This window comes from Bacillus kalamii (genome assembly GCF_047238185.1).
Lineage (GTDB): Bacteria > Bacillota > Bacilli > Bacillales > DSM-1321 > Bacillus_AD.
Map to the genome: position 1 here is coordinate 115,344 of NZ_JBDFMI010000006.1, position 332,157 is coordinate 447,500.

Here is a 332,157-nt window from a genome sequence, read left to right on the forward strand (position 1 = left end):
GGGCTTCGATGATTTTGAAGCCAAATTCCTGTCTGCGCTTGGCATCATGCAGAAGTTCCCCTACCTGCGCCAAATCGCTTGTCAGGAAATTCAATACGATTGAGATTTGCGAGACGAGGTGCTCCGCACGTTCAATCGTATTCTGCAATCCGATCAAACGGCGCTGCAAATCATCACGCTTATAGCGCAGCTGTTTTTCAAGCTGCCGGTTCATCTGCAAATCGACTTGCAGGGAATGGGCCACTTCATAAGCTTCCCTGACTTGCTCCTCTGAAAATGTATTGAAATGCCTGCTTACTTCCGATAAGCGCTTTCGGGCGAATCGAGCTTTTCTTTCCAATTGGTCCCCTTCTTCAATTACTTGAAGGACCATTTGCCGGATATTCTTCAATTCTTCAAAAAGCGTTTCGAAATCCAGCCGGCTTTGTTCACCGATATTAAAAATTTCGTTTTTGCTTGCCCCTACCATTTGAATCATTTTATCCAGGATATGATCCAGCTCCTGGATATTTAAATTCTTAATGGACATACAGATTCCTCCGTTTTCGTCCAACTAGCACCATGATACAATCCTTATGGCTTGTCCCTTGATGAGTAAAAAACACATAGTGCGCAGAACTACTTTAATACGAAATATAGTCTCAAGTACTATGTCTATCTTAGTATGGAATTCTCGAAAAATACATTCTTTTGCAATCAAATCGATTAAAAAAACATATTTTGTAAGTTTTTCCGCTTACAATTTGGTTCTATTACTGATAAGCTAGTAGGTTTATATTGGATTCTATTTATTTTAAACTATTTTGCACGCACTTTTACATATGTCTTTTATCCTGTTCATTCCCTGTTCGAACTAACAATGGAATAAATTTCCCTGAACAATCATTATTCTCATTATACAAGATTATTTATTATTTTTAAATAATTTAACACTATTGATGTATAACTTATTATACCAGCCTCACTTTACTGGGATATTAAAGTTTGATTACATATTTTTACCATACTTTTACTGTAATAAGAAGAAACTAACCCATTAATATAGCCAATAATAGTTGCTTTTCTTTTTTCTACTACTATAATGAACAATTGCCCTCTTATATTCTGAAGATTATAATGATAAAGTAAAGAAATGGCTTTTCATGAGACATTTTAAGTATGAAATATGGCTTATCCAAGGAGGAATAGAATGCTTCAAGAATACCGGACTGTGAAAGGATATGGAGAAAACGAGATCGTGATTCAAAAGTCTCGCTTCATTGCGTACGTCAATCGTGCGGAAACCGAAGAAGCTGCTCTATCCTTCATACAAGATATTAAGAAAAAACATTGGGATGCGACTCATAACTGTTCAGCCTATATGATTGGCGAGCATGATTCTATACAAAAGGCGAATGATGACGGCGAACCGAGCGGCACAGCCGGCGTACCTATGCTGGAGGTATTGAAGAAAAAGAAACTGAAGGATACAGTGGTTGTGGTCACACGCTATTTCGGCGGCATTAAGCTCGGAGGCGGAGGATTGATTCGCGCATACGGCAAGTCGGCTTCTGAAGGCATCAACGAGACTGGCGTAGTGAAACGGACACTTATGTGCGTCATGCATGCAACCGTCGACTATACTTGGCTCGGCAAGCTGGAAAATGAATTGCGCACCTCCCGATACGCCCTTAAGGAGATACACTATCTGGAACAAGTGGAAATCGAGACATTCGTTGCGGTGCCGGAAAAAGAGATGTTCCGGGAGTGGATGACTGAATTGACCAACGGACAAGCAGTTATCGAAGAAGGCGATCTTCTCTACCATGAGGAACTTGAAACCTAATGGGCTGCCCATACGTCTAAAAGAAAGAGATACAAACAAAAGGGAGAAAACAGAATGGAACAAAAAAGATATATCGTCAAGAAAAAGAGGAAGAGACGAATTTGGAGAAAGCTTCTTCTTTTAATTATATTACTTGTTTTAGTGGTGGGCGGATACGGAGCTTATGTTGTTTACCAGGCATTACAAGCAGCAAATACATCGTACACACAATTAGACAGGGGCAATAAATCCGCTTTACGGGAGAAAACCGTCCATTTCGGAAAAGAACCTGTTTCAATCCTTCTGCTCGGTATTGAAGACTATGCAACCGACGGGAAAGGTGGACGTGCAGATACTATAATGGTCGCCACTTTCAACCCTGACACTAAGAAAATGAAACTATTAAGCATCCCAAGGGATACGAAAGTATACATCCCTTCAAAACAACGTGAAGGAAAAATTAATGGTTCATTCAATAAAGGTAAAGATTCCGCTATTCAAACAATCGAAGAATTTCTAGATATACCAATTGATTACTATGCAACTATAAATTTTAAAGGGTTTAAGAGTGTTATCAATGAAATTGGGGGTGTTGATGTCGATGTCCCATTCGATTTCTGGGAATATAACGATACATTCCCACGTAAAACAATCAATTTCAAAAAGGGTCCAGCCCACTTGAATGGGGAAGAAGCACTAGCTTATGCACGAATGAGAAAACGCGATCCGAATGGTGATTTTGGCCGAAATGATCGCCAAAAAGAGATTGTGAAAGCCGCTTTCGATTCGATGTTCCAACCAAAAAATCTGCTGAAAGTCGATGAAATTTCTGAGCATGTAGGCAAAAACATGGAGACTAATCTCAAAGCAGGCGACGGCCTCTCATTTGTTACTAAATTTAAAAAACTATCTTCTAAAGATATTGAAACGTTAAAACTGGAAGGGTCCAATGATATGTCCACTGGCACCTATTATTTCCTTCCGGACCAAAGCAGTCTGGATAACATCAAAAAAACATTGCAGGAACAATTGGATTATAAAAGCAACTAATCATAATCATACCGCATAGCAGAAGGCACATTCTAGAAATGTTACCCTTCTGCTTATTTTTTATGCCGTTAGGAAATCTTATATCGTAGTATAGAAAGACAGCAAAGAAATGAAATCAGGAGGTTTACACCATGAATATACTGATTGCAGATGACGACGCATCCATGCGAAAAATCCTTAATGCTTATTTTTCAAAAGAAGGATTCACTACTTTTCTGGCGCCGGATGGACAGCAAGCCCTCAACCTTTTTTATGGCAATCATATCGATCTTGCCATTTTGGATTGGATGATGCCCGGTCTGGATGGGGTGGCAGCATGCAATGAAATGAAAAAAAGAAGGGCGATTAATGTTATTATGCTAACAGCAAAAAGTGAGAATGAAGATGAACTATTCGCCCTCCATTCAGGAGCGGATGATTATGTTCGCAAACCGTTTGATCCCCGAATATTATTACTGCGAGCAAAAAAAATATTGGGCATGGAAGGCGTCCTTCACCTAGATCCCTTCCGAATAGACTTGCAATGCTATAAAGCGTGGAAAAACAAATTAAATCTCAACTTGACCAAAAAGGAATTTGAACTCTTGAAAGTATTTATGCAAAATAACGGCCGCATTCTGTCCCGGCAATTGCTGCTCGACCAAGTTTGGGGCTATGATTATTTTGGCGATGACCGAACAGTCGATACACATATCAGGAGATTGCGTGAAAAAATTGGCGAAGAATACATTATCACACATAGAGGAATGGGCTACTGTTTTGAAACAAATAAATCGTAAACTTAGCCATAAACTCTTTTTACAGATTTCGCTAGTACTTGTCCTTGTCTATTTCATCTCTATTCTGGTTAATACGTATTTTTTGCCGAAGTATTTTCTTTATGAAAAGAAACAGGCACTATCAGTCATCGTTAACCATTTGCAGCATACACCTGCAAGTAAACTCAAAGATGAAATCAAATCGATCCAAGATACTCATCAGGTAACCATTGTATATGGAAAATCAACCAATAATGAAGAAGAATTGAACTGGCTTCTTAAAGAACAATTCTCCCAAAAAGGAGTGGCCCTCAGCACTTTTTGGATTACACAGGATAGTATCGACCGGCTGCACGAGGGGCAAATCGTCAATAAGCTTTATCACCAAAAAAAATTGAAATCAAGCGTACTCATTTCTTTCATTCAAAAAAACGAATTAATTTTGGCCGTAGCGGAGCCAATCTCCTACTCAACAGAAACCCTTGCTATCGTCAACCAATTTTTTACATATATTTCACTGGCTGCTTTTTTTGTTATGATTGTGCTCGCAATGCTTTTTACAAGGAAAATCGTCAAGCCCATTAAAAAAATTCAGAATCACGCAGAAAATATTTCCACTCTTACCTTTGGTCACGTAGACATACAAACCAATGATGAATTAGAGGAATTATCAGCTAGCATTAACAAGATGAGCGATAAATTGCAACAGGCCCATAATGAACTTGAAACCAAAAATGAAAACCTACGGCTTTTTATCGGGAACATTACCCATGAATTGAAGACACCGCTCGCATTGATTAAAGCATATAGCTCAGGCATTAGGGATGGTCTGGATGACGGTACATACCTTCAAGAAATCGACCAGCAAAGCGATTATATGTCTGAATTGATTTCACGCCTCTTATTGCTATCTAAAATTCAAATGGATAAGTCTCAGATAGAAGAGATTGACTTACTTAAACTTATCCGTGGGATAATTGCATTCTACGATATTAAACTGAAGCAGCACGGCCTTCATGTGAACATCCATACCAACGGCTTGCAGACTGCTCTTATACAAGCTGACAAAAAGAAGATGGAGATGGCCATCGCCAATTTGTTATCTAATAGCATTAAATACTCTAACACGGCAAACATTGAGATTTCAATTTCCCAATCCAATCACTCTCTTCAGTTCTCCATTTCAAATGGCTGGATCCCATTAAAAGGACAACGGATAGAACAATTATGGGAGCCCTTCTTCGTGGGGGAAGAATCAAGAAGCAAGGAATTGAGCGGCACGGGGCTTGGTTTATCTATTGTACGTGCGATTCTTGAACAGCATCACGCACACTATGCTATCAGAATGCCGGCAGAACAGAGGATAGAAATTTCCTTTATCCTTCCTTTAAAACAACCCGTCTAAACAAGCAATCTGAGATTGCTTGTTTTTCTTTTTGTACATTTCGTCACATTTATGTCACATAGATATTATACACTTTCGTAAGCGCCAACTTTTTAGCGTTCTCAACCGTTAATTATGTAAGCAGGAAAGGAATCCGATACGATTAAGATGATTGTGAAAAAATGTTTCAAAGGGATAGCCTATGGCGTTCTTTTTGTATTTTGCTTGTTTTTTTATGCCTATCAAATAGAGCCAAATCTATTTGAAGTCAAAACGGTTCCAATCAAGACCGAATATATCCCAAAAAGTTTTGAAAAACTGAGGATTGTCCATTTTTCCGATACCCATCTCGGAGATCATTTCACTACAAGAGACTTTAATAAGGCAGCTAAACAAATTAATGCGCTGAAGCCTGATCTAATCGCCTTTACAGGAGATTTCTTCAATCACTTCGCTTCCTATCATTCCTCTCAAAAAAAGGAGGCACAACGGATACTTGACTCTTTGAAAGCAAAGTACGGCAAGTTTGCGGTTTTCGGTAACCACGATCGGGGAGGCGGTGCCGGCACGCAGTACGAATCTTTTATGGAAGATGCAGGTTTCAATGTATTAGTGAATGAGACAATTACCCTTATATCTCGAGAAGGTGAACGGATTACAATAACCGGATTGGACGATTATCTTCTTGGAACGCCTCTTGCCGAGAAAACTTTGGCAAAGATTAAAGAGGAAGATTTCAACCTGTTGCTTGTCCATGAACCGGATACTGCCTTGGACTTTAAACTCTATCCACTTGATTTGCAGCTTTCAGGACACAGCCACGGAGGGCAAGTGCAAATCCCTTTCAAGGGAGCAATTATTTTACCGCCGCTCGCCGAACATTACAGGGAAGGCCTATATGAGCAAATGGGAGCAGCCAAAAAGATGCATGTATATGTAAACCGCGGAATGGGGACTAGTCGAATCCCTTTTCGTTTTTTAAGCAAACCCGAACTCACTCTTATTATATTGGAAAGCTATTGCAATTAGGCCTTTCTCTGTTTTCCAGAAGCCTTCATTCACGGACGATAGCCCCGCGCTATTATGGCTGTGCTCTCCAGTCGGCATTATTTAGGTTTTGTTTATGTAATTGCGGGAATAGACAATTAATATATTCCATTTTTTAGCTAATAATATGTCTATCTCATTACTTTTTGTTAAAATTTTCATTACGTGTATGAATGTTCACCCTATCGCTTCCTCAGTTGTGTTAAACTACCAAAAGCGAATAAGAATTTACGCAGACAGAAAAAAAATGTAAAATATAATTTAGTGCAGAATTGACCAGATAAAAGGAGAAGTATGGAATGTCGCCTAACAAGAAAGTATATGTTGTGACTAAACGCAAGAAAAGCCGCAAAAAGCTGGCTATTTTTATTTTAACGCCGGTTTTAGTATTGCTATTTGCTTTGACTGGCTATGTAGCCACCTTATACCATAAAGCAGAGCAGGTGGCAGACAAATCCTACGAACCATTAGACGGGACTGATAAATCCATTGCTGATATATCCAATAACGTCGATAACATGTCTATCCTTTTCATTGGAGTGGATGACAGCGATTCAAGGGATTACCAAGATGTAACCCGGTCTGACGCCTTGTTGCTGGCTACATTCAACAAGAAGCAAAAATCAGTCAAACTCCTGAGCATTCCACGAGATTCCTATGTGTATGTCCCAGACAAAGGAGACTATACAAAGATTAACCATGCCTATGCATTAGGTGGGGCACAAGGCTCCATTGAAACGGTTGAAAAACTGCTCGATATCCCTATTGACTATTATATCCGCATGAACTTTTACGGATTGATCGATATCGTCGATTCATTGGGTGGAATTGAAGTAAAAGTTCCATATGAAATGTTCGAAAAAGATTCGACCGATAAGAGCAGAGCCATCCACCTGAAAAAAGGGCTGCAGACTGTTAATGGCGAAGAAGCCCTAGCCTTTTCCCGTACTCGCAAACAGGATAATGATATGGAACGGGGCAAACGCCAACAGCAAGTAATTGAAGCAATCGTAAAAAAAGCAGCATCCGCCCAAGCATTGACCAAATATACGGATATCATGGAATCCGTCGGCAAAAATATGAAAACCAATTTGACGTTCTCACAAATGAAATCCTTAGTAGCATTCGCTGTAAAAAACCAGGGATTACAAATAGATAATCTTCAATTAAAAGGTACTGACTCTAAAATCAATGGACTATATTACTATCAGTTGGACCAAGAAAATGTCGAGGAAGTCTCACATGAGCTTAAAACACACTTAGACAGCTCCCCATCTTCGAATGTTGCCACAACATCCAACGAACAGCAAGATGGCACTTTATCGACCCAACCCTCTGTAAAAAGTAGTACGGACAAACAGGATACTGAATAAATTCAAAACACCCTCCCTGGATATTACCCAGGGAGGGTGTTTTTGAATTTATAATACAATCACGGCTAACATACCAAAAATAAAGAGTGGAATATTATAATGCAAAAAAGTAGGTACACAAGTATCCCAAATATGATGGTGCTGGCCGTCCGCATTCAAACCGGCTGTAGGGCCCAGTGTACTGTCAGAAGCAGGAGATCCAGCGTCGCCAAGAGCGCCGGCTGTTCCAATTAATGCTGCTGTCGCAAGCGGCGACATCCCTGCTGCTGCGCAAATAGGTACGTAAAGCGCCGCTAAAATCGGCACGGTTCCAAAAGAAGATCCGATCCCCATCGTGATGATCAATCCTACAAGCAACATGACAAAAGCAATCATTATTGGCGAAGTGCCGATAATATTTGTTGTTGCTTGCACAAGTTCCTGGACAGCCCCCGTCTCCTTCAAGACGGACGCATAACCCGAAGCGACAAGCATGACAAAGGCGATCATCCCCATCATGGCAATCCCCTTTTGAACGACTGCATCTCCATCATTAAACGAAACAACTCGAGTCGCAAAAAGCACAATGATGCCTGCAATTGCTCCAAGTACCAGGGATTCCGTCCAAATTTGGATAACAAGTGCCATTAAAATTGAAAATACCGTAAATGTATGCGATAAGGCCCAAGTAATATGTTCTCCCTTTTGTTTCACCTCAACCACTTTATATTCACGATTTTTACGATAGGAAAACAAAACCGCAGTCAGTAATCCAACCACCATGCCAGCTCCAGGTATCAACATGGATAGAGTAACATCATGAAGGGTTATAGCTAAACCGTTCGAATTCATTTCATCACGGACAATCCCTTGAAAAATGAGGCCGAATCCAGCTGGAATAACCATGTAAGGAGTCTGCAAACCAAATGTCAGAGCAGCAGCAACACTTCTTCGATCAAGCTTCAATCGATCGAACAAAACCAACAATGGAGGAATAAGAATAGGAATAAAGGCGATATGAACAGGTATAACATTTTGGGATAAACAAGCAAGAACCGCAAGGGAAAGAACAAGCAAAACTTTTTTTCCTCTGAACATTTTGAGCATCTTGTTAACCAATATTGTCGTTATGCCCGACATACCGATCATGACAGCAAAAATGCCCAATAGCACATAACTTAAAGCTGTATTAGATTGCCCGCCCATTCCGGCAATCATCACATTCACCGTATCAACCACACCCATTCCGGAAATCACACCAGCAACAAGAGAAGCAATGATTATTGAAAAAAGAACATTTACGCGAAACAAGCTTAATACAATCAATATAATGACAGATAGTAATACTGCATTGAACATATTTTAAACACCTCATTAAAGCTTTCTATCACTTTATTACTTTATCTAACTAACGAGATAAAGTAAAGTAATAAGATTATTCTACGATAATCACCACATCCTCTTTATTGGAAGTTTTAGCCTAAAAAAGAGGTGTACATATTGTACACCTCCCGTTTATTCAATATTTCTTCCCGCGAATAAACACATCTTTTGCATGATTGACACCAAAGTGATAAGGCAAATATTGATAGGTAGGGATATCCCATATCACTAGGTCTGCAGGCATACCTATTTCTAATCCCCCTGCCTTTCCCGCCAAACCTACTGCATAAGCAGCATTTACAGTAACCGCATTCCATATTTCTTCTGCTGTCATTTTTAAGCGAAGCGCAGCAAGTGACATAATCATCTGTAAATTCTCTGTTACACAGCTGCCTGGATTAAAGTCAGTCGCTAACGCGACGGCACCCCCTTGATCGATAATATCTCTTGCCCGCGCATATTCATTCTTGCCAAGATAAAAAGTAGTGCCCGGCAAGAGAACAGCTACCGTCTTACTTAATGACAACATCTTTATTGCCTTGTCGGAAGCGGCCACTACGTGATCTGCGCTGACTGCCCCAAGCTCGACTGCCAACTCTGTCCCCCCTAAAGATACGATTTCATCACAGTGGATTTTTACCCCAAGTCCAAGTTCCTTCGCTTTTTGTAAAAACCACCTAGAATCATCCAACGTGAATACGCCACGTTCACAAAAAATATCTGCGAAATCGATTAGCCCTTTCTCCACAGCTTCTTCCATGACAGAGATCATTAAGGAGATAAATTCTCTATTTTTTCCTTTATATTCTTCAGGAATAGCATGAGGGCCAAGAAATGTAGAGACAAATTTAACAGGAAACAACTTCTTCAATCGTTGCAGAGCCCGTAGTTGCTTCATTTCTGTTTCAGCATCCAATCCGTAGCCGCTTTTGCATTCTATCGCTGTAACCCCATACTGCACCATCCTTTTCACATGCTTTTGCGCTTTTTCGACAAGTTCTTCTTCTGTTGCCTCCCTGGTAGCTCTCACAGTCGATAGAATGCCCCCGCCACTTTCGAGTATTTTTAGATAATCGATCCCTTTTTGTTTTAAGTCCAATTCATTTTCCCGCGAACCTCCATGGACCAGATGGGTATGGCAATCAATCAATCCTGGCGAAACTACTTTTCCACCAGCATCAATAATTTCTTTTGCATCAGGCAATAGTAGGCCGTTTTCCTCCCCGATCCATGCTACTTTTCCATCCATGACCGCAAGTGCCGTATTTTTAATAATACGCAAGCTCTTCATCTTTTCCCCTTTTAACAGCGACTTGCTTGCGTCAGGTAATAACAATTCCCCTATACCGGTGAAAAGTGTATCATACATTTTATCCTTCCTCCCCAAGCATCGGAATATCAATTCCTTTTTCATGGGCTTCTTTTATTGCCTCCGGATAGCCCGCATCCACGTGGCGGACTATTCCCATCCCTGGATCTGTGGTTAATACCCTTCGCAATTTTTGTTCAGCTAATTCGGAACCATCAGCCACTACAACCATTCCGGCATGCAAGGAATAACCCATTCCAACTCCTCCACCATGATGGACGGAGACCCATGACCCTCCGGCAGCTGTATTCACCAAAGCATTCAATATTGCCCAATCCCCGACAGCATCACTCCCATCAAGCATGCTTTCCGTCTCTCTGTTCGGTGAAGCAACTGAACCGCAGTCCAAATGATCACGTCCGATTACAATGGGCGCCTTTAATTCTCCATTACGCACCAACTCATTGATAGCCAAGCCCATTTTCATCCTTTCACCATATCCAAGCCAGCAAATACGGGCAGGCAACCCTTGAAAATCCACCTTTTCTTGCGCCAACGTAATCCATCGAAGCAAATGTTCATTTTCGGGGAATAATTCTTTTATCAATGCGTCAGTTCTGTATATATCTTTTGGATCGCCAGACAATGCAGCCCAGCGGAATGGGCCTTTTCCTTCACAAAACAAAGGGCGTATATATGCTGGTACAAAACCTGGAAAAGAAAATGCTCCTTCTACGCCTTCATCTTTTGCCACCTGACGAATGTTATTGCCGTAGTCAAAAACGATAGCCCCGGCTTTTTTAAATAGAAGCATGGCTTCCACATGTTTAGCCATGGATTTTTTCGCCAACTTAATATATTCCTCCGGGTAGGATTCTCTTAGCGCCAAACTATCCGATAAGCTGTATCCACGTGGGATATAGCCGTTCAATGGATCATGAGCGGATGTCTGATCAGTTACGATATCGATTTCCACTTTCTTCTTCCATATTTCATGATGGATATCCGCCGCATTCCCGAGCAAGGCGATTGACCGTGCTCTTCCCGCTTTCTTTGCTTCCATTGCCCATAGAAGAGCTTCATCCACACTTGTTGTCATACAATCGCAATAATGTGTATCGAGCCGTTTTTGAATCCGCGCCTCATCTGCTTCGACGATAACGGCGACCCCGCCATTCATCGTCACAGCAAGAGGCTGGGCTCCTCCCATCCCTCCAAGCCCGGCCGTTAATGTAATGGTTCCGCGAAGTGTTCCGTTAAAATGCTGCTTCGCCAGCGCAGCGAACGTTTCATATGTCCCTTGTAATATCCCCTGTGTACCAATATAAATCCAGCTTCCGGCTGTCATTTGTCCATACATCATAAGACCTTGCCGATCAAGCTCATGAAAATGCTCCCACGTTGCCCATTTCGGGACAAGGACTGAATTAGAAATTAAAACTCTCGGAGCATGGAAATGAGTCTTAAATACAGCGACCGGCTTACCTGATTGAACAAGCATTGTTTCATCATTTTCTAACCTTTTCAATGTTTTTTCCAACGCTGCGAACGCTTCCCAATTTCTTGCCGCTTTCCCTATCCCACCGTATACAATCAATTCTTCCGGCTTTTCAGCGACTTCTGGGTCCAGATTATTCCGCATCATTCGTAAGGCAGCTTCCTGCTCCCATCCCTTGCATTCCAATACATTTCCTCTTTTCGCAGATATGGATTGATTCATCCTCTCTTCTCCTCCTTACATGCATTTGCCTGTAACTGCCCTACTCTCAATAATTCAGCCATTTTTTCAATGTCGTCAGCAAAAACACGGTCTTTTTTTATACTAGAGATATTCTTTCTTAATTCATTCCAAATTCTCTGTAGTTGAGGACTGCTCTTGTCTATACCGCGGTATTCTACTGCTTGCATGGCACATATACATTCTATTGCCAACACACGACGGGCATTATGAACGATAAGATTGGCATGCCGTGCCGCAATCGTCCCCATTGATACGTGATCCTCTTGGTTTCCTGAAGAAGGGATAGAATCCACACTAGCCGGATGGGCAAGCGTTTTGTTTTCGGAGACCAATGATGCCGCAACATACTGCATGATCATTACACCCGATTGCAATCCAGGCTGAGGACTAAGAAAAGCAGGAAGATTATTCAATTGCGGATTCACTAGCCGTTCTATCCTCCGTTCTGATATATTAGCCAGCTCCGCCATAGCCAACTTCAAAAAATCCATAGCAAATGCCATTGGCTGCCCATGGAAATTCCCTCCGGAAATGACCAATTCCCCGTCCTCTAAAATAAGAGGATTATCCGTTGCGCCATTCATTTCAATTTCGACTTTTTCTTTTACATAATCCAACACTTGCCAGGAAGCTCCATGGACTTGAGGGATACATCTAATCGAGTACGCGTCCTGTACCCTTATCTCCCCCTGCTTAGTGACAAGATTACTCCCTTCAAGCCACTTCAGAATCCTAGCTGCTACCGCTGATTGCTGATGATACCCCCTGGCTTCATGAAGTAACGGATGGAATGCATCAGTTATGCCTTGTAGACCTTCCATCGTCATGGAAGCAATCCATTCACTGTCATAAGCCAGTTTCTCTGCTTCAATGTAATTAATCACTCCCACGGCTGTCATCGCCTGTGTACCGTTGATTAAAGCCAATCCTTCTTTTGCCTGTAAAACAATTGGATGTATCCCTTTTTCCCTTAATATAACAGCAGTATCCTCTACACCTCCTTTTCCATCAAAAACTGTTCCTTCTCCAATTAAAGCAAGCGCCAAATGGGATAGGGGAGCCAAGTCACCTGATGCCCCCAATGAACCTTGCTGCGGAATTACAGGATGAATGCGTTCATTGATGAAAACCTTTAATAATTGCACCAACTCTTCACGGACACCTGAGTACCCTTTTAACAAGGCATTCAGCCTTAGCACCATCATCGTTCTTGCGATGGTTTCACTGAAAGGCTCCCCCACACCGCAGGCATGTGACCGAATCAAATTCAATTGAAGCGCTTCCACATCTTTTCCTGCAATCGGTACATCACTCAATTTACCGAAGCCCGTTGTAATACCATAAACTGTCCTTCCATCCACCACCATTTTTTCTACAGCTTCCCTGCTTTTCCTCACTCTCTCTATACTCTCTGGAGATAAGCAAACCCCATCACCTTCCAAGCTTATTCTTTTGATTGCCCTAATATCCAATGAACTACCAGTCAATTCAATCATTTCAATACAGCCCCTTTATTTTTCTGAAAAGCTTATAAAATGCAAAAAGAGGCAACAATGGCTACCACAAAGCCATTATTACCTCCTGATTACTACTATCTATAGGTTATAAAATCATATTTGCATTGTTTAAAATAAGGTCGATGTCACTGAGTGCCGACATCAGCTGCCTTATAAATAATTGGTTCAGTACCCCTCTAGATATGATTGATACCAAGCCCTATAGCCTCATGTTCCAGCCCTTTTACCGGAGCGCCAATTGTCCCGTAAAAACAAACAGCAATCCATTCCCCCTCCATCGGATCACGGAAAGCTTTTCCACGAACAACGGCAAACCGCAAACCGACAGTCCTCATCGTCTCGCCTATTGCCAGCTGGCCCCTGGTCACTCCCTCCAGAGCTTCAAGAATCGCGTGGTATAAAGCATGTGTTTCTCGATAAAGGTGGTCAGAAACTAACTCTGTTCGTTTTGCAGCAGTTTCAACAGCCGCTATTATCTTGGACATATTCATACTGCCTACTTTGCCGCTGCATAATCTGACCTGATTCAATTCGTCTGCAAATGAATTGCACTCCTCAGGTGACAGCATCGCAGCCAAAACACCCAATTTTCCAATCTTATGGTTATCTGCCATGTTTTTACCACCTTTAGCGGATTTCTCCACTAATTGTAAGACTTTTTTCAATTATTTGTCAATAATAAAAATAACCCAAAGCAGCCGGCAATAAAAAAACCTGGCTGTTGTGGCCAGGTTTTTTTATCAATTATTTATCCGAGTTACCGGCATTTTTTGTGGAAATGAATCGAAGCAAAGGTTTATAATCCGTTCCAACAAGACCTACTTTTTCCACAAATATTTCGATTGCAAGCAATAAAATAACGCCGATGATCATTGCTCCCCAAACTGTAGACATAGAGAAAATAATGGCAGCCAATCCAAAAGAAGCAGCCATTGCATAAATAATCAATACCGTTTGACGATGAGAATAGCCGAGTCTCAGCATACAATGATGCAAATGCGATTTATCGGGTGCTGACAATGGTTTTTTATGGACGATGCGCCGGATGATTGCAAAAAACGTATCCGAAATAGGAACTCCCAAAATAATAACCGGTACAATAAGAGAAACCATCGTTACATTTTTAAAACCAAGCAGCGACAGAACCGAAATCATAAAGCCAAGGAATAAGGCTCCAGTATCCCCCATGAATATTTTAGCGGGATGAAAGTTATACTTAAGGAATCCAAGTGTGCTTCCGATTAAGATTGCACCGATGCTCACAACGAAGATGTCGCCTTTCAGCATAGCCATGGCAGAAATCGTAATAAGGGCAATAGTCGAGACACCAGCTGCAAGCCCATCCAATCCATCAATCAGGTTAATGGCATTTGTGACTCCGACAATCCAGATAATAGTAAGCGGTACACTTAGCATCCCCAAGTGCAATTGCCCGTCAAACGGCAGGTTAATGTATTCAACTTGGACACCGCTAAGAACGACAATTAATGCAGCTGCTATTTGGCCGATGAATTTTACTTTTGCCGATAGCTCCATCATGTCGTCCAGAACGCCGATGATAATAATAATACAAGCTCCGATCAGAATGGCCATTGTATGTTCTTGTTGGGGCCTTAAGACAGCAAGACCGATCAGAAAAGATATAAATATGGCTAAACCGCCCAAGCGCGGCATAATTTTCGTGTGAACTTTACGTTGGTTAGGCTTGTCAGTCGCTCCAATAGCGAAGGCCAATTTCTTAACCAGGGGTGTAATAATCAGCGATGCAAAGAAACATATTAACAAGGTAAGGTAAACCATGAAGTACCTCCTCAATCAGTATCATAACCAAAATTTTAATAAATTAAATTGTCAATTGTACCTTCTCTTTGCAGAGAATGGGTTATGCCCATCTTTTTAATTCCCAATCAGAACAATATCAAACATCACTCTAGGATATTTTACTTAATCCTACATAAACTTTCAAACTATTTTTATCTCAACACTAGAAAAAGAATCTTTTTCACTATAAAAATTAGACATTATTTTTATAATCAAAAAGGTTCATTTTCCATTCCTATACTCTTATAAAACCATATACAGCAGGAAAATCTTTCAATTCCTTATTATCTCTACCATCCTTATAGTAATCTCATTTTTCTTTTGGTAAAATAAATAGTATTATTTCTATAAAAAGAAAATTCACTTAAGAAACAAGGGGCAAACAATACTTATGTTAACCTTTTTAAAAAATACACTTACCGATGCAAGTCAGAAAAAGTTAAAAAAATATAAAAAGACAGTTCAATTAATCAATTCTCTTGAAGAAAAGTATACACCTATGACTGATGAAGAGCTAAAAGATATGACCAATTCGTTTAAAGAATCTCTTGCTGACGGCAAAAAATTGGAGGATATCATACCTGATGCATTTGCCGTTGTCCGTGAAGCTTCTAAGCGGGTTTTAGGCATGCGGCATTTCGATGTCCAATTGATCGGAGGGCTTGTCCTTACAGATGGGAATATCGCCGAGATGGCCACTGGTGAAGGAAAGACGCTGGTCGCTTCTCTTCCAAGTTATGTACGGGCATTAGAAGGCAAGGGCGTTCATGTCATCACTGTCAATGATTACCTAGCCAAGCGTGATCGGGAAATCATCGGACAGATACATGAGTTCCTCGGCCTGACTGTCGGTTTGAATGTACCACAGATGATGCCTCACGAAAAACAGGAGGCATACGCATCTGACATCACCTACGGTGTCGGCACAGAATTCGGGTTTGATTACCTCCGTGATAATATGGTCATTGATAAAAGCGAAAAAGTACAGCGACCGTACCATTTTGCCATCATAGATGAAGTGGACAGCGTTTTAATCGATGAAGCAAAGACTCCGTTAATTATTGCAGGGAAGTCACAATCCAATTCAAACCTTCATTATATAGCTGCCAAGCTTGCAAAACGCTTCAAAAATGAAGAACATTATACATTTGATCCAGAAACAAAAGCTACAAGCTTAACCGATAAAGGAATTGAAATGGTTGAAAAAGCCTTCGGAGTCGATAACCTGTACGACCTCGAACATCAAACTCTTTATCATTATGTCATCCAAAGCGTCCGCGCACATGTTATGTTCCAGCGTGACGTCGATTATATTGTAAAGGAAGGCAAAATTGAATTGGTCGACGTATTCACAGGACGTATTATGGACGGCCGTTCATTGAGCGACGGCTTACACCAAGCCATCGAAGCGAAGGAAGGTCTGGTTGTAACGGACGAGAATAAAACGCAGGCATCCATTACAATCCAAAACTACTTTCGAATGTACCCTAACCTTTCAGGAATGACAGGCACCGCCAAAACAGAAGAAAAGGAATTCCTGCAAGTATATGGAATGGATGTCATTCCCATACCGACAAATCGGCCGAAGTTGCGTGTGGACCACGAAGATAAGCTTTTCAAAACAAAAAAAGATAAATATCGAGCCATGGTCCGCCAGGTGCAGGAGTGCCATGGTAAAGGACAACCTGTATTGATTGGAACAACCTCCATTCTCCAATCAGAAACAGTTGCCGAATATTTGAACGAAGCTGACATTCCATTCAACCTGTTGAATGCGAAAAGTGTTGAGCAAGAAGCTGCTCTAATATCCGTTGCCGGACAAAAAGGACATGTAACAATCGCAACAAACATGGCTGGAAGAGGTACCGATATCCTGCTGGGTGAAGGGGTAGCCGAGACCGGCGGTTTATTCGTCCTTGGTACGGAAAAACACGAAAGCCGCCGTGTTGATAACCAGCTTCGTGGACGGGCCGGCCGCCAAGGCGATCCAGGGGACAGCCGTTTCTTCCTATCTCTTGAAGATGATATGTTTAGCCGTTTCGCCTATGAAGAACTGGAGAAATTAAGTAAAAAAATCAAAACCGACCAAGAAGGCCTAGTTACGAATAAAAATATGTACGATTTTATCGACCGCACCCAAAAGATTGTGGAAGGCTCCCACTTCTCCATGCGGGAATATAATCTAAAGCTTGACGATGTCATCAATGAACAGCGCAATATCATCTATTCTTTGCGGAACAGAATTATAGAAGGCAATGATTTAATCGAATTGTCCAAACAGATGATCCCGCTGGCAGTTAAGAACCTGATCCACGATTTATGCCGTGAAGATGCTATACCAGAAGAATGGCCACTTCAAAAACTTCAAACTGAAATGAATGGTCTGCTTATCGGAAACGAGATTGCATTCCCTGAATCAATCGCCAATAGAGAAGACATTGAAGATATCGTACAGCCATACGCAGAAGATTATATGGAAAAACTGAACGAATATGCTGAAAACGAGAACTTCCTAACATCATTAAAATATGGAATGGTCTCAATTATCGACCAGGAATGGATTCACCATTTAGAACAAATGACCCGCTTGAAGGAAGGAATAGGATTGCGTTCATACCAACAGGAAGATCCAATGCGCATCTACCAGAACGAAGGCTTCGAACTGTTCCAAATGTCATATAATCAAATCAGCAAAAAAATGGCTCATGAAATCTCATTCCATGTCCAAACACAAGAATAAATCCGGTTACACCCTGCACTTATATTACTAAGGAGGAAAACAAATGCGTTCCTTTTTCCGAAAAAACAAGACACAAGTTCAAAAAGAAGGCAAAGAAAGTTCAGTTTCTGCAACTGATATGTTGAACGAGAGTGATGAAGTAATAAACGTAGCTGAAGACATCGATACTGATTTATCCATCCATCCCTCCTGGGACGTACCCGAAGAGCAAGGTTATGTTTACCGCTTTATGAACAATGAATTAGCACCTTTAAAACCAAACCAGATTTCTTTGGCTCCTATCGAATTGCATAAAGATGAAAACGGACAATTGATTGCTATCGCGTTTGTACGGAATAGCCTTGCTAAACCGATCACTTTTGAAGAAGTGACATTGCTGTTACTCGACAGTGAACAACAGCCGATCGCCCGCAATGAATTCAACATGGCAGAGCTTGGCGAACTGCCCGGCCGAAGCAGCCGTCCTTGGCAATTCATCTTCCCTGTTGGTACAATCATGCAGGATGAATACAATACAAATGATTGGACACTTGCCTTTGAAATAAAACCTAAGCACTCACTTGATTTGGAAGAATCATGGAATTCAAGCCTAAGTACGGAAGATAAAGAAAAGCTTCGGAACTTGGTTGACGACTTAACTCCTCCTAAAGAAGGAGAAGTGAATTTCATGGGAATGCAGGCATCTAAGCGCGAAAATGGAGATCTGCATGTTACTGTATTGATCCGAAACGGAAGTCCTAAAAATATCACCATTCAACAATTGCCGCTTCAAGTGACCGATGCCAAAAATGAAATAGTCGCAAAAGGCGGATTCCAACTGAATGACCTCGAAGTTAAAGCAAATACAACAAAACCTTGGACATTCATTTTCCCTGCCAATATCCTGATTAAGGATGACATGGATCTAAGCACTTGGAAAATAGCAACCGTACAAGAAGCATAGCTTTTTTCTGCCCACCTGGAATAACAGATGGGCTTTTCTTATCTGTAATTAGGACTTATATCTTCCCCGCTGTATGGAAAAGATATACACGAGAGGGTATGTGCCACAAAAATTGTCGCATTAGTCAGTCTGATTTCTAGTGATTTTTTTTACTGTGTTCTATAATGGCACTAAGGAGGAGAAAGAACCTTGTTACATGACATATTAGCTTCATATGCTTCTTTACTCGATCTGCATATGTGGATTGAAGAATTATCAAAACCGAGCAGTTGGGGGCTTGTTGCCTCATTAGCTGTCCTTGAAATTTTATTGTCGGCAGATAATGCACTTGTGCTATCCGCCTTTGTACAGCGATTACCTAAACATCAGCAGAAAAAGGCACTAGTCTATGGTTTGTGGGGGGCCTATATATTCCGTTTCATTCTTATTGGACTAGGAACCTATTTAATTCACTTATGGTTCATTAAGCTTTTAGGAGCCCTTTACCTATTATGGCTTTCCATCAATTTCTTCAGAGAAAAATTCTCTTCATCTTCTGAAAAAGAAGAAGATGGGGCACCTGAACAAAAGGAAATAAAAGGGGTTCTCGTTCGCACATTCGGCTTATTTTGGGCGACCATCATCTCCATCGAGTTAATGGATTTGAGCTTTTCTGTAGATAGCATCCTTGCTTCCCTAGCCGTCTCAGATGAAGTATGGCTTGTTTTACTCGGCGGTATGATCGGTATTTTGGTCATGCGGGGCATCGCCACTGTGTTCATCACATTGATGGAAAAAGTGCCGGAGCTTGAAACGACAGCGTATCTGTTAATCGCTTTTATAGCCGTCAAAATGGGAATTACTTTAATTGATATCGAAATCCCTAACAGCATTTTCTTTACTGTCATGATAGTGGCATTTGTAGCAACTTTCATTGTCCACTATGTAAAAGAAAACAGGAAAACCAAATCTGTTTAACCAATAGACATTGCCTGGCCTTTCTTAACACCAACAAAAAAGATATCTGCTTTAAAGCAGATATCTTTTTTGTCTTCGACCAACCTTTTGACCTTAATTTATGGTATTACAAAACGGAAATGGTGTTACATTATCATTTTAACACATAGCCTAACGATTACAAGACTAACATGAAAATATTTCTTTTATTGGTTAATTTATCTTAATCGTATTTCCCATTCAACCATCCAATCGTTCCTTTACACCAGCATCTATCCCCTTCAGCCGTTTAGTGAACGTTTCCCTCCAGCTGGAAGAAAGCTCTTCAATGGACAAAATCCGTTCCAAACCAGCTTGATTATCCTTATCGTGATGCATCAATCGGTTGGCAAATTCGACCGTCACCGCTTCAGGATGCTTTTTGGCGAGAATCAATTCATCCTTGCTGCTGGCGAATCCTTCCTTCAGGACACGCAAATAAAATCCTGTGTACCCTGTATTTTGGACGGACAATGCCAAATCCTTGCGATCATACCTTTTGGCGATTTTATGGCACGGCTGCCGTGGCTGTGTAATCTGGACAAGTGCTTCTCCAAGCTCAAAGATATCGCCGATATGGACGTCCTTTTCCTGAATCCCCTGTACAGTCAGATTTTCGCCAAACGCGCCCAATTCCAGCTTCTGCTGAAGTTCCTTTTCCCAGTATGGATAATGGTCATAACAATAAGCGCATACTGCTTTATCGGCACCACCATGATGCTTCAAATCCGCCTGCCCGTCCCCGTCGAATTTCAACGTCCCTAAAAACACAGGGCCTTCCGCCGGCTTCTTAAAAATTCCCGTTTCAATTGCCTTTCCATCATACTCGAATAAGAGCGGTTTACCTATATTGATCGATACCATTTTGCCTTCCATCCTGATTCCTCCTGTCACCTCTTTTTTTCATCATATATGCATCCTTCCCTCTCTTCAATAGAAAGAAAGCTGCATGTCTGCCTTCTTATCGACTACACTATGAAAAAGATCACACCAGCACCGGCCAAAAACCGGTACAATAGAGGAAGAAAGGAGCGTTCGTATATGCTGATTCCTAAACAACACGGGGCGTGGGCCATGCTATTCATCCCGTTTGCGCTTGAAATGCTTGCAGGGGGAAGTACGGTGTGGCATATCCCTTTATTTGCCGGCTGGCTGCTGCTCTATTTAGCCACTTACCCGCTGACTTTACTATGCAAAAAACAAAGAAAGAAAAAACAGCTCTATCAAAAATGGGCTTTGATTTATAGTCTGCTTGCCATTGTTTGTCTGCTGCCTATTCTATGGGTTCATTTCCGGATGGTCTATTTCGGCTTGGTCATGGCGCCGATGTTCCTGATCAATCTGTATTACGCCAAAAAGAACCGGGACCGCGCCTTTTTGAATGACTTGGCGGCCATTGCTGCCTTCTGTGTCGGGGGGCTTGCCAGCTACTATTTAGGGGCCGGAAAGCTTACCAAGGAAGCGTGGGTTCTTGCCCTTCATTCTTTCCTATTCTTTTTAGGGACTACCTTTTATGTAAAGACGATGATCAGGGAAAAGAAAAACAAGATGTTTAAATATTATTCATGGGGCTATTATATACTGCTGCCTTTCATCATATTGGCGATCGGCGGAGGATGGAAGACCATCGCCTATGTCCCAAGTATGCTGCGCGCTTGGTTCCTGTACGGACGGACATTGCCGATCATGACGATCGGCATCATCGAAATTGCTGTAGCCGTCCTCTATTTCCTTGGAATGGTGTTTCTTCCGTATTAAATGGAAGGTCAATGGATATTACATATGTGAGCCGGACAATTTTCACATTGGATCGATGATTTCAGGAAGTTGAAATCATCGATCACCACTCTTCCCCGGCTGTCGTAGTGAATTACTCCCAGCTGGATTAGCTGGCGCAATAAGCGGTTGACGCTTTCTCTTGTCAATTGGCAAAACCCGGCCAACTCGCGATGGGAGAAAGGCAACGAGATGATGATGCTTCCCCCCGAACGGATGCCGTATGAATTGGACAAGCGTATCAGCGTAGAATATAGGGCCCCCTTCTTGCCATACAGCAAGAAATCGCGAAGCTTCATTTGCTGTTTACGTGCCTGAAGGCTGCTCCACTGCAGCATTTCGATAGAAAGCTTCGGCCGCCGCCCAAGCTCGTCCAACAATGCGCCTTTTGGAATGGCATATGCCTCCCCATTCCTTATAATTTCTGCAGACAGGGCATACGTTGATTCGCCTGTGGACAAGATAGCCTCGCCCACCAATTCTCCGCTCCGGCAAATCCGCATGATAAGTTCTTTTCCATCACTGCTTCCTTTCACTAGGCGGACAAGTCCGGACTCTAAAAAGAATAAGGCTTCATTGTCCATTCCTTCCAGGAACAAATAATCATGCTGTATCATGTTTCTTTTCGTGCCGATCGCCATGAGCAACGCTTGCAATTCAGCTGTAAACGGCATGCTTCATCCACCCCTTTTTTAATCAGCCGCCGATATAAGACATGCCTATTTTTTTATTGCGGACATGCAACCGGCCGGTACGCAACTCAGAGTAACGGTCATTGCGCCCATTCCATACGGCAATAATCGCCTGTTCAAGTTCATGGTCAGTTGCGCCCCCGTGAAGAAGGGAACGCAAATCGAATCCCTCCGAAGCAAATAGGCAGGTATACAACCGGCCGTCCGAAGAGAGTCTAAGGCGTGTGCAGGACGAACAGAACGTGTCTGAGACGGAAGAAATAAACCCTATTTCACTTTTCCCATCGCTGTAGGCATACCGTTTGGCTACTTCCCCGAAATAATGCTCTTCCAGAGGCTGCAGTCCAAACTCTCTATTCAAAGATTCGTAGATTTCTTTTTTCGTAATGACTTCATCCAAAGTCCAGCCATTTTCATTTCCTACATCCATATATTCGATGAAGCGCAAAGGGATATTTCTTTCTTTAAAATAATGCGCCATCGGCAAAATTTCCTGGTCGTTCACGCCTCTTTGCACGACCATATTCACCTTGACGGCAAACCCCATGCCGGCTGCCATATCAATATGCTTCAAAATAATGGCCGGACTAATGCCTCTTCCATTCATCTTACCGAATACATCTGGATCAAGTGCATCCATGCTAATGTTCAGACGGCGCAATCCAGCGTTGTATAACCGGGCGGCATAACGGTCCAAAAGGAGGCCATTGGTTGTCAGCCCGATGTCCTTTATCAAATCCAACCCACTCAGCATAGAAATGAATTCTGTTATTTCTTTTCTCATCAATGGTTCGCCACCGGTCAAACGGATTTTGCGCACCCCCATTTTTGCAAAAATCGATGCAAGCCGGTACATTTCCTCTACAGAGAGCAGTTCTTCCCGCTTCAGGAAAGGATAATTGGCCCCGAATATTTCCTTTGGCATGCAGTAATGGCAACGGAACGGGCAACGGTCTGTGACCGATATGCGCAAATCCTTCATCGGGCGATTCAAAGCATCCATAATTGGCTGTTCCATAGAATTCCTTCCTTTCTCACATAGACAGAGAAACGGCTGACACAGTCACCCGTTTCTCCAGCTTCCTATATGATGCTTACATGTATTAACCGAACGTCACTTGCTTTTGTCTGTTCTGTTTGCGAAGGCTGTATACAAGCAGCAAGCTTACGAGCGCAAAGGCAGCCAACAGGACAAAGCCGAGTGAATAGCTTCCTGTCATGGAATGGATGCTTGAAAGGACCAATGGCGGGAAGAAACCGCCAAGCCCGCCCATCATCGATACGATTCCATTGACGGTACCGGCCTGCTTATGGAAGTATGTTGGCACTAGCTTGAAGACAACGCCATTCCCAATTCCGCATGCAAGCGCAATGACAAGAACGCCTACGGTATATAAGACAATATCTGGAGACATAGAGAGAACAAGCGCGCCTATAATGAAACCTATAAAAGCTCCCATCAACAACTTCAACGGCTGGAAACGGTCAGCCAGCCAGCCGCCGATTGGGCGGAATAAAGTGGCCAGTGCGATAAATCCTGCCGTTCTTACCCCTGCATCCACCTTGCTCAACTCAAAATTGGTCACCAGGAAGTTCGGCAAGAATACAGTCAGCGCAACAAAAGCGCCAAATGTAATGAAGTAAAACAACGAGAACGCCCACAATTTTTCATTCTTATAGACATCCTTCATTTGGTCCATGATCGGTTCTTTCACTTTTGTTTCTGTCCGATCGCCAAAGAAGAAGTTCAAGGCCGCGAACAGAAGCAACAGGATCAAATACAATTTGACCGTCAATGACCAGCCGTATTGAGTGGCGATGACAGGAGCGGCAAATGTCGTAATTGCCGTCCCGATGTTGCCGGCGCCGTAAATTCCATTGACAAAACCATGCTTCTCTTTCGGATAGTACTTGGGCAGAGATGTGACACCCACAGAGAAAATGGCTCCGCCGACCCCGATAAATAAACCGCCGATAATCAAATCGACATAAGAGGATGCTTCACTTATATAAAAAACCGGAAATAATAAAACAATAAAACTGATTAAAAAAACGATTCTAGCTCCGACTATATTGGCATAATATCCGAGTGGGATCCGCAGTACCGAGCCCAGTATAACCGGAATGGCCGTAATGATGGCCAGTTTGTCTGCCGGAATGGCAATGTCATCCTTAATAAACGGCAATAATGAAGAAATGATAACCCATACCATGAACCCCACAACAAGGTTCAATGTTTGCAATGGCAATTGCATTTTTTTGATCACGTAGATCACCTCATCCAAAGTAAATGTTTGAATGATACATAACTTGATTCCCTACCGCTATTTTAAAATAGGGCCCCGCCAATAAAAATAGGGAATCCCCCTCTTCCTGCATGCGGGACTCCCTATTCTTCTTTAAAAATCGAGAAGCTTCTTCTTAAGCGCATATTCGACCAGCTCCGGGCGGCTTTTCAAATGAAGCTTCTCCATGATTTTCGCCTTATACGATTCGACGGTTTTGACGGAAATGAATAACTTTTCCGCTATTTCTTTATTTCCGTATCCCTTTGCCACCAGTGGCAGAATCTCCAATTCGCGCTTGGACAGAATTTTGAAGGGATCATTCTCATCGGCGCTATGGTCCTTTTGCACATATTCCCTGACGAGCAGTGTCGCCATCTTCGGCTGGATGTATGTCCCGCCGTTATAGACTGTCCGGATGGCGGAAACCAATTCCTCATCAGGCGCGCTCTTGAGTATATAGCCTGATGCTCCGTTCCGCAGCACATAGTATAAATATTCTTCATCATCGTACATGGTCAGGATAAGAATCTTTGTTTCAGGGAAATCCTCGCTGATTTTGCCTGTGGCAATCAGCCCGCTTTCCCCCGGCGGCATGGAAATGTCCAAAAGCAGGACATCGGGATGGTGCTCGGCAACCATCGCATAAGCTTCCACTCCGTCCGCAGCGGTGGCGACCACTTCCATATCCTTCTGATAGTTGAGCAGCATGGTGAAGCCGCTCCTTACGACGGCATGATCGTCTGCGATGACTATTCTCAATTGGAATCCTCCTCTATCAACCGTTCTTTATCCATCGGAATCCTCAGCGTAATGGCCGTCCCTTTGCCGATTTGCGACTGAATGTCCAGTTCCCCGTCCACAAGCTGCGCCCGTTCCATCATGCCATATAGACCGAGGCCGGTTCCTTTTATTTCCCGGTATTGGACATTGAATCCAACGCCTTTGTCCTTCACATACAGCACAAGATTCCCTTTTTCTTCGTACAGGCGGACGAACAATTCATCGCTTTCTGCATATTTGATGGCGTTCAGTATGGCTTCCTGGCAGATCCGATAGACGACTGTCTCGATTTCCGTACTGTAGCGCGCCGATGATAATTCTGCCGTAAAATGGACGATAATGCCATAGTTCATTTCTACCCATTTGAAGTGGGAGCGGAATGCCGCCTCCAGGCCCAAATCATCCAACGAAGCCGGGCGGAGCTCAACTGATAGATTCCTGATTTCCTCAAGCAATCTAGTAATTGTCTCTTCTGTATGCTTCAGCTTTTGAAGCGCCTCTTCATTCAGATTCATATATTTCATGACGCGCATATCGACCAATGAACTTAACAGCTCCTGTGCCACACTATCATGCAGCTCACGGGAAATCCGCTTCCGCTCGTCTTCCTGCGCCTTGATGACATAACTCATCATTTTAGAGCGATAAAGGGATTCACGTGTTTTGTATTGCAGCGTCAAATCTTGCAGAGTTAATGCATAAATGCCCTTGTCGCCGTCGATTTTCTGGAAGCTCGCCGAATAAGGGACCAGCCGGTCATCTTCTTTTCCTTTCAGGTATAACTGGAACGAGGAAAAATCCTGCTCCGGCTGTTCGAGAAAACAACCTGCACAGGTAACCGTTTCCTTTTCGGATGTGAATCCACGGCAAAACAGGCATATCCCTGGAGCGTTATGATTTTTCACCAATGACAGCGTTTGGCCATCAAGTAACCGCTCAGCAGCCCTGTTCATACCAATGACATCGCCATCCCCCTTCAAGAAAATAAGGGCCTGGCGGCTATTCTCATAATAGAGCGACATATATTGATCTAGATCACTTTTCTGGTAACCCATAGCTTGCTACAACTCCTTTGTTTGAAAAGGGCCGAAACCGGAAGAAAGGTATGACTGTAACTCCTCGAATCCCTTTTCAGATACTCCGGAAGCATGGCGGGAACCGATCAACAGCACACCAGCCACCCTCTTATTCTTCCAGAGAGGAATGGCACCCACGCTTTTCAGCCGTTCGGCGTTAAGGATCGGATAGCTGATCCGATCGCCCGCTGGCACTTCTTTCTCCACATCCACAATCAGCATCGGCTTGCCTGTTTTATAGACAATCCCTGCTATCCCTTTTCCCGAATAGAGGACAATCCGTTTATAGCGGTCGTTGACATTGCCCGAAGCATACTGCCATCTGATTACCCGCAAATCCTCCCCTACATTCTCTACCGACAACGAAACGAAATCAAATGCAAAGCGTTTCCTAATTTCATCTATAGCTTGTTGGCAATCGAATATCCGCTTTTCATCCATAACCAAAACTCCTTGCAGCAATCATTTATCTGTTTGATAGATTCTTAGCCAGCACAGCGGCTGGTTCACTTTACCTCCATCATAAGGCCTTTAATGCCCGAAAACAACAAGAAGAAGGCAGGTTTGCCTTCTTCTTCACGTTTATGCCCGGCTATTTTTGCGATACAAAATGTAATTGCGGCTTGCATATGTGACCGGTACACTCCAGACGTGCACCAGACGCGTAAATGGCCACAAGGCAAAAATGAAGAACCCGGAAATGATATGGACTTTAAAGGATAACGGCACAGCAGCCATCAGAGCAGCCTGGGGATTGAATGTGAACAGCCCCCTGAACCAAATTGAAATCGTCTCGCGGTAATCAAAAGAAGGATCGACCGCGTTCGTTACGACTGTACTGTACATGCCCATAATGACGATGAACAGCAGCAGAACATTTACAATGATATCGGATAAAGAGCTCAGCTGGCGGACATTTTTCTTTGTGAAACGGCGCCATGTCAGAATGAACATCCCTCCAAGCGTCAGCAACCCGAAGACTCCGCCGATATAAACGGCTCCGATGTGGTAAAGATGATTATCGACACCAAGCGATTCCATCCATTCCTTCGGGACCACAAGCCCGGCAACATGGCCGAGAATGACCGGTATAATGCCTAGATGGAACATCATGCTTCCTATTTTCAACTGTTTCTTTTCAACGAACTCACTGGATTTGGCCGTCCAGCCCAGCTGGTCATTGCGATAGCGGAAAATATGCCCCACTACAAAAACAGCCAGACAGATGTACGGAAAGATGACCCATAGGAATTGATTCAGGACGTTCATGCCTTTTCGCTCCCTTCTATTATGCAGGACTTCACCGTATCGCGAAGACTCTTCACCAGATGATAATACGGGCTTTCATTTTCCTTAAGGGCGTTCAATAAATGAAAGGTCCCATCTTCCAGGACAGCAATGAACATCCGGAAGCTTTCCTCGGCGTGGCTGTCATCCTCCCATTCTGCTGCATAGATAAACTCGCACATAAGCGGCAAATAATCGGATAGTTCCTCTTCGGGCATCTGCAGCCCGAACATTTCATACATGACCTTCAAGCGGGCAAGCATTTGCCCCCGTTCCTTCGTATCGCCGAATTTAGGGAAGGTCATGTACAGCGTTGAATGCTTGTCGAAATCGAACGTCTCTACATATGCTTCTTCTATTTTCTCCATGCTGAAACCATGGATTTGTTCCCAATAGGCTTTTGCTGATTCATAGCCAGGACTACTAGGATCAAAAGCTCCATTGAATAGATCTGGCTGAAAATCCCTTTTTTCCGGATACGTTAATGTTTGGGCAAAAAAACCGAATGCAGGTTTACAGTGAGTTAATTTCTCCAGATTAATCACGCCATATTCCCCCATAAAAGTTTTCTTCATAAATCTCCTTGCCGGATTTGCCGGAAGCGGCTCCGCATCCTCCGCAATCCATGCTATAACCGGCTGATCCCTGTTCACGGTATGGATCCTGATAGGTTTCTTTATGGGAAGTAGGGATCACAAAACGGTCTTCATATTTGGCGATGGCGAGCAATCGGTACATAGCCTGCGCCTGGGCGGCTGTCAATCCGACCCTTTCCAATCTGCTTTCATCGAATTCCTTGCCTGATGACTTCGCTCTCATAAAGGAGCGCATCATCGCCATCCGCTGCAGCGATTGCTTGACAGACGTTGTATCTCCTGCTGTCAGCAAATTAGCGATATATTGGATCGGATTCCGCATCTCTTCGATAGCCGGGAAAATCAAATCCGGATTTTCAATAGAATCCTTGCCTTCAAAGTAATTCATGATCGGGCTAAGCGGCGGAACGTACCACACCATCGGCAATGTCCGGAATTCCGGATGGAGCGGAAAGGCCAGCTTATATTCAATCGCCAGCTTATAAACAGGCGATTGCTGTGCTGCTTCAATCCAGTCCTCCGCAATGCCGTCCCTGCGCGCCTGCTCAATGACAGCCGGATCATTCGGATCAAGGAACAGATCACATTGGGCTTCATACAGCTTCTGCTCATCCTCAATGGACGCTGCCTCAGAAACACGGTCAGCATCATAAAGCAGGACACCCAAATAGCGGATTCTACCGGTGCACGTTTCAGAGCAGACTGTCGGAAGCCCAGCTTCTACACGCGGGAAGCAGAATGTGCATTTCTCCGCTTTATTCGTCTTCCAGTTGAAATAAATCTTTTTATAAGGGCAGCCAGACATGCAATAGCGCCAGCCGCGGCAAGCCTCCTGGTCGACAAGGACGATGCCGTCCTCATCGCGCTTATACATGGCCCCGGATGGGCAGGATGCCACACAACCCGGATTCAGGCAGTGCTCGCACAAACGGGGCAAATACATCATGAAGGCCTGTTCGAAATTGAACTGGATATCCTCCTCGATTTTTTGTATATTCGGATCCTGCGGCCCTGTAACAGGGGCGCCTGCCAGGTCATCCTCCCAGTTAGGCCCCCATTTCAGATCCATCTTATCCCCTGTAATGACGGAATGCGGGCGGGCAACCGGCTGGTGCTTCTTCTCTCCTGCATTCGTCAGATGTTCATAGTTATACGTCCATGGCTCATAATATTGTTCCATCTCGGGCATATCCGGATTGTAGAAAATTTTTCCCAGAGCGATTTTGGACAGCTTGCTGCCTGATTTCAATTCAAGCTTTCCGTTCTTGAGTGTCCAGCCGCCCTTATATTGCTCCTGGTCTTCCCATCTCATCGGATAGCCGACACCCGGTTTCGTCTCGACATTATTGAACCACATATATTCAGCGCCTGGCCGGTTGGTCCATGTGCTTTTGCATGTCACACTGCATGTATGGCATCCGATACATTTATCAAGGTTCAACACCATTGCTACTTGCGCCTTAATCTTCAAGCCAGTCAACCTCCTTCATTTTGCGGACTGCCACATACAGGTCACGCTGGTTGCCGATCGGTCCGTAATAGTTGAATCCGTAGCTAAGCTGGGCATAGCCGCCGACCATCTGTGTCGGTTTCACGTGAATCTTTGTCGGGGCATTATGGCTGCCGCCGCGTTCCTTCGTAATCTCAGAGCCGGGAACGTTGATATGCTTATCCTGTGCATGGTACATGAACATCGTCCCTTTAGGCATACGGTGTGAAACGACGGCTCTGGCCGTCACAACGCCGTTGCGGTTATAGACCTCGAGCCAGTCATTATCCTGGATTTCATTGGAGGAAGCATCCTCATCATTGATCCAGACAACGGGGCCGCCGCGGAACAGCGTCAGCATATGGAGATTATCCTGGTACATGCTGTGGATATTCCATTTGCCATGCGGCGTCAAATATCTAAGAACAAGCGAATCCTGTCCGCCGATAATCTTTTTGTCCTTCGATCCGAAAACCATCGGCGGCAGCGTCGGTTTATAGACTGGCAATGCTTCCCCGAATTGCAGGAAAATTTCATGGTCGATATAGAAATGCTGTCTGCCCGTCAATGTCCGGAATGGGACAAGCCGTTCAATATTCGTCGTGAACGGTGAATAGCGCCGCCCCATTTTATTCGATCCAGGGAATACCGGTGTCGGAATGACCTCACGCGGCTGGATCGTAATATTTTGGAAGGTAATCCGCTCCGCTGCGCGGTCTGCGGAAATATCCTTCAGTTCAACCCCTGTATCCTGCTCGGATGCTTCCCAGGCGCGCTGCGACACTTTTCCGTTTGTCGCAGAGGATAGATGGAGAATGGCATTGGCTGCATCGCGGGCGGTATGGAGCTTCGGAAGCCCGGATTTAATGGAATCATCCTCATACATGCCATTGATCTGCTTCAATTCCTCATATTCCTCAGCCACAGGGAAGCTGACGCCGTGCGCTCCGACCTTGCCTTTTTCCAAAAGCGGCCCCAAAGTGACGAATTTATCGTAAATGGCACTATAATCACGTTCGACAATCGTGAATTTCGGCATCGTTTTTCCAGGGATGGCTTCTGTCTCGCCTTTTTTCCAATCCTTGATTTCACCGTAAGGCTGGGCGATCTCATTGATGGAGTCGTGTCCAAGCGGCGCCGTTACAACATCTTTATATACGCCAGGCAAATGCTCCTTGGCCATTTCCGAGAATGTTTTCGCGAGCGAACGGTAAATATCCCAATCTGAACGCGATTCCCAAAGCGGATTGACGGCCGGGTTGAACGGATGGATGAAGGGATGCATATCTGTAGATGAAATATCCGTCTTTTCATACCAAGTAGCTGCCGGCAAGACAACATCCGCATGCATGGGTGTCGATGTCATCCGGAAATCCAAGGCAACGAGCAAGTCGAGCTTCCCTTCGACATCCTCGCGCCAGACCATTTCCTCCGGTTTATCGTCTTCATTCGGCTGTGCAAGCAATCCATTCGATGTGCCAAGCAAATGCTTCATGAAATATTCCTGGCCTTTGGCCGAGCTGGAAATCAGATTCGAACGCCAGACAAATAACGTACGCGGGAAGTTTTCCGGCGCATCCGGATCCTCTACCGCAAATTGGGTTTCCCCTGCCTTCACTTGTTCGACAGCCAGCTTCACAATCTCTTCATTGCTGTTCTTGCCTTGCTTGTTCGCTTCTTCGGCGAAGGCAAGGCTGTTCTTGTTGAATTGAGGATAAGATGGAAGCCAGCCAAGACGGGCGGCCAACACATTGTAATCGGCCGGATGCTTATAGCGGACTTCTCCACCCGTCGGCGATTGCAGCGATTCAACGCTTGACTCCTCATACTTCCATTGGTCAGTGGCGAAATAATAGAAGGAAGTAGCATTTTGTTGGCGCGGCACGCCCTGCCAGTCTTTTGCGAAGGCAACTGTTGACCAGCCCTCGATTGGACGGCATTTTTCCTGGCCGACATAGTGCGCCCAGCCGCCGCCATTGACACCCTGTGAAGCAGTCAGGATCACCAGATTCAAGATGGAACGGTAGATGGTATCACTGTTGAACCAATGGTTGATGCCCGCTCCCATAATGATCATGCTGCGCCCTTCTGTATCAATTGAGTTTTGGGCGAATTCACGGGCAATCTGCGTCACGATGGACGGTTTGACGCCTGTGAAGGATTCCTGCCAAGCAGGTGTATAATGCGATTCAGCGTCATCATAGCCTTTTGCTTCATAAGCCTGCCCGCGCTTCACGCCATATTGGCTCAGCATCAAATCATAAACGGTTGCCACCAGACGTTCGCTTCCATCCGCCATGGCCACTTTTTTGGCTGGAATCATCCGTTTGAACGTACCGTTTCCGGCATTATCGAAATAAGGGAACACGATTTCCTTCCATTCCGCTCCGTGCTCTTCCATTGATAAAGCGGGATCGATCACAGATCCATCTTCACGCTCAAGGATCAGATTCCACTTCTTCCCTTCCTCCCAGCGTTGGCCCATTGTACCGTTCGGAACGAGAATTTCGTTAGCTGCCTGGTCAAAAATGACAGGCTTCCATTCCGCATGTTCCGTGCCCAGCCCTAAATCGCTTTCGCGCAGGAAACGGCCTGCCTTTAGGCTGCCTTCATGCTCATCGAGCGTAATCAGGAATGGCATATCGGTATATTGCTTCGCATAGTTCAGGAACATCGGCTCCTGCCGTTCCACATAGAACTCATTCAAAATAACATGTGTCATTGCCTGGGCGACTGCAGCATCCGAACCTGGGTTAGGAGCCAGCCAGTTATCGGCGAACTTTACATTCTCAGCAAAGTCAGGCGCCACGGACACTACTTTTGTCCCTTTGTAGCGCACCTCTGTCATGAAGTGGGCATCCGGTGTACGGGTCAATGGAACATTGGAGCCCCACATGATCAAATAGCCGGCATTATACCAGTCGCTTGATTCCGGTACATCCGTCTGTTCTCCCCAAATTTGCGGGGAGGATGGCGGAAGGTCGGCATACCAATCGTAGAAGCTGAGCATTTCGCCCCCGAGCAGCGATACAAATCGCGCGCCGGATGCATAGCTGATCATCGACATAGCCGGAATCGGCGTAAAGCCGGCGATGCGGTCCGGGCCATATTTACGGATTGTGTAGATCAATTGGGCTGAAATGAGCTGGTTTGCTTCCTCCCAGCTGGCACGTACATGCCCGCCTTTTCCGCGCGCCTGTTTATAGGCTTTCGATTTTTCCGGATCTTCCACGATGCTTGCCCACGCATCGACCGGGTTTTTATATTGTGATAAGGCCTGCTTCCACATGCGGAGCAGCTTGCCTCTTATATATGGATACTTCACTCGAAGCGGACTATACTCATACCATGAAAATGATGCGCCGCGCGGACAGCCCCGGGGTTCGAATTCAGGCATATCAGGCCCGCAAGAAGGATAATCGATTTGTTGATTCTCCCATGTAATGATTCCATTTTTGACAAACACTTTCCAGCTGCAGGAACCTGTACAATTGACACCATGCGTTGTTCTGACCACTTTATCGTGGGACCAGCGCTGGCGGTACATTTTTTCCCATTCACGGCTCTTTTCCTCCAAAGAAGACCAGTTGCCGGAATACCGTTCAGTGGGTTTGAAGAATCGCAGTCCAAATTTCTTTTTCATTGGTCCAGATCCACTCCTTCATATAGAATGATTGTTGTATTGAGGGAATCAATTATTGAATCATTCTTTATGTTCATTATTGAACAATCCTAATCAACCCGCTATCAGGGAAACTCCTATTTATGGGGGGGAATCCCCCTTTAAAAGAAGCAGCACATAAAAAAAAGCCATCATATCGCGTATATGATGGCCTTTCTATGCTATTTTTCAACGATTTCAGCTGTGAATGAAACATCTTTGACGGTTTCATGCTGTTCAGCAGGACTAGCACTTACGAGCCTTGCTTCGAGGACATACTCGTATCTTCCTGCGCCAGGTTCGTCGATTGCTGTAAAAAAGGTATTCATCGCATAAGAGTCCGACTGTTTGATGGTTTTAACCACGCCCCCAGGCACCCGCCTAACATGAAATTCGATTATATTGCCTTTAAGCTGCACTGGCGCCTCTTCCGATTCCTCAATGACCGAATAAACCGACGCAGTCAATCTTATAAGATTTGCCTTATCTGATAAATTGGCCTTAATCGCGGAAAGCGCAGAGAACGTGTCAGCAACAGCCAAGGACGGCAATGCCGGAACATTGCTTCCTACAATCAATTGGGTGATGGCTCCATTTTTGCCAGGAGGCCCTTGCGCTCCCGGCCAGCCCCTAGGACCGCGTTCACCCTGTTCGCCTTGAGGACCCTGAGGACCTGCCGTTCCTTTTGCCAGGCCGTTATTATTCAAGAAATCAAAATAAAACTGGCTTTTCCTCTTGTCATAACGCCCCATTTCATCGCCCATCAGCGGCTCTCCCTTTTACCGCCTTTTTCATCTTCACGATCACGGCGGGAACAGTCGCCAGAGAAATTAAAGAAAAACCGGCTTCTCTGTTTAGAGTATCTTTTTTTACTTTCATTCATAAACAAAACTCCTTTCTAGTAAATTAATCTACAATATACGTTATGCATACCTAAGGAAAAGGCTTGTATATTTGTCTTTACTAGAGAAAATTGAGGAATACACCCTTATCACCAATATATTTTAACGATTTTAAAAGTATGCGGACTTTCTTACTTCCCATATCCTTCTCTTTAAAGGAACTTAAAAAAGGCTGCCCCATATCAGGGCAGCCCTTCCGTCCTATTTCAAATCGACTTTCACCTTATATGGAGTGATGCTTGCAACACCAGCAGCATCGCTTACTTTTACTTGGTACTTACCTTTTTTCAGATTAACGGAAACAATCTCATCGTCGTTTTGCAGGTAAGAATCCGAGTGCTTGATTAATTTACCATTCTGATAAATATCTAGTACGCCGTCCCCTTCCTTACCAGTAGCCAATGTAATGGTCCCTTTGGCATTCTTCGCCAACTCAAATGTAAACCAATCATCATCTCCGCCTGTCACACCGGTATTCAAATATCCTGTCCCGTTAAAGGACATTCCATTGCCCTTGTTCATCTTGATTGGTTTGGATGATGTAGATTCATCTTTCCGGCCCATATCGGCAAACGTCATTGTATATGGGACCATTGAGAAACTGATGTCATCTACCATATAGCCGGAAGTTTGGAAAATATACGATTTTCCCTTCTTTACATTGAAGGAAGCAGATGTAAAGCCAAGAGGCCCTTTTTGGATTTCAGTAATGGCGACGTCCTTATCATAATCCACTTTATGATTTTTATTTGTATCTTCATAGACAATGCCTATCGGATGAACCTGGCTGAGCAATTCTTGAGGATATTTCCCTAGCAATTCCTTAGATGGTTTGCCAGCTTGAAGAGTAATAGCTTTAATGCCATCTTTCACAGCCGTGTAGTAGTAAGAGTCAACGTCATTAGGCATGGCAAAATTAGCTTTTACCACGTTGCCCGGAAGTTTTACTGCATTGGCTTCATCATTCGGCTCATATTTATCCTGTGGATTCATCACTACATTCTCAGCCGAAATTTCATAAGGTTCAACCGATACCGAGTTGCCTGTTTCCCAGTCATGCGAGACTTCAATCACATATTTTTTCCCTTTTTGCAGCCCAGTCAGCACATAATCCTTCGAGGCCGGTTCGCTTCCTGAGAAATCAAGATTTTGCCCAATTGAATTAATGGAAGCGTAGCGATCCCCGTTCTCATCTTTTTCATCGGTGATTTCACCGATGCTAACTGCAGGGATGACTCCATCTTTATTGGCTACCTTAAATTTTACGATGGCTGACTCTGTCGGCTCGATGACAAAATAATCTAGATCCTGCTGACTTTGCAGGTAACCCGTGGATGTGTCCCCTACTTTGAACGGCCGGCCATTCTGCAATAGCTTGTCCACCATATTCGTTTGCTGGTCCAAATAAGAATCGGCTTCCGCTGCTGAAAAAGCGGAGAAGGCAGATTTCATTTTATTGGAAATGCTAGAATCTAACTCTTCTTGTTCAGTTGTTTCCGATGCTTCCCCACTATAAAGCGATTCCTCATCCAATCCATCTTCATCTTCCTGCACTGCCTTCGTTTGGACATTTAACGTATACGGCAGCAACGAAGAAGGCTTTTCTTCATCTTGTGCCACATTTGACAGAGATATGCCTAAAATCGCGGCAAGCATTTCGAACAACCAATTATCGCTTGTCTTATCGCCTGATACTTTAATCACGTATTCCTGTTCCGGTTCAGCCACGAACGTCAGAGAAGCACCTTTTCCCTTACTCTTGGCACTGGCCGAGAAATCGCCGGAATAGCCTTCCTCACCTTCTAAAACCTCTTTAAGCTGTGCCGCCTTCTCTTCCTCGCTCAAGGATTGGCCGTCAAACAAGGATGTGATATTGTAAACATCGATTCCAGCATTCAAGCCAGGAATGCCTGACATGTCGATTTTCACCATCTGCTTTTCAGTCAATTTAAACGTAAAATAATCATAATCGCCTCCCTCACCGGCAATGGTGAACGGAGTTGGCGTTTTATAAGGCAAATCCTTCAGATTGATCATCTTTGATACAGAAGTTTCGTCTTCAGGAAGCTTGTCCGCTGTTTCAACCGTTAATGTATAGGCTGATGCTTTTTTGCTGCTGTCATCATAGCTTCCATTTACATCTTTCACACCGATTGCGACTGTACCATCGAACGGGGCTTTCAACAGTTTCGCTTCTACGCTGCCATCCTGGGTGTCATTCACTTCTTTTTCTTCTACTTTTCCATCTTTTCCATAGAAACGGACCATCAATTTATAGTCGTATTGCTTGCTTCCTTTCAGCAATGTTTGGATGTATTGATCTTTCTTCACGTCAAACTTTATCCATTTCTGTTCAAATGGTTTTGTCATTACTGCTTCTTTAACGATTTTTTTAGAGCCATCGACTGCTTCCGCCGACTTTAGCGCTTCCTCGCCGGAATAGGAATTCTTTACATAAGAAGGTATATTCTTCACATTATAGGACATGGCCTTCACGATATTGATCAGGCCGTTGGCATATTTCGTATCAAAGCCTTTTGCCCCTAGGTCTTCAGCGGTCTTTTCCAGCACGTATTCGACCTGGGCCGGCGTCAAATTAGGGTATTTAGTCTTCAGCAAGGCGACAGCCCCGGCCACAACAGGAGATGCCATCGACGTTCCGCTTCCGTACGTATAGGTCGATTTCTTTTCGTAATCATACAGTGAGCTGTAGACTTCTTCACCTGGGGCTACAACATCCACCGATGGCCCATAGTTGCTGTAGGAAGACAGCTTCTTATCGCTGTTTACGCTGCCTACGGATATAACTCCTTCATAACCTGCAGGTGTACTGACATCATCCGTATTTTCATTACCGGCAGCAGCAACAACCACAACGCCTTTTTTGATGGCCGTTTTAACGGCATCTTCAAGAATCGGTGTCGAACCATACCCGCCTAAGCTCATATTGATGACTTTGGCGCCGTGAGACACCGCATAAAGAATGGCGTCTGCTATGGCTGCATCCGATGCGCCATAACCGCCATCAAATACATCAATCGGAAGGATTTTCACATTAGGCGCCATTCCATAGCCGCCTATTCCGTTTCCTTTTTCTGCAGCAATGATGCCCGCTACATGTGTGCCATGATCACCAGCTACAGGCTGATTCGCAGGATTAGCTGCATTATAGCCCGGAAGCAGGTTCTTCTTTAGATCCGGATGGTTCTTATCGATGCCTGTATCAATAACGGCAACCGTTACTTTATTTTTCCCGGCCAGCTTCTGGGCTGCTTCACTATGTAGAAGGCCATGTTGATATTGCAGATTTGCCTTAGGGTCTGGCGCTACTTCCAGTTTTTTATAGATATAACTTGGTGTAATGGCCTTTATCTTGCCGAGTTTGCTGTATGTTTTCATAACCTTTGCCAGGTCTTTCTTATTCTTCACTGTAATTTCGGCATAATGCAAATCCGCAATCTGCCTCTTCACCGTACCTCCAGCAGCACGATGCTCTGCAGCGGATAACGGCGAGCTATATTTAATAATGAATGAATTGTCGCTGACTGAATACTTTTCTTTCTCTTTTTGGTCTTGCTTTTTCAACGACTGTACAATAGATGATGTACTCTTCACATTCGCATTGCTCTTTTCTTCTTTGGCAAGCGCTGCTGACGGCAATGCCATCGACGCTACCAGGACTGTACTGCAACCAGCTGCAGCCCATTGTTTCATCCCTTTCTTCATGACCTTCCCCCTTAATATCTCAATCATACTTTCTTAAACTATGAAACACTTAAGCGAATCATACTCTAAAAAAGAAAATTTTTCCATACACTTTATAAGACGGATTAAAGAGGGAATAGTTTCATAGAAATTAAAATTTTTTTAAACTATGAATACAAAAACTTATTTAAATGAGATTCCCATCATCCTATGGAAAATCTGCATAATAGAAGGTTATACATTTTCCACTTCTCGCAGACCAGATCAACCGCCTCCCAAAAACGAATCTAAAGAATCTTGTGTAAAATATATAAGTATGTCAAAGGAATTTTTTGAAAATAGTGTGGTAGGATTATGAGCGGTATTACATCATAGGAGGGAACAGATTGAAAAAGGGAGTAAAACTAACAGCATGTTTCTTGCTTGCTGCTACAACTGTATTTTCCGCTCATATCGGACAATCAAAAGCGGCAACAAAGACGTTTAAAGACATTGGCCCCAATAGTCAACATATGAAAGAAATCACTTATTTAGCTGAAGGCGGTATTGTTCAAGGGGATAAATACGGCAATTTCAATCCTAACAACAAAATCACCCGTGCCGAATTCACTATCATGCTCGGACGGGCTTTGGATTTGGAAGGGACGCCGCGCGATACAAAATTCAAGGATGTAACGAAACTGGGAACAACCGGATCCGGGTATATCCAAGCCGCTACGGATAAAGGTTTTATAGCAGGTTATAAAGGCGGCAACTTTAAACCAGGCAAAACAATCACACGCGGTGAAATGGCAACCATTATTTCACGTGCATTCAACTATAGCTTTGACAACACGACTTCCGGGGCAGCACGCGCCCTATTAGATCGCGGAATAGACCAAAGACAATCGGACAATAGCTTTGCAGCCGGCCGCCCGGGAACCCGTGACGAGATGGCCATTTTCCTAGCAAGAGCGATTGACTATACGTTGCGGACCCCGGCGGAAACAACATTCACAGGTACGAAATACGTGAATGTGGATGCAAACGACCCGCTGAACGTAAGAAAAGGGCCTTCCACAGAATATGCTCCGATCGCCTCGTTGAATAAAGGCGAAACAGTAAGCATCGCCTACACAGTCGGCAATTGGTCCATGATCAAATCTTCAAACAGTGTCATTGGTTTTGTCCTAAGCAAATACCTGGGCAGCTCGGCAAATGCCAATACGCCAAGCAATGGAAAATCCGTGAAGGACTTGCTGCTCATCATTGACGCAGGCCATGGCATGCAAGATTCCGGGACTATAGGGAACGGAGCGAAGGAAAAAGACATCGTCCTTAGCATTGTCTTGAAAATGAAGCAAATGCTCGATCAAACAGATTTTGGGACCAAATACGTAAGAACGACAGATAACGAGTTTATGAGCATTTATGAACGTGCAAGATGGGCTAACGCCCAGGGAGCAGATTTATACGTGAGCGTGCATGCCAACAGCGTAGACAATAATACTTCTGCAAATGGTACAGAAACGTATTACTATAAACCGAGCAACCCTGACCAAAGAATGTATGAAAGCCAGAAACTGGCCTCTTACATCCAAAAACGCGTTGTTAATGCTTTGGAAACACGCGATCGGCATGTGAAAGACAATAGTTACATCGTCATAAAAAATACTGACATGCCCGCTGCGCTTGTTGAAACAGGCTTCCTAAGCAATAAGGAAGACGCTGCTAAACTAAAATCTGAGGTTTACCAAAAAAAAGCGGCAGAAGCTATCTTTTATGGAATCATGGATTATTATAAGGCAAAAGGGTATGACGTGGATTCCTATTATGGCATCCATTAATTTTAAAGAGAGGCAGAAATCAGCTTATCTAAACGCCATATTCAACTTCTCAACATACGGAATGTAAGAAAGATCCGTCTCCAGCAACTCAGGAGACGTTGAAATAGAAACAAAAGCGGCAGGAACATACTATAATATTTTAGATTAAGAAAGATCCGGACTATGACATGAAATTCTTAGTAGAGATTCATGTCCGTTCGGATCTTTTAACATTATGTATTTCTTACTATGAAATGATTCATCTATAAAGTTGGGTATTTTAGCGGCTAGTGTGGTTTTGCTATTCCAACGAGCCAAATAAGGACTTCCCTACAGATACTAGGAACATATAAAAACACCCCAAAAGTTAATTTCAACTCTAACTTTCAGGGTGCACCTAACACAGCTTTTTTTTACTAATTAAAGAAACCATTAGTCGAAGCAATAATCATATAAACTTCTCACTGCTTTGGTAGTCTCGATCAATATTTTCCTTTGGCAGCTTCTGAACTTTATTTAGTGTGTCCAATCGTTATTGCATTTCCATTCCGTAGAAGCGGTTGTTCGACAGCATCAGCCACACGCCCAATAGGTAAATATAGTTTTCCTTCAAAAATGAAAGAATGTAGGGTAGTAAATTGACGGCCATTAATATATATTTTCTTTTTATGTGTATCGAAAAGTGTCGATCTATTCTTAGCTACAATTCTGAATTGACCTGATTTATAAGAGCTAGGTGTACCAAACCAATTGGGTAGAGTTCTCGCTGAAACATAAACTGCTCCATTTCTAATAAGCGGGACAACCTTCTCATTTCCCCCAATATATTTTACGTCATCAACATAATAAATGTGTGAGTTAACTGTAAGCTTTAGAACTCTTTCATTGGCCGGTTTTGCTTCTGCATGCAGAACAGAGAAAACAGACAGTGACAAAGTCAAAACAACTAAGATCGCTACAATTTTTTTCATTAGTTCCTCCTTAAAAACTTTCTATACTTTAGTTTAAAACCATCAATCCAACAATAAATAAATGGGAATTTATTACACAACACAATTGTACTAATAAGGAGGATGGTAAGTGAATGAGTAGAAAGTATGAGTTTTGACAACGTTAGGAAATGATTTAAATTTCTCCTTAATAAATACCTGTCACCTAGCTGCCTTCATTACCTTTCTGGGATGTACAACTGTAGCATTTAAAGAATCAATGTGACAAGCGTTGAATGCTGTTGATTTATTCTTTTTGATTAAGCAAAGGACAACAAAATGCTTACAATCTACTTCTTATTCCTCCGTACATAGAAGTTGCCCTAACTCCTTGTATAGAATTAGGGCTTTGTTGAAGCTTATCAAATCTAAAATATCTGCTTGCGTTCATCTTTGTTACGTTTTAATAAAAGAAAGGCTCTATTGAGATTTTTCTACATAAAGCCTTTCTTCTAGCCTACTAAACTTCGACATTTTTATGGTCGTAACAGTACCTGCCTTTATAATTCAAAAAGATCGTCAATTAAAGTAGTAGTAAAATCAAAAATATAAACTTTCCCTGCAGCAGTAACTTCCATTTTAATTGGATTGTTATTGTATTCAGTCTCACTTGGAAGTGTTTGGAACTCAGCGAAATCTAAATAAATTTGATAACTCATTTTATCTGGATTTGATGAATCTGTGTTTCCCTTTGTGACTGCAATATTATCAACAGACTCTCCTAAGTTCCACACTACATTGTATGGTTTACCATCAGACTGCGACAGTTCAGTATTTGTAGCAACTACTTTCGTAATTTCTTCAGTTAAAGTTACATATACACCTGTTACTTTACCTTCTTCTGTTGTAGCTGCTCCTGCTTGTTCAAAAATATCAATTAGTTTATTCTCGACTACGATACATTCATCATTTAGTGATGCTGGTTTTCCACCAAGGGTATATATACTCAGCAATACCTTCACCGTTAACTACTTTAACAGTTAAATCAGCTTTTACATCTAATAAATCAGCTTTTACATTCTTTACAGTAGCATTAGTAACTGCTTTAGTTGGTGTTGCTTTTTGTAATGTTAATGTTCCAAATTCACCGCCAGATACAATTGCATTAGTAGAAACCGCAATGTTTGTATCACCGGTAACTTTAACATCTCCAAAATTAATTGTTTGATCAGCCTTTATTTTTAAATCTAAATCACCATCTACACTATCTCCAACAATATCAGCTACATTAATAGGACCTTCTGCCTTATCAATTTCATTTTGAATTAAGTTGCTATCGCTATTCTCTACTTATACCTATTTAATTAGGCTTTCGTTTAGAGCCTACACCGCACGGGCACCTTTCAGCGCATACGGCGTGCCATCAGCAGTTGTTAAACCACTGACTAGGTCCCTTCGCTCACATCAGTTTTACCCTCTTTCTATGTTACCATAGAAATACAAATGGCTGATGGTCATCACTACTACGAACCTGCCGCCATCTTACTAGCCTCATTGGTGCTAACACACCTCTTCTAGCAAGACTTCAAACGTTCCATTGTTTCTGTTCCTTTTTTTGATAACCTTAGGCTTCCACTATTCAGGAATGAGAAAGACCAGTTTTATAGTCAATTATGCTGATCTCCATTACATCATTTCAAATGTAAGGATGAATGCTAAACTCCTAGCTATTCGTAACATTCACTACCTCACCCTGCTTAAACATGGATTCGTCTCCTAGCCATAGCTATCTTTTATGGAGCCCCGCCTCAACTTATTTAGTACGACTTCACCTGACTTCACCCCTTCTGTCTGTTAGAACATCTCTGGATGCAGGAGGATTAGGCTATTGTATTTTGACTATTTTACAATAATAGTAATTTAACCTATTTTCAGAAAACAATAGTTAGAAAAAACGCCTCTTTTAAAATCATGTATAAAAGCATGAAATTATCGGAGGCATATAATCCACTTATTTCACTAGTAAACTAGCTTATTAAGCATCGTTTCGTTTAGTTTTCTTGAGAAGTTGTATATTCTACTGTAAACTCTGATGTTTTTTCACCTTTAAAGTTTACAATGTATTTATTTTCTCCATTTGCTACTTTAGTAGAGTCTAATTCTACCCAAGTAATAAACTCATTATTCCAGTTAGGATCAACATTCAAAATATCATTCACTGCTTTTCCTTTAGAATCTATAATAGTTACAATGTTAGAAATCTTAGGAGTTTGCCCTGTAAATTCTACAGCTACTGGAACTTGTGTTCCACCATAGTTAGTAGTAACGAAAAGTTTCATCTCTTCTGTCACTTTCGCTGTATCTACTGTAATTTTGCCATTTTCACCGAAAGTAATAACACCTTCTTCTCCAAGCTGAGTTAAGAAAGCATTTAAATTATCTTTGTTAGGAAAATTAGATGTATTTTCAGCTTTTTGTGCAGTTGCTGCAATATCAGTAGAATTAACCACAGTGTACTTAACAGTTGTATTAGTATTTCCTACTGTATAAGTGATATTAAATGTATCATTCACTTCCGCACCTTGGATATCAATAGTAGACGTACCGTTATTTTCAACTTTTAATTGTTTATTCTTTGTATCTGCATCCACTAAATTAGTTGCAGAAATTTTTATTGCGTTAACTCCATCTTCTGTAGTTGTTAATTCTACACCATATTGATCTTTTATTTTTAGAACAGTATTTAATGCTGGTGCATCATTATTTGCATCTAAAATTCCTGCTGCAATATTTGCTGCACCCTCAGTAACCATTTCATCATTCACTTCAATTGTTGTTGCCACTGGTTTAACTTTAGAAATAGTTACTTCTTTAGTTACAGTTACAGGAGTCTCATATCCATCAACAATAACCTTCACAGTAGAAGTAATTTCATCTTTATCACCAAATAAGTCATTAGCACTTGCTGACACGTCTAATTTGTTATCAGTAGTATAATCAACTTTTGAATCAGTGATTACAGTATAATCTTTTGTTGGAATTAATACCTTGCTACCATTTTTAGTTACACCGTAAACTTTTAATGTTTTAGCATGAGTATGCTCTGCACCATCAGCATATAAAGTACCAACTTCACCTACTTCATATGATTCAAATGATGCTTTTTCAGCTACTGAGAATCCTACTGTTAAAGCACTTGTGTTTACATCTTCGAACGCATATTTACCTTCAGAGTTTTTAACTACTTTTTTAAGTGTAACTGTTACATCTTCAGAACCTTTTTTCTCACCTGTTACTTTTACTGAACCATCTTTAGCATTAATTACAGATTCTGATAATGAAACAACGCCATCTTTAGAAGTTTCAAATCCAACTGAGTACTTACCAACATTAGTCTCATTAGCTGTTTTAGCTAATTTATCATCAAGCTTCATTGTACGACCATATTGATCTTTTACTACGATGTTTCCTAATTTAATTTCTGATGTACCACCAATTGCCAAAGTTGTAGTAACATCTTTTAATGGTTCGATAGATGCAGCATATGCAGTTTCTTTTACATCTAATTGTAATGTAGAAACTTTACCAGTTGATTGTACAGATGCGATAATTACGTCAATGCCTTTATCACCAGCTGTGTATTTAACAACCGCATTACCCTTAGCATCTTTCTCAAGTTTTGTTTTATCGTTTGAGAACTTTACTTTACCATTAAGATCAGAGTACTTAGTTACCGCATTACCGAATTGGTCAACAGCTGTAAATGGAAGCGTTACAGTTTCATTAGCAGCTACAACTTCTTCAGGAGCTGAAAGAGAGAATGTATCAACTGTTGCTGCAGCTTTTACATCAAGCTCTACTTGAGCAATATGACCAGTACCTTTTGTAATAGCAGTGATGATAACTTTTCCACCTTTAGAGTAGTTTTCTCCTTCAGTGAATTTCAAGCCTAATTGATTTTTATCTTTACCTTGTTTGTCAACAACGTTTTTCACATCAATGATTGATGGGTTTGAAGAAGAAAGCATTAAATCATCTGCATTTTTCATTACATTACCATATTGGTCTGTAATGTTCATTAGTAATGCAAATTCCTCAATTGCTACTCCGCCACTAAGTTCTTTACCATCTGCATGGTATACACCTTGATACTCTACTTTATCCGCAGTTGCTTTATCAGAGATTGTTAATGTTTTTGTTACAACAGTACTTGTAGTTTGGTTAATACCAGTTAAAACAACTTTGTCTCCTACTTTGTAATCTACTGTGCTTGTTAAAGTAACAACACCTTTATTATCATCCTCAGCAATAACACCATTTGAAGCATTCCAGTTAATTGAAGATGCTAACCCTGCTTTCGTGATATCTTCACCATATTGGTTTAATACACGGTAAGCAACTGTAGCTTTCTTCTTATCATTTCCTACAATAACTAAAGGTGCGTTTTCAGAAAGGATTTCTACTTTATCTACTTTTTCATTTTCTACTTTAACTGAACCAGAAAGTTTCTCTTCAGATAAACCAGTTACATTAACTGTATATTCACCTTCAAATAATTTACTAGCTAGTTCTAATTGTACTGATTTTTTATCATCAGAAACTGTAGTTTTTGCTACGTTAACTGTTACTGAACCTTTTTTCACTTCGAATTTAGCTTTAGCTTCATCAATTGATCCATTGAAAGTTACTTTTAACGTTTTAGCGTTAATTGCACCAACTTCCTTAACTTCAGGAGTAGTTACCACAGGGTTCTTAGCTTGGTCAGCATGGAACAAGAATTTAGCATAGTCTCCACGCATAGCTTTGTCAGTAGTTCCGAATGTTGTTTCAGAAGTACCATTTGTTACACCGTTGTCAACTAGGGCTTTAACAGCTGCAGTGTAGTTTTTGTTAACGTCTTTGAAAGGAATTTCTTTGTCATCCTTCGCTTTAAGATCGAAACCTTTTTGGATCCAAATAGCTAGTTCGCCACGAGTGATTTCGTCATCGAATCCGAATGAAGTTTCTGTTTTACCAGAAGTGATGCCAGCTTCTTTAAGTGCGTTTACTTCTTTTACCGCACGTGCAGGTACATCTTTGAAACCTGATGCAGGAGCTTTTTCTACATCAAGGCCAAGTACGTTCACTAGAAGGACTGCAGCGTCACCACGTTTGATGTTTTTGTACACGCCGAATTCCTTTTCAGTTAAACCGTTTGCGCCTTTTGATACTACGAAATCTACTGCTTCTTTGTAGTTAGTGTTTACATCTGTGAAAGATGAAGCTGATGCTAATGGAGCAACAGCAGAAGCAACTAGAGTTGCTGTAGCAGCAGTTGCCACGAATTTACGATACGATTTTGCTTTGTAAGCCATTTGTGTGTAGCCTCCCAAGATGGATATTTATTTATCTATCAAATGATAGATAGTGCCAAATGAATAGTAGCCTCTCACGATATGCAAGAGACAAAAGAAATACACCTATCAGTCTCTAAATATAATATTCATATAATTTATAGTGAATATTTGAGCAAAAATGAATTCCTATAAAAATGTAAATGTCTGACTGATACGATGCACAAATTCATTATACATACTATACTGAAAAAATTAAATGTTAATTAGATAAATACATTTCTATATAAAACGACTATTATATGAACGCTAATTTTTACAAAAACTATCGCAATTGATAATTAAAAGATATATTTGTATAATTTTATCAATAATTTTCTAACAAATGACTGTATTCTCCATTAACTAACAAAAATGAGAAAAAAGATAATTCTGTATGTGTGTTAATTGTGAAGTTTATAAATAAAATGCATTAAATGTATTCTTCACATTTCCTCCAGTCCACTAATCATTCAACGATTGTTAACAATACATTCAAAAAAAAGCTGCCATAATCGGCAGCCTTTCCTCTACATCTATCATTTCACTTTATCATCCACTTTTTTCTTGCGCTTTTTCATGCTCTTAAGCATATAGCCGCCAATAAAACGCCGAGGTTCATATGAGATGATGAACGCATTAGGCTCATATTCCCTAATCAAGTCTATCAAGCTGTCTTCCATACTCCGTTTTGTCAATATTTCCAGTTTGTATCGCTTACTTTCGAATCCCTCAACTGAAACGATGGTCACACCATATCCATCAGCACGGAGATGGTCAATCAACTCCTGGTTTCTCGTCGGCAAATTAACATTGAACGTAGTGAATCCAATGGCCAGCTTTTGTTCAATAGCCGTCCCGATCAAGATACCGATCCCGAAGCCGACAGCATATACGATCATACCTAGAAATGTTTGGTTGCCATTGAATACGATGGATAAGCCGAATACATAAATAAGTGATTCAACAAAACCGAGCAGGGCCGCCTGTACCTTCAATTGCTTGACTAGGAAAATGGTCCTTAGTGTAAAACAAGGAACGTAAATCAACTGCAGAATCAAAATTAACACAATATCCTTCATCATTGGATCCCTCACTCATTCTTATATTCAATCAGTGGCTGGTTGTACAGGGCTCGTATGAGTACTCATTCTATTCCAAATACACTGATTATACAAGAATTAGTATCTAAGATAACAGATTACTTTATCTGGATGGATTAATAGGTCTTTATTTATGCAAAAGAATACATGATTCTGCGAAAAATCGTCCAATTTATGTAAGACAACTAGCTTTAAATACTCTATAATGAATCACATAAGCACCTTTTCCTTGTTGCCCGTCCAAGGGAATTATGTACAATAGATACTTAATAAAAATGCAAATTACTTCCAGGATGTGATTATCGTGAAAATTGGAGATCGTGTTAAAAAGATAAGAGAAGAAAAGAAAATGTCAATGTCTGAACTAGCAGAGAAAGCAGGGGTTGCCAAATCCTATTTAAGCTCTTTGGAACGAAATCTGCAAAACAATCCATCTGTCCAATTCCTGGAGAAAATAACCGGTGTGTTGGGTGTCCCGGTTGATTCTTTATTGCATGACAAACAAAGCGAGGAATCACTTGACTCTGAATGGCTGCAAATTGTGGAAGAAGCCATGAAATCCGGCGTTTCTAAAGAGGACTTCAAAGAATTCATCGAGTTCAACAAATGGAAAAACAAAAAAACAAAATAAAGCATTAAAATACCCTAAGCGATTAACGGACATCACTGAGGGTATTTTCACATCTGACTCTTTTCATAAATGCCTCCACTTTCGGTCATGCCTGTTCACTGATCAAATAAGACCAGCTTTGAATAAATGCCAGTGCTTCACTTTTACTGATGCCGCTCTGTTTAGCTTCTTTCATTAGATCCATCCACTCATGATCATAGTGTTCATTCTTTGCTTCATTTTCCATTCGATTTGAAACCTCCTAAAATACTCTGTACTTTAGGCAGCCCAGCCATCCTAGCAACTCCTGCGCCTTAGATCTGTAGCTTTGCGCCCTTACCTTTCGATAAGTTTGCCCTTTCAACTAGATATACAGAATGTTCTATATCGTTCATTGAAAAGTGTGTGAGATCATGGTGCGATGTTTCTTTTATTCATTATACTATGACCGGTATGAAAATAACGTATTTACAGTGTTAAAGTGCGTTTATATTTTCCTACAGTTTCTGACGGATTCCTACAAAACTCTTTGTTTCTTTGACAGCTGATAAACAGAGATCCATTTTTGCAGACTCTCCCGTCTTGATGAGCGGTCGAAAAGCTCCGCATCCACACTTGTAAGAGCAGTCAAATCTTCTCCACAGACCGGGCAAATCCATTCACCGGTCTGGCAGCTTCCAAAGGAAGGCCGATTGCATTTATGGCAGTTTTTTCGATACATTTCATTTTCCCCTATCGATTCTTAGTCATTTTTCGATGCTGGATAAACAATAAAGCCGCTCCGGCTCCTCCAACCAAAAATCCTAGAATTAAAATATTATAGAAGTCAGTGGCTGTATTAGGCAAAGTGCCTCCAGATTGGGTCGGTGTGGAAGGGCTTGGAGATGTCTGCGGATTGCCTGAATTGTTCCCATTCCCATTGTCTCCCGGGTTTGGATTTGTTCCGCCACCATTGTTGCCTCCCGGATTCGGATTAGTCCCTTCTCCGTTACCGCCTGGGTCTGGATTGTTGCCGCCTTCATTGTCGCCTGGATCTGGGTTAGTGCCTCCCCCGTTATCACCTGGATCTGGATTAGTGCCTCCTTCGTTGCCGCCTGGGTCTGGATTAGTGCCTCCGCCATTGTCTCCCGGGCCAGGGTTGTTGCCTCCGCCATTATCACCAGGATCGGTAGTTCCGCCCCCTCCCGTATCATCGGTGGCTTCTGCAGTGAATACTAAATCCACGCTGGCTTTCGATTGCTGATAGTCGTTTCCCAATTCTCCCGGAATATCTATTCTGAAAGACAGCACCTCTGAAGAGCCGCTTGCCAGGAAGCGCGGAGACAATTTTTCAAAATCCTGCAGCAACCCGCTATACAACCATGTATTTCCTTGCTTCACCTGCAATGTCATTTTTTTAAACAGTTTTTCCGATAATGACCGATTCTCTGCGCTCGTTGTATACTTGAAGTTTCTTTTCCCGTTGTTGTAAATGGTGATATTCCTTGGAATCCAATCGCCTGGCTTTAAATTCTTTACATTGATCAACACATGCCCTGGTGCATCCGTGTCTATGGCGATCTCCTCATTGGCCGCGAAGGTTCTTGCTTGCGGGAAAAGAAGGCTAATAACGGAGAAGGCCACTAGGAACATCCACACAAAATTGAAACTGCGCTTTTTAAAGCCCATTGTTCCACCTCTCATTTCACTCATGAGCCAGTGCCATCATGTGATGGCACTCTTTATTCTAAAGTGCTTGGGTAGAAACCGTTGACTATCCAAGCACTTCATTCCTTGCTTACTTACTGCTTTCCTCAGAAGTTGGCGGCGCAGCATCCTCTGACTGTTGTACGGATTGATCAGAAGGAGTAGATGCAGCCGGTTTTTGTTCTGATTGTTTAGGTGTTGTTTTAGCAGGCGCGGGCCCATTATCGACCACCGCATCCACATCCCATCCAATCGCATCTATATCGCCTTGTTTTAAATTATCCGAAATGCCTTGATCGGTCCGCCGCTTTTGTGTGTCGATTTCTTTTTGCAGATCAGCTGCATCTGCGTTCGCTTTGTTGACTTCACCGACCAATTTAGTATTCAGATCGGCCAAATCATCATTCTGTTTTTTCAAGTCGGCGTTGGCGGCTAAGGCTGCTTCCAGGTTCGCCTGTGTGCTCGCTAAAAGTGTTTTGGTTTCATCCAATTCCTTTATTTTGGCTGCAAGCTCATCTTTCGTGATTTTATGCTCTTTTTGCAGTTCATCATAGGCTTTCTTAATCGTAGCCAATTCGTCGTTCAATGATTTCACTTGAGCCTGAAGATCCTTTACTTGCCCCTGCAAGGAACCGATTGATACATTCTTATTGCTGATGATCGAGTTTGCGTTTGCAATGGATGCTTTCACTTTCTTTTTAAACTGATCGATATAATCAACCAATGTATCCTGGGTAAAAGACAAGCCGATTGCTGCGTTGGCATATTTGGAAATATCCTTTTTTGCTTCCATCATCGTATTATGTCCATTAAAAGCGACAAAACCGGCTGATGCCGCCCCCACCGTAACTACACTTGCAATGGCCATTCCTGCGATTTTTGCTGTGATTAGGCCCATGATTCCAGTACCTCCAAATCTTTATTTTCCGTTATTGGCTTTTTCATTTGATTTGATGTATCCATTGGCATCCTGGTCTGATGGCTGGACATCAAGACCTTGCCATTGGCGGGCCTCGAATTCAAACGTGACGCCGATGCTGTCGCCATTGTATTTATTTTGGACATACAGCTTGCCATCCGCTGTTTTCTCTTTATCATCCTTAAATGTAATTTTGATTTTTACATTATCTGGATCATATGGTTTAACCGGCAAACCAGTCCATTCATTCGGATTCAGCGTCGCTACATTCAGGCGATTTTGATCGGCTACCCAATAAGCGCTCGGATTTACGGCCGCAGCAATTTTAGATCTGGCTGCAGCTGCATCTCCTCCTGTATAGGAAAGATTAGTGGCTTTATAGACGTCAGCCAATGTAATATGGCTGCCTTCCTGGATAATGGCCTTAGGGAAGCCTCCGCTTCCGCCTTCAGCGCCTACGGTCACTACCGATAATTCCAATTGGTCAAGGAAATCCAGTGCAGTGTTCTCTCCATAAACATCCGTATCGCCGCTCGGCGATACATAATCTTTGAAATCCGAGAAATTGATAGACATCAACACATCTTTTATGGCCAATGTGCCGTTGTTTTTCAGTGTAAATGTCCGCTCCATATAATCGCCCGGCTTCATATTGGAGATTTCGAACAGCTTATCTAATTTCGTACCCTTATCATTTAGGAGAAGCAAATCCAACTTGCCTGCTTCCACCTTGGCAGCCACTTGTTCGGTATCATTAAAGGCAGCCCACGTCCCGCCTCCGACAAGAGCGATACCGACTACGGCACTCAATGCACCAGTCATCAGCTTTGCTTTTACATTCATAACTCTCATTCTCCTCTCTTATTTTTCAGCACCCTTATATTGGGTGGCTTCCAAATCGAATTTCAATTTCAGTGAATAGCCTTGGAACTTGTTTTGGACAAATTTGCGGCTATTATTTTCGCGTGTCACATTGTCTTTGAAAAATAGCTCCATTACGATTTTGTCTGTATCTCCAACAGGCAAATCATTATCTTTCGTAATGACTTTAATGAAGGTAGTGATGTCGATCGATTGATTTTTGTCCGTCTTCTCCTTTAATTCCGCTAACGTTTTATCCAATCCATCAGCAATTTTTGCTCCGTCGGTCGTAAAGAAGGTAACAAGGTATTGATCGGCAAACTCTCTTGCCAGCGCCTTGTCATTTACCTTTTTCCCTTGCTTATTGAACACGTCATAGGAGGTATGCATGAGTACTTTTTCAATATCGAGTGTACCGGCATTCGTAATTTCAAAGTTTCGTCTCATCTTATCCCCAGGTTTAAGATTGGGTACATCAAAAACGATTTTCGGATTAACGGCCAAGTCCAATGTTCCTGCTTGTACTTTTGCCGGTACCTGTTCCACATCATTGAAGGCTGCCCACGTTCCTCCTCCTACTAGAGAAATTCCCAAGACAGCACTCAATGCGCCAGTGATTATTTTCCTTTTAATGGTCATAAGGATTATCGTTGTTCTCCTTTATATTGAGTAGCTTCAAGATCGAATTTCACTTCCATTTTCAAGCCTTGGAATTTATTTTGCTTAAAGAGCCTGCTGTTTTTCTCACGCTCATCATCATTTTTAAAACGAAGCCCCATAATGATATGGTCTTTGTCTCCTACAGGCAGGTCTGGACGAAGCATCGGCAATAACCAGCTAGGCTTTAGGTATGATGTAATATCAACAGAATGATTGGCTGCCGTTAAATCCGTCAATCCTGAAACAGATTTGCCAAGGCCATCCAAAATAGGCTGCAACTCTGTTGTAAACCAATAGACATAGAATTGATCAGCGTATTCCTTAGCAAGAGCAGCATCTACTGGCTGATTGTTTTTGGTAACCGTATAGGACGTATGCATTAATACTTTTTCGATGTTCAGCGATCCTTTGTTCATAATCGTAAAATTGCGGTCCATCATATCGCCAGGCTTAAGGTTTGAAATATTAAATACCACTTTCGGGCTGACAGCCAAGTCCAGTGTTCCAGCTTCTACTTTCGCGTTCACTGCTTCCACATCATTAAATGCAGCGTAAGTTCCGCCACCTACCAGCGATAATCCCAATACAGCCGCTAAGGCTCCTTTAATTAATTGACCTTTCATCATATGTCCCCCTCAATAAAATAAATAATCTTTGTTTTTCTATAAAAGAGAGCGGTCTATTGCTAAACCGCTCTGCATATACTGAATAAATTATCTTTATTTTGATTCCCCAGGCATTTGAGTGGCTTCGAATACGAAGTCAATTTTAGCTCCTTCACCTTGGTATTTGTTTTGGGCATGTAGTCTAGTTCCAGAGATTAAAGCGTTGTCCTCTTTGAATTTCACTTCGAACTCCCAAGCAGTAGTTTTGTCTCCTGAAGCTAGACCAACTGTTTTATTATCAGTGCCGGTAATTTCTACGCCGCTTCCGTTATTTCCAGTGGCTTCTGCTTTCAAGTCAGCCAACGTTTTACTGCCATTTTCCCCATAAACAAATGTGCTGCCTTTTTTAATCGTTACCGTAAATTGACCTAAGAATTCATCAATCGAGTTATTTCCGGCCCCAGCAAGTTTTCCATTCAAGCCAAGAACATCCTTATCTTTCCAATCTTTAAAACTAGATGCATTCAAGAATATTTGGTTGATATCCAATGATCCCTCATTTTTAAGAGTAATAGATCTTTTGAATGAATCACCCGGCTTCAAATTACTAATATTGAATACTTCCGTAGCATCACCTTTCCCCAAATCCAACGTCCCTGCAGCAAATGTATTACTTACTGTTTCCACGTCGTTGAACGCAGCCCACGTTCCTCCGCCTACTAGTGATAATCCAAGTGCACCTGACATAATTCCTACTGCTAATTTCGTTTTTAAACCCATGATTCTTTTCCTCCCGTTTCCCTTTTAATTTTTTTACCCTTTTTCCGGGCGTATATTGGAACTCCCTGGTTGAGGGAGCAATTCCCTTAAGCAGATTTTGCCGGCGGTTCGCTCTGTCGCTTCGTCTTTCTATCAATCTCTCTGACTGCCTGAATGATCGTCATGACAGAGTAGCCTAGTAAAAGAACCCCTGGACCGATCAATAGAATGGCGGTTCCTTTTGGAGACTTGGCGAAATCGAGGAAATAGCCAAGGTAAGGAACGGTAAAGCCGCTGTACTCTGCAACCACATTGGATGATTGCACAAGCTCGGTATCGGCCACTTTGTTATTGTCGCCCTTTGTTTTATAGAGAACCTGCTCGCCGTTTTTCATGACTTCCACAATCCGGTGGGTTACCAGATTCTTTTCATCCTTCATAAAGGTAATGACGTCGCCTTTTTTCAAATTCTTCTTATCCTTTACATCCTGGACGGCAATGATGGAACCAGTCATGAATTCCGGCTCCATCGATCCGGATAGGACGGTCTTCAATTTATAGCCAAACGCCTGAGGCTCACCGCCAGAAGCCTTGGTTGATACGACAATAAAAATCATACAAAGCAATACAATGACTAAGAGTACGGAAATGATGTTGCTGATAATCTTCATCGTTTTCTTCATTACGTATTAGTACACTCCTTCCACTATTATGGTTTGGACTGGTCGGATTTTGTTTCAGCCGGTTGTGATTCCGCTCCTGTCGGCTGCGTTTCACTTGGCTTGGTTTCCGGTACAATAGAATCCGGCTTTGGATCAGGTTTTGTTTCAGGCTTTGATTCAACAGGCGGCTTCGTTTTCTCTGGCTGTTTTGGACGTTCATCGGTTGGCTCAGTCGTTTGATCCGGCTTTGGATCTGCTGGTTTCGTTTCTGCTGGCTTTTGCTCGGAAGGTTTAGGATTTGCCGGCTTTTGTTCTTCCTTAGGTGTTTCTTGTTTTTGGTCGGCAGGCGGCTTAGTTTGTTCTTCAGCAGGCTTTTTCGATTCTTCTTTCTTTTTCACAGCCTTATGGCAGCTGCCACTTTCATCAGTGTCATCAGCCGTAGATTCTTCTTGGTGATCTGGTGCTTTTTCCCCATCTTTCCCCTCAGATACAGCTTCCTTTTCTTTCACTCCATCTGATAGTTCTTTATCCTCAGCTACTGTGTCATCCGGACAATCTGATTCTCCTAGTAAATAAGGTGTAAGCGTAGGGATTTCATCACAGTCTCCATCAAGGAAATTGTTGCAGGCCTGGACAGTCAGCTCATCTTCCTCTTTATCGATTATTGTTGCATTAGTGTCATGGGTGATATACATGAAGAAACCGACAAGAGCACACCATAAAACGGTCAATTTTGTAACCACTTTGAGGCGTTTATACGTCTTTCGAAGCTTTTTCGAGCAAACATATCGAATTTGAATCACCCCTTTATAGTTCAAATTCCTTCCTTGCTTTTTCGTTCGTTTTAAAGAACTTATAAATGGAGTATAGTACAGCTATTGACACTTTGAAAAAGGGCAAATTCGTCCAAATACTGGCAAAATTCATATGTTTTTGTTCGTTTAAACGAATTATCTTCCTTTTCCTCAATATTTCGTATTTTTTAAAGAACGAATAGTTCTTTATAATGTACGATATAAGGAGAACATTCCTGAATGAAGGTTTCTCCATAAGAGACATGGGTTCATCCGGCCTAGTCCAATGAGATAAACATGTCCACAATGATGAACAAAAATAGGAATAGAGAAGAAGGAGCGGCCTATATGATAGGAGAACGTATTAAAAAATGTAGAAAAAAACGGCATTTGACACTAAACCAACTGGCTGATCAAACAGGGATTTCCAAATCATATCTGAGCAATATCGAACGGGGGCTTCAGCAGAATCCCTCATTGAATGTCCTTTCGAAAATAGCTGCCAGCCTGGATGTGAAAGTTGAAGATTTGCTGGGAACAAAACCGGCCAAAATCGATCTTGAACCAGGTTGGGTTGAATTACTGCAAGAGGTGCAGGAGCAAGGGATTACATTAGAGGAATTCTCTTTCATTCTCGGTTTTATCAAATACCGAAAAAGCATTGCTGATGAAAAAAAATAAAATATGGACGGTAATTGGCGCAGGCATGCTGTCAATCGGCATTGGAATGACGGGTTATACGCTATGGCAAATGAATATGAATAGCAGAAATCAACAGGAGGCACTTGAAAAAATCCAAACTATTATTGAAGAGAATAAGCACTCTACTGTCGATCCACCTGCCATAACCACCAGCCAGAAAAAATGGAAGACCGGTGATGTAATTGGCATTCTTGAGATTCCTGGCATACAGAAGGAGCTGCCGATTGTGGAGGGCACAGACGAGGACGACCTGGCAAAAGGAGTCGGACATTATGCGCAGTCTTCATTGCCTGGGGGACGTAATCAAATTCTATTGTCAGGGCACCGGGATACCGTATTCCGGCAGTTGGGGACGTTAAAAACCGGTGATGCTTTACTATATAAGGATACAAATTCAACCTATGAATATACCATCTATAAAACCTATATCGTCAAAAGCAGCAACAAAGAAGTCATCCGCAATACAGCACCCGAAGAAATACTGACATTATCCACCTGCTATCCCTTTTATTTTGTCGGCGACGCCCCCGATCGGTACATCATTGAAGCAAAGAGAAAAACAGAATGAGCAGCGGCGCAAGCCAGTGGATAACTTACAATAGCAGCAGGAAACATTTCTGTTCGCAACAAAAGAGATCGAGTGTTGACCACTCGATCTCTTTTCTGAGTTTCTCCATCTGTGAAGAGGTATTCCTTTATTTCCCGCTTAGTTCCGTCTGGATCAGCACAGGATCATGGTCGCTCGCACGGCCGTGCTGCTCCATGAATTGCGAGTTGATATGGACGATGTCCACTTTAGTGGATGAAGCCATATTTTTCGTCACAAGTATATGATCCAGCACTTGTGCATTTCCTTGGTAGGAATACGTATATCGTTTTTTCGCAGGTACTTCATTGATCATATCCGTCAATTCCTTGCCGGCAACTGCCTTCAATGGATTGGAGAATTCAAAATCGTTGAAGTCGCCGAGCAGCACGACATTTGCATGCTTGTCTTTTGCTTTTACGTCTTTAACGAAGCCGTTGACAATGTTGGCGATTTTCATGCGCTGTACTTCGCTTGACAGCAATGGAGGCTGGTTCTTGCCGAATAGCGGCTGATCCCCGCCCTTTGAATTGAAGTGGTTGGCCACAACGATGACACTTTTTCCGTTGAACAGGAATTGGGCCGCTAATGGCTTACGGCTTGAAGCGAAGGCTTCATTGGTCGGATCGATTCGTCCCGGGTTCAACGTTAGTTTGCCGTTTGCAAATCCGACGCTTTCTGTCGCACTTCCCTTTTTGCCTTCTGCAAGCGTGACACGTTCACTGTTGTAGAGGAAGCCTACACGGATGTTTCCGCCTGGCGCTCCTCCATCTTTGTTGTTCTCTGGAGCGATTTCAGTAAATGCATACGCTGGTCCGCCCAATGCTTTGATTTTAGCAGCAAGGACTTTATAATTTTCCGTCGCATCGGTTGTACCCGTATCGGCGGCTCCATCATTGTCCTGCACTTCTGTCAATCCGATGATATCCGGCTGATTCAAATTTTTCACGATCGCAGTCGCCAATTTCGTTACTTTTTCATCGCTGTCTTTTGCAGAGAAATTCTCTACATTGTAAGAAGCGATCGTCAATTTCTTCTCTTTTTTCTTAATGGAAGTTGTTTCTCTTGAGGTTTTGCCTTCTTTGAACTCCGGCAAATTGTCTTTCTTTGTTTTCACACGGAAATTGCTGTAGCCGTAGCTGACTACGCCCGTAATGCTTCCTTTAAAGGAATCTCCTGTTTTGGCTACAAAGGATTTATCGGCTATGTCGACGATGACACGCTCTGGATTGAAATCCTTTTCGGTGATGCGCAAGCCGCCGGCATCTGTCGTTGTTTTCACCTTGCCAGGCACGACATATAGTTCACCGTAGTTTTGAGGAGCGATGATTTTGGCATCCTTGATTTCAACAAGCATTCCTTCTAGGCTTTCGTAAAAATCGATTCCATCCTGGTTTGGATCGAATATGGCAAATGCATCATTGTCAATGATTTCCGTAGGCTGTTTACGGTCTTTTCCGATTTCGATTGCGTTCGGCAAAGCCTGTCCGCTCTTTTCAACAGTGATGGAAGATGCATTGATTTCAGTCACTGACAAATCTGTCAGAAGCTTCTCTGAATATCCAGACAATACTTGCTCCTTTACCTGTCCGTTTACTTTCACTACATCACCGACCTGCAGTCCGTGTTGCTTCTTATATATAAGAAGGCCTTCTGAGGTTCTATCATCCTTATCCGGTTTTTGATCCTGGATATAGGCATTATTGGCATCATCTACATACGTGACGATTCCTTCGACATCGGCCACATAAGCATGTTCATATGGAGATATGTGGGACGCTCCCTGAATATCATGGATCCGCAATCCTGTCTTGCCCACTTTATAAGCGAATGTTGACACATCGCTGTTCTTTAAACCAGATTGAACAACAATTGTTTTGATGGTCATATCTTGATTGACCACAATCGGTTCTTTATAAACAGGGCTGCTTTCAGTCGGTGCGCTTCCATCCACAGTATAATGGATCTGGGCGTCGGCATTTTTCGCGCTCAAGCTTACAGCCGCTCCTGCTTTCACTGCACCTGCAGCCGGTGATGCAACCGCTTCTTCCGCTTTTTGAGGAGCGCCTTCCTCTATGAATTCAATCTTGGTTGGCGACTTCAAGCCAGGCACAGTAAAATACGCTTCCAAGCTGCCATTCACTGAAATTTTCTTCCCGATATTGGCCGGATTGCTATTTAATCCGAAAGCCGCCCGGAAGCTTGATGTCAGCTGTACTGGCAAAATGTTAGCCGGATCCTTCTCATTCGGCGAATCAGCGATCGCTAGATTGTTATCATCCTTGAAAGGAGCGCTGAATACATACGATTTCGAGCTGGAGGTATATCCGACAATATAGCCTTCCACCGTTCCTGTACCACTGTTGTTCTTAATGGCATCAGCAACTGTCATAGCAGCATCGGCTTTTGATACTAATGTCTGCGATGTAATCCCGAAACTGAGCAGAAATACCAAAAACAGAATGAATGTCTTTTTCATGCCTTTCATGTCACACTCTCCTCTATATTTGTATTTGGTTTGGCCAGTAAAGAAACAGAAAATATGTATGCGATGTCTAGCTTTGGATTTTACTGGTCAAATTTCATTCTGCATGTCGAAACATGTACCAACAAGTGCTAGAAGGCGGAGAATGCAAACGGTTTCTTTAGGTCTTTATACCTATAACCATTTACCTTTCTGCCCTTGTTCTATGTAGCCAATTTATGCCTTTAACTCCTTTTAGCTTGGCAATCACTGACTGAATCATGTATGATAGCAAGAAACTTAATTTTCAGTGTTTTCCCCTCAACGTTCGTAAATGAACAAAAAAGGGTAAAGACTGGATAATTCCTTACCCCATAGAGGATGCTTAATAGATCGGAAGGAGAGTTTGCCATGGGAATACACGCCTATTTTAAAAGCTTGACCAAGTTGGAGCGGATTGAACGCTGTCCGGGAGAATTTATGTTTGAACGGCATACAGTTGCCAGCCATTCATTCAAGGTGGCACAGTATGCCCAGTTCCTCGGAACAGTCGAAGAGAAAAATGGAACAGTGATCGACTGGAAACTGCTCTACGAAAAAGCACTCAATCATGACTACCCTGAGATTTTCATCGGTGATATTAAAACACCGGTTAAATATTGGACACCTGAATTAAGGGCAATGCTCTCGACAGTCGAAGAAGGCATGACAGCCAAATTCATCGATACGGAATTTCCTGAAGAATATAAGGACATATATAGAGGGCGGCTGAAGGAAGGCAAGGATGACAGCATTGAAGGATTGATTCTGGCGGCTGCAGACAAAATCGATTTGATATACGAGGCTTTCACTGAAATACAGCGCGGCAATGCAGAGCCTGTTTTCGTCGATATGTACCATGATGCACTTATTGTCATCAAGCATATAGACCTTGCATCCGTCCGTTACTTCATTGATGAAGTTCTGTCCGAGCTCGTGAATGAGGATATCATCTCGACAGTGGACATACGAAAAATTACGGAAGCAGCCTTACATTAAAAGAACGCAAGGGCCATCCCCTTGCGTTTTCCTATGCCTGAAGCTATATATTCAATGGCGGTCTCCGAGTAAATGAAGGCAGAATACCATATCGGCCTGCAAATGTTCCTTCATCAATTGTTCTGCCCTTTTTCCATCCCGCTCCTTAATGGCATCCAATATTTGCTGATGCTCTTCAATGAGCTGCGGGCGATTATAAAAAACAACCGTTTTTCTGAACAGATAGATAATGGATTTCATCCGGTCAATAATATCGATCATGACTGGATTATTGCTGGAACGTACAATAATATCATGGAATTGCTCATTGGCGACCATAATGTCCTCTTTTGTCCCTGTATGTCCGATGCGGACGCATTCCTGCAGATCAGCCACCCCTTCTTCATCTAAATAAGAGGCTGCACACTCAGCTGAATAGCCCTCCAGCAGGATGCGTACCTGGAACATATTGCGCAAGTCCTTTTCGGTTGGCTGCACGACCTTTTTCTTAACGATTAAGCCTTCATTTTCAAGCATCCGTATGCTTTCGCGGATCGGTGTCCGGCTTACTCCCAAGTTCGCCGCTACCTTTTCTTCGACCATTTTGGCCCCTCCAGGCAGCTCTCCATTCAGGATTTGGTCCCTCAGTATTTCATAGCATTGTTGTGATGCAGACCGTGAATGTTCTTTTTCCAACAATGGTTTCACCCCATTCTAATCATTGCAATGATTTTATCATATCAAATATGAGTTCTATTACATACAAAAGGATATCGAATGGATCCTTTTTTGATTAAATTGTATACATTTAATTATTTTTTGTATACATTTTTAAAAATTTAGTATACAATCTACACTGTAAACAGAATTGTTACCGTTTTCAAAACGATAAGTCTATTTTTAAGCAAACAAACACAATATATGAACGAATGAAGGGTGGAGAAACATCATGACAACAAAGATTGGGTTTATTGGGTTAGGCATAATGGGGAAGCCGATGTCATTGAATCTTCTCAAAGCAGGCTATGAAATCACCGTCTTCGATTTAAATACGGATGCTGTGAATGACGTCGCTGACGCAGGAGCAATGAAAGCTGTTTCGCCAAAAGACGTAGCGGCAAACAGCGAGATCATTGTTACCATGCTTCCAGCTTCAAAGCATGTAAAAGAAGTGGTCGCTGGAGCAAACGGGATATTGGAAGGCATACAAAAAGGGGCCCTGATTATTGATATGAGCTCCATCACTCCTGCTGTAACAAAGGAGTTGGCGCTTGCCGCACAGCAATTAGAGGCAGATATGATGGACGCACCTGTAAGCGGTGGCGAACCGAAAGCCATCAATGGTACGCTGGCCATCATGGTTGGCGGCTCCAAGGAAAGCTTTGAACGTGCTCTTCCTGTCCTTCAGGCAATGGGAAGCGATGTAACATTGGTCGGCGAAAACGGCTGTGGCGTGACGGCCAAGTTGGCTAACCAAATCATGGTGAATTTAAATATCGCAGCGATGTCAGAGGCGCTTGTACTGGCGGCAAAAATGGGCATCGACATTGAACAAATGTATAAAGCAATCCGAGGCGGCCTTGCCGGAAGCTCCGTACTTGATGCAAAGGTACCATTGATTCTGGAACGGAATTTCAAACCGGGCGGACGCATCGATATTAATATGAAAGACATTACAAATGTGATGGACACTGCGCATGAGTTCGATGTGCCGCTTCCACTTTCCAGCCACCTGCTTGAAATTTTCCATGCCTTGAAAGCAGATGGAAAAGCAGGCGATGACCATGGCGGCATTGTCCAATATTACGAAAAATTAGCCAACATCACTGTTCAATAAGAAGAGCTTCTATGGGAGGGGACATAATGAACGCAGATATTTTAACCGCACAGAAGGAGATCGACCGTAAAGCCATTGATGGATTATTGCAGCAATCGCTTCAAGATCTCAATAAAAAAATCATTGTTCTGGATGATGATCCAACTGGAGTCCAAACGGTGCATGATATTTCTGTCTATACCGATTGGACAGAAGAAAGCCTGACAAAAGCTTTCCAGGAAGAGAATTCAATGTTCTTCATCCTCACAAATTCACGGGGATTTACAGCAGCTGAAACAGAGGCGGCCCATACGGATATCGCCAATATGGTTGTGAAGGTTGCAAACGCGCAAAAGAAGGATTTTCTCATTATCAGCCGGGGCGATTCCACCCTTCGCGGCCATTATCCGCTCGAAACAGAAACGCTGAGAAAAACAGTGGAAGCTGCGACAGAGAAAGTATTCGACGGTGAAATCCTTCTTCCTTTCTTTAAAGAAGGCGGCCGATATACAATGAATAATATCCACTATGTCCAAAATGGAGATGAGCTGATTCCGGCAGGCGAAACTGAATTTGCGAAGGACCGGACATTCGGCTATACAAAGTCGCATTTGGGCGAATGGATTGAAGAAAAAACAAACGGGGCATATAAGGCCGCAGACGCTGCCTATATTTCTTTGGACGATATACGCTCCATGAATATCGATAGCATTACCGGCCAATTGATGAACGTAAAAGATTTCGGAAAAGTCATCGTAAATGCGATTGATGAATATGACGTCAAGATTTTCACGATAGCTTTGGTCAACTGTTTGAAAAAAGGGAAAAATTTTCTATTCCGCTCTGCCGCGGCACTGCCGAAGGTCATTGGCGGCGTGGACAATCGCCCTCTTCTTACAAGAGAAGAGCTAATCAAAGAAGAAACAGGCAACGGCGGCCTCATCATCATCGGCTCCCATGTCAAAAAAACAACCGAGCAGCTGGACGAGCTGAAGAAGCTGGAAGACATTACATTCATTGAATTCAACAGCCACCTTGTCCTTCAGAAGGATAAGTTCAAAGAAGAATGCGACCGTGTCATAGAAAACTGCGAAACGCTCATTTCTTCAGGAAAAACAGTCGCAGTCTATACAAGCAGGGAGCGTCTGGATCTCGGGCCTGACCGGAAGGAAGAAGAATTGAAAATGTCCGTCGAAATTTCCGATGCAGTGACAAGCATCGTCACCCGCTTACAGGTGAAGCCGAATTTCTTAATCGCCAAAGGAGGCATAACCTCCTCCGATGTCGGCACGAAAGGCCTTCGCGTCAAACGCGCTACCGTCCTCGGTCAAGTGAAACCGGGCATCCCTGTTTGGCTTACCGGAAATGAAAGCAAATTCCCGGGCATGTCCTATGTGATATTCCCCGGAAACGTAGGAACAAAAACAGATTTAAAAGACGTTGTAGACATGCTTCAACACAACTAAGAGGATTAATAGGCCCGGGCGGTATTGGGGACTCTCCCCTTCCGCTGGCGGACCTATAATTCAAATCAGGATATTGGTTTGAATGGGATAGGGAGAAATAATCACGCAGGATCCTGGATGAGGATCTTTGCCAAATACATCAGAGAAGAGGGATGACATGCCAATAGTCTATATCTGTATTGGGGTAGCCATTTTGCTATTATTAATGGTGGTCTTTAAGTTAAACGCTTTCATTTCATTGATCGTAACCGCTTTGCTTGTCGGAATTATGGAAGGGATGTCTCCGATTGATGCGATGACTTCCATCAAGAACGGTCTTGGCGGGACGCTCGGAAGCCTCGCCTTGGTTATCGGCTTCGGGGGGATGCTCGGTAAACTGATGGCTGATTCCGGCGGCGCCCAACGAATTTCATCAACATTGATCAAAAGCTTCGGCGTCAAGCGCGTCCAGCTTGCCGCTGTGCTGACAGCCTTCGTTGTCGGCATCGCCTTATTCTATGAAACTGGTTTTGTTGTATTGATTCCATTGGTATTCACAATCGCTCTTGAAGCAGGAGTGCCTATTTTATATATCGGTATGCCGGTTGTGGCCGCACTCATTACCGTCCACGGCTTTGTTCCGCCGCACCCAGGGCCGACAGCAATCGCCAATATCTTTCAAGCGAATCTGGGCAAAACATTGCTTTATGGAATTATCATCGCTATTCCTGCCGTTATTATCGGCGGGCCCTTATATACAAAGTTATTCAAGAAGGAATACCTCGAAGCGGATATTCCGAAGGAGCTATTCAATCCAAAGCATTTCAAAGATGAAGAAATGCCTGGATTCGGCGTTTCTGTCTTTACTGCTTTAATTCCTGTCATCCTAATGGCCATCCAGGCCTTTGTTGAAATCTGCATGCCTGATTCATCCATCATGCCAATTGTCACTTTCTTGGGAGATCCCGGTGTCGCCCTTCTGATCGCCGTCATTATCGCTATCTTTACATTCGGCATCAACCGCGGCAGAAAGATGAACGATGTCATGAAAACCATTACGGAATCAGTTGCCTCCATCGCTATGATTCTATTGATCATCGCAGCGGGCGGCGCATTCAAGCAAGTATTGATCGACAGCCATGTAGACAAGTATATCGCTGATATCATGGCGGGCAGCTCACTGTCCCCATTATTACTGACTTGGTTGATTGCAGCAATATTGCGGGTATCGCTCGGTTCGGCCACTGTTGCTGGAATGACCGCAGCGGGCATTGCCGCGCCGCTCGTCGGTGCAACCCATATCAGCCCTGAATTAATGACGCTCGCTGCAGGTGCCGGAAGTATGACATTCTCACATGTGAATGATGCAGGCTTCTGGATCTACAAGGAATACTTCAATATTTCCATCGGAAAAACATTCAAGACCTGGTCCATCATGGTTACAATCATTTCCTTGGTCGGCCTTGCCGGAGTCTTATTAATTAATATGTTCATAAGCTGATAGGAACCCTCAGTATTGTCCATGTCAAAAAGCGTGGAGCGGAGTATGACATCACTCCCCTCCACGCTTTTTTTCTTCCCAGGCCGCTATAGGCTTCTCTAAAAAGGAAAGGCAGGAGTGAAAATCCATTCCCGCCTTTCCTATTCCATCACCAATTTGTTTTTTCACCCGAAATGCTTTGCCCGAGAATATTGAAGTCCAGCTCTTCTTTATCCATCGCCATATATTGCTTCCGTTTAACCATAAAGAAGATGATCCCCAAGACAATCCATATAACTAAAGCAATAAGCGATGGTATTCCCATGAATGACGGAGAACCAGGTATGAGCAATAACCCAAGAAATACGATACTGGACACGATTCCTATAAGACTGAGCGCCTTCTTAAAAGGAGCAACCGGTTTATCGGCACCCAAATCCTCCTGTCTCCACCGGAAAAGCTTATAGGCCGAGCTGCATGTATATAAATAAGCGATCGTCACTCCGACGGACGACATATCGACAATCCACATCAATACTTGGCGCCCGAACCACGGAGCAATCAAGCAAATGAGGCATGTTACGATGATGCCGGCATAAGGAGTCCCGTATTTAGGATGCAGTTTGGCGAAGACATCAGGCAAAATCTTCGCCCGTCCCATGGAGAACATCAAACGGCTTGCCGATACGTAAAATCCATTCGCTCCTGTCAGGATGCCCATCAACAGAGATATGACCAGACACACCGATCCAATGATGCCCAATGTCGATGAAACGACGTCTGCTGTTCCCCAGGCCGGCTTCCCTGCCACAAGCTGCTGCCACGGCATCGCAACAGAAGTCGCGATAATCATGAACGCATATAGCACCACTGCGAATGCCAAAGAAGAAATGATCAGACCAAACGCTTTCCTTGGTGGAAAATTAAATTCCTCAGCCGCCTGCGGGATATTATCGAAACCCACATAGGCCCAAGGCGCAATTGCCATCATGACAAGAACGCTGGAGAGGATGGATATATCCGGATTGAACAGAGGCTTTACGTTCGAAATGCTTGTATCAGGATGCAGCAGCATAGAAGCTGTCAGGAATAGAATTCCCAATACGAGGACTACACAGAAATAAAACTGCATTTTTCCGGAAAAAGAAGTCCCTTTTATATTGAATGCCGCAAATAGGATGAGGGCAAGACTGACGATGATTATTTCCCCTAAATACACATCCCAGTTGCCTACTTTATAGAGGAAAAAGGTATTGGTCACCTTTGGTATAATAAATTTCCCCAACAACGCGATGGCCGATGCATTCAGAGCGACAATGCACACATAGGCCAATGTCAAAAACCAGCCGCATATAAAGGCATGGATCCGTCCAAAACCTATATAGGCATATGTAAATCCCCCTCCGGAGACAGGATGTTTCTTAATTAATTCTCCGTAGCTGACAGCGATAACCATCATGAGCAGCCCACCGGCCGCCAGTCCGATAATCGCCCCCAACGGACCGGACTCGCCAATCCATTCGGCAGGCATTATGAAGCAGCCCCAACCGATAGCGGACCCTAATGCGATGGCCCAAACCCAATGCTGCTTAAACGTCTTCTGCAGTTCCACTCTTTCACTCATTAATGATCCCCCTGTTAATTCCGTAAGATTTATGAATAATTACTTCTATTGCACATATATCAAAAGTAAAAACCTATTCTGCTTGAAATAGGGATAAATACCTAAACATTTTAGGGAAGCAATTCTTCACGGCACATGCTCTATCACCATAGGCAAGCAAAATAAAAAGTGTTCCGGCAGTAGGCAATAGACTGTTCCCGGAACACTTCCTATCTATCTATTTATCTACCGTGATAAAAGCTGGATCGGCGGCAAGCCCTTCTTCAGCCGACTCCTCCTCGGCTCCTTTTTTACCGAGGATATAGAAATCCAACGTTTCCTTATCCAATTTCATATATGTTTTTTGCTTTACAATGAAGAAAATGATGCCTAGGCCTGTCCAAATGGCCAAAGCAATCATAGAAGGCACTCCCATGAAGGATGGCGATCCAGGGATTAACAGAAGGCACAGGAACGCAATGCTCGAGATAATGCCGACCAGGCTGATTGCTTTCTTAAAAGGCGCAACCGTTTTCTCTGAGCCTATATCCTCCTGCTTCCAACGAAATAGCTTGTATGCGGAACAGCAAGTATATAAATAAGCAATTGTCACACCGACAGATGACATATCGACAATCCACAATAATACTTGCCGCCCAAACCACGGAGCGATCAGGCAGATCAGGCACGTCGCGATAATGCCGATATGGGGCGTCCCATATTTAGGATGCAGCTTGGCGAAGGCGCTAGGCAAAATATTCGCCCTTCCCATGGCAAACATCAATCGGCTGGAAGAAACATAAAACCCATTCGCACCTGTGAGAATGCCCATCAATACCGATAAAACCAAAAAGATGGAGCCGATGATCCCGAGTGTCGATGAAACGACGTCCGCTGTACCCCACACCGGCTTGCCGGCGACCAACTGCTGCCAAGGTACCGATACGGCGCTGGCAATGATCATGAATGAGTAGAGGACAATGGCGAATGCCAATGAAGAAATAATCAATCCGAATGCCTTCTTAGGCGGAAAATTGAACTCCTCCGCTGCCTGCGGTATATTATCGAAGCCCACATAAGCCCAAGGCGCCATCGCCAATATGATTAGAATACTGGAGAATACAGAAATATTCGGGTTGAAAAGCGGTTTTGCATTGGAAAGGCTTGTATCAGGATGCAAAAGCATGGAGGCGGTCAGAAGAATGACACCCAATACGAGAATGACACAAAAGATAAATTGCATTTGCCCGGAAAAAGAAGTGCCTTTAATATTCAGAAAAGCAAAGATGATCAGCGAAACGCTGGCAATGATGACTTCACCCAAATAAACCTCCCAGCCGCTCACCTCATACATGAAAAACAGATTGGCCACAGACGGAATTACAAATTTGCCCAAAAGTGCCATTGCGGAAGCATTCAAAGCGACTATACATACGTAAGCCAGCGTCAAAAACCAGCCGCATATGAAGGCGTGCACCCTGCCGAATCCAAGGTACGCATATGTAAAGCCCCCTCCGGATACCGGATATTTCTTAATCAATTCCCCGTAGCTGACGGCAATGACCATCATGAGTAGACCGCCTATCGCCAAGCCTAATATGGCTCCTAATGGCCCTGATTTCCCCATCCATTCAGTTGGGAGGACAAAACAGCCCCAGCCGATTGCCGACCCTAAAGCGATTGCCCACACCCAATGTTGCTTAAATGTTTTTTTCAGCTCAACCCTTTCGTTCATTGCTTCTCCTCCTAAAAATGCTGTAATCATTTCAGGCACAGATTTTATTTTTCGTTTCCACCCTAAAACCCAGTAAATAAAGATACAAAAAGGGGCTTCGCAATCGAATAGCCCCTTTTTCATTTTTACCAGTTACGGTGATCCAAATGTGCATATTTAGGCAGGATTCTTGTTGGCAGATGCAGGGCGTCCTTACGGAATGGAGGCGCCAGCTGTGTGCCATCGACCTGGATATCAATGACAGTCGGTTTGTCTGCATGCAAAGCGGTTTGAAGCGCTTCGCGCAAATCTTCCGGTGTATCGACACGTACACCGTTTGCTCCCATGCTGATGGCGACATCTGCGAAGTTCGGCCCTTCAATATCTGCTCCCACAAAGCGGTTATTATAGAAGTCGACCTGGTTTTTCTTCTCGGCACACCATGCACCGTTATTGAATACACACGCAACGATCGGCAGCTTTTGCTCGACGGCAGTGCTTACCTCATGAAGGCTCATGCCCCATGCGCCGTCGCCGACGATTGCCACGACCGGTGAATCCGGCTCGGCCAATTTCGCTCCCATGGCAGCAGGATAGGCAAAACCGCAGTTGCCGAATGTCAATGCAGCCAAATGCTTGCGCGGCTTGCTGAATTTCAAATAAGCATTGGACGTGGAAGAAGTGTTGCCGATATCAGATGACACGATTGTATCCGCTGTAATCGTTCTGGAGATTTCCAAAAGCGCACGTCTAGGGTTCATCGGTTTGCCCGGCACCATAGCGAGGTCTACCAATTCTTTCTCCCATGCTTCTTTCTCCTTGGCCACATCTTGAAGCTTGCTCTCGTTTACTGCACGCTTGCCGCCGCTTTCCTTCATGCGCTTCAATATCTCATCCGTTGCATCTTTGGCATCGCCAAGAATTCCGACTTCCACAGGATGGGTACGGGCTATATTGGCATGGTTGATATCGATTTGAATGATCTTGGCATGAGTCGGGAAGTAGTCGATATCGTAGCAAGGCAGTGTTCCGAATACAGACAGGCGAGTTCCGATCGCCAGGACAACATCCGCTTCCTTCAGTGTATTCATCGCCGCCTTTGAGCCCATATACCCGATCGGCCCCACGGAAAGTTCATGGTCATAAGGGAAAGCGTCGTTATGCATATAAGAGACAGCAACAGGTGCAGTCAAATAGTCAGCGATTTCCTTCACATTATCCACTGCGTCTGCATCGACAGCGCCCCTGCCTGAAATAATGACGGGATTTTTGGCAGCCAATAGTTCTTGGACTGCTTGATCGATTGCATTGGAATCGCCGTATCCTTTTTTCTCTACACGATACTGATGCGGTTCAAGGATATAATCCTCCACCTCGCCATAGAAATAATCACGCGGAATATCATAAAGGACCGGCCCTCTTTCCGCGTAGGCAAGCCGGAAAGCCGTGCGAAGGCAGTCTGCTACCCGGCTTGGGTGTGTGACGCGCACTGTCGCCTTTGTGATTTTATCGAAGACCGATACCTGGTCGCATTCCTGGAAGCCGTCCCAGCCAATCGTCTTAGTTCCCGCGGAAGGGGAAATGATGACCATCGGAGTATGGGCCATGTTAGCTGCTGCAACCGAAGTGACCATATTTGTGATTCCCGGGCCATTCTGCCCCACAATGACACCGGCTTTTCCCGTCACACGAGTATAGGCATCCGCCATGTGGGCCGCACTCTGTTCATGGCGGACCGGAATGAATTCAATCTCAGCCGCCGGAAGCAGATCAAGCATATCCATGAACGCGGAACCGAGAATTCCATAAATCTGATCGATCTTCTCTGCCAATAAAGTCTCAACTATTGCTTCACTTGGCGTCATTTTCACCTTTTGCTTACTCATTACCTTTAATTCCGTTTCTGCTTTTGCCATTTGAACACTACCTTTCTCTATTTCGATTAGTTAATGGATGCGAATGCTTGATTGACCGTTTCAATAAGGAAATCCAGATCCTCTTCCGTCGATGATAGCGGCGGAGCGATGATCAGCACATTATTGAAGCCAGGGACGGTATCCCCATTCCGGCCGATAATCAGACCCTTTTGTTTGCAGAAGCCGATGATTTTCGTAATCAGCTCATCGGAAGCCGGCTTCTTCGATTCTTTATCCTCTACCATTTCGATTCCATACAAGAAACCGGCATGGCGGACTTCGCCGACATTCGGGTGCTTCGCCAATCCCTTTAAACGGCCGAGATGGCTTTCGCCCAATTGCGCAACTCTTGAAACGATTTGTTCCCTTTCGATAATCTCGATATTTTTCAAGGCAACCGCACAGCTTGCCGGGTGTCCGCCGTATGTGGAGACATGGCGGAGATGATTATCGCTGTCATTGCCTTTGAATTTTTCATAAATAGACGATTTCACAGCTGTCGCGCCTAATGGCAGATAACCGCTTGTGAGCCCTTTCGCCATCGTGACGATATCCGGCTGGACACCTTCCGAATGCATGAACCCGAACATCTTTCCGGTGCGGCCGAATCCTGACACAACCTCATCCATAATGAGCAGGACATCATGCTTGCGGCATATTTCGGCAACCCTCTGTAGATACGAAGGAGATGGAACAATGACTCCTCCCCCGGAGATAAACGGCTCCATGATGACACCGGCAACAGTTTCAGCACCTTCCCAGTTAATGACCTGGTCGATAAAATCGGCTGCCGCCTGGTCGCAATCCGCCACTCCCTCCCCAAAAGGATTACGGTAGCTATATGGCGGCGGCACATGCAGGAAGCCCGGAAGCGCAGGATCATATTTGACACGGCGGTTCGCCTGGGCCGTGGCACTAAGGGCGCCCAAGGTGGAGCCATGATAGGCGCGATACCGAGAAATGAATTTATATTTACCCGGATTGCCGTTTTGGGCGTGGTATTGCCGGGCGATTTTGAATGCTGTTTCATTGGCTTCGGATCCGCTGTTCGAGAAAAAGGTTTTGTATGAATCGCCTAGGAGTTCGCTGATTTTGGCTGAGAGTTCAATTGCTGGAAGATGGCTTAAGGTGAGTGGAAAATATGAGAGTTTTGACATTTGTTCTGCGGCTGCATCCACGATTTCTTTTCTGCCGTGACCGACGTTCAGGCACCACAATCCGGATACCCCATCCAAGTATGATTTGCCGTTGATATCGGTAAACCAGGAGCCTTTACCCGATTCCGCTATGAAAGGCGCTCCGCCTTCCACATGGCGGCTCATTGCGTGCCACAAATGGTTATTATCCTTTTGGGCAAGCTCCTCGGCATTTTTCAATTTTACAGTTTCCATCGTATTCCCCCTTCGTTATCGTTTTTCGATTATAATCCTGCCGGAACAGATTGAAGCAGCTTCTGGAATGGATAGCATACAGCTTTATAGGTTTGGGCTACCGCCTTATGCGTGATCCGCCCCTTGAATGTATTCAAGCCTTTTTCCATCGGTAGGCTGGACAGAAGCGCTTTTTCCAGCCCTTTGTCTGCCAGCTGGATTAAATATGGCGTCGTCACATTCGCCAGTGCGAAAGTGGACGTTTTGCTGACGGCGCCAGGAATATTCGGCACTGCATAATGGACCACTCCATGCTTCGTATAAGTCGGTTCTTCATGCGAGGTGATCCGGTCGATCGTTTCAATAGAGCCGCCCTGATCGATGGCAACATCAATAATGACCGAGCTCGGGTCCATTTTTTCAACCATCGACGATGTAACGAGCCGCGGGGCTTTCGCTCCCGGTATCAATACCGCGCCGATCAATAGATCCGCCGCAATCACTTCCTGCTCGATATTGAACGGGTTGGAAATGCACGTCTTGATCCGCCCGGCAAATTGATCATCCAACTGGCGCAGCCTTTCAGCGCTTATATCGAGGATGGTGACATCGGCTCCAAGCCCGGCTGCCATTTTGGCTGCGTTTGTCCCGACAACTCCTCCTCCGATAATGGTCACCTTAGCCGGCTTGACCCCCGGAACTCCCCCCAATAGAATCCCTTTGCCGCCATGCATCTTCTCCAGGAACTGGGCTCCCAATTGGACGGACATTCTTCCGGCAATTTCGCTCATCGGAGTCAATAGAGGAAGCGACCCGTTATCCAATTGGATCGTTTCATAGGCAATCGCTGTTACCTCCCGCTGCAGCAGTGCCTGAGTCAGTTCAGGCTCGGCGGATAAGTGCAAGTACGTGAATAATATCAGCTCTTTCCGGAAAAATCGGTACTCCTCTTTTTGCGGCTCTTTCACCTTCACAACCACGTCTGCCGCCCACACCTCATCAGCCGTATCTACAACATGTGCTCCTGCCTGTCTGTACAAGTCATCCGTTATGCCGCTTCCTGCACCCGCCCCCTTCTGTACAAGCACTTGATGGCCGTGTTGTTTGATAGCGCTTACACTAGCGGGTATAAGAGACACCCGGTTTTCATTATTTTTAATCTCTTTTGGAACTCCAATAATCATGTGCCCACTCCCCCATTCGTATCGTGATTTCGTTTGCATCATAAATAAATGAAATGTTATCAGGACGTCCGTACCAGTTCGGTTAAGGAACTATAAGGTGATTAAATCATACAGTTACATAATATTCAATATTTTCTGTTAATATTATCTATCGATATTTCCAACTCTATTTATCGGAAAATCGAATGAATCAAATTCCTCCTGATCTAGCATTTCAGCTGTTTTTCTTTGAAAGCTTCATCCGGAATGAGTACAAATCCGCCCGGAAGCTGCCGACATAATATTCAATGATCCGCCCTTGTTCATCGCTTAATATACGCTCTGTAATCAATGCAAAAGCCTCTGCATCAACCTCGAGCAAACATGCATCTTGCTTCGACAACGGTGCGCACGCAATGACCTGCTCTGCTTCCTCCAGCTGTATATGCAAATTATGTTCCAATATATCGTATAAAGTCCCTTTATCTATGTCATACCGGGCTAGCTTTTCCCCTATTTCCACCGGATAATACTGGACTTCAATAGCGAGCGGCAGATCATTGGCATACCGCAGACGTTTGATGAAGTACGCTTCTTCATCCTGAATCGCATTAGAGACGTCGGCAGGCGTTTTCACAATGCCGTGCTCCAATAGTCTGGCATCTGAAGCCATGCCCATCTTCTGTATCGTTTCAGTGGTGGAGCTGATGCTTCCAAGCCAATCCTGTATCGGCTTGCTGGATACAAATGTACCCTTCCCATGCACCTTTTCGAGTATCCCTTCATGGACCAAATGGGAAACCGCCTCACGGACAGTGCTTCTGCTCACCTGATATTCCTCCATTAATTCACGCTCGCTCGGAATCTTTTCACTGTATGATCCATCCTGGATGAGGGATTCAATTTTCAATTTCAGCTGAATATGCAATGGAAGCGGATTTTTTGGATCTAATTTTTCCATGTCTGACATCCTTTCTTAGTTGGGGCATTCAATAACAGTCCCTTTTTCTCAAAAAGCTCGAGCATTTTTCGGCTTGTCCGCTGCAGTCCTTCTTCTACATATACCATATAAAATAATCTCTTCAGTTCCAGGCCTTTTACGTTGATTTCCTTCAGGATACCTAGGCGCAGTTCCCTGGCTACCGCCGCTTCCGATAAAATACTGATACCCATATCCGCCTCAACTGCCGATTTAATCGATTCGATATGCTCGAGCTCCATCACAACCGATAATTGTTCAAAGTCAAAACCGTCCCTGCTTAAATATTCCTCCATGACCTGCCTGGTCCCGGAGCCTTTTTCCCGATTGATGAATGGAAGTGCGAACAATTCTTCTTTTGTGATGTCTGCCGCATTTAGCCACTTGGAATGAGGGGATGCGACCACAATCAGCCGGTCCTCCCGAAAAGGCTGCATCTTCACATGCCGATAGGGAACAGATGATTCAATGAAGCCAAGATTGAATTCATGGCGGCCCAATTGCTCGATAATATGCTCTGAATTGCTGATTTTCAGGCTGACATTCACAAATGGATAGTGGCTTTTGTAAGAAGCTATATGGAACGGGAGAATATATTCTCCGATGGTCAGGCTGGAACCTAATTTTAAATGGCCGGACAGCATATCCTTGCTGCTCTCCATCTCATTGTATATTTCGTTCATCAGCGAAAACAGCTTTTCTACCTTCGGATACAGCAATTGCCCCGAATGCGTTAAGTCTACTTTTTTGGTCGATCTGTCGAATAGCCTCGTATCAAGATATTCTTCCAAATGCTTAATATGGCTGCTCACTGTTGACTGCGACATATGGTTTTCCTTGGCTGCCTGTGAAAAATTCCTTGTGTTGGCGATCGAATAAAATAGTTTAAAGGATTCCAGATTCATAGATTTCCTCCCTCATCTGTTATTTTGCCGATACGTCCATAACCGTTCAAACCCTAAAAAGTCCCTTGACTCTATATCCTCCTCGCTCATCCGATGATAGAACGAAGACAGGACAGGAAAGCTTTGTGTTTTATGAGCCTTGATGGCGGCTATTTTCACAGGCAAATACGGCCTGACATCATAGCAAATATCTGGCTCTCCCAATTTTTCCACAGCATCATGTGAAAAAGCGATGCCATGGAATGGAGGACGGACGGCAATATCGATTTCTTTCCAAGCTGCCGCTACGGCTTCCGCCACCGCTTCATGATCGGGATGGACCGAATGCCCGGGATAGAAGGATAATAGGCGGGTCGGCTTTATTTCATGCAGCAGACGGGCCACCTCTTCTTTCAAGCGATCATCCAGTTCGAATTCCAATGTCTTATCGCGGTAGCCGAGCAATATCAATTGTTGGATGCCCAATAAAGAGGCAACAGCTTCCATTTCTTTTCTTCTGATACTCTTCAATGATTCTCTTGTTGCAAAAGGTGAAGCACCCATATTCCTGCCCATTTCCCCTAACGTAAAGAGGGCATATGTGACAGGAATCCCTCTCTCCCTGCACATGGCGATAGTTCCTCCCAGCCTGATGGCTTCATCGTCCGGATGGGCAAGAATAATGAGAACATGGTCTTTTTTTCCAATAGTCGTCATTGTTTTGGCCCTCACTTACAGTTTTCTGAAAATTACTTACGTTAATGATAGCAAAAAATGGGATTTATTTCAGTTTCATTTTTAGAAAAGCACGAGGAAAAAGGGTTTACCGAATCGGACGTATTGGCCGGCTTCTTCCCCTCTTAACAATCGGTTTTTATTAATCAAACGTTTGATTAATTCCCGGCGATCCCTTCCCATGGCAGTTTAATATGAAGCCTGGCGGGTATACTCTAAGTAAAATCATGTACGAAGGAGGATCTAGTATGGATAAGTTTGTATATGGTGTCTACAACGATAACTATGAAGTATTGCGTGCAATCGAAACGTTAAAATATCAGGGTTGTGATGGCAGCCAGATCACTGTGCTCGCGAGGGATGGAGAACTGGTCTCCTTGACGGAGGAAAAGGAACCGGATGTAAAGATGGTCACCACTACTACCGAAGAATCATTCCTGGACAAAATCATGAGCTTTTTCTCTTCAGACGGCATGGGGCAAATCGACAGACAGCTTTCCGCCTGCCATTTGACACAGGAAGAAACACATTCTTATAAGCGTGATTTGGAATTAGGCAAAATCCTGCTGCTCTTGAACCGAAAAACGCCTTTCCATAATAAATTGCAGCCAGATGGGGATGATTCTCCCACCCTCCAGACAATGGAGCGTTACAATGCCGGTCTCGGACTGCGCGACTATCCGGAACCCGAGCCATACGAAATCGGCCGCCACGCCACAACTGAAAGCACCTTCGAGCAGGAAGAAGAAGATGCCATAGATCCGCATATCCAGGCAACCGCACCCGAAGAAGAAAAACGGAAAAAGGATATGAATGATTCTGAATATGACCCCGACAATGATGAAACACCGGATCCGTACTTAAAGAACAACACAAATGTTACTAACTTATGATGTTCTAGAAAGAAAATAAGATGACAGCAAAAAAACCATTAACCCTTCGATGTTAATGGTTTTTTCGTGTTTTGCACGCGATTCACATTAGTTGACAATTCAGAAGAAGAGGAATAATCTAATTCAGTAATTACAGTTTACGTTAACGTTAGATTTTTTGAATACCTATTCTTTTTGAAGGAGTTGACAGCCATGTATGACAAAATTCTTGTTCCGTATGATGGATCGGAAAGTTCAACGCGTGCATTGGAAGCCGCCATCGAGTTGGCTAAAAGTGTAAAAAGCTATTCTGTTTTCACTGTTTTATACGTTGTCCAGGAGATTCCAGTGGTCGAGACGACCGGATTGGCCGGAGATGTAGAAGGCATTTTGGAGGAAGAAGGCGAAAAAGCTGTCCGCCCTGTCATGGAACTGTTGAAAAAAGAGGGCATAACAGCCCAACCAATCTATGTCCACGGCGAACCGGCAGAAGCAATCTGTGACCAAGCGAAGCAATATGACCTCGTTATTATGGGAAGACGCGGCCTTGGGCCATTCAAGGAAATTGTCCTCGGTTCAGTCAGCCATAAGGTCATCCAAAACAGCGAATGTCCTGTAATGGTCGTTAACTAACCAATAGATACAGCTTTGTGGCGGTAAAATACAAGACATTTTGTACCACCGGATTCTTAACAATACCCGGGATTCCATTTTTCGCTTAAACTCCTAGGTATTACAGGCATACTGTCATAAAGCAGCAAAAAGGAGAAAAAAATGGATTATTTAAAGATTGATGAAGTAGCAAAGCAAACAGGATTAACGAAAAGGGCCATCCGCTATTATGAAGAAATCGGATTATTGGAAACGCCCCAGCGCACGGATGGAGGCACCCGGCTCTATACGGAAGAGGATATCATTTTTTTGCAGCGATTGATTCTGGCGCGTGATGTACTTGGGTTTTCGCTGAATGAACTGCAGCATTATTTGAAGGAAAGCCAGGCATTGGAATTAGACCGGACCGATTACCCATCCATTACAGATCCGCTCCAGCAACGGGATAAACTGGCCAAAATGGTTAATAGCATCGATAAACAAGTGGAGATGCTGATCGAAAAAACGAATAAAATCGAAAAAGTACGGAAAGAACTTGAGCATTTGCGTGAACGCGCAACTACTAAAATTCAGCAAATTGACGGTGATCAATAAGAAAAATACGTACGAACAAAGAAAGTTGGGATTCATTATATGCAACCTGGTCAACAAGACTTAAACATTCAAACAAAAACGGCGAAGCAGCCGAAAGCCGTATGGGCTGTTGCCTTCGCCTGTGTTATATCATTCATGGGGCTCGGGCTGGTCGATCCGATCCTGCCTGCCATCGCCGACGGATTGAATGCCTCCCCCAGTCAAGTGACGCTATTATTCTCAAGCTATAATTTAGTGACAGGGCTCGCCATGATCATTACAGGCTATGTATCCAGCCGGATCGGAGCCAAAAAAACATTGCTTGCCGGTCTATCGCTCATTATTATCTTCTCGGCCCTTTGCGGCTTTTCCGGCAGCATCAATCAACTGATCGGATTCCGCGGCGGCTGGGGACTGGGCAATGCCTTGTTCATGGCTACAGCACTAGCCGTTATCGTGGGTGTTTCAACCGGCGGTACAGCTAAGGCAATCATTATGTATGAAGCAGCTCTTGGCCTAGGGATTGCTGTTGGCCCACTATTGGGCGGAGAATTAGGTTCCATCTCATGGAAGGGCCCTTTCTTCGGTGTAGCTGTCCTTATGGCATTGGCTCTATTGGCGCTTGTCTTTATGCTGCCGAACATTCCAAAGCCGGCAGTCAAAAGTTCCATGAAGGATCCGTTCAAGGCGCTTGCTCATCCGGGACTCGCCACTCTTGCTACGACTGCTTTTCTATATAACTTTGGATTCTTTACATTGATGGCTTATACGCCATTCGTCATGGATTTAAGTGAAAGAGGGCTCGGCTACGTGTTCTTTGGCTGGGGCATTTTGCTTGCCTTTACCTCTGTATTCGTTGCACCGAAGCTCGGAAAACGATTCGGAACATTGAAGTCAATGTCAGGCGCACTCACATTGTTCGCCATTTCATTGCTTGTAATGGGACTATTCAGCACATCATCCATTACAGTCATCATTTGCGTCATCATTGCCGGAGCCTTCCTAGGAACAAACAATACGCTCATTACGACAGCAGTTATGGAAGTAGCGCCGGTGGAACGCTCAGTCGCTTCGGCTGCCTACAGCTGCGTCCGCTTCATTGGCGGAGCGGTCGCTCCATGGCTTGCCGGCAAGCTGGCTGAATGGTTCAATCAGCAAATGCCTTTCTATGTAGGGGCAACAGCGGTCATCCTTGGTGTACTGGTCGCTCTAATGCGCCGCAAGCATCTGCAAGGAATCGAAAATGCTGGACATTAATAGCAAACGAGAAAAGGGACTCATCCGAGTCCCTTTTCAATTGCTTGCCATTATTGATTCTGGCAGGTACGCCTTCTATTCGCCGGCTTTTCAACCAACCTGATTGTTGATCCGCTTGAATCAAAAAGGATTGAAAAAATGAAAGCAAACAGATAAGCAAAGACAGTATTGATGCCCGCAACTATTTTTATGAACCGTCTCAAAAGTCCGCCTCCTTATGTAAAATATAGTATATTCTTCCATTATAAAGGAATCAGGAATCAATATGCATCATTTTTCATAAAAGAATCTTCTTTATTCCTTAGGTGTCTGGCATTCAATAAATAAAATGATCTATTACCCAAAAATGACCGAAAGAGGGACGATTGCTAAACGGAATCGCCCCTCTTTCTTTATGTATATAAAATAAAATTCCCCCAGCTAAAAGTTACCACTTTGTTACACACTTCCATCCACTTTTTTCATATATTGTTCCATTTTTCGTCATATCCCTTTCCTATACTTTACTTAACGAAAGAGTGACCCTGTCTTTTGAAGGCGATCTCTTCCATAAAAAAGAGCAGTCGATATGCTCACAGGAGGTTAATCGGAATGGAAAAATTCAAGAAGAACATGGTGGCCATTTTGTTATCCATCAATTTGGTCCTCGGTTTGCTGGCGACGGCAGGCGTCACGTACCTGATTGTCCAGCAGCAGAACGGCCCTGAACGCGGAGAGCAAATGGGCAACAGAGGCACACCGCCGCAAATGAACCAGAATCAAGATCAGAACCAAAATAATTCAACATCTGGCAGCTCATCAGATATGCAATGATCAGGAAGGATGAATGACGTTGAAAAAATGGATTTTTATTTCAGTAATTATCATACTTATCATCGGCGGGTCATCCTGGTTCCTGCTGCAAAAGAAACAGGAAAATGCCGAGGGTGACGAACGGAATACCCAAACAGCAACCGTCAAGAAAGGCAAGCTAGAGATAGCCGTCAGCGGTTCAGGGTCTATTGCGGCCGCCACGGACCAAGATGTCACGGCAGCCAATACAGTGCTTCCGATTAAAAGCATCGCGGTAACTTCAGGAGAATCCGTGTCTAAAGGAGATACACTCCTGACTTTCACGAATGGGGAAACAATCACTGCCCCCTATGATGCCGAGATTGCATCGATAGCCGTCAAAAGCGGAGGCTATGCCTCCCAGGGAACCATCCTTATGCGTCTGACGGACGATGATGACTTCACAATGCCGATCACACGCGGCACAAGCACAAACAGCTCTGCGGGTGAAGGCGGATCAGCAGGAGGTGGAAGCCTGACAGTGGATACAATAAAAGTCGCGTCAGGAGACAAAGTCACGAAAGGACAAGCCATAGCTTCCTTTACAGACGGCAGCCTGCTATTGGCTCCGGCAGCCGGCACACTTACATCCTTAAGCCTATCCACCGGGGGTACAATCAGCACCAGCGATGCGATCGCACATATTACCGATTACACTCATTTACTGACGACCATTTCAGTGGATGAATTAGACATTTCAAAAGTGAAGGTCAACCAGGAAGCTGAAATCACAGCCAGCGCCTTTGAAGATGAAACTTTCAAAGGAAAAGTCACATCGGTCGCTTCTTCCGGTTCATCAGAGAACGGCACTTCTTCGTTCGATGTGAAAATCACCATCACCGATCCTAAATCATTGAAGGTCGGCATGTCGACTGAAGCAAAAATCGTCATTGAAAGTAAAGATCAAGCCCTTTATGTCCCAGTGGAAGCAGTCTATACAAAGGGAGACCAAAAATATGTACTTGTCCCTTCCAATAATGGAGAAAGCACTAAACAGGTCACCGTTGAAACAGGCCTTACAAATGATACCTATACGGAAATTACGAAAGGCCTGTCGGAAGGTGATAATGTTCAAGTGCCGCAGGTTAAGTCAAGCAGCAATTCTTCCAAAGGCGGAATGATGATGGGAGGATTCGGTGGCGGACAAGGCGGCGACATGCCATCGGGAGGCCCTCCAAGCAGCGAAAACAGAGGATCCGGCGGCAATAACGGACCTTCCGGCAGCGGACAAAGGGGGAATTGATAGATGGCGGATCCTATCATTTCCATTAAACATATGAAAAAGGAGTATATTTTGGGCGGAGAAACAGTAACTGCCCTGGATGATATTTCACTCACCATCGAAAAAGGCGATTTCGTCAGTATTATCGGGCCTTCCGGTTCTGGGAAATCAACCTTCATGAATATGATCGGCTGCCTGGACAGGCCGGATAGCGGCAGCTATGAATTGGACGGCGAAGAAGTGGAAGGCCTTAAGAGCAACCAGCTGGCAACGATCCGCAACCAGAAAATCGGGTTCATTTTCCAAAGCTTCAATCTGTTGCCGAAGCTGAGTGCGCTTGAAAATGTAGAACTGCCGTTAATCTATCGGGGCGATTCAAGCAAGGATCGCCAGGATGCCGCATTGACAGCTTTGCGCACGGTCGGCCTCGGCGACCGCGCCCATCATCTGCCGAACCAGCTTTCCGGAGGGCAGCAGCAGCGGGTAGCGATTGCACGCGCACTGGCCGGAAAACCGCCCATCCTGCTGGCGGATGAACCTACAGGCGCCTTGGATAGCCATACAAGCCAGGATATTTTAGACATGATCAGCGCCTTGAATAAGCAGGGGCAAACCATCATTCTCATTACCCATGACTTGCATGTGGCTAAGAAAGCGACACGGATCGTCTCCATTCAGGATGGCCGGTTGAACGAAAATGGAGGTGATTGGCTTGCAAACCGTCCGCATGGCGTTAAAGAGTATCAGAAGCAATAAAATAAGAGCCTTCCTGACCATGCTTGGCATCATCATCGGCGTGGCATCCGTCATCAGTATCGTCGCCATCGGGCAAGGCTCCTCCCAAGAGGTGCAGAATCAGATCGGCAGCCTTGGGACGAATATGCTGACGGTCAACATCACCGGATCGGATGTCGATTTTAAAGAGAAGGATGCCGAATCGATTTCTACATTAAATGGCGTTAAAGAAGCAGCACCTACTGTTTCCGGCAGAGTGACTGTCAAGAATGGGCAGACAGCCGCTCAGGCTGCCATGGTCGGAACCACTTCCTCGTATATGGATGTCCGAAATCTGGAATTACAGCAAGGACGGTTTTTGGCAGCTCTTGATAATGAACACCATACAAAAGTGGTTGTATTAGGATCCGATACAGCGGAAACGCTGTTCGGTTTCGGCAATGCAGTCGGTCAATACGTCAAAATCAACGGCAATTCCTATAAAGTAGTGGGCGTCCTGCAATCGGTCGGCAGCTCTCTCGGCAGCAATGGCGATTCAACCATTTTTGTGCCACTGAGCACCGGTCAGAGATTGGCTTCCACTACGTCTGTCCAATCGGTTTATATACAAGTTGAGAATGAACAGATGATTCATTTCACGAAAAACAGAATCGAACAATCCATGTATGAAAAAGTCGGCGATGCGGATGATTACAGCGTATCGACCCAGGAGGATTTAATGGAAACCGCTTCTTCCGTCAGTGAGACAATGACACTGCTTCTCGCAGGAAGCGCGGCCATCTCATTGGTTGTCGGCGGAATCGGCATCATGAACATCATGCTCGTATCCGTTTCCGAACGCACAAGGGAAATCGGCATCAGGAAGGCCATCGGCGCCAAACGATCCAACATCCTGTTCCAATTCCTGATTGAAGCAGTGACATTAAGCTCCCTCGGCGGATTGATCGGAATCGGCGCAGGCATCCTGTGCGCCGAAATATACACCATTTTGATCGGAACTGCCATTGCCTTCTCCGTACCGGTCATCTTATTGGCATTCGGCTTTTCGCTTCTTGTCGGCATTCTCTTTGGAGTCTTCCCGGCAATCAAAGCTTCCAAGCTCGATCCGATTGAAGCATTGCGGTACGGGTAATCGGAAGCTCTTTCTTGCAGCAACTTCGTAGTATGGATATAGCTGTTGATTTCCGCTGCGAGTGGACGCTTTCCGCAGGAGTCGCCATTCTTCGCTCCAATCAATTGATATGTAAAATATAAGACAATCATTTCAAATATCGCATCCGATTTTTCCGAAACGGCAAAAAAGGTGAACCTGCAACGGTTCACCTTTTTGTTTTCATCTATTACACTGTTACAACCTCAACCGCTAATTTACCGGCTGCCTTCACACGCACTCTAGTCGCATTGCCCGGAAGGTATGCCAGCGGCACATCCTCGATATCGACAATGACTAACTCATCCGGATCGGCACCTGCCTTCACAGCCTCATTCTTCGCTTCATCCTTCGCCATCGCAAGCGCTGTTTCCCTTGTGATATCGGCCAACTTATAAATGCGCTCAACCTGTCCGCTCACCTGGGAAATCGCTGCTCCGATTGCATTCGCCACACCTGAATGCTCCGGCTGGATCACTTCGGATGCCCCTTTTAGCTGGGACGGGAATAAGACACTGCCACCGCCCACAAGAATGACCGGTACGTCATCTGCGCTCGTTTTCATTTTATCGATTGCTTCCTCGACCATTTCAACCATTTTGCCGTAAACTCGGTTCAACAATTCCCGGTCCAGATGAGCCACTTTTGAGGCATCGCCCAATTCCACTTTGCCAAGGGCTACTGCTACATCCGTTGCCGTTAATGTATCTCCTCCGAAGATCAAGCTCTTTTCAGGGAGCTGATAACCGACAGAATCAGGGCCGACAGTGAACTCGCCATCCTCTTGGATACGGACGATCGTCCCTCCTCCTAGCCCGATTGAAATCAAATCCGGCATCCGGAAGTTTGTACGTGCCCCGCCGATTTCCACTGCCATGGACGATTCACGCGGAAATGATTGGATGAGGACGCCGACATCGGATGTTGTGCCGCCGACATCGACGACAATCGCATCAGAGCTCTGTGTCAGATAAGACGCACCCCGCAATGAATTGGTAGGTCCGCAGGCAATCGTGAAAATCGGATATTTCATTGCATACTCCACAGACATTAACGTACCGTCATTTTGGCCGAAAAAGACGCTTGCGTTGATGCCTTCATTTTTCAACGCCTGCATAAATCCTTCTGCCGCCACCTTCGCCACGTTGATGACAGCCGCATTAATTATGGTTGCATTTTCCCTTTCAAGCAATCCGACAGAGCCGATTTCAGAGGAAAGGGAAATCGCTACTTCCTCGCCAAGCACTTCACGGATAATGACCGCAGCCCGATGCTCATGATCCTGTGAAACTGGCGAAAAAACAGATGTGATGGCAACAGAGTCCACATTTCCTTTAATTTCTTCAGCAATCCGGTACAAATGCTGTTCATCAAGCGACACTATTTCCCGGCCGTCAAATTCATGGCCTCCCCTGACGAGATAGACATATTTTCCGAGGACATCCCTTAAATCATCAGGCACTCCGACCAGCGGCTTCACGGCCAGTGTCGCCGGCGCCCCGATACGGATGGCGGCAATCTTATTCAAACGTTTCCTTTCAACGATGGCATTCGTGCAATGGGTTGTCCCAAGCATGGCATATTTAATGTCTTCCCTCGGCACCTGTGCCGCTTCGATGACCGTCTTCATGGCTGTGAAAATCCCGGTTGTGACATCCAATGTAGTCGGGGATTTGATTTCTGATACAACTTGGTTCTGTTCGTCCAATAGCACAGCATCTGTATGTGTGCCGCCGACATCTATTCCGATCCGGTATGTGCTCATTAGTTGGTCACTCCTTGCTTGTTTAGTTCTTCCACAGGGATATAATCTACGTCGTAGCCGAAATATTTCGGCCCCACTGTTTCAATTCCTTTTTCGCTTCTCCATTTCGGGTTGCACGGCATGCCGACCACCACGCATCTGGCTCCGTAGCGGATGCCTTCTGTTGTAATCGGAAGGCCGGTTTCCGCATCGATGACAGCGATCAAATCAGGCGTCACACATAGAAGGCGGGTTTCTGTCTGCGCCAGCAAATGCTCATTTTGGAAGCGTACCTTCAGCGTCTCGCCTTTATAGGAATGGATGCCTTCAAACGTCGCTACACCCCTTGCAAAGCCGCTTTCTGTTTTACGGTTGATATCCGCCACCTTTCCACGGAATAATTCAATAGCTCCCGCCGCTTTCATGATCGCTTTAATTGGATCCTCGTTGTTTTCCTTTGCCAGCCGGATGCTTCGGCCGATCTTTTCCTCCAACTTCAAGATGTGATGGACGCCGCTCTTTTTCACCTGTTCGCCTGACATCGGATAAATGGCATTCATGACCGATCCGCCCATCTCTATCGTTGCCGCACGGGCGATCCTTTCTGTCCAAACGTTATTGATGGTGTTCAGGATGTTTGTATTCCCTTTCTCATCTGCCAGCACCATCGGGGTCGCTGAGATACCATCCAAATAGAACGTCACCATTTGCAGCTCCGGGAAAGCCCGGCCCATTCCATCCACATCCACTACCGGAAGCCCCAGCTGTGCTGCAAGCGCAAGCGGCAGCATCGAATTCAAACCGCCGGCTTCAATCGGCATCGTCGCAAACACTTTTTGGCCGAGATAAGATTCCAGCTTCTCGAATGCGACAATCGCTTCTTCACCGCTTGGCGCTTTTTCAAGCATGACCGTCGGTGCTCCCATCATCGCGGAAGGGACGATCAAAGCGTCATCCGGCACTTCATCCACATCAAGCAATGTAATCTCACCGAATTCTTCCACTGCCTGCAAAGCCATCAATTTACCGATATATGGGTCGCCGCCGCCTCCTGTCCCGAGCAGGGCAGCTCCGACAGCGATGTCCTCTATTTCCTGTTTGCCTATTTTTCTCATAGTAAGAATACCTCCAATATTGAATTAATTTAAGATGCCACTTTTTCTTTCTCCACTGTATTCCCTCTTACCGCTTTCAATGCCAGCGATCCACCATAGTAGATAACAGCGCTGATTACTAGTGAATTAATGGACTGGATGCCGAGTGTAATAAAATAACCTCCGGCAAACCCGGCAATCCAGGCAATGATCGATACTGGATTGAACGACTCGACCGTGGCAGGCAATTCACCTTTTTCCCTGCTTTCATCAAGCTCCTTCCGGTGTGTTTTCAAAATGAAGTAATCAACGACGATAATACCGGCGATTGGCGGAATCATGACACCAAGCAGAACTAAGAAATCAACGAATTTATCCAGAATGCCTAGGATGGATAGCACCGTTCCAATCGCGCCGATGACCAAGGTGACAATGCCCCGGTTTGTTTTTACGCCGAAAAGGCTATCGATAAGATTGGTGAAGCCAAGTGATGAAGAATATAGATTCACGTTATTGATTTTAATAGTAGAAAAAACGACAGCTGCAAGTCCAAGCCATCCAGTTGCCTTTGTCATAATGGAAACCACGTCATTTGTTTGCGCTGCATGAGCCATCAGGACGGCAATCATACAAATGCCCAGCTCGCCGACAATTGTCCCGATAACCGTCATCCACATGACGTCTTTTCCGCTCTTCGCATAGCGGCTGAAGTCGGGCGTAATGACAGCGCCGATCATAAAGCCGCCAGCAACCATGGTCGCTCCGACTCCGAATGATAAGGTTTCCCCGGGAGGCTTGGCTGCCATCAGATCGAAAAGGGAATGGTCGCTCAGCACGTTGTAAATACCGAATGCCACAACAAGCAAGAAAGCTGGAACGGCGATTTCAGCCGTCAACGTCAAAATCTTAAAGCCGAAAATAACGAGCAACGTGACACCGAAGCCGGTAATGGCGGCAGATAAGCTCAGATTAAGCTTTCCTCCCGCCGCATCGACGAGCCCCTGTGCAAAAACAGAATTCTGGACGCCAAACCAGCCAATGGTACAAATAGCAATGACCAGCCCGATCAAGCTGGAGCCCAGCCGCCCGAAACCGGCCCAACGCGATAGCAGGCTAGTGGACATCCCTTCACGGGCTCCTGCGTAACCGACAAGGAATGAAATGACTTGAAGGATAACCGCCCCGAAAAAAACGGCCCAAAATGCTTCCCAGAAAGTCATGCCATATCCTAAAGACGCCCCGAGCATGAATTGGGATAGTGTCGCAATCGCCCCGAGCCGGACAAGCAGGATTTTCCACATTGGAAGCCTCGCGGATTGCGGAACCCTTTCTAATGAGTAATCATCGCTGACTTTTGCATGTTCCTTTTCCTTCATAATTGACCAGCTCCTTTATCATGTAATGTATTCCTTAGAGCAGCACCAGGGACATTCGCCGCCTGTTCAATCCCCATTATCCCAGGATGCCTGTAACCTTTGCTTTGACACGCAATATTTCTCCCTGCAAGTAATCGAATGGATATTCCTTTACATATTGGACCTTTACACTGTCCGGAAGAGCCCCCTTCGCCAACACTTCCTTCCGGCACATATCGATTGCTTCCTCCACCACCTCATTCTTGCTCCTGTCGTTCAGCCAATAGACCTTGTCGATAAAGTAGCTGAGCGGGGACCGGCAAGCACCGATTGCATTGCAAATCGTATAGGCCGGCGGATGAATGACTTTCTGGTATTTACCGAACAAACTGGCATGCAGCAAAGGGCTGCCTCCTCCCACCAACACAATAGGCAGTTCTTCTTCCTGATTCTGCAGCTGCTCGAGAACCCCCTTGATCTTGTTCATTACGTAACTTACGACTATACGGCAATCCTCAGTTGAGACAAAATCAAGGCGTTCATGCTTCAGCCGCGGATCGTATAAAGCATCCTTATACAGACGGAGGAAGCAGTCGCTCACTGTCCAAGAATGCCCTCCCCATGCAAGTCCGTCAGTAGCTATATCACTGGCGATCGTCTGGTGGATCACTGCGTTCCCATCCTTAACGGATACGACGTTGCCCCCTCCGAAAGGCAATGACCAAAATTCCGGAAGCTCCAGATTAATATCCATTCCGAGAAGCTCTGCCGAGGACGACACTTCATTCATTTGGCCTCCCTGCATCTTGCCGAATTCAATCGTGCTCCCGCCAACATCAACTGCTATGAAATCACTCAAGGATGTCAGCGAAGCCACCCCTTTTAGGCTATTGGAAATGCCTGACGCAAAAGATAAAATCGGGAACTCGATCGCTTCCTTCATCGTCAAGAGCGATCCATCGTTTTGTACGAGCCAATACGGACAATCAATAGCCAGGCCGCTAAGGGCATCAGCTAGATGATGAAGCACCCTGCCTGTCTCCTTGGACATGAAGGCATTCAGCAAGGCTGCATTTTCCCTTTCCATCAATCCGATGCTGCCGATCTGATGGGACATTGTAATCGGCGTTCCCGGGAACTGGGCGGAAATCTGATTCTTCACCCGCACCTCTTCTTGTTCGTATAAAGGGGAGAATGCACCGACAATACAGACAGCTTCGATCTCCTCTTTTTCCATGAATGAATATAAGTCCGATAAATCATACGTGAGATCGTTCAAGGAAGCTTGATTATACGAATTGCCGCTTTCAAGAAACAGAACGGTGCGGATATATTCCCTCAGTGCTTCCGGCCACCGCCATCTCGGATCGACATCCGAACCCGCAGTGCCGATGCGGATTAAAGCTGTTTTCGCGAGATTCCTCTGTTGGATCAGCGCATTCAACAAGTGGGTTGTTGAAATGAAGATGCCCTTCACCTGTTGCGGATCAATATGGGCCAGCAGTTCTTCCACCACAATCGATATGGACTCTACTGCATGTTCACCGGTCAAATGCTTGGCGGCCGCCAACAGCTTATCGTCTGTATCCAGCAGCACGCCATCTACTCTCGTGCTTCCGATATCAATCCCAATCCTCATCCGAATCCCCTCCTTCATGAAGCGGCAGACAGTCCAGCTTCTCTAAACCGAACTGCCCCGGGCTAATGGAACGCATCATTTCTTCGGTACGCAGTGCACTTGGCGCCGATATAACCAACGCTGCCACAATCATGCCTTCCCGTATTTCGCTGACCGATACAGGCTGCCCATTATCCTGGCGGAGAAGAATGATCAAATCAGGCACGCCGTAGCATTTCCCATCGGATAATGCCAGCTTCAGAAATTCATTCTGAAAATACAGATGCGCCTGCCTTCCGGCAAAATGAAAAAAACCGTTGATGTGGCATGTGCCGATTAGCCGTTTCTCCTCAAACCATTTCTTGACTGCTGTGACACGCCCGAAGCATACACAGGATATTTGCCCGTAGATACTATTGCCGATATCCTCCCGCACAGCATTCAGCTTTTCCCGGAAGGTCCCCGACGATAAAGAAAGCCCGAGTTGCCTGGACAGCTTAAGCGTTCCCGGAACCATGCAAGATACTAAGCGGCGGCCTCTGCCCCCATGGCAAGCGAGGAAAGCATAGCCTTTATTCTCTAAAACAAACGGCTGAAATTGCTCGTTGTATTCTTTTTTATTTCTGATGATCTTTTCCTCTTTGCCGGATACAAGCATTAACGGGAATAGCGTTTCCGTGTTGCGCGAGAACAAACTCATGAACAAATCCGGGAAAGCGCGCCCCATCGCATCTCCGTCCACTACAGGCATTCCTTGAAGATAAGCAATGACGATCGGAGTCAGTGCATTCATCCCGCCGATTTCGATCGGCATGACAGCCTCCCCTTTTTTATCCGTCAGCTGTTCATATAAAGCAAGCGTCCGGACCATATCGGAAAGAGAAGGAATATCCTCACTCAATAGAAGAGGCGAGCCGACAACCGCCATCGGTATGACTTGTTCATCTCCAAGTTCATCTGCCGTCTTGGCTTCAATTACATCTTTTTCGCTCATTAATGATTTCAACAGATATTCGAATGTTTTCGTATCGCCTCCCCCTCCGCTTGATAAAAACCTGGCTCCCAGACTGATATACGAAATATCCGCTTTTGTTATATGCCAGCTCATTTTTTCACCATCCTATCTGTATATAATGCAAGATGCGTGCCAACTTTAATTTTTCTTCAAAAAAGAAGTAAAAACGATGATTTTGCGCTATTTTCACATGCTGAATCAAAACAGTTTATTTTTATATTTTTCAGACATCATGATAAAAAATGATAACCATTTTTTGATTCACAATATAAAATCTTGTTTTTTCTCACTATTTCTCATTTTTTCTCACCTTTTATCATTTGATTTTCAGCTTTTTCATCCATCTGTATAAGGTAGGCAAGGATATGCCCAATTCTTCGGCTGCTTTCTTTTTCCCCTCGGTATGCCAGCCATTGTGATCCAGCACCTCAATCAACTCATTCTTTTCCATCCGTCCCGTATAGCGGGGTACTGCACGAATGGGCGATTTCATCTGCTTTTCGGGCATTGTTTCTTTTTTCAGGAAAGCAGCAGGAAGGCTTTTCAATGTCACTACATCGCCGATTTCCAATTCGACGAAATGGCGTATGACATTCTGCAGCTCTCGTATATTCCCTGGCCATCCATATGCGTAAAGAGTCTGGTAGACCTCATCAGACAACTGCTTCGGATAGCGGTTCATCTCCTTTGAATACAGCTTCATGAAATGGTCGATCAATATTGGCAAATCCTCTTTTCTTTCCCTTAAAGGAGGGATGGTGATCGGTATGACAGAAATCCGATAATAGAGATCCTGCCGGAATTTCCCTTCCTTCACGAGCTGTTCCAACGGCTGATGGGTAGCCGTTATGATGCGGACATCGATTTTTTTGCTTTTCTCAGCGCCTACACGCTCGATCGTTTGCTCCTGGATGACCCGAAGCAGCTTCGCCTGCAGGTATAGAGACATATCGCCGATTTCGTCCAGAAAAAGGGTTCCTTTATCAGCGAGCTCAAACCGTCCCGGCTTTTCCTTGGCAGCGCCTGTAAATGCCCCTTTTTCATGGCCGAACAGTTCGCTTTCCAGTAAATTTTCCGGAATGGCTGCACAGTTCAATGCGACGAAGCGCTGATGTTTCCGTTCACTTTCATTGTGGATCGACTGGGCAAACAGCTCTTTCCCCGTCCCGCTCTCCCCGCGCAGGATGATGGAAGCGTCACTTTTAGAGACGCGCTTCGCTGCCTGGACTGCCTGCTGCAATGCGTCGCTCACACCTTTGATTTCACGGAAATGATACAGCTTGCTTTTTCCTTGCTTTACCTTGCCTGCCTTAACCGTATCCTCATTCAATACAAGCAAATACCCTTTTTTCTTCTTATTCACTGTAACGGGTTGGACAGTGGCAGTCATTTTTTGGCCGGACTGAAGCTCCAGCTGGACCATCATCTGTTCCTTCTTATCCGCTTCCTGCATCCTTCTCCAGCTTTCCCCGCTCACAAGGGCATCAATCTGTTCGCCGATTAACAGCGCCCTCCGTTTATGCGCCAGCGATGCCAGATTATCATTCACCTCCTGAATGACGCCTTCTTCATTCACCAGGCAAAATGGCTGTGTGACGGTATCGAATAACACCTTCATTTCTCTATTCAACACATCATTCTCCCGCTCCAGAAAACGGTGCATCCGCTCAGAACCCACATAATCAGCTGCTATTTCGGCAAGCCCTTGAAGAACATCGCAGGCAATCATGTTCTTCTCTTCACAATCGACATCCTCAAAAACTAGCAATAGAGCGCGTACCTGATTATTTTCCTTAATAGGCTTATAGATAACCGGACCCTCCCCATTCAATGCATCCGCAGCGGAGAGCTGCCTGCCGATCTGGAATATCTCCATAACTGCCCTTTGATCTACATAGGGGCAGTCCCGCAACTCTTGGTCGCCCTTCAATTCAACCCTGTATGGAATGCCGGCGAACAAGCCATTATTTAAATATTCTTGATACTGTTGGTACACTTCCATATATTCACTTCCTTCGCACTCGCACTTTGTATACTATCATTATACTAAAGAAAGCAAACGGCGCTAAACAGGGTATTCCGCATAAAAAAGAGTTTAATCAAACGTTTGATTAAACTCTTTTAAGCCCGCTATTAAATCGATTTCACCATGCCGCCATCGACAAGCAGCGAAGTTCCTGTCACAAATGTATTGGCGCCTGACACGAGGAATGCAACAACCCTTGCAAATTCCTCAGGCTTGCCGTATCTGCCCAAAGGAATGCCACCCTTCATTTTTTCCTCTATCTCTTCGATGGAGATTCCGCTCTGCTCGCTCTTCACCTGATCGAGATGGCGGACGCGGTCTGTCGCAATCCGGCCAGGCGCAACTGTATTGACCAGTATTTGGTCAGGCCCGAATTCCTCTGCTAATGTCTTCGACAAACCGACGATACCTGTCCGGAACGTATTCGATAGAATCAATCCGGAAATAGGCTCTTTAATGGAAGAAGAAGCGATATTGACGATTCTTCCCTGCGATTTCTTCAAATAAGGAAGCGCTTCGCGGATAATCCGTATGTAGCTTAATAGATTCAATTCAAATGAGGCCTGCCAGTCTTCATCGCTCATGTCCTCGAATGATCCGGCAGGCGGCCCGCCCGCATTATTCACCAAGATGTCGATGCCGCCGAGTTCTTCGGCTGTTTCTTTCACAAGATTCTTGATTGCTTCAGCATCTGTAATATCGGCAGTCACATAGGATACTCTTCCCGCACCAAGTGTGTCCAGCTCAGCCGCTGCCTTTTCCAGTTTATCTTCTACGCGCCCGACTAGCATCACATTGGCATGCTCTTGGGCAAGCTCGGCAGCAATCGCTTTGCCCAGCCCTTGGCTGGATGCAATGATTAGTGCATTTTTTTCTTTTAATTGTAAATCCATTTAAATCCCTCCCCTTTGTTTCTACCCTCATTATATAGAGGGCACTCCATCCTATTCTATTGATTTTGCTGATTATCCTCCCCAACGAAAACTGAAAGCGGGAAAGAATCATGTATATAGTATTTTCATTGATGTTTTTTCACCCTATTACTGAGCGAGTGTTTGCCGCTTCAGGTTGCTCGCTTTCCGCGAGGCGCGCGTTGAGCCTCCTCGGCTTTGGCCTTGCGGGGTCTCATCTGACACGCTGATCCCGCAGGAGTCTCGCACCTTCCACTCTTTTTAGTTCAGTCAATGTTTCTTCCTAAAAGATAAATAATACATCAGGATTTTCGCTTTGGATAAACTTTCATTTTCTTTGCTTTTGTCAGGGTATTTCATTGATGTTTTCTAAACCCTAATATTGAAGCGAGCGCTTGCCGCTTCAGGTTGCTCGCTTTCCGCGGGCGTGCGTTGAGCCTCCTCGGCTTTGGCCTTGCGGGGTCTCATCTGACACGCTGATCCCGCAGGAGTCTCGCACCTTCCGCTCTTTTTAATTGAATCAATGATACTTCCTAAAAGATAAATAATACATCAGGATTTTCGCTTTGGATTAATATTTCTTTTTTTCTTAGCATTTGTCAGGGTATTTCATTGATGTTTTCTAAACCCTAATAATGAAGCGAGTGTTTGCCGCTTCAGGTTGCTCGCTTTCCGCGGGGCGCGCGATGAGCTTCCTCGGCTTTTGGCCTTGCGGGGTCTCATCTGACACGCTGATCCCGCAGAAGTCTCGCACCTTCCGCTCTTTTTAATTGAATCAATGATACTTCCTAAAAGATAAATAATACATCAGGATTTTCGCTCTGAATAAACTTTCATTTTTTTTGCATTCATCATGGGAGTATCAAAGTTGTTTTTTAATCCTAATAATGAAGCGAGCGCTTGCCGCTACAGCCTGCTCGCTTTCCGGGGCGCGCGCGATGAGCCTCCTCGGCTATGGCCTTGCGGGGTCTCATCTGACACGCTGATCCCGCAGGAGTCTCGCACCTTCCGCTCTTTTTAGTTCAGTGAATGTTTCTTCCTAAAAGATAAATAATACATCAGGATTTTCGCTTTGGATAAACTTTCATTTTCTTTGCATTCATCATGGGAGTATCAAAGTTGTTTTTTAAACCTAATATTGAAGCGAGCGCTTGTCGCTCAGGTTGCTCGCTTTCCGCGGGGCGCGCGATGAGCCTCCTCGGCTATGGCCTTGCGGGGTCTCATCTGACACGCTGATCCCGCAGGAGTCTCGCACCTTCCGCTCTTTTTAGTTGAGTCAATGTTCCTTCCTAAAAGATAAATAATACATCAGGATTTTCGCTTTGGATTAACATTTCCTTCTTAGCATTTGTCAGGGTATTTCGATGATGTTTTCTAAACCCTAATAATGAAGCGAGTGTTTGCCGCTACAGCCTGCTACCATTCCCATGCCTCAACCGTTTTTTTAGAGCACAGAAAAAGAGACCGAGTATGAACCAACTCGATCTCTTTTATAGAACCCTGGCTATATGTCTATTAAATAGCTAATCTAGGGCCTTTTTGCATTTTCCAATCGATAATTTGGAAATTTTCTCCACCATCTTCATCATCCTGTTGCTTGACTTGGAAGGTGACTGTCTTTTTCTCTCCGCCTTCAACATTGAATTCCAATGTATATTCGCCGTCAGGATCAGATGAACCTGGAACAAACGTTGCTTCATACGTTTTTCCTTCAGTGGAAGCAAGCGGGATTCTCTTGCCTTTCGGATCGTTTACAACTGCTTCCCACTTAGCGGATGCAGTCGCTTCAGCTGTCAGCACAGCCGGCTTGTCCTTGCTTACTTCGGCACCGGCGTCTAGGTTATAGGCAGAAATTTCTGCTTTTGTTTTTGGCTGCTCCCCTTTATACAGGACAACCGTCTGTTTCGTCACATGGCCCGCCAAATCGGTCACTTCAAATGTCACATCATTCTGGCCTTCGTCCAGGAATAACGGGATATCGAAGTCTTTTGAGAACGAGCGCATTTCGTACGGCTCATCGAAGGATTGCTTAAAGATTTCATCGCCTTGGACAACTAAGCGGATTTCATCAAAGTTATCGGTCACCTTCGCATGAAGTGTAATATCAGGCTGTTCTTCTGCCGCCTGTGCAGCTGTTGCTGCTGAAACTACATCGTTATCGCTTTTCCCTGGCTTCACCGGATTTGTCGGTACGGCCGGCTTGACTGGTTTTCCATTTTCAACAGGCGCTTCCGGCTTAGTTGTAACAGTACCTTTATCGGCATCCGCCTTATCAGAATCTGCTGCTCCTACAATACCGCCCTCAGGTACACCTGTAATTTGCAAGGCAGCAGGTGTTGTATCGATAATAACCTGTCTTCTGAATTCGATTTTATTGCCGACACTGTCCTCTCCGCCGATGTAGATATCATGGACTCCATCCTCTGTAAATGTCAGCTTCGTATTGAAGTCGAATGTTTTTGTTTGTTCGTTATACGTATACGGCACATCCATTTCGCCGCCAGACAATTTATTGCCTTTTACCTTCAAATACTCCAGTGATGAAGCATCCTTAACAGATCCGGCAAGCGTGATTTCCTTAGAATCGTATATGCCTAACGCTTCAGGGGAGGTTGTCACGATATAAGGAATTGTATCATCGGACACACTTTTTACCACTTGGCCAGCTAGATTATCGGCGTTATCCATTGCCAATATGACTATTTTGGACTTATTCGTTACTTTACCGATATCCACCTTAAAGGAGGTTTGGCCATAGGCATCAAGCGTTTTGACTGCCTTGCCGTCCACTTGCACCTGCACCAATTGCAGACCGCTGCCTGTACCATCATTTACTTCGAATGACAAAATGCCATTTTTGGCGCTGAAGGATGATTTACTGATGACTGGCGCCGCTGTATCCACAATAACCGGAATTTTCATCGTTTGCGGCTCTTTTCCAGGATAATCCACTTGTGTCTTCACTTGATAATAGTACTTGCCGTCTTTTGCCACTTTGGACTTGATAAAGCCGTCCCAAGTCGTCATTTTCGGATTATAGACGTATGGTGATTTCGCTTTGTAATTCTTTCTTTGTTCTTTGTCTTTGGTGATCGTACGCAATGTTTTGCCTGTTTCATCCACAATGCTGTATTCGGCGATTTTGCTGTTGCGCAGGAATGTCAGTACAGGTGCTGCCGTATCCTTTTGGTCATCGCCATTAGGGGAAATCGCAATTGTATTCTTATTTAAATTGCCGCTTATACCATTTTGGCCAAGTGCATTTCCTTCTTCATCCACCATAAAGGATGTTTCAAGGAAGCTTCCTTCATCATAAATCATCGGATCAAGAATTGGAGCCTTGTTCCAATCTCCTTTAAAGCCGACAAACGGAACGGACAAATTCGGGAATGCTTGGTCTGATTTATTGATTAGTTGGACAAATCCCTCCACGAAGTAGCCGTTAGCCATCGCATTTTCCAATTCGGAAGTGGCATTCGCCAAGTTCACACGGATAGTGATGTCCTTGGACTGGCCGGCGAATAGAGTGAACTCCGGCGTATCGACTGACACTCTCGCCTTGGAGATATTTTTCTCTTTCAAATCAAGTTGTCCATTGGTGACTGCATCCGTTAGGACGGATGTGTCCACTTCGTAAGTTGCATCTTCCTTGCTTATATTGGTTGCTGTTAACGTAAAGGAGAATGTGTTCCCCGTGATTTCCTTCAATTCCACCTTCGCTTCATTGGTTCCCTTCTTCACAACGTACACAGGAGTGGAAACAGCTGAATGAAGCTGCATGATGCCTGAACCCTGGCGGCGCGGTGAATAGAAGATGCCTCCAGCGGCAGGATCTTCAACCGGTTTTGCCGTGTTCATCATCAAGACTTTCGCGCGCTCTGCTTTTGCAGCGCCGGATAAGTCAGGGAACATCTCATGAACCTTTTGCAGCACAAGTGCCGATCCGCCTGATACATGCGGTGCAGCCATTGAAGTACCGCTCATCAAGCCATATTTATCATCATTCAATGTAGAATAAATCTGTCCGCCTGGAGCCGTAATTTCCGGTTTCATTTCCAGGGATGGAGTCACACCCCATGAAGTGAATGTGGACATCGTTCCCGCCGCCGAATTCGGCACCGTTACCTGTTTGCCCGTAAATGACACTTTAGCAACTCCGTTATTTTTGGCAAACTGCTCAAGAATAACATTGCCATCACTTTGGCCGATGGAAACCAACGGAATGGTTGGATTATTCAAAGCCATGCTCACGTAATCGCCGTGGGCAGGAAGGCCTTTTACAATGACACCAGCCGCTCCGGCCGCTTCTGCATTCGCTTGAATCTGTCCATAGTTAGGGGCTGTAGCCACACGTGCAGCGAAGACGATTTTTCCTTTTACATCTTTACCCTGGTACTGAGCCGGGCTGCCATCTCCCACATAGACGACATCCATTTGCTTATTGCCGAATACCGTTAGAGGAATTGGTGAGGATTGTGTTTTATAGCCAAATGAGAGCGAGCTATTTCCAAATGCCATTGTCATTTGGTCTAGAGCGATTTTATTGTTTTCGATGGAGGCTACAGATAAGGAGCTCTTAGTGACGGAAGGTGCACCCACCAAACCAGTGTCAGGGTTTGTTGCCAACGGTTGCATTCCGAAATCGTTCCCGAGATTTCCTTCATTCCCTGCCGAAATGCTCATAACCACTCCGTTTTGTACTGCATTATCGACCGCTTTCTGCTCAAGGGAAGAGTCATCCACAAAGCCGGCCGCTGAGCCGAGGCTCATATTCATGACATCGGCTCCAAGCTTAATGCCGTCGTCAATTGCCTTAATATATATATCGCCGAATGTTGATGGCATAGCAGGGTCGTTCCCGAATACCTTCAATGCGAGCAATTGTGATTCAGGCGCCACACCTTTGATTCCATTGCCGTTTTCATCGCCATTGGCGCCCACTGTACCTGCGACATGCATTCCGTGCATGGATGCATCAGGGCCTAAATCGCGGATTTCAGCATTTTTATCGGCATAGTTATATCCGTAAGGGACCTTGTCCGTATAAAACTTGCCAGGTAATTTACTTTCGGTAATTTTTCCATTGACAGAAGTTTCAGTTAATTTTTCACCTGATTTATCTGTCAATATCATATCCTTGTGGGACACATCAATACCGGTATCAATGATGCCGATTACTGTCCCTTTGCCATTGTAGCCCGTATGCCATGTTTGCTGGGCTTCAACCATATCCTTGCTGGAGAGCATATTCGGTTTTTCAACCGGGCGCTCATATTCAGTCGCGATTGCAACCTTCGTGACTCCGGGAATTTGTTCGATTTTTTCAATATCACCATACTGCACCTTACCGCTGACGCCGTTCAGAACAGTCGTGAAGGCATTCTCCTTTTTAAGGTTGATTTTTTTCTTCTTAACGTTATTCAAGAAGGCATCCTGTTCATCTTTGACCACTTTTTGGGCTTTATCCTGCTCTTTAATGGATAATTGCTTGTACATAACACCTTTATCATTCGCATAAGAAATAGCAGGATCTCCGTCCAATTCAACAATAACCCTTACTTGTTCTGTATCGCTGTATTCAGTTTGCTTCCCGATTGTTTTTTTGTGGTTTTTGACGATCGATTGATACGCTTTCTCCAAATCAATCTTTTGGTCTCCTTCAGCTGCGTGCACTGCTCCGCCGGCATAGAATAAGCTTGATGCCGTCATTAGAACAGCCAAACTTGCAGAAGCCGCCTTCATGGCTTTTTTCTTCTTTTTTTTCAAAACGTGCTCCCCCTTACTTAATTATATTAAAATATCAATTGAACCTCCTTCTATCTTTGTTCTCTATCAAAAAACAATTTCTATTAAATTGTTTTTCTTCGACATCTGAAATATAACACCTTGAATAATTGGAGTAAATAAGCAATTATGTCTTTTTTTGTCAGTATTTATGAATCGTTTTACAATATTCTACATAAAATTCTATGTATTCAGTTATCAAATTACACCAAAAGACCTAGTCCGCAACAAAGTCTATAATACAACTAAATAACTATACCAATATACACAAACAAGGACTAAAGAGTGATTTATACGATATATATAAATTAAAAATTGATTATAAAGGTCCTCATCCCCCTATAACCAACTTTTTTTAAAAAAAGACACTATAGTACAACTATGCCAATTGAAGTGGCGAACAGTCAGAATAGAAAACTTCCATTTTTTTAATCTTATGAAAGAGTGACAAACTGCAGTGGCGTAACGGAATAATCTTCACATCCTTCAGATGCATATATTGTTCTTCGCACTGCTCCCAGGAATTATAGCGCTTCCGGCTGATGCCATCCGCAAAACCGATTGCTACCAACTCGCTGCCGGGGCAATAAATAACCACCTGATCACCATCAGCCATGCCTTCCATTAAATCAATCCCCAAAGGAGTATTTGCACTCTTCCTTTCTGTCTCCCTAATCGTCTCTGTTTTATTCCCCAATTGTTCATTGCTGAAAATGATATATGTATTCATTCCAGCTCCCCCTATCGACAAAATAACATTCTGTTTACTCTCTTTAACCAGCTATAATTGAACAGCCTCATACATTGTCACTTACTCTATTTATTCGACCTGAAAACACTATAATCCTACAAAATAACCATTCTCTTTTTGGCAAGAGATAAAAAAAGAGTTCCCGCATACATATCAGGAACCCTTTCATCGTATCGATTAAAGTATAATATTGTCATATCCTGCAACCAAATCACCGAACCCTTGGGCCTTTAATAAATCAACCGCCAGCTTACGAATCGGCTTATGATTCTCCACAATATAATTTGTCTTGCTGCGGATCAGGCTGTCGAACACCTTGCTTCGCTCCATGCCCAATTGCTCGAGAGCATTCTGGTTACGCAGCAGGTCGACTAATGTCAGCCACGGATAATCATTGCCTGCAAATACATGCTCTCCATTTATTTGGTACCATAAATCCCCATCAGGCTTCACCCATTTCGGGTAAAGGAATTCTATCGCTTCCTGCATGCTTCTGGCTGTATCCAAATAAGATTCCTTCCTTGTCGATTGATAGGCTTCAAGCAGAAATCTCATTTCACCGAGCGCATGATTTAGGGAAACATGCGTCTTTTTACTTCCTGGCGCGTAATAATCGGCCACTAAAAAGCCATTATCGCCGAATTCGATAATATTTCCGATTTTCTTTTGTCCCACGAGGAAATCGGCATAGATTTCATTCGCATGCTTTAGAGCAGGGATATTCAAGTCATCTCCTGCATCCTTCAGGAAAAGAGCAATGTTTTCATTATGCCTTGTGTCGATGTAGGGAGCAGTTGTGCCATAAGCCTTCTTCAGCCACGTGCTTGTATATTCTGTTTTAAAGACAGGGACCTTCCCTTTCGTCAAATCGCCATCCGAAAAGACATCAAGATCAGCTATGGCGTTCACGACGAGATCGTAAAAGTAACGCTGCTTTGTTTCCTCGTATTCCTTAAGGTATACACCGCCATGCACCTTGCCTAAATTACGGCCATAGCCCAGCTTATAGCCAGGTTCGACCGACCAGGGAAGCTTTGTATAGGGGCCTTCTGCCGTATACCAACTGTTTAGGGAGCTATATTCGCGTATGGTTTTCTTGAACCAATTGTCCATTTGCTTCTTTTCAGCAAACAGGGAATCGGTCGAGATAAGGAACCAGTTTTCCGATAAGGATGACGGCTTCACCTTGAAGCCCAATTCCAACTCCAAATGATTCTTCTTTTTATCATGGCGCTGGCTGAGGTTCTCGTACTCCTCCTGGAATTCGCGCAGCACCGATTTTTGGCCATCTGCGTACTTCTTTACCTGCTCCTTCGACAAATAGTCCTTGCCAAGCATGACACTATTCTCCGATCCATCCCTCATGTCCAACTGAAGAACCCCGATCGGATGGGTAATGACATCCACTCCGAATGTACTGTTCGCCTCTTGCTTTACTTTGCCGTATGAATCGATGCGATGGAGCTTGCTTTGCTTTACATCGGCTAAAGGCATCCGAACGTTCGCCTTAAATGTCTCATCGCCTTTATTGTTCACCTTCGTAAAGACAAACATATCACCGTTATCCAGCTTTCGTACCGTTACCGCAAGCTTACCGACCAGCTTGAACCGCTTCTTCACATCATATGTATATCGAATATCCTCTGAGCGGATATGCTTGATTGTTTTTTTGCTCTCATCCTTCAAAGACAAGCCTTTATCTACAATCGATATCTCTACCTTTTTTCCCTTTTCCAATTTGATGCTGGCCGTTGAACGGCTATCCGATGAAAATGCCAGGTATCCTCCGCATCCGATGCATACTACCAATATAACAACAATTACACGTATTATTCCTTTTTTCATGTATGTCTCCTTCGCCCCTAGCTTCCTAACCATGATTCATTACCATTATACACAGATTTTCCCTCCAACTCTTCCACTTTCCACTAACTTTCTATATAGAATGGTAGACTGGAATCTTGATTGGCTATCCTTCCCTTCACATCCATTGCTTCATTGCTTTTGAATAAGATAAAGAACAAAAAGAAGCCCCGCCGAAGCAGGGCTGCATACTACTTATTTTCTCTTCGTCAATCTGCCAAGAAGGAAGGCGCCGGCGCCAATTCCGATCAAGGTATTTGTTTTCTTATTGAATACTTGCTTCCCGACAAGCGCCAAGTTTTGCGGACGCTCGGCCAATCGGCGCATAAAGTATCCATACCAGTCGATTCCGAACGGAACATATGTGCAGAAATGGTATCCTTCCTTCGCCAATTGCAGCTGCAAATCTTTCCGGAAGCCGTACAGCATCTGGAATTCGAACTTATCCTTCGATATATCATTCTTTTTGACGAATGTCTTCACATGATCAATAACACGGTGGTCATGCGTGGCAATGCTCGTGAATTTTCCGTTCAACAAATGGTATTCTATTAGTTTAATATAATTGCTGTCGATTTCCTGTTTATCTTGATAAGCCAGATTTTCAGGCTCCTTATAAGCTCCTTTTACGATACGGAGGCGATAATCCTTGTATTTCTCGATGTTTTCCTGTGATTCATAAAAATAAGCTTGGATAACGGTTCCCACATTATCATAATCCTTTGATAATTCATCGATTAAATCGAAGGAAGGCTGCAGATGTCCATAGTCTTCCATATCAAAGTTGACAAAGATCCCGTATTCATAGGCGGTTGCCACAATTTCCTTCAGATTTTCCAAGCAGAAATCATAGTCGATATCCAATCCAAGCTGCGTCGGCTTCAATGAAATATGGGCGTCGACATCATTTTTGTGGATTGCTTCAAGCACATCAACAATTTGCTCTTTCGCTTCAATCGCTTCCGATTTTTCAAATACGAATTCACCTAAATTATCGATTGTGGCAGAGATGCCATGGGCATTCAATTCCTTGACGCTCTCAATCATTTCTTCAATATTGGTTCCAGCCACAACAGATTGGGCACCAAGCTTCAAGCCCCATTTCTTTGCGCCTTTATTCAACAGTTTATTTTGTGAAAGCTGTATAAAAAAATCTCTTGTTAGCCCCATCGTTTCTTCCTCCAATGATTATGAATTAGTTCGTTACACGGCCTAAATGGTGATTCCCTTTGCCATAATCTTATGCTGCCCCCAAACGGATGGCCCATCTTCAGACGAAGAAAAATAGCATACCCCATATATAAAACGCTTACATTCTACCCCAAAAAATGCTAGTTTGATTGCTTGCCTAGGATTATGCAACTACCTACAGGCAAGCGGAGTTGCTCGTCATGTATCCGATTGACTGCCTTTCCCAAGCAGCTATCGCAAAAAACATGCCAATATATGCTATTTCCAAGATCGTACGCATACTATTATTTTAACTTAATTATTTGAGAATTGGTATTATTACGGCAATATTTTTTACTATAGAATATATGGTTTTATAACAGCTAGTTTCATAAACGTTGGTTCTTTTAGTGTTTTATTATTTCCTCTTTAAAATAGCTCCTTCTAGAAACTAGTAGACATTAGCCGTTGATTTCTGCTCCAAACTGATGAAGTGGATGAACCGCTCTACATGAAAAATGATGCTTCGATTTATCCTTTTTAAAATAGCATGGTTTCTTACCCTATTCATCTAACATAGCAAAAGAGATCAGCATGCCTGCGCCGATCTCTTTTGCCAATCCTTTTCTATTCTTATTAAATAGAGATGAGACAACTATTTCATGGATTAATTCGCTTTTATGGAGGTCAGAAGAAACCCTGAATCCGTTTTTTCTGCTCCATACATCCATGTGTATTCCTTGGTCTCAGATTTACCGTTGGAATAATCAATCTTCACTTTTTCATACGTGGTAATACTGGCTTTGTTTCCATCAATGGAATAGCCCTTAATATCACAGCTGATTTTTTCCTCGGTTGTACCATTCGCATTTAATGTATCGACTAATTTTTCCTGCATGCCATACAGTTCGCTGCCTTCTTTTAAGTAAGAGGAAACATAGCTGAAGTCATCATAATTAATCGCATCAATCAAGCTGCTTGTGTATCCGTCGATCAAGCTGGAAATCGCGTCGGGTACATTCTCGGCACCGCTCGAGCTGACTTGTACATTCTTATTCCATGATGTCGCATACTCTAGAGGGGCATCCTCCTTAATCAACTTCGTATTCTCACTTTCCATATAGGAAGAATCAAAGGAATCAACCAGCCATTTTTTTGCGTTTGCATCGTATACAAGCGTTACCTCATACGCATCATCATTTTCTTCCAGTTCAGGTGTTTCATCGGCATAATAGGAATCACTTTGCTTATTTTCAAGCATCTTTACATCACTGTAGTATTTCCCGTCATATGTATACAGCCTGAAGGAATCCAGATCAAAAGTCGTGCCTGTATACTTCGCCTTGTAGTATTCATTTGCGGATTTAGCCTGTTCAATATTATCCTTGATAGTTGAACGCAAATCTTCCGTTCCTGTGGTTACTTTGGAGGTGTCTCCTGTCGTGTAGGCAGTCAACCACTCTTTATTGTTGAGGACAACTGTGTCCATAACCGTTTTTTGAAAGGCTGCGTCGCTTCCAAGATTGATTTGAATGGAATCACTGTCGATTGCCGTTTCGGCTGACTTCATTTTACCCCATGGCATGTCCGCTTCGACCGCTGCTGTCATGGAACCATCCGTCAACACCGGACCGAAGGAAGCGTTTTGGAATGGATTAATTTGGACATCTTTTCCGTTAATATACAGTTTCCCAGCCGCTGGTACATCTTCATCTCCCATGTCCAGATCGACATAGACTTCCTCGCCATCCAGGTAAAGCTCTACCGCTTCTTTTTCTGCTCCACCCGAAACGACTTTTTCCTTTTTCACAAGGTCGACGAAGCTCGTTTTTAGCTTCGCTTCCACTATATGCGTTCCGGGTACGAATGGACCGACCGTATTTTCCGCATTCGGCTGTTTGGTTACAGTCATTTTCTTCCCATCCACGTATACGGATGTATCTTTATAATTCGTTGATATTGCCATATAGACGGGTTGAACCTTCAGTTTGTATTTATCATAAAACAAGAATTTCCCATCTTTCACCAAATGGACCATACCGGATGAATAGTCGCCATAAGCCGCTGATGAGGCATTCGATTGCTTATCCATTTCTTCTGCCTGCCGCTTTAGGGCCTGCACAGTTTCATTGACTTGTTCAGGATTTTCCTTATAATACGTGATGAATCCTTTTACTGATTTTTCGTTGATTGTCAGCTTCTTATCATCTGTCGACAACCACTTAGCCACCTTCTTGCCATCCTTGGCCACCAGCGCATCTTCAAAATGGTTGATTGCGTATTCCTCCGAGAAAAAATAATCTCCGACTTTATATAAGGCGAACAATACAACGACAGCAGCAATCCCGGCAATCCAAGCCGTTTTTTGCTTTTTCGTCATCGGTTTTTTAGTAGATACTATTTCCGCTTTCTCTGCTTGCCTGCCAGCAGAATCAACCGCGCTTTTTTCTGAGACAGGCGCTCCACATTCACCGCAAAATTGCGCCTCGGGCTTTAATGGATGGCCGCATTCCTTACAATATCGCATTTATAAATCCCCCATTCTTGTTGTCCTTGTTTGCTTAAAACATACCGAATAGATCTTGCATTGCCGATTTTAGAGCTTCCATAAGCATATCCGCCATGATGAATATCGAAATAATCGTCAACAGGTATGTAAGCAGTGAGCCGTAAATAACATCCATGCCGCTTTTACTGTTGCGCTTGTAGCTCGCAATGACTAAAGGAGGAATTATGAAAATAGCACCCATAAATCCAAGAGAAAGGAAGAATAAAAAGAATTTCACTTTTAAAATAGAAAAAATGAGTCCGATCGCCAATAGCAAAACAAATGGGATCAAGAATGAACCAAAACGTGCCACTACATCCGTATAGCCAACATTGACCCGTCCGAAGCGCACAGCGGCAAATGTAAACGTGATGACTAAAGCAATAAAAATCAAATAAGCGAAAAAGGGCTTAACCACCACCGCAGTGAACGGAGGTGCCATATCCATTCCGACGCCGAATAAATCCGACCCGAACTCGTTGAAATTAGACATCAGGCCCTTTAAGCCGAAATAGGTCATTAAAGGAATAAATAAACTGAATAAAATAATTGTAATAATACCGTTAACCATATATTCCTTGTTCACACTTTGAGAGTTGGCATAAGGATGCTTCAGCACATCAAGGAAATAACTGAAATACATTTTCGAGATTTTCTTCGTGCTTTCAATATATTGCGAAGGCTGATTCTTCACCGGTTCCTGCTGAGTTGCTGATGCCGCTGCCACTTCACTCCTTGCATCCTCCAGCTTCGTCCCACACTTTTCACAAAACTTACCTCCCTCGTTCTCATGACCGCAATTCCTGCATTTCACATTAACCACTCCTCTATTTCATATAATGGTACCGCTAATCTTCCAGGTGATATAAATGACCCATAACAAAATGACAGCATTTGAATAAAATGGGTATATATCCCCTGTATCATCTTATTATTTTTAATACTTTAATACAATAAAAAATATTTAAAAATATCATAATATTTAAATCGTTACTCTTTTTTACCCATAAAAATTAAAAAAATAGCAATAAAATTGCTTTTCAATCCAATTTCAACATTATTCGACAATAACCGACAAAATTATGCCGAAATAATGATCAGTAAGCAACACATATGGGCATCTATATATTTTGACCTATAACTTCTAAAACAGTTTCATATTGCGCCGGTCTTTTTACTATACAAAAGATTTCTTTTTGATATATAATTATTCCAATAAATTAACTATGAATTAAAGTGAGGGATTACAATGGCTAATGAAAAATGGGTGGAAATGAATACACACGGCAAGGTCGTATGCGGCTTAAAGAATGAGATTTTCGTACGTGATTTTGCTCCATTTGCGATTGACGAGCCCCCTTATCTCGGCGGCAACGATGAAGGCCCCAATCCGCTTGAATACCTATTGGGCGCACTATCAGCCTGCACTTCCATCACCGCCGCATTCGTGGCGAAGGAAAAAGGGTTCGAGTATAGCGGACTATCATTCAAGAACAGCGGGAAACTGGATACGCGCGGATTAAGCGGTGTCGAGGGTGTAACAACTTACTTCCAGACCGTTATATTTATTGCTGAATTCGATACGGTTGAAAGCGATGAAAAACTTCAGGCCTTCAAGCAGATTGTCGAAAAACGCTGTCCAATCTATAATTTAATGAGGGATGCAGGGGTTAAGTTAGAAACTGTGTGGAAAAAGAAATAAAAACGAAGAAGTAAAAGAAGATTACGCCATTCCACTAGAGTCATCTAGTATATAAGTAATAAATATATAAAAATCACTAACATTCATGACTGTAGTATACTTAAAAAGCCCCTTAACTAAAGGGGCTTTTTAAGTATACTTTTATAAACGATTTCGCATAACTTCTAATAAATTATCCTTCAACCATTGTTTAGTCAAATACTACAAGCAGACAAGTAAAGTTCAGCTACTGTAGAAATTTCGCATCATAACATGAAGTTCCTTTTCTCTATGAAATCAGTTCCACTTTTGACTAAAGTGATTATGACGGTTCAATTAATATGATACATCTTTTCAATTGTCTGTGTAATAGAAGCCGCTGTGGCTTTTCCATGAATATTCACTCGTTTGATTAAAAATGTAGGATTCTTTTTACTAATATCCAATAATCCCCGGTCTGTTGTGACAGTCATGTGGAACCCTGCTTTTCTTAGCATTTTTTCAGACACAGTGCTGTATTGGCCGAAAGGATAAGCGAATACAGTCACAGGCTTGCCGAGATGTTTTTCCAACAATCTTTTGGATCGGACCACATCGTCATAAATCCGCTGTTCATACTGAGACTGCGTCTCCCGCTTGCCTCCTTTGGAAATAGGCGAGGCAATCAATCCTTTGCCATTTATCTGCTGGTGCATATTGTCAGTGTGGCTTTGAATAGAAAATACCCCGCTATCACTCATGTCTTTCAATTGCGCCCATGTCAATTTCGGATATGGGCTTGGGTGACTCCGGGGATGTTCAATAAAATCCGTAACCATAAACAAAGTTGCCTTCATATTCAACTCTTTCAAAATCGGATAAGCATATGTATAGTTGCTTTCATACCCATCGTCCATTGTTATCATAATGGGCTTTTCCGGCATCGGAATGCGCTTTTGGGCAATTGCTATCGCTTCATCAGCCGTAATGGTTGTATAGCCCTGATTTTTCAAAATCATCATTTGCTGCTTGAAAACAGCCGGGTCCACAATTGTTCCGCTTTGTACTGCAGGATCAAAATGATGATACATAATTACCGGTATTTTTGTGCTTCTTTCTTTTATCTGCTTCTTCTCGTTGATAAAGGAGGCTGAACCTATATAAACTAGTTTGCCATCCTGATAGAATTGCTGATTCAATCCTTTAGCAAGCAAATCAACCGGAAGATACAATCTCCCTTGATTTGTGAAAGACTGAAAAGAAGAAACAATCGAGTGATTTATATACATTTTACGCTTCTTCGTATTAAAGGTAATTTGTACATTTCCCCTACTAAAAGAAAAAACGCCTTTATTCCAGACCGATTTATATCCCCACTCATCCACAAGTAAACGGGCAGGTGCATACATTTTCTTGTTTTTGGTCATAGTCTTCAATTTTCCGGTCGATTCCCATTGCCGCGGTTGACCATTAATGGTGACACTGTTACTGCCATCTTTCAACTCCATTGACGCCACTTTTTGTTTTTGGGCTTTCACTGGATGATGTGTAACTGTAAAGATGGATAATAGCACAAGAAGACTGACTAATACAGTTAGTGATTTTTTCAAGCTTTAAACCTCCGCAAATAGAAAAAATAAATAAAGAGTTCGATATAAAAATATCGAACTCTTCTAATATAACTATTTTATCATTATGATTATTTTGGTGCTACAACCAAATCATAGCTATCTTTAGCTAATACTTCACTACCTTTTAGAACTTCTGTTTTCACTGTGTAAGTACCAGATTCGATATCATTTTTTAATGCACCAGTTAAAGTTGTTATTTGAGGTACATCTTTTTCTAGAGTATATGCACTACCAAAGTTGATAACATTATTAGTAGTCAATCCTAGAACATTATAGCCTCTTACATCATTATCTACTTTAGCATTTAGTGTTGAAAATAAGTCATTAAAATTTACTGCAAAATTATTTTTAGTTAATGTAACTACTGTATGAAGGCCTGTCAGTGTGTAATCACTTGAAAGGGATGTTGTTGTTTCAAAATTTTCGTTATCCCAATTTACCTTTGATGATGTTAATTTTACGCTATTCTCGACTTATACCATAATTAGTGGTTTTCGTTTCGAGCCTACACCGTGCATGCGACTTTCATCGCACACGGCGTGCCATCAGCAAGAAAATGGAGATTTTCACTTAATACTATATACCCAGTGAAAATCTAAAATAATAACCAATTTACAAAGAAATTGGTTATTATTTTCTATACTGACTGGGTTCCTTCGCTCCAGCTAATTTTACCCTCTTCTAGTGTTTCCACAAGAATACAAATGGTTAGCTATCTACACTACTACGAACCCGCTGCCATCTTACATGCTTCATAGACACTAACATGTCTCTTCACATAAGACTTCAAACGTTCCATTGTCTCTGTCCCTCTTTTTAATTACCTTAGGTTTCCACTATTCAGGAATGGGAAAGACCAGTTTAATAGCCAATTATGCTGATCTCAGTTTATTATTTTATATAAACAGATAAATACTAAACCCCTAGCTATTCGTAATATTTACTACCCCATCCTGCCTAAACATGGATTCGTCACCTAACCATAGTAATTTTTTATGGAACCCCGCCTCAATTTGTAGAGTACGACTTCACCTGACTTCATCCCTTCAGTTTGTTAGAACACCATTGGATGCAGGAGGATTAGGCTCTTGTGTTCGGCTATTATACAAGAATAGGCATTTCACCTATTATTCAGAAACAATAGTTAAAATAAACACCTCAAACAAATAAATTGCGAGAGGTGCCTATCCCACTTATTTCACTAGTAAACTAGTTTATAAAGTAACGTTTCGTTTAGTTTTGTTCAGGAGTAACCACTTTAAATTTAACAGTTTCTGATTTACCATCTAGAAGATAAGTTACAGTAAATGTATCTTCTGCATTTGCATTTTTAATATCTACTGCTTTAGTCCCATTATTTGCAACATCCAAAGTTTTCGGCTCTGATCGATCAACCAAGTTAGTAACAGTAATAATTGGTTGTGGAGAAGCAATAGCTACACCATATTGATCTGTAACTTCTAGGATAGTTGATAATTTAGCAGCGTCATTAGTAGCTGTTAAATCAGTAGAAGAAATAGTTGCTAGTCCATTTTCAACTGCATCAGTGAATTCAATTTTATCCGCTTTAGGAGCTACTTTAGAAATGACTACATCTTGAGTCAGTGTTGTTGGTTTTTCAGCGCCATCAACAACTACGGTCAACTTAGTTGTTATTTCATCTTTAGTTCCAAATGCTGTATTATCATTTGCGTAAACTGCATTTAATTTACCACTATTATTCACAAGTACATCCGTGTTTGTAATAACCGTATAGTATGAACTTGGTAACAATACCTTTGAACCGTCTGCTTTGACACCATATACTTTTAAGTCACGTGTATGAGTAGTTGCAGTTCCATCAGCATATAGAGGATCTACTTTACCTACTTCATATGAATCAAATGCAGCTTTCTCTACAGTCGTGAAAGCGACTTTTAAAGGACTTGTTGCAACATCTTCGAATGTATAAGTGTTACCACTTTGTTTCTTAGATTGTTGTAAAGTAAATGTTACATCTTCAGAACCTTTTGCCAAACCTTTTAGAACAATTTTAGCATCTTCACTGTCAATTTTTTCATTAACAACTTGGATTGCACCATCTGTTGCTTGAGCATCAGATGCTACGATTCTGTATTTTCCATCTGCAGCAGTAGTTGCAAGTTTATCTTTTAAGCTTACTGTGCGTCCGTATTCATCTTTAACCACAATATTTTTCAAACCAATGCTTAAAGTGCCATCTTTAGCTACTGATGTTGTAACATCTTTCAATGGATCAATTGAAACTGGGTTCGCAGAATCAACAACATTTAAGTTCAATTGTGACACTTTACCGTTGAATGCAGCAATGATGATCTTAGTACCTTTTGAAGCAGGCTTATATTCAAGGTAAGCATTACCATTCACATCACCTTTAATTTGTAAGCTATTTTGTTCACCGTAAGTTCCAGAGAAAGCAACTTGGTCTTTAAGATCTTTAGCTTTTGTGATTGCTGTTCCAAATTGGTCAGCAGCAACAAATGGGATTTTTACAGTATCACCAGCAGCTATAACATCAGCAGGCGCTGTCATTGTGAAAGTATCTAATTTTGGAGCAGCTTTAACAGTCAACTCATATTGAGTAACTTTACCTGTTGATTTAGAAATAGCAGTGATAACTGCTTTTCCGCCATTCGCAGCATTATCACCAAATGCTAAATTCAAGCCAACTTGATTTTTATCTTTACCTTGGCCATCAGCAGCAGTAGTAACCTTAACCAAAGATTCATTTGATGAAGTAAATAAAATATCGCTATTTACTTTAGCAGCATTGATAGGATTGCCATATTGATCTTTTGCATCTATAAGTAGTTTAAAGTCTGATACAGTTGAATTTCCTGCTAATTCTTTTCCATCTGCATTGTAGACTTCTTTAAATGTAATCGTATCAGCTACTGCTGCATTCGTTACAGACAAAGTGCCACTTACCACTGAATTAGTAGAAGCGTTGATACCAGTAACAACAACTTTATCTCCTACTTTTAGGTCAGCACCATCAGCCTTAGTTACTGTTAAAACTCCAGCATTGTTATCATCAGCAGAGAAACCACTTGGTGTATTCCAAGCAATGCTAGCTGCTAGAGGAGATTTTGTAATATCTTCACCATATTGGTTCAATACACGATATCCAACTGTCGCTGTAGATGTGCCTGTTTTTGGTGCGTTTTCACTTAATAATTCAATTTTTGATACTTTTTCATTTTCAACTTTAACTGAACCGGAAAGTTTTTCTTCTGAAAGACCTGTCACATTTACAGTATACTCGCCTTCAAAGAATTTGCTTGCTAGTTCAAGTTGAACTGATTTATTGTCAGCTGCAGGTGTGATTTTAGCAACATTTACTGTAGCTGTACCTTTTTTCACTTCGAATTTCGCTTTTGAAGCATCGATTGCTTTGTTGAACTTTACTTCAACTGTTTTTGCATTAACAGCGGTAGCGCTAGCGATAGCAACTTTTTCTACAACTGGGTTAGCTGCTCTGTACAAGAATTGAGCATAGTCACCGCGAGTTGCGTTTGCATCCGTACCAAAAGTAGTTTCTGTTTTACCTTTTGTTACACCATTATCAACTAATGCTTTAACAGCTGTAGTGTAGTTTTTGTTTACATCTTTGAAAGGAATCTCTTTGTCGTCTTTCGCTTTCAAGCTGAAACCTTTTTGAATCCAGATTGCCAATTCGCCACGAGTGATGTTTTGGTCAAAAGCGAATTCAGTTTCTGTTTTACCAGAAGTGATTCCAGCAGCTTTAAGAGCATTTACTTCTTTCACTGCACGTGTAGGAACGTCTTTGAAGCCTGAAGCAGGTGCTTTTTCAGTATCAAGCCCTAAGACTTTAACTAACATTACAGCAGCGTCTCCACGTTTAATGTTTTTGTAAACTCCGAATTCTTTATCAGAGAATCCTTGAATTCCTTTAGAAGCTACGAAGTCAACAGCTTTTTGATAGTTTACGTTCACATCTTGGAAAGATGTAGCAGCAGATGCCAATGGAGCAACAGCTGAAGCAACTAGCGTTGCAGTTGCAGCAGTTGCAACGAACTTGCGGTATGATTTTGGTTGGTAAGCCATGTAATAAATCCTCCCCGTTTTGTAAAAAAAATTTAAAGTATTGCTGCCCTATCCGTTAGACGGCAGGCAGGTGGAACTGGATAATTCCCGCTATTCACACTATTTTTCTATCAAAATAGCAGGATAAGGAAAAACCTCACTAACCATTCTATCAAATTACCCATAATTTTCAATATATTTTTACAAAATACATCAAAAGTTACAGATTATACAAATTTAATAGAACATTTAGGGTGGTTATCCTAAATTTAGCACAAAGTATGCACTCCATAATTATACATGGAATATTTTAATTAGCAAACTTTTTCACAAAATTTATAAAAAGCGAAGTATTCCACCTATGGTGTTATATCATTTTCACTCTTTCCCATCAACAAATATGCTTTTCATAGTGGTACTTTCAAACCACAATATTCAGCATATGGCGTACCCTACAAAAAAAGAACACCTTATTCGGTGTTCTTTAGGACTATGCAGTATGTCGATTTTGATACAAATATGACAAAATCAATCCGCCTACAAGCCAAAACAAGACATTCAGCTGTGGGATAAAGATGATATTATTCGACAGGTTCTGAACCATATAGCAAACACTTCCTATAATCAGGCCGCCCCCAATCACTTTACCTATTGCCTGGCGTTGCTTCATATAAAGAGAGAGACAATAAACAAAGTATACGATATAGATCGTAAGAAACGAGAGGATACCGATTGTTCCTGTTTCTGCCGCTACCTTCAAGTAGGAATTATGCACAGAGTATGTTTCATGGCCTATATCAAGTTCCGGATAGGCTGTGACAAAATCTTTATAACGGATGTAGTAATTACCGATGCCGACACCGAGGAGCGGATTATCCCGATACATATACCACCCTGTCTTCCATAATGTCATTCTGGAAACGACTGCTTTGTTCGTCGTTTCATTATTCTCTTCATGAGCCATATCCTTTTTTTGATCAGTTTCTTCTGATTTATTATGAGCCCAGTTAGGGAAGGCAATTTTTTCAATGGCATAAATGGCTGACAGAGTACGTGCAGGCACATCAGGCAAAAAATAGACTCCTATACTAAGCGCAAAAAACAAGGACAACATAAAGGGTTTAAACACATTCACTAAAAAACGCTTGGGCATCATCACGGCCAGCAAAATAAAAGATGCCGCCATTGTCACCCATGCCGCCCGTGTATAAGTCAAAATCAAATTCACTAGATATAGCGAATAAAAAGCAAAGAAAAGGAATTGCCTCTTCTTATCCCGATAGTATGCAACAGAGAATAGAAGCAGGAAAGGGATGACGTAATTCAGGAAAGCAGAATAATAATTAGGATTCTGCATCGTTGAATCTACCCTTCCCTTCGCTTCTTGAAGAGCGTATAAACCTGCTTTATTCAAAGAAATTCCGAAAATATAAGAACTTACCCCAATAATTCCTACAAACAACGCAGAAATGCCAAATACAAAGGCAAAGCTACTATACTGAGAGGCAGTAAACCGGATTTTGCTGACGATTAAAAAGAGAAAAACATAGGAAAGATAGCGCGCCATTTCCAGCAGGCCAGGAGTGATGGATACCGCCTTACTTAAAGACAACAACGTGGAGACAAAATAAAGGGCAAAACTAACCACGAATGGGAGAATAGGAAAAACGTTGACATGCAGGCGCCCTTTTTTCCATTCTAAAAGAAATGAAATCACCAATAAAGGAATGAGAATAACCTCAATGGAAAGTATCCCTTGCTTAAATGGAAACAAAGGCACAAAAAATAAGAGGCACAAAATTAATAAATATGTAAACGTGGGTTTATTCATAAACAAAAGCCCCCTTCCTGCAGAGATACACATCAGTATCTCCTTACAGGATGGGGACTATTCAGATGCCACTATTAAAATATTTTAAAATATCTTCTATCTTTGATTTAAGATTTGATCATAATCATCTTTCACCTTATCAGCCAAATGCTTTAATGAAAAATGATCTCGGGCAAATTCATACAGTTTTTCCCCTTTTTCTTCTAAAGAATGGTTTTCAAAGGATTCATATGCCTGCTCGATTGCCTTTTGATAAGCTTGTGCATCATCTATCGGAACAATCCACCCGTATTCTTCAGAAGGAATTAATTGTTTGACGCCGCCGACATTAGTAGAAATTAAGGATCGTTTTTGATTGGCTCCCTCTAACAGAGCAAGCGGAAAACTTTCACTGTAGGAAGCTAATAATGCTATATTAGAATTACTGTAAATCTGGTCAATATCCTTCCTGAACCCAAGAAAATGCACCTGTTTTACCAATCCTAGTTTCTGTACTTCTTCTTTCAAATCAGCAGCGATTGGACCGTCGCCCACCAAAACTAGATGGATATGTTCATTATCCAATTCCTTCAGTGCTTTAAATACAATAGAATGCCCTTTGATTGGATGAAGCCTCGCTACCATGGTCATGATAAAATCGTCAGCGGATAACCCCAATTCCTTCTGCAATGCCCCGTCTCCAGCAATCGGTTCGATGAACTCAATTCCGTTATAGATTGTAAATATCTTTTTTTCCGGAATGCCCAAGTGTATTAAATTTCTCTTAAACAGATCCGTCACAGCAAAGTAGTAATCAATTTGCTTTAACGCCCATAAATTTAATGAAGTAAACAGCTTTCCCTTGATTCCGCCCTTCATGAAATCCAGCTTCGGATCACTGTGGACCGTTGTTACCCAAACCGCATCCATCTTTTTCTTAATAAAGGATATGAATAGGTTAGCCCGCGGACCGTGGGAATGGATAATATTGAACCCTTCCGAATCAATGAACATTCTTAGCCTTTTTAAGATACTGATATCATAACGGGAAGATTGTTTGATGATTTCCACACGCAGCCCCTTTTCAATGGCTTCCTGTGCGAACGGGCCATCCTGGAACAATACCAAACAGACTTCTTCCCTGGAATATTGCTGCAGCAAAGTGATGACATGCTTTCGGGAACCGCCTGTCTCACCACCGCTGATGACATGTAAAACCTTCATAAACTTGCCTCCTGCGTGAAATTTTCTAGCCTGTGTAAAAAAACAGCCCCTTGACTTGCATGGCTCAAGGGGCTGTTCACTGTCTTATGAGCATGAACATTCGTACTCATTCCTATATTAACTGCCTACTACTTGGAACGGATGACCTTCAGAAGGAATTTCGGCAAAGCCATCTGGCGCTTCAGGCGCTTCGGCTCCTTCATCAAGCGGTACATCCATTCAAGCCCAAACTTGCGGTAGAATGCCGGCGCGCGCTTTACATGCCCGGCGAATACGTCGAAGCTGCCGCCGACGCCCTGGTACACCCGTGCAGACAGAGAATCCATGTGCTCCCGGATCCAAAGCTCCTGCTTTGGGCTTCCCATTGCAACGAATAACAAATCCGCTTTTGCTTCATTGATCTTATTCACGACAAGGCCGGCATCCTGCACGTAGCCATTTTCATAGCCGGCAATGATGATGCTCGGATACTTCTCTTTGATTTTCTCGACCGCCTTGCTGACTACCTCTTCCTTGGCTCCGTACAGGAATACCCGGTAGCACTTTTCCGCGGAAAATTGCAGCAGACGGTCCATCATATCCACACCGGTTACACGCGATGTCACCTGGCCCTTTTTCAACTTCGAAGCCAGCAAAATGCCGATTCCGTCCGCAATGCCGTATGTGCTGTTGTTAATGAGCTCGCGCAGCTGTTCATTCTTTTCCGCTGTCATGACCTTTTCAGGATTGACGGCAATGATCGTCGACTTCTTGCCTTCTTCCATTCTCAATTCCAAATCGGCAAGGATCTCCTCATAGCTCAGCGGAGAAACGTCGACGCCAAAATATGTTTCCTTCTGCATGTTCATCTTCCTATCTTCGTATATCCTGCCTACTTATCCTTCTTGGATGGCAGTCAGTTTTTTCAAATCGCCGATACGGTACAAAGTGATGTTCCCGTTATCGATGTTTGTACAGTTTCTTGTGTCAAATACAACCGGAGTAGCCATTTGATCAATGATGACCTGAGTATCGAAATCCTTGAACTCGTCATGGTCCACTAGCACAACCAGTACGTGTGCACCCTTCAATGCATCTTCCAATGACTCAAGCTTGAAGTGCACTTGCTCTTCGGATACATGAGGGTCATGGATGCGTACATCATAGCGTTCGTTATCCAGCAGCATATGGGCAATTTCCATAGCAGGGCTTTCACGGATATCATCGATGTTTCCTTTGTATGTTAGGCCGGCAACCGCTACAACCGGATTATCCAATTCAGCAGTCAGACGTTTTACCTGTTCTACAACGAAATCAGGCATTGAATTGTTGATGCGGCGTGATTCAGCAATCAGCGGCGCTTCTTCTGGCGCTTTTTCCACGATGAAATACGGATCTACTGCCAGGCAGTGTCCGCCGACACCTGGTCCAGGCAAGTGGATGTTTACACGTGGATGCTTGTTGGCAAGCTGGATCACATCGTGTGCATTGACGCCAAGGCGAGCTGAAATTTTAGCCAATTCGTTCGCCAATGCAATATTGACGTCTCGGAATGTGTTTTCCATCAGCTTGGACATTTCGGCAGTTACCGCCTCTGTCTCCACTACATCGCCCGTAATGACCGCGCGGTATACATCGCCCGCTTTTTTCGCAGCTTCAGGAGTCAAGCCGCCGACAATACGAGTATTCTCGATCAACTCGATCAGGATGCGTCCCGGCAATACACGCTCCGGACAATGTGCTACATATATATCGTTATACGGATCGAATCCGCCTTTTTCCAAAATAGGAGCCACTACATCATCCATCGTTCTTGGAGGAATCGTTGATTCAACGATGACAATATTGCCTTTTTCCAGGAATGGAAGGATTGATTTCGTTGCTTCTTCTACATAATCTATATTTGCTCGGTGGTCTTCATGAATTGGAGTCGGTACAGCAATGATAAAAACATCCGCTTTCTCCGGTAATACAGACGCCTTCAGCTTTCCTTTGGCTACTACGTCCTTCACTAATTCAGGAAGATTCACTTCTTCAATTGTCACTTTTCCTTCATTCAATGAATCAACCACTTTTTGATTTACGTCAACGCCAAGAACGTCATACCCTGCTCGCGCAAAAACGGACGCTGTTGGTAAGCCGATGTACCCTAAACCAATAACACAAATCTTTTTCATAGCTTGGTGACCTCACTTATATAAAAATTTATCGTTTCATTTCCGCCCATGCCGGATCTGTCGTTTGATGACGATTGATTCGCTTGCGGCTGCCGGCATTCAACAATCGCCGGCAACGGCCCGTAGCCGTTGTTCACTGTTTCACTTTTGTCCAAGTAAATTCCTATCATAGTATACCAAATATAAAACGCCCTTGCATTAATAACCTTAGTATAGACAAAGCTAATTAGAAAAACGAGGGGGGCCGTTTAGCTCCGTATGGACTGGAGCCTTACTCTGTAAGATAAAGGAAACACGGAGAGCGCAGCGATTCGATGTTGACTTATCGTGAAGAATCAGGCGAAGTACACTAGGAGCTAGCCCCCGCAGCTGGACAGAGAAAAGCGAGGGCGCCTGATAAGCCCCGACAAGCTTAAGACGTGCATGGCTTCACCGTTCAATGAAAATTCCCATTCTACATAACTATATATTTAACGATAGTTGATATGTTTTTCGATTGCTTCAACACTAGAGCGGAAGGTGCGTGACTCCTGCGGGATCAGCGGGCCAGATGAGACCCCGAAGGACACAGGACGAGGAGGCTCATCTCACGCCCACGGAAAGCGAGCAACCTGAAGCGCCAAATACTCGCTATAACAATTGGGGTTAAACACAGCTTTGAAAAATCATCATGAATGGTGTTCCAGACGAAAAATAAAGATATGTTGTTTATCCTATATAAAGTTCGATTGAATCAACCACTAGAGCGGAAGGTGCGAGACTCCTGCGGGATCAGCGGGCCAGATGAGACCCCGAAGGACACAGGACAAGGAGGCTCAGCGCACGCCCCCCGGAAAGCGAGCAACCTGGAGCGCCAAATACTCGCTATAACAATTGGGGTTAAACACAGCTTTGAAAAATCATCATGAATGGTGTTCCAGACGAAAAATAAAGATATGTTGTTTATCCTATATAAAGTTCGATTGAATCAACCACTAGAGCGGAAGGTGCGAGACCCCTGCGGGATCAGCGGGCCAGATGAGACCCCGCAGGACACAGGACGAGGAGGCTCAGCGCTCGCCCCGCGGAAAGCGAGCAACCTGGAGCGCCAAATGCCCGCTATAGCATTAGGGTTAAAAACATCCTTGAAATACAACAATAAATCGCCAAATTTCTGGCTGGAAAGTGGACAACACTGGATATTCCTGTTCCCTCCTTCCCCATCTCCACATACTTTATGCCACTTATTTTGAATTACATTGATGAACAAAGGGTGTAATGGTAAAATATATGGAGGTTTTTGTAGAAAAAAGAAGAAAAGGCCATCCGCTCGTTTAACAGCAGCCGGATGGGTTGATGATATAACCGGTTTGTAAGCTGGCGGAAACAGCTTATGATGGGCAGGCAAAACAACCGCCTGCCTCAATGCGGCTTGTATATAGTAGAAGCCGCGCATGTAAAAGGAGGATACATTTGTTTTGAAAATAGTCATTTCTGGTTTTTATGGTTTAGGCAATACGGGAGACGAGGCAATCCTAGAGAGCATTGTAGATAACCTGAAGGATTCTCTCGAAAACCCCGAGATAACCGTTTTCTCATTATCACCGGAAGCAACGGCGAAGGAACGCGAAGTGAAAGCCGTCTACCGTGGATGGAGACATGATAATAAAGGAAAAATCAAGGCTCTGCGCGAAGCGGACCTTTTGGTCAGCGGCGGCGGCGGCCTCTTGCAGGATGCGTATCCGACGAAGTTCTTGTTCGGTCCGCTTCCTTATTATCTGTTGATTGTCCTTTTGGCAAAAATGTGCGGAACAAAGGTCATGTTTTTCTCGCAAGGAATTGGACCCGTCACATCCCGATGGGGTAAAATTCTTATGAAGATGGCCAATATGGCTGACTTCATTACAGTACGCGACCAATTTTCGAAGGAATACCTGGAAAATCTGGGCATTACGAAGCCAGAGACTGTCGTAACATCCGATATCGTATTCGCCTTCAAGAAAAAGCATGACCGTGCTTGCATGGACTCGTTGGATCTTGGTCCATACGAAAAATTGGTGGCCGTTTCCATGCGCCCGTGGTTCGAGCATACAAAGCAATTCGAGCAGACAGCGCAGATTTTGGACGAACTGATTGAAAAACGCAATATTACGCCTGTTTTTGTTCCAATGGAAGGGCACCATGATACAGCAGCAAGCGAAAACGTGATGAAGCATATGAAATACCGCGATAAATGTGTGATGCTAGGCGAAAACTTCACACCGAACCAATATTTGAACTTTATCGCTGACTGTGATTTAACAATCGGCATGAGATTGCATGCGCTTATTTTCTCTACGCTTTCAGGCGTTCCCCATATCGGGCTGAGCTACGATAAAAAAGTGGAAAGTCTGTTAAAACGGAGCGGCATGTGGGATTTCTCGGCCGATCTAATGGAAATCGACCCGGATACGCTGGTTGCCAATGCCATTACATTGCTGGATAACCATGATGAGTTCTCGACACTTGTCAACGCCAACGCTGACGTAATGCGCAAGGAAGCTGTCCGTAATGTCGATTTGTTGAAGGAACATTTCTTGAACCAATAATAGATAAAGATCGCTCAGGAGGAGACTTGATCATGAAAGTACTAATCGCAACAGCCTATGACTATCCGCATGCAGGCGGACTATCGGTACACGTGGATACGCTGAAGGCCGGACTGGAGTCGCTTGGACATGAAGTGGATGTATTATCGTTCTCGGACGTTTCTCCCCTTTCCCGTAAAATCCTGGCCCAGGGGCCAAGCTATATTCTGAATAAGCTCAGCAAAGGGAAAGGAATTGTCTGGAGCCATAAAATGCGCCAGCGCTTCCTTCACTCTCTGATGGAAAAAAATAAGAGCAAGCATTATGACATTATCCATGCACAGGATCCGTTCACTACTCTTGCGGCACTTGAGACAGGCATTCCTACTGTATCGACTGTCCATGGCTATATGGCATTCGAATCAATTTCTAAAGGTTCTATGGATGAAGGCAGCGAGCCGGCACGCATCATGCAGGAAATCGAGATCAAGGCCTATAAAGGGACTCGTGAAGTCATTACGGTCGATACACGCCTGAAGGAATACGTGAAGGATGTATCCGGTGTCGAAGGGACTGCAATCCGCAACTTCATCGATGTCGATAATTTCAAGCCGAATAAAGACAAAAAAGAAGAACTGCGCAAGCAATACAATATCCCGGTGGACAGTCCAGTGCTGTTCTGCCCACGCCGCCTGACAAAGAAAAACGGCGTTATTTATCCGGCGTTGGCTTTGCCTAAAGTATTGAAAGAGTTTCCGAATGTGAAATTGATCTACGCAGGCAGCGGTGAAGCCTTGAATGAAATCAAGGAAATCGTTGCCCGCGAAAAAATAGAGGACAGTGTCACTTTGCTTGGCGCTGTTGCCCACCATGTTGTCCGCGACTATTATGACCTGAGCGACGTGGCTCTTGTGCCAAGTGTCCACTCAGCAGGCGTTGAGGAAGCGACTTCTATTTCCGCCCTTGAAGCAATGGGCTCAGGCTCGCCTTTAGTTGCCTGCGCTGTCGGCGGATTGAAGGAAATCGTCAACAGCGGCGAAGACGGCCTACTGGTCGAGGAGAAGAACGTCGAGGAATTGTCCGATGCCATCCTTACTCTTCTGAGAGACCCGGAAGCCGGGGCTGGAATGGCTGCAAAAGCACGCGCTAAGATTGAAAAGGATTACTCCCATATCGCTGCGGCGAAGAAATACCTTGAAATCTACGAACGCGCCTTAAAGCAAAAATAAATTTCTTTTCCATGACACATTTGGGGTCTGACACACATGCTGTGTGAGGCCCCTTTTCAAGTGAACCTGACATTCCATACTAATGAAGAATAGAGGTGCAATCGCACTTGGCCAATTTAAAAAGAACTGCCATATGGATTACGTTGCTGGCTATCTTCCTGAAAGCGGCAGGCTTCATCAGGGAGAGTATTGTAGCCAAAGTCTTTGGCGTCAGCCATGAAACAGACGGATATGTATATGCCTTTTCGTTGATCACACTCGTTGTCGCCATGATTTCCGGCGGCTTCAACAATGTCTTTCTCCCACAATACATGAAGCGGAGAAAGGAAAAAGCCGAAGCGGCCGAAAAAGACGCCAACGGCATAATGAATGGAACAGTCATTATGTTCCTGCTTGTTTCAATTATCGGCTACTTTGCCAGCGGAAAGATCATTCCGTATATTACACCGGCCAGTATGAACCCGGCTGCACAGGACATAGCCATCAAAACGATGCAGATTTTCTTCATCGGGATGACATTCGTCGCCCTGAACGGCATACTTGATTCCTACCTTCAGGCGCGCAGAAGCTTTGTACCTTCCCAGATTGCTAAGATTCTAGCCACATTGACAGGCGCGGTATTCGCTATCTTTTTCCATGAGCAGATGGGCATCTATTCGCTTGCGATTGGTTTTGTCGTCGGAACAGTACTGGGCGTTATCGTCCAATTCATTTACTTACAGAAAAGCAACTTCCGCTGGGCTCCGACCATCAAGGTGGAAAAGGACTTCCGCAAGACCTTTCTTGTACTGATTGTTCCGTCGCTCTTGAACTCGGTCGTCGGCCAATTCAATATGTTCGTCAACAAGACATTCGCATCCGGTACAGGCGATGGAGGAACTACCTATTTGGATAAAGCATCCCTGCTTGTATCGATTCCGAATACAATCTATGCGACAACGATTGTTGTCATCATATTCACGCTTCTGTCAGAGCAGGTGAATGATAAGAAAAAATTCCAGGAAACCATGCATATGGGCATGATGATATCGCTTGTTACCCTGCTTCCGATGTCTGTCGGATTGCTTCTTCTCGGCAAGGAAGTGATCGGTTTTGTCTTGCAGCACGGCAAATTCACTGCGGCAGATACATACAATACGTATGTGGCCATGGTCCTTTACCTGCCGATGATTATCGCACAGGGTCTGCAATTCATTGTCAGCAAAAGCATGTACGCACGAGGAAAAACATCGACGGTATTTCGCATTTCCATTACAACTGTCGCGCTCAACTTCATCCTGAACTGGTTGATTGTCGATTCGCTTGGCTATAAGGGCCTTGCCGTCACGTCATCTGTCGTGGCCATCTACTTCTTGGTCGTTTCAACCATTGTCATGTACCGCGATTTCGATAAGAGCGAGAGCAAACGGTTGGTTAAGATGTTCCTGCTGGTCATCCCGCCTACTTTATTGATGGGACTGCCGGTATATGCCCTGAAGGCATATACACCGCTTGGACATCTGCCGAATATCATCCAGCTGGTTCTGTTCGGCGGAATCGGAGCTGTACTTTATGTCGTCGGATTGAAATACTTTTATAAAGAAGCGTATACAAAACTATTATCCCTTGTCAGACGGAAAAAAGCGGCTGCCTGACAGACTGAAAGCGAGTGAAATGACATTCACTCGCTTTTTCCTATGATTAGGCATTTTTATTTCACAAACATTTTTCATTTAGTTGCTATACTTTCAAGGTACTTTTGAAAAAGTGGGAACGCATAATGAAATATAAACTATTTATTTGTCTATCTTTATTGTCCATAAGTATTTTTACTGACTCCATACCCTCCATTAAATATGATCATCTAAACGCAAAGCAATTTATGGATGTTGGTGATTATACGATGCACAAAATTTTCAACACACATGTAAACAAAGTGGACTATTCATTTAATTGGGCTGATAAATCAATCGACATCCTCCTGTCATTGGCTCCTTCATACAATAAACTCCCTATAGGGGAAAAATTCCAGATAATCGAACAGGCTTACCAGCAGCTCCGGTATTATTTAAAGACCGACACTGTAGCCTATCATCTCTATCAAAGAAATATCCGTTTAATCGCTGACTGCGATAACCATACATATCTTTACTATAATGTTAATCCAAATAAAACGGTGAATATCCTTCGTCCAAAAGGGCGTCTGATCATCAACGACAGCATCACTGTCACAAAAGAAAAAGCTCAAAAAGATGCGGAATCAATGAAAGAATTCAAGGAAAGTATAACAGCCGAAGGACACTCAGAAAGAGAAATCCTTTTGTTTTCACAGCGCATTTTTAGAATCTTGACTAACTTTGGAATTGATTATGATCCTCGGCGGGACGATAAGGTGATCGTACAAGCCGTACTGGATGAATACAATATCAGCTATCAGGAGTATGACCGTATTTTCAGGAAGCACTATATGCTCATTGAATGAGGTACGCCTAGGAAAATAACGGCTTAAGAATGCTGGCTGCATATGGTTATCCAAAGCATTATTCATTAAGCAATCTAAAAAGCGATCGAGATTTTTTCCTCTCGATCGCTTTTTGAATGATATTCTTATTTGCCCAGAAACTCCTGTACCCATACATTCGGTGAAGATACATATCCTGCTCCCATATGGGTAAAGTTCGGATTCAGGATATTGGCCCGGTGGCCTGCCGAATTCATCCAGGCTGACACGACACTTTCAGGTGTAGGCTGGCCCTTAGCGATATTTTCACCGGCAGCATGCCAGTTTTTAATGCCGAATTTCTGCAATAATTCCTTTAATCCTCCGTAAGTAGGGCTCGTATGGCTAAAATAGTTGTTTACCTTCATATCTTCCGCTTTCGCATGGGCGACTCTGCTCGCTTCTGTATCTAAAATGAGTGGTTTGAGCCCTTGCTTTGCCCGCTCTGCATTGGTCAATTCCACAACCTTTTTTTCGAAGGCGCTCGGCTCATAGGCGGCCGGTGTTTCAGGTGTATTAGTATTTCCCGAAGTCTTGCCGATCACATTCAGCAAACGATAAATAAAAGCTGCCCCCTGTTGACGTGTCGCATGATCCTTTGGTTTGAACATCATCCCTCCAGAGACTGTATATCCTTTAATAATCCCTTGGCCAATCATATTTTTGATAGCCAATTTTGTTTCTTCAGCGCCAACTCGATTCATATCGGCCACTGTAACTGAAGTTGTCTTTGTTTTTATATTTTTATAGGTTAATGCATTATTGATCATAATGGCCATTTGCTCCCGTGTGATTAGCTGATTGGGCGCAAACGTTTCAGAGCTTATTCCCCTTACAATCTTTGCTTTTGCTGCTGCATTGATTCCTGCAGCCAAACTGCTCGTTTTACTTACGTCCTTAAAAACATGCGGACCATCAGGCAAATCCAGAGCCCGTTTCAAAAAAGTGGCAAATTCCCCTCTGGTTACAGTACCATTCGGCTTATATGTACCATCTCCATAGCCCGTAATAATTCCTTCTTTAATCATAGCTTGCATTTCATTCCCGATATTTTCTTTAGCGGACGCATAGGTTATCGGTAAAATCGAAGCAATCAGAACAATACTTGCTATGAAACTTATTATTTTTTTCATATTTAGACATCTCCTTTCTCTCTCACAATGATCAAGCTTAACATCAATGAAAATAATAGACAAAATGCAAGAGTACTAGAATCCTAAAAAAATAGGAAACAGTAAATAAGAAGGATGAAATGATAAATTGCCTATACAATGTCCTTTTTTAGTACTTTTGCAACCAACAAAAAGTCCGGATGGAATATCCACCCGGAGCTGCTTCATTACTTATTTAACAATAGGAAGAGGTTTGATATAATCGATGTCCCCTTTTCCCCCTGCCACGTAGCCGTATGGCGCTTTCAGTGAATCCGACAATATTTTATGCCATGTATAATCGGCACCCTTTTCGCTGCTGATCACCGTAACAGGAAATCCTGTCTGGCTGGCATCGAAACGGTATAATGCCAATGATGATACACTTGGCTCCGACCGTACATTCAGTCCTTCCGGAGAAGTCACCTGATAGAGAGAGTAGGTAGTCGGATTATTGATGAAATCCTTTCCGCCTCCATCCAAATCCAAATTATACATGACACCTGCAATCTTTTGTCCCCAGTATTGATCGGATGCATACTTCACATTGATACCTCTATATTTATTGCCAAGATTGCTTCCGTTTCCATAGCTATTTAATTCAGTTGTAATATAGGTTTTATTTAACACTTTATCTGCAAGATACACTACACAGTCTTCAGTAGTATCAAATTTTATTGCAGCACTTGTATTTCCATCATGTGCATGGATGCCGAATATATTATTCTTATTCTTGGCTATATCACTTAATCCATAATTGCTTTCAACGATTGCTTGAGAGAGCATCATGAATGCATTTATTTTATATTTATTTTCGGCCTCTTTTAATGTTTGCCCTATATTCAAAAGCTTGCTGTTTTTAGTTGCACCCTTAAACGCACTATTACCTGATGCTTCAAGGCTTTGCAGTTTCTTTAAAATGATTTGATTCAAATCATCAGCGGTGTAATTTGTATTTGTTCGATAAGGAAGCATATTGAAGTATTGATAGAAAGTACCGGCGTCATTCCCTTTACTGTCGGTAAAATGAACTCCATCCCAGCTGTAGTATGTTCCTTCAGCAAGGCCTGTTGGCGCTTTTCCATAAAAATAGGAATCTGAAGATTTAGTAAGATAGTTGTATACATTATGTGTTAGATTTCTTTTGCCATCCACTTTATAAAAAGATCGTTTGCCATTAAAGGTTTGCTCTGGAATCAATTTCACATCCGCCAAATTAACTGTATATGGATGACCGGCAACCTTTACAGACACATCCTGGTCATCAGATGATATATACTCCATTTCACTGCCTCGCTCTAAAGGCATCTTCAATTTTTTATTCTCATATACAACAGTTTCGCCATTGGCCGTTGCAACCGCGATTCCTTTATCCATTTTAATGACTTTATCATTCTTTACAATTACTTCTCCGGTGGACGCAGTCCATTTATCATTTGCTTCAGCAAAACTGCTGAACTTTTGCTGCGATGCACTAAAGCTGCCATCTGCTTTTACTTTGGTGACGATATAAAGATTATTGTTTTCAGACGCGCCATCATGACTTTTTTTTACTTCCAGCATTCTGTATACAAACTTGGCCGCATGATCCCTTGTTGCCGTATCCTTTGGAAGGTACTCATTTTTTGCATTTCCTAAAATAATTTTGTAACCGACCATACTGGCAACAACCGCTTTCCATTTCGGTGAAATTTGGTTGGTGTCCACAAATGAAAGTGGCGCTTCCTTCGGCGCAATCCCAAGATAATCAAGTGCATTTGAAATCATGGCTGCCATCTGTTCCCTTGTGATCGAGTCGTTCGGACCGAACAATATTTTTGAATAACCACTGGCAATTTTCGCTCTCACAACGGCGCTAATTCCCTTTGCAAGCGGTGAACTCTTAGCAACATCCTTAAATTGGCTGTCTCCCTCAGGAAGTTGCAATGCCCTTTGCATAATGGCAGCAAATTCTCCACGGGTCACTTTTTTCCCAGACATAGGATTGCCGTTACTGTCTCCCATTATGATTTTTTGATCCATCATAGCTGCTAATTCTTTGCTGGTTGAAGCACTGGCCTGGGTACTGAAAAATAAGCCTATGAGCAATAGTAGACTCGCGGCTGACAACATAAACTTTTTCATCATATCTCCCCTTATACTCTAGTATTCTTCTATTAGTAAATATACCATTTTTTAACAAAATAATCATCACAAAGAACATACACACCCTTCATTCCTATTATTTTTGATTCATATAATTGGAAATTTTTAAAATATCTTATACAAAAATACTATATTCTATGTTTTTTACAAGAATCAATATGTTACTATTGAAATGTTAAGACTAATTTAAAGAGGGGTGTAATTTTGAAAAAAAGCAAAATAATTATGGGCATGGTGCTCGCTATAGTCTGTTTTGCCGCTAGTGCCATTCCGGCAAGCGCTGCATTTCGTGATGTTCCCCGTGAATTCTGGGCATATAACGAAATTCAGTTCTTAACAGACAAAAATGTCATTCAGGGATTCTCTAATGGCACATTCAAACCGACGGGCCCTATTACACGAAAAGATGCCGCAATCATGCTAGTGCGTGCAATGAAAATGGACATTCCGACAGAACCTTCCATTATTCCATCGGATATGAAAGAAACCTCCACCGGGTATAACGAAGTAATAGCTGTGGTAAATGCAGGCATGTTCACTTTGGAAGATGGAAAATTTAATCCAACCAAACCCTTATTGCGAAAAGAAATGGCGAAAGCTCTAGCAACAGGCTACCAATATGAAGGACAAGGAAATTCAAGCTTTACCGATATTCATAAAGACGATCCATACTATACTTACATAGACGCTATTGCTGAAAACAAAGTGACTTCTGGATATATGGATGGAACCTTTAAACCTTCAATGATCGTCAATCGTGCTCAGTTCTCAACATTCATGGCGCGCATATACGGTAGACCGCTTGAATACTCTGTTAAATTAAATGGGGAAACGCTAGAAACATTCCGCAACTCTGAATCAGCCATCGCTTTTGCGGTAAAAAATCCTGGTGCAACCGTTCACCCTGTCAGCAACTCACTCATTACCTATAATGAGGAAACAGGAAAAATGGACAGTACAGGCATTAAAAACGGCGTCATCATTTACAATGGTTCCGAGAATGCGAAAGGATTTACACCTGATTTCTTCGATTCCTATCTAACAAGAAATGACGGTGTCCAACCGAATGATCTTTTCGATACATTTATCTTCCAAGCTAATCGGTACAAGATTGGCGAAGGAGACAATATGCAGTCCGGCGATTTTTCAGAAACAGCCAAAAATACAGCAAATTATGACGTGTGGCAATGGTATCTGGATCGAATCCTGGGCTCCGAAGGCAGTTTAGCTAATCTGGATAAAGCGGCTGCAAAAGCAGGAAAGCATCCAAATGTCTACATCGGCATACCATACCCTAAGAAAACGGGCGATATTATCGACTTGGATGGAAATTCTCTGACGAACACAACTGAAGCCCGCGAAGATTTAGTAAACTGGTTCATAAACCAAGTTGAAAATACGTTTTATGAAAGAAACTATTCGAATATTAATCTGAAAGGCTATTACTGGACCAATGAAACGGTCATTAGCCAACAGGATGAAATTATTGTAGCAAGTGCAGCAAAAGTACTGCATGCACAAAATCGAAAGTTCATCTATTCTCCACATGCCCTATCCACCAACTTCAACCGTTGGCAGTCATATGGATTTGATGGAGCGTTCCGCCAGCCGAATGCTTTCCGTTTTACAGGTGAAGATGCTGAAGCCAAATTACACAGAGCCTTCTTGGAAGCACAAATCTTTGGATGCGGCATTAACTTTGAAATTGAACCTAATTCCAGTGCACAGTTGGCTGAAAAAGGGCTCGACAGCATTAAGCGCTATGCAGAATTCTCTAAAAGATACGGACTTCCGGGCCGCAGCATGATTGTTTATCAGGATTTAGAAATGATCCATCGTATGGCTACAAATCCTGATCCAATGTACCAACAGGCCTACCAGGCATTCATGTCGATCATTCAATAATCAAACCAACAAAAAAGCCAAGAGCACACGCTCTCGGCTTTTTTGTTGGTTTATTTTGCTATTGGCAGTGCCTTTACAAATTGAGAAGACACATATCCGTACCGATCAGTCGTATTATCAGAAAGTATCTTTTTCCATTTTCCATCTGCAGTTGTTTCCATTACTATAACCGGAAAACCAGCTTTTTTATACGTATACAAAATATTGTTATATCCGGAGCCATCCGGTGTGGAACGGATATTCAAGCCATCACTTGTCGTTTCATAAATAGCATAAGGATTTGGATTGTTCAAAAAATCCTTTCCTCCCAATGCTTTATCGATTTGATACATATACCCAGCAATCTTTTGTCCCCAATAAGGGTCTGAAGCATAGCGGACATTAAATCCTCGGGCCTTAGTTCCTGGCATTCCTCCATTAGCATATGAACCGGATACCGGAATGTAATTTTTATTTAAATAGTTTTTAATCAAAGAATCCACACATGCTTGGATACTAGTATAGGAGTTTCCGTTTTGAGGCGAGCTATCATATACCGCGATTCCAAATATATTATTATTGTTCTGTGCATGTGCACTCATTCCAAAGTCACTCTCAAGGATCCCCATGCCGAGAACCATTAAGGCATCTATATTATTGGCTTTTTCAGCATCTTTCAAAATTTTCCCTAAACCTATCAATTTGCTTTTCTTTGTAGCATCTTTATATCTGGCATAAGAGGTTGGATTCTGCTTATATAACGCTTCTTTAGCAACTAAACTATCCGTAATATACTTTTCCAAGTCTTCAGCTGTGTAATTGGTAGTGGCGCGGGCAGGAAGCATATTAAAGTACTGATAGTAACTTCCTATTGTTGTGCCAGAGCTATCTCTAAACACTCCCCCATCCCAACTATAGTATTTTTGCCCCTGCTTAAATACTGATGGTGCTTTTCCTGCTGTATAAGATGTATATTTATTCGTGCTATGATTATATAAGCTGTGTATTAGATCCCCTGCTGCGTTGGCACTGTAATAGGACTGGCCTTTCAGCATCTGGGTAGGAAGCATATACATTTCAGATTGTTTTACATAACCAATATTTCCGCCTATATCTACTGTCACCCAGTCTTCATCGGAAGAGACATACTTAAGCTCATTCCCCGGTGAAATTGGGGCATACGGATTCTTCTTATCACTTAAATATACAACCGTGGTGGCATTGCCAGTACTCGGCTTGGCAATGACAAGGCCCTCATTCATTTTAACGATATTCCCTTTATAAAGGACTACCTGTGAAGCTGCATTCGTAATTTTTTGGCTGGCATCTTTAAACGTTTGATACGTTTGAGTGCTGCTTGTTATAGTCCCACCTGCTGTAATCGTACCCACTTGGTAATCATACTTCTCTGCCGGGGGAGTTGGTGCCGGTGGTTCTGGATTTGGCTTCTCTTCGGCTTTGGCATCGAGCATACGTGAGATGAACGCAGATGCTTCTGCTCTCGTAGCTGTTAAAGCCGGTTTAAATGCATATCCGCCTTTACCATCGGAAAATCCTGATATTATTTTCATACCTACCATATACTTTACAGCTGTTAATGCAGAGGCAGAGATATCTTTTCCATCTGAAAAAGCGAGCGTCCCTTCTTTTTTTGTTACCTTTAAATAGTCTAGAGAACGGTCAATCAAGACAGCCATCTGGGCTCTGGATATAAGCTCATCCGGTTTAAAAAGTGTTTTTGAGTAACCTTTAATAATGCCTGCACTAACAGCCGCATTTATACTTGGCGCCAAGGCTGAAGACGCCGGTACGTCCGTGAATTGGCCACTTCCTGCAGGAAGTTTAAGCGCGCGCGCTAGAAATGTCGCAAATTGGCCCCGGTTCACTTTTTCTCCAGGTTTATATACTCCTGTTCCATAACCGTTAATTACACCAATTTCCACCATGGCCCTCATTTCTTTTTCAAGGGCAATACCTGTAATGTCATCACTTGCAAATGCCTTTGAAACCGGCAAAATGGATAAAGCAAGCATTAAACTAAGAAGTACACTAATTATTTTTTTCATTGATAGCTCCTTTCTGATAATCCTTCTCACTATCTGTTACATTATGGCAGGGCTCCTTCAGGAAGAGCTGTGTTGTGATGCCATTAAAAACAAAGATTCTGGTAAACGAGAATACATATACTTTTATATATAATGCTAGTTTACTAGTAATATCGGAAAAAGTTTCTATATTTTTAGTTAATTAGGGATAGTATCCATGATGTTGGACGGTAAATCCTATCCAAGTATTCCTATTCGCCTAATTCAAAAGATATATAGCATTTTATTCTCCCCTACTATTCTATCAAAATATCTATTCGATTATAAATCCAAAAATACCCTCTTACTCCAGCGGTAAAAGGGTATTCAAGAAACATTAATTTGCATTCATCGCATTATAAATGGCTGCAGAGAAGTCTGCTCTGGAAGCCTTGCTTGATGTACGGTATGAAGCTGTTTTAAAACCGGTTGTCCGATCAATGACATTCATAGTGATGATTGCATCAAACGCCCAATAAGATGAATCTACATCATTATATATCTTATTGGATTCAGCACTTGACATTATCGGGCGAGGCAATGAGAAGGCATTTTTGACGATTGTGGCCATCTCAGCTCTTGTCATAGTGGCATACGGTCTGAATGTGCCATCAGAAAAGCCTTTGATAACACCCATTTCTTTAATAGCAGCAATATCTTTAGCAAATGGGTTGTTCGTCGGTACATCTTTATAGGAATAGATACTGGCTGGCGTATTCTTCAGTACCCGGTTAATGATGGCAGCTGCCTGTCCTCTTGTTACAGACTCAGCAGGTCTGAACGTACCATCATCATATCCTTTAATAATGCCTTTTTTACTGATATCCTTAACAGCAGCATATGCAAAGCTACTGCTCGCTAAATCAACAAACTCCCCTTCTTCCAGGTTGTTAAATACTCGCTTTGCGCCTGTATACTTAGGTCCCCAATATGTGTTGCTGAGACTTGCCACCGCAACTCCGCTGCTTGTCGTAGCAGAAATAAAATTGTTGCTGCCTACATAGATGCCTGCATGTGAAATGCCTTGCTTATAAGTATTTGAGAAAAAAACTAAATCTCCAGGTTGAAGATCTTTTTTTGCAACGCTTGTCCCTACTTTTTTATATTGTTCTTCAGAGGTACGAGGAAGTGTAACACCTACCTGTTTAAATACGTAACTCAGGTAGCCTGAACAGTCAAATCCGCTCGTTGTTGTGCCTCCAAACTTATATGGGACTCCTTTATACTTAACGGCGATCGATACTATACTATTCCCGTTGTAAGCTGCCGCCTGGCTAATCGATGGCATAACAGTGAATAGGATTGCTGAAACAAACAATAAGTATAAAAATTTCTTCATCTTTACCCCCAAAATAATTGTTAATGAATTTTTATATGTATATTTCTTATATTCTATTGAACGATTTTCTATCCATTTACTATTTTAACAAAGAGTTATAAGAATGGACTTTACGTTTATATTACAATTGCATTACTGGAAAACCCTATTAATCCACTGTTTATCTATAAAAAAACCCACCTAAAATTTTAAACTGTACCCTATAAGATAGACACTTTAAAAAAGTCTATCTTATAGGGTACTTTTGTTTATAATGAGAAAAAAGATATCGGAGCGGGATGAAATGGCAAAGAGATATTTTACTAAAAAAGAACAAGAACAATTAAAATGCAATCCGTATGTGCAAGCAGTTAGTGAGAAAGCAATTACGTATAGTGATGAATTTAAACGTCACTTTATTGCGGAAAATGAAAAAGGTAGATTACCAAGAGAAATTTTTGAAGAGGCCGGCTTAGATGTTGAATTAATCGGTATAAAACGAATCCAATCTTCAGGAAAACGTTGGCGAGCTGCTTATCGCCGAGCGGGGATAGAAGGTTTACAAGATACACGGAAAATGAATTCAGGCACACCATCTGAGCGTGAATTGACATTGGAAGAGAAAATTGCACGATTAGAGGCGAAAAATAAATTATTACAAGCAGAGAATGAACTCTTAAAAAAGCTCGATCTACTCGAAAGGCAGATGTTGAAGAAGAAATCATAATCCCAACAAAATTAAGGTTTGAACTGATTTACAAAACGATCCAAAAGTATAAATTAAAACGACTCGTTAATTATTTATGTGAACTAATGAGTGTATCACGTTCAGGCTACTACAATTATTTTAGTAATCATTCGGTTCAAAAAAGGATGGAACGTGAATTAGCAGATGAAGCAGTGAAAGAAATCATTTTAAAGGCGTATCAATTCAGAGGACGTAAAAAAGGAACACGCCAAATAAAAATGACATTACAAAATCAATATGGGATTACGTATAACTTAAAACGTATTCGCCGCATTATGAAGAAATTTGACATCATCTGTCCGATTCGAAAAGCAAATCCAGCGCGACGTATGGCAAAAGCGACAAAAGAGCATCGCACGTGTCCAAATGAACTACAACGCAACTTTAAACAAGGTGTGGCAGGAAAAGTATTATTGACGGATATTACGTATTTAACGTACGGAGGCGGTAAACGTGCTTATTTATCCACGATTAAGGACGCAGAAACGAATGAAATTTTGGCGTATGAAACGTCGTCTTCGTTAAGTTTGGACATTGCCCTCGATACGCTTCGTAAATTGAAGAAACACCGCCATTTAACAGAAGATGCCTTTATTCATTCAGATCAAGGGTTCCACTACACCAATCCACACTATCAAAAACTTGTGAAGAAAATGAAATTAGGACAATCTATGTCACGTCGCGGGAACTGTTGGGATAATGCCCCCCAAGAATCATTCTTTGGACATTTTAAAGATGAAACGAGTATAAAAGAATGTCAAACACTAGAAGAAGTAAAGCAAGAAATTAAGAGTTATATGATTTATTACAATCATTATCGGGGGCAATGGAACTTGAAAAAGCTGCCGCCTGCAAAATACAGACAGCAGCTTCTAGAAGTTGCCTAGCTTTTTTCAAAATGTCCTTTACAAAGGGTACAGTTTATTTATTTAGATGGTTTCTTTTTTAAAAAATGTTATATCGGTAGATTTCATTCTGCTACAATTGGTTTAAATTGGGGATTAATGGCACGCGATAAGAAAACCGCAAATGATGAACGATCCATTTTCATATATGGTTTAAACGTTCCATCTCCATATCCCTGTGCAATCAAATTGGATGAGACCTGATGAATTTGTTTATAACCAGACATAGATGGTGATAGGTCATTATATGCTACCGGTATCCCGGCATCCTTCAGATTGAACGCATTTGCGACCATTATACTCATTTCTGCTCTTGTAACCGATTGATTGCCTCTGAATGTTCCATCTTTAAAACCGGCCAAAATTCCTTTTTGATAAGCAGCCGCTACTTGTGGCGCACCAAAGCTCCCTGGTTTAACATCCTTAAAGACCTCTTTATTGGTGGTGGAAATATCCAATTGCAGTGCATTTGCCAATAAAACAACTGCTTCCATTCTAGTAATGGTTTTTTTCGGTTTCATTTCACCACTGCTGTAACCATTCATAATTTTACGCTGGTTTAAAAACATAATATTCCGATTGTACCAGTAACTGTTATTCATATCTTTATATGCTGGGGACTCAAGATTGATAAGAACATGTATAGCTTGATCCATTATTTCCTTGCCATCTTTTGTAGGTACAATGATGTATTCCACATCTCCCTTACTTGCATAATCTATTATTTCCTTATCTACAACATTAGCAAGTATTTTTTGCTTATACCGATAAACGTTCACGGCATTCGCCCCCTCAGGGAGCTTGTCCACTGTAAGTTTGATTGTACCATTCTCTGAAGCTGCGCCTGTTACTTCCGTATCGGCTTCTCCGCTTGTATCCGCTTGGACAAGCCCGTAGCCATATAGGGAATCTCTTCCAGCAACTCCAAGATCCTTAGCGTTTTTCTCGAGAAGTTCGCGGATTTCAACATTCGTCATAAGCGGAAACTTTTCTTTATACAAAGCTGCCATTGCAGTTACAAAAGGGGCAGCCATTGATGTCCCAGACATCATCCCATACCCGTCCTTAGCGTTATCATAGTCATCCTGTGCCAATGGCAATGTACTTAAGATATCGCCGCCAGGAGCCGTTAATTCTATATCTTTCCCTCTAGCGCTCGTGGCAATTAGATTACCATTCCTTCCAAGAGCGGAGACACTGATTACTTCAGGATATTTAGCAGGATATAGAACATTTAGCCCTGTCTCTGCCGAATAATTGCCTGCAGCGGCAACGATTAAAATCCCTTCCTTGTACGCTTTTTGAATCAGCGCCCTAAAAGCAGGGTCATCATCAGGAGTGGTTAAACTTAAATTGATGATATCCATCTTGTTTTTAATGGACCAATCCATCGCCGCCATAATGGAGGAAGTCACCCCAAAGCCATGTGAATCAAGCGCTTTAACCGCATACAAACTGGCTCCGGGTGCAACTCCCAGGACACCGACTTCATTATCTTGGGCAGCAATTATACCTGCCACGTGAGTTCCGTGTCCATTATTATCATTATAAGAATTGGCACAAGCGTTTGGTTCATACGCGGTATTCATGACACAGACTCCCCCTGCGACCTTTAAATCAGGGTGGGTCGTATCGATTCCTGAATCTATTACAGCAATCTTCACACCTTTTCCAGTCGAACTGATTGGAATGCGGTTCTCCATATTGAGCTTACTGTAGCCCCAGTTCGTTCGTTGCCCTACAACTTCTACCAATCGGTCTTCTTTTACATCCTTGACAGCCGGTTCTCGCTTCAATGATTCAATATCCTCAGGATCCATTTTTCCTGTCACCGCAGAAATCGAATCATACGTATGTATGGCAGACACATGATGCTTCTGCAGAATTGATTGATCCACAGTATCCTTAAATAGAATATTAACCCTGGTACCATCCTCCAAACTTTGCTTAACGATTGAAGGTTCTTCCGAGGAAGCAGCCTTTAGGCCATCTTTTGTTACAAATTCTCCAGCACTGTAGCTGTGAGGCAGCAGCAATAGCATCATTGCGACCACTAGTAGATTGAAAAGTTTTTTCATGTTCTCTCTCCCTGTACTCATTTCTAGTAGAATTGGATGAACAGAATATCAGCCCATATCCCTACTGCAGCAACTTTACTGATACCGGATAAATAACTGACTTTCTTTTTTAAAGAATGTTCGCTTTATTATAATTATATTATACTTTTTTTCCGCACAAAAAAGGAGCCTATATAGACTCCTTTTTGAAAAGCTTATATATTCAATTATTACTAGCTTATATAGCCGTAGATAAATAGATACTATTTAATAGACAGACTAGCCGCTTTATTGAATCTTACTGTATTGGTCAGCTACATCAAAACCTTTGGCATTATAATAATCTAGGATGCCCAATGAAATGGCTTTAGCGGCAGCTTGGCGATATGTGTTGGATTTCAGTTTATCATTGTCCGCCTTTGTATCAATAAAAGCAAGCTCTACCAAAACAGCCGGCATTGTATTTTCACGTAATACATGGAAGTTTCCATGCTTATCTCCACGGTCAGCTGTATTCATAGCTACAACTAAACGCGCTTGAATGTACTTCGCAAGCTTCTGGCTGTCAGTAACATACGGGTTCGTCGCTGCTCTGCCATAATAATACGTTTCGGATCCTGTTCCTCCACCTGCATTGGCATGGATGCTGACAAACGCATTCGCTTTCGCATTTTGAGCAAATGTTACACGCTCTGATAAAGTGGGATATGTATCTGTATCCCTTGTCATTTTAATATTGAATGGTGTTTTAACCAGATAGTCTCTTACCCGCTTACCGACATCTAGTACTACATCTTTTTCTTTCAGACCAAATCCGATAGCTCCAGAGTCAGTTCCCCCATGGCCTGGATCGATCACAATCGTTTGTGAAGCAAGCGGGTTCGTCGGTTGTTGCGTATTGTCATCCCCTGATGAAACAGTAGGGCTCAAATAAGCACTTGATACAAAACCGATTACATTTTTACTAGATTTAATAACTGTCCATGTCCCAACTTTATAACCAACTGCCACCTTTTCCTTTTTTTGAAGGACTTCGGTCACTCCATAATTAGTATTCGGGCCTTTTCGAATATTTAACGTATCCGAAGTAACATACATATCTCCGCTGAAAGTGATACTTTGGTTACCCAAACGAAGATTGTAATCAATAGCTCTTGCTAAAAATATGGCGTAATCTGCACGGACAATACTATTTGATGTACCGAAGGATCCGTCCGACATACCTTGAGCAATTCCTCTTGACATTAATGCTTTGGCAGCACCGGTTGTTGACCCGTCAAAACTGTATTCAAATGCACGGCTAATCATGATGGCCATTTCACCGCGAGTCATCTTATCATACGGCTTAAATAATCCATTGCTGAACCCGGATATTATTTTCTTATCCACCGCAGATTGAATGTAGCCGGAAGCAAAATTGTCTGAGCTGACATCCTTGAATGAAGTACCTCTTTGTGTGCCATTCAAGTTTAAAGCACGTCCGATCATTGCAGCAGCTTCTGCACGAGTAACAGATCGTGTCGGATTAAAATATCCCTTTGAATCTCCTCCGACAATGTTACCTTGCGCAAGATAACTTATTTCTTTAAAAGCCCTGTGTGAAGAACCAATATCCTTGAACGTTGTTGCCGCCTCTATCTGAGATTGCCCTAAACCAAAAAATACGGAAACAAGCAGCGTGAGACTCAGCAGTAGTTTTACAGCTTTCATTCTTTTTAAAATCCCTCCCTTAAAATACTCTACTATTCTATCATAACCTTGATTTTTCCAGTCAAAAAAATAAGCCAACATTCACACAATCACCAACCTATGAAATTTATAACATAGTTCAAATACAACTATAAAACTATTATTATATTTCATAAAAATGATTATTTTATTGAATTTATTGCACGGAAAAATCAAAATAATTATATCAAAATATATAAAAATAACTTTATTTTAAATTTTATATTATATAAATGTAATATAAATGTAATATTTTTCTAATTCGTTCCTAAGCAAAAAGCCGCCGATTTACATCAACGGCTCGAACGTTATTCATCTTTCCTGAAAAATCCTCTGATCCAATTGAACAGAAAGTAAATTCCGAGAATAGAAGAGATCGCAATTCCGGAAAGGGCGACAATTAGGTTGATCCACTCAAAGAAAGAGTAATCGAGCACCCTGTGCCATTTCACGGTTCCCTTCCAATCTTCTATGACAAGGTTCATTCCGTATATACCGGATATGACCGTATAGACAGTCAAGATCTGCAGCAAATAATTATGGCGTGTGGAAACCAGCTTTTCATGGTTCTGGTAGAGCGAATCCAATGTTTTGCTTAAATGCCGGTATAAATATTCAATCTTGAAAACATCCTTCACGATTTCGAAAATTTCTTTCCCGATTGTGGAACTGTTCACTTCAGGAAAATAGTATTTCGATGAAAACTCGGTGATCTTCATGATGAGTTTTTCAATCTTTACCCTATCTTTATTAATATCAATGGCTGATTGGTCGTAACTTAGCTTCATTAAGACAATCTTATAGAAGAAATAAAGAAGGATCGAATAGAAATGCTTGCCGTACATGGAATCCGCCAGTTCTATATTCACAGCTTCCTCATTCGTTTTTGTCACACAGCAAAATGTATAGTCACTGACGACAAAATACGTTTCATCCGCCCAGCGGTCATACACATTCTTATCGTAATAGCGGTCGATATATTTCGGATTGCTTGAGCCGACGAATGGTTCACCGCCCATTCCATATCCATATAGGTGGCCGACACGGAATAAATCCTTCTTCGTAATATCCGTCTTCCCATCCACATTCAGATAGCCCGCAACAAACATCCGTTCATCCATGAAGAAAGGCAGGCTGCCGAAATATGGCGCGCTCTCATCCGCTTGGTCCACGAAATCCTGTATTTGGCTGAATAAGCTGTGGAAGATAAAATCCTTCACCTTATGGAAGCTATTGGCTCCGCAGCTTACAAGCCGTGTTGCATCATTGTCGACGATTGGCTCCATTACCCGAAATTCGGAACTGAATTGCAGTGTGTCCGTCAGTGACAATCCCTCTTCCAGCTCAACCCTGATATTCATAATGCCAATCTGGAAAGGGCAAACGATAATATCGATCGAAGGAATCCAAAAAGGCGTATTCAGCATTTTCGATTCAAGACGGCATTCCATATCGATTTTTTTTGAAAAACGGCGCAATCCATCCGATTGTTCGTACCTTTTCGGGAACAGGATACGCTCGATATTCGGCAAAAAGAATTTCTCCAGGCTGCGATGGGAAACTCTATTGCCGTTATAGTATTCGGTTTCCTGCTCTTCGCTTTGCAGTTGAAAGAACTGAAAACCGTCCTTCAGTAATAGGTTAATTAAATCCTGCTGCACTCCCCGCTTCAGCATAAACGGGAACATGAATTGAAAATGGGATGATTGGGCGATTACCCCTTGATCCTCTTCCATTGGCTTTTTCCCCTTTGCATCGTTCCATCTATTCCACTAGTTTATCTATTAAAGGACACAAAAAAACTCTATAGATACATGTGCATACTCATAGAGTCCCTTCACTTTGTTTGCTTTTTAAGGTTCCGCAGAAATTCCTTGGTCACTCGCTTATCTGAAATCCTTTTATTCATCGGAAACAACTTATTGACTGTCATTTTTTCGTTGCTCTTCATTTCTGTTGGTGCGCTCCTTCTGTCGCCTTCCCGGCAACATTGATACTCTGCTTATACCCGCTTTTTTAGCCGGTAAACCTGCCCTTCTGATAAAAGCAGAACGGCGATTCTTTCACATGGCTGCTACATTGTTCTATAATAAGGAAGGTACGTAAAAAAAAATGATCTCTATGTTAACATTTTTTATATGATTGCCAATACTCTTAAGGGGTGGAGTTTCACCCTTCATTCATGCAACTGCCTCTCTGCAAGAAAGGCAGCACTACCGCATTCCCGGGCATAGCAGGGACATGCGCTGGAGGTTTCATTATGTCAAATGCGTTACTGTTTTTCAGCGGAGAGCTGCAAAAACAACTACAGCCGCAAAAGCCCGAGGACGTTGTCAATGTACAAAGGGGCTTATTACTATACAGACAGGATATGGTCTATCAATGCACAGAAAATGAATCCGTTATTACTGCCACCGTACAGGATGTTACTCCATGCAAAGTCACACTGGATTTAACCTTCCCTGATAACAGCCAATGCTCATGTAATCAACAGATCTTCTGCCGCCACCAAATGGCCGTATTCTTTACAGCCTATAGCAAAATCCGTTCAGTCAGCGAGTGGATTACTGTCTGGAAAAGCGGAACGAAGCAAGTATCCGTCCAAACCATGCAACTCCAAAAAGCCAAGGAACTCCTCCGCGATGAAAAGCCGCTCGAGCTTACATACGAGTCGTGGAAGGAATTCATGGGCGACATGTATAAAAAGCACATTGTCTACCATTTATCCCAATCCACTTATAATCTGACCACCAAATGGGACCAGTATATCCAGCGGGTAAAAGCCAAAATGCCTCTTGAAAGCGAGTGGAAGCTTCTTTTTACATTCATGCTGTATTTCCAAACATTCCTTCTTACTATGCAAACATTAAAGAAAGAGGAAAAGCTTGGCTATACGACTACCCAATTTTTGAAGCGGGAAGCGGCCGATTTAGAGGAACAGGTCCACTATACAGCGGAACAATTAACTAAAAGCTCACGCCCATTCGCTTTCGATGCTTTCTATAAAGGCATCCGAAACGATATGGCCGCCCTCCTTGAGCCCGAGCCCGAACTCGATGGAAGCAGCATTGATATATATCGAACAATCTGGACTCATATTTTAAAGGAAAAAACGTGGAGAAAAGCAGCGCTGGATGAGTTGAACGAAGCTTTGCAGCAGAAACAAACAAATGTGCAGGATAACAACTTTGATTGCAAGCCGATTGCCGCTATCCATCTCGCTTTGCTGCTTGATGAGGATAAGATGGTGACTTCCATGCTTGAAGAGCTGCAGCCCAAAAATTATCCGCTGCTCGCATACTGGGTCAGACAGTTTGACGAACAGAAAACAACGCCATTTATTCTGTTCATCATGGGGCATGTCCATGACTATTATGATGTCGCGCCAAATATATACAGAAGGAAAGAGTTCGTCCAATTCTTCATTCCGCATATCCGCCGTTATTGCCAGCGGGTAAAACGGATGGAGCTGTTCGAGAAATTTTGCGAACAGACATTGCCTTATTCATTCGTCCCATTCAGCCACTACCTGCTCGACCAAGAAAAATATAAGAAATGGGTTGAGTTATACTTATTCAGCAATGTTGAGCTGGAGTATATCTCCACCGAAGAACTCAACATTGTCACCAAGCACGAGCCGGCTTTGCTGCTGCCGATCTTCACAAGTGTCGTCCAGGAAAAAATCGAAAGCAAGAATCGGCAAAGCTATAAAGCAGCCGTCCGCTATCTGAAAAAAATCCGGAGCATCTATAAGAAAGAAAAGCAAATGGATGTATGGGACCGGTATATCGCCAAAATCCAGTCCTCCCATACGAGATTGCGCGCTTTTCAAGAAGAGCTGAAAAGAGGTAAGCTGATTCATGTTGACTAACATTACCGTTCATACGGAACTTCTGCAGTCCGGGGATTATTTCCTGACTGCCTACCAATATACAGGCGAATTGTTGCCTCCTGCCAAATACAGCAAACAGTTATTCGCTTGGGATGAAGCCAGTTTTTACGGCAGCTTCCTGACTGTCAAGGAAGTGGATGGCGTTGCAGGCATCGTGCTGAAGCCATGGGAATTAGTGTCCCTTTTCTCCCAGGACCGATTCCTTTCATTCATCGACTGGCATTGGGATGATTTTTCTTTCCTTTGCCTTTCCACTGCACCGGCCATCAAGGAAAGCATCGAAGAAGGCGTGCCTGTTCCCGATTTCGGCAAAATGGGCGAAGATGGCCTATCATGGCATTTATCTTCCACAGTCATGGAGGAATTCGACGAGGACTTCTGGGAGCAGAAACCTGCCTTCCTGAATGGCCAAACAACACTGCAATTCGTCGACCGACTGTACAATAGCGCCATCGCCGAAAGCCTGCATGAAAATCCGGCAACCAAGGAAAAATGGGACCATGCGATCCAATTGCTTAAAGCGTCTAATCTGACTGGCGAAGAACTGCGCCAATACTTCACGGAAGAACGCTGGAAGAAATGGATTGGCTATGAGGAGGATAGCTTGCCATTCACAACCGGCCTCCGTTTGGTGGAACCGATTGAAGGAGAAGGCGAATGGTCTCTGGAAATGATCGTCCGATCCAAAAAGAAGGAAGACCAAATCAAGCTGTATGGCCGCCACAAGCTTCCTAAGTCATGGGCAGAACATGAGAATGCCATACGCGCCGAAATGAAGAGCTGGTTTGATCTTGTACCGATGCTCGAGGAAAACGGACATGTGAAGCAAAAGCTAACGGAGGAGGAAGCTTGGCACTTCTTAACAGAAGCGAGCGAGAAACTTCTATTCATCGGGGCAACCATTTTGCTGCCATCATGGTGGACCGATTTGAAGAAATCTACGATGAAGCTGAAAGCCAAGGTAAAAAGTATTTCCTCCACTGGAACTTCATTCGTCGGCCTGCAATCCTTGATGGATTTCGACTGGCGCATCTCCATGAACGGAGCCGAGCTGAGCGAAGCGGAATTCAACCAAATGGTTGCTGAAAAGAAACGGTTGGTCTATATAAACGGACAATGGGTGAAGCTGGACCCGGAATTGGTCCGCCATATTCAAAAAGCGATGAAAACAGCCGCCAAAAAAGGAATATCCTTAAGCGATGTCTTTTACCAGGAGCTGGCGGATGAGGAAGCTCCGGAAGAAGAAGAGGATTTGCACGAATTAATGAAGATTCAATTTGAGCTGAATAAAGACCTTCGCCGCCTATTCACTGCCCTTCGAGATATGAAGGAAATTCCGATAGCCGCCCAGCCTCCTGCCCTCCAAGGAGAGCTCCGCCCTTATCAGCAGCAGGGCTTGAGCTGGCTGTTGTTCCTCCGGGACCATGGCTTTGGAGCTTGCCTTGCCGATGATATGGGACTTGGAAAGACTGTACAGATCATCTCTTATCTGCTGTCCATTCAAGAGCAGAAGGCCAAACAGCCATTGCCCGTCCTGGATGATCAGATGCCGGCGACAAGAGCGGCGCTGATTGTCTGCCCTACTTCCGTTCTCGGCAACTGGCAAAAGGAGATTGAACGTTTTGCCCCTTCTCTGAAAACAGCCTTGTACTACGGACCGCAGCGCCCTAAAGGGGATGAATTCGAGGCATTCGTCCACGACTATGACATCATACTGACTTCCTACGGAATGACTCATATCGATTTCGAGGATATGACATCCCTTTACTGGAATGCCGTCATTATTGATGAAGCGCAGAACATTAAAAATGCCGGAACGAAGCAGTCCCGTTCTGTACGCAAGTTGAAGGGCCGCCATCATATCGCACTGACAGGCACCCCGATGGAAAACCGCCTGACCGAGCTTTGGGCTATTTTCGATTTTATCAATAAAGGGTACCTAGGGTCCCTCGGCAAATTCCAGGACCGTTTTGTCGCAAGCATCGAACGCGAGGGAGACCGTTCCAAGGTTCAGGAACTGCAGCGGATCATCCAGCCTTTCCTTCTACGGAGAACGAAAAAGGATAAGGACGTAGCTTTGAACCTGCCTGACAAAATCGAACAAAAGGAATTTGTGCCGCTGACCTCCGAGCAGGCATCGCTGTATGAGCAATTGATCAAGGATACTTTCGCTCAGATGGATAAGCTGAATGCCATCGAACGGAAAGGCATGATCCTGCAGATGATCGGCCGCTTAAAGCAGCTATGCAACCATCCTTCCCTCTACCTGAAGGAAGAGGTGCCGCATAATATCCGTGTCCGTTCCGCCAAGCTTGATAAGCTGTACGAACTCGTTGATGCCGTGATGGAGCAGAACGAAAGCTGCCTGATTTTCACCCAATATATCGGTATGGGGAATATGATAAAGGCACTTCTGGAAAAAGCGTATGGCCACAGTGTGCCGTTCCTGAATGGATCACTCGGAAAGAAACAGCGCGACAGTATGATCGAAAGCTTCCAAAAGGGAGAATTCCCGATTTTCATCCTCTCACTGAAGGCAGGAGGAACAGGATTGAATCTGACGGCGGCCAACCACGTCATCCACTATGACCGTTGGTGGAACCCCGCTGTCGAAAACCAGGCGACCGACCGTGCCTACCGCATCGGCCAAGACCGCTTCGTCCATGTGCATAAGCTCATCTGCACAGGCACACTCGAAGAAAAAATCGACCAAATGATCGACCAAAAGCAAGCACTGAACGACGAAATCATCACCAGCGAAAACTGGATCACCGAACTAAGTACAGACCAACTAAAAGAACTCGTCTCATTGCAATAAGAAAAGCCGATACCGGTGATTCTTTTTCCATAGAAAAAGAATCAGCCATGCGGCAGAAATAAGACAATCCTTACAGGAAGCATGCCTTTTCGCTTCCGAAAAGGAGTGGCTTATTTCCGAGCATGGCAGGTACAAGGCTGGATCAGAAGAAAAGCGGAGAGCGCCTGTTTAGCCCCGACAAGCTTAAGGCGGGGCACTGACAAAGGCTGCTCTTCGCCTTTGACAGTGGCTTGACTTAAGACCTCGAGGGGCTGGCGCTCGCAGCTGGACAATAAGAAAAGCCGGTACCGGTGATTCTTTTTCCACAGAAAAAGAATCAGCCATGCGGCAGAAATAAGACAATCCTTACAGGAAGCATATAAACATAAATAGCAAACCCCTGACTTCAAGCGAAATCAGGGGTTTTAGTTATCCTATTCATTTCCGGTTTCATTGGCTGTATCCGTTAGCGTGACAATAATCGTTTTTGGTTCTCCATTCCGATACACTTTAAAAGTCGCCCGATCCCCGATTTTTAGATTCGTATATAGATATTTCCGGAAATCAGTTGTGTTTTCAATTTTTGTCCCGTTAACAGAAACAATGATATCCCGTACTTGCATGCCAGCTTGTGCAGCTGCGGAATTCGGGTCAATATTTGTAACAATTACCCCCGCATCCACATCCTTAGGGAGATTGCCAAGATAAAAAGCAGGAATATCGCTGATGGAGCCTAACCCTACCCCTAGATAAACACGCTTCACTTTTCCATGTTGAATGATTTCATTGACAATCGGCAGCAGTTCATTGCTAGGAATGGCAAACCCTAATCCCTCGACACCGTCCTTTGATATCTTTAGGCTGTTGATGCCGACAATTTGGCCGCTCGTATTCAACAAAGCTCCTCCACTGTTTCCAGGATTGATTGCTGCATCTGTCTGAATGACGTTCAGGTCCCACTCGCCTGCAGAGGTATTTACTGAAATGGTTCTGTTTACAGCGCTGACAATTCCTTGTGTAACTGTTCTGGATAGGTCCAATCCAAGCGGATTGCCAATGGCAATCACTCCATCTCCTGCACGGACAGAACTGGAGTCGGCAAATTCTAATACAGAATCTGCATACTTAGCTGGGATTTTTACGACGGCCAAATCGCTGAGGGCATCCGCCCCTATGAGCTCTCCGGCTACTTTCTTGCCGTTTTCCAACGATATTTCCAGTTTGCTGGCTCCTTCTATGACGTGGTTATTCGTCACAATATATGCATACTTGGCATCTTTCTTAAAAATGACTCCAGAGCCGGAGCCGCTTTGCACATGGCTATCCGATTGATTGGAAGGCTGCTGAGATCCCGGAAACAAGGAATTAAGGTCGTTTTGGCCCGTCTTCAGATTGACAATCCCTACAATAGCCGGTGAAGCTTTTTCGACCATATCAGCGATTGTCGGAATCGTTGCTGCCGGTTTTACTACCTTTACAGGGCTCGCCTTACCCGGATCACTGCTATGGGCTTCCTGATTTCCCTGCTGATTCTTCTCCAGCACATTCGCATAATCTGTGAAAGGGATGACCGTAAGCGTTATGGCTGAACCTATCACGCCTGCTGCAACTGCCCTGAAAAAGTGGCGGGCCTTCTGTTTTTTCTTCTTTTTTTGATTTTGCTGTTTTTCATAAAAATCATCTTCAAAAGAAAAAATCGGGTCCATTCTTCCTTCATCTTCTTCCCGTCCATTGACACGCTTGCAAGAAGGTTTTTCTCCTGCATAAAGATCCGAGCGGCTTTCCCCATGTATGTTTCTCTCTAGGAATGCTTCTTTGCTTTCAGATTTATCCTTATTTATACGCTCTGAACCCAGATTCGGGTCATTTGATTGATTCACCATACGTTACCTCCTGCCAGCCAATTTCTTCATAGTAGATTGTTTTATTTAAACCGAATAGTACCCGGACTATTTTCATATGTTAATAACTTCACAATTGTAAAGCTTTCTTTCGTTTTTCTTCGTCTCTCTTCTATCTGCCTTGTTTTTATTTTAAGTCTGCCGCATTCTTTCATATAGAAAGAATGCGGCAGGCCATAAACAGGCTTACTTCACAAATACTAAATTTCCTGCATTCAAGCCCCAAAGTTCATCAACGTAATTCGTTACTGATTTAGAATGGGTGACGACAATCACACATTTGTTTTTCTCATGTGCCAATGAAGCCAATATATTCATAATTGTATCTTCTGTCTCTTTGTCCAGATTCCCTGTAGGCTCATCTGCAATAATGACATCCGGATCATGCGATAAAGCTCTTGCAATCCCGACACGCTGCTGCTCTCCCCCGGATAACTTCAGTACCTTTCTGTTTGCTTTCTCACGATCTATTCCTACTTTTTCCAGCAACCCATAAGCATATTGTTCCTTATCCTTCACTTTACTACCGCTTATGTTCATGGAAAGGACAATGTTTTCCAAGGCTGTAGCATTCGTCAACAAATTGTATCCCTGGAATATTACGCCGATACTCTTTGCGCGATACGCATCCCGGTCCAGTTTCTCCATATTCATGCCTTTATAGGAAATGCTTCCGGATGTGCAAAGGTCCAGTCCCGAAATGAGCGAAAGCATCGTGCTTTTCCCCGCTCCGGACTTACCCATTATTCCGTACAGCGTTCCGGAATTAAAATCAATGCTGATGTTTTTCAGTGTATCTTTTGAAGCGCCCTCATATTTATAAACGACACGGTCCATTTTTAACAAACTCATATTATTCACCTCAATTCCTTTCTGAAAGTATTTTTCTTGGTTCAAATCGGGTTATATAAAAGATTCCCACTAAGCTGGAAACAGCTGCAAGCATTAGGGCAATCAAAGTAATCTGGCCGATAGCTTCCACACTTAAGCTAACCGTCAATTTAGACAGAGGCTCCAATTGCTCCGCTCCGACAACCATCAATCCCTCACCTAAATCAGAACTGTCCTCAGCGTTCTCGATTTGATTTTGCAGCAAGCTGTCGGCGATAGGTTGGGACGAAAGTGCTCCAGCTCCAAGTCCTAAAGCCAGGCAAACCATTGTAATGACAACCATTTCCGAGAGAATTCCTAAAGCAACCTTGCCTTTTTTCATCCCCATCGCCCGCAAAACGCCAATCTCATATTTCCGTTCACGGATGGCAAGAGTGGAAAGCAGTATTAAAATGGCTGAACCAAGCACCAGGACAACCTTCATGAAGAGGCTTGAGATCTTGGCAAGCCCTTCGATCGGCCCCACCACTTGCTTATATCCCGCTTCATCTGTTGTTACTTTATAGTAATCCGGCAACCCTTTTTGATGTAATTCCTTTGTAAATGCTGAAAGCATGGATGGATCCTTCAAATAGTATTTAGCATCCACAAAACTCATATCTTTTCCAAGTTCCATTTTCTCGGTTGTTTCCAAACTGGTCAGAATTTCGTTCCCTCTGTTTGCTGATGGCATTTTCATTTGGGCAAGTGCCGGATCAGGGATGGTATTATCCATATAAATCCCTGTAATTTTCAATTCTTCTGTATTCGGTTTATTTTTTAACAAACTGCTTACCTTGATCGAATCCCCGACAGATAGCTTATTCAGTTCTGCGAACTGCTCGCTGACAATCACTTCATTCTTTTTTTTGTAGATCTTCCCTTTGACGATTTTTCGTGAGCCATTTTTAAAGTCGTCCGATATATTGGATTGCGAACTTCCAATGATAAGCCCTTTTGCCGGGAGCATTGGCGATTGCTCCTGGCCGCCGGAACCTATCACCGTGTCGGAAGTCGCTCCTCCACCCATTCTTGGGGATTGATCTTCATCCAGCGCACGCAGCTTGGTGGTAAACATAATATTCATCTTAATGACTTTTTTTTGCAGCAGCTTGGATTCGCCAAACTCAATTTGCTGTCTTGTGGTAGGCTGTTTAAATTCCTCCATTGGTACACTCTGTAATTTTTCATTATCATATGTGAAAGTAACCTCTGAACCGAAGCGCTTTTTATATTCATCGATAATGGATGAAGTGGTTGTATTGATGGTGATCGATACAACCGTCGTAAAGATGATAGCAAAAATAATGATCGCCATTAAGCCATTTCTGCCCTTGTTTCTGCCGAGGTTCCTAACGGCGTTTGTAAATATATACACGGTATCTGCTCCCTTATTTGTTTATTGCCTTTTGACTGTCGCCAGTATATCAAATCGAATGTTTACTGAATGTTAACTTCCGATCCGTATTCACTCCGGCAACCCCGGAAACGATAAATAAAAGGTAGACCCTTGCCCTTCTTCACTATCGACCGTAACAAAGCCATTGCACAATTCACATACATGCGCAACCAGGCTGAGGCCGATTCCATAGCCGTCTTTATTCAGTTCGTTGACACGGTACTGATGGTTGAATATTTCTTCCTGCTTATTTTTTCCGATGCCGATCCCATGGTCAGTGACAGAAATGATAACACTTCCTTTCATTCGCTTCACCGCGACTTGTACAGGCCTTCCTTCCCCATATTTGATTGCATTATCCAATAGATTGCCGACTGCCCGTGTAATCCATCGTTCTTTTGCCAATATGACTGTATCGTCTTCTTCATTGAAAACAAATTCTATTGAATCAGACAGCTTGGAATACGTATCGCAGACGGAAGCGCAAACGAGGGCTGCATCCACTTCCCCCGTTGCAGAAATATCCTTGTTTTGGCTCATTATTAAAATATCGTCGATGCTGTCTGTAATGTAATCGAGGCTTTTTAAATATTCTTTGTTATCATTCAGTTCAAGGTTCGTCCTTAATATTGCAATCGCATTTTTTTGCTCATGGGATAGGTAGGAATTCAACCGTTTATAATCATTCAAGTGGGCATTGAATTTTTCTTTAATATTTTCATAGGCAGATACCAATGCAGGGTCGCCGGTTAAAAAGCTGCTGTCTTCCGTTATGGCGTTCAGTTTTTCTGACAGGATTATTGTTTGTTTTTCCTGAATGCTCTTTAGCACCCTCCAAAGCAACAAGGAGGATACAATCAGAAAGAGGCAAAATACAACCGTGATAGGCATTAATTTTCGAAGAAACTGATCACTGTAATACTGGTCGAATGCAGACATATCCGTGATCCTCTCTGTATCCAGCGAAAAGTCGCCCCTATAAGCCTCAGCCAATTCCTGGCCCTTTAAAATATACATGCTTGTATCCGGTAAAATTTGAGCATTATCTGTTGAAAAAGGAGCCGAATATTGAAAGTAAAGGACCCCTATTATAAAGGAGAGAGTGATCAATAATGAATAAAGGAGAATCACAGTGCCAATTTTGACATTCATTCTCCGCATAAGAAATAGCCTTTTCCACGAATCGTCTGCAATAATTCCCTCTCACTCGCCACTGACAGTTTTTTTCTCAGCCGAGCCAAATGTACGCGGAGGACAGAGGACATCGGATCAAAATTTTCATCGTAAATATGCTCTGCGATTTCCTCGGCCGAAACGACCGCTGGATGCTTTTCAGCCAAATACTCCAAAATATCGAATTCCTTAGCCGCCAGCGATACTAATTTCCCGTCAATCTTTACTGTCCGTGCAGCCGGATTGATGACCATATTTCCTACCGTAATGACAGGATTGGCCCGTCCATGGAACCGCCTAATTACAGCTTGAATACGGGCCCGCAATTCTACTAGCTGAAAGGGCTTCACGATATAATCGTCCGCTCCTAAATCCAAGCCGAGCGCCCTCTGGTCGATTTCATCCCGAGCTGAAATAATGATGACGGGTACGTCTGATTTCGAATTTCGCAGGAATGAGAGAATTTCCAATCCATCCAAGTCCGGCAGATTCAAGTCGAGTAAAATGACATCATAGCTGTTCACAAAAGCCTTCTCCTCGCCATCCATTCCTGAATAGGAAACATCAACATAAAATCCGGAGTTTTCAAGGCCCTTCTTTACCGACAAGGCCAGTTGTATATTATCTTCTATAATAAGCACTCGCATGATAACACCATCCTTATTGCTATTTAAAAATGTATCTAGTATACCAAATTAGATGTTAACTGAATGTTAACAAGTCCATACATATACATTAGTATCCATAGAAATAAAGCCGTTATTCCTGAAGAACCTTATTCCCCATGGCGTTCTGCAATAAAGGGCAGACTTCAAAATTTTTTCTCCCACCTGTATTCACTTAGCATCCCGTACACAAAAAACAGGATGTTGCCAGCCGTTCAGCTAATCAGCGCACGCCCCGCGGTAAGCAAGCATCCTGGAGCGGTGAGCACTCTCCCCACATCTTTCCGAATAAGCTAGTTTTGTTAAAAGTGAGTTCAGATCCTTTACCTTTATTCCATCATTACAATCTTTAACAGATAACCTTTTGGAATGGACATAGCGTCTTTATCCGTTCCTTAGTAGCGGAAGGTGCTTGACTCCTGCGGCATCAGCGGGACAGATGAGACCCCGCAGGCGGCACGCCGAGGAGGCTCAGCGCACGCCCCGCGGAAAGCAAGCATCCTGGAGCGGTTTAGGCACTCCCCCCATATCCTTCCGAATAGGCTTGTTTTCTTAATATGGAGTTCAGATCCTTTGGCTATATTTCATCATCACAATATTTAACAGATAGCCTTTTCGTAATGGACATAGCGGCTTTACCCGTTCCTTAGTAGCGGAAGGTGCTTGACTCCTGCGGCATCAGCGGGACAGATGAGACCCCGCAGGAGGCACGCCGAGGAGGCTCAGCGCACGCCCCGTGGAAAGCAAGCATCCTGGAGCCATGGGCACTCTCCTCACATCCTTCCGAATAGGCTTGTTTTCTTAATATGGAGTTCTTATCCTTTGCCTTTATTCCATCATTACAATCTTCAACAGATAACCTTTTCGGAACGGACATAGCGTCTTTATCCGTTCCTTAGTAGCGGAAGGTGCTTGATCCTGCGGCATCAGCGGGACAGATGAGCCCGCAGGCGGCACGCCGAGGAGGCTCAGCGCACGCCCCGCAGAAAGCAAGCATCCTGGAGCCGTGGGCACTCTCCTCACATCCTTCCGAATAGGCTTGTTTTCTTAATATGGAGTTCAGATACTTTGCCTTTATTCCATCATTACAATCTTCAACAGATAACCTTTTCGGAACGGACATAGTAACTTTACCTGTTCCTTAGCAGCGGAAGGTGCTTGACTCCTGCGGCATCAGCGGGACAGATGAGACCCCGCAGGAGGCACGCCGAGGAGGCTCAGCGCACGCCCCGCAGAAAGCAAGCATCCTGGAGCGGTGGGTACTCTCCCCATGCTAATATGAATGTCTTCTAACCAATAAAAAAAGACTGCAGGCGCAGTCCCATTAGAGGAATGAAGCTTGTCTATTTATATTGGAGAAAAAGAGAGGTTACATACGGGGATAAACGGAGCATATATTTTTAAAATAACTATAAATGAAGTGTAAGTTTGTGGGACTGATGAGGCATTGCAATTGAAGAAGTTTGAAGCAGCTCAAGCATACTCTGTTCGAGAAAACAGATATGCGCCTGTAAATGGTCGATTGTTTCTTTTTGAAGCTTGGTTTGTGCCTGGCACCGCGCCGTCAGGAGTATCAGATCACTGACAAGCCGCTCCAGTGTGTTTGAATGGTCAGTTGCCATAACGATCCCTGCTTTCTTTTATTCTCACCTCCGTAAATAGCTTGTCTGTTTTAGCGCAATATAGCTTCAGAATCCTGGCGCTCGCCGGATTGGCGTTTATTCCCGATGAACGTCACCTGGTCAGCCACTACTTCCGTGACAAATACCCTTTTATCTGCACTATCCTGATAATGCCTGGTCTGTATTCTGCCAGTCACTCCGATCAACCCGCCTTTCCGGCAATATTGCGCTGTATTTTCTGCACTCTTTTTCCAAATAGTACATTGGACAAAATCCGCATCGTAGCCTCCATGCTCATTCCGATAGTGGCGATTCACCGCAATTGTGATGTTTGAAACGGCATGGCCTTCCGCTGTATAGCGGAGATCCGGATCTTTTGTTAATCTTCCCACTAACGTCACCTGGTTGATCATGCTTATCCCCCTTCCTTTTATAATCTTCTTTCATCCTACAAGAAATACTATAGTGTGTAAAAATAAGGAAAAAGAAAAGCCGCAATTTTTTTGTTCCGATAAAGTTAGTTACAGCAGCAACTTGGGTATTTTAGTCTAAAATAGATGGCAAAACCAGAAACAAACTAGTTATTTCCATTTTTTAAAGCTATTTATGATATGGTATACATATATCAAAACACAAATAAAAATATGGTATACTATGTTACAGATTGAATAACGATTCATCTTCCATACGAAGCGGAGGGATTATGTGAAATCTTTTAGACTTGTTTCGCTGCAAATTGTAACCTCTGATGAAACGCTTGTCGATATTGAGATGGCGGAAGGTTTGATTATCAATAAAGAGGATGAAAACAATCATTGGCTGATTGAGGCCTTTATCCATAACAGCCAATACCAGACGTTGCTTAACGCTATTCAGGAGCAAAACCGCGTACGCGTTCAAGTGGTCATAACCAAAAAAGAAAACAGCCCTGCAAATTTCGATACAGAAGTATTAACCATCAAGCAAGTGGACGATTATTATAGCGTACTATTTGAAGGGTCCATTATGTATAGCCAAATTGAGTATGCCGAAGTCCTTTTGGAACACCTGTTGGAGGATGGCTTGAAAGGGAACTCCTTGCTGGAATCCTTCAAGGGCAAAATCCGCAATAAGCCGCGCTTGCCGGCAGTTAAACAAAAATAAATTATCCCCATTAAAAAAACCTTGCTACATAAGCAAGGTTTTTAACGCTCTTCCAATACCATAAGAATTTAGCATTGTCCAGCAAAAAAGAAGTTTGCTTGAACAAACCTCTTTTTCTTATTAATTAATGTACAAGATTTGTTTGTAAATTGTTTATTTCCGGATTAAGAATACTCTGTTTACATTGCTCAATTATATATAGAATATCTTCTTGGGAATAATCTTGGCAGGGAAGATCTGTCTCGTATGCAAGATAGAATAGAGTAGAAGCATTCATTAATTCTTCTTGCGATGCGCTTCTTCTTCCTTTTTTTTTATGTCTTTTTGAAGTTGCTCTATGACAAATTTTGCTTCTGTACGACACGAATAGATATACTCCTTACAGGAAACCTGTTTTTGAAGTTCCTCTATTTCTTTCATTTGCTCCTCGGTAGGCACTTCAGACAATATTTTATCAATCGTTTGATTAATTTTCCCAGCTAATTCTTTATGGAAAGCAGGATCATTTTTAATCTTATCATCCACTTTTTTGTACCAAGATGCGCTATGTAGAATATAGTCTCTCCATTCACTCACAAACTTTTCGATGTCTGCTTCATCTTCCTTCCATTCAATGGAATTCATATATTGCTCAAAAGCTGTGGTAATGGAACGACTAATACTTATTTTCACCCCAGGTGAAAGATTTTTTAACATTTTGCCTTCGTACCCCCTGTTTGATTAATTTAAATCCTATTTTTAGATAAAATTACCTTAATTAACTTATTTACTTACAAATATAAATGATATTGTCTATTGTATATTATATGTAGATAATATGCACAAGTACCTTTTCTTTTTTAAAAAACTACATCCATTGTATCATAAAATATCATAATCCTATATGCATTTACGAACAGGAACTTAATGGAGCATTTTTCTAAATTATAAATAACCCATTCATTTTTCTAATGAATGGGTTATTCTTTAATAGAAAACCTCTATCTTCCGTTATTTCTGTCTAAAGGAAGATTATCGTCATCCAAATATTTATTGTTTGGATTGTTAGGAACCATTCTATCCTCTACATCATTCTCAAGTCTATTAGTTCCTTCTTCAATATCGTATTTTACATTTTCAACGCCATCTTCAACATTGTTCTTTACATCTTCCATGTCATTTTTGGCATTATCCTTGGCATTTTCTACCTCATTAGTACCATTATTTGTGCTATCGTTTGTATCATCATTACCGCATCCTGATAAAACCATTGTAGAAAATGCACTTGCTGCAAGGAGCGCCAGTATTTTTTTATTCATGTTGTTTTCCTCCTTTCTTCTAAGCTTTTTGACCATTAATAAGCGTCAGTTCGTATTTTGCCCAGAGATGAAGAAAACTTACATGCTGAAAATATAAAAAAACTGGACCGCTATGAGTCCAGCTAACAGAAAGAACGTAACATGGCTTACCAACCGATAATTACATTCCATTTGATCTCATCTCCCCCAGCAACAGGTGAGATATTATTATAATATATCTTTTTTAGGTCGTTCTTCAATAAAAATTATTTTCAACTCCTCTAAACATAAAGTATCCCTTTTTAAAAAGGGATACTTTATGTTTTTTTGATATATTTATGCATCACCTAAAGCGAAAGAGATTTCTACTTCACAAGCGACTTCCCCGTCTACTGTCGCTACCGCTTTTCCTTTTCCGAACGAGCTTCTTAAGCGTGTCAATTCCACTTCCAGGCGCAACTGATCACCTGGCTTCACCTGTCTTTTGATCCGGCAGTTATCGATGCCGGCTAGGAAGCCGATTTTCCCTTTGTTTTCTTCCTTTTTCAACAAAGCAACAGCGCCCACCTGCGCTAATGCTTCAATGATCAATACACCAGGCATGACCGGATACTCAGGGAAATGCCCATTAAAGAATGGTTCATTCGCTGTTACATTCTTAATGCCGACTGCTCTCTTTCCTTCTTCAAGTTCAATAACCTTATCCACCAATAAAAATGGATAGCGGTGCGGAATAATTTTTTTGATTTCTGTAACATCCAACATACTTTATACCTCCATAAATATCCGATTGCAATCGGTTCTCATGTCCTAAGTATAGTTGAAAAAACACACAGATGATAGGGAGACATTATACTTACTTTCCCCTAAAACAAAAACCCCCTGCTTGAGAGGATTTTTCTGCTGGCTAATGGGTTGCTTAGTATAAACTGATTACGTTTACGATCCCTGCTTCACCAGATCTCGTATATGCGTCCAGGTATCCTTTTGAAATACCTCTCCGGGGCTTCCATCTCCGATGACACTGTAGCCCACAAGGCACCCTATTAGGACAGCCGCCAGGACTGCTGCCACGAAAAGGATGATCCGAAGCCAAATTGGAATCAGCCGGATACGCAGCTTAACAGAGGCTTTTTCCGGCTTGGTTTTCGCTTCTTGCACCTTATGGTGATCTTGTCTCGTCATTATTTCTTGTTCCATAAACGTTCTTAAAACTCCTTTTAACGAACACTATTTATCAGACCCTGCATCTCGTCAGCCATCGTAATGGATCGCGATTGCAGCTGATATTGCCTTTGGAGCATGAGCAGGTCTGTTATTTCCTTGGATAAATCAACATTTGAATTTTCAAGGGATCCTTGCTTCATAGAAATATCATTGCGCATATTTCCCGCAAGGTCGGTCATTATATCATTCCTGTCGATTCCCTGTGCAGCAAAGTTTGCATTCAGCCCAACTAAATTGCCGCTTTTATGCTCCAAGTATTGTGCATTCTTGACAGCAACAACACCTAAAGAGATAGTTTGGGCAGTTCCATCCAGATTCTCTACACGAAGCGTACCATTATCGGCCAGCTGGATATCTTTCATATTGGCAGACACCGTTATGGGTTTATTGTTTGCATCCAGCACAGCATTCCCTGAGGAAGTGACCAACTTTAATGAATTGCCTGCGGGAGACAGATAAAAAGCGCCATCCCGTGTATATTGTATGTCATTTTGGTTGTTTTCCACAACTTGAATCTTAAAGAATTGATTTTCATTCATCATAGCCAGGTCCAATGGGCGGCCTGTATTCTTTATCGTTCCCTGTGTAAGGGTCAATTTTTCCAAAGCCAATTTAGAGCCTGTCCCTTGGCGGATCCCAAGCGGCGTCATGCGGCCGACTTCTTTATCGCTCTTTTTCTGATTATCCACTTGCTGGACAAGCAAGTCATTAAACGTACCGTCTTTACGCTTGTACCCCACAGTATCCGAGTTCGATATGTTTGTTCCGATCAAATCCATTTTTTGCTGAAGCTGTGCCAATGTATTAGTGGCTGTTATCATCATTTGGTTCATGTTACAATCCTCCGCTTTTCGCTTTCATTAGACTCTGCCGACTTCATTCACCATTTTGTCCGTACTGCGGTCATATGCCTGCAATACCTTTTGATTGGCCTCAAATGCACGATATGCAGTCATCATGTCTGTCATGGAACGGCTCGAATCAACATTGGATCTTTCCACATACCCTTGATGAACAGAAAATTGGACGTTCGCATTGCCCAATGCACTTGGCAAAGCTTGGCCATTTCCGGCCTTAAACAACCCATTCCCTTCTTTCACTAAAGCATTCGGGTTATCAGCATAAGCAACGCCGATTTGCGATATCCGGCGGTCATTCTCAAATACTTCCCCGTTACTATTCACTGTGAATGCATCATTGTCCAGCTTTATGCGGCTGCCTTCTGTATTCAGCACATAATGGCCGCTCGGCGTAGTCAAATATCCTTGTTGGTCAATCGTAAAATTCCCGTTTCTTGTATATCTCCTATTTCCATCGTCATTGGAAACCGTAAAGAATACAGAGCCCGTCGTGCCTGTGCTCTGATTTACCGGCATCGCTCTATCCTCTAGCGCCAAATCGGTATTTTTCTCCGTCCCTTGTAAGTCCCCTTGGGTAAATAACGGTGTGGTTTCCTGAACATATACCCCCGTGTTCACTCCGCCCAAGTAACTTGATCCCGGCAAGTTCAAACCGGCTTTTCCAGCTGAACCGGAAGTATCCATACGCTGCATCAGCATCTCCGGGAATGCCCGCAAGCTGGATTGGTCCTGCTTATAACCAGGCGTATTCACATTGGCCATATTGTTCGTCAACATTTCAGTGCGCCGCTGTTGGGCAATCATCCCAGATGCAGCTGTATAAAAACCTCTTAGCAATCCATTCACCCCTCTAAATTGTGCACGTACATGGTCTATATTCCATTATATACAAATACTCTGAAACTTCCATCAGTAGTTTGATTTGCTCCATTTTCAACAGTCTTGCATCCATCGCAGATGCTTCTCTATTATCGTATCGGCCAGTATGCCTTTATTTCAATATAAGGGCATAAAAAAAGTGCTCTACAGGTTTAACCGAGGCACTTTTTGGTGTATATATAATTAGCTAAAACGACGCTTAGAGATTCTGTCAACATTATCGAGCATGATTCCAGTGCCGACTGCCACACAGTCCATTGGATTTTCTGCCACTAGGACCGGAACCTTCAATTCTTCTGCAAGAAGCATGTCAAATCCGTGCAACAATGCTCCGCCGCCAGTCAAAATGACACCACGGTCGATAATATCGGCAGACAATTCAGGAGGAGTGCGTTCAAGCACAGACTTAGCTGCTTGTACAATGACAGCGACTGATTCGCGCAAAGCTTCCTCGATTTCAACTGAGTTGACAGTGATTGTTCTCGGCAATCCGGACACCATATCACGGCCGCGGATTTCGATTGTTTCATTGCGGGAACCTTCAAATACTGTCGCCACTTGAATTTTGATATTTTCAGACGTACGTTCACCAATCAATAACTTATATTTACGCTTAATATAGTTAAGGATTTCGTTATCGAATTTGTCGCCAGCCATTTTTATGGAAGCAGAAGTAACGATATCACCCATTGATAAAACAGCAATATCCGTTGTTCCGCCGCCGATATCGACAACCATGTTGCCGCTTGGCTGGAAAATATCCATGCCTGCGCCGATCGCAGCAACTTTAGGCTCTTCTTCAAGGAACACTTTTTTGCCGCCGCTCTTTTCGGCCGCTTCCTTAATCGCCTTTTGTTCAACACTTGTAATATTCGTCGGACAACAAATAAGAATGCGTGGCTTAGACAAGAAACCTTTCACATTCAATTTCGTAATAAAATGTTTCAACATCGCTTCTGTGATGTCAAAATCAGCAATGACGCCATCCTTTAATGGTCTGATCGCTACAATGTTCCCAGGCGTACGGCCTACCATTTTACGGGCTTCTTCACCGACAGCCAACACACGGTTTGTATTTTTATCGATAGCCACAACCGACGGCTCATTCAGTACAATCCCTTTGCCCTTAACATGGATTAACACGTTAGCGGTTCCGAGGTCTATTCCAATATCCCTTGCAATCATGTCTTATATTTCCTCCTCAATACGTACATTCACAGCTATATCTGTCCTAATTTTTTATTTTATCACATAATACTCCACTGTACTAACCACATATACAGAAAAATACCACAAAAAAAAGACCCAATAGCCTTATTATAATCTGTTATGAAGGTCGGATACAATCATAACTTCTCATTCCTGCAAAAAGGACTATTTTCGTTACGTGACAGTCCCTTCCCCCTGCGAAACCACTACCTGTATGCATGGGCATGCAAAAGAACCCTGAAGCAGATGGAGCAAAACCTTTTTGCCTCAGAGCCCTTTTATTAAGATATTCCCCTTTATACATTGCCTTTCATTGAACCGTTTCTTCTTCCGGTTTACGATACTTCATTTTTGTCGCTTCCCCTCCGCGCAAGTGGCGGATGGACTTGTGGTAATCCAGTATTTCTTTCACTTCATTGGCAAGCTCCGCATTAATGACAGGCAGCCTTTCCGTCAAGTCTTTATGGACAGTACTTTTGGATACGCCGAATTCTTTCGCAATGACGCGAACCGTTTTCTTTGTCTCCACGATATACTTGCCTATCTTGATCGTTCTTTCTTTGATGTAATCGTGCACACCACTCGACCTCCCTAAGTTGGATGTGAGAAGTGTGAAATGAGATTCGCTTCTATGAGTTGATTAGCACCAGCTCTCCAAGTAAAAAAGAATATATAGTTCAAAATGACTTATGCGTTCAAACGATGACTCACCTCAATCACTCTCTTTATAAGGTTTGTAACAGTTTATTAGCTTGGGCGAGTGATTATGCACAAAACGCGGAAGAAGGACAAGTGTTCAGCTGTTTTTTTCTCGAACGGGCACTCATCGTCCCTTCGCAATGTCCAGTGGACAGCCGGCTGCCAACGCCTAATGCCCATCTTGTCGAAACCAGCCTTTTTCCAGCAAACCTCAACAATTCCCCGTCCAATAGTGTCCTATTTCCCAAGAAATTGACCAAAAAAAGAAAGAAACGTCGAAAAAACAAAAGCGGAAGGCGCCTGTTCAGCCCCGACCAGCTTAAGACGAGAATCTGACAAAGGCTGGGCTTTGCCTTTGAGGAGACTTGGTTTAAAGCAGTCATTCCAAACCAACAATATCCGGACAGCAAAAAAAGATTGCCCATGGGGGGACAATCTTTTTATCATTTGTTTGCGCAGTAGGAATGCATTAATGGTTTTTTAGTTTTGACTATCCATATTTTGATTGTCTGCATTATTGTCTTGTTCAGAAGATGAATCCTCTGTAGATTTTTCTGATTTCTGATCTTCCTTAGACTTGGAGTCATCCGTTGAAGTGCTGTCTTTTGCTTGGTCTGTATCTACACTTTTGCTTTCCATCAATGCTGATACCGGCTTTTGGAAGTAATCGTTAGGATTGACAGCCACTGCATCTTTGCGGATTTCAAAATGTACATGGACTCCCGCTTCTTCATTCAACAGGCTTTGTCCAGCTTTAGCGATGACTTGTCCTTTTGTGACAACATCGCCTTCTTCTACAGCGATATCAGTCACTGATTGATAAGAAGTAGTGATGCCTTTTCCGTGATCGATTTCAATGACATTTCCTAATAAAGAATCATCTTTCACACTGACTACTTTACCGCTGACGGCTGCCGTAACATCGAATGATTTGCCATTTTTCATGGCAATGTCGATTCCTTTGTTCATGATGTATTTGTTGTCATAATATAAAAGTGCGCTTTCTTGTTCTTCTTTGCTTGCCTTATTGTCGTAAAACTCTTTTTTCACTACAACGTTTTCCTGGTTGGAAACCGGCATTCCGAAGTTTTCAAGCTTACTGTTTACCTCGATCGCTTCTTGCTCTTTCCCTGGGGAAGTTTGCTCTATGCCATTTTTAGCGATATCGCCAGGAGTTGCTGAATCTTCCTTGTTATTTTGAAACCAAAGAACTGCTGTTAGTAGAATGGCTGCTGTTGCTAGATAAATGGCTGGTAATGCCCAACGCTTTGAAAGAAAACGTCTCATTCCTGATTTTTGAGAAGTTCGTTTCTTTTCTTCCTCTCTCATGTTTATCACCTCAGCAACCATTTTGAACAGATTTTTCTAAATATATACATTTCCTTTAAAAATTTTTATTTTCACCGTTCATGCTACAATATGAAGTGATCTCTTTTTCCACGGACATACAGCTTGTTTCATAGAAAGAGACTGTCATTATATCTGGAAGGCTGTGTTTGAAAAGCTATGAAAAAGACATTGCACTATCTTCTTTGGGCGCTTCCTATCATCTATATGATTGTCATATGGATACTCTCCAGCATCCCGAGCGATGCTTTAGTAGAGTTGCCCGATTCCAAGTGGGACCGCTTCTGGAAGGAAAGCATGCACCTGATTGAATTTGCTATACTCTACGGTTTGTTTGCGGTTGCTCTTGCTTCGAGCGGAAAGCTGACTAAGAAATCCAGCCTTATTGCGGCAGTTATCGCCATGGCTTACGGAGTGCTTGATGAATACCATCAGTCATTCTACCCATACCGGTCTGCGACCCTCATTGATGTGGTGAAAGATTGGATCGGCGTCATTGCCGTTTGGGCACACGTACACTATCATTATGTCAAAAGAGAAAAAAGTGTACTCAATAAACTGGAACGCTACATGCAGCGCCCATAAAAAAAGCACCGCTCTTCAAGAGCCGGTGCTTTTTCATTTTTCATTTTTGAGCGACATTCGGATTCATCAGGGAATCTGCAGAAGCAATTTGGATTCCTTTATAGTAATAATGGACGATATCCTTGTAGCTTTTCCCTTCTTTGGCCATGCCGTCTGCGCCATATTGGCTCATCCCTACACCGTGCCCGTATCCTTTTGTAGAAATGATGATATTACTTCCCTTCCGCTTCCATGTAAAATCAGTTGAACGGAGATCCAATCGCTCCCTGATTGTTTTGCCGCTTAGGACCTTTCCGCCGAAGTCAACAGATGCAACCCGCTTCCCTGGCGTCCTGCCGATAATATTTCCCATATCGGCCCCATTCTTCATTTTAATGCCCAGTTTCTTCTCAAATTCCGCTGCTGTCATTACTTTCGTACTGGCGAACTTGGGAGATTCTTTATCCCAAGGGCTTGCAACACTTTTTAAATAAGGGGTAGCATTTTTCCAATAGGCCTCGGCATTTTCCGTGTAACCGTTGCTTGTTGAAAAAAAGAATGCGGTGATTGGCTGTTGTTCATACGTTATGATTTCCCCTTTTGTCGCAAGGACTGCTTTAGCAACCTTCTTTATGTTCGCATCATATTTATCCATCCAGCTTTTTCTCAGCTCATCATTGCTTTTATATACCTGATCGCTGATCGTGTCCGTAACATCGGCACCTTTCAATGAAGCAGCTGCACCCTTTACTTTTTTATTCATAATATAGGTACGCGCTGTGAGAGCCTGTGCTTTGAGAGCCTCCAATTCAAACTTTGCAGGCATTTCAGCAGCTACAACTCCCGCTACATATTTTTCAAGCGGCAGCTCCACCACTTTATCCGTTGACTTCCGCCATACCTTCACCTTTATATTGGAATCATCCAGTTCGGAGATTTGTACCTCCCCCGTTTTCTTTTGGCTGGGCGATCTTTCTCCCAAAATGCCTTTTTCCTGATTGTCCTTGTAGAACGGAAGCACCATGACTGCAGGTATTAGTACAGTTATAAGCGCTACAATCATCGTTAGCACGGCAATTGGTTTAATAGATTTCAACTTATCGGCCTCCCTCTTAATCTGTCTCACTATACAATAGTATGGCAGCCGGGACTTTTTTATGTCCTTTTTCGGTAAGGGAAAAATAGCGCTATGGAACTCTGCTAGATTTGTAAGGCTGGGAACGCCACCTGTTCAGTGGCACAGCTTAAAAGCTTGAGGAGATGGATGGATGATGAAAAATATCGTCTTATCGCTACCGGAGCAGTCACAAAATAATCTTGAATCATACAAAAAAACCGGATGGATCACCCATCCGGTTTTTTCTATATTCAGTATTATGCCTTGATTTCAGCTACCATGCTTCCTGAATTCATATCTTCGTTGATACGCTCGATATCGGCGCCAAGAGCCGCTAATTTACCGTGGAAATTTACATATCCGCGATCCAAATGTTTAAGCTCAGTTACGCGCGTAACACCTTCTGCTACAAGTCCTGTCAGGATTAATGCCGCAGCTGCACGCAAATCTGTTGCAGCCACTTCAGCACCTTGAAGATCAGAAGGTCCATTGATAATTGTAGAGCGTCCTTCGATTTTAATCTCCGCATTCATGCGGCGGAATTCTTCCACATGCATAAAACGGTTTTCGAAAACTGTTTCAGTAATCATGCCTGTTCCTTCAGCTTTCAGCAGCAATGCCATCATTTGCGATTGCATATCTGTAGGAAAGCCAGGATGCGGCATAGTCTTAATATCGACAGCTTTTAAATGTTTTGGTCCTTTAACGCGTAAACCGTCTTCTTCTTCCGTAATATCAACGCCCATTTCCTGCATTTTGGCAATCAGGGAAGTTAAGTGCTCAGCTACTGCGCCTCTAACCAATACATCGCCTTCTGTAATGGCTGCAGCGACCATGAAGGTACCTGCTTCAATACGGTCAGGGATGATGGCATGAGTAGTTCCTGATAATGATTCAACGCCTTCAATGCGGATAGTTGCCGTTCCCGCACCTCTTACTTTAGCGCCCATCTTGTTCAAAAGGTTTGCCAAATCAACGATTTCCGGTTCTTTAGCAGCGTTTTCAAGCGTAGTTGTCCCTTCAGCAAGAGTTGCTGCCATCATAATGTTTTCAGTTGCGCCAACACTTGGGAAATCCAAGTAAATTTTAGCGCCATGTAATTTTCCGTCTGCTTCCGCTTCAATAAAGCCGTTCCCGACTTTCACTTTAGCGCCCATTGCTTCAAAGCCTTTCAAGTGCTGATCCAACGGACGGGAGCCAATTGCACAGCCGCCGGGCAATGCTACACGGGCTTTTCCGTTACGAGCCAAAAGTGAGCCCATAACCAAAACAGATGCGCGCATTTTTCGTACATATTCAAACGGTGCTTCTACAAATAGCTCTCTTGATGCATCTACAGTGATCATATTATTGTCAAATGCTACATCAGCATTCAAGTTGCGTAATACTTCATTAATCGTAAATACATCGGAGAGAGTAGGCACGTCTTTAATAACGCATTTACCATTGCTTGCTAATAATGTTGCAGCGATAACAGGCAGTACGGAGTTTTTAGCTCCTTCAATCTTGACAGCTCCAGTCAGTCTGTTTCCGCCGCGGACGATGATCTTTTCCAAAAGTATTCCCCTCCGCGTCCAATTTCTCTATATTAATATTCAAATGTTATGATGGGTGTGCCAATTACAAAAGAAGTACTTGCGCCCAATCCATCAGATCTCATGGCTAATTGTAAGTTGTATTGTTTACTGACATATGTTTGCTTGAATAGTGATGATTTCGCAGTGACGGAAATAAAATGATGCTCTTTCAAGCTTTCTATTTCGTTTGCCTTGAAATCTTTCATCCAGGCATTTATCCTAGAAGTTAAAACCTCATCAATAGTATCATTGATGCTACCCTTGATACAAGTGAAAATTGTGGTATTTCGCTTGAATAAAACTTTCTTCCTGCTTTGTACGCGCTCGTTGACATCTTTCTCCCAACCCGGCCATACAACTGTTCCTTGCATTTCATATGTAATATATGATTCCTCTGTGCGATTGTGCGCAGAAGCAACCGTTACAGTCTCCGTATAGCGACTGTCCGACTTCATTCCTACGGCAACCAGTTTAGTAGACTGTTTCATGATATTCCACTTGAAATCAGGAAATGTTCTTTTCATTTGGTTAATTTGCTCATTAAATTCATTTTCATCGGAGATAGAGACCAATAACTCTCTAGCTGTAAGCGACCATCCCTCTACTTTTGCGTCTTTTTTATCTTTCAATATGCTATAAATCTGATCTAGATCAGACTTACCGCCCATAGCTTCAGTCGTTATATTCCCAACGCTACCAATTATCAAACCCAATAAGGCTGCATACAAGAAAATTTTCTTCATCCTTTATCCTCCCCGCACAGAACTGTTAAACAGTTTTGCCGTAAAAGGGAGCAATTATACCTTATGATTCTACTAATCTGGGAGATTGATATGTTAAAAAAAGCACAATACCAAAGATACGTGGTTATACATCCGACCTTGCTGCTGATTATCGAAATAGAAAAGGCAATTGTCTGGACCATGATAAATAATCCAGGAAGAATGTACTTACCAAAGTTCCAATGGCAATCGTCAATAAGATAAACAGCACTCTTGCTTGAACGACTCTATTGCCACGAAGCAATTTTTCAAAATGTAACGCCTGGAGAGCCCACCAAGTGATCGCAATGAAAAAAAGATGCGAGATAATACCAAGCATCGCTTGTTGTCCTAAATTTGCAAACATGCCGGCTTCCTCCTTTTTCGAACTCCACCTTCCATTTTACCATATATGGCACTTAACAGAAGAAGAAATTCACTAAGGCGTTCAAACATTGCAATAATTTCCAAATACCAACCTATATATTATATAAAGAATTGGACCGCTAGTAAACAAAATACTTTTTGTTTTTTTAAAAAAGGGAGAAAAAACAAAAAGTAAGCGCATTCTCTGATTTTCATCCTATATGTCAATCAAAAAAAGAGTTCTGCCTATGAAGCAAAACTCTCTTTTTTTCATTTTGGATGAATCGTATAATCGGCAGCCGCTTGTATAAGATCGCTGATTTTTCCGTCTTCCCCTGCTTGCAAATAGCGGATCATTTGGCTTCCCACTATTACCCCATCGCATACTTCCCCCATCTCCCTTACTTGCTTCGGCCCAGAAATGCCAAATCCGGCCAACACAGGGATTTTGCTGATTGCCTTCAGTTTCCGGATATAGTCCGTCGAATGTTCTTCTAGCTGTGATCTCGCCCCTGTGACACCTCTAACGGTTACCGCATACAGAAATCCTTCTGCCCCTTCCGCCAATTGTTTCAAACGCTGCTCAGGGCTCATAATGGACGCCAGCCGGATTAAATCAATTTGGTACGGCTGCAAATACGGCTTGATTTCATGCTCTTCTTCCAATGGAAGGTCAGGAATGATGCAACCGTCTATTCCCAAAGAGGAGCATTCCTTCGCAAAAGCTTCCACGCCAAACGCTATAATCGGATTCAGGTATGTCATAAATAGCAATGGAATCGAAACCGTCTCCCTCACATTCTTCAACACGCCGAATATTCCCTTTAAGGACGTCCCTTCCCTCAGCGCTCTCATTCCTGCTTCCTGTATGACCGGACCATCCGCTGCAGGATCTGAAAAAGGAATGCCGATTTCAATCATAGTCGCCCCAGCCGCCTGCATTTTTTCTAATGTCGGAATGAGTTGATGCAAGCCTCCATCCCCAGCCATTATATAAGGAACAAAGCATTTCCCCCCGGAAGAAATAACTTGCCGGATTGCTTCCTTAATCATACTCATTCTTTCCCACCTCCAAGATACTGTTTTACCGCTTCCACGTCTTTGTCGCCCCTTCCGGACAAACAAACCACTACACTCTCTTCTGGTTTCATCATTCCGGCGAGCTTCAGTCCATGTGCGACGGCGTGGGCACTCTCGAGCGCCGGGATGATTCCCTCGGTGCGGCAAAGCAATTGCAATGATTCCAGCGCTTCATCGTCTGTAACAGATGTATATTGGACCCTGCCATCATCCTTCAAAAAACTATGCTCCGGACCTACTCCCGGGTAATCAAGACCGGCCGATACACTATGCGCTTCGATCACTTGCCCCTCCTCATCCTGGAGTAAATACATCTTAGCCCCATGAAGTACACCCGTCTTTCCTTTCGTTAAAGAAGCGGCATGGAAAGGTGTATCCAGTCCTTTTCCGGCTGCTTCCACCCCAATGAGCGCAACCTCTTCATCCTCCAGAAATGGATAAAACATCCCCATCGCATTCGAGCCGCCCCCGATACAAGCAACGATAGCGTCAGGAAGCCGGCCGGCCTTTTCTCTAAATTGCACCTTCGTTTCCTTTCCGATTACACTTTGAAAATCACGGACTATTTGCGGAAAAGGATGGGGCCCTAATACAGAACCAATCAAATAATGGGTATCATCCACATGTGCTGTCCAATAGCGAAGCGCTTCATTCGTTGCATCCTTCAAGGTAGAGCTGCCTTGCTCAACCGAGATGACAGTGGCGCCAAGCATCTCCATCCGAAAAACATTGAGCTTCTGCCGCTTGATATCCTCCGCTCCCATGAATACGATGCATTCCAGATCCAACAAAGCAGCAACCGTTGCTGTCGCTACTCCATGCTGGCCGGCTCCTGTTTCAGCAATCACCTTCGTCTTTCCCATTCGTTTCGTCAGCAGCGCTTGCCCAATTGTATTATTGATTTTATGGGCTCCTGTATGGTTCAAGTCTTCACGCTTCAAATAGATTCGGGCCCCTCCCCCATGGCGGGTTAACCGCTCCGCATAATATAAAGGCGTTTCCCTTCCTACATATTCCTTTAAATAGTAATCCAGCTCCTCCAAAAAGGAGGGATCCTCTAGAGCCTTCCTATATTCAGCCTCTAATTGAAAAACAGCTTCCATCAGGGTTTCCGGTATAAAGCGTCCTCCATAAATGCCGTAACGCCCTTCTTTGCTTGGTAAAGAATAAGTTCCCATTAACTGTTCGCTCCTTTTGCATAGTTGATGAATGCTTTTATTTTTTGAACATCCTTCCTTCCATCTGTCTCCACACCGCTTGATACATCGACCATATACGGCTTTACCGCTGAAATAGCCTCTCTTACGTTCACCGCTGTCAGCCCTCCAGCCAGAATGACCTTTTGCCCCGTTGCGCACAATCTGGAGGCCAATGTCCAATCGAATGTCCTTCCATTCCCTCCGTAATAAGTGCCTTTTGGGCTATCCGCCAATATAAAAGGGGAGCTGTATGTAAGCGCCGTTGTCACATCTTCCTCCCTATCCATTCCAATTGCTTTTATGACAGGCAATGAAAGGGACCGGCAAAGCCCATCGCTTTCATCCCCATGCAGCTGGAGCATGGTCAATCCGCAATAGTCAGCGGTTTTCTCCATCGCTTCCTTGCTTTCATTCACAAAAACGCCGACTTTCTCCACGTGTCCGGGAAGTACTGCTATCAGTTCTTTTGCTTTTTCCATACTGATCTGCCTCTTACTGGATGCGAATACAAAGCCTAGAGCATCCGCACCTGCCTGCACAGCTGCTTCCGCATGCATAAGATGCTGGATTCCGCAGATTTTCACCTTCATCGTACTGGCCTATTTTCGCCGTGAAGAGATAGATCAAACATCGTTGCAGGTATGTTGGCGGATTTCATTAATGTTTCACCGACAAGGATTCCGGCAGCACCTGCTAATTGCACTTTTTCCACATCTTCTCTTGTTCTCATGCCACTTTCCGAGATAAACAGGACATCGTCCGGATGTTCACTCGGAATACAGCGGACAGTGGTTTCCAATGTCACTTCAAAGGTTGCCAGATTGCGATTATTGATGCCGATCAAATCTGCCCCCACATCCAAGGCTGCTTTCATTTCCACTTCATCATGGACTTCCACAAGCACTTCAAGCCCGAGCAATCTGGCTTCTTCATAAAGGCTGCAGAGCTTTTCCGGCGGCAAAGCAGCCACGATTAAGAGAATGGCATCGGCTCCTGCAGACCTAGCTTTGTGGATCTGTACGGGATCTATGATGAAATCCTTGCAGAGGATTGGCAGCTCTACAGCTTTTCTGACTTCTTCCAAATCTGTAAAACTCCCCTTGAAGAACGGTTCATCCGTCAGCACCGATATGGCTGCAGCCCCTGATTGCTCATATACTTTTGCCTGGGCAGCCGGATTTACCTGATCATTCAAATGGCCTTTAGAAGGAGAATGGCGCTTCAATTCCGCAATAATCCCGATTGGGCTTTTAGCCTTCAAGGATTGCCTTAAGGAAACCGGCTTTCTTGTAGAAGGGCTTATTTCTTCAGCCTTCAGCAATTGGATGAAACTTTCTTTCTCTTTTAAAATATCTTTCAGTATGCTCATTACAGAACGACCTTCCTTTCCCTGCTCTTTTCTATCAAACTCTGAAGGATAGAATAGGCTTTGCCGCTATCTATACTTTCTTTGGCCAAACGGATGCCTTCTGCAATTGTCGAAGCCCGGCCTCCGGCATAAATGCCCAAACCAGCATTCAACAGCACTGTATCACGATAAGCACCCTTCTTGCCCCGCAATACGTCTATCAGAATGGTGGCATTTTCTTGGGCATCTCCTCCTTTAATCATGTCGTTTCCGAATGTCCCCAATCCGGCCTCTTCAGGTGTGAATGTAAAATGGTGAATGCTGCCGTTCTCCAAAACCGCAAGGACATTTTCGCCTGCCAGTGATGCTTCATCCATAAAACCTGCTCCATTCACAACAACCGCACGCTTTCTTCCCAATTGCTGGAGCACTTCGGCAAATAAACCGACATACTTCCGTTCATAGAGGCCAAGAAGTTGAAAATCCAGCGAGACCGGATTAGTCAAAGGCCCGATTAAATTAAAGATGGTCGGAATCTTTAAATCCTGCCGAACTTTCATAATCCGTTTCAGATTAGGATGGACATATGGTGCAAATAAAAAGGCGATGCCCACTTCATGCAACAGATCAATGACGGCCTCGGGAGGCTGTGATATATTCACACCCAATTTCTCCAGCACATCCGCACTCCCCGTCTTGCTGCTCACGCTCCTGTTTCCATGTTTCGCTACCTTGATGCCTGCTCCGGCAATGACAAAGGATGACGTTGTACTGATATTGAAGCTATGCGAGCCGTCCCCTCCGGTTCCACAATTATCCATCACCCCAGCAATCACTGTGTGGAAGGGAAGGGCCTTTTCCCGCAAGGCTTCCACCAGCCCGGTTATTTCCTCCACATTTTCCCCTTTGGATTTCAAAGCGATTAAAAGGCCGGCGATTTCACTGTCCGAAATCTCTTTCTTAAACAAATTTGAAGCGACTTGCTTCATTTCTTCATGGGTCAGCGATTGTTTATTGGTCAACATATGCAAAAATTGTTTCACTCTGTTCCCCTCCTGTTTTATGAATAGCACCAGACGGTATGAAGCACTTTATACCACCCATGCTAAAAACAACCATTCATTACACTATGAAGGAATGGACCGGCCGATTTTGGCAGCCTCCAGGAAATTCCTGATGCAGGCATCTCCCTCACTTGTTCCGATTGATTCCGGATGAAATTGCAGGCCGTATGTGGCATGATTCCTATGGCTCAGCGCCATCAGCTCGCCATCGCCAGCAATGGCATCCACCTGCAGGCATTCAGGCAAATGTTCGGATGAAACAGCCAGTGAATGGTATCTCATCACCTCTAATGCTTCAGGCAGGCCGGAAAAAATCCCTCTCTCCGTATGGCTGATGATCGATCGCTTTCCATGCATGATTCTTTTGGCCGCAATAACACTCCCTCCAAAAGCGGATGCTATCACTTGATGCCCTAAACAAATGCCCAACATCGGTATGGTTCCGCTGAATTGCTGTACTGCCTCCATACAAACGCCGGCCTCCTCCGGCCTCCCTGGTCCCGGAGACAGAACGAGTGCCTCCGGTTGCATGAGGCTGATTTCATCCAAATTAATGCGGTCATTTCTCCTTACTTCAATAGAGGGAATATATCCGCCCAGTTGCTGGTAGAGGTTATACGTAAAGGAATCATAGTTATCGATCAACAGAATCATAGCTCCACCTCCATGAGCGCTTTAGCCTTATTCAGCACTTCTTCATACTCGGCCTGCGGATCTGAGTCATGGACGATTCCGGCTCCTGCCTGGATATAAGCCTTTCCTTCCTTGACGACCATCGTCCGGATGGCCAGCGCAAAATCGAAATCGCCATTATGTGAAAAATAGCCGACCGCACCGGCGTATACGTTCCTTTTCTCCGTTTCTAATTGGTTAATCAGATTCATAGCCCGGATTTTCGGGGCGCCCGATACAGTTCCTGCCGGCAAACAGGATGCCAGTACATCCTCATTGAATATAGAGGGCCGCTTTTTCCCCTTCACTTCCGACACGATATGCATGACATGCGCATACTTTTCAACGAGCATATATTTTACAAGTTCAACGGAACCAATTTCACACACTCTTCCCAGATCATTTCTTCCCAGATCGACCAGCATCATATGCTCTGCCAGTTCTTTCTCATCCTTCAGCAATTCTTCTTCCAATACGGTATCCTCCGCTTCCGTCAATCCTCTTTTCCTTGTGCCGGCAATCGGATTGGTTAAGACTGTATCGGCTGATCCCTTAATAAGGCTTTCCGGAGAAGCCCCGACTATCTGGTATTCTTCAAAATCGATATAAAACATATACGGAGATGGATTATGCCTTCGCAAACGGCGATAGAAAGAAAATGAATCTCCTCCAAACTCTGTGGAGAAACGGAGCGATAAGACGATTTGGAAGATATCTCCCCGGAAAATCGCTTCTTTCGCCTTCTCTACAATTGCTGTGAATTCCGCTTGAGTGCGATGGCTCTGAAAACTAATTTTCCTACCATGGCCAGCTGTTTCCTCCGCCTGCAGCATCCCCGCTGATAGCTCTTTCATTATTGCTGCCGCCCGTTCCTTAAATTCGGCTTCTTCCTGAGCATCACCGGACGAAACGATGTAGACCTGTTGGCGGATATGGTCATAAACGATGATGTCCTGGTAAAAAAGCATATGGGCATCCGGCATATTCACATCATCCGCCAAGCATCCGCCAATGTCTTCGTATTGCCGGATCACATCATAGCCGATGTATCCGACACCACCGCCAATGAAAGGGAAGCGGTTCCCTTCCTGTATATCCTCCCTCTCTATATATTCCTTCAGCACATCCAGAAAGAGGCCTTCCTTACATGACTCTCCAGCTGGCTGCCTGATTGTGTTGTTTCCTCTATCCGACAACAGTTCTATATGTGGATTACAGCCGATAAAGGAAAACCGCCCATGCTGCTCATGCTTCAATGAACTTTCCAGCAAGCATTTTTTCCTTCCTTTCAAACTTTGAAAGATGCCGATCGGCGTCAACATATCTCCCTCTATTTGCTTCACAAACAACTTTTTCATCTTCCTCACCCCAACTTTTGAATAGGTCGTTTTCCCCATAAAAAAATCCTCCACAAGCACAATTGCTTGCAGAGGACGATGTTGACCGCGTTGCCACCTCTGTTAAAGAAACACTCCGTTTCTTTCACCTCATTCAGGTACGGAAAATAGCCATTTTCGTATACCCTATCCCTCTAACGGAGGAAACCGTGCCCGCATACTGTAATTCAACAGGCCTCTCTTGAGTCCATTCACCCAGTAATGACTGTCGGCTCGCAGCTTCCGCCGACTCTCTGAAAGGCATTATCCCAGGCTACTTCTCTCAATCAACGATTTAAATGATCCACTATTTTTCTTCATACATACAAAAAGGCCCCTCATCCAAAAAGGACGAGAGACCCGTGGTGCCACCTTTATTGGCTGTAAACAGCCACTCAACCGGTATCTTATGCGTAAAACATCCGCATGCCAATACCTGCCCCTTATAACGATGGGGAGTCCGCCAAAGCCTATTCTGCCCTCATGGCATTTCAACTCGGATGCTCTGAAGCCCATTCACTATGAACCCTCCGCTGATTCGCACCAACCACCAGCTCTCTTAAGGATTCGCCAAAGCTACTATTCTTCGTCACCGCACTAAAATATTCTTAATTTTCAATTATATTAACATACTTACCTGATTCTGTAAAGCCTATTTCAGGAAATTTTCAAAATCACCGAAATGGGAAAACAGAAAATCCATGGCTGCCCCCGGGAATATACCGAGTAATAGAGTGCCCGCTGCGCTTATACCAAGTACAATGGCAACTGGCACAGATACCTTAGCCATCCGAACTCCGTCTGCCGCCGGCCTGAAAAATAAATGCTTCAAAATACCAAAATAGTACACGTAGGATATGACCGTCCCCAGTAAAAGCAAGACAGCAAGGACATAATGGCCGGGCTCGACAGCAAATGCGCCGAGCAAAATCGACAGCTTCGCAATAAAGCCTGCTGTACCGGGAATGCCAGCCATCGAAAAAACGAATAGCGCGAACAGGACAGCAAGGATCGGCACCTTTTTGAACAAGCCCGAAAAGGAGGATAATTCTTCACTGCCGGTTTGGTCGCCCACATATTGAATAACCGCAAAAGCCCCGAGGCTCATGAATAAATAAGCCACTAAGTAAAACCAAATCGTGCTCGTCGTAAAATAGCCCAAGGATGCAATGGCAATCAGCACATAGCCGGCATGGGCGATGCTGGAATAAGCCATGAGCCTTTTAAGGTTATGCTGCTTCAGCGCTATCAGGTTGCCAACCAGTATGGTCAGTCCTGCAAGAAAACCGATATACACTTTATAGTGGTCCATGAATCCAATTAGCCCTTCCATGTCGCCCGGTGCGTTTAGGAACAAAGTAATGATTACCCTCACAAGAAGGATAAAGCCTGCACATTTACTGATAATGCCCAAAAACGCAGTGACCGGGGTGGGTGCCCCTTGGTATACATCAGGCGCCCACATGTGAAAAGGAGCTGCCGCAATCTTGAAGCTTAAACCGACAAACATCATGAAAAAAGCAATGCCATATATATATTGCAGCTGCCCATCGGCTACCTGGGATAATATACTCCCCATCGCCTTCAGATTGGTCGTGCCAGTCAGCCCATACAAATAACTCATTCCGAATAGTGTTATCGCAGTCGAAATTCCGCCCGTGATGACATACTTAATGGCTGCCTCGCTCCCTAAACTATTCTGCCTGCGGATGCCGACCAGTATATAGGAGGAGATCGCCAATGTTTCCAGCCCGATGAATAAGGTGACCAAATCGCCGCTCGAAGCCATCATCATACTTCCAAGCAGCGCAATCAAGAACAAATAATAGAACTCACCGCGCGCGCCCTTCAATCCCTCTTTCGGCGTATAGCCTACAGCCAGAAGAAGAACCATAGTCGAACCGGCTAGCAAAATAAGCTTAAAGGCTACAGAAAAAGAATCCAACCTGAAGGTATCGTCCAAAATAGATATGACATCAGCGGACATATAAGGCAACAACGCCAAGAGAGAAATAACTGTTCCTGCTATCGCTATATACCCTAGGCTGCGGCGGCTATAATGGGAGGGCATGCATAAATCGATTAAGCAAATAAGAGTGGCTACGCCCAGGATGATGAATTCAGGCAGCATCGCGCTCCATTGATAAGAAAGTATATGTTCAAGTTCCATCACTCATCATCCTCCTAATCCTGTCATGATCATCGTAATGGCCGGCTGTGCATAATGCAGGAGAAGCGATGGGAACACGCCGATTCCAACAATAGCCGCCATGAGAATAGCGGATGGAATCCATTCGGAAACGCCCAAGTCCTTCATCAAGCCCTCATGCCGGAATTTTTCACGGCCGAATGTAATGCCCATAACAGCCCTTAATACATAGACAGCCGCCAAGATCAATGCCAATGTCCCGATAGCCCCCCATATTGGATTGGCATGAAAGAAACCGAGAAAGGAAAGAAATTCACCGATAAAGCCAGATGTGCCTGGCAACCCAAGCGAAGCCATCCCAGCAGCGAGCAAAAACCCAGAAAAACGGGGCATTCGCTTTGCCAAACCGCCCAGCTCTGTGAATTGCAGGGTGGATGTGCGCTCATACAGGCAACCTGCAAGAAAGAAGAATAAAGCGGATATCAAACCGTGAGACACCACTTGTATCACTGCGCCCTGCATCCCTGCTTCTTGCAGTGCGCCCAAGCCGATCAAGACGATTCCCATATGGGATACGGATGAATAAGCGAGGACACTCCTAACATCCTTTTGTATAAGAGCCAGAAAAGCTCCGTACAAAAGATTCACAAGGCCTATAGCCAACACGGCATTGGCCATTTGGGAAAATTGCTCCGGAAACAAGCCCAAGCCAAACCGGATCAACCCGTATGCCCCAATTTTCAACAGAATTCCCGAATGGATCATCACAACAGGGATAGGTGCTTCCCTATGAACTGAAATCATCCAGGAATGAAGCGGCACAATCGGCAGCTTCACACCAAAAGCCAGCAGAAGAGCGAGCAGCAAGCTGTACTTCAACGGGTTGCTCATATAGGCAATAGTGGATGAATTACCATGCGGAAGTATTTGCTGCAAAGCGGCTAAATTGTCTGTCCCTGTTTTAGCGAAGATGACCATCATAACAATCAACAGTACAGCCGAGCCGAGGCCATTGTAGATTAAGAATCGGAATGCTGCTTGTTCTTTCATCCTTCCTCCCCATTTTCCGACCAAAAAGAACAGCGAAACGAGCGTCATTTCGAAAAAAACGAAGAAAAGCAGCATGTTCTCTGCGGCAAAGACGCCTAGCATCCCCAATTCAAGCAGCAGGAAAAGGATAAAATAGCTTTTTCCCGCCTGACTGATCCATTTGAAGGAGGCAATGGCCGCCAATACCGTAACAAGCGATGTCAACAGAAGCAAGACGAATGACAATCCATCCACTCCCAATTCAAATTGCACAGTGAACAGCGTTGAATCGACGGTTGCAAAATTTCCAAACTGGAACCATTTCCACGATAAGCCAAATGACTGGAAAGAGGTTCCCACATAATATTGCCAAGCCATATAAAGCAACAACAGTAAAGGCAAAAAAGCTGAGGCGAAAGAAACGCCTTTTATGCCGCTCTTAGCTCCCACAGGAAGAACGAGCAGGATGAAAATACCAATCAACGGGCATACCAGAAGCAGAAGCAATGCGATTTCATTCATCCGATATACCCCCCGGTTGCAGCATATATGACTAAAAGAACTGCAAGGCCGACCACAACAACAGCACCGTACATCTGCACCTGTCCATTCTGCAATGCAGACCCTCCTCTGGATACAGAGCGGATGACGCCAACAATCCCTTTCATCACCCCTTCAACAATGAACCATTCGATGGCCTGCAGGAAAATGCTGATGCCCTTTACAGCCGGAATGACCGAAGCAGCATATAATTCATCCACAAAATATTTATTTGTCAAAATCGTATATACGGTTGTTCCTGTCCCCGATGATGGATAGCGGACCCTTTTTCCTTTTCCGTACAAGGCATAGGCAACTGCTATTCCAGCCAATGAAACAATAACACTAGCAAACATGATCCAGACCGGTTCACTTCCGTGGCTTCCTGCCAGTGCCGGATTATCCTCTGTAAGCCAATCCCCCAGGAATGTCCCAAACCAAGGAGTATTTACATAGCCGCTTCCAATCGCCAATAGTCCAAGTACCACAATAGGGACCAGCATATTGGCAGGCGATTCATGAACAGGCATTTCTCGCTGTTTGTCTGTACCCCCAAAAACGATAAAGAAGAGACGGAACATATATAAAGCCGTTAAAAATACCGTCAGTAAAGCAAGTGTGAATAAAAAATAATGGCCCTCTATCCAAACAGACGCCAGTATTTCATCCTTGCTGAAAAAACCGGATAGGAGAGGAAAGCCTGATAGTGCCAAAGTACCTATCAGGAAAAATAGGCCGGTTACCTTCAATTTCTTCCACAATCCGCCCATGCCGAAAATGTTTTGTGTAGCCACAGCATGGATGACGCTTCCTGCTGCCAAAAACAGCAACGCCTTAAAAAAAGCATGCGTCATCAGGTGGAAAACAGCGGCGACATATCCAGCCGAACCGAGAGCAAGCATCATATAGCCAAGCTGGCTGATGGTCGAATAAGCCAATATCCGTTTGATATCCTTCTGTACCAAACCGATGGAAGCGGCAAATATCGCTGTAAAACCTCCGATGATTCCCACGGTCAGAAGTGCTGCCTCGCTGGCTGCAAATAAAGGATACATAGCGGCTACCAAATAGACGCCGGCAGCCACCATTGTAGCTGCATGGATCAAAGCCGATACTGGCGTAGGCCCTTCCATTGCATCAGGGAGCCATGTGTGGAGCGGGAACTGACCCGATTTCCCCATTGCTCCGGCAAAAATAAGCAGGGCTATCAGTGTAATCATCCCCGTTGAGACAACTCCGGCATCAATCGCAGAAAAAATGTCAGAGAACTCGAAGCTGCCAGTTTGCCAGAACAAAAGAATCATCCCGATCAATAGCCCGACATCGCCAATCCGGGTCATAATGAATGCCTTCTTGGCGGCTGCCCTTGCCTCCTCCTTTTCAAAATAATACCCAATCAAAAGGAATGAGCCGAGGCCGACTAACTCCCAAAAAATATACAGCTGAAGCAGATTAGGGCTAATCACCAGGCCCAGCATAGAGCTTGTAAACAAGCCTAGATAGGCATAAAATACAGCAATCCGGCTGTCCCCTTCCATATATCCTTTAGAATATGTATGGACCAATAAACTGACTAAAGACACGATGACCAGCATTAACGCATTCAACTGATTAATTTCGAACCCTGCCGTTATGCGTGTATCCCCGAATGACAGCCATGTCCCTTCAAATTTGAAGGAAGGGCCTGTCAGCCGCCCATAAAGAACAACTAGTGAATAAATAAAGGAAACAAGGGTACACATAATACCGATATAGGCACTCCATTCTTTCATCCGCTTCCCGAAGAGAAGCAGCAGAACGAATGAAATGAACGGGAGCAGAGGGATCATCCAAGCATTCTCCATCATATCCATTCCCCTTCTTAGTCACTGCGGGAACTTCCCTGCATACAGTGACATTTTCTTGTTTACCATTTTTAATGTTTCATAGAGCCGGCATCTGAAGCCTTCACTGTGTTGCGGATCCGGTAAAAGGCAATCAGAATAGCAAGTCCGACAGCTGCTTCCGCTGCGGCAACGGCAATGCTGAACAATGAAAAAACCTGGCCTGTGATAGAAGGCGCCAATCCGTACTTGCTGAAGGCTACCAAATTAATATTGACTGCATTCAGCATAAATTCGACACACAGAAGAATGATGACCAAATTGCGTTTCGTCAACGCTCCGTATAAACCGATGCAGAATAGGACCAGCGCCAATACAAGGTATGCCGATAAGGGTACTGACGTCATTCTGAATCATCTCCTTCCTCTCTTCTTGCCAAGATAACCGCCCCCACTAAAGCCGCAAGCAATAAAACAGATAGAAGTTCGAACGGGATTGGAAACTTGCTGAACAGCTCCATCCCTATTTGTTTTGTATTCTCGTCATGCAGTGCCAGAGGGCTATTTCCAAAGTCCAAATCATAGATTCCCAGATACACTACACCAGCAAAAAGAAACAAGCCGCCGAGTACGAACCATTTACGCCATTTATGCGGCTCTTTCTGTTCTTCATCGTTATGCCTTGTCAGCATGATGCCGAAAAGCATCATAATGGTAATGGCCCCTGAGTAAATCAAAATTTGGACTGCTGCCAAAAACTCAGCCGACAGCAGGATATATAAACCGGCAATGCTGATAAAAGTAAAAACGGCCGCCAGTACCATGTGGACCACTTTTCTTAGTATGAGCATCATCAACCCGCCGCCCACAGCCACCGCTGCCAGGCAAATAAAAGCAACATACTCCCCTGAAAGGTTCATGCCTTATTCTCCTTCCTGAGGTGGACATCGTTTTCGTCAAGCCATTCCAAGTTCTTGAACAACTGGTCTCTGCTGAATTCAGCCAGCTCAAATTTGTGGCTCATAATAATGGCTTCCGTCGGGCACACCTCTGTACACAAATCGCATAAGATGCAAATTTCGAAGTTGATATCGAATGTTTCTATGATTTTCCCTTTCTTTTCTGGATCGGGATGCTTGCTTCCCTTTAAATTGATGCAATCTGTCGGGCAGATATTGGCGCATTGATTGCAGACAGTGCATTTCTCCGGATAGAATTTTTGTATGCCTCGAAAACGGTCCGGAACCGGCAGTGGATCATTGGGATAATCGTATGTTACTTTCGAACGGGACAAATTTTTCAATGTATACGTGAGGCCTTTCATCAGTCCCCGCATCTTTCCACCCCTTTTCGATAGAATGATTATTTTATAGAAGCTTCCACAGCTCCCTGACAAGCGCTGTGATGAATATATTGGCCAAAGCAAGCGGCAGAAGGACTTTCCAGCCGAACTCCATCAATTGGTCAGCACGTATCCTCGGGAATGAAGCACGCAGCCAAATCAAACAAAACACGACCAGACTGAATTTAAGCGCGAACCAAATAGCTCCTGGAATGAAATCTAGGAATGGAAGCGGAAGCCAGCCCCCGAGAAACAAAATGGTCGTCAACGCGCTCATCGCGAACAGGTAGACATACTCTGCCAACATAAAGAAAGCCCAGCGAAAACCTGAATACTCTGTATGGAATCCAGCAACTAATTCCGATTCCGCCTCCGGCAAATCGAAAGGCGTCCGGTTTAATTCCGCTACGGAAGCAATGATAAATATAATAAATGCAAGCGGCTGCATGACGATAAACCAAACATTCCCCTGTGCCTCGATAATATCGTTTAAATTCAGGCTGCCGGAAATCATGATCACTCCCACTACGGACATGACAAGTGGAATCTCATACGAAATCATTTGTGCTGCTGCACGCATGCCTCCAAGCAGGGCATATTTATTATTCGATGCCCAACTCCCCGCTACAATACCGACAGTCGTTATGCCTGAAACCGCAATATAATAGAGCAGGCCGATTCCGAGGTCTGCAAATTGGAAATGCTCCGTAAACGGCATGGTCGCCAATACCATGAACGCCGGGGCAAATGCAATAATCGGTGCCAGCATGAATAAAGGACGGTCTGCCAATTTCGGGATAATGTCTTCTTTGATCAACAGCTTCAGGACATCGGCAACCGTCTGGAGCAATCCCCATTTTCCGCCGACCGTATTAGGGCCGTAACGCAGCTGCATAAAGCCCATTACTTTCCTCTCCGCTAAGATGGCATACGTAACGAAGCCTAGCAGTATAAACAGAAACACAATGCTGCAAACAGCAAAGACCATAAAGCCGTACCAGCCCGGTGCAGCATTCAATAGGTGTTCAATCATCAGCCGTCAACCTCCCCGAGGACTATATCAATGGCTCCTAAAATAGCGATCAGGTTTGCGATATTCTCCCCTTTCAGCAATTTAGGGAGAATCTGCAGATTATAAAAAGAAGGCCTGCGGAATTTCAAACGGTACGGCTCCCTTTTTCCTTCACTGGCAATATAGCACCCCAGCTCTCCCCTTGGAGATTCGATACGCACAAACCCCTCGCCTGCAGGCGGTTTGATCATCCGCGGTACCTTACCGATTATGGGCCCCTCCTTCGGAAACTGTTCCACAGCCTGTTCAACGATTCGCAGTGATTGCTCGATTTCCTCCATGCGGCAATGGTAGCGCGCCCAAGCATCTCCGGTATCATAAACGGGAATATTAAAATCAAACCGATCATAAATGCTGTATGGTTCGTCCTTCCGCAGGTCCCATTTGACACCTGTACAACGCAGATTGGCACCGCTCAACGAGTAGTTCAGCGCTTCTTCCTTTGAATAGCTTCCGATTCCTTTAATCCGGTTAATAAAAATTTCATTGCCTGTCACTAAATCATGGTATCCCGCCAATTGCTCCCTCATATAAGGGACGAACTCGCCTACCTTTTCAATCCAACCGTCCGGTGCGTCCCATTTGACGCCCCCGACGCGCATATAATTGAAGGTTAGCCGGGCACCTGATAGTTCATTTAATAAATTTAGAATCATTTCCCTTTCCCTGAATGCATATAGGAAAGGGCTGATGGCGCCAATATCAAGCAAATAGGTACCCCACCAGACGAGATGGCTTGAAATCCGGCCAAGTTCCATCGCTAGCACACGTAAATATTCAGCCCGGTCAGGTATTTCGAGCCCCATCATCGTCTCCACCGCATGGCAAAGGACGTAGTTATTGGTCATGCCGGCCAAATAATCCAGCCGGTCCGTATAGGGAATGATCTGCGTATATTGAAGGTTTTCTGCTATTTTTTCAGTGCCTCGATGAAGGTAGCCGATGACCGGAGTTGCTTCAACGATCATTTCACCGTCTATTTTAAGGACCAGCCGGAAAACGCCATGGGTGCTTGGATGCTGCGGCCCGACATTCAAGAGCATTTCTTCCGTACGGATCATTGTTCACACCTCCTCATCATATGGTTCATAATCCTTCCTTAAAGGATGGCCGACCCAATCTTCCCCAAGCATAATCCTCTTAAGATCCGGATGGCCGGTAAAATGGATGCCAAGTAAGTCAAACGCCTCGCATTCCGGCCAATTCACTCCTTCCCATAATGAAGATACAGAAGGAATGGAAGGTTGCTGGCGGTCAAGCTTAACTTTCAACACAAGAGAATGGTTGTGCACAGAGGAGCACAAATAGACATATAGCTCGAAATGCGTGCCAAAATCGGTCGCGTGCAGTTCTGCCGCATAATCAAAAGCCGTTTCCGCATGATTTTTCAGAAATGAGGCAACCTGCAAATAATAGTCAGGATGGACTTCTATAGTCGGCACGTGCTTGGATAGTCGGTTAATCGATGATTGGATAATGGATTCTTTCCCTATATGGGTATGGATTGCGCGGATGTAAGTGTCCAATACTGGCTGATTGGGCGATGGTTCCAATTCCTCCGGCGGCTCTTCCTTTTTCTTTTTGGCAGCCCGTTCTTTTGCCAGCATTGCTGCTTTTGCCTTTGCTTCAGCTATTTTTTTGGCTTTCTCTTGCACTTCTTCGCTGTCGGATTGGATTGAATTTTGAGTAGGTATTGATTCGTTTGATGGGGTATCGTTTATGTTGGTTTCCCGGACAGTCCCTTTTTTTTCAGTGACCGTTCCATGAGGCGAGGTTGCATTTGGTTCTTCTATATTTTCTGGAGGCAGAGAAGTTGAAGTTTGTTTGTATGATGGATGTTTTTCTGTTTCTTTCAAGCTACATCACCCGCTTTCCATGCTTGGCTTCATAGCGGATTTTTTCACGCAGCCTGTTGATTCCATACATGAGCGCGGCTGGATTGGGAGGGCATCCCGGTATATACACATCCACAGGAACGATTTGGTCTACACCTTTTACAACACTGTAGGAATAGATATACGGACCGCCTGCAGTGGCGCAGGATCCCATGGCAATGACCCATTTTGGTTCCGGCATCTGATCGTATAAGCGCCGAATGATCGGGGCCATTTTTTTAGTAACCGTTCCAGAAACGATCATAACGTCCGACTGCCGGGGAGATGTCCTGAAAAAGGAACCGAACCGGTCAAGGTCATAATGTGATGAGCCTACACCCATCATTTCTATGGCACAGCAGGCAAGTCCAAATGTCATTGGCCATAAAGAGTTGCTCCGTGCCCATGATTTAAGCTGTTCCAATGTCGATAAGAATACATTTTGCTGCAATTCCTTCATTTCCTGCTGAGTGATTCCGTCTAATTTTAAGTCCATTTAAGCACCTTCTTTTTCCATGCATAAAGTAAACCAATGAACAGCACAAGTACGAACAACAGCATTTCGATCAATGCAAACAGCCCTAATTTATCAAATGCGACTGCCCACGGATAAAGGAATACCGTTTCTACATCAAAGATGACAAACAATAAGGCGAACATGTAGTAGCGTACATTAAATTGGACCCTAGAATCATGGAAAGGCTCCATTCCACTCTCATAGGTAGTGTATTTCGCCGAAGATGGCTTATACGGCCTTAGGATTTTTCCAATAAAAAGGGCTACAAGCGGCAATAGGATACCGAGGCTCAAAAAGATAAGAACAATCAAATAGTTATTCTGATACACATGCAGTGAATCCACGAGACTCCCCCTTTATGTCCGGTTTGCCGGCAAACAAACCAAATATTTACAAATTATGTAACCGTATACATTATAACATCGTTATACAAGAGTGTCGATGACTACCCGGATAGATTTGCCCCGCCTCCCCACTCTCTGTCCCCTTCTTTATATGCTTATTACTTAAGGTTGGATTTTATTATCGTAAATCTTTCGGTTCTCTCATTCCTCTTTTAATGGCACTCCAACATTCAAAAAATATAAGATGTTGCCAAACATGACTATTGTCATCTATATGGAGTGGAAATGATCAAAAGGCTTGGCTAAGTAAAGAGTGTTTTCGTAAACCTTGTAGCTTTTGCATGCGTTAATCGCTCCAGGATGCCCGCTTTCTGCGGGGTGGGCGATGAGCCTCCTCGGCCTCTGGCCTTGCGGGGTCTCATCTGTCCCACTGATCCCGCAGGAGTCTCGCACCTTCCGCTATTTAAAATAAGCAAAAGTCTACCATTCCTTTTATAAAGGAGGTGTAGTTAAAAGCAGCACCAACATTAACCTATGTTTTAGAAACTTTCCCTATAATCATATTCCCTATTTTATTCCACTTACATTTTAGATCAAGATCAACTTAATAAAGCAAAAGCGAAAGAAAAGAAAAGTTACAATACAGGAATTACATATGACCAACTAGCAAGAACACCTGATAAATATACGGGTGAAAAAGTAAAAATCCTTGGCAAAGTGGTTCAAGCCATTGAGGGAGACGGCGAGACTCAAATTCGATTAGCTGTTAAAAATGATTATGATACAATTCTATTTGGCTCATTTGAATCTTCTTCTATTCAATCTCGTGTATTGGAAGACGACCAAATTACGATTTATGGATTATCTACAGGCTTATTTTCTTATGATTCTACAATGGGTGGAACAATATCTATTTCAGGTGTATCTATCGATAAAATTGAATAAGTACGTAACAAAGGCACCCATCATTTAGAAGGTTGCCTTTATTCATATTAAAAGACCAAAATGAAAAAAGCCTGTTCCCCGCTTTCGCAAGGAACAGGCTTTTCTACTTATTTTAGGCTTTCATATATGTTTATACGATTGATGGCACGTTTTAAAGCCAACTCAGCTCGCTTAGAATCCACATTACGCTGCTGATCATGCAGAAGATGCTCTGCACGAGTCTTTGCAGACATAGCTCGGGCAATGTCGATATTCTCTGCTAGTTCAGCTGTTTGCGCTAAAATAGTAACCTTATCGGGGCGAACTTCCAAAAAACCGCCGCTGACTGCGACAAATTCTGTTTTTCCACCTTTTTTAAGGCGCACAGCACCGATTTCAAGCGGTGCAACCGTAGCGATATGGCCTGGCAATATACCAAGTTCACCGCTTTTGGCTTTTGTGCTTACCATTTCCACTTCGCCGTTATATACTGGGCCATCGGGAGTAACAACACTGACTTCTACCGTCTTCATTTCATACCCTCCTAGGTCCCTGGATTAAGCCATTGATTTTGCTTTTTCAACAACGTCTTCGATACGTCCCACTAGGCGGAATGCATCTTCCGGAAGATCATCATACTTACCGTCCAAAATCTCTTTGAAGCCTTTTACAGTTTCTTTTACAGGAACATATGAACCTGGTTGGCCAGTAAACTGTTCAGCTACGTGGAAGTTTTGTGATAAGAAGTTTTGGACACGGCGTGCGCGGCCAACGATCAGCTTATCATCTTCTGATAATTCATCCATACCAAGGATTGCGATGATATCTTGCAATTCTTTATAACGTTGAAGCATTTGCTGCACGTCACGCGCAACTTTGTAATGCTCTTCGCCAACAACTTCCGGTGACAATGCACGTGAAGTGGAAGCTAGAGGATCCACCGCTGGGTAGATACCCATTTCAGAAAGTTTACGCTCAAGGTTTGTTGTTGCATCCAAGTGGGCGAAAGTTGTAGCCGGAGCCGGGTCAGTATAGTCATCGGCTGGTACATAAATCGCTTGGATAGATGTTACAGAACCTTTATTAGTAGATGTGATACGCTCTTGCAATTGGCCCATCTCTGTAGCCAATGTAGGTTGGTAACCAACGGCAGAAGGCATACGGCCAAGCAACGCTGATACCTCGGAACCAGCTTGAGTGAACCGGAAAATGTTATCGATGAAGAACAATACGTCCTGTCCTTCTTCATCACGGAAGAATTCAGCCATTGTCAAACCTGTCAAGGCAACACGCATACGCGCACCAGGAGGCTCATTCATTTGTCCGAATACCATCGCTGTTTTCTTGATAACGCCTGAATCGCTCATTTCATAGTACAAGTCATTTCCTTCACGAGTACGTTCACCAACGCCCGCAAATACGGAAATACCGCCATGCTCTTGCGCGATATTATTGATCAATTCTTGGATAAGTACGGTTTTACCAACACCGGCACCACCGAATAGACCGATTTTACCCCCTTTGATATATGGAGCAAGCAAGTCTACTACTTTAATCCCTGTTTCAAGGATTTCCACTTGAGTTGATAATTGCTCAAATGTTGGTGCAGATCTATGGATCGGATCTTTACGCACACCTGCTGGAAGTGGTTGATCCAAATCAATATTTTCACCTAATACGTTAAATACACGGCCTAATGTGATATCTCCTACAGGAACTGAAATAGGAGCGCCAGTATCCTCAACATCCGCTCCGCGAGTTAGTCCATCAGTAGAAGACATGGCAACTGTACGAACTGTATCATCACCTAAATGAAGGGCTACTTCAAGTGTAATTGTGTTTCCAGTTGATGCATTGACTACTTTCAACGCATTGTAGATTTCAGGAAGCTGATCGTTGGCAAACTTCACGTCTACAACCGGACCCATAACTTGGGTAATGTGTCCTTTATTCATCGTTTTCCCTCCTATCATTACTTAACAACGTTCGATGACAGGCGTAAAGGAAGGAGAACTAATCTCCTCCACACCCTGTACATCTCTATTCTAATGCAGCTGCTCCACCGACAATTTCGGTGATTTCTTGAGTGATTGCTGCTTGACGTGCTCGGTTATAAACCAACGATAATCCGCTGATTAATTCACTTGCGTTATCTGTCGCACTTCTCATAGCTGTCATACGGGCTGCGTGCTCACTGGCTTTACCATCAAGCAAAGCGCCGTAGATCAAGCTTTCAGCATATTGAGGAAGCAATACTTCCAGAATTTCTTCAGATGAAGGCTCGAATTCATATGAAGTCATCTTTGTATTCGCTGCTAAATCAGCCAAAGGCAGAAGTTTTTTAGTAGTGACTTCCTGCTGAATTGCACTGACAAAGTGATTGTAATACAGGTAGAGTTCATCCAATGTCCCATCAGCGAACATTCCTACCGCTTGTTTCGTAATAGAGCTTATATCATCAAAGTTTGGATGATCGGAAACACCCAGGATTTCAAGCACAATATTCATATTGCGGGCCTTGAAGAAATCTCTGCCAACTCGTCCGATGACAATGATCGCATATTCATCCTGTGATTTATGGCGCTCCTTAATCGTTTGAAAGACTTTGCGCAGCACACTGCTGTTATAAGCGCCAGCAAGTCCGCGGTCAGAAGTGATCACGACATAACCTGTTTTCTTAACAGGACGGCTAGTGAGCATAGGATGCGATCCTTCATTGCTTCCCAAAGCGATATTGGCTACCACTTCCTGAATTTTTTCCATGTATGGAACAAATGATTTCGCATTTGATTCCGCACGGCTCAATTTAGAAGCAGATACCATTTCCATTGCTTTAGTGATTTGGCTCGTTTTCTTTGTTGAAGTAATACGAGACTGAATATCGCGTAAAGATGCCATTCTTTCTCACCACCCTTTTTCCATTTAGTTAGAAATCTTATGCAGAGACTGCGAATGTCTTCTTGAATGCAGTAATGGCTTCGACCATATCCTTGTCTTCAGGAAGGTTTCCAGTCGTACGAATTGTTTCCAACAATGGCTGGTGGTTTTGTTCTACGAAGCTTAAGAATTCAGCTTCAAAACGGCGAATGTCTTCAACCGGAATATCATCTAAGTGTCCGCGAGTCAATGCATACAGGATCATGACTTGCTTTTCCACTTTTAATGGTTTGTTCAAATCTTGTTTCAGTACTTCTACTGTACGTGCACCACGGGATAATTTATCTTGTGTTGCTTTATCCAGGTCAGATCCGAATTGGGAGAACGCTTCAAGTTCACGGAATGAAGCAAGGTCAAGACGCAGTGTACCTGCTACCTTCTTCATCGCTTTGATTTGAGCTGAACCACCTACACGGGATACGGATAGACCAGCGTTGATCGCCGGACGGACACCTGAGAAGAATAGATCTGATTGCAAGAAAATTTGTCCATCTGTGATGGAGATAACGTTTGTTGGGATATAAGCAGAGATATCGCCTGCTTGAGTCTCAACGAACGGCAATGCTGTAATTGAACCTGCACCGTGTGCATCGCTCAATTTAGCGGCACGTTCCAATAGGCGTGAATGCAGGTAGAATACATCCCCTGGGAATGCTTCACGGCCTGGAGGACGGCGAAGCAATAATGACAGCTCACGATATGCTGCAGCTTGTTTTGAAAGATCATCATACACGATCAATACATGCTTGCCATTGAACATAAATTCTTCCGCCATTGATACACCTGAGTATGGAGCAAGGTATAGTAATGGAGATGGTTGTGATGCAGAAGCCGTTACTACGATTGAGTACTCCAATGCACCGTTTTTACGAAGTGTTTCAACTGTAGAACGGACAGTAGATTCTTTTTGCCCGATTGCTACGTAGATACAAATCATATTTTGGTCTTTTTGGTTCAAAATCGTATCGATCGCAACACTTGTTTTACCAGTTTGGCGGTCACCGATGATTAACTCACGTTGTCCGCGGCCGATAGGCACAAGTGCATCGATTGCTTTAATACCAGTTTGAAGTGGTTCATGAACAGATTTACGGTCCATAACACCTGTTGCTGGACTTTCAATTGGACGTGTTTTTGTTGCATTGATTGGTCCCAATCCATCCACTGGCTGACCCAATGGGTTTACTACACGGCCAATCAATTCTTCTCCAACAGGGACTTCCATGATCCGCCCTGTACGGCGAACTTCACTGCCTTCACGAATTCCTTTTGTCGGACCTAAGATTACAAGACCTACGTTGTTCTCATCCAGGTTTTGGGCCAGACCCATTACACCATTAGAAAATTCAACGAGCTCTCCTGCCATTACATTATCAAGACCATGAACACGTGCGATCCCGTCACCCACTTGGATAACAGTTCCTACATCGCTTACTTCAATCTCTGACTGATAGTTCTCAATTTGCTTTTTTATCAGCGCACTGATTTCTTCAGCTTTAATGCCCATGAAATTCACCCCTATCTACGATTGTTAATTTAATAGTTGTTTTTCTAAACGTTCAAGCTTGCCGCTGATACTTCCGTCAAAAATGCGGTTTCCGATACGAAGCTTGATGCCGCCAAGTAACTCCGAATTAACGATGTTATCTATTTTCAATGATTTTTTTCCTACTTTAGCTGCAAATACAGTTGAAATGGATTCTCTTTCTGCATCTGTAAGCGGGCGGGTCGTATAAACCTCAGCCTCAGCCACTGATTTCTCTTCATTCACCAGCTCAACTACATGCTCTGCCATCAATGCGATTTCAGCAGTGCGGTGTGTGTCGAGCATCAAGGAAAGTGTATTGCGCATTTCCTGTGAAGTTGTGGAAAATGCTTCATTCAGAAGCTGTTTCTTTTGTTCCATTGTAATTTTAGGATTACTTAGGAAGCTCAGGAATTCCTGATTCGAAGAGAACACTTCTTTCACTATACGCGCTTCTTCAATAATTGAATCGAGTGCGCCTTTCTCTTTGGCAAGTTCAAACAGAGCCGCTCCATAGCGATTCGCTACTATTGTATTGCTCATTGTTTATCTCCTGCCTCTTGAAGATACTCGTTGATCAATTTTTCTTGATCTGCTTCATTCAACTCTTTCTCGATTACTTTAGAAGCTATAAGCACAGATAAAGAAGCCACTTGCTCGCGAAGAGCTGTGACAGCCTTTTCCTTCTCGGCAACGATTTCGAGTTTTGCACTCTCTTTAATGCGTTCTGCCTCCGTACGAGCAGCTGTAACAATCTCATCACGTTGAATATCGCCCTGTTTTTTGGCGTTTTCAATCAATGTTTGCGCTTCTGAGCGTGATTGCTTCAACAGTTCGCGTTGCTCTTCTACATAGCGACTCGCTTCTGCACGTGTTTTTTCAGCCTCATCAATTTGAGATGCGACATGTTTTTCACGTTCTTTCATCATGTTGACAAGCGGTCCCCATGCGAACTTTTTAAGTAATGCTAACAAGACAAGGAAACAAAGCAATTGGAAAATGATATCGCCGGCATTGAAATTCAGGCCTGCTGCCCCAAGAACTAAATCATTTGTTAACACGTTTGGTTCACTCCTTTCAAAGAGTTGTTCGAGTATGATATCGTCACATCCGTTGGCCGGATGCTAATTTTCTGTTTCAGAGCCCTTTCAGGCTGATTTTGCGAAAACAATAAAAGGAAGGCGAAGTCTATGGTAATGAGCTTCGCCGATAACCTTTCCAAACAATTATCTACCGATAACCATGAACGCAATAACTGTAGCGATGATTGGAAGTACCTCAACAAGACCAACACCGATGAACATTGTAGTTTGAAGTGTACCGCGTAGTTCTGGCTGGCGAGCAATCCCTTCGATTGTACGAGAGATAAGCAAACCGTTACCAATACCTGCACCTACTGCCCCTAAACCGATTGCGATTGCAGCTGCTATAAGACCCATGATAAAAATCCTCCTAGAATTTAATTTAATGTTTAAATTTTTACATTATTGTATATAATTAATGGTCATCGCTCACTTTGTGGGCCATGTAAACCATTGTTAACTGAACAAAAATAAATGCTTGTACCCCACCTACGAAAATGGAGAATCCTTGCCAAGCAACCATTGGAATGATTGCAGCGACTGTGCCGAAACCTACAGGTATGGCCAATCCTGCCAATAAGCCTAACAGAATTTCACCAGCATAGATGTTTCCGTAAAGCCGCAGACCTAATGTCAATGTATTAGCGAATTCTTCAATAATTTTGATCGGAAGCAAGAACGATACAGGCTGTATAAAGCCTTTTGCGTAGTTTCCGAACCCTCTCATACGGATACCGTAATAATGTGTTAACGCCAAGATCATTAGCGATAATGATAATGTGACTGCCGGATCCGCTGTAGGCGATTTCCACCATAGCTCATGTCCAACAGCAACGCTGAATGGCAGACCAAGCATATTTGAAATAAATATGTACATGATTAACGTCATGCCAAGCATCAAGAAGCGGGCGCCAGACTTCCAGTCCATAGAACTGTTGATTATATTCTTAACAAAATCCACAACCCATTCTATGAGATTCTGCTTGCCGGTCGGCTTAAGCTTCAGGTTCCGCGTAGCAATAAAGGCAATCAAAAACGTAATTGCACTTGCTACTAATATCATCATGCAATTTGCCAGGTTAAAATGCAGACCCAGAAATTCCACAATAGGAGCAGTATGATTCACGAGTATTCACCTCTCTTCCCCGTAATTGACTTTAGATTCGTGGATAATAAAAATTATAATCATGACAACTGTCGCTGTCACTAATCCCAAAACTGTACTAATAATGCTGAAATGTTCCGGATAGCGCATTGCTATAATAGTAGCCAATATGGCCGATGCGTACCTGGAAGCACTGCCTACTGAGCGCGCCTTCTTCCCTGCTACAGCCACCTCGCCGATCTTGATCGATCTCCGCGCAAGCAGCCACAGGTTAAACAGGCCGACGCTTGTACCTAGAATGAGCCCGGCAAAAACAGCTTGATACTTTGTAAAACCCCACCCCAATACATAAAGGGCTAATAAATAGAGTATGTATTTCAGCTGTCTTTTAAACATATATTGTATATCTGGCATATTCTTCAATCTTCTCCCCGGATATCTTTTTAATTTAGGTTTCCCTATTATGTACCCAAAAGTCTCACGTGCTACTTTCGAAAGGATGCACATAATAAAAATAGCATCTCGGCTGCAACATCAATTGACTACTTACACCGAAAACGCCTACCTATCAACACATATTCCATATCGTACCGAGACATTGAGAAACGCAAAAAAATAAAGAAACAATACAATTATCCCATAAATTCCTGCGGTATGAAAAGGCATTCAAATCCCAAGATTGACAACGTGGGTAAGTTAGAAAAAAGATTGTAGAAATTTTTAGAATACCCTATCAATTTATACCCTAAGTAATAATACAATAGCAAATATAGGTTGTCAATGAGAGTCTGTTGAATTTTGCCAAGTCCCAAAGGCTTTTGTGAAGAAGTTCATAAAACGTTAAAAAACCATTGTTTTCAGCCATTTCAAGCAATTAAGACGGATTGGTAAAACTCTTGGGTCCGCCCCTCCTTCTCAAGTATGATGACAGCTCGGTACAGCCCTCTGCCCGGAAGCTGTTTTCTAGCCACCTCTTTTTCCAGCAAGCCTGTAGGCGCCGGTGTAACTTGATCCAAGATTCCTGCGAAACGGAAGGTATCGAAGTCATATAAAGCGATGGTCAGCTTATCTGCCCCTCCCAGCACATACATGCCGTATCGGTATGACTGTCCGCCAGGGACTCTGTCAAAATGGAAGCCCATCACCTTCGGATAATCCACCTCTGCCTTCAAATAGATAAAGGGAATATGAAGAGGCTTGGTTCCTTCTGCCAAAGTTATGAACCCATCGTAGATTCCTTTTTCCAGTTCATTGGGATGCACTGTCAATCCTAGCATAAATTCCTTCTTCTCTTTTGGCTTCAATGTGAACTTTCTAGGAAAATGCCATGATAATCCAGATTGGTATGGAGGAATCCAAAAAGCATAATGCTTCGTTTGATCTGACGTATTTTCAATGATTATCTTTTCTTCATGCTCTTCTATACTTTGTTTACGATTGAACAATCCAAAAGTTACAGAACTGGGATACAAAAATGTATCTGCTTTTACAGCCTGATCGATTTGAATTCTGCCTGCACCTTGCTCATACGTTTTATACACCTCTCCATCCTCATTTGTCAAAACTTTTGCTGTAGTCATTAAAGCGGATTTAATTTGCTCCGGTTTCCAGTGTGGATGAGCCTGTTTCAGTAATATTACTGCACCTGTTACATGTGGAGCTGCCATGCTTGTGCCTTGCAAGTACATATATCCATCAGGAACTGTACTATTGATTTTCACCCCTGGTGCAACAACGTCCGGCTTGATCGACCAATTGACTGTAACCGGTCCCCTTGAACTAAAATCCGCTAATAAATCCTCCTGTTTTCTATAAACCGTCTTAACCATCGAGGACTGCCCCAGCAATTCCTTTAATCGGAGACCGTCCTTCCTAGATATTGTAACAGCAGGGATAGGCAGGGATTTAACAGTGCTTCCGATAAATGAACCTTCTTCGCTATTATAGATAATTACCCCTGCAGCCTTGTGTTTTAATGCATTATCCACTTTCGTATAAAGGGTGTCCCCTCCACGTTCAATAAGAACTATTTTTCCTTTCGCCCGATGGTATTCTTCCAATTTTCCGCTTCCGGCATCTGATAAGCAGATGGAAGGATGGGCCTTCCAAGTTAACGCTCCCAATATCTGTTGTACTGGAATATAGGTTGTTGTATTACCTAATCCCGCCTGTAAAAAAGGGGAATTTATAGGAGGGGACGATGCACCTACTGAAATCGCTTTCTCAGCAGTGCCGGGGGAACCTACAGTCCACACGCCCGGACCTGAATTTCCAGAAGATACCACAGCAGTAATCCCAAAAGACACTGCTCTATTCAACGCTTCAGTGACCGGCATATCCGGTGCATTCACAGAACTTCCCAACGAAAGATTAATCACATCCATTTTGTCTTCAATGGCCGCTTCTATTGCTGCAATAACACTTTCACTGTTGCCAGAACCTCCAGGCCCTAGCGCGCGATATGCATATAACTCCGCTTCCGGTGCAATTCCAACCCCTTTGCCGTTTGCTGCAATAATGCCGGCAACATGGGTGCCATGAAATGTAGCTTCCCTTGCAGGCTTCTTCGTTTCCATTGGATCATTATCCAGGTCGACTAAATCTCTTCCTCCCCGATACGCTTTTCTCAAATCAGGATGCAAATAATCTACTCCTGTATCTATGACCCCAACCTTTATGCCCTTCCCTGTCAGCCTATTCTTTTTTTGGTCATAAAGTCCCCTCATTGAATTGCCTCCAATGAATGGAATGCTGTCAGAAATAGCCGACTTATATGATGCCGAATCGTATAATCCGTCATCTCCGTATTCTCTCTTGAGTGCAAGCAAGGCCTTCTTTTTGCCCGTTATAGATAGACCATTGATGGCATAATGGAATTCCCGTTTCACCCGGATATCCGCCATAGTCGCTAGCTTTTTTTTGACTGCCTTTTTTTCTTCATCATTCCTGAACAACATAATCATACTATTTTGGCCACCGTTCTCGGATAAAGTTTGAGCTATACCCTTTTTTTCCGACACGATTGTCATAATGAACATGCAACATATTAATAGAAGAAACTTTTTTGTTTTCATTCAAATCCTCCCATTTTTAGGATTTCTATTCCTTTAAGGAATTATGCAAAATGAAGGATAAATAGAAAAAAAGCGCCGCTCCCTAAAGAACGGCGCTTTTTTTCTATTTTTTTATGGGTTGTACGGTTCAGGTGCTGAATCACTTTGTTTAAAGTAATAGCGGATGGCCTCCGCAATCCGTTTGGATGCATTGCCATCGCCATAAGGATTTGCAGCATGCGCCATTGCTTTGTATGCTTCTGCGTCTGTCAGCAATTCCTTAGCCATACTGTAAATTGTTTCTTCTTCCGTGCCAGCAAGCTTGAGTGTACCGGCTTCGATTCCTTCAGGGCGCTCAGTTGTGTCGCGCAATACAAGGACAGGGACCGCTAAAGAAGGTGCTTCTTCCTGTACGCCGCCTGAATCGGTCAGAATCAAGTGCGCTCTTGAAGCAAAGTTATGGAAGTCGTATACATCCAACGGTTCAATCAACTGGATGCGCGGATCATTCCCTAACACTTCATCTGCAAGTTCACGGACAACCGGATTCAAATGGACTGGATAGATGACTTGAACATCATCATGCTCCTCCACCAAGCGCTTAACCGCACGGAACATATTGCGCATCGGCTGTCCGAGGTTTTCGCGGCGGTGCGCAGTCAATAGGATCAAGCGGTCATCGCCAAGCTTATCAAGAACCGGATGGCTGTATTCCTCTTTAACAGTGGTCGATAAGGCATCGATCGCTGTATTCCCAGTTATGAAGATGCTTTCTTCCTTCTTATTTTCATTCAGAAGGTTCTGTGCTGCCTTCGGTGTTGGGGAAAAATGCAAATCAGCCATTACACCTGTTAACTGGCGGTTCATTTCCTCAGGGAATGGGGAATATTTATTCCACGTGCGAAGCCCGGCTTCCACATGGCCAACCACAATTTGATTATAGAAGGCGGCAAGCGCTGCTATGAAAGTGGTGGTTGTATCGCCATGGACAAGCACGATGTCAGGCTTTACTTCTTTCATAACTTTGTCCAGCCCCTCTAATCCGCGTGTGGTCACATCAATCAAGGTCTGTCGGTCTTTCATAATATTTAAATCATGATCAGGCTGAATAGAGAAAATCTCCAACACTTGATCCAGCATTTGGCGGTGTTGAGCAGTTACGGTTACGATTGATTCAAAATGCTGTGATTGATTTTGAAGTTCTAAGACTAATGGCGCCATTTTTATCGCTTCAGGTCTTGTCCCGAAGATTGTCATTACCTTAATGCGCTGGGTCATGTTTTATCACCTTTTCTTATTTAGTCCCGAAAAGACGGTCTCCTGCATCTCCCAATCCAGGTACGATATAGCCTTTTTCGTTTAGTTTTTCATCAAGGGCAGCAATATAAATATCCACGTCCGGATGAGCTTCCTTCAATGCATCCACACCTTCTGGAGCAGCGATCAGGCACATGAATTTAATATTTTTTCCGCCGCGGTTTTTCAAGGAATTGATCGCTTCGATTGCCGATCCGCCTGTTGCCAGCATTGGGTCAACAACGATGAAATCTCTTTCTTCCACATCACTAGGAAGTTTCACATAATATTCTACGGGCTTTAATGTTTTTGGATCTCTATATAAACCGATGTGGCCGACTTTGGCAGCAGGGATCAGCTTCAGGATGCCATCAACCATTCCAATTCCTGCACGAAGGATAGGAACAATCCCAATTTTTTTACCGGAAAGAACTTTAGATTTTGACACTTCAACAGGTGTTTCTACATCTACTTCTTCAAGGGGCATATCACGTGTGATTTCGAAAGCCATAAGAGTGGCAACTTCATCAACCAATTCACGGAATTCCTTAGTACCAGTCGCTTTGTCACGAATGTATGTTAGCTTGTGCTGAATTAATGGGTGATCGAATACATAGACCTTTGTCATGAAGGATCGCTCCTTTTCAAATTTTAATTGCACGTTTATAGTGCACACTTCTGTCCATTCTACATAAAAAGACTGCAAGTAGCAATATACTTCCTCAAGTGTCGGAAAAACTTCATCGCTCCACGCCATTATACCGCTTTTTAGGAGTTTCGTTCAAACCGGCTATTCAATGGCACACCCCAAAAAAACTGTTTAGCGTATATACGCCAAACAGTTTAATGGTCATCTTATAAAGATGGATATAATGTATATTTTCCTGATAAAGTAACGACTCTTTCTTTTGCTTCTGATTGTTTTGCTTCATCTTCAGGATACTTCAATGCTAAAGCCATGATGCTTGCAATTTCATCCATATCCTCTTCGTTAAAGCCGCGTGTGGTAACAGCTGCAGTACCGATTCGGATCCCGCTTGTGACAAATGGGCTTTCCGGATCAAAAGGAATGGTATTCTTATTAACAGTAATGCCAACTTCATCGAGAATATGTTCTGCCACTTTACCGGTCAGATTAACTGTACGCACATCCAAGAGCAACAAGTGGTTGTCCGTTCCGTCTGAAACCAGTTGAAAACCTTCTTTTTTCAATGCATCAGCCAACCGTTTAGCGTTCGTGATGATTTGTTTTGCGTAATCCTTAAAGGATTCATCTAACGCTTCTCCAAATGCAACCGCTTTGGCGGCAATCACATGCATCAAAGGGCCGCCCTGTATGCCAGGGAAAATGGACTTATCTATTTTCTTTGCAAATTCCTCTTTGCAAAGGATCATGCCGCCGCGTGGGCCGCGCAAGGTTTTATGTGTTGTAGTCGTTACAAAGTCGGCATAAGGAACTGGATTTGGATGCAATCCTGCTGCAACCAAGCCTGCTATATGCGCCATATCAACCATTAGATAAGCGCCCACTTCATCTGCGATTTCACGGAATTTCTTAAAGTCGATTTCACGTGGATAAGCACTCGCACCAGCTACAATCAATTTTGGTTTATGTTCTTTCGCTTTTTGCAGAACATCTTCGTAATTGATTAGATGGGTTTCTTTGTCTACGCCATAATCTACAAAATTGTATAGTACACCGCTGAAGTTAACCGGACTGCCGTGTGTTAAGTGGCCGCCATGTGAAAGGTTCATGCCCAGCACTGTATCGCCTGGTTCAAGAATCGTGAAATACACAGCCATATTGGCTTGTGCGCCAGAATGCGGTTGAACGTTGGCATGCTCTGCTCCAAATATTTCTTTTGCACGGTCTTTTGCCAGGTTTTCCACAACATCCACATGCTCACAACCGCCGTAATAACGCTTGCCAGGGTAGCCTTCGGCATATTTATTAGTCAGAACGGACCCTTGTGCTTCCATTACTGCTTCACTAACAAAGTTCTCAGAAGCAATCAATTCGATTTTCGTTCTTTGGCGCTTTAGTTCATCCTGTATTACATCAAATACTTGACGATCCTGCTCTTTTACATGTTTCATTGCCATCCTCCTCGATTCGTATACCATCCTTGATGCGACATGATATGAGTACGTTTTTTGAAAATTCTACTTTATTCTATCATGTTCGCATTCCTGTTGGTAGTATGTATTTACAATCCACTTTAATATATTTAACTCGCACAAAGACGAACTTTATTATTTTTTTATAAATAATTGTTCGTTTTCAGTTAGTCAAAAGTAAAAAACAAGACCCGATAGGCCAACCATCTGCCTATCCGGTCCTTATCGATTTACCTGATTACTTCATAAACTGCACGCATGCCGCCGATCAGTTTAGGCCTTGTCACTGCCATTGTCACATACGCTTTTCCGATATGCGCCGTATTCGAACGGACCGGTACAGCGACATGTTTCAAATGCATACCAATCATGGTACTGCCGATATCGATGCCAGCGTCCGCCTGTATGTATTCCACCATTACAGGTTCCTTCAGATGGCCGTATGCATAAGCAGCCAATGCTCCTCCTGCGGATTGGACAGGAACAACCGATACTTCCTCATACCGCCCTTCACGCATTGTCTCAGCTTCGACCACAAGTGCTCTGTTCAAATGCTCACAGCATTGAAACGCAGCCTGAAGGCCATTTTTTTGGCAGAAGTGCTGCACCGTTTGGAATATCGCTTCTGCCACTAGAATCGTACCGCCCGTACCAATCTGCTTGCCGACTACTTCCGATGTACTGCAGCCTACTACGAACAGCTTGCAGCGTGCAAACTCAGGATGCTGCTTCAAATCATGAAGCATACGCTCTAATTGCTGTTTCATTTCCTCTACATCATACGGATGTACTCTCTCCTCTGACATGGCTTCCGCCCCCTATAATGAAGGATTTGTGTTTTCGAACTCTGTAATTTTATTGACGCGATTTTCATGGCGCCCGCCTTCAAATTCAGTAGTCAGCCAGATTTTCGCAATATCTCTTGCCAACCCCGGCCCAATGACTCTCTCTCCCATTGCCAGCATATTTGTGTCATTGTGCTGGCGTGTGGCATGTGCACTGAATGTATCATGGACTAAAGCACAGCGGATCCCTTTCACTTTATTGGCCGCTATGCTCATGCCGATTCCTGTTCCGCATACAAGTATCCCACGATCAAATTCACCGGCAGCCACTTTTTGGGCTACTGGAAGGGCATAGTCCGGATAGTCAACAGACGTATCGCATTCACAGCCAAAATCCTCGTACTGGATGCCCATTTCCTCCATCAATGCTTTCAATTCCTGGCGGATATGGATTCCGCCATGGTCTGACGCGATTGCAACTTTCATATCTATCTTCTCCTTTTAGTATTGGATTGTAATGAATTCATCTATATCCATTCTACCTAATAGTTTATTTATTAAAAAGGTGTACATCCATAAGATTTCAACCCTATTATTGGGAAGCCTGCTAAATCAGCATTTACCTTCCCAATAATAAAGCCCTCCGTCTCATTCAGCCGGAGAGCTCTGTTCATTTTAATCCTACACAAGGAAGCGGGTAATGGTATTTTTTAATTTATCCGCCTGTTCTTGAAGAATAACTGTCAGTTGTTCGACATTATCAATCACACGCGCCTGTTCCTGAGCGGATACCGCCACTTCTTCCGCCGCAGCAGACGTTTGTTCCGCTATCGCAGCAACATCCTGGGATTGCGTAGACGTTTGTTCAATGCTCTCCATTTGCCGGTCGACCAAGGCCGTAATATCTATGACCTCTTCCGCCACCTTATGGACTGTGCCTGTCATTTTCTCAATTATGATGTTGGTTTCATTGCCTTTCTCAGCTTCACGGTCAGCACTCTCCACCTGGCAGCTGATTTGCCCCACAACACCTTTCACGTCATTTTGGATATTCTGTATGAGTGTCGAGATCCCTTGCACTGCCTTGGCACTTTGATCTGCCAATAGCCGTACTTCTTCCGCTACTACAGCAAAGCCCTTTCCATGCTCACCGGCCCTCGCGGCTTCGATGGAGGCATTCAGTGCCAATAGGTTCGTCTGCGCTGCTATATCGCCCACCAACTGAATAATCTGTTCTACTTCATTCGCATTTTCTTCCAGCCTTTTTACCGCGGAAAGCGACTGCTGGTTCTCTCTGGCAAGATCATGGATACCGGAAATCAGAGAATGGATGACCTCTTTACTGCGATTCAATTCTTTGACCATCATAGCCGATGTATCGGCAGACGTACGCGCTTTAACCTGCACCGTTTTAGCGATGGCTGTAATATCTTCAACGGACTCAGCCGTGTTTTGGATAGACACGGCCGAATTATCCGCACCTGCAGAAATCTCTTGAATCGTTTTGGAAATGCTGTCAGCTTGTTCGGCTGCAACTGCCGATTCCTCTGAAATGGTCATAACCTTTTCATTCGTTTGGGTAAAATTCTGTTCTATGCTTTGTACCATTTCTCTTAAATTGTGGAGCATCCGATTAAAAGCCAAACCTAAAGAACGGATTTCATCATCAGACTTCGATACTTCCAGATCCTCTTTTATATTGCCTTCGGATGCCTTTATGGCCACTTTCTCCAAATTCTCCAACGGCTTCACCACAAAACCGGCTGCGAAAATAGCGATGAGCCCCGACCAAATAATACCCAGCAAAAGAGTAATGATCGTAAACCAAACTTGATTTGCCCCTTCAAAAAACATCGGATATAAAATGTAAATGAAGAAACCGCTTGTTGAATATGTAATAAGTGCCACAACCGTTATGAAAAGCGCCAATTTCTTTCTCAAGCCAAACCGAAATGTTTTTTTCTTGTTCATTTTTGTCCCCCTATGTTACAGCTGATGACCCCCCATCCCTAGTGGCCGCCCAGCTTTTCGACTAATTTACCGATTAGCTCTTTCAATTCCATAAACGTCCCTTGGTAATGCTGCTTGGTGCCGCCGAAAGGATCCATTACATCCATTGAGTCATACTCTCCGCCAACAAACTCCTTCAATGTAAATACTTTGCCTGTATACTGGGGAAAAGCATGCATGATAGCATTGCGATGGGATTGCGTCATTGCCAGCACATAGTCTGCCCACTCCATGTCTTCCCGACTTAAGAGCCGGGCTGAATGATGGTGTGCGATGTGATGGTCATTCAGCACTTCCTGGGCATAACGGGATGCCTCATCGCCGCTGTGAGCGTATACTCCCGCGGATCTCACCTCCACCTGCTGATTATCCATATGTTTTAAAAGTGCCTCTGCGATAGGACTTCTGCACGTATTCCCTGTACAAACAAATAGTACACTAGTCATGGAATATCCTCCCTTTTATCTATTATAAAATATTTAACTGCTTTTCCAAGCCCAAAATAAGATTTAATTAAAACAGCTTTTGCTAAACGTCACAAAATTTACTCAATTCCACAAATAGAGTAGATACCTACTCTACTATTATACTCTGTTCTTCTTTTTCTTGTTTGGCTCATTTTTCCCACAGAAAAAAGGATCTTATTTTCTTGAACAAGATCCCGGTTCTTGCTATATATTATGTTTCCCGAAGGCACTGCCCATCAGATAGGAAGAAGCAATTTGATTCCAAAAGCAAACAGGACGCTGCCTCCAAGCACCTGGCTGTATACGCCCAACAAACCCTGTACCTTGCGGCCAATCATAAGCCCTGCCAATGTCAGCATAGTGGCCATCAAGCCGAATAAGGTAATCGCCAGGAAAGTCCTTGCACCGTATATGCCCAACGTTAAGCCAACCGAAAAACTATCCAGGCTTACACTTAGCGCAAAGACAAGTAAACCAAACCCGACCGGCACGATAAATCCATTGCTTTCTCCCTTTAACCCGGATATAAACATGCCTAGCCCCAAAAGAATAAGCAGCAAGCCTCCTGCATAGGTGGCATACGTGCCGAATTGATCTGATAAAAAGCGGCCGGCGGACATTCCAATCAATGGCATAATGATATGGAAAATGCCAACTGTTGCCGCTATGATTCCTATCTGCCGTAATCGGAGTTTATACATCCCCATCCCCAGGCCAACAGAGAATGAATCCATCCCCAGAGCAAATGCCATCAATAACAATGTAATGAATTCACCTATTGTTGCGTGCACACTTCTCAACCCCCTTGGACTTGCTCTCTAAACATATGCCCGTCCAAGAAAGAATAGAACAATAAAGTAAAGCGGAGAGCGCCTGCTTAGCCCCGACAAGCTTAAGACGAGAATTGCTCAAAGGCTGGTTTTGCCTTTGACTATTCTCGGCTTAAGACCTCGAGGGGGTGGCGCTCGGAGCTAGATCAAGAAAAGCGCAGAGCGCCTGCTTAGCCCCGACAAGCTTAAGACGGGGCTTACAGGAAGCATGCCCTGGCCGCCCCACAAAAAAAGAAGCCTTTCCAGCTTCTTTCTTCTACATTTTATTCTTTCAGCAAATGGTGCCCGGCTGCTTTCATCAATCGGTTCATAATCGCATCGCCAATTCCATCGCGAGGGAACACTTCGCCGTATATGATATCGGCTCCACAATCATCGAACGATCGCAAGGCATCATAAATACCAGCCGCCACTGTCGAAAGGTCCTTCCTGGAACCGCATGTTATGATGTAATCCGCCTGATAAGAACCGCTATGTTCAACAGTTGTAAGCACTCCTACCTTCTTCCCTTCCTTTTTGCTTCTGTCTATGGCGTTCTGGATAAAATCCACACTGCCATCCATCAACACAAAAGGGGCATCAGGCGCATAATGCGTATATTTCATGCCAGGAGCTTTAGGCACTTCATGTTCGCTGTGTAGGGCAGCATCCTCTTCTACACGGTCAATGACTGTCAACAAATCTTCCTTTGTTACGCCGCCCGGACGAAGTATCACAGGTATGTCCGTTGTACAATCCAATACCGTTGATTCAACGCCCACTCCTGTTTCTCCTCCATCTACTATTCCACTGATTCTGCCAGACAGATCTCCTTCAACATGTCCCGCTGTCGTCGGGCTAGGCTTTCCTGATAAATTGGCGCTCGGAGCAGCAATTGGCAGATCGGCAGCAGCAATAAGAGCGAGCGCAACAGGGTGGTCCGGCATACGGATTCCCACGGTTTCAAGTCCTGCTGTTGCAAATTCCGATAAGCCGCTCTTTTTCTTCAGAATAATGGTAAGCGGTCCTGGCCAAAACGCCTCCATCAATTTCTGGGCAGTCGGCGGCACTTCCTGCACAAGTTCCTGCAATTGCTGAATCTTGGCAATGTGGATAATCAGCGGATTATCGCTCGGACGCCCTTTTGCTTCGAATATTTTCTTGACTGCCCCATCATCTGCGGCATTCGCACCAATTCCATATACAGTCTCTGTCGGAAAAGCGACGGCTTCGTTTTCCTTCAACAATTGAGCTGCAGCTTGGATTTGGGGTTCATGATCGATTGTCGGATCTATTTTCCAAACTATTGTTTTCACTTTGTACACCTTCTATTATACGAGTCTGAATGTCTTCTTCATTCTATTATAACCCTACTTTACTAACAAACGCACATATTCCCCATACTGAATATTCGGTTATAATTGCTCGTTTTATCCACAATTTGTGGATAATAACTTATTAATTGTTGATAATTATGTGGATATGTACATAAACTATAGAGTTTTACACATAAAAAAGACATCTTCTACTCGGCCGAATTCCATGAAGGCTGTTGATAACTTGATTGCTTCCGGCATATTTTCTTGATCCGTTTGTTCAAAGTCAAATGATGTAAAGAAGGCTGCGCTGTCTTTATGGTTTGATGCCAAATAAATAGAATCACTCCCCAATTCTTCAACCAACCCCATTGCATCATTGAACAATGAAGGGAGCACATGGATAGGGAAAGCCGGAGAAAAGACAAAGGAGCGCAGGAAAGCGGTACCTGCCAGTATTTGAATCCCCAATACGCATAACAGCTCCCCTTTTTCTCCTTCTACATAGATAAATTGGCAGCTTTCATCATATATGGCTGCGCTCTTTTCGATAAATGATCGAATACGCGGATAATCCTTTTGTATCCCTTTCTTCACAATATACATGCAAATTCCCCTTTCGACTTATGTTCTATTAAGTCTATGAACGAAAAGGGACAAATAGAATAGGAAGTAAAAGATTTCATAAAAAGATATCCACATACTTATTCACATACTCTCGGCAGACGATCAGACAAGATAATACGCAATCACATTGTTCTGTTGAAATCCTACCGATAAATAGAGAGATAGAGCATTTTGATTATCAGTTTCTACATCCATTTTCACCTTTGCAATCCCTTCGGCACCCAACTTACCTAATATTCGTTCCAATGACGCCCTCCCATAGCCTTTCCCCTGTTCATCCGGATCGATTGCAAAAGCAGATAGATAAACAGAGTCTTCTTCTTGACTCGCTGTAATCGTACCAATTATTTTATTTTCATAGACGATGGCGTAGAGTTGATGTTCACCAGAGTGAACATTGCGCGCCAGTAAAGCTGATACCTCTTCTTCTGAGTCCCCAAAGCTTCTTTGCAAAACTCGGCTTATGGATTCAATATCTGAATCTGCAGCTTCTTTTATAGCTACCTTATTTTTTTCAATAGCCTCAAAGCGGTCAAGCACGGCACTTAAGCCATATTCGGAGAATAGCAGGTTAGACCCAAGCTGATTGGCAAACGCTATTCCGGATACAGATTTTTGGTCCACTACTAGCAATTTTTTATATGTCTTCACATTTGCTTCTTTTTGCAGAATAGACAGCATCTCTGACATGATTCCCCGCCGCCGTGCTGAAGGCAGTACCATGCCCGCCAATTCTACCTCTCCATTATCTATCATGCTGTATGCACCCAAAAAACCAATAAGATTCCCCCCATCTTCGCACCACACATAGTAGCCTTTACCTATCTCTGGATTTCTCATCATAGGCACATTCAACGACTCTATCAACGATATGGAGTCTTCTTTTTCGCAAAGGCATGCCAATGAGAGGACCCGCTCTATCTCTTCGCCCGCCAATGCCGTTTTATAATACATATTCATAGCCAACTTCACCTCCATTATAAAAGGAGCCTTTCGGACTAAAGGCTCCCTTTAAGTGTAACTTATCAACTGAATCAGCGGGTTGATTATTCAAATAAATCTTTCATAAGATCCGCAAAGAACCAGCGTTTTTCGATTTTAACTGATTCTTCATCCCGTTCCGTATATAAAGGCGGTTTAGCTTCATCCTCTTTCTTTGTTTGGTGTTTTGAATCATCCTTATTTTCTTTGGAAAGACCCTTATTCTCCTCCAATTCCTCCTCGAGTGAAACATGTTTCTCATCGGTCCCGCCAGCTTCATCCATAGACATCTCTTCATCTTGCTTTTCCTCTTCATCCATCGCTTGGGCACTGACCGCTGTCCCATTTGAAAAATCAAGGAAACATAAAGGAGGAAACAAGACACACCACCAGTTTGCCCCTTCCCCTGCTCCGAGAGTAATGACAATAGCCTCATATTCTCCAGCCGGATATAAGAATTGCCCGTATAGTTTTGTAGGGAATTTCGCCTTACCGAATTCCACCTTCACAGACTGGTTGGAGCCGGCCTTCGCTACATGTTGCTTTGCTATATTCTGTATATCCGGCACATGACTTTTGATGATACTTCGCGCTTTATCGATCGAAGTCAGATCTTTCACCCAGGTAGTAATATTCGCATTCACTTCATCACGGATCGCCCGCTTCAAATCTTGGTCTTTCTCTGTATCACTGTTTGCCAGTATCCGGAGCCTGATCGCTTCCTTCGGGATAATGACTGCTTCCTCCGCTGCTTGAGCATTTTCAGCCTTTGGTATATAAAAGCTCAGGATGGTTCCCAAGCACAACATGACAACATATAATCCTGCAAAATTGGTTTTTTTCATTTGATTCACTCCCCCTTGTAGCACTCATTCTGGCCAAAATCCATCTATCTTAAACTAGCAAAATAGATATTTTTCAAAGGGGAGCCTATTCTATTATTTCCGGTCGATTACTTTTATGCCAATGCCCAATAGTACCGCTCCCATCAGAAAGAGGATGCCCATTGGATACAGCAAAGCAGACCAGCTTTGCCCATAGATGGTAGCTCCCTTGAGAGCCTGCATTCCATAAGTGATCGGCACTATTTTAGATAAAAGAAGAATCGTTTTGGAGGTAACAATTTCTAGCGGCCAATAAGCTCCTCCGAGCATGGCCATTGATACAGCCAAAAAAGGAACAACTGCCCTGAATTGCTGTAAGTTCTTTACAAGCGCAGCAATTAATAGCGCAATAGCAATAATGCAGAACGTATACGGAATCAGGATGATCAGCGTTTTTCCGAAGGCTCCATAGAATTGGTACTGCAGCACAAAACGGAATATGCAAAAAACAAGCGCCATTTGAATATAGCCTGTTATGAAACTGTAGGCCAAATTTCCGGCATACAATTGCCATTTCCTCAACGGAGACAGAAGCAGCCGATTCCATATGCCATTTTGTTTTTCGGTCAGAATGGTCACAACATTAAAGGATATCGTAAAAATGACGAAGAATAATCCAAATCCAAAAAGGGCTTGTAAACCAGAATCATCACGGAAGGCATCCTTGGCCATAAACCCTTTCTTCTCCACCTCAAATGGCGTTTGATCTTCCAGTTTGGATAAGTCTTTTTTCAATTCAGCCGCTTCTTCCGGCGTCTTTGTTTGTACTTGTTCCATAATGGCATCCGTGCGTCCAAGATCCTGGTAGCCCTTATTCAATTCATAGTTTAGCAGGGAAAAATTTTCCCCTTCCGCTATGATAAAAATGGTAGCGCCCTTCGATTTCAGTTCCACAGCCATTTCACTTTTACTATCATTGACAGCTTCTAAGGCATCTTCCTTATCCTCTGGACTAAAATGAAATGTATTGGATGCATTCAATTTTTGCACGATCGGTTTTAATTGCTGTTTCGTTAATTCGCTGAATACCGGTACTTCAATCTTCCCTCCATAGTTCATGCCCATCACATACGAAAACGCCAATAAAATGACTGTCATTGTGATAAATGACCATGGTTTGCGCTTCAGCAATCGGAATTTCACCCTCAATACAGCCAGCATCGGTTACTTCGCCTCCTTTCTTGGAAAAATCATGACTGCCGCCGTTAGCAGGATGACAGCATAGGCAATTAATGTGGCTATATAGGTCCCCATTGCAGATAAATCGTAACCCTGAGCAATCTTCATATAGGCTTTAAGGCCTGCTCCATTCAAGGATAGTTCCCCAATCTTTTGCATCCAATCCGGGAAACTGTCTATCGGCACAAAGCTCCCCCCAAAAAAAGCAAGGACTGCCACCACTACACTAGAAAACGAATCAGCAAACGACTCTGTTCTTTCCCGATAGCTTAAGGACGCAAGCAGTGCTGACAGCCCTCCAACCGCCATGCTAAGAAGCAGGGAAACAAGGATAAAATCAAAAACACTTGCCATTTGCACACCAAAACAGAAATGAGCAAACGTAAATAAGATCACCAATTGAACAAAACCGATAATACTGCAAGATGCCATGACACTGCCTAAATAGGCCCATGGAGAAACCGCAGCCAACCGGATTCTCTGATAGATATGCTTTTCCTTTTCAAGCAAGGCAAAGGAAGCCAGTGTCGAAGCGACATATAATACAAACATCGTACTCATGCCAATCGTATAATAAGTCGATGAGTCTATTGTTTTCATTCCATGCACTGTTTTCTTTTCGATATGGACAGCACCTTGCTTCCCTACTGTATCAAGAGGCATTTGATGGACTTGCAGGAACGAAGCGTATGCATACTCCTGTTTGAAATCCTGAAGTATTTTATCCACAATGCCTGCTGTTATTTGTTCATTTTCATTTTTGATCAATGTCAAGGAAGGCGGTTTTCCTTCCCCAAGTAAATAATGCTGCAGGAATGAATACGTAAAACCTTCCGGAACTTCAATGATTGCAGACGTATCTTTCTGCTTTTTAGCATCTGACAACTTATTCGGCCCTACGGCATGAAGCTCGATGTTCTTCTCGCTCTCCTTATTCCCAAGCACCTTATCCTTTAATGTGGAGATAGGCAACGTCTGTTTAGCAGCGGCAATCAGCTGTTTCTTCCCCTGCTCCGGTATAGTAGGAGAGGCTTGGACCTCCTTCATAAATGTTTGTAGTTCTTGTTGTTCAGATGCATGCTCCACGACATACACCTTCGCCTTGATTGCACTTGCCCCTGAATTCATCAAGCCTCCAAGCGCAACACCCAAAATACTGATCAGCGCAATCGGCATCACCAGCAATATAATCAATTCATGTTTATTCCGAAGCAAAACGTTCATATTTTTTTTGATTAATTGGGCAAACATCACATCACCCCTAATCCCGAAGGACCCGGCCGGTCAAATGAAGGAATACATCTTCCAGCGTCGGATTTTTCTGTTCTATGCTTGTAATAGGGACAAACCATTTTTCAGATAAGGAAATCAGTAACGAAAATAGATTGACATTCTTCGGAGCAATAATAGTCATGGTATGATCCTGAATGGACACAGAGCTAATTTCTTTACGATTCCTTAATTCTTCTTCCAACTGAGGCGATTGCTTCTCAAATTTTGCTACAATTGTATTTTCAGAGGAAAGCATTTTTTTCAATTCATCCGTCGTACCGGAAGCGATAATTTCACCATGGTCCATGATATAAATTCGGTCACAGAGGAATTCCACCTCTTCCATATAATGCGATGTATAAAGAACCGTCATATTCTGTTCTTTATTCAGCTTTTTGACCGATTCCAAAATATAATTGCGGGATTGCGGATCAATGCCGACCGTCGGCTCATCCATGATGATGAATTCTGGATTATGAAGAAGCGCAACACCGATGTTAAGGCGGCGTTTCATTCCTCCAGAAAAGGTTTTAACGATATCTTTGCTCCGATCCTCTAAACCGATCACCTTCAAAACTTCCTCTACGCGCCTTCGCAGCTCAGCTCCCTTCAAACGATGGATGCGCGCAAAGAAAACCAAGTTTTCCTCTGCGGATAATTCCTCATATAAGGCAATCTCCTGGGGCACGACACCCAATATATTCCTCAAATCCGCCGGATCTTTGACAATGCTATTCCCATCCAGCAATACATCTCCGGAGGTCGGCAGCAACAGCGATGAAATCATGGAAATCGCCGTACTTTTCCCCGCGCCGTTCGGCCCGAGCAATCCAACCGTTTCACCACGGTCCAAATATATATTCATATGCTTAACAACACTTTTATCCTTAAACCTCTTCGTCAAATCAATCACTTCAAGCAAATATAACATCCTCTCTGGATTTCAATTTTCACTCTACTTTTATTATAAGATTTATCTGACTATGATTAACTGCCCTCAGTCACTTAAACATGACAAAAATATGACCCAGGTCACATATAAAGCGGAAAGCGCCCGATTAACCCCGACAAGCTTAAGACAGGCACCTGACAAAGACCGGTTTTCGTCTTTGACAGGGGCTTGGCTTAAGACCTCGAGGGGTTGGCGCTTGTAGCTGGATTACATATAAAGCGGAGGCGTTCGATTAGTGACGTACAAACTGGACCCTTTTTCTTGAGATAAAGGAAACACGGTGAGCAGGCGAGCCGATGTTGACTTATCGTAGAGAAACAGGGGAAGTTTGCTAGTCGCTGAACGCCAGAGCTGGATTGCATATAAAGCGGAAAGCGCCCGATTAACCCCGACAAGCTTAAGACAGGCACCTGACAAAGACCGGTTTTCGTCTTTGACAGGGGCTTGGCTTAAGACCTCGAGGGGTTGGCGCTTGTAGCTGGATTACATATAAAGCGGAGGCGTTCGATTAGCGACGTACAAACTGGACCCTTTTTCTTGAGATAAAGGAAACACGGTGAGCAGGCGAGCCGATGTTGACTTATCGTAGAGAAACAGGGGAAGTTTGCTAGTCACTGAACGCCAGAGCTGGATTGCATATAAAGCGGAAAGCGCCTGGTTAACCCCGACAAGCTTAAGACAGGCGCAAAAAAACCGCCTTTGGTTGGCGGTCATGTTAAGAGATATGATTGCGGACAGCGTATATGGCTAGCTGTGTACGATCCCGCAAATCCAGTTTGTGCAGGATGACGGTTATATGGTTCTTCACGGTACCGATAGACAAATGCAGCTCTGTGGAAATTTCCTTATTTGTCTTTCCACTTCCGACACAGCGGATTATATCCACTTCTCTCGGAGTCAATAAAGGAGACACTTCCGGTTCAGTATGGGGCATTTCCAAAAGCCTCGGGATTACACGCGCCGATACGTCCTCATGAAGAGGAAGTCCGCCTTTCAGACAGCTTTCCACTGCCGAGAGCAATTTATCCGAGTCGGCTGTTTTCAACAAAAAGCCATTAGCCCCCTCCTGTAACGCCTTTAAAGTATACTCATCATCATTAAAAGTAGTCAGCATAAGAATTTTAACTCGATATCCTTCCCGGCGAATGGTCTTCACCGCTTCAATCCCGTCCATAACCGGCATTCTGACGTCCATTATAATTAAATCAATCCCATGGGAAGACAATTGTTCGAGAGCTTCTTTACCATTGGATGCCAAAGAAGTAACCTTCATTCCGGGATGCTGCTCTACCATCATCTTGATGCCTTCCCTTACAATATTTTGATCCTCAACGACCATGATTCTCCACATATTACTCACTCCTATGCACCGGAAATATTCCTCTTACGATAAATTGTCCGCCTTCTTGATACACATGAAGCCGACCTCCCAATTCTTTTATCCGCTCCTTCATTCCCCTCAGGCCAAATCCATACTGGATCGGCTTATACTCGGTTGATTTATTGGTAACGACAAATTCAACATCCCCGTTTGCTGTTTTGCTTAACTTTACCTGTACTTCACGGGAATCTCCGTACTTCATAGCGTTTGTCAGCCCTTCCTGCAGCATTCGATACAGAGCGCTGTTTTGTTCATTACTCAACTGTGCGGACAATATGCCTTTCTCGGTACTGAATGAAATGGATATATGGCTTTCCGCCTCTAATTTTCTGACCAAATGCAGGACTGAATGGATGCCCTGCACTTCCTCAGACGTCAACGCCCTGACAGCTTGCCTCGTTTCCTGAAGAGCTTCATCTGCCAATTGCACCAATTCCGGCATCGCAACTTGACCCTTCATTTCCTTGATTTTCAGCATCATGATCAAGGAAGTTAACTTATGGCCGACAGAATCATGGATTTCACGGGCAATTTTCGTTCTTTCTTCGAGCCGGACCATTTTTTCCGTTTGAAATGAGCTTCGTTTTATCTTCCGGTATTCCTCAAGCAATCCATCATACAACCTATTCTTCTCCTCATAGTTATATGCCATCGCCTTATATTGATAGACTGAATACAAAAGCCATATGACCAGTATAAGCCAGGACACAGACAACGGAGAGTAGAGGATTTGCAAAACACTCGCAGTTGCCCCAAACACAATAGTTTGCACCAAAAAGGGCCGAAGGGAAAGATAACGAGTCGCTGACAAATGGACTAAGAGCATCAATAATAAGAGATAATGGCTCGGCATAATGATATAAAGAACCGTCAAAAGCACTAAATGGGCATACTGGAAACCCTGATTATTTTTCGTCGGATACATTAAGTAATAGAGCAAAATGGAAACCGCGCATATAAAAATAAAATAAGCCACAGAGCCAGCATGCCAGTGTTCAACGAAAAAACCTGCCCAAAGGGCTAAAAATAAAGCAAGCTTCCAATAATCCTTCAAGTCCATCCCTCCCCTACTCTAAAAAGTAACAACTTTCAGATCTATACACAATAGCGAATGTCTTTATTTCAAACAAAAAAACCCGCTATCAATCAGCAGGTTTTTCCGCAAATACCATCCGGTCTTTACCGTTGATATCATATTCAATTGATACTCGGGCTTCCGGCAATGTTTCCCGAAGCAAAGCAGCAACCTTCTCCGCTTGTCCTGCCCCCACCTCAAAACCGATCAAAAATGTTTCGTTCAGCACTAGTGGAAGCTGCACCGCCAGCTGCTTGTACAGATCCATCCCATCCTCTCCGGCGAAAAGGGCCGTATGCGGTTCATGCTCTGTCACCACTTCGGACATGTCCACAGCATCCCCTAACGGAATATACGGAGGATTGGATAAGACAATATCAAACGTAGATCTATTTTCAACAAACGGAAGCAGAGCGTCGCCTTGGACAAATTCAATATTGGCCTCTAATGATTGGGCATTCTGTTCTGCCACTCCAAGCGCACCTTTCATCAAATCAGTAGCAGTCACTTTCAAGTCCGGCATTTCCAGCTTCATTGTAATAGCGATGGCGCCGCTGCCCGTTCCGATATCAGCAAGGGAAAGCCCTTTTTCCGAAGAAAACAGCTTTGGTATTTTTCTTAGTGCATGATACACCAATTCCTCCGTTTCAGGGCGGGGAATCAATACGTGGCCATTCACTTTGAACGGCCGCCCATAAAACTCCTCATGGCCGATCAAATGTTGGACAGGAACTCCTTCTGCATGTTGTAGGACACCTTCACGAAAGTCCTCTAATACATTTTCCTCCAAAAGGTCTTGCATATTGGCGAATAATTGGGACCTTGAACATTTCAGGTAATGGCGAAGTAGAAGTTCACCAGCATTTTCATCCCTGCCGTGTTCATTTAAAAAAGAAGAAGCCCACTGCAGGGCTTCAAATAATTTCATACTCACGCTCATTCACCGCTTTCCAGCTTACTCGCTTGGTCTTCAATAATGAGTGCATCGATTACTTCATCGAGTTTGCCTTCCATCACTTGATCCAGCTTTTGGATCGTCAAGCCGATACGATGGTCAGTAACACGGTTTTGCGGGAAATTATACGTACGGATCCGTTCAGAGCGGTCACCTGTACCAACAGCCAACTTACGGTTTTGGTCATATTCAGCCTGAACCTCTCGTTGGAATTTATCATACACACGGGCACGCAGAACTTTCATCGCTTTTTCTTTATTTTTGATTTGAGACTTTTCATCCTGGCAAGAAACAACCGTCTGTGTCGGTATATGCGTCAATCGGACAGCTGACATGGTTGTATTGACACTTTGTCCGCCAGGGCCTGAAGAAGCAAACGTGTCTACCCGGATATCTTTCTCATGGATTTCAATTTCTACTTCTTCCGCTTCCGGAAGGACCGCAACAGTAGCTGTGGACGTATGGATGCGCCCGCCCGACTCCGTTTCAGGGACACGCTGTACACGATGGGCTCCATTTTCGAATTTCAGCTTCGAATACGCGCCTTGTCCATTAATCATAAAAATGATTTCCTTATAGCCGCCAAGTCCCGTAGGATTGGATTCAATGACTTCCGTTTTCCAGCCCTGCATTTCTGCGTAACGGCTGTACATGCGATACAGGCTTCCTGCAAACAGAGCTGCTTCATCTCCGCCTGCCGCTCCCCTGATTTCCATGATTACGTTCTTATCATCGTTAGGGTCTTTCGGGATCAGAAGAATTTTCAGTTTTTCTTCAAGCTGCTCAAGCGTACCTTCCAATTCGCTTACTTCTTCCTTCACCATTTCCTTCATATCCGCATCGAGTTTTTCTTCAAGCATAGCTTTGGCGTCCTGATACTGTTCGCGAATATCTTTATATTGGCGGTATGCTTCGACCGTATCCTGAATTCCCGCCTGTTCTTTCGAATAGTCACGAAGTTTTTTTGGATCGTTCACTATTTCAGGATCACTTAATAATTCGTTCAATTGATCATAGCGATCTTCAACTGCTTGCAATCGGTCAATCACTTTTTCCACCTCATTTTTTACTATATCTTAATTCGTATAATATATGGCTCTATCCTTATCGAACATAATACGGACAGAGCCACCTTCTTGATAACAAATGAATAAATATACTTAGGAAATCATGGTGCGTCTTTCACTAAATACATATCCTTGGCTTTGTTTATTCAGAGAAAGGAAAACACCCATCATTCCAAATAAGAAGAAAGTTACCGTTTTATCTTCCCACGTATTATAGAGAAGGGAACTTGCCACAACAGCTACAAATAATAGAAGAACAAAGCTGTATCCTTGGATATCTCGATTCTTGACCAAGAAAATAAACAGTCCGATCAAGAAGCAAGCAAATGCGATCACTCCAAGTGTACCCGTTTGGGCGATGACTTGGATATATTGATTATCGCTGTATATGCCTGGACGCATGTCATATTTCTCATAGATAGGAGATCCGTAGCCAAGAGATGCAGAATCCCCGAATGTCGCAAATCCCGAACCATAAATCGGGTAATCCTTATATACTTCAAACCCTTTTTTCACAACCCATAAACGGCCACCAGCCATGCTTTGGCCTAAGGTAGATTCAGAAACAGAATCTCTAATACGATCAAGCTGAGCATTCGAACTACCTTCATCCTCTTCACCTGGCGCCTCAGGCATTTCACCTGGCGGCAGCACAGTAGCAGTCGATCTGACATCCATCGCTTTTGTTACAGGCTCAACTACCCCTAAGGCCAACAGAGCAGCAACTGCCAAAGTACAAATAATGCTGACGGTTTTGAGCCACTCTCTTTTCCAAACAACATAAATAACAAACGCGCCCGCAAACGAAAGAATGGTTCCTCGTGAGTAAGTTAAAACAGCCGTTGTACCGATGACAATCATCGCTGCCCAAACAGCATATTTTCTCCAATCGGGTAAAATACCCTTTAAATAAAATGATGTAAAGAAAGAAATGGCCAAGAAGGATGCAAGAACATTAGGATTCTTTGTCAGTCCATAAACCCTATCTCCATTTGTCGGAGAAATTGCGAATCCTTCCCAAGCAACAGGGAACAGCCAAGTCTTATCAGATATTTTTTCCACAATCCCTAGTATTGATAACACGAATGCAACAATTAAAGTAATCCATAGATACCATTTGATATCCCTCTTATTCAGAATAATTCTCTTTGTAATGTAGAATACTAAATAAGTCAGGATGAAGGCACGTAACTGTGTGACTATCGCAACTGGATCCACATCGTTTAAAAAAGCTGATATAGCTCCAATTGCACAAAAAGCAAGGTAAGCGATCTCAAACCAGTAAAAACTGAATAGACTTTTTACATTTCTTAAATTCTGTACTAATATATTCACTAAGCAAGCAAAGATAATGACTTCTGCCATCACTTTTAGATGGGTATTAGTTTCTATAAAAAATGGTCTAGCAGGAAAATATATTATTAAGAACGAAAGGGCTTTTGCCGGAAAAATAACAGAATAGAGAAAAAGTATCCCTAAAAATAATGCTGAAGTTATTATTGAAGGCGCCAATAGCGCAACTACAAGTAAAACAAGTACCCCTACAAAACCGAACAATTGCCATCTACTAGAACTATCGCTGGTATATTTATCTACTATATTCATATGTTCCCTCTGTATCTCCTTATCCAATCCCTTAAAACCTCGGGTTGTAATTTATTTTATCTTCCATTTCCAAGCTATAAACACCTAAACCACAATCAACATTGTACCATATACACCAGTACCCGAAAAATGAATTTATATATAATAAATAGTCTCCCTGCTAATTTATTATAATTTTCTAAATCAATATATCCTTTCGTAAATCAACTTAACAGACTCAACATCCTCTTTCCTTTATTCGAATTTAAAAAGATGATAACTTTATAAGCCAAGTTATCATCTTCCCTTATCCATTTTACTTATTAATCGCAATATCTGCTATATTTCCGATAAAATTATTATTATCTTGAAAATCATTGCCGGGAACCTCATGGTGGTGGCGGCAACGGGGCTCGTAAGCTTCCGAAGCGCCTACCATAATGATCGGATCATGATAGTTTGCCGGCTTGCCGTCTATTAACCGCTGAGTCCTGCTTGCAGCACGCCCGCATACCGAGCAGACAGCCTGCAATTTAGTAACAGATTCTGAAAGAGACATTAAATACGGTACAGGACCGAATGGCTCCCCGCGAAAATCCTGGTCAAGACCTGCCATGATGACCCTGATTCCTCTATCGGCCAATGATTGCGCCACCTCTATAATATTTTCATCGAAAAATTGTACCTCATCGATGGCCACTACATCTAAATCATTATCTATATGAAGAAAAATATCAGCCGATTTATGAATTGGCTTAGCTATAACAGATGTACCATTATGGGAAACTACAGCCTCTTCCGCATAGCGGTCATCAATTCCCGGCTTGAATACAATCGCTTTTTGGCGGGCAAATTGAGTCCGCTGCACCCTTTTGATCAATTCTTCCGATTTACCGGAGAACATGCTGCCGCAAATTAATTCCATCCACCCTGCTTGCTTTTTTTCGTACACCTTTTACCTCTCTCCTTCCTATGTTAAAGCCTACTGACATAGGTAGTGCTTCTTCAAGAACATCATATACTCTAGTTTAACCTATATTGTTCGTGATGACTTCTCATTCTTCCCTGTATATCTTTAGAAATATTATACAGCCGCCTTCTCTTGAAAAAAGCACGAAAGACATAAGATATGCCTTTTCGGAGCTATAAAAAACGCTTTTTATAGCTCCGAAAAGGCACATAACCCGTTTATCGACAGGATATTTCAGAAAAAAAACAGGCAAGAAAAGAACTTGCCTGTCTTTTAAACCAATAATGAAATTATTGTTGTTTAGTTTTGATACCATATTTTTTGTTGAAGCGGTCAACACGGCCACCAGCTTCAGCAAATTTTTGACGGCCAGTATAGAATGGATGACATTCAGAGCACGTTTCAACGCGCACCTCATCTTTTACTGAACCAGTTTCAAATTCATTACCGCAAGCACATTTAACTGTGATTGTTTTGTAATTAGGATGAATTCCTGCTTTCATTCTTTTCAGCTCCTTCCGCCCTGATTCATTTCCTGAGTCAGAGTTATATTGAAGGTGAAAGATCTTCCACCCTCTCGTTGATCATTTAGATCAACAATGTTTTTATTATAACAAGTCCAACTTATAAATGCAACTTATCGAAATGGTTTTATCCCTATTTTTTACAAAAGCAAGATAGGTTATTCAGATTTGCTGCGCCGTGAACCTGCATTGCGGATTTCTGTTTCCAGCATATTATAAAATTCTTCATTATTCTTCGTTTGGCGAAGCTTACGAAGGAATTTCTCAGTGAAATCAGGTGTATCCGACATGGTTTTACGGATAGCCCACAGCTTGTCCAAACGATCCTTCGGAATAAGCAGTTCTTCCTTCCGCGTACCGGAACGGCGGATATCGATTGCCGGAAAAATTCGTCTTTCCGCAAGGGCACGGTCAAGATGCAGCTCCATATTCCCTGTTCCCTTGAATTCTTCATAGATGACGTCATCCATGCGTGAACCTGTATCGATCAGAGCCGTTGCAAGGATGGTTAAGCTGCCGCCTTCTTCAATATTCCTTGCCGCTCCGAAGAAACGCTTAGGGCGATGGAATGCAGCGGGGTCAATACCGCCCGATAACGTACGTCCACTAGGGGGAATGTACAAGTTATAAGCCCTTGCCAAACGGGTTATGCTATCCATCAGGATAATGACATCGCGTTTATGCTCCACCAAGCGCATCGCCCGTTCAATGACCAATTCAGTCACTTTAATATGGTTTTCAGGAAGTTCATCAAATGTGGAGCTGACTACGTCACCGGCAACTGACCGTTCAATATCAGTCACCTCTTCCGGTCTTTCATCAATCAGCAGGACAATCAATTCAGCTTCCGGGTGGTTGGTTGTAATCGCATTGGCGATTTCCTTAATAAGCATCGTCTTCCCTGCTTTTGGAGGGGCAACGATTAAACCGCGCTGTCCGAAACCGACTGGAGCCAAGATATCCATGATACGGGTGGAAAGATTGCGTTGTGTTGTCTCAAGGTTCATATGGCGGTTAGGGTAAAGAGGAGTCAAACCTGGGAAATGGACTCTTTCTTTTGCTGTTTCAGGGTCATCGCCATTAACTGCTTCTACGTGGAGAAGTCCGTAATATCGTTCGTTTTCTTTCGGAGGCCTTACCTTACCTGATACTTTATCCCCGTTCCTTAAGTCAAAACGGCGGATTTGCGATGCAGATATATATATATCTTCAGAACTAGGTGAATAGTTGATCGGGCGAAGGAATCCGAAACCTTCAGAAGGGATGATTTCTAGAACACCTTCCATAAATAGAAAACCATCTTGCTCCGCTCTCGCTTTCAAAATGGCGAAGATTAATTCTTTCTTGGTTAATTTGCTGTAATAAGACACTTTAAATTCTTTTGCTAACTCATAAAGCTCTTTCAGCTTCATGTGTTCAAGATGAGAAATGGTTAAATTCATATGCACACCACACTTTGTATTAGTAGCAATCATAATTGGCATTTCTTATACATTCAGCTATGACTGATAATGGAAAGATAGATAATAGCTTTATTAATGAAGAAGTAAATGAAGGAAATCGCCAATAAAATTGAAGATCTGAAGGATTTTTTGCAGATATGGCCAAAGATTGCTCCAGCCACATATCTGTATTCTACTTCTTACATGGAACAAGTTCAACTTAAACCCATTTCCAGTAAAAATGGTTCGTTCTTACTCATTACTTATACCATACATCTTCAACTTCGTCCATTTTACTTAAAAATATTCAAAAAATATCTATTTTTTAGACATATACTTCTCTTTCCTTTCAATTACTCCCCATAGATGAATCTCATGGCGAACTCCAAAGAAATGTTGGCACAAAAAAAGGGCAGCCATAACTGCCCATTTCCCAATCTTCTTTATTCGTTAAGGAGCGATAACCAAGTTTGGTTTTTTCTTCAGGCTGTGTCTGCCGTCCACGAAACGGACAGTGCCAGATTTTGCGCGCATAACAATGGATTGTGTCTCTCCATAGTTCGCTTTGTATTGGACGCCCCGCAGCAATTCTCCGTCTGTGACGCCTGTAGCTGCAAAAATGGCATCATCGCCCTTTACTAAATCTTCCATCAACAGGATTTTTTTGCAATCCAGCCCCATACGGGTACATCTATCTAATTCAGCATCATTTTGAGGAAGCAGTTTCCCTTGCAGTTCCCCTCCAAGGCATTTTAGGGCAACCGCAGCAATAACACCCTCTGGAGCGCCTCCGGATCCAAGCAGAATGTCGACTCCTGTTTGGTCGAAAGCTGTATTGATGGCCCCGGCCACGTCTCCGTCATTGATTAGCTTAATCCGTACTCCGGCTTCTCTTAAAGTATGGATAATTTCATCGTGGCGCGGACGGTTCAAGATCGTGGCAACAATATCCTCGATATCTTTATTTTTTGCTTTGGCAACCGCTCTGATATTGTCCATGATCGGTGCCTCAATATCAATTTTGCCGACCGCTTCTGGACCCACAGCGATTTTATCCATATACATATCAGGCGCATGCAAAAGATTCCCGTGGTCTGCCACCGCCAACACAGCTAAGGCATTCCAGCCTCCTGATGCGACTATATTGGTTCCTTCCAAAGGATCGACAGCCACATCGACCCGCGGGCCATATCCTGTACCAAGCTTTTCGTCTATATAGAGCATAGGAGCCTCATCCATTTCTCCTTCGCCGATTACAACAGTTCCCTTCATCGGAATGGTATCGAAGACGTTTCTCATAGCTGTAGTGGCCGCATCATCCGCTTCCGCTTTTTTTCCTCTTCCCATCCAACGCGCAGAAGCCAATGCTGCCGCCTCTGTGACACGAACAAGTTCCATAGATAAACTTCTTTCCACTTGTCATTCCCCTCCAATGAGTCATAAAGTATATCACAATTATACATATATAATAACACATTAGAGGATAATTTGCAGAATATGCTTAATTTTATTTAATTTTTCAATTGTTCCACTTCATCAGCGGTCAATTTTTCGCGCCAAATAGTAGCCCCAAGACCGCTTAATTTTTCAACAAGATTGCTATATCCCCTGTCAATATGGTCCACACCGGTGATTTCGGTAATACCTTCAGCCATCAGCCCCGCTACAACAAGTGCAGCGCCTGCACGAAGGTCGGTCGCTTTCACCTTTGCTCCCTGCATTTGTACAGGGCCGGTAATAATTGCCGAACGCCCCTCCACTTTTATGTTGGCATTCATTCTTCTTAATTCGTCTATATGTTTAAAGCGCGCTCCATAAATTGTATCTGTCACAACACTGGAGCCTGTTGCCTTTGTCAGGAAGGAAGTGAAGGGTTGTTGAAGGTCGGTCGCAAACCCTGGATAAACCAATGTTTTTATATCGACCGCCTTCAGTTTTTCACCCGGCGAAACAAAAATTTGGTCATCTCTTGTTTCCACATTGACACCCATCTCGCGCAACTTCGCAATAAGCGATTCCAGATGCTGCGGAATGACGTTATCAATTAGGACGCCTTCACCTACAGCAGCAGCGAGGATAATAAATGTACCCGCCTCTATCCGGTCAGGGATAATCGTGTGGCGGCACCCGCTTAGCTTTTCTACGCCATCGATACGGATTACATCCGTTCCCGCACCTTTAATCTTGGCGCCCATATTAGTCAGTAATGTGGCAACATCAATGATTTCAGGTTCCTTTGCCGCATTTTCAATGATGGTTTGCCCTTTGGCGCGTACTGCCGCAAGCATAATATTGATCGTCGCCCCGACTGATACAACATCCAAATATATTCGTGCACCGCGCAGCTCATCGGCACGGAGATAGATTGCGCCCTGTTCATTGGTTACTTGCGCGCCTAACGCTTCGAATCCCTTAATATGTTGGTCAATGGGCCTTGGCCCCAAATAACAGCCTCCAGGAAGGCCGATAACTGCTTTTTTAAAGCGCCCGAGCATAGCTCCCATCAAATAATAGGATGCACGCAGCTTCTTCACTCTTCCATTCGGCAGCGGCATCGACACCATTTTACTAGGATCTACTGTCAATTCCTCATCGTTGGAATGAATTGTTCCACCTATTTCTTCTAGTAGCCCTTGAAGCAAGCCAACATCAGATATATCCGGCAATCCTTCTATTGTAACAGGCGAATCCGCCAAAATAGTTGCAGGAATCAGTGCAACTGCACTGTTTTTTGCACCACTCACTCTAATTGTCCCCGACAAAGGATAGCCACCAGCAATTTTAAGCTTATCCATATTTAACTCCCTTCTACACCTAGCAGATACCTTCTGGCCTTACAAAATATTATAACCAATTTATACCAATAAAACAGCCTATTCTCTTTCATTCTATATATACAATAGTTTACACAAAAACACAAAATGTCATGTAATGCCCCCAAAAAAACAAAAGAAGCCACAGGTTTTTTGTCACTTCCCATGGCCAATTCACGTCTTCAACGGTAAACAATTCCATTATAGCAGTTTTAGACTTCCGAATGCATCTTTCCCCTGAAAAGAAACCATAACATTATCAGGCAACCTTTTAATTCTCCCAGAGGAAATGGCTCATCGCCTTAGACAGTGGCATGACTTAAGACCTCGAGGGGGATGATGAAAAAAATACCACAGTTTTTCAACTGTGGCAAAGGATTATCCTACTAAAAAAAACCGAGAGGCAAAGAGCATGCCTTTCGGTTTTTTCGATCATTATGCTTTGTTGTTTGAACCGAATTCACGGATTTTGCCGACAACAGTCGCTTTGATTGCGTCGCGTCCTGGTCCGATGAATTTACGTGGATCATAAGCTTCAGCATCTGCAGCCAATACTTCACGAACCTTTTTAGCGAAAGCAATTTGGTTTTCAGTATTAACGTTGATTTTAGAAGTTCCAAGAGAGATGGATTTTTTGATATCCGCTTCTGGGATACCAGTTCCGCCGTGTAGTACTAGAGGCATATTAGTAAGATCTTTGATCTCTTCCATTTCCTTGAATCCAAGGTTTGGTTCACCTTTGTAAGGGCCGTGTACAGAACCTAGAGCTGGAGCCAGGCAATCGATGCCAGTTTCGTCAACTAGGTGCTTACATTCTTTTGGATCAGCGTAGATAACGCCCTCAGCGATAACGTCGTCTTCTTGTCCGCCTACAGTTCCAAGCTCTGCTTCAACAGAAACACCTTTTGAATGAGCGTAGTCTACAACTTTTTTAGTTGTTTCAACGTTCTCTTCAAATGGGTGGTGAGATGCATCGATCATTACAGATGTGAAACCTGCATCGATTGCTTCTTTACATTTTTCGAAAGAAGAACCGTGGTCCAAGTGGATTGCCACAGGAACAGTGATCTTCATATCTTCTAATAGACCTTTAACCATCATTACTACAGTTTTGAAGCCGCCCATGTGACGTGCAGCACCTTCAGAAACACCTAGGATGACAGGAGATTTTTCTTCTTCAGCAGCAGCAAGGATTGCTTGAGTCCACTCAAGGTTGTTGATGTTGAATTGACCAACTGCGTATTTTTCTTTTAATGCTGTGTTTAACATTTCAGTCATTGAAACTAAAGGCATTTTATTTCCTCCTTATGTTATAACTGTTCACACTGCTTTTTTTCGCAGAGTTCCCTAATAGAAGATTTCCCTAAAGGGTATGTAAACTATACGAAAAAAAATAGGCAGACAGAAAACAATTTAAAATCCAATGTTAAGCATACCAATAGTTTTACGATTTCTCAACAAGATGCATTGCATGGGTAAAAATTGTTAAAATTTTATATCAAATCTTTGTCAATTAATAGAATATTAAGTTTTGTAACCCTTTTCCGCAAGGGTTTTACAACGCTTCTAAGGGAAGATAGGTTTTGACTGCCTGCCGGATATCATCAATATCGAACGGTTTTGCAAAATGGGTAATCGCCCCTAAATCCTTTGCTTTTTGAATCATATCCAACTCCCCATATGCTGTCATGATAATAACAGCGATTCCCTGATCCTTCGCTTTCATCCGTTTCAGGATTTCAATGCCGTCCATCCCGGGAATTTTCATATCCAAAAGAACCAGATCCGGCGCATCCTTTTCGACAATCTCCAATGCTTGCACACCGTTAGCTGCCTGGTACGTTTGATAGCCTTCTTTTTGAAACACCTCATTCAATAAAACTCGAATCCCATACTGATCATCCACAATAAGAATTTTCTCAGCCATTTTTCCACCCCTTTTTATTCGGTCGCGATTTTTTCCTTATTCGACTCCCCCAAGACTATGAACAGCTCCGCATCTGCTTCCTGCGATTCGCCATGGTATTATAGCAATGATTCGCTTATGCCGCCAGAATCCTATATAATGCACATAGTTCACGTCATAAAGGAGATAGACTATGCTTAAGATTTTTTCTACCCAATTAAGCGGTATATTTAAAACCATTAACGAAGACGAGTTTGCGTTTGAGGATAGTGCGAGATTACTTGCACAAGCGGCAGTCGGAGACGGTCATATATACATAGCTGGATTCAGTGAGTTGCAGGGCCTAATCGCACAAGTTTCTGAGGGAATTGATTCCCTTCCTGCCTGCCTGCCCTTCAATGATATCGATGAAGTGACATCTGCAGATCGTGTATTGATTGCCACTCGCAACCATACAGACAAGGATGCCAATGCACTGGCCCACACCCTATACGAACGGAATATCCCTTTTGTTGCTATGTCGTCTATTACCGATGAAGAAGAAGGACTCAATCAATTAGCTGATGTTCATATCGACATGCATGTCAAAAGAGGGCTTGTCCCTTCGGAAACAGGCGGCCGCATAGGATTCCCGCACCTATTGACAGCTCTTTACATTCTTCATGGCATTCAATTCACACTGCTAGAACTGCTTGAGGAATATAAGGATGAATAGAAACTTCTTCCATATAATTTGATAATATCATGCTTTCCAATGCACTCCTACCATTTTTGACAAATTGTCGAACATTTGGGTACAAATACTCGAAATGTCATTCTATAGTTGTGCAGGCTCCCCTATGCCTATTACAGAAAGAAATACAAATAGGCCGATTTCCCCTCTAATGGAGAAACCGGCCTTTTAAAATCCCTCAAGGATCTTAAGCTTGATTTTTAATGGTCGATTCAACAAAATCACGGAACAATGGTTGCGGTCTTGTCGGTCTGGAAATGAACTCAGGATGGAATTGGGAAGCTACAAACCAAGGATGATCCTGCAATTCAATTATTTCTACCAAACGGCCGTCCACACTTGTACCTGAGAAGACGAAACCTTTCGCTTCCATCTCTTGGCGGTAATGGTTATTGAACTCATAACGGTGGCGATGGCGTTCATATACCACTTCATCATTGTAAGCGTCTTTGGCTTTTGAACCGTCTGCCAATTTACATGGATATAATCCAAGGCGCAACGTACCGCCCAAATCTTCAACATCCTTTTGTTCAGGAAGAAGATCTATGATTGGGTGCGGCGTATTCGGATCCAATTCTGAAGAATGGGCCCCATCCAAGCCAAGGACATTGCGTGCAAATTCGATAGATGCCAATTGCATACCAAGGCAGATGCCCAAGAATGGTTTCTTGTTTTCACGTGCATATTTAATGGCAGCGATTTTACCTTCAACGCCGCGATCTCCGAATCCGCCTGGAACAAGGATTCCATCTGCATTGCCCAATAATTCGGCTACATTGTCATCGCTCACTTCCTCGGCATTGATCCAATCGATATCGATATCGGCATCGAAAGCATAACCGGCATGCTTTAATGCTTCTACAACTGAAATATAAGCATCCTGCAACTCCACATATTTACCAACTAACGCAATGCGGGTTTTCTTGGATAGATTCAATACTTTTGTAACAAGCTCTTTCCATTCATCCATATCCGCTTGTCCGCAAGTCAATTTCAAATGGTCGCAAACGATTTGGTCAAGATGCTGTTCTTGAAGAGCCAATGGCACAGAGTATAGCGTATCGGCATCTTGGCATTCGATAACTGCATTTGGATCGATATCGCAGAATAAGGCGATTTTATCCTTCATATCTTGTGAAATAGGCATTTCTGTACGTACTACGATGACATTTGGCTGTATGCCAAGACTTCTTAGTTCTTTTACACTGTGCTGTGTAGGCTTTGTCTTCATTTCACCAGCGGCTTTAATGTATGGAACCAATGTACAATGCAAATAAAGGACATTGTCCGAGCCGATGTCGCTCTTAATTTGGCGAATCGCTTCAAGGAAAGGAAGAGATTCGATATCGCCCACTGTGCCGCCGATTTCTGTGATGACTACATCTGCATTTGTTTCTTTGCCGGCACGGAATACACGTTCTTTGATTTCGTTTGTGATATGTGGAATAACCTGGACTGTGCCTCCCAGGTAATCTCCACGGCGTTCTTTGCGAAGGACTGTCGAGTATACTCTTCCGGAAGTCACATTGCTGTATTTGCTAAGGTTGATGTCGATGAATCGCTCATAGTGGCCAAGGTCCAAATCCGTTTCAGCGCCATCATCCGTAACGAAAACCTCACCGTGCTGGTAAGGGCTCATTGTCCCTGGATCCACGTTAATATATGGATCAAATTTTTGGATTGTAACGTTCAATCCCCTGTTTTTCAGCAATCGTCCCAAAGAAGCTGCCGTAATCCCTTTTCCTAGAGATGATACTACTCCACCAGTTACAAAAATATACTTAGTCAATTGTTCTTTTCCCCCTTAAAATAATCATTTAGCTGTATGTTGCATCCGTGTTACAGGCATTCAGTCGGGAGACCTTCACCAAAAGGCAAACCTGCTCATTTCTGGTTGGATGTACAAAAAACGAAAGGGAGCTGCCATCTGCGCAGCCCACTCAATTTCATTTACATAATGGAATAATACTAGTGTCCCCAGAAGACTAAAAACATTGCAATACCTTTATAAAAAACAAAAACGCCCCACTTACAAAAGTAAGGGAGCGATATAGTTTCATAATCGTGTCCTTTTTTAAGGAGCCCAAAAATGATTCTACAAATTTCTACTTCAAAAGTCAAGTTGTTTACAGATCTTCTTCCTCTTCTTCCTCGTCCTCGTCTTCAAGTTCGAAGTCATCGTCCACTAAATCTTCTTCAATGTCATCGTCGTCTTCGTCCTCATCCAAGTCAATCAGATCGTCATCACTGTCTTCGTCAAGATCTGCGTCTAAATCCTCTTCTTCATAGTCATCCAGATCTTCTTCAACTTCATCAAATTCTTCTTCTTCCACTTTTTTAGCTTTTTTCTTCTTCGGTTTCACAGGGTTAACCATTTCATCTTCCACTTGGTCAATCGGATACCAATCTTTCAGTCCCCACATTTGTTCGCCTGTAATATTGAAGCGTCCATCCACATTCAAATCTGTATAGAATTGAGGAAGTTTTTGCTGTAATTGTTCTTTTTTCAGGTCTTGCAAGCTTGCAATTTCACTGATCAATTCTTGGAAAGAAATAGCTTGTTTTCTTTCTCCCAGGATTGCGTGTGTCAATTCAATTAAAGACATTTCTTTAATATCTTCTTTGGCCATTTGATTCAAATTCAAAATGTGCACGTCCTTTCTCTATCAAAAAGCATGGTAGTCCATGCTTTACCAATACTTCCATAAATAAAATCGCATATATCTATCATTATAAACAATTCATTTAGGTTTATGCTAGTTCTAACTTACCCTTTCGGACGTTTTCCGCTATTAAAAAGCGGCGGTTCCGCACCGGGCGTATAAACATGCAGTATGCAGCCAGCCGATGTTCCCCGGCGCACCCTACCTGCGGCCAGGGCCTTTTTTATCCTTGCGATGCTCGCGATAGGCCAAGTAAAAGAAAAAGAAAGAAGCCAATAAAAAACTGACTGCGCCGAATTGCTTTTGATATAAAATTACGGAGGCTACCACAAACACACAAATACATACTATGAATATTATTTTTTTCAGGTTCATGATTCCAGCTCCATTGCATCTGAAGTTCACTTATAGAAAATCATTTTAACCTTATTTTTTGCGATTTATAAAGGTTTTTTGTAAATTTCTTGTTTTTTCCTCCATATTTCTGCCTATCGAAACCGAAAAACGCGGCTTTTATACACTCTGCCGCCTATGCCTAGCGATCATTCCCTCTAATCGGCACCTGCCATACCCACCGAAAATCACCCAAAAAAGAAGCCGACGCGACGCATCAGCTTCTGTCCTCTGGTTTACATATTCCGGCGGTATTGTCCGCCCACTTCATATAAGGCTTTCGTTATCTGACCAAGACTTGCATATTTAACAGCTTCCATCAGAGCAGCAAAGATATTCCCTCCGTTGACTGCCGCCTCTTTAATTTGGCGGATTGCCTCGTTGCACCGGTCTTGATGGCGTTCCTGGAATGCCCTTAAAGAAGCAATCTGCCCTTCCTTCTCTTCCTTCGTTCCCCTCGCAAGTTCAATATTGTTCATTTCTTCCTCAGAAGGGGGATTAGGATTCAAATACGTATTTACTCCAATGATCGGTAACTCTCCTGAATGTTTCTTCATCTCATAAAACATTGATTCATCTTGGATTTTACCGCGCTGATACTGCGTTTCCATAGCCCCGAGCACTCCGCCGCGGTCATTGATCCGTTCAAATTCCTTCAAGACAGCATCTTCCACTAAATCAGTCAGCTCTTCAATGATAAAAGATCCCTGAACTGGATTTTCATTTTTGGACAATCCAAGTTCCTTCGTAATAATCATCTGAATAGCCATCGCTCTCCGGACCGATTCCTCGGTCGGTGTGGTAATAGCTTCATCATACGCATTTGTATGAAGTGAGTTGCAATTGTCCTGGAGTGCCATGAGCGCTTGTAGTGTTGTGCGGATATCGTTAAAATCAATTTCCTGCGCATGCAGCGAACGACCTGATGTCTGAATATGGTATTTCAGTTTTTGGCTCCGTTCATTGGCGCCATACCGATTTTTCATGACAATGGCCCAGATTCTCCGCGCTACTCTCCCAATTACTGTATACTCAGGGTCCAGCCCATTTGAAAAGAAAAATGATAGATTCGCTGCAAAATTGTCAATTTTCATTCCACGGCTCAAATAATACTCCACATACGTAAAGCCGTTGGCCAAGGTGAATGCAAGCTGGGAAATCGGATTCGCACCGGCTTCAGCGATATGGTATCCGGATATGGAAACGGAATAATAGTTACGGACCTGATGGTCAATAAAATATTCCTGGATATCCCCCATCATCCGCAGCGCAAACTCTGTAGAGAAGATGCATGTGTTTTGGCCTTGGTCTTCCTTCAGGATATCCGCCTGCACAGTCCCTCTCACGGTCTTCAATGTATAAGCCGCCACTTCCTGCTTTTCTTGTTCCGTTAATGTCCTTTCCAACTCGGTTTCTTTCATTTCCAGCTGCTGCATGATCGCCGTATTGAGGTACATCGCCAGAATGATCGGAGCTGGTCCATTGATCGTCATGGATACAGATGTGGAAGGATGGCATAAATCAAAACCGCTATACAGGATGCGCATATCATCCAGCGTACAAATATTGACTCCGCTCTCTCCTACTTTCCCGTAAATATCCGGTCTATAATCCGGATCTTCACCGTACAACGTAACAGAATCGAACGCTGTGCTTAATCGTTTTGCGTTATCATCCTTCGATAAATAATGGAATCGTTTATTTGTCCTTGCCGGTGAACCTTCCCCAGCAAATTGGCGTTTCGGATCTTCGCCTTCACGCTTAAATGGAAAAACGCCTGCTGTATAAGGAAAATAGCCGGGTCTATTTTCTTTATAGATCCATTCAAGAATTTCTCCGTAATCCTTGTACTTAGGGAGTGAAACCTTTGGAATCATAAGCCCTGATAGGCTCTTGGACTTCAGTTCCGTTTTTACTTCTTTATCCCGGACATACGTGATAAGTTCATCCTGATTATATTGCTCCTTTATGCGCTCCCAACCTGCCAGGTTCTTTTTGGATTCCTCAGTCAGTTTTTCCTCATAGTTCTTTTTCAATTGTTCAAGTGACACTGCCATTTTTTCATCCGTTCCATCAATGGCGGCTATCGTCCCTTCAATCTGGTACACTTTCCTAGCTGCCTCGCTTTGAGAGGCCACTTCCCGGCTATAGGATTTTACGCTTTCGACGATTTCACGTAAATAATAGCGGCGGTCATTCGGGATAATGATATTCTGTTTCTTAACATCGCCATCGACTTTATAAGAAGTAACCCACTCTGTCCCTGTTTTCCGGTTGATGGTTTCAACCAAAGCTGCAAATAGGCTATTTGTCCCTTCATCATTGAATTGGCTGGCTATTGTACCGTAGACCGGCATTTCCGCAAAATCTTGGCCAAACAATTCATGGCTTCGCTGATATTGTTTTTGGACTTGCCTCATGGCATCCTCCGAACCTTTTCGTTCGAATTTATTGATGACAATCAAATCCGCATAATCGATCATATCGATTTTTTCCAACTGGGAAGGCGCTCCGAATTCGCTTGTCATTACATACATTGATACGTCGCATAAATCCGCGATAGCCGCATCCCCCTGGCCGATTCCCGATGTCTCGACTATGATTAAATCGAAACCGGCAGCCTTTGTAACGGTAATGGCATCCTTTAATGCCAGCGATAACTCGCTTCTTGACGTACGGGTCGCCAAGCTTCTCATGTAGACTCGTTCATTAAATATGGCATTCATGCGGATCCGGTCGCCAAGAAGGGCTCCTCCGGTCTTTTGCTTCGTTGGATCAATAGAAAGAATAGCCAGCTTTTTATCCGGGATGTCGTTCAGGAATCGGCGGACCAATTCATCCGTCAATGAGCTTTTCCCCGCACCGCCCGTCCCGGTTATCCCGACAACAGGCGATTGGGCAGCCAATGGATTAAGTTCATTCAGCAGAGGTTCAATACTTGAGGCTGTTTCCTTGGAGGCATCTAAGTTGTTTTCGACCGTGGTGATCCATTTCGCTACCGCATTGTATGCTCCTTTTTTCAAATCTCCTAAATAACTCATTGGGTCTTCTTCATGTATATGGGTATCACAGTCTTCCAGCATGGCATTAATCATTCCTTGCAGGCCAAGCTCACGTCCGTCTTCTGTTGAGAAAATGCGGTTAATGCCGTAGTCATGCAATTCATGGATCTCCCGCGGAATGATGACTCCCCCACCGCCGCCATAAATGCGAATATGGCCTGCACCTTTTTCCTTCAATAGATCATACATATATTTGAAATATTCCACATGTCCGCCCTGGTAAGAAGAGATGGCAATTCCATTTGCATCCTCCTGTATGGCAGCGTTCACTACTTCTTCTACAGAGCGATTATGGCCAAGGTGAATGACCTCCGCTCCTGAACTTTGCAGGATTCTTCTCATAATATTGATTGATGCATCATGGCCGTCAAATAAACTGGATGATGTAATAAAACGAATATGGTTCTTTGGCTTATATACTGTCGTACTTTGCATATGCTCTCCTCCTTATCGTGTCAGCGCACTTTGGATGTCAACCTGATCCCTTCCAATAACGATTTCGTTTGCATATCGATATATTCTTCTAAAGTAAATAGTTTTTGTAGCGCCCAGCGCCTGAATCCCCACATTTGCCCCTGGACAAAGATATTGTGGGCAACCATCTTGATTTGGCGGTCATCCATATCAAGTTCTTTATTATGCCGGCATTTCAGCAGTAAGGTTTCAAACATGGCCACCATTTCGATTTCCTTGTTCAGTACATAAGGCAGTGCATCCTTCGACAGGGATTTCGCTTCCTGATACATGACCAGCACTTCGTCCTGCATGTCATCAACAACCTTGAAATAATTTGAGACCCCAACCGTTAGGCTATTGATTGAGCCATCTTTATCAGCCAGATTTTCCTCCAGCCGGTCCTTTACCTCATCGTAAATACGGTCGCACACCAAATAAAGCACATCTTCCTTCGTACGGATATATTCATAGAGTGTTCCGATGCTGAAGCCTGATGCTTTGGCTATTTCTCTTGTTGTTGTCCGATGAAATCCTTTCTCTTTGAAAAGCGTTACTGCTCCCGTTATCATTTGATTACGCCTTTTTTGGATCAGTTCTTCATCTTTTACAGAAGCATGCACTTCTCTTTTTTTCATGTTTGCATCGCCTCACTTCTATTGTCTTTTCCTTCCGGCATGTACTGAAGCCGGCAGATTAGGAATGTAATTCCATTCACATCCCGGTCGCCGGCCGCTCAATAGCATTCTTATTTCGTCAGCATCCGCGAAATGACAAGGCGCTGGATTTCCTGTGTTCCTTCATAAATCTGGGTGATTTTCGCGTCTCTCATAAAACGCTCGACAGGGTAATCCTTCGTATATCCATATCCGCCAAATACTTGGACCGCTTCTGTCGTTACTTTCATAGCTGTATCCCCAGCAAATAGTTTTGACATGGCTGATTCCTTGCCATATGGCAGCCCTTGCGATTCAAGCCAGGCGGCCTGGTAAGTCAATAAGCGTGCTGCTTCAATATTTGTTGCCATATCAGCCAGCTTAAAGGCTACACCCTGTTGTGCAGAAATAGGTTTTCCGAATTGCTCGCGCTGTTTTGCATAATCCACAGCTGCATCCAATGCCCCCTGAGCAATCCCTACAGCCTGTGCAGCGATCCCGTTGCGTCCGCCATCAAGGGTCATCATGGCAATCTTAAAGCCTTCGCCTTCTTTTCCAAGAAGATTTTCTGCCGGAACGATGCATTCTTCAAACACTAATTCTGTTGTAGGCGATGAACGGATCCCCATTTTTTTCTCTTTCTTGCCGACACTGAAGCCTGGGAATGTACTTTCCACAATAAAGGCGGATGTTCCTTTTTGCTTAGACTCCGGATCAGTCAACGCAAAGACAATATACGTATCTGCAATCCCGCCATTTGTAATGAATATCTTGGAGCCGTTCAGAACATAATGGTCCCCTTCACGTCTTGCCGTCGTACGCATCCCGCCCGCATCAGATCCGGAACCCGGTTCTGTCAGACCGTAAGCACCCATCTTTTCCCCCAAAGCCATCGGGCGCAAATATTTTTGCTTCTGCTCTTCTGTTCCGAACTTAAATAGCGGCCAGCCGGCAAGCGATGTATGTGCTGATAATGTTACCCCGGTTGAAGCGCACACTCTTGATAACTCTTCTACAGCTATGCAATAGGCTAAATAGTCACTGCCGATTCCGCCATATTCTTCAGGCCATGGAATGCCGGTAAGGCCAAGCTCAGCCATTTTTTTGAACAGGTCCATATCAAAGCGTTCTTCCTCATCCCTTTCCGCAGCAGTCGGAGCTACTTCATTCCGGGCAAAATCGCGGACCATCTTGCGGATCATTTCATGTTCTTCATTCAATGTAAACTTCATTTTTTCCCCCACCTTTTTTAGAATGCTACTTTATATATTTAAACGGGTCAGAATCCCTTTGTTTCCCGCCTATTAAGGCTCTGTCATTGCGTAAGATGCTTATGGATGACAATCCGCTGTATCTCACTCGTTCCTTCATAAATTTCGGTCACCTTGGCATCGCGGAAATACCGTTCCACTTCGTATTCAGTCGTATAGCCGTATCCTCCGAATACCTGGATAGCTTCCGAGGTAACCCCAACGGCTGTTTTAGAGGCAAATAATTTAGCGATCGAAGCTTCTTTCCCGCATGGTTTTCCTTTTGCCCGCAAGCTTGCCGCCTGGTAAACAAGCAATCTCGCAGCCTCAACATCCGTTGCCATATCGGCCAGCTTAAAGCCTATCCCCTGCTGGGCGGCAATTGGCTTATTGAATTGGATGCGTTGTTTACTGTACTCGACAGCCAGTTCCAAGGCTCCCTCTGCAATTCCGAGTGCCTGGGCAGCGATCCCGATCCGGCCGGCATCCAGGTTAGCCATGGCGATTTTAAATCCTTCCCCTTCTTGCCCCAAAAGCTGTTCCTTCGGGATCCTCATTTGTTCAAATGTCAACTGGACGGTCTTCGAACCCTTCAGCCCCATTTTATGTTCGTCTTTTCCAATAACGAGCCCCGGTGTATCCTTCTCGACTATAAAAGCGGAAATTCCTTTTGCCCCGGCAGAAGGATTTGTACGTGCGAATACAATATATACATCCGCTTCCCCGCCATTCGTGATGAACACTTTGGAACCATTGAGCACATATTCATCGCCTTGGAGGACCGCCCGGCTTTTGAGGCTGGCAGCATCCGACCCTGCGCTTGGTTCCGTCAGGCAGAATGCCCCCAAATAGGCTCCCGTGGCCAGTTTAACCACGTACCTCTCCTTTTGCTCCTCCGTCCCAAAATATAAAATGGGATTCGTCCCTACTGATGTATGGACAGATAATATGACACCCAAAGTCGGGCTGATTTTTGATAATTCATGGATGGCAATGATGTAGGAGAGAAAATCCATTTCTGCACCGCCGTATTTCTGGGGGATAGGAATGCCCATCATTCCGAGGGCGGCCATTTTATTTAATAGCTCTCTCGGAAATTCTCCATTCTCCATCCGCTCCACAAAGGGCTTCACTTCTTGCTGGGCAAAATCGCGGACCATTCTCCTCATCATTGATTGTTCCTCTGATAAACGCAATTCCATCATTGTTCCTCCCAGATGCAACCTTTTTGGTTACTGAGTCGCTTATTCGTAAGAATAGAAGCCCCGGCCGGATTTTTTGCCAAGCCAGCCCGCCTTGACATATTTGCGAAGCAACGGGCATGGGCGGTATTTATCATCGCCAAACCCATCATGCAGCGCCTCCATGATATACAGGCAAGTATCCAAGCCGATAAAGTCAGCCAAAGTCAGCGGACCCATCGGATGGTTCATTCCAAGCTTCATCACCGCATCGATATCTTCGGCTGTGGCCACACCTTCATATAAGGTGAATATGGCTTCATTGATCATCGGCATCAAAATCCGGTTAGATACAAAACCTGGAGAATCATTCACCTCTACCGATGTTTTATTCAAATCTTTCGCTAATCCCTCGATTGTTTCGTACACTTCATCGCTGGTCGCCAGCCCACGGATTACCTCGACCAATTTCATCACCGGGACAGGATTCATGAAATGCATGCCGATTACTTTATCAGGGCGGTGCGTGCTCGCTCCTATTTCGGTGATTGGCAGTGCAGATGTATTGCTTGCCAAAATGGCATGTGCAGGAGCAATTGCATCAAGCTCCGCGAACAGCTTTGCTTTTATATCCATATTTTCAACCGCTGCCTCTACAACCAAATCAACATCGGCGGCATTCTGTAAATCTGTTGAAGGAATGATCCGTGACAAAATGCTCTCCGCCTCTTCATGGCTCATTCTTCCTTTTTCCACTTGCCGGCCTATATTTTTTTGTATAACGGCTTTTCCTCTGTCAACGTATTCTTCCTTCAGGTCATGCAAGATGACCGGGTAGCCGGCAGTGGCGAATACCTGGGCGATTCCCCCGCCCATTTGTCCGGCTCCGATAATCATTACTTTTTCTACTTTCATGCTCTCTCCCCCTTATTCTATGAATCACCGATTCTTGGATAATCCGCTATTTCTTAGGCACTTCAATCATGACAGCGTCCCCTTGGCCGCCTCCGCTGCAAATGGAAGCGATGCCGATTCCTCCGCCACGGCGTTTCAATTCATTGATCAGAGTGAGGATTATGCGTGTGCCGCTTGCCCCGATTGGATGCCCAAGTGCAACTGCACCGCCATTCACATTTACTTTTTCAGGATCAAGCCCTGCCAGTTTATTGCTCGCCAATGCCACGGCCGCAAAAGCTTCATTAATTTCAAGCAAATCTATCTCTTCCATCGTTTTTCCTGTTTTATCAAGCAGCGTTTGGATCACAAGCCCAGGCGTTTTGGGAAAATCTTTTGCTTCCACGGCTATTTCGGCATGCCCGATTATATAGGCGGCTATTTCTTTCCCATCGCGCAACGCTTTCTCTTCACTCATCAAAACGACCGCGCCAGCGCCGTCATTGATCCCCGGCGCATTCCCAGCTGTAACGGTGCCATCCTTGCTGAAAGCAGGCTTTAAAGCAGCCAGTTTTTCAAGGTTCGTATCGCTGCGCGGAGACTCATCCTGACTAACACTAATCGCCTCTCCCTTTCTCTGAGGAATCTCCACAGGCACAATTTCATCATTAAATTTCCCGGTTTCCATTGCTTGTATGGCGCGTTGATGGCTTCTAAATGACCATTCATCCTGTTCTTCACGGGAGATGCCCAGCTCAGCAGCTGTACTGCTTCCGTAAGTACCCATGTGGGCACCTGTAAAGCTGCATGTTAATCCATCGAATATCATCATATCTTTTGCTTGAGCGTCACCCATCCTCATCCCCCAGCGTGCATTTGGAATGATATAGGGTGCATTGCTCATAGATTCCATGCCTCCTGCCACAACAACTTCTTCTTCTCCTGCACGTATTAGGATGTCGCCGAGTGTTACGCTTCGCAAGCCTGATGCACAAACCTTATTGATGGTCTCGGTTTTCACTTCCCATGGAAGGCCGGCCTTTCTTGAAGCCTGCCGAGAAGGAAGCTGCCCCTGTCCTCCTTGCAGGACAGAACCCATAATGACCTCCCCAACCTCTTCCGGTTTCACATCCGCTCTCCTTAATGCCTCTTTAATGGCGATCCCGCCAAGATCGGATGCTGTTAAAGACTTCAGCGCTCCCCCAAACTTTCCGAAAGCTGTTCTAGCTCCTCCAACGATCACTGTCTTTGCCATTCTTCTCCATCGCCTTTCATTAATTAGATAAAATCCAGCAACAACCCATTTGTAAACGTTATCATTTTTATAGTACCTTCGACTGAACGCTCGCTCGATATAGAAGCTGAAAGAAAAGGGCCGCATCAACTGCAAGCCCGTTTTCTTTTTTCAATAACTACAAACATAAGTAATACGTCCCTTACTTATATTTTACATTATTTTCTATTATTTGAAAAATATTTACTATTCATTCATCTTATCTTATGGCTTTGCAGGAAATAGCTCTTTTTCCTCGCTGCAATCCTACGGTCTGCCGACCATATTGCCTAGTACCGGACTGGCTTAGATTAAGAAGCTGCCTCCACTCTTTCTCCAACAACAGACCGCTCTAATATTTCAGCCACATCATAGGTATGGACTGTCTCCTCGACTTCTTTTGCCTTCGTTCCATCGGTAAGCATCGTCAAGCAGTATGGGCATCCCGAGCTGATTACAGATGGTTTTACGACAAGTGCCTGTTCTGTTCTTGCCACGTTGATCCGATGGCCTGTTTCCTCTTCCATCCACATCAAGCCGCCTCCAGCACCACAGCACATCCCTTTCTCACGGTTCCGTTCCATTTCAACCAGTTTGACGCCCGGAATGCTTTTCAGGATTTCACGCGGAGGATCATACACCTCGTTATAGCGGCCTAAGTAGCAGGAATCATGGAACGTGATTGTTTCATTCACTTCATGCTTCGGCTCCAGTTTCCCTTCTTCTACAAGCTTGGCTAGAACCTCTGTATGATGGTAGACCTCAGCCTCCAAGCCAAAATCAGGATATTCATTTTTGAAAATATTGTATGCATGCGGATCGATTGTGACAATTTTTTTCACGTCATTTTTTTCAAATTCAGCAATATTATTTGCCGCTAGCTCTTGGAAGACAAATTCATTTCCGAGCCTGCGCGCTGTATCGCCGGAATTTTTCTCTTTATTGCCCAGGATGGCGAATGTGACGCCTGCTTCATTCATCAGCTTCGCAAAAGATAGCGCGATCTTTTGGCTGCGGTTATCATATGAACCCATGCTGCCAACCCAGAATAAATATTCGAATTCTTCGCCGGCTTTTTTCATTTCCTTCACTGTAGGAATATGGACATCCTCGCGCAATTCGCGCCAATCTTCTCTTTCTTTACGATTCAATCCCCAAGGATTACCTTGGCGCTCGATATTTTGCATCGCACGCTGGGCATCAGGGTTCATCTTGCCTTCTGTCAGTACCAAGTAACGGCGCAAATCGATAATTTTATCTACATGCTCATTCATGACCGGACATTGATCCTCACAGTTGCGGCAAGTCGTGCAAGCCCATATTTCTTCCTCAGTGATGACGTCCCCGATCAAGCTTGGGTTATAAATAGACGTAGCTGCCTGTTCGGCTGCTCCTTGCCCTGCCGCCGCATAAGCCAATTGGTTCCCCTGTGTTTTGGAAAACATGAAGCCTGGCACCCATGGTTGTTTTTGAGTCGTTACGGCTCCCTGAAATGTCAAATGGTCGCGCAAGCGGATAATCAGATCCATCGGGGACAGCATTTTTCCTGTTCCTGTCGCAGGGCACATATTCGTACATCGGCCGCACTCTACGCAAGCGTATAAGTCTAGAAGCTGTTTCTGGTTAAAATCTTCTATCTTGCCGACACCGAAAGATTCCTGTGACTCATCCTCAAAATCAACCTTCGCCAATTTGCCTGGATTGGACAGGCGGTTCATGTAAACGTTTGCTGGACCGGCGATTAAATGGGCATGCTTGGATTGTGGAACATATACCAAGAATGTCAATAGAATGATCAAATGCAGCCACCATGCAATATAAAAGCCGACAATGGCAGCCGTTTCGCTGATTCCCCCAAATAAGACAGCAACTCCCGAGGCAATCGGTTCATACATAGACGGATCATGGCCATGCCAGATCATCGCCATCCCGTTTCCAAACAGGACAGAGACCATTAGTCCCCCGATAAATATCAATACTAATCCTGCTTTGAATCCTCTCTTCAATCGGACAAGCTTCTCAATATATCTGCGGTAAAATGCCCAGACGACCGCAACAAGAATAATGAATGTCACAATTTCCTGGAAGAAAGTAAAAGCGGGGTACAATGGACCAAAAGGCAAATGTGCGCCCGGTTTTATCCCTTTAATGATCATATCGATGGCTCCAAATTGGACCAATATAAAGCCATAGAAAAACATGACATGCATGATGCCGCTTTTCTTATCCTTCAATAGCTTTTTTTGTCCGAATACATTGACCCATATTTTATGGAGACGCTCTTTCACATTGTTATCGAACTCAATTTTTTTACCAAGCTTTATATATTTGATTCTCGTTTGAATCAAATATATGAATAAGCTGATCCCATACGCAACGACTAGCAAAAACGCAATTAGGTTGACCCATAATAAACCTTCCATTAGTTCCCCTTTCCCAAAAAGAGCACGAAAAGATTCAGAGCAAGCTGAAATCGATTTTTGTTCGCATACATATCTCTTAATGTTAACTTTACTATATTTTCTGAATGTTATTTCTAGCTACATTTTATATAATGAATGAGCATTCAGTCAACTAATTTCTACATATTTCAATTTTTATATGTTACTGCCAGTCCTTTCTGAAACGGTTATCGAATAATTCAACCCTCTTCTAAGGAGAATAACCTTATATGCCATGAAAGAAGGAGAGAGCGGATTTGAAAGTAACCGTCTTCATTTTATTGATTCTTATCGCCCTGTTTGCCCTCTTTTGGTATGACTATCATGCAGGCCAAAAGAAAAAGGACATGCAGGTGCAAAAGAAAGAAGGAAAAGTAGTCGATGGGTCCCTATCCGTTTTCACATCGGGCCCCGAATTGTTTGATGTCATGTTCAACGATATTCGACAAGCGAAAAAATATGTACATGTCTTATTCTATATAGTGGGAAAAGATTCCTTCTCTCAGCGTTATATTGATTTGCTGAAGAAGAAAGCGGAAGAAGGCGTCGAAGTCATTTTAATGCTGGACCGGTTAGGGAGCTATTCTTTCAAGGAAAGCAGCATAGAGGCGCTTAAAGCAAGCGGGGTGAAATTTTCGTTCAGCCGAAAGCCTTCTTTCCCCTACCTTTTCCATTCCATCCAAGTAAGAAACCATCGGAAGTTGACCATCATAGACGGAAAGACCGGTTACCTAGGCGGCTTTAATATTGGCATGGAATATATCGACAAGGACCCCAAACTAAGCCCATGGCGCGATTATCATTTGCGGCTGCAGGGAGAAGGTGTGCATGGCCTTGAACTGCAATTTCTGGATGATTGGGAAAGAGCTTCCGGCGAGCACATCCAATATACACAATGGTATAAAGATCCAAATCCTAAAGGGACACAAAAGCACCGGTTATTTCCCACAGACGGAAAATTCCTTGAAGAAGAGTATATCCGCCTCATCAAGAGCGCAAAAAAGGCCATTGTCATCGGTACGCCTTATTTTATCCCGACACAGGCAGTGCTGGATCAATTGGGATACGCCCTACATGATGGTGTCAATCTCACGATTCTTGTCCCTGAAAAATCGGATCACCTCTTCGTGAAAGAAGCTTCCTATCCTGCATTAAGGTACCTCTTGCCGCTCGGGGCAAAGGTACTTCAATTCCAAAAAGGATTCTTTCATGGCAAATACATGGTGATAGATGACCAGTTGGCTATTGTCGGGACAGCTAACTTTGATAAAAGAAGCTTTTTCCTTAATGATGAAATCAACTGTTACGTGTATGACAAACTCTTCATTGAGCAATTAAATGGATTGATAAAAGAAGATATAGGAAATAGTACTGTATTGACGAAAGAGGAACTATCGACAAACGGACTTTGGAGCAAGCTGAAAGAAAAAATAGGCTGCCTGCTTTCCCCGTTCCTGTAAGACGTCGATTCATACAGTATCGCAGGTTCTTATATAATAGTTGGAGGAGAAAACAATGAAAATACGGTTTGGCTATGTTTCCACAGCACTGGCATTATGGGATGCTTCCCCTTCCAAAACAGTGACATTTAAACGCTATTCACAGATGAGTGCAGACTCAAGGCAGGAAAAGCTGGAGGCTGTAACCTTGACCAATATACGGAATACAATGCGGATGCTTTATTATAATGCTGCCCATGAGCTGGAGCTCTACCGGCTCTCCAGCAGCATCGTCCCCCTGGCAACCCATCCAGAGGTATTGTGGGATTTTGTATCTCCTTTCCGCGAAGAATGGAGGCAGCTCGGAGATTTTATAAAAAAAATGAACATGCGCGTCAGTTTCCATCCGAACCAATTCACTTTATTCACAAGCCCCCGCCAGGAAATCACAGCGAATTCCATCGGCGATCTGTCTTACCACTATCGGATGCTTGAAGCAATGGGGATAGAAGACAGGTCCTTTATGAATATACATATTGGCGGCGCTTACGGTGATAAAAAGGCTGCATTGGATAGATTCCATGAAAATCTCAAACAGCTTCCAATCCCTATCAAGGCGCAGATGACCTTGGAAAATGATGATAAGACATACACAGCGTCGGAAACGCTGCATGTATGTGAAAAGGAGCGGATTCCACTCGTTTTTGATTACCACCACCATATGGCCAATCTCTGCGTGGAGCCTTTAGAGGAGCTTCTTCCTTCCATCATTGGGACTTGGGAGCATACAGGCCTTCCACCCAAAATCCATATATCATCCCCAAAATCCGAAAAAGCGTTCCGATCCCATTCTGATTATGTTGATTTTGATTTTATCCAGCCATTTTTCACGCTGTTGAAAGAAGTAAATGTGGATGTTGACTTTATGATTGAAGCGAAAAGCAAAGATTTGGCTGCTCTCCGTTTAATAGATGATATCGCTAAAGTGAGAGGGGTAAAACGAATCAGCGGGGGCGCGGTAGAATTATAAAAGAAAGGGAGGCAGCCGGCCGGCTCCTCCCTTTCTTAATGCCTTTTACATTTTTTCCGGTGCAGATACGCCAATTAAAGCGAGCGCATTACGCAGGGTTGTTCTTGATGCTTCAATTAATGCCAAACGGGCTTTTGTCCGTTCAGGATGCTCCGTATCCAATACCTTTTCTGCATTATAGAAGCTGTGGAATGCAGAAGCCAGTTCATAAATATAATTCGTGATCCGGTGAGGGAGTCTCTTTTCAGCCGATTCCGCCACCACATATGGGAAATCGCCTATCTTCTTCAGAAGATCATACTCCTTCTCTGAATGAATATGGGTTAAATCATAATCGTTATCGTGCTGGATACCTGCTTCAGCCGCTTGTCTGAGAATGCTGCAAATGCGGGCATGTGCATACTGGGCATAGTAAACAGGGTTCTCATTGGATTGTGAAACGGCAAGGTCCAAATCAAAATCCATGTGCGTATCGGCGCTTCTCATAGCAAAGAAATAGCGTGTGGCATCCAGACCTACTTCCTCTACAAGATCTCTCGTCGTCACAGCTTTCCCTGTCCGCTTGCTCATCTTCATTTTTTCACCGTTCTTATACAAATGGACAAGTTGGATGATTTCCACTTCAAGCTGATTCTGGTCATATCCCAGTGCTTCGATAGCAGCTTTCATTCTAGGAATGTAGCCGTGGTGGTCAGCACCCCAAATATTGATCAACGTTTCAAATCCTCGTTCCAATTTATCACGGTGGTACGCAATATCAGGAAGAAGATAAGTAAATGAACCATCCTGTTTAATAAGCACTCTATCTTTATCATCGCCTAATTCTGTTGAACGGAACCATGTAGCTCCATCCTGTTCATAAATATGGCCGCGTTCCCTCAGTACTGCCAATGCTTCCTCAATTTCATCGTTCTCATATAGGGATGTCTCTGAGAACCAGGCATCAAAACGTACTCTGAAATCTTCAAGATCTCCTTTAAGCTTGCCCATTTCATATTTCAAACCGTATTCACGGAAGAAATCAAACCGGTCCTGTTCGCTGTCTCCGGCAAATCGGTCACCGAAATCCTCTACAAGTTTTTTCCCGATTTCTATAATATCCTGGCCGTGATATCCGTCGGCAGGCATTTCCTTTTCAAGCCCTAATGCCTGAAAATAGCGGGCTTCCACTGAAAGAGCCAGATTATTGATTTGATTGCCGGCATCATTGATATAGTATTCTCTTGATACATCATAACCTGCCATATCCAAAATATTGCATAATGAATCACCTACAGCCGCACCGCGGGCATGGCCTAAATGCAAATCGCCTGTCGGGTTGGCGGAAACAAATTCAACCTGGATTTTTTCGCCTTTTCCGGCTTTGCTTTTACCATACGAATCGCCTTCTGCAAGAACTGATGGAATCACACCTGTTACATAATGGTTATCCATATAGAAATTTATGAAGCCGGGCCCCGCAATATCCACCTTTTTAATAGATGCTTTTTCTGAATCAAAATGGGCTATTATCTCTTCAGCTATTGCACGAGGCGCTTTTTTTGCAATTCTGGCAAGCTGCATAGCTATATTTGTGGAATAATCTCCGTGGCTTTTATCTTTTGGGGTTTCTAGAATGATAGCTGGCATCGTATGCTTTTCCGCCAAGCCAGCTGTCAATACTGCATCCGCAACCGATTGTTTTAACGTTTCCTGCACTTGTCCGATAATGTTCATCTATTGTGTTTCCTCCTTGTAGTCGATTACCATTTTATACTGTCCTGCATCTGCTCCCTGCATAGTCAAATCATAGAGAAGGGTCATTTTTCCTTCAGACATGCTTTCGTTATGCTCATGAGTCATATCTTTGGCCGTTGTCAACATCTGCAACGTTCCGAAAGGACTTTCGAAATTGCCGACTGTCATCAGACCCTTTATGAATTTCTGGCGCATTTTCACCTGTCCATTTCTCATGATGAACACTTCATTCTCCGACCATTTGACGATTGTCTGAATCTCTTGCATATCTTGCTGAACCTCATTGTAGCGGAGGTATAAAGACCCTGCTTTTTGCTGAAGGGTTCCGAACGTCAGCAATTCATACGTCTCTTCATCCTGACCATTGCGGATTGTTGTTTCTAGTTTCACCTGTACACGCTTTTGTTCCGGCATGGCTCCTCACCTTTCTATGCTATTTATATGCACTCGGCATTATGCCGCCATTTTCCATGTTATTAACCTTTCCTAGTATAAAGATTCTTTATCCCGGTTTCAACTTAATCGTATAGCTGCAATGCGCCGCCTTGCCTTCTATGCAATTAAAAAAAGCAATCCTTTAACTCGCAAAGGATTGCTCTGTATCGCCGATTCCATGCCGGCCGTCACTATTGTTCAATACCAGTTCAATACCATTTCACGGATCAGTTTGCTGGCTGTATTAACCGTCTGTTCAGTTGGATCATAGACCGGGGCAACCTCTACTAAGTCGCAGCCCACGACATTCACTCCGGATTGGCCGATTGCTTGGATACTGGCCAATAATTCCTTGGAGGTAATCCCCCCGCAGTCGACTGTGCCTGTCCCCGGCGCATGCGCGGGGTCCAAAACGTCAATGTCGATGGTGACATAAACAGGTCGGCCATCGAGGCTCGGCAACATTCTTCTCAAAGGTTCCAGAACATCGAACTTGCTGATATGCATGCCATGTTTCTCCGCCCACTGAAATTCTTCCTTCATCCCCGAGCGGATACCGAAAGAGTATACATGGTGCGGGCCCATTTTTTCTGCGATTTTTCGGATAGGTGTAGAATGGGAAAGCGGCTCCCCTTCATAGTGCTCCCGTAAATCTGTATGGGCATCAAAATGGATGATGGCCAGATCGGCGTAAGTATCAGCAAGCACCTCCATCACTGGCCATGATACAAGATGCTCGCCGCCCATACCGAATGGCTTCTTGCCATCCTTGAGCAGCCTGCTAACAAATTCCCTGATTTGATCCAGACTTTTAGAGGCATTGCCGAAAGGAAGCGGCAAATCGCCGATATCATGATAACGAACTTCTTCAAGCTGGCGGTCGCAGTAAGGGCTATACTCTTCCAATCCAATAGAGGCTTCTCTTATGCGGCCGGGGCCAAATCTGGAACCTGGGCGATAGCTCACTGTCCAATCCATCGGCATCCCATAAAGGACTACATCACTTTCTTCATATGTGCATGTACTGCCAATAAATACATTTCCTGAATAGGCTTCATCAAACTTCATCGCAATACCTCCTTATTTCGTTAAATCCTCAACAAATTTGGGCAGTACAAATGCCGCTTTATGCAATTCCTTCGTATAATATTTCGTATTCATATCGCTAAATCGGCTTTCCTCTACTAGCAAAGGATCATGCTTCTTCGATCCTAATGTGAAACACCACAAACCGCTTGGGTACGTAGGGATATTCGCTGTATACAGCCGCGTAATCGGAAAGATTTCCTTTACATCCTTCTGTACTTGGGCAATTAGATCCGCCTTAAACCATGGATTATCCGATTGGGCAACAAACAAGCCATCTTTCTTAAGCGCTTTGCTGATCCCTGCATAAAATCCTTTTGTAAACAGGTTCACAGCTGGCCCGATCGGTTCAGTACTGTCAACCATGATGACATCGTAGGCATTCTCCGCCTCTGCGATATGCATGAAGCCGTCTCCAACTTTCACTTCCACACGGGCATCTTCCATTTGCCCTGCTATGGAAGGCAAGAATTTCTTGGAATATTCTATTACTTTTCCATCTATATCCACCAAAACAGCTTTCTTTACTTGTTTATGCTTCAGGACCTCACGAATGACTCCTCCGTCCCCTCCGCCGACAATCAGAACATTCTCCGGATTCGGATGAGTGAAAAGAGGTACATGGGCAACCATTTCGTGATATACGAATTCATCTTTTTCAGTAGTCATAACCATATCGTCCAACAAAAGCATATTGCCCCACTCTTCTGTTTCTACCATATCCAATTGCTGAAATTCCGTCTGTTCTGAATGCAGTGAACGATTCACTTTCATCGTGATCCCAAAATGCTCAGTCTGTTTCTCCGTAAACCAAATACCCATCTCTTACGCTCCCTTTCCTTGTATGTTGATTGGTTTTGCACTTTAATGTTTTACATCCTAAAGCTGGCCACTCCCTGAAAACATTTCTTGGAATAATTGTTCTTTTATGTAAAACAAAGCACAGGAAAAGTATAGAGCATATATGAAACATTTCAAGAAAAATATATCAAATATAGAAGAAATGTTTAAAATACGGCTCTTTTTTTCATACTAATAATACAGCCCCGATCCTGTTCTGACCGGGAAACTGAAACAAACAGAACATTTGATGGAAAGGATGGTTTTCGTGGAAGCAACAACCAGAACTTCACGCCGGAAAACAGCTAAATTAGCCAGAGTAATGACTTTCATCCTTCTCTTATGCGGTGGGTCCTTACTCGCAATCTATTTATTTCTGCTCATCTATGCAAAAATACTGGGCCCGCCTCCGTTGGCCGTTCCACAATCGACAATCTTCTACAGTGATAACGGGAAAGTCATAGGGGAATACGATAATGGCCAAAAACGATATTGGGTGAACCTCGACGATATTTCCCCTACCATGGTGCAGGCCATATTATCCGTGGAGGACAAAAGCTTCTACAAGCATCATGGCTTTGATTACAAGAGGATTGCCGGAGCCCTAGTTGCAGATGTCAAGGCTCTCGGCAAGGTACAGGGAGCCAGTACAATCACACAGCAATATGCTCGCAACTTATTTCTCACACACCAAAAATCTTGGCACCGCAAGATGAGTGAAGCCTTCTATACCATGCGGATAGAGATGAACTACAGTAAAAATGAAATCTTGGAAGGCTACTTGAATACGGTTTATTTCGGGCATGGCGCCTATGGAGTCGAGGCTGCGAGCCGTTATTATTACGGAAAGCCAGCTAAGTCCCTGACACTGAATGAAGCTTCCATGCTTGCCGGAATTCCGAAAGGGCCCTCTTATTATTCGCCCATCCTATCGCCCGACCACGCTCTAAAGCGGCAGCGAATCGTCTTATTGTCGATGAAAAAAGCGGGTTATATAAACGACTCAGATATTCAGGCAGCCCGGAAACAGAACTTGGCCTTCCATGGGAAATACGATCATCGCGAGGCAATGGCACCCTACTATATCAGTGCCGTTAAACAGGCATTGAAATCCCAGCTGCACCTGGATGAAAAAACAATTGCATTGGGCGGTTTAAGGGTCTATACATCATTGAACATTAAACAGCAGGATGCAGCCGAGGAGGCCTTTAAACAAACATTCGATAACAGCAGCGATCTGCAGGGCGCCCTGGTAGCCATGAATCCTAAAAGCGGTGAAGTGAAGGCGCTGATCGGCGGGAAGGATTATCAGGCCAGCCCCTTTAACCGTGCCATTCAAGCAATCCGGCAGCCCGGCTCCACCATGAAACCCCTCCTATATTACGCTGCATTGGAGAATGGCTTCACTCCTGCCACCATGCTGAAAAGCGAAAGCACAACATTTTCGTTCGATGATGGACGGGCCTCTTATTCCCCGCATAATTATAATTCGCAATATGCCGATAAAGAAATCACCTTATCACAGGCACTGGCATTGTCGGACAATATTTATGCGGTTAAGACACATCTTTTTCTCGGAGAAAAGGAATTATTGAAGACTGCCCAAAAATTCGGCATCCACAGTAAGATTGATGCTGTCCCTTCCGCCGCATTAGGCACGTCTGGGGTAAAAGTCATTGAGATGGTGAACGCATACAGCCGGCTGGCCAATGGAGGGAAAAATGTAGAGCCCATTTTCATCAAAAAAGTGGAATTGCCTACCGGTGAAGTCATCTATAAAGCTCCAGATTTCCATAAACAAGTACTTAGTTATAAAAATACATTTGTCATGACATCGATGATGACCGGTGTTTTCAACCCCCATCTGAATGGATATGCATCTGTGACCGGCACAACCTTGATTCCTAGGCTAAGCAGACAATATGCAGGAAAATCAGGGACAACTTCTACTGACAGCTGGATGATTGGCTATACACCACAATTGGTGACAGGTGTGTGGACCGGATATGACCAGGCTAAGATGATGGATAACCCTGTAGAACGAAGCTATGCTAAAAATATATGGGCAGATTTTATGGAAACAAGCTTGTCTAAATCAACCTTTAAAACATTCAAGCCGCACAGCAAACAGCTGGTTTCGGTCAAAATCGACCCGGAAAGCGGAAAACTTGCCGATAAGAACTGCCCTAATTCGATTCCAACCTATTTTGTCAAAGGCACTGAGCCAAAAACATATTGCAAAACAGCAGCAAAGGAAAATCGAAATAACAGTGGAAAGCAGCCCATTCAAAAAGAGCAGAAACCATGGTACAAAAAGATCCTCCCATTTTTCTAATGGCAGCAAAAAAGGCCTCCCTTGAAGGGATGGCCTTTCTTTATACATTATGTGCCTGGAGCATGGAGTCGATCAAAACCGATGCATCCTCACTGCATTTGATCATATCCCTATGTGCTTGCGGCAAAAATTGCTCTTTCGCCATATGGTCGAATACACTCATCAAAGGAGTATAGTAGTGATTTACATTATAGATGCCCACGGGTTTATGATGGATGCCGATCTGGTTCCAAGTGAACACTTCGAAAAATTCATCCAAAGTCCCTGGTCCCCCAGGCATAGCGACAAAGGCATCGGCCAATTCTGCCATCTTGGCTTTTCGCTCATGCATGGATGACACAATATACAGCTCCGTCAAATGATGATGGGCAAGTTCACGGTCAGCCAACATATTCGGCATGACGCCTATTGCTTTTCCTCCATGTTCAAGGACCGTATTGGCCAGCACTCCCATTGTCCCCATGGAAGATCCCCCATAGACAAGCGTGATCCCCCGGCGGGCCAATTCCTTCCCAAAAACAGCAGCTCTCTCACGGTACACAGGGGAAGCCCCATCTCTTGAACCGCAAAAAACAGCTATACTATTCATATCTCATCCCTCCATTCTTTCCTTACTTAATTATATCGGAAATAGGTCGGGACAGACTAGATTTACATTAAAATCCCCAGACAATCGAAAACAGGCTGCTGCCAGCGGAATGAATCCATAGGCACAGCCTGTTTTCTTGTCCTAGTTCTATAGCGTTGCACGCTGAGATTAAGTTTACTCATATTTTTCCAAAACGACAAGTATTTAACAAATATTTTTAACGGTTTCCATCATTATCTCTTTTTATCTAACGATTCTACCGCTAACTGGCGCTTCAGCTCATCGCTTGATGCTTTCCACATATCCGGATTATGCTCACGGAGGAAATCACCCAGCACTTGCTTCGAATGGTCATCCATATGCTGCAGGATGATCTTCCGTTTCATGGCCTTATCCAATCGATTCACATGCTCGGGCAACGATTTATACCCTCTCCTAATCGAACGGTCAACCGTCATCTCGCACGCTGTAACACCAGCGTAATGGAGGCCTTTTTCACTTTGCTCGACAGCTGTCCATATGATCCAATATGGCTTGCCATTTGGGACTTCACTTCGATCCGGCAAAAATTTAATGCCGCGTTCCACAGCACTTCGAGCATGCATCGCGCCGATTTCAATCGATGCTTGCCCTTCTTCCACATCAATGATAATAGGGGAAATATTCTCTAGGTTGATAGAACCGATTCCGAACCCTTTATGGCCAGAAGCCGGCTCATTCTTAATGATTGTGAATTCCATTCTGTTTTTCTTGTTGTTCATTGCAGACTCCTTTTATTTAATGCAGAAAAATGGCGGTGAATATATCTTGCAATCCATAAATGATGGATGGCATAACGGTATTGAAAATAGGCTGGATGGTATAATTGTCTAGAGGCGTTACCAGCAATATCAGGAATAAAAGCATCCCATACTGTTCATACTGTGTCATTTTAGCCCGAATACGGGGCGATACAAGATCTTCAATAATCCGATAGCCATCAAGAGGAGGTATCGGCAGCAGGTTAAAAACAAACAGCATCGTATTCATTGAAATAATCACATTCAATAAATCGGACACGAAGAAAGGCATATCGTTCCATACATTTAACGCTGCCATTCCATACATAATAGTAAAAGCAATAATCGTAACCAATAAGTTGCTCACAGGGCCTGCCACCGAAACAAGCACTCCCGCCAAGCGGGGCCGCTTGAAATTATAGCGGTTGACTGGTACAGGGCGGGCCCAGCCAAAACCTGCAATCAAAATAAACAGTGTTCCTATTGGATCGATATGCTCAATCGGATTCAACGTTAACCGCCCCTGGTCCTTTGCAGTCGAATCGCCGAATTTATAAGCGACATACGCATGGGCAAATTCATGCACCGTAAAAGCAATCAGCAACGATATAATCACATATGGCAAATCGGACAAAGGGTACCTAAAAATACTGTTCAACAAATCCATATATCACACTCCACTTTATTCGTACATTCAGTATAGCTTATTCTTCCCTAAAACGTTAATACCTTATTGGCTTTGCTCTCCGGAAAGCAAAAGCCGCTTGCAATTCTGCAAATCTTATGAAAAACTACTTACAGAACAGGAAAAGGAGTGCATACATATGCCTTATATTACAGTGAAAATGCTTGAAGGGCGCACAGAAGAACAAAAGAAAGCCCTAGTAGAAAAAGTTACAGAAGCGGTTTCAGAAACAGCCGGCGCACCCAAAGAAAACATCGTTGTTTTCATCGAAGAAATGACAAAAAACCACTACGCAGTTGCAGGAAAACGCCTAAGCGACCAATGACCAAGAAAAGCGGAAGCGGCTTGGTCAGGCCCGACCAGGTAAATCGGCGCTTGAAAAATGCGAGATAAAAGAAAAAGCTAAGTCCCGATCAGTGGGCCTTAGCTTTTTCTTTTAGAGAATCTATATATGCATACGCTTCGTCAATCTCGTCCAAAGTGTAATGCTGCTTGCTTTTTAGTGTGAATACCTTTTCAGCCACTTCATCTCTCGGCAATGTATCAAAAAATAAAACGGTTGACACGAGTTCAAGGAAACGCGCATTTTGCTTGTTCATATCCTGCAGGCAGCACTCCAGCTGGGGCATGTCCATTTTGTACATCTGCAAAAATTCCTGCCCGGCATCGGATAATGAATAGCAATATTGATGGTATCCGCCCTTCTTTTCCTTCATCTCTGTTAAATAACCGAGGTCGCACAATTCTTCAATGCGCAATGTCAGCTCCTCGGAATAAGGCCCATAAAAGTGGAACTCATACTTCTCATTAAATGGAAACGAAATTTTCTTCGCAATATAAATCATCTTCTGCAGCTTTTTCCGTCCGGCGATTTCACCCGCAGCCGATACGGCATGGATGATTTTGGCATGTTCATTAAACACGTTCATTCCCTCCTATGCTTCGCATAACCCACTTTTCTCCAGCCATAAGCGGATCTTTATTAGGCAACCTTAAAGGCATGCAAACAACCCCGTCGGCATGCCTTATTGCTTTATTCCTTGCTATTTTTACATTCCCAACAGGGATTTGATTTGCTTCTTAATCGTCTTTTTCGTGGTTTGGTCATTTAAGAAATCAGCAGGAAAATAGAGTTTATGGTCCGTTCTTCGCTTGCCGCTGATGGCATCGACTATTTCCGATTCTCTGGAAAGCTCTTTTATTTCTCCGTTATTCATCAGCAGATGGATTGGCAGCCGCTCTTCCTCTTCTCCCGGACGGTAAAAATCATAAGGCAGATCAGAGGAAGAATCGACTACAAGATAATAATTGGGATCAATGCCTGCCTTTTTAAACAGGGCCGTTAATTCAATCAGCATCGTCATTCCTTTTTGCGAAGGCTGGAATTCAATGTATTGGAAAAGCCGGCGGTTTACAAAACGGCTGCATAAATCACTCAGGATCGGGTCATCTTCATTTTCCCACTCCTGAAAATAGTACATCATTATGCTTTCATCCAGCTTCAGGTAATCCCGGACGGTAACGCGTTCCTCGAACAGCGATAAAAAATGGCGCGGTTGCTGCTTGAACGCATATTTCTTTTCGTACAATTCCTTTGCACGATGGAGAATTTTAATTAAAATTACTTCCGCGCTGCGTGAAACCGGGTGGAAATAAACCTGCCAGTACATTTGATAGCGGCTCATGATATAGTCCTCGACTGCGTGCATGCCGCTGCTTTTGATCACTACCTGGTCTTCTTTGGGCCTCATGACCCGCAACAGGCGCTCCATATCAAAATGCCCATAGCTGACCCCTGTGTAATAGGTGTCTCTTTGTAAATAATCCATACGGTCAGCGTCTATCTGGCTGGAAATCAGGCTGACCACCAATTTGTCATGATAAGTCTTTGCGATTACTTCCGCTACTTTCTTCGGAAAATCCGCCGATACTTTTATTAAAATTCTGTGCACTTCTGTATCCCCCAAAATAATTTCGCGGGTGAAGTTCTCATGGTCCAGGTTAAATACTTTTTCGAACGAATGGGAATAGGGACCGTGGCCTAAATCATGCAAAAGGGCTGCGCATAGAGATAGCAGCCTTTCTTCTCCATTCCATTCAGGCCGCCCTGCAAAAACGTCATCGATGACGCGGCGGACAATCTCATACACGCCAAGTGAATGATTGAAACGGCTATGCTCTGCTCCGTGGAACGTAAAGAAAGTGGTTCCCAACTGTTTTATTCTGCGCAATCTTTGAAATTCACGAGTTCCAATCAAATCCCAAATCACTCTATCTTTCACATGGATGTAGCGATGCACAGGATCTTTAAATACTTTTTCTTCGCTTAATTTCTCATTAGAATATGCCATAGTAACCTCTTCTTTTTATACTAGCGTGCTTTTCTTCTATTTTACCATTGATATAGCCATTGATGGCAAAGACAAAGGGAAAATATCTTCGCATGCCAAAGAAAAACGCGCTTCTACACTTTATATGAACGCAAAGGTATTGTTCTTTATGAACACTAAAAAATCACCTATGCTCCTTACTATATAGGTGATTTCTTTATCTATTCCACATATTCTCTTTATTTAATCTTAGCCTGAACTTTTTCGATCAACTCATCCTCCGTGGGAGCCGCAACCGGTCTGCTATTCACGAAGGCAAAAGATTTCTTCCTGCCGGGGCCGCAATAGGATTGGCAAGCGATATCGATTGTCGCTTCGGGATCCAATTTTTGCAGCTTAGGAACGAGCGTTTTAATATTCGTTGCTTGGCATTCGTCACAAATTCTAAATTCGTTAGCCATTCTACCATCCCTCTCTATTTAATGAACGCTGCCTTGTACGCAGCTGGCATAACCCTATATGCATATATAGCAAATCCAAAAAGCCGATCGCATAAAGCATGCTTTTGACTGTTTGAATGCACTTGACCAATGAAACACTAAGCGTATTTTACTCCACCTTTTAACCAAAGTCAAAGCAAGGCCAAATGCGCTTTTTTAAAGACTCTAGTGAACCTCTTTTTGCTAAACTACTATCCTTTTAAGTTGCATGTATAAAAATTTAGCAATCCGTACAGAATAGGATTAACAGAAATTCCCTGAATCCGGAAGCAGAGAAAATAGAGGAAAAAGAGAGGAAGAGAAAGATGAAAATTAGGCAAGATGCATGGACAGATGAGGATGATTTATTATTGGCAGAAACCGTATTGCGCCATGTGCGAGAAGGCAGTACACAGCTGAACGCCTTTGAGGAAGTGGGCGATAAGCTCAACAGGACATCCGCGGCATGCGGCTTCCGCTGGAATGCAGTCGTCCGCCATAATTATGAGAAGGCGCTGCAACTGGCGAAGAAGCAGCGGAAGCAACGGCACCGGTTATTAGGAAAAGAGCAAGGCGGGAAAAAGAAATTGTTATATTCCCCTCCTGTCCCTTCTTTAAATGAAGTCATGGGAGAACCAGAAGAAGCCCCCGCTTTTTCATTCCTGGATGAACAAGACAACGAACCTGTATGTGAGGAAGCCGAATTTACTACAGCCCTACAACAAACAGCCGATGCACCAGCAGCAGGATTCAACCGACTCGATGATGTAATCACTTTTTTGCAAACTATGAATAAACAAAGCTTGCATAACGAAGGCCTTGCTTCTGAAAACGAAAGATTGAAAGGCGAGCTGAAGGAAGCCAAGAATGAAATTTTCCGCTTTAAAAATATGGTGGAGGAACTGCAGCAAAAGGTTGCATCCATGGAAGAAAGCTCAGAAACCATCCAGGAAGATTATGAAACCATTATGAAAATTATGAATAGGGCCCGTAAGCTTGTCCTTCTGGAAGAGGAAACACCCCAGCATTCCACCAAATTCAAAATGGACCGAAACGGGAATTTGGAGAAAGTAGCAGAGTGAATGCCTGCCGATGGTCAGGATCCGATATGAAAAATAGATTTGGCAGCAACATATTATGTAAATAGTAAAACGCCCGCTTTTCAACAAGCGGGCGTTTTCTTAATTTATTATAAAAATTTATCGTTGCGTTCCTGCATTCTCAGCAAATAATTTTCATACAGCCCTGCCTCTTTATCAGACAAAGAGGAAGAGTATACGCCGCCGCTATGCTCTTGCAGATTTTTCAGCAATAGCAGAACGACATCCTGGACAGACAATTCGACGCCAAGCAGTTCACTGAGTGAAGCCATTACGCCAGGGACAATCGCCGGGTACGAAAATTTAGTCGTTTCATCCGCCAATGATAGGCGGTAAAAATCCTTGATCATCTCCGCCCGCTTCGATCCGCTTCCATTGACGCACAGATAGATCTGTACAGCTACCCCATTTCGTATGCGCCGCTGTGAAATGCCTGCAAATTTCTTGCCATCGATGCTTAAATCATAACTACCCGGACAATAGGAGCCGACAATTTCTTTCGCTTCAATGGCCGCATCGTATGCTTCAAACATAGATTTGATCAATTCAAACATCGTATCGTAACCGCGGTTGATATCGATCCTCTTATCTTGTTCCGTGAAAATCAAGGAAATGTTAAGCACACCGGTATCCAATACAACAGCAAGCCCCCCTGAATTCCGGACGATGGCATGGTAGCCTTTCCCTTCCAGAAAGGCTAATCCCTTTTCCAAATAGGGAAGTCTGCTATCCTGTATCCCCAAAACAACTGTATTATGATGGACCCACGTACGAGCAATCGCCGGAGATGCCCCCGAACCAGCCATATGGCATAATGTATCATCCATGGCAAACGATTGGAGCGCCGAAAAAGACGGACCCATCGTAGACTGGTCAATGAACCGCCATGAGTCCTGACGTAATAACGTATTTCCCTCGTTCATATGTTTCTTCCCACCTCTTCCATACCATTCAGTGCCTTAGTCATTTTGCGCTGAAGCGGGAAATGGATTATCTTTGTAACGCTTGCCCAGCTGTAATCAATGCCAATTTATAGACATCCTCTTCATTGCAGCCGCGCGATAGATCGTTGACCGGACGGTTCAACCCCTGAAGGATCGGTCCAACCGCTTCGAAATTACCCAATCTCTGTGCAATTTTGTATCCGATATTACCCGCTTCCAAGCTAGGGAATACAAATACATTCGCATCTCCTTGAATAGGGGAATCCGGCGCTTTTTGTGCTGCGACAGAAGGAACGAAAGCTGCATCAAATTGGAATTCTCCATCCACTGTCAATAGCGGGTCACGCAACTTAACTAAATTCACAGCTTCCGAAACCTTCTCTGTTTCTGGTGATTTAGCAGAACCTTTTGTAGAGAAACTCAGCATTGCCACTCTTGGTTCAATACTGAACATATTGGCCGTTTTAGCGCTTTCAACAGCTATTTCAGCCAAATCGTTGCTATCTGGTGCAATGTTGATTGCGCAATCGGCAAACACATATTTTTCTTCACCGCGTACCATAATGAACACGCCTGATGTTTTGCTGACTCCTTCTTTTGTTTTGATGATCTGCAGCGCCGGGCGAACCGTATCTGCTGTTGAATGAATTGCACCGCTTACCAGCCCGTCCGCTTTATTTACATAAACCAGCATTGTTCCGAAGTAATTGCCATCTTTCAGAATCACTCGCGCTTCATCTGCAGTCACTTTGCCTTTGCGTCGCTCAACAAAAGCTGCCACAAGTTCCTCCATCATGATGAAATTCTCAGGATCATAAATCTCTGCAGAAGCCAAAGACACACCCAATTCATCCGCCTTCGCTTCAATTTCAGCAATATTGCCGATTAGGATCGGTGTTAAAATTTTCTCAGCCGCTAATCTTCCCGCCGCTGCTAAAATGCGGGCATCCGCTCCTTCAGGGAAAACAATTTTAACATTTTGCCCTGTCACTTTTTCTTTCAATGCTGTAAATAAATCACTCACTATAAAGTCCTCCTTCATTTCTATACGTATTAGCATACTCTGTCTAAACGGAAATTTCTATGCATCTCAGCGAAAAAAAGGCTATTTACGATGTTAAGTTAATTCAGAAAATTACCTATTGACCAACTTTTCGTTTCCTTTTTCTTTACCTGAATTGTCCTATATAAAACATAGAATATTATTTGATAATTTTAACAATTGTATGTCGTTGAGCCTCACGCGGCTCTTTTCAATAGCTCCTATGGTATAGTAGTGAGGAAAAAGAAGGTAACCATACCATAGGAGTGATAAACGAATGAGTGAAGCTGCAAAGACGCTTGACGGATGGTACTGCCTGCACGACTTCAGAAGCATTGATTGGACAATATGGAAAATGCTGTCCAGCGACGAACGCCAGGCTGCCATTACTGAATTTTTATCATTGATTGAAAAATGGAAGACAACTGAAACCGAAAAAGCGGGCAGCCATGCCCTTTACACAATTGTTGGCCAAAAAGCTGATTTTATGATGATGATCCTTCGTCCTACTATGGAAGAATTGAATGAAATCGAAACTGAATTCAATAAATCGAAACTTGCTGAATACACCATTCCTGCCTACTCATATGTATCTGTCGTGGAATTGAGCAACTACCTGCCTTCAGATGAAGATCCTTACCAAAATCCTCACGTGTTGGCACGGTTATACCCTGTTCTGCCGAAGGCGAAGTATGTGTGCTTCTACCCGATGGACAAGCGCCGACAAGGCGAGGATAACTGGTATATGCTTCCGATGGACGAGCGGCGCGCCATGATGCGTTCACATGGAATGATTGGACGGCAATATGCAGGAAAGGTCAAACAAATTATCACCGGGTCAGTTGGATTTGATGACTATGAATGGGGAGTAACCCTTTTCTCCGATGATGTCCTTCAATTCAAAAAATTGGTTTACGAAATGCGTTTCGATGAAGTAAGTGCGCGTTACGGCGAATTTGGCGGCTTCTACGTCGGAAATCTTCTAACGGAAGATAAAGTGGCATCCTACCTGCACGTATAAGAACGGATGTACAACAACTCTATAATGAAGAAGACAATGCAAGGAAGGGACTGCCCCCTCCCTTGCATTTTTTATGTCATATAAAGCCCTCCCCTGCATACATATGAAACAGTAAGGATTCCTTTTGCATGGAAGAGAAGATTAAATGGATATCCCAACTAGACCCAACAGACGATGAGGTGAACAAATGGGTGTCATTTCTTATAACGAAGAAGATGTAAAGCTGCTGGCGCGCCTCATGAGGGCAGAGGCCGAGGGTGAAGGCGAGCTGGGAATGCTCATGGTCGGCAACGTGGGCGTGAATCGGATCCGAGCCAATTGCCTCGATTTTAAAAACATCACCAATATGAACCAAATGGTTTTTCAAAATCCGGGCGGTTTCGAAGCTACCCAAAAAGGCTACTTTTATCAACGGGCCAGAGAAAAAGACATTGAATTGGCCCGCAAAGCGATCAAGGGAAACAGGTATCACCCTGCCTCGTATTCATTATGGTTTTTCCGGCCGGAAGGCGATTGCCCCCCAACCTGGTATGACCAGGCGAACGCAGGAAGATATAAATCGCATTGCTTCTTCGAACCGAACGGAGACGACTGTCCAGGCGTCTACCAAACGTTCTGATGCTGAGCTGTTTTCAGCCATGTTCATGCTAAACGCACATGCATGGCTGAACCTTTTTGGCGCAAAAAAGAGCATTGCATCTACAGAGGGATGTACGGAATTCCACATATGTTTTAACAGCTCCGGTTACCCATCATAACCGGCATACATTCTTTGGCAACTCAGCGGAAATGCATTAAAGCAGAATCTAATGAAGAATATGGAGGTTAGAAAGCATGAATCAATCTGGTTCGAACTCATATGGCAATTACGGCTATACTGCCCCACAGCAGCAACGGCAACCCCAACAGCAAACGCCTTACTATAATGGAATGCCAGGCGCCCAACAGCAGCCAATGTACCAGCAACAGGCCCCGATGCAGCCTCAGCAACAACAGCAGCCCAATTACCAAGGAGGGCCACTGGCTCCATCAGGTGCCTTGTTAGTGCCGACACAAAGTGCTCCCACAACTGGCGTACAGGTTCCCGGCATGCTTCCAATTGAACAATCCTATATCGAAAACATTCTTCGCCTGAATAAAGGAAAACTGGCCACCGTCTATATGACATTCGAAAATAACAATGAATGGAATGCCAAAATCTTCAAAGGCATTATTGAAGCGGCAGGCCGGGACCACATTATTTTAAGCGACCCCCAGACCGGCATCCGCTATGTCCTACTGATGGTCTATCTGGATTACATTACATTCGATGAAGAAATTGAATATGACTATCCTTTTAACGGCGTTAGTCCTATGAGTACTTATTCCCCCCGCTAATCAAAGAAAAGCCGGATTATTAAGCTCATATCATCTGAAATAAGAAAAGTCCACTTCGCCAGGGCAGCGGAGCGGACTTTTCTTGTTACATATGTTTATAAACAGCGATAATCAATAAAATCCATGCCACAATAAAGCCAACGCCGCCGATAGGCGTAATGGCTCCGAGCATTTTAATCTGAGTGACACTCAGGATATAAAGACTTCCAGAGAAAAGGATTGTACCGATGAACATGAGCCAGCCTGACCAATTGAATAATGGCTTCATCCCATATTTGCCTGCGAGCATGCCGACAATCAACAATCCGATTGAATGGAACATTTGATAATTCACAGCTTTTTCCCATGTAATCAAATATTTCGCCGGGATCTTACCGTCCAGGATGTGGGCACCGAAAGCGCCCAACGCAACAGACAGCGCAGCATATGCAGCGCCGAATACAATGAATAATTTCATAGTCCCCCTACTTTCACTGATTATAATCCATTTTATTTTCTAAAAATAATGTATTTTGGTACATTTATATTTAAACATATGTAATGGGCAAATAACAGTATGTTGACCAGCTTGCCCCATTGACCTTTCTGGTTCGGTAAACATAAAAGGAGCTCGATTGAAATGAACGAAAACATATATGCCAATGCCCGCCCTCTTTTTCAAAAAGTCATGGCTGCCTTCATTGCCTCTCTACTGATTGCCACTATAGGCCTTTATGCCGGCCAATTCGTTCCACCCGCTTTCATGGTCCCGTTATCTATTGCCGAACTCATCATGATTATCGCGGCATTTTGGTTGAGAAGAAAAAAAGCGGTAGGCTATCTATTCCTATTTGCCTTCACATTCATTTCTGGCATAACCATTTTTCCGGTTGTTTCCTATTACGGTTCACAAGCCGGTGCAGAAGTCATTTTAATGGCCTTAGGAACCACATTCATCATTTTTGCGGTAATGGGCATCCTGGGAACTATAATGAAAACAGATGTATCGTTCCTAGGTTCTTTTTTACTTATTGCCCTTTTGGGAATCGTCATTGTCTGGGTCTTGAATCTATTCATGCCGCTTAATTCGGCAAATCTCCTTATCATTTCCGGCATAAGCGCCATTGTGTTCTCTCTGTATATTTTATTTGATTTTAACCAAATGAAGCATCGTGGGATATCAGAGGAAATGATTCCTCTGCTCGCTTTGAATTTATACTTGGATTTCATCAACCTGTTTACTAACCTGCTTCGCATGTTGGGGATTCTAGAAAATGATGATTAATCGTAACGTGCAAAAAATAAAAAAGACTCCCAAATACGTATCGAGGGCACTGAAAAACTTACGTTTTTAATATCGTAATGTTCTTCAAAATGAAAGAGGCTGGGACAAAACTAGTCAGATAATAAAAAAAGTGAAATTGAGTGCGCTCAATTTCACTTTTTTCTATTTTTCTCTCTTCATCCTTATTGGTTGACCGCGAATTTTCGTAAATTCACGGCCATTAATGCCAAGCCCATTTCATTTTCAACTTTCGCATTTCCTCGAACCGAAAATCGAGTGAAATGCAAATTAGCTTTCAAGAATCCAAAAAATGGTTCCACATCCGTTTTTCTTTGACGATAAATGGAACTCGTTTTCTCATCTGAAAGCTTCGCTCTCACATATTCTTTTTGTTGTTCCCACTTCTCATTCACCATTAATATTCGATGATTCCCTTCTTTTGCTTTTGTACACGATGAACGAAATGGGCATCCCGAACAGTTTTCACACTTATAAATCTTAAATTCACGTGTAAAACCTGACTTATCTGTTCGCACAGAAGTAGATTTAAATACAAGATGTTGTTGATTTGGACAAGTGTAAGCGTCCTTTTCTTCGTCGTAATGCCAGTTTGCTGAATTGAATTCGTTTTGTTTGTACGTTTTCTTTTTTTCTTTCACATACATTCCATAGGTAATTAAGGCTTCTCGTTTTCGATTAGAAAGGATGTCATCGTAATTCTGTTCACTTCCATATCCTGCATCAGCGACGATGTGCTTTGGCAATTCAAAATAATGTTGCTCGATTTGGTCTAAGAATGGAATTAATGTACGTGTATCCGTTGGATTTGAAAATAGGCTATAGGCAAGCGCATATTGACCTTCTGTTGCGACTTGTAGATTATAACCAGCTTTCAATTGACCGTTCTTCATATAATCATCTTTCATTCGCATAAATGTCGCATCAGGATCTGTCTTCGAATAACTATTTCGCGTGCCGAAGGTTTCGAAGTCTCGTTGATATTTCTGTTTCCGCACAATGAAATCAATGATTTGTTTACGTGCTTGTTTTGGGAATTTTCGTTTGCTTCTAAACATTTTTCGTTCCGTCATGTCCGATGACTCTTCAATTTTTTTGTCATATTCGGTAATGACTTCATCTACTTTTTGCACTACCTGAGCGAGTTCCTCAAGTGATAATTGTTCTTCATTTTCCTGTTCGATTTTAGGCATGATTTCTTTTTCAAGTAGTTCCTTGTAGAGTTGATTCGACTTTTCAATTAATCCTTGATGATAGTTCTCGATGGATTTCTTCCACACGAATGTAAATTTATTCGCATTCGCTTCAATCTTCGTACCATCAATAAAGATCGCTTCTTGATCAATAATATTTTCTTGCACGAGCTGGCAACGGAACTGAACAAAACATTGGCGGATTAATTCCTTTACTTCAGGGTGAACCCGGAAACGGTTGATGGTGCGATAGCTTGGTTCATATCCTTGCGCTAGCCACATCATACGGATACTGTCCTTTAAAAGGGCTTCTATTTTCCGGCCTGAAAAGACCGATTGTGTATAAGCGCATAGAATGATTTTCAACATCATACGTGGATGATAGGCAGGACAACCTTCATGTCGAAGAAATGGTTCTAGCGCTTCATGAGGGATACTTTCAACTAAGTGGTGTACGTGGAAGGCGATATCATTCTTTTGTAATCTTACTTCTAAATCTAAAGGCAAAACGAGTTGATTCATGTTATAATCTTTAAACATAAGGACCCTTCTTTCAGATAATTTTTGGTATGTGGTGTACTCTAATTTTATCAGAAGTGGTCCTTATATTATTGTAAAAACAATCAAAGCCAGTGAAAATCTACTCATCGTAGAATTTCACTGGCTTTTTCATTTCAGAAGAGGGTTTTGTCCCAGCCTCTTTTTTGTCTATTCCTTCCTATTTTTCATTTAGTAATTTCAGTATTCGTTTTAAGTTCACCGCAAATATCGCCGTAGCCCCTTGAATTTCCATCCCAAAGAGACCCGTTGACGATGCCGTATCGTATCCGTGTCCATTTTTTAACTCACTATTTTTCGCTTCTACTTTATACCGTTCTTTTGCTAAACGGCTAAATTCTTCTGTTTGTTGAAAAGCGAGTTGCTCTTTATGGGTGTCGGATTTTAAACTGACCGAATACGTTTTACTTTTCGCTCCCTCCTTGTAACAGCCATCACTTATTGGACAGACTTTACATTTCTCAATATCAAAATAGTGTGTCTCTATTTGATTTTTATTTTGGCCTTTCTTTCCTGTACGCGCTTTTCGAGTAGCCATGTGTCCAGCTTTACAGATAAATAAGCCTGCATCCTTGTTATAGTCAAACTTATCTTCGTCTTTACGGGCACCATCTGATATAGCTGGATTCAGCCTAGCGACAAGGGAGATGTCTTCCTTTTTGGTGTACTCAATATTTCCTTTTTCTGAATAAGCTGTATCACCAATAACCGTATCTATTTTCATTCCTGTTTGTTTACTTTTCTCAATCAACTCTTGTAGGTACTTGCCATCGCTTTTTTCACCCGTGGTAATGATCGCTGCTGTAATCAGGCGTTCATCGTTCATCGCAATATGTGTTTTATAGCCGAAGAAAGAAGAATCGGCTGATTTATGGCCTTTTCGTGCCTCTGTATCATGTGAATATTGGAGATGCTCCTGATAATCACTGACCACTTCTTTTAACATATTCAGGCGTTCTTTCACTGCTGGGACTTCTGCGACTTGCGGTTCCTGTTCAATGACTGAAATAACGTTCTGACAGTAGGCTAGTTCCTCTTTTACTTCATTGGAAGTGGTTTTCGCAGGGAACTTTTCCTTCATGGATTCATCTACTTTGTAGACGGCTTTCCGAACATTTTTTGATTTTTCTTTCAGAAATTCTGTTGGTGATTTTTGATTATATCGGGCTTTCGTATGCGTGGCGTCCACAATAATGGTGTTACTCTTAATGATCTTCTTTTCCAGTGCGATTTCAACCGTTTTCCCGATAAGCATGTCTAATAAGTCCACATCTTTTAAACGAAGTCGACGAAATTTAGTCAATGAACTAGAATCAATAACATTGTCTTCTGGTGCCATATCTAAAAAATATTTAAAAGACATGTCATATTTTGAGCGTTCCACTAAGTCTACATCTGACATATCGTAAATGGCCTTCAATAAGAGGTACTTAAACATACGAATGGGAGAGATGGCATTACGTCCATTATCCAAACAATATTTTGTTTTTAATTCCTCTAAAACAAATGAAAAATCCACCATTTCATTGATTTGACGAAGCATATGATCTTTCGGCACCACGATATCATAAATGGCCATAAAAGGGCTTAAAGGAAGGGTTTCTTGATTTGAAATCATTGGGACACCACCTGACTATTAGTCCTTTTAGTATAAATGAAAAAAGCGAGGGATTCGATGATAAAATCATCGAATCCCTCGCAAAGAACTACTATATGGACTTTTTCAGTGCCCTAATACGTATCCGGGAATCTTTTTTATTTGGCTTTTTCTCTTAGAGAGCAGCCTCTTACTTTTAAAAATCCAAAAGAGAAGAACCATTGGCATCATCAATAGACAATGGTTTGCTTATGATCGTTTCCGTGGAAGGCATTTGTTGCGAGTGCTGCTGTGCAGGCATAGCCTGTTTATCAACGTTTATGCGTTTTGGAGGCTGTTCATCTTCCGCAATCAGTTCACATAACGTTTTAATGCCAAGTACGTAAGCTTGTTGCTTTTCTTGTGTTGCCGCAGATTTAGCTTTATCAAGCAAATCCTCCATTTTGGCCAAAATTTTCTCTGATGAAATTTCCATGCTTTTCACCTCAGTCTTTATCGTGTTTCCATTCTATCACAAATTCCCTCCCGATCACTTCAAGCTATACTTCATACAATGCTGGCCGGAAGAACGCTGGACAACCATGGATGGCATTTGTTTTGTCTTAAACCCAAAAGCCTTGCATCCTCTTGGCGCAGCCGGGTCCCAGGTAACGAAAAAATACAAACATTTTAAACAATTGGGCTTTTTATCATTCATCTATCGATTCCTCCGCAGCTTTTGTCGCAATAGCATGTTTCACGTGGAACGGTGGCATTTTCCGCTTCAACAAACCCAATCGATTATACCTTTCGTTTGTTCGAATCCGGAAAATTTCAAAAAATCATCTTCATAGGCAGAACTGCACATCATGGGATGGCGGCTTTCAATGAACACTCCTTTTTCAATAAAAGCCTTATTCCCCTGTGCTTCTCTCCCCCATAAAAACCAGATAATATCCGGATTCCTATGCGATATATAAGACAAAACACATTTTGAAAAATGCTCCCAGATCCGCTTATGGCTATTTGGCTTGCCATATTTGCATGTGAAGGATGTATTAAGGAACAACACCCCCTGCTGCTCCAGCAGGCTGAACCACTTATCCGGAGCACTAATTTGAAAATGCCCGCTTACCATCTCTTCTTTAATATCCTTAAAGCTTTTAATATCTTGATAGTTTTTTATCCCTCTTTCATTCTTATGCAATAAGCGGATAATATTTTTCAGTGACACTTGCCGGAAGGATGAAGCCCAGCTATTCAGCCCCCCTACCTCGAATGCCCTCCCTGTCGCCACTCCTTTAGCTGGATATACGTCTTGCCCGAGCCAGATGACCTTCACTTGATCCAAATCCACCTGGAGAAACCGCAGTATCAGATTCGGATCAGTCGGGTTATAGTCCGACCCGATGGCTCCCTCTATTCGTTCCAGCTCTGTTCGTATATCATCCGTTAAAAACGGTTCCCATGAAGGGTGAATATGTGCCGGTAAAATCTTCATGTCATTCCCTCTTTATCGTCATTTGCTTTTTGTCCAATTGTATCCTATAGCACTTTTAAACTCTATTATTTCAATTTTTTTCTTTTTGCTTCTAAAAATGTATGATGGGCTGGTTTGCCCGATCTCTATTTTTGGATAAAGAACAAAAAATGAATGAAGAGGTGCTGGACTTGAAGAACAAGAAGAAAAAATGGTTTAGGAAAAAGTGGGTTTATGTACTGCTCACGCTTATTATTATCCTTAATATTGTCATGATTTATGAAACCCATAAACCTATGCCAAAAGGAACCGATTATGAGGGGCCTCTGCATTCAGTCGAACATGCAGAATTTCTATACGATCTTACCTATGAGAATAAGCAGGGAAAAGAACAAAACGATCAGCAAATTTTCCCGGCTGTCTATAAAGCCATTGAACAAGCGCAAGAATTTATCGTGATTGATATGTTTTTGTTTAATCACTATTATGACGGAAATGTTACGTATCCCCCATTGAGCGGAAAACTGACAGAGGCTTTGCTTGCCAAAAAGAAAGAAAACCCTGATATGCCGATCATTTTCATCAGTGATGAAGTCAATACGACCTATAACGGGCATCGTTCCGAGGAGCTGGATACATTAAAGAAACATGGCATAGATGTCATTATGACGGATCTGGATAAGCTCCGCGATCCAAATTGGCTTTATTCGAGTACTTGGAGAACCTTTTTCCAATGGTTTGGGCAGTCAGGTACAGGGTGGATCCGCAATCCGATGGCAAAAGAGGCGCCAAAGGTAAATGTGCGCTCCTATTTAAAGCTGGCCAATATCAAAGCCAATCATAGAAAGGTGGCCGCAACGGAAAAAACCGCCATTCTTACATCCGCCAATCCCCACGATGCCAGCGGATTCAATTCAAACATCGGTTTCCAGGTCAGCGGAAATATAACGAATGACATTCTCTCAACAGAAAAAGCTGTCGGTTCCTTTTCTGGATCCTCTGTTCCCTTTCCTGAACCGGAAAAGAAGGCATCTGTATCTATTAAAAACGGGCCAATCCAAGCCCAGCTTTTAACGGAACGAAAGGTGAAGAAACATGCCGTATCCGATATCCATTCCACCAAAAAAGGGGATAGTATCTGGATCGCCATGTTCTATCTGGCTGAACGCGATATCATTGCCGAATTAAAAGCGGCTGCCGAAAGAGGCGTTCAAATTAAACTAATTCTCGATCCTAATAAAAACGCATTCGGAAGCAAAAAAATCGGCATGCCCAATTTGCCTGTGGCTTCCGAACTCCATAATCTGGGCAAGAATAAGATCAGCATTCGCTGGTACAAGACGCAAAATGAGCAATTCCATTCAAAGCTGCTCTATATACGCAAAGATCAAAAAAGCATCGTAAACGGCGGTTCCAGCAACTATACGAGAAGAAATCTTGATAACTACAATCTTGAGTCCAATATGCGTTTTATTGCGGATAATGATACACCGTTCGTACAACAGGTAGACCGCTATTTTCAAACACTTTGGGAAAATGACGGAGGCACCTATACAGTCGGGTACGATTATTATCAGGATACGATACCAGTTATCAAATATATCGGATACGCCCTTCAAAAAGCATTAAGGTTAGAAACATTTTGATTCATTAAATGAAAACGAGTTTCTCTTATTTTCATGTTTGATAGCCGGATAAGGCGGATATATATATACCATGAACGCAAGCTTGCTAGAACATATACATCAAAAAAAGAACAATCTATTACAATAAAAAAATCTAGGAGGAATGTTTGTATGTATAAAGTAGAAGTAGTTGAAAATGGAGTACAAGCCAAGGAAAAAATCGAAGCGTTGAATGCATCAGGATATACAAAGGATGATATTTATATCTTTGCCCATGACAAAGACCGTTCAAAACATTTAACAGAAAACACAGATACAGAAGATGTCGGCATGAAAGAACAAGGAATGATGGATACACTTGGAAACATGTTCCGTTCACGCGGTGACGAATTACGCTCTAAAATGCAAAATCTCGGTTTAACAGCTGATGAAGCCGCTAAATGCGAAGAAGAATTAGATTATGGCAAAGTCGTTGTCGTAGCTGCCAAATAAGTTTTCATCTATTGGGATGAATCTTGCCGAATACCCCCTCAAATCCTTTGGTTTGAGGGGGTATTTACGTTATAGTTAAAGAGTGATTCCCCCAAATGCGTCCCGTTTTACAGAGGGTGCATAAGCAAATTAACATCTTGTAAAAATACAATAGAGTATTATAATTTAATAAAAGATTATACTGTTTGACAATTTTGTGGACAATCGTTAATCCCATAGCGGAAAACGCCCTTCACATCACTTTATCATGCAATAGGAGGATATACATATGACTATGAAAAAAGCTCTAACAATTGCCGGATCGGATTCTAGCGGCGGCGCTGGCATGCAAGCTGATTTAAAAACATTCCAGGAATTAGGCGTTTATGGGATGACAGCCCTTACGACCATTGTTGCCATGGATCCTAAGGACCATTGGAAGCATCAAGTGTTCCCTATTCATATTGATACGCTGGAAGCTCAGTTGAATACAATTCTTTCTGTCGGAGTGGATGCTCTTAAAACAGGCATGCTGGGCTCTGTTGAAATCATTGAGATGGCTGCCAAAAAAATCAAAGAAAATAACTTGCAGAACGTTGTCATTGATCCTGTAATGGTGTGCAAGGGCGAGGACGAGGCATTGTTCCCTGAACATACAACAGCCTATCAGCAATCGCTGCTTCCTCTTGCCACAGTCACTACGCCTAATTTATTCGAGGCATCCCAACTTGCTGGCATGAAGGCCATTACAACTGTCGATGAAATGAAAGAAGCTGCTGAAAAAATCCATGCTCTCGGCGTCAAATATGTCATCATTAAAGGCGGCAGCAAGCTAAAAGGCACAGAAAAAGCCATCGATCTGCTATTTGACGGAAAAGAACATAAGATCATCGAAAATGACTTGATCGATACCCCTTATACTCATGGTGCCGGCTGTACATTTGCCGCTGCCATCACTGCTGAATTGGCATTGGGCAAAAGTGTTGAGGAAGCGATTGAGGTTGCCAAAGACTTCGTAACAGAGGCCATCAGACATTCATGGAAATTGAATGAATATGTCGGCCCTACGATGCATGGCGCATATAAGCTATACGGAAAACAATCATAAGAGATGGTATAAAAGGCCTCCGGCTGGTTCGCGGGCCTTTTTTCTTTGCCGTTACCATTACGCTTATCCGTAAAACAATTTTATTTTATGGAGTTTATCCTTTCGCAATCTGCGCTGTCTTTTAGTAAGATAATGAATAAAGCTATCAAATCGGCATAATCCAACTGATTTGCCCAAAAAAGGAGGAGTTATTTTATATGAAGCCAATTGAACCATCTGCTGTACAAAAAGCCATTGACTCTTTCCAGCAGGAACCTGTTTATATACATTTAGAAACAACAAATGGAGCATATGCCTCTCATTTCGGCGGCGGGGCTTATTCTGCCGGCGCTTATATCCGAAATGCCCAAGTGGAATATGAGCATGGAAAAATACAAGGTGAAGGCCCCTACAGAGTCGGCTTAAAACTATCCATCGGCTGGGTTTACGCAGAAGGTCTTACCCATTTCGAAATAGACAGCCAAAACCGCCTGCTGCTCGCCGGGCTTGATGGCGACGGAAAACTGGCAGTAGCATTGGAAATAAGCACCACACCGTTTAATTAAATCCGTAAAACAGGAAAGGAGATTGTTATCTTGAAGCAGGAAAGCCATGTACTAGTCGTATTCCCTCATCCGGATGATGAAGCTTTTGGTGTATCTGGCACTATCGCTACCCATACCCGCAGAGGAACCCCTGTCACATATATGTGTCTAACGTTGGGCGAAATGGGACGGAATTTGGGAAATCCGCCATTCGCTACTCGTGAATCATTGCCGCTCATCCGAAAAAAAGAATTAAAGGAAGCAGCTAAGGTGATGGGAATCACTGATCTCCGAATGATGGGGGTCCGTGACAAAACAGTTGAATTTGAAAGTGAAGAATATTTGGTCAACATGATTTCTTCCGCCATTAACGAATTGAATCCCTCACTTGTCATCTCTTTCTATCCAGGCTACAGTGTCCATCCCGACCATGAAGCGACCGGAAGAGCCGTAGTGGCTGCACTGGGCAGAATGGATAAAGAGAAGCGCCCTGCCTTTCATGCTGTGGCTTTCGCACATAACTCTGTTGAAGAGCTTGGCGAGCCGGATATCATCCATAACGTAAGTGAATTGCAGGATGTGAAAATCGCCGCCATTAAAGCGCATAGTTCCCAAACACAGCTTATGACCGCTGAATGGGAAGAACAAATCATGAAAAAAGACCCTGCATTGCTCAAAAGGCTTCAAATCGAAAACTTTTGGACATATAAATGGGACGAATAATTTTTCTTGTCTGACTGTATAAAAATAGCTGGGCGGGGATATACTTTTTATATGTTGAACTTTCCAAAGTATCCCCCCCTTTTTGGAACCGCCATATTTGGCGGTTTTTTTATGTTTATAGCACAACAAACAGGCAGTGTCCGGATGGAACACTGCCTGCCACTTCAATCTATATTCTTTATTGCTTATCTGATAAAGCCTTCAGAATAGCATGGGCCACTCCGTCCTTATCATTTGTAAGTGTGACTTCATTACAAAGGTCCTTTATTTCCTGTACTGCATTGCCCATAGCAACTGCTGTGCCTGCCTTTTTAAACATGGACACATCATTGAAGCTATCTCCGATCGCCATTGTTTCTGCCAGCGAGATGTTTCGCTCTGCAACGAACTTTTCAAGAGCAATTCCCTTTTGCGCATCGAGGCTTGTAATTTCAAGGTTTTCCCTGCCTGATGAGCTGACAGCAAGTGTCGTATTTTCTTTTAGTTGCCCGGCACATTTCCCGAGCAAATCAAGCTCACTTGAAAAAGCCAGGATTTTATAAATTTCAACGTCTTCTCTTTCGAACAATTCCTGATAGCTGTCCACAGCATGGATATAACCAGATTCAAATCTTTCAGTCGCCTTCATCGCAACAAACGCCGGATCAAGGTCCGGAAAGGCTGAGACCATAATATCCACTATCGTTGCCACTGATTGTCCCTTGCTTTTTGAATACGTTCCGTCATTAGTGAATAATTCATAAAAGATGCCGGCGTCATCCAAAAGGGCAGCTGCATATTTTACATCTTCCTGTTTCATCGGATTGGAGGATACGACATTCCCATCTTCTCCCCAGATGACTGCACCGTTTATAGAAATAACCGGGCAATTCAGGTTTGCATCGTTCAGCACATGGCGCGCCTCCACATAGGAACGCCCCGTTGCAATAACGACCTCTACTCCCATTTCCTGTGCCTTTTCAATCGCTTCCTTATTGGCTTGGCTGATTTTATCTTCCTTATTTAATAATGTTCCATCCATATCGCTTGCAATACATTTAATCAATCAGAGCACTTCCTTTTCTTTCTGTTTATTTCATTAATCGACCGGTTTGCCGCGTGAAGCAATCCATAATTCGTACCATTGCTCCTTCGTCATATCCAGCTCGAGCGCTTTTACAGCAGACCGGACACGCTCTATTTTTCCGGATCCCACGATCGGCATAATCTTGGCCGGATGCTTCAGCAACCATGCATAAAGCACCTGATCTATATTGTCCGCACCTATTTCACCCGCTACTTTATGGAGTGCTTTGCGGATGCGGGCCTCTTTTGGTTCTTTACTCGTGAATAGCGCCCCCCCGGCAAGCGGAGACCACGCCATGACAGGCATTCTTTTTTCCAGTGCCTGATCTATTGTTCCATTTTCGAATTGGCTGCGTTCCGCCAAGGAAATTTCTACTTGATTCGTAATAAGAGGTTCATCCAAATAGGATTGAAGCATGTTTAATTGGGTCGTTGTATAGTTTGAGACGCCGAAATTTTTTACTTTGCCAGCCCGTTTCAGCTGCTGGAAAGCTTCTGCTATTTCTTCCGGATTAGCCAGGACGTCCGGGCGGTGGATTAGCAATGTATCAATGTAATCAGTATGTAAATTCCTTAAAGAGCAATCGGCACTTTCAATGATATGCTCCTTGCTTGAGTCGTAATGGTTAATGGCGACTCCTTCCTTGCTTGTTAATTTTATTCCGCATTTTGTGACGATTTCAATTGACTCCCTAAGACCCGGTTTCAATGAAAGCGCCTTGCCGAATAAAGATTCACAATTATACTGACCATAGATATCGGCAGTATCTACAGTTGTGATGCCCAAATCAAGGCACTCTTCCAACAGTTGAAGGATCTGATTATCGCTGTATTGCCAATCAGCCATTCGCCAATGCCCATGTATTATTCGGGAAAACTGCATTGTATCCGTCATTTGAACTCTTTCCATGTACGACACTCCTTCTTATACCTTTTCTATGCCACTTCTTATCCTCCCTCATTATACACATAAGCCAATTGCTTTTCCTATGCATTTTCCATGCCAGTTCCAAACTACAATCATGCCCATTATATTCAACGATTTTTATACCAAATTTTATGCATAACAAATCAATAATTTTACATAGATTTTTTTATTATTATGCATTAAAATGAATATATATAACAAACATAGAAATATTAAAAAGTCAAAAAAAGGGGAAAAATATGATAGAATCAATCAAAAAATATCTACAGTCATCACTCTTCCTATTCATCATTCCTTCTTTATTAGGTGTACTGTTATTCATGACTCCTCTCCCGTATGGAGGCGAGATCACGATTCCGATTGCTATCCTATCAACGGGATTAAAAAATTATTTAGGCGATAGCATTCCATACATTATGACATTCATAATTGTGTTGACGACTATTCTTACCATCGCAGCTAAAACAACCGATATACCATTCATTAAAAAAAGTGCCTTCTTCACCTCTCTGTTCGATGTAAATCTTGCCTGGACATCGGCGCGGATTTTGGGAGCTATTTTTGCCGTAATGACTTTGATGAAAATCGGGCCAGAGTGGATTTGGTCAGATGATACCGGCGGAACCGTACTGTTCAGCCTGCTGCCCACTTTGTTCGCTGTCTTCTTCTTCGCCGGGCTGTTACTGCCATTATTGCTGAATTTCGGGCTTTTAGAGATGTTCGGTGCACTATTCACTAAAATTATGCGTCCCCTCTTTAAGCTGCCTGGACGTTCTTCCATTAACTGTGCTGCATCCTGGCTTGGAGATGGAACAATCGGCATTCTGCTGACCAGCAAACAATATGAAGAAGGATACTATACTAAAAGAGAAGCCGCTGTCATCGGTACATCCTTTTCTGTTGTATCCATCACATTCAGCCTTGTCATCATTTCACAGGTTGGATTAAGCTATATGTTCATTCCTTTTTATCTCACCGTTCTTGCAGCCGGGTTGATTGCTGCTATCATTATGCCGAGAATACCTCCTTTATCACGGATGAAAGATACGTATATTGATGGAAAGCCTGCCAACAAAGAGAACGAAGCAATCCCAGAAGGACAGACACCGCTTTCCTGGGGTGCTAAATTAGCAATCGAACGAGCTGAAAAAAATACCGGCATGAAAGAATTTCTGGCCGATGGCAGCCGTAACGTCCTCGATCTTTGGATGGGTGTCGCTCCTATTGTTATGGCCATGGGAACATTGGCGTTAATTATCGCCACCTATACACCTCTATTCCAGTGGCTTGGCATGCCTTTCATTCCTTTCTTGGAGTTATTGCAATTGCCTGAAGCCACGGAGGCATCACAAACGATTCTTATCGGCTTTGCCGACATGTTCCTTCCCTCCGTTCTAGCAACAGGCATAGAAAGCGATTTGACACGATTTGTCATCGCTGCCCTATCCGTTACTCAATTGATCTACATGTCTGAAGTAGGCGGATTGTTGCTTGGTTCTAAAATACCGGTCAAATTTAGGGATTTACTATTTATTTTCCTGCTTCGGACCCTTATTACACTGCCAATTATCGTATTGATTGCCAACTTTCTTTTTTAGACAATAAAAAAACAGGGTATCCCCTGATTCCGGCTGTAGACAGAACCAATTCTGCCTACAGTCTTTTTTCTTTTACTCTGTGTTCTTTAGCATGTAAACGATGATATATGCTTCAACTAAAAGTCCCTTTTATGGATTCAGCTGCAGCCTTCATGCTTCTGACCTAACTAGCCTGCAATAGATCCCGCAAAGCGTCCGGGGAACCGCTGCCCGTGATCTATTTTTAAAAATCCTTCATTGCAGATGCAACTTTTTCTTGGATCATGACCGCTTCCGGGCGCATATCAATTGGTTTATACTCTTCATCTATGCATTCATGCCAAAAGTCCAAATGTTTCTTATCGATTTCATGGCAGGATTCCTCCACAGCCATCCCTCCAGGGCCTTGGATGCTATACCAATACAAATACTCCGCATCCTCCGCCACTTCTCTAAAAATTGATTCCACATACATTTTTTCATCCTTCAGTGTCAACAGGACTTCAGGCATATGCTCATTCAGTAAGGCCATCCATTGATCAACCACATTAGATTTCCCCTGTTTTACCCGAAATCTGGTCAATTCAACTTGATATTCCATGTGCTTACAACTCCTTTTTAAAGTCCTGCCGAAAAGCAAGAATAGGCTCGTCCCATTGATTTGAGCAAGGAAAACCGCCTTCTTTCTCTCCAGAATCATCCACCTAAATACTACCAAAATAAAAGCTTCATCCACAAAGATGAAGCTTTCTTTCCCTAAATTGATACCATATCCTGAATCAAGTCAACCATTCCATCCTTCAGCTCAGTGACTTTTGTGAAATCCATACACTCGATATACAACTGTTCCAGCTGGTCGTGCCTTTTTTTGGCCGAGGCCAAGAAGGCTGTAGCTTCATCCATCTTTGCTCGATATCTTTTTGATACATGTTCAATATCTGTCTTGTAATCTTCATCTGTACCTGCTTCAATGCAGCGCTCATATACATCGATTACTTCATCTCCAGCCCTGCTCGGAAAATATTCATGGGGAGCCGTACTATCAAAAATAGCGAATCCCAATTCTCTGACGATTACCATATCCAAGCTATTGGGGTCAAATCCGCAATGATAGATTTCCACATCATAGCCCCGCAACTCCGCTTCACTAGCGATTGCTTTCAGCATAGTCGATTTTCCTGATCCCGGACGGCCCTTTATAAAATATCTCCGTTCCACATCCCCAGTCAGATTAGGTACAAAATCAACGGCCCCATCAGGGGTGGCGGCCCCCAGAAAACGATGGCGTACATCACTTATTTTTTCTTTTCTCTGTTGCCCATATAGCTGGTCGACCAGTTCTTCTGTCAAAGCATTCGCTTTGTCAAAATCCATCTTATCAATAAAAATTGCTTCCCATTCATCATGTATTTTAAGGGCAGCGGCAAAAGATGAATATGCTGCTTCGTATGAATTTGAGATATCCTCCATCAACTGTTCGATTTGGTCCTTCTTTTCCGATAACGCTTGCGAATCCCATGCTTCCCCAACATTCACATATTGCTCTACAGCTCCTGGCAGCTTCGGTTCAATCACATGGGGCGCTGTTCCATCTACAATCCCTACACGCAATTCATTGATGATCACACCGTCAATCGAATTGTTATCTGACGAGCAATGAAGGATCTGCAATGAATAGCCCTGTTCTTCAAATATGTTCGCAATCTCTTTCATCATGGTCGATTTTCCAGTGCCTGGGCCGCCTTTAAGTATGAATACTTTTTTTAATCCCGCTAAATTCGAATCATATAAGCTATGGAATCCGTACGCTGTGTTGCCGCCGGCAAAATAATGTCTGATCTGTTCGCTCAAAAAAACACGCTCCTTTTCATGAAGATCCTGCTATCCCTGTATCTTATGCCTGAAAGTCCAAATAGGTGATAGCCTATTTTCCCTCTTCTGTAAGTTTGGATTGATGTAATCGCCTGAAAGGGATATACTATTCAGTTGTGTTTTCATAAAACTATTATTCTTAAAAAGAAAGGAAATCGAAATGAAAGCTTATCTCAGAGAGCTCATCATGATTATGATCGGTTCTTTCTTATTCGCCATTGCCATCAATTCTTTCATGATCGCTGGAAACCTATCTGAAGGCGGCGTAACCGGTATCACGATTGTGCTTTATTACTTATTTGAATGGTCGCCAAGCATTATGAACTTACTGATTAACAGTGTTCTGCTAATTGTCGGCTATAAATTCCTCGATCGGAAAACCATTATATATACTATTATCTTTATCATGTTCAGTTCCATCTTCCTTAGCCTGACGGAATCATGGGGCGTATATACAGATAATGTATTCATTAACTGTATTTTTGGAGGAATCTTTATGGGTGCAGGCATCGGCATCATCGTGCGGGCCGGAGGTACATCTGCCGGTTCCACTATTCTGGCCAAGATCGCCAACAAGTACCTTCATTGGAATATCAGCTATGCGCTCCTGTTCTTTGACCTGATTATTGTCATTGGTTCTACTTTTGTCATTGGCCTAGAGAAGATGTTGGTTACAATTGTTTCTCTATTCGTCGCTACTAAGGTCATGGATTACATGATTGAAGGGCTGGATACAAAAAAATCAATAACCATTGTTTCGGAAAAAGATGAAGAGATTGCGAAAGCCGTTTCAGCTAATATTAATCGCGGATTAACGATTATGAAAGGAAAAGGCTACTATAGTAATAGCGACAGGGATATTTTATACGTCGTCATCCGAAAGCAGGAATTGACCTATCTTCGCAAGCTCGTTGAAGGCATTGACGAAAATGCATTCATTATCGTCCATGACGTGCGGGATGTATTGAGCAAGAATTTCATCTAACCCCTATGGACAGGCAAAATGTTGCCTGTCTTTTTTTACTGTTGCTATTCAATCTTCTACTTGCACTAATTGGTTGAATAACAGGCGAACATGCTTTTCATTGTACAGGATGTACTAGGCAAAGACTTTTTATATGCAGCCTCCCTTTTAAGCTTCTTTAAAGAATGTCTTTATTTATACTTATTTTTCCAATTATTACAACAATATTAAAGACTTATTACAATCCACAAAATACGTTTGCCACCTTTTTAATCGGTTATATAAGAACTATAACGATAAAACATTAAAACAAAGGAGAGATTAACATGGCAAACAATAATAAAATGTCACGCGAAGAAGCTGGACGAAAAGGCGGAGAAGCCACGGCAAAAAACCATGATAAAGAATTTTACCAAGAAATCGGCGAAAAAGGCGGCAAAGCAACTGCCAAGAACCATGATAAGGAATTCTACCAAGAAATCGGTGAAAAAGGCGGAGAAGCCCGCAGCAAAAATAAGTAAGTTTCTGCATGTTAGAACGTTTTCCTAACGGAGGGAACATTTGTAGAAAATCAATTAAATCATTCACAAATTACTATTCTAATATATTTAAAGGAGAGGTTAAATATGGCAAACAATAATAAAATGTCACGCGAAGAAGCTGGACGCATGGGTGGAGAAACTACTGCTAAAAAGCATAATAAGGAATTCTATCAAGAAATCGGCGAAAAAGGTGGACAAGCTACTTCTAAGAACCATGACAAGGAATTCTACCAAGAAATCGGCGAAAAAGGCGGAGAAGCCACTTCTAAGAACCATGACAAGGAATTCTACCAAGAAATCGGCGAAAAAGGCGGAGAAGCCACTTCTAAGAACCATGACAAGGAATTCTACCAAGAAATCGGTGAAAAGGGCGGAGAAGCCACTTCTAAGAACCATGATAAGGATTTCTACAAAGAGATCGGCGAAAAAGGCGGAGAAGCCCGCGGCCGAAATAACTAAAAGCATCCTCATGCACAAGCTGCTAAATCAATTAAAAGAGCCCTGCTTACGAATTGCACATGCGATTCAGTAACCAGGGCTTTTTTTCTTATTTTACAATGCCTGCAAATTTCCCATCCGTTACGCCGGCAAGCATATCGGGCATCAATTCGATTTGGGTCCCGATTTTCCCTCCGCTGACAATGATGGTTTCTAATTCTTTTGCCGCGGATTCAATAAAAGTCGGATATTTTTTGGACATTCCGACCGGTGAACAGCCACCGCGGATGTACCCTGTTAATTTTTGAATATCCTTCACAGCTACCATTTCTACTTTTTTTTCACCAGCGACGGCAGCCGCTTTCTTCAAATCAAGTTCTTCAGCAACAGGAATAACATATACAAATACTTGTTTACTGGTCCCCTGGGCGACCAAGGTCTTATAGACAAGTTTCGGGTCTCTACCAACTTTCTCCGCTACAGAAACTCCGTCAATCTTGCCGTCTTCTGCTTTATACGTATGCATTTCATAAGGGATTTTGCCTGCATCGAGCATGCGCATGGCATTCGTTTTACCCTTTCCCATGGCAGCAGAACCTCCTATTGATCTAATTTTAATTTAGCCAGTGCATCTGCCAATGCTGTATTGATCGGTTCATCTTTATTTTGCTTTTTCATGTATTGGGACACGTCGCGTTTATTGGCAGCCTGTGAATTGCCTTTCTTGCGGCGATTTTGGAATGCACTCATTTTTTCGCGGTGGCCGCATTTACATACGAAAATCTGCCCCTCTCCTTCTCCGCGTAATTCGAGCTTTTTATGGCAAACAGGGCAGCGGGCATTGGTCACTGTACTGATCCGTTTACGGTGGCCGCACTCCCGGTCCTGGCACACAAGCATTTTTCCTTTCTTCCCATTCACTTCAAGCATCAATTTGCCGCAGTCCGGGCAATGCTTGCCTGTAACATTGTCATGCTTGAATTTTTCATTGCTGTTTTTGACTGTGTGTACAGCTTTTTTGGCATAATCCTTCATTTCTGTTACAAATGTACCTTTATTCAGCTTGCCTTTTGCGATAGCAGTCAATTTTTGCTCCCATTGGGCAGTCAAAGCAGGCGACTTCAATTCCTCGGGAACAAGCTCCAGCAATTGTTTACCTTTTGATGTAATGAAGATATGCTTGTCTTTTTTCTCAACCAGGAATGAATTGAACAGTTTTTCTATAATATCGGCACGGGTTGCCACTGTCCCCAATCCTCCTGTTTCTCCGATTGTTTTGACAAGATCTTTACTTTCCCCGCTCATATACTTAGCCGGATTTTCCATGGCCGACAGCAAAGAAGCTTCTGTAAATCGTTCAGGCGGCTTCGTTTCACCATGTGTAATAGAGATGGAATCAATTGAGAAAGTGTCCCCTTCTTTGACCGCCGGGACAGTCGATCCTTCATCATCCAGATGGTCATAAAGCTCTTTCCAGCCACGGTTTAGCACACGCTGGCCTTTCGCCGTAAATGTTTCTTCTGCTATCTTGGCTGTGATGCTCGTCTGTTCATATTCATAAGGCGGCATGAACACAGCCAGGAAACGTTTGACGATTAGATCGTAGACTTTAATCTCTTTATCGCTCATCTTCGGCAAGAAAGCCGATTGTTCGGTCGGTACGATTGCATGGTGATCCGAGACTTTGCTATTATCGACGAATGTTTTGCTTGTCTTGATCGGCTGGCGCAGAATTCTGGATGCCCATTGTGCGTATGGCTTGATAGTTACAGCCTCCAAACGCTCTTTTAATGTACCGACCATATCCGTCGTTAAATGTTTTGAATCAGTACGCGGATAAGTTACCACTTTATATTGTTCATACAAACGTTGAATAATGGACAGCGTTTCTTTGGCAGAATATCCATAGATATTATTACAATCACGCTGCAGTTCAGTCAGATCATATAAACTATTTGCATATGTTTTCTTTTTCGTTTTTTTGACTTCTTCAATGGTTCCTTTAGCATTTGCAGCTTTTTTCTGGATGCGTTCAGCTACAGTTTCATCAAATGTACGGCTATCATTGCTTTTGCCATCTTTCCAATTCAGCGTCAGGCCATTATCTGTTTTAGCCTTCAATCCATAATAAGTCTTTGGCTTGAAGGCTTTAATTTCTTCTTCTCGCTGGGCGATCATTGCCAATGTCGGGGTTTGCACCCTTCCGCATGAAAGTTGGGCATTATGCTTAGTCGTCAATGCCCTGGTAGCATTCATGCCGACAAGCCAATCCGCCTCTGCTCGCGCTTGCGCAGAAGCAAACAGATTTTCATATTCTTTACCATCCTTCAGATGCTTAAAGCCCTGTCTGATCGCCTGGTCCGTAACAGAAGAAATCCACAACCGCTTGACTGGTTTCTTCACATTCGCTTTTTCCAGAATCCAACGGGCAACAAGCTCCCCTTCACGGCCCGCATCTGTTGCAATGACTATTTCATTCACGTCTTTCCGGTTCAATTGTGATTTGACAGCCTGAAACTGCTTCCCTGTCTTTTTAATGACAACAAGCTTCAATGACTTCGGAAGCATCGGAAGGTCTTCCATCTTCCATGATTTATAACGGTCATCATACGCTTCCGGTTCAGCTAGTGTAACAAGGTGGCCAAGCGCCCATGTGACAATATATTGTTTTCCTTCCAAATAACCGTTGCCCTTTTGCTGGCAACCAAGCACTTTTGCTATATCTCTTCCCACTGAGGGTTTTTCAGCCAATACAAGCGTTTTACTCACGTTCGACATTCCTTTCATTGGAAAAACCGACAAAAATATGGATTTTTGCTGCCTTTCCCTATACTTGATGCCTTTAAGGAAATTCCTAAAGCATCACATACGATTAGCACCAGTATCTCATAAATAGCGGCTGAATTGAAGGATGGCGGATGGAGGGGCGCTGACATAAACGCTTTACATCGATTTATATTCTCGAATACAATAGGAAGAACGCGAGTACGAAATTTTCAGGAGTTGAATATACATGAGTTTGTTAGTTGTAGAGAACCTTAGCCACAGCTTTGGGGACAGAATGTTGTTTAAGAACGTATCCTTCCAATTGAATAATGAACATGTCGGATTGGTAGGCGCCAACGGGGTCGGTAAATCAACCTTAATGAATATCATTACGGCACAAATGATTTATGATACCGGAAAAGTACAATGGACACCGGGTGTTGTATATGGTTATTTGGACCAGCACACCAACCTGACACCGGGAAAAACCATCCGCAACGTCCTTCAGGAAGCTTTCTCCTCTCTTTTTGATGTTGAAGCTGAATTGAATGAAGTGACAGGAAAAATGAGTGAAGCAACTCCGGAAGAGCTGGAAGAATTGCTGGAGAGAATGGCAGATTTGCAAGACCAGCTGGATGCAGGCGGCTTTTATTCGCTGGATTTAAAAATTGAAGATGCAGCAAGAGGGCTTGGCTTGGATGCCATCGGGCTTGATCGGGACGTATCGGCCCTGAGCGGCGGACAGCGGACGAAGGTATTGCTTGCGAAGCTATTGCTGGAACAGCCCCAAGTGCTTCTGCTCGATGAGCCGACCAACTATCTCGATGAGGAGCACATCACATGGCTGGCCAAATATTTGAAGGAATATCCACATGCCTTTATTCTGATTTCCCACGATACGGAATTCATGAACTCTGCGACGGATGTGATTTTCCATTTGGAATTCGCTAAGCTTACACGCTATACAGCAACCTATGAGAAATTCCTTGAGCTGGCTGAATTGCATAAGAACCAGCACATCAATGCCTATGAAAAGCAACAGGAATTCATTAAAAAACAAGAGGATTTCATTTCTAAGAACAAAGCGCGCTATTCTACTACCGGACGGGCGAAAAGCCGCCAGAAGCAGTTGGATAGAATGGAACGGATCGACCGTCCCGAAACAGCAATCAAGCCGACATTTGAATTCAAAGAAACACGGGCAAGCAGCCGCTGGGTCTTCGAAGGAAAAGATTTTCAAATCGGATATGACCACGCATTGCTGCCGCATAAGCTGAACATGAACATAGAACGCGGAGATAAAATTGCGATTGTCGGTTGCAACGGGGTCGGTAAATCAACCCTGTTAAAGACAATTTTAGGTGTGATCCCTCCATTCAGCGGCAAGGTCGTCCGCGGGGACTTCCTGTATCCAATCTATTTCGAACAGGAAGTAAAAGCGGATAACAGCACACCGATTGATGTGGTCTGGAACGCTTATCCAAGCATGGAACAAGCACAGGTCCGCGCTGCACTAGCACGATGCGGATTGAAAAACGAGCACATCTCCCGCCCAATGAAGCAATTGAGCGGTGGCGAGCAAGCGAAAGTGCGCCTATGCAAACTTCTAATGGAAGAAAGCAACTGGGTCCTGTTCGATGAGCCAACCAACCACTTGGACGTAACAGCCAAAGAAGAACTGAAACGAGCACTGACAGCCTACAAAGGAACCGTCCTGCTCGTATCCCACGAACCAGAATTCTACCAGGACTGGGTAACAAAAACCTGGAACGTAGAAGAATGGGCGAATGAATAGAAAAGCGGAGGCGGCTTGAACAGGCCCGACAAGCTTAAGGCGAGGCATTGACAAAGGCTGCTCTTCGCCTTTGACAGTGGCTTGACTTAAGACCTCGAGGGGCTAGCCGCTGCAGCTGGACAGTAGAAAAGCGGAAGCGGCTTGAACAGGCCCGACAAGCTTAAGGCGAGGCACTGCCAAAGGCTGCTCTTCGCCTTTGACAGTGGCTTGACTTAAGACCTCGAGGGGCTAGCCGCTGCAGCTGGACAGTAGAAAAGCCGGTACCGGCGATTCGTTCCACAAGGAAATCATTTGCTTTATGAATCAACAAGCCCCGCCTTCAATGAAGGCGGGGCTTGCTTCTACCTATTAAAAAATGAATGCGTCAACAGCAAATTTTCCAGGGCCGGTAAGGGCAATGCCAATGACCGCCGCCATATAGACCAAGTTCAGTTCATAGCCATTCTGCGTTGACCACAAACCGTTCGCACCATGAACCTTCATAATGGCCATCACCATAGTGATTACAATCAACAGACTTGCAAGCGGAGTCAACAACCCGATCGCTAATAATAAGCCGCCGCCAAATTCGGATAAGCCTGCCATTACTGCCATAGGTACACCAGGTTTTACACCAATGGATTCGAACCACCCAGCACTCCCTTCAATGCCGTGCCCTCCAAATGAACCAAATAATTTCTGTGCCCCGTGCCCCATAAATAATAAACCGATTACTAAACGAATCACTAATAATCCTGTATCCAACATCCTGTACTCCCCCTAATAATACTAATTCATATATCTTTAATTCGAGATATATGTTTAAAATTTTTTTATTTTTGCAAGCCGATTTTTTTCAGCAATTCAATCGTATTTACTAATTCTTCTTCCGATAAGTGGCTGAAAGTTTGTTCAATGACTTCTGAATGCTTAGGAAATGCTTCCTGCATAAATGCTTTCCCTTTTTCTGTAATACTGGCAAACGTTACCCGCCGGTCATTTGGGCATGCTCTTCTCGTGACAAGTTCTTTTTTCTCTAGTTTATCTACGACATACGTAATAGAGCTGCTTGCAAGCAGAATTTTTTTGCCAATATGCTGTATAGGTTGATCCCCTTTATGATATAAAAGTTCCAATACCGAAAATTCAGTGGGATTCATCCCATACTGGTCCATATCCTGCTTAACTTTGTCCTGTATGGTTTGCGAAGCGCGAAGCATGACAATAAGCGCCTTCAAAGACAGTTCTTTGCGATCCATCTTTCTCACTCCTCTCTATAAAAAGAAAAAACATATTATTATTAATTTAATTATCTCGAATATGAGATAATTTTATGCTTTATTTTACATTCTGTCAACTACTTTACCTACATATGTATCCGCAGAAAAGCAGCAACCCCGACGAGCCTGTCAGAATCACTGCTCATTAACAGTATGGATGTCGGTTCATTATTTCTTTAAAGCAGATAATAGTGACATAATACTACCCATATCAGGAAGTGAAGACTCTTTTTTGCGTTCGTCATCGTTCCCGCCCAATAAAAGCCATAAAAGAGGAAGAAGAGTCGCCGCATCTAATTGACCCAATAAGCTTAGTAGTCCATTCGGCAGTCCAAACCCTTCTCCAGCGCTGTTTGTTGCCATTGATGACTCGGGTGCATACTTCTTGGATTTTTTATATTCGTCTCTTTTTTTCAGTCTCTCCAAATCTTCATATCGGCAATCAAACCGGACTGATTTCTTTTTTGAACAATTCCCCATTGTGTCTGCTCCTTTCTTGCAGTGATCGCTCATATAAACAACGGGAGCGGTTTAGCAAACCACTCCCGCCACTATCATTATGCAGCAGATGTGTTTCTCAAAATCAACAGAAGAATGACTACGATTATTACAAACCAAAAAGTATAGTTGTTATTATCGCAGCATTGATTGTAATAGCCGCCGTAGTTGCCTGAACCTCCATAGTTACCTGAACCACCATAATAGCATCCCATAATCTTTCACTCCTCTCTCCTGTGTTACTGTATTCTATGAAAACAATGCTTTGGTAGAGAGGGTAGCTGTCCAATTCACGAACCCATTTCTATCTTTTACCTGTCTATTTTTCCAAAAGAAAAGAGAGCTTGATTACAAGCTCTCTTTTCGTCTATATGTAAAAACAGCCTTCTTTCAATCTGAATTCAAGATGATGCCCTTATAGATCATCCGGAGGACATCACCGCGTGAAATAACGCCGATCACTCTATTCTCACGATCAATCACCGGAATTTTTTTGAAATGATGCTTAGAAATAGTCGATACCACCTCATTCAAGTCATCGTCAGGCGCTAATGTGATAATTTTTTTGTTCGTTAAAATCGTTTCAACACTTTCATGGATTCGCTCTGAAACCGTTGAATCCAACTTTCTCTCGGGAATATAAGTGATCATTGTAAAATAATCATGTATGCTTTGTTTTTGCGGCGCTAAATGACGAAGTATGTCGCCATCGCTGACCATCCCTACCAATTTATGCTCTGAATCAACGATCGGCATTCCGCCAATTTTGCATTCTATCATTTTTTCAAGCAGGTCTTTCAGCGTCATATCAAGATTGGCGCAAATGACATCTTTTATCATAAAATCTTTGACAACCATTATAATCACGCTCCTCCAGCATATTATATTCATCTTACCCTTTTTGGAGAAATAAATCCGATTTTCTATTCCCTTTCAACTATACACTTAAACTCTTCTATCTCTTTTCATGAAAAATAGATACGCAATAGCCTATTCCCTGGAGAAGCAGCTGCCGTTTTCTATTCGCTGATTTCCGCTCCCAGTAAGTCCCATGAAGTAATAATGCCGTTAGGTTCTTCTGATAGATGCCCTGAACGCGTTATCACAACACATGATAGTTTTTTATTTCTCTTCTGATATTCTTCATAAATATCTTCTATTTCAAAAACAGTTGTATGTTGGGAAACAAACGCAATATTTTTTTTATGCTTCGGATTGAATAATTCTTTAATCTTTACGCGGTTTAAATCTCTTTTGTCCTCATCAAAATGGTCCGCCAGATATTTCACAATTTCCGAGGCAGTCAATAACCAGCTGTATTCTTCCTTTTCATTATAAATAGGGAAAATAGAATGGGAATGCTTTTTAATGACATCCAGCACATCCTTTAATTGGTCACTTTCATAAAAGTAATAAACCGGCTTGGTCGCAATAGATAAAGCGGATGGCGGTCTCTCGAATTCCTCCGCTATTTTTTCTATTTTTTCGACTATATCTATATGCGGTTCTGCAATATAATAATCCTGTTTGATTTTCTCATGGACGATTGCATTCCGAAGCTTGGCAAACTGGCACAAATCCGCTTCATAATAGCGTATGAATCCATGGCTTTTACCCCGATAGACCAAATCCGTGAATTTATCGCTTCTTGCCCCTTTTACATTTTTCATTAATGCTTTGTGAATTCTATTGAATGCGGTCTCGAATCTTTCCGATTGATCCGCCGTCTGACTCTCCGCCATCCCCATCTCTCCTTAACCTGTATTATGGTGATTTATTCCCTTTATTAATCAAAAACCAAACTATCTCGTTAAAAATAGGGTATAAAGGAAGAGAGATTTATGTAAAAATAGACTCATATATATGCAGAACAATGATTTGGAGGGATTTTCATGACCAAATATACAGGTTATGTTGGAACGTATACGAAAGGCAACAGCAAGGGTGTCTACGCCTTTACACTTGATACAGACAATAAAAATATAAGTGGGGTGCAATTAGCTGCTGAAATTGATAATCCTACTTATATAAATATAACCAAGGATCAGCATACTCTATATGCAACAGCCAAAAAAGGAGACTTGGGAGGCGTCGCTGCCTATGCTATCCAACCTGGGAAAGTCGGTCTTCAATTAAAGAATATCCAGCTTTCCGAGGGAAGCTCACCGTGCTATGTCGCGGTTAACGAAGAGCAAACGCATGTTAGCGCCGCCTATTACCACCGTGGAACAGTAGAGCTTATGCCGGTCATCGACGGCGAACTTCAAGCAGCTTCTTCCACTGTACAATCGGCCGGAAGCGGACCTAACCCGGAAAGACAGGAAAAGCCTCATTTGCATTTCTTCGACTTTACGCCGGATGGCCTATACGCAGTTGCTATTGATTTGGGTACCGACCAATTAAAAACGTATAGCATCCACAACCATCAATTGAAGGAAGTGCAGTCGTTCTCAACGAAACAGGGAAGCGGACCGCGTCATATCGCTTTCCATCCAAATGGGAAATATGCTTATATCATGACTGAATTAAGCAACGAAGTCATCGTGATGGACTATAACAAAGAAGACGGAAGCTTTACGAGCAAGCAATACATCAAAGCCATTCCCGAAAGCTTCACAGAAAACAGCCAGGGTAGCGCCATCCATGTGAGCTCCGATGGCCGTTTCGTCTATGCAGGCAACCGTGGGCATGACAGTATTGCCATTTTCTCCATCGATCCAGTCACCGGCGAATTGGCAATCGTGGATTATGTATCGACAGAAGGCGCTTGGCCGCGTGACTTTGCCTTTGATCCAACTGAACAGTTCATTATCGCTTCCAATCAAGAGTCGCATAACCTTGTCCTCTTTGAACGCAATAAAGAAACAGGTTTACTTACTCTTATTTCGTCCGATACGGAAGTGCCATATCCTGTTTGCATTAAATTTTTGAGTGAAAACGAATAATAACAGCCCCAAAAAAGCTAGCTCCAGTTGGAAGCTAGCTTTTTTTTGTAACCAATGTATACGTTTTAGGCAATCCGATGTCATGAAGCTTATGGTTCGGTTCTTCTTCAAGAACCGTTATTCTCATGCCTGACGAACCGACGCTCGTTATTATTTCTCCCAGTGTCCATTTACGATGGACAGTCTCCTTCAATTCCTGTTGGACGCCATCCGGCATATGCTTTGAGAAGGCCACATGCTGATAGGTCAAATTGGCATCGAAATAGTTTCCGTCCACTTTATGTTTTTTGCCCTTTGAGGTGATCAGCTTGGTCGATACAGGGTGGAACTCGTGCAAAATGAACGATCCATCCGGCCCCAATAATTCTGCAATCAAATCCATTAATGGTTCCAATGTAATGAAATAGTGCAGAACCCCTAATTCCATCAATACATAATCAAAACGCTCTTCTTTGACCGAATCCGATAAAGAAAATACATCAGAAATTGCATAATTGATGGTTACACCTGTTTTTTCAGCTAGTTCACGTGCAAAAGCGGCATTTTCTTTAGAGAAGTCAACCACTGTTACCTCGGCTCCCAATAACGCCATTGCCACAGCTTTGACGCCGTTTGACCCCAATAAATGGAGCACTTTTTTTCCTTTCAATTCCTTCATGTACGGATAAAAAGGATGCAGCCTCCAAGCCGGGTTGGCCTTTATTTTGCTTGCCAAATCAGCAGGATTCCCGTACCTTTCAATCAAAGCCTGATAATTATTCTGGTTCCATGCCTCTTCATTGTGCTCCGTGAAAGCTCTTTGCTTCGAAAGAAGGCTTTGGCTGATTTCATTCGCAAATGCTGTAAAATCTGATCCATATAAATAGCTGTATAGAGAACGGCACATGATAGGCTGTCCTTCTAAATCGACTGCAATCCTATATGGATCTGTTTTGATCGTTGTATTAAAAAGACAGGATATGCGCACTTCCCTCTGTCTCCAAATCATTTTGCAGGATGCGCGTGAAACTCCTTGCTGCACTGGCTCGGCTATTTTATCGGCAAATGCTTCCATACAGGTATCAAAAACATCCCATTGCACGTATACCTCCAGGCTAGGGTCGGAAACAGGGATTTGCTGTAGCACCAAAGAGGCCCCTTCTACCCAAGTGTAAGGTATATGGCGTTCATCTAAAGCAAGAGAAAGGGAACGGATTGTTTCAATAGTAGAAGTCATTGGTTGTCACCTCATTCCTTTTTTCCATTGCTTAAAGAAATCTCGACGATCTCCTGCGGCGAGGACACCATATAGGTCGGATTCTCTTTCACAGCCTCTTCCTGTCCGTCAAATCCCCAATCAACCCAAATAACATCCGTATCCGCTTGGTGGCAGGCACGGATATCCCTGGCCTCATCGCCCACATAAAGAACATCCCCGGTATGTAATCCATGCTTTCCGCAGAAATCCTTAATCATGGATGCTTTTCCGAAAAGATCGCTTGATGTATAGACTTCAGTAATAAAAGACAACCTCTGGGCTTTGAAGTAATCGCGTATATTGCTTTCTTCATTGGAGGAGACTACAGCCACACCTATACCATTGGCATGCAAAGCTTCAAGCATTTCCCTAATGCCAGGAAACAGTGGAATTTTATGCAGGGATTGCTTGTAAATAGCATAAAAATCGTCAGCTACCGCAGAAAATGCGCCCATCGCTTCTGTATTTTGCTGTTGGCCGATTGCTGCGGAAGCCTGCAACTGTTGGAATTGCGATGCTTGAATTTTAGGAAATCCATGAACTTCAGCCAGCTGGTTGATCGCTTCAATGGCAACTTTACCCGAATCGGCAAGGGTTCCATCAAAATCAAAAAGTACGTATTTTTTTGTCATGTCTCTATTCAGCCTCTTTCCTTTAGCCTTTATTCCACAAGTGCATGCTTGAACGCATAGATGACTGCTTGTGTACGGTCTTGGACCTGTAATTTACTTAGGATATTCGATACATGTACCTTAACGGTTTTGAGGGCAATGAATAATTCATCTGCGATTTCCTGGTTGCTCTTTCCTTCGGTCATCAGCAGGAGTATTTCCATTTCGCGGTTTGTCAGTTCTTCATATAGCTCGCTTTGCTGCGGCTTTCTCATCCTTTGCATCATTTTCCCCGTCACTTCAGGCTCGAGAACAGACTGTCCATGGAATGTGGCCCGGACTGCATCGGCAATTTCACTTGCTTTGGACGTTTTCAGCATATAGCTGGTAGCTCCGGCCTCCAGGGCAGGATATACTTTTTCATCATCCAAAAAGCTGGTAACAATAATGATTTTTGCTTCAGGCCATTGATCGATAATCCGTTTAGTTGCTTCGATTCCGTCCATTTCCTTCATGACAAGGTCCATCAAGATGATGTCCGGCTTTAGCTCCAGCGCTTTCTCAACACCCTCGCCGCCATCGGATGCCTCTCCTACCACTTCAATATCAGGCTGTGAAGACAAGTACGCGGATACGCCGATACGCACCATTTCGTGGTCATCTACAAATAACACTCTAATTCCCATGTTCCTCATCCTTTGCTATTACAGGAACCTTCACTTCCAAGCGGGTCCCCTTGTTCAAAATGCTTACGATTTTCAATGTACCTCCTACTTCCAATGCTCGCTCGTGCATATTTTGCAGACCATATGCCCCTGCTTTGGAAGCTTCCACATTAAATCCGACACCGTCATCTGAAATGATCATAATGATCGTCTCTTCCCTTTCGAATAGCCGAACCTCAACCATCTCCGCCTTGGAATGGCGCAGCGTATTGGACAAAGCTTCTTGGGCAATGCGGAATAGCTGGTCTTCCACTCCTTTATCCATCTTAATGTCTTCAAGCTTCCAAGTAATGTTCATAGGAACCTTTTGGAGCAGCTCCATCAATAGCTCTTCCATCCCTTCCTTCAGGGATTTCCCTTTAAGTGGCACAGGGCGCAAATGAAGCAGCAAAGCACGCATTTCAAGCTGGGATTGGTGGATCATCTCTTCGACCAACTGAAGTTGTTTTGTATTATGGCTATGCATTGGATTTTCATTGATGGCGGACATCAGCATACTAGCGGCAAAAAGCTGCTGGCTGACCGAATCATGCAGCTCCCTTGCCAGCCTGTTGCGCTCCTGGGATACAATTTCCTGGATTCGTTTTTCTTGTTCTTCCGCCCGTTCATTCGATAATTTTTGGGAAATGGTGATTTGCTCAGTCATATGTTGCTGCAATTTGCCCATTTTTTCGTATACGTTTGTAATTTCCTGTATATTCTTTTTATCTCCGGGTATAAATGCTTTCCCTTGGCCCATATCGGCTATGCTCCCGCTAATTTCACTGAATTGCTTATGCCAGCCGTATCCGATGAAAGCGCCCGAGAGTGCGCCTATGACGATGCTCACCGCCGGAAAACCAATGATAAAAGGAACATCAAACACTTCTTTTTCCCATAGATCCATAAGTGAATGGATGGGATACACGAATAAAAAGATGCCTAAAAAAAGCAAGGAGAGACAAAACGAATAGAGCATTCCCAGCAATACCTGGCGCTGCATAATGTTCATATCCGTTTCACCTCTATATTCCCCACCAGGGTAGTTGTGACAATCTTTACTTTTTGGGGCGCTTCTTCATATTGGGTTGTATAATAAAGCACGCTTTGGTTGATAAGGCGCTGTTCCTTATTGTTCAGGATCGTTGCAGATCCAGCAAGGACGGAATGTACAATCTTTACTTCTACGTCATACGGCACATAGACTTTAATGGATCCGACTATATTGCGAATGGAAATAACGGCTTCCCCTTTAGGCAAAACCGTATTGCTGAGATCAATAATAATATCACCAATCCCGCTCTGGATATCGATGTCTTCCCATTCATAGACTTGGTCAGGCGTCATTTGGCCGCCGATGAATGTATTTTTGAATAATAGTGATTTAGAAAGAAGGGTTTCTGGAGGAGCCATGCTATCTTCCTTCATAAAATCCGGCATAAAGACCTCAGGCTTTTTGCGCGACTGAAAGAATTTAACCAGCATGGCAATCAGCAAACCGATCAAGAGCAGCTTGAAGGTCAGCATATTTGATATCGTCACTATCATGCTGATGCCGCCGATGATGACTGCCAGTTTACCGATCAAGCGATGCCATTTCTTTTTCCCGAAATAAAGCAGGAGTCCTGACATAGCTAATGAAAAGAGGAGCCCACTATCAAAAAAAGTAACTTCAATTAGGAGAACCACAATGGCAAAGGCAGCAATCCATCTGAATAAATCCGTCTTTGATTGATATCGCATGCCAAGCTCCCCCTTTCTGTTTATGTAAGCCATATAATTTATCTTAGTATGGATGGAAAAGGTGCAGCACTATACTGCACCTTTTCTAGAATACCATGACTATGTCACGAAATTAAATCACTTTCCTGATTTTTTGCTTGTTTTTCTAATTCTGCAATACGGGAATCAATGGTGCTTCTCATATAATCTTCATTCACCTTGTTTTCTAATTTGGACAGATATTTTTCCATTTCATCGAACCGGGCTGTCGCTTGATCCGATGCTTGGTTTTCTCCCAGCACTTTATCCATTCTATGGTTAGCGCGGGCAACATTTTCCCGTCCCATGATTTCCATGCGGCGCAGCTGCATATCTTTCAACTTATGCTTCATATCGATATATTTCTTTTCCAGCTTGTTCAACTGGGCATCCGCATTCTTGACTGCCTCTTCCATGCGGGCAGCACGTTCTTCAAAATGTGTTTTTTCTGCTAGCGCAAAGTCATATAAGTCTACTTCGCCGGCCTTCGAAGCTACTTCCACCTGATAAGCGCGTTTTTCCGCCATTTCCTTTGCTTCCTCATATTCGCGTGTGAATTCATCTTTCAACAGGTATTGGCGTTCCACCAAGGCACGAACCTTCTCTGTCTGCTGTTCAGATTCACGAAGATACTGGTTCAGTAAAGCGATAGGATTTTTCTTTTCTTTTTGGTCCAATAAATCATGCAAGTCTGCAGATACTGAATATTTAATACGGGAAAATAGGTTTGACATGGTAATTCCTCTCCTTTAAATGTGTTTTTCATTTTTGAATTTCATTTTGTAGATTTTTTCACTTATTTATTTAAATTAGCCCATTCTGTTTCGAAGTTATCAAAAGGATCCTCTTTGCTTGTTTTTTCAACATGCTTTTTGTCGTTCCATTTCTTATAAACAACATACAAGACATAAGCAGCAACTAAACCAATGATGGATGGGAAGTTAGAAATCGCCGCTCCTGCAAAAGCAAGGGCAATCAATCCCCAAATAATTTTCGCAGCTGTGCTTGTCGCCTTCATAAACTCTTTAACCACCAAATAACCTAGCACCAAAGTAATGGCAAGTGCGATCATAGGGCCTACATTCGCCAGAAGAATGACAGCTGCAATACCTCCAACTATAAGCAATCCGAATTTTTTCATCGTCCGCTCCTCCTTTCTTGTCTCTATCTTATCTGGAAATGCGCTGTTTTATAATCGACCTCGGCTATATTTTGCGGTAAGACTTGGGGCTTACCACTTCCTAGAACTCTCATTGAACCATTGATATATAAGGCTTTTAACAAAAGAAGACCATAATGAACAGACCGTCCCCCTCCAAGAAACAGCCTGGAAATCAGAAAAAGAAAACAATCGAAGTTTGTCGTTACAAAATAATCGTTCATTTCGTATAATAAAGATAGGCCGCCACCATGTTGCACCATGGAAGGCAGCCCGGCAATCGGAGAGACTCTTCACAGAGTTATACGCAGCCGATTCAGAAAATCCACCAACTGAAGCATCCCTTCAGGAGGTGGATTATTTTTTTCGGTTAAATGACAGAATGGTTATAAGTAAACCAGCGAACGATACCGAAAACATCAATGCCTCAAAGACGGTCATTACATCACCTCCCCATACGAACAGAATCGCGATTTCTGTCCTGGAAGGCCTCTCCTCTTGTCCTTCTATCATAACACAAACGAGAACATGCGTTCCTATTTTCTTCTAAATAAGCCAAATGTATGATGAAGGCCAGAAAAAAGAATCCCTGCGTATACGAAAGGATTCTTTTCTCTAGCTGTTTCTACACCTTCTGTTACATTTACCGCTTAGCCCTCTTTATACCAATCTGTACGTTGTACACGCCCAATGCACGCTGCGCTGCCTTCTCGCCGTGTGCCACCCATGTTTTCTCAATTCCTTGCCGATCATATGGTTAAAGAAACCATGGCCGACTAGCACTATATTCCCCCTGGAGGCTGCTTCCATCAACTGTAGCGCACTTTGCTCCGCCCTTTTCTTAGCGGCCCTGTATGGCTCTATATCACCGCTGTATCCCAACAGCCAACATAGGCGCATACACGCGTTCCATAAATTCGTACTCAACTTTAATCCCTTAAAAATAAACGGTGCCGGAATGGCTGCTTCCCGAAAAAGCGCCTCTTGAGTAAAGGACTTCCCAGGGCCAAGCAAAGCAGCCGAATCGATGGCCCTTGCCAGATGGCTAGTATATAGAAAATCGCCCGTTCTGACGGATTCCAAACTTTCTTCCAACGGAATCTGGCCCGAAAGAATACTTCTATCATCGTACGCTGACAGCCATTCTTTATACTGTCTGCCATCTATCCACGGCTGGCTTGTACAGCTGGACTGCCCGTGCCTGATTAAAGAGATGGTCCCATATGCAGGACCCTGAGCTCGATTATCCATTCACTACTCTCCTATTCCCTAAAAAATAATCGTTTTATTTTTCTCGACAATTACGCGGTCCTCCACATGCCATTTGACTGCCCGGGCCAACACACTTCTTTCGATGGAACGGCCGATTCGTTTTAGCGCATCCGTATGGTCCCTATGAGTGACACGTTTTATATCCTGCTCGATGATCGGCCCCTCATCCAAGTCATTCGTCACATAATGCGAGGTGGCTCCTATAATCTTGACTCCTCTTTCGTAAGCCCGTTCGTAAGGCCTCGCCCCGATAAATGCCGGCAAAAAGGAATGATGGATATTGATGATTTGGTTCGGAAAATATTGGACAAATTCAGGGGTGAGTATTTGCATGTACCTTGCCAGAACGATCAGCTCGATTTTATATGCCTTCAAATAGCTAATCTGTTGTTTCTCCACTTCCCTCCTGATGTCCTTATGGGCTTCCATATAGATGAATGGAATCCCCAGTGGCTCCACAACATCCTTTGCTTCAGGATGGTTGGAGATGACCAAGGCGATATCCGCCATCAAATCCCCGCTTTGGTATTCCCATAACAGCTCCAGTAGGCAGTGCAGTTCTTTGGATACAAATATAGCTATCTTCTTCAAATGGGATACATAACGGAAGCTATACTCCATCGCAAAGGTTTCGGCAATGCATTGAAATTCTTCTTCCAGATGTGCCTTATTCGTATTCAATTGATCCTGTTCAAATTCCATCCGCAGGAAAAAGACTCCGCCGTTCGGATCGGAAGTGTATTGGTTGGATTCAATGATATTTGCCCCGTGCGAAAAAAGAAAAGCCGACACCGCGGATACAATCCCCGGCTGGTCAGGGCATTTTATCAATAATCTTCCTCTGTTTTCGAATACCTCCTGGTAATCCTTCTGTTGTTCTTTCATTAAATCCTTCATCAAAATCCCTGCCTCATTTATTATTCTTATTTTTATGAATTTTACGATATTTTATTACGGATGTCACCTCTCCTTATACATTCAAACAAAAAGAATTCTCACAGTTTGGACAAGAATATTTTTCTTTTATATCAAGAATCCATAGAGAACCAAGGGTAAATCAAGTACAATAGAAGCTAGTACGTTTAAATTGCGTATGATATTGTCATAAAAGCAAAAAATAGCAATAAGCAACCTATCGGAAAATAATGCACAAAGGAAAGATCATATGAGTAAAAAAATTGCTTGGGTTACGGATAGTACAGCGTATATTCCTGATGAACTTAAAAACCATCCAGATTTATATGTAGTGCCATTAAGCATTACATTCAGTTCCGGTACATATGAAGACGGAATTGATTTAACGACGGATCAATTATATAAAAACCTTAAAGAAGATCAGGAAATACCGAAAACATCGCAGCCTCCTGTCGGAAGGTTTGCCGAACTGTTCGAAAGCTTTAAAGGGAAGTATGATGCAGCAATCGCCGTCCATATTTCTGCTGATTTGAGCGGGACACTTGCCAGCTGCCGTGCAGGCGGTGAAATGGCAGGATTTCCTGTGGAGGTAGTCGACAGCAAAGCGATGGCCATTGCCATTACACGATTGATATGGCTCGGCATGGAACTGAATGAACAAGGCCTTGAGGTAAAAGAAATCGCTGATACCCTACAGCAAGATGCATATAAAATTGAGAATTACATGGTCTTAGGAAATCTGGACCAATTCTATAAAGGCGGCAGAATGTCAGGCACACAATACCTTCTCGGCAACTTACTGAAAATCAAACCGATTATCCGTATATTTGACGGCAAATTCGAGTTGTTTGAAAAGGTACGTTCCGAAAAAAAGGCGGCTAAGCGCATCATGGAACTCTTCCAAGATGCCTATCAGAAACATCCGATCTCCAAAATATTCGTTATGCATGGAAATGTTCTAGAAAAAGCGATTGGATACAAAGAAGAATTAATCCGCTCTTACCCCGGCATTGAGGTCATCATTTCCGAATTAAGCGCTACCGTATCCGTCCATTCAGGCGAAGGTACCATCGTAGTCGCTTGGGCGAACGAATGACGCCAGATACTGTTTAAAGAAAACCTTTTTCGGCAAAGAAGCCGGCAAAGGTTTTCTTTTTATCCTGGTTGCCCTCCCAGCTATCCTTTATTAGAAAAGTCTCTTTTTTTATGGTATATTTACTCGTAAACTTCTGGAAACAGCCCGGACATGCAGGCCGTTATTGCCCTTTACGGAAAAAGCTATTGCAGCCTTCGGCCATTCCGTGCATACTTTGTAAAAAACATATAACTTCTATATAATTTAAATAACATATAAGAACGAAAGAGGTTGAATATTTTGAGTGAAAATACACCAAACGCTTCTAATTTTATTAAGACGATCGTCAGCGATGATCTGAAAAGCGGAAAATATGATGAAATCATCACCCGTTTCCCTCCAGAGCCGAATGGATATCTCCATATCGGCCATGCGAAAAGCATCGTTTTGAACTTCGGTTTAGCAGATGAATTCGGAGGAAGCACAAATCTTCGCTTCGATGATACAAACCCTCTGAAAGAGGACCAGGAGTATGTAGACAGCATCAAAGAAGATGTGAAGTGGCTGGGCTACGAGTGGGATAATCTCCTATTCGCATCCAATTATTTCGATATCATGCATGAAAAAGCCGTTCTATTAATTAAAAAAGGACTAGCCTATGTCGATGATCTATCTGCTGATGAAATCCGCGAATACCGTGGAACTCTGACGGAGCCTGGCAAGGAAAGCCCTTATCGCAGCCGCACGGTCGAGGAAAACCTTGAGCTGTTCACTCAAATGAGAGAAGGCAAATTCAGCGATGGCGAAAAAGTGCTTCGCGCAAAAATAGATATGGGCTCGCCGAACATTAATTTGCGTGATCCGGTCATCTACCGTATTTCACACACTTCACACCATAATACAGGAAACAAGTGGTGCATCTACCCAATGTATGCGTTCGCCCACCCATTGGAGGATGCCATTGAAGGAGTGACCCACTCCATCTGTACATTGGAATTCGAAGATCAACGCCCACTTTACGATTGGGTTGTTGAGCAATGTGAAATGGAACATACGCCCCATCAATACGAATTTGGCCGCTTAAATCTGACAGACACCGTCATGAGTAAGCGCAAGCTGAAACAATTGGTCGATGAAGGCATTGTCGATGGCTGGGATGATCCGCGCATGCCGACCATCTCCGGTCTCCGCCGCCGCGGTTACACACCGGAGAGCATCCGTACATTCTGCCGCGAAATCGGTGTAAGTAAATCCTCCGGCGTTGTGGACGTACAAATGCTTGAGCACTTCGTCCGTGAAGATTTGAAGCTGAAAGCACTTCGTACTATGGGGATCGTTAAGCCGTTGAAGGTTGTCATCACGAACTATCCGGAAGGCGAAGTTGAAATGCTTGAAGCGGAAAACAATCCGGAAAATGAAGAAATGGGTACCCGACAAATCCCATTTTCACGTGAAATTTACATCGAACAAGATGATTTCATGGAAAACCCGCCGAAGAAATACTTCCGCTTATTCCCTGGAAACGAAGTTCGCTTAAAGCACGCTTATTTCATTAAGTGTGAAGAAGTTATTAAAGATGATGAAGGCCATATTATCGAGATCCATTGCACATATGATCCAGAAACAAAGAGCGGCTCAGGCTTTACAGGGCGTAAGGTAAAAGGGACATTGCATTGGGTGGAAGCCACTCAAGCTGTACCTGCTGAATTCCGTCTCTTTAACCCTCTGCTTCAAGAGGATGAAGAAGCCGGCCAAGAAGCAGAAAAAACATTCCTTGACCAAGTCAATCCACATTCACTTGAAATTCACCAAGGGTTTGTTGAACCAAATATGAAGGATGCGCAGGCCGGAGATAAGTTCCAATTCTTCCGCCACGGCTACTTCAGCGTAGATCCCAAACTGACTACGGAAGAGAAACTTGTTTTTAACCTGATTGTTTCATTGAAAAGTTCATTTAAACTGTAAGATATTTGAAAGGACCTGCACCTCAACATCCGGTGCAGGTCCTTTATTATTTATTTTTATTCGGTTTTGTAGCTCAATAGGTTTGTGAAAATCCGATAGGCTCCAGGCACTTGCTCTTGTATTTGCCGATAGAAAACCAAGCTCGTATAAATATAGGTGCCTTTGCCATAATCAGCAACTAAGATTCCGCTGTCAAACGGAGCTTCATTCGGATCATTCATTCTGACGACTGATTGGTAATGGGCGTCCCACTCCATCGGGAAATAAAGCCCCCGTTCTTGAATCCAGCCAGACCAATCCTTGTCAGTAATTTGGTTAGGGAAATGGAACAAGCTGCTCTCGGGTTGGAGCACCGTCACCTTTGCATTTTCATCCGTTACCCTGTAATCAATAGATGGATTACCTATTTTCAATGCATAAGGAGCGGATTTAGCTGTATCCCATTTATCCGCAGGCTTATGGTATTGCATCACAACATGGCCACCATTTTGGACATATGCCAGCAGCGCTGCATTATTGGCCAGGAGGTCAGCCCTTGATAAATAAGCGCGAATGCCGACCACTATCGTGTCATATTGCTGCAAAATCGGTGCCGTTAAGTCTTTTTCAGTTAATTTCACCACATTTAATCCTGCCTGTTGAAGATGCTCGGCTACCTTGTCAAATCCGCTGTCAATATAACCTATTTTTATATTTTGAGGCTTCTTTAACGGGAAGGCTTCTACCTTTGATGAACTATTTTGCACATAATAGCGGGTGCCGATGTGATCATACTTTATTTCTTGCACGTAGGCTGTTTGCTTTTGCCCATTCATATTCATTGCTGCATGTATGCTTACCGTTCCTTCCTTTACATCTTTAGGAGGATATACAGTAAAGCGGACTTGCTTCTCTTCCAGTTGTTTATTGAATGCAACCTTTTGCTGGCGTGGTTCGATTCCCCAGCCCTTAGGGACTTCGAGAGTAATGGTCCCTTCATTCCTTCCGGTTGTATAATTCTTAGCCTTCACATCGACAATAAACGAATTGGCTGGGTTTACTGTATTCAACATCATGCTTTCCGGAAGGACCTGCACACTGGCTTCCGGCAAAACAGCAACTGTACCATCAACCGGGTATGAATAGGAATTCTTCGTTCCATTGATTGAATAAGTCACTGTTGCTGAAATGGCCGATTCTTCATATGGATGATAATAGGTAGCGGTTGTAGGCACTTCGACGGTAAATTGGACCTTTTTCTCTTTTCCAAATGCTACATCACCCTGTTTTTTACTAGTTGGCTGCTTCCAGCCTTTCGGTACATTCAGCCGGACAGAAACATCCTTTAGTTTAACTTCCCCTTTATTTTTTATAGTAATGGCTGCCGTTTCCTTCTTGCCTCTATTAAGCAATAGATGATCAAGTTTTACTGCAACATCCACCTGGGATGCAACGGCGCTGACTTCAGAGAGCTGCTGTTCTTTTATGGACAGTTTACTGAGGAGATTGGCCTTCAGGCTGCTGTTCAGACTAGCTTTTGCAATGGTGTTCTTTAATGCAACTGTATCTCTTAGGGATTGATGGGTTAGTGGTAAGATTTTTTTTTCATTGTGATAGGATGTAATGATTTGATTGTACTGCTTCTGTAATTGCTGCAGTTTCGATTTGAGGTGTTTTTGGGCGGCTGGCAGCTCGTTTGCCCATTCCGATAGGTTATAAGGTACGCCCTTGAATAGTGTGTCATTCGTTCCTGCGCCATTCGATTTTTCAAGTTCCAGATAAACCTGTCTCGGTTCTGCAGGGATTTTGGAGCCCATTCCCTGGCTTTTATGGAGAAAACGGGATTCTTCACCCAACTGTGGATAGGTCATTCCGTATATGGAATCCAGCATCCCTATTTCCAATGAAGTCGTCGCTTTTTCCTTCGATTCAGCTGACAAGTATAGTTTTTTCACCTGCCAGGCTGTCAGGCCTTCCTTTAACTGCTGCGGAAAAACAGTAGGATCTGCTGCATCGGCAAACGCCTTTTCTGTCAATATGGTCATGGTCCGGTGGTGGCCATGCTGCGTGTTATCATTACGGAAAGAAGGCATGATGATATCCGGTTTATACGTTCTAATGAACCTGATTAAGCGTTCATATACAACCTCCTCACCCCATTTGGATAGAGTCTCTTCTGGCGTTTTGGAAAAGCCAAAGTCATAGATAGGGTCAGAGGTCGTCTGGCTGAGATGGTATGCTTTTACACCTGTGATCTTCGCAGCCTCCTTCATTTCATATGTGCGGATAATACCGAGGCCGTTGCCCAGTTCATTTCCGATTTCATTCTGCCCTCCTTCGCCGCGATTGGCAATTAAACTAGCCGTTTTTACGCCCAGTCCTCTTGATAAATACGCTAATAAGTCGCTTCTTTCATCATCCGGATGGGCCCCTGTATTCAAAAAGGTGACGGTCGTTTCCAATGGTTTAATGGCATTCCACAATGCTACGTTTTCGTTCCTTTTCTCAGCATGGGACAATTGGGGCAAATACCCCAAAACTAAAATGATCGAAAGGATAAAACCTATTATCTTTTTCATTTTCCCACTCCTTTTGAAAGTATGTTCAACCAAGGGAACAATCAAAAAGTGCTGGATATTAGCTTTATATTGTGATCTTTATTACTGCCTATGACAGTCCCATTAGTCGGCTTGCAGCGCTAACAAACCCCGTTGGATAATATAACTGATCGGCTGCTTATCACTGGTCAACAGCTGAACCTTCGGATACTCCTCTTTGATGGCGTTGATGACTGTATCGCGTACATAATCTATATGCTGCAAAACACCTCCCTGAAGAATGACCCGGCAAGGCAGATCAGTTAATTCTGCTTTTTTTAAAGCATCCGCTAATAAATCGGCTAATTCTGCACTCGCCCGCTCCAGTATATTCTTACTTAACATGTCGCCTTCCCTGAATGCCTCCGCTACAACCGGCGTTATGCGGCTGACTATATTGGCCGAACTTCCTTCACTGTAAACCCAATTATAAAGTTCCTCTACATGATCTAAAGATAAGAATCGAAGTATTTTGGTTAGTAGAATTGTCTCAGCACCGCCCCGGTCATACTCTTTCAGCAATGTCCCCACTGCTTCTTTGGCAATCCAATATCCGCTTCCTTCATCACCGACTTGATGCCCCCATCCGCCGGCGCGTGAAATAACACCTTTTCCGTTATGGGCATAGGCAATCGAACCGGTTCCCGCAATTAAAAGGGCACCTGGAGAACGGCCGGTTGCTCCTAATAATGCAGACAAACAATCATTTTCTATAATGACTTCCCGGACGCTAACCTGCAGCCGCGCCAAGGTTCCTTCGATCATTTCAGCCACCATCAATCGATCTTTTTCTGTATCAATCCCTGCCATCGCAAAAACGGCCCGTTTAATGACTGTTTCTTGCTCGGCAGGCACAACGGACTGAATTAAATCAAACAGATATGTTCCGGCCGTTTTGATGCCTACAGACTGATAATTTGTTGCTCCTGTCACGGCTTGTTTGAGGATATACCCATATTCATCCGTAATCACTGCTATCGTTTTCGTGCCTCCGCCATCGATTGCCAAAAGCGGTACTTCTTTTTTTATCATCTCAATTCATCCATTCGTCTATTATTCTTTTTATAGTTGTTTGCGAATCCATCCAGTTTTTTTTGATCAATGTACATTTCTTCACCAATTCTACATGTTCCCTTTTTTTAGATTCGATTGTCGATTCCATTACGGTGAAATTCGGTCCGCCTTTCAGCTTTCTTACTTGAATAAAATAATGTGGATCTAACACCAGCTTAAATTGCTTTTCAGATAATAATGACTTTTTCCCAGCCAGTGCCTGCAATTGTTCATTTAAAACCGACAGCGTTAAATCTGATAACCGTTCTTTGCCTTTTCCAACGACAGCTTTAACGGCATTGCTTACTGCTTCGTGTGCCTGCCTGAAGGATAACCCATCAACTCTTACAAGCGTATCCGCTAATTCAGTTACATTTGCAAAGCTGTCCTCAGCCCTTTTGCGCAGCTTTTCTTTATCCACTTCCATCGTAAGCAATACATATGAGCATAATTGAAAGACCCCGGCCAATTTGTCGATTCCTCTCCATAAATATGGCTGTAAATCATCCTCTGTATCGACAATATCTCCAAAAGGCGTATTGTGGACCATCAGCAAAGCGGTCTGCATATCGCCGGAAACACCGGACAGGATAGCTCTCATATGTTCCATACTGACAGGATTTCTTTTCTGGGGCATGATGGAGCTGATTTGGACATAAGGAGTGGCCAGTTTGACTGCCCCGTATTCCTGGGTGCCCCAGAGCAGGAAATCCTGTATGGACCTTCCCAGGTGGACTGCCGATAATTGGACTGCTGCAGCCGTTTCTGTAAGATAATCCGCCCCCGCTACTGCATCCCATGAATTTTCTATCATCCTTCCAAATCCAAGGAGCGTCTGCATTCTATATCGATTGATAGGAAAACCTGAGGTTGTTAAAGCCGCAGCTCCCATACTACTGCTGTCTACAGTGCTTAAAGCAGCAAATAGCCTATGAATGTCTCTCGATAGAATGTCTGCCATCCCGCTTAAATAATGGGCCAACGTTGTCGGCTGAGCTTGCTGTGTATGTGTATAGCCCAGCATGATTGTTTTTTTATGTGTTTCCATCAATGTGATGATCGATTGGTAAAAGCTGACCGCTTTCTCTATTAATGTAATCAATTTTTCCTTCAATGTCATTCGGTAAATAGCAATGCCCATATCATTCCTGCTTCTGCCGATGTGAAGATTTCCTCCAATGCTGCCTGCCTTCTCCAGCAATTCAGATTCCACACGGAAAAACAAATCTTCAAATTTCGGATTGTAAAGTGTCGATTGATATTCTTTTCCTTCCAATTCTCTTAGAGCAGCTGCAATTTTTTTGGCGTCCTCATTCTTGATGATCCCTTCCTCTGCAAGCATGATTGCATGTGCATAATTGATATTCATCATATGGACGATAAAATGGCATTTGGCTTCATCGTATGCAGGCTTAAGCACTAAATCAGAATACGTTTTGGATGGAAATAAACTCCCGTCCTCCTGAAAAATAGCTTCTTTATCCATTTTCATTCCATCACACTCCATTCCGCCGCTTCATTTCCCTTAAATGGCTGAAGCAGTCTGTTTACCTGTTAGTTTTTGCGATATGAACAAAACACCAATGATTAAGATGACTTGCAGCACTCCATACGCGCATGCTGTTCCGAATTGGAACGCATACATCTTTTGAAAGATGGCTACCGATAACGGCATAGTGGAAGTACTGTATATCAGAATGGAAGCGACGAATTCACCGATGCCCTCCACGAACGCCAACAGAGTTCCTGCCAATATGCCGGAGAGAGCCAAAGGAAAGACTACCTTTCGGAATGAATACCACCATGTGGCCCCCAGACTTCTTGCTGCTTCCTCGATTGATGGGTCCATTTGTATGAGGGCTGCAGATGTTGAACGGAAGATGAGAGGAAGATGCCTGATGAAATAAGCAAGCGGCAATATCCAAAAGGTTCCGATCAACACTTGATTGAAGCTGAAAACGGAAGGTTCACTGAACGCTGCAATTAAATTAACAGCCACTACTGTCCCCGGCAACGCCCATGGAACCATAATGAGAATATCCATTATTGCCTTGCCCTTGAATTTAGTCCGGACAATGGCATAGGCTGCTGCAACCCCAAAAAGAATATTCCCTATAGTAGCAGCAAAGCTCATCTGCAAACTGTTCCAAATAGGACGCCATGTTCTTTCATCTGAAAACAATGCCTTATAGTGGTCGAATGTATAAGTCGGCGGAACAACTTGCGTCCTCCAGTCGCCATCGACAGAGAATGATATTAAAACCAACACAAGGATCGGCAATGACAATATACAGACGCCTAAAAAGGACAAAACGATGCTTATGTATTTCATGGTTTTCGATCGTATCTCTGTCCTGTGTACGGCCATCCCCTTACTCTGGTTTTCAAAGTTGCGTTTGCTTTGGTACCATCTCATGATAAGCAAAAAAGCAATCGAAACAAGCGATAGGATAGTAGACTGAGTTGCTGCCATATCTAAATTCCCATTTGTCCTAGACAAGTAAATTTGCATCGTCATTGTACGTTCAACACCAAAAATGAGAGGTGCTGTATAAGATGCCATTGAAATCATAAAAACAAGGAGTGCCGCGGCGATCATAGCAGGGGTCAGCATCGGCAATATGATTTTCCTCCATATCCTGAACCGGTTGGCACCAAGTGAAGTGGCAGCTTCTTCAAGAGATGGATCGAGCCCTTTTATGGCAGCTGATGCAGTTAAATAAAAATAGGTATACATGGTAAATGTATGGACAACGATTACGCCCGCCAATCCATCCAAAGCGAACGGAACTTTCTCCAGATGGAATAACGATTGGATGGCACGCGGAATGATTCCACTCTCGCTGTATAGAAATGTAAAAGAAAGTACGCCGATTAGCGGAGGCAGCGCCATTGGTACAAGAACGAGCACAGACAAAATACCGCGCCCCGGAAAATCGTAGCGTTCCAGCAAGAATGCCATAGTTATGCCGACCGCTGCGCATGCAATGACGCTCAAGATGGATAGATAGACACTCGTCCAGAGAGACTCCAAGTTGGCCATGTTTTCTATATTAAAAAAATGGCGGTAATTCTCTGCACTCCAAAACCCATTGGAATGAACACTCTGCACAAATGTTTGATAAAAAGGATAGACCACATAACCTAATAGAATAAGAAATAGAGGGGCAACAAGGACATAGATAAAATAACGCGACTGCGAAAAACGCCCTTTCTGCCTCTGAGCTTGGCCTGATTGATTCAACTCTCCACCTCCTTTATTTTTTTATGAAATATACACTATCTTCAGGAAAGGTTACTGACATACTGTCCCCTATTCTATATACATCCCTTCCCTCATTGATTGTCATCACTTTAACGGAGTGTCCGCCAATATGCACAACGTAATTAATGGTCATGCCAGTGAACTCAACGAGCCGAACTTCTCCTTTGAGAGAACCAGATCCTTCTTCCAGCAGGATGGCTTCAGGGCGAATGGCAAGAAAGACATTCTCTCCTACTGCAAACTCAATGCCTTCTGAGGCGTTTTTTCTAAAGCCGCTTATTTGAATCCCATCCGCTATTTCAACGATGGCATGAGAGTCTGTAAGCTTGGCCACACTTCCCTCTAAAATATTGGATTCACCAATGAAGGAAGCAACAAAGTGGTTGATCGGTTTATTATAAATTTCAAAAGGAGTGCCGACCTGTTGGACAATTCCTTCATTCATGACCATAATCCGGTCAGACATCGTCATGGCCTCCGTTTGGTCATGCGTCACATAAATGGTTGTCACGCCTAGTTCAACCTGGATACGCTTAATCTCAACTCTTGTTTCTTCTCTAAGCTTGGCGTCCAGATTGGAGAGTGGCTCATCGAGCAATAATATATCCGGCTCAATGACGAGGGCGCGGGCCAATGCGACTCTTTGCTGTTGCCCTCCTGAAAGTTCATTGATTTTCCTTGATCCATAATTCTGCAGGGATAATAGCGCTTGTGCTTTTTCAACTTTCCCCTTGATTTCTGGCTTGCTGAATTTCCTTACCTGCAGACCGAATGCAATATTTTCGAAAACGGTCATATGGGGAAATAGGGCGTAATTTTGGAAAACCATCCCGATATTCCTCCTGTTAGGCTGGAGATTCGTCACTTCCGCTCCATCAAAGTAAATAGATCCTTTAGTAGGATAATAAAACCCTGCAATCATTCTTAATGTAGTTGTTTTCCCGCATCCGCTCGGTCCCAGGAAGGTGAAAAATTCCCCAGGATGAATATCAATATCCACCTCTTTCACTCCACTTGATGGACCGAAATTTTTTGTCACTTGTTCTAGCCTGACTCCCTTCAACCTAAATCCCCCCATTCTCCCTTTTATAAGATATAAAAAGGGAATGTTCAGCTGCTAGCACTGAACCTTCCCTGCAAATAGTATCTCCGGGTTATTTATTCGTTTTAATTTTTTGGTCCCAATGCTCCATCCATTCAGCTTCTTTTTCGGCCATGACTTTCCAATCTACATCTAGTGCCTTCAAATCTAACTCCTTGTACCAGTCAGGCATTTTACTAGTATCAATATCCGATCTGGTTGAAATTTGATAGAGATCTTTCGCCAATGTTTCCCTTGTTTTCAAATCAAATAAAAACTCATAAAATAGTTTGGCATTTTTCATATTTTTAGCATTCTTGATAAGCCCATCCGCATCCACAAGAATCGGGGCCCCGCTCTTTGGGTATACATAATCGAAAGGCTGGTTATGTTCGTTTTTCTGAAGGAGGATATCCTGAAGGTTCCATAATGAAATTAGCCCCTCTTGCCGAGTAATTTTTAAATACAAATTAGTAGGATCCTGTGCGTAATCCTTCGTATTTTTTTCAAGCTTTTTCAGCCAGTCATAACCTTTTTCCGGGTTATCGGCTCCTTGGCGATAAATCATCGCAGAATAAATGGTTCGCATCGTGCCTGATGCCATTACACCGCGGATGATAATTTGGTCCTTCCATTTTGAATCCAGCAATTCATCCCAATCCTGTGGCGCTTCTTCTTTTTTGAGTTTATCGCTGTTATACATGATGACTTCCAGCAATAGCATTTCGCCGTACCAACGATTTTTTTCATCTTTATATTCAGGTTTTATATTCGCATCAAAACTAGCTTTATACGATTCCAACAAATTTTCATCTGCGGCAGTCATAAAAGATGATTGAGTGCCTCCCCACCAAAAATCTCCCTGCGGGTTTGATTTTTCCCCGCGGACACGTTCCAGAATTTGTTGCGCACCCATTGTTAACACATCCACCTTCACATCCGGATATTTCTCATTGAACAATTTAACGACTTGATCGACTACCGTTTGATCCCTGGCCGTATAAATGACCAGCGATCCGCTGTTCTTTGCCTTCTTTTCATCTGTCTCCTTCGTTTTCTGCCCGTTTGAACAGCCTGATACAATTAATAAACAAATAAGGACTGCCACAATAAAATAGTTTTTCTTAAACATCGAATACCTCCCCTATTTCATTCATTTATGATTAAAGCCCGCTTAGTATATAGCCTGAGCGCTAGTTGGATGCTTCCATATAAGCCGGCTTTAAAGCCTAAATTGGTTTTCTCAATTTTGGGGCAATGCGGCAAAAATTCATGGAGATACTCTATGAATCTTGCATAATAAAACTCGTTTAAGTGTATAAGTTCTCCGGACAGAATAATTCTCTCTGGGTCAATCATACTCGCAATATTTATAACCGCCCTTGCCCAGCTGAAGACCACCTCATCGATATACAAAGCGATTTGCCTATCATTGGTCCGCTGAAGCTGTTCAATAGCGGAAGTATGGTCATCATAAGGAAATCCAAGCATGGCCTGCCTTTCTTTCAACCTCATAAGCCCGTAATTGGATTCAAAGAGACCCATCTTCTTGTGCCTTCCTTCCAGGTCGCCAATCACCATATGGCCAATCTCTCCAGCTGCAGAATAAGAACCTCTGTATAGATGCCCATTAATAATTAGTCCTGCCCCTATCCCATTCCCAACAAAGACGTACACCATATTTTGAAGACTTCTTCCCTTTTCTTTCCGGCATTCCCCAAGCGCCATCATGTTCACATCATTTTCTATGCTGATATCCTTGGACAGCCGGCGTTCCAGTTCTGACTTTAAATCCAATCCTCTCCAATTAATTCCGGGCGAAAAATCTAGTGGGTCATGCATCCCTGATAAAATGCCCGGCAATCCAAGAACCATTCCTACTATTTTTTCACATTTGATTTTTTGTTTCCCCAGCAAAGAGAAATAGCCTTTTTCTATCATTTCAATCAAGTCTTCCCCTTCAGCGGGCAATAAAAAAGAATATGTTTCTTCTTGTATCCAATTGCCGCACATATCTGCTAACACCATGAATAGTCGATTATTTTGGAACATGGCGCCCACAACAAAATGGGAGGTGGGATTGAATGCCAGAAGGATTGGTTTCCTTCCTCCGGAAGACTTTCCTGTCCCTGTTTCATAGACGATCCCTTCCTTGATCAATTCATTTACAAGCTCAGATACGCAAGGCTTGCTTAGTTTCGTTTTTTTGGAAAGGTCCGCTCTTGATTGGTTGGGGCGCTCCCGCAATTCCTGGATCAACAGCGATTTATTTAGCGCCTTCACCATCTTAGTGCTTCCTTTTTGGCAGCCTCGTTCCACATGCTTCCCCTTCCTTCATTCGTTAGTCAGCCTAACAAACTTAGAATCTGTGAGTCTTTATCCTGAAAGTCGTTATATGGTAATTTATTTGAGTTTCTTCTTTGTTATTCATTGATTTCCTAAAAAGCTCCCCTCTCACACTAATTTGTTATATAATGTTATTTTAGGAAAGCAAAATGCAGGACAAAAATATTCATTATCGCAAGAAAGGATGGAATCATCTTGAAGAAGTTTTTTGCTAATTATAAAATGACGATTATTTTGCTTCTTGGAATCATCCTTGGCGGAATTGCAGGGGTGGTGTTCGGTCCGAAGGCCCATGTGGTACAGCCTTTTGGGGATTTATTCTTGAACCTGATGTTCATGCTAATCATCCCGCTTGTGTTCTTCAGCATCGCTTCAGCTATCGCCAATATGACTGAAATGAGACGCCTCGGAAAAATTATGGGAAGCATTATACTTGTCTTTTTCATAACCGCTTCCATTTCCGCTATATTGGGAGTTGTAGGTGTTTCCATCGTTAACCCGTTGGAGCATACCGATGTTTCCGCCATCAAGGATTTAATGACATCTGTCGATCCGGCTGAACAGCCCGAAGATATGTCATTCCTTGCCCGTGTAGTACAAACATTTACCGTAACGGATTTTTCATTGTTGCTGTCTAAAAGCAACATGTTGCAGTTGATTATCTTCTCGATCCTTTTCGGTTTGGCTACAGCCATGTCTAAAGAAAAGGGAGCTCCGGTAGCAGCGTTCCTAGCATCAGGAACAGAAGTGATGATGAAAATGGTTTCCTTCATCATGTATTATGCTCCGATCGGTCTAGGCTGTTATTTTGCATCTGTTGTCGGCGACCTCGGAGCCTCTATTTTAGAAGGATATGCGAGAACGTTTGTGTTATACCTTGTTATATCTGTCATCTATTTTATTGGCTTCTTTACGCTTTATGCGTTTTTTGCAGGTGGAAGACTCGGCGTATCAGTATTTTGGAAAAATGCTTTGCCTCCATCTGTAACAGCTATCGCCACATGCTCAAGTGCTGCTTGCATCCCAGTTAACTTAGATGCGACTAAGAAAATGGGGGTTACACCAGATATTGCCGAAACGGTTATACCGCTCGGCGCCAACATCCACAAAGATGGCTCTGTCGTCGGCGGCGTGATGAAGGTTGTCTTTCTGTTTGCCTTGTTCGGCAAAGATATGACCAGCGTCTCCAGCATTCTTAGCATACTTGCCGTTTCGTTTCTCGTAGGGGCCGTAATGGGGGCTATCCCTGGCGGAGGAATGATTGGAGAAATGTTGATTCTCAGCATTTTCGGATTCCCTGCTGAAGCATTGCCGATCATCGCTGTTATTTCTACCATCATCGATGTTCCGGCTACTCTGCTAAATTCGACAGGCAACACTGTATGCGCCATGATGGTCACTCGTTTAGTAGAAGGAAAAGATTGGCTGAAAAGAGCCATGTCACATGCATAAAAAAAATGGCTCACATTGAGCCATTTTTTTTATTTAATCGCAACTTGATATTGTTTATTATGCTGATTTTCTTTATAAAATTGGACCATTGACGGCACTCCGTCCTTGAAATCTGGACAACTGATTCCCGCATCGGCTAAATCGGCCACAGCCTGTGACGCATCGAAATTCCCCTTCCAGGTGAAATAATCAATGGTTTCCTTTTCTGTATGGAGAAATTTGCGGAAAGGCGCAAATGAAAGAAATGTCCTGCATATTGAAAGCGGCAATGTTCCTTTCGGTTTTTTTCCGTACATTTCAAGAGCAAACATTTCATATATCTCCGTTGCGGAGTAAGGATTCGGATCCGTCAAATGATACGTTTTTCCTGCTGCCGGACCGTATAAGGCCAAAAAAGAAACCGATTGGATGATATAATCGACAGGCACAAGATTTATTTTCGAGGTAGATCTTCCGATATACGGCACGATAGGCAACCATTTTTTCAATGACCTTAGCGTATTCAATATAAAGTATGGACCGTCAAATTTGACTGTTTCACCGGTTACGGAATGCCCCTTCACTATTCCTGGGCGGATAATGGTAACTGGAACATCACTTTTCAGTTTCTCCACCAAAACTTCTGCTTCATATTTTGTTTCTTCATAATAATTTTTGAAAGCCGGAGGCCTGACCAACTCATTCTCCTTTAAAAGGCCTTCCCGCGTCCCAGCGACATAGGCAGTACTGAAATACACATACCTTTTTACATTCTGAAGGCTAAGAACCCAGTTATTCACATTGTCAGTGCCCGTTACATTGACAAGATAAGCGGCATCTTTCGGCACAGCCAAATCGTATATGGCAGCCAAATGGAAAACATGCGTCACTTCCTGGAATTGCCCCGTTTGGCCAAGATTCAGCCCGGGTTTTGTTATATCCCCCGGGACGACATGCAATGAGCCTTCCAGCAGCTTAAGTTCCTTCTCCATTCCTTTGGCATCTTTCTCTGCCTTTTCAACAAAGGCTGGCAATGCCAATAAGTAAGCCCGTTTAAACTGCTCATCATTCCTAATCAGTTCTTTAATCAATCGTGTAGCAATGAATCCCGGAAATCCAGTAACGAAATATATATGCTCCATCCATTCTTCTCCCCCTAGCAAATCACTGATATTCTGATGATAATACTTTCTTCAGGAAGCTCCGGTAATCCTTCTTTCTGTCGATTTTCACGCCCGGGTGAATCGGCTCCACATATTCAGCCTGCTTGTCTCATATATTAATCACATAAAAGTCCAAAGGAGAAAATGACCATTATGGAAGCTTGGATTATTCAATTAGTCGAACATTACGGGTACTTCGGCATTTTCATGCTGATCGCCATAGAGAATATCTTTCCGCCGATTCCATCTGAAGTAATCCTTACGTTCAGTGGATTCATGACCAATAGTACTACACTGACCATCACAGGCGTTGTCCTCATTTCTACCGCCGGCTCTGTGATCGGGGCAGTTATTCTTTACGGAATTGGGCTAGCGCTGGATGTAGAAAGAATGGGGAGTGTCATTGACCGATATGGAAAATTTCTGAGGCTATCACGGGATGATTTAACTAAAGCGGACAACTGGTTCCAAAAGTACGGCATTTGGACTGTCCTCTTCTGCCGCCTAATTCCGCTTATCCGCAGCCTGATTTCCATACCAGCCGGGATGTCGCGCATGAATTTTCCCTTATTTCTACTCCTCACAACAGTCGGGACACTCATTTGGAATACCGTATTAGTCCGCTTGGGAGCCGCAGTAGGGTCGAATTGGCAGGACATCGTGGCATATATGGATGTCTTCTCTACTGCCATCTATATGTTGATCGCCGTTCTTTTCTTTCTTGTTTGTATCTGGTATTTCCGTAAACGGGGAAACAAATGAAAAAGAGTGGCGCTAACCACTCTTTACTCTAAAGGGACCAATTCCAACCCTCGGGATATAAGGCCCTCCGTTCAGCCCGATAGGCCCAGGAACCGGTAGGAAAATCAGAAATAACCGCTTCGAACACTACTTTTTCCGACTTTGAATGTTCCACCTCAACGATGTGGCTTTCCTTTCCTCCTTTTAGGAAACCGAAACTGATTAATACATTTCCTGATTCATTCAAGAAGCGGGCGCTTCCGATAATATTGGTGAAATAATTTTCGCCTCGGCTTTTTCCATATGACCAAACGGTTTCAATCTTTTTTTCCTTTTCATTGATCCGATAATGCACAGCCTCGCTATACGTTTTAGAAAGGTCTTCATCGCCTCTGCTGACAGCCACGTTATTGTCATATACAAGCAAATCAATGGTATCTTCATTTCCGTCAAGGTCCGGCAAAATAGCAGGCGCATGCTGGCCCCCCGGATATTTAAAATCTGCTTCCTCTGATGTAAGCAATAAATCTCTGTATTCGCTTGGCCAACCTTCCCCGTCTGCCAAAATCCATTTGATTTGACCGCTCTCATAATCAATCTTCATGATAGTGTCTTGATTTCTTCCAGAAACGATGAGGCTCTTGTCGCTTTCATCATAGACGACTGCGTTTTGGTGAAACCAATCGATCTTGCCGTCATCCCTTTTTGTACTGGCGTAATTTGTATAAAATGATGCCGGCAATAACTCCTTTAAATCGATTGTTTTAACGGTCTTGCCTGAATGGCGGTCAATCTCTATCATTGTATCTTCCACATAGCCACTTCCATCATTGATCGTCAACAACAGATTTCCTGAAGGCAATTCGATGGCGTCATGGTGGATGACCGTACTCTCCACCCCTTCAGATTCCTGTATAGAAAGCTCTTTCCCCATGGAATACACATGATATAGTTTTCCGGTATAGTCCATTTCGAGCAGCTCATTGTACGTGTCCCCATCATTGCTATCCTTGCTCAGAAAAAGAATATGGCCATTGGAAAGTTCCTGAAGGACATGGCTGTTGTAGCGGGTACTATACCACCGAATTTCCCCTTCCCCATCGAATCCATATGAATACTTTGTGCTGGAAATAGCGAATGTCAAATCGTTTTCTGCAGACTTAAGTAGGTCCTGATTCTTTGTTTTGATCGTGACAGAAGGCAGTTTATCCGGCAATTTATCCGTCTGTATCTCCATATTCTTGACTGATACTCCGCCTGATTCAGAAACGGCTTTCACTTCTATTTGATTATTATAGTCTGCATAAAGGCCTAATATAGGTATTTCATGCTCCCGTGAAAAACCTTTGAATGTCTGCGAAATAGATTGCCCTCCTTTTTTCCCTTTAACCGTAATGGTAATCTGTGCTGGTTCATCTGTCCCGAAAACAGCTATAGCAGCCAATGGGGATGTTCCATACGGGTTCAATTGAACATAGGGGCTATCTAGTGTGCTTCCCTTGCTTTTCTTCTGAATCAACGTTTCCACTTTTTTTTGCTCTTCAATCAACTTCGTATTCATAACAGCTTCCCTATCTTTTCCTTCCTTGTCTGACTCCACGGCCCCTTCATCACCAACAGATAGAAGAAGAAGCGCCGCAAACAAACAAACAGCCAGTATATTTAAAGCCAACACTCGCTTCCTTTTCACTTCTAGTCACCTCTTTCCTTTCACTATAGGAAAGAGACTTGAATGAATTGATACCAAATTCGGAAGAAACGATGAAAAGATTCGTAAAAATATAGATTCATTGAAAAACCTGCTTCCTGGTCAGGAAGCAGGCCGCTTTATTTAGATAGAATGATGGTTACTTTAAATAAGTCGCCATCCACATCCAGATTTAGTTCCCCTCCATGGAGATCAATAATACTTTTGGCTATCGCAAGCCCAAGCCCCGAACCTTCTGTATGCCGGGAAGTATCGCCCCGCTTGAAACGTTCAAACAATTCATCGATATTCCCTCCCATTTCATATTGCGAAATATTCTTGAAGGAAATTTCGACTGTATTCTCTTTATTCAGCATAGAAATATATACTCTTGTATGCGGCAATGAATATTTAAGTGCATTGACAATCAAATTATCGAATACCCGGTGCAACTTTTGCCCATCCACATATGCGTTAATCGGCTGTTCATCAGTTACTACACGGAATATAAGATTCGATGATTCGATGCCCTCGTTATGCTCAGCCAAGGTTTGCTGAAGCATTTGCACAAGCTCTACATTCCGTCTGTCCAGCTCAATATTGCCCGTCGCCATCTTGGATGCTTCAAATAAATCCTCAATCAGCACTTTCAGTCGTTTCGATTTCCGGTCAATAATATCAATATAGGCTTTTCGATCATCTTCACTTAAATCACTGGACTTCAGCAAATCTGTATACGTAATAATACTTGTTAAAGGAGTCCGCAGATCATGGCTGACATTTGTGATCAACTCCGTCTTCAGCCGTTCACTTTTCACCTGGGCTGTCTGCGATGAGCGAATACCACTTTTCAACGTATTAACATCCCTGGCCATCTTTGCGATCGGAGATGTACCTCTGATCTTTATGTCATCCTCCTGGTACCCTCTTGATAAGCCATTTACCATCAACATGATTCTGTTCAGATTCCCTATTTGCTTGAATATCAAATACAAGGCGGGAAGGCCTATGAAAAGGCACATTATAAAGTACAGCACGACTAAATCCATTGAGGCATTGAAGACAATAAACGCTAGAATGAAGCCCATGCCCATCCCGAATACAATGATTAGAAGCAGGAACAGCTGAACAGCCATATGCATATTCAGGAACACGTTCCGCAAAGCGGAATACAATCGATATACGAATGAATCCTGCCATTCCTTTTCCAGTCCCTTCTTCATGAAGCAAAGGATAATCTGTGTAAACAGCAAGATGATAAAGGCAGTCACTGCCATGAAGTACAGAGCCGTGAAACCCATCTTGATGAGCTCCCTAAAACTTAAATCCGTTCCTGCATAAAAATGATAAGAAAAGAAAATGAACATACACGCCAGACAGAGAGCCGCTATTCTCACATCAACCGGTATTCGGTCGTATGCTCTTAAAGCCGCCCCTTGTTCGACTCTCCAAAAAGCGGATTTTACATATACAGCTAATCCGATTAGAGACAAAAGTGCGCCGGCTACAGCCAAAACACGATAAACAATTGTAATGGATTCATATTGCTTATATTCCTGCATGATCGGCGAAGCAGCCGCTGCATTTTTAGGGAAACCCACGAAGCCTTGATATACTTTTCTCTCATTCTTTAAATCCACTTGCTGATCATAATTTTGGCTATAATAAAATGGGTTATTCTCCATATACATTAGCGACTTATTATTCACGCCGTAATCTTCAAAGAAGAGCATATTTTTTTCATCCGTAAAATAATCCTTATACTTCTTCTGCTTATCGGGACTCAACGAAGTAAAGATTTTTCCAGTCTTCATATCTTTAAAGTAATACTCGAAGCCATATATATCAGATGGGAATATTTCCTTTTCGCTGCTTATCTGTTCCATCGCATTCTCGATTACTTTTTTCCTTTGGGAGAGGATCTTTTCCTTCACATGCTCATCGCTTGTAAAATTCAATGTGATATCCTCTAATTTTTGATCCCGTTCTTTTCGGTAGATATCAGCTAATTGCTTATCCCCGTTATCTTCAGCCTGATTGATTTTGCTGGCATATTGATCTTTGATGTTTTGCATCTGCTGCCCAAGGTCGCCGTATTCATACCGGTGCTGATTGATGTCATCCTCGGTTACCACAATCCTCTTCTCCAGATTTTCCTCTGTATAATCCCCTAGAACGGCCAGCTTAAGCCGATCCATATAACTGCTGTACTGAGTCATGAATGAGCTTGATTGAAAATAGTTGCCTTTCAAGGCGGATGGCTCAGAATTAATGATCATCAGCAGGAAAGAAAAGCCGATTACCATAAGAAGAATAGACCAGCCTAGCTTTTTATTATTTTTCCATTTTGTATCCAATTCCCCAAACCACCTTTAAAAATCTCGGATTTTTCGGGTCGATTTCAATCTTTTCCCGTATCTTCCGGATATGCACAGCCACCGTATTTTCCGCATTATAGCCCGGTTCATTCCAAACCAATTCATATATTTCATTTATCGAGAATACCCGGCCTGCATTCTTCATCAATAATTCGACTATCCGGTACTCGATTGGTGTCAGTTTGATCGGATCCCCATTGACAGCCACCTGCTTGGCATCCTCGTCCAAAGTCAATCCGTGCAGATCAATCTGCTTTTTTATACCTTCGTATGTACCGAGTGTCACATACCTGCGCAGCTGGGATTTGACACGCGCTATCAATTCCAACGGATTAAACGGCTTTGTCACATAATCATCCGCCCCTATTTGAAGCCCTAGCACCTTATCTGTATCCTCACTTTTCGCGCTTAACATAATAATAGGGATATTCTTGTTTTCCCTAATTTTAAATGTTGTCGATATTCCATCCATCTTCGGCATCATAATATCGAGAAGAATCAAATGGATTGTATTCTCGCTCAATTTTTCCAAGGCTTCTATTCCATCAGCTGCCTTGATCACGTGTATACCTTCATTTCTTAAATATATTTCAATTCCATCACGGATATCTTGGTCATCATCCACTACCAATACATTAAATGTTGTCATTCTCTTACAACTCCCTTCACAGAAAGTATAACATTCACGTTTCTTAGTTTTAATGTAACCGGCAAATCTTAATACAACATCATAAGAAATCTTAAGATTTTCTTATTTTTAGCCGTTTTATAACGGGATCTTTTAGGGATTGCTATAGAAATCCGATGTATCACAGTCCTATTTGATGGCCACCATAAAATGCTCTTCCGTTTTGCTCCCAAAAATTCCTTTCATATATCCATTTATATGAAAGCGTTTACAATAAGTCACCAATTTGTCAAGTTGTAAGCGCTGGTAATTCCATCCTGACCCTTCCTCCCCCCATATAAAAATGATAAGATTAGGTGTAGTTTTTGAAGGTTTCAGCAATTATTTGTCTTACCACTTGTGAAATAGGTAACAATAAGCTTGTTTGCTTGTTTGCTCACTTTTTCACATCAATCTCTGCACATAATTTGAGAGCTGCAGGTCAAACTAAATACTAAATAAGATTGGAAGCGAGCGTTGTTATGGAAAATCAAGCATTACGCGAAGTCGAAGCTTGCGCTTTGAAAAAACAAAAAATATTCAACCAAAGTATTCTGCGCTATATACTGCGAGCTATTTTAGCCAGTGCATTCATTGGTTTCGGCGTTATCATCGCCTTTAAATCAGGTAACTTATTCTATGCAGAGCACAGTCCTGTAGCCTATCCGATCGCAGCTGTCACTTTCGGGGCAGCCATCATTATGATCTGGTACGGAGGCGGCGATTTATTCACAGGGAATACATTCTATTTCACCTATGCAGCATTGCGCGGCAAAATGAAATGGATGAAAGTCCTGCAAATGTGGGCTGCCACTTATGGCGGCAATTTAATCGGTGCGATTGCATTCGCTTATTTCATTTATGCGACAGGCCTTTTTCAGGACCATTCAGTCAACGGATTCCTAATGAGCGTAGCAGAGAAAAAAATGAATGCGCCGACAATGGAACTTTTCTTCAGATCTATCCTATGTAACTGGCTGGTCTGCTTAGCCTTCTTCATTCCAATGAACCTAAAAGGCGACGGGCCAAAAATCTTTACGATGATTCTTCTAGTATTCGGATTCTTCATTTCCGGCTATGAGCACAGTATCGCTAATATGAGTACTTTTGCGGTTGCCTTGGTATCTCCGCATCCCGAAACAATTACATTTGCCGGTGCAATCCACAATGTAATTCCGGTCACTATCGGAAATATTATCGGCGGCGCCGTCTTCATGGGCATGTATTACTTCTATGTGAACAAGCCATTCTTCAAGGACGAAGAAATTGAAGTGGAAGAGAACGGCCAAGTGGTCCAATTTGATAAAGCACAGGAAAAATAAGAAGTTAACAGAGCTCACCTTTTTTAGGGTGAGCTCTTTCTTTATTGATTAACCATTATTTCATTCAATGATACTGCGGCATGATGCGGCGGATTGATTTCGCCTTCATAGGTTACTTTTTTGGATTGTATGTCTGTGACACGTATATGGATGGATTTCTGGTTCATGCTGTTATTCACTTCATATAGCTTTCCGTTTAAGATAAACGGATAGGGTCCGATGAATTTAGAGGAAGAAAAGAGAGTAGCCTCCTTTGTCTCTGTGTTAAAAACCTTGATTTCATCCTTATCATATTGATGGATCAATAACCATTCATCACTTTGAAAAATATCAGCCTCTGCATCATTTCCGGACTGCTCATATACCTTTTCAACAGCATTAAAGCCGTTTGCTGCCTTATACACCGTTTTGCTCATGTACTTCACACTCTCCCCTCCGTCTTCAACTGGCGTACGAACGGATTCCGTAATGGAAAAGTATGCCGACTGTCTAGATTTCTCTCCTTGCCGATCTTTTAATGATCGGTAGATTGGCTCTATTTCAATCGTTCTGTCCCCTTTTTTCTTCGGCACGTTAAGCAATGATTTGGTTTTCATCACCGTACCTTCTTTTAAATCGGCGGTCAGCATCACGATTTCCCTCTTTTGGCTGTCCGTAGCTGTAAGAAGGAATTGTGCCTCTGATGATTGTAAGTCAAATGCACTCACTGACAAAGCTTTCTTATCCTGCAGTTCTTTAGGCAGCTCTACAGCCACCTCTTTTTCTTGTTTATTATTTTTATCGAGGACTGAAAGACGGATTTTCGTATACTGACTTTTTCTAAAGGGGTTTACATATATGAGCTGGTCTTTCGTTTCAACAAGCAAGTCGCTGCCCTTCCCTCTCATAAAGGAACGGTATAGCTTCTTTCTTTCTCGTTCTTCGTCACGTTCATAAGGTTTATGTCCGTCAAAGAGTGTTTCATAAAAAGATTGCGCTTTTACAGACGTTCCTTTTCTGCTTACCTCCATAAAATAAAGGCTATTTTCAGCAGTCAGTGTACCGTTCACTTCTATATGCTTCATCTCATCTTTATTGCCCGATATCGTTTCTAGGCTGATTTTGTCATAGGCTTTAACGTTTATATTCCATTGAATATAATAAATGGCCAACATGATGACAGGTATGGCGACTGCCAAAGCGGAAAATACATATTTTTTCATTTTGTCTATCCTCCTACACCGTCACTTTTTTGTTTATGAGCCTTGTACTGATGGCAATAGCTGAAACAATGATCACTATCACCGATATAGCATAAATAATTTTCATTTCGGCTGGATAAAGGGTTATAACCATTGAATGGATAACAAAAGGCAAAATGATAAATCCGAATGCTATGAGCACGTACAGTGCAGTCAGTATAATTCCTTTCATCCCATAGCTTCTTTCAAGCAAAATACCAGTAAAAATGACCAAGAGCAAGCTTATTCCCAGTATGTATAAAAACAGAAAGTTAGTCACATTCACCGGCACAATAATATAAAATAAAGGATCATTGCCTATCCAACTTCTCAGCGTACCATCCAACCGGCCAGATACAGGTATAATCCATTTAAAAATGGGGTTAACAATAAAGTACATGGCCATCTGTATCACGACAGCGCATAAGAAATAGACAATGATGCTCACTACCTTGGCAAAGAAAAGATTCATCCGGTTCCCTGGCAGCATGAGCAATGTGTAGGCTACATTGTTTTTCCCATACCAGTCTCTGTACCAAATCAAAAAAGTGTATATAAGTAACCCTAAAATGATGAGGACAAAGGGAAAATAAAAAAAGACGTTTTGTGTTACTCTGCCTAAAGCAACTTGCTCGATAAAGTCACCGTTACGGCTCGCTTCATTCCACCGATTCAGATATTGTAATGAACGGACGGCGGCAGCAATGGGTTGCACAATCAATAAAAGAACAGTCAAACAGGCAAAAAGTTTCCAGATCCTTTTCATCTCAAAATCCAATAGCTTTAAAAACATCATTTGCTCTGTACCTCCCTCAGCTTATCAACCACTGACTTGCCTTCCTCCATCCTCAGCTGCTCTGTATAAAAATCTTCTATAATGACTCCCCTATCGAGGATCAACACTCGATCGAGCAAATGCTCCACCTCATCGATTTCATGGGTCGTCAGCAAAACTCCTTTTCCTTCGAGATACTCCGAGGTCATCAGGTGCCTAATTTTTTCTTTGGCAAATAAGTCAATCCCTGAAAAAGGTTCATCCATCAGTACGTAATCATTGTCGAATGACAGGCCGATGAGCAGATTCAGCTTCGCAGCATTCCCCTTCGATAGATTCCGCAACTTTTCTTCATAGCGCAGATTGAAATAGTCCATTAATTCCTCCGCTCGTTCATCGTTCCAGTTGCCATGGAAATCGATCAAAAATTGAAAGACCTGTTTAATGGTCATGGAAGGAGGCATAGTCAAATGATCGGGAATAAAGGAAAGATTGCTCCTTCTTTCTTTTTTGATACTGCTTCCATCTACAACGATATCTCCCCTATCAAAAGGCGTCAGACCCATGATTGATTTCATTACCGTTGATTTTCCAATTCCATTCACTCCGATCAGGCAAGTGATTTCATCTTTCTTTACTGTAAAGGAAACGTCCTTCAGCACCTGTTTCCTTCTGTATTTTTTGGAAATGCCTTTAACCTCGATCATTATCTCGCCTCCTTTATTTCTTCTCGTACATTTGCTTCACTGCTTTGACCACTTCATCCACCGGTACATTAATCCTTTTCATATTGTCGATATACAATTGTGTAGCTTCCTGAATCAATTGAACCCGGATACCTTGCAGCAAATGCTCATTCGTAGTGACTTTGCTTGGAAAATTGCGCTCTGTTTGGATCAACTCTAAATCCTCCATTTCTTTATACGCTTTCTGGACTGTATTCGGATTAATATTAAGTGTGACAGCCAATTCCCTTCTTGATGGAATCTCATCGCCGGCCTTTAACAGGCCAGTCGCAAGCTGTTCCTTAAAATAGGTAATCACCTGTACATAAATTGGTTCTCTGTTGTTCAATTCCAGTTTCAACGATATCCCTCCTCTTTTTGAGGTGTGTATTAACCCAGTAATACATTGTATGAGTGTATTATTACATCAGTACACCTAATTGTAAACCATAATTTGTAATAAAAGAAAAAAAGAGCCAATTTTTTTCACTCGGCTGTTCGGTATAATGCAAACAGCAAAAAAGGCCTTACCCCATTGGGGTAAAGCCTTTTTGCTTATAGAGTTTTTCCTTATTTAGCTGACAATTCGCTTTCTGTCACCCATTTATGGTTTTTCACTTCTTTGCCGCCATCCGCAGGTGTATAGTCAATCATATAAACGGTTGTATCTTCAGCTGAATCAATAGTCGCTTTAGCATCTTTCATGCCTTTCATATGATCAGCTTCCAATGTTACTTCGTCGCCTTTGTTTAGTTTTTTATCTCCAGCATCTTTCATTTCCTGTTGGATTACCCATTTATGATTTTCTACTTTGTCTCCGCCTGTTGTTGGTGTATAAGTCACTGAATAAGCTGTTGTGTCATAAGCTCCTACCACTTTTCCTTTAGCATCCTTCATGCCTTCCATATGGTCCGCTTTTACTATGACCTCGTCGCCCACTTTATATTTAGGATTTTCAGCTGCCTTTAAATCCTTAGGAACGTCTCCGGAATCATTATGCATATCCATGTTATCATCCGCATTGTTTGCTTCATCATTGGCATTATCCATATTGCCATCGTTGTTTTCTGTTACATTGTTTTTATCATTGTCATTATTGTTTGTCTTATCATTATCATCATTATTGCCGCAAGCAGCCAATGCAAAAGCCAATACCAATGTGAATATCGCCGCTAGAAATTTCTTGTTCTTCATGTTAATCCTCCATGCTCTTTTTATTTTTTGTAAGTATTTTGTTGCTATTTAAAGGCGAAAGGACGCCAAACCAATAAATGATACCGTTGGCCAAACGGTTCAGATACACATAAAAAAGTTTACCCCCTTCTTCAACAGATTAACCTATACTTTTAAAATGCCCGCTACAGGCAAAAATAAACTTAAAACCAAAAACTCCTTAAAAACTGCATAATTACAAAAGCGAAAAGCGCCTGTTTACCCCCGACAAGCTTAAGAAGGGGCGCTGACAAAGGCTGCTCTTTGCCTTTGACAGTGACACGGCTTAAGACCTCGAGGGGGTGGCGCTTGCAGCTGGATGACAACAAAAGCGAAAAGCGCTTGTTTACCTCCGACAAGCTTAAGAAGGGGCGCTGACAAAGGCTGCTCTTTGCCTTTGACAGTGACACGGCTTAAGACCTCGAGGGGGTGGCGCTTGCAGCTGGATGACAACAAAAGCGAAAAGCGCCTGTTTACCCCCGACAAGCTTAAGAAGAGTCCCACGTTGGATTTGAACAAGATGGATTTTCATATGAAGCCAACTAAAAAAAGCTGTTCCCGGATAACTCCGAAAACAGCTTTCTTGGTTGTTGCCCTTATTTAGTTACAGCGATAATTTCCACTTCGCAAAGTACGCCTTTTGGCAATTCGCGAACAGCAACGCATGAGCGGGCTGGCTTGTGCTCAGAGAAATACTCTCCGTAAACAGCGTTGAATGCTGCAAAATCATTCATATCAACGATAAAGCATGTTGTTTTTACAACTTGCTCAAGAGAAGAACCTGCTTCAGCAAGAACTGCTTTTACATTTTCCATTACTTGTTTCGCTTGCTCAGTTACTCCGCCTTCCACAACTTCTCCTGTAGCAGGATTGATTGGAATTTGTCCTGATGCATATAGCATATTTCCTACTTTGATTCCTTGGCAGTATGGTCCGATTGCAGCTGGTGCATTTGTTGTATTGATTACTTCTAACATGTACAACACTCCTTTTAATATAATTATTTTTCATCTTTCGCTTGAAGATTGCGTAGATGTAAATATACAGTATGCTTTGTAATTTTCAGAGCCTTGGCCACGATACCGGCAGCATCCCTCATTTGGAAAACGCCCCGTTCATGGAGAATGGCAATAATCTGCTTATTTCTGTTCGCATGCGATACAGCCGAAGAATCGACTTCCTCAATGGTCGCCTGAATGATGTCATGAATCATTTCTTCCACATTGGAGGCAAAATATTCATCATGTTTTTCTGAGACAATTTCTTGCGGAGAAAAAGTTTTCATGATTTCACTGAACGGTCTGTCTAAATTTATATTAATACATAATAGACCGATAATGTTCTTTTTTTCTCCATAAATAACCATTGTACTCGATTTCATCAATTGATTCTGCTTATTGCGTGTAAAATAGCTTTGAAATTGCTGATTGTCCTGGCTATTTATTTCCTTCAGCATATGAAGGGCCAAATTGGTGATCGGCGCTCCGATTTCACGTCCAGTATGATGATTATTGGCGATTTGGACAACAGAATGCTGATAGTCCTCCAGGCTATGCAGCACGATTTCGCTTGAATCCCCCAAGAAGTCAGCCAAGCCATCAATAACGGCCTGATACGATGCCAGTATTTGATGATCAGCTTCACTTAAGTTCACATGCTCCATCATTTCTGCCCCCATTCTTATTCATCTACTGCCTTTTTTACTTACCAATAGTTGATTCACTCAACTATAAGTTGAGTATAAATTTTAAAAATCTATATTACAATAATAATTATTTGGAAATTTCATCATCCCAATCAATGCATCCTGTTCTCCCTTCAATTAAAGTATTCTCTATAAAATGATTTACAATGAGCCGGCATGGTAAAATAAATGAAGGAACCAATTCGAAAAGATGCGTATCCTAAATCAATAAGTATACGGAGAAGGAGTGTTGCTACAATGAAAAAAGAATTAGTTGACCGCTTTATTACATACGTAAAAGTTGATACACAATCGGATGCAAGCAGCCCTACTTGCCCTTCTACAAAAAAACAATTCGATTTGGCCAACATACTGGTCGATGAATTGAAACAGATGGGCATGGAAGATGTCACAATGGATGAGCATGCATATGTAATGGCTACACTGCCATCAAACAGCGATAAGGAATTACCGACAATCGGCTTTCTGGCGCATATCGATACAGCCACTGATATGACAGGCGCTAACGTTAAACCGCAAATATGGGAAAACTACGACGGCAACGATATTGTACTCAATGAACAATTGAACGTAGTGCTTTCACCGAAGGAATTTCCAGAGCTTACGGGCTATAAAGGCCATACATTGATAACAACTGATGGCACGACTCTCCTTGGAGCGGACGATAAGGCCGGTATGGCGGAAATCATGACTGCTATGGACTATTTAATCAAACACCCTGAAATCAAGCACGGAAAAATCAGGGTCGCCTTCACGCCGGATGAAGAAATTGGCCGCGGGCCGCATAAATTCGATGTGAAAGCCTTCAACGCTGATTATGCCTATACAATGGACGGCGGACCGCTAGGTGAATTGCAATATGAGAGCTTCAACGCTGCAGGCGTGGAAGTGACGATCAAAGGAAAGAACGTCCATCCTGGAACCGCCAAAAATAAAATGATCAATTCCAATAAAATCGCAATCGAGTTCAACAGCAAGTTCCCTGAAAAAGAAGCTCCTGAATATACAGAAGGCTTCGAAGGTTTCTATCATTTGCTAAGTATCGAAGGCACTGTCGAGGAAACGAAGATGAGCTACATCATCCGCGACCACGATATGGAAAAATTCAAAGCCAGAAAAGCTTTTATGGAAAAAGTAGTAGCCGATATGCAGGAGAAATACGGAAAAGACCGCATTATCCTCGATATGAATGATCAATATTACAATATGGGCGAAAAAATCAAGCCCGTCCACCATATCGTGGACATTGCATTCGAAGCCATGAAGAACCTTGATATCGAACCGGTCATCGAGCCAATCCGCGGCGGTACGGACGGTTCTCAGCTTTCTTATATGGGTCTTCCTACTCCGAATATCTTTACCGGCGGAGAAAACTATCACGGTAAATTTGAATACGCATCCGTCGATAACATGCTGAAAGCAACGAAAGTCATCATTGAAATCGTTTCATTGACTGAAGCAAAGGCATAAATGCTGTACGAATGACAAAGGGCGCTCCATGGAGTGCCCTTTATTGTATTATTGACCTTCCTGCCCGGGAATCTTTTGAATGAGGACTTGGTCAATTCGGTTTCCATCCAAATCCACCACCTCAAATGTATATCCCTGGCACCTAACCCTGCTGCCCTTCTTCTGCAAATCGTCCAGCAAATAAACAAGGAAACCTGCCAGCGTATGATAGGAAAGACGTTCCTCTCCAGGCAGCGGATCTTTGAAGTGGAGAGTTCGCTTCAGATCTTCGACGGAGCAGACCATCCGCTAAATAAAAAGCAGGATGATCAAAAAATCGGATATCCAAGAAGACATCATATGTCCAACCACCTCCAACATCTGATAGGATACTGGCACTTTCCAATTAGATCCATTAATTACTATTCTAATATATAAATAACGAGATGTATCCAGCTGACATTTGTTGGTGAAAAGCGAATGATCGTTATGAGTGGCTACGCAATGAATTTCTATCCAATTAAAGGTTTTACCGATAGAATAGCGAATATCTAATCTAAATACTTGAGAAGGAGACCTCTATCTCATGGAAAAAAAACATCTCTTATTGAAAGGCGGTCATCTGATCGATATGGAGAGCGGCCATCTCCAACAATCAGATATTCTTATTCTTAATGGGCGGATCGCACAAGTTTCTTCCAGTGAACTAGAAACAGCGTCTGATACCAAAACAATAGATCTCCAAGATTCATATATAATCCCCGGCCTAATCGATATGCATGTCCATATTAAGGAAACATTTGCTCCTTTGTTTACAGCAGCAGGTATAACGACTGTACGAAACTGCGCTGGAAATGTACTTGAGCTAAAGAGAATGGTACATGCACAGGAAGACGCCCCAACACCGCGAATCATCACCGCCGATAGAATGATTGACGGCCCGCCTGGACTTTGGGGTGATACCAGCCCCTTTAATTTCAACACATCCGAACAGGAAGAAGCCCGCCAGGAAGTGCGCAGGCAAGTAGAAGCAGGCGCCGATTTTATTAAAGTCTACGGCTGGCTCAATAAAGAAGTCATGGAAGCAACTGTTGAAGAGGCCTCCCTCCACGGGAAAGAGGTAAGCTGCGATTTGATGCATTCAACTCAGGTTAATGCGTTGGACGCTGCTGAAATAGGGGTCAAGTGGTTTGAGCATGCCACAGGTATTCTTCAAGCCCTGTATCCCTCATGGAATATGCAGGCAAGCCAACCCGAATGGGAAGCCATTGATTGGGAGCATCCTGATATCCTGATGATTGAGCAAGTATGTAAACAACTATTGGCATATCAAGTAAAACTATGCCCGACAATGGTTTTATATGACCAAATGAAGAATTCCGCTAATGTATGGCAGCCTAACCAAACAGTGATTGAAAAAGCCAAGGAAAATACAGGATTAATCCAACAGTGGGCGCGATTATCGACATTTACAGAAGCGCTGGAGGCACAAGGAAAGCAAATTTCCTATATCCAGAAAATTGCTGCTGTCTATCATCGAATGGGCGGGGTGGTAGTGGCTGGCACCGATACTCCGGCTGGGATTTTCACTTTTCCGGGTATGGCTCTGCACCGTGAGCTTGAATTGTTTGTGGAAGCAGGCTTCAGTCCTTTGGAAGCTCTTCAGGCCACTACGATTGCAGCAGCCAAATCCTTAAATCTTCAGGATCAGTTGGGCATAATAAAGGAAGGCGCGAAAGCGGACATTCTTATTCTGGATAAAAATCCGCTTGATGATATCTCCAATACAAAAAGGATCCGTTACCTCATAAAAGGCGGACGGCTTTATACTCAAGATGAAATATTCCAAGCAATACCGGATGAGGAAGCGGCCCTATCAGCTTATAACCAATTCATAAACGATTGGGAAGCTTCGTGCCAACCTATTCCTTCCCACAACAAATAACCTCCTGGCGGTCAGGAGGTTGTTTCCTATTTCCCTGATGAAAAGCCCTCGAATAAACATCCTCCGTATGGCTCCAATATGGATTCGGCAAGTGAGATGATCCCCTCCTTGTCACGAGTCCTGTAATAAGTGTCGAAAGCCTGGATAAAATGGTCGGCAAAGGGCTCGTCATATCTCCGCAAAGCCCTCATAATCCATTTGGAATCACCTGTCCACTGCCTGTTCGTTCGAAGGGTGAACTCATGAAGCTGATAGGCAAGCGTGCCTGCAATCATGAGATCCTCCTCCAAGTCTATGGAGCCCTTAAAATCGTCAAGGGCATCACTGATAAAATACCGTTTCATTTGAATGGTTGTTTGATCCCAAGGTTCCGGGCCGGCTGCCAGCCTATCCCTTGCTTCTTTCTGAATAGGTTCGATCCAGCCACTGCCTTGTATGGCGATACCTTCCGATAGCATATTAGGCAGTGAAGGACGGCCCCTTTTGCAATCTTCCTCTGCATACTCGTTGTAGGTTGAGCGGTTATGCACAAATAACTCAATTGGCTACCCTTTATAGAAAAAGGATTCCCGGTACGCAGAAAGCACCCTGCTATCAAAAATAACCATATCAAGATCCGACCTGTCTGTTCCCTGCCCTCTGACTATACTGCCTGCAAGCACGGCAGCCTCATAATCCAAAAATCTCTCCTCGACTAGGGCAGCGGCTGCTTCCATTGCCGTAAATTTCCTTTGTCCCTCCATCTGTATCACCTCTCTCCTCTATTCACTATAAGAGGGTAGGATTCCTTCCGATGAAAATAATTAGGCGTTTTCACTTTATTTGGGTAAGGCTTATGAAATATATGGGTAGTTGCCGGCGATAAAGGGGGAATCAGCCAGACCCAGTTCCCGGTTACCATTCTGCCGGCCCTCGCTTCTTGTTTTTCAAATAATTGAAATTGCTGCGCCGCTGTATGATGGTCTACAATTGACACGCCCTCATTATTAAATGAATGCAAAACAGCTACATTCAGCTCTGTCAAAGCTCGATCCTTCCAAAGAGAGGCGTTTCTTCCTGTATCTATTCCCATAATTTCTGCAACTGCGGGCAGCAGATGATAGCGGCCAGGGTCTGCGAAATTGCGGGCCCCTATCTCCGTTCCCATATACCAGCCATTGAATGGAGCCGCCCCATACGTAATTCCGCCGATTTTTAAATCCATATCGGAAATGATAGGAACAGCGTACCACTTCACCCCTAATCCCGAAAAATCCATTTCTGGGTGTTCGATTGGCACCTCTTTTACCTTCTCGATAGGAATCTTACGCCAGACCGGCTTCCTTCCGTTTACCGAAAAAACCAATGGAAGAATATCGAAAGCCGTTTTTTCCCCTTCCCAGCCAAGGCTCCTGCAATAATTAGTGAAAGCAATGCTTGCGGGGTCTCCGATCACCCCATAATCACTTTCATATCCCGCATAACGGATCAATTGATGATTCATTATGTTTATAGGAGTTTTATTGATTTCATTCTTTTTGAATACCGTGATTACAGGACGAATCTTCCCTTCATTGGTTGCAAAATCGATATGGTGCAGCAGTGCATTCAATACAGCTTCTTCATCATTCGCTTCCCTGGCATCCATAACAGTCAATTTACTCCAGAAGAGGCGCCCTATACAGCGGTTGCTGTTTCTCCAAGCCATCCGCGCACCGTGGACAAGCTCATCAAATGTATGCTCATATGTACCTGTACTCTCTATTTCCAAGCGAATCTTTTCTGACCGTTCACTTATTTCGTCCGTTCTTTCAAGTTCCGAATAGCACTCTTCAATAAAACGTACGGCCTGTTCGTATAAGTCATTTTTATATCCGTTCATAGCATGCTCCTTCATCGTTATACTTCATTATGCTATCACTCTTTTCGGAAAATCTAACAATAAGGCCTCTTCCCCTTCATTCATGTGGCTAACTGGTGAACAATGGAAAAGAATAACCCTATCTTTTTTGATTATGTAGACTAATTGAATTATAGTTCAATTAGAAATGCTTTTTGTATTGTACATGTTAGGAGGATGTGAAAGTGAAATTTCAATTTGACCATGTGGTCCATTATGTAACGGACCCAAACGAAATGATTGGGGAATTTAAGACGCACGGGTTGCATGCTGTCGAAGGAGGACAACACGTAAATAGCGGTACATACAACTCACTTTGCTATTTTGGATTGAGTTATATCGAATTCCTTGGGACGTACGACCGGGAACTTGTCCTTAATGGCGCCCATCCCCGCAATAGCCTGCACGCATCGATTGTCGAACAGCAATTTAACGAAGGATTTATGCGCTTTGCTCTCCGCACTGTACAGATGGAAAGCGCAGCCACCCATTTCCGGCGGCTTGGCTTGGAAGTCCATGGCCCATATCCGCTCAGCCGAAAACGCCCTGACGGAAAGGTATTGGAATGGGATTTACTTTTTATAGGAGATGGAGGGAATTTAAATCTTCCCTTTATTATTCAATGGAAGGAAAGCGATGAAGAGAGAAGGCGGGATCTGATCAATCAAGGCAGCCTGCTTCCCCACCCGGCAGATGTACAGCTATCCCACCTTTCAATCGCCGTACAGGATGCACAAGCAACAGCGAAAAAATGGCAAAAGTACTTCGGCGGAAAACTTGGTAGTCTATATGAAGATAAGGACTTGCAGGCAAGTTGTTTAACACTTGAGTTGGATGGAGGCACACTCTTATTTTGCAGCCCGCTGAATGTAGGAAACGGACAGGACTACCTCGAACAAAAAGGCGAAAAGCCTTTCAAGCTGACATTGAACAGCCCACTTACTGAAGATACTTTCACCGTGCATGGCGGGCATTATGTAATTGCCAAACAGTAAAAGGCGGGAAAAACTTCCCGCCTTCTTTACCATTTCTTCTATTGTTTCATAACCCCAAAACGATTATGGAAGCTTTCCCCCACACGTGTATGGAGGAAATCCAAGACATGTTTTTTTGCCGGTGCCGCATGGATTGCTCCTTTAACCGATGCCGTAAGGGCTCCGCTTGCGTTTGCAAAAGCTAATATATCCTCCTGATGCTCATGAAGGACGCTTTCCAGATTCGCCAACTGAACATGATGGGCGGATAATGCATACAGCAAACCGCCGATAAAGGCATCTCCTGCACCCGTAGTATCGGAAACAATCACTTTGAAACCGGATGATTCATATGACTGGCCGTTTTTCAGAAGCAATTCTGCCCCTTTTGCTCCCTTAGTGTAGACGACTGCTTTTACATCGCCTTTGAATAAGGACTTAAGAGCCTCGCTTGTATCTTTTATTCCGGTTATAAATTCAAGTTCTTCATCTGAAATCTTAACAATATCTGCGAGAGGCAAGAATTCCTGCACTGTTTTTTGGCACTCTTGATGGTCATCCCAAAGAGATAAACGGATATTAGGGTCAAAGCTGATAATCCCTCCCTTGCTCTTCACAATAGAGATTGCTTTTTTATGGGCATACTTCATAGGGCTTTCCACTAAATCCACCGAACAGAAGTGAAGAATATCATCATTCGAAAACCAATTTTCTTCTATTTCACCTTCTGATAGCAGTAAATCTGCCGATGGTTTTCGGTAAAATGAAAAATCGCGCTCTCCGTCTTCCTTGACTGATACAAAGGCTAAACCTGTATTCGCTTCATTTGTACGCAAAACTTTATCCACTTCCACTTGATTCTCCACTAGGATATCCACCAGGAAATCGCCAAAAGCATCCTCCCCCAATTTAGTGATAAGAGAAGCGGTTCCTCCATATTTAGCAACAGCAATTGCGACATTAGCAGGTGCTCCACCAGGCAGTTTTTCAAATGTATCTACTTCTTTCAATGCTTTCCCCTTTTGCTCAGGAATAAAATCGATTAATGCTTCACCGATACAATATACTTTTCCCATTCTTGCAACCTCTTTTTCTTTTACATTTATTTTGATAGCAGGAAAAAGCCAAAATGCCCCTTCATTTTTGGCTTTTTCTTATTTTTTTATTATAATGATTTACTTCCTGTTTCCCAAACATCTTCCAAAGTCCAAATATTGGATTTGATTAATGTCACCTTGCCGCCTTTGGCAAATAAGCTGATATGCAAGCTTGTTGGATCAGGGTAGATTCTGCTGGTCATATTAACTTCTCCACCATTAGCAAATAGTTCAACAGAAGAACGGTCCAGATAGATATGGATCTTGCATGTTTCCTTTTCCAAATCGATCATCGTTTTCCGGACACCTGTCACACCTTTACCGGAGGCAGTACGGTCAATGAATATGTTCGCTTCATCCATGTTCACACCGATAACCGTTTTTTCTGTGCCATCTTCACTGCGTCTAAGACAGATGCCGAATTCATTCGCTGTCACATCCTTGAGGGAATATTCAAGCTCGATTTCCAATAAATCTCCTTTTATTGCTGTAATTGCTTCTTCTTCATTCAGTTCAGTTTTGGAAATGGTATGATTCTCTTTACGTAACATCTTCAACTCCGTTACCGGCTTCATAATCACTTTATTTTCCGGACTAACAGATACTTCTCTAGGCAGTGTCATCGCACCGCACCAGCCGTCTTCCTTCGTAGGCATGTCCGACTCCCACATATCCATCCAGCCAATGGCAATGCGTCTTCCTTTATCGTCTTGCAGTGTTTGGACTGCATAATAGTCGTGGCCATTGTCCAATTCCTCAAATGGGCCATGTTCATATGTTTTTGTCTCTTCATTGTATAAACCTACTAAATAGCCGGTTTGGTGCAGATTTTGGTATGAATCTCCCTCAGCCTTCATTCCTTGCGGCGAGAAGAACAGTACGTCCTTTCCATCCACTCGGAAGAAATCCGGGCACTCCCACATATACCCTAATGTTTCATCTGCCTGTGCAAGTACTCCATCATATGCCCAATCCACCAAATCGGATGATGAATACAAAATGGCACGCCCGACATCATCCGTAGTCCGATTGCCGAGGACCATATGGTATATGCCATTCTTCTCCCATACTTTAGGATCTCGGAAATGTCCTGTACTGTCGGAAGGCACTTCTTTTATAACCGGATTATTAGGATGTTTCGTAAATGTAATTCCATCCTGGCTTGAAGCAATGCATTGTGTTTGGATGGCGATATCCTTTTCCCTGTCTACCCACACATGTCCTGTATAGATCAAAAACAATTGATCGCCTTTTACGACTGCGCTTCCCGAGAAGCAGCCATCACGGTCATAGTTTTGGTCAGGGGCAAGAGCAATCGGAAGATGCTCCCAATGGACAAGGTCTTTACTTTTTGCATGGCCCCAGTGCATCGGTCCCCAATGTTCATCATACGGGTGATGCTGATAGAATGCGTGGTATTCGCCATTAAAATAGACAAGACCATTCGGATCATTGATCCAATTTGCAGGAGCCATGATATGGTAACCTAGCCGATATTGTTTGCCGATCGTTTCAGCGCGTTTCATGACCGCTTCATTTGCTTCATCAAGTTTAGTCATTTTTTCTAAAATTGTCTGTGCCATCTATACATCTTCCTTTCTGATTATGAAACCTTTGCTTCCCTTGTATCCATTGATTGAGATGATGTATCTTTTGGATCATTGATTAATGTGAAATAAGAAATGATATTGAAGGTAAGGACAATGCCCCCTATGATGAAATAAACAGAATCAAAGCCGATTGAATCATATAGCCTGCCAAATACAGGCGATAGAAATGCAGCCGCAATAGCGCTCGAAAATTGGAATCCTACCAAGTAAAGCGTTGACGATAACCGATTATCGAAGTTTTGCGCCAGATATTTAAATATTGCAATCAGCATAATCGGTAGCTCAAGGGCATGGAGCATTTTCATGCAGGAAATTCCGATTGGCTCTACAGCCAGGCCGGAACCGATTATACGAGTTGCCATGATAAAACCTGCAAGTATTAGCGATTTCTTCGCTCCTAGTTTATTCACAATGAAAGGAGCTGCAAACATCATTCCGGCTTCCATGAAGACCTGGAAAGAATTCAAATACCCGTATAACTGGTTGCCTGTGCTAGCATCAGTAAACAAAGATGAGAAATAGATCGGGAATTGTTGGTCATAGACAGAGTAGAAACAAACTACGCCAAACACATAGAGTACGAAGAACCAAAACTTTTTAAGTTTTAATAGAGAAAATACATCTTTCATTTTGATTGGCTCTTCTTTTTCCTCGTCATTGCCATCTGCCTCTTCAATTTTTGTCAGTAGGAGAATGGCAATCAAACAGATGGCCGAACCGGATGCCAGCCAAAAATTGATATTAGGGTTAATATTGAAAAGCTGCCCTGCAAAGAATGTCGCTGCAGCCCAACCAAGCGAACCCCACATTCTTGATTTTCCATACTCGAAATCGCATCTTCTGCCAATTTTTTCGATATATGATTCAACAGCTCCACAGCCTGCCTGAAAAGCGGCTCCAAGATACATACCGCCGACAATAGCTCCAAGCAGAACATTATATTTTAATAATGGTCCATATATGTAAATGAAGAATGGGCCGACAAATACCAGCAAGCCGACAATAAACCATAGCATATGTTTCTTTAATCCAATTTTATCGGAAATAACACCGTACAATGGCTGCATAATTAAGGCCATAATAGCATTCGCAGAGAAAATAACACCTGTATTGGCACCGCTTAATTGTATATCCTGCCCCAACCAAATAGAGAATAGAGACATACAGGATGACCAAGTAAAGAAGTAGAAAAAGAAAAATGCACTCAATAACCAATAATTTCGTTTTGTTCCGATACTCATAACTGATTCACGTTCCTCTCAAACTATCTAGTTGAAGATACATGCTGCTAAGTTAATCGTTTACGTAATCGATTAACTAAATTATAAAAGCGTTTTCATAAATCGTCAATAGAAAATATTATATTAAAAAAGCATATAAAGTCCACTTTTTACAAAAAAGAAAAAAGAACCCTTAGAGCATGTAGGAAATATTCAATGAAACGGCGAATATTGCTTATACAGAGGAGGGAATTCATTTATGGTCCAATTTTTCACTAATCGTAAATATACGGTCATTGAGCGCCACTCGAAAAAAGGCTATGAAATATTGGTCAAGCAAAATGAAAAAAATGAACGTTTGGTCAGTGTCATTTCCTCTAATCCTCCTGTTTGCATGGATTTTACCCTGACCGCCACTGGAATAGACTATACGATTTATGACAGTATCTCCTATTCTCCGAGGATGGAGCTTCCAATAGAGCTTTTCAATGAAATACTGGGCAAGTATCTTCCAGCTAAAAACACCTCTAATGAGAATTAGAGGTGTTTATTTATTTCTTGCACAATAATAGGCAACGCATTGCTTTGTGTTGATTTTATCATGTTTTGTTTGATGCCTTTTTTAAGGCTTTCTAATTTTTCCAGTGCATCCAGCAAGGTCTTTCCACTTAATTCTTCATCCGGCAATGTAATTCCATATCCATTGGAAGTGAAGGACTCGGCGTTCAAGATTTGGTCTCCCCTGCTTTGCTGAACACTTAAGGGGATGATGAGCATAGGGATATTCAAAGCCAGAAACTCAAATAAAGCATTGGATCCGCCTCTTGTGACCACTAGATCTGTTGCAGCCAATAGATCGGCTAGACCCTCCTGCACATACTCGAATTGCAAGTAATTAGGTGCAGACAAGAAGTGATTGTCTATGTTATTTTTACCGCATATATGTATAATCGAGTATCGGCGGGACAATACATTCAATGTCCCTCTCACTGCTTCATTAATAGACTTGGACCCTAGGCTCCCTCCCACAATAGTCAGGACAGGGCGCTTACCATCTAATTCCCACTGCCTCCTTGCCTTTTCCTTTGATCCTAATAACAGTTCTTTCCGTATAGGCGAACCTGTTACCAACGTTTTTTGAACAGGGAAATATAGGCTCGTTTCCTCGAATGATGTAAAAATAGTCGTGGCAAACCGTTTGGCAATTTTATTAGCAAGTCCAGGGGTCATATCACTTTCATGCAGATAGACAGGAATACGCAGAGATTTAGCTGCAACGACCACCGGGACAGATACGAAACCTCCCTTTGAAAAAACAAGGGCGGGCTTAAGCTTTTTTAACTGCCTGCGTGCCTCCACACATCCTTTAACTATTTTGAAAAGATCTGTCACATTTTCCCTAGAGACATACCTTCTCTGCTTTCCGCTGCTGATTCCATAATAGGGGACATTTGCATGGGACATAAGCTCTTTTTCTATGCCTCTTTTCGAACCGATATAGCTGATTTCCCATTCCTGTTTATCCAGCTCATCCATAATCGCTATATTCGGAGTAACATGCCCGGCAGAACCCCCGCCTGTAAATACAATTCTCTTTTTCACATCTATTCTCCCTTAGTCCTCGACATCTTACTATACATTATATGGGAACAGCACCCTCACATGCTACAAAGAAAAAGGACATGAAAAATTGAAGAAGTAGATATGTGCATAAAAAAAACTAATCTCATTTGTTTGAGATTAGTTTTTTACGCGCCTTAGAGGATTCGAACCTCTGACCGACGGCTTAGAAGGCCGTTGCTCTATCCAGCTGAGCTAAAGGCGCATGACAATATGTAAAGTACAGATAAAAAAATGGCTCCGCAGGTAGGACTCGAACCTACGACCGTTCGGTTAACAGCCGAATGCTCTACCACTGAGCTACTGCGGAACAATAAAATAATGTATGTAATGGTGGGCCTAAGTGGACTCGAACCACCGACCTCACGCTTATCAGGCGTGCGCTCTAACCAGCTGAGCTATAGGCCCATTCATATTTGGAGCGGGTGAAGGGAATCGAACCCTCATCATCAGCTTGGAAGGCTGAGGTTTTACCACTAAACTACACCCGCAAAAATGGCTGGGCTAGAAGGATTCGAACCTTCGCATGACGGAATCAAAATCCGTTGCCTTACCGCTTGGCTATAGCCCAATAATAGAGTTATAAAAAATGGGGCGGCTGATGGGAATCGAACCCACGAATGTCGGAACCACAATCCGATGCGTTAACCACTTCGCCACAGCCGCCATAATAAGAATTGGCAGGGGCAGTAGGAATTGAACCCACACTGACGGTTTTGGAGACCGTAGTTCTACCTTTAAACTATGCCCCTATGAAAGGACAAATGGTGGAGGGGGGCAGATTCGAACTGCCGAACCCGAAGGAGCGGATTTACAGTCCGCCGCGTTTAGCCACTTCGCTACCCCTCCGTATAATATAAAAAATAAGCAACATTGAAGAATGATGCTTGGAAATGAATCGATTTATCAGGTTAAAGCTGTTGCTCTTTCCCTATCGATCTGCTGCGATTCGTTATCCATAGCAAAAATCAAACTGGAAATTTAATTAAATGGCGGTCCCGACGGGAATCGAACCCGCGATCTCCTGCGTGACAGGCAGGCATGTTAACCGCTACACCACGGGACCACTATTCAAAAAAAATGGAGGAGGTAGAGGGATTCGAACCCCCGCGAGCCGTTAAGCCCCTGTCGGTTTTCAAGACCGATCCCTTCAGCCGGACTTGGGTATACCTCCGTATGATAAATGGAATGGTGGAGCCTAGCGGGATCGAACCGCTGACCTCCTGCGTGCAAGGCAGGCGCTCTCCCAGCTGAGCTAAGGCCCCAAATATAATGAATGGTCGGGAAGACAGGATTCGAACCTGCGACCCCTTGGTCCCAAACCAAGTGCTCTACCAAGCTGAGCTACTTCCCGAAATATGGCGCGCCCGAAAGGAGTCGAACCCATAACCTTCTGATCCGTAGTCAGACGCTCTATCCAATTGAGCTACGGGCGCATATAAATGAGTATGGAGCGGAAGACGGGATTCGAACCCGCGACCCCAACCTTGGCAAGGTTGTATTCTACCACTGAACTACTTCCGCAAATGGTGCGGGTGAAGGGACTTGAACCCCCACGCCGTAAGGCGCCAGATCCTAAGTCTGGTGCGTCTGCCAATTCCGCCACACCCGCATATAAATGGTGAGCCATGAAGGATTCGAACCTTCGACCCTCTGATTAAAAGTCAGATGCTCTACCAACTGAGCTAATGGCTCTTCAAATGGTGCCGGCAAGAGGAGTCGAACCCCCGACCTACTGATTACAAGTCAGTTGCTCTACCAACTGAGCTACACCGGCATTATTAAAGAAAATATGGTGGAGGATGACGGGATCGAACCGCCGACCCTCTGCTTGTAAGGCAGATGCTCTCCCAGCTGAGCTAATCCTCCAGTATGATAATCGAAATGGTGACCCGTACGGGATTCGAACCCGTGTTACCGCCGTGAAAGGGCGGTGTCTTAACCGCTTGACCAACGGGCCTATTTTGTATAAAAACCAAAATAAATACCCCTGTTGGGGTTTGCCTGGCAACGTCCTACTCTCACAGGGGGAAACCCCCAACTACCATCGGCGCTGAAGAGCTTAACTTCCGTGTTCGGAATGGGAACGGGTGTGGCCTCTTCGCCATCATTACCAGACATATAAAGGAATGTTATTCCTTCAAAACTAGATAACAGAGTCAAAAGTAAATCAAACAACAATTTGGTTAAGTCCTCGACCGATTAGTATCCGTCAACTCCATGTGTCGCCACACTTCCATCTCGAACCTATCAACCTGATCATCTCTCAGGGGTCTTACTAGCTTGACGCTATGGGAAATCTCATCTTGAGGGGGGCTTCATGCTTAGATGCTTTCAGCACTTATCCCGTCCGCACATAGCTACCCAGCGATGCCTTTGGCAAGACAACTGGTACACCAGAGG

286 protein-coding genes, 19 tRNA genes, 2 rRNA genes, 4 pseudogenes, 1 riboswitch and 2 other annotated features (2 of these 314 running past the window's edge) are annotated in these 332,157 nt (G+C 43.2%); of the genes and pseudogenes, 68 read left to right on the plus strand and 243 right to left on the minus strand.

The genetic code is table 11. From position 1 onward, the window contains the following. Window positions 1–529, minus strand: the beginning of a protein-coding gene (locus tag ABC357_RS18420) for a sensor histidine kinase (RefSeq protein ID WP_412889062.1). 617 nt of this gene lie to the left of the window's left edge; the window shows 529 of its 1,146 coding nt (coding positions 1–529); it begins with the start codon at window positions 527–529; the stop codon falls past the left edge of the window. A gap of 660 nt (window positions 530–1,189) precedes the next feature. Between ABC357_RS18420 and ABC357_RS18425 the strand changes: the two genes are divergently transcribed. The 6 genes from ABC357_RS18425 (at window position 1,190) to ABC357_RS18450 (ending at window position 7,416) form a co-directional block, all read left to right on the plus strand. Further along, on the plus strand, window positions 1,190–1,825 hold the full coding sequence (locus tag ABC357_RS18425; protein ID WP_412889063.1) for a YigZ family protein: 636 nt from the start codon (window positions 1,190–1,192) through the stop codon (window positions 1,823–1,825). A gap of 54 nt (window positions 1,826–1,879) precedes the next feature. After that, on the plus strand, window positions 1,880–2,854 hold the full coding sequence (locus tag ABC357_RS18430) for an LCP family protein (RefSeq protein ID WP_412889064.1): 975 nt from the start codon (window positions 1,880–1,882) through the stop codon (window positions 2,852–2,854). 131 nt (window positions 2,855–2,985) lie between these two features. Then, window positions 2,986–3,633: a response regulator transcription factor gene (locus ABC357_RS18435; protein WP_412889065.1), complete on the plus strand. Its 648-nt coding sequence runs from the start codon at window positions 2,986–2,988 to the stop codon at window positions 3,631–3,633. Next, on the plus strand, window positions 3,560–5,017 hold the full coding sequence (locus tag ABC357_RS18440; protein WP_412889066.1) for a sensor histidine kinase: 1,458 nt from the start codon (window positions 3,560–3,562) through the stop codon (window positions 5,015–5,017). The genes ABC357_RS18435 and ABC357_RS18440 overlap by 74 nt, the downstream gene beginning before the upstream one ends. 147 nt (window positions 5,018–5,164) lie before the next feature. Continuing rightward, the gene (locus ABC357_RS18445) at window positions 5,165–6,025 is read left to right on the plus strand and encodes a metallophosphoesterase (RefSeq protein ID WP_412889067.1); all 861 of its coding nucleotides are present in this window, start codon (window positions 5,165–5,167) and stop codon (window positions 6,023–6,025) included. A 317-nt stretch (window positions 6,026–6,342) separates the two neighbouring features. After that, entirely contained in the window at window positions 6,343–7,416 is a 1,074-nt protein-coding gene (locus tag ABC357_RS18450) for an LCP family protein (protein ID WP_412889068.1), read from the plus strand. A gap of 48 nt (window positions 7,417–7,464) precedes the next feature. Here ABC357_RS18450 and ABC357_RS18455 read toward each other — a convergent pair whose 3' ends face one another. From ABC357_RS18455 to ABC357_RS18480, 6 genes are all read right to left on the minus strand, one after another. Continuing rightward, on the minus strand, window positions 7,465–8,754 hold the full coding sequence (locus ABC357_RS18455; RefSeq protein ID WP_412889069.1) for a Na+/H+ antiporter family protein: 1,290 nt from the start codon (window positions 8,752–8,754) through the stop codon (window positions 7,465–7,467). A gap of 160 nt (window positions 8,755–8,914) precedes the next feature. After that, entirely contained in the window at window positions 8,915–10,147 is a 1,233-nt protein-coding gene (gene hutI, locus ABC357_RS18460) for an imidazolonepropionase (protein ID WP_412889070.1), read from the minus strand. A 1-nt stretch (window position 10,148) separates the two neighbouring features. Further along, the gene (gene hutU / locus ABC357_RS18465) at window positions 10,149–11,807 is read right to left on the minus strand and encodes a urocanate hydratase (RefSeq protein WP_412889071.1); all 1,659 of its coding nucleotides are present in this window, start codon (window positions 11,805–11,807) and stop codon (window positions 10,149–10,151) included. Then, complete coding sequence (gene hutH, locus ABC357_RS18470; protein WP_412889072.1) at window positions 11,804–13,324, minus strand: histidine ammonia-lyase; 1,521 nt, start codon at window positions 13,322–13,324, stop codon at window positions 11,804–11,806. The genes hutU and hutH overlap by 4 nt, the downstream gene beginning before the upstream one ends. A gap of 197 nt (window positions 13,325–13,521) precedes the next feature. Further along, window positions 13,522–13,959 (minus strand): histidine utilization transcription antiterminator HutP, encoded by a 438-nt coding sequence (gene hutP, locus ABC357_RS18475; protein ID WP_412889073.1) that lies wholly within the window; start codon window positions 13,957–13,959, stop codon window positions 13,522–13,524. A gap of 130 nt (window positions 13,960–14,089) precedes the next feature. Beyond that, window positions 14,090–15,145 carry a glycosyltransferase family 4 protein gene (locus ABC357_RS18480; protein ID WP_412889074.1) on the minus strand — a complete coding sequence of 352 codons (1,056 nt, stop codon included), beginning with the start codon at window positions 15,143–15,145 and terminating at the stop codon, window positions 14,090–14,092. 412 nt (window positions 15,146–15,557) lie between these two features. Here ABC357_RS18480 and secA2 point away from each other — a divergent pair, with 412 nt between their 5' ends. From secA2 to ABC357_RS18495, 3 genes are all read left to right on the plus strand, one after another. Then, on the plus strand, window positions 15,558–17,906 hold the full coding sequence (secA2, locus tag ABC357_RS18485; RefSeq protein WP_412889075.1) for an accessory Sec system translocase SecA2: 2,349 nt from the start codon (window positions 15,558–15,560) through the stop codon (window positions 17,904–17,906). 43 nt (window positions 17,907–17,949) lie between these two features. Further along, window positions 17,950–18,849 carry an accessory Sec system S-layer assembly protein gene (locus ABC357_RS18490; RefSeq protein WP_412889076.1) on the plus strand — a complete coding sequence of 300 codons (900 nt, stop codon included), beginning with the start codon at window positions 17,950–17,952 and terminating at the stop codon, window positions 18,847–18,849. Window positions 18,850–19,038: 189 nt separating this feature from the next. Beyond that, window positions 19,039–19,806, plus strand: a complete 768-nt coding sequence (locus ABC357_RS18495; protein ID WP_412889077.1) for a TerC family protein — start codon at window positions 19,039–19,041, stop codon at window positions 19,804–19,806. A 219-nt stretch (window positions 19,807–20,025) separates the two neighbouring features. Here the strand turns inward: ABC357_RS18495 and ABC357_RS18500 are convergent, their stop codons facing one another. Next, the gene (locus tag ABC357_RS18500) at window positions 20,026–20,700 is read right to left on the minus strand and encodes an MOSC domain-containing protein (protein WP_412889078.1); all 675 of its coding nucleotides are present in this window, start codon (window positions 20,698–20,700) and stop codon (window positions 20,026–20,028) included. A gap of 165 nt (window positions 20,701–20,865) precedes the next feature. On the opposite strand from ABC357_RS18500, the gene ABC357_RS18505 reads away from it, so the two are divergent. Next, a complete protein-coding gene (locus ABC357_RS18505) occupies window positions 20,866–21,582 on the plus strand; it encodes a YwiC-like family protein (protein ID WP_412889079.1) in 717 nt (238 codons plus the stop codon). Between the two features lie 8 nt (window positions 21,583–21,590). Here the strand turns inward: ABC357_RS18505 and ABC357_RS18510 are convergent, their stop codons facing one another. The 12 genes from ABC357_RS18510 to ABC357_RS18565 form a co-directional block, all read right to left on the minus strand. Further along, complete coding sequence (locus tag ABC357_RS18510) at window positions 21,591–22,274, minus strand: Crp/Fnr family transcriptional regulator (protein WP_412889080.1); 684 nt, start codon at window positions 22,272–22,274, stop codon at window positions 21,591–21,593. Window positions 22,275–22,296: 22 nt separating this feature from the next. Continuing rightward, entirely contained in the window at window positions 22,297–23,310 is a 1,014-nt protein-coding gene (gene moaA, locus ABC357_RS18515) for a GTP 3',8-cyclase MoaA (RefSeq protein WP_412889081.1), read from the minus strand. Window positions 23,311–23,395: 85 nt separating this feature from the next. Then, window positions 23,396–24,559, minus strand: a complete 1,164-nt coding sequence (locus tag ABC357_RS18520) for a nitrate/nitrite transporter (protein ID WP_412889082.1) — start codon at window positions 24,557–24,559, stop codon at window positions 23,396–23,398. Window positions 24,560–24,691: 132 nt separating this feature from the next. After that, window positions 24,692–25,339, minus strand: coding sequence for a response regulator transcription factor (locus ABC357_RS18525; protein ID WP_412889083.1), 648 nt, complete (start codon window positions 25,337–25,339; stop codon window positions 24,692–24,694). Beyond that, a complete protein-coding gene (locus ABC357_RS18530) occupies window positions 25,336–26,415 on the minus strand; it encodes a sensor histidine kinase (protein ID WP_412889084.1) in 1,080 nt (359 codons plus the stop codon). Before ABC357_RS18530 ends, ABC357_RS18525 begins: the two co-directional genes overlap by 4 nt. 6 nt (window positions 26,416–26,421) lie before the next feature. Then, the gene (locus tag ABC357_RS18535; protein WP_412889085.1) at window positions 26,422–26,877 is read right to left on the minus strand and encodes a GAF domain-containing protein; all 456 of its coding nucleotides are present in this window, start codon (window positions 26,875–26,877) and stop codon (window positions 26,422–26,424) included. A gap of 141 nt (window positions 26,878–27,018) precedes the next feature. Continuing rightward, window positions 27,019–27,705, minus strand: coding sequence for a respiratory nitrate reductase subunit gamma (gene narI, locus ABC357_RS18540; RefSeq protein ID WP_412889086.1), 687 nt, complete (start codon window positions 27,703–27,705; stop codon window positions 27,019–27,021). Next, a complete protein-coding gene (narJ, locus tag ABC357_RS18545) occupies window positions 27,702–28,268 on the minus strand; it encodes a nitrate reductase molybdenum cofactor assembly chaperone (RefSeq protein WP_412890070.1) in 567 nt (188 codons plus the stop codon). Before narJ ends, narI begins: the two co-directional genes overlap by 4 nt. After that, complete coding sequence (gene narH / locus ABC357_RS18550) at window positions 28,261–29,790, minus strand: nitrate reductase subunit beta (RefSeq protein ID WP_412889087.1); 1,530 nt, start codon at window positions 29,788–29,790, stop codon at window positions 28,261–28,263. Before narH ends, narJ begins: the two co-directional genes overlap by 8 nt. Further along, window positions 29,780–33,451, minus strand: coding sequence for a nitrate reductase subunit alpha (locus ABC357_RS18555; RefSeq protein WP_412889088.1), 3,672 nt, complete (start codon window positions 33,449–33,451; stop codon window positions 29,780–29,782). Before ABC357_RS18555 ends, narH begins: the two co-directional genes overlap by 11 nt. A gap of 200 nt (window positions 33,452–33,651) precedes the next feature. After that, window positions 33,652–34,233 carry a collagen-like triple helix repeat-containing protein gene (locus tag ABC357_RS18560; protein ID WP_412889089.1) on the minus strand — a complete coding sequence of 194 codons (582 nt, stop codon included), beginning with the start codon at window positions 34,231–34,233 and terminating at the stop codon, window positions 33,652–33,654. 339 nt (window positions 34,234–34,572) lie between these two features. Beyond that, on the minus strand, window positions 34,573–38,097 hold the full coding sequence (locus ABC357_RS18565; RefSeq protein WP_412889090.1) for a S8 family peptidase: 3,525 nt from the start codon (window positions 38,095–38,097) through the stop codon (window positions 34,573–34,575). A gap of 365 nt (window positions 38,098–38,462) precedes the next feature. On the opposite strand from ABC357_RS18565, the gene ABC357_RS18570 reads away from it, so the two are divergent. After that, window positions 38,463–39,902, plus strand: coding sequence for an N-acetylmuramoyl-L-alanine amidase (locus tag ABC357_RS18570; protein ID WP_412889091.1), 1,440 nt, complete (start codon window positions 38,463–38,465; stop codon window positions 39,900–39,902). A 491-nt stretch (window positions 39,903–40,393) separates the two neighbouring features. On the opposite strand, the gene ABC357_RS18575 is transcribed toward ABC357_RS18570, so the two are convergent. From ABC357_RS18575 to ABC357_RS18595, 5 genes and pseudogenes are all read right to left on the minus strand, one after another. Beyond that, the gene (locus tag ABC357_RS18575) at window positions 40,394–40,852 is read right to left on the minus strand and encodes a hypothetical protein (protein ID WP_412889092.1); all 459 of its coding nucleotides are present in this window, start codon (window positions 40,850–40,852) and stop codon (window positions 40,394–40,396) included. A gap of 180 nt (window positions 40,853–41,032) precedes the next feature. Then, window positions 41,033–41,146: pseudogene (locus ABC357_RS18580) on the minus strand (DNA repair protein RadC); the annotation flags it as partial. A gap of 224 nt (window positions 41,147–41,370) precedes the next feature. Continuing rightward, window positions 41,371–41,832, minus strand: coding sequence for a hypothetical protein (locus ABC357_RS18585; RefSeq protein ID WP_412889093.1), 462 nt, complete (start codon window positions 41,830–41,832; stop codon window positions 41,371–41,373). Window positions 41,833–42,861: 1,029 nt separating this feature from the next. Beyond that, window positions 42,862–46,164 (minus strand): S-layer homology domain-containing protein, encoded by a 3,303-nt coding sequence (locus tag ABC357_RS18590; protein WP_412889094.1) that lies wholly within the window; start codon window positions 46,162–46,164, stop codon window positions 42,862–42,864. A gap of 557 nt (window positions 46,165–46,721) precedes the next feature. Further along, window positions 46,722–47,264 carry a DUF2179 domain-containing protein gene (locus tag ABC357_RS18595; protein WP_412890071.1) on the minus strand — a complete coding sequence of 181 codons (543 nt, stop codon included), beginning with the start codon at window positions 47,262–47,264 and terminating at the stop codon, window positions 46,722–46,724. 325 nt (window positions 47,265–47,589) lie between these two features. Between ABC357_RS18595 and ABC357_RS18600 the strand changes: the two genes are divergently transcribed. Beyond that, entirely contained in the window at window positions 47,590–47,916 is a 327-nt protein-coding gene (locus tag ABC357_RS18600; RefSeq protein ID WP_412889095.1) for a helix-turn-helix domain-containing protein, read from the plus strand. A gap of 85 nt (window positions 47,917–48,001) precedes the next feature. Here ABC357_RS18600 and sinI read toward each other — a convergent pair whose 3' ends face one another. The 10 genes from sinI to ABC357_RS18650 form a co-directional block, all read right to left on the minus strand. Then, window positions 48,002–48,142: a DNA-binding anti-repressor SinI gene (gene sinI / locus ABC357_RS18605; protein WP_412889096.1), complete on the minus strand. Its 141-nt coding sequence runs from the start codon at window positions 48,140–48,142 to the stop codon at window positions 48,002–48,004. Window positions 48,143–48,174: 32 nt separating this feature from the next. Beyond that, window positions 48,175–48,262, minus strand: a riboswitch (cyclic di-GMP riboswitch). A gap of 150 nt (window positions 48,263–48,412) precedes the next feature. Beyond that, window positions 48,413–48,616 (minus strand): hypothetical protein, encoded by a 204-nt coding sequence (locus tag ABC357_RS18610; RefSeq protein WP_412889097.1) that lies wholly within the window; start codon window positions 48,614–48,616, stop codon window positions 48,413–48,415. An 11-nt stretch (window positions 48,617–48,627) separates the two neighbouring features. Continuing rightward, window positions 48,628–49,563 (minus strand): hypothetical protein, encoded by a 936-nt coding sequence (locus tag ABC357_RS18615; protein ID WP_412889098.1) that lies wholly within the window; start codon window positions 49,561–49,563, stop codon window positions 48,628–48,630. A 109-nt stretch (window positions 49,564–49,672) separates the two neighbouring features. Next, window positions 49,673–50,479 carry a hypothetical protein gene (locus ABC357_RS18620; RefSeq protein WP_412889099.1) on the minus strand — a complete coding sequence of 269 codons (807 nt, stop codon included), beginning with the start codon at window positions 50,477–50,479 and terminating at the stop codon, window positions 49,673–49,675. Between the two features lie 21 nt (window positions 50,480–50,500). Next, the gene (locus ABC357_RS18625) at window positions 50,501–51,343 is read right to left on the minus strand and encodes a TasA family protein (protein ID WP_412889100.1); all 843 of its coding nucleotides are present in this window, start codon (window positions 51,341–51,343) and stop codon (window positions 50,501–50,503) included. 18 nt (window positions 51,344–51,361) lie between these two features. Further along, window positions 51,362–52,000 carry a TasA family protein gene (locus tag ABC357_RS18630; protein WP_412889101.1) on the minus strand — a complete coding sequence of 213 codons (639 nt, stop codon included), beginning with the start codon at window positions 51,998–52,000 and terminating at the stop codon, window positions 51,362–51,364. A 5-nt stretch (window positions 52,001–52,005) separates the two neighbouring features. After that, complete coding sequence (locus ABC357_RS18635; RefSeq protein WP_412889102.1) at window positions 52,006–52,644, minus strand: TasA family protein; 639 nt, start codon at window positions 52,642–52,644, stop codon at window positions 52,006–52,008. 96 nt (window positions 52,645–52,740) lie between these two features. Then, window positions 52,741–53,406 carry a TasA family protein gene (locus tag ABC357_RS18640; protein WP_412889103.1) on the minus strand — a complete coding sequence of 222 codons (666 nt, stop codon included), beginning with the start codon at window positions 53,404–53,406 and terminating at the stop codon, window positions 52,741–52,743. An 86-nt stretch (window positions 53,407–53,492) separates the two neighbouring features. Continuing rightward, window positions 53,493–54,068, minus strand: a complete 576-nt coding sequence (gene sipW, locus ABC357_RS18645) for a signal peptidase I SipW (RefSeq protein ID WP_412889104.1) — start codon at window positions 54,066–54,068, stop codon at window positions 53,493–53,495. 26 nt (window positions 54,069–54,094) lie between these two features. Beyond that, window positions 54,095–54,778: a prolipoprotein diacylglyceryl transferase gene (locus ABC357_RS18650; RefSeq protein ID WP_412889105.1), complete on the minus strand. Its 684-nt coding sequence runs from the start codon at window positions 54,776–54,778 to the stop codon at window positions 54,095–54,097. Window positions 54,779–55,189: 411 nt separating this feature from the next. Between ABC357_RS18650 and ABC357_RS18655 the strand changes: the two genes are divergently transcribed. Both ABC357_RS18655 and ABC357_RS18660 read left to right on the plus strand, forming a co-directional pair. Continuing rightward, window positions 55,190–55,522 (plus strand): helix-turn-helix domain-containing protein, encoded by a 333-nt coding sequence (locus ABC357_RS18655; RefSeq protein WP_412889106.1) that lies wholly within the window; start codon window positions 55,190–55,192, stop codon window positions 55,520–55,522. Then, the gene (locus tag ABC357_RS18660) at window positions 55,509–56,111 is read left to right on the plus strand and encodes a class D sortase (RefSeq protein WP_412889107.1); all 603 of its coding nucleotides are present in this window, start codon (window positions 55,509–55,511) and stop codon (window positions 56,109–56,111) included. The genes ABC357_RS18655 and ABC357_RS18660 overlap by 14 nt, the downstream gene beginning before the upstream one ends. A 127-nt stretch (window positions 56,112–56,238) precedes the next feature. Here the strand turns inward: ABC357_RS18660 and ABC357_RS18665 are convergent, their stop codons facing one another. Continuing rightward, the gene (locus ABC357_RS18665) at window positions 56,239–58,608 is read right to left on the minus strand and encodes a DUF6359 domain-containing protein (RefSeq protein WP_412890072.1); all 2,370 of its coding nucleotides are present in this window, start codon (window positions 58,606–58,608) and stop codon (window positions 56,239–56,241) included. A gap of 396 nt (window positions 58,609–59,004) precedes the next feature. Here ABC357_RS18665 and ABC357_RS18670 point away from each other — a divergent pair, with 396 nt between their 5' ends. After that, window positions 59,005–59,631: an HD domain-containing protein gene (locus ABC357_RS18670; RefSeq protein ID WP_412889108.1), complete on the plus strand. Its 627-nt coding sequence runs from the start codon at window positions 59,005–59,007 to the stop codon at window positions 59,629–59,631. 51 nt (window positions 59,632–59,682) lie between these two features. Here ABC357_RS18670 and ABC357_RS18675 read toward each other — a convergent pair whose 3' ends face one another. Beyond that, window positions 59,683–60,309, minus strand: coding sequence for a GntR family transcriptional regulator (locus ABC357_RS18675; RefSeq protein ID WP_412889109.1), 627 nt, complete (start codon window positions 60,307–60,309; stop codon window positions 59,683–59,685). A 250-nt stretch (window positions 60,310–60,559) separates the two neighbouring features. Between ABC357_RS18675 and garR the strand changes: the two genes are divergently transcribed. The 3 genes from garR (at window position 60,560) to ABC357_RS18690 (ending at window position 64,372) form a co-directional block, all read left to right on the plus strand. Further along, on the plus strand, window positions 60,560–61,447 hold the full coding sequence (gene garR, locus ABC357_RS18680; protein WP_412889110.1) for a 2-hydroxy-3-oxopropionate reductase: 888 nt from the start codon (window positions 60,560–60,562) through the stop codon (window positions 61,445–61,447). 26 nt (window positions 61,448–61,473) lie between these two features. Continuing rightward, window positions 61,474–62,892 carry a four-carbon acid sugar kinase family protein gene (locus tag ABC357_RS18685; RefSeq protein WP_412889111.1) on the plus strand — a complete coding sequence of 473 codons (1,419 nt, stop codon included), beginning with the start codon at window positions 61,474–61,476 and terminating at the stop codon, window positions 62,890–62,892. A 157-nt stretch (window positions 62,893–63,049) separates the two neighbouring features. Then, window positions 63,050–64,372: a gluconate:H+ symporter gene (locus ABC357_RS18690; RefSeq protein ID WP_412889112.1), complete on the plus strand. Its 1,323-nt coding sequence runs from the start codon at window positions 63,050–63,052 to the stop codon at window positions 64,370–64,372. A 148-nt stretch (window positions 64,373–64,520) separates the two neighbouring features. Here ABC357_RS18690 and ABC357_RS18695 read toward each other — a convergent pair whose 3' ends face one another. The 8 genes from ABC357_RS18695 to bshB2 (ABC357_RS18730) form a co-directional block, all read right to left on the minus strand. Then, complete coding sequence (locus ABC357_RS18695; RefSeq protein WP_412889113.1) at window positions 64,521–65,975, minus strand: APC family permease; 1,455 nt, start codon at window positions 65,973–65,975, stop codon at window positions 64,521–64,523. Between the two features lie 217 nt (window positions 65,976–66,192). Then, on the minus strand, window positions 66,193–67,689 hold the full coding sequence (locus ABC357_RS18700) for an APC family permease (protein WP_412889114.1): 1,497 nt from the start codon (window positions 67,687–67,689) through the stop codon (window positions 66,193–66,195). A 125-nt stretch (window positions 67,690–67,814) separates the two neighbouring features. Then, window positions 67,815–69,584, minus strand: coding sequence for a sulfoacetaldehyde acetyltransferase (gene xsc, locus ABC357_RS18705; RefSeq protein WP_412889115.1), 1,770 nt, complete (start codon window positions 69,582–69,584; stop codon window positions 67,815–67,817). Window positions 69,585–69,610: 26 nt separating this feature from the next. Beyond that, window positions 69,611–70,975: an aspartate aminotransferase family protein gene (locus tag ABC357_RS18710; RefSeq protein ID WP_412889116.1), complete on the minus strand. Its 1,365-nt coding sequence runs from the start codon at window positions 70,973–70,975 to the stop codon at window positions 69,611–69,613. A gap of 29 nt (window positions 70,976–71,004) precedes the next feature. Then, a complete protein-coding gene (ald, locus tag ABC357_RS18715) occupies window positions 71,005–72,138 on the minus strand; it encodes an alanine dehydrogenase (RefSeq protein ID WP_412889117.1) in 1,134 nt (377 codons plus the stop codon). 214 nt (window positions 72,139–72,352) lie between these two features. Then, a complete protein-coding gene (locus ABC357_RS18720) occupies window positions 72,353–73,078 on the minus strand; it encodes a GntR family transcriptional regulator (RefSeq protein ID WP_412889118.1) in 726 nt (241 codons plus the stop codon). Continuing rightward, window positions 73,066–74,001: a selenium metabolism-associated LysR family transcriptional regulator gene (locus ABC357_RS18725; RefSeq protein WP_412889119.1), complete on the minus strand. Its 936-nt coding sequence runs from the start codon at window positions 73,999–74,001 to the stop codon at window positions 73,066–73,068. Before ABC357_RS18725 ends, ABC357_RS18720 begins: the two co-directional genes overlap by 13 nt. Window positions 74,002–74,013: 12 nt before the next feature. Then, window positions 74,014–74,697, minus strand: coding sequence for a bacillithiol biosynthesis deacetylase BshB2 (gene bshB2 / locus ABC357_RS18730; RefSeq protein WP_412889120.1), 684 nt, complete (start codon window positions 74,695–74,697; stop codon window positions 74,014–74,016). Between the two features lie 266 nt (window positions 74,698–74,963). Here bshB2 (ABC357_RS18730) and ABC357_RS18735 point away from each other — a divergent pair, with 266 nt between their 5' ends. From ABC357_RS18735 to ABC357_RS18750, 4 genes are all read left to right on the plus strand, one after another. Beyond that, window positions 74,964–75,608, plus strand: a complete 645-nt coding sequence (locus ABC357_RS18735; RefSeq protein WP_412889121.1) for a general stress protein — start codon at window positions 74,964–74,966, stop codon at window positions 75,606–75,608. Between the two features lie 192 nt (window positions 75,609–75,800). Beyond that, window positions 75,801–76,220, plus strand: coding sequence for a universal stress protein (locus ABC357_RS18740; protein ID WP_412889122.1), 420 nt, complete (start codon window positions 75,801–75,803; stop codon window positions 76,218–76,220). Between the two features lie 141 nt (window positions 76,221–76,361). Further along, window positions 76,362–76,793 carry a MerR family transcriptional regulator gene (locus tag ABC357_RS18745; RefSeq protein WP_412889123.1) on the plus strand — a complete coding sequence of 144 codons (432 nt, stop codon included), beginning with the start codon at window positions 76,362–76,364 and terminating at the stop codon, window positions 76,791–76,793. A gap of 39 nt (window positions 76,794–76,832) precedes the next feature. Continuing rightward, window positions 76,833–78,029, plus strand: coding sequence for an MFS transporter (locus ABC357_RS18750; protein ID WP_412889124.1), 1,197 nt, complete (start codon window positions 76,833–76,835; stop codon window positions 78,027–78,029). Window positions 78,030–78,079: 50 nt separating this feature from the next. Here ABC357_RS18750 and ABC357_RS18755 read toward each other — a convergent pair whose 3' ends face one another. Further along, window positions 78,080–78,232 carry a hypothetical protein gene (locus ABC357_RS18755; protein ID WP_412889125.1) on the minus strand — a complete coding sequence of 51 codons (153 nt, stop codon included), beginning with the start codon at window positions 78,230–78,232 and terminating at the stop codon, window positions 78,080–78,082. A 388-nt stretch (window positions 78,233–78,620) separates the two neighbouring features. Here ABC357_RS18755 and ABC357_RS18760 point away from each other — a divergent pair, with 388 nt between their 5' ends. From ABC357_RS18760 to ABC357_RS18775, 4 genes are read left to right on the plus strand one after another with little or no spacing between them, the layout of a single operon-like run. Continuing rightward, window positions 78,621–78,842, plus strand: a complete 222-nt coding sequence (locus ABC357_RS18760; RefSeq protein ID WP_412889126.1) for a hypothetical protein — start codon at window positions 78,621–78,623, stop codon at window positions 78,840–78,842. 19 nt (window positions 78,843–78,861) lie between these two features. Continuing rightward, complete coding sequence (locus ABC357_RS18765; protein WP_412889127.1) at window positions 78,862–80,103, plus strand: efflux RND transporter periplasmic adaptor subunit; 1,242 nt, start codon at window positions 78,862–78,864, stop codon at window positions 80,101–80,103. 3 nt (window positions 80,104–80,106) lie between these two features. After that, window positions 80,107–80,838: an ABC transporter ATP-binding protein gene (locus ABC357_RS18770; RefSeq protein WP_412889128.1), complete on the plus strand. Its 732-nt coding sequence runs from the start codon at window positions 80,107–80,109 to the stop codon at window positions 80,836–80,838. Then, complete coding sequence (locus ABC357_RS18775; protein WP_412889129.1) at window positions 80,795–81,949, plus strand: ABC transporter permease; 1,155 nt, start codon at window positions 80,795–80,797, stop codon at window positions 81,947–81,949. Before ABC357_RS18770 ends, ABC357_RS18775 begins: the two co-directional genes overlap by 44 nt. Before the next feature lie 208 nt (window positions 81,950–82,157). Here the strand turns inward: ABC357_RS18775 and ABC357_RS18780 are convergent, their stop codons facing one another. The 13 genes from ABC357_RS18780 to ABC357_RS18840 all read right to left on the minus strand — a co-directional run bounded on the left by ABC357_RS18780 (window position 82,158) and on the right by ABC357_RS18840 (window position 104,660). After that, window positions 82,158–83,732: a hydantoinase/oxoprolinase N-terminal domain-containing protein gene (locus tag ABC357_RS18780; RefSeq protein WP_412889130.1), complete on the minus strand. Its 1,575-nt coding sequence runs from the start codon at window positions 83,730–83,732 to the stop codon at window positions 82,158–82,160. Beyond that, window positions 83,732–84,826, minus strand: a complete 1,095-nt coding sequence (locus ABC357_RS18785; RefSeq protein ID WP_412889131.1) for an S-methyl thiohydantoin desulfurase family protein — start codon at window positions 84,824–84,826, stop codon at window positions 83,732–83,734. Before ABC357_RS18785 ends, ABC357_RS18780 begins: the two co-directional genes overlap by 1 nt. 29 nt (window positions 84,827–84,855) lie before the next feature. After that, entirely contained in the window at window positions 84,856–86,181 is a 1,326-nt protein-coding gene (locus ABC357_RS18790; RefSeq protein WP_412889132.1) for a purine-cytosine permease family protein, read from the minus strand. A 76-nt stretch (window positions 86,182–86,257) separates the two neighbouring features. Beyond that, entirely contained in the window at window positions 86,258–87,799 is a 1,542-nt protein-coding gene (locus tag ABC357_RS18795) for a hydantoinase/oxoprolinase N-terminal domain-containing protein (RefSeq protein ID WP_412889133.1), read from the minus strand. After that, a complete protein-coding gene (locus ABC357_RS18800; protein WP_412889134.1) occupies window positions 87,783–88,886 on the minus strand; it encodes a DUF917 domain-containing protein in 1,104 nt (367 codons plus the stop codon). The genes ABC357_RS18795 and ABC357_RS18800 overlap by 17 nt, the downstream gene beginning before the upstream one ends. Before the next feature lie 223 nt (window positions 88,887–89,109). Continuing rightward, entirely contained in the window at window positions 89,110–90,795 is a 1,686-nt protein-coding gene (locus tag ABC357_RS18805) for a sigma-54 interaction domain-containing protein (protein WP_412889135.1), read from the minus strand. A 131-nt stretch (window positions 90,796–90,926) separates the two neighbouring features. Then, window positions 90,927–91,712, minus strand: coding sequence for an SDR family oxidoreductase (locus ABC357_RS18810; protein WP_412889136.1), 786 nt, complete (start codon window positions 91,710–91,712; stop codon window positions 90,927–90,929). Between the two features lie 1,533 nt (window positions 91,713–93,245). Beyond that, complete coding sequence (locus ABC357_RS18815) at window positions 93,246–97,496, minus strand: S8 family serine peptidase (RefSeq protein WP_412889137.1); 4,251 nt, start codon at window positions 97,494–97,496, stop codon at window positions 93,246–93,248. A 397-nt stretch (window positions 97,497–97,893) separates the two neighbouring features. Beyond that, window positions 97,894–98,244, minus strand: coding sequence for a hypothetical protein (locus tag ABC357_RS18820; RefSeq protein ID WP_412889138.1), 351 nt, complete (start codon window positions 98,242–98,244; stop codon window positions 97,894–97,896). Between the two features lie 198 nt (window positions 98,245–98,442). Continuing rightward, the gene (locus tag ABC357_RS18825) at window positions 98,443–100,110 is read right to left on the minus strand and encodes a hypothetical protein (protein WP_412889139.1); all 1,668 of its coding nucleotides are present in this window, start codon (window positions 100,108–100,110) and stop codon (window positions 98,443–98,445) included. Between the two features lie 213 nt (window positions 100,111–100,323). Further along, the gene (locus tag ABC357_RS18830) at window positions 100,324–101,298 is read right to left on the minus strand and encodes a proline dehydrogenase family protein (RefSeq protein WP_412889140.1); all 975 of its coding nucleotides are present in this window, start codon (window positions 101,296–101,298) and stop codon (window positions 100,324–100,326) included. A 667-nt stretch (window positions 101,299–101,965) separates the two neighbouring features. After that, window positions 101,966–103,825, minus strand: a complete 1,860-nt coding sequence (locus tag ABC357_RS18835; RefSeq protein ID WP_412889141.1) for a zinc ribbon domain-containing protein — start codon at window positions 103,823–103,825, stop codon at window positions 101,966–101,968. Window positions 103,826–103,859: 34 nt separating this feature from the next. After that, window positions 103,860–104,660, minus strand: a complete 801-nt coding sequence (locus ABC357_RS18840; protein WP_412889142.1) for a hypothetical protein — start codon at window positions 104,658–104,660, stop codon at window positions 103,860–103,862. A 435-nt stretch (window positions 104,661–105,095) separates the two neighbouring features. On the opposite strand from ABC357_RS18840, the gene ABC357_RS18845 reads away from it, so the two are divergent. Beyond that, window positions 105,096–105,548 carry an OsmC family protein gene (locus ABC357_RS18845; protein WP_412889143.1) on the plus strand — a complete coding sequence of 151 codons (453 nt, stop codon included), beginning with the start codon at window positions 105,096–105,098 and terminating at the stop codon, window positions 105,546–105,548. Between the two features lie 311 nt (window positions 105,549–105,859). Here ABC357_RS18845 and ABC357_RS18850 read toward each other — a convergent pair whose 3' ends face one another. From ABC357_RS18850 to ABC357_RS18885, 8 genes are all read right to left on the minus strand, one after another. Then, window positions 105,860–107,116, minus strand: a complete 1,257-nt coding sequence (locus ABC357_RS18850) for a polysaccharide deacetylase family protein (RefSeq protein ID WP_412889144.1) — start codon at window positions 107,114–107,116, stop codon at window positions 105,860–105,862. A gap of 89 nt (window positions 107,117–107,205) precedes the next feature. Next, a complete protein-coding gene (locus ABC357_RS18855) occupies window positions 107,206–107,397 on the minus strand; it encodes a hypothetical protein (protein ID WP_412889145.1) in 192 nt (63 codons plus the stop codon). A 973-nt stretch (window positions 107,398–108,370) separates the two neighbouring features. Beyond that, a complete protein-coding gene (locus tag ABC357_RS18860; protein ID WP_412889146.1) occupies window positions 108,371–111,223 on the minus strand; it encodes an S-layer homology domain-containing protein in 2,853 nt (950 codons plus the stop codon). Window positions 111,224–111,692: 469 nt separating this feature from the next. Beyond that, window positions 111,693–113,033: an O-antigen ligase family protein gene (locus tag ABC357_RS18865; RefSeq protein ID WP_412889147.1), complete on the minus strand. Its 1,341-nt coding sequence runs from the start codon at window positions 113,031–113,033 to the stop codon at window positions 111,693–111,695. Window positions 113,034–113,129: 96 nt separating this feature from the next. Next, window positions 113,130–114,236 carry a glycosyltransferase family 4 protein gene (locus ABC357_RS18870; RefSeq protein WP_412889148.1) on the minus strand — a complete coding sequence of 369 codons (1,107 nt, stop codon included), beginning with the start codon at window positions 114,234–114,236 and terminating at the stop codon, window positions 113,130–113,132. Window positions 114,237–114,364: 128 nt separating this feature from the next. Continuing rightward, window positions 114,365–115,078 carry a WecB/TagA/CpsF family glycosyltransferase gene (locus ABC357_RS18875; RefSeq protein ID WP_412890073.1) on the minus strand — a complete coding sequence of 238 codons (714 nt, stop codon included), beginning with the start codon at window positions 115,076–115,078 and terminating at the stop codon, window positions 114,365–114,367. Between the two features lie 33 nt (window positions 115,079–115,111). Further along, complete coding sequence (locus ABC357_RS18880; protein ID WP_412889149.1) at window positions 115,112–116,392, minus strand: nucleotide sugar dehydrogenase; 1,281 nt, start codon at window positions 116,390–116,392, stop codon at window positions 115,112–115,114. After that, window positions 116,389–116,547, minus strand: coding sequence for a hypothetical protein (locus ABC357_RS18885; RefSeq protein ID WP_412889150.1), 159 nt, complete (start codon window positions 116,545–116,547; stop codon window positions 116,389–116,391). Before ABC357_RS18885 ends, ABC357_RS18880 begins: the two co-directional genes overlap by 4 nt. A 1,302-nt stretch (window positions 116,548–117,849) precedes the next feature. Between ABC357_RS18885 and csaB the strand changes: the two genes are divergently transcribed. The 4 genes from csaB (at window position 117,850) to ABC357_RS18905 (ending at window position 122,628) form a co-directional block, all read left to right on the plus strand. Then, window positions 117,850–118,959 carry a polysaccharide pyruvyl transferase CsaB gene (gene csaB / locus ABC357_RS18890; protein ID WP_412889151.1) on the plus strand — a complete coding sequence of 370 codons (1,110 nt, stop codon included), beginning with the start codon at window positions 117,850–117,852 and terminating at the stop codon, window positions 118,957–118,959. Between the two features lie 32 nt (window positions 118,960–118,991). Continuing rightward, entirely contained in the window at window positions 118,992–120,167 is a 1,176-nt protein-coding gene (locus tag ABC357_RS18895) for a glycosyltransferase family 4 protein (RefSeq protein ID WP_412889152.1), read from the plus strand. 107 nt (window positions 120,168–120,274) lie between these two features. Beyond that, on the plus strand, window positions 120,275–121,801 hold the full coding sequence (gene murJ, locus ABC357_RS18900; protein WP_412889153.1) for a murein biosynthesis integral membrane protein MurJ: 1,527 nt from the start codon (window positions 120,275–120,277) through the stop codon (window positions 121,799–121,801). Between the two features lie 125 nt (window positions 121,802–121,926). After that, entirely contained in the window at window positions 121,927–122,628 is a 702-nt protein-coding gene (locus ABC357_RS18905; RefSeq protein WP_412889154.1) for a hypothetical protein, read from the plus strand. Window positions 122,629–122,753: 125 nt separating this feature from the next. On the opposite strand, the gene ABC357_RS18910 is transcribed toward ABC357_RS18905, so the two are convergent. Both ABC357_RS18910 and ABC357_RS18915 read right to left on the minus strand, forming a co-directional pair. Beyond that, window positions 122,754–123,779, minus strand: coding sequence for an S-layer homology domain-containing protein (locus tag ABC357_RS18910; protein WP_412889155.1), 1,026 nt, complete (start codon window positions 123,777–123,779; stop codon window positions 122,754–122,756). A gap of 210 nt (window positions 123,780–123,989) precedes the next feature. Further along, a complete protein-coding gene (locus tag ABC357_RS18915) occupies window positions 123,990–125,921 on the minus strand; it encodes an S-layer homology domain-containing protein (RefSeq protein ID WP_412889156.1) in 1,932 nt (643 codons plus the stop codon). 225 nt (window positions 125,922–126,146) lie between these two features. Between ABC357_RS18915 and ABC357_RS18920 the strand changes: the two genes are divergently transcribed. Beyond that, window positions 126,147–127,847, plus strand: coding sequence for a DUF4855 domain-containing protein (locus ABC357_RS18920; RefSeq protein WP_412889157.1), 1,701 nt, complete (start codon window positions 126,147–126,149; stop codon window positions 127,845–127,847). Window positions 127,848–127,897: 50 nt separating this feature from the next. Here the strand turns inward: ABC357_RS18920 and ABC357_RS18925 are convergent, their stop codons facing one another. Both ABC357_RS18925 and ABC357_RS18930 read right to left on the minus strand, forming a co-directional pair. Continuing rightward, window positions 127,898–129,892: an S-layer homology domain-containing protein gene (locus tag ABC357_RS18925; RefSeq protein ID WP_412889158.1), complete on the minus strand. Its 1,995-nt coding sequence runs from the start codon at window positions 129,890–129,892 to the stop codon at window positions 127,898–127,900. Between the two features lie 355 nt (window positions 129,893–130,247). Then, window positions 130,248–131,249: a C40 family peptidase gene (locus tag ABC357_RS18930; RefSeq protein ID WP_412889159.1), complete on the minus strand. Its 1,002-nt coding sequence runs from the start codon at window positions 131,247–131,249 to the stop codon at window positions 130,248–130,250. Window positions 131,250–131,532: 283 nt separating this feature from the next. Here ABC357_RS18930 and ABC357_RS18935 point away from each other — a divergent pair. Next, window positions 131,533–132,863 (plus strand): IS3 family transposase gene (locus ABC357_RS18935; RefSeq protein WP_412885946.1). Its coding sequence is split into 2 segments (ribosomal slippage): window positions 131,533–131,914 and window positions 131,914–132,863, totalling 1,332 coding nucleotides; the frame shifts between segments, so codons are not numbered across the junction. An 83-nt stretch (window positions 132,864–132,946) separates the two neighbouring features. Here the strand turns inward: ABC357_RS18935 and ABC357_RS18940 are convergent. The 3 genes from ABC357_RS18940 to ABC357_RS18950 form a co-directional block, all read right to left on the minus strand. Continuing rightward, window positions 132,947–134,959, minus strand: a complete 2,013-nt coding sequence (locus tag ABC357_RS18940) for a S8 family peptidase (protein ID WP_412889160.1) — start codon at window positions 134,957–134,959, stop codon at window positions 132,947–132,949. A 267-nt stretch (window positions 134,960–135,226) separates the two neighbouring features. Next, entirely contained in the window at window positions 135,227–136,648 is a 1,422-nt protein-coding gene (locus ABC357_RS18945; RefSeq protein WP_412889161.1) for an N-acetylmuramoyl-L-alanine amidase, read from the minus strand. A gap of 326 nt (window positions 136,649–136,974) precedes the next feature. After that, on the minus strand, window positions 136,975–138,402 hold the full coding sequence (locus tag ABC357_RS18950) for a magnesium transporter CorA family protein (RefSeq protein ID WP_412889162.1): 1,428 nt from the start codon (window positions 138,400–138,402) through the stop codon (window positions 136,975–136,977). A gap of 524 nt (window positions 138,403–138,926) precedes the next feature. On the opposite strand from ABC357_RS18950, the gene ABC357_RS18955 reads away from it, so the two are divergent. Beyond that, entirely contained in the window at window positions 138,927–140,537 is a 1,611-nt protein-coding gene (locus tag ABC357_RS18955; RefSeq protein WP_412889163.1) for an SWIM zinc finger family protein, read from the plus strand. Next, window positions 140,527–143,376 carry a DEAD/DEAH box helicase gene (locus ABC357_RS18960; RefSeq protein WP_412889164.1) on the plus strand — a complete coding sequence of 950 codons (2,850 nt, stop codon included), beginning with the start codon at window positions 140,527–140,529 and terminating at the stop codon, window positions 143,374–143,376. Before ABC357_RS18955 ends, ABC357_RS18960 begins: the two co-directional genes overlap by 11 nt. Window positions 143,377–143,789: 413 nt before the next feature. Here the strand turns inward: ABC357_RS18960 and ABC357_RS18965 are convergent, their stop codons facing one another. The 7 genes from ABC357_RS18965 to ABC357_RS18995 form a co-directional block, all read right to left on the minus strand. After that, the gene (locus tag ABC357_RS18965) at window positions 143,790–145,238 is read right to left on the minus strand and encodes a S1C family serine protease (protein ID WP_412889165.1); all 1,449 of its coding nucleotides are present in this window, start codon (window positions 145,236–145,238) and stop codon (window positions 143,790–143,792) included. A 204-nt stretch (window positions 145,239–145,442) separates the two neighbouring features. Then, window positions 145,443–146,108 carry an ABC transporter ATP-binding protein gene (locus ABC357_RS18970; RefSeq protein ID WP_412889166.1) on the minus strand — a complete coding sequence of 222 codons (666 nt, stop codon included), beginning with the start codon at window positions 146,106–146,108 and terminating at the stop codon, window positions 145,443–145,445. Between the two features lie 10 nt (window positions 146,109–146,118). Continuing rightward, window positions 146,119–147,504 (minus strand): ABC transporter permease, encoded by a 1,386-nt coding sequence (locus tag ABC357_RS18975; protein ID WP_412889167.1) that lies wholly within the window; start codon window positions 147,502–147,504, stop codon window positions 146,119–146,121. 90 nt (window positions 147,505–147,594) lie between these two features. Next, entirely contained in the window at window positions 147,595–148,677 is a 1,083-nt protein-coding gene (locus ABC357_RS18980; RefSeq protein ID WP_412889168.1) for a sensor histidine kinase, read from the minus strand. Beyond that, a complete protein-coding gene (locus ABC357_RS18985; RefSeq protein WP_412889169.1) occupies window positions 148,674–149,345 on the minus strand; it encodes a response regulator transcription factor in 672 nt (223 codons plus the stop codon). Before ABC357_RS18985 ends, ABC357_RS18980 begins: the two co-directional genes overlap by 4 nt. A 1,427-nt stretch (window positions 149,346–150,772) precedes the next feature. Beyond that, window positions 150,773–150,985, minus strand: a complete 213-nt coding sequence (locus ABC357_RS18990; protein ID WP_412889170.1) for a hypothetical protein — start codon at window positions 150,983–150,985, stop codon at window positions 150,773–150,775. A gap of 50 nt (window positions 150,986–151,035) precedes the next feature. Beyond that, on the minus strand, window positions 151,036–151,398 hold the full coding sequence (locus ABC357_RS18995) for a single-stranded DNA-binding protein (RefSeq protein ID WP_412889171.1): 363 nt from the start codon (window positions 151,396–151,398) through the stop codon (window positions 151,036–151,038). 292 nt (window positions 151,399–151,690) lie between these two features. Here ABC357_RS18995 and ABC357_RS19000 point away from each other — a divergent pair, with 292 nt between their 5' ends. Then, the gene (locus ABC357_RS19000; RefSeq protein ID WP_412889172.1) at window positions 151,691–152,128 is read left to right on the plus strand and encodes a YwpF family protein; all 438 of its coding nucleotides are present in this window, start codon (window positions 151,691–151,693) and stop codon (window positions 152,126–152,128) included. A 276-nt stretch (window positions 152,129–152,404) separates the two neighbouring features. Here the strand turns inward: ABC357_RS19000 and ABC357_RS19005 are convergent, their stop codons facing one another. From ABC357_RS19005 to spoIIQ, 9 genes are all read right to left on the minus strand, one after another. After that, window positions 152,405–152,824, minus strand: coding sequence for a hypothetical protein (locus ABC357_RS19005; RefSeq protein WP_412889173.1), 420 nt, complete (start codon window positions 152,822–152,824; stop codon window positions 152,405–152,407). A gap of 284 nt (window positions 152,825–153,108) precedes the next feature. Next, window positions 153,109–153,426 (minus strand): hypothetical protein, encoded by a 318-nt coding sequence (locus tag ABC357_RS19010; protein WP_412889174.1) that lies wholly within the window; start codon window positions 153,424–153,426, stop codon window positions 153,109–153,111. A 315-nt stretch (window positions 153,427–153,741) separates the two neighbouring features. Then, window positions 153,742–154,170, minus strand: coding sequence for a 3-hydroxyacyl-ACP dehydratase FabZ (fabZ, locus tag ABC357_RS19015; RefSeq protein WP_412889175.1), 429 nt, complete (start codon window positions 154,168–154,170; stop codon window positions 153,742–153,744). Window positions 154,171–154,344: 174 nt separating this feature from the next. After that, a complete protein-coding gene (locus ABC357_RS19020) occupies window positions 154,345–154,605 on the minus strand; it encodes a DNA-directed RNA polymerase subunit beta (protein WP_412889176.1) in 261 nt (86 codons plus the stop codon). Window positions 154,606–154,625: 20 nt separating this feature from the next. Beyond that, window positions 154,626–155,465 (minus strand): flagellar hook-basal body protein, encoded by an 840-nt coding sequence (locus ABC357_RS19025; protein WP_412889177.1) that lies wholly within the window; start codon window positions 155,463–155,465, stop codon window positions 154,626–154,628. Between the two features lie 27 nt (window positions 155,466–155,492). Continuing rightward, window positions 155,493–156,329 (minus strand): flagellar hook-basal body protein, encoded by an 837-nt coding sequence (locus ABC357_RS19030; protein WP_412889178.1) that lies wholly within the window; start codon window positions 156,327–156,329, stop codon window positions 155,493–155,495. Window positions 156,330–156,554: 225 nt separating this feature from the next. Beyond that, a complete protein-coding gene (mreB, locus tag ABC357_RS19035; RefSeq protein ID WP_412889179.1) occupies window positions 156,555–157,556 on the minus strand; it encodes a rod shape-determining protein in 1,002 nt (333 codons plus the stop codon). Window positions 157,557–157,890: 334 nt separating this feature from the next. Next, window positions 157,891–158,157 carry a sporulation transcriptional regulator SpoIIID gene (gene spoIIID / locus ABC357_RS19040; RefSeq protein WP_412889180.1) on the minus strand — a complete coding sequence of 89 codons (267 nt, stop codon included), beginning with the start codon at window positions 158,155–158,157 and terminating at the stop codon, window positions 157,891–157,893. A gap of 602 nt (window positions 158,158–158,759) precedes the next feature. Further along, window positions 158,760–159,608 carry a stage II sporulation protein SpoIIQ gene (gene spoIIQ, locus ABC357_RS19045; RefSeq protein WP_412889181.1) on the minus strand — a complete coding sequence of 283 codons (849 nt, stop codon included), beginning with the start codon at window positions 159,606–159,608 and terminating at the stop codon, window positions 158,760–158,762. A 177-nt stretch (window positions 159,609–159,785) separates the two neighbouring features. Here spoIIQ and ABC357_RS19050 point away from each other — a divergent pair, with 177 nt between their 5' ends. Then, window positions 159,786–160,211, plus strand: a complete 426-nt coding sequence (locus tag ABC357_RS19050) for a VanZ family protein (protein ID WP_412889182.1) — start codon at window positions 159,786–159,788, stop codon at window positions 160,209–160,211. A 40-nt stretch (window positions 160,212–160,251) separates the two neighbouring features. Here the strand turns inward: ABC357_RS19050 and spoIID are convergent, their stop codons facing one another. From spoIID to ABC357_RS19160, 22 genes are all read right to left on the minus strand, one after another. Continuing rightward, entirely contained in the window at window positions 160,252–161,286 is a 1,035-nt protein-coding gene (gene spoIID, locus ABC357_RS19055; protein WP_412889183.1) for a stage II sporulation protein D, read from the minus strand. Between the two features lie 278 nt (window positions 161,287–161,564). Beyond that, on the minus strand, window positions 161,565–162,863 hold the full coding sequence (gene murA / locus ABC357_RS19060; RefSeq protein ID WP_412889184.1) for a UDP-N-acetylglucosamine 1-carboxyvinyltransferase: 1,299 nt from the start codon (window positions 162,861–162,863) through the stop codon (window positions 161,565–161,567). A gap of 32 nt (window positions 162,864–162,895) precedes the next feature. Beyond that, on the minus strand, window positions 162,896–163,627 hold the full coding sequence (locus ABC357_RS19065) for a YwmB family TATA-box binding protein (RefSeq protein WP_412889185.1): 732 nt from the start codon (window positions 163,625–163,627) through the stop codon (window positions 162,896–162,898). A 148-nt stretch (window positions 163,628–163,775) separates the two neighbouring features. Continuing rightward, window positions 163,776–164,012, minus strand: a complete 237-nt coding sequence (locus ABC357_RS19070) for a DUF1146 family protein (RefSeq protein WP_412889186.1) — start codon at window positions 164,010–164,012, stop codon at window positions 163,776–163,778. 269 nt (window positions 164,013–164,281) lie between these two features. Next, complete coding sequence (trpA, locus tag ABC357_RS19075) at window positions 164,282–165,070, minus strand: tryptophan synthase subunit alpha (protein ID WP_412889187.1); 789 nt, start codon at window positions 165,068–165,070, stop codon at window positions 164,282–164,284. Next, entirely contained in the window at window positions 165,067–166,269 is a 1,203-nt protein-coding gene (trpB, locus tag ABC357_RS19080) for a tryptophan synthase subunit beta (protein WP_412889188.1), read from the minus strand. Before trpB ends, trpA begins: the two co-directional genes overlap by 4 nt. Continuing rightward, window positions 166,269–166,880 carry a phosphoribosylanthranilate isomerase gene (locus ABC357_RS19085; protein WP_412889189.1) on the minus strand — a complete coding sequence of 204 codons (612 nt, stop codon included), beginning with the start codon at window positions 166,878–166,880 and terminating at the stop codon, window positions 166,269–166,271. Before ABC357_RS19085 ends, trpB begins: the two co-directional genes overlap by 1 nt. Then, window positions 166,877–167,659 (minus strand): indole-3-glycerol phosphate synthase TrpC, encoded by a 783-nt coding sequence (trpC, locus tag ABC357_RS19090; RefSeq protein ID WP_412889190.1) that lies wholly within the window; start codon window positions 167,657–167,659, stop codon window positions 166,877–166,879. Before trpC ends, ABC357_RS19085 begins: the two co-directional genes overlap by 4 nt. Then, window positions 167,659–168,681: an anthranilate phosphoribosyltransferase gene (gene trpD / locus ABC357_RS19095; protein WP_412889191.1), complete on the minus strand. Its 1,023-nt coding sequence runs from the start codon at window positions 168,679–168,681 to the stop codon at window positions 167,659–167,661. The genes trpC and trpD overlap by 1 nt, the downstream gene beginning before the upstream one ends. 84 nt (window positions 168,682–168,765) lie before the next feature. Next, entirely contained in the window at window positions 168,766–169,356 is a 591-nt protein-coding gene (locus ABC357_RS19100) for an anthranilate synthase component II (RefSeq protein WP_412889192.1), read from the minus strand. Further along, window positions 169,353–170,771, minus strand: coding sequence for an anthranilate synthase component I (gene trpE, locus ABC357_RS19105; RefSeq protein WP_412889193.1), 1,419 nt, complete (start codon window positions 170,769–170,771; stop codon window positions 169,353–169,355). Before trpE ends, ABC357_RS19100 begins: the two co-directional genes overlap by 4 nt. A gap of 29 nt (window positions 170,772–170,800) precedes the next feature. After that, window positions 170,801–171,050, minus strand: a binding site (T-box leader). 44 nt (window positions 171,051–171,094) lie between these two features. Then, window positions 171,095–171,352, minus strand: a binding site (T-box leader). Between the two features lie 50 nt (window positions 171,353–171,402). Then, complete coding sequence (gene nuoN, locus ABC357_RS19110) at window positions 171,403–172,920, minus strand: NADH-quinone oxidoreductase subunit NuoN (RefSeq protein WP_412890074.1); 1,518 nt, start codon at window positions 172,918–172,920, stop codon at window positions 171,403–171,405. 6 nt (window positions 172,921–172,926) lie between these two features. Beyond that, window positions 172,927–174,450 carry a complex I subunit 4 family protein gene (locus ABC357_RS19115; protein ID WP_412889194.1) on the minus strand — a complete coding sequence of 508 codons (1,524 nt, stop codon included), beginning with the start codon at window positions 174,448–174,450 and terminating at the stop codon, window positions 172,927–172,929. Next, on the minus strand, window positions 174,447–176,315 hold the full coding sequence (gene nuoL / locus ABC357_RS19120) for an NADH-quinone oxidoreductase subunit L (RefSeq protein ID WP_412889195.1): 1,869 nt from the start codon (window positions 176,313–176,315) through the stop codon (window positions 174,447–174,449). Before nuoL ends, ABC357_RS19115 begins: the two co-directional genes overlap by 4 nt. A gap of 68 nt (window positions 176,316–176,383) precedes the next feature. Then, window positions 176,384–176,698, minus strand: coding sequence for an NADH-quinone oxidoreductase subunit NuoK (nuoK, locus tag ABC357_RS19125; protein ID WP_412889196.1), 315 nt, complete (start codon window positions 176,696–176,698; stop codon window positions 176,384–176,386). After that, window positions 176,695–177,210, minus strand: a complete 516-nt coding sequence (locus ABC357_RS19130; RefSeq protein WP_412889197.1) for an NADH-quinone oxidoreductase subunit J — start codon at window positions 177,208–177,210, stop codon at window positions 176,695–176,697. The genes nuoK and ABC357_RS19130 overlap by 4 nt, the downstream gene beginning before the upstream one ends. Beyond that, window positions 177,207–177,626: an NADH-quinone oxidoreductase subunit NuoI gene (nuoI, locus tag ABC357_RS19135; protein ID WP_412889198.1), complete on the minus strand. Its 420-nt coding sequence runs from the start codon at window positions 177,624–177,626 to the stop codon at window positions 177,207–177,209. Before nuoI ends, ABC357_RS19130 begins: the two co-directional genes overlap by 4 nt. A 31-nt stretch (window positions 177,627–177,657) precedes the next feature. After that, a complete protein-coding gene (gene nuoH, locus ABC357_RS19140) occupies window positions 177,658–178,665 on the minus strand; it encodes an NADH-quinone oxidoreductase subunit NuoH (RefSeq protein WP_412889199.1) in 1,008 nt (335 codons plus the stop codon). Next, on the minus strand, window positions 178,665–179,765 hold the full coding sequence (locus ABC357_RS19145) for an NADH-quinone oxidoreductase subunit D (RefSeq protein WP_412889200.1): 1,101 nt from the start codon (window positions 179,763–179,765) through the stop codon (window positions 178,665–178,667). Before ABC357_RS19145 ends, nuoH begins: the two co-directional genes overlap by 1 nt. Before the next feature lie 3 nt (window positions 179,766–179,768). Next, window positions 179,769–180,560 carry an NADH-quinone oxidoreductase subunit C gene (locus ABC357_RS19150; RefSeq protein ID WP_412889201.1) on the minus strand — a complete coding sequence of 264 codons (792 nt, stop codon included), beginning with the start codon at window positions 180,558–180,560 and terminating at the stop codon, window positions 179,769–179,771. 1 nt (window position 180,561) lies between these two features. After that, window positions 180,562–181,074: a NuoB/complex I 20 kDa subunit family protein gene (locus ABC357_RS19155; RefSeq protein ID WP_412889202.1), complete on the minus strand. Its 513-nt coding sequence runs from the start codon at window positions 181,072–181,074 to the stop codon at window positions 180,562–180,564. Next, on the minus strand, window positions 181,065–181,439 hold the full coding sequence (locus ABC357_RS19160; RefSeq protein ID WP_412889203.1) for an NADH-quinone oxidoreductase subunit A: 375 nt from the start codon (window positions 181,437–181,439) through the stop codon (window positions 181,065–181,067). Before ABC357_RS19160 ends, ABC357_RS19155 begins: the two co-directional genes overlap by 10 nt. A 717-nt stretch (window positions 181,440–182,156) precedes the next feature. On the opposite strand from ABC357_RS19160, the gene ABC357_RS19165 reads away from it, so the two are divergent. Next, the gene (locus tag ABC357_RS19165) at window positions 182,157–182,384 is read left to right on the plus strand and encodes a hypothetical protein (RefSeq protein WP_412889204.1); all 228 of its coding nucleotides are present in this window, start codon (window positions 182,157–182,159) and stop codon (window positions 182,382–182,384) included. A gap of 107 nt (window positions 182,385–182,491) precedes the next feature. Here the strand turns inward: ABC357_RS19165 and ABC357_RS19170 are convergent, their stop codons facing one another. The 38 genes and pseudogenes from ABC357_RS19170 to ABC357_RS19355 all read right to left on the minus strand — a co-directional run bounded on the left by ABC357_RS19170 (window position 182,492) and on the right by ABC357_RS19355 (window position 220,499). After that, the gene (locus ABC357_RS19170) at window positions 182,492–182,896 is read right to left on the minus strand and encodes a F0F1 ATP synthase subunit epsilon (RefSeq protein WP_412889205.1); all 405 of its coding nucleotides are present in this window, start codon (window positions 182,894–182,896) and stop codon (window positions 182,492–182,494) included. A 24-nt stretch (window positions 182,897–182,920) separates the two neighbouring features. Then, complete coding sequence (gene atpD / locus ABC357_RS19175) at window positions 182,921–184,318, minus strand: F0F1 ATP synthase subunit beta (protein WP_412889206.1); 1,398 nt, start codon at window positions 184,316–184,318, stop codon at window positions 182,921–182,923. 85 nt (window positions 184,319–184,403) lie between these two features. Continuing rightward, the gene (locus ABC357_RS19180; RefSeq protein WP_412889207.1) at window positions 184,404–185,261 is read right to left on the minus strand and encodes a F0F1 ATP synthase subunit gamma; all 858 of its coding nucleotides are present in this window, start codon (window positions 185,259–185,261) and stop codon (window positions 184,404–184,406) included. 37 nt (window positions 185,262–185,298) lie between these two features. After that, window positions 185,299–186,807: a F0F1 ATP synthase subunit alpha gene (gene atpA, locus ABC357_RS19185; protein WP_412889208.1), complete on the minus strand. Its 1,509-nt coding sequence runs from the start codon at window positions 186,805–186,807 to the stop codon at window positions 185,299–185,301. Window positions 186,808–186,831: 24 nt separating this feature from the next. Continuing rightward, window positions 186,832–187,368 carry a F0F1 ATP synthase subunit delta gene (locus tag ABC357_RS19190; RefSeq protein WP_412889209.1) on the minus strand — a complete coding sequence of 179 codons (537 nt, stop codon included), beginning with the start codon at window positions 187,366–187,368 and terminating at the stop codon, window positions 186,832–186,834. Continuing rightward, on the minus strand, window positions 187,365–187,886 hold the full coding sequence (locus ABC357_RS19195) for a F0F1 ATP synthase subunit B (protein ID WP_412889210.1): 522 nt from the start codon (window positions 187,884–187,886) through the stop codon (window positions 187,365–187,367). Before ABC357_RS19195 ends, ABC357_RS19190 begins: the two co-directional genes overlap by 4 nt. 165 nt (window positions 187,887–188,051) lie before the next feature. Beyond that, window positions 188,052–188,264, minus strand: a complete 213-nt coding sequence (gene atpE / locus ABC357_RS19200) for a F0F1 ATP synthase subunit C (protein ID WP_050616593.1) — start codon at window positions 188,262–188,264, stop codon at window positions 188,052–188,054. Window positions 188,265–188,322: 58 nt separating this feature from the next. Further along, a complete protein-coding gene (atpB, locus tag ABC357_RS19205; RefSeq protein ID WP_412889211.1) occupies window positions 188,323–189,033 on the minus strand; it encodes a F0F1 ATP synthase subunit A in 711 nt (236 codons plus the stop codon). 6 nt (window positions 189,034–189,039) lie between these two features. Beyond that, window positions 189,040–189,426 carry an ATP synthase subunit I gene (locus ABC357_RS19210; protein WP_412889212.1) on the minus strand — a complete coding sequence of 129 codons (387 nt, stop codon included), beginning with the start codon at window positions 189,424–189,426 and terminating at the stop codon, window positions 189,040–189,042. Window positions 189,427–189,878: 452 nt separating this feature from the next. After that, a complete protein-coding gene (locus tag ABC357_RS19215) occupies window positions 189,879–192,086 on the minus strand; it encodes a S8 family serine peptidase (protein WP_412889213.1) in 2,208 nt (735 codons plus the stop codon). A gap of 111 nt (window positions 192,087–192,197) precedes the next feature. Further along, on the minus strand, window positions 192,198–193,343 hold the full coding sequence (wecB, locus tag ABC357_RS19220) for a non-hydrolyzing UDP-N-acetylglucosamine 2-epimerase (protein WP_412889214.1): 1,146 nt from the start codon (window positions 193,341–193,343) through the stop codon (window positions 192,198–192,200). Between the two features lie 16 nt (window positions 193,344–193,359). Then, a complete protein-coding gene (gene upp, locus ABC357_RS19225) occupies window positions 193,360–193,989 on the minus strand; it encodes a uracil phosphoribosyltransferase (protein ID WP_412889215.1) in 630 nt (209 codons plus the stop codon). Window positions 193,990–194,216: 227 nt separating this feature from the next. After that, window positions 194,217–195,458, minus strand: coding sequence for a serine hydroxymethyltransferase (locus tag ABC357_RS19230; protein ID WP_412889216.1), 1,242 nt, complete (start codon window positions 195,456–195,458; stop codon window positions 194,217–194,219). 251 nt (window positions 195,459–195,709) lie between these two features. Next, the gene (locus ABC357_RS19235) at window positions 195,710–196,285 is read right to left on the minus strand and encodes a TIGR01440 family protein (protein ID WP_412889217.1); all 576 of its coding nucleotides are present in this window, start codon (window positions 196,283–196,285) and stop codon (window positions 195,710–195,712) included. A 12-nt stretch (window positions 196,286–196,297) separates the two neighbouring features. Continuing rightward, window positions 196,298–196,750 carry a ribose 5-phosphate isomerase B gene (gene rpiB / locus ABC357_RS19240; RefSeq protein WP_412889218.1) on the minus strand — a complete coding sequence of 151 codons (453 nt, stop codon included), beginning with the start codon at window positions 196,748–196,750 and terminating at the stop codon, window positions 196,298–196,300. A 195-nt stretch (window positions 196,751–196,945) separates the two neighbouring features. After that, on the minus strand, window positions 196,946–197,893 hold the full coding sequence (locus ABC357_RS19245) for a methyl-accepting chemotaxis protein (protein WP_412890075.1): 948 nt from the start codon (window positions 197,891–197,893) through the stop codon (window positions 196,946–196,948). Then, a pseudogene (locus tag ABC357_RS19250) lies at window positions 197,885–198,235 on the minus strand (HAMP domain-containing protein); the annotation flags it as partial. The pseudogene ABC357_RS19250 and the gene ABC357_RS19245, both read right to left, overlap by 9 nt. Before the next feature lie 38 nt (window positions 198,236–198,273). Beyond that, window positions 198,274–198,720: a low molecular weight protein arginine phosphatase gene (locus ABC357_RS19255; RefSeq protein ID WP_412889219.1), complete on the minus strand. Its 447-nt coding sequence runs from the start codon at window positions 198,718–198,720 to the stop codon at window positions 198,274–198,276. Between the two features lie 257 nt (window positions 198,721–198,977). Continuing rightward, window positions 198,978–199,493 carry a manganese efflux pump MntP gene (locus ABC357_RS19260; RefSeq protein ID WP_412890076.1) on the minus strand — a complete coding sequence of 172 codons (516 nt, stop codon included), beginning with the start codon at window positions 199,491–199,493 and terminating at the stop codon, window positions 198,978–198,980. A gap of 341 nt (window positions 199,494–199,834) precedes the next feature. Next, on the minus strand, window positions 199,835–200,866 hold the full coding sequence (locus tag ABC357_RS19265) for an L-threonylcarbamoyladenylate synthase (RefSeq protein ID WP_412889220.1): 1,032 nt from the start codon (window positions 200,864–200,866) through the stop codon (window positions 199,835–199,837). A gap of 177 nt (window positions 200,867–201,043) precedes the next feature. Further along, window positions 201,044–201,472: a GNAT family N-acetyltransferase gene (locus ABC357_RS19270; RefSeq protein ID WP_412889221.1), complete on the minus strand. Its 429-nt coding sequence runs from the start codon at window positions 201,470–201,472 to the stop codon at window positions 201,044–201,046. Between the two features lie 123 nt (window positions 201,473–201,595). Beyond that, window positions 201,596–202,453 carry a GNAT family N-acetyltransferase gene (locus tag ABC357_RS19275; protein ID WP_412889222.1) on the minus strand — a complete coding sequence of 286 codons (858 nt, stop codon included), beginning with the start codon at window positions 202,451–202,453 and terminating at the stop codon, window positions 201,596–201,598. A gap of 86 nt (window positions 202,454–202,539) precedes the next feature. Beyond that, on the minus strand, window positions 202,540–203,319 hold the full coding sequence (gene spoIIR, locus ABC357_RS19280) for a stage II sporulation protein R (RefSeq protein WP_412889223.1): 780 nt from the start codon (window positions 203,317–203,319) through the stop codon (window positions 202,540–202,542). A gap of 93 nt (window positions 203,320–203,412) precedes the next feature. Further along, a complete protein-coding gene (locus ABC357_RS19285) occupies window positions 203,413–204,519 on the minus strand; it encodes an ABC transporter permease (protein WP_412889224.1) in 1,107 nt (368 codons plus the stop codon). A gap of 3 nt (window positions 204,520–204,522) precedes the next feature. Further along, on the minus strand, window positions 204,523–205,788 hold the full coding sequence (locus tag ABC357_RS19290; RefSeq protein WP_412889225.1) for an ABC transporter permease: 1,266 nt from the start codon (window positions 205,786–205,788) through the stop codon (window positions 204,523–204,525). A gap of 10 nt (window positions 205,789–205,798) precedes the next feature. After that, complete coding sequence (locus ABC357_RS19295; protein ID WP_412889226.1) at window positions 205,799–206,731, minus strand: ABC transporter ATP-binding protein; 933 nt, start codon at window positions 206,729–206,731, stop codon at window positions 205,799–205,801. A gap of 745 nt (window positions 206,732–207,476) precedes the next feature. Continuing rightward, the gene (locus ABC357_RS19300; protein ID WP_412889227.1) at window positions 207,477–208,112 is read right to left on the minus strand and encodes a response regulator transcription factor; all 636 of its coding nucleotides are present in this window, start codon (window positions 208,110–208,112) and stop codon (window positions 207,477–207,479) included. Window position 208,113: 1 nt separating this feature from the next. Beyond that, window positions 208,114–209,196 (minus strand): sensor histidine kinase, encoded by a 1,083-nt coding sequence (locus tag ABC357_RS19305; protein WP_412889228.1) that lies wholly within the window; start codon window positions 209,194–209,196, stop codon window positions 208,114–208,116. 88 nt (window positions 209,197–209,284) lie between these two features. After that, window positions 209,285–210,157 (minus strand): peptide chain release factor N(5)-glutamine methyltransferase, encoded by an 873-nt coding sequence (gene prmC, locus ABC357_RS19310; protein ID WP_412889229.1) that lies wholly within the window; start codon window positions 210,155–210,157, stop codon window positions 209,285–209,287. After that, window positions 210,154–211,221, minus strand: a complete 1,068-nt coding sequence (gene prfA / locus ABC357_RS19315) for a peptide chain release factor 1 (protein WP_412889230.1) — start codon at window positions 211,219–211,221, stop codon at window positions 210,154–210,156. Before prfA ends, prmC begins: the two co-directional genes overlap by 4 nt. Before the next feature lie 111 nt (window positions 211,222–211,332). Continuing rightward, window positions 211,333–212,844: an O-antigen ligase family protein gene (locus ABC357_RS19320; RefSeq protein ID WP_412889231.1), complete on the minus strand. Its 1,512-nt coding sequence runs from the start codon at window positions 212,842–212,844 to the stop codon at window positions 211,333–211,335. 295 nt (window positions 212,845–213,139) lie between these two features. Then, window positions 213,140–213,775, minus strand: coding sequence for a thymidine kinase (locus tag ABC357_RS19325; protein ID WP_412889232.1), 636 nt, complete (start codon window positions 213,773–213,775; stop codon window positions 213,140–213,142). Window positions 213,776–214,083: 308 nt separating this feature from the next. Next, complete coding sequence (gene rpmE, locus ABC357_RS19330; RefSeq protein ID WP_412889233.1) at window positions 214,084–214,296, minus strand: 50S ribosomal protein L31; 213 nt, start codon at window positions 214,294–214,296, stop codon at window positions 214,084–214,086. 179 nt (window positions 214,297–214,475) lie between these two features. After that, window positions 214,476–215,759 carry a transcription termination factor Rho gene (rho, locus tag ABC357_RS19335; protein ID WP_412889234.1) on the minus strand — a complete coding sequence of 428 codons (1,284 nt, stop codon included), beginning with the start codon at window positions 215,757–215,759 and terminating at the stop codon, window positions 214,476–214,478. Between the two features lie 450 nt (window positions 215,760–216,209). Then, entirely contained in the window at window positions 216,210–217,175 is a 966-nt protein-coding gene (gene glpX / locus ABC357_RS19340) for a class II fructose-bisphosphatase (RefSeq protein ID WP_412889235.1), read from the minus strand. Between the two features lie 95 nt (window positions 217,176–217,270). Next, the gene (murA, locus tag ABC357_RS19345; protein ID WP_412889236.1) at window positions 217,271–218,554 is read right to left on the minus strand and encodes a UDP-N-acetylglucosamine 1-carboxyvinyltransferase; all 1,284 of its coding nucleotides are present in this window, start codon (window positions 218,552–218,554) and stop codon (window positions 217,271–217,273) included. A gap of 453 nt (window positions 218,555–219,007) precedes the next feature. After that, window positions 219,008–219,865 carry a class II fructose-bisphosphate aldolase gene (locus ABC357_RS19350; RefSeq protein ID WP_412889237.1) on the minus strand — a complete coding sequence of 286 codons (858 nt, stop codon included), beginning with the start codon at window positions 219,863–219,865 and terminating at the stop codon, window positions 219,008–219,010. 262 nt (window positions 219,866–220,127) lie between these two features. Next, on the minus strand, window positions 220,128–220,499 hold the full coding sequence (locus ABC357_RS19355; RefSeq protein WP_412889238.1) for a response regulator: 372 nt from the start codon (window positions 220,497–220,499) through the stop codon (window positions 220,128–220,130). Window positions 220,500–220,671: 172 nt separating this feature from the next. Here ABC357_RS19355 and ABC357_RS19360 point away from each other — a divergent pair, with 172 nt between their 5' ends. Next, on the plus strand, window positions 220,672–221,193 hold the full coding sequence (locus tag ABC357_RS19360) for a DUF2529 family protein (protein ID WP_412889239.1): 522 nt from the start codon (window positions 220,672–220,674) through the stop codon (window positions 221,191–221,193). A 205-nt stretch (window positions 221,194–221,398) separates the two neighbouring features. Here ABC357_RS19360 and pyrG read toward each other — a convergent pair whose 3' ends face one another. From pyrG to ABC357_RS19405, 9 genes are all read right to left on the minus strand, one after another. Further along, entirely contained in the window at window positions 221,399–223,000 is a 1,602-nt protein-coding gene (gene pyrG / locus ABC357_RS19365; RefSeq protein ID WP_412889240.1) for a CTP synthase, read from the minus strand. A 337-nt stretch (window positions 223,001–223,337) separates the two neighbouring features. Next, on the minus strand, window positions 223,338–223,856 hold the full coding sequence (rpoE, locus tag ABC357_RS19370; protein WP_412889241.1) for a DNA-directed RNA polymerase subunit delta: 519 nt from the start codon (window positions 223,854–223,856) through the stop codon (window positions 223,338–223,340). A 647-nt stretch (window positions 223,857–224,503) separates the two neighbouring features. Continuing rightward, window positions 224,504–227,764 carry a fused isobutyryl-CoA mutase/GTPase IcmF gene (icmF, locus tag ABC357_RS19375; RefSeq protein ID WP_412889242.1) on the minus strand — a complete coding sequence of 1,087 codons (3,261 nt, stop codon included), beginning with the start codon at window positions 227,762–227,764 and terminating at the stop codon, window positions 224,504–224,506. A gap of 20 nt (window positions 227,765–227,784) precedes the next feature. Then, a complete protein-coding gene (locus tag ABC357_RS19380) occupies window positions 227,785–228,420 on the minus strand; it encodes a TetR/AcrR family transcriptional regulator (protein ID WP_412889243.1) in 636 nt (211 codons plus the stop codon). Window positions 228,421–228,530: 110 nt separating this feature from the next. Then, window positions 228,531–229,670, minus strand: coding sequence for an acyl-CoA dehydrogenase (locus tag ABC357_RS19385; RefSeq protein ID WP_412889244.1), 1,140 nt, complete (start codon window positions 229,668–229,670; stop codon window positions 228,531–228,533). Window positions 229,671–229,753: 83 nt separating this feature from the next. Then, a complete protein-coding gene (locus ABC357_RS19390; RefSeq protein ID WP_412890077.1) occupies window positions 229,754–230,890 on the minus strand; it encodes an acyl-CoA dehydrogenase in 1,137 nt (378 codons plus the stop codon). Window positions 230,891–230,932: 42 nt separating this feature from the next. Beyond that, window positions 230,933–231,784: a 3-hydroxybutyryl-CoA dehydrogenase gene (locus ABC357_RS19395; protein ID WP_412889245.1), complete on the minus strand. Its 852-nt coding sequence runs from the start codon at window positions 231,782–231,784 to the stop codon at window positions 230,933–230,935. Window positions 231,785–231,830: 46 nt separating this feature from the next. After that, the gene (locus ABC357_RS19400) at window positions 231,831–233,018 is read right to left on the minus strand and encodes an acetyl-CoA C-acetyltransferase (protein WP_412889246.1); all 1,188 of its coding nucleotides are present in this window, start codon (window positions 233,016–233,018) and stop codon (window positions 231,831–231,833) included. Window positions 233,019–233,347: 329 nt separating this feature from the next. Next, complete coding sequence (locus tag ABC357_RS19405; RefSeq protein WP_412889247.1) at window positions 233,348–235,459, minus strand: (Fe-S)-binding protein; 2,112 nt, start codon at window positions 235,457–235,459, stop codon at window positions 233,348–233,350. A gap of 275 nt (window positions 235,460–235,734) precedes the next feature. Between ABC357_RS19405 and cls the strand changes: the two genes are divergently transcribed. Further along, entirely contained in the window at window positions 235,735–236,937 is a 1,203-nt protein-coding gene (gene cls / locus ABC357_RS19410) for a cardiolipin synthase (protein ID WP_412889248.1), read from the plus strand. Between the two features lie 55 nt (window positions 236,938–236,992). Next, the gene (uvsE, locus tag ABC357_RS19415) at window positions 236,993–237,946 is read left to right on the plus strand and encodes a UV DNA damage repair endonuclease UvsE (protein ID WP_412889249.1); all 954 of its coding nucleotides are present in this window, start codon (window positions 236,993–236,995) and stop codon (window positions 237,944–237,946) included. 45 nt (window positions 237,947–237,991) lie between these two features. Here uvsE and argS read toward each other — a convergent pair whose 3' ends face one another. The 4 genes from argS to speE form a co-directional block, all read right to left on the minus strand. Next, window positions 237,992–239,662 carry an arginine--tRNA ligase gene (gene argS / locus ABC357_RS19420; protein ID WP_412889250.1) on the minus strand — a complete coding sequence of 557 codons (1,671 nt, stop codon included), beginning with the start codon at window positions 239,660–239,662 and terminating at the stop codon, window positions 237,992–237,994. Next, window positions 239,663–240,097 (minus strand): YwiB family protein, encoded by a 435-nt coding sequence (locus tag ABC357_RS19425; protein ID WP_412889251.1) that lies wholly within the window; start codon window positions 240,095–240,097, stop codon window positions 239,663–239,665. It lies immediately after the preceding gene. A gap of 219 nt (window positions 240,098–240,316) precedes the next feature. Further along, on the minus strand, window positions 240,317–241,186 hold the full coding sequence (gene speB / locus ABC357_RS19430) for an agmatinase (RefSeq protein ID WP_412889252.1): 870 nt from the start codon (window positions 241,184–241,186) through the stop codon (window positions 240,317–240,319). Window positions 241,187–241,198: 12 nt separating this feature from the next. Continuing rightward, window positions 241,199–242,026, minus strand: coding sequence for a spermidine synthase (speE, locus tag ABC357_RS19435; protein WP_412889253.1), 828 nt, complete (start codon window positions 242,024–242,026; stop codon window positions 241,199–241,201). A 277-nt stretch (window positions 242,027–242,303) separates the two neighbouring features. Between speE and ABC357_RS19440 the strand changes: the two genes are divergently transcribed. After that, window positions 242,304–244,379, plus strand: coding sequence for a transglycosylase domain-containing protein (locus ABC357_RS19440; protein WP_412890078.1), 2,076 nt, complete (start codon window positions 242,304–242,306; stop codon window positions 244,377–244,379). 40 nt (window positions 244,380–244,419) lie between these two features. Here the strand turns inward: ABC357_RS19440 and ABC357_RS19445 are convergent, their stop codons facing one another. The 3 genes from ABC357_RS19445 to ABC357_RS19455 all read right to left on the minus strand — a co-directional run bounded on the left by ABC357_RS19445 (window position 244,420) and on the right by ABC357_RS19455 (window position 246,405). After that, entirely contained in the window at window positions 244,420–244,968 is a 549-nt protein-coding gene (locus ABC357_RS19445) for an LOG family protein (protein ID WP_412889254.1), read from the minus strand. A gap of 233 nt (window positions 244,969–245,201) precedes the next feature. After that, entirely contained in the window at window positions 245,202–245,729 is a 528-nt protein-coding gene (locus ABC357_RS19450; RefSeq protein WP_412889255.1) for a YwhD family protein, read from the minus strand. A gap of 16 nt (window positions 245,730–245,745) precedes the next feature. After that, window positions 245,746–246,405: a site-2 protease family protein gene (locus ABC357_RS19455; protein ID WP_412890079.1), complete on the minus strand. Its 660-nt coding sequence runs from the start codon at window positions 246,403–246,405 to the stop codon at window positions 245,746–245,748. Window positions 246,406–246,571: 166 nt separating this feature from the next. Between ABC357_RS19455 and ABC357_RS19460 the strand changes: the two genes are divergently transcribed. Further along, window positions 246,572–246,757 carry a 2-hydroxymuconate tautomerase gene (locus ABC357_RS19460; RefSeq protein WP_412889256.1) on the plus strand — a complete coding sequence of 62 codons (186 nt, stop codon included), beginning with the start codon at window positions 246,572–246,574 and terminating at the stop codon, window positions 246,755–246,757. Between the two features lie 88 nt (window positions 246,758–246,845). Here the strand turns inward: ABC357_RS19460 and ABC357_RS19465 are convergent, their stop codons facing one another. The 3 genes from ABC357_RS19465 to ABC357_RS19475 all read right to left on the minus strand — a co-directional run bounded on the left by ABC357_RS19465 (window position 246,846) and on the right by ABC357_RS19475 (window position 249,223). Then, window positions 246,846–247,355 (minus strand): YwgA family protein, encoded by a 510-nt coding sequence (locus ABC357_RS19465; protein ID WP_412889257.1) that lies wholly within the window; start codon window positions 247,353–247,355, stop codon window positions 246,846–246,848. Between the two features lie 126 nt (window positions 247,356–247,481). Beyond that, complete coding sequence (locus ABC357_RS19470; RefSeq protein ID WP_412889258.1) at window positions 247,482–248,783, minus strand: HD domain-containing protein; 1,302 nt, start codon at window positions 248,781–248,783, stop codon at window positions 247,482–247,484. Between the two features lie 218 nt (window positions 248,784–249,001). Then, on the minus strand, window positions 249,002–249,223 hold the full coding sequence (locus ABC357_RS19475) for a YuzB family protein (RefSeq protein ID WP_412889259.1): 222 nt from the start codon (window positions 249,221–249,223) through the stop codon (window positions 249,002–249,004). Between the two features lie 344 nt (window positions 249,224–249,567). Here ABC357_RS19475 and ABC357_RS19480 point away from each other — a divergent pair, with 344 nt between their 5' ends. Next, a complete protein-coding gene (locus ABC357_RS19480) occupies window positions 249,568–250,323 on the plus strand; it encodes an RsfA family transcriptional regulator (RefSeq protein ID WP_412889260.1) in 756 nt (251 codons plus the stop codon). A 107-nt stretch (window positions 250,324–250,430) separates the two neighbouring features. On the opposite strand, the gene lipL is transcribed toward ABC357_RS19480, so the two are convergent. Both lipL and pta read right to left on the minus strand, forming a co-directional pair. Beyond that, window positions 250,431–251,264 carry an octanoyl-[GcvH]:protein N-octanoyltransferase gene (lipL, locus tag ABC357_RS19485; protein WP_412889261.1) on the minus strand — a complete coding sequence of 278 codons (834 nt, stop codon included), beginning with the start codon at window positions 251,262–251,264 and terminating at the stop codon, window positions 250,431–250,433. 67 nt (window positions 251,265–251,331) lie between these two features. Next, the gene (pta, locus tag ABC357_RS19490; RefSeq protein ID WP_412889262.1) at window positions 251,332–252,309 is read right to left on the minus strand and encodes a phosphate acetyltransferase; all 978 of its coding nucleotides are present in this window, start codon (window positions 252,307–252,309) and stop codon (window positions 251,332–251,334) included. A gap of 295 nt (window positions 252,310–252,604) precedes the next feature. On the opposite strand from pta, the gene hemQ reads away from it, so the two are divergent. The 3 genes from hemQ to gerQ all read left to right on the plus strand — a co-directional run bounded on the left by hemQ (window position 252,605) and on the right by gerQ (window position 254,725). Continuing rightward, window positions 252,605–253,348: a hydrogen peroxide-dependent heme synthase gene (gene hemQ / locus ABC357_RS19495; RefSeq protein ID WP_412889263.1), complete on the plus strand. Its 744-nt coding sequence runs from the start codon at window positions 252,605–252,607 to the stop codon at window positions 253,346–253,348. A 187-nt stretch (window positions 253,349–253,535) separates the two neighbouring features. Continuing rightward, window positions 253,536–253,967 carry a cell wall hydrolase gene (locus tag ABC357_RS19500; RefSeq protein WP_412889264.1) on the plus strand — a complete coding sequence of 144 codons (432 nt, stop codon included), beginning with the start codon at window positions 253,536–253,538 and terminating at the stop codon, window positions 253,965–253,967. 215 nt (window positions 253,968–254,182) lie between these two features. After that, window positions 254,183–254,725, plus strand: a complete 543-nt coding sequence (gene gerQ / locus ABC357_RS19505) for a spore coat protein GerQ (protein ID WP_412889265.1) — start codon at window positions 254,183–254,185, stop codon at window positions 254,723–254,725. Between the two features lie 85 nt (window positions 254,726–254,810). Here gerQ and ABC357_RS19510 read toward each other — a convergent pair whose 3' ends face one another. Further along, window positions 254,811–255,182, minus strand: a complete 372-nt coding sequence (locus ABC357_RS19510) for a DUF423 domain-containing protein (RefSeq protein WP_412889266.1) — start codon at window positions 255,180–255,182, stop codon at window positions 254,811–254,813. 210 nt (window positions 255,183–255,392) lie between these two features. Between ABC357_RS19510 and ABC357_RS19515 the strand changes: the two genes are divergently transcribed. Continuing rightward, on the plus strand, window positions 255,393–255,989 hold the full coding sequence (locus ABC357_RS19515; RefSeq protein ID WP_412890080.1) for a Bax inhibitor-1/YccA family protein: 597 nt from the start codon (window positions 255,393–255,395) through the stop codon (window positions 255,987–255,989). Between the two features lie 182 nt (window positions 255,990–256,171). Here the strand turns inward: ABC357_RS19515 and ABC357_RS19520 are convergent, their stop codons facing one another. The 4 genes from ABC357_RS19520 to ABC357_RS19535 all read right to left on the minus strand — a co-directional run bounded on the left by ABC357_RS19520 (window position 256,172) and on the right by ABC357_RS19535 (window position 260,835). Then, the gene (locus ABC357_RS19520) at window positions 256,172–257,740 is read right to left on the minus strand and encodes an IS1182 family transposase (RefSeq protein ID WP_412885811.1); all 1,569 of its coding nucleotides are present in this window, start codon (window positions 257,738–257,740) and stop codon (window positions 256,172–256,174) included. Window positions 257,741–257,918: 178 nt separating this feature from the next. Further along, window positions 257,919–259,376, minus strand: a complete 1,458-nt coding sequence (locus ABC357_RS19525) for an IS1182 family transposase (protein WP_412889267.1) — start codon at window positions 259,374–259,376, stop codon at window positions 257,919–257,921. A 175-nt stretch (window positions 259,377–259,551) separates the two neighbouring features. After that, window positions 259,552–259,830 carry a YwdI family protein gene (locus ABC357_RS19530; RefSeq protein WP_412889268.1) on the minus strand — a complete coding sequence of 93 codons (279 nt, stop codon included), beginning with the start codon at window positions 259,828–259,830 and terminating at the stop codon, window positions 259,552–259,554. Between the two features lie 288 nt (window positions 259,831–260,118). Then, window positions 260,119–260,835, minus strand: a complete 717-nt coding sequence (locus ABC357_RS19535; protein WP_412889269.1) for a uracil-DNA glycosylase — start codon at window positions 260,833–260,835, stop codon at window positions 260,119–260,121. Window positions 260,836–260,996: 161 nt separating this feature from the next. Here ABC357_RS19535 and ABC357_RS19540 point away from each other — a divergent pair, with 161 nt between their 5' ends. From ABC357_RS19540 to bshB2 (ABC357_RS19560), 5 genes are all read left to right on the plus strand, one after another. After that, window positions 260,997–262,460 (plus strand): phospholipase D family protein, encoded by a 1,464-nt coding sequence (locus tag ABC357_RS19540; RefSeq protein ID WP_412890081.1) that lies wholly within the window; start codon window positions 260,997–260,999, stop codon window positions 262,458–262,460. A 150-nt stretch (window positions 262,461–262,610) separates the two neighbouring features. Next, on the plus strand, window positions 262,611–262,931 hold the full coding sequence (locus tag ABC357_RS19545) for a YflT domain-containing protein (protein ID WP_412889270.1): 321 nt from the start codon (window positions 262,611–262,613) through the stop codon (window positions 262,929–262,931). 268 nt (window positions 262,932–263,199) lie between these two features. After that, entirely contained in the window at window positions 263,200–264,018 is an 819-nt protein-coding gene (gene pdxK, locus ABC357_RS19550; protein WP_412889271.1) for a pyridoxine/pyridoxal/pyridoxamine kinase, read from the plus strand. A gap of 197 nt (window positions 264,019–264,215) precedes the next feature. Beyond that, the gene (locus ABC357_RS19555; protein ID WP_412889272.1) at window positions 264,216–264,563 is read left to right on the plus strand and encodes a YojF family protein; all 348 of its coding nucleotides are present in this window, start codon (window positions 264,216–264,218) and stop codon (window positions 264,561–264,563) included. A 30-nt stretch (window positions 264,564–264,593) separates the two neighbouring features. Continuing rightward, window positions 264,594–265,265 carry a bacillithiol biosynthesis deacetylase BshB2 gene (bshB2, locus tag ABC357_RS19560; protein WP_412889273.1) on the plus strand — a complete coding sequence of 224 codons (672 nt, stop codon included), beginning with the start codon at window positions 264,594–264,596 and terminating at the stop codon, window positions 265,263–265,265. A gap of 178 nt (window positions 265,266–265,443) precedes the next feature. Here the strand turns inward: bshB2 (ABC357_RS19560) and ABC357_RS19565 are convergent, their stop codons facing one another. Both ABC357_RS19565 and ABC357_RS19570 read right to left on the minus strand, forming a co-directional pair. Beyond that, the gene (locus tag ABC357_RS19565; protein ID WP_412889274.1) at window positions 265,444–266,310 is read right to left on the minus strand and encodes a Cof-type HAD-IIB family hydrolase; all 867 of its coding nucleotides are present in this window, start codon (window positions 266,308–266,310) and stop codon (window positions 265,444–265,446) included. 33 nt (window positions 266,311–266,343) lie between these two features. Next, on the minus strand, window positions 266,344–267,240 hold the full coding sequence (locus ABC357_RS19570; RefSeq protein ID WP_412889275.1) for an aldo/keto reductase: 897 nt from the start codon (window positions 267,238–267,240) through the stop codon (window positions 266,344–266,346). A gap of 257 nt (window positions 267,241–267,497) precedes the next feature. On the opposite strand from ABC357_RS19570, the gene ABC357_RS19575 reads away from it, so the two are divergent. Next, window positions 267,498–268,856, plus strand: coding sequence for a YjiH family protein (locus ABC357_RS19575; protein WP_412889276.1), 1,359 nt, complete (start codon window positions 267,498–267,500; stop codon window positions 268,854–268,856). 223 nt (window positions 268,857–269,079) lie between these two features. Here ABC357_RS19575 and ABC357_RS19580 read toward each other — a convergent pair whose 3' ends face one another. Then, window positions 269,080–269,436, minus strand: coding sequence for a DUF6176 family protein (locus tag ABC357_RS19580; protein WP_412889277.1), 357 nt, complete (start codon window positions 269,434–269,436; stop codon window positions 269,080–269,082). A 155-nt stretch (window positions 269,437–269,591) separates the two neighbouring features. Beyond that, entirely contained in the window at window positions 269,592–270,686 is a 1,095-nt protein-coding gene (locus ABC357_RS19585; RefSeq protein ID WP_412889278.1) for a PRK06851 family protein, read from the minus strand. Between the two features lie 181 nt (window positions 270,687–270,867). Here ABC357_RS19585 and ABC357_RS19590 point away from each other — a divergent pair, with 181 nt between their 5' ends. The 3 genes and pseudogenes from ABC357_RS19590 (at window position 270,868) to gsiB (ABC357_RS19600) (ending at window position 272,672) form a co-directional block, all read left to right on the plus strand. Further along, window positions 270,868–271,692: a YitT family protein gene (locus tag ABC357_RS19590; protein ID WP_412889279.1), complete on the plus strand. Its 825-nt coding sequence runs from the start codon at window positions 270,868–270,870 to the stop codon at window positions 271,690–271,692. A gap of 305 nt (window positions 271,693–271,997) precedes the next feature. Beyond that, a pseudogene (gene gsiB, locus ABC357_RS19595) lies at window positions 271,998–272,186 on the plus strand (glucose starvation-inducible protein GsiB); the annotation flags it as partial. Window positions 272,187–272,297: 111 nt separating this feature from the next. Next, window positions 272,298–272,672: a glucose starvation-inducible protein GsiB gene (gsiB, locus tag ABC357_RS19600; protein WP_412889280.1), complete on the plus strand. Its 375-nt coding sequence runs from the start codon at window positions 272,298–272,300 to the stop codon at window positions 272,670–272,672. 88 nt (window positions 272,673–272,760) lie between these two features. Here the strand turns inward: gsiB (ABC357_RS19600) and ybaK are convergent, their stop codons facing one another. Beyond that, entirely contained in the window at window positions 272,761–273,237 is a 477-nt protein-coding gene (ybaK, locus tag ABC357_RS19605; RefSeq protein ID WP_412889281.1) for a Cys-tRNA(Pro) deacylase, read from the minus strand. A gap of 14 nt (window positions 273,238–273,251) precedes the next feature. Further along, window positions 273,252–275,429 carry a DNA topoisomerase III gene (locus ABC357_RS19610; protein WP_412890082.1) on the minus strand — a complete coding sequence of 726 codons (2,178 nt, stop codon included), beginning with the start codon at window positions 275,427–275,429 and terminating at the stop codon, window positions 273,252–273,254. A 235-nt stretch (window positions 275,430–275,664) separates the two neighbouring features. Between ABC357_RS19610 and ABC357_RS19615 the strand changes: the two genes are divergently transcribed. Continuing rightward, the gene (locus ABC357_RS19615; protein WP_412889282.1) at window positions 275,665–277,212 is read left to right on the plus strand and encodes an ABC-F family ATP-binding cassette domain-containing protein; all 1,548 of its coding nucleotides are present in this window, start codon (window positions 275,665–275,667) and stop codon (window positions 277,210–277,212) included. Between the two features lie 348 nt (window positions 277,213–277,560). Here the strand turns inward: ABC357_RS19615 and ABC357_RS19620 are convergent, their stop codons facing one another. The 6 genes from ABC357_RS19620 to ABC357_RS19645 all read right to left on the minus strand — a co-directional run bounded on the left by ABC357_RS19620 (window position 277,561) and on the right by ABC357_RS19645 (window position 280,711). Further along, the gene (locus ABC357_RS19620; RefSeq protein WP_412889283.1) at window positions 277,561–277,959 is read right to left on the minus strand and encodes a DoxX family protein; all 399 of its coding nucleotides are present in this window, start codon (window positions 277,957–277,959) and stop codon (window positions 277,561–277,563) included. A 65-nt stretch (window positions 277,960–278,024) separates the two neighbouring features. Next, complete coding sequence (locus ABC357_RS19625; RefSeq protein ID WP_412889284.1) at window positions 278,025–278,450, minus strand: MarR family winged helix-turn-helix transcriptional regulator; 426 nt, start codon at window positions 278,448–278,450, stop codon at window positions 278,025–278,027. Window positions 278,451–278,639: 189 nt separating this feature from the next. Continuing rightward, the gene (locus ABC357_RS19630; protein ID WP_412889285.1) at window positions 278,640–278,951 is read right to left on the minus strand and encodes a hypothetical protein; all 312 of its coding nucleotides are present in this window, start codon (window positions 278,949–278,951) and stop codon (window positions 278,640–278,642) included. A gap of 77 nt (window positions 278,952–279,028) precedes the next feature. Then, window positions 279,029–279,184 (minus strand): sporulation protein YjcZ, encoded by a 156-nt coding sequence (locus tag ABC357_RS19635; protein ID WP_412889286.1) that lies wholly within the window; start codon window positions 279,182–279,184, stop codon window positions 279,029–279,031. Window positions 279,185–279,359: 175 nt separating this feature from the next. Next, window positions 279,360–279,827: a CBS domain-containing protein gene (locus ABC357_RS19640; RefSeq protein ID WP_412889287.1), complete on the minus strand. Its 468-nt coding sequence runs from the start codon at window positions 279,825–279,827 to the stop codon at window positions 279,360–279,362. Between the two features lie 161 nt (window positions 279,828–279,988). Next, the gene (locus tag ABC357_RS19645; protein WP_412889288.1) at window positions 279,989–280,711 is read right to left on the minus strand and encodes a CBS domain-containing protein; all 723 of its coding nucleotides are present in this window, start codon (window positions 280,709–280,711) and stop codon (window positions 279,989–279,991) included. A 150-nt stretch (window positions 280,712–280,861) separates the two neighbouring features. Between ABC357_RS19645 and ABC357_RS19650 the strand changes: the two genes are divergently transcribed. Next, window positions 280,862–281,914, plus strand: a complete 1,053-nt coding sequence (locus ABC357_RS19650; protein WP_412889289.1) for a lactonase family protein — start codon at window positions 280,862–280,864, stop codon at window positions 281,912–281,914. A 34-nt stretch (window positions 281,915–281,948) separates the two neighbouring features. On the opposite strand, the gene ABC357_RS19655 is transcribed toward ABC357_RS19650, so the two are convergent. The 9 genes from ABC357_RS19655 to purU all read right to left on the minus strand — a co-directional run bounded on the left by ABC357_RS19655 (window position 281,949) and on the right by purU (window position 289,555). Continuing rightward, the gene (locus tag ABC357_RS19655) at window positions 281,949–283,130 is read right to left on the minus strand and encodes a class I SAM-dependent methyltransferase (protein WP_412889290.1); all 1,182 of its coding nucleotides are present in this window, start codon (window positions 283,128–283,130) and stop codon (window positions 281,949–281,951) included. A gap of 11 nt (window positions 283,131–283,141) precedes the next feature. Beyond that, window positions 283,142–283,783 carry an HAD hydrolase-like protein gene (locus ABC357_RS19660; protein ID WP_412889291.1) on the minus strand — a complete coding sequence of 214 codons (642 nt, stop codon included), beginning with the start codon at window positions 283,781–283,783 and terminating at the stop codon, window positions 283,142–283,144. 29 nt (window positions 283,784–283,812) lie between these two features. Further along, entirely contained in the window at window positions 283,813–284,448 is a 636-nt protein-coding gene (locus ABC357_RS19665; protein WP_412889292.1) for a response regulator, read from the minus strand. Continuing rightward, on the minus strand, window positions 284,438–285,478 hold the full coding sequence (locus ABC357_RS19670) for a sensor histidine kinase (RefSeq protein ID WP_412889293.1): 1,041 nt from the start codon (window positions 285,476–285,478) through the stop codon (window positions 284,438–284,440). The genes ABC357_RS19665 and ABC357_RS19670 overlap by 11 nt, the downstream gene beginning before the upstream one ends. After that, window positions 285,475–286,209, minus strand: a complete 735-nt coding sequence (gene liaF, locus ABC357_RS19675) for a cell wall-active antibiotics response protein LiaF (RefSeq protein WP_412889294.1) — start codon at window positions 286,207–286,209, stop codon at window positions 285,475–285,477. Before liaF ends, ABC357_RS19670 begins: the two co-directional genes overlap by 4 nt. 104 nt (window positions 286,210–286,313) lie before the next feature. Continuing rightward, complete coding sequence (locus tag ABC357_RS19680) at window positions 286,314–286,961, minus strand: PspA/IM30 family protein (RefSeq protein WP_412889295.1); 648 nt, start codon at window positions 286,959–286,961, stop codon at window positions 286,314–286,316. A gap of 62 nt (window positions 286,962–287,023) precedes the next feature. After that, on the minus strand, window positions 287,024–287,368 hold the full coding sequence (locus tag ABC357_RS19685; RefSeq protein ID WP_412889296.1) for a lmo0954 family membrane protein: 345 nt from the start codon (window positions 287,366–287,368) through the stop codon (window positions 287,024–287,026). A 678-nt stretch (window positions 287,369–288,046) separates the two neighbouring features. Then, window positions 288,047–288,637: a histidine phosphatase family protein gene (locus ABC357_RS19690; protein WP_412889297.1), complete on the minus strand. Its 591-nt coding sequence runs from the start codon at window positions 288,635–288,637 to the stop codon at window positions 288,047–288,049. Between the two features lie 18 nt (window positions 288,638–288,655). Beyond that, the gene (gene purU / locus ABC357_RS19695) at window positions 288,656–289,555 is read right to left on the minus strand and encodes a formyltetrahydrofolate deformylase (RefSeq protein WP_412889298.1); all 900 of its coding nucleotides are present in this window, start codon (window positions 289,553–289,555) and stop codon (window positions 288,656–288,658) included. A 268-nt stretch (window positions 289,556–289,823) separates the two neighbouring features. Here purU and ABC357_RS19700 point away from each other — a divergent pair, with 268 nt between their 5' ends. Both ABC357_RS19700 and ABC357_RS19705 read left to right on the plus strand, forming a co-directional pair. Beyond that, entirely contained in the window at window positions 289,824–290,669 is an 846-nt protein-coding gene (locus ABC357_RS19700; RefSeq protein WP_412889299.1) for a DegV family protein, read from the plus strand. Window positions 290,670–290,948: 279 nt separating this feature from the next. Continuing rightward, the gene (locus tag ABC357_RS19705) at window positions 290,949–292,613 is read left to right on the plus strand and encodes a glutamine--tRNA ligase/YqeY domain fusion protein (protein ID WP_412889300.1); all 1,665 of its coding nucleotides are present in this window, start codon (window positions 290,949–290,951) and stop codon (window positions 292,611–292,613) included. Between the two features lie 56 nt (window positions 292,614–292,669). Here the strand turns inward: ABC357_RS19705 and ABC357_RS19710 are convergent, their stop codons facing one another. From ABC357_RS19710 to ABC357_RS19740, 7 genes are all read right to left on the minus strand, one after another. Then, window positions 292,670–295,171 carry a PIG-L family deacetylase gene (locus ABC357_RS19710; RefSeq protein WP_412889301.1) on the minus strand — a complete coding sequence of 834 codons (2,502 nt, stop codon included), beginning with the start codon at window positions 295,169–295,171 and terminating at the stop codon, window positions 292,670–292,672. A gap of 102 nt (window positions 295,172–295,273) precedes the next feature. Then, the gene (locus ABC357_RS19715) at window positions 295,274–296,221 is read right to left on the minus strand and encodes an N-acetylglucosamine kinase (RefSeq protein WP_412889302.1); all 948 of its coding nucleotides are present in this window, start codon (window positions 296,219–296,221) and stop codon (window positions 295,274–295,276) included. A 1-nt stretch (window position 296,222) separates the two neighbouring features. After that, window positions 296,223–297,734, minus strand: coding sequence for an argininosuccinate lyase (argH, locus tag ABC357_RS19720; protein ID WP_412889303.1), 1,512 nt, complete (start codon window positions 297,732–297,734; stop codon window positions 296,223–296,225). Between the two features lie 33 nt (window positions 297,735–297,767). Next, window positions 297,768–299,486: an ABC transporter permease gene (locus ABC357_RS19725; RefSeq protein ID WP_412889304.1), complete on the minus strand. Its 1,719-nt coding sequence runs from the start codon at window positions 299,484–299,486 to the stop codon at window positions 297,768–297,770. Window positions 299,487–299,499: 13 nt separating this feature from the next. After that, window positions 299,500–300,570 (minus strand): ABC transporter ATP-binding protein, encoded by a 1,071-nt coding sequence (locus ABC357_RS19730; protein WP_412889305.1) that lies wholly within the window; start codon window positions 300,568–300,570, stop codon window positions 299,500–299,502. Window positions 300,571–300,661: 91 nt separating this feature from the next. Further along, entirely contained in the window at window positions 300,662–301,720 is a 1,059-nt protein-coding gene (locus ABC357_RS19735) for an extracellular solute-binding protein (RefSeq protein ID WP_412889306.1), read from the minus strand. 17 nt (window positions 301,721–301,737) lie between these two features. Further along, entirely contained in the window at window positions 301,738–302,874 is a 1,137-nt protein-coding gene (locus tag ABC357_RS19740; protein ID WP_412889307.1) for an ROK family transcriptional regulator, read from the minus strand. A gap of 255 nt (window positions 302,875–303,129) precedes the next feature. Here ABC357_RS19740 and ABC357_RS19745 point away from each other — a divergent pair, with 255 nt between their 5' ends. Next, window positions 303,130–304,386 (plus strand): dicarboxylate/amino acid:cation symporter, encoded by a 1,257-nt coding sequence (locus ABC357_RS19745; protein WP_412889308.1) that lies wholly within the window; start codon window positions 303,130–303,132, stop codon window positions 304,384–304,386. A 29-nt stretch (window positions 304,387–304,415) separates the two neighbouring features. Here ABC357_RS19745 and ABC357_RS19750 read toward each other — a convergent pair whose 3' ends face one another. Then, the gene (locus tag ABC357_RS19750) at window positions 304,416–305,507 is read right to left on the minus strand and encodes an SDR family oxidoreductase (RefSeq protein ID WP_412889309.1); all 1,092 of its coding nucleotides are present in this window, start codon (window positions 305,505–305,507) and stop codon (window positions 304,416–304,418) included. Window positions 305,508–305,681: 174 nt separating this feature from the next. Between ABC357_RS19750 and ABC357_RS19755 the strand changes: the two genes are divergently transcribed. Continuing rightward, the gene (locus ABC357_RS19755) at window positions 305,682–306,290 is read left to right on the plus strand and encodes a DedA family protein (RefSeq protein ID WP_412889310.1); all 609 of its coding nucleotides are present in this window, start codon (window positions 305,682–305,684) and stop codon (window positions 306,288–306,290) included. A gap of 28 nt (window positions 306,291–306,318) precedes the next feature. Here ABC357_RS19755 and ABC357_RS19760 read toward each other — a convergent pair whose 3' ends face one another. From ABC357_RS19760 to ABC357_RS19770, 3 genes are all read right to left on the minus strand, one after another. After that, window positions 306,319–307,959 carry an aryl-sulfate sulfotransferase gene (locus ABC357_RS19760; protein WP_412889311.1) on the minus strand — a complete coding sequence of 547 codons (1,641 nt, stop codon included), beginning with the start codon at window positions 307,957–307,959 and terminating at the stop codon, window positions 306,319–306,321. 137 nt (window positions 307,960–308,096) lie between these two features. Beyond that, window positions 308,097–310,313 (minus strand): sensor histidine kinase, encoded by a 2,217-nt coding sequence (locus ABC357_RS19765; RefSeq protein ID WP_412889312.1) that lies wholly within the window; start codon window positions 310,311–310,313, stop codon window positions 308,097–308,099. Then, complete coding sequence (locus ABC357_RS19770) at window positions 310,291–310,983, minus strand: response regulator transcription factor (protein ID WP_412889313.1); 693 nt, start codon at window positions 310,981–310,983, stop codon at window positions 310,291–310,293. The genes ABC357_RS19765 and ABC357_RS19770 overlap by 23 nt, the downstream gene beginning before the upstream one ends. Window positions 310,984–311,483: 500 nt before the next feature. On the opposite strand from ABC357_RS19770, the gene ABC357_RS19775 reads away from it, so the two are divergent. Continuing rightward, window positions 311,484–312,323 carry a formate/nitrite transporter family protein gene (locus ABC357_RS19775; protein WP_412889314.1) on the plus strand — a complete coding sequence of 280 codons (840 nt, stop codon included), beginning with the start codon at window positions 311,484–311,486 and terminating at the stop codon, window positions 312,321–312,323. A 41-nt stretch (window positions 312,324–312,364) separates the two neighbouring features. On the opposite strand, the gene ABC357_RS19780 is transcribed toward ABC357_RS19775, so the two are convergent. The 7 genes from ABC357_RS19780 to ABC357_RS19810 form a co-directional block, all read right to left on the minus strand. Then, complete coding sequence (locus ABC357_RS19780; RefSeq protein WP_412889315.1) at window positions 312,365–313,525, minus strand: hypothetical protein; 1,161 nt, start codon at window positions 313,523–313,525, stop codon at window positions 312,365–312,367. A gap of 13 nt (window positions 313,526–313,538) precedes the next feature. Further along, on the minus strand, window positions 313,539–314,339 hold the full coding sequence (locus ABC357_RS19785) for a hypothetical protein (RefSeq protein WP_412889316.1): 801 nt from the start codon (window positions 314,337–314,339) through the stop codon (window positions 313,539–313,541). After that, window positions 314,336–315,025 (minus strand): ABC transporter ATP-binding protein, encoded by a 690-nt coding sequence (locus ABC357_RS19790; protein ID WP_412889317.1) that lies wholly within the window; start codon window positions 315,023–315,025, stop codon window positions 314,336–314,338. The genes ABC357_RS19785 and ABC357_RS19790 overlap by 4 nt, the downstream gene beginning before the upstream one ends. A 13-nt stretch (window positions 315,026–315,038) precedes the next feature. Then, window positions 315,039–315,404 (minus strand): GntR family transcriptional regulator, encoded by a 366-nt coding sequence (locus ABC357_RS19795; protein WP_412889318.1) that lies wholly within the window; start codon window positions 315,402–315,404, stop codon window positions 315,039–315,041. Between the two features lie 209 nt (window positions 315,405–315,613). Further along, window positions 315,614–316,237, minus strand: coding sequence for a YdhK family protein (locus tag ABC357_RS19800; protein ID WP_412889319.1), 624 nt, complete (start codon window positions 316,235–316,237; stop codon window positions 315,614–315,616). A gap of 614 nt (window positions 316,238–316,851) precedes the next feature. Then, window positions 316,852–317,232, minus strand: a complete 381-nt coding sequence (locus ABC357_RS19805; RefSeq protein WP_412889320.1) for a RidA family protein — start codon at window positions 317,230–317,232, stop codon at window positions 316,852–316,854. Between the two features lie 23 nt (window positions 317,233–317,255). After that, window positions 317,256–317,921 (minus strand): helix-turn-helix transcriptional regulator, encoded by a 666-nt coding sequence (locus ABC357_RS19810; RefSeq protein ID WP_412889321.1) that lies wholly within the window; start codon window positions 317,919–317,921, stop codon window positions 317,256–317,258. A 276-nt stretch (window positions 317,922–318,197) separates the two neighbouring features. Between ABC357_RS19810 and pepT the strand changes: the two genes are divergently transcribed. Next, window positions 318,198–319,430 carry a peptidase T gene (gene pepT, locus ABC357_RS19815; protein ID WP_412889322.1) on the plus strand — a complete coding sequence of 411 codons (1,233 nt, stop codon included), beginning with the start codon at window positions 318,198–318,200 and terminating at the stop codon, window positions 319,428–319,430. Window positions 319,431–319,478: 48 nt separating this feature from the next. Here pepT and ABC357_RS19820 read toward each other — a convergent pair whose 3' ends face one another. Beyond that, window positions 319,479–319,715 carry a transporter associated domain-containing protein gene (locus tag ABC357_RS19820; RefSeq protein WP_412889323.1) on the minus strand — a complete coding sequence of 79 codons (237 nt, stop codon included), beginning with the start codon at window positions 319,713–319,715 and terminating at the stop codon, window positions 319,479–319,481. Between the two features lie 280 nt (window positions 319,716–319,995). Between ABC357_RS19820 and ABC357_RS19825 the strand changes: the two genes are divergently transcribed. After that, window positions 319,996–321,354 carry an amidohydrolase family protein gene (locus tag ABC357_RS19825; RefSeq protein ID WP_412889324.1) on the plus strand — a complete coding sequence of 453 codons (1,359 nt, stop codon included), beginning with the start codon at window positions 319,996–319,998 and terminating at the stop codon, window positions 321,352–321,354. Window positions 321,355–321,380: 26 nt separating this feature from the next. Here ABC357_RS19825 and ABC357_RS19830 read toward each other — a convergent pair. Further along, window positions 321,381–322,070, minus strand: a pseudogene (locus ABC357_RS19830) (nucleotidyltransferase domain-containing protein). A 32-nt stretch (window positions 322,071–322,102) separates the two neighbouring features. Continuing rightward, entirely contained in the window at window positions 322,103–323,215 is a 1,113-nt protein-coding gene (locus ABC357_RS19835) for a nitric oxide synthase oxygenase (protein WP_412889325.1), read from the minus strand. A 203-nt stretch (window positions 323,216–323,418) separates the two neighbouring features. Between ABC357_RS19835 and ABC357_RS19840 the strand changes: the two genes are divergently transcribed. Then, the gene (locus ABC357_RS19840; RefSeq protein ID WP_412889326.1) at window positions 323,419–324,228 is read left to right on the plus strand and encodes a VOC family protein; all 810 of its coding nucleotides are present in this window, start codon (window positions 323,419–323,421) and stop codon (window positions 324,226–324,228) included. 38 nt (window positions 324,229–324,266) lie between these two features. Here ABC357_RS19840 and ABC357_RS19845 read toward each other — a convergent pair whose 3' ends face one another. From ABC357_RS19845 to ABC357_RS19855, 3 genes are all read right to left on the minus strand, one after another. Further along, window positions 324,267–325,283, minus strand: a complete 1,017-nt coding sequence (locus tag ABC357_RS19845) for a carbohydrate kinase family protein (RefSeq protein WP_412889327.1) — start codon at window positions 325,281–325,283, stop codon at window positions 324,267–324,269. A gap of 89 nt (window positions 325,284–325,372) precedes the next feature. Then, on the minus strand, window positions 325,373–326,863 hold the full coding sequence (locus ABC357_RS19850) for a glycoside hydrolase family 32 protein (protein WP_412890083.1): 1,491 nt from the start codon (window positions 326,861–326,863) through the stop codon (window positions 325,373–325,375). A 44-nt stretch (window positions 326,864–326,907) separates the two neighbouring features. Then, entirely contained in the window at window positions 326,908–328,155 is a 1,248-nt protein-coding gene (locus ABC357_RS19855; protein WP_412889328.1) for an MFS transporter, read from the minus strand. A gap of 238 nt (window positions 328,156–328,393) precedes the next feature. Here ABC357_RS19855 and ABC357_RS19860 point away from each other — a divergent pair, with 238 nt between their 5' ends. Next, window positions 328,394–328,675: a hypothetical protein gene (locus tag ABC357_RS19860; RefSeq protein ID WP_412889329.1), complete on the plus strand. Its 282-nt coding sequence runs from the start codon at window positions 328,394–328,396 to the stop codon at window positions 328,673–328,675. On the opposite strand, the gene ABC357_RS19865 is transcribed toward ABC357_RS19860, so the two are convergent. The 22 genes from ABC357_RS19865 to ABC357_RS19970 all read right to left on the minus strand — a co-directional run. Further along, entirely contained in the window at window positions 328,672–329,736 is a 1,065-nt protein-coding gene (locus ABC357_RS19865) for an undecaprenyldiphospho-muramoylpentapeptide beta-N-acetylglucosaminyltransferase (protein WP_412889330.1), read from the minus strand. The two genes, ABC357_RS19860 and ABC357_RS19865, sit on opposite strands and share 4 nt — an antisense overlap. Before the next feature lie 149 nt (window positions 329,737–329,885). Then, a tRNA-Arg gene (locus ABC357_RS19870) sits at window positions 329,886–329,959 on the minus strand. A 30-nt stretch (window positions 329,960–329,989) separates the two neighbouring features. Beyond that, a tRNA-Asn gene (locus ABC357_RS19875) sits at window positions 329,990–330,064 on the minus strand. Window positions 330,065–330,085: 21 nt separating this feature from the next. Beyond that, window positions 330,086–330,162 (minus strand) — tRNA-Ile (locus ABC357_RS19880). A 9-nt stretch (window positions 330,163–330,171) separates the two neighbouring features. Beyond that, window positions 330,172–330,245, minus strand: a tRNA-Gly gene (locus ABC357_RS19885). A 5-nt stretch (window positions 330,246–330,250) separates the two neighbouring features. Then, window positions 330,251–330,325 (minus strand) — tRNA-Gln (locus ABC357_RS19890). A 19-nt stretch (window positions 330,326–330,344) separates the two neighbouring features. Continuing rightward, a tRNA-His gene (locus tag ABC357_RS19895) sits at window positions 330,345–330,420 on the minus strand. A 12-nt stretch (window positions 330,421–330,432) separates the two neighbouring features. Next, window positions 330,433–330,506: transfer RNA gene (locus ABC357_RS19900), tRNA-Trp, on the minus strand. 13 nt (window positions 330,507–330,519) lie between these two features. Continuing rightward, window positions 330,520–330,603, minus strand: a tRNA-Tyr gene (locus tag ABC357_RS19905). A gap of 141 nt (window positions 330,604–330,744) precedes the next feature. Continuing rightward, a tRNA-Asp gene (locus tag ABC357_RS19910) sits at window positions 330,745–330,820 on the minus strand. 15 nt (window positions 330,821–330,835) lie between these two features. Further along, window positions 330,836–330,928: transfer RNA gene (locus tag ABC357_RS19915), tRNA-Ser, on the minus strand. Window positions 330,929–330,943: 15 nt separating this feature from the next. After that, window positions 330,944–331,019: transfer RNA gene (locus tag ABC357_RS19920), tRNA-Ala, on the minus strand. 12 nt (window positions 331,020–331,031) lie between these two features. Next, window positions 331,032–331,108, minus strand: a tRNA-Pro gene (locus ABC357_RS19925). Window positions 331,109–331,113: 5 nt separating this feature from the next. Beyond that, window positions 331,114–331,190: transfer RNA gene (locus ABC357_RS19930), tRNA-Arg, on the minus strand. Window positions 331,191–331,203: 13 nt separating this feature from the next. Beyond that, window positions 331,204–331,278: transfer RNA gene (locus tag ABC357_RS19935), tRNA-Gly, on the minus strand. 3 nt (window positions 331,279–331,281) lie between these two features. Then, window positions 331,282–331,366: transfer RNA gene (locus tag ABC357_RS19940), tRNA-Leu, on the minus strand. Between the two features lie 7 nt (window positions 331,367–331,373). Continuing rightward, window positions 331,374–331,449: transfer RNA gene (locus ABC357_RS19945), tRNA-Lys, on the minus strand. Window positions 331,450–331,455: 6 nt separating this feature from the next. Further along, a tRNA-Thr gene (locus ABC357_RS19950) sits at window positions 331,456–331,531 on the minus strand. A gap of 16 nt (window positions 331,532–331,547) precedes the next feature. Then, window positions 331,548–331,623 (minus strand) — tRNA-Val (locus ABC357_RS19955). 16 nt (window positions 331,624–331,639) lie between these two features. Next, a tRNA-Glu gene (locus ABC357_RS19960) sits at window positions 331,640–331,714 on the minus strand. A 42-nt stretch (window positions 331,715–331,756) separates the two neighbouring features. After that, window positions 331,757–331,872: ribosomal RNA gene (gene rrf / locus ABC357_RS19965) — 5S ribosomal RNA — on the minus strand. A gap of 64 nt (window positions 331,873–331,936) precedes the next feature. After that, window positions 331,937–332,157, minus strand: a 23S ribosomal RNA gene (locus tag ABC357_RS19970); it runs 2,715 nt beyond the window's last position.

Bases quoted from the DNA above. Each gene is read 5' to 3' on its own strand.
- ABC357_RS18425 (WP_412889063.1), top strand. From the start codon at position 1,190: ATGCTTCAAGAATACCGGACTGTGAAAGGATATGGAGAAAACGAGATC.
- ABC357_RS18430 (WP_412889064.1), top strand. From the start codon at position 1,880: ATGGAACAAAAAAGATATATCGTCAAGAAAAAGAGGAAGAGACGAATT.
- ABC357_RS18435 (WP_412889065.1), top strand. From the start codon at position 2,986: ATGAATATACTGATTGCAGATGACGACGCATCCATGCGAAAAATCCTT.
- ABC357_RS18445 (WP_412889067.1), top strand. From the start codon at position 5,165: ATGATTGTGAAAAAATGTTTCAAAGGGATAGCCTATGGCGTTCTTTTT.
- ABC357_RS18450 (WP_412889068.1), top strand. From the start codon at position 6,343: ATGTCGCCTAACAAGAAAGTATATGTTGTGACTAAACGCAAGAAAAGC.
- ABC357_RS18455 (WP_412889069.1), bottom strand. From the start codon at position 8,754: ATGTTCAATGCAGTATTACTATCTGTCATTATATTGATTGTATTAAGC.
- hutI (WP_412889070.1), bottom strand. From the start codon at position 10,147: ATGTATGATACACTTTTCACCGGTATAGGGGAATTGTTATTACCTGAC.
- hutU (WP_412889071.1), bottom strand. From the start codon at position 11,807: ATGAATCAATCCATATCTGCGAAAAGAGGAAATGTATTGGAATGCAAG.
- hutH (WP_412889072.1), bottom strand. From the start codon at position 13,324: ATGATTGAATTGACTGGTAGTTCATTGGATATTAGGGCAATCAAAAGA.
- hutP (WP_412889073.1), bottom strand. From the start codon at position 13,959: ATGGCAGATAACCATAAGATTGGAAAATTGGGTGTTTTGGCTGCGATG.
- ABC357_RS18480 (WP_412889074.1), bottom strand. From the start codon at position 15,145: ATGGTTTACCTTACCTTGTTAATATGTTTCTTTGCATCGCTGATTATT.
- secA2 (WP_412889075.1), top strand. From the start codon at position 15,558: ATGTTAACCTTTTTAAAAAATACACTTACCGATGCAAGTCAGAAAAAG.
- ABC357_RS18490 (WP_412889076.1), top strand. From the start codon at position 17,950: ATGCGTTCCTTTTTCCGAAAAAACAAGACACAAGTTCAAAAAGAAGGC.
- ABC357_RS18500 (WP_412889078.1), bottom strand. From the start codon at position 20,700: ATGGAAGGCAAAATGGTATCGATCAATATAGGTAAACCGCTCTTATTC.
- ABC357_RS18505 (WP_412889079.1), top strand. From the start codon at position 20,866: ATGCTGATTCCTAAACAACACGGGGCGTGGGCCATGCTATTCATCCCG.
- ABC357_RS18510 (WP_412889080.1), bottom strand. From the start codon at position 22,274: ATGCCGTTTACAGCTGAATTGCAAGCGTTGCTCATGGCGATCGGCACG.
- moaA (WP_412889081.1), bottom strand. From the start codon at position 23,310: ATGGAACAGCCAATTATGGATGCTTTGAATCGCCCGATGAAGGATTTG.
- ABC357_RS18530 (WP_412889084.1), bottom strand. From the start codon at position 26,415: ATGGGTTACCAGAAAAGTGATCTAGATCAATATATGTCGCTCTATTAT.
- ABC357_RS18535 (WP_412889085.1), bottom strand. From the start codon at position 26,877: ATGGATGAAAAGCGGATATTCGATTGCCAACAAGCTATAGATGAAATT.
- narI (WP_412889086.1), bottom strand. From the start codon at position 27,705: ATGAACGTCCTGAATCAATTCCTATGGGTCATCTTTCCGTACATCTGT.
- ABC357_RS18555 (WP_412889088.1), bottom strand. From the start codon at position 33,451: ATGAAAAAGAAATTTGGACTGCGATTCTTCAAACCCACTGAACGGTAT.
- ABC357_RS18560 (WP_412889089.1), bottom strand. From the start codon at position 34,233: ATGGGCGATGAAATGGGGCGTTATGACAAGAGGAAAAGCCAGTTTTAT.
- ABC357_RS18565 (WP_412889090.1), bottom strand. From the start codon at position 38,097: ATGAAGAAAGGGATGAAACAATGGGCTGCAGCTGGTTGCAGTACAGTC.
- ABC357_RS18575 (WP_412889092.1), bottom strand. From the start codon at position 40,852: ATGAAAAAAATTGTAGCGATCTTAGTTGTTTTGACTTTGTCACTGTCT.
- ABC357_RS18590 (WP_412889094.1), bottom strand. From the start codon at position 46,164: ATGGCTTACAAAGCAAAATCGTATCGTAAATTCGTGGCAACTGCTGCT.
- ABC357_RS18595 (WP_412890071.1), bottom strand. From the start codon at position 47,264: ATGAAGGATATTGTGTTAATTTTGATTCTGCAGTTGATTTACGTTCCT.
- sinI (WP_412889096.1), bottom strand. From the start codon at position 48,142: ATGGAAAATGAAGCAAAGAATGAACACTATGATCATGAGTGGATGGAT.
- ABC357_RS18610 (WP_412889097.1), bottom strand. From the start codon at position 48,616: ATGTATCGAAAAAACTGCCATAAATGCAATCGGCCTTCCTTTGGAAGC.
- ABC357_RS18615 (WP_412889098.1), bottom strand. From the start codon at position 49,563: ATGGGCTTTAAAAAGCGCAGTTTCAATTTTGTGTGGATGTTCCTAGTG.
- ABC357_RS18620 (WP_412889099.1), bottom strand. From the start codon at position 50,479: ATGGGCCTAATCACAGCAAAAATCGCAGGAATGGCCATTGCAAGTGTA.
- ABC357_RS18625 (WP_412889100.1), bottom strand. From the start codon at position 51,343: ATGAATGTAAAAGCAAAGCTGATGACTGGTGCATTGAGTGCCGTAGTC.
- ABC357_RS18630 (WP_412889101.1), bottom strand. From the start codon at position 52,000: ATGACCATTAAAAGGAAAATAATCACTGGCGCATTGAGTGCTGTCTTG.
- ABC357_RS18635 (WP_412889102.1), bottom strand. From the start codon at position 52,644: ATGAAAGGTCAATTAATTAAAGGAGCCTTAGCGGCTGTATTGGGATTA.
- ABC357_RS18640 (WP_412889103.1), bottom strand. From the start codon at position 53,406: ATGGGTTTAAAAACGAAATTAGCAGTAGGAATTATGTCAGGTGCACTT.
- sipW (WP_412889104.1), bottom strand. From the start codon at position 54,068: ATGAAGAAAACGATGAAGATTATCAGCAACATCATTTCCGTACTCTTA.
- ABC357_RS18655 (WP_412889106.1), top strand. From the start codon at position 55,190: ATGATAGGAGAACGTATTAAAAAATGTAGAAAAAAACGGCATTTGACA.
- ABC357_RS18660 (WP_412889107.1), top strand. From the start codon at position 55,509: ATGAAAAAAAATAAAATATGGACGGTAATTGGCGCAGGCATGCTGTCA.
- ABC357_RS18665 (WP_412890072.1), bottom strand. From the start codon at position 58,608: ATGAAAAAGACATTCATTCTGTTTTTGGTATTTCTGCTCAGTTTCGGG.
- ABC357_RS18670 (WP_412889108.1), top strand. From the start codon at position 59,005: ATGGGAATACACGCCTATTTTAAAAGCTTGACCAAGTTGGAGCGGATT.
- garR (WP_412889110.1), top strand. From the start codon at position 60,560: ATGACAACAAAGATTGGGTTTATTGGGTTAGGCATAATGGGGAAGCCG.
- ABC357_RS18685 (WP_412889111.1), top strand. From the start codon at position 61,474: ATGAACGCAGATATTTTAACCGCACAGAAGGAGATCGACCGTAAAGCC.
- ABC357_RS18690 (WP_412889112.1), top strand. From the start codon at position 63,050: ATGCCAATAGTCTATATCTGTATTGGGGTAGCCATTTTGCTATTATTA.
- ABC357_RS18695 (WP_412889113.1), bottom strand. From the start codon at position 65,975: ATGAGTGAAAGAGTGGAACTGCAGAAGACGTTTAAGCAGCATTGGGTT.
- ABC357_RS18700 (WP_412889114.1), bottom strand. From the start codon at position 67,689: ATGAACGAAAGGGTTGAGCTGAAAAAAACATTTAAGCAACATTGGGTG.
- xsc (WP_412889115.1), bottom strand. From the start codon at position 69,584: ATGGCAAAAGCAGAAACGGAATTAAAGGTAATGAGTAAGCAAAAGGTG.
- ABC357_RS18710 (WP_412889116.1), bottom strand. From the start codon at position 70,975: ATGGAAACTGTAAAATTGAAAAATGCCGAGGAGCTTGCCCAAAAGGAT.
- ald (WP_412889117.1), bottom strand. From the start codon at position 72,138: ATGATTATTGGAGTTCCAAAAGAGATTAAAAATAATGAAAACCGGGTG.
- ABC357_RS18720 (WP_412889118.1), bottom strand. From the start codon at position 73,078: ATGGAAAAATTAGATCCAAAAAATCCGCTTCCATTGCATATTCAGCTG.
- ABC357_RS18725 (WP_412889119.1), bottom strand. From the start codon at position 74,001: ATGAATCTGGAATCCTTTAAACTATTTTATTCGATCGCCAACACAAGG.
- bshB2 (WP_412889120.1), bottom strand. From the start codon at position 74,697: ATGACGACTATTGGAAAAAAAGACCATGTTCTCATTATTCTTGCCCAT.
- ABC357_RS18735 (WP_412889121.1), top strand. From the start codon at position 74,964: ATGGATAAGTTTGTATATGGTGTCTACAACGATAACTATGAAGTATTG.
- ABC357_RS18740 (WP_412889122.1), top strand. From the start codon at position 75,801: ATGTATGACAAAATTCTTGTTCCGTATGATGGATCGGAAAGTTCAACG.
- ABC357_RS18745 (WP_412889123.1), top strand. From the start codon at position 76,362: ATGGATTATTTAAAGATTGATGAAGTAGCAAAGCAAACAGGATTAACG.
- ABC357_RS18750 (WP_412889124.1), top strand. From the start codon at position 76,833: ATGCAACCTGGTCAACAAGACTTAAACATTCAAACAAAAACGGCGAAG.
- ABC357_RS18760 (WP_412889126.1), top strand. From the start codon at position 78,621: ATGGAAAAATTCAAGAAGAACATGGTGGCCATTTTGTTATCCATCAAT.
- ABC357_RS18770 (WP_412889128.1), top strand. From the start codon at position 80,107: ATGGCGGATCCTATCATTTCCATTAAACATATGAAAAAGGAGTATATT.
- ABC357_RS18780 (WP_412889130.1), bottom strand. From the start codon at position 83,732: ATGAGCACATACCGGATCGGAATAGATGTCGGCGGCACACATACAGAT.
- ABC357_RS18785 (WP_412889131.1), bottom strand. From the start codon at position 84,826: ATGAGAAAAATAGGCAAACAGGAAATAGAGGACATCGCTGTCGGAGCT.
- ABC357_RS18790 (WP_412889132.1), bottom strand. From the start codon at position 86,181: ATGAAGGAAAAGGAACATGCAAAAGTCAGCGATGATTACTCATTAGAA.
- ABC357_RS18795 (WP_412889133.1), bottom strand. From the start codon at position 87,799: ATGAGGATTGGGATTGATATCGGAAGCACGAGAGTAGATGGCGTGCTG.
- ABC357_RS18800 (WP_412889134.1), bottom strand. From the start codon at position 88,886: ATGAGCTGGCATATAACAAAAGCGGATATTTCGTATATCAGTCTGGGA.
- ABC357_RS18805 (WP_412889135.1), bottom strand. From the start codon at position 90,795: ATGGAAGTGTACCAACAGTATCAAGAATATTTAAATAATGGCTTGTTC.
- ABC357_RS18810 (WP_412889136.1), bottom strand. From the start codon at position 91,712: ATGGATTTACAATTAAAAGAAAAAAATGCACTAATCATTGCATCCAGC.
- ABC357_RS18820 (WP_412889138.1), bottom strand. From the start codon at position 98,244: ATGAATACATATATCATTTTCAGCAATGAACAATTGGGGAATAAAACA.
- ABC357_RS18825 (WP_412889139.1), bottom strand. From the start codon at position 100,110: ATGAAAAAAGGAATAATACGTGTAATTGTTGTTATATTGGTAGTATGC.
- ABC357_RS18830 (WP_412889140.1), bottom strand. From the start codon at position 101,298: ATGGGGCTAACAAGAGATTTTTTTATACAGCTTTCACAAAATAAACTG.
- ABC357_RS18835 (WP_412889141.1), bottom strand. From the start codon at position 103,825: ATGCGATATTGTAAGGAATGCGGCCATCCATTAAAGCCCGAGGCGCAA.
- ABC357_RS18845 (WP_412889143.1), top strand. From the start codon at position 105,096: ATGGCTAATGAAAAATGGGTGGAAATGAATACACACGGCAAGGTCGTA.
- ABC357_RS18860 (WP_412889146.1), bottom strand. From the start codon at position 111,223: ATGGCTTACCAACCAAAATCATACCGCAAGTTCGTTGCAACTGCTGCA.
- ABC357_RS18865 (WP_412889147.1), bottom strand. From the start codon at position 113,033: ATGAATAAACCCACGTTTACATATTTATTAATTTTGTGCCTCTTATTT.
- ABC357_RS18870 (WP_412889148.1), bottom strand. From the start codon at position 114,236: ATGAAGGTTTTACATGTCATCAGCGGTGGTGAGACAGGCGGTTCCCGA.
- ABC357_RS18875 (WP_412890073.1), bottom strand. From the start codon at position 115,078: ATGCAGAAGGAAACATATTTTGGCGTCGACGTTTCTCCGCTGAGCTAT.
- ABC357_RS18880 (WP_412889149.1), bottom strand. From the start codon at position 116,392: ATGAAAAAGATTTGTGTTATTGGTTTAGGGTACATCGGCTTACCAACA.
- ABC357_RS18895 (WP_412889152.1), top strand. From the start codon at position 118,992: ATGAAAGTACTAATCGCAACAGCCTATGACTATCCGCATGCAGGCGGA.
- ABC357_RS18905 (WP_412889154.1), top strand. From the start codon at position 121,927: ATGAAATATAAACTATTTATTTGTCTATCTTTATTGTCCATAAGTATT.
- ABC357_RS18910 (WP_412889155.1), bottom strand. From the start codon at position 123,779: ATGAAAAAAATAATAAGTTTCATAGCAAGTATTGTTCTGATTGCTTCG.
- ABC357_RS18915 (WP_412889156.1), bottom strand. From the start codon at position 125,921: ATGAAAAAGTTTATGTTGTCAGCCGCGAGTCTACTATTGCTCATAGGC.
- ABC357_RS18925 (WP_412889158.1), bottom strand. From the start codon at position 129,892: ATGAAAAAAATAATTAGTGTACTTCTTAGTTTAATGCTTGCTTTATCC.
- ABC357_RS18930 (WP_412889159.1), bottom strand. From the start codon at position 131,249: ATGAAGAAATTTTTATACTTATTGTTTGTTTCAGCAATCCTATTCACT.
- ABC357_RS18940 (WP_412889160.1), bottom strand. From the start codon at position 134,959: ATGAAAAAACTTTTCAATCTACTAGTGGTCGCAATGATGCTATTGCTG.
- ABC357_RS18945 (WP_412889161.1), bottom strand. From the start codon at position 136,648: ATGAAAGCTGTAAAACTACTGCTGAGTCTCACGCTGCTTGTTTCCGTA.
- ABC357_RS18950 (WP_412889162.1), bottom strand. From the start codon at position 138,402: ATGGAAGAGGATCAAGGGGTAATCGCCCAATCATCCCATTTTCAATTC.
- ABC357_RS18955 (WP_412889163.1), top strand. From the start codon at position 138,927: ATGTCAAATGCGTTACTGTTTTTCAGCGGAGAGCTGCAAAAACAACTA.
- ABC357_RS18960 (WP_412889164.1), top strand. From the start codon at position 140,527: ATGTTGACTAACATTACCGTTCATACGGAACTTCTGCAGTCCGGGGAT.
- ABC357_RS18965 (WP_412889165.1), bottom strand. From the start codon at position 145,238: ATGGTGAATCAATCAAATGACCCGAATCTGGGTTCAGAGCGTATAAAT.
- ABC357_RS18970 (WP_412889166.1), bottom strand. From the start codon at position 146,108: ATGAGTTTGTTAAAAATGGACCGTGTCGTTTATAAATATGAGGGCGCT.
- ABC357_RS18980 (WP_412889168.1), bottom strand. From the start codon at position 148,677: ATGAATGTCAAAATTGGCACTGTGATTCTCCTTTATTCATTATTGATC.
- ABC357_RS18985 (WP_412889169.1), bottom strand. From the start codon at position 149,345: ATGCGAGTGCTTATTATAGAAGATAATATACAACTGGCCTTGTCGGTA.
- ABC357_RS18990 (WP_412889170.1), bottom strand. From the start codon at position 150,985: ATGGCAACTGACCATTCAAACACACTGGAGCGGCTTGTCAGTGATCTG.
- ABC357_RS18995 (WP_412889171.1), bottom strand. From the start codon at position 151,398: ATGATCAACCAGGTGACGTTAGTGGGAAGATTAACAAAAGATCCGGAT.
- ABC357_RS19005 (WP_412889173.1), bottom strand. From the start codon at position 152,824: ATGTTAAAAAATCTTTCACCTGGGGTGAAAATAAGTATTAGTCGTTCC.
- ABC357_RS19010 (WP_412889174.1), bottom strand. From the start codon at position 153,426: ATGAATAAAAAAATACTGGCGCTCCTTGCAGCAAGTGCATTTTCTACA.
- fabZ (WP_412889175.1), bottom strand. From the start codon at position 154,170: ATGTTGGATGTTACAGAAATCAAAAAAATTATTCCGCACCGCTATCCA.
- ABC357_RS19020 (WP_412889176.1), bottom strand. From the start codon at position 154,605: ATGGAACAAGAAATAATGACGAGACAAGATCACCATAAGGTGCAAGAA.
- ABC357_RS19025 (WP_412889177.1), bottom strand. From the start codon at position 155,465: ATGAACCAAATGATGATAACAGCCACTAATACATTGGCACAGCTTCAG.
- mreB (WP_412889179.1), bottom strand. From the start codon at position 157,556: ATGATTGCAAGGGATATTGGAATAGACCTCGGAACCGCTAACGTGTTA.
- spoIIQ (WP_412889181.1), bottom strand. From the start codon at position 159,608: ATGAGAGAGGAAGAAAAGAAACGAACTTCTCAAAAATCAGGAATGAGA.
- ABC357_RS19050 (WP_412889182.1), top strand. From the start codon at position 159,786: ATGAAAAAGACATTGCACTATCTTCTTTGGGCGCTTCCTATCATCTAT.
- ABC357_RS19065 (WP_412889185.1), bottom strand. From the start codon at position 163,627: ATGAAGAAAATTTTCTTGTATGCAGCCTTATTGGGTTTGATAATTGGT.
- ABC357_RS19070 (WP_412889186.1), bottom strand. From the start codon at position 164,012: ATGTTTGCAAATTTAGGACAACAAGCGATGCTTGGTATTATCTCGCAT.
- trpA (WP_412889187.1), bottom strand. From the start codon at position 165,070: ATGAGTATGATTAAGGAAGCAATCCGGCAAGTTATTTCTTCCGGGGGG.
- trpB (WP_412889188.1), bottom strand. From the start codon at position 166,269: ATGGGAACTTATTCTTTACCAAGCAAAGAAGGGCGTTACGGCATTTAT.
- ABC357_RS19085 (WP_412889189.1), bottom strand. From the start codon at position 166,880: ATGAAGGTGAAAATCTGCGGAATCCAGCATCTTATGCATGCGGAAGCA.
- trpC (WP_412889190.1), bottom strand. From the start codon at position 167,659: ATGAGCATACTGAAAGATATTTTAAAAGAGAAAGAAAGTTTCATCCAA.
- ABC357_RS19100 (WP_412889192.1), bottom strand. From the start codon at position 169,356: ATGATTCTGTTGATCGATAACTATGATTCCTTTACGTATAACCTCTAC.
- trpE (WP_412889193.1), bottom strand. From the start codon at position 170,771: ATGGGGAAAACGACCTATTCAAAAGTTGGGGTGAGGAAGATGAAAAAG.
- nuoN (WP_412890074.1), bottom strand. From the start codon at position 172,920: ATGGAACTTGAACATATACTTTCTTATCAATGGAGCGCGATGCTGCCT.
- ABC357_RS19115 (WP_412889194.1), bottom strand. From the start codon at position 174,450: ATGAATGAAATCGCATTGCTTCTGCTTCTGGTATGCCCGTTGATTGGT.
- nuoL (WP_412889195.1), bottom strand. From the start codon at position 176,315: ATGATGGAGAATGCTTGGATGATCCCTCTGCTCCCGTTCATTTCATTC.
- nuoK (WP_412889196.1), bottom strand. From the start codon at position 176,698: ATGACGTCAGTACCCTTATCGGCATACCTTGTATTGGCGCTGGTCCTA.
- ABC357_RS19130 (WP_412889197.1), bottom strand. From the start codon at position 177,210: ATGAACCTTTCAGGGGAGTATGTTGCTTTTATTTGCCTGGCAGCGGTG.
- nuoI (WP_412889198.1), bottom strand. From the start codon at position 177,626: ATGCGGGGACTGATGAAAGGCCTCACGTATACATTGAAAAATTTGTCC.
- nuoH (WP_412889199.1), bottom strand. From the start codon at position 178,665: ATGATTGAACACCTATTGAATGCTGCACCGGGCTGGTACGGCTTTATG.
- ABC357_RS19145 (WP_412889200.1), bottom strand. From the start codon at position 179,765: ATGATCCGTACGGAAGAAATGCTCTTGAATGTCGGGCCGCAGCATCCA.
- ABC357_RS19155 (WP_412889202.1), bottom strand. From the start codon at position 181,074: ATGGACTTAAAATTAGACGGAATCACTCAGCAGGAAATGAAGGAATTG.
- ABC357_RS19170 (WP_412889205.1), bottom strand. From the start codon at position 182,896: ATGAAGACGGTAGAAGTCAGTGTTGTTACTCCCGATGGCCCAGTATAT.
- atpD (WP_412889206.1), bottom strand. From the start codon at position 184,318: ATGAATAAAGGACACATTACCCAAGTTATGGGTCCGGTTGTAGACGTG.
- ABC357_RS19180 (WP_412889207.1), bottom strand. From the start codon at position 185,261: ATGGCATCTTTACGCGATATTCAGTCTCGTATTACTTCAACAAAGAAA.
- atpA (WP_412889208.1), bottom strand. From the start codon at position 186,807: ATGGGCATTAAAGCTGAAGAAATCAGTGCGCTGATAAAAAAGCAAATT.
- ABC357_RS19190 (WP_412889209.1), bottom strand. From the start codon at position 187,368: ATGAGCAATACAATAGTAGCGAATCGCTATGGAGCGGCTCTGTTTGAA.
- atpE (WP_050616593.1), bottom strand. From the start codon at position 188,264: ATGGGTCTTATAGCAGCTGCAATCGCAATCGGTTTAGGGGCAGTAGGT.
- ABC357_RS19210 (WP_412889212.1), bottom strand. From the start codon at position 189,426: ATGCCAGATATACAATATATGTTTAAAAGACAGCTGAAATACATACTC.
- ABC357_RS19215 (WP_412889213.1), bottom strand. From the start codon at position 192,086: ATGAAAACAAAAAAGTTTCTTCTATTAATATGTTGCATGTTCATTATG.
- wecB (WP_412889214.1), bottom strand. From the start codon at position 193,343: ATGACCCAGCGCATTAAGGTAATGACAATCTTCGGGACAAGACCTGAA.
- upp (WP_412889215.1), bottom strand. From the start codon at position 193,989: ATGACAAAGGTCTATGTATTCGATCACCCATTAATTCAGCACAAGCTA.
- ABC357_RS19230 (WP_412889216.1), bottom strand. From the start codon at position 195,458: ATGAAACATGTAAAAGAGCAGGATCGTCAAGTATTTGATGTAATACAG.
- ABC357_RS19235 (WP_412889217.1), bottom strand. From the start codon at position 196,285: ATGTCAGAGGAGAGAGTACATCCGTATGATGTAGAGGAAATGAAACAG.
- rpiB (WP_412889218.1), bottom strand. From the start codon at position 196,750: ATGAAAGTTGCAATCGCGTCAGACCATGGCGGAATCCATATCCGCCAG.
- ABC357_RS19245 (WP_412890075.1), bottom strand. From the start codon at position 197,893: ATGCTCCACAATTTAAGAGAAATGGTACAAAGCATAGAACAGAATTTT.
- ABC357_RS19255 (WP_412889219.1), bottom strand. From the start codon at position 198,720: ATGACTAGTGTACTATTTGTTTGTACAGGGAATACGTGCAGAAGTCCT.
- ABC357_RS19260 (WP_412890076.1), bottom strand. From the start codon at position 199,493: ATGGCATTTGCTCTGGGGATGGATTCATTCTCTGTTGGCCTGGGGATG.
- ABC357_RS19270 (WP_412889221.1), bottom strand. From the start codon at position 201,472: ATGTATATTGTGAAGAAAGGGATACAAAAGGATTATCCGCGTATTCGA.
- ABC357_RS19275 (WP_412889222.1), bottom strand. From the start codon at position 202,453: ATGAATATGTATTATAAAACGGCATTGGCGGGCGAAGAGATAGAGCGG.
- spoIIR (WP_412889223.1), bottom strand. From the start codon at position 203,319: ATGAAAAAAACCAATTTTGCAGGATTATATGTTGTCATGTTGTGCTTG.
- ABC357_RS19285 (WP_412889224.1), bottom strand. From the start codon at position 204,519: ATGCTGGCTGTATTGAGGGTGAAATTCCGATTGCTGAAGCGCAAACCA.
- ABC357_RS19290 (WP_412889225.1), bottom strand. From the start codon at position 205,788: ATGTTTGCCCAATTAATCAAAAAAAATATGAACGTTTTGCTTCGGAAT.
- ABC357_RS19300 (WP_412889227.1), bottom strand. From the start codon at position 208,112: ATGTGGAGAATCATGGTCGTTGAGGATCAAAATATTGTAAGGGAAGGC.
- prmC (WP_412889229.1), bottom strand. From the start codon at position 210,157: ATGAGCGTGAGTATGAAATTATTTGAAGCCCTGCAGTGGGCTTCTTCT.
- ABC357_RS19320 (WP_412889231.1), bottom strand. From the start codon at position 212,844: ATGAATATAGTAGATAAATATACCAGCGATAGTTCTAGTAGATGGCAA.
- rpmE (WP_412889233.1), bottom strand. From the start codon at position 214,296: ATGAAAGCAGGAATTCATCCTAATTACAAAACAATCACAGTTAAATGT.
- rho (WP_412889234.1), bottom strand. From the start codon at position 215,759: ATGAATTTAACCATTTCTCATCTTGAACACATGAAGCTGAAAGAGCTT.
- murA (WP_412889236.1), bottom strand. From the start codon at position 218,554: ATGGATAAGCTTAAAATTGCTGGTGGCTATCCTTTGTCGGGGACAATT.
- ABC357_RS19350 (WP_412889237.1), bottom strand. From the start codon at position 219,865: ATGCCTTTAGTTTCAATGACTGAAATGTTAAACACAGCATTAAAAGAA.
- ABC357_RS19355 (WP_412889238.1), bottom strand. From the start codon at position 220,499: ATGGCTGAGAAAATTCTTATTGTGGATGATCAGTATGGGATTCGAGTT.
- ABC357_RS19360 (WP_412889239.1), top strand. From the start codon at position 220,672: ATGCTTAAGATTTTTTCTACCCAATTAAGCGGTATATTTAAAACCATT.
- icmF (WP_412889242.1), bottom strand. From the start codon at position 227,764: ATGCAAAGTACGACAGTATATAAGCCAAAGAACCATATTCGTTTTATT.
- ABC357_RS19380 (WP_412889243.1), bottom strand. From the start codon at position 228,420: ATGAAAAAAAGAGAAGTGCATGCTTCTGTAAAAGATGAAGAACTGATC.
- ABC357_RS19385 (WP_412889244.1), bottom strand. From the start codon at position 229,670: ATGAAGTTTACATTGAATGAAGAACATGAAATGATCCGCAAGATGGTC.
- ABC357_RS19390 (WP_412890077.1), bottom strand. From the start codon at position 230,890: ATGGAATTGCGTTTATCAGAGGAACAATCAATGATGAGGAGAATGGTC.
- ABC357_RS19395 (WP_412889245.1), bottom strand. From the start codon at position 231,784: ATGAAAGTAGAAAAAGTAATGATTATCGGAGCCGGACAAATGGGCGGG.
- ABC357_RS19400 (WP_412889246.1), bottom strand. From the start codon at position 233,018: ATGGCAAAGACAGTGATCGTTGGAGGAGCTAGAACAGCTTTCGGAAAG.
- ABC357_RS19405 (WP_412889247.1), bottom strand. From the start codon at position 235,459: ATGGAAGGTTTATTATGGGTCAACCTAATTGCGTTTTTGCTAGTCGTT.
- uvsE (WP_412889249.1), top strand. From the start codon at position 236,993: ATGAAAATACGGTTTGGCTATGTTTCCACAGCACTGGCATTATGGGAT.
- argS (WP_412889250.1), bottom strand. From the start codon at position 239,662: ATGAACATTATCGGACAAGTGCAGGAAACGTTAAAACAATCGGTTGCG.
- ABC357_RS19425 (WP_412889251.1), bottom strand. From the start codon at position 240,097: ATGCCGGAACAAAAGCGTGTACAGGTGAAACTAGAAACAACAATCCGC.
- speB (WP_412889252.1), bottom strand. From the start codon at position 241,186: ATGAAGTTTGATGAAGCCTATTCAGGAAATGTATTTATTGGCAGTACA.
- speE (WP_412889253.1), bottom strand. From the start codon at position 242,026: ATGGGTATTTGGTTTACGGAGAAACAGACTGAGCATTTTGGGATCACG.
- ABC357_RS19440 (WP_412890078.1), top strand. From the start codon at position 242,304: ATGGTTTTCGTGGAAGCAACAACCAGAACTTCACGCCGGAAAACAGCT.
- ABC357_RS19445 (WP_412889254.1), bottom strand. From the start codon at position 244,968: ATGAATAGTATAGCTGTTTTTTGCGGTTCAAGAGATGGGGCTTCCCCT.
- ABC357_RS19450 (WP_412889255.1), bottom strand. From the start codon at position 245,729: ATGAACAACAAGAAAAACAGAATGGAATTCACAATCATTAAGAATGAG.
- ABC357_RS19460 (WP_412889256.1), top strand. From the start codon at position 246,572: ATGCCTTATATTACAGTGAAAATGCTTGAAGGGCGCACAGAAGAACAA.
- ABC357_RS19470 (WP_412889258.1), bottom strand. From the start codon at position 248,783: ATGGCATATTCTAATGAGAAATTAAGCGAAGAAAAAGTATTTAAAGAT.
- ABC357_RS19475 (WP_412889259.1), bottom strand. From the start codon at position 249,223: ATGGCTAACGAATTTAGAATTTGTGACGAATGCCAAGCAACGAATATT.
- ABC357_RS19480 (WP_412889260.1), top strand. From the start codon at position 249,568: ATGAAAATTAGGCAAGATGCATGGACAGATGAGGATGATTTATTATTG.
- lipL (WP_412889261.1), bottom strand. From the start codon at position 251,264: ATGAACGAGGGAAATACGTTATTACGTCAGGACTCATGGCGGTTCATT.
- hemQ (WP_412889263.1), top strand. From the start codon at position 252,605: ATGAGTGAAGCTGCAAAGACGCTTGACGGATGGTACTGCCTGCACGAC.
- ABC357_RS19500 (WP_412889264.1), top strand. From the start codon at position 253,536: ATGGGTGTCATTTCTTATAACGAAGAAGATGTAAAGCTGCTGGCGCGC.
- gerQ (WP_412889265.1), top strand. From the start codon at position 254,183: ATGAATCAATCTGGTTCGAACTCATATGGCAATTACGGCTATACTGCC.
- ABC357_RS19510 (WP_412889266.1), bottom strand. From the start codon at position 255,182: ATGAAATTATTCATTGTATTCGGCGCTGCATATGCTGCGCTGTCTGTT.
- ABC357_RS19515 (WP_412890080.1), top strand. From the start codon at position 255,393: ATGGCTGCCTTCATTGCCTCTCTACTGATTGCCACTATAGGCCTTTAT.
- ABC357_RS19520 (WP_412885811.1), bottom strand. From the start codon at position 257,740: ATGTTTAAAGATTATAACATGAATCAACTCGTTTTGCCTTTAGATTTA.
- ABC357_RS19525 (WP_412889267.1), bottom strand. From the start codon at position 259,376: ATGATTTCAAATCAAGAAACCCTTCCTTTAAGCCCTTTTATGGCCATT.
- ABC357_RS19530 (WP_412889268.1), bottom strand. From the start codon at position 259,830: ATGGAAATTTCATCAGAGAAAATTTTGGCCAAAATGGAGGATTTGCTT.
- ABC357_RS19535 (WP_412889269.1), bottom strand. From the start codon at position 260,835: ATGAAGATTTTACCGGCACATATTCACCCTTCATGGGAACCGTTTTTA.
- ABC357_RS19545 (WP_412889270.1), top strand. From the start codon at position 262,611: ATGTATAAAGTAGAAGTAGTTGAAAATGGAGTACAAGCCAAGGAAAAA.
- pdxK (WP_412889271.1), top strand. From the start codon at position 263,200: ATGACTATGAAAAAAGCTCTAACAATTGCCGGATCGGATTCTAGCGGC.
- ABC357_RS19555 (WP_412889272.1), top strand. From the start codon at position 264,216: ATGAAGCCAATTGAACCATCTGCTGTACAAAAAGCCATTGACTCTTTC.
- ABC357_RS19570 (WP_412889275.1), bottom strand. From the start codon at position 267,240: ATGGAAAGAGTTCAAATGACGGATACAATGCAGTTTTCCCGAATAATA.
- ABC357_RS19575 (WP_412889276.1), top strand. From the start codon at position 267,498: ATGATAGAATCAATCAAAAAATATCTACAGTCATCACTCTTCCTATTC.
- ABC357_RS19580 (WP_412889277.1), bottom strand. From the start codon at position 269,436: ATGGAATATCAAGTTGAATTGACCAGATTTCGGGTAAAACAGGGGAAA.
- ABC357_RS19590 (WP_412889279.1), top strand. From the start codon at position 270,868: ATGAAAGCTTATCTCAGAGAGCTCATCATGATTATGATCGGTTCTTTC.
- gsiB (WP_412889280.1), top strand. From the start codon at position 272,298: ATGGCAAACAATAATAAAATGTCACGCGAAGAAGCTGGACGCATGGGT.
- ybaK (WP_412889281.1), bottom strand. From the start codon at position 273,237: ATGGGAAAGGGTAAAACGAATGCCATGCGCATGCTCGATGCAGGCAAA.
- ABC357_RS19610 (WP_412890082.1), bottom strand. From the start codon at position 275,429: ATGTCGAACGTGAGTAAAACGCTTGTATTGGCTGAAAAACCCTCAGTG.
- ABC357_RS19615 (WP_412889282.1), top strand. From the start codon at position 275,665: ATGAGTTTGTTAGTTGTAGAGAACCTTAGCCACAGCTTTGGGGACAGA.
- ABC357_RS19620 (WP_412889283.1), bottom strand. From the start codon at position 277,959: ATGTTGGATACAGGATTATTAGTGATTCGTTTAGTAATCGGTTTATTA.
- ABC357_RS19625 (WP_412889284.1), bottom strand. From the start codon at position 278,450: ATGGATCGCAAAGAACTGTCTTTGAAGGCGCTTATTGTCATGCTTCGC.
- ABC357_RS19630 (WP_412889285.1), bottom strand. From the start codon at position 278,951: ATGGGGAATTGTTCAAAAAAGAAATCAGTCCGGTTTGATTGCCGATAT.
- ABC357_RS19635 (WP_412889286.1), bottom strand. From the start codon at position 279,184: ATGGGATGCTATTATGGTGGTTCAGGTAACTATGGAGGTTCAGGCAAC.
- ABC357_RS19640 (WP_412889287.1), bottom strand. From the start codon at position 279,827: ATGGTTGTCAAAGATTTTATGATAAAAGATGTCATTTGCGCCAATCTT.
- ABC357_RS19645 (WP_412889288.1), bottom strand. From the start codon at position 280,711: ATGGCGGAGAGTCAGACGGCGGATCAATCGGAAAGATTCGAGACCGCA.
- ABC357_RS19650 (WP_412889289.1), top strand. From the start codon at position 280,862: ATGACCAAATATACAGGTTATGTTGGAACGTATACGAAAGGCAACAGC.
- ABC357_RS19655 (WP_412889290.1), bottom strand. From the start codon at position 283,130: ATGACTTCTACTATTGAAACAATCCGTTCCCTTTCTCTTGCTTTAGAT.
- ABC357_RS19660 (WP_412889291.1), bottom strand. From the start codon at position 283,783: ATGACAAAAAAATACGTACTTTTTGATTTTGATGGAACCCTTGCCGAT.
- ABC357_RS19665 (WP_412889292.1), bottom strand. From the start codon at position 284,448: ATGGGAATTAGAGTGTTATTTGTAGATGACCACGAAATGGTGCGTATC.
- ABC357_RS19670 (WP_412889293.1), bottom strand. From the start codon at position 285,478: ATGAACATTATGCAGCGCCAGGTATTGCTGGGAATGCTCTATTCGTTT.
- liaF (WP_412889294.1), bottom strand. From the start codon at position 286,209: ATGCGATATCAATCAAAGACGGATTTATTCAGATGGATTGCTGCCTTT.
- ABC357_RS19680 (WP_412889295.1), bottom strand. From the start codon at position 286,961: ATGTCAAACCTATTTTCCCGTATTAAATATTCAGTATCTGCAGACTTG.
- ABC357_RS19685 (WP_412889296.1), bottom strand. From the start codon at position 287,368: ATGAAAAAATTCGGATTGCTTATAGTTGGAGGTATTGCAGCTGTCATT.
- ABC357_RS19690 (WP_412889297.1), bottom strand. From the start codon at position 288,637: ATGGATAATCGAGCTCAGGGTCCTGCATATGGGACCATCTCTTTAATC.
- purU (WP_412889298.1), bottom strand. From the start codon at position 289,555: ATGAAGGATTTAATGAAAGAACAACAGAAGGATTACCAGGAGGTATTC.
- ABC357_RS19700 (WP_412889299.1), top strand. From the start codon at position 289,824: ATGAGTAAAAAAATTGCTTGGGTTACGGATAGTACAGCGTATATTCCT.
- ABC357_RS19710 (WP_412889301.1), bottom strand. From the start codon at position 295,171: ATGAAAAAGATAATAGGTTTTATCCTTTCGATCATTTTAGTTTTGGGG.
- ABC357_RS19715 (WP_412889302.1), bottom strand. From the start codon at position 296,221: ATGATAAAAAAAGAAGTACCGCTTTTGGCAATCGATGGCGGAGGCACG.
- argH (WP_412889303.1), bottom strand. From the start codon at position 297,734: ATGAAAATGGATAAAGAAGCTATTTTTCAGGAGGACGGGAGTTTATTT.
- ABC357_RS19735 (WP_412889306.1), bottom strand. From the start codon at position 301,720: ATGTTTAAGAAAAACTATTTTATTGTGGCAGTCCTTATTTGTTTATTA.
- ABC357_RS19740 (WP_412889307.1), bottom strand. From the start codon at position 302,874: ATGGTGAAGGCGCTAAATAAATCGCTGTTGATCCAGGAATTGCGGGAG.
- ABC357_RS19750 (WP_412889309.1), bottom strand. From the start codon at position 305,507: ATGGAGCATATATATTTCGTTACTGGATTTCCGGGATTCATTGCTACA.
- ABC357_RS19755 (WP_412889310.1), top strand. From the start codon at position 305,682: ATGGAAGCTTGGATTATTCAATTAGTCGAACATTACGGGTACTTCGGC.
- ABC357_RS19770 (WP_412889313.1), bottom strand. From the start codon at position 310,983: ATGACAACATTTAATGTATTGGTAGTGGATGATGACCAAGATATCCGT.
- ABC357_RS19775 (WP_412889314.1), top strand. From the start codon at position 311,484: ATGGAAAATCAAGCATTACGCGAAGTCGAAGCTTGCGCTTTGAAAAAA.
- ABC357_RS19780 (WP_412889315.1), bottom strand. From the start codon at position 313,525: ATGAAAAAATATGTATTTTCCGCTTTGGCAGTCGCCATACCTGTCATC.
- ABC357_RS19785 (WP_412889316.1), bottom strand. From the start codon at position 314,339: ATGATGTTTTTAAAGCTATTGGATTTTGAGATGAAAAGGATCTGGAAA.
- ABC357_RS19790 (WP_412889317.1), bottom strand. From the start codon at position 315,025: ATGATCGAGGTTAAAGGCATTTCCAAAAAATACAGAAGGAAACAGGTG.
- ABC357_RS19800 (WP_412889319.1), bottom strand. From the start codon at position 316,237: ATGAAGAACAAGAAATTTCTAGCGGCGATATTCACATTGGTATTGGCT.
- ABC357_RS19805 (WP_412889320.1), bottom strand. From the start codon at position 317,232: ATGTTAGAAGTAATCAATACAACAAATGCACCAGCTGCAATCGGACCA.
- ABC357_RS19810 (WP_412889321.1), bottom strand. From the start codon at position 317,921: ATGATGGAGCATGTGAACTTAAGTGAAGCTGATCATCAAATACTGGCA.
- pepT (WP_412889322.1), top strand. From the start codon at position 318,198: ATGAAAAAAGAATTAGTTGACCGCTTTATTACATACGTAAAAGTTGAT.
- ABC357_RS19820 (WP_412889323.1), bottom strand. From the start codon at position 319,715: ATGGTCTGCTCCGTCGAAGATCTGAAGCGAACTCTCCACTTCAAAGAT.
- ABC357_RS19825 (WP_412889324.1), top strand. From the start codon at position 319,996: ATGGAAAAAAAACATCTCTTATTGAAAGGCGGTCATCTGATCGATATG.
- ABC357_RS19835 (WP_412889325.1), bottom strand. From the start codon at position 323,215: ATGAACGGATATAAAAATGACTTATACGAACAGGCCGTACGTTTTATT.
- ABC357_RS19845 (WP_412889327.1), bottom strand. From the start codon at position 325,283: ATGGGAAAAGTATATTGTATCGGTGAAGCATTAATCGATTTTATTCCT.
- ABC357_RS19850 (WP_412890083.1), bottom strand. From the start codon at position 326,863: ATGACTAAACTTGATGAAGCAAATGAAGCGGTCATGAAACGCGCTGAA.
- ABC357_RS19855 (WP_412889328.1), bottom strand. From the start codon at position 328,155: ATGAGTATCGGAACAAAACGAAATTATTGGTTATTGAGTGCATTTTTC.
- ABC357_RS19860 (WP_412889329.1), top strand. From the start codon at position 328,394: ATGGTCCAATTTTTCACTAATCGTAAATATACGGTCATTGAGCGCCAC.